The 461373-nt window shown below is 33.1% G+C and carries 387 protein-coding genes, 1 tRNA gene, 1 other RNA gene and 1 riboswitch (1 of these 390 running past the window's edge); of the genes, 179 read left to right on the forward strand and 210 right to left on the reverse strand.

The window, feature by feature from the left end; translation table 11 throughout:
• Nucleotides 1-2093: the 3' portion of a PD-(D/E)XK nuclease family protein gene (locus N4A35_03155; protein ID MCT4580390.1), read on the forward strand. Its footprint begins 682 nt before the window's first position; only the last 2093 of its 2775 coding nucleotides appear in the window; the start codon falls outside the window, past its left edge; the stop codon is at nt 2091-2093.
• A 62-nt stretch (nt 2094-2155) separates the two neighbouring features.
• Here the strand turns inward: N4A35_03155 and N4A35_03160 are convergent, their stop codons facing one another.
• On the reverse strand, nt 2156-3439 hold the full coding sequence (locus N4A35_03160; GenBank protein ID MCT4580391.1) for a tetratricopeptide repeat protein: 1284 nt from the start codon (nt 3437-3439) through the stop codon (nt 2156-2158).
• A gap of 240 nt (nt 3440-3679) precedes the next feature.
• On the opposite strand from N4A35_03160, the gene N4A35_03165 reads away from it, so the two are divergent.
• Nucleotides 3680-4378 (forward strand): DUF2490 domain-containing protein, encoded by a 699-nt coding sequence (locus N4A35_03165; protein ID MCT4580392.1) that lies wholly within the window; start codon nt 3680-3682, stop codon nt 4376-4378.
• 104 nt (nt 4379-4482) lie between these two features.
• On the opposite strand, the gene N4A35_03170 is transcribed toward N4A35_03165, so the two are convergent.
• From N4A35_03170 to N4A35_03230, 13 genes are all read right to left on the reverse strand, one after another.
• Nucleotides 4483-5040 (reverse strand): plasmid pRiA4b ORF-3 family protein, encoded by a 558-nt coding sequence (locus N4A35_03170; protein ID MCT4580393.1) that lies wholly within the window; start codon nt 5038-5040, stop codon nt 4483-4485.
• A gap of 34 nt (nt 5041-5074) precedes the next feature.
• Nucleotides 5075-6508 (reverse strand): CCA tRNA nucleotidyltransferase, encoded by a 1434-nt coding sequence (locus N4A35_03175; GenBank protein ID MCT4580394.1) that lies wholly within the window; start codon nt 6506-6508, stop codon nt 5075-5077.
• Nucleotides 6489-7049, reverse strand: a complete 561-nt coding sequence (locus tag N4A35_03180) for an L-threonylcarbamoyladenylate synthase (GenBank protein ID MCT4580395.1) — start codon at nt 7047-7049, stop codon at nt 6489-6491. Before N4A35_03180 ends, N4A35_03175 begins: the two co-directional genes overlap by 20 nt.
• A gap of 69 nt (nt 7050-7118) precedes the next feature.
• Nucleotides 7119-8405: a citrate synthase gene (locus tag N4A35_03185; protein ID MCT4580396.1), complete on the reverse strand. Its 1287-nt coding sequence runs from the start codon at nt 8403-8405 to the stop codon at nt 7119-7121.
• Nucleotides 8406-8524: 119 nt separating this feature from the next.
• Complete coding sequence (locus N4A35_03190) at nt 8525-9745, reverse strand: multidrug effflux MFS transporter (protein MCT4580397.1); 1221 nt, start codon at nt 9743-9745, stop codon at nt 8525-8527.
• A 127-nt stretch (nt 9746-9872) separates the two neighbouring features.
• Nucleotides 9873-10064 carry a hypothetical protein gene (locus tag N4A35_03195; GenBank protein ID MCT4580398.1) on the reverse strand — a complete coding sequence of 64 codons (192 nt, stop codon included), beginning with the start codon at nt 10062-10064 and terminating at the stop codon, nt 9873-9875.
• 133 nt (nt 10065-10197) lie between these two features.
• Nucleotides 10198-10887, reverse strand: coding sequence for a hypothetical protein (locus N4A35_03200; GenBank protein MCT4580399.1), 690 nt, complete (start codon nt 10885-10887; stop codon nt 10198-10200).
• Between the two features lie 113 nt (nt 10888-11000).
• Nucleotides 11001-11687 carry a hypothetical protein gene (locus N4A35_03205; protein ID MCT4580400.1) on the reverse strand — a complete coding sequence of 229 codons (687 nt, stop codon included), beginning with the start codon at nt 11685-11687 and terminating at the stop codon, nt 11001-11003.
• A gap of 173 nt (nt 11688-11860) precedes the next feature.
• Nucleotides 11861-13882, reverse strand: a complete 2022-nt coding sequence (locus tag N4A35_03210) for a DNA topoisomerase 3 (protein ID MCT4580401.1) — start codon at nt 13880-13882, stop codon at nt 11861-11863.
• Nucleotides 13883-13939: 57 nt separating this feature from the next.
• Nucleotides 13940-14341, reverse strand: a complete 402-nt coding sequence (locus N4A35_03215; GenBank protein MCT4580402.1) for a nucleoside triphosphate pyrophosphohydrolase family protein — start codon at nt 14339-14341, stop codon at nt 13940-13942.
• A gap of 34 nt (nt 14342-14375) precedes the next feature.
• Nucleotides 14376-14705: a hypothetical protein gene (locus tag N4A35_03220; protein MCT4580403.1), complete on the reverse strand. Its 330-nt coding sequence runs from the start codon at nt 14703-14705 to the stop codon at nt 14376-14378.
• Between the two features lie 4 nt (nt 14706-14709).
• On the reverse strand, nt 14710-15252 hold the full coding sequence (locus N4A35_03225; protein MCT4580404.1) for a DUF1599 domain-containing protein: 543 nt from the start codon (nt 15250-15252) through the stop codon (nt 14710-14712).
• A 1-nt stretch (nt 15253) separates the two neighbouring features.
• A complete protein-coding gene (locus tag N4A35_03230) occupies nt 15254-18142 on the reverse strand; it encodes an insulinase family protein (GenBank protein ID MCT4580405.1) in 2889 nt (962 codons plus the stop codon).
• A gap of 124 nt (nt 18143-18266) precedes the next feature.
• On the opposite strand from N4A35_03230, the gene folP reads away from it, so the two are divergent.
• Nucleotides 18267-19043, forward strand: a complete 777-nt coding sequence (gene folP / locus N4A35_03235; GenBank protein ID MCT4580406.1) for a dihydropteroate synthase — start codon at nt 18267-18269, stop codon at nt 19041-19043.
• A gap of 62 nt (nt 19044-19105) precedes the next feature.
• Complete coding sequence (locus N4A35_03240) at nt 19106-19471, forward strand: DUF2116 family Zn-ribbon domain-containing protein (protein ID MCT4580407.1); 366 nt, start codon at nt 19106-19108, stop codon at nt 19469-19471.
• A 5-nt stretch (nt 19472-19476) separates the two neighbouring features.
• Here N4A35_03240 and N4A35_03245 read toward each other — a convergent pair whose 3' ends face one another.
• The 10 genes from N4A35_03245 to atpD all read right to left on the reverse strand — a co-directional run bounded on the left by N4A35_03245 (nt 19477) and on the right by atpD (nt 27022).
• Nucleotides 19477-20055: a tRNA-(ms[2]io[6]A)-hydroxylase gene (locus N4A35_03245; GenBank protein ID MCT4580408.1), complete on the reverse strand. Its 579-nt coding sequence runs from the start codon at nt 20053-20055 to the stop codon at nt 19477-19479.
• Between the two features lie 4 nt (nt 20056-20059).
• Nucleotides 20060-20575 (reverse strand): DUF1697 domain-containing protein, encoded by a 516-nt coding sequence (locus tag N4A35_03250; GenBank protein ID MCT4580409.1) that lies wholly within the window; start codon nt 20573-20575, stop codon nt 20060-20062.
• A 2-nt stretch (nt 20576-20577) separates the two neighbouring features.
• Nucleotides 20578-21027, reverse strand: coding sequence for an SsrA-binding protein SmpB (gene smpB, locus N4A35_03255; protein MCT4580410.1), 450 nt, complete (start codon nt 21025-21027; stop codon nt 20578-20580).
• Nucleotides 21028-21038: 11 nt separating this feature from the next.
• Nucleotides 21039-21224, reverse strand: a complete 186-nt coding sequence (locus tag N4A35_03260; GenBank protein MCT4580411.1) for a DUF5522 domain-containing protein — start codon at nt 21222-21224, stop codon at nt 21039-21041.
• Between the two features lie 113 nt (nt 21225-21337).
• On the reverse strand, nt 21338-23107 hold the full coding sequence (gene rpsA, locus N4A35_03265; GenBank protein ID MCT4580412.1) for a 30S ribosomal protein S1: 1770 nt from the start codon (nt 23105-23107) through the stop codon (nt 21338-21340).
• Nucleotides 23108-23328: 221 nt separating this feature from the next.
• Nucleotides 23329-23829, reverse strand: a complete 501-nt coding sequence (locus N4A35_03270; protein MCT4580413.1) for a DUF6169 family protein — start codon at nt 23827-23829, stop codon at nt 23329-23331.
• Nucleotides 23830-24183: 354 nt separating this feature from the next.
• Nucleotides 24184-24849, reverse strand: coding sequence for a DUF2461 domain-containing protein (locus N4A35_03275; protein ID MCT4580414.1), 666 nt, complete (start codon nt 24847-24849; stop codon nt 24184-24186).
• Between the two features lie 4 nt (nt 24850-24853).
• Nucleotides 24854-25141: a hypothetical protein gene (locus N4A35_03280; protein ID MCT4580415.1), complete on the reverse strand. Its 288-nt coding sequence runs from the start codon at nt 25139-25141 to the stop codon at nt 24854-24856.
• Nucleotides 25142-25265: 124 nt separating this feature from the next.
• A complete protein-coding gene (gene atpC / locus N4A35_03285) occupies nt 25266-25499 on the reverse strand; it encodes an ATP synthase F1 subunit epsilon (GenBank protein MCT4580416.1) in 234 nt (77 codons plus the stop codon).
• A gap of 17 nt (nt 25500-25516) precedes the next feature.
• Nucleotides 25517-27022 carry a F0F1 ATP synthase subunit beta gene (gene atpD / locus N4A35_03290; GenBank protein ID MCT4580417.1) on the reverse strand — a complete coding sequence of 502 codons (1506 nt, stop codon included), beginning with the start codon at nt 27020-27022 and terminating at the stop codon, nt 25517-25519.
• A 319-nt stretch (nt 27023-27341) separates the two neighbouring features.
• Here atpD and N4A35_03295 point away from each other — a divergent pair, with 319 nt between their 5' ends.
• Nucleotides 27342-27563 (forward strand): DUF2795 domain-containing protein, encoded by a 222-nt coding sequence (locus N4A35_03295; GenBank protein ID MCT4580418.1) that lies wholly within the window; start codon nt 27342-27344, stop codon nt 27561-27563.
• A 52-nt stretch (nt 27564-27615) separates the two neighbouring features.
• Here N4A35_03295 and N4A35_03300 read toward each other — a convergent pair whose 3' ends face one another.
• From N4A35_03300 to N4A35_03355, 12 genes are all read right to left on the reverse strand, one after another.
• On the reverse strand, nt 27616-28068 hold the full coding sequence (locus N4A35_03300) for a hypothetical protein (GenBank protein MCT4580419.1): 453 nt from the start codon (nt 28066-28068) through the stop codon (nt 27616-27618).
• 194 nt (nt 28069-28262) lie between these two features.
• A complete protein-coding gene (locus N4A35_03305) occupies nt 28263-29222 on the reverse strand; it encodes an AAA family ATPase (protein MCT4580420.1) in 960 nt (319 codons plus the stop codon).
• 24 nt (nt 29223-29246) lie between these two features.
• The gene (locus N4A35_03310; GenBank protein MCT4580421.1) at nt 29247-29960 is read right to left on the reverse strand and encodes a hypothetical protein; all 714 of its coding nucleotides are present in this window, start codon (nt 29958-29960) and stop codon (nt 29247-29249) included.
• A gap of 4 nt (nt 29961-29964) precedes the next feature.
• Complete coding sequence (locus N4A35_03315; GenBank protein ID MCT4580422.1) at nt 29965-30384, reverse strand: hypothetical protein; 420 nt, start codon at nt 30382-30384, stop codon at nt 29965-29967.
• A 6-nt stretch (nt 30385-30390) separates the two neighbouring features.
• Nucleotides 30391-30978 (reverse strand): hypothetical protein, encoded by a 588-nt coding sequence (locus N4A35_03320; GenBank protein ID MCT4580423.1) that lies wholly within the window; start codon nt 30976-30978, stop codon nt 30391-30393.
• 2 nt (nt 30979-30980) lie between these two features.
• Nucleotides 30981-32027: an acyl-CoA reductase gene (locus N4A35_03325; GenBank protein ID MCT4580424.1), complete on the reverse strand. Its 1047-nt coding sequence runs from the start codon at nt 32025-32027 to the stop codon at nt 30981-30983.
• 70 nt (nt 32028-32097) lie between these two features.
• Complete coding sequence (locus tag N4A35_03330) at nt 32098-33360, reverse strand: DUF2130 domain-containing protein (GenBank protein ID MCT4580425.1); 1263 nt, start codon at nt 33358-33360, stop codon at nt 32098-32100.
• Nucleotides 33361-33393: 33 nt separating this feature from the next.
• On the reverse strand, nt 33394-34725 hold the full coding sequence (locus N4A35_03335; GenBank protein MCT4580426.1) for a SpoIIE family protein phosphatase: 1332 nt from the start codon (nt 34723-34725) through the stop codon (nt 33394-33396).
• Between the two features lie 108 nt (nt 34726-34833).
• A complete protein-coding gene (locus N4A35_03340; protein MCT4580427.1) occupies nt 34834-36291 on the reverse strand; it encodes a dicarboxylate/amino acid:cation symporter in 1458 nt (485 codons plus the stop codon).
• A gap of 80 nt (nt 36292-36371) precedes the next feature.
• Complete coding sequence (locus N4A35_03345; GenBank protein ID MCT4580428.1) at nt 36372-37688, reverse strand: hypothetical protein; 1317 nt, start codon at nt 37686-37688, stop codon at nt 36372-36374.
• A gap of 85 nt (nt 37689-37773) precedes the next feature.
• On the reverse strand, nt 37774-38571 hold the full coding sequence (locus tag N4A35_03350; GenBank protein MCT4580429.1) for a hypothetical protein: 798 nt from the start codon (nt 38569-38571) through the stop codon (nt 37774-37776).
• Between the two features lie 10 nt (nt 38572-38581).
• Nucleotides 38582-39496 (reverse strand): YfiM family protein, encoded by a 915-nt coding sequence (locus N4A35_03355; protein ID MCT4580430.1) that lies wholly within the window; start codon nt 39494-39496, stop codon nt 38582-38584.
• A gap of 197 nt (nt 39497-39693) precedes the next feature.
• Between N4A35_03355 and N4A35_03360 the strand changes: the two genes are divergently transcribed.
• Nucleotides 39694-40290 (forward strand): HD domain-containing protein, encoded by a 597-nt coding sequence (locus N4A35_03360; protein ID MCT4580431.1) that lies wholly within the window; start codon nt 39694-39696, stop codon nt 40288-40290.
• A 6-nt stretch (nt 40291-40296) separates the two neighbouring features.
• On the opposite strand, the gene aroC is transcribed toward N4A35_03360, so the two are convergent.
• Entirely contained in the window at nt 40297-41376 is a 1080-nt protein-coding gene (gene aroC, locus N4A35_03365; GenBank protein MCT4580432.1) for a chorismate synthase, read from the reverse strand.
• A 91-nt stretch (nt 41377-41467) separates the two neighbouring features.
• Here aroC and N4A35_03370 point away from each other — a divergent pair, with 91 nt between their 5' ends.
• Both N4A35_03370 and N4A35_03375 read left to right on the forward strand, forming a co-directional pair.
• The gene (locus tag N4A35_03370; protein MCT4580433.1) at nt 41468-43735 is read left to right on the forward strand and encodes a patatin-like phospholipase family protein; all 2268 of its coding nucleotides are present in this window, start codon (nt 41468-41470) and stop codon (nt 43733-43735) included.
• Nucleotides 43736-43749: 14 nt separating this feature from the next.
• Entirely contained in the window at nt 43750-45327 is a 1578-nt protein-coding gene (locus N4A35_03375) for a hypothetical protein (GenBank protein ID MCT4580434.1), read from the forward strand.
• Nucleotides 45328-45338: 11 nt separating this feature from the next.
• Here the strand turns inward: N4A35_03375 and N4A35_03380 are convergent, their stop codons facing one another.
• Nucleotides 45339-45806 carry a MarR family transcriptional regulator gene (locus tag N4A35_03380; protein MCT4580435.1) on the reverse strand — a complete coding sequence of 156 codons (468 nt, stop codon included), beginning with the start codon at nt 45804-45806 and terminating at the stop codon, nt 45339-45341.
• Nucleotides 45806-46279: a glutathione peroxidase gene (locus tag N4A35_03385; protein ID MCT4580436.1), complete on the reverse strand. Its 474-nt coding sequence runs from the start codon at nt 46277-46279 to the stop codon at nt 45806-45808. The genes N4A35_03380 and N4A35_03385 overlap by 1 nt, the downstream gene beginning before the upstream one ends.
• Before the next feature lie 201 nt (nt 46280-46480).
• Here N4A35_03385 and N4A35_03390 point away from each other — a divergent pair, with 201 nt between their 5' ends.
• The 14 genes from N4A35_03390 (at nt 46481) to N4A35_03455 (ending at nt 62847) form a co-directional block, all read left to right on the forward strand.
• Nucleotides 46481-47572, forward strand: coding sequence for a tetratricopeptide repeat protein (locus N4A35_03390; GenBank protein MCT4580437.1), 1092 nt, complete (start codon nt 46481-46483; stop codon nt 47570-47572).
• A 31-nt stretch (nt 47573-47603) separates the two neighbouring features.
• Nucleotides 47604-49688, forward strand: coding sequence for an OmpA family protein (locus N4A35_03395; GenBank protein ID MCT4580438.1), 2085 nt, complete (start codon nt 47604-47606; stop codon nt 49686-49688).
• Between the two features lie 204 nt (nt 49689-49892).
• Nucleotides 49893-50816: a T9SS type A sorting domain-containing protein gene (locus N4A35_03400; protein MCT4580439.1), complete on the forward strand. Its 924-nt coding sequence runs from the start codon at nt 49893-49895 to the stop codon at nt 50814-50816.
• A gap of 142 nt (nt 50817-50958) precedes the next feature.
• Nucleotides 50959-52035: a Fic family protein gene (locus tag N4A35_03405; GenBank protein MCT4580440.1), complete on the forward strand. Its 1077-nt coding sequence runs from the start codon at nt 50959-50961 to the stop codon at nt 52033-52035.
• 40 nt (nt 52036-52075) lie between these two features.
• A complete protein-coding gene (locus N4A35_03410; protein MCT4580441.1) occupies nt 52076-52381 on the forward strand; it encodes a hypothetical protein in 306 nt (101 codons plus the stop codon).
• Between the two features lie 17 nt (nt 52382-52398).
• On the forward strand, nt 52399-53454 hold the full coding sequence (gene lpxK / locus N4A35_03415) for a tetraacyldisaccharide 4'-kinase (GenBank protein MCT4580442.1): 1056 nt from the start codon (nt 52399-52401) through the stop codon (nt 53452-53454).
• Nucleotides 53426-54238 (forward strand): purine-nucleoside phosphorylase, encoded by an 813-nt coding sequence (locus N4A35_03420; GenBank protein ID MCT4580443.1) that lies wholly within the window; start codon nt 53426-53428, stop codon nt 54236-54238. The genes lpxK and N4A35_03420 overlap by 29 nt, the downstream gene beginning before the upstream one ends.
• Before the next feature lie 112 nt (nt 54239-54350).
• Nucleotides 54351-56177, forward strand: coding sequence for a PKD domain-containing protein (locus tag N4A35_03425; protein MCT4580444.1), 1827 nt, complete (start codon nt 54351-54353; stop codon nt 56175-56177).
• Nucleotides 56178-56231: 54 nt separating this feature from the next.
• Nucleotides 56232-56777, forward strand: coding sequence for a hypothetical protein (locus tag N4A35_03430; GenBank protein ID MCT4580445.1), 546 nt, complete (start codon nt 56232-56234; stop codon nt 56775-56777).
• Nucleotides 56778-56864: 87 nt separating this feature from the next.
• Nucleotides 56865-58148: an adenosylmethionine--8-amino-7-oxononanoate transaminase gene (gene bioA / locus N4A35_03435; GenBank protein MCT4580446.1), complete on the forward strand. Its 1284-nt coding sequence runs from the start codon at nt 56865-56867 to the stop codon at nt 58146-58148.
• Entirely contained in the window at nt 58145-59191 is a 1047-nt protein-coding gene (locus N4A35_03440) for an AI-2E family transporter (GenBank protein MCT4580447.1), read from the forward strand. Before bioA ends, N4A35_03440 begins: the two co-directional genes overlap by 4 nt.
• Nucleotides 59192-59209: 18 nt before the next feature.
• Nucleotides 59210-59854 carry a hypothetical protein gene (locus N4A35_03445; protein ID MCT4580448.1) on the forward strand — a complete coding sequence of 215 codons (645 nt, stop codon included), beginning with the start codon at nt 59210-59212 and terminating at the stop codon, nt 59852-59854.
• A 1-nt stretch (nt 59855) separates the two neighbouring features.
• Nucleotides 59856-60272, forward strand: a complete 417-nt coding sequence (locus tag N4A35_03450) for a DUF1801 domain-containing protein (protein MCT4580449.1) — start codon at nt 59856-59858, stop codon at nt 60270-60272.
• 16 nt (nt 60273-60288) lie between these two features.
• Entirely contained in the window at nt 60289-62847 is a 2559-nt protein-coding gene (locus N4A35_03455) for a DUF1963 domain-containing protein (GenBank protein MCT4580450.1), read from the forward strand.
• A gap of 8 nt (nt 62848-62855) precedes the next feature.
• Here N4A35_03455 and N4A35_03460 read toward each other — a convergent pair whose 3' ends face one another.
• From N4A35_03460 to N4A35_03485, 6 genes are all read right to left on the reverse strand, one after another.
• Nucleotides 62856-63470: a DUF2459 domain-containing protein gene (locus tag N4A35_03460; GenBank protein MCT4580451.1), complete on the reverse strand. Its 615-nt coding sequence runs from the start codon at nt 63468-63470 to the stop codon at nt 62856-62858.
• A gap of 72 nt (nt 63471-63542) precedes the next feature.
• Nucleotides 63543-64526 (reverse strand): DUF4349 domain-containing protein, encoded by a 984-nt coding sequence (locus tag N4A35_03465; GenBank protein ID MCT4580452.1) that lies wholly within the window; start codon nt 64524-64526, stop codon nt 63543-63545.
• A 130-nt stretch (nt 64527-64656) separates the two neighbouring features.
• Nucleotides 64657-66015, reverse strand: coding sequence for a TolC family protein (locus tag N4A35_03470; GenBank protein MCT4580453.1), 1359 nt, complete (start codon nt 66013-66015; stop codon nt 64657-64659).
• Nucleotides 66016-66017: 2 nt separating this feature from the next.
• Nucleotides 66018-67373 (reverse strand): HlyD family secretion protein, encoded by a 1356-nt coding sequence (locus tag N4A35_03475; GenBank protein MCT4580454.1) that lies wholly within the window; start codon nt 67371-67373, stop codon nt 66018-66020.
• Nucleotides 67374-67375: 2 nt separating this feature from the next.
• On the reverse strand, nt 67376-69043 hold the full coding sequence (locus N4A35_03480) for an ATP-binding cassette domain-containing protein (protein ID MCT4580455.1): 1668 nt from the start codon (nt 69041-69043) through the stop codon (nt 67376-67378).
• Between the two features lie 4 nt (nt 69044-69047).
• Nucleotides 69048-69764 (reverse strand): TetR/AcrR family transcriptional regulator, encoded by a 717-nt coding sequence (locus N4A35_03485; protein MCT4580456.1) that lies wholly within the window; start codon nt 69762-69764, stop codon nt 69048-69050.
• Between the two features lie 122 nt (nt 69765-69886).
• On the opposite strand from N4A35_03485, the gene N4A35_03490 reads away from it, so the two are divergent.
• Complete coding sequence (locus N4A35_03490; protein MCT4580457.1) at nt 69887-70837, forward strand: hypothetical protein; 951 nt, start codon at nt 69887-69889, stop codon at nt 70835-70837.
• Nucleotides 70834-71382, forward strand: coding sequence for a hypothetical protein (locus N4A35_03495; protein MCT4580458.1), 549 nt, complete (start codon nt 70834-70836; stop codon nt 71380-71382). Before N4A35_03490 ends, N4A35_03495 begins: the two co-directional genes overlap by 4 nt.
• 25 nt (nt 71383-71407) lie before the next feature.
• On the opposite strand, the gene N4A35_03500 is transcribed toward N4A35_03495, so the two are convergent.
• Complete coding sequence (locus N4A35_03500) at nt 71408-72076, reverse strand: DUF2490 domain-containing protein (protein MCT4580459.1); 669 nt, start codon at nt 72074-72076, stop codon at nt 71408-71410.
• Between the two features lies 1 nt (nt 72077).
• Nucleotides 72078-72644, reverse strand: coding sequence for a hypothetical protein (locus N4A35_03505; GenBank protein ID MCT4580460.1), 567 nt, complete (start codon nt 72642-72644; stop codon nt 72078-72080).
• Between the two features lie 147 nt (nt 72645-72791).
• On the opposite strand from N4A35_03505, the gene N4A35_03510 reads away from it, so the two are divergent.
• The 5 genes from N4A35_03510 (at nt 72792) to N4A35_03530 (ending at nt 78703) form a co-directional block, all read left to right on the forward strand.
• Nucleotides 72792-73691 (forward strand): NAD(P)/FAD-dependent oxidoreductase, encoded by a 900-nt coding sequence (locus N4A35_03510; GenBank protein ID MCT4580461.1) that lies wholly within the window; start codon nt 72792-72794, stop codon nt 73689-73691.
• Nucleotides 73692-73780: 89 nt separating this feature from the next.
• On the forward strand, nt 73781-74353 hold the full coding sequence (locus tag N4A35_03515) for an AraC family transcriptional regulator (protein MCT4580462.1): 573 nt from the start codon (nt 73781-73783) through the stop codon (nt 74351-74353).
• Between the two features lie 86 nt (nt 74354-74439).
• Nucleotides 74440-75702 (forward strand): permease, encoded by a 1263-nt coding sequence (locus N4A35_03520; GenBank protein MCT4580463.1) that lies wholly within the window; start codon nt 74440-74442, stop codon nt 75700-75702.
• A 146-nt stretch (nt 75703-75848) separates the two neighbouring features.
• Nucleotides 75849-76556, forward strand: a complete 708-nt coding sequence (locus tag N4A35_03525; GenBank protein ID MCT4580464.1) for a pseudouridine synthase — start codon at nt 75849-75851, stop codon at nt 76554-76556.
• 2 nt (nt 76557-76558) lie between these two features.
• On the forward strand, nt 76559-78703 hold the full coding sequence (locus N4A35_03530; protein ID MCT4580465.1) for a PrsW family intramembrane metalloprotease: 2145 nt from the start codon (nt 76559-76561) through the stop codon (nt 78701-78703).
• Nucleotides 78704-78705: 2 nt separating this feature from the next.
• Here N4A35_03530 and N4A35_03535 read toward each other — a convergent pair whose 3' ends face one another.
• On the reverse strand, nt 78706-79596 hold the full coding sequence (locus tag N4A35_03535; GenBank protein ID MCT4580466.1) for a T9SS type A sorting domain-containing protein: 891 nt from the start codon (nt 79594-79596) through the stop codon (nt 78706-78708).
• A gap of 122 nt (nt 79597-79718) precedes the next feature.
• On the opposite strand from N4A35_03535, the gene N4A35_03540 reads away from it, so the two are divergent.
• On the forward strand, nt 79719-80894 hold the full coding sequence (locus tag N4A35_03540) for an acetyl-CoA C-acyltransferase (GenBank protein MCT4580467.1): 1176 nt from the start codon (nt 79719-79721) through the stop codon (nt 80892-80894).
• Between the two features lie 74 nt (nt 80895-80968).
• Nucleotides 80969-82324 carry a hypothetical protein gene (locus N4A35_03545; protein ID MCT4580468.1) on the forward strand — a complete coding sequence of 452 codons (1356 nt, stop codon included), beginning with the start codon at nt 80969-80971 and terminating at the stop codon, nt 82322-82324.
• On the opposite strand, the gene N4A35_03550 is transcribed toward N4A35_03545, so the two are convergent.
• From N4A35_03550 to N4A35_03605, 12 genes are all read right to left on the reverse strand, one after another.
• Complete coding sequence (locus N4A35_03550) at nt 82313-82660, reverse strand: hypothetical protein (GenBank protein MCT4580469.1); 348 nt, start codon at nt 82658-82660, stop codon at nt 82313-82315. The genes N4A35_03545 and N4A35_03550 overlap by 12 nt on opposite strands.
• Before the next feature lie 69 nt (nt 82661-82729).
• Nucleotides 82730-83479, reverse strand: a complete 750-nt coding sequence (paaC, locus tag N4A35_03555; GenBank protein ID MCT4580470.1) for a phenylacetate-CoA oxygenase subunit PaaC — start codon at nt 83477-83479, stop codon at nt 82730-82732.
• A 126-nt stretch (nt 83480-83605) separates the two neighbouring features.
• A complete protein-coding gene (paaB, locus tag N4A35_03560; GenBank protein MCT4580471.1) occupies nt 83606-83896 on the reverse strand; it encodes a 1,2-phenylacetyl-CoA epoxidase subunit B in 291 nt (96 codons plus the stop codon).
• A 244-nt stretch (nt 83897-84140) separates the two neighbouring features.
• Nucleotides 84141-85076 carry a 1,2-phenylacetyl-CoA epoxidase subunit A gene (paaA, locus tag N4A35_03565; GenBank protein MCT4580472.1) on the reverse strand — a complete coding sequence of 312 codons (936 nt, stop codon included), beginning with the start codon at nt 85074-85076 and terminating at the stop codon, nt 84141-84143.
• A gap of 114 nt (nt 85077-85190) precedes the next feature.
• Entirely contained in the window at nt 85191-86150 is a 960-nt protein-coding gene (locus N4A35_03570) for a tryptophan 2,3-dioxygenase family protein (GenBank protein ID MCT4580473.1), read from the reverse strand.
• A 60-nt stretch (nt 86151-86210) separates the two neighbouring features.
• Nucleotides 86211-86618, reverse strand: coding sequence for a polymer-forming cytoskeletal protein (locus N4A35_03575; GenBank protein MCT4580474.1), 408 nt, complete (start codon nt 86616-86618; stop codon nt 86211-86213).
• A gap of 55 nt (nt 86619-86673) precedes the next feature.
• The gene (locus N4A35_03580; protein MCT4580475.1) at nt 86674-87201 is read right to left on the reverse strand and encodes an OmpA family protein; all 528 of its coding nucleotides are present in this window, start codon (nt 87199-87201) and stop codon (nt 86674-86676) included.
• A 107-nt stretch (nt 87202-87308) separates the two neighbouring features.
• Nucleotides 87309-88472 carry a 4-hydroxyphenylpyruvate dioxygenase gene (gene hppD / locus N4A35_03585; GenBank protein ID MCT4580476.1) on the reverse strand — a complete coding sequence of 388 codons (1164 nt, stop codon included), beginning with the start codon at nt 88470-88472 and terminating at the stop codon, nt 87309-87311.
• Nucleotides 88473-88519: 47 nt separating this feature from the next.
• Nucleotides 88520-88888, reverse strand: a complete 369-nt coding sequence (locus N4A35_03590) for a four helix bundle protein (protein MCT4580477.1) — start codon at nt 88886-88888, stop codon at nt 88520-88522.
• A gap of 42 nt (nt 88889-88930) precedes the next feature.
• Nucleotides 88931-90094 carry a homogentisate 1,2-dioxygenase gene (locus N4A35_03595; GenBank protein MCT4580478.1) on the reverse strand — a complete coding sequence of 388 codons (1164 nt, stop codon included), beginning with the start codon at nt 90092-90094 and terminating at the stop codon, nt 88931-88933.
• A 322-nt stretch (nt 90095-90416) separates the two neighbouring features.
• Entirely contained in the window at nt 90417-90995 is a 579-nt protein-coding gene (locus N4A35_03600) for a PhnA domain-containing protein (protein MCT4580479.1), read from the reverse strand.
• Nucleotides 90996-91063: 68 nt separating this feature from the next.
• Nucleotides 91064-93310: a S46 family peptidase gene (locus N4A35_03605; GenBank protein MCT4580480.1), complete on the reverse strand. Its 2247-nt coding sequence runs from the start codon at nt 93308-93310 to the stop codon at nt 91064-91066.
• A gap of 196 nt (nt 93311-93506) precedes the next feature.
• Between N4A35_03605 and N4A35_03610 the strand changes: the two genes are divergently transcribed.
• Nucleotides 93507-94871 (forward strand): hypothetical protein, encoded by a 1365-nt coding sequence (locus tag N4A35_03610; protein MCT4580481.1) that lies wholly within the window; start codon nt 93507-93509, stop codon nt 94869-94871.
• A gap of 73 nt (nt 94872-94944) precedes the next feature.
• On the opposite strand, the gene N4A35_03615 is transcribed toward N4A35_03610, so the two are convergent.
• Nucleotides 94945-97128, reverse strand: a complete 2184-nt coding sequence (locus N4A35_03615) for a S8 family peptidase (GenBank protein MCT4580482.1) — start codon at nt 97126-97128, stop codon at nt 94945-94947.
• Nucleotides 97129-97260: 132 nt separating this feature from the next.
• Nucleotides 97261-97704: a hypothetical protein gene (locus N4A35_03620; GenBank protein ID MCT4580483.1), complete on the reverse strand. Its 444-nt coding sequence runs from the start codon at nt 97702-97704 to the stop codon at nt 97261-97263.
• Between the two features lie 120 nt (nt 97705-97824).
• On the opposite strand from N4A35_03620, the gene N4A35_03625 reads away from it, so the two are divergent.
• Complete coding sequence (locus tag N4A35_03625; protein MCT4580484.1) at nt 97825-99141, forward strand: carboxypeptidase-like regulatory domain-containing protein; 1317 nt, start codon at nt 97825-97827, stop codon at nt 99139-99141.
• A gap of 11 nt (nt 99142-99152) precedes the next feature.
• Here N4A35_03625 and N4A35_03630 read toward each other — a convergent pair whose 3' ends face one another.
• Entirely contained in the window at nt 99153-100124 is a 972-nt protein-coding gene (locus tag N4A35_03630) for a YARHG domain-containing protein (protein MCT4580485.1), read from the reverse strand.
• Nucleotides 100114-100740, reverse strand: coding sequence for a DUF2306 domain-containing protein (locus N4A35_03635; GenBank protein ID MCT4580486.1), 627 nt, complete (start codon nt 100738-100740; stop codon nt 100114-100116). Before N4A35_03635 ends, N4A35_03630 begins: the two co-directional genes overlap by 11 nt.
• 103 nt (nt 100741-100843) lie before the next feature.
• Between N4A35_03635 and N4A35_03640 the strand changes: the two genes are divergently transcribed.
• Nucleotides 100844-102421: a hypothetical protein gene (locus N4A35_03640; GenBank protein MCT4580487.1), complete on the forward strand. Its 1578-nt coding sequence runs from the start codon at nt 100844-100846 to the stop codon at nt 102419-102421.
• An 11-nt stretch (nt 102422-102432) separates the two neighbouring features.
• Here N4A35_03640 and N4A35_03645 read toward each other — a convergent pair whose 3' ends face one another.
• Both N4A35_03645 and N4A35_03650 read right to left on the reverse strand, forming a co-directional pair.
• Entirely contained in the window at nt 102433-102999 is a 567-nt protein-coding gene (locus tag N4A35_03645; protein MCT4580488.1) for a hypothetical protein, read from the reverse strand.
• A gap of 18 nt (nt 103000-103017) precedes the next feature.
• Nucleotides 103018-104682, reverse strand: coding sequence for a hypothetical protein (locus tag N4A35_03650; GenBank protein ID MCT4580489.1), 1665 nt, complete (start codon nt 104680-104682; stop codon nt 103018-103020).
• A gap of 275 nt (nt 104683-104957) precedes the next feature.
• Here N4A35_03650 and N4A35_03655 point away from each other — a divergent pair, with 275 nt between their 5' ends.
• Complete coding sequence (locus N4A35_03655) at nt 104958-105548, forward strand: ACP phosphodiesterase (protein ID MCT4580490.1); 591 nt, start codon at nt 104958-104960, stop codon at nt 105546-105548.
• A 1-nt stretch (nt 105549) separates the two neighbouring features.
• Nucleotides 105550-105906: a TfoX/Sxy family protein gene (locus tag N4A35_03660; protein MCT4580491.1), complete on the forward strand. Its 357-nt coding sequence runs from the start codon at nt 105550-105552 to the stop codon at nt 105904-105906.
• A 2-nt stretch (nt 105907-105908) separates the two neighbouring features.
• Here the strand turns inward: N4A35_03660 and N4A35_03665 are convergent, their stop codons facing one another.
• A complete protein-coding gene (locus tag N4A35_03665) occupies nt 105909-106577 on the reverse strand; it encodes a DUF4159 domain-containing protein (GenBank protein MCT4580492.1) in 669 nt (222 codons plus the stop codon).
• Between the two features lie 10 nt (nt 106578-106587).
• Nucleotides 106588-106995 (reverse strand): acyl-CoA thioesterase, encoded by a 408-nt coding sequence (locus tag N4A35_03670; GenBank protein MCT4580493.1) that lies wholly within the window; start codon nt 106993-106995, stop codon nt 106588-106590.
• Nucleotides 106996-107027: 32 nt separating this feature from the next.
• Here N4A35_03670 and N4A35_03675 point away from each other — a divergent pair, with 32 nt between their 5' ends.
• From N4A35_03675 to N4A35_03690, 4 genes are all read left to right on the forward strand, one after another.
• Nucleotides 107028-107801, forward strand: a complete 774-nt coding sequence (locus N4A35_03675) for a 5'-nucleotidase C-terminal domain-containing protein (protein ID MCT4580494.1) — start codon at nt 107028-107030, stop codon at nt 107799-107801.
• A complete protein-coding gene (locus tag N4A35_03680; GenBank protein ID MCT4580495.1) occupies nt 107791-108729 on the forward strand; it encodes a metallophosphatase in 939 nt (312 codons plus the stop codon). Before N4A35_03675 ends, N4A35_03680 begins: the two co-directional genes overlap by 11 nt.
• 182 nt (nt 108730-108911) lie before the next feature.
• A complete protein-coding gene (gene dnaA / locus N4A35_03685; GenBank protein ID MCT4580496.1) occupies nt 108912-110345 on the forward strand; it encodes a chromosomal replication initiator protein DnaA in 1434 nt (477 codons plus the stop codon).
• Between the two features lie 58 nt (nt 110346-110403).
• Entirely contained in the window at nt 110404-110847 is a 444-nt protein-coding gene (locus tag N4A35_03690) for a hypothetical protein (protein MCT4580497.1), read from the forward strand.
• 116 nt (nt 110848-110963) lie between these two features.
• Here N4A35_03690 and N4A35_03695 read toward each other — a convergent pair whose 3' ends face one another.
• The 4 genes from N4A35_03695 to N4A35_03710 form a co-directional block, all read right to left on the reverse strand.
• Nucleotides 110964-119741: a hypothetical protein gene (locus N4A35_03695; protein MCT4580498.1), complete on the reverse strand. Its 8778-nt coding sequence runs from the start codon at nt 119739-119741 to the stop codon at nt 110964-110966.
• Nucleotides 119742-119832: 91 nt separating this feature from the next.
• Nucleotides 119833-120477, reverse strand: coding sequence for a glycerol-3-phosphate 1-O-acyltransferase PlsY (gene plsY, locus N4A35_03700; GenBank protein MCT4580499.1), 645 nt, complete (start codon nt 120475-120477; stop codon nt 119833-119835).
• 104 nt (nt 120478-120581) lie between these two features.
• On the reverse strand, nt 120582-122774 hold the full coding sequence (locus tag N4A35_03705; protein ID MCT4580500.1) for a SpoIIE family protein phosphatase: 2193 nt from the start codon (nt 122772-122774) through the stop codon (nt 120582-120584).
• Nucleotides 122774-124957: a SpoIIE family protein phosphatase gene (locus N4A35_03710; GenBank protein MCT4580501.1), complete on the reverse strand. Its 2184-nt coding sequence runs from the start codon at nt 124955-124957 to the stop codon at nt 122774-122776. The genes N4A35_03705 and N4A35_03710 overlap by 1 nt, the downstream gene beginning before the upstream one ends.
• Before the next feature lie 162 nt (nt 124958-125119).
• Between N4A35_03710 and N4A35_03715 the strand changes: the two genes are divergently transcribed.
• Nucleotides 125120-125193 (forward strand) — tRNA-Arg (locus tag N4A35_03715).
• Between the two features lie 255 nt (nt 125194-125448).
• Here the strand turns inward: N4A35_03715 and N4A35_03720 are convergent.
• From N4A35_03720 to N4A35_03735, 4 genes are all read right to left on the reverse strand, one after another.
• Entirely contained in the window at nt 125449-127014 is a 1566-nt protein-coding gene (locus N4A35_03720; GenBank protein ID MCT4580502.1) for a PKD domain-containing protein, read from the reverse strand.
• 542 nt (nt 127015-127556) lie between these two features.
• Complete coding sequence (locus tag N4A35_03725; GenBank protein MCT4580503.1) at nt 127557-132158, reverse strand: T9SS type A sorting domain-containing protein; 4602 nt, start codon at nt 132156-132158, stop codon at nt 127557-127559.
• A gap of 166 nt (nt 132159-132324) precedes the next feature.
• Nucleotides 132325-135129, reverse strand: a complete 2805-nt coding sequence (locus N4A35_03730) for a T9SS type A sorting domain-containing protein (GenBank protein MCT4580504.1) — start codon at nt 135127-135129, stop codon at nt 132325-132327.
• Nucleotides 135130-135294: 165 nt separating this feature from the next.
• Nucleotides 135295-138108: a T9SS type A sorting domain-containing protein gene (locus tag N4A35_03735; protein ID MCT4580505.1), complete on the reverse strand. Its 2814-nt coding sequence runs from the start codon at nt 138106-138108 to the stop codon at nt 135295-135297.
• A gap of 114 nt (nt 138109-138222) precedes the next feature.
• Between N4A35_03735 and N4A35_03740 the strand changes: the two genes are divergently transcribed.
• The 4 genes from N4A35_03740 to ppk2 (N4A35_03755) all read left to right on the forward strand — a co-directional run bounded on the left by N4A35_03740 (nt 138223) and on the right by ppk2 (N4A35_03755) (nt 141296).
• Nucleotides 138223-139011, forward strand: coding sequence for an SDR family oxidoreductase (locus tag N4A35_03740; protein MCT4580506.1), 789 nt, complete (start codon nt 138223-138225; stop codon nt 139009-139011).
• A 104-nt stretch (nt 139012-139115) separates the two neighbouring features.
• Nucleotides 139116-139535 carry a hypothetical protein gene (locus N4A35_03745; GenBank protein MCT4580507.1) on the forward strand — a complete coding sequence of 140 codons (420 nt, stop codon included), beginning with the start codon at nt 139116-139118 and terminating at the stop codon, nt 139533-139535.
• Between the two features lie 86 nt (nt 139536-139621).
• On the forward strand, nt 139622-140467 hold the full coding sequence (gene ppk2, locus N4A35_03750; GenBank protein MCT4580508.1) for a polyphosphate kinase 2: 846 nt from the start codon (nt 139622-139624) through the stop codon (nt 140465-140467).
• Nucleotides 140468-140474: 7 nt separating this feature from the next.
• Complete coding sequence (ppk2, locus tag N4A35_03755; protein ID MCT4580509.1) at nt 140475-141296, forward strand: polyphosphate kinase 2; 822 nt, start codon at nt 140475-140477, stop codon at nt 141294-141296.
• 73 nt (nt 141297-141369) lie between these two features.
• Here ppk2 (N4A35_03755) and N4A35_03760 read toward each other — a convergent pair whose 3' ends face one another.
• On the reverse strand, nt 141370-142509 hold the full coding sequence (locus N4A35_03760; GenBank protein ID MCT4580510.1) for an acyl-CoA dehydrogenase: 1140 nt from the start codon (nt 142507-142509) through the stop codon (nt 141370-141372).
• A 175-nt stretch (nt 142510-142684) separates the two neighbouring features.
• Here N4A35_03760 and N4A35_03765 point away from each other — a divergent pair, with 175 nt between their 5' ends.
• A complete protein-coding gene (locus N4A35_03765) occupies nt 142685-143752 on the forward strand; it encodes an anhydro-N-acetylmuramic acid kinase (GenBank protein MCT4580511.1) in 1068 nt (355 codons plus the stop codon).
• Here N4A35_03765 and N4A35_03770 read toward each other — a convergent pair.
• Both N4A35_03770 and N4A35_03775 read right to left on the reverse strand, forming a co-directional pair.
• Nucleotides 143749-144795, reverse strand: coding sequence for a PA0069 family radical SAM protein (locus N4A35_03770; GenBank protein MCT4580512.1), 1047 nt, complete (start codon nt 144793-144795; stop codon nt 143749-143751). The two genes, N4A35_03765 and N4A35_03770, sit on opposite strands and share 4 nt — an antisense overlap.
• Before the next feature lie 43 nt (nt 144796-144838).
• Nucleotides 144839-145513, reverse strand: a complete 675-nt coding sequence (locus N4A35_03775) for a hypothetical protein (protein ID MCT4580513.1) — start codon at nt 145511-145513, stop codon at nt 144839-144841.
• A 241-nt stretch (nt 145514-145754) separates the two neighbouring features.
• Between N4A35_03775 and N4A35_03780 the strand changes: the two genes are divergently transcribed.
• The 5 genes from N4A35_03780 to htpG all read left to right on the forward strand — a co-directional run bounded on the left by N4A35_03780 (nt 145755) and on the right by htpG (nt 151936).
• Nucleotides 145755-146882, forward strand: a complete 1128-nt coding sequence (locus N4A35_03780) for an Mrp/NBP35 family ATP-binding protein (protein MCT4580514.1) — start codon at nt 145755-145757, stop codon at nt 146880-146882.
• Nucleotides 146879-147118: a NifU family protein gene (locus N4A35_03785; protein MCT4580515.1), complete on the forward strand. Its 240-nt coding sequence runs from the start codon at nt 146879-146881 to the stop codon at nt 147116-147118. Before N4A35_03780 ends, N4A35_03785 begins: the two co-directional genes overlap by 4 nt.
• A 144-nt stretch (nt 147119-147262) precedes the next feature.
• Nucleotides 147263-147811: a murein L,D-transpeptidase catalytic domain family protein gene (locus N4A35_03790; GenBank protein ID MCT4580516.1), complete on the forward strand. Its 549-nt coding sequence runs from the start codon at nt 147263-147265 to the stop codon at nt 147809-147811.
• 21 nt (nt 147812-147832) lie between these two features.
• The gene (locus tag N4A35_03795; protein ID MCT4580517.1) at nt 147833-148489 is read left to right on the forward strand and encodes a murein L,D-transpeptidase catalytic domain family protein; all 657 of its coding nucleotides are present in this window, start codon (nt 147833-147835) and stop codon (nt 148487-148489) included.
• Nucleotides 148490-150049: 1560 nt separating this feature from the next.
• Nucleotides 150050-151936, forward strand: a complete 1887-nt coding sequence (gene htpG / locus N4A35_03800) for a molecular chaperone HtpG (protein MCT4580518.1) — start codon at nt 150050-150052, stop codon at nt 151934-151936.
• A gap of 45 nt (nt 151937-151981) precedes the next feature.
• Here htpG and N4A35_03805 read toward each other — a convergent pair whose 3' ends face one another.
• Nucleotides 151982-152398, reverse strand: a complete 417-nt coding sequence (locus N4A35_03805; protein ID MCT4580519.1) for a hypothetical protein — start codon at nt 152396-152398, stop codon at nt 151982-151984.
• A 50-nt stretch (nt 152399-152448) separates the two neighbouring features.
• On the opposite strand from N4A35_03805, the gene N4A35_03810 reads away from it, so the two are divergent.
• The 6 genes from N4A35_03810 to N4A35_03835 all read left to right on the forward strand — a co-directional run bounded on the left by N4A35_03810 (nt 152449) and on the right by N4A35_03835 (nt 157563).
• Nucleotides 152449-153249 carry a TerB family tellurite resistance protein gene (locus N4A35_03810; GenBank protein ID MCT4580520.1) on the forward strand — a complete coding sequence of 267 codons (801 nt, stop codon included), beginning with the start codon at nt 152449-152451 and terminating at the stop codon, nt 153247-153249.
• Nucleotides 153250-153663: 414 nt separating this feature from the next.
• Nucleotides 153664-154371, forward strand: coding sequence for a rhomboid family intramembrane serine protease (locus tag N4A35_03815; protein MCT4580521.1), 708 nt, complete (start codon nt 153664-153666; stop codon nt 154369-154371).
• Nucleotides 154372-154616: 245 nt separating this feature from the next.
• Nucleotides 154617-155099, forward strand: a complete 483-nt coding sequence (locus N4A35_03820) for a T9SS type A sorting domain-containing protein (protein MCT4580522.1) — start codon at nt 154617-154619, stop codon at nt 155097-155099.
• Nucleotides 155100-155118: 19 nt separating this feature from the next.
• Complete coding sequence (locus tag N4A35_03825) at nt 155119-156570, forward strand: hypothetical protein (protein ID MCT4580523.1); 1452 nt, start codon at nt 155119-155121, stop codon at nt 156568-156570.
• Nucleotides 156571-156685: 115 nt separating this feature from the next.
• A complete protein-coding gene (locus N4A35_03830; GenBank protein ID MCT4580524.1) occupies nt 156686-157054 on the forward strand; it encodes a DUF2200 domain-containing protein in 369 nt (122 codons plus the stop codon).
• Entirely contained in the window at nt 157054-157563 is a 510-nt protein-coding gene (locus N4A35_03835) for a hypothetical protein (GenBank protein ID MCT4580525.1), read from the forward strand. The genes N4A35_03830 and N4A35_03835 overlap by 1 nt, the downstream gene beginning before the upstream one ends.
• Here N4A35_03835 and N4A35_03840 read toward each other — a convergent pair.
• Nucleotides 157560-159647 (reverse strand): hypothetical protein, encoded by a 2088-nt coding sequence (locus tag N4A35_03840; GenBank protein MCT4580526.1) that lies wholly within the window; start codon nt 159645-159647, stop codon nt 157560-157562. The genes N4A35_03835 and N4A35_03840 overlap by 4 nt on opposite strands.
• Before the next feature lie 478 nt (nt 159648-160125).
• Nucleotides 160126-160866: a 3-oxoacyl-[acyl-carrier-protein] reductase gene (gene fabG / locus N4A35_03845; protein MCT4580527.1), complete on the reverse strand. Its 741-nt coding sequence runs from the start codon at nt 160864-160866 to the stop codon at nt 160126-160128.
• A gap of 144 nt (nt 160867-161010) precedes the next feature.
• On the opposite strand from fabG, the gene N4A35_03850 reads away from it, so the two are divergent.
• The 8 genes from N4A35_03850 (at nt 161011) to N4A35_03885 (ending at nt 167639) form a co-directional block, all read left to right on the forward strand.
• The gene (locus N4A35_03850; protein ID MCT4580528.1) at nt 161011-161736 is read left to right on the forward strand and encodes a hypothetical protein; all 726 of its coding nucleotides are present in this window, start codon (nt 161011-161013) and stop codon (nt 161734-161736) included.
• Nucleotides 161737-161760: 24 nt separating this feature from the next.
• A complete protein-coding gene (locus N4A35_03855) occupies nt 161761-162246 on the forward strand; it encodes a hypothetical protein (GenBank protein MCT4580529.1) in 486 nt (161 codons plus the stop codon).
• A gap of 141 nt (nt 162247-162387) precedes the next feature.
• A complete protein-coding gene (gene trxB / locus N4A35_03860; protein MCT4580530.1) occupies nt 162388-163332 on the forward strand; it encodes a thioredoxin-disulfide reductase in 945 nt (314 codons plus the stop codon).
• Between the two features lie 87 nt (nt 163333-163419).
• Nucleotides 163420-163935: a DUF4442 domain-containing protein gene (locus tag N4A35_03865; protein MCT4580531.1), complete on the forward strand. Its 516-nt coding sequence runs from the start codon at nt 163420-163422 to the stop codon at nt 163933-163935.
• 77 nt (nt 163936-164012) lie between these two features.
• The gene (locus tag N4A35_03870) at nt 164013-165341 is read left to right on the forward strand and encodes a hypothetical protein (protein MCT4580532.1); all 1329 of its coding nucleotides are present in this window, start codon (nt 164013-164015) and stop codon (nt 165339-165341) included.
• A gap of 211 nt (nt 165342-165552) precedes the next feature.
• Entirely contained in the window at nt 165553-166287 is a 735-nt protein-coding gene (locus tag N4A35_03875; protein MCT4580533.1) for a hypothetical protein, read from the forward strand.
• A gap of 85 nt (nt 166288-166372) precedes the next feature.
• Nucleotides 166373-166789, forward strand: coding sequence for a hypothetical protein (locus tag N4A35_03880; GenBank protein ID MCT4580534.1), 417 nt, complete (start codon nt 166373-166375; stop codon nt 166787-166789).
• A 10-nt stretch (nt 166790-166799) separates the two neighbouring features.
• Nucleotides 166800-167639 (forward strand): iron dicitrate transport regulator FecR, encoded by an 840-nt coding sequence (locus N4A35_03885; protein ID MCT4580535.1) that lies wholly within the window; start codon nt 166800-166802, stop codon nt 167637-167639.
• Here N4A35_03885 and N4A35_03890 read toward each other — a convergent pair.
• The 5 genes from N4A35_03890 to N4A35_03910 all read right to left on the reverse strand — a co-directional run bounded on the left by N4A35_03890 (nt 167636) and on the right by N4A35_03910 (nt 173925).
• On the reverse strand, nt 167636-168334 hold the full coding sequence (locus tag N4A35_03890) for a glycosyltransferase family 2 protein (GenBank protein MCT4580536.1): 699 nt from the start codon (nt 168332-168334) through the stop codon (nt 167636-167638). The two genes, N4A35_03885 and N4A35_03890, sit on opposite strands and share 4 nt — an antisense overlap.
• Nucleotides 168324-169097 carry a hypothetical protein gene (locus N4A35_03895; protein ID MCT4580537.1) on the reverse strand — a complete coding sequence of 258 codons (774 nt, stop codon included), beginning with the start codon at nt 169095-169097 and terminating at the stop codon, nt 168324-168326. Before N4A35_03895 ends, N4A35_03890 begins: the two co-directional genes overlap by 11 nt.
• Nucleotides 169090-170571, reverse strand: a complete 1482-nt coding sequence (locus tag N4A35_03900; protein MCT4580538.1) for a glycosyltransferase family 2 protein — start codon at nt 170569-170571, stop codon at nt 169090-169092. The genes N4A35_03895 and N4A35_03900 overlap by 8 nt, the downstream gene beginning before the upstream one ends.
• A gap of 170 nt (nt 170572-170741) precedes the next feature.
• Nucleotides 170742-172574: a 4Fe-4S binding protein gene (locus tag N4A35_03905; protein MCT4580539.1), complete on the reverse strand. Its 1833-nt coding sequence runs from the start codon at nt 172572-172574 to the stop codon at nt 170742-170744.
• Between the two features lie 7 nt (nt 172575-172581).
• A complete protein-coding gene (locus N4A35_03910; GenBank protein ID MCT4580540.1) occupies nt 172582-173925 on the reverse strand; it encodes an NAD(P)/FAD-dependent oxidoreductase in 1344 nt (447 codons plus the stop codon).
• A 157-nt stretch (nt 173926-174082) separates the two neighbouring features.
• Here N4A35_03910 and N4A35_03915 point away from each other — a divergent pair, with 157 nt between their 5' ends.
• Nucleotides 174083-174682, forward strand: a complete 600-nt coding sequence (locus N4A35_03915; GenBank protein MCT4580541.1) for a hypothetical protein — start codon at nt 174083-174085, stop codon at nt 174680-174682.
• 6 nt (nt 174683-174688) lie between these two features.
• Here the strand turns inward: N4A35_03915 and N4A35_03920 are convergent, their stop codons facing one another.
• On the reverse strand, nt 174689-176551 hold the full coding sequence (locus N4A35_03920; GenBank protein MCT4580542.1) for a T9SS type A sorting domain-containing protein: 1863 nt from the start codon (nt 176549-176551) through the stop codon (nt 174689-174691).
• A 226-nt stretch (nt 176552-176777) separates the two neighbouring features.
• Between N4A35_03920 and rpe the strand changes: the two genes are divergently transcribed.
• From rpe to N4A35_03935, 3 genes are read left to right on the forward strand one after another with little or no spacing between them, the layout of a single operon-like run.
• Nucleotides 176778-177434: a ribulose-phosphate 3-epimerase gene (gene rpe, locus N4A35_03925; GenBank protein ID MCT4580543.1), complete on the forward strand. Its 657-nt coding sequence runs from the start codon at nt 176778-176780 to the stop codon at nt 177432-177434.
• Nucleotides 177435-177449: 15 nt separating this feature from the next.
• The gene (locus tag N4A35_03930; GenBank protein ID MCT4580544.1) at nt 177450-177959 is read left to right on the forward strand and encodes an NAD(P)H-dependent oxidoreductase; all 510 of its coding nucleotides are present in this window, start codon (nt 177450-177452) and stop codon (nt 177957-177959) included.
• Nucleotides 177960-178009: 50 nt separating this feature from the next.
• On the forward strand, nt 178010-178582 hold the full coding sequence (locus N4A35_03935) for a hypothetical protein (protein ID MCT4580545.1): 573 nt from the start codon (nt 178010-178012) through the stop codon (nt 178580-178582).
• An 11-nt stretch (nt 178583-178593) separates the two neighbouring features.
• Here N4A35_03935 and fmt read toward each other — a convergent pair whose 3' ends face one another.
• The gene (fmt, locus tag N4A35_03940; GenBank protein ID MCT4580546.1) at nt 178594-179538 is read right to left on the reverse strand and encodes a methionyl-tRNA formyltransferase; all 945 of its coding nucleotides are present in this window, start codon (nt 179536-179538) and stop codon (nt 178594-178596) included.
• 203 nt (nt 179539-179741) lie between these two features.
• On the opposite strand from fmt, the gene N4A35_03945 reads away from it, so the two are divergent.
• The 4 genes from N4A35_03945 (at nt 179742) to N4A35_03960 (ending at nt 182519) form a co-directional block, all read left to right on the forward strand.
• The gene (locus N4A35_03945) at nt 179742-180293 is read left to right on the forward strand and encodes a hypothetical protein (GenBank protein MCT4580547.1); all 552 of its coding nucleotides are present in this window, start codon (nt 179742-179744) and stop codon (nt 180291-180293) included.
• A 9-nt stretch (nt 180294-180302) separates the two neighbouring features.
• The gene (locus N4A35_03950) at nt 180303-180818 is read left to right on the forward strand and encodes a GNAT family N-acetyltransferase (protein MCT4580548.1); all 516 of its coding nucleotides are present in this window, start codon (nt 180303-180305) and stop codon (nt 180816-180818) included.
• A 79-nt stretch (nt 180819-180897) separates the two neighbouring features.
• Entirely contained in the window at nt 180898-181650 is a 753-nt protein-coding gene (locus tag N4A35_03955) for a shikimate dehydrogenase (protein ID MCT4580549.1), read from the forward strand.
• Nucleotides 181651-181652: 2 nt separating this feature from the next.
• A complete protein-coding gene (locus N4A35_03960; protein MCT4580550.1) occupies nt 181653-182519 on the forward strand; it encodes a hypothetical protein in 867 nt (288 codons plus the stop codon).
• A 117-nt stretch (nt 182520-182636) separates the two neighbouring features.
• Here the strand turns inward: N4A35_03960 and N4A35_03965 are convergent, their stop codons facing one another.
• Entirely contained in the window at nt 182637-183107 is a 471-nt protein-coding gene (locus tag N4A35_03965; GenBank protein ID MCT4580551.1) for a GNAT family N-acetyltransferase, read from the reverse strand.
• Nucleotides 183108-183350: 243 nt separating this feature from the next.
• On the opposite strand from N4A35_03965, the gene meaB reads away from it, so the two are divergent.
• Genes meaB through N4A35_03980 form a run of 3 tightly spaced genes read left to right on the forward strand, consistent with a single transcriptional unit; the run spans nt 183351 to nt 185892 of the window.
• Nucleotides 183351-184367 (forward strand): methylmalonyl Co-A mutase-associated GTPase MeaB, encoded by a 1017-nt coding sequence (gene meaB, locus N4A35_03970; GenBank protein ID MCT4580552.1) that lies wholly within the window; start codon nt 183351-183353, stop codon nt 184365-184367.
• 1 nt (nt 184368) lies between these two features.
• Complete coding sequence (locus N4A35_03975; protein MCT4580553.1) at nt 184369-185373, forward strand: linear amide C-N hydrolase; 1005 nt, start codon at nt 184369-184371, stop codon at nt 185371-185373.
• 39 nt (nt 185374-185412) lie between these two features.
• Complete coding sequence (locus N4A35_03980; protein MCT4580554.1) at nt 185413-185892, forward strand: GNAT family N-acetyltransferase; 480 nt, start codon at nt 185413-185415, stop codon at nt 185890-185892.
• On the opposite strand, the gene asnB is transcribed toward N4A35_03980, so the two are convergent.
• Genes asnB through N4A35_04000 form a run of 4 tightly spaced genes read right to left on the reverse strand, consistent with a single transcriptional unit; the run spans nt 185884 to nt 190039 of the window.
• Nucleotides 185884-187752: an asparagine synthase (glutamine-hydrolyzing) gene (asnB, locus tag N4A35_03985; GenBank protein ID MCT4580555.1), complete on the reverse strand. Its 1869-nt coding sequence runs from the start codon at nt 187750-187752 to the stop codon at nt 185884-185886. The genes N4A35_03980 and asnB overlap by 9 nt on opposite strands.
• Nucleotides 187753-187774: 22 nt before the next feature.
• Entirely contained in the window at nt 187775-188191 is a 417-nt protein-coding gene (locus N4A35_03990; GenBank protein MCT4580556.1) for a hypothetical protein, read from the reverse strand.
• A 2-nt stretch (nt 188192-188193) separates the two neighbouring features.
• Nucleotides 188194-189375, reverse strand: coding sequence for an aspartate aminotransferase family protein (locus tag N4A35_03995; protein ID MCT4580557.1), 1182 nt, complete (start codon nt 189373-189375; stop codon nt 188194-188196).
• Complete coding sequence (locus tag N4A35_04000; GenBank protein ID MCT4580558.1) at nt 189368-190039, reverse strand: hypothetical protein; 672 nt, start codon at nt 190037-190039, stop codon at nt 189368-189370. Before N4A35_04000 ends, N4A35_03995 begins: the two co-directional genes overlap by 8 nt.
• A gap of 80 nt (nt 190040-190119) precedes the next feature.
• Here N4A35_04000 and N4A35_04005 point away from each other — a divergent pair, with 80 nt between their 5' ends.
• Nucleotides 190120-191652, forward strand: a complete 1533-nt coding sequence (locus tag N4A35_04005) for an FMN-binding glutamate synthase family protein (GenBank protein MCT4580559.1) — start codon at nt 190120-190122, stop codon at nt 191650-191652.
• Here N4A35_04005 and N4A35_04010 read toward each other — a convergent pair.
• Nucleotides 191630-193519: a polysaccharide biosynthesis protein gene (locus N4A35_04010; protein MCT4580560.1), complete on the reverse strand. Its 1890-nt coding sequence runs from the start codon at nt 193517-193519 to the stop codon at nt 191630-191632. The genes N4A35_04005 and N4A35_04010 overlap by 23 nt on opposite strands.
• 36 nt (nt 193520-193555) lie before the next feature.
• Entirely contained in the window at nt 193556-194122 is a 567-nt protein-coding gene (locus tag N4A35_04015; protein MCT4580561.1) for an aminodeoxychorismate/anthranilate synthase component II, read from the reverse strand.
• A 209-nt stretch (nt 194123-194331) separates the two neighbouring features.
• On the opposite strand from N4A35_04015, the gene thiH reads away from it, so the two are divergent.
• From thiH to N4A35_04070, 11 genes are all read left to right on the forward strand, one after another.
• A complete protein-coding gene (gene thiH, locus N4A35_04020; GenBank protein MCT4580562.1) occupies nt 194332-195441 on the forward strand; it encodes a 2-iminoacetate synthase ThiH in 1110 nt (369 codons plus the stop codon).
• Nucleotides 195442-195576: 135 nt separating this feature from the next.
• On the forward strand, nt 195577-196923 hold the full coding sequence (gene ffh / locus N4A35_04025) for a signal recognition particle protein (GenBank protein MCT4580563.1): 1347 nt from the start codon (nt 195577-195579) through the stop codon (nt 196921-196923).
• A gap of 151 nt (nt 196924-197074) precedes the next feature.
• Nucleotides 197075-198142, forward strand: a complete 1068-nt coding sequence (locus tag N4A35_04030; protein MCT4580564.1) for a branched-chain amino acid aminotransferase — start codon at nt 197075-197077, stop codon at nt 198140-198142.
• A 67-nt stretch (nt 198143-198209) separates the two neighbouring features.
• Nucleotides 198210-199382 (forward strand): efflux RND transporter periplasmic adaptor subunit, encoded by a 1173-nt coding sequence (locus N4A35_04035; GenBank protein MCT4580565.1) that lies wholly within the window; start codon nt 198210-198212, stop codon nt 199380-199382.
• A 9-nt stretch (nt 199383-199391) separates the two neighbouring features.
• On the forward strand, nt 199392-202586 hold the full coding sequence (locus tag N4A35_04040) for an efflux RND transporter permease subunit (GenBank protein ID MCT4580566.1): 3195 nt from the start codon (nt 199392-199394) through the stop codon (nt 202584-202586).
• A gap of 23 nt (nt 202587-202609) precedes the next feature.
• Nucleotides 202610-203290 (forward strand): hypothetical protein, encoded by a 681-nt coding sequence (locus N4A35_04045; GenBank protein MCT4580567.1) that lies wholly within the window; start codon nt 202610-202612, stop codon nt 203288-203290.
• A gap of 85 nt (nt 203291-203375) precedes the next feature.
• A complete protein-coding gene (locus tag N4A35_04050) occupies nt 203376-204710 on the forward strand; it encodes a DUF4145 domain-containing protein (protein MCT4580568.1) in 1335 nt (444 codons plus the stop codon).
• Between the two features lie 9 nt (nt 204711-204719).
• A complete protein-coding gene (locus N4A35_04055; protein ID MCT4580569.1) occupies nt 204720-206810 on the forward strand; it encodes a CsgG/HfaB family protein in 2091 nt (696 codons plus the stop codon).
• A gap of 1 nt (nt 206811) precedes the next feature.
• The gene (locus N4A35_04060; protein MCT4580570.1) at nt 206812-208701 is read left to right on the forward strand and encodes a tetratricopeptide repeat protein; all 1890 of its coding nucleotides are present in this window, start codon (nt 206812-206814) and stop codon (nt 208699-208701) included.
• On the forward strand, nt 208701-209240 hold the full coding sequence (locus tag N4A35_04065; GenBank protein ID MCT4580571.1) for a transglycosylase domain-containing protein: 540 nt from the start codon (nt 208701-208703) through the stop codon (nt 209238-209240). Before N4A35_04060 ends, N4A35_04065 begins: the two co-directional genes overlap by 1 nt.
• Nucleotides 209230-209727: a hypothetical protein gene (locus N4A35_04070; protein ID MCT4580572.1), complete on the forward strand. Its 498-nt coding sequence runs from the start codon at nt 209230-209232 to the stop codon at nt 209725-209727. The genes N4A35_04065 and N4A35_04070 overlap by 11 nt, the downstream gene beginning before the upstream one ends.
• Nucleotides 209728-209744: 17 nt before the next feature.
• Here N4A35_04070 and N4A35_04075 read toward each other — a convergent pair whose 3' ends face one another.
• From N4A35_04075 to lhgO, 4 genes are all read right to left on the reverse strand, one after another.
• Entirely contained in the window at nt 209745-210692 is a 948-nt protein-coding gene (locus tag N4A35_04075; GenBank protein MCT4580573.1) for a GSCFA domain-containing protein, read from the reverse strand.
• A gap of 30 nt (nt 210693-210722) precedes the next feature.
• Complete coding sequence (locus N4A35_04080; GenBank protein MCT4580574.1) at nt 210723-211904, reverse strand: hypothetical protein; 1182 nt, start codon at nt 211902-211904, stop codon at nt 210723-210725.
• A gap of 90 nt (nt 211905-211994) precedes the next feature.
• Entirely contained in the window at nt 211995-212603 is a 609-nt protein-coding gene (gene msrA / locus N4A35_04085; GenBank protein ID MCT4580575.1) for a peptide-methionine (S)-S-oxide reductase MsrA, read from the reverse strand.
• Between the two features lie 51 nt (nt 212604-212654).
• Entirely contained in the window at nt 212655-213875 is a 1221-nt protein-coding gene (lhgO, locus tag N4A35_04090; protein ID MCT4580576.1) for an L-2-hydroxyglutarate oxidase, read from the reverse strand.
• A 142-nt stretch (nt 213876-214017) separates the two neighbouring features.
• Between lhgO and ffs the strand changes: the two genes are divergently transcribed.
• From ffs to trxA, 10 genes are all read left to right on the forward strand, one after another.
• Nucleotides 214018-214116: signal recognition particle sRNA small type (gene ffs, locus N4A35_04095), an RNA gene on the forward strand.
• Between the two features lie 206 nt (nt 214117-214322).
• On the forward strand, nt 214323-214646 hold the full coding sequence (locus tag N4A35_04100) for an iron-sulfur cluster assembly accessory protein (GenBank protein MCT4580577.1): 324 nt from the start codon (nt 214323-214325) through the stop codon (nt 214644-214646).
• 24 nt (nt 214647-214670) lie between these two features.
• Complete coding sequence (gene sufB / locus N4A35_04105; GenBank protein MCT4580578.1) at nt 214671-216116, forward strand: Fe-S cluster assembly protein SufB; 1446 nt, start codon at nt 214671-214673, stop codon at nt 216114-216116.
• 27 nt (nt 216117-216143) lie between these two features.
• Nucleotides 216144-216878 carry a Fe-S cluster assembly ATPase SufC gene (gene sufC / locus N4A35_04110; protein ID MCT4580579.1) on the forward strand — a complete coding sequence of 245 codons (735 nt, stop codon included), beginning with the start codon at nt 216144-216146 and terminating at the stop codon, nt 216876-216878.
• Nucleotides 216879-216928: 50 nt separating this feature from the next.
• The gene (sufD, locus tag N4A35_04115; GenBank protein MCT4580580.1) at nt 216929-218149 is read left to right on the forward strand and encodes a Fe-S cluster assembly protein SufD; all 1221 of its coding nucleotides are present in this window, start codon (nt 216929-216931) and stop codon (nt 218147-218149) included.
• A gap of 54 nt (nt 218150-218203) precedes the next feature.
• Nucleotides 218204-218641 carry a hypothetical protein gene (locus tag N4A35_04120; protein MCT4580581.1) on the forward strand — a complete coding sequence of 146 codons (438 nt, stop codon included), beginning with the start codon at nt 218204-218206 and terminating at the stop codon, nt 218639-218641.
• 94 nt (nt 218642-218735) lie between these two features.
• A complete protein-coding gene (locus tag N4A35_04125) occupies nt 218736-219620 on the forward strand; it encodes a hypothetical protein (GenBank protein ID MCT4580582.1) in 885 nt (294 codons plus the stop codon).
• A 159-nt stretch (nt 219621-219779) separates the two neighbouring features.
• A complete protein-coding gene (locus tag N4A35_04130) occupies nt 219780-222206 on the forward strand; it encodes a thiamine pyrophosphate-dependent enzyme (GenBank protein MCT4580583.1) in 2427 nt (808 codons plus the stop codon).
• A gap of 100 nt (nt 222207-222306) precedes the next feature.
• Nucleotides 222307-224370, forward strand: coding sequence for a ComEC family competence protein (locus N4A35_04135; protein ID MCT4580584.1), 2064 nt, complete (start codon nt 222307-222309; stop codon nt 224368-224370).
• Nucleotides 224371-224496: 126 nt separating this feature from the next.
• The gene (gene trxA, locus N4A35_04140) at nt 224497-224811 is read left to right on the forward strand and encodes a thioredoxin (protein MCT4580585.1); all 315 of its coding nucleotides are present in this window, start codon (nt 224497-224499) and stop codon (nt 224809-224811) included.
• Nucleotides 224812-224904: 93 nt separating this feature from the next.
• Here trxA and N4A35_04145 read toward each other — a convergent pair whose 3' ends face one another.
• The gene (locus N4A35_04145) at nt 224905-226104 is read right to left on the reverse strand and encodes a pyridoxal phosphate-dependent aminotransferase (GenBank protein ID MCT4580586.1); all 1200 of its coding nucleotides are present in this window, start codon (nt 226102-226104) and stop codon (nt 224905-224907) included.
• Between the two features lie 205 nt (nt 226105-226309).
• Between N4A35_04145 and N4A35_04150 the strand changes: the two genes are divergently transcribed.
• The 6 genes from N4A35_04150 (at nt 226310) to N4A35_04175 (ending at nt 238411) form a co-directional block, all read left to right on the forward strand.
• A complete protein-coding gene (locus tag N4A35_04150; protein ID MCT4580587.1) occupies nt 226310-229309 on the forward strand; it encodes a tail fiber domain-containing protein in 3000 nt (999 codons plus the stop codon).
• Between the two features lie 2 nt (nt 229310-229311).
• Nucleotides 229312-229782: a gliding motility-associated C-terminal domain-containing protein gene (locus tag N4A35_04155; protein ID MCT4580588.1), complete on the forward strand. Its 471-nt coding sequence runs from the start codon at nt 229312-229314 to the stop codon at nt 229780-229782.
• A 6-nt stretch (nt 229783-229788) separates the two neighbouring features.
• Nucleotides 229789-230709 carry a type IX secretion system membrane protein PorP/SprF gene (locus tag N4A35_04160; protein MCT4580589.1) on the forward strand — a complete coding sequence of 307 codons (921 nt, stop codon included), beginning with the start codon at nt 229789-229791 and terminating at the stop codon, nt 230707-230709.
• Nucleotides 230710-230711: 2 nt separating this feature from the next.
• Nucleotides 230712-232973, forward strand: coding sequence for an OmpA family protein (locus N4A35_04165; protein MCT4580590.1), 2262 nt, complete (start codon nt 230712-230714; stop codon nt 232971-232973).
• A gap of 101 nt (nt 232974-233074) precedes the next feature.
• Nucleotides 233075-236962, forward strand: a complete 3888-nt coding sequence (locus N4A35_04170) for a gliding motility-associated C-terminal domain-containing protein (protein MCT4580591.1) — start codon at nt 233075-233077, stop codon at nt 236960-236962.
• 207 nt (nt 236963-237169) lie between these two features.
• The gene (locus N4A35_04175; GenBank protein MCT4580592.1) at nt 237170-238411 is read left to right on the forward strand and encodes a GldG family protein; all 1242 of its coding nucleotides are present in this window, start codon (nt 237170-237172) and stop codon (nt 238409-238411) included.
• A gap of 196 nt (nt 238412-238607) precedes the next feature.
• Here N4A35_04175 and N4A35_04180 read toward each other — a convergent pair whose 3' ends face one another.
• The 6 genes from N4A35_04180 to N4A35_04205 all read right to left on the reverse strand — a co-directional run bounded on the left by N4A35_04180 (nt 238608) and on the right by N4A35_04205 (nt 246909).
• Nucleotides 238608-239633 (reverse strand): DUF4476 domain-containing protein, encoded by a 1026-nt coding sequence (locus tag N4A35_04180; GenBank protein MCT4580593.1) that lies wholly within the window; start codon nt 239631-239633, stop codon nt 238608-238610.
• Between the two features lie 70 nt (nt 239634-239703).
• Nucleotides 239704-241563, reverse strand: a complete 1860-nt coding sequence (locus N4A35_04185) for a T9SS type A sorting domain-containing protein (GenBank protein MCT4580594.1) — start codon at nt 241561-241563, stop codon at nt 239704-239706.
• Between the two features lie 35 nt (nt 241564-241598).
• Nucleotides 241599-242795 (reverse strand): flippase-like domain-containing protein, encoded by a 1197-nt coding sequence (locus tag N4A35_04190; GenBank protein ID MCT4580595.1) that lies wholly within the window; start codon nt 242793-242795, stop codon nt 241599-241601.
• A 3-nt stretch (nt 242796-242798) separates the two neighbouring features.
• Nucleotides 242799-243356: a hypothetical protein gene (locus tag N4A35_04195; protein ID MCT4580596.1), complete on the reverse strand. Its 558-nt coding sequence runs from the start codon at nt 243354-243356 to the stop codon at nt 242799-242801.
• 3 nt (nt 243357-243359) lie between these two features.
• Nucleotides 243360-245495 carry a methylmalonyl-CoA mutase gene (scpA, locus tag N4A35_04200; GenBank protein MCT4580597.1) on the reverse strand — a complete coding sequence of 712 codons (2136 nt, stop codon included), beginning with the start codon at nt 245493-245495 and terminating at the stop codon, nt 243360-243362.
• Between the two features lie 25 nt (nt 245496-245520).
• Nucleotides 245521-246909: a methylmalonyl-CoA mutase family protein gene (locus tag N4A35_04205; protein ID MCT4580598.1), complete on the reverse strand. Its 1389-nt coding sequence runs from the start codon at nt 246907-246909 to the stop codon at nt 245521-245523.
• A 160-nt stretch (nt 246910-247069) separates the two neighbouring features.
• Here N4A35_04205 and N4A35_04210 point away from each other — a divergent pair, with 160 nt between their 5' ends.
• The 3 genes from N4A35_04210 to N4A35_04220 all read left to right on the forward strand — a co-directional run bounded on the left by N4A35_04210 (nt 247070) and on the right by N4A35_04220 (nt 255435).
• Nucleotides 247070-250450 carry a T9SS type A sorting domain-containing protein gene (locus N4A35_04210; GenBank protein MCT4580599.1) on the forward strand — a complete coding sequence of 1127 codons (3381 nt, stop codon included), beginning with the start codon at nt 247070-247072 and terminating at the stop codon, nt 250448-250450.
• 205 nt (nt 250451-250655) lie between these two features.
• Nucleotides 250656-253202 carry a T9SS type A sorting domain-containing protein gene (locus N4A35_04215; protein ID MCT4580600.1) on the forward strand — a complete coding sequence of 849 codons (2547 nt, stop codon included), beginning with the start codon at nt 250656-250658 and terminating at the stop codon, nt 253200-253202.
• A gap of 214 nt (nt 253203-253416) precedes the next feature.
• Nucleotides 253417-255435: a T9SS type A sorting domain-containing protein gene (locus tag N4A35_04220; GenBank protein MCT4580601.1), complete on the forward strand. Its 2019-nt coding sequence runs from the start codon at nt 253417-253419 to the stop codon at nt 255433-255435.
• Nucleotides 255436-255501: 66 nt separating this feature from the next.
• On the opposite strand, the gene N4A35_04225 is transcribed toward N4A35_04220, so the two are convergent.
• From N4A35_04225 to N4A35_04250, 6 genes are all read right to left on the reverse strand, one after another.
• Entirely contained in the window at nt 255502-256230 is a 729-nt protein-coding gene (locus N4A35_04225; GenBank protein ID MCT4580602.1) for an FAD-binding oxidoreductase, read from the reverse strand.
• Nucleotides 256227-256781 (reverse strand): class I SAM-dependent methyltransferase, encoded by a 555-nt coding sequence (locus tag N4A35_04230; protein MCT4580603.1) that lies wholly within the window; start codon nt 256779-256781, stop codon nt 256227-256229. The genes N4A35_04225 and N4A35_04230 overlap by 4 nt, the downstream gene beginning before the upstream one ends.
• Nucleotides 256774-257517, reverse strand: coding sequence for an SDR family NAD(P)-dependent oxidoreductase (locus tag N4A35_04235; protein ID MCT4580604.1), 744 nt, complete (start codon nt 257515-257517; stop codon nt 256774-256776). The genes N4A35_04230 and N4A35_04235 overlap by 8 nt, the downstream gene beginning before the upstream one ends.
• 63 nt (nt 257518-257580) lie before the next feature.
• A complete protein-coding gene (locus N4A35_04240; protein ID MCT4580605.1) occupies nt 257581-258141 on the reverse strand; it encodes a Crp/Fnr family transcriptional regulator in 561 nt (186 codons plus the stop codon).
• 12 nt (nt 258142-258153) lie between these two features.
• Nucleotides 258154-258663, reverse strand: coding sequence for a hypothetical protein (locus N4A35_04245; GenBank protein MCT4580606.1), 510 nt, complete (start codon nt 258661-258663; stop codon nt 258154-258156).
• A gap of 21 nt (nt 258664-258684) precedes the next feature.
• A complete protein-coding gene (locus tag N4A35_04250; GenBank protein MCT4580607.1) occupies nt 258685-259350 on the reverse strand; it encodes an NAD-dependent epimerase/dehydratase family protein in 666 nt (221 codons plus the stop codon).
• Nucleotides 259351-259474: 124 nt separating this feature from the next.
• On the opposite strand from N4A35_04250, the gene rocD reads away from it, so the two are divergent.
• A complete protein-coding gene (gene rocD / locus N4A35_04255; protein ID MCT4580608.1) occupies nt 259475-260713 on the forward strand; it encodes an ornithine--oxo-acid transaminase in 1239 nt (412 codons plus the stop codon).
• 64 nt (nt 260714-260777) lie between these two features.
• Here the strand turns inward: rocD and N4A35_04260 are convergent, their stop codons facing one another.
• Entirely contained in the window at nt 260778-262100 is a 1323-nt protein-coding gene (locus tag N4A35_04260; protein ID MCT4580609.1) for a T9SS type A sorting domain-containing protein, read from the reverse strand.
• Between the two features lie 253 nt (nt 262101-262353).
• Entirely contained in the window at nt 262354-263670 is a 1317-nt protein-coding gene (gene rimO / locus N4A35_04265) for a 30S ribosomal protein S12 methylthiotransferase RimO (protein ID MCT4580610.1), read from the reverse strand.
• A gap of 207 nt (nt 263671-263877) precedes the next feature.
• On the opposite strand from rimO, the gene N4A35_04270 reads away from it, so the two are divergent.
• Complete coding sequence (locus N4A35_04270) at nt 263878-265515, forward strand: hypothetical protein (GenBank protein MCT4580611.1); 1638 nt, start codon at nt 263878-263880, stop codon at nt 265513-265515.
• Between the two features lie 6 nt (nt 265516-265521).
• Here the strand turns inward: N4A35_04270 and N4A35_04275 are convergent, their stop codons facing one another.
• From N4A35_04275 to N4A35_04315, 9 genes are all read right to left on the reverse strand, one after another.
• Complete coding sequence (locus N4A35_04275; protein MCT4580612.1) at nt 265522-267534, reverse strand: T9SS type A sorting domain-containing protein; 2013 nt, start codon at nt 267532-267534, stop codon at nt 265522-265524.
• A 60-nt stretch (nt 267535-267594) separates the two neighbouring features.
• Nucleotides 267595-268701, reverse strand: coding sequence for a DNA alkylation repair protein (locus N4A35_04280; GenBank protein MCT4580613.1), 1107 nt, complete (start codon nt 268699-268701; stop codon nt 267595-267597).
• A 2-nt stretch (nt 268702-268703) separates the two neighbouring features.
• The gene (locus tag N4A35_04285; protein MCT4580614.1) at nt 268704-269666 is read right to left on the reverse strand and encodes a hypothetical protein; all 963 of its coding nucleotides are present in this window, start codon (nt 269664-269666) and stop codon (nt 268704-268706) included.
• Between the two features lie 6 nt (nt 269667-269672).
• A complete protein-coding gene (locus tag N4A35_04290) occupies nt 269673-270515 on the reverse strand; it encodes a DUF5777 family beta-barrel protein (GenBank protein ID MCT4580615.1) in 843 nt (280 codons plus the stop codon).
• 4 nt (nt 270516-270519) lie between these two features.
• Nucleotides 270520-272436: a T9SS type A sorting domain-containing protein gene (locus N4A35_04295; protein ID MCT4580616.1), complete on the reverse strand. Its 1917-nt coding sequence runs from the start codon at nt 272434-272436 to the stop codon at nt 270520-270522.
• A gap of 13 nt (nt 272437-272449) precedes the next feature.
• Complete coding sequence (accC, locus tag N4A35_04300; GenBank protein ID MCT4580617.1) at nt 272450-273925, reverse strand: acetyl-CoA carboxylase biotin carboxylase subunit; 1476 nt, start codon at nt 273923-273925, stop codon at nt 272450-272452.
• 109 nt (nt 273926-274034) lie between these two features.
• Complete coding sequence (locus N4A35_04305; GenBank protein ID MCT4580618.1) at nt 274035-275240, reverse strand: MFS transporter; 1206 nt, start codon at nt 275238-275240, stop codon at nt 274035-274037.
• Between the two features lie 67 nt (nt 275241-275307).
• Complete coding sequence (locus N4A35_04310) at nt 275308-275883, reverse strand: Crp/Fnr family transcriptional regulator (GenBank protein ID MCT4580619.1); 576 nt, start codon at nt 275881-275883, stop codon at nt 275308-275310.
• 148 nt (nt 275884-276031) lie between these two features.
• On the reverse strand, nt 276032-276457 hold the full coding sequence (locus N4A35_04315; GenBank protein MCT4580620.1) for a hypothetical protein: 426 nt from the start codon (nt 276455-276457) through the stop codon (nt 276032-276034).
• Nucleotides 276458-276629: 172 nt separating this feature from the next.
• Here N4A35_04315 and N4A35_04320 point away from each other — a divergent pair, with 172 nt between their 5' ends.
• The 8 genes from N4A35_04320 (at nt 276630) to acs (ending at nt 287852) form a co-directional block, all read left to right on the forward strand.
• Entirely contained in the window at nt 276630-277049 is a 420-nt protein-coding gene (locus N4A35_04320) for a helix-turn-helix domain-containing protein (GenBank protein MCT4580621.1), read from the forward strand.
• Nucleotides 277050-277170: 121 nt separating this feature from the next.
• Nucleotides 277171-278394, forward strand: coding sequence for a hypothetical protein (locus N4A35_04325; GenBank protein ID MCT4580622.1), 1224 nt, complete (start codon nt 277171-277173; stop codon nt 278392-278394).
• A 13-nt stretch (nt 278395-278407) separates the two neighbouring features.
• Nucleotides 278408-278671: a DUF4212 domain-containing protein gene (locus N4A35_04330; protein ID MCT4580623.1), complete on the forward strand. Its 264-nt coding sequence runs from the start codon at nt 278408-278410 to the stop codon at nt 278669-278671.
• A 65-nt stretch (nt 278672-278736) separates the two neighbouring features.
• Nucleotides 278737-280515 (forward strand): cation acetate symporter, encoded by a 1779-nt coding sequence (locus tag N4A35_04335; GenBank protein MCT4580624.1) that lies wholly within the window; start codon nt 278737-278739, stop codon nt 280513-280515.
• Nucleotides 280516-280750: 235 nt separating this feature from the next.
• On the forward strand, nt 280751-283441 hold the full coding sequence (locus N4A35_04340; protein MCT4580625.1) for a sensor histidine kinase: 2691 nt from the start codon (nt 280751-280753) through the stop codon (nt 283439-283441).
• Nucleotides 283442-283457: 16 nt separating this feature from the next.
• A complete protein-coding gene (locus tag N4A35_04345) occupies nt 283458-283826 on the forward strand; it encodes a response regulator (GenBank protein MCT4580626.1) in 369 nt (122 codons plus the stop codon).
• A gap of 211 nt (nt 283827-284037) precedes the next feature.
• Nucleotides 284038-285933, forward strand: a complete 1896-nt coding sequence (locus tag N4A35_04350) for an acetate--CoA ligase (GenBank protein MCT4580627.1) — start codon at nt 284038-284040, stop codon at nt 285931-285933.
• An 11-nt stretch (nt 285934-285944) separates the two neighbouring features.
• Nucleotides 285945-287852 (forward strand): acetate--CoA ligase, encoded by a 1908-nt coding sequence (gene acs / locus N4A35_04355; protein MCT4580628.1) that lies wholly within the window; start codon nt 285945-285947, stop codon nt 287850-287852.
• 50 nt (nt 287853-287902) lie between these two features.
• Here the strand turns inward: acs and N4A35_04360 are convergent, their stop codons facing one another.
• From N4A35_04360 to N4A35_04400, 9 genes are all read right to left on the reverse strand, one after another.
• A complete protein-coding gene (locus N4A35_04360; GenBank protein ID MCT4580629.1) occupies nt 287903-288640 on the reverse strand; it encodes a class I SAM-dependent methyltransferase in 738 nt (245 codons plus the stop codon).
• Nucleotides 288637-290007 (reverse strand): B12-binding domain-containing radical SAM protein, encoded by a 1371-nt coding sequence (locus tag N4A35_04365; protein ID MCT4580630.1) that lies wholly within the window; start codon nt 290005-290007, stop codon nt 288637-288639. The genes N4A35_04360 and N4A35_04365 overlap by 4 nt, the downstream gene beginning before the upstream one ends.
• Nucleotide 290008: 1 nt before the next feature.
• Nucleotides 290009-290788, reverse strand: coding sequence for a methyltransferase domain-containing protein (locus N4A35_04370; protein MCT4580631.1), 780 nt, complete (start codon nt 290786-290788; stop codon nt 290009-290011).
• Nucleotides 290789-292201 carry a B12-binding domain-containing radical SAM protein gene (locus N4A35_04375; GenBank protein MCT4580632.1) on the reverse strand — a complete coding sequence of 471 codons (1413 nt, stop codon included), beginning with the start codon at nt 292199-292201 and terminating at the stop codon, nt 290789-290791.
• Complete coding sequence (locus N4A35_04380; GenBank protein ID MCT4580633.1) at nt 292198-292608, reverse strand: hypothetical protein; 411 nt, start codon at nt 292606-292608, stop codon at nt 292198-292200. Before N4A35_04380 ends, N4A35_04375 begins: the two co-directional genes overlap by 4 nt.
• Before the next feature lie 3 nt (nt 292609-292611).
• Entirely contained in the window at nt 292612-293511 is a 900-nt protein-coding gene (locus N4A35_04385; protein ID MCT4580634.1) for a nucleotidyltransferase domain-containing protein, read from the reverse strand.
• A gap of 44 nt (nt 293512-293555) precedes the next feature.
• The gene (locus tag N4A35_04390) at nt 293556-294503 is read right to left on the reverse strand and encodes a glycosyltransferase family 4 protein (protein MCT4580635.1); all 948 of its coding nucleotides are present in this window, start codon (nt 294501-294503) and stop codon (nt 293556-293558) included.
• 73 nt (nt 294504-294576) lie between these two features.
• Nucleotides 294577-295980 carry a hypothetical protein gene (locus N4A35_04395; GenBank protein MCT4580636.1) on the reverse strand — a complete coding sequence of 468 codons (1404 nt, stop codon included), beginning with the start codon at nt 295978-295980 and terminating at the stop codon, nt 294577-294579.
• On the reverse strand, nt 295970-298219 hold the full coding sequence (locus tag N4A35_04400) for a CotH kinase family protein (GenBank protein MCT4580637.1): 2250 nt from the start codon (nt 298217-298219) through the stop codon (nt 295970-295972). The genes N4A35_04395 and N4A35_04400 overlap by 11 nt, the downstream gene beginning before the upstream one ends.
• Nucleotides 298220-298313: 94 nt before the next feature.
• Here N4A35_04400 and N4A35_04405 point away from each other — a divergent pair, with 94 nt between their 5' ends.
• On the forward strand, nt 298314-299189 hold the full coding sequence (locus tag N4A35_04405; protein MCT4580638.1) for a hypothetical protein: 876 nt from the start codon (nt 298314-298316) through the stop codon (nt 299187-299189).
• On the opposite strand, the gene N4A35_04410 is transcribed toward N4A35_04405, so the two are convergent.
• A complete protein-coding gene (locus tag N4A35_04410; GenBank protein MCT4580639.1) occupies nt 299186-300598 on the reverse strand; it encodes a B12-binding domain-containing radical SAM protein in 1413 nt (470 codons plus the stop codon). The two genes, N4A35_04405 and N4A35_04410, sit on opposite strands and share 4 nt — an antisense overlap.
• A 102-nt stretch (nt 300599-300700) precedes the next feature.
• Between N4A35_04410 and N4A35_04415 the strand changes: the two genes are divergently transcribed.
• The 6 genes from N4A35_04415 (at nt 300701) to N4A35_04440 (ending at nt 308030) form a co-directional block, all read left to right on the forward strand.
• Nucleotides 300701-302242, forward strand: coding sequence for an arylsulfotransferase family protein (locus tag N4A35_04415; protein MCT4580640.1), 1542 nt, complete (start codon nt 300701-300703; stop codon nt 302240-302242).
• Nucleotides 302243-302254: 12 nt separating this feature from the next.
• Nucleotides 302255-303775, forward strand: coding sequence for a B12-binding domain-containing radical SAM protein (locus tag N4A35_04420; protein MCT4580641.1), 1521 nt, complete (start codon nt 302255-302257; stop codon nt 303773-303775).
• Nucleotides 303772-304431: a methyltransferase gene (locus tag N4A35_04425; GenBank protein ID MCT4580642.1), complete on the forward strand. Its 660-nt coding sequence runs from the start codon at nt 303772-303774 to the stop codon at nt 304429-304431. Before N4A35_04420 ends, N4A35_04425 begins: the two co-directional genes overlap by 4 nt.
• A 7-nt stretch (nt 304432-304438) precedes the next feature.
• Nucleotides 304439-305959, forward strand: coding sequence for a hypothetical protein (locus N4A35_04430; GenBank protein MCT4580643.1), 1521 nt, complete (start codon nt 304439-304441; stop codon nt 305957-305959).
• Nucleotides 305960-306055: 96 nt separating this feature from the next.
• Nucleotides 306056-307219 carry a hypothetical protein gene (locus N4A35_04435; GenBank protein MCT4580644.1) on the forward strand — a complete coding sequence of 388 codons (1164 nt, stop codon included), beginning with the start codon at nt 306056-306058 and terminating at the stop codon, nt 307217-307219.
• Entirely contained in the window at nt 307194-308030 is an 837-nt protein-coding gene (locus N4A35_04440; GenBank protein ID MCT4580645.1) for a class I SAM-dependent methyltransferase, read from the forward strand. The genes N4A35_04435 and N4A35_04440 overlap by 26 nt, the downstream gene beginning before the upstream one ends.
• Here the strand turns inward: N4A35_04440 and N4A35_04445 are convergent.
• The 9 genes from N4A35_04445 to N4A35_04485 all read right to left on the reverse strand — a co-directional run bounded on the left by N4A35_04445 (nt 308011) and on the right by N4A35_04485 (nt 316975).
• A complete protein-coding gene (locus N4A35_04445) occupies nt 308011-308172 on the reverse strand; it encodes a DUF5989 family protein (GenBank protein ID MCT4580646.1) in 162 nt (53 codons plus the stop codon). The two genes, N4A35_04440 and N4A35_04445, sit on opposite strands and share 20 nt — an antisense overlap.
• A 194-nt stretch (nt 308173-308366) precedes the next feature.
• Nucleotides 308367-308735 (reverse strand): hypothetical protein, encoded by a 369-nt coding sequence (locus tag N4A35_04450; protein ID MCT4580647.1) that lies wholly within the window; start codon nt 308733-308735, stop codon nt 308367-308369.
• Entirely contained in the window at nt 308722-310449 is a 1728-nt protein-coding gene (locus N4A35_04455; protein ID MCT4580648.1) for a hypothetical protein, read from the reverse strand. The genes N4A35_04450 and N4A35_04455 overlap by 14 nt, the downstream gene beginning before the upstream one ends.
• Nucleotides 310449-311366, reverse strand: coding sequence for a hypothetical protein (locus N4A35_04460; protein MCT4580649.1), 918 nt, complete (start codon nt 311364-311366; stop codon nt 310449-310451). Before N4A35_04460 ends, N4A35_04455 begins: the two co-directional genes overlap by 1 nt.
• Complete coding sequence (locus N4A35_04465; protein ID MCT4580650.1) at nt 311353-312297, reverse strand: polysaccharide deacetylase family protein; 945 nt, start codon at nt 312295-312297, stop codon at nt 311353-311355. The genes N4A35_04460 and N4A35_04465 overlap by 14 nt, the downstream gene beginning before the upstream one ends.
• Nucleotides 312294-313229, reverse strand: a complete 936-nt coding sequence (locus N4A35_04470; protein ID MCT4580651.1) for a hypothetical protein — start codon at nt 313227-313229, stop codon at nt 312294-312296. Before N4A35_04470 ends, N4A35_04465 begins: the two co-directional genes overlap by 4 nt.
• A 26-nt stretch (nt 313230-313255) precedes the next feature.
• On the reverse strand, nt 313256-314698 hold the full coding sequence (locus N4A35_04475) for an O-antigen ligase family protein (protein ID MCT4580652.1): 1443 nt from the start codon (nt 314696-314698) through the stop codon (nt 313256-313258).
• Nucleotides 314698-315618 carry a Wzz/FepE/Etk N-terminal domain-containing protein gene (locus N4A35_04480; protein ID MCT4580653.1) on the reverse strand — a complete coding sequence of 307 codons (921 nt, stop codon included), beginning with the start codon at nt 315616-315618 and terminating at the stop codon, nt 314698-314700. Before N4A35_04480 ends, N4A35_04475 begins: the two co-directional genes overlap by 1 nt.
• A 112-nt stretch (nt 315619-315730) precedes the next feature.
• The gene (locus tag N4A35_04485; protein MCT4580654.1) at nt 315731-316975 is read right to left on the reverse strand and encodes a DEAD/DEAH box helicase; all 1245 of its coding nucleotides are present in this window, start codon (nt 316973-316975) and stop codon (nt 315731-315733) included.
• A gap of 109 nt (nt 316976-317084) precedes the next feature.
• On the opposite strand from N4A35_04485, the gene N4A35_04490 reads away from it, so the two are divergent.
• The 3 genes from N4A35_04490 to N4A35_04500 all read left to right on the forward strand — a co-directional run bounded on the left by N4A35_04490 (nt 317085) and on the right by N4A35_04500 (nt 321197).
• Nucleotides 317085-318404, forward strand: coding sequence for a T9SS type A sorting domain-containing protein (locus tag N4A35_04490; protein MCT4580655.1), 1320 nt, complete (start codon nt 317085-317087; stop codon nt 318402-318404).
• A 125-nt stretch (nt 318405-318529) separates the two neighbouring features.
• On the forward strand, nt 318530-319744 hold the full coding sequence (gene sucC / locus N4A35_04495; GenBank protein ID MCT4580656.1) for an ADP-forming succinate--CoA ligase subunit beta: 1215 nt from the start codon (nt 318530-318532) through the stop codon (nt 319742-319744).
• 109 nt (nt 319745-319853) lie between these two features.
• Entirely contained in the window at nt 319854-321197 is a 1344-nt protein-coding gene (locus N4A35_04500) for an MATE family efflux transporter (protein MCT4580657.1), read from the forward strand.
• A 683-nt stretch (nt 321198-321880) separates the two neighbouring features.
• Here N4A35_04500 and N4A35_04505 read toward each other — a convergent pair.
• Complete coding sequence (locus N4A35_04505) at nt 321881-322480, reverse strand: TetR/AcrR family transcriptional regulator (GenBank protein MCT4580658.1); 600 nt, start codon at nt 322478-322480, stop codon at nt 321881-321883.
• A gap of 54 nt (nt 322481-322534) precedes the next feature.
• Here N4A35_04505 and N4A35_04510 point away from each other — a divergent pair, with 54 nt between their 5' ends.
• From N4A35_04510 to N4A35_04545, 8 genes are all read left to right on the forward strand, one after another.
• Nucleotides 322535-323389: an alpha/beta hydrolase gene (locus N4A35_04510; protein MCT4580659.1), complete on the forward strand. Its 855-nt coding sequence runs from the start codon at nt 322535-322537 to the stop codon at nt 323387-323389.
• 98 nt (nt 323390-323487) lie between these two features.
• Nucleotides 323488-323880, forward strand: a complete 393-nt coding sequence (locus N4A35_04515; GenBank protein MCT4580660.1) for a n-acetylglutamate synthase — start codon at nt 323488-323490, stop codon at nt 323878-323880.
• Nucleotides 323881-324010: 130 nt separating this feature from the next.
• Nucleotides 324011-325240 carry a tetratricopeptide repeat protein gene (locus N4A35_04520; GenBank protein MCT4580661.1) on the forward strand — a complete coding sequence of 410 codons (1230 nt, stop codon included), beginning with the start codon at nt 324011-324013 and terminating at the stop codon, nt 325238-325240.
• Between the two features lie 76 nt (nt 325241-325316).
• Nucleotides 325317-326351: a hypothetical protein gene (locus tag N4A35_04525; protein ID MCT4580662.1), complete on the forward strand. Its 1035-nt coding sequence runs from the start codon at nt 325317-325319 to the stop codon at nt 326349-326351.
• A 43-nt stretch (nt 326352-326394) separates the two neighbouring features.
• Nucleotides 326395-327579, forward strand: a complete 1185-nt coding sequence (locus N4A35_04530) for a hypothetical protein (GenBank protein MCT4580663.1) — start codon at nt 326395-326397, stop codon at nt 327577-327579.
• A gap of 107 nt (nt 327580-327686) precedes the next feature.
• On the forward strand, nt 327687-328121 hold the full coding sequence (locus N4A35_04535) for an Rrf2 family transcriptional regulator (protein MCT4580664.1): 435 nt from the start codon (nt 327687-327689) through the stop codon (nt 328119-328121).
• 4 nt (nt 328122-328125) lie between these two features.
• On the forward strand, nt 328126-328848 hold the full coding sequence (gene ric, locus N4A35_04540) for an iron-sulfur cluster repair di-iron protein (protein ID MCT4580665.1): 723 nt from the start codon (nt 328126-328128) through the stop codon (nt 328846-328848).
• 5 nt (nt 328849-328853) lie between these two features.
• Nucleotides 328854-329255 (forward strand): group III truncated hemoglobin, encoded by a 402-nt coding sequence (locus tag N4A35_04545; protein MCT4580666.1) that lies wholly within the window; start codon nt 328854-328856, stop codon nt 329253-329255.
• Here the strand turns inward: N4A35_04545 and N4A35_04550 are convergent.
• From N4A35_04550 to N4A35_04565, 4 genes are all read right to left on the reverse strand, one after another.
• Nucleotides 329252-330901, reverse strand: coding sequence for an amidohydrolase (locus N4A35_04550; GenBank protein MCT4580667.1), 1650 nt, complete (start codon nt 330899-330901; stop codon nt 329252-329254). The genes N4A35_04545 and N4A35_04550 overlap by 4 nt on opposite strands.
• The gene (locus N4A35_04555) at nt 330898-332043 is read right to left on the reverse strand and encodes a hypothetical protein (protein MCT4580668.1); all 1146 of its coding nucleotides are present in this window, start codon (nt 332041-332043) and stop codon (nt 330898-330900) included. The genes N4A35_04550 and N4A35_04555 overlap by 4 nt, the downstream gene beginning before the upstream one ends.
• A gap of 204 nt (nt 332044-332247) precedes the next feature.
• Entirely contained in the window at nt 332248-332565 is a 318-nt protein-coding gene (locus N4A35_04560) for a YbaB/EbfC family nucleoid-associated protein (protein MCT4580669.1), read from the reverse strand.
• A 5-nt stretch (nt 332566-332570) separates the two neighbouring features.
• Nucleotides 332571-332714: a hypothetical protein gene (locus N4A35_04565; protein MCT4580670.1), complete on the reverse strand. Its 144-nt coding sequence runs from the start codon at nt 332712-332714 to the stop codon at nt 332571-332573.
• Between the two features lie 234 nt (nt 332715-332948).
• Here N4A35_04565 and N4A35_04570 point away from each other — a divergent pair, with 234 nt between their 5' ends.
• Nucleotides 332949-335609 carry a T9SS type A sorting domain-containing protein gene (locus N4A35_04570; GenBank protein MCT4580671.1) on the forward strand — a complete coding sequence of 887 codons (2661 nt, stop codon included), beginning with the start codon at nt 332949-332951 and terminating at the stop codon, nt 335607-335609.
• A 71-nt stretch (nt 335610-335680) separates the two neighbouring features.
• On the opposite strand, the gene N4A35_04575 is transcribed toward N4A35_04570, so the two are convergent.
• The 4 genes from N4A35_04575 to N4A35_04590 form a co-directional block, all read right to left on the reverse strand.
• Nucleotides 335681-337090 (reverse strand): phosphoglucomutase/phosphomannomutase family protein, encoded by a 1410-nt coding sequence (locus N4A35_04575; GenBank protein ID MCT4580672.1) that lies wholly within the window; start codon nt 337088-337090, stop codon nt 335681-335683.
• 35 nt (nt 337091-337125) lie between these two features.
• A complete protein-coding gene (locus N4A35_04580; protein MCT4580673.1) occupies nt 337126-338304 on the reverse strand; it encodes a GlmU family protein in 1179 nt (392 codons plus the stop codon).
• 110 nt (nt 338305-338414) lie between these two features.
• On the reverse strand, nt 338415-338672 hold the full coding sequence (locus tag N4A35_04585; GenBank protein ID MCT4580674.1) for a type B 50S ribosomal protein L31: 258 nt from the start codon (nt 338670-338672) through the stop codon (nt 338415-338417).
• Between the two features lie 76 nt (nt 338673-338748).
• Nucleotides 338749-339195: a DUF1801 domain-containing protein gene (locus tag N4A35_04590; GenBank protein MCT4580675.1), complete on the reverse strand. Its 447-nt coding sequence runs from the start codon at nt 339193-339195 to the stop codon at nt 338749-338751.
• 121 nt (nt 339196-339316) lie between these two features.
• On the opposite strand from N4A35_04590, the gene N4A35_04595 reads away from it, so the two are divergent.
• A complete protein-coding gene (locus tag N4A35_04595) occupies nt 339317-340039 on the forward strand; it encodes a murein L,D-transpeptidase catalytic domain family protein (GenBank protein MCT4580676.1) in 723 nt (240 codons plus the stop codon).
• A gap of 275 nt (nt 340040-340314) precedes the next feature.
• On the opposite strand, the gene N4A35_04600 is transcribed toward N4A35_04595, so the two are convergent.
• The 5 genes from N4A35_04600 to N4A35_04620 are packed head-to-tail and all read right to left on the reverse strand — an operon-like array spanning nt 340315 to nt 347435.
• Entirely contained in the window at nt 340315-340953 is a 639-nt protein-coding gene (locus N4A35_04600; GenBank protein ID MCT4580677.1) for a response regulator transcription factor, read from the reverse strand.
• The gene (locus N4A35_04605; GenBank protein MCT4580678.1) at nt 340947-342308 is read right to left on the reverse strand and encodes a response regulator; all 1362 of its coding nucleotides are present in this window, start codon (nt 342306-342308) and stop codon (nt 340947-340949) included. Before N4A35_04605 ends, N4A35_04600 begins: the two co-directional genes overlap by 7 nt.
• The gene (locus N4A35_04610; GenBank protein ID MCT4580679.1) at nt 342295-344412 is read right to left on the reverse strand and encodes an ATP-binding protein; all 2118 of its coding nucleotides are present in this window, start codon (nt 344410-344412) and stop codon (nt 342295-342297) included. Before N4A35_04610 ends, N4A35_04605 begins: the two co-directional genes overlap by 14 nt.
• Before the next feature lies 1 nt (nt 344413).
• Nucleotides 344414-345151 carry a hypothetical protein gene (locus tag N4A35_04615; protein MCT4580680.1) on the reverse strand — a complete coding sequence of 246 codons (738 nt, stop codon included), beginning with the start codon at nt 345149-345151 and terminating at the stop codon, nt 344414-344416.
• Nucleotides 345141-347435: an Rv1355c family protein gene (locus tag N4A35_04620; protein ID MCT4580681.1), complete on the reverse strand. Its 2295-nt coding sequence runs from the start codon at nt 347433-347435 to the stop codon at nt 345141-345143. The genes N4A35_04615 and N4A35_04620 overlap by 11 nt, the downstream gene beginning before the upstream one ends.
• 221 nt (nt 347436-347656) lie before the next feature.
• Between N4A35_04620 and N4A35_04625 the strand changes: the two genes are divergently transcribed.
• Nucleotides 347657-348136 carry a response regulator gene (locus N4A35_04625; protein MCT4580682.1) on the forward strand — a complete coding sequence of 160 codons (480 nt, stop codon included), beginning with the start codon at nt 347657-347659 and terminating at the stop codon, nt 348134-348136.
• 70 nt (nt 348137-348206) lie between these two features.
• Here the strand turns inward: N4A35_04625 and N4A35_04630 are convergent, their stop codons facing one another.
• Both N4A35_04630 and N4A35_04635 read right to left on the reverse strand, forming a co-directional pair.
• On the reverse strand, nt 348207-350291 hold the full coding sequence (locus tag N4A35_04630; GenBank protein MCT4580683.1) for an OmpA family protein: 2085 nt from the start codon (nt 350289-350291) through the stop codon (nt 348207-348209).
• 11 nt (nt 350292-350302) lie between these two features.
• Entirely contained in the window at nt 350303-351376 is a 1074-nt protein-coding gene (locus tag N4A35_04635) for a tetratricopeptide repeat protein (protein MCT4580684.1), read from the reverse strand.
• A gap of 116 nt (nt 351377-351492) precedes the next feature.
• Between N4A35_04635 and N4A35_04640 the strand changes: the two genes are divergently transcribed.
• From N4A35_04640 to N4A35_04670, 7 genes are all read left to right on the forward strand, one after another.
• The gene (locus tag N4A35_04640; protein MCT4580685.1) at nt 351493-353847 is read left to right on the forward strand and encodes a carboxypeptidase regulatory-like domain-containing protein; all 2355 of its coding nucleotides are present in this window, start codon (nt 351493-351495) and stop codon (nt 353845-353847) included.
• A gap of 54 nt (nt 353848-353901) precedes the next feature.
• Nucleotides 353902-354357 carry a hypothetical protein gene (locus N4A35_04645; GenBank protein MCT4580686.1) on the forward strand — a complete coding sequence of 152 codons (456 nt, stop codon included), beginning with the start codon at nt 353902-353904 and terminating at the stop codon, nt 354355-354357.
• Nucleotides 354354-355052, forward strand: a complete 699-nt coding sequence (locus N4A35_04650) for a YjjG family noncanonical pyrimidine nucleotidase (protein ID MCT4580687.1) — start codon at nt 354354-354356, stop codon at nt 355050-355052. The genes N4A35_04645 and N4A35_04650 overlap by 4 nt, the downstream gene beginning before the upstream one ends.
• A 2-nt stretch (nt 355053-355054) precedes the next feature.
• On the forward strand, nt 355055-355948 hold the full coding sequence (locus N4A35_04655) for a lysophospholipid acyltransferase family protein (GenBank protein ID MCT4580688.1): 894 nt from the start codon (nt 355055-355057) through the stop codon (nt 355946-355948).
• A complete protein-coding gene (locus N4A35_04660) occupies nt 355945-356289 on the forward strand; it encodes a DUF1801 domain-containing protein (protein ID MCT4580689.1) in 345 nt (114 codons plus the stop codon). The genes N4A35_04655 and N4A35_04660 overlap by 4 nt, the downstream gene beginning before the upstream one ends.
• 100 nt (nt 356290-356389) lie before the next feature.
• Nucleotides 356390-358357: a histidine kinase gene (locus N4A35_04665; protein ID MCT4580690.1), complete on the forward strand. Its 1968-nt coding sequence runs from the start codon at nt 356390-356392 to the stop codon at nt 358355-358357.
• The gene (locus N4A35_04670; protein MCT4580691.1) at nt 358357-359103 is read left to right on the forward strand and encodes a LytTR family DNA-binding domain-containing protein; all 747 of its coding nucleotides are present in this window, start codon (nt 358357-358359) and stop codon (nt 359101-359103) included. The genes N4A35_04665 and N4A35_04670 overlap by 1 nt, the downstream gene beginning before the upstream one ends.
• Before the next feature lie 8 nt (nt 359104-359111).
• On the opposite strand, the gene N4A35_04675 is transcribed toward N4A35_04670, so the two are convergent.
• The 5 genes from N4A35_04675 to N4A35_04695 form a co-directional block, all read right to left on the reverse strand.
• Nucleotides 359112-359366 (reverse strand): hypothetical protein, encoded by a 255-nt coding sequence (locus tag N4A35_04675; GenBank protein ID MCT4580692.1) that lies wholly within the window; start codon nt 359364-359366, stop codon nt 359112-359114.
• A complete protein-coding gene (locus N4A35_04680) occupies nt 359363-359872 on the reverse strand; it encodes a hypothetical protein (protein ID MCT4580693.1) in 510 nt (169 codons plus the stop codon). Before N4A35_04680 ends, N4A35_04675 begins: the two co-directional genes overlap by 4 nt.
• A gap of 36 nt (nt 359873-359908) precedes the next feature.
• Nucleotides 359909-360472 (reverse strand): YdcF family protein, encoded by a 564-nt coding sequence (locus N4A35_04685; protein ID MCT4580694.1) that lies wholly within the window; start codon nt 360470-360472, stop codon nt 359909-359911.
• Between the two features lie 71 nt (nt 360473-360543).
• Nucleotides 360544-361422: a succinate--CoA ligase subunit alpha gene (gene sucD, locus N4A35_04690; protein MCT4580695.1), complete on the reverse strand. Its 879-nt coding sequence runs from the start codon at nt 361420-361422 to the stop codon at nt 360544-360546.
• A 185-nt stretch (nt 361423-361607) separates the two neighbouring features.
• Nucleotides 361608-361952, reverse strand: a complete 345-nt coding sequence (locus N4A35_04695) for a DUF2853 family protein (GenBank protein ID MCT4580696.1) — start codon at nt 361950-361952, stop codon at nt 361608-361610.
• Between the two features lie 149 nt (nt 361953-362101).
• On the opposite strand from N4A35_04695, the gene pdxH reads away from it, so the two are divergent.
• Both pdxH and N4A35_04705 read left to right on the forward strand, forming a co-directional pair.
• Entirely contained in the window at nt 362102-362761 is a 660-nt protein-coding gene (pdxH, locus tag N4A35_04700; protein ID MCT4580697.1) for a pyridoxamine 5'-phosphate oxidase, read from the forward strand.
• Nucleotides 362734-363990: a glycosyltransferase family 2 protein gene (locus N4A35_04705; protein ID MCT4580698.1), complete on the forward strand. Its 1257-nt coding sequence runs from the start codon at nt 362734-362736 to the stop codon at nt 363988-363990. Before pdxH ends, N4A35_04705 begins: the two co-directional genes overlap by 28 nt.
• Before the next feature lie 7 nt (nt 363991-363997).
• Here the strand turns inward: N4A35_04705 and N4A35_04710 are convergent, their stop codons facing one another.
• Nucleotides 363998-365104 carry a hypothetical protein gene (locus N4A35_04710; GenBank protein MCT4580699.1) on the reverse strand — a complete coding sequence of 369 codons (1107 nt, stop codon included), beginning with the start codon at nt 365102-365104 and terminating at the stop codon, nt 363998-364000.
• A gap of 64 nt (nt 365105-365168) precedes the next feature.
• A complete protein-coding gene (locus N4A35_04715; GenBank protein MCT4580700.1) occupies nt 365169-365390 on the reverse strand; it encodes a hypothetical protein in 222 nt (73 codons plus the stop codon).
• Between the two features lie 75 nt (nt 365391-365465).
• On the opposite strand from N4A35_04715, the gene N4A35_04720 reads away from it, so the two are divergent.
• The gene (locus N4A35_04720) at nt 365466-366323 is read left to right on the forward strand and encodes a patatin family protein (protein MCT4580701.1); all 858 of its coding nucleotides are present in this window, start codon (nt 365466-365468) and stop codon (nt 366321-366323) included.
• Nucleotides 366324-366331: 8 nt separating this feature from the next.
• Here the strand turns inward: N4A35_04720 and N4A35_04725 are convergent, their stop codons facing one another.
• Together N4A35_04725 and N4A35_04730 are read right to left on the reverse strand one after the other, a co-directional pair.
• Nucleotides 366332-368614, reverse strand: coding sequence for a T9SS type A sorting domain-containing protein (locus N4A35_04725; protein MCT4580702.1), 2283 nt, complete (start codon nt 368612-368614; stop codon nt 366332-366334).
• A gap of 114 nt (nt 368615-368728) precedes the next feature.
• Complete coding sequence (locus N4A35_04730) at nt 368729-369355, reverse strand: MarC family NAAT transporter (GenBank protein ID MCT4580703.1); 627 nt, start codon at nt 369353-369355, stop codon at nt 368729-368731.
• 294 nt (nt 369356-369649) lie between these two features.
• Between N4A35_04730 and N4A35_04735 the strand changes: the two genes are divergently transcribed.
• A complete protein-coding gene (locus N4A35_04735; GenBank protein ID MCT4580704.1) occupies nt 369650-370882 on the forward strand; it encodes a T9SS type A sorting domain-containing protein in 1233 nt (410 codons plus the stop codon).
• 61 nt (nt 370883-370943) lie between these two features.
• Here the strand turns inward: N4A35_04735 and N4A35_04740 are convergent, their stop codons facing one another.
• The 3 genes from N4A35_04740 to thiS all read right to left on the reverse strand — a co-directional run bounded on the left by N4A35_04740 (nt 370944) and on the right by thiS (nt 376905).
• A complete protein-coding gene (locus N4A35_04740; GenBank protein MCT4580705.1) occupies nt 370944-374588 on the reverse strand; it encodes a T9SS type A sorting domain-containing protein in 3645 nt (1214 codons plus the stop codon).
• A 204-nt stretch (nt 374589-374792) separates the two neighbouring features.
• Nucleotides 374793-376682: a phosphomethylpyrimidine synthase ThiC gene (gene thiC / locus N4A35_04745; protein MCT4580706.1), complete on the reverse strand. Its 1890-nt coding sequence runs from the start codon at nt 376680-376682 to the stop codon at nt 374793-374795.
• A gap of 16 nt (nt 376683-376698) precedes the next feature.
• On the reverse strand, nt 376699-376905 hold the full coding sequence (gene thiS / locus N4A35_04750; protein MCT4580707.1) for a sulfur carrier protein ThiS: 207 nt from the start codon (nt 376903-376905) through the stop codon (nt 376699-376701).
• Between the two features lie 29 nt (nt 376906-376934).
• Nucleotides 376935-377047, reverse strand: a riboswitch (TPP riboswitch).
• 187 nt (nt 377048-377234) lie between these two features.
• Here thiS and N4A35_04755 point away from each other — a divergent pair.
• Nucleotides 377235-377897 carry a metal-dependent transcriptional regulator gene (locus N4A35_04755; GenBank protein MCT4580708.1) on the forward strand — a complete coding sequence of 221 codons (663 nt, stop codon included), beginning with the start codon at nt 377235-377237 and terminating at the stop codon, nt 377895-377897.
• Between the two features lie 8 nt (nt 377898-377905).
• A complete protein-coding gene (locus N4A35_04760) occupies nt 377906-378727 on the forward strand; it encodes a ZIP family metal transporter (GenBank protein MCT4580709.1) in 822 nt (273 codons plus the stop codon).
• A gap of 10 nt (nt 378728-378737) precedes the next feature.
• Here N4A35_04760 and N4A35_04765 read toward each other — a convergent pair whose 3' ends face one another.
• On the reverse strand, nt 378738-384743 hold the full coding sequence (locus N4A35_04765; protein ID MCT4580710.1) for a PKD domain-containing protein: 6006 nt from the start codon (nt 384741-384743) through the stop codon (nt 378738-378740).
• 106 nt (nt 384744-384849) lie between these two features.
• Here N4A35_04765 and N4A35_04770 point away from each other — a divergent pair, with 106 nt between their 5' ends.
• A complete protein-coding gene (locus N4A35_04770; protein ID MCT4580711.1) occupies nt 384850-385746 on the forward strand; it encodes a hypothetical protein in 897 nt (298 codons plus the stop codon).
• 68 nt (nt 385747-385814) lie between these two features.
• Complete coding sequence (locus N4A35_04775) at nt 385815-386669, forward strand: type IX secretion system membrane protein PorP/SprF (protein MCT4580712.1); 855 nt, start codon at nt 385815-385817, stop codon at nt 386667-386669.
• Here N4A35_04775 and N4A35_04780 read toward each other — a convergent pair.
• Nucleotides 386666-387217 (reverse strand): WcaF family extracellular polysaccharide biosynthesis acetyltransferase, encoded by a 552-nt coding sequence (locus N4A35_04780; GenBank protein ID MCT4580713.1) that lies wholly within the window; start codon nt 387215-387217, stop codon nt 386666-386668. The two genes, N4A35_04775 and N4A35_04780, sit on opposite strands and share 4 nt — an antisense overlap.
• A 12-nt stretch (nt 387218-387229) precedes the next feature.
• Nucleotides 387230-387871, reverse strand: a complete 642-nt coding sequence (locus tag N4A35_04785) for a hypothetical protein (GenBank protein ID MCT4580714.1) — start codon at nt 387869-387871, stop codon at nt 387230-387232.
• Nucleotides 387872-388021: 150 nt separating this feature from the next.
• Here N4A35_04785 and N4A35_04790 point away from each other — a divergent pair, with 150 nt between their 5' ends.
• Both N4A35_04790 and N4A35_04795 read left to right on the forward strand, forming a co-directional pair.
• Nucleotides 388022-388828 (forward strand): choice-of-anchor J domain-containing protein, encoded by an 807-nt coding sequence (locus N4A35_04790; GenBank protein MCT4580715.1) that lies wholly within the window; start codon nt 388022-388024, stop codon nt 388826-388828.
• A gap of 65 nt (nt 388829-388893) precedes the next feature.
• Nucleotides 388894-389310, forward strand: coding sequence for a TerB family tellurite resistance protein (locus tag N4A35_04795; protein MCT4580716.1), 417 nt, complete (start codon nt 388894-388896; stop codon nt 389308-389310).
• 64 nt (nt 389311-389374) lie between these two features.
• On the opposite strand, the gene N4A35_04800 is transcribed toward N4A35_04795, so the two are convergent.
• The 4 genes from N4A35_04800 to N4A35_04815 all read right to left on the reverse strand — a co-directional run bounded on the left by N4A35_04800 (nt 389375) and on the right by N4A35_04815 (nt 397917).
• Entirely contained in the window at nt 389375-390226 is an 852-nt protein-coding gene (locus tag N4A35_04800; GenBank protein MCT4580717.1) for an alpha/beta hydrolase, read from the reverse strand.
• Nucleotides 390219-390728, reverse strand: coding sequence for a DUF4442 domain-containing protein (locus tag N4A35_04805; protein MCT4580718.1), 510 nt, complete (start codon nt 390726-390728; stop codon nt 390219-390221). Before N4A35_04805 ends, N4A35_04800 begins: the two co-directional genes overlap by 8 nt.
• Nucleotides 390729-390770: 42 nt before the next feature.
• On the reverse strand, nt 390771-391367 hold the full coding sequence (locus N4A35_04810) for a TetR/AcrR family transcriptional regulator (protein ID MCT4580719.1): 597 nt from the start codon (nt 391365-391367) through the stop codon (nt 390771-390773).
• A gap of 121 nt (nt 391368-391488) precedes the next feature.
• Complete coding sequence (locus N4A35_04815; protein MCT4580720.1) at nt 391489-397917, reverse strand: hypothetical protein; 6429 nt, start codon at nt 397915-397917, stop codon at nt 391489-391491.
• A 228-nt stretch (nt 397918-398145) separates the two neighbouring features.
• Between N4A35_04815 and N4A35_04820 the strand changes: the two genes are divergently transcribed.
• On the forward strand, nt 398146-399366 hold the full coding sequence (locus N4A35_04820) for a DUF1015 domain-containing protein (GenBank protein MCT4580721.1): 1221 nt from the start codon (nt 398146-398148) through the stop codon (nt 399364-399366).
• On the opposite strand, the gene N4A35_04825 is transcribed toward N4A35_04820, so the two are convergent.
• From N4A35_04825 to N4A35_04860, 8 genes are all read right to left on the reverse strand, one after another.
• Nucleotides 399363-400688, reverse strand: coding sequence for a PIF1 family DEAD/DEAH box helicase (locus tag N4A35_04825; GenBank protein MCT4580722.1), 1326 nt, complete (start codon nt 400686-400688; stop codon nt 399363-399365). The genes N4A35_04820 and N4A35_04825 overlap by 4 nt on opposite strands.
• A 71-nt stretch (nt 400689-400759) precedes the next feature.
• Entirely contained in the window at nt 400760-401593 is an 834-nt protein-coding gene (gene kdsA, locus N4A35_04830) for a 3-deoxy-8-phosphooctulonate synthase (GenBank protein MCT4580723.1), read from the reverse strand.
• 47 nt (nt 401594-401640) lie between these two features.
• The gene (kdsB, locus tag N4A35_04835) at nt 401641-402399 is read right to left on the reverse strand and encodes a 3-deoxy-manno-octulosonate cytidylyltransferase (protein ID MCT4580724.1); all 759 of its coding nucleotides are present in this window, start codon (nt 402397-402399) and stop codon (nt 401641-401643) included.
• A gap of 4 nt (nt 402400-402403) precedes the next feature.
• Nucleotides 402404-403294, reverse strand: coding sequence for a 3-hydroxybutyryl-CoA dehydrogenase (locus tag N4A35_04840; GenBank protein ID MCT4580725.1), 891 nt, complete (start codon nt 403292-403294; stop codon nt 402404-402406).
• A gap of 23 nt (nt 403295-403317) precedes the next feature.
• Nucleotides 403318-403878, reverse strand: a complete 561-nt coding sequence (locus tag N4A35_04845) for a ribosomal RNA adenine dimethylase (GenBank protein ID MCT4580726.1) — start codon at nt 403876-403878, stop codon at nt 403318-403320.
• 124 nt (nt 403879-404002) lie between these two features.
• Complete coding sequence (gene rsmD, locus N4A35_04850) at nt 404003-404530, reverse strand: 16S rRNA (guanine(966)-N(2))-methyltransferase RsmD (protein MCT4580727.1); 528 nt, start codon at nt 404528-404530, stop codon at nt 404003-404005.
• Entirely contained in the window at nt 404531-405271 is a 741-nt protein-coding gene (locus N4A35_04855; protein ID MCT4580728.1) for a DUF3822 family protein, read from the reverse strand.
• 70 nt (nt 405272-405341) lie between these two features.
• Nucleotides 405342-406274 (reverse strand): tetraspanin family protein, encoded by a 933-nt coding sequence (locus N4A35_04860; GenBank protein ID MCT4580729.1) that lies wholly within the window; start codon nt 406272-406274, stop codon nt 405342-405344.
• A gap of 251 nt (nt 406275-406525) precedes the next feature.
• Between N4A35_04860 and trkA the strand changes: the two genes are divergently transcribed.
• The 6 genes from trkA (at nt 406526) to N4A35_04890 (ending at nt 415170) form a co-directional block, all read left to right on the forward strand.
• Nucleotides 406526-407866, forward strand: a complete 1341-nt coding sequence (trkA, locus tag N4A35_04865) for a Trk system potassium transporter TrkA (protein MCT4580730.1) — start codon at nt 406526-406528, stop codon at nt 407864-407866.
• Between the two features lie 3 nt (nt 407867-407869).
• Nucleotides 407870-409345: a TrkH family potassium uptake protein gene (locus tag N4A35_04870; protein ID MCT4580731.1), complete on the forward strand. Its 1476-nt coding sequence runs from the start codon at nt 407870-407872 to the stop codon at nt 409343-409345.
• Between the two features lie 12 nt (nt 409346-409357).
• On the forward strand, nt 409358-410173 hold the full coding sequence (locus tag N4A35_04875; protein ID MCT4580732.1) for a 2,3,4,5-tetrahydropyridine-2,6-dicarboxylate N-succinyltransferase: 816 nt from the start codon (nt 409358-409360) through the stop codon (nt 410171-410173).
• Between the two features lie 159 nt (nt 410174-410332).
• Nucleotides 410333-412873 (forward strand): ATP-dependent Clp protease ATP-binding subunit, encoded by a 2541-nt coding sequence (locus N4A35_04880; GenBank protein ID MCT4580733.1) that lies wholly within the window; start codon nt 410333-410335, stop codon nt 412871-412873.
• A gap of 246 nt (nt 412874-413119) precedes the next feature.
• Complete coding sequence (locus N4A35_04885) at nt 413120-414382, forward strand: hypothetical protein (protein MCT4580734.1); 1263 nt, start codon at nt 413120-413122, stop codon at nt 414380-414382.
• 11 nt (nt 414383-414393) lie between these two features.
• Nucleotides 414394-415170 (forward strand): hypothetical protein, encoded by a 777-nt coding sequence (locus tag N4A35_04890; GenBank protein MCT4580735.1) that lies wholly within the window; start codon nt 414394-414396, stop codon nt 415168-415170.
• Between the two features lie 32 nt (nt 415171-415202).
• Here N4A35_04890 and N4A35_04895 read toward each other — a convergent pair whose 3' ends face one another.
• The 7 genes from N4A35_04895 to arsS form a co-directional block, all read right to left on the reverse strand.
• Nucleotides 415203-415925, reverse strand: a complete 723-nt coding sequence (locus tag N4A35_04895; protein ID MCT4580736.1) for a 2-phosphosulfolactate phosphatase — start codon at nt 415923-415925, stop codon at nt 415203-415205.
• Nucleotides 415926-415983: 58 nt separating this feature from the next.
• On the reverse strand, nt 415984-417060 hold the full coding sequence (gene gcvT, locus N4A35_04900) for a glycine cleavage system aminomethyltransferase GcvT (GenBank protein ID MCT4580737.1): 1077 nt from the start codon (nt 417058-417060) through the stop codon (nt 415984-415986).
• A gap of 7 nt (nt 417061-417067) precedes the next feature.
• The gene (locus N4A35_04905) at nt 417068-418981 is read right to left on the reverse strand and encodes a LysM peptidoglycan-binding domain-containing protein (protein ID MCT4580738.1); all 1914 of its coding nucleotides are present in this window, start codon (nt 418979-418981) and stop codon (nt 417068-417070) included.
• A gap of 126 nt (nt 418982-419107) precedes the next feature.
• Nucleotides 419108-420640 (reverse strand): glutamine-hydrolyzing GMP synthase, encoded by a 1533-nt coding sequence (guaA, locus tag N4A35_04910; protein MCT4580739.1) that lies wholly within the window; start codon nt 420638-420640, stop codon nt 419108-419110.
• A gap of 56 nt (nt 420641-420696) precedes the next feature.
• Nucleotides 420697-421278, reverse strand: a complete 582-nt coding sequence (locus N4A35_04915) for a YdeI/OmpD-associated family protein (GenBank protein ID MCT4580740.1) — start codon at nt 421276-421278, stop codon at nt 420697-420699.
• A 10-nt stretch (nt 421279-421288) separates the two neighbouring features.
• A complete protein-coding gene (locus N4A35_04920) occupies nt 421289-421615 on the reverse strand; it encodes a hypothetical protein (GenBank protein ID MCT4580741.1) in 327 nt (108 codons plus the stop codon).
• 52 nt (nt 421616-421667) lie between these two features.
• The gene (arsS, locus tag N4A35_04925) at nt 421668-422723 is read right to left on the reverse strand and encodes an arsenosugar biosynthesis radical SAM protein ArsS (protein MCT4580742.1); all 1056 of its coding nucleotides are present in this window, start codon (nt 422721-422723) and stop codon (nt 421668-421670) included.
• A 164-nt stretch (nt 422724-422887) separates the two neighbouring features.
• On the opposite strand from arsS, the gene N4A35_04930 reads away from it, so the two are divergent.
• The 3 genes from N4A35_04930 (at nt 422888) to N4A35_04940 (ending at nt 425344) form a co-directional block, all read left to right on the forward strand.
• Complete coding sequence (locus N4A35_04930; GenBank protein ID MCT4580743.1) at nt 422888-424087, forward strand: zinc-dependent peptidase; 1200 nt, start codon at nt 422888-422890, stop codon at nt 424085-424087.
• 98 nt (nt 424088-424185) lie between these two features.
• Nucleotides 424186-424614, forward strand: coding sequence for a type II 3-dehydroquinate dehydratase (gene aroQ, locus N4A35_04935; protein ID MCT4580744.1), 429 nt, complete (start codon nt 424186-424188; stop codon nt 424612-424614).
• Nucleotides 424601-425344 (forward strand): DUF2490 domain-containing protein, encoded by a 744-nt coding sequence (locus N4A35_04940; protein MCT4580745.1) that lies wholly within the window; start codon nt 424601-424603, stop codon nt 425342-425344. Before aroQ ends, N4A35_04940 begins: the two co-directional genes overlap by 14 nt.
• Here the strand turns inward: N4A35_04940 and N4A35_04945 are convergent.
• From N4A35_04945 to N4A35_04980, 8 genes are all read right to left on the reverse strand, one after another.
• On the reverse strand, nt 425332-426351 hold the full coding sequence (locus N4A35_04945; protein MCT4580746.1) for an o-succinylbenzoate synthase: 1020 nt from the start codon (nt 426349-426351) through the stop codon (nt 425332-425334). The genes N4A35_04940 and N4A35_04945 overlap by 13 nt on opposite strands.
• Nucleotides 426352-426416: 65 nt before the next feature.
• The gene (locus tag N4A35_04950; protein MCT4580747.1) at nt 426417-427427 is read right to left on the reverse strand and encodes a PorP/SprF family type IX secretion system membrane protein; all 1011 of its coding nucleotides are present in this window, start codon (nt 427425-427427) and stop codon (nt 426417-426419) included.
• Between the two features lie 18 nt (nt 427428-427445).
• On the reverse strand, nt 427446-429950 hold the full coding sequence (locus N4A35_04955; protein MCT4580748.1) for a PKD domain-containing protein: 2505 nt from the start codon (nt 429948-429950) through the stop codon (nt 427446-427448).
• Between the two features lie 227 nt (nt 429951-430177).
• A complete protein-coding gene (locus N4A35_04960; protein ID MCT4580749.1) occupies nt 430178-434473 on the reverse strand; it encodes a PKD domain-containing protein in 4296 nt (1431 codons plus the stop codon).
• A 78-nt stretch (nt 434474-434551) separates the two neighbouring features.
• Nucleotides 434552-437062 (reverse strand): PKD domain-containing protein, encoded by a 2511-nt coding sequence (locus N4A35_04965; GenBank protein MCT4580750.1) that lies wholly within the window; start codon nt 437060-437062, stop codon nt 434552-434554.
• A gap of 115 nt (nt 437063-437177) precedes the next feature.
• Nucleotides 437178-437912 carry a T9SS type A sorting domain-containing protein gene (locus N4A35_04970; GenBank protein MCT4580751.1) on the reverse strand — a complete coding sequence of 245 codons (735 nt, stop codon included), beginning with the start codon at nt 437910-437912 and terminating at the stop codon, nt 437178-437180.
• A gap of 25 nt (nt 437913-437937) precedes the next feature.
• The gene (locus N4A35_04975) at nt 437938-439344 is read right to left on the reverse strand and encodes a DUF1501 domain-containing protein (GenBank protein MCT4580752.1); all 1407 of its coding nucleotides are present in this window, start codon (nt 439342-439344) and stop codon (nt 437938-437940) included.
• 24 nt (nt 439345-439368) lie between these two features.
• Entirely contained in the window at nt 439369-441162 is a 1794-nt protein-coding gene (locus N4A35_04980; GenBank protein MCT4580753.1) for a DUF1800 domain-containing protein, read from the reverse strand.
• 155 nt (nt 441163-441317) lie between these two features.
• On the opposite strand from N4A35_04980, the gene N4A35_04985 reads away from it, so the two are divergent.
• The 9 genes from N4A35_04985 (at nt 441318) to N4A35_05025 (ending at nt 448283) form a co-directional block, all read left to right on the forward strand.
• Nucleotides 441318-442064, forward strand: coding sequence for a glycosyltransferase (locus N4A35_04985; GenBank protein MCT4580754.1), 747 nt, complete (start codon nt 441318-441320; stop codon nt 442062-442064).
• Nucleotides 442061-442474 (forward strand): DUF423 domain-containing protein, encoded by a 414-nt coding sequence (locus N4A35_04990; GenBank protein ID MCT4580755.1) that lies wholly within the window; start codon nt 442061-442063, stop codon nt 442472-442474. The genes N4A35_04985 and N4A35_04990 overlap by 4 nt, the downstream gene beginning before the upstream one ends.
• Nucleotides 442467-442976: a phosphoribosyltransferase family protein gene (locus N4A35_04995; GenBank protein MCT4580756.1), complete on the forward strand. Its 510-nt coding sequence runs from the start codon at nt 442467-442469 to the stop codon at nt 442974-442976. The genes N4A35_04990 and N4A35_04995 overlap by 8 nt, the downstream gene beginning before the upstream one ends.
• Nucleotides 442976-443380 carry a hypothetical protein gene (locus N4A35_05000; protein MCT4580757.1) on the forward strand — a complete coding sequence of 135 codons (405 nt, stop codon included), beginning with the start codon at nt 442976-442978 and terminating at the stop codon, nt 443378-443380. Before N4A35_04995 ends, N4A35_05000 begins: the two co-directional genes overlap by 1 nt.
• Nucleotides 443377-444165: a TIGR02757 family protein gene (locus N4A35_05005; GenBank protein MCT4580758.1), complete on the forward strand. Its 789-nt coding sequence runs from the start codon at nt 443377-443379 to the stop codon at nt 444163-444165. The genes N4A35_05000 and N4A35_05005 overlap by 4 nt, the downstream gene beginning before the upstream one ends.
• A gap of 9 nt (nt 444166-444174) precedes the next feature.
• Nucleotides 444175-445314: a hypothetical protein gene (locus N4A35_05010; protein ID MCT4580759.1), complete on the forward strand. Its 1140-nt coding sequence runs from the start codon at nt 444175-444177 to the stop codon at nt 445312-445314.
• Between the two features lie 2 nt (nt 445315-445316).
• A complete protein-coding gene (locus N4A35_05015; GenBank protein ID MCT4580760.1) occupies nt 445317-446423 on the forward strand; it encodes a pyridoxal phosphate-dependent aminotransferase family protein in 1107 nt (368 codons plus the stop codon).
• Nucleotides 446413-447744 carry an MATE family efflux transporter gene (locus N4A35_05020; protein MCT4580761.1) on the forward strand — a complete coding sequence of 444 codons (1332 nt, stop codon included), beginning with the start codon at nt 446413-446415 and terminating at the stop codon, nt 447742-447744. The genes N4A35_05015 and N4A35_05020 overlap by 11 nt, the downstream gene beginning before the upstream one ends.
• Before the next feature lie 104 nt (nt 447745-447848).
• A complete protein-coding gene (locus N4A35_05025) occupies nt 447849-448283 on the forward strand; it encodes an acyl-CoA thioesterase (GenBank protein MCT4580762.1) in 435 nt (144 codons plus the stop codon).
• 35 nt (nt 448284-448318) lie between these two features.
• On the opposite strand, the gene cmk is transcribed toward N4A35_05025, so the two are convergent.
• The 3 genes from cmk to N4A35_05040 form a co-directional block, all read right to left on the reverse strand.
• Complete coding sequence (gene cmk / locus N4A35_05030; protein MCT4580763.1) at nt 448319-449011, reverse strand: (d)CMP kinase; 693 nt, start codon at nt 449009-449011, stop codon at nt 448319-448321.
• A 73-nt stretch (nt 449012-449084) separates the two neighbouring features.
• Complete coding sequence (locus N4A35_05035; protein ID MCT4580764.1) at nt 449085-449459, reverse strand: DUF1987 domain-containing protein; 375 nt, start codon at nt 449457-449459, stop codon at nt 449085-449087.
• Between the two features lie 11 nt (nt 449460-449470).
• The gene (locus N4A35_05040) at nt 449471-450040 is read right to left on the reverse strand and encodes a SiaB family protein kinase (protein MCT4580765.1); all 570 of its coding nucleotides are present in this window, start codon (nt 450038-450040) and stop codon (nt 449471-449473) included.
• Between the two features lie 141 nt (nt 450041-450181).
• Between N4A35_05040 and N4A35_05045 the strand changes: the two genes are divergently transcribed.
• The 3 genes from N4A35_05045 to N4A35_05055 all read left to right on the forward strand — a co-directional run bounded on the left by N4A35_05045 (nt 450182) and on the right by N4A35_05055 (nt 454573).
• A complete protein-coding gene (locus N4A35_05045; protein ID MCT4580766.1) occupies nt 450182-451093 on the forward strand; it encodes a hypothetical protein in 912 nt (303 codons plus the stop codon).
• Nucleotides 451090-451989 carry a hypothetical protein gene (locus N4A35_05050; protein MCT4580767.1) on the forward strand — a complete coding sequence of 300 codons (900 nt, stop codon included), beginning with the start codon at nt 451090-451092 and terminating at the stop codon, nt 451987-451989. The genes N4A35_05045 and N4A35_05050 overlap by 4 nt, the downstream gene beginning before the upstream one ends.
• A gap of 70 nt (nt 451990-452059) precedes the next feature.
• Complete coding sequence (locus N4A35_05055; GenBank protein MCT4580768.1) at nt 452060-454573, forward strand: DUF5686 and carboxypeptidase regulatory-like domain-containing protein; 2514 nt, start codon at nt 452060-452062, stop codon at nt 454571-454573.
• A 20-nt stretch (nt 454574-454593) separates the two neighbouring features.
• Here N4A35_05055 and N4A35_05060 read toward each other — a convergent pair whose 3' ends face one another.
• On the reverse strand, nt 454594-455781 hold the full coding sequence (locus N4A35_05060; GenBank protein ID MCT4580769.1) for a class I SAM-dependent rRNA methyltransferase: 1188 nt from the start codon (nt 455779-455781) through the stop codon (nt 454594-454596).
• 93 nt (nt 455782-455874) lie between these two features.
• Between N4A35_05060 and N4A35_05065 the strand changes: the two genes are divergently transcribed.
• Both N4A35_05065 and ubiE read left to right on the forward strand, forming a co-directional pair.
• Nucleotides 455875-456315: a hypothetical protein gene (locus tag N4A35_05065; protein MCT4580770.1), complete on the forward strand. Its 441-nt coding sequence runs from the start codon at nt 455875-455877 to the stop codon at nt 456313-456315.
• A 55-nt stretch (nt 456316-456370) separates the two neighbouring features.
• Complete coding sequence (gene ubiE / locus N4A35_05070) at nt 456371-457099, forward strand: bifunctional demethylmenaquinone methyltransferase/2-methoxy-6-polyprenyl-1,4-benzoquinol methylase UbiE (protein ID MCT4580771.1); 729 nt, start codon at nt 456371-456373, stop codon at nt 457097-457099.
• Nucleotides 457100-457128: 29 nt separating this feature from the next.
• On the opposite strand, the gene N4A35_05075 is transcribed toward ubiE, so the two are convergent.
• The 5 genes from N4A35_05075 to N4A35_05095 all read right to left on the reverse strand — a co-directional run bounded on the left by N4A35_05075 (nt 457129) and on the right by N4A35_05095 (nt 461099).
• Nucleotides 457129-457950 (reverse strand): class I SAM-dependent methyltransferase, encoded by an 822-nt coding sequence (locus N4A35_05075; protein ID MCT4580772.1) that lies wholly within the window; start codon nt 457948-457950, stop codon nt 457129-457131.
• 1 nt (nt 457951) lies between these two features.
• Entirely contained in the window at nt 457952-458593 is a 642-nt protein-coding gene (locus tag N4A35_05080) for a hypothetical protein (protein MCT4580773.1), read from the reverse strand.
• 48 nt (nt 458594-458641) lie between these two features.
• On the reverse strand, nt 458642-459256 hold the full coding sequence (locus tag N4A35_05085) for a TetR/AcrR family transcriptional regulator (protein MCT4580774.1): 615 nt from the start codon (nt 459254-459256) through the stop codon (nt 458642-458644).
• Nucleotides 459257-459358: 102 nt separating this feature from the next.
• Nucleotides 459359-460066, reverse strand: a complete 708-nt coding sequence (locus N4A35_05090; protein ID MCT4580775.1) for a methyltransferase — start codon at nt 460064-460066, stop codon at nt 459359-459361.
• 73 nt (nt 460067-460139) lie between these two features.
• Complete coding sequence (locus tag N4A35_05095; protein ID MCT4580776.1) at nt 460140-461099, reverse strand: T9SS type A sorting domain-containing protein; 960 nt, start codon at nt 461097-461099, stop codon at nt 460140-460142.
• Between the last annotated feature and the right edge of the window lie 274 nt (nt 461100-461373).

The raw sequence follows: 461373 nt of genomic DNA on the forward strand, positions 1-461373 counted from the left end.
ATCAATATTACCTTAACAATAAATTATATGAAGCAGGTCACTTTATTCGCAACTACAAATGGGCCACTGAAAGCATAAAATCTTCAGCAGGTAATACCATTTCTACCCAAGCAAAAAACATCAATATTTACCCAGCAAAAACAGCAATTGATCAAGTGAACATTGCTGCTAAAATCATGGAAAAAGATGTTGCTTTTAGACAAGAAAAGAGCGCTTTAATTTTAAGTGATGAACATTTACTCAATCCTCTTGTGAACACTATTCCAGTGGGGCTTGATCAAATGAATATCACTATGGGGTATGCACTTTCTAATACCCTTGCTCAAGAGTTATTAGACACCTGTTTAGAAGTTATTATAAACAACCAAAGATTCAACAAATCTAATGCTAAAAGCATTTATTTTAAAGATTTAATTAAACTCTTTGAAAACGCTCTATTTAAACAACTTACCTCAGAAAAAACATTAACTTTTTCTCGCTTTAAACGAGAAGTTATTCAATATAATTACTCCTTTATTACCTTAAAAAATTTAAGGGACTACTTTGGTGACTTTCATCAAGTTCTTACCTTTTTATTTTTTGATCGAAACAAGACGATTACTACTGTATTAGATGAGCTCATTACTTTTATTCAATCAGTTCGTCAACAACTCATTTCAGTAGATGAACTAAACATTGAAATTGAGGCGTTATATCGAATAGAAAAAGTACTCAACAAAGTTAAAGGGCTATTAAACACCTACCCTTTTATTACGACTTTATCTGGCTTAAGAAAGATCATTCGACAAGTACTAAACAAAGAAAAACTATCATTTTATGGAGAACCTTTGCAGGGACTTCAAGTGATGGGATTTTTAGAAACTCGAGCACTTGATTTTGAAAATGTGATTTTACTTTCATGCAATGAAAGTTTTTTACCTGGTGTTGCTCCGAGTAATTCATTAATTCCATTCGATTTAAAGCTTTATTTTAATCTTCCCACAAAATCAGATCGAGAAGCAATTTTTGCCTACTATTTTTATCGGGTAATTCAAAAAGCAAAAAACATTCATTTAGTATATAATAATGGTATTGCCAATGGAATTGATTCCAACGAAATCAGTCGATACCTCATTCAAGTTGAAAATGAATTGAACGATTTTGAAAACATCAACATTCAAACACATCATATTAATTACCTTTTCAATACGAAAAGCAAAGATAAAGCAGTAGAAAAAGATTCCACTACACTTCATAAACTTGATTTGTTTTTTAAAAACGGGATCTCTCCTTCTGCGCTCAACAATTACATTGCCTGCTCATTGGATTTTTATTATGCCTATGTTTTAAGAATTAAAGAGCAAGAAGAAGTTGAAGAATCTATTGAGAACAGTACTTTAGGAACAATCACGCATCAGGTTTTAGAAAACTTATACACTGATTTAGGACCAATTATTAAAGTAGAGACCATTGATACCATGCTCCAATTATTTGAAGCAGAAACGCATAAAATATTTCAGGAGAAATTCCCACAAGGGAATTATAAAAAAGGGAAAAACTTATTGATTTTCTCTATGGTATTGAAGAGTATTAAACAATTTCTACTCAATGAAAAGCGTTTTATACAGCAACATGGTTTTATCAAAATTCTAGGGTTAGAACAAGACTTAAGACACACTTTAACGATAACTACAACTGATGGCGAAAAAGAAGTGTTACTAAAAGGAAATGCTGATAGAATAGACATCATCAACAATACTATTCGGGTGATTGATTATAAAACTGGATTTATCGAACAGAAAAATGTCAGCAAACAATTCGACAGCTTGTTAACCCATCAGGATAGTTCAAAGGCCAATCAATTAATGTTTTACGCTTATTTGTACTATAAAAATTTTGGAAAGACGAATTTAACTTCAGGTATTTTTTCTTTAAGAAATCTTAATGCAGGTCTATTAGAATTGAAATTAAAAGATGGTAGAACGAGCCTTGATTTCGACACCGAAATTTTTGATGCTTACGAAAAGCATCTAGTTGAGAAAATTAGGGAGATTTATGATACTTCAATACCTTTTACTCATAACATTGATGCTAAATATTGTATGATTTGTTAAATCAAATAAAAAAGCCAGTATAACAAACTATACTGGCTTTTATTCTTTATATAAGGCTTTACTTATTGTCCTAAAGCTTTTAACTTTTCTTCAACAACTTTATATTCAGCATCTTTTTCTAAATTAAAGTAGATACTTTTCAACACCTTTAATGTATTCACATCTTTTGGTTGTAACTCATGCGCTTTCTCCAAATATGGGATAGCATCACTTAAGTATTCTTTTGCTGTTGCTAAAGATTTAGCTTCTAATGTTTGATCTTTGATATCAGAAGCCATTGAATTTAACTCAATAGATTCATTATAATAAAATACTCCCAAGTTAAAATAAGCATCTGAAAAATCTGGCTTCAATTCGATTGCTTTTTTATATCCATCAATAGCTTTTTTAGAGAAAACTCCTGCTTCTTCATGCATTCCCTCTTTACGTTTCTTAGCAGTTAACTCATCAAACGTAGCTCCAATATTAAAGTGAAAAACAGGGTTATTAGGTTCTTTTTCAATTGCACTTGCTAAACTTGCTTGTGCTTTTTCAGTATCCCCTTTAGATAAGTAATAATTAAACTCCTCAATAATTAATCCTAAATTGTTAGGATATAACTTTTTCCCTTCTTGAATATAACCAAAAGCTTCATCAGATGGCCCTCCATTTTTCTTATTGGTATTCGAAATTAAACTTTGATAAGACACATCTGTTTTATATCCTATTTCGGCACTTTGTTTAAAATATTTAATTGCATTATCGTAATCCTCTAATCTTTCAGCAGCTAATGCAGCATTATAAATTGACAAAGAATCTTTTTCTCCAATAACATCAAATAACTTTTCCGCTGAGACAAAAGCAGCAAGAGCTTCTTCATATTTTTCTTGTTGGAACATCGCCACTCCTCCTTGTAAACTCATTCCTCTCATCAATTGCATTCTCTTCTTTACATCAGGTTTATATAAACCACGAGAATCCAACTTCATCACTTTCTTTAAAGACCCTAAAGAAGCTTCTTCGTAAGCTGCTTCATTTTTTGTTAACTCCTCATGCTTTGTTGAATCCATTGCAGAAACCATGATGTAATCCCAATAAATTAAACCTCTGTAATAAAACATCTTTGCTTCATCCTTTGGCTTTAATGTATTTGAAGCAGTATACTTTTCAAAAGCTTTATCAATTTCAGATTTGGCTTCCATTAATTTCTTTTTACCACTCCCATCTTTATCCATTTGAATCCACATCTGGTTAGCTTTTAGTGGCTTATATGCTACAGCAGCATTAGTCGTTTCTAATTTCTGTCCGTAATTAAATGTTGTAATTCCTGCAAGTGCAGAAACAATCATAAATTTTTTAAATGTCATTGTACTTTTTATTTATTAAAATCAATTGCAAAGCATTCTATTAGCTCTCTCCAATTAAGATGATGCTAATTTAATGAATTTTCCACAAAGCTAGAAACAAAATCTTTGCCAAAACACCTTAAAAAGGCATTGTTCCTTTCAAAAAGTATTGAAGAAAAGTAATTTATTTTTTTATTTATACTGCTTTTTTAAACAAGTTCCATAATTTTGCTCTCCAATTATTTTAAAATTTCTTTTAACATGAAATCTTACACTATTCTTATTATTTTCTCTTTATTTCTTAGCACTAACCAACTATTTAGTCAAATTGATGAAAACAAATTGGGAGCATGGTATATGTACTTCTTTAATACTTCATTTGCAGAAGATGGTAAGTGGGGAATCCAAGGGGACATTCAGCATCGTAATTGGAATTTTGGAGGTGATTTAGAGCAATTATTAGTACGATCTGGTATAACATACCAACCAGAAAATGCCAATATTAAACTTACTCTAGGTTATGGAAATATTACTACAGGAGCCTATGGAGATGCTAAAACGGTAACTACAGAAAGTAGAATTTATCAAGAAGCTTTATTTCCTGTTCAATTTGGAAAACGAATCTATACGAATCACCGTTTTAGGTATGAACAACGCTTTGTACAAGATCAAGATTTTAGAACGCGTTATCGCTACAATATTTTTGTTAATATCCCTATTAACCGAGCAAATATGAAACAAAATGCGCTTTACATCGCTTTGTATAATGAAATTTTCATCAATGGACAACGAAACATTGGAGACAATCGAACAGTTGAAATCTTTGACCGTAATCGTTTTTATACTGCCTTGGGTTATGTGATAAAAGACCATCTAAAAGTTCAAATTGGGCATATGATCCAGACGACTAACAGTTGGGAGAAAAACCAACTACAATTAAGTTTGCATCACAAATTTTAAACACCTTGTTTTGTTAGCTTAGGTAATTGGGAAATAAAAAATCTCCCCAAGAGATTACATGTGATACTTTAAGATCTTTTTTCTTAAGAAATTGATGATTAAGTCTATAAATCTAAATCGTCAATATTTTCGAATCCACCAAACTCATCGTCTAAATCTCCTCCAAATTCATCCCCGTATTTTTTATAAAAGTCATCCACTTCATTAGTTGGTGAAACACCTGTATCTAAATCCGTTAATCCATCCAATAAATTAGGGATTTCTTTGTCATCTTCATTGGGAGAATCTCCTATTTTCATTAAAATAGCTGGTAATTCTTTTGTGGAAGATTCTTCATTTACTTTAATCAATTCAACGTAGAAAATCCACATTTTAAGGAAGTCATAAACATACAATATCTTTTGATGATCATTGGTAACCATTTGCTCTAAGGTTGTCTCAGCCATTGACTTAACAAAGCCCATATCCATCAAAGCAATCTCCTCTCCTTTCTCCCAATTTTCATCACTCATATAAAAAGAAGTCATTTGATCACCTTTAAAGTCAAAGGCTTTCACAATCGTTTGGTGAAGCGATTCAAACGAAGCACCTGTTGCAATTTCAACATCTCTAAAAATATCCTCCTCTGTATCTACAACAACTCTAAATGTATAGGTTTTCATCTGTATATAATTTTCTTAAAATCGTTTATAACTATTAATTTTCTACTGCTTCAAGGTTTAACTCCTTTCCTTTTTCTAACATAAATTCAAAAGCTGCTTCATACGTGTTTTCAATTTTTCCATCTAAAATTGCCTCTCGTATTGCCAACTTGATATCTCCAATAATTTTATTGGGTTTGAGGTTAAACGTCTTAATGATGACTTCTCCAGAGATAGGAGGTTGCCAATTTCTTAATTTATCTTTTTCTTCAACCTCTTTTAATTTTTGTTCTACCTTTTCAAAATTAGCTCGAAAACGTCGAACTTTCTCTTCATTTTTTGAAGTAATATCCGCCTTACACAGCGTCATCAAATCATCTATGTCCTCTCCTGCTTCAAATAATATTCTTCTCAACGCTGAATCTGTAATCTCTTCTTTAGTCAATGCTATAGGTCTTAAATGTAAGCGTACCAATTTTTGCACATACTTCATTTTAGCATCTAAAGGTAATTTCATTCGTTTAAAAATTCCAGGGATCATTCTAGCACCTTTATCTTCATGCCCATGAAAAGTCCAGCCTTGTTTAGGTAAATATTTTTTAGTTGGAGGCTTAGCAATGTCATGTAAAATTGCAGCCCACCTTAACCACAGGCTTTGTGTATGTGGTAAAATATTATCTAACACACCTAATGTATGATAAAAATTATCTTTATGTCCTCTTCCATTAACTACATCTACCCCTTGTAAAGCTGCCATTTCTGGAAAAATCAAATGTAACAATCCCGTTTTAAACAAAATTTTAAATCCTTTTGATGGATGTTGTGAAAGAATCATTTTATTTAATTCTTCAGTAATTCTTTCTTGAGAAATAATTTCGATTCTTTTTTTATTACTAATAATAGAATCAAAGACTTCGGGAGCGACGTTAAAATTGAGCTGTGAAGCAAAACGAACGGCACGCATCATTCTTAATGGGTCATCGGAAAATGTGATCGATGGATCTAATGGTGTTTTTAGAATTTTAGCCTCCAAATCTTTTAAACCATTAAATGGATCTACCAATTCGCCATAGTTTTCTTGATTTAGGCTAATAGCCATGGCGTTAATGGTAAAATCCCTTCTTTCTTGATCCTCTTCTAATGTACCATCTTCAACAATAGGCTTTCTTGAATTGCGATTATAAGATTCTTTTCGGGCTCCAACAAACTCCAATTCATAAGCTTTATGCTTAATCATAGCCGTCCCAAAATTTTTAAAAACGGATAAATTATCAGCATTTAATTTTTTTGCAACCAATTCGGCCAATTCAACTCCACTTCCTGCAATAACAAAATCAATATCCTTGCTTGGTCTTTCTAAAAACAAGTCACGAACGTAACCTCCAATTACATAAACTGGTTGATTTAATTCTGTTGCACATTCGGAAACCACTCGAAAAATTTCTCCCGAGACAGCTTCTTTTAACGCTTTATTTCCTAATAATTTCAATTTGTCCGTCGATTTGTAATTTAAGAATAGAAGATGACTTCCTGTTTTTTGAATTGGATGGCAAATTTACAACATGGTTTACCTTTTTTAAAACATTATCAGAAATATCTTCTCTATTTGTTGGCGAAAGTTCTCCAGATATATTTGCTGAAGTCGAAACAATTGGTTTTTTAAACTTTTTAATTAACTCATAAGCAAACCCTTCCTTAACAATTCTTATCGCTACACTTCCATCCTTTGCGATTAGTTGCTTAGGCAAATTAATTGCTCCTGGATAAACGATAGTCGTTGGTGTATTCGCATGATCTAAAATATCCCAAGCAACTTCAGGAATTTCTCTGATGTATTTATTCAGTTTTCGGTCATCGTCTAATAGAATAATCAGACTTTTTTCTTTAGATCTTCCTTTAACTTCGAATATTTTTTCAACAGCTTCTGCAGATGTTGCATCACATCCTATCCCCCAAATCGTATCTGTAGGATAAACAATTGTCCCTTTATTTTCAAGAACTTCAATAGCAATTTCAACTTCTTCTTTCATAAAGTTTTATCAAAATAAAACCCCACTGATAGAATCAGCAGGGTTATAATATAGTCGTTCAATTGAATTCTATCTGTTTTCTAATTCTACGTAATCTCTTACATTAGCACCAGTATAAATTTGTCTAGGTCTACCAATTGGAGACTTGTCTTCTAACATTTCTTTCCATTGTGCAATCCAACCTGGTAAACGACCAATAGCAAACATTACTGTAAACATTTCAGTTGGAATTCCTATTGCTCTGTATATAATTCCAGAGTAGAAATCTACATTTGGATATAAACCTCTCTTAACGAAATACTCATCTTTCAACGCTATTTCTTCAATTTGTTTAGCGATATCTAATACAGGATCATTAATTCCTAATGCTTTTAATACATCATCAGCAGCTTTCTTGATGATTGTAGCTCTAGGATCAAAGTTTTTGTAAACTCTATGTCCGAATCCCATTAATCTAAACGGATCTTCTTTATCTTTTGCTTTAGCAATCCATTTATCAATATCTCCTCCATCTTTTCTGATTGCTTCTAACATTTCAATCACTGCTTGGTTAGCTCCACCATGAAGTGGTCCCCATAAAGCAGAAATACCAGCTCCAACAGAAGCATATAAGTTTGCTTGAGAAGAACCAACAACTCTTACTGTTGAAGTTGAACAGTTTTGCTCGTGATCTGCATGTAAAATTAACAATGTATTTAATGCTTTAGCAACTATAGGATCAACTTTATATTCTTCAGTTGGTAACTCAAACATCATGTTTAAGAAATTCTCAACATAGTTGTATTTATTTTTAGGATAAATTACTGGATGTCTTTCAGAGAATTTATGAGACCAAGCTGCAATTGTTGGTAATTTAGCTAATAAACGTACAATTGATAAATCAACAGCCTCTTTGTCTCTATTAGGGTCTTGAGATTCTGGATAAAAAGTAGATAAAGATACAATTAAAGATGCTGCTACTCCCATTGGATGTGCTCCAGCTGGAAAAGCTCTCAATAAAGTTTTCATATCTTCATGTACCATTGTATGACGAGTAATCTCGTTTTCAAAAGCCTCTAACTCTGCTTTTTTAGGTAAATCTCCATAAATCAATAAATAAGCAACCTCTAAAAACGACGCTTTCTCTGCTAACTGCTCAATTGGATAACCTCTATATCTTAAGATTCCATCTTCACCGTTTAAGAAAGTAATTGCACTAGTAGTAGATCCTGTATTTTTAAATCCTGGATCAATTGTTACATAACCAGTCTTCCCTCTCAACTTAGAAATATCGATTGCCTTTTCATTTTCTGACCCTACAATAACTGGTAATTCATGAGTTTCCCCATCTAGTGTAATTTTTGCTATTTCGCTCATTTTTATTTTTTATTTATTATTATACTCTCGAAAAATTCGAGCGTAAACTTACTAAATAAGAATACATTTTCAAAGTAAAAAAGCGACAATATTTAGGTAAGACTGCCTTAAACCTAGTTTTATCTGTTTATTGGCATATTATTTTCCTTTCCAGCCCAAAAAACTGCTGTAAAAGTTAATCCTCCTAAAACGACAAAACCAAGAATTAAAGGAGCTACAGTACCATCAAAACTTAACCCTATCCATATTCCAAATGGCACAGAGATAAATGTTGATAATGCTCCGACAATTGTAGAACCTACTCCTGCAATATGACCTAAAGGCTCCATTGCTAATGAGTTTAAGTTACCAAATAAGATTCCCATGTGAAAAAGTGTCAACACAAAAAAGCTTAACAATGTCCAAAGTTCGGGGACTCCACTTGCCCAAAAAACCACTCCATAATAGGTGATTGACAACAGCAAGATCATTGAAGAAGCAAACCGTACCATCTTACGCATTCCATGTCTTTTGACCAATACTTGACCGTTTAGAAAAGAACCTATTCCTACAGCAAATGCCAATAATGCGAAAATAACAGCGTATAACTCCCCCATTTTATACGTTTCCTGAAACAATTGTTGAGAAGAATTTAAATACGCCAAAAACATTCCCGACATACAACCAGCAGCTAATGTATAACCTACAGCTACTCGATTATTAAACACCTCTTTAGCAGCCAATACTACTCTATTCAATGAAAAAGCATGTGCATGTTCTTTTTTTAACGTTTCTGGCATTCTAACAGCAAACCATATCAAAAGAATAAGGGCATAGACAATAAACGATATAAAGATTGTTTTCCAAGTTGCAAAATTTAAAACATATTGGCCTAATGCTGGAGCTAAAATGGGCACAATAATAAAAATAGCCATCACTACTGACATTATTCTAGCCATGTCTTCTCCTAGATACCTATCCCTTACTAACGCTACACTTATGATTCGTGGACCTGCTAAACCAAAGCCTTGAATAAACCTACCTAACAACATATAAAACAACGTGTTAGAAAACAAAGACATCATACATCCTATCAAGAAAAAGGCAAATCCAATATAGATAGAAAACTTCCTTCCGTAACTATCTGACATTGGTCCATACACCAATTGTCCGAAAGCAATTCCTAAAAACAAAAATGAAATAATTAATTGATTATCATTGCTATTGACGACGCCTAATTCCGCTCCTATTTTAGGTAAAGCAGGTAACATCATATCGATGGCAAGAGCAACTAAAGCCATCATTAAAGCTACGATTACAATAAACTCTTTCTGGCCTGGAAACGGGTTATTTTTTATCATTAGGGTGTTCAATTAAGAACTGGCAAAGATACTCTAAAATAAGATGCTAAGGTGTTTTTAAAACTAAAAATCCCCTTGTATAATTATACAAGGGGATTTTTAGTTAACATTAAAGCCGATATAATAATCAATTAGCTATTAATTCAAAGCTTAAGTTTTTCACAGTAGAAGAGTTTTTCACTTCCAACGATTTAGAGAAATTAAGTAAAGTGTTCAGCGTACTTTTTTTAGCATGCTTTACTTCTTGAATATTTTCAATAAAATCTTGTGTTAATTCGGTTAATAATGTTGGTGTTTTAAAAGTAATTGTTTTTTTCATAGGCAATTTTAAAGCTATTTATTCCAAGAACTATAGAAAACCTTTTTTATTGTTTAATCCTTAAATAAAAAACAAAAAAGCAGGGATTGGCTCGCATCCCTGCTTTCAAAAATATGCTTTATAGGCATTGTTCTTATTTTTGAACTAATGTTAAGCTTTCTGTTAATTTGTAAGCTCTATCAATGACCGCTCCATTATCTCCAATATCAGATGATTTTCTTTCAGACTCTAACAACAACTCCAACTCTTTAGATTTTGACGCTACGACTTTATAAATACTCACATAGTCATGATCTGAATATGTTATAGATTTAGAAGAACTTGAACTTGTTGAAGTTCCATTTTCAATAACTGTATTGGTTCCTTTAAAATTCATAGCTGTAGTATAAAAAACGAGCAATTCATTTTTCTTAAAATCATCTGTTTTATTTTTACCTAAGAAAGCCCATTTTCCCAAGATTTCATTTTTAGCAACATCAACATAAACGACTCCTCCATCAGCATTCCTAGTCCAAGTCATTTCATTATTAATACTGAACGTACCATCTTTATTAATGGTATAATCGTAGCACTTTACAGACACTGTCTTATCGATAGTAATAGAAGTATCTCCAATGGTACTAATGTCAGTACTAGAACCCGAATTTCCATCAATTGATAATCTTCCTTTATTTAAACCTCCAGGACCTTCATCTATATATTCTGAAGACATTTTTGAAACGGTCCATTCATTCGCTATTTTTCTTTTAGAAGTTTTTTTACATGACACCACTCCACTAATAACCAAAATTACAATCATCCCTATGGTAAATCCTTTTTTCATTTTTTTATCATTCTTCAAAAAAGTTAATCTTCAACTAGCTGTTGCTTAATAGCAGGTAAAAAAAAGAGTGTATGTGGTCACATACACTCTTTTAGTAAATATAATGTTTATATTTATTTTTGAACTAAAGTCATTGATTGAGTTCCTACTTCAGTATCAGTAGAAGTAACCCCACCTGATGTGTTTGTATAAGAATTATTAATATCAGCTTTTAACTTTAATTCTTTACCTTTAGATTCAACAACAACAAAAACCATTGTGTTTTCTCCTTCAGCGTATGTATCATCGTCAGAAGACTCTGAATTAGTAGTTGCTCCTGCGATTGTAGTACTTACTTTTTCAGAAGTTTTTTCAGATAAAGTATTAAAGATTACTCTTTCATTTTTCTTGAAGTCTCCTGATTTGTTTTTACTTAAGAAAGACCAAGTTCCAGAAGTTTTTGTTTCTGTAGATGTAACAGTTTGTCCACCTGTAAACGCTCTTGTCCAAGCAATATTACTTACACTTGACCATGATCCATCTTTTTCAATTGTATAAGTTAATTCCGTTACAGCAGCTGATTGTTCACTTTTAGTAGATGTTCCACTAACAGTATACGTATTTTCCATTGTACCTGTTGTACCAGAAATTGACATTGTAGTAACTGTTTTGTCTCCATCAGAATCAGTACTTGTAGATTCCATGTTCATTTCAGAAACTGTCCACTCATTTGCCATTTTTCCTTTTGAAGTTTTTGCACATGATGAAACTCCACCAGCTAATAAAGCTGCACTAAATCCTAAGATAAATAATCTTTTCATTTTTTTTATTTATTATTTGTTATTAATTGCCTCTCTTTTAACAATTTTTATGCCAAAAAACATTAAATGCTTTTAGACTAAAAATCAGGGGCAAATGTATTCATTTTTATGAATTAACAACAAGCAAAAACGAAAAAATATAATATTATAAAGTAAAAATATTAGCTTTTATCTTATTCTTCTATCTTTAACTTTAATTTATCAGTTAAAACAATATACTGTAAATCCTCTGATTTCCCTATACGATATCGATTTCTAGACTTCTTGTCTTGAATTAAACTTTCCATATCTCTACTAGAAAGTTGTATATTTTTAAACTGAAAAGGCATGGTAAATTTACAGCCATTTTTCCAATCACTACATCCCCAGGCTGTCTTTCCTCTTAACATGTGCCCTTTATTACATTTAGGACAAATTGTTGGCATTTTCTCAATGGGTTGATGTTTTACTTCGTGCACCAATAAGTTCACCATTTCAAATAGCTCCTGCTTAAAATCATCTACTTTATAAGCTCCTTTTTCTATTTCTCTCAATTTCCGCTCCCATTGTCCTGTTAACTCAGCCGACTTTAACAATTCATTATTAATTAAAGAAATTAGATGAACACCTGTTTGTGTTGCTACAATCCTTTTCTTTTCTTTTTTGATGTAGTTTCTTCGTAAGATGGTTTCGATGATATTTGCCCTTGTTGATGGTCTACCAATACCATTCTCTTTCATTAAATCTCTTAATTCATCATCGTCAACTTGTTTACCAGCTGTCTCCATTGCCCTCAACAGTGTAGCCTCTGTATAATATGCTGGTGGGCGCGTATCTTTTTCTTGTAATTGAGGTTTATGAGGTCCACGTTCTCCCTGTTCGAAAGTAGGCATTAGTTGCTCCTTTTTATCTTCATCTACAGCTTTAGAATCATCTTCAAAAACAATTCTCCAACCTTTATCTAAAATCTGCCTACCAGTTGCCTTGAAATCAAGTTCTTGCACCTTTCCTAATACAGTAGTATTACTGACGATACAATCTGGATAGAAGACGGCAATAAATCTACGTGTAATCATATCGTAGATCTTCTGTTCTTGTGGCGTGATCCCAGAAGGTGTTACCCCTGTAGGTATGATAGCGTGGTGATCCGTAACCTTTTTATTATCAAATACTTTTTTTGATTTTCTAATTTTCTTTCCTTTTAAGGCTTCTGTAAATCGGCTATAATGTGTTAGCTGATTTAATATACCAGGTATTTTAGGATAGATATCATCGGGTAAGTACGTTGTATCCACCCTTGGATAGGTTACTAATTTTTTTTCGTATAAATTCTGTATTGTATTTAACGTTTGTTCTGCTGACAATCCGATTTTTTTATTCGCTTCTACTTGTAATGAGGTCAAATCAAAAAGACGTGGAGGAAGTTCTTTTCCTTCTTTTTGCGTATAGCTTACAATTTCAAATTCTTCTTCCTGAATTGCCTTAATGAACTCCTCTCCTTTTTCAAGTGTCTTTATTTTACCTTTTGTACTTGAAAAAAGTACTCCTCTGTACTCTGTTTTGAGTTCCCAATATTTAGTTGACACAAAGTTTTCTATTTCTAATTGTCTTTTGACAATCATAGCTAAAGTTGGAGTTTGAACTCTACCTATAGAAAGTACCTGTCCTTTTTTAGCAAAACGCAATGTAAATAAACGGGTAGCATTCATCCCTAATAGCCAATCTCCTATGGCTCTAGCAGATCCTGCTGCATATAAATTATTGTATTTCTCTCCAGGTTCAAGGTTTTCAAAACCTTCCTTAATCGCTTCTTCAGTTAGCGATGAAATCCAAAGTCTTTTTAAGGGTTTTTGCGATTGACTCTTGGTCAATACCCATCTTTGAATCAATTCTCCCTCTTGTCCAGCATCGCCACAATTAATTACCTCTTCGCATCTTTCTACTAAGTTTTTAATGGTATTGAATTGTTTTTGAATTCCACTATCATCTTTCACCTTTATGGAAAACTTAGCTGGAATCATTGGAAGTGTTTTTAAATCCCAATATTTCCACTTTTCAGTATACTCATGCGGTTCATTAAGTTCACAAAGGTGCCCAAATGTCCAGCTGACTAAATAGCCATTCCCCTCATAATAACCATCCATACGACTTTTAGCCCCAATAACTTGAGCTATATCTTTGGCTACACTCGGTTTCTCTGCTATACAAAGTTTCATGAACTAAACTGAATTTAAGGTTTATTTTTTTTAGGACAATTAGACTACTCGTTTTCTTTATTTTTGAAGTATTGCTTCAATGTTAGGTTTAAAATATTGATCTGATTTCATGACTTTTCCATCTTCTCTGTAAATTGGATTTCCATTTTTATCCAATTTACTCATGTTACTCTTTTGAATTTCGGTAAAAACTTCTTCAATTTTATATTGTAATCCATGTTTCAACAAGGTTCCACATAAAATATATAACATATCACCACATGCATCAGCAATTTCAGTTAAGTCTCCATTCTTAGCTGCATCTAAATACTCATCATTTTCTTCCTGCATCAGTTTATGACGTAAAACGTAATCACTTTCTTTAATTTCAGCTATAGGTTCTTCTTCATTCCCTATTTTAAATGCTTCATGAAAACCTTTAACAGCATTGATACAATCTTGTAATAATAATTTTTCCATTTTCTTTATTTTGAATTTTAAGGTATCTTGTTAACTACAATTCTAAATTTTCATCTAATAATTCCGAGATTTCTCCTGAATGAACTGACTCAGACCATTTCTTTTCTAAAAAGCGATGTAACAGCCACAACAAAAGAGCCCCAAAAGGAATTGAGAGTAAGTTTACGACCAAATCTGGTATTCCAAAAAACACATCACCATTAGACAGTGTCGAAATCAACAACATGATAACTCCAAAAATAAATGTCCCTAAATAATAAGTCACTACACCTAAAATTGCATATCCCCATTTATTTTTATCATATTTATCAGCGAGTTTATACAAGAGGTTTCCTGCATAAAAAATAATGAGTAATCCTATCATTTTCTTATTTTTCTTCTTCCATTAAAATAAGTGCAAACAAAGCATAGTTAATCATATCATAATAATTGGCGTCAATCCCTTCTGAGACTAATGTTTGGCCTTTATTATCTTCTATTTGCTTTGTTCTTAATATCTTCATCAAGATTAAATCAGTAAGTGAAGGTATTCTCATATCTCTCCATGCTTCACCATAATCATGATTTTTCGCGATCATTAAGTCTCTTACATTCTTGGCGTATTGTTGATACAACTCAATCGTTTGATCTGCTGGCAATTCTAATGCTGCTGTGTCTTCAATTTCTAATTGAATTAACGCCATGATGCAATAGTTAACAATACCAATAAATTCAGGTTCAATCCCCTCATCTACTTTTGTCTCACCAGTTTCCTGAATGGTTCTAATTCGATTGGCTTTGATAAAAATTTGATCTGTTAAAGATGCCGGTCTTAGTATTCTCCAAGCAGTTCCATAATCAATGGTCTTTTTTTTAAATAACTCTTTACACTTCTCAAATTGCTTATCGTACTGATTTAAAGTTTGTTCCATATTATTCGACAAAAATATCTGTTGTTTTTAGCTCTATAATTTCCCCAAAATTAGCTAATTCTTTAAAATTAATCCTTTTTTTATCCCCAACAATTGAAATGTTTATTGGTTTTCCTTTTATATAGGTCTCATAAAAAGCAATCATTTCTTCAAAAGTTAATTGACGAATTTTATTTCTAAAAATATAATTAGGATCTTGAGTATATCCTTGTTCTTTCCATCGTTCAATTTGATTACTTATATTCCTAAAACCTGGTCTTGAAGCCATGCTACTTTGAATGATTCCACTTTTAATCGTTTCTATTCGTTCTGACTTAAGGGGCAATTCGTTAATTAATCCCATATAAACGTTTAAGGCTTCTATTGTTTTATCAGATTGACAGCCAACAACCCCATGAAACTCTTCGTTATTCCCAAAAATTCCATTTCGACATCCTCCACTTACTCTGTATGCTAAAGCTCTTCTCTCTCTTAACTCCTGAAAAACCAATGACCCCATTCCTTTTCCAAAATATTCATTAAAAGCATAAAGTTTATAGTGCTCTTCCAAAGGTACATCCCCCATATCTACGGTAAAATATATAAGTGATTGAGCGGTATATTTATTCGGTAAAAAATAAACCTTATTTTGTTTGATCGGTCTTATTTTCCTCTTTACATAACCATCGTCATTTGGTTTTAATTCTATGTCTTTTGTTCCTATGCCATTCTTTTCCAGGCTTGCTCTCACATTTTTATCATTACCAATATAATTGATGGTTAATTTTCTTGATTGAACCTCTGAAAAAAGCTCGACATAAGCTGGTGCTTTTATTTTTTTGATTTCGTGATGGGTTAACTGTTTTAGAAAAACAGAATTAGAATCATAGACAGCATACTCCTGAAGTGCCATTAAAATATCTTTAGGGGTTGCTTTTTTTAATTTTAAATCAGATTTTTTTTCTTCCCTAATTGTTTTTAATACACTTTCATTGGTTTCAATATCATTAAGGAAGGTATTGACTAACTTTAATGTTTGTGCTAAATAAGACTCCTCTCCTTTTACATTGAAATAAAAGAACCGTTCATCTGACCAAAAAGTATAATCTGAATTAAGGTATTGAAACGCTTTTTTTAATTCATTAACTGCTTGTTTATTCGTTCCCACTCTATTAAGATAGCTAGTCAATAATTCAACTTTAGCATTGGAATAATTCCCTATATCCCATTTAAAGGTTATTTCAAAAAGGTTATTTCTAGGATTTTTTGTGGTGATTAAACGTGTTCCATCTGTTAAAACCTGCTCTTCTACAGCTGAAGCAAAGTCAATGTAATTAAATGTTGTTTTCTGAGGTTTTTTCTTTTGAATCACTGTATAAAAATCAGATGATTCTGTTTTTAATTTAGGTATAGCTTTAAATGGTGGCTTCATTAATTTTTCAACATTATTTTTACCTTTATTTGAATACAAAGCGAAATAATTTTCTCCAAAAATTTTATTTGCATATTCAATAATATCTTTTTTAGTAATGTGTGCTAACTCTTTATTGTAATTGATCACTTGTTCCCAATTAAAACCTTGAGTAAAATAGTCTCCTAACAAACTTCCTATTTCTTCATTATCCTCTGTGTAATAATCTCTTTCTTTTCTAATATTCCTTTTTAAAACTTCTAACGATTCTTCAGAAAAATCGCCTTGTTTCAGTTTTTTCAACTCCGCCTCAACTAAATCATCCACTTGGGAAAATGATTGTCCAATTAATTTAGGTGATGCATCAATTCCAATAATACCAAAATCTTCCAAGAAATAGGTATAAGCTTCCCCATACATTATTTTATCATTCAGGTACAATTGATCAATAAATCCTGTATTATTTTGATTAGACAATAACCCTACCATTAACTCGGCTTTAGGTTCATTCACATCTTTAATTCCAACTGTTCTATAACCATACATTATTTCTTTATAAGGAGTAATGCTTATTTTTTTTTCTACTTTCCCATTCAGAGGGTTGAGCTGATGTTTTTTTGTAGGAATCATTGATGAATGAGGTAATCTTAACAACTTTTTTTCAATCATTGGTAAAACGGTTTCGGCATCAAAATCCCCTACCAAAACCAAGGCCATATTATTGGCTTTGTAATAGGTATAAAAGTAATCGTACATTGCCGATAGTGATGGCTTTTTTAAATGTTCTGTTCTTCCTAAAATTTTCTCTGCATAAGAACTTCCATCAAAAATTCCTTTAAAAAATTCTTCGAACAACCTAGAATAAGGGTCAGCAGCATACATATTACTTTCTTCATAAACGGCTTCCAGTTCTAATTGAAACAACCTAAATACTGGTTTTTCCATACGATGAACTGATATTTCCAACCATCTTTCTAATTGATTTTTTGGAAAAGTCCCAAAGTAAGAGGTATGATCAATTCCGGTCATTGCATTTACATCAACTGCACCTATTTCTGCCATTATCTTATCGTATTCATTGGGTATAGCATAGGCATTGGCCAACTCTGACTGCTCAGTAATTTTTTGATGAAGTTCTTTAATTTTAGCAGGGTCAGTTTCTTTTTTTAGTACATCATAAAGTGTTGTTATACTGTCTAAATGTACTTTTTCTCTTTTGTAATCTGTTGTCCCCATTTCTTGAGTTCCCTTGAACAACATGTGTTCGAGATAATGAGCCATTCCTGTATTATCTTGTGGATCATCCTTACTCCCTACATTTACTACAATACTTCCATAAATTTCGGGTTTATCGTGATTCTCAACTAACAGTACGCGCATTCCATTAGACAACACAGTTTCTTTTAGCCCTATTGGGTCGTTTTTATAATCTTTCAATATAGTTTGCCCATAACTGTTAAAAACTATACTTACAAAAACAATAACACTTATCACTTTCATTCTCATAAAAACTTTAATTTTGTTGAACACCAAAAAAACTGAGCATTTGATTGATCATATTTTTCAACGTAAAACTACAATTAATTGTAGAGGTAAGCTAATAGACTTATCAACACCAAAAGTAATGGGGGTTATTAATATAACGCCTGACTCTTTTTATGATGGTGGCCAAACCAACACTATTGAAAAAGCTGTTGCTCAAGCTGAAAAACACCTCAGTGAGGGAGCAACTTTTTTAGATATTGGCGGGTATTCTTCTCGCCCTGATGCTCCACACATTTCTGAAGAAGAAGAACTAAATCGAGTACTTCCAGTTATTCGAGAAATCTCAACAAGTTTTCCTGATAGTATTCTTTCCGTGGACACTTTCAGAAGTCGAATCGCTGAAAAAGCGGTTGAACAAGGAGCAGCAATCATTAATGATATTTCTGCTGGAGACATAGACCCTGAGATGTTAGCTGTAATTGCAGCTTTACAAGTACCTTATATTGCTATGCACATGAAAGGTACTCCACAAACAATGCAGAATAACCCTAACTATGGTAATGTTATTGAAGAAATAATCTATTATTTTTCAAAAAAAATTGATGATATCAATTGTAAAGGAATCAATGATGTTATCCTTGATGTAGGCTTTGGTTTTGGGAAATCTATTGAAGACAATTATCAATTATTGAATCAACTTTCAGCTTTTAAACTATTTAAGATTCCAATATTAACGGGAGTATCAAGAAAATCAATGTTGTATAAGCCTTTAGAAATTACTCCTGAAAAAGCTCTAAATGCCACAAGTATAGCACATACTATAGCATTACAAAAAGGAAGTAATATTTTAAGGGTACACGATGTTAAAGCAGCTATTGAGTGCATAAGAATCGTAGAATTAGCTACATTTTCTTAGTTTTTTAGAAGAACAAGAATCAGGTTTTTATTCTATTTTAGCTAAAAACACACCTGTACAACATGACTACTCCAAGAAAATGTTTGGTATGCGATGCCCCAATCCGTGGTAGAATTGACAAAAAATTTTGCAATGATACTTGTAGAAATACCTACAATAATAACAATAAACGCCAAAAAGAATTTTTTGAAAGAAAAGTAAACGCTATTCTCCGTAAGAACAAACGTATTTTAGCGCAACTCACTCCTAAAGAAAAATCAAAAACCACCAAAGAGGAATTACTCTTTAATGGTTTCAATTTTTACTATTTTACCAATATCTATAAAACCAAACAAGGGAAAACCTATTATTTTGTTTATGATTATGGTTACCTTGAGTTGGAAAACGAGGATTTTGCTCTCGTTAGAAAAAAAGAATATGTAAAATGACAGCTTTAATGTATTGCAGGTCTCCAAGGAAGATTAGCAGTAACTTCTCCCTCAATTATTAATAATTCTTCTAACCTTTTTTCTATTTCTTCTTCAGAGAAGTAATGAGTAGCCATTTTCAAAAATAGATCAACATGCGCCTTTTCTTGTTTATAAAGATTAGTGTAAAATTTCTTTATATCTTCTTCTTCTGCTGCTTCTCCTACTAATTTAAAACGCTCTACCCCTCTCATTTCTGCAATAGAAGCTATAATCAAACGATCTAAAAAACGGCCATCCCTTGAAGTTCTTACATGCGGTAAAATTCCTTTCAAATAAGTATCCTGATTAAACTTACCATTTAAAGTTAGCCCTCTTTTTTGCATCAATTCATAAACTTGTTTGAAATGTAACAATTCTTCAATTGCTGTTTGCGTTAACTCCCCTATGATTTTACTTCTGTCTGGATATTTAGCAACAATAGACATACACATTGTCGATACTTTTCGTTCTGCATCTGCATGGTCTTGTAAAAATTCGTCTAAGTTCTCTAATACCTGATTGGCCCATTCTTTAGGCGTATCATATTTTAATTTAATTTCCATTTCCTTAAAGTTCTACTAATTTATTTACTGTTTTCCAATTTCTTGTTGTTGCCGTAACTCCCAATTTTTTCTCAAAGAAATTATTTGATAATTTTGATTGGTGATATTTATCGACACATTTTAAATATACAGCATACGGCGTTATTTTAAACGCTTCTGGTAGATAGTCATTGACTGGTATGCTGTCGATATTTTCTTTAGCCGGGGGTTCTTTTAAAAATGTAATGTGAATGTTTTCACTTTCATCATAAGGCATTTTATCAATTATTTCTTGAATTTGATTTTGTTCTAAAACAACTACTGGTACTTCAAAGCCAAAATTAAGCTTGATCAAATTTTCAATTTTAGTTACCGATTGTGAGCTATTTTCACTTGAATCAAAGCCAATATTTCCACTTTGGATATAAGTTTTCACATTAATGAACCCCTCTTTTTCTAGGAGTGAACTTAGGTCTTTCATTAATATTTTTCTTTTTCCGCCAACATTTATACCTCTGAGTATAGCTACCAATCGTTTCATTTTTAGAAGTTTTTTAATTTTCTAGCCATATCTCTTTTATCATCACGTTCTTTAATTGAATTTCTTTTATCATGCAATTTCTTCCCTTCTGCCAAAGCGATATTCAATTTTGCTCTACCATTATCGTCAATAAAAAGCAAAGTTGAAACTAAAGCAAAACCTTTAACTTTAAGTTTACGCTCTATTTTATTAATTTCTGTTCGATTCAATAATAATTTTCGATCTCGTCTTGGTTGATGATTTACAAAACCGCCATTGGAGTACTCTTCAATATACATATTACGGACAAAAATTTCTCCTTTTTCTAAAACGCAGTATGACTCTGCTATACTTGCTTTACCTAATCTTATTGACTTTATTTCTGTCCCTACTAACTGAATACCAGCAGTATAAGCATCAATAAAATGATACTCAAATTTTGCTTTCTTATTTTTAATTTTAATTGTACTCATGTATATGCCTTCTATTTTTTAAAAGTATCTGTCTTTGTATCATAGCCATAAGGACAATGTTTACAACCACTTTTACAACAATATCCTCTTTTTAAATGATAGGCTTCTGTAAAAACGATATAACCTTCTGGAGATAAATAATATTCATCTGGATTTAACTTTGATTTTTTAGAAAATCCACTCATGTCGTCTGCCATACAACAAAGATAGTTATTATTGATAAAGCGTGAAATTATTTATAATGAGTTAATACCAACAAAAAAGCCGTTACTTTAACAGTAACGGCTTTTTATATCGGTTGTAGGAATTCTTATTTTCCTTCCATTTTAGCTTTTAACTCAGCTAATGCATCGATATCTCCTAATGTAGATTTCTCAGCAGCAGCGTTGTTTGAAGAAACTGCTTTTCTATCAGCTTTTCTTTTAGACTCTTCAACTTCTCCCCACATTAAAGCATGAGAAACTAAGATTTTCTTGTTTTCTTTGTTGAATTCAATCACTTTGAATGAAGCTTTTTCATCAACACCTAAACTAGAACCATCTTCTTTTTTCATGTGTTTAACTGGACAGAATCCTTCGATTCCGTATGGTAAAGAAACGATACCAGCTTTATCTTTTAATTTGATTACTGTTCCTTCATGAACTGAATCTAAAGTAAAGATAGTTTCGTAAGTATCCCATGGATTTTCTTGTAATTGTTTATGTCCTAAGCTTAATCGTCTGTTTTCTAAATCTAATTCTAAAACAGTTACATCTAACTCTTGACCTACAGAACAGAAATCTGATGGGTGCTTAATTTTCTTTTCCCAAGATAAATCAGAAATGTGAATTAATCCATCAATACCTTCTTCTAACTCAACAAATACACCGAAGTTAGTAAAGTTTTTAACTACAGCTTTGTGTTGTGAAGCAACTGGGTATTTGTCTTGGATACCTGCCCAAGGATCTGGCATTAATTGCTTCATTCCTAAAGACATTTTACGCTCTTCTCTATCTAAAGTTAATACTTGAGTTTCAACCTCGTCACCAACTTTTAAGAAATCGTTAGCAGTTCTTAAGTGTTGACTCCAGCTCATCTCAGAAACGTGAACTAAACCTTCAACACCTGGAGCTACTTCAATAAACGCACCGTAATCAGTTAAAACAACTACTTTACCTTTAATTGTATCTCCAACTTTTAAGTTTTCATCTAATGCATCCCATGGGTGAGCGCTTAATTGTTTCAATCCTAAAGCAATACGTTTCTTGTTATCATCAAAATCAAGAATTACTACTTGAATCTTTTGATCTAATTCAACGATTTCTTCTGGATGGTTAACACGTCCCCAAGAAAGATCAGTAATGTGAATTAATCCATCAACTCCACCAAGGTCAACGAATACACCGTAAGAAGTAATGTTCTTAACAGTTCCTTCGATAACTTGTCCTTGCTCAAGTCCTTTCATGATTAATTTCTTCTGCTCTTCTAATTCAGCTTCGATTAATGCTTTATGAGAAACAACTACGTTTTTAAACTCGTTGTTAATCTTAACCACTTTGAACTCCATGTTTTTACCAACGTATTGATCGTAATCTCTAATTGGTTTAACATCGATTTGTGAACCTGGTAAGAAAGCCTCAATTCCAAATACGTCAGCGATTAAACCACCTTTAGTTCTACACTTAACATATCCAGTAATGATTTCTCCTGTTTCTAACACTTCATTAACTCTAGTCCAAGCAGTTTGAACTCTAGCAGTTTTGTGAGAAACAACTAATTGACCTGTTTTATCTTCCATCGTTTCGATGTAAACTTCTACAGAGTCACCAACTTTTAAATCTGGGTTGTAACGGAATTCGTTTCTAGAAACGATACCTTCACTTTTGTACCCAATGTTAACAACAACTTCTCTATCAGTAATTTCAATTACAGATCCATTGATAACTTGTTTCTCTTCGATTTGAGTTAACGTTGCATCATACTTCTTACTTAACTCTGAACGTTCTTCAGCAGAATAAATTTCTGAGTTTTCGTAAGCACTCCAATCAAAGTTTTCTAAAGTTACAGCTTCTGTTGCTGTTGTGTTTTTTTCTTCAGCCATTTGGCATTAAAAATTTGTATCCCAAATCCGGTAATTTGAGAGGTTTTTAACATGATTAATTATTGTACCGGCAATAATTTTAACTTTCAAGGTTGCAAAGGTAGGGATTTTATTTTGTAAATACTAATTGTTAAATTTATTATGTTTTTTCACTTAAATCAGCAAAAATTACTAAATGCATCTTTGATGATTTATTGAATTTTAAATAAAAATTCAATACTCTATTCATTTCCTTTGAAGAGAGATTCAAAATTCTTGAATGTCGAATTAATATTACTACTATTGATATTACTATTGTGATATAATATTGTAGAGTACATTGTAGTATAAGCTGTATTAAAAACAAGATCTATTTTTACTATATCTGACTTATATAAACTACTATTGTACCATCGATTAAATATTGAATGCCTTTTTTCTTGTTTTCCATCAGCGTTTGAACATACATATAACAATACATTTTCTCTATTTTTGAAAAAATCATTTATTATTTCACTTATTGTTCTAGAAACTCTTGAGTCTAACGGAACTGATTTGTTACTTTTTGAATTTGTATTCTCAATTGAAATTTGATAAACATCTTTAAACCAATCCTCTTGAAGACCAATTAATTCAAAGTGCATATCAGTATAAAAAGCTATACTATAATCAATATTATTTACTGTTTCGAACCGATATACACTTTTTTCTTCATCAAATCTATACTTGTAGGGGCTTGGCAAGTTTTATTTTTTTTTCTCTGATTGTTTTTAAATCTATTTCATCCTTTAGATATGAACTCACAATTTGCTTATTAGAATGCATCCTCTCTAATAATTTAATTAATGAATCTTTATTTACTTTTTTCTTTTTCATAGGATAATATATATCAAATATAGGATATTTATTTTATAGCATCTCCATACATTTACGTCATGTATAAAAAAAAGTTATATAAAAAAACTGTATCCTAATCTGATTTATTTTTGCCTGAATAATTTCAACAACGTTAATCTTAAATAAGTGAGTAAATCAAAAATTAATTTATTTCATAAAAACACCTAAAAATCAAATGACATATTAAACCGCATTCATATCTACCCTAAAACCTTTCCAAAAAAATCTGTTACTGGTTTAGCTTTTAAATAATAATCCATAATAATATCAGGAAGATTTTCATCTAAAACAGTTTCTGGTGGTAATTCAGCAAAATAGTACCAATTTTTATTGAACACTAACTCTTGATTTTCTGCAGCTACTTTTAACTCTTTAGGTAAGCGTTTAGCTTTTTGCCCTTGAATTTCCCCATAAGTTTCTTTAAAATCTTTGGCTTGAATTAGTTGTTCAAAGTTTTTTAAATCGTTTACAATTGCCGTTCTAACCGCAGCTACTTGTGGGGTACTCAATTGATAAACACCTCCATAAACTCGAACATATTCTGGCGTAAATTCAAAATATAAGCCTGGTGTTGTTTTATCCTTTTTTCCATTGGGTGAAATAATTGCCGAACGGTTTATTTTATATGGGGATTTATCTTTAGAGAAACGAATGTCTCTATTAATTCTAAATATGGCATCTTTAGGTTGTATTGCTATACTTTGATCGATTTCGTTCATTCTAGAGATCATTTCCTGAACAAATAACTTAAAAGGATCTTTGATTGTAGTCTCATACCTTTTACGATTTTCATCAAACCAATCTTTATGATTATTGGATGCTAGCTCTTTAAAAAACTCAATAAAATCGGGAGTAAACCAGGCCATATTTTTAATTGTTTTCTTGTAAATCTACAATGTTAAACTCTACATTTGCTTCTACCATTTCTTGTTGTAATCCTTTTGGAAACTCTTCCTTTAACATTCTCACAACTTCTTCACAAACAGCTTGTTCTACTTTCTTTTTCTTTTTGACTTTAGAAAGCATCACATCTGCAATTAAACCTACCAATTCTCCTTTATGTGCTTTAACCACCTCCTCGGGATTGGTAACATCTATATCTATTGTAATTCGCATCATATTAAATACCAATTTGTTTTGCAATAATACTGTTTTCATCTAAAAATCCGTGCTTTAAAACGTTTAGAGTTATTAACGAAAAGGAAAAACAATTGTATTTTAAACAAAAAAAGTCCCGTTACAACTGCAACGGGACTTTTTATCTAATTCAAATAATGAAGTTTTATTCAGCTAAAACAATCACATTATTATTTAATACTTCTACTACTCCACCTTTGACATCAAAAGTTTCTTCACCTTTTGCAGTAGTAATAACGACACTACCTTTTTGCAAAGTTGTAATAAAAGGAGCGTGATCATTTAATATACCAATTAAACCTGTAGTTCCTGGAACGATGATACTATCAGCAGCTCCTTTAAACAAGTTTTCATCTGGTGTTATTATTTCAACATTCATTTTAATTCGCTTTTAAATTATTTAGTTTCGGCTAACATTTTCTCTCCAGCTTCGATTACCTCTTCGATAGAACCTTTTAAGTTAAATGCTGCTTCAGGATATTGATCAACTTCTCCGTTTAAGATCATTTTAAATCCTTTGATTGTATCTTCAATAGGAACTAAAACCCCTGCTAATCCAGTAAATTGCTCTGCAACGTGGAATGGCTGAGATAAGAAACGTTGAATTCTTCTCGCTCTGTGTACAACTAATTTATCTTCTTCTGATAATTCATCCATACCTAAGATTGCGATAATATCTTGTAACTCTTTATATTGTTGTAAGATGTTCTTAACAGCTTGAGCCGTATCGTAGTGATCGTTACCTAAAATTTGTGGAGTTAAAATTCTTGATGTAGAATCCAATGGATCAACCGCTGGATAAATTCCTAACTCAGCAATTTTACGAGACAATACTGTTGTAGCATCCAAGTGAGCAAATGTTGCTGCTGGTGCTGGATCCGTTAAATCATCTGCAGGTACATAAACCGCCTGTACAGAAGTAATCGATCCTCTCTTCGTTGAAGTAATACGCTCTTGCATTGCTCCCATCTCAGAAGCTAGTGTAGGTTGGTAACCTACAGCTGATGGCATACGTCCTAATAAGGCAGACACCTCTGAACCAGCTTGTGTAAAACGGAAAATGTTATCGATAAAGAAAAGAATATCTTTTCCTTGTCCTTCTCCATCTCCATCACGGAAATATTCTGCAATAGTTAATCCTGATAATGCTACTCTAGCACGTGCACCTGGAGGCTCATTCATTTGTCCAAATACGAAAGTTGCTTTAGAGTTTTCTAATTCTTTTTTATCAATAGCATTTAAGTCCCATCCACCTTCTTCCATAGATTTTTCGAAAGCTTCACCATACTTAATAATACCTGATTCAATCATCTCACGTAACAAATCGTTCCCCTCACGAGTACGTTCACCTACACCAGCAAATACAGATAATCCATCATATCCTTTTGCAATATTGTTAATCAACTCCTGAATCAATACTGTTTTACCTACTCCGGCACCACCAAACAATCCAATTTTACCACCTTTTGCGTAAGGCTCAATCAAATCAATTACTTTAATCCCTGTAAATAATACTTCAGTAGAAGTTGATAAGTTCTCAAATTTAGGAGCTTCTTGATGTATACTTCTTGAAGTAGACTTGTCACAAGCACCAATACCATCGATAGCCTCTCCAATTACGTTAAATAATCTTCCTTTTACTTGATCTCCAGTTGGCATTGAAATAGGAGCTCCTGTTCCAACAGCTTCCATTCCTCTATAAACACCATCAGTAGAATCCATAGAAATTGTTCTAACAGAATCTTGACCAATATGTTGTTGACACTCTAATACTAATACTGTACCATCTTCTTTCTTGACTTCTACAGCATCTAAAATCTCTGGTAATTGACCAGCACCCTCAAAGTTAATATCGACTACAGGACCAATTACCTGAGCTACTTTTCCTTTTATTTGTGACATGCTTTAATTATTTTTTAATAGCTATTGTTATAAAATTTTGTGCAAAAGTAACACATTTTATTAGTTCTGCACATTTTAATCTGACTATTTCTATTTATTTATAAACTTTCTATCGTTAATTTGTTTAAAACCTCCTCCTTGTTTACCTTCTATTTATAGGTTAACAGATCAGTTAATCTTGATTAAGAAATCTTTAATTTTTGACGAGATTTGCAACTTCTTAAAAAAAAAGTTGTTTTTTTCTGTAAAAAAATTACTTTTGCGCTTTGTAAACGTACAAACAAATAACAAAAGTATTACAACATAAAAACAACTTATTATGTATTGGACATTAGAATTAGCATCTTATTTAGAAGATGCACCTTGGCCAGCAGTTAAAGAAGAATTAATTGACTACGCGATGAGAACTGGAGCTCCTTTGGAAGTTGTAGAGAACCTTTCTGCGCTGGAAGACGAGGGAGAAACTTATGAGACTATCGAAGATATTTGGCCTGATTATCCAACTAAAGATGATTTTTTCTTTAATGAGGATGAGTATTAATTCAACAAAAAACTAAAAAAGCAGTGGTTAAATCACTGCTTTTTTTTTGCTTTTAATTGGAATACATCATTAGGAAAACCTTATCCTCTTCTATAATAAAATTCCCATGCAGTAGAGCTCCTTTAGTAAACACGCTACTTGTGTAATTCGTACAAACTTGATGATGAGTAAGTTCTTGATGCTTTAACCATTTAAAATCAACCGAGCAATCTGTACTACTTCCTCCATCATTCGCAACTGCTGTCTTCAATTTTTCAATTGTTTCTTTCTCAAAATATAAAACAGCTTCTAATTGATAATCTGTTGGTCCAGGAATACTCGAATTTTCTATTCCTAACGGATAATACACCCATTGGGCACTAACAGGTTTATACTTTTCTAAATTGATTATTTTAGACAAAGTATCCAAATCATTACTTATACTTGGTACTTTCTGTTGTTTATTACTAGAATCGCAACTAAATAAAAAAAATAAAGAAAGAATTGCTATCAACCTAAAAATCATCTCAACTTATTTTTTAACTGCTTAACCCTAATTAAAGCATTTTTCTTTGAGGTATATGTTTCTTTTTGAATCAGGTTCCAAGCCTTATCTTGTTGTTGAAGTTGCTTTAACAGCGTCTTCAAATCATCTGTAAAGCCAACTTTGGTCTTTCTAGTTTTCTTATTTGCGACTACATAGACTACCATCTATTACAACTAAAGTATAGCATTAATAATTTTCTCAATGGTATATCCCTCTGCTTCAGCCATATAATTACGCACCAAACGGTGTCTTAAAATTGGAATTGCCACAGCTTTAACATCTTCAATATCAGGAGAATATTTTCCGTTAATTGCAGCATGACATTTAGCAGCTAGAATCAAATTTTGTGATGCTCTAGGTCCTGCTCCCCATGATACAAATTTTTTAATCACTTCTGGTGAAGTAGAATCAGTTGCCCGTGTTTTAACGCTTAATTTCACAGCGTATTCCAACACATTTTGTGGTACTGGAATTCTACGAATAAGATCTTGAAAATAAATAATTTCTTCAGCATTTAATATAGATGTTAACGCAACTTTTTTATTAGATGTGGTAGCATCAACAATGGCTAATTCTTCTTCATAACTTGGATAGTCTACCCAAACATTAAACATAAAACGGTCTAATTGCGCCTCTGGTAAAGGATAAGTTCCCTCCTGCTCTATTGGGTTTTGAGTTGCCAACACAAAAAACGGTTTGGATAACTCAAATTTTTGTCCAGCTGTAGTAACAGACTTTTCCTGCATAGCCTCTAATAAGGCAGCTTGAGTTTTTGGAGGTGTTCTATTAATTTCATCAGCTAAGATAATATTTGCAAATAACGGTCCTTTGATAAACTTAAATTGTTTGGTCTCATCTAAAATTTCAGAACCAATAATATCTGATGGCATTAGATCTGGCGTGAATTGAATTCTATTGAAATCAAGTCCTAAAACATCAGCAATAGTATTCACCAACAACGTTTTAGCTAATCCTGGTACACCTACTAATAGGCAGTGTCCCTTACTAAAAATAGAGATTAAAACTTGTTTAATCACCTCTTCTTGCCCAACTATTACTTTACCTATTTCAGTGTTTAGCTCTTTGTATTTAGCTACAAAAGCATCTAACCCTTCTACGTCTGATTTATACATATTTGTTCTTAATTCTTTTATTTGTTAATGCTCTTTTGAAGCTGCGATATCATCTTTATTAGGTAGGAATGTATAAAAGCCAAATCCAATTGAAAAATATTGGGACGTATCGCCTCCAGTACCAGCTGCAAAACCTGGCAACTTGGCTACTCCTAAATTTTTCTCTGAAAAACCAGCTGTCATGTAATTATAGTTTACCGTCAAACCGATTGATAACAAATCACTTTGAGTTTGTAAATACACTCCAACTTTAGGTTCAAAATTGACCCCAGTTGTTTTGTAAGTATACCCTACACCATTATATTCACTCGTGGTGTTAAAATTATTATACCCTACTTTAACTTCAGCTTCAATGAATAATTGGCGATTTTGCTGAAATACTCTACTTACACTTACAAATGGATTAATGATTTTATGTGAGCCATTTACTTTATCTGACGGAAAAGAATTTACATCAATGTCCCAAAAACCATATTTCATTCCTGCTCCAAAAGCAAAATCATTTAACAAACGATAATTATAGGAAAAATCAAGATCAATCATACCATCTAAAATGCCTCTAAACATTTTATCTCCAGTAGGAGTTGGCAACTTAAAATCTGCTTTAATAACGGAATGATGTGCGCTTTTTCCTCCATGTGTTTTTTTCTTCTTCTTAGAACCAGATGTGTATTGCCCATAAACAACTGGACCTACCAAAAAAGTAAGTATAAAAAAAGTAAGTGTTTTAAATTTCATGGGGCTAATTTACAATAAAAAACTTTTTAGTAAGCTTTTGATAAGGAGTAATTAATTGATAAAAATATTCTCCATTTGCAATTGTATTCGTATTAAAGTATACTGGATGAATTCCTTCTTGAAAAGTCTCCTCTTTTAACACGGTAACAATTTGATCATTTTTATCGATAATCTGTAATAAAATTTTAGTTTCTTCTTTTAACTCAAATCCTAGTTGTATATCTCCTTTTGCATAAGGACTTTTTAAATCGTAAAGCACTGCATAATTGACTGTCGTTTTACGAATTTTACCTAATCCAATATAGGTTACAAATTTTCGATAAGCTATGAATAATAGATATGCAGAAACCATTATTGACAAAGCCATAAGTATATCTGCCACAACATGACCAATTGGTCCACTCCTCCATAACTCTTTAAACATAGTTTTCTATTTATTTGATTTTAATGTTCTCTCTAAATCTTTTTTAAAATTTGGCAACAAATGTAAATCTTTTTTTAATAGTGCTTCTTGATCCAATTGATTTAATTCTGAGATAATAACCCCTGTGTTTACAGCATCTGTCATTTTAACTGTAATCGATGTTAAAGGTGTAACTATCCAACGAGCAGCAATAGGTAAAATTGTTTTTTGACGCTCTAGCTCTAGTTGCGCAATTTCATTTAGTTTTTCTGCAATTTCTTTGGCTTTAAATGCCTGACTTAATTCTAATTGTAATGTAGTATATCGCGTTTCAAAAGTTCGATATAATTGGAGCAAAGCTTCGCTGGTTAGTTGCGCTTCATTGAGGGGTTCAAAAGTAAAAGTTGAATTTTCAATTTCTTTTGGGTGCTCCCCTAATAAAATACATTCAGCTTCATACCATAGCGCTACTTTCTCCGCTCTTTTGGCATAGATTTTAGGAATAACAATCCTTTGAAAAAGTTCTTTTTTTAATTCAAACAATTTTAACGCTAAGACTTCTTGCCAATTGTCTTCCTCTGCTTCCAGATATAATAAAGCCTCACTCTTGTTCATTTTTACAATTGAGTTAAGAAATCAATGACATCTATATTATCAGCATAATCCCACAATTGTGGTGTTTGAGCTTTTCCAAAAGGAATATTATTTTGGCCAACAACGCATTGAATTTCAGATTTATTTTCGGTTAAAAATTTCTGAACTTCTTCAATTTTTTCGTATTCCTCATAAAAAAGCATCCCAATAGGAGAATGTAAACTTGAATCTTCTTTCATTAATAAAAATCCATTTTCGACCATGTCATGCTGTTCCATCAAATAAACCGCTTTATGATAATCATAATTATTTGCATATTTATTATTTTCTGAAACATAGTCATGTTTGAAAAATGCTCCAAATATTGCATCTAAATCATACCCTTTTGGAACATACAACTTGGTTACATTTCTGCATCCAAGTCCATAGTATAAAAACACATCATCTGCCAAACTCGACAACTCTTCTTTGGTCTCTTCTCCAGTTAATACAGCTACTGAAGTTCTATTCTTACGAATAATGTTGGGATACTTCCCAAAATATGTATCGAAATACCTTGCTGTATTGTTACTTCCAGTTGCTATTACAGCATCAAAACCTTCTAGTTTAAACGGAATAAATTCAATGGACTTTTCCACATTAATATCAAAGAAATTCAACACTTTAACTACAGCAGGAATTAACACATTATCATCAGATGACAATTTAGCCTTAACCTTTCCTCCAAGAAGATATACACACAACAAATCGTGAAACCCAACCATTGGAATATTTCCAGCCATAATAATCGCGACTGTTTTATCAAGGTCTTTAGTTATTGTATATTTAGAAACCCATAATTCAAGATTTTCTTTTGTTAACGCCTTTCCCCAAGACTCAAAAGCAAATAACACTTCTTTTTCAGTAAACCATCCATTGTGGTGTTTAACCGTTTTTGTTTTTTCTACTAAATTATGGTATTCCTCTTCAGTAATTCCAAGTTCAAAATCTGTCCAAGTTTCTTGATTACCAACAGCTGAAAGTACCTTTCCTAATTGTACTAAACTATTAATTCTTTGAGACCAACTCATTTTTTTATTTCTGTTCTTATTAGTTTCAGCTAGCAAAGATACAAATTAACATGATTGTATCAGCAGTATTTTAAACATCAAACTCATCGTCTGGATCAGGCAACTCCAAAGCTTTTACAGATTGAATAGCATTTCCTGCAATACCTTTAATTGAATTATACATAAAATTGGTATTTAACACCACTTTTTCAATTTGTTTTTCTCTTCTTTTCCAATGTCCTTGCATTGAACGTTTCTCTTTTTCAAGGTCTGCTTTCATTTGCGAAAAACCTTCTACAATGGCTTCAATTTGCAATCTAAATTCATTCCCTGTTAAAAAGTCGTATAACATTGACATCTTATCTCCTTTATTTTCTTGAGTAGATACTGCCATTGACAGTTGAACAATTGACTCTCTCAACACTGCACAAAGCCCTTTAAACTCTTCGTAAGAACAGATCCAAATTCCGTCTTTCATCCCAAAACGAGGCATATCACTTGGCATTGTATTCGTTACCAAAACACCAATATTTGCTCCTTTATCTCTAATGTCATTTTTAAACTTTTCAATCCATGTTGGTTGAAAATCTTTTGTCCTTTTACTTTCGTAATAGATTGAACCACAGTTTTGTCGTGAACGTGTATTAACGATTTGCAAACAATCCCCTCCTCTAGCACCTTTCTTTACTTCAGTAATTGAATCTAAAGGAAAATTGGTTGCTAAGAATTCCTCAATTGCTAACTCTTGAACTTCTCCCTGCATTTGCATTGAACCTTGTTCTTGCTTACGCTTCATTTCTTCTGTTAGCTTCTTTTGGTCTTCTAACTGTTTTTGAAGCTCTTTATATTTGAGTTCATTTTTTTCAGCTTCTAATTTTCGAATTTTTTCTTTTTCAAGGAGTAAAGTTTCATTGAGCTTTTTTTGAGCTTCAGCTTCAGCTGCTTCTTTTAACTCAGATTTTTCTCTTTTTAATTTTTCAATTTCAGCTTTTGTCCGATTCAATTCTTTAATCTGCTCCGACTTATCATTCAACTCCTTTTGTAAAGCTTTAAATTGTTCAGAATTTTCTTCAGAAAGCTTCGCTTTTAATTTATCTTCAATTGCTTTACGGTCCTCTTTCAACTGTTTCTCTAGACGCTCTCTAAAAAGTTCATTTTCCTTTTTCTTTTGAGATTCAAATTTTTCTCGTTCTTTTTCAAGTTTTTCTTGACTGCTTTCAAACTTCTTTTTTTCATCCGCCAACTGTGCGTGATATTTCTGTTTAATTTCTTCTTCTAATTGATGTGCTAGAATATCTTGAACATCTATTGCTGTTCTACAGTTTGGGCAATTGATTTGATTTTGATTACTCATTTATATTTTTGGTCAATGTTTAAGCGATAGGAATTAAATCCTAATTCCAAAGATACAAATATCATCCACCTGTTCCAAGTCCCCTTTCCAATTGACGATATATTCATGTAAAATTCTTTTTTGTTCTTTCATCGACTTATTTTGAATAGCTAACAAAATATTTTGAAAAGGTTTAGTTTTCAACTTTTTTCTTCTTTCTCCTCCAAATTGATCTATATATCCATCAGAGAACAGATAAATCGTATCTCCCTCCTCAAGGTTTATCAAATGTGTGGTAAATAATTTTTGTCTAGTAAAAGCTCCAATAGGCTGTTTATCTGGCTTATACTCTATTATCGCACCATTTCTCACTAACCATAGTGGTCGATAAGCACCTGCATATTCTAAAATATTTCCTTTTAAAGAGCATAGTGCGATATCCATTCCATCCCTTACACTTTGTTCATTGTGCTCAAATTTTTGAGTTACAAACTCTCTTGTTTTATCTAAAATTTCACCTGGTTTAATTAAGCCATATTCTTTTACCGAACGATTTAGTCCATAATTACAAACAACAGAAACCATTGCCGCAGAAACTCCATGTCCTGTACAATCAGCTACAGCAAACAAAGTTCTGTCCCATTGCTTTTCTATCCAATAAAAATCACCTGCTACAATATCTTTGGGTTTATAATAGACAAAAGCATCTTTAAAATGGCTTTCTACCTCTTCTTTTTCTGGTAAAATGGCTTTTTGAATTTTCTTAGCGTAAGTGATATTATCTACAATTTCTTTATTTCTTTTTTGGAGTACATTTCTTTGTGCATTCATTCTAGCAATAAAACCATTGAGGTGGTTTACAAAAAAAGCTAGAATCAAAAAGAATCCAATGATCATGGTAATTAGGAGTGCTACATTATTTAAAATATAATTTGCATTTCCAGTAATCGAAAAGATCAATAATGAGACTAATAATACCACTAATTGAATAAAAGCATTTTTTAAGTTAACAATAAAACCTGTTAGGATAATAAAGAAGATTAAAAAAGTGATATTTCTTAATAAAAGTTTTTCAAAAATTAAATCATGATGCACTGAGTTTAAAGATAAAAACTGCCCAATAATGATATTGGCTACCATTGTCCAAGTGAGGTACAAAAAAATCTTTTTACAACTTTCTCCACTTCTAAAAAAACTATACACTAAAATCCCCAACAACAAAACTATCCCTACATAGAAATTCGTTTTTAACGACAATGTTAACTGAGCATAATTCGTTAATAGATTAATGACTAATCCCACCATAGAAAAAGCCAGCGTAATGAAAAAAATCACCTGCTTTCCTTTCTGATAAGTGTAATTATTTTTAACTCTACTCCTAAACATAGTGTTTAAGGTAGCGATTCCTAATAATAAAAACCGACTTTTAAACGTCTTTCAATACAAAATCAGTAATAAAACAAGCTAACAATCCGCTTAAAAACGGACTAAGAACTATAAATCTAACTCTTCATTATACATATCATCCAATTCACTGTCGTCAACTACATGAAGCTCATTCTCTGTTGAAGCAACTACAGTTGCTACAGTGGCATCGCCTGTAACATTTACCACAGTCCTCATCATATCTAGTAAACGATCGATTGGAATAATAAAGGCTACCCAAGCAGGATTTAAGCCTACTGAACCTAAAACAATCATTAACATTACTAAGCCAGCACTTGGTACAGCAGCAGAACCAATTGACGCCAATGTAGCTGTTAATACAATTGTCATTTGCTGACCAAACGATAAATCAATTAAATGAATTTGTGCTAAGAATATTGCTGCTACAGCTTGATACAAACTAGTTCCATCCATATTTACGGTTGCTCCTATTGGCAAAACAAAACTTGTGACTTCTTTTGACACTCCTACTCTATCTCTAACACACTCAATAGTAACGGGAAGTGTTGCTGCACTTGAACTTGTAGAAAAAGCTAAAAACTGGGCCGGGCTTATTCTTTTAAAGAAGCTTCCATAAGTTATTTTTTTACGCACTACTAATTTCAACACAAAAGGATAAACCACAAAAATCATCAATGCTAAACCTAGAGCTACTACCAAACTATAAACTCCCAATGTTGCAAAAAGTTCGAATAATTTAGAGGGATCATCCTTTGCTAATTCTGAAAACTTTCCAGCTAATAATGCAAAGACAAAGAATGGGGCCGCTTTCATAATGACATCAACCATCATTAAAAACACATCATTTAACCCTCCTATAACTGCATTAACAGGTTTTGCCGATTCAGCAGGAATTAGTAATAATGAAACACCAAAGAACACACCAAAAAAGATAACTTGAAGCATTAATTTGTTATTCGTTAATGACACAAAAATATTTGAAGGAACAATGTCTACTAAAGCCTGTAGTGGTCCAGATTTTTTAGTTTTACTCACTTCAGCTGCTTTCTTTTGCATGCTTGCATCATTAGAGAATGCTTCACTTTTTTCTTTATAAGATGCTTTAGCTTCTGCTATGTATTGGCTGTACTGGCTATCAGACAAGTAGTTTTTTCCATCCTTAATCTCAGTATTCGTTTCTGCACACCATAACTCATACTCTATTCTATTCTTTATCAGCTGCTCATCTTCTAAATAAGCTCCTGGTTTTAATATATTAACAAGCCCTAAACCTAAACTTACCGCAAATAGAGTGGTTACTAAATAAATCCCCAATGTTTTGATACCTGTTTTACCCAGCTTTGTAATATCTTGTAGGTCGGCAACTCCTTTGATTATTGAAAACAACACCAATGGAACGGCAATCATTTTTAACAAGTTTATAAATATGGTTCCAAAAGGAGCTATCCAATCTAAGGTAAATTGAGACCAGCCTAAATAGCTTGATCCAAAAGCCCATAAAATCCCTAAAACTAACCCAATTATAATTTTCCAATGTATTGCCATGCTCTTCTCTATCTTTTATCTGTCGAAACTTCGGATTGCAATATTAACTACAAAAGCGGTAAATGACAAATAGAATTCAATTATGGTAAAATTTGAATTGCGATCCAATCAAAACTAGAACGCACCACTCCACTACTTGAGTTTGGAGACACCCAACATTGTGTTTGAAAGACTAAATTTGATGTTTTGGTAAATCCACAAAAACTGGCATCCATAGTATTTCCATCTACAGAGTTAGCATTATAATTACGTTGAGAAACGATAATATGTGGAGCAGGACCTGAAGCCACAAAACCATAAGTTGAGAGGTCTATTGTAGCTCCGTTATTCGAAGCATTTGGTCCGGTTACATTTTGGCCAGATGCGATTAGCACTTTAGCGTTAACTATAGTTCCTACATTAACATTTCCTCCTCCATTTGAAAGTGAAAGCACCCCATTTGATTCGGTTAACGATTGAATTTCGTTGGTTGGATCACTATCTGCATCATTTACATTATCTGTTAATGTCACTGAATTCCCATTGCTAATGGATAAAGTATTTCCTGTTAAACTTAAAGTCTGAGCATCTGTATTATCCAAATACCCTGATAAATCTACTGTTGTATTATCATTGGTTAAGGATAGCGTATTTCCTGTCAATGTTAAATCTTGTATTTCGTTATTGGGATCACTATCTGCATCGTTTACATTATCTGTTAATGTCACAGAATTTCCATTACTAATGGATAAGGTGTTTCCTGTTAACGATAAATGTTGAATTTCATTGGTTGGGTCAGCATCATTATCTGATAAGCTACTTAGGTCAACAAAAACACCTCCTCCGTTTTCATAAATTGTTAATACTGTTCCTGTTAAAGTAACACTATCAATATCAGTATCAATTGAATCTCTTAAATCGGAAATAAAAGTTGAATTATAAAGCAAAGTATCTGCCGCGTGATACATGATTGAAACAATACTATCTGTAAAATCAGAATTGATAAACAACGTATCAGCATTAGCCACTACATAGCTGTATGCACTATCAATAATATACGATAAGTCTACGCTTGCAGCATTACCATCCTCAATATAAGTGGTCAAGTTGGTTCCTACTAAAGTAAGGCTATCAATATTTTGATCATCGTTGCTAATGCCTCCTCCTGAAGTTAATAAAGCAATAAAATCAGTCGTATTAGCATATTTTACAACACCAGTTGTAGGATTAATCATTAAGATTGACGTATCACCTATGTTATAAGTATTTAACCCTTCTATTTTTAAAGGGTTAGCTCCTATATTGACTGGTTTGATGTGTAGCGTATTGGTTGGGTTAGTTGTTCCAACCCCCACATTTTGGCTAAATAAATTTGAAATTATAAAAATGAACCCCAATAAAATTCCTGCTCTTTTCATAGACACACAATAGTTTTGCATAAAAATAATCTATTTTTTTGTTCCTAGTATAAATTGTGGAGATTCTATGTTGAAAAATAATACTTTAAGGACAAATCAAACTAAAACTTGTATTTCCATCAATTAAAGTTAAATTATAAGTAGCCCACACGACATTATCCACCTCAATACAAGATAATCCTGGATTGTTTCTGCTATCGAAATAATTTATATTAGCTGTCCCATTTGATAGTTTTAATTCACTTAAATTGCTTCCGCTACAATCTAAATAACTCAAAACATTTGTTGTCGATAAATCAATTGTAGTCAACTGTGTATTATTGCACTTTAAATCAGATAGCTCTATTAAACTAGAAATATTTAATGTGGTTAAAGGATTATTGAAACAAAAAAGAGTGTATAAACTTGGTGTTGTACTTAAATTAAGCGAAGAAATATTATTATCTGAGCAGTATAAGCTTTTTAAATTGATACAGGAGGAGAGGTTTAAGTTAACTAAATTATTGTTATTACACTGTAAATGGTTAAGTCCTATCAATGCAGAAATATCCAGAGTGTTCAAGTTATTCCGATTACAATATAAACTTTGAAGTGCTAGATTATTTGATAAATCGATTGAAGTTAAGTTATTTCTAGAACAATTCAACAGCCTTAAATTGATAAAGTATTCTATTCCACTTAAATCTGAAATCCCTTTATTACAAACATTAATTCCTCCCGAGAAAGCTTGAGCTTCCAAAAGTTGAATCTCATTATCATTATTGGTATTAATCGCTGGATTATTGACTAAATAGGCTTTAAATACAACATCAGGAATAATGATATTTTGCCCTAGACAAATTACAGGACTACATAAGATTAACAAATACCACCAATTTTTCACCTAATAAATCTTAAAAATACAACAGATGAAAATTAACACCTTTTTGAGAAAATTCCAAAGTAGGTAGCGGAACTTTTAAAAGACCAAAAGAAGATTGAATAACTTTTAGCCATTTTTGTTTGGTTTTTATTTTAGTTAAATCAACATCTAAACTTAAATAATACTGTCTATATCTTTGAAAATCATTGCTTATTTCTATTCCATTATAATCAACCAATACACCTTCCATTCCTGAAATCATTTCTTCACCTCCTATTCCTACAGCTAAGTTTAACCATTTGGGAAATTTGGAAGTTTTGGGTAAAAAAGAGCCAATATTACCACTCAACCATATTGTTTGTCCATTATAATCTTTCAACAATCGCTCTGAAAAAGAACTCCCTAATAAATTAGGTCGATATTTTGCATATTCGGTTAAATGAGCTGATATTTTTAATCGAAAACGCTGTTCTTGCCAACCTAAGTCTTGACCAATCACTAAAGCTGCACCTATGGTATTCGCTAAAACATCAGAGTAAGAAAATCCCCACTGGGCAGATTTCCCATCTAAAAATTCTACTCCAGTTAGGTAAACCAATCCTAAACTACCGCCTAATAGTGATCGTTTGGCTCCTTTTACCCCACTCCATTTCATAAGTTCTATACCAGACAGTCCCATATAGTAAGCTGTAGTAGCATGTCCAAACTTATCCAGTTGCAACCACTCCTGACTATCATCAAAAGCATGTAGTTTAGCTTGTGGATATTGCTTATACCAGACCTCATTTAATAACGCTATAGACCCTATTGCAGCTACAGACTCAGTAATCAAAACACTTCTATATCTTTTTACATTTAGTGTATCTGAATTTAGAAAAAAGTCCGTTTTCTGTCCATAAACCACACCGGAGTACAAAGCAACAATTATGATAACTAGTATTCGCATTGTAACAAATTTAAACAACTTCAATTTACCTCCCTATAAATTGATCAAGTTATATAAAAAAAATAAAACTTTATCTTTTACATTTTTCAAACAAAAGTCATAAACGATTAACAAGTTAATCCGTATTTTTGCGGAAGTTTGTATATTGAAAAACTTAGTTTGAGTAATCTATTTGATACTCAACTTAAAAGCGTAAAATGGACTTAACAAAAGCAAGAGACTATATCACTAATCGTTTAGTAAATGAGCTTTCTGATGACTTATTCTATCATGGTGCGCATCATACTTTTGCAGTTGTAAAAGCGGCAGGACAGTTAGCTTATAACGAGGGGATTTCAAAAAGAGAATACAACCTTTTATTAACAGCTGCCTATTACCATGATAGTGGTTTTTTATTTCAATATAAAAGTAATGAGCCTTTTGCTGCTCAATTGGCAATTGAAACACTTCCTAATTTTGGATATTCAACCAAAGATATAGAGGCCGTTAACCGAATTATTCTTGCCACACAGTCACACATTATGCCCAATTCTTTATTAGAAGAAATAATGTGCGATGCAGATCATGACTATATCGGTACGGAAGACTACCATAAAATAGCACAAACTTTAAGAGATGAATTAGCCACTACAGGTGTTGTATACCAAGACATCGAATGGTTAGAAGTCCAACATACCTATTTAACGACTAAACATCAGTACTTTACTCAAACTGCTAAGAAAAATAGAGTTCCTCAGAAAGAACAAATTATTAAAGAACTCTTAAATAAAATTCAACAAGAAAAAGCCATTTAAGCCTCTTTAAATTTTTGCTGCTTTATTTCTTAAATAAAAATCAAGTAAGACCATTGCAGTCATGGCTTCAACAATCACAACTGCCCTAGGCACTACACAGGGATCGTGACGACCTTTTCCTTCTAATTGAACCGTTTCTCTATTTAAATTAATGGATGCTTGTTTCTGCATAATGGTTGCGACGGGTTTAAACGCGACATTAAACTCAATATTTTCACCATTTGAAATTCCACCTTGAACACCTCCTGAATGATTGGTCAACGTTTTCACTTGCTCATTGTTAACCACAAACACATCATTATGTTCAGAGCCTCTAAAAGTAGTTCCACTAAAACCAGAACCAATTTCAAAACCTTTTACTGCATTAATACTTAACATTCCTTTTGCTAGATCAGCTTCTAATCGATCAAAAACAGGTTCACCTATACCTACGGGCATATTTTGCACAATACAACTCACAATTCCCCCTGTAGTATCTCCCTCTTTTCTAACTTGTTCTATATGAGCTATCATTTGGTTAGCAACCTCTTCATTAGGACAACGTACTATATTAGTTTCAACTTTTCCTAAATCAATGCTGTCTTTATTCTTATCTAAGCTAATGGTTCCCACAGCTTTAGTATAGGCTGTAATTACGATACCTTTCTGAATGAGGACTTGTTTTGCAATTGCTCCAGCGACTACCCTACTAGCTGTTTCTCTAGCACTTGCGCGTCCACCTCCTCGATAATCTCTTATCCCATATTTTTCTTGGTAAGTATAATCAGCATGAGAAGGGCGAAACTTATCCTTAAGGTGCGTATAATCCTTACTTTTTTGATTGGTATTTCGAATAAAGAAACCGATTGGAGTCCCTGTTGTTTTCCCCTCAAATATTCCTGATAGAAATTCAACTTCATCCTTTTCTTTACGTTGCGTCGTAATCTTGCTTTGACCGGGTTTTCTTCTATTAAGCTCTTGTTGAATAAAATCAAAATTTATAATTATTCCAGCTGGGCATCCATCTATAACTCCTCCGATTCCAGCTCCATGAGATTCACCAAAACTTGTCAGTTTAAATATTTTTCCAAAAGAATTCCCAGCCATTATAAACGATTCATTAATTTTCGTCAACTAAATTAAGCATAACTATCTATATTCGCTTTTATAATAGGAGAAAAAGTTTTATTTTACGTGTATGGAAACTCACCAAAAAATATCGAACAGTCCTTCTCTTAGAGAACAGATATGGTATTTTTTTCCATTACAACTACTTCTTTTGCACCTTAAGCGCAATCAAGTTGTCCTCCTTTTTTGGGCTATTTTGTTTTTATACATTACCCAAGCAATTGGTCTAAAATATGGTATTCCTTTTTTATTTTTAACTCCCGAATATTTTGATTCAATTGATTTTTTATCCTACTTTATCTTAGGGGTTGCTACTGGTGGTTTTATTATGGCCTTTAATATTTACAGCTACATCATGTTTGCTTCTGAATTTCCATTTTTAGCGACATTCTCAAGGCCTTTTATAAAATTTTGCTACAACAATTTCATTATTCCATTATTATATGTTTTGCTGTATTGTTGGTTTTCTTATTCTTTTCAAATTAATGAAGAATTAATCAGTTCAAAAGACGCATTAATGAATCTTTTGGGGTTAAATACAGGCATTTTGTTTTTCATCGTTTTTTCTTCGATTTACTTTATTCGTTTTAACAAAAATATTTATCATTTTAGTGGAAAAGATGAAGCCTATTATCAAAGTCAATTTCAAGAAATTGTAAAAGAGGCTACTTTTCATAAAAAAACAAAATGGTATTACCGCCTAAGCCAAAAGAGAAAAGTTAAAATTGTCACTTATATCAATAATTTTAAAGAGATCAAATTGGCTAGAAACATTGAGCACTATGATAAAAAGCTTTTAAAACGTGTTTTTGCTCAAAATCATATTAATGCCTCCATTTATGAATTAATGCTTTTTATCACTTTTTTAGTACTTGGATTTTTTAGAGATAATCCTTTATTTAACATTCCTGCTGGGGCAAGTATTTTTATTTTTTTCACCTTAGCACTTTTACTGTATTCAGCTTTATACTCTTGGTTTAAAGGTTGGACTTTATCCCTTTTCATAGTGCTGCTTTTATGCTTTAACTCACTAACTGGGTCTGCCGACTCTTTCTTCTTTAAAAGTTATGCACATGGAATCGATTATTCGGTTCAACCTCAGTATACTAACGAACACCTAAAAGCCATTGCAACCAATTCTAATCAAATACAAAAGGATAGTTTAAATACCATACAAATCTTGGAAAACTGGCAAAAAAACGCATCAAACATAACGGGTAAAAAGCCTAAACTTGTTGTCCTTAATATAAGTGGAGGTGGACTGCGTTCTGCTTTATGGAGTTTTCACGCCACCAGTTACCTCGATAGTATTTGCAAGCATCAATTATTACCTCAAACAGAACTGATAACAGGAGCTTCTGGAGGAATGATTGGAATTTCATATTTAAGAGCATTATACCATCAAAAACAAAGCGATACTACCATTCATTTAACCGCTCAAAAATACAAGCATCAAATTGCCAAAGATTTATTAAATCCCTTGCTGTTTGGTATCGCCACAACTGACTTTATTTTTAGGTTTCAACAGACAAAATTTGGCGATTATTCTTATTCTAAAGATCGAGGTTACTCTTTTGAACATAAAATTCAAGAAAACTTTGATAATACATTCAAAAACAAAACATTAGGAGACTATCTCATCCCAGAAATGAATGGGGAAATACCGTTAGTTTTTTTAACCCCCACTATTGCTAATGATGGGCGTAGGCTTTTAATCTCTCCTCACTCCCATTCCTACCTAGCAACGGATACTGCAACATTCAATAACATTGATTATCAACAATTATTTAAAACCAATAAACCTAACCAGCTTAAATACCTTTCTGCTCTAAGAATGAGTGCAAATTTCCCTTATGTCTTACCAATGGTTTCTTTACCTAGTAGTCCTAATTTAGAAATTGTAGACGCTGGAATAAAAGACAACTATGGCGTACAGACTAGTACAGAATTTTTAGAAACATTTGAAAACTGGATCACTCAAAATACTAGTGGTGTCATTTTTATTGAGATTAGAGATACTCCTAAACTTAAACCAATTAAATCGGCTCATAATTATAATAGTTTATTGCAAAGGTTAACGCTGCCAGTAGGTAACATTGTAAAGAATGTCTTAAGAATTCAAGATTACAACAATGCACAGTTAATACAGAAGTTGGAACAAAAGTATACAGCTCCTCTCCATTGTTTTACATTATTTATGAACCAAAATGAGAAACAAAATATTTCGATGAGTTGGCATTTAACACAATTAGATTGTGAAAATATTTATGGTTCAATAGAAAGTAATCATAATCAAAAAACAATAACAGCGATCAAAAAATTAATTTTGAATAATTAATTATCTTTGGCGACATGTCATTTCAAATCAAAATCAAAGAAGCTTGGCCTTTCTTTATTGGAGTAATTGTAGTACTCTTTTTTCAGTTCTCTGTTACTGGAGTTAACTTAAAATACTTTCCAGGCGATTTAGGAGATGCCAGGTTCAACACCTACTTATTAGAACATGCTCATCAATACTTTACTGGAGAAATTGACGATTTTTGGAACGCCCCTTTTATGTACCCTGAAAAAGAAGTTATTTCCTACTCCGATAACCTATTAGGTAGTGCACCTTTCTACTCTATATTTAGAAGTATTGGAATTGATAGAGAGACTGCTTTTCAATGCTGGTTTATCTTAATGGGATTATTAAACTTTGGTTTTTGTTATCTTTTTCTAAAGGCTGTATTTAAAAATAAGTACACTGCAGTTGTTGGAGCTTTAATCTTTTCAATTTCAATTGCTTTACATTCTCAATTAACACATGCTCAAGTATTTCCTAGATTCCCTATTCCTATAGCTTTTTGGTTATGTTTTCAATTTTATAAAACATTTAATCCTATTTATTTTTTAGGAATTTTAATGACGGTAGTGTATCAATTTTATTGTGGGATTTATTTAGGGTTTTTATTAGTCATACCTGTAACTCTTGTTCTTTTAGGAATTCTTATCAGTAAATATGAGTTGTTGTTTCAAAATATTAAGCGTTTGACATGGTTAGCAAAAATGTTGATTTCACCGATAATAAGTGTATTAGCTATACTCCCATTAATGCTTCCTTATTTAAGAAGGTCAGCCTTATTAAATGAAGAAAAAACATACGATGCTATTGTTGCTAGTTTACCAACTATTCGCTCCTATTTTTATGTTCACAATAATGGGAACTCACTTTGGAGTTTTCTTTCCAAAACAGGAGAAGATTATCCAGCGTTTTACGATCATCAAATATTTGTAGGAGGAATTGGGATGCTTTGTATGCTTCTGTTCTTTGGCTCTCTAATTTTTATTGTTTTAAAAAGAAAATCAAATCAAGCTTTTTATCTAATAATTGGATTTTCTGCACTACTATCTTTTGCTTTATTTACTAGGTATCAAGGTTTTTCACTTTATGAATATGTTTTCAAAATACCTGGATTTGAAGCTTTACGTTCATTAACTCGAATCATCAATATTTTTCTAATCTTTTTTGCTTTTGCTACCGCATTTGTAAGCAACTATTTCTTTTCTAAATCAACTCAAACAGCTCCAATTATTTTTACTGTTTTAGTTCTTATAATTGGAATAGATAACTATACTAAAGAAGCTAGCATTTACCGATCTGAAAAAGCTGTTGCTGTTAAAAGAGTTGACGATTTAGTTGATAAAATGAGTCATATTCCACCGCAAACAGTTGTAAGCTATGAACCTTTACAACAAGAAGATGCTGCTATATTTTATCAATTAGATGCAATGCTTGCAAGTCAACAACTCCATTTGAAATCATTAAATGGTTATAGCGCTACATCTCCTGTTGGTTTCGACAGTTATTGGAGAAACATTGATAGTACTGCCAGAAATATATGGTTAACTACTAAAAAATTTAATCAAGACTCGTTAATTATTATACATTGATATAACTTCCATTAACAAGTTTCAGACACCTCTTTTTTGCTTAATATCCCCATTAATTTAAATAAAGTTTTTTGAAAAGCTAAGACTTCTGACTGCTCAATCGATTCATCTACAAACGAATTCAAAATACGCTCTGGTATAGTTCTCGCTTTTTCTTTTAATTCCTCTCCTATTTTTGTCAACTCAATAATTACAGTTCGTTCATCTTTTTTAGAACGCTTACGAATTATAATTTCTTTTTTCTCGAGTCGCTTCAGTAAAGGTGTCAATGTATTAGACTCCAATAACAATTTTTCTCCAATTTGTTTTACCGTTTGTTCTTCGTATTGCCAAAGCACTAATAGAACTAAATATTGAGGATATGTGATTGCTAACTCATTCAGGTAAGGTGCATACAGTTTTGTTGTTAATCTAGAAGCTGCATATAAAGGAAAGCACAATTGATTTTCTAAATAAAGATTTGAAAATTGAGCGTCCATTACAATATACTTTTTATTAATTCCTCCATTGCATCTGGCTTAGTAATTGGAGCAAATCGTTTAACAGGCTTACCATTTTTATCAATTACAAACTTTGTAAAGTTCCATTTGATTTTACTTCCTAATAACCCTCCTAATTTTGACTTTAAGTATTTAAAAATAGGATGCGTATTCTCTCCATTAACTTCAATCTTTTCAAACATTGGAAAACTCACACCATAATTAATTTGACAAAACTCTTCTATTTCATCAGAATTTCCAGCTTCTTGGTTTCCAAATTGATTGCACGGAAAGCCTAATATTACTAATCCTTGATCTTTGTAAGTTTGATATAATTTTTCTAATCCTTCATACTGTGGTGTTAACCCACATTTACTTGCTGTGTTAACAACTACTATTGTTTTCCCCTTATATTCATCCATTGAAATAACTCCACCATTCAATTTCTTTGCTTCTAATTTATAAAATTCCATATTTTTTATTTTAATCTTGTTCGTTTTAATCGCTCACGATACAAATTTAAAAAAAATAAAAACGAATATTGATGAAATAATGTTAAAATAACAAAACAAGACTTAAAATAGGAAAACTTTAGTCAGTTGTTAAAAACTACTTCAAACAGATACTTCTTATATGACTAACTTACGCCCACAATTATAAAAACGTCTAAAAACATGAAGAAAATCGTACTTATTTTACTCGGTACTGCTTTGACTTTTAGCTTTTATTCACAAGAGGGATTAACGCAAGAGGAGCAAGATTTATTAAACAAGGTGAATGCCGAAAATGCAGCTACTGCAGCTACAGCTGAAGCACAGGAAGCATACAATATGGGGATTACTCAATTTGGAAGTAAAGACTATAAAAAAGCTATCGCTTCATTCAACAAAGCCATTCAAGGAGATCCAAAATTTGAAGCTGCTTATTACAACAAAGGGGTTGCACAAATTCAATCAAAACAATACACAGGAGCCATTAGTACATTTACCAAGTTAATTGGAATCAATGAAGAAAATGCAAAGGCTTATGCACAGCGTGGCTTGGCGCATCAAAAAAATAACGAATTAAAAAAGGCGGTAACAGATTATCAACAAGCTACTTTTTTTGATCCAAAAGACGAAAAGAACTTTTACAACGCAGGTGGGGCTTTATTCATGTTAGGAGATTATGACAAAGCGATAAAAATGTTTACCAAAGCTACAGAACTAAAAAGTGATTTTGCAGCAGCTTATAATGACAGAGGTAGTTGCTACAGAATGAAAAAAGATTTTCAAAAAGCTTTAGCAGATTATCAAAAAGCTGGAAAGTATGGAGCTAAACATGCTTTTATCTTTAACAATATTGGTACTGTAAAAAAACAATTAAAAGATTATCAAGGAGCCAAAGATGCTTATAGTAAAGCAATTTCATTAGACCCTAAATTCTATTTAGCTTATAATAACCGTGGAGCTATGAATATGGAACAAGGAAAAGCTAATGAAGCATTAATAGACTTTAATAAAGCTATTCAAATCAATAAAAATTATGCTCCAGCTTATAATAACAGAGGAATTATAATGCATAAAAAAGAAAAATATAAAGATGCTATTGCAGACTTTACAAAGGCTATTTCAATTGATAAAAACTACGCTGATGCTTATGCTAACAGAGGAGTATCAAAAGAAATGAATAGAGATATGGAAGGTGCTTGCCAAGATTGGAGCAAAGCCAATGAATTAGGTTCTGAAAAAGGAACAACTTATCATTCAGGAAACTGCTCATTCTAAATTATTCAATCACTAATCTAAAAAAGAAATTATGAAATCAATATATACAATTTGCCTATCCTCTACTCTATTATTTGGTTCATTAGCTTATGGTCAAGATGTTCCATTTAAAGCAGGGAATTTTAAAGATAAAAAAGACGAATTTAAGACTGCCTTAGCTCATTTTGAAAAAGGTCAAGAATTAATTGAGCAAGGAAATGAAATCATTTACGCTGTTCAAAATCCAGGGAATACATTTAAGTCAGCGATCATTGAATTGAAGAAAGCGCATAAATTTAACCCAAAAAGTGCTGAAGTAAACTTTATGTTAGGGAATGCTTATTTATACACCAACGAAAAGTACAAAGCATTAGGTTATTTAGAAAAAGCAATCAAATTAAATCCTGAAGTTGATGATTTTAGTGACTTTTATTTAGGAATGGCCTATCAATTAGATTTAGATTTTTCTAAAGCCTTAAAACACTATACAAAATTCGAATCCAACTCGAAATCCAAACAAATTGAGTCATTAGGAAGAATGCTCTCAAAACGTAAAAAAGAATGTAAATACGGAAAAGAATTAACTGCTAAACCTGTTAGAGCTTGGATTGACAACGTAAAAAGTGTCAACTCTAAAAACGATGAGTACAGTCCATGTATTTCTACTGATGGAGCTACAATTGTATTTACCTCTAATCGTGACAATGGACATCAAGCCAATGAAGTTGGAGAATATGACGGAGACATTTATGTTACTGAAATGAATGACAAAGGGAAATGGTCGGCTCCAAAAAGCATTGGTTCTCCTTTAAATACGGAAAAAGATGAGACGGCAACCATGCTTTCATACAATGGTACAAAAATGCTTGTTTACAAAAAAGAAGGAGACAATTATGATGTTTATGAAAGTAAATTAAAAGGAGCTAATTGGGGTACTCCAAAGGCCTTACATAGAAGTTTAAATACCAGCGCTGACCAAACTTATGCTAGTTATAACTATAATGATCGTAAAGTCGTTTTTGTTTCAAGTAAAAAAATAGGAAGTTCAAGTAAAGGAACAGATATTTTCACTTGTGGAAGAATGAATGGTCGTAGAGATGAATTTGGATCTGCTGTTACAATTGGTTCAACAATAAACACAAAGTTTAACGAAGGGTCTGTTTATATGCATCCTGATGGAGAAACGATGTATTTCAGTAGTGAAGGTCATAACTCTATGGGAGGTATGGATATCTTTGTTTCGTATAAAAAACAAGGAGCTTGGACAGCACCTGTTAATTTAGGATATCCAATCAACACTCCTTATGATGACTATTTCTATGCTTCTACTGCAAGTGGTAAATATGCCTATATTGCCTCTAACAGAGAAGGAGGAAAAGGTGGTTTAGACATCTATAAAATAACCTATTGGGGAGAGCCTAAAGAGCAGGCTTTAACTACTGAGGATTATTTACTAGCCAGTGCTGCACAACCAATTAAAAATGTACAAATTGAAAACAAAGTAAAAGTTAATAAGAAGTCATTAACAGTATTTAAAGGAAAAACAATTGATGCTATTAGTGGTAAAGCTGTTGAAGCGAAAATTACCATTACAGATAACTCAACAGGTAGTAAAATAGAATCGTTGATGACCAACAGTGCTACTGGTAAATTCTTATTGTCGTTGACTTCTGGTAAAAACTACGGAATTACAGTTGAAGCTGACGGGTACTTATTCCACAGTGAAAACTTTGACATCAAAAATGGAGGAGCTTTTAATATGGTGAATAAAGTTGTAGAGTTAAAAAACATCAAAAAAGGAAGCACTATTGCTTTGCGTAATATCTTTTTCGACTCTGGTAAATCAACTTTACGATCGGAGTCTAATGGAGAGCTAGATCGTTTAGTAAAACTCTTAAAAGAAGTCGGTTCTTTAAAAATTGAAATTTCAGGACATACTGATAATGTAGGTAGTGAAAGTTTAAATAGCAAGCTTTCTCAAGATAGAGCTCAAGCTGTTGTCGACTATTTAGCAGGAAAAGGAATTGCTAAAACACGATTAGTAGCCAAAGGTTATGGTTCTACTAAGCCAATAGCTTCTAACAACAGTTCTTCTGGAAGACAACAAAATAGGCGAACTGAGTTTAAGATTTTGTAAGGAACTCAATCAAAACCTCTTAATCTCCTTTCATCAAGGGAGAAAAAGCATCTATCTTATTTAAAGGTAGGTGCTTTTTTATTAAGTAGTACTATAGTACAAGTTGTAATATGAAAGCTATTTTTTGATATATTTAAGTATTCATCCTGTTTTTGCTAACCCCAATTTCTATCTAAAAAAATAGATTTGTTTACCTATCCCGTCATGTCAATTGTACAACAATTTCCTTTTACCCTCATTTTAAAATCCAGTAGTTTGTTTCTATTACTCTGCTTATTTAATTATACAGCATTAGCTCAACGTCCTTTTCAACTCTATGAAAGTACATGGGAACATGATCCAATGGGAGCATTAATTAATAGTTTTAACATTAACTTGACTCAAAATGACAATGAGTTTTCATTTGATACTCAAATTTTATTAGACTCTGTCGATGCTAATACAGCCACCAATATTATTGCCCTAGACCAAACATGTATGGAATATTCAAGTTACCCTCATTATTATTTTTCTTATTCCTTAGACACAGTCTGTTCAACTGGTGTTGAATGGAGTCAAATAGAGATTAGTGACTGTAATAATGAAGTTTGTAAACTATATTCAAACGTTGAACTCCCTTTTCAAGGTCAGGTCATCAATTATGGATTTCCCGAGTATCGATGTAATAGAAATAGCTTTTCACTTACTTTTCAAAACCTCAATACTTCAACCCCCGGTTTTTTGGAACTCATTTTAAGAATTGGGACCGTTAACTCACCAAATGGAAGTCCTAATTTTGATCATCAATATTATTCTGAGTTTCCCATATTGGTTTCAATCAATGGAGGTAGTTGTTCAAACGAGCAATATAGCGCATTAAGGGACCCTCAATCCAGTTTTGGAAAGGAATTCGAGATTTATTACCCCGAAAATAGTAACGATATCGAAATTAAGATTAACCAAAATATCGTTTTAAGTCATCTCAAATTTGATTTGATAACTGTTACAGGTCAAACGATACGTTCAATTGACATCCATGATTATCGTACTACGATTTCTCGATTAAATCTTACTACAGGAATTTATTTTCTTGTTATGACTGATTTAAATAACGGGCATAAAACATCAAAAAGAATTTTTATTCAATAACTTTTATAGAACGTTTTTTTATGTTTTAATATGTATAGAAAATTGAAAAATCTTATCATAGCAAAGAGCTTATGTAAAGAAAACTGGATTTTCTTTACATAATAGATTACCTTTGTAAAGAAAATTGGATTTTCTTTACATAATGAATTCTTTTGAACTCAAAATATTACCAATAACTGAAGATATAGAATCTAGAAAGGTTTTAAAAAGATTAGCGAATGCTCATAGAGCCTTGGCAGAACTTAAAGGAATAGCCTCAAGCATACCTAATAAAAACATTTTAATAAACACACTCGTACTAAAAGAAGCAAAAAATAGCTCTGAAATTGAGAACATCATTACCACACATGATGATTTATATAAAACTGAACTAAATTTAGAAAGTACAAAGTCATTAGATGCTAAAGAAGTGCAAAGTTATATCGGTGCTCTGAAAAAAGGATATCGTTTAATCTCAAGTAAAGGAATTTTGACCAACAATGATATTATACAAATTCAGTCTGAATTAGAAAAAAATAATGCTGGCTTTAGAAAAGTACCAGGCACTGAACTAAAAAACACTATAACAGGAGAAACAGTCTATACACCTCCTCAAGATTATAATAGCATAAAAAAATTAATGGTTAACCTCGAAGCTTTTATCAATGATGATTCTCTTTCTGATTTTGATCCAATTGTAAAAATGGCTATCATTCATTATCAATTTGAAAGTATCCACCCTTTTTATGACGGAAATGGTAGAACTGGAAGGATTATCAATGTTTTATATCTTGTGATGAAAGGCTTATTGGAATTACCTATTTTATATATGAGTCAATATATTATTAAAAATAAAAATATGTATTACCAATTATTACAGGAAGTTAGAACCACTAGTAATTGGGAAAACTGGTTATTGTACATCATAAATGCAATTGAAAATACTGCTTTGCAAACAATAAATTTAATTAAAGCTATTAAAGATTTAATGTTAGAATACAAGCATTTAATTCGAGCTAACTATAAATTTTATAGTCAAGATCTATTGAATAATTTATTTCAGCATCCCTATACAAAAATTGAATTTATTGAAAGAGATTTAAAAGTATCTAGAGTAACAGCTGCAAACTACTTAAATCGTCTTGCTAATGATGGGATTTTAATTAAACAAAAACTTGGAACTGGTAATTATTATATCAATCATAAGCTTTTTCATATTTTAACGAAAAATAATCATTAACTAGCTAAAATAAAACATAGAATTTTAATTAATAGAATCAATGCAACCGAGTAACCATAAATTATTAAAAGAACTTCAATGGATAGCACTTTCTTTTGGTATAACACTTATTCCTATTCTATTCTTATGGATTATATATGGTTCTTCTATTGAAATAAACAATCACGATACCTTTTTTGTAATACCATTATTCGAATTATTTCTAGCAATATTTTTTATTCTTTCAATCATAATTAACATTGTAAGAATATTCAAAATGAAGCTCTCCTCTATTCCGTTTTTGATTACGCTTAGTCTTCAATTAGTTTTTGCTATTGGGATTATTATGTTAGCTATTAATCAATAAAACACTACTTTTACGGTATGAATCAATGGAGAAAAATACTGCTCTACCCTTTTGGAGCGCTTTACCATGCTATTACAGCTGGCAGAAATTTTCTTTATGATACACAAATAAAAAAATCGACTAAATTCGATCTTCCGATTATTTGTATTGGAAATATAGCGGTTGGAGGGACAGGTAAAACTCCATTGACAGAATACATCATTCGTCTACTACAAAAAGATTATCAAGTTGCTACGTTGAGCCGTGGCTATGGACGAACAACCAAAATTTACACAGAAGCAACAATTGAGAGTAGTTCAAATGAAGTTGGGGATGAGCCAGCTCAATACAAACGTAAGTTCCCTAATATTCCTGTAGTAGTAGAAAACAAAAGAGTAGCTGGTGTTCAACAATTAATGGTTAACCACCCACAAACAGAAGTAGTTTTATTGGATGACGCCTTTCAGCACCGCGCTATTGAAGCTGGGTTTAATATTGTAGTAACTGATTACAACAATCCACTTGCTTCCGATTATTTGCTACCAGCTGGAAACTTACGAGAAAGTAAAACAGGAATAAAACGAGCTGATGCCATCATTGTTTCCAAATGCCCTGCCAATCTATCTGATACAGCGCAACAACAAATAAAAAAACGTTTACGATTTCACGCTCCTCAAAATATTTACTTTACGACCATTCAATATGGTAAAACCTATCATGTTTTTGATGGAACTCCCCTCCCATTTTCACCTAAAGAATCTACCGTTTTACTCGTTACTGGAATTGGCAAACCTAAACCATTACAAGACTATGTTAAAGCACAATTTAGAGCAGTAAAAGTATTAAGCTATGGAGATCACCATGAGTTTAGTTCTGAAGATATTGACACTATACTTACACAGTTTAATAAAATAGCTGCCCCAAATAAACTAATTTTAACCACAGAGAAAGACGCTTCTAGACTCTTAAAAATCAAAAGATTAAAAACATTGCCCCTATTTTGTATTGAAATTGAAGTTGATTTTCTAAATAAAAAGGATAAATTTAACGCACAAATTGAAGAATATGTTAGAACAAATAAAGCAAACCGCTGAGTTTTTAAAAGAAAAAACTCAATTTTCTCCGTCTGTCGGAATTATACTTGGAACTGGTCTTGGAGGCTTAGTTAACGAAATTGAAATCGAACACGCTATCCCTTATGAAGAAATTCCAAATTTTCCTGTTTCTACAGTTGAAGGACACTCAGGAAAATTAATTTTTGGACAATTAGGAGGAAAAAATGTAGTTGCTTTACAAGGACGTTTCCACTTTTACGAAGGTTATACCATGAATGAGGTGGTTTTCCCTGTTCGTGTGATGAAGTTTTTGGGAATTGAATCATTATTTGTAAGTAATGCCAGTGGAGGTGTTAACCCAGACTTTGAAGTTGGTGACATTATGATTATAGACGATCATATCAACCTATTCCCTACAAATCCATTAATTGGAAAAAATTACGAAGAACTAGGCCCACGTTTTCCTGATATGAGTGAGCCTTACGATCATAAAATGATTGAATTAGCAGAAAAAATTGCTGCTGACCATGATATTTATTTAGTAAAAGGCGCTTACGCCGGTTTAACAGGACCAACTTTAGAAACGCCTGCTGAATACAAATATGTAAGAGCAATTGGTGCCGATACTGTAGGAATGAGTACTGTTCCAGAAGTTATTGCTGCCCGTCACATGGGAATCCCTTGTTTTGGATTTTCAATTATCACTGATTTAGGTGTACCTGGTAAGATTATCGAAATGACACACGAAATTGTTCAAGGAGTTGCTGCTAAAGCTGAACCAAAGATGACACTAATTATTAAAGAACTCTTACAGAAAATATAAGTTCAATTATCTTGATTTATTAAAAGGATTAGCATTATTTGTTAATCCTTTTTTTGTTAAAAATAGCTTGTTAGTTTATAAAAAACTTAATTTTGACGAAAATAAATAAGTTATGATTAAAAATACTACTCTTATTCTTGGTGGGTTATTGACTGTTTTAACAAGCTTTGGCCAAACTTGGATGACTGTCTCTTCTGGACTGAATGATGTTGGAAGAGTTTTGTTTAACGATACCACTAATAACCGTTTAATTATTGGTGGAGATTTTAATGCTTCAGGAGGAAATCTTACGCCTTTTATTGCTACTTGGGACGGAAATTCTTACGGAACCATTGGTGGTGGGTTTAACGCACCTGTAAAAGCTATCGCAATGTATAATGGGGAATTATATGTTGGTGGTGATTTTACCATGGCTGGAAACGCAAACATTGCTTATTTAGCAAAATGGCAAGGAAGCTCTTGGGTGGCTGTAGACACAGCTGTTAATGGAAGTGTAGACTTTTTAAAAGAACACCAAGGTAAACTATACATTAGTGGAGTTTTTGATAAAGTAGATACTGTACAGGCAGCAACTGTAATCTTTAACGGAACTAATTTTTCTACATTTTCTGGAACAACTAATTTTGAGAATAACTTAAGAAACTATCGTCTAAGAGATGTTGAACCGTTTAATTTTAAAACTTACTTTGCCTTTGAAACAGTTGGCTTAGTTGAGCATAATGGTTTTTCATACTTAGATGTAACAACCAACCAAAGTTCAATAGTTGATTATGTCAACCTTATTGACATCTATGCTTTAGAAGCCTGGGATAATAAACTATACTATGCCGGAAAACATCATAATGGAGAATCTTCGGCCTATAACTTAGGTTATTTTGATGCTACTAATTCTAGGTATGCTTCTGCACAATCTTGTGGAGGATTTGGTTATGGAATGGAGGGCTATCCCCAATCTTTTATCAATGATATCATTGGAGATCCTAACTATCTTTATGCTGGAGGAAACTTTTACGAAGCTGGATGTCCTACCCCAAGTAAAGACAATATTTTTAAATTTCAAGAAGATATTTCTGTTACACATTCCAATCACTTAACTAACATGGGTACAGGAACTAACGGCGACGTACTTGATCTAGAACTTTACAACAATGAACTCTATATTGTGGGAGACTTTACACAAGCAGGAAGTACCAATTCTAACTTTATTTCAAGATGGGCTGTTCCTCCTCCAGTTGCCAATTTTAATACTTCAAGTGCTACTACAATTTGTGAGGGAGAAAGTGTTAATTTTACAGATCAGTCTTCGAGTTCAGCAACCACTTTTTCATGGAATTTTGTAGGAGGTACCCCTTCTACATCAACAACGCAAAACCCTACAATCGTATACAATACTTCTGGGTCTTATGACGTTTCTTTAACTGCTGCGCATAGTACAGGATCAGATCAAGTTACACAAAGTAATTATATTACTGTCAACCCTAATCCTACTACACCAACCATTTCTTATCTTTCTGGAAATTTAACTTCTAATGCCTCTGGAATGAGTAATTATCAATGGTATCGAGATGGACAGACTATTGCTGGAGCAGGTTCACCAAATTATCAAGCAGCCGAAAATGGAACCTACACACTAGAAGTAACCAATTCTTATGGATGTAAAGCTATTTCCAATGGAATCACAGTAATGGATACCAAAATTGACGAAAATAGGAATAATGCTCTTGTTACTGTATTCCCCAACCCTACTTATAACAACGTTAATATAACGGTTAACACACATGAAAATTACACGATTCAACTATACAATATTTCGAATCAGTTAATTTACAGTGAACAAAATGCTACTCAAATTGATTTATCTAAAATGAAAACTGGGGTTTACACCTTAGTTGTTAAAACAACAAAAGGAATTACCACTCAAAAAATTGTGAAAATTTAATTTAAAATTAAAAAAATGCATAATTTTGGCGCGTAAATTGTATAGAAGAAAAACATGAATAAATTTAAATCACTTTTCGTAATTATTACATTGGCTTTAGTTACATTCTCATGTGCTAAAAAAATTCCTTATTCCAAAGAAATTGAAAACAAATATGGAATCACGGAGAAAAACCTTGGGCAATTACAATTCTATTTAGTTAATGACATCATTTTAGTTTCTGATGAAAGTTCTAACAACAACAGTACAGACTTGGATGAAGATGGGCATATTATTGTTAAAGAAGAACTGAACACAGATCGTATTCTAATCAAAAGTGGGACACGCGGTATTTTTGAAAAGAAAATGGATGGAAATAAAATTAGCATTAGCTTTGAAGCAGGAGATGGAAGACATCTAACTTTTGGAGCTTCAACTGTTAGAGGACGTTATATTATCCAAGCTTCTGAATGGAAACCAGATGGTTCAGGAATTGTTGAGTACGCTAATCGTAAATATAAATTATCAAGAACTAGTTCAGGAGCTTACATTACTGTTAAGCTTAAAAAGACCAAGCAACTGAATAATAGCAGTAGAATTGCAAAAGGACGTAAAGTTTAAGTTCTATTATATAGTACAAGAATTTGAAAAAGGTATTGGTTTTGAATCAATACCTTTTCTTATTTTTACACTAATATTTTTTAAATCATGGAAGAATCAATTATTAAGCAAGAAGATAGAGCGCATGTATGGCATCCGTTTGATCAAATGAAAAATGCCAATATTTTACCTATAGTACGAGGAGAAGGTACTTATGTTTATGATGAACATGGGAAAAAATATATCGATGGTTTTTCTAGTTGGTGGGTCAACACTCATGGACACTGCAACCCTCACATTACCAATGAAATTAGTAAACAGGTTCAATTGCTAGAACATGTGGCTTTTGGTGGTTTTACGCATCCACAAGCGGTACGTTTAGCCAAACGACTTTCTGAAATTACTCCTCCAGCTATTCAAAAATTCTTTTTTTCTGACAACGGCTCTACTGCCAATGAAGTTGCGTTAAAAATGGCAATCCAATATTGGTATAACAAAGGGGAGCAACGAAATAAAGTCATTGCTTTAAAAGGTGATTATCATGGCGATACCTTTGGGAGTATGAGTGCAACCAATATTGACAACATGAACACCCCTTTCGAACCATTATTATTTGAGAGTATCTTTATTGATCCTCCCCAAAAAGAAACGATTGCTACTACCCTTTCTACGTTAGAATCACATCTTAAAACGGGAGAAGTCGCTTGTTTTATTTACGAACCATTGGTACAAGGAGCTAGCGGAATGTTGATGCATGATGCCAAAAGTTTATCTCAACTTTTAGCCCTATGTAAGCAATATAATGTGCTTACAATAGCTGATGAAGTTTTTACTGGTTTTGGTCGGACAGGAAAACTCTTCGCTTCTAATCACTTGGAAGAGCAGCCTGACATTATGTGCTTATCAAAAGGGCTTACAGGTGGTTTTTTAGCCTTGGGAATAACTGCCGTTACTGACGCTGTATACAATGCCTTTTATTCTGATGATAAAGGCAAAACTTTTTTACATGGTCATTCTTACACAGGAAACCCAATAGCTTGTGCTGCGGCTAATGGAGCTTTAGACTTATTTGAAGAACAACATACTTGGGATAATGTTGAACGTATTGCGATACTACAACAAGAGTTAACCCATAAACTCAATCAACACCCACTCATTAACGAAGCACGGTGCCTGGGAACTATAGCCGCTGTAGAATTAAAAACGTCTGAAGCAACTTCTTATTTTAATACTAAAGGAAAGGATGCTTACCAATACTTTCTTACTAAGGGAATTTTATTGCGTCCATTAGGAAATGTAATCGTTATTGTTCCGCCTTATTGTATTTCAACGGATGATTTACACTATATTTATACTACAATTGAAGCGTATTTAAACCTCGAAAAAGCATGAAAGTCATCAAGTTAGCAAGTTTATTCTTGATTATTGGAGCCATCATTACTCTTTTAATCATCACCAAGGATATTTTAATTCCACTAATACTTGCTGTAATTATTTGGTTTATTGTCAAAGAGATTCGTAATTTCTTTGATAAAGTCCATTGGATTAAACGCTATATCCCACGCTGGATAAAAACAAGTTTAGCTTCTATTCTAGTCTTTGGGGTAATTAGTTTTTCTATTTCTATACTTGCGAGTAATATCAATGAATTAAAAAACTCTATCCCTATTTATGAAAATAATGTTGAACACGTTGCTCAACTCATCAACACTACATTTTCGATTGATATTGAAGATCTATTTGCTGATTTTTTTGTGGATTTCGACTTTAGTGAAATTATTAAAGATATTGTCAATTCAATCAGTACAGCCTTTGGAACTGTTTTTATGATATTAATTTACGTCCTCTTTATCTTTATGGAAGAATCGGCCTCTAGTAATAAACTGAAGTACATCTACTCTACTCCAGAATCGTATGAAGAGGCAAAAGCATTATTAACAGATATAGACCATTCTATTAGTAGTTATATCACCCTAAAAACTTTGGTCAGCTTAATTACCGGTACATTAAGTTATTTTGTTTTATTGATCATAGGTATAGATGTTCCTTTATTCTGGGCGTTTTTAATCTTTTTATTAAATTTTATCCCAACTATTGGTTCTTTAATTGCTACGCTATTTCCCACTGTAATCGCACTCTTACAATTTGGAGAATTTACTCCTTCGCTTTTAATTTTAACTTTGGTCGGTGCCATTCAAGTTGTTGTTGGTAATATATTAGAACCTAAAATTGTTGGAAATTCCCTCAATGTAAGTTCGCTAGTTGTGATTCTCTCCTTAACAATCTGGGGAAATATTTGGGGAGTTTTTGGAATGGTTATCAGTGTTCCAATTACCGTAATTCTAATTATCATCTTATCCCGATTTGAGAGCACTAAAAATATCGCTATCTTACTCTCGGAAAAAGGAAAAATAAACGAACTTGTTAAACCCTAATCAATAATACATACCAACATGGCACATTCAACAGACTTACTGGACAACAGTTTAGAAGAAACAAACATCAACGAATTTAACTACCCAATTTCTTTTGAGTTTAAAATTGGAACGATTTCCAATGATTTTACTGTAAAGGATGCCAACGGGACTACCTTAGCTTATGTACGTCAAAAGATGTTTAAGTTTAAAGATGCCATTCAAGTTTTTACTAACGAACAGAAAACAAAAGTTGCTTATACCATTAATGCTGATCGAATTATTGATTTTAATGCTTGTTACAGCTTTAAAAACGAACATGAGGAAGAACTAGGAAAAGTTGGAAGAAAAGGGATGAAATCTTTATGGAAAGCTAGTTACGATGTATTTACGCACGCCAATGATAAAGAATTTCAAATTAAAGAGGAAAACCCTTGGGCAAAAGTCTTTGATTCATTACTTGGTGAAGTTCCAGTAATCAGTATGTTTACTGGGTATTTATTCAACCCTAAATATATCGTTGAAACCAATGAGGGAAAACCTGCTGTACGCTTAACAAAAGAGCCTTCTTTTTGGGGTAGAAAATTTAAACTCGAAAAGTTGGGAGATATCAGTAATGAAGAAAGCGAGCGTATTATCCTTTCATTAATGATGATGTCATTGTTAGAACGAAGAAGAGGGTAATATGGCGGGATTAGTGACCAAAGAGACCAACAAAAGTGTTACTGACTTTATTGAAAGTATAGCCAACAAATCAAAACAAGAAGACAGCAAGACCTTGCTACAATTGATTGAAAAAACAACAGGATACCCTCCTAAAATATGGGGAGATAACTTCATTATTGGTTTTGGAAAGTATACATACACTCGAAAAAATGGAAAGGAAGAGTTTGAATGGTTTAATGTAGGTTTTGCCCCAAGAAAAACTAAAATAACCGTGTATTTAACCATGGACATCAGCCAAGAAACGGAACTCCTCTCCCAATTAGGAAAATGTAAATGGGGAAAAGGATGTTTGTATATCAATAAGCTGGCTGATGTTGATCTTGCTATTTTAGAACAATTGATAAAAAAAAGTAAAGCTGCTCAATGGCACACTTAATTATTAATGGCCTACCATGAAAAATACTATTTTCAACTTTAATGCTCCTCCAAATTTTGAACCTACTGTTGATACTTCTATAAAAATTCGTTTGACTAACCATAGTGAACAGTTTGATCACCAACCTCCATTTATAGATATTTCGCTCAACAAAATTGAACACATCAAAACACAGAAAGGGGCTAATTTTCTTGAACAATACATTACATGGACTGAAGGGTTTCAGACACAGGTTATTTCAAGTCGAATCATCGAATTTGATGCTTATAAAACCTACATTGTAGAAACTCATACCAATGCTTTTTTCCAAGACAACCACTTTAAAATTAACTATTTTAATGCGTGCTTAATTTTAGATGAGACGTGGTGTTTAGAATTTCAATTTGTATACGAAACCAAAAACACAGCAAAGTATCAAGCGATATGCGAAGCCACTTTTCAATCTCTTACCGTTATGGGAGATGCCTCCGTGTGGTCAAGTTCTTTCGAACAAGCTGTACTCGAAACACAGCAAAGTTATGAAACAGCGTTTTCTCAACAAGAAGAGAAACAACCACTAGACATCCCTTCTTTCCAAATCCCTAAAGATGGAAAAGAGTTTATTCAAATCGATGAATTTGAGTTTACTTTTATTGAAGAAAGCTGTTATTGGCACACGGTTGACTTTAGTCATAAATTATACATTCAAATTAAAGCAAAAGCAATTGACATTGAAGCAGCTAAAGCTTGTGAATTGTTAGAGTATGGTTATGAACTTGAAGATGGAGAAATTCAACTTTCATTTGATTCTAATAAAATCTTTCAGCATGGTATTCCTACTGGTGAATTTACCTTTGAAGATGGAAAATCGGGTGCACCACATTATCTTCATTTTCGCAATAAGGGTATTGGTTATGATTTTTACGGAACAACCACATTACAAAATGGTTGGTTAGGCATCAATGGCCTTTTTAAGAAATCATATCAAGATGAACCCACTTTTAAAATTAAATGCTATATACAACTAGATCCGAGTAAAATTAATTGGATTAGCTATCAATTCACTTTGAAAGAAGCCCTTCAAGCTGCTCCTGACCAGGTTGAATACTTATGGATAAACAATTGGACTAAAGCTTCTTTTCCTAAGGAGATTCTTCTATTTAAAAATTTGAAAAAATTAACGATTCATTCTCCATCCAACCACGCTAAAGAAACCGTTGAAGCGTTAACTGAAATTGATGATGCTATTGGTAACTTATCACAACTAACCGAATTACATATTAGCAATACTTCTATTCAGCACCTTCCTGAATCAATAGGAAAGTTAAAACTACTTGAGCGAATACACATTTCTAACAATCAAATCACTACCCTACCTAAAAGTATAGTCACACTTCCTAACTTAAAGTATTTATGGGCTAGTCGTAATCAAATTCAAACGGTTCCAGAAAAGATTGAACTAGCTCAAATCATCAACATTGATTTATCAAACAATCAACTTAAAACCTTACCTGAAAGTTTGGCTACTCAACCTTTATTAAAAACCATCAACATTGACAACAACCCATTAACCAACTTACCAGATACTTACAATAATATTGAACTCGAACTGAACATTGATGCTAAACGTAGGTTACTCAATTATGACTACCTAGGTGCCGATAGGAAAGGAACTGTTTCCTGGGAAAACACTTCGTTTTTAGCTCAGCATGACACTCAATTATCCCATCAGTTTAAACAAGCTATTCAGGGTACAGTACTAGAAAAACATCAAAAAGCACTTGAGCTATTGGCATTAAAAGCGGTTTGTATTAACACTACTGAAGCTGACAATTATTCACAAATTGGAAACACTCGATTTGGTGGTTTGCCTGATTTACCGCTTGGAGAAAATTATCCATCATGGCATTATCAATACGATGAAGAAACTACTGATTATCACTTAATCTTTATTGGACAACTCAATTGTGAAGAGTTAGCTCCTTATCAAGACTACCTCCCAAGAACAGGCATGCTCTACTTCTACTTACAAGATGAAGAAAGCTTTAACTGCAAGGTTATTTATCATCCTAAACATGAACTCCAATCGGCACTGAATTTAAAAGAACAGGAACTTACTTTTTATGACAGTATTGAACCATACCATCCCTTTAGGGTAAAACTCTCTTCTTTTGTTGCGCTCCCCTCTTTTTACTCCGATGAATATTGGTACCAATTTGTAAATGCACCAGAACTTAACAACTTAGAAGATTATAATCATGAAGATCATAAAGCCTTTACAGAGGAAGTAAGAACACAACTTGCAAAAGCATTAGGTAAAACTGGAGTATACAGAGCATGGAACAACTGTTATTATCAAGATGAACATCACAGTATCAATGACTATGTCTTTACCCAACATGAATCCCCTCAGGAACAAGCAGCATTAAAACACAAAGGAAATCCTGAAGATTGGGTGCTTTTATTAAAAGTATGCTCAGACAACAATACTGGTTTTTGCTTTTGGGATGCTGGCGAACTTTTTTTCGTTATCCATAAAAGTGATTTAGCAAAAATGGACTTTAGCAATGTATATGCTTGTATTGAAAGCAGTTGAAAATAGCTTCAATTCTGATGTAATGTTATTAAACGATAACTAAATGGCGTCCATAAACTTGCTTTAACATTGGCTTGCTTTAGGATACTATTCACCCATGAATTACAAGTAAAAAAACAAGAATAACTTCCTTTAGCTTGGTAAAAAAAATCCGAACTCCCATATCCTTGAATTGGTTTTAGATTACTGGGATTGAAGTAATTTAGTATATTTCTTTTTATACTTATTAATTGCTCTTCTGTAATTTGAATTTCTGTCCAATTATTTTGAATTTCATGGTATTTTGTAACATGTAACAGTGTTGGACTCTCAAGAAACAAAGCGTTAAAAGCTGTTTTGATTTTTAGATTACTAAAAGATGGCGTGTTTAAATAAAAGTCTTTATCCCCCCATCCTATTGCTAGATAGTTACAATCGAGGTTAAGAAAATCAAATTCATTATTGGATAAAATCAAGTCTAAATGCACCCCGTTTGTTTTAATGTAAATACTGTTGTCCCTTTTATTTTCAGAATCAAGGTTTTTTGTATTTACAGTAATGTGTGTAAATAACAATGCAACAACTAAATAGACTACTGGACTTAAAGCGACAGCAAACACTATCCTTTTGAATAACTTTTTCATACCAATTCTTATTTAAGTAAATTCAAGACAACGCTCTTCATTTTAATTATCAAATGAAGAGCGTATGTATATTTATGCTTTGCCTTTTCTTCTTTTATAAACTACCCAAGCAACAACTAGTGCGAGTATAACAAACCAAACATTTGCCAACTGTACAATTATAAATAATAAACCATTAAACCCATTCACTAAACTTTCCCAGAGTTGTGTAAAAAAAGAGGGCTCAAAATCCTTTATATTCAATTCATTTTCTACTAATTCTTTATCTAAAGAGGCTTCTTGATAAAATGTTAACTGCACAGTACTGTATTCAACTTCAAAATCTAATTCCATATTTCTAATTAGAGCTGCATCTTTTTGACGTTGTTTTTGCAACATCCTATCGTGCGCATCTACAACTTTATTCATTTTATCCTTCTGATTTTTTATTGCCTTTGATAATTTTTCATGATATTCGGTCAAACGTTGCTGCTCTAAGTTATTTTTTAATTCTCTTAGGCTAATTTCATTAGCTGTAACAATTCGTTCATCTAGAAACTTAACTTTTGGAGCGATCACCTTTAACAATGAATCCAGTTGAGTATTAGGAATTCTAATCGTCATATCATTGTTTACTCGATACCTAGTAATACGTAAAGAAGAATCTTTACTTACAGCAATTTTCTTAACACTCTCAATGTCACTATACAACTTTGTATTGGTTACTATTCCACCTAGATTCACTACCGCATGTTCGAGGTAATGTGTCGTATTTCTTACTTTACATGTTTTAAATCTAATTTGTGCTTTTCTAATAAAACGTAAGTTGCCATCATTTTCTATACTTGCCGCTAATGAACGAACTCCATCTTGATGGTTCTCGGCAAATATTTCCTGTTCGGCTGCTTGACTATTCCCCATAGCAGCATCATCCATTTTCGCTATTTCTTCATAAACAGCCTCTTCCATTTCTGCTTGTGGGGCATACGACTTTGCTTCATATTGATCATATTGACTTCCGCATGAAGTAAATCCTAAAATGATAAAAAGTCCGATTGTTTGAATTGTTGTCTTCATAATTTTGTGTGTTTTTTGATTACACTCCAAAACTAAGTACACAACAACGTCAATTCTTGTAAATCACTAGTAAACAGTACTGTAAATCATTTTACAATCTATTTACAAAAGAAAATTATACCGAAAAGGATTATAATTTCACCAATTGATACTTCAATTCAGCTTGAGCTAACCAATTTCTAAATTGAACATCTATTAACTTAATTTGAGACTCAATATAATTTTGTTCTCGAACATTAACCATAAACAAAGATGATTCTCCAATATTAAAAAGTGTTTGTTCAGCTTCAAATATTTGTAAATACATCTCGGTAGATTTTTCTTGAATAAGCATTTGATCTTTTGATGATGTTAATTGATTATAAGCAGCTTCCATCTTGTATCGAATCATCGCTTGTTTATTTAAAAGCCCCATTCTTTTTTGCTCTAATTTGATTCCTGAAAGTTTAGCCGAAGCACGTTCTTTTCGAGTAAAAATTGGGTAGCTTACTTTTGCTCCCCAGTTATAATCCTCAACATTATAGGAAGTATTTGCTGAAAGCGAGTTATACTTTAACTGGACAGTTGGTTTGAGATATTCTTTCTTTAGCTGTAAATCAATTTTACTAATTTCAACATCATTTTCATACATTAACACTTCTGGATGTGTTTGAGATAATGTTACAAAATTTAAAGTATCATTCTCTCCTACCTCCATATCCAAGAAAGGTTCTATTGTTGATGCAAGTTCTAAAGGAACATACCCGTCTTGCCATAAAAAAGTATTGACCCACATTCTCTTATTCTTTTCTGCAACGCTAGCTTGCTCCTGTTTTAAGCTACGATCTTGTAATTGGATAGATACCTTAAGTGTATCTAATGCAGGTTTTTCTCCTCTTATAACACTCAATTGAATCGCATTTAATCGCTCTTCAGCATTTGCAACTGCTTGACTATAAACTTGAAGCTTTCGATATGCTTTTTGCCATTCAAAATAAGCTTGTGAAGCATCAAAAACTAATTGATTTTGGATAACCTGCTGTTCTAACAAGGTTGAGTTTTGAATGATTTTAGCTTGTTTTAAATCAGCTCTTCGTTTATCAATAAACAATCCTTTTCCTAAATTAACTGTCACACCTGCATTCCACAGCCCCTCAGAAGGTGTATAAGATTCTGGGTTTAATAGATAGCCATCGTTTTCATTATAGCCTCCATGGAGACTTACACCAAACCAGGTTGGAATGACTAATCCTCCATTGATATAGCTATAATACTGCTTTTCTTCAAAATACTTTTGAGAGATATCCCCTTTTAATTTAGGATCAAAACCACCTCTAGCTTTCTTTAACTCTAATGCTCCCTTTTCTCCTTCCAATTGAGCAGTATAAACCAAAGGATGATGTTTTTTTACAACAGCAATATAATCTGTATAACTAAAAGTTACAGCAGTATCCTGTCCGAATAAAGACAAGCCCCCCAATAAAAATATAACGAACAAATAGTTTCTCATTCTTACTTCTTTTTAAGGTTTTTTGCTTCTTCTTCTTTTACCTCATAATATTCAGGAGGGAAACCGTTAATGTTTCGCCATAACTCATACCAAACTGGAACATCTTTTAACAACATTAAATTGGTTGCCCCAGAACCAAACCTCAAGTCATCAGGCCAGCAGTGATCTGTAGAATCTTCCCTAACTAAAACTCTATACTTACCATTGGCACTTATAAATTGGTCAATTGCATATATTTTCCCTTGGAATGTACCATAACTTGCACTTGGCCATCCAGAAAAGACGATAGCTGGCCAACCATCAAACTGAATATTCACGTGTTCTCCTTTTTTAATTAAAGGAAGATCAATAGGTTTTACGTATAACTCAACTGCTAAATCATAATGCTTTGGCATCAATGTTAGAATTTGTTGCCCCTCTTTAATCACTTCTCCTATTCCACTGATAAAAGTTTTGGTGATATAACCATCTTGTGGTGCGGTAATAAAATACAATCCGTTTCTAAACTGATAGTTACTGTATTGATTCTTTAGTTTATTGATATTGGTTTCCGTATCTAGTTTTCGAGAAACTGTACTAAATCGTTCTGATTCAATTTTATTATAGTCTGATTGAAACTTTACTTCAATATTTGACAACTCTACTTTTAAATTTAATACTTCATTTTGGCTGTTCAGGTATTTATTTTTAGCTGCTAATTCATACGATTTAGTCTCCTGTTTCTTTACCCTCCTTTTTTCTAAGTCGATTTTTGATTTTAAACCTATTGCATATAAACTATCAGCTCTATCATACTGTGCACTAGCAGTAGTATAATTTAACTTCGCCGACTCAAAATTAATGCTGTCATTTTGTACTTTCAAAATAGCTTGTCCTAACTTGTTTTTAGCCTGAGTTAGTTTAAGGTTCATCTGCTTTTGAAGCAAGTCTAATTGATTGGTTTGAATAGCTATTTTATCTCCATACGCTTTTACAGACTCTTCTTTTAACTCAATTTGATTTTTAGTTCGCTGTAGCAATTCATCATCAAAATAAGCATCTTTAATTTCCGATATTTTTAAGATAGTATCTCCTTTATTCACATAATCCCCCTCTTTAACATACCAGTTATCTATTCGACCTCCTATTATCGAATTTAGGCTTTGTGGACGTTGGTCAGGTTTCAACGTTGTGATATATCCTTCTGAACGAACATTTTGTGTCCACGGTAAAAATAAAACGACAAAACTTATCACTGTAAATCCAATAATTATTTTTCGTAACACTCTACTCGAATGCTTTTTTTCGACCTCACTTAATGTTCTATAAGCTTTGGGTAAAATATATTTTGAAACACTATTTTCTGAAATGTTTAACATAATTAAACGATTTTACGTAATGATTGATTTTCAACTAAAACTACCTGATTCACTTTGTCTCTCAAATAGCCATCTCTTGAAGCAATAACCAGCGTCCAAGGATTAGACTTATCTGTAAGGAACTCCATTATTTGCTTACGTTCCTCTCCTACTAATGAAGAGAAAACATCTTTAACCAATAATAACTTAGGTTTATCTGCTATACTTCTTGCTAAAATTAACTTGTCGACAATACCTTTTGAGAATTGTTTTCCTTGAGGGAAAATCTTAGTGTCATATCCTTTATCTAAAGATTTAATGAATGAACTCAAGCCTAACTTTTCGATTGCCCATTGAACATTTTCAAAAGTAGCACTAGGCCTACCCATCGTAATGTTTTCTAAAAGAGTCCCCTCAAACAACAACTCATCCATTAGACAATCTCCTATAACAGACCTTAAATATTGTGGATTATAGTTAGAAATTGGTAAATTATTGATAACAACAGTTCCTTTTTTTACTTTATAAAGTCCAGCTAGCAAATACAATAAAGTCGTTTTACCTGAATCACTGCTTCCAACTATTAACACACTTTCACTAGAATCAATTTCAAGGTTAACATTGGAGAAGATATTGTTTTCTTGACCAGGATATCCAAAATCAACATTTTTAAACTCTAATGACAAACCTTTATCTAGATTACAGGTTTCGATTTCTATTCCTTCACAACGCTCTATTTCAAGATCAGATACCTGCCCTACTTTTTCTAATGCAGTGAGTACGTCATAAATTGTCTCTAAACTTAAAATTAATTTTTCTACAGCTCCTAATACTAAAAGAATAATAATTTCAGCAGCGACGAATTGTCCTAAGTTCATTTGTTGCTCCATCACCAAAATACTTCCTACCACTAATAATCCTGACGTCACCAAAACCTTGAAGACTACCATCAAGATGTATTGGTATTTTAAAATGGTAAAGTGGTTTTCTCTTGCTTCGATGTACTCTCCAACATATTTGTCGGTTCTTAACATTGGAAGTTCCGTATTACCAGCTAATTTAAAACTGATACTTGTTCTGGCCAATTCCTCTAACCAATGTGCAATATTGTATTTATGTTTCGATTCTTCCAAACTTGTATCCAATCCTCTTTTAGACGTTACCTTAAAAATTGAGTACACTAAAACAATTAAAATCAAGCTAAAAACAATAAAAAATGGATGATAAAGAGATAACAGTAGCAATCCAAATAAAGTTTGTACTGACGCTGTTGAAAAATCAATCAATACCTTAGACAATCCCTTTTGTACTGAAACTACATCAAAGAAACGGTTCATTAATTCTGGAGCATATTGTTTAAATAAAGCTTCCAATTTAATTTTGGGAATTCGAAAAGCAAATTCAAATGCTGCTCTTGTAAATATTTTCTGTTGTAAATATTCTGATATTCTAAGTTGTTGGATTTGTAGGATACCTGATATGACTACTCCCAAGATCACTAATGTAACCAATACAATCCAAGATGTACTCATTTTTCCTCCTTGTATCAAGTTGATGATCGATTGGATACCTATTGGCAATGATAAATTGACAAGTCCCAAAAAGAATGCATAGATATATACATTTCTAATTTCTACCTTATCGGGTTTAATCAATAACCAAAAACGGTTTACTGGACTTAATTGACTCATGTTATTATTTCGTAATTTCTTTAATGACTAATTCTTTATAAAATGTTGTTACTGCATCTTCACCTTCAACTACATCTGTTAAACGTGGTAAATGTTCTGCAAAGAAGCGTTGATGATGCGCTCCTTCTATTACTGTTGACACCAACATATGGGGGTATTTAAACGCTGAGTTGATTTCTAAAATAATTGATGAAACTCTAGCTACAACGTCTTTATATTTTAAAAAATATCCCAATTCATTATCCTTATCTACCGCCTTATTTAAGTATGCTTTTGAGGACTCGCTAATTACAATTCTATTTAATAAAACTTCATTGATTTGCGAAAATGTAGAATCCTCTTTAATCTCTTCTGTTAACACATTAATTGCTCTCTCCAGACGTTGAATTGGGCAATCAACATTAGTTAATCTTAGCAGCAAACGATATTCTTGCCATCCCCAATACCAGTGCACTAAATAGATCAACACATGATGTTTACTCTCAAAATACCGATAAATTGATGCTTCTGTTGAAGTAATGTGCTTTGCTAACTTTTTAAAGGTGAATTCCTCAAAGCCAAGCTGTTCAATTAATTCAATACTCCCTCCAATAATCTTTTTTCCTAATGTGGAAGAATTAGGATTTTTGAGGTACACATTCTCATTGACGTTAATACTTAAATTAGAAAGCCGATCCATTGTTAATAATTTTGGACGCAAAAATAATAGTATTACTATCATAAACAAAAGTAAAGCCTACTTATCTATCATAAATCTTGTTAAAAAATAAGCACATAGATAGAAAAACTTAAAAAAAACCAACAACAACTCATCAATAAACAAATAATTCTATCTTTGATTGAGTGAAGGCTAGCGAACGACAGTTATTTGATCAACTACTTGAAAGGGTGGCTCGAAAACTTAGGGAAAATCATCCTGAGGTAAGTCTTCCTATTCAAGAATGGAAAGGGGAAGAAATTGCTCTATTTCGTGAAGACCTACAACAAAAAGTATTAGGTTCTATTAGTGAAAAGTGGTTTTATACACACATAAAAAAACAACAAGATAAACTTCCGAGGGTAGATACATTAAATCTTTTTGCTAACTATATTGATGAAGAGAGTTGGAAAGCTTTTTCATACAAATATACGACAAATGAAACCTCCGAAATTAAAGCTACAACAAAAATACCTCCCGTACCTATAACTCCTGAGCCACCTAAGAAAAGCCTCTATAAAAAATATTTAGTTTTTGGTCTGAGTACTCTAGCAGTACTATTTATGATTATAAATTGGCTTCCTACAACCCCTACTCACTATCGTTTTTGTTTTATTGATCAAAATACACATTTGCCAGTTGTTGATTCTTTCTTAGCAGTAAAAGTCATTAAAACTGATGAATCTCCTGTTTTTAAACCATTGTTAACCAATTGCTTTGAGGGAACTGGTCAAGAGGTTGAATTTGTAATTAAAGGTCGTTTTTATCGACCACTTCACATCAAAAGAACAATAACCAAAGAAAGTTATGAAGAAACCATTTTTATAGAACCTGATGACTATACAATGATGTTACACCTGTTTGCTAACTCTAAAGTTAAAGACTGGAAAAAGAGGCGTCAACAACTTTCAGAAATGATGTCGGAAGAATTAAAAGCTTATGAGATTAGTGAAGATGGTTTTACCATTGCGATTTTAAGTAAGAAAGAGTTTATCAACAAACTCACTTTACCTACAAGAGGCTTACAGAGAACGGAAATCATCAATACCATTTATGATGGGGAGAAAATTTCAACCATTAAATTCCTTGAAAGATGAAAAGCTTAATGAACACATATCAAGTTTTAGCTCTAGGAATATTCATTTTACTTTCTAGTTGTTCCGCTCAGCACGACGAAAGTAAAGCCTATGCTCCGTCTCTAGAGTTTGAAGAAGCGACTGCTATGGAAGAAGCCAAAAACGATGATGTTATGCAAAAAGAGCTGACTTCCAATGCAACTTCCTTTACTCCTAAAAAATGGAGAAAAAAAGCCCAACAACAACTTGAAACTTTGGAAGATCTAATTAAAATAAGCCAAGACCATACATTGGAAAAAGAGTTTAAGACAGCTATTGAGGAAGAACTACAGAACCTCTACTCTTCTCTTGATTCTAATGACTATTTTAAAGCGCCAATGCAACTAAAATTCAAACACTTTAGCGTTTCGGATAGCAGTAATAATGATACCATCAGAATTGACTTTAAAAACAAAAAGGATAACTTAAGCGCTTTCTTTTTAGTCAACAGAACTGAAAAGCAATTTGGAAACTCTTCTGAGTTAGTTGAAGAAATTGAACTTATAACGATCAAAACTACTCCTTGATAAAGTATACAACTCCTGTAAAACTTTAGTTCAACTTATAATAGACTCCAATTAAGAGCCATAAATTTTGATTTTTTGATACTTCTGTTAAATTTGAGAGTCGATAATCTATCCCCAACTCTAATTTAAGCTGATCGGAGACTACATAACCATAATTTGGTGAACATCGATACTCAGCTGAAAACTCTCCATTAACCAATATATTTAACAACTCGTTATTTAGCTTTATATAAGCCTCTTTACGATCTAATACAGCTCCATTTAATGGAATCTGCATTCCCAAACGGTAACGTAAACGATGGACTATTGCATCCCCAGAAGTTTGATCTAGCCTTAAACGATGTGAAAACTTAAATTGATTGTAGGTATTAAAAAAGACCAACTGCTCTATTGTCCTTACTGCCCATTTTCCATCTCTAAAACGTACTAGACTACCTACTGAAAGTTTAGAAGCAACTCCTATTTTATGAGCATAAAGTAAACTACAATCAGAAAGGATGTACCGATACTTCAATTCCTGATCTACAGAACTCAACATTCCAAAACGTTGTTGTGTTGCAAAATTTAAACTATTTCTTCCCTTTAATTTGTATGTCAAGTTAACTGAGGGTAAATTACCATACGCCCAATTCCCTTGCGCTAAGACTTGAGCGCACATCAAATAATTGGCCATTAAAAGGAGTACTATTTTCAATCTAATATTCAAGGTGCTCTGTTGAGTTTAATACAATTTTATTCCTACTGATTAACTTCCCTTTTACATCAAAAAAACATTCATAAAGTGCCCCTCCATCAGAAGAAAACCCTTTTATAATCAATTCATATCCCGACACATAACCTAACTCTCTTAAACTATCTATTGAATACAGATACTTAACATCCCCCTTTAATTGCTCTTGTATTTTCTGAATTCTAAAGCGTTTGTAGTTATCAGAAAGTGTTACATTTATTTGCTTTAAAATTGATGCCGGGAGCTCTGCTTTATTGACTAGGACTTCAATATCTTCTAATTGACCTAAGGTGTCAAATTCTACACTGTACTTTTTTTTATCAATTTTAAATTTGGCTTCAATTGAAATCCCTTGAAAACTTTCTTCTTTATACCATTTCAACTGTTTTATTTCTAAATCAACATCAATAAAATCTAGTGCGCGTTTAGGTACTTCTCTAGATTTCAATCGATATTCTCTTTCATACTTTACTTGACCAAAAGCCAAATTTAAAGCAAACATAAAACTTAAGAATATACTAATACGCTTCATTACTAAGTAATTTCCAAATAAACTTATGCAAAGTTAATCAATTATCTTTTTGTTTAATTTAATTCATAATTGTCATTTTTTAAGCAGACTATTACTTTTATTAATTAAATTTGTAACATAGTTGCATATTAAAAGCAATAGATAGCAATGAATCACTTTGAAGTAATAATAATCGGAGGAAGTTACGCAGGTCTTTCAGCTGCGATGTCTTTAGGGCGTTCACTAAGAAAAACACTAATCATCGACTCTGGAAAGCCTTGTAACAGTCAAACTCCCCATTCACATAATTTTTTAACACAAGATGGAAGCCCCCCAAAAGAAATCTCAAGCATAGCAAAGGATCAAGTATTAAAATACGATAGTATAACTTATTATGAAGGATTAGTTATAGACGCTGAACCTGTAGAAGATGGCTTTGAAATAACTACCTCAAATGGAACTATTTTTACTGCAAAAAAAATAGTTTTTGCAACTGGGATAAAAGATAAACTCCCCAATATAAAAGGCTTTGATCAGTGCTGGGGAATATCAGTTGTACATTGTCCTTATTGTCATGGTTATGAAATCAGAAATAAAAAAACTGCAATAATCGCTAATGGAGATAAAGCTATACATCTTGCCTCTTTAGTCCATAATTTAACACAAGAAATCACCATTATAACATCTAATCTAGAACAGTTTAACAAAGAACAGTTAGATAAACTTAGTAAAAATAGCATCAACGTATTTGAAAAGGAAATAACAGAAATAATACATAAAGATGGAAATCTTACCCATCTCATTTTTAATGATGGAAGTAAAAAGGCTTTTGAAGCAGCTTATGCTGCTGTTCCCTTTGAACAAAATACTGAACTTCCCCAAAAACTGGGTTGTAAATTCACAGAAACAGGACATATAGAAGTTGATCTTATGCAAAAAACTTCACAAAAAAATGTTTTTGCTTGTGGAGACAGCACTACAATGATGCGTTCTGTAGCAACTGCTGTATATGGAGGAAATATAACAGGCGCAGTGATAAACAAAGAGTTTATAGAAGAAAGTTTTTGAAGTAACAAAATCCCCCTCTAATCATCATTCTTTTGTCAACTCTAGTACTAGAAGTTCCATCAGATAATACAATTAACTATCTTTGTATTATGAACTCAACTACGCTACATATCAAAAACATGGTTTGCAAACGCTGCATTAAAGTTGTTAGGGATGAATTCGTAAAATTAAATTTAACAGTTCAAGAACTCGAACTAGGAAGAGTAACTGTTGCTTCACAGTTATCTTCAAGGCAAATTGAAGCTATTAGACTTGCTCTTGAAAGCAATGATTTTGAATTAATACTGGATAAAAAAAGTCAATTGATTGACCAAATAAAAACCATCATTATTGAAAAAATACATTATTCTCAAAATGTGTTAACACCAATAAATAGTTCAGATTATATTGCCCAAGAATTAGGGTATGATTACTCTTATCTTAGTCACCTTTTTTCGTCAACCGAAGGTATTACCATTGAGAAGTACATCATCAATCAGAAAATAGAAAAAGTAAAAGAATTGATTGCCTATAACGAACTTTCTTTAAATGAAATCGCATTTCAATTAGGATATAGTAGTGTTCAACACTTATCTGGCCAATTTAAAAAAGTAACAGGAATGACTCCATCCAATTATAAAAAACTCCAAGAAAATAGTCGAATACCTTTAGATGAAATCTAATCCAAAAAAGATATAACTCTTTTCTAAAATGGTGTAATACTCCTTTCAAGATTTCTTGCTTTTTTTGCATTATCTAATTTTACACCATGCAAATACAAGAATACATCCTTAAATTTCTGGCAGACTTTTTTAAGATTTTAGGAGAAATGGCTCCATTCCTTCTCTTAGGCTTTCTCTTTGCTGGTTTACTTTACGCCTTTATTCCACAAAAAAAAATTGAACGTTATTTTGGTGGAAGTCCATTAAAATCATCTGCCTTAGCCTCTATTTTTGGTATTCCTCTTCCACTCTGTTCTTGTGGTGTAATTCCAACAGGAATGGCTTTTTATCAGAATGGTGCTTCTAAAGGTGGTACAGTCTCTTTTTTAATTTCTACTCCACAAACAGGAGTTGACTCTATTTTAGCATCCTTTTCTTTGATGGGGTTGCCTTTCGCTATCATTAGGCCTATTGCTGCTCTTGTAACTGGAATAACTGGTGGGTTTATAACAAGTGTAGTCACACAAAACGAAGCAGAGTCTAGAGTTTTTGAAGAACAAGCAGAGCAGCCAACAACTTTTTCTGAAAAGCTTATTAGTGCTTTTCGTTACGGTTTTATAGCATTTATTCAAGATATTTCTAAATGGTTAATTATCGGTTTAGTATTGGCTGCAATTATTTCAGCACTAATCCCAGATGATTTTTTTGACCTACTAAATCTCTCTCCTTTTGTGCAAATGCTTTTAATTTTGGTAGTTTCTATTCCACTTTATATCTGTGCTACTGGATCTATACCTTTAGCTACTATTCTCATTTTAAAGGGGGTTAGTCCTGGCGCTGCTTTTGTATTATTAATGGCTGGCCCAGCTACTAATGCAGCTACAATTACAATGATTGCTAAAGTATTGGGTAGAAAAAGTTTATTCGCATACTTAGGGTCTATCATAGCTGGAGCGATAGGTTTTGGACTCATCATAGACTATGTTTTACCTACTGAATGGTTCACCATTATCGCACAACAACATTTAGGACATGATCACTCTGGAGCATTAGACTGGTGGCAAATTACTTCTAGCATTCTTCTTATTGGTTTAATCCTTAATGGATACCTCCAAAAATACCTCCAATCAAAAAACAATAATCCAATTCATATAAACAACAACACTATGACCACAAAAACAATTAAAGTAGAGGGAATGACTTGTAACCACTGTAAAGCGAATGTTGAAAAGAACCTTGAGAAACTACCTTTCATTGATCATTTACAAGTCAACTTAGCCGATAAAACAGTCACCTTAGAAGGCGATAATATTGAGCTGGATAAAGTCAAAGAAACCATTGACAACCTAGGGTATCAAACGATTTTATAAGCTCTTGAAGCTACAGTATATAAGCTGAGGTTATTATTTCTACTTCAGCTTATTTTATTTGAATTGCTCTAAATATTGAATAACAACACTCAATTATATAGTTAGAATAACTTAAAAAGAATTCTATTCTCCCTATATTTGTGGAAATGGAGCAGGACAAGATTGAGATTATTTACGAGGACAAATATTGTATTGTCGTTAACAAACCTAACAATGTTTTGATTCACCAATCTCATTATGCCCGTAACATCAAGGCCCCTACTTTAATTGATTTATTAGAACACCAATTCAATCAGCGTTTCTATCCTGTTCATCGTTTAGACCGAAAGACCTCTGGTATTTTATTATTTTGTAAACAAAAAGAAAACGTTGCGGTATTCCAAGAGTTATTCACCTCAGATAATATAGAGAAAAGATATTGGGGAATTGTTCGCGGTTTTGCTGCTCCAAGTGGCAAAATAGATAGTCCTGTAAAAAACCCAGACACTAAAATCTATAAAGATGCCTTAACCTTTTATAAAACACTAACCTCTATCCAGTTGGATATTCCAGTGCATCCTTATCCTCAATCAAGGTATAGTTTAATTGAACTAACCCCTAAAACAGGTAGGATGCATCAATTGAGAATACACTTAAACAAAATAAGTCATCCATTGGTTGGAGATTATAAATATGGAGATCGTTTTCACAATAGGATGTACGAAAACCAATTTGATTGCCATAACCTGTTCCTACACGCTATACAATTAAGCTTTACCCACCCTTTTACAAAGGAAGATTTGGTACTTAAAGCATCTCTTAACAAGAATTGGGAGCTTATTTTTGAACATTTTGGATGGGATAATCTTACTTAAACATGGAAATACTCTACCTAATATTAAATATTGCCGCTGTTATTTTATTAAGCATATTGCTGATAAATATTTTCAAAACATTTATTCAAAAGAAACATTCTAAAAAGAGAAAAAGAAACACACTTTTGGTATTAATCTTTTTTACAGTTATTGTTTCTGCTCCTCTGTATTTCTCTAAAGTTTATATCAAAGATTTAAACCTAAACACAACAGAAAAACGGATTAATCATTATTCAAAATACCAAAAGTACCTCACTTTAAATAACATTTATTTTGATAGCTTATTATCTGACTCTAATAACATTGATTTACACTACAACTATGTTTACACTCTTGAGCAACAAATCAATAAAAACAGTAAACACTCTCAATATAACCCCAGTGGAATAAATGGTGGATTCTATTCAAACAGACTCCTAGAATACTACAATTACTACATTCAAGACACTATAGAAATACGTAAAAATATTGGTCATCTCTTTTCTGCTCAGCATTATATTGATTTAAGAAATACAACAGAGGCTATTGAACACCTCAATTTGGTTACTGATACCACATTAAAATACTATAATTACCTGAAAGGAAAAGCTTTTGCTAAAACCTACTATTCATTTAACTATGCTGAAGCCGAATACTATTTAAAACAAGGCTTGAAAGACTCAATTCAACAAGCTGTTGATGAGTTGGCTGGACTTTATTTTTATTTTAGAAAAAACGAAAAACTAAAGGAACTTGTTTATAATAACAAAAAGAACCCTGCATTAAACTCCTTTTTTAAAAGGATTACCTATATGCGTTCAACTCAATACTTGTCTTATTGGGAAACTGTTTTTAAAAATCGTTTTTCTAATATTAGTTTCTGGGGAACAATTTCTGCTTTAGCTATTTTATGCATTTGGTTGTTTTATCTGGTTAGCATTGATATTTACGAAGCAGAAAAATGGTATCACATCCTCTTTACTCTTTTGATGAGTATGACGACTATTTTTTTAGTTTTTCCACTATCCGATACACTTTTAGATGTTATAGAATATTCTCCAGCTGGTGGACCTGTTTATTCTTTTTTCCACATTACTATTTCAGTTGGAATGGTAGAAGAATTTGTGAAAATACTTCCTGTAATCATCTTATTAAGGTTTACTAATGCGATTAATGAACCTTTCGATTATATCTTATACGCTTCAATTTCTGCACTTGGCTTTGCTTTTATTGAAAACCTATCTTATATACAAGACCATTCACTATACAACATCAATGCTAGGGCCTTAACGGCATCAGTATCACACATTATTGACAGTTCGACGATTGGATATGGATTGATGTTAGCGAAATACAAGTATAAAAGTCATTCTTTTATAATCTTCCTTGCTTTCTTTTTTCTTGCCAGTCTTATGCATGGGTTTTATGACTTTTGGCTACTTGAAGACAGTGTTCAAAGCTATGAATGGATTACTTTGGTATTCTATATATTTAGTATTCATATTTGGCACATTTATGCTAACAACACTTTAAATATCTCTACATTTTTCCATCCTAATATAGAAATACAAAATGACAAAATAAGAGTCTACTTAATTTTTGCTTTAGTAAGTCTTTTAATGTTTTCCTACTTAATAAATGGTTATACCAGAGGTAAAATGTTTGGTGATCAATATTTACTCAATTCAATTATTTACTATGGGTACTTTATCCTTTATCTAGCTATATCTTTAAGTAACTTTAAGATTATACGCGGTTACCTCTCTCCCTTTGGTGCTCCCTTACTTCTATTTATCCCTAAGCTTAAAAGAGTCACTAATTTTTCTGGTTTACATATTAAAATTGCCCCTTCTAAGAGACATGAATTCCGACCAAAATATGCTGAATTACGGCCGAAGTTTTTTTCAAATGGAACGTTACAGCAAAGAATTGTAGTTGACAATAACTTAGAAGCATATGTAACAGCATTGCACCAGACTATAAATTTTGGCGACTACATCAATGACTTAGTCATTATATTTCCACATTCAAAAAAGAAAAGCTTTAATGACGATTCAAACATTCTTATTCATGTTTATTTAATTCCAAACTATGAACTATTGGAGCAACCAATTTTAAAGAAAGATGATTTTGAATATTTAGGTTGGGCTATTTCAAAAAAAATATAGTTTTACCAACTCAACACCTTTTTAAAGATTTTCTTCTCTCCTATAGTAAATTCAAACAATAGTATTCCTTTGTTAAAACTACTAATATCAACTACTTCTTCTGAGAAGATTTTTTGTTTAGTTAATAATTGTCCATTAATGGTATAGATTGCCAATTCCACAGGTTTGATTCCATTATACTTAACCAATACATTTTTGTCGATATGATTCGTAATCAGATCTATATCGAACAATTCTTGACCTCTTACACCAACTGTATAATCAGTTGAACACTCATTGGTAGAATCTAATTGGCTATAAAACAACTGGTCATTTTTAAAGAAACAGCTTATTTTACCAGCCCCATTAACATTGGGAGTTGCTCCAGGTGCATTTATTAATGATAACGAGCCAGCTCCCTCAATCCAAACTGCATTTTGCCTACCCGCTTGAACTGTATCCAACGCATGTAAATAAAAATGTTTGTAACTATTCCCATCCACTAAAGGATGCAAAGCAATAGAATCAAGCTGAAACATCCCTGCATCAAACACAAATGGAGCTATAGGATTATAAACATTCATTGAGTCTCCTACAGACAATGAAAAATCATATAACAAAAATTCATCTGGCCTAGAATTATAATTAGCCAACTTTAGGTATACTTTTCTTTCATGAATATCTTCTCTTAAAAGGAAAGTTCTTGAGATATAATGGTAGCCATCCAAAATCTTATAGGAATTCCCATCCACAATAGTATCTCCATCTGTATAATATTTATCGTCGACACAACCAAAATAACATGACGTTAATCTCCACTCATTATAGTTGTCCAACAAAGGGGTATAACCTTGGGCACGCACACCTATCCATAACACACTAAGCATTCCTACTAAAAGAACTTTTTTACACATTTTATTAAAGTTTATATTCTTAACTGGAAGTCTATAATTCGTTACTTTCTACCCTCTCAATATCAACTATTTTTACTAAATTTGCAAGGATTTTTAACTCAATTTAAAACTAAATACACAAAATGAAAGAAGTTTATATTATTTCGGCTGTAAGAACTCCAATTGGAAGCTTTGGAGGATCATTATCAACTGTTCCTGCTACTAAATTAGGTGCTGCAGCAATTAAAGGTGCTTTAGGTAAGGCTAACATAGATGCTCAATTAGTTGATGAAGTATTTATGGGGAATGTTTTACAAGCAAACTTGGGACAAGCTCCTGCTCGACAAGCTGCAATTTTTGCTGGGCTATCTGAAGATGTTCCTTCTACTACAGTAAATAAAGTATGTGCTTCTGGAATGAAAGCTATTAGTTTAGCAACTCAATCTATTTTAGCTGGAGACAATGATATTGTTGTTGCAGGTGGAATGGAAAACATGAGTATGGTTCCTCATTACTACAGCGCGCGTAATGCTGTAAAATTAGGTGATGTTAAGTTAGTAGATGGAATGGTTAAAGATGGTTTAACTGATGTTTACAACCAGGTACACATGGGAGTTTGCGCTGACAAATGTGCTACTGAATACAACATTACTAGAGAAGATCAAGATAATTTTGCTATTGAATCTTATAATAGAGCTGCTAAAGCATGGGATGCTGGGAAATTTGATGAAGAAATTGTTCCTGTTGAAGTTCCACAAAGAAGAGGTGATGCTATTGTTGTCAACAAAGACGAAGAGTACACCAATGTAAAAATGGAAAAAATCCCTCAGTTAAGAGCTGTATTTAATAAAGAAGGTACAGTAACTGCTGCTAACGCTTCTACTTTAAATGATGGTGCTTCTGCTTTAATTTTAGCTAGCAAAGAAAAAGTGGAAGAATTAGGGTTGAAACCAATTGCAAAAATTGTTGGATATGGAGATGCTGCTCACGAACCAGAATGGTTTACAACTGCACCTTCAAAAGCTGTTCCTGTTGCTTTAAAGAAAGCAAACTTAGAAATTGCTGATATTGATTACTGGGAATTAAACCAAGCATTCTCTGTTGTAGGATTAGTCAACACTCAAAAATTAGGGTTAGATCCTGCAAAAGTTGATGTAAATGGTGGTGCTGTTTCTTTAGGACATCCTCTAGGAAATAGTGGTTCTAGAATTATCGTTACTTTAATCAATGTGTTAAAGCAAAATAATGGAAAATATGGAGCTGCTGGTATTTGTAACGGTGGCGGAGGTGCTTCTGCTATGGTTATTGAAAATATATAATTACCTATAGCCTTTTATAAAATCAAAAGCCACTTATTAAATTTTAATAAGTGGCTTTTCTACAATTAAACTTTATGACCGCTTACGAAAAGATTATTACAACCCTAGGTTTTCTAGGATTCTTTATTCTACTCCCCCAGCTCCTTGCGATTTTTGGAATAAATGATCCTCAATTATTCTTAGAACAAAACCTTGGAGCAATAGGTACTGCCTCTGCTCTTAGTATAATTGGTCTTTCACTAATATTACTCGCTGTAATTTTTGGTGGTGGAGAAACAATTGGTGCTACTTTTTTAGGATTAGTCATTGGGTTTCTGCTTATCTCTACTTCAGTTGAAGTAAGTTTTATGGTTTGGTTAAAAAAGATCATGGCATTGAGTAACATTACCTCTAATTTCAACCTGAATTACCTCGTTGGGGTTAGCTCTATTTTATTAGGCTTGCTTTTAAGTTACTCTTCAAAGTTTTCTTTTAAAGCTTTATTTGCCATTATTATTATACTCCCGCTATCTTTTATTGGTATATCTCAAGCTTTCGAACTTTTTCAATTTGAAAACAAATTTGAAATCACCGTAGACAAAGGTTTTTCTTCTCTTGCTAGTCTTATTGATCCAGAATATCAAGATATGCCTGAAGTCGTTTCTTATATCCAAACGGTTGAAACGGATACTGTTTTGAATCAAAAAGAGAAAGAAGAAAAGATGGAAGAGCTTCAAGAAAACATTAATAAACTTGAAGAAGACAAGGCAACATTAGAACAACTCAAAAAAGAGAATGAAAAATTTAAAGCACTTATTAAACAACAAGCGAAAGAATTAGCTGCTGTTGGTTGGTGTAAAAGTGCTATGGATACTAGTAGTCAAACAAAATCTTTTCAAGAAGCTGTTACAACTGATGAGCCTTGTGTTAGAGATTATGCATTAACCATTGTCAAAGATTTTCCAGGTAATTTTTATGATACAGAAAGAGGACTTCCTGGTAAAAGTGGAATGAATCAAATCTGTGCTTTAAACTTACATTTATTTAGCAACTGGAAATACATCAGTGACCCAACAGTATTGAGAGATGATTTTTATTCTAGAGCTGATCGAACAATAGCAATTGGACTTGCTGGTGATTGTGATGATTTTGCAGTATTAAACGCCGCTTGTGTTGAGTCAATTGGTGGAATTGCTCGTATAATGGGAGGACAATGCGATGGAGGTGGTCATGCTTGGTGTGAAGTACTTATTGGGACTGAAGCACATTATAATACAGCTGTTACTACTATTAGAAGTTTTTATAAAGACCCTAATAAGAAACTAACTCCTACAATTGATGAAAACGGACTCTATTGGCTAGTCTTAGATTGGAGAATTGGAGAATATACTTGTAATGATTTTGGTTTAGAACAACTCTATCCTAAAAATAAATTACAGTTAGTTAAATAATTGTTTTAGCAAAGTAAAGCTAGTATACAAAATTATTCCCACAGCTATACTGATTGCATAAAACTGATTTTGCGCTTTTTGTCCTTGATTGACTAATGTTTTAGCAGATATATAGTTATAATACAAAATTGGAACCAACAGCAAAAAAATCGCTCTCCCAGAAAATATCGAGGAATTGAATCGAATGTTCTCCTGTTTTTGAGCTATAGCCTTTAGTTGTTCTCCACGGCTGTTTAACTCTTCCTCAAAAATAATTCTGTCTCTTAATAAAACAGACTTATTTTGCGCAAGTGCATTAAGTGTTTGAGTTGATATGTTGATTAAGCTATTATTCATGTCAAAAAAAATAGACTTGTTCATCCACAAGTCTATTCTCTTCAATAATTATATACAATCATCACTTGCCTACCACTTCGCATCAGGATATTTATTATTTAGGTATTGAATATCCAATAAAATATACCCCATGTGATCTGTATGATGTCCATTCTTACCGTATTCTAAAGAATATACTGGCATTTCAGGTAAAGTTAGCGTTGCTTTTGTTAACACTTCTTCTACACGTTCATTCCATTTGTCCTGAACGGCTTTTAAGTCTACTCCTACTCCAACTTTTATCATTTCTTCATCTGTTTCATCCATAAAGAATAATTCGTCTTTATACATCCACAAGTGATTTAATGCTCCTTGAATTTTTATATGACTGACTTCAGTCCCATCTCCAAGACGATACATCCATTGTGTACTTCTTCTTAAATGGTAAGTAACTTCTTTTAAAGACTTTTGTGCCAAAGCAGCCAAAGTTTCATCTTTACTTTCAGCTAAGGCTTCCAAAAAGAAAAATTGATAAACATCAAACAAAAACTGTCTTGCCATAATATAAGCAAAATCTTCGTTGGGATATTCTACCAATTGTATATTGTAATATTCATGTTCTGCTCTTCTAAAAGCAAAATCATCAGCAGATTTAGTTCCATCCAAGTCAGCGACGTATTTATACACGCCTTCAGCTAAACCGATATGATCTAAACCTACATTCGTAATGGCTAAATCTTCTTCTAAAAAAGGTCCTTTACTAGAATATTCTCCTAGTCTATTCCCTAAAATCCAGCTATTATCAGCTATTCTTAAACTATATTTTTGTAAATGGTTCATTTTATTTTTAGACTTTAAGATTTTAAGACAAAAGACGTTAAGACTTCCGCTTATTCTTATTGATTCAATATTGTACTTCGACCAATAGTCTTATTTCTTGACTCTTCTGGTCTTCAGTCTAAACAACTATATATGCTTTGCTCCTTCTGGCATTACATAAAATGTAGGATGGCGATATGCTTTATCATTAGCAGGATCGAAAAAAGCACCTACATCTTCTGGTTGGCTAGCCACAATATCTTCTGCTTTTACCACCCATAATGCTGTTCCTTCTGAACGACGTGTATATAAGTCTCTAGCATTTTCCATTGCCATACTCTTGTCATAAGCATGAACTGCTCCTGCATGCCTAAATGGTTTCCCTGGTTTTGTTTGAACAAATACTTCCCAAACTGGTCCTTGATTATCTGTACTCATTTTTTTATTATTTAGATTCAAGATTAAAAGATTTAAGATAAAAGACAAATTAACTTTTTCTATACTCTAATCTTGTTACTTTTTCATTTATTATTAACTGCGTTCCTTTCGGTCAGGCTATCCGCTATATCTTTTTTGCAATTCTCAATACAATTTCATTTTTTCAAAATTAAACCACTCGAACCGACTAAAAAACTATCGTTTCTATCCTTAACGCATTTTTCTCAATTGGTCAATTAGCTAATTACCCTACTAATTCCATTTGTTTTTTACCATATGCAGCAGCAGCTTCTCTTACCCATGCTCCATCATCATGTGCTTTTTTATGGTGTTTTAAACGTTGCGCATTACATGGTCCGTTTCCTTTGATAACATTCCAAAATTCGTCCCAATCAATATCACTTGTTTTATAAGATCCATTCGGTAGTAACTCAACATTATCATCTGGAACCTTTAATCCAATTAATTCTGCTTGAGGAATTGTTTTATCAATAAACTGTTGACGTAAATCATCGTTCGATTCTAGTTTAATTCCCCATTTCATTGATTGACCAGAATTAGCAGATTCTTTATCATGAGGACCAAACATCATTAATGAAGGCCACCACCATCTATTTAATGCCTCTTGAGCCATTTGTTTTTGCTCAGGAGTCCCTTTAGCCATTTCAGCCATTATTTCATAACCTTGACGTTGATGGAAACTTTCTTCTTTACAAATTCTAACCATCGCTCTAGAATATGGTCCATAAGATGTTCGTTGTAAAGAGACTTGATTTACAATGGCAGCTCCGTCAACTAACCAACCAATAGCTCCCATATCTGCCCAAGTTGGAGATGGGTAGTTAAATACACTTGCATATTTTGCTTTCCCCTCATGTAACCACTGAATATATTGATCTCTTGAGACCCCTAAAGTTTCAGCAGCACAATATAAATACAAACCATGCCCTCCTTCATCTTGAATTTTGGCCATCAAAATTTTCTTAGCTCTTAAGCTAGGTGCTCTTGTAATCCAGTTTCCTTCAGGTTGCATTCCTATCACCTCAGAATGGGCATGTTGAGACATCTGACGCACTAATGTTTGTCTATATTTCTCTGGCATCCAATCTTTTGGTTCTATTTTTATCCCTGCATCAATTTTCGCTTGAAACTCTTCTAACTTTTTTTGATCTTCCATAATTTTATATAGTAGCTTTAGTGCCTTGAATATACTAAGAAGTTATCTAAAGTTGAAACGATACATTAAAAATTAACTCTTTTTGTATTCAATTTCACTTATATAGAACGCTTCTATTTATTTATCATTTTCAAATGAAGGAACATCAGTCAAAACTTCATATCCTTCTAAATTAGTTATTCCCCAATTATCAAATTCTTCTTTTGACCATAACTCAGGGAAGAATACCCTTTTTTGATATTTAGGATGCATATATTTTCTCCATGGGCTTCCGCCTGTTGCATCAGCATCTCCTAAATACTTTCCTGCTGCATTATAATGTGCCATCACCCAACTGACATTTACTGTATGGTCATAATGACGCATAGCATTTATTAAACCAATATCTTCTCTTACTTTTAGTGGCAATGATTTAAACTTGGTCCATAAGTTCGTTTGGTTATAATTACGCATTACACGTAACAACTTGACTTTATACTTATCTTCAAAAAACTGTAGTAATGGCGTTTTCTTATCTGAATTAGGTATTTTGCCTGCTGCTTGCCAATAAAGGTATTCAAAAGCATATTCAAACGGAGTATTTCTATCAATAATTTTTCTAAAACGATAGTCTATTAAGTTAATTAACTCTGTTGAACAAAACTCAATCATTCTATATTGAGCACTTTGGAATCCACTTGCAGGAGTTAACGTGTTCCTAAACTTCATATACTGCTCCACATCCATTCCATCTCCCATAATATCAAACGACTTTGATAACATATCAAAATAACGGCTAATACGCATGAGGTGTTTGGTAAATTTTTCAGCAGTTATTTCTTCTGCATTCGCAATTTGATCGATTTCCCAAATTACCATCTTAAATAGCAATTCATTGATTTGATGGTACATGATAAATACCATTTCATCTGGTTGATCAGTACGTTGAATCTGTAAACCTAATAAGGCATCTGTTTGGATATAATCCCAATACGTAATAGGGTTGCCATGCAACAAACCTTCTAACAATACATCTGGATTTATTCCTAAATCGTTGTATTTTTTATCAATCTGTTCCAATATTTCTTTTCTTTCCATTGTTCTTTGTGTGTAGTTTGTTTTATTTACAATGTTTATTTATTATGAATTCAATTATTCTTAAGGGATTTCAAAAAAGTCAAAAAAGTAGATAACAGCAGCTTGCTCTTTATCTACCCCTCTAGCAGAACCTATTATGCTTCCTCTTTTTCTAATATCTCCATTCGACTCAATTCTTCCCACAATACTCCCACTCTTCCTTACATCACCGTTCGATTCCACTCTTCCTACAATTGAACCATTTTTACGAATACTACCGTTCGATTCTATTCTACCTTTTATACTTCCACTCACACGTATTGAACCATTTGATTCAAATTTACCTTTGATACTCCCTCTAATACGTACAGCACCATCTGATTCGATTCTCCCAAAACTAGAACCTCCTTTTCTTAAGTCTTGAGCTAAACCAAAACTTGCTAAGCCTAAGAATAGCACTGCTAATGTTATTATATTTCTTAACTTCATAGTTTACCTGTTAATCAACCTCTTTTATTCCTATTTGCTCTCCATGAGAGAACATTTAATCAATACTTATTATTTTAAATTCTGTTCTTCTGTTTAAGTCATGTGCTTTATTTTGTAGTTCTTTTGTTGGTAATGCCAAGGTTTCTTCTTTTGAAATTAACAAAGCTGATTCACCTTTTCCTGATGACTTCAATCGAGATTCACTAATGCCTTTTGAAATTAAATAATACATTACACTTTCAGCTCTCCTTTTAGACAAAGCGTTATTAAACATTTCATTACCTCTTACATCTGTATGAACAACAATTTTTAACTTAAATTGATGTTTTTTTAAAAATAAAACTAATGAATCAAGTTGCTTTTTTCCTACTGAATGTAACCTCCCATCATAAAACCAAACATCCTCAACTAAAACACTCCCTGCTTCAAACACCGAATCTTCTAGTGTAAATGTTTTCGAATAATGTGCATCAAACTTAGCTTGTAATAAAGAATCGATATTGGTAGAATCTATTGTTTGAGCATAAGCATTTATAACCAATAAATTGGTTAGTAAAACAATGATACTCCATACTCTTTTCATCTTTTCAATATCAAATAATCCTTAGCTATTCTACTATCAACAGAAAAACAAATCAATGTGCAATGGGTATACTAAAAGTAAACACATTGCACATCATCTGAATTCAATTACAACGTTCCTCTATTCGCTTGCTCTCTTTCAATAGCTTCAAACAAAGCCTTGAAGTTACCTACTCCAAATGACTGTGCTCCTTTACGTTGTATAATTTCAAAAAACATTGTTGGACGATCTACAACTGGTTTGGTAAACAACTGCAACAGATATCCTTCATCATCTCTATCAATCAATATCCCATGCTTTTTTAAGACTTCTACATCTTCATCAATGTCACCTACACGCTCCAATAAATCATCGTAATAAGTATCTGGAACATATAAAAATTCTACACCTCTGTCACGCATTGCAGATACAGTTGCTACAATATCATTTGTTGCTACTGCAATGTGTTGTACACCAGCTCCATTATAAAAATCAATATATTCTTCTATTTGTGATTTCTTTTTCCCTTCTGCTGGTTCATTAATTGGAAACTTAATTCGTCCATTACCATTACTCATTACCTTACTCATTAGCGCAGTATAATCAGTTGAGATATCATCATCAGTAAAAGACACGATTTGTGCAAACCCCATTACTTCTTTGTAGAAGTTGCACCATGTCATCATCTCATTCCAGTCTACATTTCCTACCATATGATCAACATATCTCAACCCTACAGGCTCTGGATTGTAATGCGATTCCCATTTTTGATATCCTGGTAAGAATATACCATTGTAATTCTTACGCTCTACAAAAATATGAACTGTTTCTCCGTAAGTATGGATTCCCGAACGTACTACCCAACCATTTTCATCTTCTTCTCTGGTTGGTTCTAGATATGGCTTAGCTCCTCTTTTAGTTGTTTCTTCAAACGCCTTAGTAGCATCTTCTACCCAAAGTGCTACAACTTTAACTCCATCACCATGTTTATTGATGTGTTCATTAATCACACCTCCCTCATCTAATGGAGTTGTTAACACTAAACGGATCTTATCTTGCTTTAAAACATAAGAGACTCTATCAGTTAAACCTGTTTCTAAACCTGCAAATGCCTCAGATTGAAATCCAAATGCTGTTTTATAAAAATGCGCCGACTGCTTTGCATTCCCGACATATAATTCAATATAATCTGTTCCTAATAACGGTAAAAAGTCTTCTGCTTCATCGAATAATTTTTCTAAACCGTAAGTTACGTTCTGTATGTTTTTTAAGTTTTTTATTTCTGCTGCCATGTTTATCAATTAGAGAATTAGCTAATTAGCTAATTGGTTATTTTTTTCTATTTCTTATTTTTTGATGAACTGATTATGCTATTTAATATTTTAATAATTGAAATTAGTTTTTCAATCAAAAAGGTAGTATCAGGATAAGTTTCAATTTCATTACAGAGATACAACCAATATTCAAGTTCATCAGCCTCTTTTAGTGCTACTTTAATTTTATGTATAAAATCTTTTTTACTTTCGGCATTTTGAGATTCTTTAACATTAGCTCCTATTGATGTTCCACTACGTAAAATTTGTTTCGCTATTACAGACTTATTTAAATATTCAAGTTTTTCTGAATACAACACAATGTCTACTGCAAACTCAAAAGTAAGTTTAAGAATAATATTATCTCTATACTTAGGATTATCAGTGAATTTCATCAATTATCTCATCATCTCATTAGCTTATTAGCTCATTAATCATCAATCATCAACCATCCAACTCTTGTAGTAATCTTCTGTTTCTAGTTTTAAAGCTTCTTCAGTGATCATAACTGGTGCGAATGGATCTATCATTACTGCTAGTTCTTCAGTTTTTACTTTTCCAATTGAGCGTTCAATTGCTCCTGGATGTGGACCGTGAGGTATTCCTCCCGGATGTAATGTAAATTGTCCTTTCCCTATATTATTTCTGCTCATAAAATCTCCGTCTACATAATATAAGATTTCTTCAGAATCAATATTACTATGGTGATAAGGAGCTGGAATAGCTTTTGGATGATAATCGTACAACCTAGGAACGAATGAACACACCACAAAACCTCTTGCTTCCCACTGTTGGTGAACAGGTGGTGGTTGATGTATTCTTCCTGTAATTGGCTCAAAGTCATGGATTGAAAATGCGTAAGGATAATTAAATCCATCCCATCCAACTACATCAAATGGGTGATTCCCATAAGTATATTCCCAAAGAACACCTTGTTTTTTGATCTTTACCTTAAACTCACCTTTTTCATCATGTGTTTCTAAATTTTGTGGCAATTTATAGTCACGTTCACAAAATGGCGAATGCTCCAAGAATTGTCCAAATTCATTTCGATAACGCTTTGGCGAATATATTGGGCTAAATGACTCGATGTATAATAAACGGTTATCCTCACCATCAAATTCTAGTTGATAGATTGTCCCCCTTGGAATGATAATATAATCCCCATATTCAAATGGTATATTTCCATAAGATGATTTGAATGTTCCTGAGCCTTTATGCACAAATAACATTTCATCAGCATCCCCATTCTTATAAAAATATCCATCAGAAAACTCTTTTGGAGCTGCAATTCCAATGTGTAAATCATTATTGACAAATAAGGTCTTACGACTCTCTATATAATCAGCTTCTTGTGGCAAAGAAAAACCTTGCAAACTTAAAGCTTTCATATTTTTTTCTATCGCAATTTTAGGCGATACATCTTTTACCTTTTTCACCTCAGTAACTACTGTTGGTGGGTGGATATGATACAGTAGAGAAGACATTCCTGAAAACCCTTCAGTACCAAATAATTCCTCTTGATACAAACTTCCATCTTCTTTTTCGAAAGTTATGTGTCTTTTAGGTGGAATTTTACCTAACGAATGATAACGTGGCATGTAAAATTTATTTAAGTATGTGTAATGTAAAAGCGTATTTACTACGCAAGAAAGTCAATGTAAAATCAGAACTGGATCATTCTGGATTTCTTTTCAATTCGATTTGTTTATTAAAACAATATTTCGAAACCATTTTCATTTGACTCATTAGTTTTAAGACAGCTAAATATACGAAAAACAATTTTACTTAAACTGATATTCCTCAGCTTTTTTAACTATTCTTTTTTTCACTTCCTTTACCTTATAGTCAGCACTTTAAGCAAAAAGGCTCTATTTCTATAGTGTAGAAATAGAGCCTTTTTAAAACCTAAAAGTAATTGAATTACATTTTTTTGACATAATCTGTTATGATGACCACAGTTTGTCCATCTACTTTTCCTTCAATATATTTTGAATTATCTCTATCTAAAGCTATTCTCCTTACAGCTGTTCCTCTTTTTGCTGTAAACCCTCCTCCTTTTACTTTGAGGTCTTTGATTAACACCACTGAATCTCCTGCACTTAAGACGACTCCATTGACGTCTTTATGAATAACCTTATCTTCATCTGACAGATGCTCTCCTGTAGCTTTTGCCCATTCTAAAACATCTTCTTCAATATAGAACATATCCAACAAGTCTTGCGGCCACCCTTCAGCTTTTAATCTTGTTAACATTCTCCATGCCAAAACTTTTACTGCATCCACCTCACTCCACATCGAATCGTTCAAACACCTCCAATGGTTCGGATCCATTGCTGTTTTCTTTTCTATTTGATCAATACATGTTTGACTGATATAGACAGTATCTTTTTCAGTACCTTCTGGCTTTGGTTGCACACTGTAAACGGCTAAATTTTCTTCACTCCCAGACAATTCACATTTATTCCCACTTCTTTTTTGTAATTTTTTTTCTAAACTCATTGCTCTTCCTTTTGTAAATAAAAAAGCCTTTCTAAGTCAATAGAAAGGCTTTTTTAAGCTCATAGTGATTAATATAAACCGTTTTTCTTTAGCAGTTTTAATTGCTTCTTACGATTCTTTAATACTTTCTTTTCTTTCGTTTTTACTAAAGTCATTTCATCAACCAAATGCTTCGCTCCAGCGTATTTATCTATAATAAACAATACATAACGAATATCACAAGAAATGGTTCTTTGAATATTAGGTTCAAAGTAGATATCTCCACTCATAGCTTCCCAGTTTCCATCGAAAGCTGTTCCTATCAATTCACCTTTAGCGTTAATTACTGGACTACCTGAGTTACCTCCTGTAATGTCATTATTCGACAAAAATGCGACATGTAATTCTCCATTTTCTGCATACTGACCATAATCTTTAGCATTATACAAATCAACCAATTTTTGAGGAACGTAGAATTCGTGATCTTTATTTGTAGTGTGGGCATCTTTTTCCATTACCCCTTTTAAAGTTGTGTACAACTCATATTTTACCCCGTCTTTTGGTTCATAAGACAATACATTTCCATAAGTAACACGCATTGTTGAATTAGCATCAGGAGCATACGCTTTTTCTGGGTTCATTTTTCTTACCCCATCAATAAACAAACGTTTTCCCTCATCAATTTTTTCAACTAATGTTTGTTGTGGCATTGCAATGGTTTCATAATACATTTCAACAAAGCTTGAAGTCAACCAATATGCTTTATCAGCTTCTATTGTTTTAATTGATACCCCTTCTAACCAATTTTCTAATTTTTGTTTTGAAGTAAATGGTGAGCTTGCAAAATAATCTTTCGCTAACTTTTTAAAGTTATTATTATACTCATCAGCTAATTTAACTAAAGCAGCTGGGTGAAATTTCTTATCAATATCTTCAAAATAAACTCTTAACATTGCTGCTAATAGTTTTTCATCAATTTCAGCATTGTAATCTTTAAAATAAGCTTCTGACTTTGCTAAAATTTCTTGTTTAGCTTCAGCTGCTGCTTCTTTATTTTCTTCTGAAAGTGCTTGATGTAATTTAGAACGTGAATTTAAATTTCCAAAGGCAAAACTTAACACTTCAGGTCCCTGCATAATTGCTTCTCCAAAGTAAACTTGCGGTAATACATATTCTTGTCCTTCTTTATAAAACGCTTCAATTAAATCAAGTGCCTTTCCATATTTCTTTTGATTGGCTTCATCTTTTGCTGCCCAAGCTTTAAATTCATTTTCTAAAGCCAGTTTTTTATCGTGTACATTGTTTTTAACTAATTGTTGAGATTGTCCCAAGAAATACTTCCAATAATTACTTACATGCGCATGTTTAGAAGCATACTGAATTCTAATCTTTTGAGATGAATTCATTCCTTCTTCCATGATGTCTAATTTCATTCTTCTAACTTTCACTCTAGCAGGTTGCTCAATATCAACAGCCTCTTTTACCCCATAGGAAGTTAAATAGCGATCAGTACTTCCAGGATACCCCAAAATCATGGCAAAATCTCCTTCTCCAACACCATCCAATGACACTGGTAAATGATGTTTAGGCTCATAAGGTTTGTTGTCTTTAGCATAAGCTGATGGAGCATTATCTTTATTGGCATAAACTCTAAACATAGAGAAATCTCCTGTATGTCTAGGCCACATCCAATTATCAGTATCACCTCCAAATTTACCAACAGATGCTGGTGGCGCACCAACTAAACGTACATCTTCGAAAATATTATACTTAAACATATAGTACTCATTCCCGTTGTAAAAATCTTTAATCTGAATTTTTTGATTTCCTTTTTTACTTTCTTCTGCTTGTATTGCTTTGATATTCTTATCAACTAGAATCGCTCTCTCCTGATTGGTCATTTCATCAGTTACACCTTCTAATACTCGAGCTGTAACATCATCCATACGATCTAAAAACCATACTGATAAATCTGGAATTGGAATCTCTTCACCTTTATTCATTGCCCAGAAACCATCTCTTAAATAATCGTGCTCTGTAGTACTATTTTGTTGAATAGCATCGAAACCACAGTGATGGTTGGTTAACATTAACCCTTCTTTTGAGATAATTTCTCCCGTACAAAATCCTCCACCTAATGCTACAATAGCATCTTTTAAGCTGGAATTATTGACCGAATAAATTTCTTCTGGTGTTAATTTTAATCCATGTTTTTTAATGTCTACCCCATTTAACCTTTTGATCAAAAGTGGTAACCACATTCCTTCATCTGCTCGAACTGAATAAATTCCAGTACCAAAAACAAATGCTAATACTAATAAAAAATTCTTTTTCATTGTGCCTTGTTTATAATTTTAGATGTGCAAAGTTAACAAAATTTTAAGATATTACTGGAGGTATTCTATCGTCCCGTTTTTTTTTAACAAATCAACCTAAATAATTGTATTTATCTATAAAATCATCAATTTTGATGAGTTTAAAAGGCCTGATTTCACTTAGTTTTGGTTCATATTCATGCTAAAAACAAAAAATATGAAAATCACCTTTACATTTATTTTAACACTTGGATTTACCTTATTATATGGCCAACAAATCCCTACTAAAGATCGTGCATTAAAAGACATCAAACTCAAGACTGAAAGTATAGAAAAACAACTTGAGTTTTTTGGAGTTCAATCTGGATTAGAAGCTATTAAAATCGAACATTCAGGAGGACCTTATCGTAAGTACTCAACTGGAGCAAGAACTTTTTATTATGATCATGTGGCTGACTTTGATGCTGCCTATCATAAATTTACATTAACAACACCTCAATACCCTAATGGTGATCAATTTACTTTCGATCTTATTATTAGTTATAACAGTTATCACTATTTACATTCTGGCTACCGAAAGAGTTTAGGAAAATACAAGTTAAATATTGCCACAATTAGTGTTAAGAGCTATAAGGGAAAAGAACTTACTACTACACAATTAATTGAAAAACTCAATGATTTATCCAAAGAACAAGGAAAAGCCTTTGAAGTGGACAATAAATATCATTTTACACAAATTGAAACAATAGGTTTTGAACGAAAAGAGCAACGAATTCGTCAAGGAGTAACTTATTATGAATATGAAATTAAGATAAAAGGTAAAGGAGCTAAATACGAATCTAGCGCAGGAGATTATATTGAGTATGAAATTAGAGAGACAGCAGATATAACAGCATATTATACTGCTGATATTGGTTTAATTAATGGGAAATGGAAGTTTACAGACTACTCCTTAAAACAAGATTTTAACAAAATTGAGGTTACCAATGTAGAAAAAGATCCTAACGTACCAGCCTATCAATCTCTACGAAATTTATCGCTAAAAGAAATATTAGCTGGCCCTCAAATTTCGAAAGAGATCTCTGTATACAGTATTAAGTATATGAATGACTTAAAAAGTTTAGTGTTGTTACGTTTAACCCAAGTTCCCAAAGAAGAGTTTATTAAAGGAGAACTATTAACTACGCTATTCTCTACTGAAGCTGGCCAATCTGCTTTTAATCAATTTTACAATTTAAAACAAACTATGAAAGATTATTATTTGGATTCTGTTCAACTTGGTTTCGCCTCAAACAGAACTCAAATTGAAAAAGGGGGACAAGGACAATTTTCGGTTTCATATCGTGTAAAGAGAACTGCTTCAAAAGACTTATTTAAGAAAGCAAAAGCTAATGGAGCTAGTAAAGAACAATTAAATATCATCAAATATCCTGCACAAGGTTATTATAACCTTAGTATTGACTTAAAAGTGGAGAACGGTAAAATACTCATTGATGATGTTATTAGTCCTAATGGGGCAAACCAAATCAAATACAAAAATGGAGGTAGTACTAGGAGTCACCCTATTACTATTGTAGAATAGACCCAAAAAGAGCTACCCTTTTCTATGGTAGCTCTTTTTTCACTTAGGTCTATCTCTCTAAATGACTATACTCCTACTCCTTAATAAACTTAACAGTTGCTATTTTTTGTTGGGTTTTTATTTGAACAAAATAAACTCCTGCTTTCCATTCATTAACAGTTATTACCTGAGTATCATTAAGTTCACCTGAGGTTATTAATTTTCCATCGATTGAATAGATTGTATAAATAACTGTTTTTTCTAATGGGTGTTCAAGCTTTAATGTCAACTCACTTTGAACAGGATTAGGATACACCATCAGTGAGTTCTTAATATTATTCTCTTCAATTGCAACCGTACTTAATGCCATCTGAAGTGCTGCTGTAGCGGTTACTTTCCCCATTCCCCACTCGGTACTTCCAGGAGCTGTGATCACTCCTGTTCTGTTATCTTGTCTGGCTGTTAACCTCAACATATTTCTAACATCTGCAGGAGCAATTAAAGGGTTTGCTTCTAGCATTAACGCCACAACTCCAGCAGTTGCTGGTGAAGACATGGATGTTCCAGAAAATGCGGCAAAGTGATACGTTCTTCCATTAAAACTGGTATTTGCTACTGAAGAGAACGCTCTTGTTGTATAAGAATTGATAGAGGAAACTACTCCTACTCCTGGTGCAGAAACATCTGGTTTAATTCGTTCATCATAGGTAGGACCCTCACTTGAAAATGTAGCTAAAACACCTGGATAAATGGAACCTGACCCTGTAACATTTTCTGAACGATGTGCCGCCACAGTTATAGCACTCTCTGTACAAGCTGGTTCTCCCAAACTATAATGAGCATCTCCTCCTACTCCATTTTGTCCGAATGTATAAAATGGCATTCCCCAATTCCCAACTCCGGTTGTTAATTCTACAACATTCCAGTAATGCACCGTTCCTGTTGCTGCAAAAGAGTTCAACACTACTTTATAATTAGAATTGGTATTTTTTACACGTAATCGAACGTGAGGCCTTTGATTTTGTGGATGTATGTGATCAATAGTATAGTTATAAAATATTGTATCATTCCCTATCACTATGATAGAGTCATGATACCCAGCGTTTAACTGAGTGTTGTAGACATCAGTAGCACCAATCAATGTATTCGTTCCATCATACACCTCCAATTTTACATTAAATTCATGATTCTGTTCTCCCCACATTGAGATACTTTGCCCCCACATTGCTGGATGGGCATTATACCCATAAAAACTAATTCTTGATGTTATAGTATCGTTATTAAATTCTTTTTTTATGTGTAAATCAACATCTCCATTATTCCCCGCAGAAGTTACAAAGACAACCCCTTGACTACTTAACGTATTGATCGCTTGACTAATTAGAGAAGTCCCATCCATAGTCCCTAAATAATAGAGTCCCCAACTCATATTAATGACCAGTCTTTTACTATCCTGATCTGCAATATTTTTCATCCAATTAAACGCATCAATAACTGACCCGACATCTAATTGTACAGAATTAAAAAGGTATTCTGCTTCAAATGCTACTCCTCTATACCCTATACCAGCTCCACTTCCTCCGGCAATTCCAGCAACATGACTTCCATGCGTAGCATAATCATAGTAATAACTTGCTGTATCAGAATTTGCTGCATCTAATGCTGCTGGTGTCACATACTCAACTCCATATCCCATAGCTGGTTGATTTCCTTCAATTTTAAAGTGATCCCAGGCAGCTCTTACTCTAGAAGTTGTCAAAGTAGTATCCATAAACATGGGATGATCATAGTCAAATCCCCAATCTGTAATTCCTATCAATACATTTTTACCTGTATACCCTTGAGGCATATTTATTCCCTGCCAGACACTATCTACTCGTAAATCTGCTGTCATTTTTTTATTCAAAGGCTGAATACGATCTGCTATGGACAAAAATAATACATTCTTATAGGTAGTATAACGCTCAATATTAGTCAAGGGAATTTTGATGGTTACCACATCACCTATTCTACTGCCCAAAAAAGCGTTTTTATTTAAATCTTCTTCTTTAAAACCAACATTAACCTTAGCAACAGTTGATAGACAATATTCTCCGTTAACTTTATAAATAGGTAGTTTTGCAAAATGCTTTTTTATATTTTGCTCAGTTGGAGTATTTTCTTTATAAAAATTGGATAGCTCCTCTAAATTATAAGTTGTTTCGGCACTTAAATTCAGTTGCCCTAATGCAAGAAAAGAGCTTCCAATAGCTATGAGTAACAAGACAAAGTTTTTCATTTTATAGTATTTCCTAATTTATTAGACTCTAAAAATACAAAAATTACAAACTTCCTAAAGAAGGAGTTTTAAACAAAAAAGCCTTCTGCTCAAGATTGAACAAAAGGCTTTACATCTTTTAATTAGAGCTATTTACCCAAATAAACCTCCTAGCATTCCTTTGGCTTTGTCCATGATATCATCTGTTCCTCCAAACATTGAAGCAATACTTGAAGTATCTGAAGCAGGTGTTTCTTCATTTTTATTCGTAATCATTGATAAAATCTTTGGAATAATCGCACTTGCTACTGTTTTTGCCATTCCTTCACTTAACCCTAACTTTGTTCCTAATTTCCCAATAAAGTTTGAGGTCAAATCATTTTGTAAAGAATTTGCAGAGGATGAGTTTTCTCTTTTAGAAAATAGATTCATTACAGTATCCATAGCTCCTGAAGCTAATTGTTTACTCATCACTTCTTTAGCTGATTCTCCAGCTAAATTTGCTACATCACCAGCTTTAGATGCGTCTAATCCTACTTTCTCTAATAAATCTCCTGGGATTTGATCTTTTAACCCTCCTAATATTGAATCTAACATGTTTTCGTTTTTATGTATTTAATGTTGTTAAAATAATTTTTGTGGAATATACACTTTTTATGCATCATTATAAAAAAATATTTTTCTGTTTAACACCATTTTAACGACCTTTACTTTTTTATGAAAAGATTATTACTTTATACATTATTGTTTGCTCATTCATTCATTCTTGCGCAAGATTATGGATTTGTTGTTCGGGGTAAAATTATTGACAACAACCTAATGCCTATTCCTGATGTAAAAATTAACACCAGCTCGAATCAAACGACAATTCGTTCCAATGAAAAAGGTGAATTTAAACTTAAAATCAATTACCCAAATGATCGCTACATTGTATTCAACCACGTTGGTTATATCAATGACACCCTGTTCTTTTCAGCAAGAAAAGCGAAAAAATACGCGAAGAAAGGTGAGGTAAAGCTCTCCATCAAATTAAGTGAGTTAGTTTTTAAAGAAGTTATTGTTACAGCAACAAGAGTTGATACCGTATACGGGAACCCGCTCTTCTCTATTCAGGATTATATGCTATTGGAAGATGATCAACTTTTGTTACTTACTTACAGTAAAAGCTTAAAAAAAGATGGGAAACTCATCTTAACAGATGCTCAACAACAAATAATTACAGAATATACCATTCCTGATCAGCCACGCTACCTTTACAAGGATTATGCTGGTACTTATTTTTTGGTTTGTACTGCCCATGTCTATCATATTCGAATTCATCGACAACAAATTAAATTAACTCCAATTCTAAAAGAAGATTTCTATGGGTTTTACCAACGAATTATCGACACTATACAGGACGATTTTTACTATTCTAACTTTTCAGAAAATTATCCAGCTGTAGATTTTTTAGTTACCAATCGTACAGACTCTGCCCATCATAAATTATGTAGTGTTCAAGATGATTTTATGATGGAACTTTATCGTGCCCAATATAAGTACGTTAGTGGACGAGAGAAACTCTGGGCTTATAGAAAAGAACAAGAAACAGGGATTGATAAAGAAATATGGATTGGAGCTGCTTCTTTTACGCAAGACTTTTTATATAAACCTGTATATGCTCCGTTATTTATCAGAGAAGATACTGTACTCATTTTTGATCAATACAAAAACTATATCTTTAAGTTCGATAGTGATCATGATCTTGTTGACTCTATCCCGTTTCAATTAAAGATAAAAGGAAGTAAAGAAAAATGGGAACAACCACTTATTAAAGACCAAACAACGCAAGATATCTATGCACTCTACAACAAAGGTGGTTATTACTACTTAAAACAATTTGACTTAAATACAGGTAAGACTATTCAGACATTAAAATTGAGTAATCGCTATGTAGATCAACTTACCATAAAAGACAATTATGTTTATTATATCTATCGCCCTTTTGAATCTTTACAAAAGAAATATTTATATCGTGAGGAGCTTGTCAGGTAATAATTTTAGAATTACCTCCCAAAAGAATCATAATACGTCTCTGCATGTTGCTCATATCTCTTGATTAACTCAATATTCTTTAATTCAACAGCTGTTAATTCCTTGGATACATCTGTTGAAAATGGAATATACCAATCGACATAAGCATCAAATATATTTCTGATTTTTCGATTTTTAAATGAGTACCCATGACGAGCATAAATCGTATTTCTAATAATCTCTAAATCTGTTTTATATAAATTTTCAACCTCTTCTTTTGTCAACAACTTTGTAGAAGCATTGATGTTAGAAGATGCTTCTGTTAATGTTTCAACAACTTCATCAATGTAATAATCCTCTCCCTCTTCATCTAAAACTTTCCCCTCTTTTGTTTTCCCATACTCATATAAATTAAACCATCCTACTTCTAACATCAAATCAGGATTATACTCGAATACTTTATTCGTTAACTCAAACTCCCTAACTGGGACTTTTAATTGACTGTTATTAGCATACCATTTCCCCGATAATTCAGTCTCTTTTAAATCCATTATAAACCTACCATCATATTGATCATCACCTGGTTCATTTACATCAATACTCAAAAATCCATCTCGAATTTTTACCTCTCCTGAAAAAGGTCTTAAGTTACCTGCTACTACGGAATGACCATAGATTAACGTATCTCCTACAATTGAGTCAAATTGAATGGTTATTTTATTTGAACGCATCCCTCCTTTTTCATAGTCAAAATCTAACGCTTCAAATTGACCAACATAACATTCATTTTTTGCATTTAAAGTCAAACTTTGCTTCTCCTTTTCAGGCTCTAGCTCTGCTTCTTGAATATTTTCAGAGCTCATTCTTTTAACATCTTCAACTTTAGAATTGTCTTCCTTACTCGTTTTCGAATGAGTTGTACTACTTTCTTCTTGTGTCGCTGTTGAACAACTAGCCAATAGTATTATTCCTATACATCCAACTTTAATTAATCTATTTTTCATTTTTTCTTCTTTTGTAAATGATATATTCTGCTATAATAAGATTTAACACCCAACCTAACCAAGCTACTATCATATAGGTATCCATTGGTCGGGTATGAAAAATAGCCACAATTATATATTTCCATGCTCTCAATGTAATTGCTGATAAAGCTAAAGAAAAACTTCTTATCATCCATTCTTTATGCTGAATCAACTGCCTTTTTCTAATGCTAACTACTGCTTTTATTGTAAAATATATCCATAAAATTGCCAACAAGCAAAATGCAATTTGAGATGAAAGTCCTCCGTTGGCATAAACTCCAATAATCAGTCCTGATGGGCCTGCTAACAAAACGGTTACAGCTACATAGATCCACCCCATAGTTCTATGAATTTTCGGCTTTTGAGTATAGATAAAATGACTAAACTGTGTATATCCAGCCAATAAGACTAATAAAGATGTAAATACATGTACAAAAAATGCAATGCGATAATGTTGCATCTGAATGTAATCCTGTTTGATTCTTAAAAAAGCAACATCTGTATCTACAGGAATATATTGCAAGGTTATTTTTAATAGTAGAAAACAAAAGAAACTGTATACTATTAACAACACTATTGAAAATATATTCCTCATTGATTATCCCTTCTTTAAAACGGAAAACTTATTTTAAATCTGTAATTTTAGACTGTTAATATAATAATATTCACCATTTAATCAACTGCTGTAAAATATGTCAATGCACGAAATTGAAGGTTTAGCTGAAGACAGTATTCGTTTTATTAGTAACCTAAAAGAAATTACGCCACAACAAAAAAGAACATTCTTTTTGAACATTTATAACTGGCAAGCTATTTTCGACACTAGCTATACTCATTTTAGGGTAAAAGAGTTTTTAGAAAAACAGAATTTTTTATTGACTTTATCTTTAACTGATTTTCAAAGGTTTCGAACGCTTAAAACAAATGAACTTTTAAAAATTGAAACGGAAGGTTACGCCTGGATTAAGGGGCCAAATACAGCAGAAGATGTTTATGCCGATTGGAATAATGGAGTTCCTCTTTTCTATTTTGATTACGGCAGTTCAACTTGGAGTTATTTAATTGAAAAACAATATCTTCAAGATGATTCACCTGTAGAAACATGGGACACTATTGAATTGACTCATCGTATAGTCAAGTTAGCTATTGAAGCCGATAAAAAAACATTAGCATTTGAATGGTACGCAGCTTTTGTCAATTGTATCCATGAAGAGTATATCGATTATCCTACGTCCTTTACTACTTTTCTTGCCCATCCATTATTAATTGAGTTAAAAGAAAGTATTTTTGAAGCAGGCTTTAGTAAATATAGATGTTATGATAACCTACTAGAAAAACCAACTTGGAATGATTTAAAGGAGGACTTAAACGAAGAAGAAGACCTTTATTACTCACTCAAATATCTTACTAATGGCCGCATTACCAAAGAAAAAGCCTTAAAAAACTATGAACAACATCTAAAAACACCCAAACAACCAATAAATGTTATTAGAGATGGATTAGCTCCTTTTTTTAATCACAATGAGTGGACTTTAGCGGAACATGAAGATGAAAACTATTGCTATTGGACGTGGTATAAAGACCTTAATCCTGAATTGGGTGAACACGATTCCAGCTTTAAACGTTATGTCTTTTCTTTTGAATACCATCGTAAAGACGCTTTCTTATTTGTTCTTCAAGGGATCCAAATGGGGAAATTTTTAAAATGGCAAAATGCTTCTCCCAATCATATGGAGTATGCTTGGCATTTTAGGCAAACTTTTAACGCATCCTTACCAGGCGAAGTATTGGATCAAAATAAATTTATCAATGATTGGGGAGCTTGGCATATCCCATTAAAAAAGAAGCTTCCTTTTATCAATAAACGTATACAAGACCTCACCTATAACCTAGAGCAATACTGGAGCGTTTACTTTGATTACATTACCAATTTATTCAATGACAATTCCTACTTCAAACAAGATATTGATTCCTTAATTGATTTATCCATTAATGGTGATGAAAACGGTTTTATTCCCAAACACATCGCTTTTGATAGTCCATTGAGTATCTATTTTGCTTTTATTTTTCGAGCAATAGAAAACGACGACAAAAAATTGAGAGACGATACTTTACAAAAAGCTAAAGCATACCTCATAGACAGAGATAATTTGTTAACTAAAATTTTCTTACCCCAAATTAAACAGCTCGAAAGAAATGAGTCTATAAATTATCCATTACATATTCATCATCCTTCTTTAAAACATTTAAAACAACAGTATGAGCAAGAACAGTGATTGATAAGCTATTATACTTCAGGTGGCAGGTATTTAAAAAAATAAATCTTTATCCCTTTATTTTCTACTGTAGTATAGAGTTCAAAGCCAGCTTTTAAATAAAAATTAACCAACTCCTCTTTAGCTGTTTCTAGTAAGAGTGGAATTTTATTCGTTTGACTTTTCTTTACGATATAATTTCTAGCTTCAAACAAACCATCCAAACGATGATAATCGTTAGCTTGTGCCAAATACCAGGCGTAATAGTAATCATTAACTTTTAATCGGTTGGCTTTAATTAGCTTTTCTTCTTGTAGAATATCGATAATGAGTGCTGGCTTAATGGTAAAGATTAGCCTTAGATACAACACAAAAGACTTCAACGATTTTACCTTACTTGTTCGATAGTACAATAAGACTGTTTTTTGGTTACTAGCTACAAATACCCCTTTACTTTGTTTAGCAACCTCATAGGCATAATCTATTAAACGACTATACCTGACTTTAAAACCAGGCTTTTTATCATTGAATAACTTTTGAATACGAGGATGATCGTGAAAAACATCCTTAATGATATTTTTTATATCGTGGTCTTGCATCAATACAAAATCCTTTGACTACCCTCCTATTTTATTTAATTGATACTTAAAGTAACGCATTCCATTTTTAGGTGGCAATTGAACCGAAATTAAGGCACCTTCACGTTTTAAAGATAATTCAATTCGTTCGCCTTTGAAATAAAGCAACCATTCTGATAAATTGCCCTCTAATGGGAAATTATTAATTGCATATATTTTGTCTTGACGTAACAATCCTGCGTTATAAGCAGCAGAATTTTCAAGAACATCTGTTACAACCATTGTTCCGTGCTTGGTTTGTAATTTCAATCCATAATTTTCAGCTTCATTTTCCGAATTCACAATATCAAATTGTATCCCTCTATATTTTAATGCTTTATTGATATAAGGGGAGAATTTATTGGTACCGTATATTAAATCATCAAAAATATCATCAAAAGATACACCAGAAAACTCTTCTAACAACCCTTTGTACTGTTCTTCTGAATACCCTTTTTCTTGATTCGTTTGTTCATATAATTTACGCATAGCATCATGCAAAGTATATTTTCCATTAGAAGCTTCTCTAATTCGCATATCACAAACCATTGCCGTTAATGCACCCTCTACATAAATTGATGTCTTTCTTGATGGAATTCCTTGTTCATAACCATCCAACCAAGTATCAAAAGATGATTCAGCTACGCTATAGTGATTCCTTGCTCCATTATGAAAATGACGTGTTAAATACGCTTCTACTTCTTTTTGATACTGTTGCTCATCAAAAACACCACTTTCTAGTAATATTAAATCTCCCATGTAGGTTGTTACCCCTTCGGTAACATATCCAGAACGCGTGTAGTTTTCTTGTTTATAATCGTACGGAAATAAGCCATCAGGTCTAATTGCTTTAACATTCCATGTATGATACAATTCATGAGAACTGACTCCTAACAATTCTGTATAAAAACTTTCAAACACAGCATAACTTGGCCCCAAAGCTATTACAGTACTTTTTTGGTGCTCTACTCCATGGTAATATTTATACGGCATGATTTGGAACAGAAAATGAAATTCATCTACAGGAAACCCTCCAAATGCATCAATCTGATATTGTGTGAATTTTGTAAAATCATTAATTAAACGTTCCCAGTCTGGACGTACTTCTCCTTGAAACCAAATATGAAAAGGTATTCCCGCCACTTCGTACTCACCATGTTGTAAACTATCTGAAACGATAAATGGAGAATCAGCTAACTCATGGAAATCTTCAGCTTCATATAAATCTTCTCCCACCTTTTTTAAACTCGTTGCAACTTGATGATCTACAGGATATTTAATCTCAACCAACCTTTTAGAACTTAAATCTGTAGGTTCATAAATACAACAATTTACAGGGTTAACATACAGTTGATTATCATCTAAAAATGTTGAACCTGCATTTAAATCAGCTGCATAATACAAGTATTGTACACGAACTAAATCAACTTCTTTACATTCTACTTTCCAACTATCGATAGTTACTTTATAAGTGTTTAAGGTTTTTCCTTCGGATGAATAAGCTGCAAAATCTCTTACATTCTTAGCAAAATTTCCTAACTCATAACGCCCTGGTCTCCATGCTGGCAATTGTAATACAACTTCTTCTTTTTGAGTTGTATTGATTTCTACATCGATTGTTATAAAATGGTGATGGGGCTGTTGGTATGAGAATGTATATTTCATCTTGCTTTTATTATTTTGAGATTCCTCAAATATAAAAACAATCTACCAATGAAATAATTGAAAGACAATCATTATATTCACAATGTATTTATGAAATCATTTTTAATCTTCTTTTCTATATTCTTATCTTTATGTTCTTGTGAAGTAGCACCTTTGGCTAAAGAACTCATAAAAAGAAATAATGAAGTTAATACATTTACTCCTTCTGAACTTTCAGATACAGTCAAAAAAATACATAAGGATTTAAAAGACAAAAAATGTAAAGACTGCCACAAATGAACTATTTAGCACACATAGCGCTTTCAGGAAAAAACACCAATATTATGTTGGGGAATTTTATTGGTGATTTTGTCAAAGGAGATGATTTTCATCAATACCCTCAAGACTTTCAGACGGGGATTTTATTGCATCGTTCTATTGATTCTTTTACAGATAGTCATCCAATTGCCTTACAAAGTAAACGACGTTTTTATGAAAATTTTCCTAAGGTTGGTGGGATTATCACTGATATTATTTACGATTATTTTCTGTGCCAAAATTGGGACAGTTTTTATGCTATTGATTTAGATAAATTTATTACACAAACGTATAAAACCCTAGATCAGAACCAACATCACTTACATAAGAATATGCAATACCTCTATAGTCATTTAACACAAAATGATTGGTTTAGAAGATATCAAACTCAAGAAGGAACAGCGCTTTCTCTAACACAAATTGGAGGTAGAATAAATTATTCAAAAGATTTGGGAACAGCTTTTGAAATTGTTAATGCAAACTATGATGATTTCCAAAAGGAATTCAACTCCTTTTATTTAGCTTTACAAAAACATTGCGAGGACTTCCTCAGTAAACATCAAAATTAACATGGCATACGACGAATTTCTAGCAGATAGAATCAGGCAAATTTTTAAAGAGCAAAACACCTCTTTTTATGAAAAGAAAATGATGGGAGGACTAGTGTTTATGGTCGATGACAAAATGTGTTGTGGACTTTCATTTAATAAGAAAGTGGGTAAAGAGTTATTAATGGCTCGAATTGGAGAAGATGCCTTTGAGCAAAACAAAGATCAACCAGGTTGTTATCCAATGGATTTTACAGGCAGACCGATGAAAGGATATGCCTTTATTGATGAAGACGGTTATGATCTCGATGATGATTTAGAACGTTGGGTAATGCTTTGCATAGCGTTTAATCCCTTTGCTAAAAGTAGTAAACGTTAACATCATTCCCCAATCAAGGCATACTGAACAATATTCGCTCCCATTTGAAGTGCTTTAGTTCTTGCTTCTTTACTATCGTTATGAACAGCTTCATCTTCCCAGCCATCACCAAGATCACATTCAAAATCGTAAAAACAAACTAAACGCCCTTCGTACTCTAGTCCAAATCCTTGAGGAGCTTTGTTATCGTGTTCATGTATTTTGGGTAATCCTTTATTAAAGTTATATTTTTGATGGTAAATTTTATGGTTAAATGGTAATTCGATAAACTCTAACTCAGGAAACACCTTTTTCATTTCAGTTCGTACAAACTTATCCATCCCATAATTATCAGAGATATGTAGAAAGCCTCCTCCAATTAAATATTTTCTTAAATTTTCTGCTTCATTAGCACTAAAAACAACATTTCCATGCCCTGTCATGTGTATAAAAGGATAATTGAACAATTCAACGCTCCCAACATCGACATCTTTTACTGCAGGATTAATTGTTGTATTTAAGTTTTCATTACAAAACTTAACCAAATTAGGCAATGCACTTGGGTTCGAATACCAATCTCCTCCTCCATTATACTTTAATACAGCGAATTCATATCCTTGGGTGGGCTTAAAAGAGAATAAGCTCACTAGAATACTTCCAATAATAACTATTTTAAACTTTACGCTATTCATAATAATAGAGCTAAGCTAATAAATCTTGTACTTTTTCCAAAAAGAATGTTGGTGGTTTAATTGGCCGCATTGTTTCAGCATTCACAAAAGCTAATGTTGTCTTGGCTGTATTAATTTTTGTTCCATCAGCTTTAAACGTTTCATAATGAAATGTAATTCGTACGCCTGGATACTCTTTTAAATGTGTTTTGACTGTTAATTCATCATCGTAATATGCTGGAATTAAGAATTTTGTTTGAAGATCTAAAACAGGCAACATTACCCCTCTATTCTCCATATCTAAATAACTAATCCCCAATTCTCTCATTAACTCAGTTCTTCCCATTTCAAAGTACTGTGCATAGTTACTATGGTGGCAATATCCCATTTTATCGGTTTCAGAATATCTTACCCTTAATTTTATTTCAGAAGTATACATAATTTATTAGATTTGCGATACATTGTAATTCTATGGCAAATTTAACAAAATATATTGCTCTTTTGGGGGTTAGCATTCTTTTAATCGCATGCAACAAAACCTTACAAATTACTGATTCGAATTCTTCTAACCAATCAGTTAGCGCAAATATAGCTGCCTCTACTTTTGCAGATTCGATTATCGCTCCCTACAGAGACAGTATGAAAGCTAGTATGGATGAAGTTTTAAATGAAACATTGGTTGATTTAGAAGTTGGTGTTCCAGAGGGGTTATTGGGTGATTTTGTTACAGATTTAACTTTTGATCGAACTAGAAACGAAGCTAAAAGTGTTCCTGACTTTTGTATTCTAAACAATGGAGGATTACGTACACCTGTTTTAAAAGGAGCGATTACAAGAGGAAAAATTTTTGAATTAATGCCTTTTGAGAATGAAATTGTAATTGTTGAAATTTCTCCAGATAAAATGTTAGATTTAATTGAATATGTTCGTAGTAAATCATTGATGGGCGATTCGAGGAAAGCAGGAGTTCCTGTAAGCAACTTTAGAATGCAGATGAGCAATGGAAAGGTTTCCAATATTATGATTAACAATCGTCAATATAGTAAGCATAAAAATTATAAAGTTGTTACTACAGATTATTTAGCCAACGGAGGAGACAATATGAACTTTTTTCTAAACCCTATCAACATCGAAAAAACGGGCTTAAAGTTAAGAGACATTATTATTGACCATGTTATTGAGTTGAAAAAAAGAAATATAGCTATAAATTTAGCACTAGACGGAAGAATACACAATGCAGAATAGAAGAACATTTATTAAACAAGTTGCTGTAGGAAGTTTAGGTATTTCTACATTAAGTTCTTTTGACACTTTGGGTCAAAAAAAGCAAGCTCCTACCAAAATTACAATTTTGCACACTAATGATATGCATAGTCGTATTGATCCATTTCCTAGCAATCATCGTAAGTATGCTAGTTTAGGAGGGATGTCGAAAATTGCTAACATGGTTAAAAAGGTCAGAGCTGAAGAAAAGAATGTACTTCTATTAGATGCTGGTGATGTTTTTCAGGGGACTCCTTATTTTAATTTATATGGAGGAGAACTAGAATTAAAGTTAATGAGCCAAATTGGTTATGATGCTTCTACAATGGGGAATCATGATTTTGACAATGGTTTAGATGGTTTTAACACCGTACTCCCTAATGCGAATTTTCCTTTTTTATGTGCTAACTATGATTTTTCCAACACAATATTAGATGGTAAAACAACTCCATATACCATCAAGGAAAAAGATGGAATAAAAATTGGGATTTTAGGAGTTGGAATTAAATTAAAAGGACTTGTTGATCAACGTTTATATAAAGAGACTAAATATTTAGATCCAATTGAACAAGCTAATCACTATGCGACCCATTTAAAGCAGGTAGAAAAATGTAATTTGGTTATTTGTTTATCGCATTTAGGATATGAATATTCTGATAACAAACTATCTGACAAACAATTAGCCAAAAACTCAAAAAACATTGATTTAATAATTGGTGGTCATACCCACACTTTTTTAGAAAAAGCTGAAACCTTTTTCAATAAAGAAGGTAAGAGAGTATTGGTGAATCAAGCCGGATGGGCAGCTTTAAGCTTGGGACGTATTGATTTCTTTTTTGATAAGAAAAAAGCTCAAAAAAGTGATTTTGAAGCGAATACGTTTTCGACAAAAAACTATGCCAGAATTTAACATTGAGTTAATGTCAAAAAAAGTTATAAAACAATAGTGAAAACATTTTTTTATTAACTTTTTTTTGTGAACATTTGTATTGTTGAATTTGAGCAGCTACCAAAAGTTTTATTAAAAGACTTTAAGCTTGATTTTAGCCACAAAAGAAGAATTTTCTTAACCAATTATATAGAATTTAAAATATGAGTAAAAACCTGAAACAAATTTGGGATAACTGTCTTATGGTTATCAAAGATAATGTGCCATTGCAAGCTTATAAAACTTGGTTTGAACCTATCAAGCCAATTAAGTTAAGAAGTAATGTACTTACTATCCAAGTTCCTTCTCAGTTTTTTTACGAGTGGTTAGAAGAGCATTATGTTGTTTTATTAAGAAAAACAATTAGAAAAGAGTTAGGACCAGATGCTAAATTAGAATATAGCATTATTATGGAAAACAACAGTGCTAAAAACACGAATCCATATACGGTTAAAATTCCAACAACGAACAAGAAAGCGATCAAGAACCCTTCTGTAGCGATGCCTTTGGATATTAGTACTAATCCAATTAGAAATCCATTCATCATCCCTGGTCTTCGCAAGATTAATATTGATTCTAATTTGAATCCTAATTATTCTTTCGAAAATTTTATTGAAGGCGATTGCAATCGTTTGGCACGTTCTGCTGGTTATGCTGTTGCAGAAAAACCAGGAGGAACAGCTTTTAACCCACTATTGATATATGGTGGAGTTGGTTTAGGAAAAACACACCTAGCTCACGCTATTGGTATTTCAATTAAAAACAGGTTCCCAGGGAAAACAGTTTTATATGTTGCTTCTGAAAAGTTTACGCAACAGTTTATTGATGCTGTTAAAACGAATAACACCAATGACTTTATACATTTTTACCAAATGGTAGATGTATTGATTATTGATGATGTCCAGTTTTTCTCAGGAAAGGAAAAGACACAAGATGTATTCTTCCATATCTTTAACCACTTGCATCAAACTGGAAAGCAGATTATCTTAACATCAGACAAAGCTCCTGTAGAATTACAAGGAATGGAACAACGTCTATTATCTCGTTTTAAATGGGGATTATCAGCAGATTTACAAGTTCCAGATTTAGAAACAAGAATTGCTATCTTAAACCAAAAGATGTATGCTGACGGTATTGAACTACCGAAAGAAGTTGTTGAGTACTTAGCATATAGTATTTCTAGCAATATTAGAGAACTAGAGGGAGCATTAATCTCTTTAATTGCTCAATCTTCGTTAAACAAAAAATCAATCACTTTAGATTTAGCTAAACAAATGATTGACAAATTTGTTAAGAATACAGCAAGAGAAGTTAGCATTGAGTACATCCAAAAAGTAGTTTGTGATTATTTCGATTTACCAATCGAATTAATGAAGTCTAAAACTAGAAAAAGAGAAGTTGTACAAGCAAGACAAATTGCCATGTATTTCTCTAAAAAGATGACCAAGTCTTCTTTAGCTAATATTGGAGCTCACTGTGGAGGAAAAGACCACGCTACTGTATTACACGCTTGTAGAACAGTAAACAACCTATCTGAAACAGATAAAAAGTTTAAAGTTTACTTAGATGATTTAGATAAAAAACTAAGCATTCAATAACATTTTAAAAAAGCTCGTTTATTCATTTAAACGAGCTTTTTTTTGCACTAAAAACTTTATGAAAAAACTCTCTATTACCTTTCTACTCATTCTCTCCTTTCTAGTATTTTTCTCTCAGAAAACAAAATTAGATCGCAAAGCTACATTATTCGCTGAAAAGCTAATTTCTAATAAAAATGTCGATACTTTTTTTTCAAAATCAACTCCCTTAGATAGTAACTCTATTTATCTTAACCAAATCAAAAAATCTATTCAAGATTCAGAACATCCTGCTTATTATATTACAAAATTAAATCTTGGAAATTCTTATTATAGTATTTCAATTTATGAATTGAAAAAGAAAAAACAATATGGAACAGCTATCATAAACTTTAATGACAGGCTAAAAATTGAAAGGATAGCATACTTTATCCATAAAGAAGAAAAAAGAAAAACACTTAAAGATTTATTTCCTGATGGAAACACTCCCCCAGCTCCTTCTCCATCCATAAAAAATGAATAGCAAAATGATGATAGAAAAATAGGATTAAAACATGAAGAAATTACCTATAGTAAATAGACATTGATACATTTAACCAATAAAAGCAAACAAATAGGAGCTATTATAGACAGCTTCTACTATTTAGCCAACTCTTCGGCCTCAATCAACGAAATTTGTCTATCTCCTACAAAAGCAACTACTTTTGCTTCAGTAATTCCTTTGTCTACAAACTTTTGTTTTAATTCATTAGCCTCGGCTTCAGTATCGACTTTACCACAATAATAAGTTTGTTTATTATTATAGTTTTTCTTTTCGATTCCTAAATAGCCAAGCTCTAAGAAAACTTTACCTGTTGAAATAGGCATTGTTTCTTTAAAGGTCCCTAACTCTACCCTATAGATTAATTTGGTATCTACAATTGATATTGTGTTCTCAGCATTTTTTTCGATATCCTTATCAATTTGATTTTCTTTTTCCATTAAAATAAACTCTTCTCCTTCTTCTATTTCTACAATTTTTGCATCTGTTAATCCATCTTGAACAAATGATGCCCAGATTTCTGCAACTTCATCTTTTGTCAAGAATACCCCACAGTAATATTGAGTAGCAGCATCGTTGATTTTATTTCTTTTTATTTTAGCCTTTTTATTGGTTAATAAAGCCTGTGCTATTGGAGTTGGTACTGTTCCATAATACACTCCTAAATCGACATAATAAGTGCTGTTATCTTTTTCTTCAACTGCATTTTGAGTACTGGTATTACTGCTTTGAGCAGTATTTGGTGATTCAGGTACGGAATTAGTAATATTCTCTGTGTTATCATCTTCATTAGTTGGTACAGACTCAATTACAGAATCCAACTCTTTTTGTTCGTTTCTAACCTTTAGTTGTTCTGATCTTAATAATTCCAAATTCTTACTAACTTTCTCTTTTTGAGCATCAGGAATATTTGAAATCAACAGTTTCATGTTTTCATTAATATCAGCATCAACTTTTGCTTTCCATATATTTAAAACGTCTTGTTTTTCTGAGTTAGCACTTTCAGAATATTGTTGATTTATTGCAGCGTATTCTTGTTTTTTATTGTCAATGTATGACTTAGCAAAAACTCCTGTTTCTTCTGCTAACTCATTGTCATTTGTTTCTGATTGAGTAACATTTTCAACTTCTGTATTTGGATTGGAAGCACTTCGATCTGTTGAGACATTATCAGAATTAGACTCTTCACTATTATTGATAGGAGATTCATCTTGAGATTGATTACTATTAGATGTTCCTCCCTCAACTTTATTCGTAAATGCAGCCTCACCTCTTTCTTGAATAATTTGTTGTGCCTGAGCTAATGATACGCGATCTCCATTGTAATAAGCAATGACAAATGCATCTGGAATTCCTTTTGCTCTAACTTCATTTTTACGCCCATCAGCATCTTGTACAGATTTATAGATACCAGTAGTATACTTATATAATCCATTCACATATTTTGTTACTAAAGGAGAAATATTAAATGTTCCTGTTTTTGCTATTGGTTTAGAGAAAGCTCCTACCTGAACGGTATAAAATAATCCTTGGATATTTTCAACAGCATTAACTTCAGCTGCATCTTCCCCTAAGTTTCTAACATATTCTGGAACTTCTTCCTCTACTACTGATGTATTTTCTTCGTTGGTGTTAGTCGAGTTTTCTTCATTAACATTTGTCTCTTCCTCAGTATTTGAAGGACGATTGGTTTCTTCCGCTGTATTTGACTCTGTATTTTGTGGTGTTTCGTTTACTGCTAACACTTCAGAAGTCGCATTATTGGTATAAGCTCTAGCCTCAGCAATACTAATTCGTTTACCATTTAATATCGCAACTACAAAGGCATCATTATACCCTAACCCTCTAATTTGATTTTTAGAAACATTAGCTGTTTCAAAGTTTACAAAATACCCTACTCTATATCTAGTGATATCATCTCTAATTCGCTCTGCACTAATTGGTGCAAATCCTTTGAATAAATCTTGAGGTATTGGCTTTCTGAACGCTCCTACTTGAACTTTATACACTAAGCCTTTAGGATTTTTAGGATTCAATGGTATTGGATTAGACTCAGAATAAACACTTTGTTGAGTATCATTATTAATAACAACAATATTAGAAGTTAAATCCTCAGGAGCTTCAAATTTAGAAGAAGTTAGGTTGTTTAATGTTAATGTTGGAGTTGGTTTTTCTTCTACCTTTTCTAATGGTGTTTTTTCATAATTTGACAACATTAATCCACGAATATCATTTTGAAATTCTTCATCAAATAATGACAATAAATCAAATTGCTCTTGTTCTACTAGGTCTTTTTTCTCATTAATTTCATCTATAATACCTGCTATTGAATCTTGCTTTTCATTATTAATCTCAGCTTGTTCGTATAATTTATCAGCAATTGCTATAAACTTCTGCTTTTCATCTTCCGATTCAGCGTTTTTAGCCTTTTCCTCATACTTACGTGCTTTATTTTCTTGCTGTTTAGCCAAGTTCATATAACTACGCATCAGTTCTTCCTCTGCTTTTAACTCTTTTAAGAATTGTTCTATAGCTAACTGTTTAGCATAAATCTCATCATAATTATCAGCTGATCTTACTTTTTCTACATCAGATTGAGAAAGGTTTGTTAACAACAATTCATTTTCTAATACTTCTTGTTCTTTTGCTTCTACTCTAGCCCCTTCTTCTTTTAGTTTTTCGGCTATTTGTTCCTGAACTTCAGCTCGCTGTGAATAAACTTCTGCCTCTTGGATTACCTTAGTTCTGTGTTTTTTCTTTACCGTTTGTGCGCTATCTCTTAACTCTCCTGCTCTTGTAGAGTATTCATAAGCTAAATTGTCTGCTTTATTTGCTGCAGCAATAATTTCTGTTGACGTTCTTTCGTCTTCATTTTCAGACACTGTCGCTATCTTATTTTCATCAACATTATAGCTATTTACAACTGCATCTGCATAAAGCTTACTAGCTTTAACTTTGTAAGCTGCACTCGTTTTTTCTTTCGCTAAGGCCTCATTCAATTTTTCGTTTTTCTCAACAACACCTTTTATTCCAGCAGCTTCATTTCTCAATTGATTGGCTTCATTAGCTAACTGCTCTGCTTTAGCTTCATATTCTACAGCTTGTTTATACGCATAACTGTTCTCATCCACTTCAGCTGTTAATAACGTTTTTGCTTCTTCTAATTCTTCAGAAGCTAATTGTTGATCGTTTTCAGAAGCTTGTTTTAGGTCGTTAGCCAATTTCAAAGCTGTTTTTGATTTTTTTGTTTGGGCTTTAGTAATTTTCTTATCTATACTTGCAATTGTTTTATCATCACTTGCCTCACTCTTTTGTGCTTCTAGTGTCTCTATAGTCGTATTATAGGATTTAACTTTAGCTACTGTTGATTCATTTTCAGTGATAATCTCATTTGCTGAAGAACTAGTAAATTCAACATGCTCTGTTAAATCTTTAGATTGAGTATTGGTTGAAACTTCATAAACATCTAAGTTTTCTTTCCCTGAATAAAATTCAATACCTTCTACGTTCTCGTTAAGTTTAGAAGCTTGTTTTTCTTCTGAAGAGACTGTTTTATTGTCTGCTTGAACAGCTGCAAAAACAGGATTTTCTTCTAATAACGCATTTTTAACTTCTGATAACTCATCATTCTTTTCTTCTAATTGTTCTTCTAACCAGTCAATTTTTTCTTGGATTATCGCCTCCTCTTCTATGGTTATGTTTCCTTTAATTGCAGCTTCATTGAGTTCTATTTCTTCTTCTAATTGAGCAATCCAATTATTGTATACCGTTTGCTTTTCTTCATTTGTTTCTACGACATCCAATTCGTTTGAATAGTTCTCAAAAACAGCTTTTTGTTCATTTAAACTCGTAACTGTACTTTCTGTAGTTGTATTTTCATTTTGACTTGTACTACTTTCCTCTTGCGTATTCTCTTCTGCATTAGCATTTGTTTCATTACTATTGGCTAATTCATTTTCAGCTGAAGAATTTTCAACTTCATTATTACTTTCTTCACTAGTATTTTCATTTGATGCTGCTGAATTCTCTTGTGAGTTGCTAGTATTAATGCTATTCTCTTCATTAACACTATTATCTACCTCTGCTACAGCATTTTCACTATTGGTATTATTGTTACTTTCTTCTTCATTATTACTGCTATTTTCAGTATTAGAATTATCAGGATCAGTTGTTTCATTGGTTGAACTTGAAGCATTATCAGCTAAGGCAGTCAAATCTTCTTCTTTACTCCTAACATTCTGTTGTTCTGCTCTAAGCAGTTCAAGGTTTTTACTAACGATTTCTTTTTCATCATCAGGAATATTTGAAGTCAATAATTTCATATTCTTATTCACCTCTGTATCAACCTTAGACTTCCAATTGGCTAAATATGCTGCTTTTTCATCATTGGGTATCGTTGAATATTCCTCTTCTAAATTATCAAAATCTCTTTTTTGGTTTTCAACATAGCTACTTGTCAACAATTCGTTTTGAGTATTGGATGAGTTTTCTATCGTTTCATTTTCAACAAATAACTCTTCTTTTTCTCCTATATATGTTGGACTATAATCTTCTTCTACTGTTTCTTCTATTAAATAAATGGCTTCTTTCTGATTATCAATTGCAGCCAGTTGTAAGGCATGAGCTTCTTTTAGTTTCTCTGCTTTTGCTGCTTTATTTTCAGTAAACGAAGCTTCTTTAATTAATTCCTTTGCTTCTTTATTTTGGGTTACAAATTTTTCTTCAAGTAATTTTGCTAATTGATAATTTTCATCCTTAATATAATTATTATCCTCAGCTCTAGCTGATTTTAACAAAGTTGTCAATTTATTCTGATTGGCTTCAAATTCAGCATTATCTATCTCATGGATACGCTCCCCTAAGTCAGCTTCTAATTGATATTGTTTTTCTAACTTATTATCTATTTGATTTTGAATTATTGTTTTCTTCTTCTCTTTTTTCGTCTCCGATAACTGTTGTTCTAATTGTTCTATTTCCTGCTCTACAACAGTCAACTCATCCACTTGAGCTATGAGTTCTTCTTTCATTGTATTAGCTCTTTCACTTTCGTATTCTGAAGTGCTAGTAAATGCCCCTTCAAACTCAGAAGCTATTGAACTGGTATTTTCTATTTCATCCACCAATTCTTGATATTCTTCTGATTTTTCTACTGCTTGTTGAGCTGCCGACTTTTCAATAATAGAAGTATTGGTTTCAACAACATTTTGTTTTTCAGCTTTTAAACGTTCTAGGTTTTCTTTTTGCGCAATTAAATCAGCCTTTTTCTGAGGATCATTCTCAGTAGTTATTTTTTGTTCCAATTCATTGATATCGTTATCAATAATATTTAACCAATCCTCTGCTTTTTGATTCTCTTCATTAATTTGAGTTTCATTAATTGCTACTGATGACTCACTTTCCTCAATTGTTGCCAATTCAGATTCTAACGCTGATTTTTCAGTTTCTTTTTCATTTTTTTGAGTTTTTAACCAATCTATCTTAGTCGCTAATGTCTCTTTTATTTTTCCCTCCTGAGCTTCTTGATAATCGCTCTCTGTTGTATTTATTTCTCCATCGATATAGGTAATCCATTCATCACTTAATCGAATTCTTTGCTCTACTTCTTCTTTTCTGGAAGAACTATTATTTTTAGCTGCTTCTACTCTTTCTTCAAATGGTTCGAACTTTTTTCGTTCTTCATTAATGATTTCATCTTTTTCTGTTGCTGTCAAACTAGCTACTTCATCCACTTGACTTTCCTGTTCTACAATAGCAGCGATTTCTTCTTCAATAAAATTAAGATCTACTTCTTTGTTTGATTTTTGCTCATTTAAAAGATTTAATTTTTCTGTTGCTTCAGCTTTTTCTTTCGGTGTTGATGCTAATGCTAACTGATCTTCAACATCCATTATTTCACTATCTAAAGCAGCAATCCAATCTTCCGTAATTTTTTTCTTAGCTGTAGCTACTTCTTTTTCTGTTCCATCAGTATCAATTGCTTTTAAATCACTTTCATAGCTCGAGTAATTTTCAGTAATTTCTTCTTTTAAGGTAGAGACCTCACTTTCAGATAGGTTTACTTGAGTAGAATTTTCTTCAGAAGTAGAGTTTTCTTCAGAAGTAGAGTTTTCAGTATTACTTGCTTCAGCCATCAATTCCTCTAATGCTTCTAATTCGCTTGTTTTTAATGCTTTTTGTTGTTTAAGCCATTCTAAGTAATATGCTAATTTTGACGACTCCTTAGCTTCAGTAGTTGAAGCGATATCAGCTTCAGTCTCTTGGATTTTAGTTTCAATAGTCGCTATCCAATTTTCTAAAATTTCTTTTTTCTTTTCAACATCTTGGGATGTTTCTTCTGATAGGCTTTGTAGTTGACGCTCATAATCGCTAAACTCCTCTTCTTTTGCTGCAAGTAATGTTTCTTTTTCCTCTTCTGTCAACTCAGTACTTTCTGTTGTTTCCGTACCTTCTATTGTTTCATTTTCTGAAGAAGCATTCGTATTTTCATTATTCGTTGAAGTGTTATTTTCAGAAGTGTTATCAGCAAGTTCAGTTTCTTGGTGTTGACTTAAACTATTCTCATTTTGAGAGATACTATTTTCTAATTCATTAGAAGCTAGATATTCTTTAATTTGTTCTTTCTCCTCTTCTGTCAATTCAACAGTTGTTCCAGCATCAATATCATCGTATAAGTTTGACATTAAATCAACCTGATGGCTTAATACATCTGCTTCTTCTTGCAAACGTTTTGACTTTTCAAAACTTTCTTTTGCTAATTCATCATTTAATTGTAATTGCTCTTTAATATCGTCGATTTGGCGTTGAATTGTTGGTTGATCTTTTTTCTTTGCTTTTTCCAACTCTCTATTTAGACTACTCAACCTTAGGTTCAGTTCATCATCAGCCTCACGATATTCTTGTGCTTCTCGATTAGCTTTATCAGCTTCTTCTTGTTTTTGTTTGGCCTTTTCAACAATTTCATCAAAACCAGATTTATAGTTAGGCTTATCACTTATTAAACTGTCAATTCTAGTTTGTAATTGTTTTAATGCTGCTATCGCTTTATCGTGTGAATTTTCATTTACTGCTTTTTCAATTGCTACGGCTACATTTTTAGCGTCAGTAGCTTCAACTTGTTTTTTATCATATTCTTTTTTCAAAGAGTTCGCTAAATTTAAGGCTGTTGTTGCCAACATATTTAAATCTTTTGATTGCGCATGAGATTTTTTGGCTAACTCTAATTTTTCTTGTTTTTCTAATGGATTCGAAATCGTTTCCACTTCTTTTAACAATTCATCAGCTTGTTTGGTCAATTCTTTAGCTTGATTGCTTTTATTATTAGCTACAGTGTAAGCAGCTTCCATTCTCTTTTTTAGATCGTTTGCTTCTTCTTGAACTTCATTTGCTTTCTCTGAACTCAAAGCTACTAAATCGTCTACAGTATAGTTCTCATTCAATGCTTCTGTAACAATTTCATTTTCATTTTCGAAGTTATTATAAAGTGAATCTGGGAAGTCATCAGCATTTGGATCTGGATCTGCCATTCCTTTAAGTACCTTAGCCATGATCTCAGCTGCATTGGGTACTTCTTGATCAAACATATTATTAATCACCAATTTTTCAACTCCCCCATCTTTAACTAAAGCCAAAGATTGTTTTAATGGTTTTACCACTTTTTGAGCGGGAACCTCTACAACACCTGTATGAATTTTTTCACTTTCTGGTGTCTCAACAATAAATTTATATTTTCCACTTCGTGGCAATATAATAATATAATTACCGATTTTATCAGGATTATAAATCCCCTCAATTTCGCCTGTCTGCATGTTCTCCACTTTAATGGTAGCAGCATTATCCTCAGGGTTAATTTTATTTTCAAAACTTCCCGCTAAGATTACATTAACAATTGGGAATGTCTCCACTTTAACTTTATACACATCAAGGTATCCTCCCTTTGCAGCTCGTGATGATGAAAAATAAGCATTTTCAAAATTGGGATCAACAATGTACATGATATCATCGTCGGGAGTGTTAATCTTATAATCAAGGTTTTTGGGAGTTCCAAACTGATTAATTTGAGTATCGTAATCTACCTTAAACACGTCATACCCTCCCATACTATTGTGCCCTTTGGAACTAAAATAAAATGTTTTTCCATCAGCATGTAAGAAACCATAAGCATCGTCATAAGGAGTATTTATCGATTCGGGCAACTTTTCTGGTTCTCCCCAACCTCCTGATGCTTTTCTTCTAACCATGTACAAATCTAAACCTGTGCTTCCATCTTTTCCATAACTGGAATAGAATAACACATCTTGATTTAATGGAGGGAAATAAACAACAGATTGATAACCTATTTTTTTATCATATTTAGATTGAAACTCTGAAGAAACTAAAATTTTACCTCCAATTTCAGAAAGGTCATAAGAGTATTGAAAACGTTGAAAACTAGATTCCGTTTTTTCATACACCACCAACTCGGTTAAGTTTTGTAATAGTTTTTTCCCATTAGAACACATTTGGATGTGCAAGTCCACTTGTAAATCTTTTTTATAATTAGGATCTCCTTCAGCTTTAAATTTTTGATAATATTTTAAAGCAGCTTTAAAATTATAGTTCAGATGGTATGATTTTCCTAAAAAGAAATAAACTCGGCTATCTCCACCTCCTCCTTTATTTGCAGCAAATTTTAGATACCTTAAACTCTTCTCTTTATCTTCGTCAGCATACATCAAACAAACTCCGTATTTAAAGTTAAACTCTGGACTTGTTTGATTTAAACTTAGAAAATGTAGGATATGAGGTGTTGCTTCGACATACTTACCTTTGTCGAATAGTTTATTAGCATGTTTCTTTCTGTCTTCTTCATTTTTAAATTCTTGAGAAAAAATCCCCAAAGTAGAAAAGACTATAAGAGTGAATAGGCAATATTTTATCAAACGATTATTCAAAATATCAATCAGTTATACACATTAGCTACAAAAAGGTTCACTTTTTCTTTAAATTAAAAGGCATTTTACCTTCTTCATGCTTTAATAAGCGTTCTATATTTTTTCGATGTCTAACGACCACTAAAACTGCTAATGCGATAGAAAAATAAATTAAAGAGTTGGAATCTGTTTTAAAAACAAAGATAGTCACCAATGGAAAAGCTGTTGCAGCAATAATTGCTCCTAGCGAAACATATTGGCTAATGAGGTATACCATCAAAAATATACCAAAACAAACTGCTGCTGCTGGAAAGTTAATCGCTAAAACAATCCCTAACAAAGTCGCCACTCCTTTACCTCCTTTAAAACGTTCGTAGATTGGAAACACATGTCCTAATACTGCTGCAGCTCCAATAGACATTTGCAAGTTTATATAAGCATTGCTTCCTATTTCAAAGTCAGAATATTTGGATAATAAATATACAGAAGCCCACCCTTTTATTATATCAAAAAATAAAACAGGAAAACCTGCTCGCTTTCCTATTGTTCTAAAAGTATTTGTAGCCCCAGCATTTTTACTCCCAAAATCTCTTACATCAACACCGAAAAACCACTTTCCTACCCAAATTGAAGATGGTACGGATCCTACTAAATAAGCTATAATAATAGCCATTATGTTATACCCAGTAAAAACTTCGCTCATATATTCAAATTATGGTATTTGTATTCAATACAATACCGACCAACCTCAAATATACAATTTTAGACTGAAAAGCATCAACTTATAAGAACTATTGTTAAGCTCGTCTAGAAAGTTACTCCCATTATACACACATCATCAATCTGCTCTTTATCACCTTTCCACTCTTCAAATTTTTGATTTAGGATCTTGCTTCGTTCTTCAATAGGTTTTGAATTTATTATTCTCAATAGGTTTCTCAGCCTTGAATAATAGTACTTCTTTCCCTTCTCTCCTCCTTTTTGATCTGGGAATCCATCGGTACTCATGTATACAGAAGTTCCAGGTTGAATTATTTTTTTATGGCTTGAAACATTAAAGTTTTCTGAAATACCTAAAAATAGATTATCTCCTTTTATAGCCGTTAACTCATTATCGGGATCAATAATATAAAGAGGGTTATGTAATCCTGAATATTCTAATTCATGAGTTACATGATTGTATGCGCACATTGCGATATCTAAGCCATGTTTAATCTGCCCTCCTTTTTTCTCAGACATTTTATCTTTTAGCCGTTCATGCAAATATTCCAATACTGTTGCTGTAGATTCAACCTCTTTTTCCAAAATAATTGAATTGATAATATTTAAACTAATGAGTGTCATAAAAGCCCCAGGAACTCCATGTCCTGTACAATCTGCTACAGAGAAAAAAGTTTTATCTCCTTTCCTGTGAGCCCAATAGAAATCACCACTTACAACATCTTTAGATTTAAAATAAATAAAAGATTCTGGCAATAAATTATTAATCTCATGAATCGTTGGGAAAATTCTTTGTTGAATATTTTTTGAATATTCAATACTCTCCAACATTTCATTTCTGTTTTTCTCAATAATTTTCTTTTGACCACTAATAACCCTTTGTTGCTTTTTGGCTATTCTTAGGCGTTTATAAATCAATACAGAAAAAACACTAATCAACAACATTCCAAAGCCAATTGAATAAATAATAATTAGCTGATTCCTTGCTTTTTCATCTGCTACTGCTTTTTCTTTTTCTGCTTTTGCATCAGCCAATGCCTTTTGTTTGGCTCGTTCCTCTTCTTCAATCGCTTGTTGCTTCTCAAATTCAAACTTAGCTTCTTGTTTCCCCAACTCTCGTTGTTTATCCTGATTAAATAAACTATCCTGTAGCATTACATTCTGCTCATAAAATTTGAGGGCTCTTCCATTCTTCCCTAATACTTTATAGACTTGATATAATTTTGAGGTCACCCCTACTTCATTACCTAACATTGTAGAGTTACCCTGACATATTTTATAACTCGCTAAATAATATTTGAGCGCTTTATTATATTTTTTTTGATAAAATAGAAAGTCTCCATATCGCACATTTGCATTATAAATATGATGTTGGTCATTTCCTAACTCTGTAATTTCAATCGATTTTTTTATATAATACTCAGCAGTGTCTAGTATGGCTTGATCCAGTTTTTTTATTCCTAAGAAATTAGGATTAATAATTTGCACACTGTCCTTATTGTGCTCATGATAATACAAATACACTTCAGCTATATTACCATATATTAAACTCAATCTAGAAGCTGTAGGTTTATTAAGTGTATCCACGTATATATTTACTGCTTTTAAAGAAGCTTTAATCGACAAGGCGTTTTTATTCATTTCTTTGTACTGATACCCTTGACTTAAGTAGGCTCTGGCTAAAGAAGGATAATCTTCAGTTTCTAAAGCTATCTGGATTACTTTTTGATTATAATCAAATGCCTTTTGTAAATCATTGAGTTGCCCATAAATGATTCCAAGTGCTCTATAGGAACTTAAAGGAGTACCTAATTTTTCATAATACTTTGAACTCTCAAAAAAAGAAGTTATCGATCCTGCGACATCCCCACTGATGTATATTGTTCTACCTAACAAATCATAGGCTTTTGCCATTTCTAGTGTATCACTTTCATTAAGTAAACGAATGCTTTCTTTTAGTGTCTTAACTGCTTTATCATATTCTTTATTAGCATTATAATTTTGGGCCTTAATTCGATATGCTCTAGCAAACAATCCTCGATCTCCAATTTGTTCTGATAATTGAATAATTTTATTACTAACATCAATGGCACTATCATAGTTATTGATGTTCCGATAAAACACATTCTTTTTATACAATAATTGATAACGTACTGTATCCTCCATTGTATTCTTTAACTCCCTATTAATAGAGTCCAATTCATGGTGCTGCCCTCTAAAAGTAAAGGTGGTAAAAAGACATAAAGCAAACAGTAAAAAATTAGGAAACAACACTTTCATTATTCAAAACTAATTCCCATTATACACACATCGTCAATTTGTTCTTTGTCTCCTTTCCAGTCCTCAAACTTTTGATTCAAGACCCCTCTTCTATTATCTACAGGCATTGCATCTACAACTCTTAATGAGTTTCTTAATCTTGAATAATAATATTTCTTCCCCTTTTCTCCCCCTTTTTGATCAGGAAACCCATCGGTACTCATATAAACAGAATCACCAGATTGAATTTCTATTTTATGACTTGTTACTTGAAAGTTATTCGATATCCCTAAGAACAAATTATCACCTTTGATTTCTCTCAATTCATTATCTGAATTAATAATATACAATGGATTATGTAAACCAGAATACTCTAATTCTTTCGTTTTATGATTATATGCACACATTGCAATATCTAGCCCATGTTTTACTTGATCTTCTTCACTCACAGACAAACGCTCCTTTAACCTAATATGTAGACGTTCTAAAATCGTTGCTGTTGAGTCTACTCCATCTTCTAAAATAATAGCATTAATTAAATTCAGACTAATTAACGTCATAAACGCTCCAGGAACACCATGTCCTGTACAATCAGCAACTGAAAAGAATGTTTTATCACCTTTTTGGTGTGCCCAATAAAAATCACCACTGACAACATCTTTAGGTCTAAAATAGACAAACGAATTAGGTAATAAGGCTTGAATCTCCTCTATTGTTGGAAATATTCTTTGTTGGATATTCTTTGAATACTCTATACTCTCCAACATTTCATTTCTATTTTTCTCAATCGTTTTTTTCTGCTTTTCAATAACTATTTGTTGTGCTCTAGCAATCTTCAATCTTCTATAGATTAAAGCAGAGAAAATACTAATCAAAATTAACCCTAAAGCAATTGAATAAGTGATAATTTGTTGATTTTTTTCCTTTTCTTTTGCTACTGCTCTTTCTTGTTCAGCCCTAGCATCTTCTATTGCTTTTTGTTTAGCTCTTTGAGCCTCTTCTTGCGCTTTTTGTTTTTCATATTCAAACTTAGCTTCTTGCTTCCCTACATCTCTTTGTTTATCCTGATTAAACAAAGTATCTCTCAAAGCCACAAACTCCTCATAAAACTTTAATGCTTTCTTCTCATCTCCTAATTTCTTATACACCTTATACAGTTGTTCTGAAACTTTTTTTCTATCAAAAGTCATCCCCTCATTTTCTTTTGATATACGATAACATTTTAAAAACTCCTTTTCAGATCGCTTAACTTTACCTTGATAATAATATAAATCACCATAGCCGTAAAAAATATAAAATAAGTTTTTATTGTTTTTAGAGGCTATAGCATAAGATTTATCAATATAGTATTCGGCAGTATCTAGCATGGCCTTTTTGATATCTTTAACCCCATTAAATAAAGGATTTACGATCTTAATACTATCGGGAGCATTTTTATAATAGTAAATATATACATCAGCAATATTACCATATACCACTCCTAACCCTCTATTTTCTGGATCTTTCAAAATATTTAAGTAGACATCTTTTGCTTTTTGAGAATACTTGTAGGAAGTCTCATGGTTTATTAACATTAAATGATAATATCCCTCAGCCAAATAGCCATTAGCTAAAGCATGATAATTACTATCTGCTTTTGCTTTTTCTATGTAGATTAAATTATATTTTGATGCATTTTTTTCGTCATTTAATTCAGAATAAGTAGTTGCAATATTTTTGGTTATCCACAAATCATCACCTAATAAATTATAATAATGTGCTGATTTAAAATAATACTTTAATGCTTCAGAAAAATTTTCTTCTCTCGTATAGCGATGGCCTATATCTTGGTACAACAACGCTATATCAGCTGTATCATCGGATGATAATGAGTTGATATAGTCTAATATATATTGAAGAGCTTCCTCTTTACTTCCTTGTAAATTCATATTATGAGCAACAACCCTCTTACTCCAAGTAATCTTCTTTTGATCCTTTGATTGTTCGGCTAACTTTAGCATCTCATAACTAATACTAAGCGCCTCGTCTATACTATCATGCTCCCTGTAATATCTATTTATCCAATACAGGTTTTGTAATGCTGCGGAGTCTGTATCTGCTTTTTCTAGTTCTATCCTTAAAGAATCTAAATTTGAGTATTGAGCATAACTAAAATTATTAATTCCGAAAAATAGGGTTATCGTAATCAAAAAAATCAATTTCATTCTTTAAAATTAATTTTTTTATCGAATTTAACAATAACTTTTTTTCCTAAAATATTCAATTTAAGGTCTTTAATTAAAAACTTAAAAAAAAACATTGTTTTTTTACAAAAAATATTTTGTGATATATGAAATAGTTCATATATTTGCAATCGCGAAACAAAAGGGTCAGTAGCTCAGCTGGATAGAGCACCTCCCTTCTAAGGAGGCGGTCAAAGGTTCGAATCCTTTCTGACTCACAAAAAAGTCTTATTCTCATTGAGGGTAAGACTTTTTTTATAACCTTTCTAAACCTGAGTTTCTGGCTATACTTTTCATGATACTTATGAAAGATTTCTCCATTAATTTCACCGTTCGCAACCGTCTCTCCCATTCTTTTCGACTTTTACTTTTAGTTGAGCAATGCTTTTTCAATAGAACACTATTCTCTTCTTGTTCTTAAAAGAAAGCCTCAAAATGCCATAATAGAAATGATTAATCGGATTAGAAATAGATTACTTCAATACATTGACGTGACCGTAAAGTTCACACTTTTCATTTGTAAAAGCATCTTTAATTTCAATTTTCCAGATGTAAACTCCATTTTCTACAAAACTACCTGACTTGCAAGTTCCATCCCATCCAACGGCAACATTGTAAGACTCAAACATGAGCTCACCCCAGCGATTGAATATTGCCATATGAAAGCTGTCAGGATCATATCCACTTGTAAATACCGGTTGAAAATACTGATTGTACTGATCTCCGTCTGGTGTGAATGAATTAGGAATATAATATGCTTGATAACCCTGAACTTTCACTACTTGAAAAGCAGAGTCAACACAACCTATATCATTGTAGGCATATAAAACTGTTGTATAATGTCCAGACTTCATTGTTGAATAAACATGACTAGGATTTTCACTTATCGACGCCCCACCATCTCCAAAAGACCAACTGTAATTTGTAGCATTTTGCGACTGATTTAAAAAAGTAACTGATGGATCTTCAATAAATAACGTACTTGGATTGTAGGTAAAGCTTGCGATTGGTTGATCTTCAGCACAAACTAGATCTACATGAGTTAATGATGAGCTACAACCATTACTGTTGATAGACAATGTCACGTCATAACAACCATCGTCCTGATAAACGTGATTTGCCGCCCCGCATCCACTATAGGTGTTTCCATCTCCAAAATCCCAAGTACAAATCGCGCCTGAGTCAATGCCTGATGAATTATTACTGAATTCTGTATTAATTGGAGCACATCCTAAAGGATTCAAAACAGTAAAATCTACCACCGGAGTTTCTTTTACATCCACAAGAATTGAAGACTCATCTTGACATCCATTAATATCGGTAACTCTTAAAGTGACATTGTAGCTTCCACTAGCTGCATAATTGTGAGTGGGATTAGCCCCAGCCCCATTATTTCCATCTCCAAAATCCCACAAATAAGTCGCGATTCCTGCATCTGCAGTCGAGTTAGTACCATCAAACAAAAAACTATTCCCAAGAAGACACTGCGGAGTTTGAGCCACTATATCAGCCTCCCCCATACATGTTTGAGTAATCACTAAATCTTCTGTGGCAATATCCATTCCGTTTCCTCCAACGCTGTTGAAATGAATCACATAATGAATAGTTGGCGATGTGGCTATTCCTGTCAAGGTTATTTGCTGATAAACGCCATTTAGCGTTAAAGTAATATCGTCTAGGACAGTTCCATAATTGTCTTCCAGGCTCAAAGTTACATTTGTTCCTCCATAAGATTCCCTAATCCACATACTGGCACTCACTTCGCAACCAACCGAGACACCTGTAACTTGTCTGTCATAGATATCAACATTGGTAATACCACTTTGAATATTAAACCATCCAAAATAGGCACCGCTCATGATCATACTTGCATTATGGTTACTCCCTCCGGTCCCATATAAAACAGCTCCATTAACTCCAACGATTACAGAAGTATCGAATGGCTCATTCAACAAAGTTGTTGAACAACTTGTTCCTTGTGCAATTGCAGCAGACAGAGAGAGTAAAACAATTAAAAATGTGATAAAAATACCTTTCAAAAAAACGGAAAATTTTACGAGGCTATTCAAGCCATCTGGTAAGCTTAAACTGGGGTAATACATAACTATTTAATTATTTAATTGAGACCAATGTACTTGTCTAAATAATCTAAGGACAAATTTAAGGAGTCTTCTCCTAAACGATTGAAATTCAGCACAGATGCCTATTTTAAGTCAGGTTTTTATTAACAAATTGGAATCCTAAAACAAGAAAGATCAATATTCTAAGGCAGGTTCTATTCGGACTTTATATGTTAATTATATAAACTTTGAATATTTTTAACTTTTCTTCTCTATGTGACTGTATCAATTAAAAGTGAACTGGTTTAATAAAAAACAATTGTTTTGGCATTGTAAGAAACTGAAAGTGATGCGCTTCTAATCTTATCTAATGTTCCTACATTAACGATTAAACTCTTCAATACCTTTATACAACTTCAAAATCTTGAAACAAATAGTTCGAATTCATGTTGTTTGAGGGCATAAAAAAAGCCCTAGAGTTAAACTCTAGGGCTTTTTAGCTTTATAAAAGCTTTGTTAGCTTATTTAACAATTACATTGCTGTTAAAGACTTGGTTATTAGTAACAACTCTTACTAAATAAACTCCTGATTCAACATTTCCTAAAGAAACTTCTTGTTGAGCTCCAGCAGCCATCACATAAGTGTTACTATAAATAACTTTTCCTTGTACATCTATAACTTCCATTACAATGTTACTTTCATTTTTACCATTAGTAATAAAGAAAGTACCATCATTAGGGTTAGGATAAACTCCAAATGTTGTAGCTTCTCCTTCTGTGATATTTGTACAATCAACTAAGTTAACTGTTATTTGAGTAGAAGCTACTGGACAGATACCATTATCTACAACATATGTAAATTGGTATGGTCCATTAGGTAATCCATCAGCAATAAATCTATTCCCATTTAATAGCCCTGTACCTGTATTATCATTCCAAACACCTCCAGCATCAACTGTACCAGTTAATCCATCAAATAAGAATACATCTCCATTACTACAAGCTTGGAAGTTAGAGATTGCAGAACCAGTGTTCGTTTGAGTTGCTGCATTAATAGCTACAGTAGCAGTATCAGCATCACATGTATTAGAAACAATGTAATAAACTTCGTTTCCAGTTAAGCTAAATGCTCCAGTATTAACAGTAGTATCATCTACAATCGCAGAAGAGTTACTTGGATATTCCCAATCTCCTAGGTTTGTCAATTGACCTGTTAAGTTACTCCATAAATCAACTGTATCTCCAGCACAAACAGAAAGAGGCGTAGCTGGTCCTTCTCCAGCGTATCCATCTAATGAATAATCTGAAACAATTAAGTTAATCAAACCACTTTGAGTAGAAGAAGATCCACCTACATAGAACATAACAGTATCACCTGCAGTAGCACCACAAATCTCAACTGAACCTCTTGATGACTGACCACAAACGCTAAAATTCGATGAATTGTATGCAATTTGCCCAAATGTTTCCATACTATCACAAATGATTGTATCGTGAGCATAAGCACCAACCACTGAGTTAAAGTCAGAACCACAAGTAGCGATTAATAAGTGTCCAGAAGTAGGTATAACTGTTTTAAACCATACAGTATTATATTGACTACCAGGTAATGCACTTTCATTAGCCTGTAATGTTGCACCAATATTAGAGAATACTCTTGCAGAGAAATCTGTATTAGGAGCTACAAAGATAGCATCACATGTTGTATCGTTTAATACTGGAGTAGCAACAAATAATGGTCCTACCCAATCACTTTCATCTCCACCTCCACAATTTGCACGAACGTAGAACTCATATACAGCTCCTAAGTTTAATCCAGCAATTGTATCGATAGTATCAGCAGCAACAACCATAGTTCCAGAACCTTGAGTAAAGCCTATTTCTCCATACTCAATATCCCATGATGTTTCAATTGCACCAGCATTCCAGTTAATAACTACTGAATCTTGTGACTGATATACCTCTGCTAAATCAGTAGGTCTAGGGCATGAAATAATTTCTAATTTAATATTATCAATACCTAATCCATCTGAATTATATGGATAGTTATCTTCTTGACCAAATTTAACTTGGAAAGTAGTTGAGAACATTTGTGAGTTATCACCAAGGACTTCAGCAACAAATACACCTTGATCTACGCTAAGCCAGTTATTAGTAACTCTTCCTGACCAATCATAAACCTCAATCCATGAATCGGTATCACTTCCTCTTACCCAAACTCTATCTCCAGAATGATTTTCATCTCCCCAATCAGCAAAGTCGAATGAAAGGAAAACATTATCTGTCAATGTATAGTTTGACATATCTAAAGTTAAAACTAGTTCATTAGCAACTACACTTCCGCTTGTATGTACATCTAAGAAAGCTGCTCCATTTCCTCCATTATTCTCAGGAGCAAATGTACCAATAGTTAATCTACCAAATGCATTATCATCAGTATAGAATGCCCAAGCTTTATCTGTTCCACAATATACATTTCCAGTTCCTACTATTGAATCATTAATTGTCTCAAAATCTTCAACAAATGGTAAGGTTACTGGTTGTAAACTATTACAAGTCTCAATGTTAGTTTGGAAACCAAAAGGTCCTACCCAGTTACTAACATTACCAACAGCACAAGAATCTTGAACGTAGAACTCATAAGCTGTATTTGGAGATAATGTATCTATCGTTAATGGGTTGAATGCATTGGTAATTAAATACCCTGTTCCAGGAGTAAATCCAGCAGGCCCAAACTCAACATTCCAGTTAGTTGCACCTCCAGTTGTCCAACCTAATACAGCAACAGTATCAGTTAAACCTGTAACTGTTAAGTTAGAAGGATCAGCACATGCTGGCTCAAAAATATGAATATCATCGATATACCAACCATCTCTTTGACCACTTCCATCAGACTCTAAAACAAATCTAAAACGAACATTTGCTACATTATAAGCACTTAAATCAAATGATTCTTTTTTCCACCATGAGTTATCAGGTGTCTCTGTTCCAGTTCCCCAATCAGCATATGAATCTTCGTGGAAATATGTTGAATAAGCCCCTGATCCTGTATATGCTGAAGATGGTAAATTTGTGTATGTAGCACCTCCATCTGTAGAGATTTGAACATAACACTCATCATAAGTACCTTCAGTCTTAGCAATATGCCAAAACTCAATAACAGGTGTAGTTGCAACAGATAAATCTAAAATACCTGTTTCATGTAATATATTTTCATCACTTGCTGAATAAGCATTATGCATACTTTGAGTTCCTCCATGTGCTAAAGTTGTTGAAAGAGCCCAAGCTACATCACTACTTGATTCATTTTCAAAAAACAATGTATTATCTTCAAAATCTTCCATTAGTGGGAATGGATGAGGTCCATAAGCTGTAGTGAAAGACAATGAAGTCCAATTACTTACAGCTCCTACTCCACATGAATCTTGAACGTAAACATCATAGCTAGTTCCAGCTGTTAAACCAGTTATATTATATGGTTTAGCAGTATTAACAACCATAGTTCCTGTTCCAGGAGTAAATCCAGCAGGTCCATATTCTAAATTCCAATTTGCTGCTCCTCCAGTAGTCCATGAAATATCAGCTCCTGTTGAAGACACATTTGATGCTGCTAATGCAGTTGGAGCAGGACATGCAGGTAATTGATGGATATCAAAGTTATCTAAATAAAAGTTTAAATCAACACCTCCATAAGTAGCTCCTTCATTTGCCCAAAAAGCAAATTTGGCACTTGAAGTATAAGATGATAAATTGTATAATCTTGTTTCTCCAGTATTAGATGGGCTATTAGTAGCGTTAAAAATCTCTAATGTATCCCAAGTCGTTCCGTTATCTTCACTAATTAATAAGATAATTTCATCATCACTATCTAGCGTTGCAGAATTCGATCCTGAGTAAGTAGTTACACCAACATCAAAACTCAACTCCCAAGCAGTCATCCCAGACAAATCAAACTCTGGACTAATTAACCACTCTTTATCTCCAGTTAACCACATCTCTATTCTAGCAGCACCTGTAGTTCCACTATTTAAGAATCCATCAGATGTCCATTTTCCTGTTCCTAAAGAAGATGGTCCAGCCGAAGGTGTTCCATCACCTGCTTCTTCCCAACAAGTAGGAACAAAAGAAGAAAAGCTTTCTGTATAAACAGGAGTATAAGTACCACATGGAGTTGTAAAAGAAACCGAACTCCAAGCACTTACATCTCCAGCACCACATGAATCTTGTACATATACATCATAATCTGTATTAGCAGTTAGCATAGACAAAGAAAGTGGGTTCGTAACATTTGTCATCAAAGTACCAGAACCAGGAGTAAATCCAGCTGGACCATACTCTAAATTCCAGTTAGCAGCTCCACCTGTTGTCCAACCAATATCAGCTCCAGTTGAAGATACATTAGATGCAGCTAAAGCTGTTGGTGCAGGACAAGAAGGAGGTGTAAATGAATACACTTGACCGTCAGCAGGAACAGTACTTAATGAAGTCGTTTCAGTAGTATTACTAGCATTTGGAGTAGCTCCTGTTCCATCTAGTGACAAGAACGTAGAAACTCCAGAAATCCCAATAGATGCACTTGGCGTATTCGGTGTTCCTGTCTCACTTCTGTAAACATATTCTACAACATTAGTTGTCTCATATAATTTAACTTGAAATGACACAACAGGATCAGAAGATCCAAATCTCCACTCCCAGTTTAAGAACTCGAATGTAAAAACTCGATTGGGAGCTGTTCCAGTTACAACGTAAGCTGCAGTAGAACCACCAGTAGCACTACCATCTAAATCATCCCAAAGTGGAGCTAATAATGGACGACGTACAGCACTCGTATTATCTAAATCATTTGTTGTAGAACTTGATGCTCCCGACGCAAAAGATATAAATCCGTTAGAGCATGCTACTACATCTGTATAATCAACTCCATCAAAATTAAATGTAAATCCGATTGGAATACTTGGTGAAACAGCATCATCTGCTTCAATTGAGTTAACATCTGTCCCTCCCGTTATGGGTGTAAAAGAGCCAGATGAAGCAGCAAAAGCATAAGCTCCAGCCTGAGCATCCGCTTTAGACATGGAGAATAACCCCAGAGCTAAAGAGAATAAAACTGTAATTTTCTTCATTTTGTATATATATTAGTTAATAAATCAAAAATAAAAGTACAAAATTATATTAACAACAGATTAACATGTTGATAACTATAGGCTTTTGTACAAAATAAAAAAAAAGGCTTGTAGAAAATTCTACAAGCCTTTTTCACTTAATAATTTAGTTTATTATCAAATAGTTTTACTTAACAATCACATTTGTATTAAATACTTGATTATTAGTAATTACTCTTATTAAATAAACTCCAGCCTCAACATTTCCTAAAGAAACTTCTTGTTGAGATCCTGAAGCCATAACATAAGTGTTACTATAAATAACTTTTCCTTGTACATCTATAACTTCCAATGCTATATTACTGTCATTTTTACCATTTGTAATAAAGAATGTTCCGTTATTAGGATTAGGATATACACCAAATGTTGTAGCTTCTTCTTCCGAAATATTCGTACAATCAACTAAGTTAACCGTTACTTGTGTAGAAGCAGCAGGACAAACACCATTATCCACAGTATAAGTAAACTGGTAAGGTCCATCAGGTAATCCATTCGCTACAAATTTATTACCATTTAATAAACCAGTGTTGGTATTATCAGTCCAATTTCCACCTGCATCAATAGCACCTGTTAACCCTTCAAATAAATATACATCTCCATTACTACAAGCTTGGAAATTAGAAACTGCAGTTCCTGTATTTGTTTGTGTAGCAGCGTTAATAACCACAGTTGCAGTATCGGCATCACATGTATTTGTAACAATATAATAAACTTCGTTTCCAACTAAACTAAATGCTCCAGTATTTGCTGTTGTATCATCAACAATAACTGCCGAATTTGAAGGATATTCCCAATCTCCTGCATTTGTTAATTGATTTGAAAGCTGACTCCATAAATCAATTGTATCTCCAGCACAAGCAGCTAAAGGCTCTTGAGGCCCCTCACCTGCATATCCTTCCATTGAATAATCTGAAACGATTAAGTTGATAATTCCACTTTGAGTAGAAGAAGACCCACCTACATAAAATAAGATGGTATCTCCAGGAGTTGCTCCACAAATTTCAACACTTCCGTTACCATACGATCCACAAACACTATATGAAGATGAAGTATAAGCGCTTGCATAAGCAACTTGACCAAAAGTCTCCATACTATCACATATTAAAGTATCATAAGCATAGGCTCCTACAACTGAAGTAAAATCCGAACCACAAGTTCCAATCACTAAATGACCTGAAGCTGGTATCACAGTCTTAAACCAAGCTGTATTGTATTGAGTTCCAGGTAAACCACTTTCGTCAGTTTGTAAGGTTGCTCCAATATTAGAAAATACTCTAGCAGAAAAATCAGTATTTGGAGTAACTAGAATAGCGTCGCATGTCGAATCATTTAAAATTGGTGTAGCATAAACATAAGGACCTATCCAATCACCTTCATCTCCACCACCACAATCAGCTTGTAAATAGAACTCATAAATTGCTCCTAAGTTTAAGTTAGCAATAGTATCAATAGTATCACCTACAGCAATCATTGTACCTGATCCTTGAGCAAATCCTAGTTCTCCATACTCTATATTCCACATTGTTTCTTGATATCCAGCATTCCAGTTAAAAACAACTGTATCCATGTTAGCATAAACTTCTGCCATATCATATGGGTTTGGACATGTAGGTTCATAAATATGTACATCATCAATATACCATCCCTCATCTTGAACAGAACCATCAGATTCTAATCTAAATCTAAATCGAACGTCAGATACTGTATAACCAGCTAAGCTAAATTGCTCTTTTTTCCAATGCGAATTATCAACATCATCAGTATTATCCCATTCACTGTATGAATCCTCATTAAAATAACCTGAGTAACCTCCGATTCCTCTGTAAGTAGACGACGGCAATACAGAATAAGTAGCTCCTCCATCAGTAGAGATTTCAACAAAAGCTTCATCACAACAACCTTCCAATTCAGCAATATGCCAAAACTCTAATACAGGAGCTCCTGTACCCGATAAATCTAAAATACCTGTTTCATGTAAAATATTATCAGCATTTGAACCATAATCATTATAAGCACTTTGGTTTCCTGAATGCGCTAATGCATTAGTTAGTACCCAATCAGTATTTGAACTTGCATCATTTTCAAAGAATAAAACACTATCCTCAAAATCTTCCATTAATGGGAATGGATGCATGTTTGGTAAAGTAGTTAAACTTAACACAGACCAGTTACTTACATCACCAGCTCCACATGAATCTTGTACATAAACATCATAACCAGTATTAGATGTTAACATAGATAAACTATATGGATTGGTAATATTCATAACCGTTGTTCCTGACCCAGGTGTAAATCCAGCTGGACCATATTCAATGTTCCAGTTAGTTGAACCACCAGTTGTCCAACCAATATCTGCACCACTTGACGTGATATTTGAAGCTGTTAAAGCTGTTGGTTGTGGACATGACGGAGCAGGTCCCTGTGACATTACAATATCATCGATATAGAAATAGTAATCTCCTGTACCATAATTAGTATAAAACCTCATGTACATGTCTCCAGGTAATGGAGTAAAGGTAACATTAACCGAAGCACAAGAAGTAGACGGCGAATGATTAGAAGCATCTATTGTGTATGCTGTTGTCCAAGGACCTGAAGCACTTGCAGAATACTGAACCTCAGTAGTTCCAAACGTAACAGGAGTAGCTCCTCCACCAGACCAGTCTATAACTTTATACATAAAATCTAAAGTTATTAGCCCTCCATTTGATGTTCCTATCGAACTCGATGTTAAGTTACCTCCTGAACTGGTGTAAATATTATCCCTTACCGAAGTGCTCGCCTCGCAAGGGTCTGTTGTAGTGGTTGAGTAGGACCCAGACCAGACGCCCATACTACTTTCAAAATCCTCAGAATATGAAATCTGAGCATTTGCATTGTAACCTCCTAGTGTCAGTAGAGACAATGCAAAAAATTTGTAAAATCTTTTCATTTTTTAATCGTTATTAGTTAATAAATCGAAAATAAAAGTACAAAAATAAATTAACATTAGATTAACATAGTGATCACTTAATCTTATTATTAGACAAAAAAAGGCCTGTAGAGCTTTCTACAGGCCTTTTTTTATAAGCTAAATATGATGTTTTATCCAGCTATTCTATTCAATAATCACATTTACATTAAACATTTGATTATCTGTCATTAATCGTATTAAATAGATTCCTAAATCTATGTTTTCTAAAGAAACTTGTTGTTGGCCTCCAGCTTCCATCATAAAAGTGTCAGTATAGAGCACCTTACCTTGAATGTCGATAACTTCCATTACAACTGAGTTTTCTTTTTCATTATTTGTAATGATAAAAGTTCCTTTATTTGGATTAGGGTATACATTAAATATGGTAGGTCCATTTTCCGAAATAGTTGTGCAATCCACTAAATTTACGGTTACTTGGGTAGAGGATGGAGGACAAACACTGTTATCAACAGTATAAGTAAACTGATATGGTCCATCTGGTAAACCATCTGCTATAAACTTACTATCGCTACTTAGCAAACCTGTATTCGTATCATCTTCCCATGTTCCTCCAGCATCAATGGTTCCAGTTAGCCCATTAAACAAAAAGACATCTCCATTACTACAAGCTACAAAGTTTGACAATGCTTCACCTGAATTGGCTGCTGTTACAGCGTTAATAACTACAGTTGCAGTATCAGCATCACATAAATTGGCGACAACATAATAAATTTCATCTCCAATCAATGATAGTGCCCCTGTATTTGCAGTGGTATCATTTACAATAACAAATGGATTAGATGGATACTCCCAATAACCATTATTTGATTGCTGATTAGAAAGTTGCTCTCGTAAGTTAATGGTATCACCTGCACATACTGACAATGGTTCATCTGGACCTTCTCCAGCATACCCGTCAAACGAATAGTCTGAAACTACAAGGTGGATGATTCCACTTTCAGAATAACTCGTCCCCCCAACATAAAACATTACTGTATCACCAGGAGTTGCCCCACAAATTACGACCGCACCATTACCTGAGGCACCGCAAACACTATAGGTTGATGGTGAATAAGCACCTGCATATCCAATTCTATGAAAAGTTTCCATACTGTCACATATTAAAGTATCATTTGCAAAAACTCCAACTATTGAATTAAAATCAGAATTACAAGTCTCAATCAACAGATGGCCTGAAGCTGGAATAACAGTTTTAAACCACACTGTATTGTATTGTTCACCTGGTAAATTACTTTCACCCGCTTGCAATGAAGTCCCAATATTGGAAAATATTCTAGTTGAAAAATCTGTATTAGGACTGACAAAAATAGCGTCACATGTTAAATCATTCAATGCCTCTGTAGCGACAATATGAGGTCCCATCCAGTCACTAACATCTCCACTACCACAATCAGCTTGGACATAAAATTCATACACAGCTCCTAAATTTAAGTTTACAATTGTATCCTGAATATCATTTGAGGAAACAACGGTTCCTGTTCCTTGAACAAAACCTATTTCTCCATACTCAATATTCCACATTGTTTCTTGATTCCCAGCTGTCCAGCTTATAATAACACTATCCATACTAGAATAAGTGTTCACAAAGTCAAACGGAGTCGGACAACTCGGTTCATATATCTTTATATCATCAATATACCAACCGTTACCATTATGCTGTGAATATCCATCTGCATCTACGACAAAACGGATACGAACATTTGAAACGCTATAATTTCTCAAATCAAAAACTTCTTTTTTCCACCAACTATTATCAGGGCTCCCCCCATCTGTACTCCATTGAGTATATGAGAGATTTGCAAAATAACCAAAATAAGCTCCAGCACTTCTATATTCTGAAGAAAGTAAATTATTATAAGTTACACCACCATCAATTGAGATTTGTACACGACATTGATCGAATTGTTCTGTATTAGCAATATGCCAAAATTCTAATACAGGAGCTCCAGCCATTGATAAGTCTAAAATACCTGTTTCGTGCAAAATATTATTCTCGTTTGAATGGTAAATATTCTGTACACTGTGATTTCCTGAATGGGCTAATGTATCGGTTAATATCCAATCAGTATTTGAATTTTCATCGCTTTCAAAAAACAGAACACTATCTTCAAAATCTTCTAATAAAGGAAAAGGGTGCATACTTGGTTGAGTTGTTACACTAATTACTGTCGAGGCACTAACATCTCCTACCCCGCAAGAGTCCTGAACATAAATATCATAATTTGTATTTGGGTTTAACATTGTTAAACTAAATGGATTGGGCACATTGAAAGCCTTAGTTCCTGAGCCAGGCATAAATCCTACTGGACCGTATTCTACATTCCAATTAGCTGCCCCTCCACTTGTCCATAATATATCTACTCCATTTGAAGTAATATTTGAAGCTGAAACATTTAATGGCTGTGGACAAGAAGAAACTGCCCCTTGGATTAAGTTAATATCATCAATATAAAAATAATAGTCTCCAGTATTATAAGTTGTAACAAAACGCATATATAAATCACCTGGACTAGGAGTAAAATTCGCATTGATGGTATTACATGAAGAAGACACATTATGGTTAGAAGCATTTATGGTGTAAATTGTTTGCCAAGGTCCAGAAGCACTAGCTGCGTATTGAACCTCAGTAACTCCAAACGTTGAATGTGTAGGTAAATTTCCATAATAATCAATCACCTTATATTTAAAATCTAAAGCAATTGTACCACCATTAGAAGTCCCAATAAGGCCTGAAGTCAAATGACCACCTGATGGATTATAAATATTATCTCTTACAGACATTATGCCTTCACAGGGCATTATGCTCGAAGTAAAATACGAGCCTGACCAAATTCCCATTCCATTTTCAAAATTTTCGGTATACGAAATTTGAGCATACATTTTGTAGCTCGTCGTTACTATTAGGGATAGTGCAATTAATTTTAATATTCTTTTCATTTTTTCATTCTATTGATTATAAAATTTTAAGTACTTTCACGAAAGTATATGATCACGCATTAATAACTAAATTTTTAATAAAATCTATAGTACTACATCAAAACACTAATCTATATGAATTTAGAACTAAAAAATAAAACAGCTTTTGTTTGTGGAAGCACCCAAGGAATAGGTAAAGCAACAGCTATTCAATTAGCCCAACAAGGTGCAAACATTGTGCTTATTGCTCGTAATGAAACAGCCTTAATAACAATAAAGAATAGCCTACCAACTTCTGAAAATCAAAAACACGATTATATTGCTGTTGATTTCTCTAATCCAGCAAACGTTTCGGCTAAAATTAGCGCGTATATCAAAAAACACCCTTATGCTAACATACTTGTCAATAACACTGGTGGCCCTGCTGGCGGATTAGCAATTGACGCCAATACAGATGAATTTATTCATGCTTTTAACATGCACCTCATTAACAATCAAATTCTTGCTAAGCACTTAGTTCCTTTGATGAAAGAAAATGGTTACGGGCGCATTATTAACATCATTTCAACTTCTGTAAAACAACCTTTGAACGGTTTGGGGGTGTCTAACACAATAAGAGGAGCTGTTGCTAACTGGTCAAAAACTCTAGCTAATGAACTAGGTCAATACAACATCACTGTCAATAATGTATTACCAGGAGCAACCAATACCATTCGTTTAAAAACAATTATTGAAAACAAAGCTTCAAAATCGGGTCAATCAATTGATGAAGTTAGTCAAACGATGACCAGTCAAGTTCCCATGTTAAGGTTTGCAGAAGCTGAAGAGATAGCCAATGGCGTTGCGTTTCTAGCGTCCCCAGCAGCAAGTTATATTAATGGAGTTAACTTGCCTATTGATGGGGGAAGAACAAAGTCACTTTGATCTTATAATAAATCAGTTTTAAGGCTGACAAATCTCACTTAAACAGTTTGCTTGAATAGCTATCTTAGAGGTGTAGAAATTAAATAACACAAAAAAGTAAAAGTATGACGCAAACCGTTGAGATTAATCAAGGAGAGATTAAAATTAAATTTAATGAGCCAGTTAAAGGAAAAGTTAGTTTAAAAGACCTAGGTATCGAAAGTGAATCAATCACATTAGAGAGTGGGTTATTGAGGCTAGTTTTTGATATGGAAGGAATTGGGGAACACCATTATTTTCAGGTACCAACCATGACTATTGTTTATGAAGAAGAAGTTGGAGAAACCCATTGGCAATGTGATTTTAACGAGGAAACAATAGTCGATAAGACAGACCACCATGGTCACTCGACAGTGATTTTATTAAATAGAAAAAAATTAAGTGAATTGGAGCATAGACATGAAAACACTTTAATTCTACACGCTGAATTCCCTCAGCCTGTTCATTTGAGTACAACAAAGTCTACCATCAATTTCTTTAATTAAAATTATTGAATAATTAATTTATAACTTATATTTATAATGCCTTGCACCTGAGAAAGTGCAAGGCATTATTTATAAAACCCTTTTATATGTTTAGTGCCGAAGATTTCCTTTCCATGAAATCAAAAGAAGATTTTATAGAGATTGCGAATAAAAAAGAGATAAAAATTTCTAAAGTTTTAAAGAAATTAAATTACGAAGAAGAACTTAAAAAACTCCAAGTTGAATTGGTTAATTTGCAACAATGGGTTTCCAAAAATAAATTAAGAGTTGCTGTAATTTTTGAAGGACGTGATGCAGCTGGAAAGGGAGGTTCGATTAGACGTTTTACAGAACACTTAAATCCACGTTCGATGCGTGTTGTTGCCTTAGCAAAACCTACCGAAGTTGAAAAGGGTCAATGGTACTTTAGACGTTACATAAAAGAATTGCCTAACCCTGGAGAAATTGTTTTCTTTGATAGAAGTTGGTATAACAGAGCTGTTGTTGAGCCTGTTATGGGATTTTGTACAAAAGAACAGTATGATAAATACATGGTCCAAGTACCTGAGTTTGAACATATGCTATATGAAGATGGTGTTATTCTTATCAAGTTTTGGTTTTCAATCTCTAAAAATGAACAGATTAAACGTTTTGAAAGTCGTCTCAATAACCCTTTAAAAATATGGAAGTTTAGTCCTGTTGACAAGCGAGGGCAAGAATTATGGGATGATTATACTTTTTATAAGGAACAAATGTTTAGTAAAACACATACTTCATACAGTCCTTGGATTATTGTAAAAACCAATGACAAAAAAGAAGCTAGATTGGAAAGTATTAGATATGTGCTTTCTCAATTTGAATACGATGGAAAAAAAGATGCTTCTACTACCCTATTTCCTGACCCAAATATCATCAATAGATACCATAGACATGTAAAACAAATCGATAACTAAATCAATTATGGAACTAGAAACAATAAATTTAACCGAAGAAGACATCAAAGTATTAAATTCCAAAGCTGGTTTAAAACGTTTAATTTCATACCCCAAAATTGATTTAAAGAAAACGATTCGTTATGTTAATTACGAAAAGTATTTGGATGAACTACAAGTCGAATTAATTCAATTACACAATTGGGTGATTAACAACAATAAAAAAATGATTGTTGTTTTTGAAGGAAGAGATGCAGCTGGTAAAGGTGGAGCTATCCGAAGAATAACGGAACATATCAACCCTCGTCACTTTAAAATCGTCGCACTTCCAAAACCAGATGAAGTTGAAAAAGGGCAATGGTATTTTCAACGTTATGTCAACCAATTACCCAAAGAAGGCGAAATTGTTTTCTTTGACCGTAGTTGGTATAATAGAGCAATTGTTGAACCTGTGAATGGTTTTTGTACTCCTGAAGAATACGATACTTTTATGAATCAAGTGAATCATTTTGAAAAAATGATTACCGAATCAGGAACAATTTTAATCAAACTCTATTTTTCAATCTCAAAGGAAGAACAGGCTAAACGTTTTGAAGACATCAAGAAGAATCCACTAAAAAAATGGAAAATGACACCTGTTGATGAAAATGCTCAGGAACTTTGGGATGTGTATACCAAATATAAAAAAGCCATGCAGAAAAAAACTAATACCAAGTATGCTCCATGGAAAATTATCAAAGCGAATAAGAAGACAAAAGCTAGAATCGCTGCAATTGAACATCTATTAGCTGTAACTCCGTATGACAATAAAAATGAGGAATTATTAAATAGTTTTACCAGAGAAGAATAGCCCTTAAATCAAATCATAAAAAAAGCTGTAATTAAAATTAATTACAGCTTTTTTATTTATATGTCTCTAACTATTATTTCAAAATTGATCTTGCGATAACAATGTTTTGAATTTCTGAAGTTCCTTCATAAATCTGAGTGATTTTAGCATCTCTCATTAAACGCTCAACATGGTATTCTTTTACGAAACCATAACCTCCATGAACTTGAACAGCCTCTACTGTAGTATCCATAGCTACTTGAGAAGCATATAATTTTGCCATAGCTCCAGATGTATTGTAATCCATCCCTTGATCTTTGTGCCAAGCTGATTTATGTACTAATAATCTAGCTGCTTCTATCTCTAAAGCCATTTTTGACAGTTTAAACTGAATTGCTTGATGATTAGAAATTGTTTTTCCAAATGCTTCTCTTTCTTTTGAATAAGCCAATGCTAATTCGTAAGCTCCTGCTGCTATACCTAATGCTTGTGAAGCAATTCCAATACGTCCACCAGCTAAAGTTTTCATAGCAAATTTAAACCCAAATCCATCCTCTCCTATTCTATTCTCTTTAGGAACTTTTACATCGTTAAACATTAATGTATGTGTATCGGAACCTCTAATTCCTAACTTATCTTCTTTAGCTCCTACTACAAATCCTTCCATATCTTTTTCGACGATAAAAGCGTTAATACCTCTATGCCCTTTTTCAGGATCAGTTTGTGCAATAACTAAATAGGTTGATGCTGTACTACCGTTAGTAATCCAGTTTTTAGTTCCATTTAATAGGTAATAATCCCCTTTGTCTTCTGCTGTAGTTCTCTGAGAAGTCGCATCAGAACCAGCTTCAGGCTCAGATAAACAGAATGCACCTACTTTTTCACCTTTAGCTAAAGGAACTAAGTATTTTTGTTTTTGTTCCTCACTACCAAAAGTTTCTAATCCCCAACATACTAAAGAATTGTTAACAGACATTGCAACAGAAACAGAAGCATCAATTTTTGAGATTTCTTCCATTGCTAAGGCATAAGAAATAGTATCCATACCACTTCCACCATACTTTGGATCAACCATCATTCCCATAAAACCTAGTTCTCCTAATTGTTTTAATTGTTCTAAAGGAACTGTTTGATTGGTATCTCTCTCAATTACTCCTGGTTTACAAACGTTTTGAGCAAAATCACGTGCTGCATCTCTAACAGCTATTTGCTCTTCTGTTAACTTAAATTCCATTGTTATATCTTTTTTTAATTCTTTTATAAAATAATCTCCCAAATTTAATAATAATTCAGCAGAGGACAAAGAAGATCGTTTGTTTAGTTTCTATAAAATCATTTAGCTAAATAGACAAATTAGCACACCTTTTGATTGCTCACTAAAATATTCTTATTTTTGGCAGTAACAACTTATGAAACAAAGTCAGTATTCGATTATTGGATTAATGTCTGGGACATCATTAGATGGGCTTGATATTGCCTTATGTCACTTTAAACAAACGAATGACCAATGGGATTTTTCAATTGTAGAAAGTAAAACCTACCGTTATTCTAAAGCATGGAAAAAGCGTTTACAAAATATTGAAAATGAATCTGCTTTAAATTTTGTTAAAACTGATAGCGACTTAGGACTACTCTTCGCTGAAAAAGTCAATACTTTTCTTATTGAATTTGATCTTGAGAAAACTTCTATTGATGCAATAGCTTCACATGGACATACTATCTTCCACCAACCTCATTTAGGTTTTTCAACTCAAATAGGTAATGGAGCTCAATTGTGTGCTAAAACAGGAATCAAAACTATTGTTGATTTTAGAGCAGTAGATGTTGCCCTTGGGGGGCAAGGTGCTCCTCTTGTTCCCATTGGAGATCAACTTTTATTTAGTGAATATGATTACTGCCTAAACATTGGTGGAATTGCCAATATTTCTTCACAACAAAATGAGTTAAGAATTGCAAAGGACATCACTTTCGCCAACATGATAGGAAACCATATCTGTCAAAAGATTAATCAAGATTTTGATGACCAAGGAAAATTAGCTCAATCAGGAAGTATTCATCCCCCTTTTTTAGAATTACTAACTAAAACAGTGGCTATTTCTACAAAAAATAATGCTTCTTTAGGAAAAGAAACTTTTGTAAAACATATACAGCCCTATATTGATCAGCTTAAAATTTCTGTGGAAGACCAACTCCATACACTAGCCCATCATTTATCTGATAAAATTGCCGACAATATTACCCCTAAAAGTAGTTTACTAATAACTGGCGGAGGTGCATTCAATGATTTTTGGATAAAGTTAATTCAAGAAAAAAGCAAAGCTAAAATTACAATTCCTGATCATCAACTGATCGAATTTAAAGAGGCTTTAATTTTTGCTTTTCTTGGAGCACTTAGGCTAAACAACGTTTACAACTCGCTTTCATCGGTAACAGGAGCTCGTAAAGATGCAATTGGAGGCTGTATTTATACTTTTTAAAACATTCGTAATTGATTCGTTATTTTAGGTATAAATAGCGAACAGTCTAATGGCTTACTGGACGAATTTTCCGTAAAATACTTTTTTAATCCTAGTTCATAAGTTTGTTTAATAATATCTGATATATTTCCTGATCCCGTTCGACTAGATTTATTTTTTAGATTTCCTAACTGACCTTTGTGTAATGTTTTAATCTGATTTAAAACCTTATCGGCTCGTTGCGGATAATGAGTTCTCACCCACTCCTCAAATACAGGAGCCACAGTATCGTTTAGACGAACTATAGTCATTCCTACTCCTATTCCTCCTGCTTTAGCTACTTTCTCCATAATATTCAGAATTTCATGACTATTTAACGCTGGTATTATTGGTCCCATAATCGCAGATGTGGGAATTCCCTTTTCTGCGAGAATTTCAAGAGCTTTTAATCTATTTTTTATCGTTGATGTTCTAGGCTCCATAGCCATCCTCAAAGATTCATCCAAAGAATTGATACTAAACGACACACTTATCAAATTCTTTTTTGCTAACTCGGAAAGTAAATCCACATCTCTAAGAATCAAAGCATTTTTAGTTAAAATTCTAACTGGATGTTTATGTGCTAAACAAGTCTCTAATATTGCTTGTGTCAATTTTAATTTACTTTCAACAGGTTGATAACAGTCAGTATTGCCTGAAAGCGCAATTGGTTTTGGAACATAAGACCTTTTAGCAAATGTTTTTTGGAGTAACTCTACGGCATTGACTTTATATAAAATTTTACGCTCAAAATCTACCCCCGCATTGTACGACCAATATTCATGAGAAGGTCTAGCATAACAATAACTACATCCATGTTCACAACCTTGATAGGGATTAACAGAATAGCCAAAAGGCATCCCTTTTACATGGTTCACAATTGTTTTCGGAAAAACCTTAATTAATTCGACTTTGTTTTGGGGTTGCTCTTCCCAAATTAAATCATCATAATATGCTTGATATTGTACTTTTTGATAGCGTTGTTGAATGTTTTGAACTGCCCCTTGTCCCTTTAATTTTTTCATTCAACAAAATAACAACGCTAGACCGTATTTTTTTTACGTGGTGTTAAAACCTCCATCCCAATCGAATAACCCCTAAGTTAACCAATTGAAAACTAGTTTTTGTAGATGCAGCAATACTTGTCGTAACATCTGGATCGGTCAAAGAACTCGCATCCTTAACATTAAACTCGCCACGCTTTTGTTGAAGGGACTGATATGCTAAGCCCAATTCTGTTCCAACATATAAATTTTTATACAAATCAATATCAACTCCAGTAAACAGATGAACTCCAAAACCTGTAACGGGAACTTTCGAAGAATAATTATAATTCGGAATAAAATCAACAGAATCTGTTCTTGAACCAAATTCATTATTATTTCCAGTACTTACTTTTAATTCCCCTCCAACATAAGGAGAAATAATACCGTCTCTAAAATGTTTTTCATATCCTAATGAAAGCGTGAGTAGCGAATTATTTTTTTCAACTGTACCAACTCCTTCTCCATCTACTTCGTTAATTTCAACCTTAGAGGTCAATGAATGATAATTGATTGTGGTTCTTAAAGCTGATTTCTCAGAAATAAAACACCTTAATTTCAAGTTTGGGACATAAGAATCATCCCCTAAATTCACTAATCTAAACTGTGTTTCAGCTGTTAAGGCTTTTTCTTTTTTATCTTGTCCAAAAGCAGCTACTAACATGCTACACATTAATCCAACTACAACGATTTTTTTCATTCTGTAAGCTAATTGTTATTTTCTTCCTAACGACAAGTATAGCATAAAATTGTATAAATTCAATATTATGTCGTTTTATAAAACATTCCAATCACATAATGCATCGTTTTTCTATCTTTATTTTTTAACCAAAATAAGCTTCTATGTGTCTTATTTAGAAATAATTTAATCTAGACATTACATTTTATTGTTATTTGTAGTATTTTTGTTTGTACTGTTTAAAATTTCAGTACACAATTTTATGGAAATATTAGAAAAAGATATTCTTAAAGCTCTTTCTAAAGTAGCTGATCCTGATCGTAAACAAGATATTGTTTCGTTAGGTTCTGTTACTGCTTTAAAAATAGAAGGAAGGACAGTTTCCTTTAAGGTTGCCATGCAAAATGCTGCAATGCATGCAAAAAAAAGAATGATTGAAGCTTGTGAATTTGCAATTAATAGAACTGTTGCAGGAGATATTAAAGTTAATTGCGAAATAGAGGTCATGAAACGCCCCGAACAAGCGAAAAATCCTACAAATAGTAAATTACCTAACATCAAAAACTTTGTTGCTATTGCTTCTGGTAAAGGAGGGGTTGGAAAATCTACTATGACAGCAAATTTAGCTGTTTCTTTAGCTAAACAAGGGTATAAAGTTGGACTTGTAGACGCTGATATTTATGGGCCATCAATGCCTTTGATGTTTGATGTTCAACAAGAGAAGCCTTTAGCAAGAGATGTGAATGGTAAACAAATGATTGTTCCTGTTGAAAGCTATGGGGTAAAATTATTGTCAATTGGATTCTTTGCCGAGGTCAATCAAGCTGTAATATGGAGAGGAGCTATGGCAACTAAGGCGCTTCAACAAATGATTTTTGATGCTGACTGGGGAGAATTAGATTATTTATTGATTGATTTACCTCCTGGTACTGGTGATATTCACTTAACATTGGTTCAAGCATTACCACTTACCGGAGCAGTTATTGTCAGTACACCTCAAAACATTGCGCTTGCTGATGCTAGAAAAGGGGTTAATATGTTTAAATTGGACAATATTAATGTTCCAGTTTTAGGTATTATTGAAAACATGGCATGGTTTACTCCTGAAGAGTTGCCAGATAATAAATATTTTATCTTTGGAAAAGAGGGTGCTAAAGATTTAGCTGCTCAATTGGAAGTTCCTTTATTGGGACAAATTCCATTAGTTCAAAGTATCCGTGAAAGTGGAGATGTTGGAAGACCTGCTATTTTACAAGAAACTACTCCTGTTGCTCTAGCATTAAAAGAAACTACTGAAAAATTAGTTGAGCAAATAAACTGGAGAAATGGAAATATTGCTCCAACAAAAGTTGTTGAAGTACAGAATGAAAAAGCTGCTTGTTCGACATGATGGAAAACTTAACAAATAAAGTCAACGCCGCTATTGATGATTTACGTCCTTATTTAATGAGTGACGGAGGTGATATGGAATTGGTAGAGATTACAAATGATAACATTGTAAAAGTGAAACTTATTGGCGCTTGTAAAAGTTGTTCGATGAGCCCAATGACATTAAAAGCAGGCTTAGAAGAAGCTTTAAAAAGTGTGGCTCCTGAAATCAACGGGGTTGAAGCTATTGAATATTAAATGAAGTTCTTTAGGGTTGAAAGCTTATCAAAAAGCAACATTAAAACAACTTCAATGTACCTTTTTACAAATTCTACATTCCCATTAGAAACAAAACTAATGGGAATTTTTATTTTTATATTACTCTTTTTAACAGGTTGTTCGATGGAAACTAAAGAAACTAACCTTTCACATCAAGAAATACAATTAAAAGCTAAGGAAGCCAATCAATATTGCATTGATCATGGTTTTGATACTACTTTCTGTATCCTAATAGACATGAAAGTACCTTCTGGGAAATATCGATTTTTCACTTGGGATTTTACTTCAGGTTCAATTGTTGATCAAAGTTTATGTTCCCATGGAAGTTGTGCTAACATTGAATTACCTAATGGAGAAAAACTTCCCTATTTTACCAATCAACCCAATTCATATTGTTCATCCTTAGGAAAATATAAAATTGGAAAACGTGGTTATAGTAACTATGGTATTCATGTTAACTATAAACTTCACGGTCTTGAAACGAGTAATAGCAATGCTTTTGACAGAATAATTGTCTTACATTCTTTTGATGGACTATCAGAAGATGAAATTTTTCCTAATAAAGCGATGACCAGTTGGGGATGTCCAGCTGTCTCAAATGAGATGATGAAAAGAATAGATACTAGACTTCAAAAAACAGAAAAGCCTGTTTTACTTTGGATTTATAATTAATTACTTTTATTACGCGAGTTTATGCTTAAAACAGCTTTTATATCCCTCAATATTGCATTGATTTCTTGTACAGGATTTTCAGAAAAATCACCTGCTGATCAAAACAAATCTGAACCTATTGTACAACCAACAGAACCTCAATATAAGTTGGATACGATAAGGCTTCAAAACAAAGCCAAAGAAGCTTTAACCTATTGCAAAAAAAACAAAATGAACAGTAATTATTGCGTTTTAATTGATATGCATATTCACTCTGGAAGAAATAGGTTATTCTTATGGGATTTTAAAGCCAATAAAATCGTTTTATCAGGTCTATGTAGTCATGGATGTGGAGATGAACCTTGGGGATTAGACAACACCAAGGACTCCCCTATTTTTAGTAACCAACCCGATAGTCACCTTTCATCTTTGGGAAAATATAAAATCGGTAAAAGAGGTTGGAGTAATTGGGGGATTCATGTCAATTACAAACTACATGGCCTCGATAAAACAAACAGTAATGCTTACAAACGTATCATTGTTTTACATTCTTGGGAAGCAGTTGAAGAGAATGAGACCTACCCTTATGGCACTCCTGAAGGTTGGGGATGTCCAGCAATTAATAATGATAAGATGAAAGAGCTTGACGCTTATTTGGAAAAAGAAAAAACACCTGTTTTACTTTGGATTTATAATTGAGTCTTACCTAAAACAGGTATACTATTTAGCTGTCATATTTACCACCATCCACACCATCTAATTGTCTTTATTCTTTATTCTATTTTCTTTATTCTATTTTCTAACTAAATAGGTCGTCTAGTTCTCGATACACCTCCTTTGTCGGAACTCGAACTGACTGGATTAATGCTGTAATTACATAATGCTATAATAATGGATTGAATCTTCTTCTTTGCTATTTTTCCATCATCTCATTAGCTTATTAGCTCATTCGCTAATTGTCTCTGTTCTTTGCTCTTTATTCTATTTTCTAACTAAATAGTTCGCCTAGTTCTCGATACTCCTCCTCTGTCGGCACTCGAACTGACTGTATTAATGCTGTAATGACATAATGCTATAATAATGGATTGAATCTTCTTCTTTGCTATTTTTCCATCATCTCATTCGCTCATCATCTCATTAGCTAATTATCTCTATTCTTTGCTCTCTATTCTATTTTCTAACTAAATAAGTCGCCTAGTTCTCGATACACCTCCTTTGTCGGCACTCGAACTGACTGTATTAATGCTGTAATGACATAATGCTATAATAATGGATTGAATCTTCTTCTTTGCTATTTTTCCATCATCTCATTAGCTTATTATCTCATTAGCTAATTGTCTTTATTCTTTATTCTTTACTCTATCTTCTATTCTAGTAGACTCTAGATAACAAGATTGTTTGTTGTATAAGGTTGGGGTGTAACGAACAATGTTTTATTTACTCTAATTCATAATCTATAATTCAAACCAATTTAAAGGATTTTATTACTCGTTTTTGGGGTGATATTGTATTAGGAGTAATAGTAATAATCATCTGTTGGCGTTATTTAATGGTCTTGTGAGATTGTTTTTCTATCACTATAGGTCTTATAACCCAATCCACCATAAATTTAACCCCAACGGTTACGTTAGTGAGCCCCTCCAGAAAGTTATTTAACCCAGAGCGAGGAGTAAAATACCCTATTGGATAGATCCAAAATAGCTCCATATCATTATTTTACCTTAACAACTGATTAAACAACCTTAATCTATATGATGATACAATGATATAATGATGAAATGCTATAATAATTTAATGGGTTGAATCGTCTTCTCTATTCTCTATTCTCTATTCTTTGATCTTAATAACGCTCCCATCATCTCATTAGCTCATCATCTCATTAGCTAATTGTCTCTGTTCTTTACTCTTTGCTCTCTATTCTATTTTCTCTTTTCTAACTAAATAGGTCGCCTAGTTCTCGATACACCTCCTTTGTCGGCACTCGAACTGACTGGATTTAATGCTATAATGATGCAATGGATTGAACCTTTTTCTCTATTCTTTATTCTTTACTCTATTTTCTAATTAAATAATGCTTCCATCATCTAATTATCACATTAGCTAATCATCTCATTAGCTAATTATTCTATTGTCAAAAAAGCAGTCTTTTAAAACAATTTAACATCCTTTTGGACAATCTGTCAGCTATTTTGCCTTGGCATATAGTTTGACATTGAGAAAATCAAACGAAAACTTAATTTTTAAAATTTAGATATAACAATGCAAAAAGGAACGATTAACATTCAAACGGAGAATATTTTTCCTATCATTAAGAAATTCTTGTATTCAGACACTGAAATTTTTGTTAGAGAGTTAGTTTCTAACGCAGTAGATGCATCACAAAAATTAAAAACACTTGCTTCTGCTGGAGAATTTAAAGGAGAACTAGGAGATTTACAAGTTGAAGTTATTTTAGATAAAGACAACAAAACTATTACGATTAGAGATAATGGTATTGGGATGACTGCTGATGAAGTCAACAAATACATCAATGAAATCGCTTTTTCTGGGGCAACTGAATTTGTTGAAAAATACAAAGACAAAGATGCCAACTCGATTATTGGTCATTTTGGATTAGGGTTCTACTCTGCTTTTATGGCTGCTGATAAAGTACATATCAGAACTTTATCCCATAAAGATGGTTCTCAAGCTGTACAATGGGAATCAGATGGAACACCTGAGTTTACAATTACTGAAATAGAAAAAGATACCCGAGGAACTGATATTGTACTATTTGTATCTGAAGATGCTAGCGAATTTTTAGAAGAAGCACGTCTAAGTACCATCTTAAATAAATACTGTAAATTCTTACCAGTAAATATTGTTTTTGGAGAGAAAAGTGAATTTAATGATGACCCATCTGGAGAAAAAGATGAGGAAGGGAATGTAAAGAAAATTGAAACTAAAGTTCCTAACATCTTAAACAATACCAAACCTGCTTGGATTAAGAAACCAGCTGATTTAAGTGACGAAGATTATAAATCATTCTATAATGAATTATACCCTTTTACAGAAGATCCATTATTCAATATTCATTTAAATGTTGACTATCCATTTAACCTTACTGGAATTTTATATTTCCCTAAATTAAAGAACAATGTAGAGGTTCAGAAAAATAAAATTCAATTATATAGTAATCAAGTATTTATTACTGATTCTGTAGAGAATATCGTTCCTGATTTCTTAACATTATTACATGGTGTTATTGATTCTCCTGATATTCCATTAAATGTATCTCGTTCTTATTTACAAAGTGATAGTAATGTTAAAAAGATTAGCACTTACATCACTAAAAAAGTAGCTGATAAATTAGCTCAAATGTTTAAAAACGATAGAGCTGATTTCGAAGCAAAATGGGATGATATCAAAGTCTTTATTCAATATGGAATATTATCGGATGATAAATTTGAAGATAAAGCTCAAAAATTCAATTTATTTAAAGATACGGATGGAAAATATTATACTTCCGAAGAATATCAAGAAGCTGTTAAAGACAGCCAAACAGATAAAAACGGTAAATTAGTCTATTTGTATACACACAATATTGAAGAACACCATTCAATTATCGAAAGTGCTAAAGAAAAAGGATATAATGTACTAGTAATGGACAGTCCTCTTGACAGCCATTTGATTACAAAATTAGAACAAAAATTAAATGTAAGTTTTGCTCGTGTTGATGCTGATACTTTAGATAAATTAATTACTAAAGAAGAAGAATTACCTTCTAAACTTTCAAAAGAAGATGAGGAAAAATTACAACCAGTTTTTGAAGCTAGTGTTAATAAAGAAAAGTTCACTGTACAATTCGAAAGTTTAAGTGAAACAGAAAAACCTGTTTTAATTACACAAAGTGAGTTTATACGTAGGATGAAAGAACAACAAGCTTTAGGTGGAGGAATGCACATGATGGGGAACTTCCCTGAAATGTTTAACCTAGTGGTTAACAACAATCATCCATTAGTCTCTAAGATTTTAAATGAATCTGATGCTGCTAAAAAAGAAAGTTTAGCAAAACAAGCTATTGATTTGGCTTTACTTTCCAATGGGATGTTAAAAGGTGCAGATTTGACCAACTTTATCAACCGAAGTTTAAACTTGATTGATTAATATAAACACAACAAAAAAGCCTTTTCTAACATTAGAAAAGGCTTTTTATTGTTTTTTTGAAATAACGATACGATTCCCTTTGATTTCTTTATTCCAATTGGAATCGAATAATAATGGTAAGTAACGTTGATATAGATTCAATCGCTTTTGAGGAAACTCTGTATCTTCATCAGCTGTTGGTTCTCCTGCAAATTCAAACCTATTAATGTGAGGATGCTCTTTAAAATAATTCTGAATAATAGCAACTATAGTAGCCATTACTCGATAAGCCTCTCCTTTATTGGTTAAAGCATATTCTTCGCCTTCATATTCATCATTTAAAACACCAAAAACAATAGAAACATGTAATGGATTTCCTTCTTTTCGAGCAAAACGCACTTCATATTCAACGCCTTTAGCTGAAGTAAATTTGTAAATTTGCCCCGATGGGATTGGTGGATATTCAATAGGAAAACCGTTCATAAGAATTAACAACAAAAATAGCACTTAATATTTTAAACTAATAGTAACGAATGAATTTTATAGGAATATTAGCAGGAATTATCATTTACTCTAGAACGCATAGCTTTTTATTGGCTATTGTAAGTTACTATTTGGTGAATTTAGTTGTTAAACAATTTACCAATCAAAATAACAATAACTCCAATTCTCAAAGGCGTTATAGAGACTTTCAGCAACAGTTCCAACAACAATACCAACAACAAAATTCCAACTATTATAGACAACGAATCTCCCAACATGATTTTGCTACTGCTTTATTAGTTTTATCAGCTGAAGTCATGAAATCTGATGGAAACCCTCTTAAATCGGAGTTAAATTATGTCAAACAGTTTTTTAATCAACAATTTTCACCCGAATTTGCTAAAAAACAAATGCTCGCTTTTAGAGATATTTTAAAGAAAAACTTTGATATACAACAAGTCTGTAATTTAATTAAACAAGCTCAGCCTCCCCAACAAAGAAGTGTCTTAGTACAATATTTATTTGGCATTGCTCAAGCCGACGGTCATGTCTCTGATGCTGAAGTAAAAACAATCAACAGAATTGCTGTTTTACTTGGTATTTCTTCCTATGAATTTGAACAGTTAAAAGCAATGTTTTATAAAAGTACGAGTAGTGCTTACAAAACATTAGGGATTGATAAGAATGCAACTAATGATGAAGTTAAAAAGGCCTATAGAAAAATGGCTGTTAAACACCATCCTGATAAGTTTGCTCAAATGGGTGAAGAATACCAAAAAGCTGCAAAAGAAAAATTCCAAAAAATACAAGATGCCTACGAAAACATAAAAAAAGAACGTGGAATGAATTGAGGGAAATTAGGTAATGAGATAATTAGCTAATGAGATGATGAGCTAATGGGATGATGAGCTAATGGGATGATGCAAGCATTATTAAGATTGAAGACGATAAAACTCAACCTTCTGCTAGTCAGTTCGAGTGCCGACAAAGGAGGTGTATCGAGAACTAGGTGGCTTGTTGAAATAGAAAATAGAATAGAGAATAGAGAACAGAGACAATTAGCTAATGTGATAATGAGCTAATGAGATGATGGAAGCATTATTAAGATTAAAGATGATAAGACTCAACCTTCTGCTAGTCAGTTCGAGTACCGACAGAGGAGGTGTATCGAGAACTATACGGCTTGTTGAAATAGAAAATAGAATAGAGAACAGAGATAATTAGCTAATGAGCTAATGAGCTAATGAGCTATAAATTATAAAATTTTGAAAAGACAAAGAAAACATACCATTTTAGCTGCTTTAGAATATCCTTTGATTATTCTTGCTTTGATGTGGTTAGTCTTTTTGATTGACTACCTCTTCCCTATTCAATTGGCACAATACGGAATTTTACCACGAAATAAAAGTGGATTAATTGGTATTCTTTTTTCCCCTCTACTTCACAGTACCAGAGATTTTACCCACATTATCAATAATTCACCGCCATTTTTGATTCTAGGTTGGACACTTTTTTACTTCTATAGAAAGATTGCCTGGCAGATTCTCAGTTTATCATGGCTAGTAGGTGGATTATTCGTCTGGCTAGCAGCACGTAGCAACTATCATATAGGAATGAGTGGAGTCATTTATAGTTTAGCTTTTTTTCTATTTTTTAGTGGCGTATTTCGTAAAGAACTAAAACTAATGGCTATTTCGCTCTTTGTTGTATTTCTGTATGGAAGTATGGTTTGGGGGATTTTTCCTGGAGACCCTGGAATCTCATTTGAAGGCCATTTATTTGGTGCTATCGTTGGCGTAATACTAGCCTATTACTATAAAAAAGAAGGAGCTACTTTAAAAAAAAAAGTTTATGATTGGGAACGTGAAGAAGCCTTAGATAAAGAAATGGAAGCCAAAGGGTATAAAAAAGTAGTAGATCCAGAATCTGGCTTTACAGTCCACTACGAATACCAAGAAAACTCCGAAAAATAAATCATCAAACATTATAAGGTCGCTCTCACTGGCTTTATATACACACATTGTCTTTTAACACTTTTATTCCACTATTGAAAGGTTTTTATCAATCGTATAAAAGTAAACCTTATAAACAATCAAAAGACAAACAGCACTTTTATTTCGTTAAACAGTATGATTCATTAATTATTTTAGTTAGTTTTATAACTAAAAGAATCCTGAAGTCTTTCTTCATGGAACAATAGTTAATAAAATAATAAATCATGAAACACAAAAAAACAAGTACAAGTGTGGCGTTCCTTCTATTGGTTTTAGGAGGAGTGAATGCACAAGAAGCCCTTCCTGCATCAGGGGGGGACGCGTCTGGAAGCGGAGGATCAGCTAGTTATTCTATTGGACAGGCGGTTTACTCAAGCCAAACAGGTTCTGAAGGTTCTGTATTACAAGGTGTCCAACAGCCTTATGAAATTTCGACGACTGTTGGTATAGAAAAAACTGAAATTAGTTTAAACCTATCTACCTACCCTAACCCAGCAACTGACCGACTCACATTGAATATTGATAATTACTCAAAAGAAGCGTTAATATTCCAATTGTATGATTTAAACGGGAAAGTATTGGCTACAGAAAAAATTACGGATAACATCTCTGAAATAGACATGCAGGCTTTTCCAGCAGGAACCTATTTATTGAACGTTATGAATAACAAGGAATTAATTAAAACATTTAGAATTCTAAAAAATTAAAATCTTAAAACAGAAAAATATGAAAAAATTATACATTTTAGTAGCAAGCATCATGTTAGCTGCTAGTACTTATGCACAGGCTCCAGAAAAAATGAGCTACCAAGCAGTTGTTAGAAACTCAAGTAATACGCTTATCACTAACCAAGCAGTTGGAATGCAAATAAGTATTTTACAAGGTTCTACCTCTGGTTCAGCTGTGTATGTTGAAACACAAACACCTAGCACCAATATAAATGGATTAGTTAGTATTGAAATAGGAACAGGAACAGTCGTTTCAGGCACATTTAACAGTATAGACTGGAGTGCTGGGCCATACTTTATAAAAACAGAAACTGATCCAGCAGGTGCAACAAACTACAGTATCACTGGAACAAGTCAGTTAATGAGTGTTCCTTATGCATTCCACGCTAATACAGCTGAAAATGTAACCAATGATTTAGTAGATGATGCCGATGCTGACCCTACTAATGAAATGAATACTTCTGTAGTACTAAACGGAACTGACCTTGAAATTACAGATGGAAATGGGACTATAACAACAGATTTATCAAGCTTGGCAGGTTCAGGGTCAGGAAATTGGACGTTAAATGGTACGAATATCAATAATTCTAATGCAGGCAATGTTGGTATTGGAAGCACAGCTCCAGATCACTTACTTGAAGTTGGTAGTGCTGATACCAACTCAGTAGTAACCATCGGTCATATTGGCGGATTTAATGAGCCTTATTCATCTGAATTAATTTTTGAAGAAAATTTAGATTATAACGGTTTTTGTGGTGTTAAATTTCAATTAAATGGTCTATCTAATGATTTACACTTAATTGGAGGTTGTCCAACTCCTGATACTATAGCTAGATTTAATCGATCAGGACATAGCAACCTACAATCACTAAGAATAGGAAGTGATATTTTAACCAATGCTACATCAACCCTAACAGTAGACGGAGATATTCAAGTAAATGGTAATGTAAATATAACAGGAAACATAGCTAAAGGTGGTGGAACATTTAAAATTGATCACCCTTTAGATCCTGAAAACAAATATTTAATCCACAGTTTTGTTGAGTCTTCAGAAATGTTAAACATTTATAGTGGAAACATCACTACAGATGCTAATGGATTTGCACATGTTCAAATGCCTGAATATTTTGAAGCTGCTAATAAAGATTTTAGATATCAACTTACTGTTATAGGATCTTTTGCTCAAGCTATCATTAAAGAGAAAGTAAAAGGAAATAAATTTGTTATTCAAACGAACCAACCTAATGTTGAAGTTAGTTGGTCTGTAACAGGTGTTAGAGCTGATAAATATGCTGAAAAGTATCCAATTATTACCGAAAAAGAAAAAGAGTTAAAAGGTTCTTATATTCACCCTGAATTATTTGGAGCCAATAAAGACCAATCTGAAGATAACATGAAATTGAAAGAAATCAATTCAAAATTAAACACTAACGATGCTGATCGTAAATAAAACTGTTTAGAACAGAAAAAGCCATCTTTCTTTGATTGATGGCTTTTTTTATACCTATTCTTGAGATAAAATCTCAAAACAATCCATTAAATTTGGGGACTATTCAATCTGAATTATGAAAACAACTCCAGAACACGACGAACGTATTGCAAAAATGACTTTTGCTTCAGTTTACCCTCATTACATTACCAAAATAGAAAAGAAAGGCAGAACTCTACAAGAATTGCTAGAGGTTATTGAATGGCTTACTGGTTTTAATGAAACGAAATTAGAACAACTCATAAAAGAAGAAGTTACTTTTAAAACTTTCTTTGAACAAGCTCAAATTAATCCAAACGCCAAACTGATTAAAGGTGTAATCTGTGGTTATCGTGTAGAGGAATTAGAAACTCCTCTAACGCAGCAAGCCAGATACCTAGACAAACTTGTTGATGAATTAGCAAAAGGAAAAAAAATGGAGAAAATCCTTAGAAAAGCTTTATAATGCTCCAAACTTCTCAATTAATTGCTGTTTTAGAAAACCCAAATTTTATTCTTAATATTGGTAGTGTTGTTAGAAACATCAATGGCCTTGGAATAGACCAATTACTTGTTGTTGATGGTTTGAACCGTCTAGAAAATAACCTAGAGGAATTACGACAACGGAAATCCATTTTAAAACACTCTAATGGGGCCATTAAATGGACTGAAGTAAAAGTATTGAATACAACCATCGAATGTTTTGATTATTTAGATCAATTAGGTTTTGTGTCTATAGGTACTACCCCTCATCCACTATGTAAGAACCAAACTTTATTAAGACATGCTGATTTAACAACACCTAAGTTAGCCATCTGGTTTGGAAACGAATCGAGCGGATTAAGTTCAACAGCTATCGAAAAATGTCAATCCTGTGTATCAATAGCAATGAATGGAAAAGTAGAAAGTCTAAATTTATCAACGACTACAGGGATTGTTTTATATGAAGCACTTCGACAACGAAAAACAGTTTAATACCCTCCATTTCGTTTACGTAAAAACCATTCTATAGTCAGCAATAGTATAACTAAACCAAAAATCCATTTCCACTGAATTAGGTCTTCAACTGTTTGTTGAGTATAAGAAATTGGAACAATATTATCTTGTGTATAGATTTCTTCCGCTAATGCTTTCAACTCATTAGGATAAAACATTTTTCCATTTTTTGATACGGATAAATTGTACAGCAGTTTATGATTAGCGACTAAATCTACATACTCTACTTTTAATTCTTTTACAGAAAACTTTCCTTTCTTTTCATAAACCTTTCCATCGAAAGACGTAGATGCAATATAAGTATATTCACCTGCTTTAAACTTCCCTGCATTTAATCGGTAAGCATTCCCTGATTTAGCCATTGTTTTAGCAGGATATTCCTCTCCTTGATTATTGCTTATTTTAACGATTACATCAGCCGTATTTACTAATTCATAACTATCATTATAGAGCTCTGCATCAATAACTAATGCTTCATTTTCTAAAATTAATGATCGATTAGAAATTCTAAATTGACTTTTATCTTTTTTAGCGACTAAGTATTGTACAGTTTTCTGAATTAATTCATTAAAATTATTATTGCTTCCATTTTTTAAATGATCCAAATATTTCCATCTCCAAATTCCTTCTCCTAGTAAAAAACCTAATTTTTGACCATCATTTTCGTTAAAAGTCAATAAAGGATAATTCGTTATTGTACCTCCTATCTTTTGATACAACAAAACATTATTACGTTGTCCAATCTTATACCCATTAGCAAAAGGAACTTGTAAAGGTGTAAAATCACTTAAATCATTTCTCAATGCATCAGATATGGTAAACTTATTAAAACTAGCGTTTAAACTACCTGTAGCATTAGAATACCCATTGGCTCCAATAACTGTTAATTGTTGCTTTAACTGATTTAGTTTATTATAATTAGTATGTTCAGTAGCACAAATCAATAGTGGAATTTTTTCTTTTAATAACTCCTCTACTACTCTATTGTTCTTTTCGAGATAATTTGGGATACCATGTAAGATTACAAGGCTATATTTTCCTATTTTATCTTTGAAATCATCAACAAGTTTTACTTCAGTATTATAATTTTTATTTTGATTTAAAACTCCCCTTATTGCGGCGATATCAGGATGAGGAGCATCAGCTAAGATCAAAATATCTTGCTTATTTTCAATCACATTGATATAAAAATCTTTTGTATTATTAAGATTGGTGAGTTCTCCAGCTAATTCAGACACATTTACCCGATATTTCTGTTTACCACTAGCCGTTGCCGGTAAAAGGAAGTTAGTAGAAAGTATAAATTGCTCTCCTTGTATAACCGCCTTTTTTTCTTGAAGTTTTTTACCATTTTTCCAAATAGACACCAATGCATTTTCCCCAGACAAATAATTAGCTTTGATGTTCACCTCTACAGGAAACTCATTTCCTTTATAAGCAATATCATTATTGTGAATCTCTTGTATAATAAGGTCTTTACGAATAGCTGTATCCCCCATTGCAATGGTGTAAACTACCGTATTCTTAATATTTTTTGCTGCATATTCAGGAGATAGTCCTTTGTTGATGATACCATCTGAGGCTAAGATCACTCCACCTAAATTTCTTCCGTAATATTTCTGTTCAATATTTTCAAATAAATCTGAAATATCAGTTTGTTTTAAGTCATAATCAAACTTTAAACTATCAGCTGTTTTACCGCCAAAATGAAATGTTTCTACGGTATACTTTTCAGATAGTTTTTCCTTTAAAACTGTCAATTCTTTTGGATACTCCTTTATATAAAAGCTAGAATCTTTTGACAATTGAATACTTTCAGAATTATCCTGAGCAATAACTATTATTGGCTTTTCAATAATCTGATTTTCGGTCTTTACCAAAGGTTCTAGTAATAAAAACGCCAGAATAGAAACACTAAAAAAGCGCAATGCTCCTAAAAAGTATGGCAAAATTTTAGTTTCCTCACCAAAAGCTTTATCTTTTCGGTACAACAAAACAGCATATCCTATTCCTAATAGAACGCAAAAGAGTATATACCATAAAGGATAAACAGACGTAAGCATTTACTTCAAATAATTTATTGAGAACAATATTACTAAAAATCCCAACAATGTCACACCAGTTGATAACAAATAAGCGCTAATGTATGCTTCGGGGATTTGATTTTCTTTCATTTTTTTACTGGATATAAAATATTTTACCAGCATATAAATCAATAAAATAGCAAAGTATATGTTCGTTATGACATGGTGATTAATTACTGCTAATTTTAGTAAAATAAAATAACATAAAATCAGTAAAAAAATTCCAATGTAAGTATAAGTTCTATTGGTACTGAATAGCTCCATTAAAAGCACTTTTTCTTCAGTACTCAATTTCTGTTGTCCCTGATTCAATATAATTCTAGAAAGAAATATACAACCAATAAACACTAGAAAGTAAGTCATATTGTCCATACAAAGCCTGTCTTAATGCTACAAAAAAACCAACTTCAAGTCAAGTTAGAAGTTGGTTGATTTAAATTTATTGATTCACCAATGATTATCTCAACATTCCACCGCAAACACTTAATGTTTGTCCAGTAACGTATGTACTTAAATCAGATGCTAAGAATAAAGCTGCGTTAGCAACATCTTCTGGTTTACCACCTCTTTTCAACGGGATTTCTTTTACCCAACCTTCTACCACAGCAGGATCTAAAGCTCCTGTCATTTCAGTTTCGATAAAACCTGGTGCTATGGCATTACATCTAATATTTCTAGAACCTAATTCTTGAGCAGTAGACTTCGTAAAACCAATTACACCAGCTTTAGAAGCTGCGTAATTAGCTTGTCCTGCATTTCCTTGAATACCTACAACAGATGTCATATTGATAATAGATCCTGCTTTATTTTTTAGCATCGTTCTCAAAACAGCTTTCGTCATGTTGAAAATAGATTTTAAGTTAATCGCAATAACAGCATCAAAATTTTCTTCAGACATTCTCATTAATAATCCATCTTTAGTGATTCCTGCATTATTAACCACCACATCGATTGTTCCAAAATCTTTTAATACTTGATCAACTAAATCTGTAGCTGACTGCATATCAGCAGCATTCGATTTATACCCTTTAGCTTTTACACCTAAAGCAGCTAATTCTTCTTCAACTAATTTTGCTTTTTCTTCGCTACTCACGTAAGTAAATGCAACATCTGCTCCGTTTTCAGCAAATTTTAATGCCACACCTTTTCCTATTCCTCTTGTAGCTCCTGTTATAATAGCAACTTTACCTTTTAACATAGTCTATTTTTTTATTGTCTCAATTTATTTATAGCCTTGAACTCAACATGGCTATTTAGCGACCAAAGATAAAAAGATAATACACCATATAAAATAATTTAAACTAATTTTCCAAAAAGACTTAATATTCCTATATTTAGCCACATGAAACAAACATTTACTATAATTGCTTTTTTACTAATCTCCTTAATTTTCAACGCTCAAACTTGGGTTGATTTAGGCATTAAAGGAGGAGTTGGCGCCAACTTTCTTATGAATCAAAACATTTGGAAAGATGTCGATTATAATCATACCTTTTCTTCTGGATACTCTTTTGGTGGTAAAATCGGGTTTAATTTCAATCAAGAACATGAAGTAACTTTTGATGCCATGTTTGGAAATTTTAAACAAAAATTTGATTATAGTATCACTGATACCATTTCTGATGAAACAACCAATTATTTTTCTGAAATGGGATTTAATAGGACAGACCTCTCCCTAATGTACCGTCATAATAAAAACGGTAGTTATTTGGAGTTTGGCCCTTGTATTGCTTTACTCAGCTCTCCTTATCGAAAAGATAGTCGAATTGTTAATGTTGAATTTAATGATTCCCATGTTAACCTGATGAATAAAGGTTTAATCTTAGGTTTTGGAAACTATGTAATGGGGACAGAAAGTTTTGGTATAACAGCCGGAATGCGTATTACCCAATATTTTGATGACTTTATTTCACCTAAAGGTCAAACAGCTTTACTGCCAACATTAACTAAATATGAAACGTATACTGCCTCTCGTCCATTATTTATTGAATTAATGTTTGAAGCCAATTTTGACTTTGCCTATGTTGCCAAAGCAAAATGTGGAAGAAAAAAATTAATGTTTTTCTAAAAATTTTATTTAAGTATTTTGATTATGAAAATTATTGTAACTACACTTTTATTTACCCTTTCTATAATGAGCTTTAATGCGCAAAGCTTAACAGAAGAAACTCATCAAGCTATTCACACCTTTTTGAGTGAGTTTAAGGTTTTAGCAAAAGCCAGTCAAAGAGCTCAATTGCTTGAAATGGTTGAACCTTACGAAATTGAAAGTAAAAAAGTAAATGAGTTTATAGTTGATCAAGCAATTGCTGGAGAACAAAGCTTAACAAAAAACTTTTCATACTCCGATCAAGCTATGCAAATCTTATTAGATGATTTAGTGGTAGAGTTTGAACCTTTATCGGAAAAAGTTAGAGAAATACTCAATCATAATGATGAGTTTCATAAAATTATTCATCAATTGCCTAATGATAAAGTAGCCATGTTAAACCACAATAAAGTGCGTGTTCTGTTAACATTAAAAGATTCTGGAATTAAGTTATTATTTTGGGAAAATATGAATAATTTAATTCAGTAGTCTTCATTTTCTAGTCTAATAAGACTATTCACATTTTTTAACTTAAAGTGTAATGAAAATCACAAAAGAGTGACTTATTTAATTATTACCTTTGTAGGGTAAAAAATAAACCGCAAATAAACACATTAAAAATAGTATTAAATGATAGAAAAAGTAAAATGTTTAATCATTGGATCAGGTCCAGCTGGTTTTACAGCAGCAATTTACGCAGCAAGAGCAAATATGAGTCCTCTACTTTACCAAGGGCTTCAACCAGGAGGGCAGTTAACGACTACAACTGAAGTAGACAACTTCCCTGGATATCCAGAAGGAATCAACGGTACCGAAATGATGATGCAATTAGAAGCTCAAGCCAAAAGGTTTGATACTGATGTGCGTTCTGGTATGATTACTAAAGTGGATTTTACTGGGCCAGTTCACAAAGCATGGGTAGATGGTGAAAAAGAAATTCACGCTGATACAATTATCATTTCAACTGGAGCTTCAGCTCGTTATTTAGGGCTGGAGTCTGAGCAACACTACCTTAAAAATGGTGGAGGTGTTTCAGCATGTGCTGTATGTGATGGCTTCTTTTATAGAAATCAAGAAGTTGTTATTGTTGGTGCTGGAGATTCTGCTTGTGAAGAAGCTGCTTACTTAGCAAATATCTGTACTAAAGTAACAATGTTAATTCGTAAAGATCACTTTAGGGCTTCTAAAATAATGGAAGAAAGAGTTAGAGGAATTGAAAATATTGACATTAAATTCAACGCTGAAATAGACGAAGTTTTAGGAGATGGGAATGTTGTTACTGGATGTAGAATTATTAATAACCAAACAAAAGCAACAGAAGAAATCGATGTAACGGGAGTATTTATCGCTATTGGACATACTCCAAATACCGCTATCTTTAAGCCTTATATTGATATGGATGAAACGGGTTATATCATTAATCAACCTGGTACTTCTAAAACAAATGTAGAGGGAGTGTTTGTTGCAGGTGATGCTGCTGATCATGTATACAGACAAGCAATTACTGCTGCAGGTACTGGATGTATGGCAGCTCTAGATGCTGAACGTTATTTAGCTTCTAAAGGATTACATTAAGTCTAAAAATTAGTCTAATACCTATTTAAAAGCTCGTCGTTATTTAGTAACTTCGAGCTTTTGTCATTTATATAACCCAAATTAAGCATGGACGAACAATACCAATTTAATCAAGAACATATTGATTTTATCAAAAAAACATTCAATAATAAATCCAAGTTTAAACTCCTTCTTTTCAAAATTCTTCCTATGGGATTTTTATCTGGAATGAAAATTACTGAATTGAGTGAAGAACGCTGTATCGTTACTGTACCTTATAAAAGGTTAAATAAAAACCCTTTCAAATCAACTTTTTGGGCTGTACTTGGAATGGCAGCAGAGATGAGTTCTGGAGCATTAATGACTCTGTATACACATAAACAGAAACCATCTATATCAATGCTTGTAGCTAATTGTGAAGGAGAGTTCATAAAAAAAGCTACAGATATTACCACTTTCACATGTAATGATGGGCCCTTAATCAAAGCTAAAATAATTGAAGCTATTAAAACTAAAGAAGGCCAAATTATCCCTACAACAATGGTTGGAAAAAACAAAGCTGGTGAAGTGGTTGCAAATTTTAAATTTACTTGGACTGTAAAAGCTAGAAGTCCCAAAAAGTAAAATTATTGTTAATCTTTACAATAATTGTCTGAATCGTTTATCTTTACAATACTATTCATTTCATTAAAAACAGAATTATGAAGAAAAATATAATCATTGTAGCTACTTTATTAGCTAGTCTTTCTATACAAGCAAGCGCTACAACAACAACGTTGACCCCTATATATATTAATGAAGCAGAAGCAATTAATGTTTCTGTAATTGTTGTCACCAATAATACTCCTTTAAGTGGAGCAACTGTATCGATACTTCAAAACAATAAAGAAATTGGTGGAGCGATCTCTGATGCTAGAGGAAATACACACATCAAAATTGACAACTATAATGGTAAAGCTGTAAACCTTAGAATCTCTAAAAATGGTTTTCAAACCGTTATTATGAGGGGAGCATTATTAAATCAAAGAAGTAAATTCAATGTTTCTTTGGCAAAAATGATGGTCAATACTCCAACTTCTACAACCATAGAATTAGACAATAATTTAGATCAAATTCAATCTAACTCTGAAGAAAAAGTTAATAACTTAAACGAAAAGGCCGACAGTCACTCAGAAAAAGCTGAAGCTACAAAGCAGGAAGCTGAAAAATATGTTTCTGAAAAAGAAAAAACTGCTGAAGAACATCGTAAAGCAGCAGAAGAAAAAGCTAAAAAAGCAAAAGAAGATGCTGATAAAGCAAAAACTGCACAAGATAAAGCCGACCAAACAATGAAACAAGTTGAAGAGGCTAAAGATCAACGTGAAAAAGATGCAATGGATGCTAAAGCACAAAGAGAGTATGAAGCCAAACAGCGTGCAGAAGATGAGAAAAAACGTCAAGAAAATCTTGCTAAGTTAAAAGAAGAACAAGCCCAAAAAGCTGCCCAAGAAGAAGCTGAAAAAATGAAAAAAGAGGCTGAAAAACAAACTTCTAAAGCAGAAAAGGAAGCTAAAAGCAAGGCGAAAGAGGCTGAGAAAGAAGCTAAAGAAAAGGCTGATGCTGAAAAAGAGAAACTAAAAACGGCTGAAGAAAAAGCAAAAGAGGAAAAAGATAACGCTAAAGAAGCTGAAAAAGAGGCTAAAGCAAAAGCTAAAGAAGAAGCAGAAAAAGCAAAAACTGCTGCAGCAGAAAAAGCTGCTGCTGAAAAGGCAGAAAAAGAAGCTGCTAAGGCTAAAGCTACCGAAGCAAAATTTCAAAGTGCTTTATCTAAATTAGATAGTAAACAATCAAAACTAGAAGCGAAAAGAAATAAAATCAAATCAAGTCAAAGTAAACTAGATAAAAAAATTGCTAAGGGAAAAATAGACGCATCAAAAGCAACTGAAGCTCAACACAAAATAGATGGTCAAAATCTAAAGTTAGATGCTGCTCAGAAAAAATTAGATGCTGCTAGAGAAAAGCTTAATAGAAAGTACAAAAAAAAGAAGTAGACAATTTCTAACTCATTTAAACACTAAAGCTACCTGTTGTAACAGGTAGCTTTTTTTATACAAAAAAGTCATTGGTCTCACTATAAATCCAATAAATTATAGTTGATCTTTAATTTCAAAATTAGAATTTACTATTTTTAGCACTGTTTTTGATTTATTGCTGTAACTAATCTTAATAAAAGACAGTAAAGCATTAAAATTTCTAGATATTATGAGAGTACTTATTTACATTTTTCTTTGTTTTCCGTTGACCTTAATCAGTCAAAATAAGACCGACGATAAGGGAAAACAAGGGAGCTGGTTGGTAAAATATGATGATGGTAGCTCTATTCGCTATAAAGGTCAATTTAAAAACGATATCCCTGTAGGAAAATTTATCTACTACTACCCTACTGGTGAAGCTTCTAGTGTAATGCTATTTTCCAATGATGGAAAGAAAGCGGAATGCAAAATGTATCACAAAAATGGGGAACTCATGGCTATAGGAAACTATATTGATAGAAAAAAAGATAGTACGTGGTGGTTTTTTAATGATCGTAAAGAAGTGCTTAGGAAAGAAAATTATCAAAATGATTTACTGCATGGAGAGTCTGTTGTTTATTTTCCTGCTAACCCCAAAGAAGAAAAAGTCTTAAAATCTGAAGTGACAAATTTTGATCGCGGTTATTATCACGGTGAATGGACGCAGTACTTTAAATCTGGAAAAGTAAAAGCGCATGGTGTGTATAAAAATGGTTATTTTGACGGCCAAGTTAAGTACTACTACCCTAATGGAAAGGTAGAAACCTCAGGTTGGTATAAACACAACGTAAGAAATGGTTACTGGAAAACATTTGATCCAGAAGGTGATGTTGACACCAAAACCTACTATTATAATGATAAAGTATTAGAAGGTGAAAAATTAGAAAAACATCTAGAAAAAATTCGAGCTGAAAAAAACAAATAATTGGTTTAAAATCAATATTCTCAACTATACTAACTAGCATTGAAAATAAAAACCGATTCTTTTCCTATACCTCTGTAACAAAAAAATGCTAGATCAACATAACAACCACTCTTCAACGCTTTTATACACCTTGTGTATTTTAACCATTGTTGGCTCTATTTTTACAATGGCTAGAGCTTTTTTATATGAAATAGTTTCTATGATCGATAACAATAGCGATTATTATAGGGGCTGGATATATGGACTAACATCTGTGGGTACCTTAATTGGTGCAGTACTAATGATTCAAAAGTTGTTGATTGGTCTTTATGTATACAGCATCGCTCAAGTGCTATATATTATCACTGTTATTCTTGCTGTCTATTCATACCAATATGCTTTTGGTCCTCATGATAATAATTCCATTTTTATAGCGACTACAATCGCATTAATTTTTCTTATCCCATCCATTATCTTTTTAGTATTGTATTGGACTAATATGATAAAAAAACATTTATCCTAAAATCTTAATCATGAATTCCTCCATCGTTGCTCAATTAAAAACTTGTCTAACAAATAATAGTCAAATTACTTTTTTGGTCGGCGCAGGGATTTCAGCAGAAAGCGGGATTCCAACTTTTAGAGGAGCAGATGGTTATTGGACTGTAGGATCTGTAAATTATAAGGCCGAAGAAATCGGAACTTACAATATGTTTTCTCAATCTCCACAAGAAGTATGGAAATGGTACTTATACCGTAAAAGTATTACACATAAAGCTCAACCTAACGCTAGTCATAAAGCCTTAGTAAACATTGAGCAACTTTTGGGACAACAATATGCTTTAATTTCTCAAAATGTTGACAGCCTTCACAGAAGAGCTGGTAGTTCAGAAGAACATACTTTTTTGATACATGGCGACTTTGATTTTGTAAGATGTGCTAGTGAATGCACATCAAAATTAATCCCCTTTCCTAATGAAATAAATTTAGAAAACAGGGATAAACATACAATGAGTGCTCATGATTGGGAAGCATTAACTTGTCCAAATTGTGGAGATAAATTACGACCTCATGTATTATGGTTTGATGAATATTACAATGAAGTCTACTATAAGTTTGATACCGCTTTAAGGACTGCAGAAAAATCTCAACTGCTGTTTATTTTAGGATCATCAGGAGCTACAACCTTACCTCAAATGATTGCTGAACGCGTACTTGCTAAAGGCGGTATGGTTGTAGAGGTAAATATCAATGAAAGTTATTTTAGTCAATTACTGAAAAGTCAAAAAAATGGAATTGTGATCAACAGCAAGAGTTCCCCTTTTTTACTTGAACTTGAAAGTGAGCTAAAAGCACTTATTCATAATTATTAACGTGAATATTTAAAAATCGTAGTAATAATTTTATAACCAGCCATAATTGTTCCTTTTAAGGTTCCAGATACTTTTGATTTTCCAATTCTCACTCTATAGTCAACAGGCAACTCTGTACATTTCATTTTTAACTTTGCAGCTTTAACCTGCATTTCAACCGTCCAACCATAGGTACGGTCTTTCATATCAATTGTTAGTAAGCGATCATACCTGATTGCTCTAAAAGGGCCTAAATCAGTAAATTCAACACCATAGATCAACTTAATTAAAAAAGTCGCTAACCAATTTCCAAAAATTTGTTGTGGAGTCATCGAACTCTTTTCCTTTTTACCCAAGGCTCGAGATCCAATCACCATGTCTACCCCATCATTGATAATCGGTTGTACCAAATCTATTAACTGTTCAGGATAATCGGAATAATCGGCATCTAAAAACACAACAATGTCAGGTTTAATATTATTTTCTACCAAATAAGCCATTCCTTTTAAACAAGCATTCCCATATCCTTGAATGGGTTCATCTACAACAATGGCACCTGCTTTTTTAGCATTAATAGGTGTTAAATCATTTGAATTATTATTGGCTACAATGATTTCTTTTACCCAATCTTTTGGGATGTCTCTAACAACTTTTCCAACAGAATTTTCCTCATTAAATGCAGGAATAATTACAACTATATGTGGTTTAGTCTTCATTTCTTTCTGATATTATTTTTCCTTCAGCATTATACTCTCTCCATATCCCTACTCTTTCTCCCTCTTTATAAGTCCCCTCACAAAAGAGATGCCCATCAATATATAATTTATACCCTCCGTTTTTGATCCCACGAAAATAAGAACATTCTTCTCTTAGTGTTCCATCATTATTATAAAATTCAAACCAACCGTCTTTTTTTCCTTTAGAATAATTCCCTTTTTCAATTAAAATAGAATCCTGAATATAGTGCTTTGATAAGCCATTTTGAATATTATTCTTAAAGTTCATCTCACTCTGTTTTTGTCCAAGAGCATCATAAGCCAACCATAGTCCCTCTTTTTTCCCTTGATTAAAAGCTCCTTTTTCTTTCAGTGTTCCATTAGGATTGTAATACATCCAAAAACCATCTAATAAATTGTCTCGGTAGCTCCCTTTGGATTCAAAGGTTCCATTTTCATAAAAATATTCCCACCAGTCTTCTTTACGACCTAAAACATAAGCTCCTTGTGTTTTTAATTGTTGATTAACATAAAAAGTCTTACAATATCCATGTGGAATTGAATCTATTTTCTGTCCATAAAACTGAATGGTTCCATTTTCATAATACACTTTTACAAATCGTTGTCTAATCGTATCTTTCAAAGTCAAATTTTGCTCTATCTGCTTTTTCTCATTCACATAACCTTCTTCATTATGTTCACGTTTATGACCACAACTAATTAGTAATTGAACGACAACAAATATGATGTAAACTTTATGCATTTTGAGGTTTAAACTGAAAAACCGAATAAATAAAAATTAGACTATACCCCAAAAATAGCATAAAATGAAATGGTATTAGACCAAAATCTCCCATTTGGATACCTTTAAATATTCCAAAAGCAAAATAAATTGCCAAGATTCCTTCTAAAAAAGATAACCAGCCAATATTACTTGGAATGTATATGTTCTTCTTAAAACTATTATCGTTAACATTGATATTAAACTTTGGCGTCCTTACAAAAGGAGTTTTACGTCCCAAGTAGCCTTCTATTACAGCTATTGCATTATGCAACGATAAGCCCATTGACATTGCCAAAAAGAACGGAAATAGAAAGATAAATTCAAATACAGTCGCCAGTGATTTTCCTTTAATTTTTAATACTGAGGTCAGGTAAAATGATGCTAAGACAATAAAACTAATTAAAAACACTGAAGCAATAACAAACACATTTTGAAATTGAGGTAAACTGTCTTTTATTGCTAATAAAGGAACACTAAGTATTGCACACAATAATATACAAACAAATACTGCACTATTCATTAAATGCATTACTCCATGCCACTTAATTCCCAATGATTTATCACTTTTAATAACATTTGGAATATGTTTTCTAGCGGTTTCAGCTCCTCCTTTTGTCCATCTGTATTGTTGTGATTTCAATGCACTCATAACCGGTGGTAATTCAGCAGGAGATTCAACATCTTCTAAATAAACAAACTCCCAATTTTTCAGTTGAGCTCTGTAACTTAAGTCTAAATCTTCAGTTAATGTATCAGGTGACCAATTTCCACTATTGACAATACATTCCTTTCGCCATACACCAGCTGTACCATTAAAGTTAATAAAACCATCCGAAGCATTTCTTCCCACTTGTTCAACTGTAAAATGAGCATCCAAAGCAAATGCTTGTAATTTTGTCAACAAACTATAATTCCTATTGATATGCCCCCATCTTGTTTGTACTAATCCTACATTAGCTTGTTTAAAATGTGGAATTGTTTTTTCTAAAAAATCAGGAGTTGGCAGAAAATCAGCATCAAATATTGCTATAAACTCTCCTTTTGCAAACTCCAAAGCTTCTTCTAAAGCTCCCGCTTTAAACCCTTTTCTATTCGTTCTATGAATGTGAGAAATATCATACCCTCTAGCTTGCCATTCAGTTACTTTTCTTGCAATTACAGCTTTTGTCTCATCTGTCGAATCATCCAATACCTGTATTTCCAATTTATTTAAAGGGTACTCAACAGCGCAAACTGTATCAATTAAACGTTCTACAACATAGATTTCGTTAAATACTGGAAGTTGAATGGTGACATGTGGCTTAAATGTTTTTTTAATGCCTTTTTCAACCTTAAACCTTTTTCTTTTTGTAAGATATTTCCATACCAGTGTCAACTGGGTTAAAGAATAAACGAACAAAAATAATGATGCTATAAAATAAATAGCTAAGACAAAAATCATAATGACTTTCATAAACCTGTAAGTGTTTTTGTGTTTTCGTCTAATTGGACGTAACACTTACCTTTTACTTACAGATAAAAGTCATTTTTTTATAAAAAATTATTTCTAAAGTTTTACAACTAAAAAGCTGAAGAAATAAAGCTTTTATTAGAAGCATTATTAAATGCGATATTGTTTAAAAATTAAAGGTTTAACTTTCCTATATTATTTTCAAAGATAATTGGGTTATCGTCTACTTTTTTAGGAGCTGCCGAATTTTCTAATTTTAGAACACCTCTTGGGCAAACTGCTGAACAAACTCCACAACCTACACAAGATGCACGAATTATGTCTTCTCCTTTCTGAGCATAAGCTCTTACATCTATTCCTTGTTCACAATAAGTAGAACAATTACCACATGAAATACACTGTCCTCCATTAGTTGTAATTCTAAATCGAGCAGATTTGATACGTTGCACAATTCCCATATATGCAGCTAAAGGACATCCAAATCTACACCAAGTTCGGCTTCCAAAAATTGGATAAAATCCAGTTCCTATAACACCTGAGAAAATTGAACCAATTAAGAATTTATATGTTTTTTGAATCCCATACATATCAATTCCTAAAAAACTAGTACTTCCTGTAAAAAAACCATACAAAGTAACCAAGGTCATTACAACGGCAAAAACTAAAACGCTATGTACTATATACCTTTCAAACTTCCATGCTTTTAATGATTTATCTGAATGTTGACGGTAAGGATCTCCCAATGTTTCGGCTAAACCACCACAGCCACAGACCCAACTACAATACCAACGTTTTCCATAAAAATAAACCAATGTTGGAATAATGATTAGAGAAAGTAATACGCCCCAAACAAACATAAACAAACCTAAACTATTATGCGCTATTAAACTTCTGATATTCCAATCAAAAAAGAAGTCATAATCTAAAGGCCAAGCATTTTTAAAATCAAAATAAGGTTGATCTAAACGCACTAGTATCTCTGGGATTAAAAAAGCGAAAATAATTTGGAAAAAAAGTACCACCGCAGTTCTAACCAGCTGATAATTATTGTGTCTATATTTAATAAACATTCTTATGGCCATTAAAGTCATGGCTACACAATAAATAAAACCATATAAAAACCAATGTCCAGCTGGGTTACCACTTAACGAAAAGCTAATTGGGTCGACTAAAATGATACTATTCGCAAGGTATTGTGGCCAGAAATACAACAATAAATAAAACCCAACCAAATAAACGAGTACTAACCAAGCTACCCAACCTCTGTTAGTAATATGACTATGGTATATCCCATTGTGTTTTATTCCTGCAACTCCTAACAATTTTATATTGGGTAAGTTATAAGCTATGGAACCGATAATAACCAATCCAAAAGTTAGAAAAAACCACCAACCAGTATTGGATTTAGCCCCACTTTCTATCAAAACTTTATTTAAAGTTAATAAGGTATTGGGTTCATTTTTCACGAAATACTCTTGCCCTACCTTACTATTAAGTTCAGTAACCTTATTGCTTAAATCATTTTTAAAATGCTGAACCTCAGTATAAGTTCTCGACTCCGTAAACATCCAACTCGTATTGTCTGTTAGCAACTTGATTTTATTAGTTTGAGCTCCAAATACACTATTCAACACTTCAGCACTATAAACAATGTTTCCTGATGACTGAACAGCAGAGATCACTTGTTCTACTTCATTTTCAGTAATCCCATCTGAAGCAATCATTTGTTCAGAAATTTTGGCATTGTGCAATGTTATAATTTTGGGCAATGCAGCATTAAAACTAATTAGATCTGTTGTTGCCATCGAATTCTGACTCGAATATTCATCTACAGCTTTCAAAAAAACTTGAGCGATAGTATCTCCACGATCAATTTTCTCTGTAGCATCAAAATGTGCTTTAAGTTTATTAGCATCAAAAGAATAAGTTCCTAAGAAGCTATTCACTGTGAAAAGTATTATTCCAATAAGGAATAAGTATAAACCTGTTTTTTGTATATATTTCATAGTATTATTATCCCTTTACAGTAAATAAATTTCTCCAATTTTTCTTTTTAACAACAAGGTTAGTTCCGTTCTCTCTATTAAACTGATCAACAATTTCTTTTTCATGCAGTTTAAAAAACTCAGGATCAAAATTAGCATCAGCAAGATGCTCTAATACATACTCGACACTTCGCTGTTCATTTAACCATTTATCAAAAGCTTGGTGACGCATACGAATTCCAAAAGTATTAATCCCTATAAATCTTCTTGTTTGATGATCATAATTTAATCGAACAGACTTTTTACCTTCTCCGTGCTCCCAATAAAAATGTTGCTCATTCTCTTTGGGTTTAGGAAATACCCAACCATAAGTTTGATATTCAATATCCATAAACTTGGCAGAGTTAAACCAATGACCAGGGTTATATTGTAATCGTGAATTACAGATGGTTTGCGCCAATGTTTTTCCCATAATTTTACCAGTGTACCAAACTTGCTCAATAGCTCTTCTATCTCCTGATGGGTGTTCTCTAAACTCAGCACAATCACCAATAGCATATACATCAGGAATATTGGTTTCTAAAAACTCATTTACCAATACGCCTCTATTGGTCTCTATTTCAGATTTTTTTATAAACGCAATATTTGGACTTACACCAGCAGTTAACCCTACTATTTGACATGGGATTTCTTCTCCTTTATTCGTAATGATGGCCCTTGCATTTCCATTAGCATCAGATAACACTTCTTTTAACTCTGTATTTAAACGTAAATCAATATGATGTTCTTTCATATGACGTTTAATCATCTCACTTTCTTCTGTTGGTAAAACGTTCCCCCAAAAAGCAGACTCTCTCACCAAAAAAGTTACAGGAAAATTACGGGATAATAACATTTCTGCCATTTCAATTCCTATTAGGCCTCCCCCAACAATTACCGCTCTATTGATCCCATTCTTCGTATTTTCTTCTAAAGATTCTAAATCTTGTTTACTATACAAGCCTTGTACACCATTTAAATCTTGCCCAGGCCAACCAAATTTATTGGGCTTAGACCCTGTCGCAATTACTAATTTTGAATACTTTACTTGCGCCCCATTGTCTAAAATTAAGATCTTTTCCTGTGTATTTACAGCTGTAACTAAAGCTTGTTTTAAGTCGATGTTATTTTTCTCCCAAAACCAATTTTCATAGGGTTGAGTATGTTCAAACTTCATGTGTCCCATGTAGACATACATCAATGCAGTTCTAGAAAAAAAGTATTGACTTTCAGATGAAATTATGACTATTTCATGATCAGAATATTTTCGAATATAACGTGCACAAGTTACACCTGAAATCCCATTACCTATGATGACTATTTTTTCTTTCACTACAATTGGGTTTTAAAAATTGAATTACCTCTTAGTAATCAAAAATAAGAATTCCTTACAAGGAGAAACTCATAATAATGACTTTATTTTGACAAAAAACGTGGAAAACATCTTAAAAATGGTACAGTTTGTGCAGTCGATAAAAAAACATTTTATTATGAGATATTCAGTTTTATTCCTTTTGATCCTTACCCTTATCTTAAAAAGTTGTGCTCCATCAATACGGCAATTAGAGCATTATGAACTTGTTCAATCGCTTGAAGATGGGTACTTAATTGTAACCTTAGAAAACCACTCTGAGGAAATTCTATTGCTGAAAAAATATGGACAACATAAGAAAGCAGAACGAATAGCCAAAAGAGATGCGAAACATAATTCTCACATTAAGCAAGCTATCGCTAAAAACTATGATTTTTCAGAAGTTGTGTTTACATACGCCAATAAGCATTCAGATAGTATCATATATGAAACTATGCATGGCGAAACAGTAACCTTATCGAATAAAAATAAAGTATTTAATCTTTCTTTTTATAATACTATTAATTATAGTAATAGTGACAATGGTAACGATGAAGAATTGTTGGCCTTAAAAATTGCACCAAAATACGATTCATTTTTAGAATCTTCATCTATTACAGTAGAAGCAAATGTTAACCATGGACTACACGGATATAGCCATCTTCTAAAAAGAATGAACCAAAAATTATATCGACTCGAACAAAGTGCTGAGGAAAATTTAGTTTATAGCCAACCCTAATTATTATTATTCAATAATAACTGTTCTTGTTAAACTTGTATTTCCGTTTTCTATAACCACTAAATAAAAGCCTTTATCCATAGCTGTAGTATTTAATGTCATTTTATTACCAGAATAAGTCATAGGTAACTCCATCAATTGTCCTACAGAGTTATATAACTTAACACTAAAAGAAGTCTCATCTTCAATGACCACATTCAAAATATCTTTTGTTGGGTTAGGGTAAATAGACGCCTCCAGCTCTTGCTCATTAATAATTGTTTTAATTTTAAAAATGGTTAGTGTACCATCAAAATCTACCTGCTTTAAACGGTAATAAGAAACCCCATATAAAGGATTATTGTCATAAGCAACATAATCAATATTAGTTACAGAATTCCCCTCAGCTAATACTTTGGCTACTTCTTCCCAATCATATCCGTCTTGTGAACGTTCTACAATAAAATGAGAATTATTCAATTCGGTAGAAGTTACCCATTTTAACTCAACTAAACTTTCTTTTATCAACTCGGCATCAAAAGATTGTAATAATATTGGCAAAGGTCCACCAGTACTACCTCCTGAGATTCCAGAACCATTGGTACCACTACCTGTACCAGCAACAGAATTACAAGGATTACTGTTATTAGAACATCCCCCTGTACCATTGTTGGTAGTTGTTGTAGTATTGGTTGTTGGAACAGCAATAGAATAGATTACGACACCTTGTCCACCTCCACCGCCTCCACCGTGCGTTCCAGAGTTTACATTACCACCATCTCCACCATTAGCTTCAATATTAATAGGGCAAGTTCCTGATATATTCCAAGTATTCACTTCTATCACAATACTACCTCCAGCTCCTGCTCCTCCTGCTCCATCATTACCAATATTCAAAGCATCTTCTCCATTGGCACTTATCGATATTCCACCACAAAATCCAGACGTTCTAACTTCATCAGCTTTGATTAAGATGATTCCACCACCATCTCCTCCAGAAGTATTCCATCCGTTATTTCTTTCTCCAGCACCAGCTCCACCTCCTAAAAATACTCTAGCAGAAGAAATGTGCGCACTTAAAGCTATACCGCCCAATCCACCTGATGATCGACCAGACGTATTTCTACATCCCCAACCAACTCCACCGTCACCACCAGCAGTGAAGTTACCTCCACCGCCACCGCCGCCGTTGTGCGATGATCCTCCACCACCACCGTTCAAGATTTTTCCTCTTGCTGCTTCGAATGATGAACTTGTATTTTTGTAAATTCCTTCTCCTTTATATGCTCTTGATGTCCATGAAGAGATAAACACATTATCTTCACAATTTCCATTCGTTTGGTTTTTATCCGTAGAACCTCCGCGAAACCCATCTCCATCAGCAGAAATATCATGAGCCAATGTAAAAATTCCATCAACATTAAACGCTAATACTCCACCAACATTTCCATTCCAATCAAGAGCTGTCATATTAGCCGTTGTAGTATAATCTGGGCTTCCCAATGTAGGGAAAGAGATAATTTGAACAGATGTATTAGAACTAATGTTAGGAGTAAATTTTAAAGGTCTAGAAAAAGTTATCGTATTCGGAACTCCACCACTTTCAGTATGTGAAACGATATCTACAATATCATATAATCCAGCAGACTCAATAGAAGATAGATTTCCAAAACTTGAATTATTGGAGGTATTCGCTCCAATCACATCATCTTGCATTTGCATTACAATTACAAACTCTCCATCCTCAAAGGTATCATTCGTTTCGTTGATGTTAGCGACATTAATAGTATTACCAGATAAGTTGGTTACTTTTCCGTAGGCGTTTACCGCTTGAGCATATACATTAGCTGTAAGAAAAGCAGCTAAAATGGTAGAATAGATATATCTCATAAAATTAATTATTTAGTTAACTATTGGGCAGTCAAATAATTAATTTTCAAAGGGTTTAATCCAACAAATTTAATCATTTTATTTAATCAACCTTTCTCTCAAGGTCATTTTATTGTTAATTGTATGTTATTCATGTTGAAAATCTATTAATTATAAACTAATCAATTCAAAAAATTATTTTGTTATTTTGTGGTAACAAACTAAATACGCTACATAACACAGAATTATGAAACATCTTATAGCCCCTTCCTTATTAGCCGCTGATTTCGCTAATTTACAAGCAGAATGTGAAATGATTAACAACAGTGATGCTGATTGGTTTCACTTAGATATTATGGATGGAATGTTCGTTCCCAATATCTCATTTGGGATGCCAGTTATCGAAGCTATTAATAAACATACGTTAAAACCTCTTGATGTACATTTAATGATTGAAAACCCTGATCGTTATATTAAAGATTTTAAACGAGTGGGTGCCAATATTCTTACTGTTCATTATGAGGCTTGCACACATCTTCATAGAACACTTCAAGCTATTAAAGCTGAGGGAATGAAAACAGGAGTTGCTTTAAACCCGCATACATCAATCGATTTAATTGAACCAATTTTAGAGGATATTGATTTAGTATGTATTATGAGTGTTAACCCAGGGTTTGGGGGACAATCTTTTATTGAGGGAACTTACAGAAAAGTGGCTAAACTAAAAGAACTTATTACTAAATACAATTTAGAAACTAAAATAGAAATAGATGGAGGTGTGACATCAACCAATGCTAAAGCTCTTCTTGAATGTGGTGCTGATGTATTAGTTGCTGGTAGTTTTGTATTCAAATCAGAAAACCCAACACAAACCATTAAAGAACTAAAAGAAATTACACTTTAAAATTAATTTATATCAATGATAACGATTATCGCTGGAACCAACAGACCTGACAGTAACTCTGAAAGAATTGCAAATTTTTATCACCACTTACTTCCCGATGAAAGTCAAGTTCTCGCTCTAAAAGATTTACCAAGGGATTTTGTATATGCCGATACTTATGGAGATGGATCGGATGCTTTTAATGCTATTGTTGATTCTAATATAATCAAGGCTGACAAATTTATTTTTATTATTCCAGAATATAACGGTGGTTTTCCAGGAGTTTTAAAAGCTTTTATAGATGCTGTTCATCCCAAACATTTTAATGACAAAAAAGCTGCTTTGGTAGGACTTTCATCTGGTCATTCAGGAGCCTTAAGACCAATGGACCAGTTTTCTGATATCTTACACTATTTAAAAGTTGAAGTACTTTCAGCTAAGCCAAAATTATCTGGTATAGAAAATTTAATTACAGACAATCAACTCACTGATGAAAGAGCTATTGGTTTATTAAAAGATCAAATAGACCGATTTGCTAAATTTTAATTCAACATCAGCTGAATTAAGTAATTTCTTTTTTGTAATTACCAATAAGGATGTATAAAGGAAAAGAACCCATTAAAGGCTTGAAAGATACCAGCATTATTGATTTCTGGCAATGGACCTATTCCGATATATTAATCAATAAAAACAGAGAAGATTTAAGTCTATTTCTAATTGCTAAGGCTTTAGAACTGACCGATATGCCAAGAATCGAATGGCAAGGCTGTGAGTTGCGTTATCGAAAGAAAAAAATCGCAGTTAAAACTTCTGGCTACATTCAAAGCTGGAAACAAACCAAACCTAAAAGGGTGCTTTACGATATTGCTCCCAAAAAAGGAATTGACGCTAAGCGAAAAGATTCAATGACCTTTAGAAATCGTGAAGCTGAACTCTATATTTTCGCGCTCGCTATCGAAAAAGACGTTAAAAAAATCGATATTTTAAATCTTGATCAATGGCGTTTCTATATTGTACGAACAGCAGTACTGGATGACGAGTTTGAAACCCAAAAAAAAATAGGTTTACGTGCCCTAAATAAATTAGCAACCCCTATTCACCATAGTAGAATAAAAGAACAAATCGATATTTTAATTGATCTAGAACTGACCGAAAGAATGGTGCTATAAAAAATTATTAATTAAGCAAAACAATCGCTCCCCTCCTCTAACTTAAATCCATTTAAAAACGATTTGATATCAACTCGTTTTTTCCCTGGCAATTGGAGCGATAATATCGAAACACTTCCTTCTTTACACCCAACGGTCAAAAAGGTTTTATTGTCTGTAATAATTTCTCCTGATTCAAGCTTATCTTCAGCAATTCTTGTTTCATATATTTTAGCTACAACAGTCTTTCCTTTCATTGTAAAATTAGACCATGCAACAGGATAAGGTGATAAACCTCTTACTTTATTGTGTATTTTCTGAGCAGATTCATTCCAATCTATCTGACAAGTTTCCTTAAATATTTTTGGAGCTGGTTTTTCGTTTCCTTTTATGAGTTGATTCTGTGGAATTCCATTGGCTGCTCCACTTTCTATTTTATCTAATGTTCCGATTAGCGTTTTTGCCCCCAACAACATCATTTGATCATGCAGCTCTCCAGCTGTCATATTTTCTCCAATTGGCAATTTAGCGATATCAATGACTTCTCCTGTATCAATCTCTTTTTCGATAAAAAATGTAGAGACCCCCGTTTCTTGATCGCCATTTATAATTGCCCAGTTAAGCGGTGCAGCACCTCTATAATTTGGTAAAATAGATCCATGTAAATTTATCGTTCCCTTTGGAGGCATTGCCCAAACGACTTCTGGCAACATTCTAAATGCAACGACTACAAAAATATCAGCTTCTAAAGCTGCTAATTCAGTAAGAAAATCTTCATTTTTAAACTTTTCTGGTTGCAATAACTTCAAATCATTTTCAACCGCATATGTTTTTACAGCAGAAACAGATACTTTCTGTCCCCTCCCCGATTTCTTATCGATATTAGTAACAACACCAACAACTTCATGCCCACTTTTATGAATTGCATCTAAACTTGCAACAGCAAAATCGGGAGTTCCCATAAAAACAACTTTCATACTTCCTCTTATTTTTAGTTATGAACGCGAAAATAGTTTTTTATACCATATTAACCCTCAAAATGCGCTAAATAAATCTATTTCTTTTAACCACATTTTGAAAGCTAATTGGTATTGTTCATAATCCCATAAATTTTATGTTTAGTTTTTTATTTCATTTTTAGCATTTAACCTTACTTTTGTTGCCGATTAAAACAACACTTATGAAAATTAATTTCTTCTCCCTTATTCTATTATTTGGAACAATTTTGTTTGCTTCTTGTGAAGAAGAGCTCCCTACCGAACCTCAAAAAAGGATGACTATTGAAGCGATCTTAGAAGAGTATCAACAATGTAAACAGAATGAATCCTCTTCTTTTTGTAAAACATTTACAGCTAGAGCTATTTGTGAATATAATGGTGTTGACGATTTAAAAGAGGAAGGAGAATTCATCGAATATCACGATATTCACAATAAAATTTTAACAGATGATACATGGAAAAATTTGGGGATGGCTGATTCTCAAGAAGCACTCGACAATGCTCAACTCATGGCTAATAAAGGTTTTCCTGTTGTTGCTATTGACACTAAAGATAAGCACAAGTTTAGTGTATTAGTCCTACAGGGAAAACAAGCTAAATCAGGTAAATGGGGACTGAATGTTCCTAACTGTGCAGCCTTTTTTCCTACAAACTATAAACGTTCTTTTATCAATAAAACCTTAAATTACGCTTGGAAAAAGCCTAATGGAATTCAGCTGTGGGTTAGGAAATAGTCTAATAATATGCTTGTTTTTAAAACGCAACGTTTATCGATTAAAGTACTAGAAGAAAAAGACCAAAAATTCTTTATCGAATTATTATCTGCTCCAGAAATTATCAAGCCTGTTCCACAAAAAGAATGGAGCTTGACAAAAATTCTTGAACATTTTAGGTTAGCTATTAATGCTCCAAAAATTACACCTTCAAATGACAAAGTAGTTTGGGGAATATATGAGTTGGATAAAGATGAACTAATTGGTTTATGTGCCATTCTCAAAAATGATGAACAACAAAGAGAAATTGGCTATCGTTTTAGAAAAAAATACTGGAAAAAAGGTTATGGAACTGAGTTAACACAACATTTAATCGATTACTGTTTTAATACATTAAAATTTGAACTGATTACGGCTGATGTCAACATTACCAATACAGGTTCTGTCAAAATATTAGAGAAATTTCTAAAACCAATAAAAGAGTTCTATAATGAGAATGACAACTGCATTGACCGAAGGTATCTTCTAAAAAAACAAGAGTACTAATTCTGTTAATATTTAACCTCTTATAAAATACTAAGATATCAACTTTCTGGCTTACCTTTGATGAAACTAAGATAAGCATATGAAACTAGGATTAATTGGTAAAACATTAGCACATTCATTCTCGAAACAATATTTCAATGACAAGTTCAAGCAAAAAGCTTTGTCTGGATATTCCTACAAAAACTTTGAAATGGATACTGTCGATACAATTAGAGACTTAGTAAAAGAACATCGACTAGATGGTTTTAATGTTACCATTCCCTACAAAGAAGCTATTCTTCCTTATTTAGACCATGTTGATTCTTCAGCTCAAGAAATTGGTGCTATTAATACGGTAAAAGTTGATTGGTCTGAAGAACGTTTTAAACTTACTGGATATAATACCGACGTTTTTGGTTTTCATCAACTCATCAAACCTTTTTTTAAATCTCGTCACGAACGCATTTTAATTTTAGGTACTGGAGGAGCTTCTAAAGCAGTAGCATATCTTTTAAAAAAACAATATGGAGCAACAGTTATGTATGCTTCTAGAAAAGCTACCAACGGTGCTGTCATAAATTGGGAAGATATCAATGATAATGTGATTCATTTTCATAAAATGATTATCAATACGACTCCATTGGGTACTTTTCCCAATGTGAACGAAGCTCCCAAAATTCCCTTGGATAAAGTTACCAATGAACATCTTTTTATAGATTTAATTTACAACCCAAAAGAGACGCTTTTCTTAAAAAATGGAAAAGCGAAAGGAGCTGTTGTATTAAATGGTCTTACCATGCTACACCAACAAGCTGAAAAGGCTTGGGAAATATGGCATACTAACGTTTCCTGAATATGGATAAAAAAAGACAAGATATTATTGATAAAATTTTTGCAAAAAGAAACAACGAAGGCTTATGGGAACTACTTCCTGAAAACCATAAACACTATCCTGATTATTTACACTATGTGCCCAATTACAGAGCGACATTGTGGACACTTATCTTACTTGCGGAACTTAAGTGTGATCCTAATGATGAACGAATTATTCATCCCTTAAAAACGATCCAAAATCATTTTTATGATCAAGAGCATAAAATTTACACTTTAAAAGAAGACCACTTCCCTATTCCTTGCCTCAATGGAAATATGCTTTTTTTGGACGGTTATTTTAATGCACAACCCAATGAAAAAAGTTTAGAATTATTAGCGTTCTTTTCTAAATACCAACGGTTTGATGATGGGACTTATGAAACGCCTAAAAATCGTTTTTGCTCCAACAAAAGTTGTTATGGAAAACATACGTGTTATTGGGGAGTTGTTAAACTTTTAAAAGGCATCTCTTTTATCCCCAAAACCTATAGAACACCATCAATACAAAGCTTAAGGTCTAAATGCATTGATTTTATTTTAAAACATCAAGTTTGTTATAGCTCCAGAAACCCTGAGCACATCATGATTAAAAAGTTAGATCAATTGACTTTTCCAAATTTCTATAAGGGTGATTTTCTTGAAATTCTCTGGATTCTTAAAAGAGAAAATGTTCGTTCCGAAAAACTTGAACCTGCTATAAAACTACTAAAATCTAAACAACGAAAAGATGGTCAATTTGAGCTGGAACGTACAATGAATAATATGATCACTTCAGTAGGAAAAATCAACTTTCCTAACCCTTTTATTACTGAACGTGCTACAGAAGTTTTAAATTTCTACAATAGTTGAGCACTGTTTAGTTAGAAGAGAGAAGAGAGAGAAGAGAACAAAGAACAGAGAACAGAGAGAACAGAGAACAGAGAGAATAGAGAATAGAGAATAGAGAATAGAGACAGCCCTAAAAAATCAAGAATTAACAGCTTTAAATAACATTCCTACGTGAGGGATATCATCTTCATAATACATTTCTGTTACCACCTTAAAACCGTGTAACTCATAGAACCTAGTTAAATGTTCTTGTGCTGAAATTCTAATATCATTATCTCCATATTTTTCAACTGAAAATTGCATCACTTTATCCATTAGGATGTGTCCTACATTTTTCCCACGCTCCTCTTCTACAACCAATACCCTACCTATTGAAACCTGAGGGTAACTAACACCTTTAGCCAACAGTCTAGCATAAGCAACAACCTCATTGTGCTTAGTTCCATAAATATGAAAAGCATCTAAGTCTTTATCATCCAAATCTAAATAATGACAATCTTGTTCTATGATAAAGACTTCCATTCTTTTTTTAGCTAACGCATACCATTCTTCAGCTGAAAGTTCTGAAAAATGTTTAAAATCCCAGTTAATTCCCGTATTTTTAGTCATTATAAAAAAGTATTAATATCGAAGTTGTTTAAAGTCGACCTCAAATAGTGTTTTCACTCTCTTTAGAATTTATTCTTTAGTTAATTTTTATTCTGTAGCTAAGGCTACGCCACTAAAATGAAACTTCAAATAAATCCAAAATTTGAGAAAAACCTTTATTTAATTTCAACTTTAAACAACTTCAGCACAAAAGTAATCATCTCGATTGATGGAAATCTATAAAACTGCTATTTTAATTTTGTTATGAGTTCTCCTTCATTAAATAAAAACTATAAAATACCCAAAGTCAAACCCATTAATGCTCAAGACTTAATCAAAAGCTTAATAAAAGGCGATATTGTTGCTTTAAGTAAAGCCATCACTTTATTAGAAAGTAGATTGGAAAAGCATAAAAGCATTGCAAATCAAATTATTGATCAAACACTTCCTTATACTGGTAAATCTATACGTATTGGAATTACTGGCGTTCCTGGCGTTGGGAAAAGTACATTTATTGAAGCATTTGGAAACTACCTAACTAATAAAGGTAAAAAAGTAGCTGTTTTGGCGATTGATCCAAGCAGCCAAAAAAGAGGAGGTTCAATCCTAGGGGATAAGACCAGAATGGAAACTTTAGTCAATAACCCTAATGTATATATTAGACCTAGTCCATCAAAAGGTGCTTTAGGTGGTGTTGCTCAACAAACTAGAGCTTCTATTCTGTTATGTGAAGCAGCTGGTTTTGACGTGATTATTGTCGAAACCGTTGGGGTTGGACAATCTGAGATTGCTGTGCATGGAATGGTTGATTTTTTTCTACTACTCATGTTGTCTGGTGCAGGTGACGAGCTTCAAGGAATAAAACGAGGAATCATGGAAATGGCAGATAGCATAGCCATAACCAAAGCTGATGGAGATAATGTCATCAATGCAAAAAAAGCTAAACAACGTTATAAAAACGCCATGCACCTCTTCCCTGCTAATGCAAATGAATGGATTCCTGAAGTGGTACACTGTAGCTCAATCGAACAAAAAGGTATAGAAGATGTATGGGGGATTATTGAAAAATTTGAGCGTCATACTAAACTCAAAGGATATTTCGAAGACAATAGAAACAAACAAGCTAAATATTGGATGTATGAGAAAATTAATGAAGAGCTCAAAAGACGATTTTATGAAAATGAAAATATAGCCAATCAATTACCTGAACTTGAACAACAGATTATTGAAGGTCGAATCAGTCCATATACTGTTGCTGATAAACTATTAAAAAATGATTAATATGAAAAAAATTATTGCCTTATCAATTTTAATAGTTGCTTTTTTAGATCTTTTCAGCTGCACTACTTTTGTACTTAAAGATGAGCACAGCTTATTATTTGGAAGAAACTTAGATTGGGTTTCTGACAACGGATTAATCGTTGTAAACAAACGTAATATTTTAAAGAAATCTATTGTCTTCCCTCCTGAATCATCAACCATTTGGACTGCTAAATATGGAAGTATTACTTTCAATCAATTTGGAAAAGAATTTCCTTTTGGTGGAATGAATGAAAAAGGGTTAGTGATAGAAATTATGCTCGTTGCTGGTCAATACCCTGAATTTGATGACCGTACAGCAGTTAATGAACTTCAATGGATTCAATACCAATTAGACAATGCTCAATCCGTGGAGGAAGTGATAAAAAATGATCAATTAATTCGCATTAGCAAAATCAATCAAAATTTGCATTTTCTTGTATGTGATAAAGAAGGAAATATCGCTGTCATTGAATTCGATAGCAAAGGGATAAAAGTATATAAAGATCAGTCACTACCTTTTCCTGTTCTTGAAAACGACACTTATTCTACTTCACTAAGAAAAAATAAACAACAACAATCTTGTCGTTTTAATACTGCTATATCGATGTTAGATAACTACCAACATTCATCTCATGAAAATGCTGTTGATTACGCTTTTAACATATTAAACAAAGTAGCTCTAGATGGTTCTTGGTCTATTGTTTACGACATTAAGAACATGGAAATTCATTACAAAACAGCATCTAAACAAAACATCAAAAAAATTAAATTCAATTACTTTAATTTGAGCTGTATTGCTCCTGCATTAATATATGACTTAAAAAGAAATCAAGCAGGATGGGTTCATGAAAATTTTATCCCATTTACTGATAATTTTAATCAAAAGCAATTTAATGCCGCCATAAAAAGTAATGCGATTCGACTTCCTCAACCTATTTTACAGCAATTTTATAATTACAATGCTACTTGTAACTGTAAAGAATAGCTAATTTTGTCAATTCTTAATTTACAAAGACAAAAAGTTATGATTAGATCGGCAAAGGTAGAAGATGCAGAGGTTATTGCTCATATTTATAATGTATATGTAAGACAAGGAACATCAACAATGGACGCTGAAAAAACAGCTGATGACATCCAAAGCTGGATGAGCCAATTTAGCGAACGAGAAGGGATTTTTGTATTGGAGGAAAATGATACCATAAAAGGTTGGGCGATTCTTAAAAAATATTCAGATAGATACGGTTATCGTTTTGCTTGTGAGACTTCAATATATGTACACAACAATTATTTAAGAAAAGGGATTGGAGATCTGCTGAATACTTTTATTATTGAAAAAGCAAAAGCATTGGCGTACAAACATATGACAGCCAAAATCTTTTCAATTAACCAAGCTAGCATTCGGTTCTTTGAAAAATATGGTTATACCATCGTAGGGCAACAAAATAAGATTGGATTTCGTAATGAACAGTGGATTAATATTGTAATTATGGAAAAATTACTTTAATAAGTACCGCTTCACCCAGTGTTGAAAGACCACCAAAGCCCAAGTTGAAGAAACAGCATCTTTTGGACTTTTACTATGTAATAGCTGCTCAATTTTAGCTACTTCCCCCCAATTTAAAAAGCCTTGAGCTTCTATTAACTCTTGATTAAACACATTTTGTTTTAAATAAGCTGCCATTTCATTTTTAAACCATTTTAACAAAGGAACTTCAAAACCATGTTTAGGTCTATGGAATAGCTCTTCAGGTAATTCAGCTTTAAAAGCATCTTTCAATATTTTCTTTCTAGAAGACGCATCAATCTTATAATCCTCAGGTAAAGAAAATACATATTCTACTAAATCATGTTGTAGAAAAGGTGTTCTTACTTCTAAACTATTGGCCATACTCATACTGTCTACTTTTCTGAGCATATCGTTGGTTAAGACCAAGTTAAAATCAGCATATAATACCGCATTCATTGAATCAATTTCAAATGGTAAAAGTGTACTATTTCGTTGACCAAATGTCAAATTATCTTTTACCAAGCTATTGGCTTTTTTTTCTTCCATAAAGGATGCCCAAGCTATATAACGATCTCTTTGAGATAGCGATAATCCCTTAGCATATTTATCTAACTGACGGGCTAAATTCCCTAACTTATTTTGTCTAGATTGAGGAATCAATTGATAGAATGGTTTTCCTGTTTTAATTAAGGTATTTTTAAGCGATTTTTGGCTCGCTATTCTCAATGCTTCATGCTTGTTATAACCACTAAATAATTCATCTGCCCCATCGCCAGATAAAGCAACAGTGACTTGCTCTTTAGTATATTTACTCAATAAAAAAACGTTAATAGCAGAAGAATCAGCAAATGGCTCATCGATATAATCTAATACCTGTTCGAAATGTTCGTATAGGTCGTTATTTGACAATGAAAATACAGTGTGTTCCGATTTTATTTTATTAGCAACCAATCGTGCATATTTGGTCTCATCAAAATACGGTTCGTCTTTAAATCCAATGGAAAAAGTATGTAAGTTTTTGGTCAAACGAGACGAAATTGTTGCAATAATACTCGAATCGATTCCACCACTTAAAAAAGAGCCTATGGGAACATCAGCTACCATTCTTTTTTCTACAGAAGATGCTAATAACTCTCGAACTTTTTTCTTAGCTACAGCATAAGAATCTTGGTTAGGTTCTTGGTTAATATAGTAGGTATAATAACGCTCTATTTTTACTGAATCTCCCTTGATTTCGATAAAATGTCCAGGTAATAGTTTTTTAACATTTGTAAAAATAGTATTGGGCTCGGGAATATAATTAAATTGAAAAAACTGAGTTAAAGATGCTCGATCAACTGTTTTATCAATTGGAAATTGAAGAATAGCTTTCATTTCAGAGCTAAAAATAAATTGCTCTTTATCTTGATAATACAATAAGGGTTTTATTCCAAAACGATCTCTTGCAATAAAATAAGTTTCTTCTTCTTTATCGTAAATACAAAAAGCAAAAAAACCATCTAAATCCTGCAAGGCTTCTTTCCCTTTTTGGATGTATAAGTGTAATAGAACTTCAGTATCAGATTGAGTCGAAAATACTACACCTTTATTTTCGAGTCTTTTTTTGATTTCAAGATAATTATAAATTTCACCATTAAAAACAATAGTATAACGACCTGTAACATCCGACATCGGCTGATTCGCTCCATTCGTGGTATCAATTATTGACAAACGTGCATGCCCAAGCCCACCTGAGGAAGTGGTATAACTCGCTGCGAAGTCTGGTCCTCTTTTATTTAATTGTTGGATGGCTTCTTGTAGGCTTTCCACTTTCCTATCCTGCCCTTCAAAAACAATATTACCTACTATACCACACATACAATTATACTATCAGTAAATCTTAAAATTTTCGTGTCAATTTTTTAATAAACTCTTTTTTTCTAAAACGTAAAGCGCTCCAATCTTCATCAATCGCTACCATTCTAACTCCCAATAGATCTTTGGCTTTAAATTGATCCCAACCATTATCTCGATTAAAATCACAGGTATATTTTTTAGAAGTGCCTTTAGGGTAACACATCCATACTTTTGCATCTCCCTCTAATTTATTCTCTAACTGTGCTGCAATTTGATCTACTTCAGTTTTTTTTGTTACAAAAGCAATAACAAAAGACGTTTTTTCTATAGCCTCTATTTTCGTTTCTAATACACAGTTCTCAGGCAAATTCTCCAATACAGATTCAAAAGATTGAGGAGCATTAATTGCTACAACTAGTGGCTCTTCTCTATAATTTAATTTCTTTAAAACGGGATGCATTCTTATTTACTTTTTTGTGAAACAGTATCAATGACTTCATGAATTATAGCCGCTGTTTTACGAACTTCTTCTAATGTAATCGTTAAAGGTGGTGCAATTCTAAAACTCTCTGCATTGGACAAAAACCAATAGCTCAAGACTCCCTTTTCTCTACACCCCAAAACGATATCTTGTACTGTATCAGGGTGATCCATTTCAATGGCAAAAAAGAGTCCCTTTCTTCTAATCTCAATAATAGATGGATGTTGAATAATTGTTTCAAACAAGTGTCCTTTTTCCTCTACCTCATCTATTAATGTGCCCTCTGTTAAAATCCTTAAGTTCTCATAAGCCGAAGCACAACAAACTGGATGCCCTCCAAAAGTAGTGATATGACCTAAATTAGGATTATAAGTCAATTCATGCATATTTTTATGAGCAGAAATAAAAGCCCCTATTGGCATACCTCCCCCCATAGCTTTAGCAATAGTTAAAATATCTGGGACGATATCAAAATGCTCAAAAGCAAATAATTTTCCAGTTCTACCAAACCCAGTTTGAATTTCATCAAAAATTAACATTGCTCCTGTTTCATCACATTTTTTCCTTAAAGCTTTCATATAAGATAATGAGGGAATTCTCACTCCTGCATCACCTTGTATTGGCTCTATAATTACAGCCGCTGTTTGATCTGTTATTAAACTTAAATCAGCTTCATTATTAAACTCCATAAAGGACACTCCTGGCAATAAAGGACGAACATGATATTTTTTCTGTTCATTACCGGTCACACTAAGAGCGCCATGCGTACTGCCGTGATACGACCTATGACAACTAACGATTTCTGTTCTTCCTGTTACACGTTTAGCTAACTTTAAAGCAGCTTCATTTGCTTCTGTCCCAGAATTCACAAAAAAAGTAGAGTTCAGTTGTTCAGGCAAAACTTCAGCCAATAAATTTGCTAAGTTTTGCTGAGGGTTTTGCTTATACTCACCATAGACCATTACATGTAAATACTTATCTACTTGATCTTGAATAGCTTTCTTAATACGTCGATTATTATGCCCCAGATTACTCACTGAAATACCAGAAATTAAATCTGCATACCTCTTTCCCTCCTTATCATATATATAGATTCCATCCGCATAGTCCACATCAATTTCAAATGGAGTTTGCGACGTTTGTGCTAAATGTATATTACTCACTTTTTGGTGATTTATTTCTTAATTTTATTGTTAACCCGATATTAGCATATCCCCCTCTCATAAGGAACTTAACATCTTCTGCTTTAATATTTCCTAGATACTCCTCTGTATTTCCATTGTGTGTAAAAGTATCTACTCTAATTCCTTGTCCCATATAACCTACTTGCCCATATAGTCCCAAAATATTTCCAAAGTACTTATTCAATCCTATACTAAAGGAGTTATAACTTCCTCTCCCACTTATAGATGCTGGATTTGTTTCTTCCTTATTGCCCCAATTAAAATTTAACCCTCCCATATTGGCCTCTATATATACATTCATCTTAGGCTTATTAACAATATAATACTGAGCTATAACTCCTAAGCCTCCTGAATTATAAACTGTGTCTACATTTTCAGCAGAATGTCCTAAAAAATCAATACCCAAAGAAAAATTTTTGTGTGTATTATAATGTAAGGTTAAACGATTCTGAAAAGCTCCAAAATTAGTTGCTCCTCCATTTTGAAGACTTCCTGATTCATTAAAATGATAAGAAGATAGTATACTACCCAGATAAATTCCCTTAGCAACTTTTAGCTGAACCCTTCCTTTATCAACAGAGGTTTGAGCTTTTGTTATACTATTTAAAGAAATAATAACTAAGAGTGCTATAATATACTTCATATTGTTACTTTATAAATTCCTAAAAGGTAAAAATAACAAAATTATATTTAATTTTATCACCCCATCTAACGATAGTATAAATGAATGTAAGAAAGACTTTTTTAATCATCGCCATTACTTTAATTACTGTAATCATCGGAACTTCCATTTTTTGGAAGCCAATAATGTGGAGCCTTATTATTATCGGTCCAATTTTAATTATTGGATTTAGAGATATTTCCCAAAAAAAGCATACCATTAAAAAGAATTTTCCTGTGATAGGAAACTTTAGATATTTATTGGAAAAAATCAGACCTGAAATCATGCAGTATTTTGTAGAAACAGATACGGAAGGTCGCCCAATAAACCGTATCAAAAGAAGTCTTGTATATCAACGTGCTAAAAAAGTAACAGATACTACACCGTTTGGAACACAACTCGATGTTTATGCTACTGGATATGAGTGGATGGCACATTCAATTTATGCGAAAGATGCTCATAATTTGGACCTATCTCCTCGAGTTACTATAGGAGGAAAAGATTGTAAGCACCCCTACTCTGCTAGTATCTTGAATATCTCCGCAATGAGTTTTGGTTCATTGAGTAAAAATGCAGTGCTCGCAATGAATGGTGGTGCAAAAGAAGGTAATTTTGCCCAAAATACAGGAGAAGGAGGAGTTAGTCCCTATCACTTAAAACACGATGGTGATTTGATTTGGCAAATAGGAACAGGGTACTTTGGTTGTAGAACCAAAGATGGTAACTTTAGCGAAGAAGGTTATCAACAGACTGTTAGTCACCCGTCTGTAAAAATGGTGGAATTAAAAATTTCTCAAGGTGCTAAACCAGGCCACGGCGGCATTCTTCCTGCTAAGAAAAACACATTAGAAATTGCTAAAATCAGACATGTAGAACCCTATAAAGCTGTTCATTCACCTCCTGGTCACAGTGCTTTTAACGATTCTAAAGGTCTTCTTCTCTTTATCAAAAAATTAAGAGATTTATCTGGCGGAAAACCTGTCGGTTTTAAATTATGTATTGGTCAAAAAGAAGAATTCATTGATATTATCAGCACGATTAAAGAAACTGGAATAGCGCCAGATTTTATTACAATAGATGGTGGTGAAGGAGGTACTGGAGCTGCTCCTATTGAGTTTTCAAACTCACTCGGTATGCCATTAAGGGATGGACTAGCTTTTGCAATCAATACTCTAAAAGAATTTGGTTTAAGAGAAGAAATTAAGGTGTTTGCTGCTGGGAAAATTCTAACAGGTTTTGACATGGCTAGAGTGATGGCCATTGGAGCTGATGTTTGCTATAGCGCTAGAGCGATGATGTTAGCTACAGGATGTATTCAAGCTCTTCTATGTAATACCAATACTTGCCCAGTAGGTATCGCCACTCAAAATGAAGCATTAATGAATGGATTAAACGTTCCTGATAAGATTAGTCGTGTAGCCAACTACCACGAAGAAACAGTCAAGAGTTTTATCGAAATGCTTGCAGCAAGTGGATTAGAATCTCCTCAAGAATTGGAAAGAAAACATATCTTAAGAAGAATGAATAGTAAAGATGTTATTAGCTATGCTGAGATTTTTCCTGAGCAACAACTTACTTCACATCTAGCTCACTAAATTCTGAGTTATTGCTTACAAACTCAGGAACTAAAGCTTTCATTTGCTTTACAATAGCATAATTATCTTGAGAATTGTAATCTTGAATTAGTTGTTCGATTTGTTGCGCAACAGTTTCGTAGCAATATTCCTTTACTTTCCCTACCATAATTTTTTTATGGTGAGTTGGCAAAGTGGTCTCCTCCTGATTTAAGAGTTCTTCATACAATTTTTCTCCTGGTCTTAGCCCTGTAATTTTTATAGCTATATCTACTCCTTCTTTTAATCCAGATAATTGAATCATTTTTCGTGCTAAGTCAATAATTTTAACACTCTCTCCCATATCAAACACAAAGATTTCACCACCTTTTCCCATACTACCTGCTTCTAATACTAGTTGGCAAGCTTCTGGAATCGTCATAAAATATCGGGTTACTTTTTCATGTGTAACCGTTAAAGGTCCTCCTTTTTCAATTTGTCTTTTAAACAAAGGAATTACTGAACCATTACTTCCTAATACATTACCAAAACGCGTGGTGATAAATTGTGTCGAAGAATTCTTATTTAAAGCCTGAATATAAATTTCTGCAATTCTCTTAGAGGCTCCCATCACATTCGTTGGATTTACAGCTTTATCTGTCGAGATCATTACAAACGACTCCACATTGAACTGATGAGCCATATCCGCTAATATTTTACTTCCATTAATGTTAACTTTAATGGCTTCTGAAGGGTTATCCTCCATCAAAGGAACATGTTTATAAGCTGCTGCGTGGAATACAATTTCTGGTTTAAAATGTTGAAAAACATTTTTCATCCGAACTGGATTAGAAACATCTGCAATAACAACCGTCTTTTTAATTGTACTACCAGTACTTTTTAATTCAATATCCAAATTATATAAAGGACTTTCGGCTTGATCCAATAAAATCACTTCTGAGGGTTGAAAATTTAAAATTTGACGCGCCATCTCACTACCTATAGAACCAGCAGCTCCAGTAATTAAAACGACTTTTCCATTAATCTGATTTTCGATATTTAGGGTACTCAATTCAATTTGGTCACGTCCTAATAAATCCTCAATTTTCACCTTCTTTATTTGATTGGAAGAAAATTGACCATTGATCCAATCCTCAATTGGAGGGACAGATAAAACCTCTACCTCAAGTTCTAAACAAATATCTATTAGTTTTCTTGTATTAACTGGATTAGGAGACTTTATCGCAATAATAACATGGTCAATTTGATTCTTTTCGACCCATTTTTTAATAAAACGTTTAGATTTTATTGGCGTTCGTTCCAATAGTTTCCCCCTTAGCTTTGGATTCTCATCAACAAAACCAATTACATTATATAAAATATTGGTATCACGTTCTAAGGTTCTTTTAGTAATCAATCCCATTTCCCCTGCCCCATAAATAATCACATTTTTAGTAGCTCCTCTCGATTTTTGAGTTTCTACATATACCAACTTCACCAGTATTCTAGAAGTAATTAACAAAAAAATAGTTGCTAAGTAATCCACCAGTATAATTGAAAGTGGTAGAAAGAAAAAACCATCACCATAATAAAAACGAATAGGAACTAATCCTAAGAAAAATAAGCTACCAATAGTAACCACTAAAAATATACGTTTAGCATCTTGTGTACTGGTATATCGAATAATTCCAGCATACGTTTTTCCCAAAACAAAAGATATTGCTCTTACCAGAACATAAATTGGTAAAGCTAATTTTAAAATCTCCCATTCTTTTATGGCTTTAGCTGTATCAATATTTACAAAATCAAACCTAATCAAATAAGCTGTTCCTAAAGCCAAAAAGCAAAGGAGCATATCAATTAAAAAAATAACCCAACGAGGAGTGTTTTTCTTTGGTAAAAGGTTCATAGACTTCAAAGTTATATATATCTTAATTTTAGATCACTAAATCATTAAAAAATTCTCTATTATTTTTAATCCATACGGAGTTAAGACTGATTCAGGGTGGTATTGTACACCATAAATCGGTAATTCTTTATGTTTAAAACTCATTATTTGTTCATCCTTAGTAACAGCAGTAACTAATAAATCTGACGATAGTTGCTTTTCATCTACACACCAAGAATGATATCTTCCTACTTCAATATTTCGTGGTATTCCCTTATAAATTCCTGAAAAGTTTTTTATTAACATGTCACTGGCTACTCCGTGTTTAACTGAATTCAATTGTTTTAAACTTGAACCAAAATGCTCAGCTATAGCTTGGTGTCCTAAACAAACTCCTAATATTTTCTTTGACTTTTCATATTGCTTTAAGACCTCCATCATCAATCCAGCTTCTGAAGGTAAGCCTGGGCCTGGAGAAAAAACAATGGCATCATATTCCTCAATTTCTTCAATTTTAAATGTGTCATTTCTAACTACAGTAGGTTTTTCACCCGACACAATGTGGATATAACGCACCAAATTGTAAGTAAATGAATCGTAATTATCTATGACTATAGTTTTCACTATTTCAAGTTATTTAAAATGTTATCAAAAAACAGGTTGCAAAAATAGAAGAATAATCCGAAAACACTCGCTTAAAATAATCTATTCATATTCAATTTAAACATTCTAAACCTCAATTATTAACGTTAAAAAATCAAAATTAACACGCTCAGAAGAGTTAAATCAAACTCAGGTTATTATCTTTGTCTACTCATTATTAGACATAAAAATTGAGCTTTAATACAGAAATACAAAAATATAATTGGGCAGCCATAACAGATAGTATCTATAGTAAAACAGCTACAGATGTTGAAAATGCACTTCAAAAAAAGAATAGAGATTTAGAAGATTTTAAAGCTTTAATTTCTCCTGCTGCAGCGCCTTACTTAGAAGAAATGGCTCAATTAAGCAACCGCTTAACCCAAGAACGTTTTGGTAAAACCATTCAATTTTATATCCCTTTATATTTATCTAATGAATGTCAAAACATTTGTACCTATTGTGGCTTTAGTTTAGATGTAAAAATTCCAAGAAAGACCCTTACAGATGAGGAAATTATAAAAGAAGTTGAAGTCATCAAATCTTATGGATACGATCATGTTTTGATTGTTACTGGAGAAGCGAATAAAACTGTTGGTGTAGACTATTTTAAAAATGCAATACGTCTTATTAAACCCTATTTTTCGAATATCGCAATTGAGGTTCAGCCCTTACAACAAAACGAATACGAAGAATTAATTGAAGAAGGAATTAATACAGTATTGGTTTACCAAGAAACTTATCATAAAGAAAATTATAAAATACATCACCCAAAAGGTAGAAAATCAAATTACGAATACCGCTTAGAAACTCAAGATAGATTAGGGAGAGCTGAAATCCATAAAATGGGCCTTGGAGTATTAATTGGATTAGAAGATTGGAGAACTGACAGTTTTTATTGTGCTGCTCATTTAGATTATTTAGAGAAAACTTATTGGAAATCTAAGTATACGATCTCTTTCCCTAGACTTAGACCTTGCGCTGGAGGTGTTGAATTAAAGTCAGTGATGACAGACAAGCAGCTCGTACAATTGATCTGTGCCTATCGTATCTTTAATCAAGAAGTAGAACTTTCAATGTCGACAAGAGAATCTCAGAAGTTTAGAGAGCATTGTGTAAAATTTGGAATTACATCGATTAGCGCTGATGCCAAAACTGATCCTGGTGGTTATGCTAACCCTAAAGTAAATTTAGAACAATTCGAAATCAATGATAAGCGCCCTACAAGTGAATTTGTAAAAGCTATTGAAGCACAGGGCTATGAGCCTGTTTTTAAAAATTGGGATAAAAGCTTACAGTAGTTATACAGAATTGTTCTTATAGCCATTGAAAAAGCTAAGATCACTTTTTTATCGATTATTTCAACTTTAAGTAAATTCCATACCTTCAGATTCCGTATATTTCTTTATCTTAGCGGTCTTTATTAATAAAAAATTATGTTTGAAAATTTATCCGATAAGTTTGACAGGGCCTTTAAAGTATTAAAAGGACATGGTCAAATCACAGAAATAAATGTTGCAGAAACCTTAAAAGAAGTCAGAAGAGCTTTATTAGATGCCGATGTAAACTTTAAGACTGCTAAGGAATTTACAAACAGGGTTAAAGAGAAAGCATTAGGACAAAATGTTCTTACATCAATATCTCCAGGTCAGTTAATGATTAAAATCACCCATTCAGAGTTGAAAGACTTAATGGGAGGTACTTCTACTGAAATTAATGCTAAAGGAAATCCTGGTATTATCTTAATGTCTGGATTACAGGGATCTGGTAAAACCACTTTTTCAGGAAAATTAGCAAATTTCCTTAAAACAAAGCAAAATTTAAAACCACTATTAGTTGCTTGTGATGTTTATCGTCCTGCTGCAATCGATCAGTTACATGTAGTGGGTGATCAAATTGGCGTTGAAGTCTTTTCTGATAGAGAAAATAAAAAACCTGAAAGTATTGCTCAAAATGCGATCAACTATGCTAAAAGCAATGGTTTTAATGTTGTAATTGTGGATACTGCAGGTCGTTTGGCTGTAGATGAGCAAATGATGGACGAGATTGAATTGGTTAAAAACACCATCAATCCAACAGAAACATTATTTGTAGTAGATTCTATGACAGGGCAAGATGCTGTAAACACAGCTAAAGCATTTAACGAAAGAATCGATTTTAACGGAGTAGTCTTAACGAAATTAGATGGTGATACAAGAGGTGGTGCTGCAATTTCCATTAAATCAGTGGTAGATAAACCAATTAAATTTATTGGTACTGGTGAAAAAATGGAAGCCATTGATGTTTTCCACCCTGAACGTATGGCTGACCGTATATTGGGAATGGGAGATGTTGTTTCTTTGGTAGAAAGAGCACAAGAGCAATTTGATGAGGAAGAGGCGAAAAGAATTCATAAAAAAATCCAGAAGAATCAATTTGATTTTAATGATTTCTATAACCAGATTCAACAAATTAAGAAGATGGGGAATATGAAAGATTTAGTCGGAATGATTCCTGGTATGCGTAAAGCAATGAAAGATGTAGAAGTTCAAGATGATGCTTTTAAACCTATTGAGGCAATAATCAACTCTATGACGCCCAAAGAAAAAAGTAACCCAAAAATCATTAACGTTAGTAGAAGACAAAGAATTGCAAAAGGAAGTGGTACATCAATTCAAGATGTTAATAAACTGATGAAGCAATTTGAAGATACTCGTAAAATGATGAAGTTGATGAGTAATAAAAAGAATATGGCTACAATGATGAAGCAATTCAAGGGAATGGGCGGAAAAATGCCAATGTAAATCGAATTATTTTTTTTACAAAAGCCTCTTGAGTCTTCAAGGGGCTTTTTTTTGTTTTAAAGCTTTTATCAACAATAGCTGATTTTAACATAAAATAGCTTTTTAATGAGGTTATAAATTAGTATTTTCGCGTCAAATAAACTGAATATCAATGGCAACTGACATTATGCAATTAGACATTACAAGAATTGAATCATCTAAAATCAATTCTGTAGATTGGGAGAACTTACCTTTCGGTAGAGTTTTTTCTGACCATATGCTCGTAATGGACTATGAAAATGGAGCTTGGCAAAAACCATCTATCCAACCTTTTGAAGACCTTTCTTTAACTCCTGCTACATCTGTTCTACATTATGGACAGACGATCTTTGAGGGAATGAAAGCTTATAGAAATGAAAATGATGAAGTCTTTTTATTCAGAGCAGATCAAAATGCTAAACGTTTTAATGCTTCTGCTGAAAGAATGTGTATGCCTACCGTTCCTGAAGACATTTTTATTGACTTTATTAAGACGCTTGTAGATATTGATCGAGAATGGATTCCTGCAAAAGAGGGCTACTCAATGTACATCAGACCATTTATGATTGCTACAGATCCTTACGTAGGTATTCGTCCATCTGCTACTTATAAATTTATGATTTTTACTTGTCCTGTAGGAGCATACTATACTGAGCCTGTAAAAGTCAAAATTGAAACAGAGTTCACAAGAGCTGCTCATGGAGGAACTGGAGCTGCAAAAGCTGGAGGAAATTATGCTGCATCTTTATATCCAGCAAAACTAGCTCAAGAACAAGGTTATCAACAATTGATATGGACTGATGCTAAAGAACATAAATATATCGAAGAAGCTGGAACGATGAATGTTGTTTTCCAAATTGGAGACACTATTGTTACACCAAAATCTAGCGATACCATTTTAGATGGGATCACGAGAAAATCTGTTATGGACATTGCTCGTGATTGGGGATACCAAACAGAAGAACGTAAAGTTAGTGTTCAAGAAATTATTGACGCTGCTGAAAATGGTCAACTAAAAGATGTTTTTGGTGCTGGTACTGCTGCAACCATTGCTCCTATTAAAACCATTAATTTTGAGGGGAAAGATTACCATCTTCCTGAAACTTCCCAACGTGAATTCTCCAACAAAGTATTGGAATACTTAAATCAATACAAACATGGAAAAGTTGATGATAAATTCAATTGGATATTAAAATTTTAAAACTAAAGAAAAACTGTTGAAAAGCAGTTTTTTTTTGCTCATTACCAACTTAAAAAACTTTCGTACTATGAAAATTAGGCACATTTTGATTATTGTTACTGCTCTTTTCATCTTTATTTTATTAGGAGCTATGTTCTTTATGGGACAGAATAGCGGAATGAACTACGCGATTGAAAATTACGATGAATTAATGGCTGAACGTAAAAAAGGAAAAACAACTGCCAATGACTCAGTTGTGCCCAAATACGTAAATGTAATCAGGGTTAAAAACGAAATACACCCAGTAAAACTTACGGGATATGGAAAAGTTAATGCTGCCACATCGATCAATATATCAACGGAAGTACAAGGACAACTTAATGCCTCTATTTCCTTGAAAAAAGGTACTAAATTTAGAAAAGGACAAACACTTTTCACCATCAAAAATACAGATGCTAAACTTGCCTTACAGAGCAAGAAAAGTGGTTTTTTGACACAGTTAACAACTATCTTACCTGATCTAAATATTGATTATCCGGAAAGTTATAATAATTGGAAAATATTCTTTGAAAAAATTAATGTTTTACAACCACTTCCTCCCCTACCAGACTTTAAATCATCTAAAGAGAAAAGCTTTATTATTTCTCGTAACATTTTAAGCCAATACTATAGTATTAAAAGTGATGAAGAACGTTTAAAAAAATACATTATCACCGCCCCTTTTTCTGGAAGTATTATTGAAAGTTTTTCTGATCAAGGAGCAACTGTTTCTCCTGGAATGGCCATCATCAAAATACTACGTGAGGGTAAACTCGAAATAGAAATCCCAGTATTGTCTAAAAACTTACCACTTGTAAAACTTGGACAAGAAGTACAACTAAAGAGTAATCAAAATAACTTAATCGTAGGTAAAGTGACTAGAATTGGAGATTATGTTAACGCTATGACACAAACATTTCCTGTTTTTGTAGCCATTCAGAATAGTGATAACGACCTATATAATGGGATGTACTTAGAGGCTAAAATCAATTGTAATTCGGAACAAGTTGCCACCCGAATACCTCGTACAGCTATTTTTGATGAAGACTATATTTTTCTTGTTGATCAAAAAGGGACACTCAAAAAACAAAAAGTCACAATTAGTACATCACAAGACAAAACAGTTTTGGTTACCAACCTTAAAGATGGTACTGCAATAGTATCTGAAGCAATTGTAAATGCTAAGGAGGGAACTAAAGTTTCTATATTAAACCATCAATAATTAGGGGCTATGAGGCAATTTATATCATTTTTTGTAAAATATCCAATTTGGTCTAACGCTATTATTGTTATTACAGCAATGGCTGGGTTCTTAAGTCTTTTTACGATGAACCACTCTTTCTTTCCTGAGTTACAACCCAATATGATTTATATTACTGTAGCATATCCAGGTGCTTCTCCAGAAGAAATTGAAGAGGGAATCGCTACTAAGGTTGAAGAATCCCTAACAGGAATCGAGGGAATAAAAGAAACCAGTTCTGTCTCTTCTGAAAATTATTGTAATGTCAATATTGAAGCTATTGAAGGAACAGACTTAAATATTTTACTCCAAGAAGTAAAAAATGCGGTTGATGGAATTATATCAATGCCCGAAGGAGCTGAACGACCAATTGTTGTTGCACAAAAATCACGAGGTATGGGAAGCATGGGAGGAATGGTTGGTTACTTGACTTTAAAAGGACCTAATGACATGTATCAACTCAAAGACATGTCTGATAAAATTGAACGAGAATTTTTAGCCTCAAAGGATATTTCACAAGTGTCTGTCTTTGGTTATGCTCCTCAAATCATAGCCATTGATGTAAGAGCCGATGATTTGTTAAAATACAATCTGACTTTCGATGAAATAAGCCAAAAGGTAAAAACCAGTAATTTAGATATCTCTGGGGGTACGATCAAATCAAATGAAGAAGAATTATACATTCGTTCATTAAATAAGTCAACCAATGCCAATGAAATTGAACAGATCGTAATCAAAGCTACTGCTACAGGAGAATTGATTAAACTAAAAGATGTAGCAGATGTTAAATTTGAATTTTCTGATATAGCCCTTGAAAATTATGTCGATGGGCAAAGAAGTGTTTCATTTATCATCAAAAAATTACCCAGTGAAGATTTACACAGTATTTCTGTTTTTGTCAATGAATATATTGATGATTTTAACAAAAAGAATGATGGTTTTGAAATGCAATCCTTATTTATGTTTTCGGAATTGTTGGACCAGCGAATAGACATGTTAACCAACAACCTTTTTATTGGGTTGATTCTAGTTTGTATTGTTCTGGGAATATTCTTGAGCTTAAGACTCTCTGTTTGGGTAGCCTTTGGAATTCCTTTTTCTTTCTTAGGAATGTTCTTTTTAGGATCACTCTATGGAATTACGATTAACATGATTTCATTATTTGGGATGATCTTAGTTGTTGGGATATTAGTAGACGATGGGATTGTAATTGCCGAGAATATTTTTTCGCATTACGAAAGAGGTAAATCACCAATTCAAGCAGCAATTGATGGAACTATAGAAGTACTAAGTTCCGTATTCACGTCCATCTTGACAACTATTGTTGCTTTTGGTTTCTTGTTATTTGTTGGAGGGCAAATGGAAATGATGGAGGAAATGGCTTTTAGTGTTATTGCTTGTTTGGCTTTTTCTATGATAGAAGCCTTTTTAATTCTTCCTGCTCACCTTTCCAGTAAAAAGATACTAGCACCTACCAATATTAAGTGGTATAATAGAATTCGAAAAGGAATTGAAAACAATATAACAAAGCTGACGAACCTTTATGGAAAGCTTTCTTATAAAATGATTAAGTCATATCGCTTATTAGTTTTTGGACCTGTTGTATTTATGGGGGGAATTGTTTTATTAATGCTATATGGCGTAATAAAAGGAGCATTCTTCCCTGCCATTCCATTTGACGATATTTCTATCGACATTGCTTTTAAACCGGGAGATCGTGAACAAAAAACGAGAAATTTTGTTTGGTATATCAATGACCTGGTTAATGAATATAGTGATGAGCTAACCGAACAATATGGAGATACATTGATTAAATATGTTTCTGCTAACATTGGTCAGGCCCAACGTATCAGTGAAACAGGAAATCATGCTGGTTCTTTACGTGTATCAGTTAAGGAAAACAACTTTATTTCAACAGCTACTATCGCTCAAAAGATTAAAGAAAGAATCCATGCTGATAGTTTAAAAAAATTAGAAAAGTTTACTATTGGTGGTGACACTCCATTTGGAAAAGATATTTCGATATCACTTCAAAGTGTCAATGGAGAAGAATTGAAAAAAGCCATACAATGGGTTAAATCAGAAATTGAAGCAATGCCAGAGGTATTAGATTTAACGGATAACTCTGGAATAGGAAACCGAGAAATCAACTTAAAATTAAAGCCTAAAGCATACCTACTGGGACTTAACGAAGCTTTAATTATAGGACAAGTTAGACAAGGCTTCTATGGTCAAGAAGTGCAACGTGTGATTATTGGTAGAGATGAAGTTAAAATCTGGACGCGCTTTCCAGAAAACGATCGAAACTCTATAGGAGATTTAGATAATCTTAGAATCAAAACGCAAACAGGACTTGAAGTTCCCTTATCAGAAGTTGCTAATTACAGTATTTCAAGAGGAAAAGTCGCTATTCGACATATTAATGGGAATAAAGAAGTGAGAATTATTGGAAGTTTATACAATGGTGAATTATCTTCTGAAATTAACCAAAGAATCCAAAAGAATTTGTTAGCCGTCTTAAGTGACAAGTTTCCTGATGTAACCTATTCTGTAAAAGGACAAGCAGAAAAAGCACAAGAGTCAATTCAAAGCTTACTCGTCTCTTTTGGACTAGCGATATTACTTATCTTAATTATTTTATCTTTAAATTTCTCTTCTTTTTACCAAGCAAGAATTATTTTAATGGTCATCCCTGTAGGGATATTTAGTGCCTTGTTAGGCCACGGGATTAAAGGTATTCCTTTCTCTATTTTTAGTTTTTTAGGAGTGATTGGATTAGTTGGTATCTTAGTGAACGATGCTGTAGTTATGCTCGACCAATTTAATCGAAACTTAAAAGAAGGAATGGATATACATACTGCGGCTGTTGAAGCTGGTAAAGCTCGATTTAGACCAATAATTTTAACCTCTATTACTACTGTAGCTGGCTTATTACCTTTAATCTATTTTGAAACAAGTTTTCAAGCTCAATTTTTAATTCCTATGGGAGTTTCTATTGCTTTTGGGGTCTTGTTTGGAACCATGGCCTTAATTTTCTTCTACCCTTCTATGATTTTATATTTTAACGATATGAGAAGGGCACGATATTGGTTGTGGAGAGGTGGAGAAAATCCTCCAACGAAAATGGAAGTTGAACCGATAACAAAAATTCAAAAGCGTTTAAACGAAATTCAAGACCTCAACTAAAAACAATCGTCTAGTATAACATTATGATAAAACAAACTTTTATAGCGCTAATCCTGCTAATCTTCTCCTACTCTTCTATAACATGGGGACAAGAAGATACGTTAACTGCCAAACAAATAAGAGCCATGAGAGCCGAAATGGCCAAAGAGCAAATCAAAGAGTTAAAAAATGGTGTATTATTGGTTCAGTTAAAAACAAGACAAAAAACAATAGATGCTTACTTAAAGAAAGGACTTGAGAAAAAAGCAAATAAAGTTCAAGAATTACAACAACAAGATAATCTAAACATTATTAAAGGTTTTCACCACTATTTTAATTTTTGTCCTGTTTATTTTTACACTTCAAAGGATTATAAAAATGTAAAAGCACAAAACTTCTCTGCAGTTACTTTTTACGATAGTTTAATGAATCCTCAAAAAATAGCACATGACCTAAACAACACCAATTATTATATCTGTGAAATTTCAAAAAATAATTATAGTAATTCCACATTGAACAACATCCCAAATTTTTCATCAAAACACGATAACAGCATTAAATTTGATGCCTTTATTATAAAAAATAAAGATTTCCAACAACTTTCCTCTCCTTTTCCTTATTATGCAAAAACCCATGTTGCTGTAAAAGTTAAAGATAAAAAACGATGGGAAGCCATACGAAAAATCAATTACAGGCTACACACATATTACAAAAGCGATAATTAAAAAACGAGATTAAATCTCGTTTTTTTTTGCTTAAATAATTCTTATCTTTGATTACCTATACCATATCGTATTTTAACCCTTTAGTATGCAAGAAGACAACAACCAAGAAAAAGTTGAAAAACTTGAAGAGAAAGTCACCCACCTTAGTAAAATGTTAGTCAAATCTTTTGGTTATGCTGACCAAGATCCTGATACTTTTTTACAAAATGCTAGAAAAACTACTGAGGCTATTTGTAAATTCATCTATACCAAAGAGATCGGTGAATTAAAAAATAAAAAAATGATGCTTAATGATTTATCAAGAGCATTAACTCAGCAAAAAGTTATTCCCAATAAAATAGCAATTTTAATTGGTACCATTCAAACTTATGGGAATTATGGAGCTCACGCTCAAGAAGATTTATCTGAAGCTACAAGAGAATGGATTGCTCCTTGTCAAACAGCATTAGCTAATTTAACCAATTGGTTTTTTTTAGAATACTTAAATGGAGATGTCCCACAAGAATTATTAACGCCTGTAAATGACTTTAAAGAAAATCAACCATCTTCTAAGGCCATACCTACCACCCCTTCTTCTAGTTCTGAATCAAAACAAAATAATTCTAAACTAATTGTATTTGGACTGATAGGTGTTGCCGCTATTATTGGAGCAATTTTCTTCTTCAATAATGGTAATAAAGAAGTTGTTGTAGCGCAACAAAATACCACCGCTCAAAAGATAGATGAAGCGAAAGAAGTTTCTGAGAACATAGAAAAAACCTCAGAAGAAGTTATCGAAAAGGTGAATGAAGTGACCAAAGATGTCAACGCAAAAAGAATTGCTATTATTTACTTTGACAACAGTTCAGACGATAAAAAGTTAGATCAATTGAAAAAAGGATTGGCTGATATGTTAATTTCAGATTTAAGTAAAGTGAGCATGTTAGATGTAGTTGAAAGAGCAAGACTAGAAGAAATCTTAAAAGAGCAGGAATTAAACAACAGTGCAAAGTTCGACCACAAAACTGCTACTAAAATAGGAAAACTATTAGGTGCAGAACATATTATGACTGGTAGCTTTTTTGAATTAATGGGTCGTTTACGAATAGATTCTCGATTAATTGATGTAGAAACAGGTAAAATCATTAAATCTGAAGGAGTAGATGGGCCTACTGGCACATTCTTTGACCTAGAGAAGTCATTAGTCACTAAAATGGTCAGTGGTTTTGAAGTTGAACTAAAACCTGAAGAAAAAGAAGCAATGGAAGATAAAGCTGAAAAAATTTCTTATCAATCAAGTCTTTTATTTTCAGAAAGTCTTGACCTTATTGATAAAGGAGACCATCATAAAGCAATTGAAAAACTAGAAAAAGTACTGGAAGAAAATCCAGATTTTTTACCAGCTAAAAAAGCGTTAAACCAAATTAAGGTGGCTATTTAATACAACAATATGAATAAATTATTTGCTCTACTAATCTTTTTTACTGGCTTATTTTCAACAATTTATGGAAATAAGGTCATTGCCATTTCTTATTTTGATAATACAACAGCCAACAGTAAATACAATTCTCTATCTAAAGGAATTGCAGATATGCTCATTACCGACTTATCTAAAGTAAGAGATATTGATATTGTAGAAAGGGAAAAATTAGAACAATTAATCAAAGAGATTAAGTTAGGACAATCTAAATATTTTGATCAATCTACGGCACAAAAGCTAGGAAAAGGATTAGGGGCAGCTTCCATCCTAACTGGCGCTTTTTATGTCTTGGATGGGACTATTAGAATTGATGCCCGTTTAATTAATGTTGAAACAGGAAAAGTAATGGCTGCAGATGAAGTTACTGGTAAAACTTCAGATTTCTTTGGCTTACATAAACAACTGGTAAACCTGTTAATTCAATCATTAAAAATTAAGTATAACCCCAAAACAGAGTCACTTGTTGATTATGATAATAAGATTGAGCTCAAAGCAGTAGTTAATTATTCTGATGCGATAAGCTATGAGGATAACGGTTTAAACGAAACAGCAAGCCAAGTTCTAGAAAGCACTTTGCAACAATACCCAGAGTTTTTATTTGCCAAAACTAAACTAGATAAAATACGAGCATTTATAGAAGAAAAAGTAAAAGAACGTGAACGATTATTACTACAAGAGGTAAATACTTTTTTATCCAATATAGATACTAATTCTGAGTCTTTTACAAAAGACTTGATGAATAACTGGAATAATATGATTACCAATTATAATTATTCTACCATGATAGCTTTTAATAAAGAATTACGCAAACATAAAATTCCTCAGAATAAGAAAGCATACGAAGGTTTAGCAACTACTCTAGGTGAATTTATGGGATACTATGACTGTTTATCCTTATACATGTTAAAACAATATCAACAATTGATTGAACCTTCTAAATATTTTTTAGCTCAATATCCAACTAGCTTATACTTCAATAGTGTAAAGTTAAATTTAAATATGGCACTAAAAGATATTGAACAACGAGAAGAAGGTAAAAAAGATTTAAAAGCAAAACTTACACATAGAGAAATGGTAGATAACTTAGCATTTTTAAATAAGCTTGGTTATTATGGAAACAAACGTTTTATTAGAGGAAAAACATATCAAAAATTCAAGAAAATATATATTCAAAAAATATTAAAAGCAGATAAATCAGCTTTTCTATTATTTGATGAATACGATCGTTTTGATGATGTAACCGAATTTTTCGAGATTGCTGAAGAAAACTTAGATAAAGAGTTAATGATTAAAATTAAAGATTTAGCAATCGAAATCTGTTCAGAAACTGATTATGAAGACGACGCCTATAGATTAGAAGAAAAAATTGGTCAATTTGAAAGTAATATAGAAAAACATCAAGAGAAAAAAGCAAAAGCACTTGAAGATTTAAATAGCGGAGAATTAGAACGTATCGCCAAAACTGTGAAGTGGTTTTGGTTAATGCGTGATAAAAAAGAAGAACAAATGATTATTGATGGTAGTCTTAAATACCTTGAGATGAAAGATAATAGAGATGATTGGAAAATTTATGATACCAGAATGCAAGCCTATGAAAACATTGTTGAAGCATATGATTATCTAGGTGATTTTGAAGCAATGAAATCAATCGTAGAACGTTATCGAAATGACCAATATTTATTAAAACATAAAGATCGTGATTTTGACTCTCAAAATAGAGAATTTAAAGAGTATTTACGTAAAGGACCTAAAGAATATGCTAAATTCGAAAAAGATGTCTTAAACCATGATATCAGAAGTAATGTACTTATTGGCAATGCTGATGTTTACAGAGACAACTACCAGTATATAGACGAAATCGCATGTAGAAAAGAAGCTATTGAAAAATATGAATTAGATGATCAAACTAGCGAATACCAATATTATTTCTTATTTAATGCCTATGGTAATGCTGGTTTATTTGAAAAAAGAGCCGAATGTGCAAAGGAATTTATTGATCTCTATCCCAAAAGTTCTTACGTAGAAGCTATTAAATCTATATTAACATTTTCTCCTAAATAGCATGAATCAACAAGAGATAGAGCATAACATTATTAAAATTTGGGACGAAAGGTTCGTTAAAACGTCTGAAGCTTTTGAATTAGCAAAAGAATGTCTAAACTATGCTAAATCAACTAACGATAAAAAAGGGGTAGCTTATAGCCTTTTATACACTAATCTTTTTTCATTTTGGTTAATCAAAGATGCTGAAGTCCTCTCTCCTATTCTTGAAGCTGTAAAACTACTCAATGAGATCAATGAAGCTATTGGCTTAACAAGAGCATATAATATTCTAGCTAGTATTTACGATAATTACGGTGATTATAATGCTGCTATTAAGTATTCACAATTAGCTATAAAAACAGCTAAAGCAAACGATTACAAGGAAGAAGAAGGGGATGCTTGTACTACACTGGGACAAATCTATAGCAGAATAGAAGATTATAACGGAGCTATAGAAATGTTGGAAAAGGGGTTGAAATTTAGAGAAGAAGCTGATGCTCAATTTGCTGTATCTTCATCATTAAATCTTATTGCACGTACCTATACCCTCAGTCAAAACTATGAGAACGCAATAGTGTATTACAATAAAAGTTTAGCACTAAGGGAAGCTATTGGTGATCAAAATGGGTTGCCATGGACCTTTTTAGGTTTTGCAAGTATGTACCAACAAATGGGTGAATTAGAACAAGCCTCTGCTTATTACAATCGTGCACTTTCAAATAAAAATGAAAACAAACGCTTAGAACTGCTCTGCTTAATTGGTTTGGGGAAGATTGCCTCTACCAATGAACAACTAGAAAAAGGATTAGACTATTTAAATGATGCGCTAAAAACGGCCAAAGAACTTAAGATGAAATCTTTGATTTATGATATTCATTTATCATTGGCTAAAATCTACGAAAAGAAAAAAAATACACCACTAGAATTAGAGCACTTTAAAGCTTTTTATCAGATCAAAGAAGAGGTTATTAATGCTGAAATGACTAACAAGTTGAAAAAGCAACAAATTGCCTTTTCAGTAGAAAGAAGTCAAAAAGAAGCTGAAATTTACCAGTTAAAAAATGTTGAGCTCAAAAAAGCATACCATATTGTTAATGAAAAAAACAGAGAAATTACAGATAGTATCAACTATGCTAAACGAATTCAAGATGCCCTCTTTCCCACTTTAGCAAACTTTTACAAATCGTTTCCAAAATCTTATCTAATCTACAAACCGAAAGATATTGTCGCCGGCGATTTTTATTGGATGGAAAAAGTTGAAAATAAAATGCTTTTTGCTGTTGCTGATTGTACAGGGCATGGAGTTCCAGGAGCAATGGTAAGTGTGATTTGTAATAATGCTTTAAACCGTGCTGTTAGAGAGTTTAAAATCACCCAACCCTCAGCTATTTTAGATAAAGTAACGGAACTGGTAAAGTATACCTTTGAGAAAAGCGAAGAAAAAGTTTTGGATGGAATGGACATCTCTCTTTGCTCATTCAACTTAGCCACAAGGGAACTAGAATTTGCTGGAGCAAATAATTCATTATATATCATCACCAAAAACAAAGAGAAGTTTATTGAATTTAAAGATAACCGTACCGTTAGCGATGCGCAAGCCAATTTAATTACTATTCCAGCTAATAAACAACCCATAGGAAATTTTGATTATCTGGAACCATTTACCAATCACCAATTACAATTAGAGAAAGGAGATTTCATTTGCTTATTTAGTGATGGTTATGCTGATCAATTTGGTGGAGAAAAAGGGAAAAAGTTCAAATATGCTCCGTTTAAGCGCTTATTACTTTCCTCATATCACCTGTCTTTTAATCAACAACAAGATTTAATAGCATCTACCTTTGATCAATGGAAAGGTGACCTAGAACAAATTGATGACGTTTGTGTGATGGGGATTAATATTGAGTGATGATAAATGTATTCAAATACTTAGGTATACTAATTCTCTCAGTTCTTATTTCTATAACTGTACTCTATCAATATAAAAAATCGAATATCTATTCTGAATTGGAAACAGACGGTTATTTCGAATTGGTTAATCAACCTCAGAATATACCTCAAAACATTATTAATACCTATAATGAAGTTTACCCAGAAACAGCTGAAAGTATCTTAATCCCAAGATATGATTGTCCTTGTAGGAATCTTATCTATTTCAAATATTGCAATAGAAATAGACTTGATTATTATATAGCAACTAGAATTATTAAAAATGAAATTGGTAGAAATCAATGTATTAAAATACACTTAAATAACTTTGATTTTTTATACAATTGCATTGGAATACAAAAAGCCTCTAAATTCTATTTTAATAGTGATTTGAATAAGCTTTCAAAAGAAAACATGACCAAGTTAATCTTAATGGTTAAAAACCCTACTTCATATAACCCAAAAAGAAATCCTGAAAAACTAAATCAAGCTTACAATAAATATATCAATGACCTTTAACACTGTTTTATATAACTTAAGAAGTGCCAAAAATGTTGGTATGATTGCCCGTTCTCACCTTGCTTTTGGTGGACATTTTCTTATTTTAATTGGCGATCAAAATAAATGGGATTTTAAAGGAGGGACAAGCTCATATACTCGAAAACTCATTGAACGAGAACAAGTACTATTCTTCGAAACTTTTGAACAGTTTTATACCTGGAATAAAGCACATGGTAATGCCCAAAACATCGCCATTGAAATCAGTGAACAAGCCCAAACAACCAACAATTTCAAAGAATACGCGAATTCCAATTTAATACTAGGCAACGAACGAACAGGTATCCCAGAAGCTATACTAAAACAATGTGATGGTATACTTACTATTCCACAAATTCATGCAATAGGAAGCCTAAATGTTGCAATTTCAGCTTCTATTGTTTTATATGAAGCGAGTAAGACACTAGCTCCTCAATCCAACATTAAAGGCTATAAATTTGTCCCATAAAACTTCAATTAGCCCATCTAAAAAGAAAGATAAGGGTGCGCTTGCTTTAACGCTTCTATTTTTTGTTTGGTTTTTTCTAGAAAATGTTGATGTTCTTTTGAATCAATATTAAAAGGGCGATGTGACAATGCTGCTTTTACTTTTCTAATACTTCTATTTAATTGCTGCGTTTCAGTATGATAATACACCTCAGAAAATCGTTCATAAATATAGTCTACAGCTTGTTGATTGGGATGTAATAAATCGGCTTTGTAAAAGCGATAATCTCTTAACTCATCTAATACTATTTCATATGATGGGAAATAGCTCACAAAATCAAAATTATTCACCAATTCCATAATTGCCAAATGCAACACCGCTTTACTTTGGTTATTTTCAATTACACCATCTTTCCAATGCCTTACAGGACTAATGGTAAATACAATATTCAAGTTCGGATTGTATTCACGAATTTCATACAATAAACTACTGTAACATTTTACAAGCTCTTCTACAGTTAACAGACTTTTAGTAAACTGTTTCTGAGGTATTTTATGACAGTTTGCAACTACAGTTTGAGAAGCTAAATGAGTATATATCCAAGCAGAGCCAAAAGTTATAAACAGAAAACTTCCTTTAGCATAATAATCTTTATTGGCTTTTATTGTATCATTTATATTGGTTAAAATTTCCTCTTTTGTTAATGCATTAAATGCACTATGATGTTGCAAACTTAACCATTGCTCCCCTTGTTGCAGTAGGTCTTTAGCTGTAAATTCTTTTTGATCGATACAACCTTTAATAGCATTCGCTACTGATATTGGATTAAACAAAATCCCAAAAGGATTGATCGAGACATCAAATTGATCCTCCAACAGCTTATTTCCAATATTATTGGTAAAACAAGAACCAATCATCGCAATCTTTTGTCGATGATTGATACGCTTTGAATGTTCCTTAATCTCTACTTTAGTACTAAACTTCATGGTAAGTTCTAGACAATTATTCAATTGCCATTAATCATGGTGACGTTTACGCATACTATCGACAACACGTTGTAAACGTTGAGCAGCATTTTTATACTTATAGACTCCTAAACTAATTGTTTTTTGAATATAATAATCTGCTTGATTAAAATCTTTAGACCATAAATAAGCATTGGCTAAGTTCATATATACAATAGCAGTTACTTTTTTATTAACTCTCGCCTTTTTATCTTGAATATAGCTTTCTTTCTCGGCTTCTTTCCAAATACTAATTGCTTTAGCTAATTGAGCAGTTACGTATTTTTGAGATTCTTTAGGAACAGATAAATACCCTTGCTTAGCAATAGTATACGCTTGAATGAAATCTGAATAATCCATCCCTTTATGCTTTTTAACAGTATAGATATCTAATCCATAAGATTTAATTGGGTAACCTAAATGATCATTCAATCGTTGATTTGCTTCAGATAAATTACTATTGATTGCAGCTTGCTGAACAGTTGGCCACATGTTATTATAATGATCAATTTTCCAATATTCGTAATCGTATTCTGTATCAAACTTTCCTATCTTATAACTACGCATTCCCATTCCTCCTTTATGAGAAAACACCTCTTCACCATTAGGTAAAACTGCTTTGATCGTATATGGACTAGTATACCTTAACGTATACTCAATAGAACGTGTAGTTCCAGTTGTTTTTTCTTTTTTCTCAAGCTTTACTTGCTCTAATCCTTCTGGCAAATATAATAACCTTATTCCTCCATCACCTTTATTAAAGCCTTCCAATTGAATTCCATTTTCAATAATTGTTTGATTCAATTCAGCCAATAAAACAGGAAATTCAACATCTTCCTTAAATGGTTGTGGAGGATAGGCTTGTTTGATGGGTTGTGGTAATGTTGGGTTAGCAACTTTGCCTTTTTCCCAAGCAGACATTTCTAACAAATAACTTTTATCAATTTTTTGTTTCTGGATATACCAATCATTGTACGACTGCTCAAATTGATTCATCACATATTCATAACGCACCAAAGAGTCATCACTTTTTTGAGCGTATTTTTCCAAATCAACTTCGATAGTATATGGCATCCCTTTATCTATCACATATAAAGGCTTTTGCTCATACTTAAAAGCCACTTTCTGCTCATCAATATTTTGAGCAAAAACACTGTTTGCTCCAATAAATAATAATAGTACTAATCTTTTCATAACCTACACTTTTAAGTAATTATATATATTACTCCTAATAGGCAATTAATATACCAAAAAGATTTAGAACCCAAAACAGGGATGAAATGTTTATTTTAATTTATCTCCAAAAGCCTTTTTAAATTTGTCTACTTTGGGTTGAATTACCATTCTGCAATATCCTTGATCTGGATTATTTTTAAAATAGTCATTATGGTAATTTTCAGCTGGATAAAAAATTCCTAATGCTGTTATCTCAGTTACAACTGGCTGATCCCAAGCTTTTGAATCATTTAATGCTTTTTTATAACGTTCAACTTTTTCTTTTTGAGCATCAGAAGTATAATAAACAACCGAACGATACTGCGTCCCCACATCTGCTCCTTGCCTATTTAAGGTTGTTGGATCGTGTGTTTTCCAAAAAACTTCTAACAATTCGTCAAAAGTAATTACTGTTGGGTCAAAAACAATTTTAGCGACCTCAGCATGATTCGTTTTTCCTGAACAAACCTCTTTGTAAGTAGGATTTTTTGTTGTTCCACCTGTATAACCAGGCGTTACAGATTCTACTCCTTTTAATTGGTTGAATACAGCTTCAACACACCAAAAACAACCTGCTCCAAAAACTGCAACTTCTTGATTTTCCATTTCCTTGCGATTACTTTGTGATTGACAACTTAACGTAGTTAATATTGTCCCTAATAAAACGATAAACTTCATAAACTTTAAATTAAAAGTGTTTGCTTTATTAGTAGACTTTTTATGTTTTCCTTACAGATTAAAATGCTTTTTAGCCATTTCTACAATTTCATCACCAATTGCCAACGAAGCTGTCGCTGCTGGAGACGGAGCATTTAAAACGTGAATACTATTTTTCCCGTATTCAATTCTAAAATCATCTCTAGTATCTCCATCTTCACTCAACAATAATGCTCTTACACCAGAACGTCCTGGTTTGATGTCTTCCATTGTTAAAGACGGAATTAAACCTTGTAAAGTTTGTAAAAACAACTTTTTAGAAAAAGCTCTTCGATATTCGTTAATACCAAAACTCATGTTTTTAAAGAATAACTTCCAAGTACCACCATAAGATAATGCACTAGCGGTATCTTTTAAACTAAAGTCAGTTTTACCATATCCTTCTCTTTTAAACGTAAACACTGCATTAGGACCACATTCAATTTCGCCATCAGTCATACGAGTAAAGTGAACTCCTAAAAATGGAAAGTCTGGATTGGGTACTGGATATATTAAGTTTTTAACTTTATGTTTTGCTTGTTCAGTTAATTCATAGTAATCTCCTCTAAAGCCAACAACCTTCTCCTTGATTGCTACACCATCTTTTTTAGCAAGACGGTCGGCTTGCAATCCACCACAGAAAACTAATTTCTTTGCTGTAAAATCTCCTTTCGTTGTTTTTATTTCAGAATAATCTTCATGATGCACAAATCCTAACGCTTCTGTCCCTAAACTCACTTTACTTTCAGACTGCGCACCTAAAGCTACTTCAGCCATTTTCTCTGTTGCTCCTCTATAATCAATAATACCAGTACATGGAACCCAAATCCCACCTATGCTTTCTACATAAGGCTCTATTTCTTTCACTTGATCTCCTGAAATTTTCTCTATTCCTTCGGTATTATTAGCCAAACCATTTTGGAATATCTTATCCATAAATGGTAATTCACTTTCTTTTGTTGCTACTACCACCTTTCCACAAACATCATGTGCCACATTATGTTCTTTGGCGAAAGCCACTAACTCATGTCTACCTTTAACACAATTCTTAGCTTTCAATGAACCTGGTGTATAATACAACCCTGAGTGAATAACTCCTGAATTATTCCCCGTCTGATGATCTGCTAATTTAGTTTCCTTCTCAACTAATAAAATTTTCATTGTAGGGTATGCTTTCTGCATTTTATATAAAGTCGCAGCTCCTACAATTCCTCCTCCTATAATAGCAATATCGTATTGTGGTGTATTTTCCATCCTTAAGTCATTTTATAATAATCCGACAAAAATAAGCATTATTAACCGACTAAATGGCTACAGTTCAACGATTTTTATGAAAAAACAAAAAAAATACATCTTTTTTATTGCTGATGATAAAAGTTTGATTAATTTTGCCGTCGGGTAAGTCTTACACGACCAGCTCCTACTTAATCCCCCAGGACAGGAATGTAGCAAGGGTCGGTGGTTGTAGCGGTGCGATGTAAGTAGCTTACCCTTTTTTTGTGCCCTAAATTTTCTTTTTGATATTTTTTTACCTCCTTTTTACATTGCATCCCCCAGTGTTATAATGGTTTTTATCCGTAAATATCAACGAGCCTCTTCCCTATTTTATAATTGTTGTTAAAATCTTTCTCAAATTCATTGCCTATATACCACAAAAAGGGTATTTTTGTACTTTATTTATATTAAATCTAAATAAAAATTATGATTGAAGTAACCGAAAGTGCTAAAAATCAAGCACTTCATTTAATGAAACAAGATAATAAAGATGGATACTTTATTCGTGTTGGAGTAAAAGGAGGCGGATGCTCTGGGTTAATGTACGACTTAGACTTTGATAATGAGATAAAGGAAACAGATAAAGAATTCGAAAGTAATGGTATAAAAGTAGTTGTTGATAAAAAAAGCTTTTTATACCTAGTAGGCACTACATTGGACTTTTCAGGAGGCTTAAACGGAAAAGGATTCGTTTTTGTCAACCCTAATGCTGAGAGAACATGTGGTTGCGGTGAAAGCTTTTCGCTTTAACTTTAATTTATAGAAATATTGTAAATGGCATATACTGAAGAAAGTTTAAAAGAAGAATTGGAAAACCAAGAATATGAATTTGGTTTTACAATTGATATTGAAGCTGACAAAGCCCCAAATGGATTAAATGAAGATATTATTCGTTTTATCTCAGCAAAGAAAGATGAACCAGAATGGTTATTAGAATATCGTCTAAATGCGTTTAAAATTTGGTCACAAATGGAAGAGCCTGATTGGGCACACGTAAGTTACGAAAAGCCTAAATTTCAGGAAATTTGTTATTATGCAGCACCAAAACCGAAAAAGGAGCTAGAAAGTCTAGACGAAGTTGATCCTGAAATTCTAAAAACAATGGAAAGACTTGGAATTTCTATTGAAGAACAAAAAAGACTAACGGGTGTAGCTGTTGATTTTGTATTAGATTCGGTATCTGTTGCTACTTCTTTTAAAGAGAAATTAGGGGAACTAGGCATCATATTTTGTTCATTTAGTGATGCTGTAAAAAATCATCCTGAATTGGTCAAAAAATATTTGGGAACAGTTGTTCCAACAACAGATAACTTTTATGCAGCATTAAACTCAGCTGTTTTCTCTGACGGTTCATTCTGCTATATTCCTAAAGGAGTGAGATGCCCAATGGAACTGTCTACCTATTTTAGAATTAACGAAGCAGGTACAGGTCAATTTGAACGAACATTATTAATTGCAGATCAAGGAAGCTATGTGAGTTACTTAGAAGGTTGTACTGCTCCACAAAGAGATGAAAATCAATTACACGCCGCTGTAGTTGAGCTCATCGCTTTAGACGATGCTGAAATTAAATACTCTACTGTACAAAACTGGTACCCTGGTGATAAAGAAGGAAAAGGTGGAGTTTACAATTTTGTTACTAAACGTGGACTTTGCGAAAGAAATGCCAAAGTATCTTGGACACAAGTAGAAACAGGTTCTGCCGTAACCTGGAAGTACCCTTCATGTATTTTAAAAGGCGATCATTCAGTTGGAGAATTTTATTCGGTTGCAGTCACTAACAACTATCAACAGGCTGATACAGGGACTAAAATGATTCACATTGGAAAGAATACCAAAAGTACTATTATCTCTAAAGGTATTTCGGCTGGTAACAGTCATAACTCTTACAGAGGATTAGTTAAAATTGGGAAAGGAGCAACTAATGCTCGTAACTTCTCTCAATGTGACTCTTTGCTAATGACAGATACATCAGGAGCCCATACTTATCCATATATTGAATGCGAGAACGCTACTGCTCAATTAGAGCATGAAGCTACGACGAGTAAGATTGGAGAAGATCAATTATTCTATTGTAAACAAAGAGGAATTAGCGAAGAAAAAGCCATTAGTTTAATTGTAAATGGTTATGCAAAAGAGGTCTTGAATAAACTACCGATGGAATTTGCAGTAGAAGCACAAAAATTATTAGAAATCAGTTTAGAAAATTCGGTTGGATAAACCATATATATTATCATGAGTAATACAATTATTAAAATAAAAGATTTAGCTGCATCAATAGATGGAAAAGAAATCTTAAAAGGAGTGAACTTAGAAGTAAAAGCTGGAGAAGTACACGCAATAATGGGGCCTAATGGTGCTGGAAAAAGTACCCTTTCAGCAGTTTTAGCAGGAAGAGATGAATACGAAATCACTGGAGGTTCTGTAGAATTTCTTGGAAAAGATTTATTAGAATTCGATCCAGAAGAAAGAGCTTGGTTAGGTTTATTTTTAGCTTTTCAATACCCTGTTGAAATAGCTGGTGTAAGTAATATGAACTTCTTAAAAACAGCGCTACAAGAGCGAAGTAAATACTTAGGAGAAGAACCAATGTCTGCTAAAGACTTTTTGAAAAAAGTAAAAGAAAAAGCTGCTTTGGTAGAGTTAGATGATAAATTGAAAAACCGATCTGTAAACGAAGGCTTTTCAGGTGGAGAGAAAAAGCGTAATGAAATCTTCCAAATGGCAATGCTTGAACCTAAATTAGCTATTTTAGATGAAACAGATTCAGGATTAGATATTGATGCTTTAAGAATTGTTTCGAGTGGTGTTAACACCCTTAAAAACAGTGAAAATGCTACTGTTGTCATTACACATTATCAACGTTTATTAGATTATATCGTACCAGATTATGTACACGTATTAGCTGACGGTAAAATCGTAAAGACTGGCGACAAAAATTTAGCTATAGAATTGGAGGAAAAAGGATACGATTGGATTTAATTGTTAGTATACAATAGCATTCAATTTATTAATCAAAGAATAGATTATATATGACAATGACAATAGCACACCCCATCCTCGAAAACCTAAAACAATCAGATATTAATCCAGAGCTAACAAATCATGCACTGAATATTATCGAGAAAAGTAGTTTTCCTACTCGTAAGACTGAGGATTGGAAATATACCAGAATAAATAAAATTCTTAAACAAGAATATATTCAAAAAGAAGTGTCGAATAACTTCGATACATCCGAATACATTGACAAACGTTTAGATGCAATCAACGTATTTGTTGTTAACGGACACTACTCTACTTCACTTTCTGAGACCAATACCATTGATGGTTTGTTTATTGAAAAGATAGGTAAAAACAACATCAACTACAATACCATTACCAATATTGAAGATAATATCTTTAGTGCCATAAATACGGCTTATACAAGTGATGGGCTTAGTATCTCTGTTCAAAAAAACACTAAGATTAAACAACCTATACATATCATCAATATTCTCACTGAAGATCATGTTTTTGCCAATCCAAGAACTTTAATTGTAGTTGAACAATCGAGTGAGTTGGAGATTATCCAAACATTTATAGCTCCAAAAGCTGTAAACACATTCACCAATGCTTTAACAGAAATATTTGTTAAAGAAAATGCAAAATGTACGTTTACTAAAATAGAAAATGAGGGAACTAAAAGTGCTTTAATCTCAACTGAAGACGTTAAGCAACTAAACGATAGTACATTCCAAATCAATACCATTACCAAAAGACAAGATTTTGTTCGAAATGGATTAAATATTGCTGTGGATGGGCAAAACTGTTCAACTTATTTGAACGGAGCTTATGCGCCTATTAATGGAGAGCATGTAGACAACCATACTCGTGTTGATCACTTACAACCCAACTGTATGAGTAGTGAGATATACAAAGGGGTATTAAACGATAAATCAACAGGTGTTTTTAACGGAAAAGTGATTGTACATGTTGACGCTCAAAAAATTGAAGCTTATCAAAAAAACAATAATGTTTTAATTTCTGATCATGCTACTATGAATGCTAAACCAGAACTTGAAATATTTGCCGATGATGTTAAATGTAGTCATGGTACTACTACTGGTCAATTTGATGAGGAAGCTATTTTTTACCTACAAGCAAGAGGTATTAGTAAAACCACTGCAAAAGAGATGCTTATAGAAGCATTTATGGATGAAGTTTTTGATGAAATAGACAACGAAATGATAAGAGATTTTGTTAAGACAAACTAAAAGTATAGCTTTGGTATTATATTTGATAATTTGAACAAATTAAAACTAAAAACTATGAAAAAACTTATTTTATTCGGCTTACTTTTAGCAGGCTTTTCAACTTTCGCTCAAGAGTACAAAATTATTACTGTTGTTGAATCTATTATCCCTGCGGGATTAGGACGTTCAAGAATGATTGAAGTTACAGAGCAAAAAGATCATAATGCACTAACAACTGAGAGAGTTGACGGAAAAAAGAGTAAAGAAAAAGTAAAACGAGCTGACGCAAAAGTTGGTAATTTAAAAGAAACAAAATTATTAAACTTTTATAGCGCTACTGGTTTACAATTCTACAACATTGCTTCAAATGATGCTGTTGTGATGTCTAAAATCAACGAACTAGCTGCACAAGGTTGGGAATTAAAGTTTGTTAACTCTGGGGTTGAATCTGATGCTGGAGATACAGATGGAAAAGGAATCTTTGTAACAAGATATATTTTCTTTAAGCCTTAATTCAAAAAATGATAACTAATAAAAAAGACCAATATCGATCGATATTGGTCTTTTTTATTATACTTGTTTAAGCATTTTAATACAGTATCCATAAATGATTATTGATAATAATAACTATCAAGAAAAGTTATACTCTGAATCAGGAAAGTCTAATTTAATTCTACAATTGATAACTTATACAATCCTTTCCTTTATTGTTGGTTACGTAAGCTATGTTTATACCATAATTACAATAAAAATCCCCATTATTTATATTAATTTTTTACTCATTATTGGTTATGCAATTCTTATTGGTGTACTAATTCGAGTTGCTTTTAGATTTTCTCATAATAGAAATAAAAAGGAGCGTTATATTGTATCTATTTTAGTTTCCACGATAGGTTTTATTTCACAATGGTTAACTTATTTTGTTTTTCTTATAACAGATGGGACTCCAAGTCTACTTGATGTAATCACTCACAGTATCACTATATTTGAAAACAATCTGTTTTACACCATTTTAAAAGAGCTATATACTATTGGTTCATGGGCAATTTTTGGCATTGATGTTAATGGCTATATTTTATTATTAATATGGCTTATTGAACTAACGATAATTATATTGGTTCCTATTCTAATTATAAAACAATATCTTGCTAAACCATATTCTGAACAATTAAATAAATGGTATACTAAATATATATTAGCAGATGATTTTGAATCAATTGCAGCTCCTGTAAGTCTTTTACAAAGTTTAGATTTGAACCCAATTAATACATTAGAAGAATTAAATAAAGGAACAGGACAAAGGCACACTAAAATTTATATTTATTACCTTGAAAGAGAAGATATACAATACATAAGTTTTGAAAGAATAAGTATTATTAATAATACTAAGAAGTCTTATAATTTGATAAATGGCTTTCAAATTAATAATGAACAAGCTAAATATATATTGAGTCAATACCATTACCAAAAAGAAATTTTAGATATCTTTTAACTAGATATTGAATTCATAAACTTATATAAATTAACGCTATTAATTAGAAATATTTATTTATCTAAATCCTATTAAATTTCATAATTCTACAGTAGAAATTCATTGCTAAATAACTTAGTTTTTCTTATATTCGCGGAAAAGCAACACACACAGATTAAAATGAGTAATAAAGCAGAGAAAATAGAATTTGAAGCGTTTAAAAAAGAAGTGATCGAAGATTATACACTAGCTTGTATTAGTAGGGAAATGTCTCTTTTAGGAAGAAAAGAGGTACTAACTGGGAAAGCTAAGTTTGGTATTTTTGGAGATGGTAAAGAAGTTGCTCAATTAGCCATGGCTAAGCAATTTCAAAATGGAGACTTTAGATCAGGTTATTATAGAGATCAAACCTTTATGATGGCTATTGATGCCTTAACTATTCAACAGTACTTTGCTGGTTTATATGCACATACCAATATTGAATTAGAACCTATTTCTGGTGGTCGTCAAATGGGAGGACATTTCGCTACACGTAGTTTAGACGAAAATGGAAACTGGAAAAACTTAATGGCTCAAAAGAATTCTAGTGCAGACATCTCTCCCACTGCTGGTCAAATGCCACGTTTACTTGGCTTAGCATTAGCTTCTAAAGTATACCGTAACAATCCTTTGCTAGAAGACTTTACCAATTTCTCTAACAAAGGGAATGAAGTCGCTTTTGGAACAATTGGAGATGCCAGTACATCTGAAGGGCTGTTTTGGGAAACCATTAATGCTGCTGGTGTATTAGAAGTCCCTATGGCTATGTCTGTTTGGGACGATGGTTGGGGAATCTCTGTTGCTCGAAAATATCAAACAACTAAAGACAGTATCTCTGATGTATTGGCTGGGTTTAAAAAGACAAAGACATCCAATGGTTATAACATCTATAAAGTAAAAGGTTGGGACTACCCTAACTTAGTTAAGACTTATACTGAAGCTATTGCTAAGTGTAGAAAAGACCACACCCCTACTCTAATTCATGTTGTTGAAGTAACACAACCTCAAGGTCATTCGACTTCTGGCTCTCATGAAAGGTATAAAACCAAAGAACAATTGGAATGGGCTAAAGAATTTGACTGTATTGAGCAAATGAAAAAATGGATCCTCAGCAAGGATAATTTTGCTGGACAACCAATTGCTACAGCTGAGGAATTAGATGAAATTAGAGCTAAAGCTAAAAAGGATGTAAGAACTGAACAAAAGAAAGCTTGGGCTAACTTTTTAGCTGAATTAAAAACTGAAAAAGATACTGCTGTTACTTTATTAACAAACTTAGCTAACGAAAGTAAGCAAGGCGTATTTATTGGAAAACTTAAGGATGAGTTATCTAAAGCTATGGATCCTATTCGTAAAGAAATTCTAGGAACAGTTAAAAAAGCTTTACGACTAACTAGAGGGGAAAGTATTAATGCAAAAACAGCTTTAATCAATTGGGTAAAACAAATTCAAAACGAGGCACACGATAAATACAGTTCGTATTTATATTCGGAGTCTGAGTTAAGTCCTTTAAACGCTGAAGAGGTTGCTCCTAGCTACTCAGAGAATCCAGAGAAAGTAGATGGAAGAGTTATTCTAAGAGAGAACTTTAGAGGCTTATTTGATAAATATCCTGAGTTATTAACTTTTGGTGAAGATACTGGAAAAATTGGAGGAGTAAACCAATCCATGGAGGGCATTCAAGAGCAATTTGGTGAATTGAGGGTTTCTGATACTGGTATTCGTGAAGCAACTATTTTAGGTCAAGGAATTGGTATGGCTATGAGAGGTTTAAAACCTATCGCTGAGATACAATACTTAGATTATATTTTGTATTGTTTACAAATCATGAGCGATGATTTAGCTACTGTACAATGGCGAACAAAGGGAGGACAGAAATCTCCATTAATTATTAGAACTAGAGGACATCGTTTAGAGGGTGTATGGCATGCAGGTTCACCAATGGCTGGAATTATTAACTTAGTCAAAGGAATTCATGTTTGTGTACCTAGAAACATGACCAAAGCAGCTGGTTTTTACAATACCTTATTAGAAGGTGACGACCCTGCTTTAGTTGTTGAATGTTTGAATGGCTATAGAACAAAAGAGTTAATGCCAGAAAACTTGACACAATTTAAAACACCTCTTGGTATTCCTGAAGTAGTTCAAGAAGGTACCGACATTACAGTTGTAAGTTATGGTTCGACATTCAACCTTTGTGAAATTGCTGCTAAACAATTACAAGAAGTTGGTATTTCTGTTGAATTAATTGATGTTCAAACTCTTATTCCTTTTGATACTGAACATGCTATTGTAGAATCCCTTAAGAAAACCAATAAAATTTTATTTGTAGATGAAGATTTTGAGGGGGGAACTACTGCTTATATGATGCAACAGGTGTTACAAAACCAAGGAGGTTATTATCACTTAGATGCACAACCTAAAACATTAGCTGCAAAACCACATCGACCAGCCTATGGAACTGATGGGGATTATTTCTCTAAACCAAGTGTTGATGATATTTTTGATGCTGTTTATGAGATCATGCAGGAAGATAACCCTTCAGTTTTTCAACCTATTTATTCTTAATAGCATTCAATGAATGCATCAAAAAACAGCTTAGAATTCTAAGCTGTTTTTTTTGTTACACACTAGTCAATTACTAAATTAGCATAGCTAACCCCTTGCTATGCATCCCCAATTTCAGCTCCTTTATTTAAGAAGAGTCCCTTTTTTAAAGATCCTAATTCCTTTACTATTAGGAATAATACTTTCTAAACACTTTCCTTATTCATTAAGCGTTTTTTTAACCATAGTCTTTTTATTTTTGGGAGGAATTCTATTTTTTGCAAAAACCTTTCAACAGTCTTATACCACCAATCATTTCTTTGGCCTATTCATTAGCTTATTTTTATTATTTTTTGGTAGCAGCTATACTCATTTTAGAACAGAAATTAATTTTCCAAATTATTTCCAACACCTTCAAACTGACTCTATACTTGAGGGATACATCAGTGAAGCAATAATCGAAAAAAAGAAGTGTTTTGAAACAGTTATCAGTCTTAAAAAAGTTTACCAAAACCACTCAAAAACCATTACCAATGGAAAGATCAAATGTCTTTTTCCTAAACAACTATCCCATTCCCTACAAATAGGTGATGTCATTTTATTCAAAGCTCAGCTCAATGAAATAAATCCACCAGCCTTTCCCGAACAATTTAATTACAAAAAATACCTGGAAGCGAAAGGAATTTTTCATTCAACGTATCTTACCAAGAATCAATTTATCAAAATTAGCCATATTAATACTCCTTATATTCTCGCTCAAAAGGCTAGAGTTAACCTTATTAAACTATTCAGAAAATCCTATCTAAACAAAGACGGATTAGCTATTGTATCCGCCTTGTTCTTAGGTGAAAAAAAATTACTCAATACAACAATTAAAGATCATTTTACGACCATTGGGGCAATGCATGTTTTAGCAGTATCTGGGTTACATGTTGGAATCCTCTTGTTTATTATCAATGGTTGTTTAAACTTCTTTTTTAGAAAAAATAAAAGCACTAAACTTAAATTACTCCTCTCCATCTTACTCATCTGGGGATTTGCTTTTATAACTGGTCTAAGCGTGAGCGTAATGAGAGCAAGTATCATGTTTTCCTTAATTGCAATTGGGAGGCTCTTATTAGAAAACAAAAACATTTACAATATCATCTTAGCTTCAGCTTTTGTATTACTAATTATCAACCCTAATTTTATAACAGATATTGGCTTTCAACTCAGTTATCTAGCTGTTTTAGGTATCATCTACTTCTATCCAAAAATTTTCAACCTTTTCTTTATCAAGAATAAAATCATCAATTATATATGGAGCATTACAGCAGTTTCTATTGCTGCACAAATAGCTACTATTCCAATTAGTATTTTTTATTTTCATCAAATCTCTATCCTCTCTATTCTCTCAAATATCTTCGTTACATGTTTTGCTATTTTAATCATAACAATTGGCGTTTTAATGTTGAGCACTATTTATATCGATTTTATATTTTTATTCTTATCTAAATGCTTAAATACTCTAATTGAAGTCTTACTACAAATAGTAAAAAAATTGGCGTTAACTCCCTATGGTAAATTAGAGGGACTAACTCTTTCAACCTTAGAATTAGGACTCTATTTTGTTGGAGTCTTTTGCTTTATTATACTATTAGAGACCAAACGATTAAAGTACCTAAATTACACTTTAATGATCCTCCTATGTTTTACAATCAGTAAGCACTATAACTACAACCAAAGAAAACAATTACAAAAAATTACATTTTTAAACACTAACAATCAAATTGCTTTTAATATTACAACCCCAAACAATAATATTCTTTGTCATTCGATTTCTGACAAAGAAGTGATGTACTATTTATCGAAATCATTGCAAAATTTTTGGTTGAAAAACACGTCTAAAAAAGCTACTACAAAAATACTTTCTAAGAACAATGAGCTAGTAATACTTAACAAGCTTAAAATACTCATTCTTAACCACCAACTCAATACTTCAATTGAAGAATGGTGTGATTTTGTCATCATTAATAATCCCAAATTAAATTTAGAAAAAATCAATCAACTCGTTAGGACAAATACGATTGTGTTTAGTAACAAGATCTCTCCTCAACATTTCCTTTATTTTAAAAATAAAATTCAGTTTTTAGAAGTTAACCTATATACCTCCCTAAATAATCCATGTTTTAAAATCAACCTTTAAATATAAGCTAATAACGATGGGTTAAAAATAGTTAAAATGACAGTTTGACAGTAAATGTTTTTTGGTATCAGTTTTGACAATAGAGAAAGTAGTTTAACTTTACATAAAAATTTAATAAATAATAAAATGGCATTAGAATTTACAGAATCAAACTTTGATGAATTAACAAACACAGATAAACCTGTATTAGTTGACTTTTGGGCTGAATGGTGTGGACCATGTAGATTAGTAGGACCTCACGTTGAGGCATTAGCTACTGAATATGAGGGAAAAGCAGTTGTTGGAAAAGTAAACGTTGACCAATATGGAACTTTAGCAGCTAAATTTGGAGTAAGAAATATCCCTACTTTGATTGTCTTAAAAAACGGAGAAGTGGTAGAGAAAGTAGTTGGAGCTGTTCCTAAAGCTACTTTAGCAGCTAAATTAGACGCTAATCTATAAACGAAACGAACTTAAGTCTATTTTGACATTAAGCATAAAAAAACCGAATAGTTTAACAACTATTCGGTTTTTTTTATGGTACTCATAATCCAATTATACAATTCCAGGATAAACTTTCAACGCTTCTTCTAAGCATTTAACTGCTTTGGTTAAAGCTTCTTTATTTAAAACATAAGCAATTCTTACTTCTTGTTGTCCCAGACCTTTTGTGGCATAAAAACCTGTAGCTGGTGCCAACATTACAGTTTCTCCGTCATAATCAAACTCTTCCAACAACCATTGACAAAACTTATCTGCATTATCAATAGGTAATTTTGCAATAGCATAAAACGCTCCTTTTGGTTTAGGGCAAATAACCCCTTCAATTTTATTTAAACCATCAATTAAAATATCACGACGTTCTACATACTCCTCAATTACAGTATCAAAATAACTCTGTGGGGTTTCCAAAGCAGCTTCTCCAGCTATTTGACCAAAAGTTGGAGGACTTAACCTTGCTTGACCAAACTTTAAAGCAGCAGCCATAAATTCAGCATTTTTACTAATCAATGCTCCTACTCTAGCTCCACACATACTATAACGTTTAGAAACAGAATCTACAAGAATTACATTGTTTTCTATTCCCTCTAAATTTAGCGCTGAATATGGAGTTGCACCATCATAGCAAAATTCTCTGTACACCTCATCAGCAAATAAAAACAAATCGTATTTCTTAACTAAATCTCTCAAGGTCTCTAATTCTTCTTGACTGTATAAGTACCCTGTTGGATTTCCAGGATTACAGATTAAAATTCCTTTTGTCTTAGGAGTAATTAACTTTTCAAAATCTTCAATTGGAGGTAATGAAAAACCATTTTCAATCTTTGCTGTTACAGGAACTACATTGACATTGGCAGTAACACCAAAGCCATTATAGTTTGCATAAAATGGTTCAGGAATAATTAATTCATCCCCTTCATTAAAACAAGTTTGAAAGGCAAAAACTAAAGCTTCCGACCCTCCAGTAGTAATCATAATTTCATTTTCAGGATTTAAATCAATATTAAATCCTTTGTAATATTTTGCTAAACCTTCGCGGTATGATTGAAAACCAGCAGAATGACTATATTCAACAACTTTTAGATCAAGGTTATGCATTTTATCTAAAACGACCTGAGGTGTTTCAATATCTGGTTGACCAATATTTAAGTGGTAAACTTTTTTTCCTGACTTTTTGGCTTGTTCTGCATACGGCACCAACTTACGTATTGGTGATGCAGGCATTTGTGTAGCTTTATGAGATAAACTCGGCATAGTAATTTTATATTTTATATCTGTTTGGTATTAGGGTTACAAAATAACAAAAGTTATTAAATTCTAATGACTCCTATCTAAATAAATAAAGTGCTTTGTTGATAAATCACCCATATGGACGAGGCCTGTAAAAATCATTTACAATATATTTGACGAAATAAATCTTAGCTTTATGAAACATATTAGCATATTTATAATATTTTTTTTGATTAGTTATTTAGCTAGTGCTCAAGTCCCTAATCAAATTAGCGGCATCAATTATCAAGGTATTGCAAGAGAAGCTGATGGGACACCTATAGCAGACAATACAATCGATGTTGCAATTTCAATACTGGATAATGGAGGTAATACTATTTTTAGTGAAACACATAGTGGTGTATTAACCAATCAGTTTGGCCTATTTACTTTAATTATCGGAACTGTAAATACATTAGACGCCAACCTATGGAATCAAGCTATTAAAATTAAAACAGAAGCAGATTTTGGTTCTGGAATGGTTGAAATTGGTACAGTTGTTTTAGCTGCTGTTCCTTATGCCTTTAAAGCAAAATATGAAGGACAAAAAATTGAATATTCAAGCAGTAACAACAGACTATATATCACCAACGGAAATGGAACATATCTTGATTCTGTAACGATTGCCTCAGGAGGGAGTTCACTTCCTGCTGGTGGAACAAATGGACAAGTACTATCAACAGATGGTAATGGGAATTACGCTTGGATAACTGATAACGACAGTGATCCCGCTAACGAGATTCAAAATTTAGAATTAGATGGTGACTCAACCATCATTCTTAAAGAAGGAAATGGAAATATCAACAGTACCATTCATCTCCCTAATGATAACCAAAGACTTAATCTATCAGGAACCATCATCTCTATTGAAAATGGAAATAATATTGACTTAGGTTCAATTATTCCAGCAGGAGGTACTGATGACCAAAATTTAGACTCAGCTGTTCTAAGTGGAACAAGCTTATCCATACATATAGAAGGAGGAAATGCCGCTTCTGTAGATTTATCGAGTTTACAAGATGGCACAGGAACAGATAATCAAGATTTGGAACTTACTGGTAATAACCTAACATTAACCAACGATGGTACATCGGTAGATTTAAGTGGGTATTTAGACAATACTGATGCGCAAACGCTATCTTTATCAGGAAATACATTAACAATTAGTAATGGAAATAACGTAACTTTAACTGATAATGTAAATGATGCTGATGCTAACCCTACCAATGAAATTCAAACACTTACCCTCTCTGGAAATACTCTAGAAATATCTGGAGGAAATACGGTAACGCTACCTTCAGGTTCTGATAATCAAGATTTAGAGCTTTCTGGAAATAACCTGACATTAACCAACGACGTTACCCCTGTAGATTTAAGTGGTTATTTAGACAATACTGATGCACAGACCTTATCTTTATCAGGAAACACATTAACAATCAGTAACGGAAATAATGTAACCTTGACTGATAACGTAAATGATGCTGATGCTGATCCCAATAATGAAATTGAGTTACCAACTGGAGGTACAAATGGACAACTATTATCTACAGATGGAAGTGGTAATTATTCTTGGATTAGTGACAATATAGGTAGTGACGACCAAGCCATTAGTGGAAGTGGACTTTCTGGAACGACATTAACCATTGGAATTGAAGGAGGATCAAATGAAACTGTTGACTTATCTTCATTGGCTGAAGCTGATGACGACTGGTTTTTGGGAGGTTCTACTACCGCAAAACCTACTTCTATTAATGACGATATATGGAAACGAGGTAATGTAGGTATTTTTGGAGCTGTTGGAAGTAATACTATTAGCCATATGCTTACAATTGGACAGACATCAAGTACAACAACACCAATGGTCGCTATAAAAAATGGTCATGCAACAGGAGATGCCAGCATGCTATTTGATGGAGGAACAACTGATTATTCAATAGGTTCTGATGCTGGGAATGGTAGCTTTACCATCGCTCAAAATTCCTCAGGGTTAGGTACTAACGACCGTTTAGTTATTCAAAACAATTCAGGTTATGTTGGTATTGGTACTTCTTCACCAGGAGCGAAGTTAGACATCAAAACGAATAGCGCTACAACTGATGCTTTGTATATTGGTCAATCAACTACTTTACCACAACTTGTTGTTAAAGCAGGTGGAAATGTGGGGATTGGAACAACTTCTCCTAGTTCAAAATTAGCAATTGAAAATAGTGCAAATGCGCATATTGACTTAACCAGTACATCTGGTAATGCTAAAATAAACTTACAATCTAGCTCAGGAAACTCCTCTATTAACTTCTATGAAAGTGGTACTTCGCAAGCAGAAATTGGTTGGAATAGCGCCTCTAACTATCTCTATTTAAATGATGGAACAGCCAACAGCCTAACTTCCAGATCAGGGAGAGTTGGGGTTGGAACCAACTTTCCTTCAGAAAAACTTCATATTGTAAACAATAATGAAAATATCTCTTTAAAAGTTGAAAATTCGTATGCTTCAGGCAATATATACGGTATTCAAAACAGAATTACTAGTTCAACTACTAATAATAATGCAACGTATGCTACTTGGAATGGTGTTAATAATGTAAATAATTCAAACACGCTTGCTACTTCTACTTTTGCCAATTACTCTTTTACCAATAATGGAGGTACTGGAACTAGTTATGGTTATTATTACAGAGATTATTCTGGTACAAATACTAGCTATGGAATATATACACAAGGAGAGGATAGAAATTACCTAAGTGGACGTATTGGTTTAGGTGTAACTAGTCCTTCTTACCAATTGCACCTAAGTTCTAATAGTGCTGCAAAACCTACTTCTAGTGCTTGGACAGTAACTTCAGACAAACGTTTAAAAGAAAATATTCTTCCATATAAATCTGGCATTGATGATATTATGAAAATAAATCCCGTTTGGTATACCTATAATGGTAAAGCAGGACTCCCTAGAGAAACAGGGATAGGTGTAATAGCTCAAGATTTACAAAAAATTGCTCCTTACATGGTTAATGAATGGACCTACCAAAACAAAGAAACATACCTTGGCGTTGATAATGGGGCAATGACTTATATGCTTATTAATGCAACTAAGCAACAACAGGAAGTCATCTTAAGTATGGAAGAACAATTAAAAGTTCAACAAAAACAAATAAATGCTTTAATTAAAGAAATTGAAAACTTAAAGAAGTAAAAATGAAATTATTATTCATTCTATTCATACCTTTTTCTTGCTTCTCCCAACAAGTTTTGAGCTCTGGGGGAAATGCACCTTCTCCAACCAACATTAGTGAGCAAACGATTTCGTTTACTATTGGAGAGCCTTTGATTACTACAGGTGGAGATGATGAATTAATCACTGAAGGATTTCAACAACCCCATATAAAAGGAAAAGTATATGTAGCTGGAGTTAATGCTTTTTCTCCCAACAATGACGGGAATAATGATACTTGGCTTTATAAAAAACCGTCTGAACAATATCAAATAGAAATTTTTTCACGTTGGGGAAACATAGTATGGAACAATACAGAAGACCTTTCTAATAGTGAATGGGATGGAACTGATAGCAATGGAAATGTATTGCCTGATGGCACTTATTTTTACACAATCAAAGTGAATGGCAAAGCACTTGAAAATGGCTCTGGATATATAGAAATCACACGATAAAATTAGATGGTAAAAACGTTTAAATATAGCCTTACATTTCTTCTTGTTTGTATTCTTTTTTTTAGGAATATAGCACAACAGGATTTTGTGCATACACAATATATGTTTAACCTCTTTAGCATAAATCCTGCTTATGCAGGGAGTAAAAACACCATGGATATTAATTTATCTCATAGAAGTCAGTGGATAGGTTTAGACGGAGCACCACAAACTCAATTTTTATCCATCCACTCCCCTATTTTACAAAATAAAGTAGGACTAGGACTTCAAATTAGTAACGATGCAATTGGCCCAAGAAAAGTCTTAGGAGTTAATACTGCTTATGCTTATCATATTGATCTCAACAAAGGTAAACTAGGATTTGGGTTGAGAGCTGGAGCATATAATTTTACTTATGATTGGAGTCAACTTAATTATGAATCTGGCTATGATGGTGTAATTGGCATGAAAAACCCTAATACACTTGCTGTTAATTTTGATTTTGGGGTTTATTATAAAAACAGAGTCAACTATGCTGGTTTAGAAATAGCTCATTTAAATCAAGCTAAAATTTACACTTCAGATTCGTTAACAAGCGAAGCGCACTTATACCCACACCTAGCCTTATTTTATGGACATGCTTTCGAAATCAACGACAATATGGTTCTTAAATCTTCGATCTTGGCTCGTGCTGTTCAAAATAACAGTTATATCGATGTCAACCTGAGTATGCTTTTTAATGATTTTCTATGGTTTGGCGCTTCATACAAAAGTGTAGGAATCGTTGGAGCGATTACAAAATTCAACATTTCTAAACGATTCAATGCTGGATATTCTTTAGATTATCCAATTTCTAATACTTTTTTAAAAAGGACTTCCCACGAGCTATTTTTAACGTACAACATCTCTATGTATAAAGAGTTAGGAGTCTCTCCTCGTTATTTTTAATTGTGAAAAAGTTATTATTATTCATATTACTCGGAGTTAACTTTCTTTTGTTTGGACAAGAACAAAAAGGAGATGAATACTTTCAATTACATGATTATAACGCAGCGATCAAAGCCTACCTAAAAGCACTTAAGAAAAATGAAAATGGGACCCTACACCAAAAAGTAGGAAAGGCTTATTTATTTGCGAAAGATTATAACAATGCTGATAAACACTACAACCTATCTTTAACATTTGATGATCAAGATGATTCGACTTTATTTCAGTATGCAAAAGCTTTATTAATCTTAAATCATAAAAAAGAAGCAAGAAAATACTTTGACGTTTATTCAACAAAATACCCTAAAGATCATTTAGCAAAACAGTATTTAAAACTTTACGACTCTTTGTTAGTTGATACGCAAAGAAAACCAGACTTTTCTATTCAAACTTTAGAAGGTGGAATTAATACTGAACTTTCAGAATACGGAGCTAAACCCCATAAAAATGGATTATTATACCTTTCAGAAAAATCACCAGATTTAGTGAATGACCAACACAATACGCTTGTAAACTCAAATTATTTTGGGATTTATTACAGTGAAAATTCAGGAGTAGGAAACTTTTACAATAATAAATTAAACTCTCCATGGAATAATGGTTCTGTAGTCTTATCTCCAGATGGTTCAAAACTGTATTTCACAAAAACATTCCGCAATAGAAAAACAGAAGTCATGCAACTTTTTTATTGTAACATTGAGGGAGATAAATTATCTAAACCAATTCCTTTTGAGTACAACAACAAAGAATACTCTATACTTCATCCAGCTTTTAGTGAAGATGGAAAAACACTTTACTTCAGTTCTAATAAAAAAGGAGGTAAAGGAGGCTGGGATATTTATTATTCTAAAAAAGATCGAAAATACGGTTGGTTGGCTCCTAAACCCATAAATGGAAATATTAATACAGCCGGCAATGAAGTTTTTCCGCATGCATATAAGGGCAATCTTTACTTTTCCTCTGATGGACATTTTGGATATGGAGGTTTAGATCTTTTTAAAGCTAGAGCCAATGAATATTATAAAAACATTTACAATTTAGGAGCTCCCATTAACTCACCTAAGGATGATTTTTCAATTTTTTACACCTCTCAACTTAACGGCTACTTTTCAAGTGATCGACCATCAGGAAAGGGGAAAGATGACATTTATCAATTTACCGAAATAGAGCATCCAATAATAACAGATACTGCAACTTCTATTTCTGGAGTATTTCAATTCAAAAAGATTGGACTAGCTCAAAAGGAATTAATCTTATATGATGAAAATGGTATTGAGGTTGAAAGAATTATTACGGATAAAGATGGGAACTTTGTTTTTAATCAATTAAAGCCTGGAGTAAATTATACCATTTTACCAGCTGAAGAAATTGAAGATGCAGATTTATTTCTAACCAATTCGAAAGGTGAAAAAATTATCTTAGCCCAAAGCGATGGGAAACAATTTATCTTTAAAACAATAAAATCAGATTACGCCGAAGCCTTACTCCCTATTGAAGAGGAAGATCCCAGTTTTTTAATTATACCTATCAAAGGTTTTGTTTATAAAACGATCAAAGGAGATTTTAATGAACGAATCGAAATCAAGGTCTATGATGAAAGTGGTACTTTGATTGGAAGAACATACACTAATAAAGATGGAACTTTTGTCTTTAATACCCTAACTCCTCAAAATAATTACTTCTTGGAAATAGCAGAAGAGGAAGAACTCCATATCATTATCAAGTCAAAAAATGATACTGATGAACAAGCAGAGAGACAAGAAAACGGTCAATTTCTTTTCAAGAGAATCAAGAATAATGATGACGCTATTTTATTAGTAAATGAAAACAATGATTTAATTCGAATTTTCCAAAATGAGCGCTTCTCCGTTAATAATATATTATACGAAACCAATAGTGCAGAATTAAATATTGATGCCATTACTGAACTTAACAAATTATACATCATGTATAAGAAAAACATTCATTTAACCTTTACAATAGAATCCCATACAGACAGTAAAGGCAGTGATAAATACAATTTAAAGCTATCAGAAAAAAGAGCAAAAAAAGTAGTAGAATACCTTGAAAACAAGGGTATTCCCAAAACACACTTAATTGCTAAAGGCCTAGGAGAAACCAAATTACTAAACAAATGTGGTAATAACGATAGTTGTTCGGATGAAGAACATGCCATCAATAGACGAACTGAAATTAAATTAAAAGGTAAAAAAACAGAGTTTTAATCAAAATACTTATTTTCAATAATTTATCTTAAAATAAGTCTCATTAATAGACAACCTTTTCTTAAATTCAACGTCAATAATTTGCAATTATTGATACGATTTTGAGATTTGTTTTTGTCCATATTGTTATATTCTTTTTTTCTTTCGCTAGTTATTGGGGACAAGAAAAGCATGCTGCTATTCAATTTAGAGAAAACAAAGGACAGTATGAATCTTTTATACGATATTACTTATCGATTAATGAAGGGGAGATATACCTAGAAGACAATCAAATTACTTATCATTTATTCAGTAGAGACTTGATCGCTGATATTCACCACCACAAAAAGCCCAAAGACACTCCTATCAATGGACATGCTTATCGTGTTTCTTTTGAAAATGCTAATACATCTTCTCTTTTTTATGGAGAAGGTCAATCTTCTAATTACAGCAACTATTTTATTGGGAACAATTCTAAAAAGTGGGCCAGTCAAGTTTATGATTACGAAACTGTTTATTACAAAAACATCTATGAGGGTATCGATTTAAAATTTTATGGCTTTTATGGACAAGTCAAGTACGATTTCATTGTTGAACCTGGAGCAAATCCAGAAAACATCATTTTAAAATACGATGGTATTGACCAAATGAAAATTAAGAATGGACACTTATTCTTAGAGTCCAACTATGGAACTTTAGTAGAACAAAGTCCTTATGCCTACCAAATCATTGACGGAAAAGAAGTTAAAATAGATTGCCAATATGTTTTAAAAGGGAATAAAGTTTCTTTTCAATTGAATGAAGCCTACAATCCAAACATTGAGTTAATCATTGACCCTGTTTTATCATTTGCTACCTATACAGGATCCACTGCTAGTAATTTTGGCTGTACTGCTACTTATGATGATGATGGAAATATGTATGTTGGCGGAACTGTTTTTGGCTTTGGTTATCCCACCACTATTGGAGGTTTTCAAACTACCTATAACGGCGGTTCTATTGATATGGGAATTACTAAATTTTCTTCTAACGGTTCCAACCTTATCTACTCTACCTATATTGGTGGGAGTGATAACGAAATCCCCCATAGTTTGGTCGTTAATAGTTTAAATCATCTTTGTATTATGGGAACATCAGGATCAATAGATTACCCAACCACTAATGGAGTTTATGATGATACTTTTAATGCTGGACCTTCTCTTAGTTTAGGTACTGGATATGGTTTTCAATACCTAAACGGTTGTGATATTGTTATTTCAAAACTAAATTTAAATGGGTCTACTCTTTTGGGGTCCACTTTTGTAGGAGGAACGGGAAATGATGGTATCAATCGAGATTCAGAATTACATTATAATTATGGAGATGCTTTTAGGGGAGAAATCATTGTTGATGCAAACGATAATATTTATGTAGCATCCACAACATCATCAACTGATTTTCCAACAAATTCTCCTACACAAGCATCATACGGAGGAGGTGGTTTAGATGGCTGTGTTTTTAAACTCAATAACACCCTATCGACATTGTTATGGGGAACCTACGTTGGAGGAAGTAATTACGATTGTGCCTATTCAATACAATTAGATGCTATTGGTGATATTTTTGTAACTGGCGGAACAAAAAGCACAGATTTTACCACAACTAGTGGAGCTTTACATGAATCCTACATAGGAGGAAGTGCAGATGGTTTTATCACTCATTATACTGCTAATGGGAGTGCTATAGCAGCCTCAACCTATATCGGAACTTCTGGATATGATCAATGTTTTTTTGTACAAGCTGATATTGATGATGATATTTTTGTTGTTGGGCAAACAGATGGCACATACCCCATTACTCCAGGAACATATAACAACCCTAACAGCGGACAATTTATACAAAAACTTCCTAATGATTTAAGCAGTTCTTTAGTCTCTACAACTATTGGAACTGGTTCGGGAGAAGTGGATATTGCTATCAGTGCTTTTTTGGTTAGTGACTGTAATCAAATTTATATTTCTGGATGGGGAGGCGCCACCAATAGATTCACAACAATGGGAGCGCTAGCAACTTCTAGTACAACTTCTGGATTACCTACCACCTCTCCTACTTTCCAAAACACTACAGATGGAGACGACTTCTATTTAGCTGTATTGAATGAAAATGCACAAGACTTACTATACGCAACTTTTTTTGGAGGAACTTTAAGTCACGAACATGTTGATGGAGGGACAAGTCGTTTTGATAAAAGAGGAAAAGTATATCAAGCTGTTTGTGCTGGATGTGGAGGCTTTGATGACTTTCCAACGAACCCTAGTGCTTGGTCTACAACCAACAATAGTACTAATTGTAATCTGGGAGCTTTTAAATTTGATTTGGCCAATATCACTCCTACCATAAGTATTCCTCTTCCTTACGTATGCTTACCAAGCTCCTATACTTTTAGCAATAATTCATCTGGAGGGAATTCCTATTATTGGGATTTTGGTGATGGTAATAGCTCTACTGATTTTGAACCTGTCCATAATTACTCCGATACAGGAAATTATCAAGTGCAGTTAATTGTAATGGACACCAGTGGATGTTTAGCTCCCGACACTGCTTACTTAAGTATAGATGTTTTTATGCTTAATAATGCAATTATTACGCAAACAGACACTATTTGTCCAGGAGACAGTGCTCAACTAAATGCTAGTGGTGGAGTAAGCTACCAGTGGAGTCCCAACACCTACATCTCCAACCCTACTATTGCTAATCCATACGTATATCCTCCAACTACCACAACTTATCAAGTTGTTACTACAGATAGTTGTGGAGCTGATACTGCTCAAATCATTATTGAGGTATACAATGAAGTCATCACAACAATGCCAGATTCAACAATATGTATTGGAAATTCAGTCCAGCTAACGGCTTCAGGAGGCACGGACTACAACTGGCTCCCTACACCAGACATGGTTAACCCAAGTACTCAAACACCAACAGTCACACCAACAACTACGACGACCTATTTTGTTGATGTAACTACAGCTAATGGTTGTCAATTACTCGACTCCGTTACTATAAATGTAATCACTACAATTCCTATCCCGGACCTCCCCAACGATACTTTAATTTGCTACGGTGACACCATTAATATTTCTGCAAGTGGAGGTTCTTCAATACTATGGAACCCAGCCAATATTGTGGGCGACCCTATCAGTTATAACACTACCGCATTTCCTACAGACACCACCATGCTTGTTGCCGATTTTATCAACGCTTGTGGAGTTGTCAGAGATTCTTTCTTAATTGAAGTTACAGACATCTTTCCAACTATTGTAAACGATACCATTATATGCCCAAATGATACAGCGATATTATGGGCTGATAACGCTGACTTTTACGAATGGTCTCCAGCTAGTTCTTTGACACATCCTGATAGTAATTACACCTTAGCAATCCCTCAAGGAGAAACAGTATATCAAGTAATTTGTTCTAATACAGCAGGCTGCTCTAAAACACTCACAACGACTGTAGAACTCTTCCCTACTCCTTACGTCTATGCAGGAGCTGATTTAAACGTGTTTTATGGTGTACCTACAACTTTAAATGGAACAACTACAATGAATACACTATACTGGGAAAGTCCCGATAGTCTTAGCTGTATCCATTGTTTAACCCCTCAGTTTATTCCAAGTTCAACTTCTGAACACATTTTATTTGTTGAAGATGAAAATGGATGCATTAACTCTGATACTGTTACGACTTATGTAAATAGTACATTATATATTCCTAATTCATTTTCCCCAAATGGAGATGGACACAATGACTTTTTTATTACTCTTGGTGAAGAAATTACAGCCTTTAACATAAAAGTTTTTGATCGTTGGGGATTATTAATTTTTGAATCTGATGATTTAGATCACTATTGGGACGGAAAATACAAAGGAAAATTAGTGCAACAAGACGCCTATATTTGGAAAGTTAAATATAGTGATCACACCAACAGTGGAACTGAAATCATTGGTCATGTAAATGTTATAAAATAAAGATCTCAATTTATTTTTACAATTTACGCTTTTGAATTGAACGACTAATTTTATCTTTATATCCAAATGAAAACAATCTTTTTACTAAATCAGCTAGGTATAATGTTTATTACAAGATCCACTTTTTTGTTTCTCCCCTTAATACTAGTAGTCTTCGTTACTTCTTCTTGCGCTAACTCCGAAAAGGAAAAGAACACAGAAGTTAAGATGAAGAATCTTATTACGAACGGATATACCAATAAGACATCCTATTCTTCTAAAGATTCTATCACTATCTTTTTAAATACACTTCAAACCGTAAAGGACTATGAATTAGAAATCCTTACTATAAATGGAGAAAAAGTTCATACTGTTTACACTTCTATTTTTCCTCAAGAAATCGACTCTAACAAACTCTATGAAAAAGGATTTGGATACAAAGAAAATATAAAAATAGCTGTCCCGAATTTGAAAAGCGGAATCTATCTAATAGAAGGTAAAATTCCATTTATTATCAAACCCAATCAACAATATGACGTAATTGTTTTATATTCCTCAAATACTGAAAATGCCTACTGTAATCAAGGAGGAAAAAGCACTTATGCATACAACTCCTCTGATAGAATACCAGCAACAACTGTATCCTTTGAGCGTCCAATTAGTCTTCCTAAACACTCCTCAGAATTTTTAAGGTGGTTAGAAAAAGATAGCGGTTATGACATTGGCTATATTTGTGATCAAGACCTGGATGATTATCATAACATCGCTAATGCAGAATTACTAATTATACCAGGACATTCTGAATATTGGACAAAAAAAGCTAGACAAAATTTTGATCGTTTTGTAGCACAAGGAAAAAATGCTCTAATATTGAGTGGTAATTCCATGTGGTGGCAGGTTCGCTATAATCAATCAGGGAATCAAATGATTTGTCACAGAGTAAAAGAAGAGGACTCTATTGAAAACGCTAGTTTACAAACGATCCTTTGGAATGATTCCTCTTTAAATTATCCAATTCTTGAATCTATTGGACTCGACTTCGACTATGGAGGTTATGGGAAAAAAGGAAGAAGTTGGGGAGGATATAAAATAGTCTCTAATGCCTCTCCTATTTTTAAAGGCGTAGATCTTTCTGTAAACGATACGTTACACCTACCAACCGATGAGTATGATGGGGCTAATTTAATTTTCTCTGATGATTCTTTAAGTGTGTCACTGAACAATCGTTATAATTTCTACCAATATGAACTCATTGGATATGACCTCGCAAAACGAAAGGAACACTCAAATGGCGCATGGATTATGATGCAAAAAAAGCCATCTTCTGGTATTATCATCAATACTGGCTCAACCAATTGGTGTAAATCAGAAGGTATGCTTGAAAAGGACGCTGATAAAATCAAACAATTGACCTTAAACATGATGGATTTGTTATTAAATAATCCGTCTTCTATTTTCCAAAAGAACTAAGCCAACTTATAAAGAACGGCTTAAGTTATATTTCCACGGGTAAAACTCACCACAATAAACCTATTGGGGTTATTAACGGATCAAGCTAACCCTACAATTTAACAACAAAAAAGCCCTTAGCATGATACTAAGGACTTTCTTTGATTTATTAACTATATGACTTCTTATTTAATAAGTTAGATATTGTTTAAACTATTTACAATGCATTTAAAAATGCTTGTTTGTTATTAGAAAAAGTAAATGTTTCTCCTGCCATCCAGTAATTACCTTTATCAGAAATATATGGTATTGCTGCTTTTGCTGTTTCCAATCGATTATTATCGAATGTAAACGCTCTTAATAATTGAGTCATCTGCTGCGATGAAATCCTACCATTTTTTATTGCAGTTAAGACCACTTGTTTTCTATTGTTATCAAAACTCTCTTTCCTAACCGCATTTTGTAGTACCTGAAAAGCCTGATGATTCATACCATAGCTGTTGTTTGGTCTTGGGTAGTTAGGTCTAGGCGAGCAAGTACCATTTCCACCATTATTATAAGCTCCGTTTCTATTGATATGTCTTAGGAAGTTTCTTTTGTTAGAATCAAACACAAATGTCTCCCCTACTATAAAGTAGTTTTCTATATCAACAACCGAATTTGTTATTTGCTTTGCTGCATTTAAACGATGTGAATCGAATGAAAACTTTTGTAATAGATGCTTCGCTTGGTTAGAAGTGATTCCATGTCTTTGAGCTCTTTGAACCAACATTCTCGCTTTACGGCTATCAGTTGAATGTCTAAAATCATTTCTCAATTGATTAAACACGTAACGACTCATACCATAATTATAGTGATTCCCATTGGGCATGTTCCCATAATTTGAATTATCGTATTGGTTATTATAATCATTTGGATAAGGTGTATAAAAACTACCATTGTTACTTGTTGAAATCGTTAAATTCCCATTAGTTATTGTACCAAACAATTCTTGACCATCTTCTATATCAATAAAACCATTGTACAAAGAAGAAGAAGTATAATTATTTTTCTGAATTACAGATAAGGTATGCCTACCTGGAAATAAATCAAGAAAACGTATTGTTGAAGAAGTCTGATATTGTTCACCATCTAAATAAACAGTATAAGAATTCCCTCCATTCAAAGCTAAGTTCAACGTAGAACTTGCCATAGCAACTCCTGATAACAGTGCTAATCCGATTAAAGTAGTAATTGTTTTCATACGCTTAATTTTTATAGTTCCTGCGTGTAAAACAATTTACGTGCCAAAATTCGTTTATATATAAAACCGTCTATTTTTTTATCAATTTAACGAACTGTTCTTCATCATCAGAAATAAGTTTTACAAAGTACACCCCTTCAACCAATGAATCTGTTGCTATTTTAATCAGACCTCCTTGGCTATTCTTTTGATAAATCAATTTCCCAGTCACATCTACAATTGACAGTTCTACAGGGCTATTGACACTAATAAATAAAACTTCGTTAAATGGATTGGGATATATTTCATTAACCTGCTTAGGGGTATCCAACATACTTGATATTTGCTCTAGTTCAAAGCAATCTGATGTACTTGAACAATGCATATTAGAAACTGTTACCGCATATTCTCCAGAGTTATTTGCTGTATAACTTTGATTTGTAGCTCCTTGTATTAAAACATTTCCATTGGTACAATCCAACCATTGATAAGTTGCCCCAACTTCTCCTACTGTTAAAGTAGAACCTTGAGCAGTAATTGTACTATTGATTTCATTTTGGACTGTTAGATTTATCGTGATCACAGAATCACACCCACTTACTGAAGTATAAGTATTGGTATAACTTCCAGTTGATGTATAATTATTTCCATCTGTAGCATAGGATGAACCATAACAGATTGTTGTATCAATGGTGTTTTGGTAGGTTTCACTAACCGTTAAATCTAAAGTAAGAACAGAGTCACACCCTTGCTGATTTACAAGTATATAAGTTGCATTGTTGTTGGAAGAAGTATAAGTGTTCCCGTCGATCCAGGTAAAGGAGTCACAGGCTATTTGTGTGTCAACTCCAGTCGTAAAATGGTTAATTGTTAAGTTAAGTGTAACTATTGAATCTCCTCCTAATTGGTTGATTAAGGTATGTGTAGCTGTATTGTTGGAAGACGTATATACATTCCCATCGATCCAAGTATAACTATCGCAGGCCATTTGAATATCTGTTCCATAATTCGTATGGCTTTGAGTTTGGCAAAAAACTCTATTATTACCAAAACTATCATTGAAATTCTGCAATTCATTCCAGATATAATTTGTCGCTGCTTGATAATTATTCGCCACAATAGGATCAATATATTGTACTGGCATAAAATTGTAAGAATTAGGTGTTGGTTCTTCATACATTGCCATGTAGGTTATCATTGCAGCTAAAAAATACAGCGTTGGTCTTCCGTGAGGAGCATCATCCTCATAAAGTGTAGTTAACGGAATTTGATTAAAGGGAGCTTGATTTAAAAGGCCACTAATTATAGGTCCTACTGGAATCATTCTTATACACAAGTTGGGATTAGCATTCATTACAGAATCGTGATATTCTAAAAACCAATCGTGGAATCCACCATTTAAATAAGTATTATAATTTTGCCATTCTTGTTGTGTTGGTGGAAAACCATTATTCAAATAAGGTCCCATATCTGGCCAGTTTTCATAGAGATAATAAGTCATTGAGTCTTCTTGTTGACTACACCAATTAAAAATATGATTGGTTGCTTCTATTGGAGATAGGGTATCATTATAATAATCTGCTGTTGGTGGTTGCCATTGCTCAAAATTAGATGGCGTCAGTAGTATATTAGTAAAGTTTGCAGCAGCAAAGCTCTCTAGGTCGGAATCCCATGCCCCTTGAACAGAATCAAAGCCCCACTGAGCTATTGGAGGTAAATTAACATGTTGTTGTAAAAAGCCGTACTGTCCACTAACAGCATAATTGTGATTGGCTTCATTTGCTAAAAAATGAAACCAATGTGGTACAGATGTCTCCTGACTAGGTGTTACGTTTACTTGATATTCATGGTTAATCAAGCTATGACCAAATATAAAGGTCCTTACATTTTTTTGAGCTTGTACCCCCCAATAATTACTGATTAAAAGTAGTACTCCTATCAATCTATTCATCTTGTGATATTTATAGACATTACGAAATAAAAGTACTATGGTTGCTTTATTTTCTTCGTTCTATTCAGCCACCTTGGTAGTACTATAGAGCCTAAAAACAGATAAGGATAATAACTAATTAAACGCCAAAGGATTGCAAAAATGATGGCCATACCAAAAGGAATAAATTCTCCTAGAAAAACAGTAAATGTATATTCAGCGACACCACTTCCTCCAGGGGTTGGACTTACTAACATCAAAATCCACATCCCCAGCTCTCTTGCATACAATTTAAAATGATCTGTTATGCCAAGTGCTACAAAGCCTTGAATAATAAAGTTAATTACCATAAAACGTCCAGTCCATGCAATAGCTGTAGCTAAAAATGGTTTGATCCAATATCCCAATGACTTTCCTTTCAAACTTAGAGAAGCTAACTCAATTTCTTCTCCTGTTTTTACAGCTTTAGTTTTAAATCGATTTAAAACTGGTAAAGAAAAAACTATTCGTAAAAAACGTTTAACTATCTGAGGGCGAATTAATAATCCCACAAACAGAAATATAAAAAAGAATAGAACAAAGCCATAAGCCAACCAGAATAGTCCCTCCACTCCCAATTCCATTCCTAAAACGACCTTTCCTTCAATAGGCGGAAAAAACGTTGATTGTCCTATTAAAACATACATCAAAGGAATCATCAATAAAAAAAAGAGGTTATCAAACATTGTTGTGATCATTACCAATGCAGTGGCTTTTCCTAAAGCTATTTTTTCTCTATTTAATATAAACATAGCCAATGCAGCTCCTCCAACAACTCCAGGAGTCAAAGAAGAAGCAAACTCCCAAACTGCTACTACATTAAACGACTGTCTCCAAGACAATTCTTTACCTGACAACATTCGAATACGATACATGTACATGATATCTCTTAATAGCATCATGCTCCAAGCTAATAGCAACCACAATAATGTATAAAAAGACCAGTTAATCTTTTGCAGCACCTCTTTATAGGTAATCAATTGATATTCACCACCTTTAAACTCAGTAAATTCATTAACATCTGTTGTTTGAACAATGCCATCACCATTAGCATCAACCCATTGATACATCCCTAAACCAGCCTCTACCTTTTCGAAGCGAACTGCACTTAGGTTAAAGTATAACAACAAGCCTGATACCAATAAACCTAGTAATACAGGAAAGATAATTCGGGTATTCTTAAATTGTTTTGTTATTTCTTGTTCTTCTCCCAAACCTTAATCCAATATATCTTCAATTAAAACTTTTTTACCATCAAGACTTACATAAATATTTTGCCAATTCTTGCCAGGTTTCAAAACTGCGCGGTAGGTAATCACCGAATCCCCAAGTTCAACTTCGTTGAGCCATTCTGGTTGTTCGGACAACATTTCCTCATTAAATGGAATTGTATCTTTCTTAAAATGATAACGTCTTACTAACCTGTTTAATTCTTCATCACAAACATTACAGTACAGTAATATTGCAACATCCAATTTAGGTACTAACTGATCTTTAAATTTAATAACCTCAATACACTCATTCACTGGAGTTCCTAACAAGGCATTATATATTTCGATTCCAGAACGCTTTTTAAAAGATCCACTTAATTTATCATAAGACTTATCGGCAAATTGATATAAAGTCCAACACCCAAGAATGAAAGCGGTTAATATGGCTACAGTAGCCATCCAAAGAATAGTTTTCTGCTTTTTTAACCTCCACCAAACCAACAATATACCACTTACAATAAGTAATGAAAATGCCACCAAAAACAATAAGGCTATTGCTTTCATTTTTTACGCAGAATAAGCCTCTATCAACAACTTTAAAATATCTTGAGCCGCACTACTAATTTTAGTTCCAGGTCCAAAAACTGCTGCTACTCCTCTATCAAATAGGTATTGATAATCTTGTTGTGGAATGACACCTCCAGCAATCACCATGATATCTTCTCTTCCTAACTTTTTCAATTCATCAATAACTTGAGGGACTAAGGTCTTATGTCCAGCAGCTAATGAAGAAACTCCTAAAATATGTACATCATTCTCTACTGCTTGTTTAGCAGCTTCTTCTGGTGTTTGAAACAATGGTCCTATATCAACATCAAATCCTATATCAGCAAAAGAAGTAGCTACCACCTTAGCTCCTCTATCGTGACCATCTTGTCCCATTTTTGCTACCATAATACGTGGTCTTCTTCCTGCGACACGATCAAACTCTTCAGAAAGTTGTGTTGCTTTTTCAAAATCTTTATCTCCCATTGCTTCTGTTGAATATACTCCTGAAATAGAACGTATTGTTGCTGTATAACGTTTAAACGAACTTTCCAAAGCATCTGATATTTCACCAAGAGAAGCACGTTCTCTTGCTGCATTAACTGCTAGTTCCAATAAGTTTCCTTCGCCTGTTTCAGCACACTTTTCTAGTGCTCTTAAAGCTTCTTGTACCTTCTCATTGTTTCGCTCAGCTCTCATTTTATTCAAACGTTCAATCTGAGCCTCTCTAACCTTAGTATTATCAACTTCCAAAATATCAAACTCTTCTACTTCATCAGTTTGATAAGCATTAACACCAACAATGATTTCTTTTCCAGCATCAATTTTAGCCTGTTTTCTGGCAGCTGCTTCTTCAATTCTCATTTTTGGCAAACCAGTTTCGATAGCTTTTGCCATTCCTCCTAGCTCTTCTACCTCTTGAATTAAAGCCCATGCTTTATCTGCTATTTCTTGTGTTAATTTCTCTACATAATACGAACCTGCCCATGGATCTATCGCTTTGGTAATATCCGTTTCATTCTGAATGTACAACTGCGTATTACGTGCTATACGTGCAGAGAAATCAGTTGGCAACGCTATCGCCTCATCTAACGCATTGGTGTGCAATGACTGTGTTCCTCCTAAAGTTGCTGCCATTGCCTCTATACAAGTTCTTGCGACATTATTAAATGGATCCTGTTCAGTTAAACTCCAACCACTTGTTTGACAATGTGTTCGCAATGCCATTGATTTTGGGTTCTTAGGATTAAATTGTTTCACCAATTTAGCCCATAATAATCGTCCTGCACGCATTTTAGCAATCTCCATAAAGTGATTCATCCCAATTGCCCAGAAAAAGGATAAACGTGGCGCAAATGTATCAATATCCAATCCTGAAGCTATACCAGTACGAATATATTCAAGCCCATCAGCTAATGTATACGCCAGCTCAATATCGGCAGTTGCCCCTGCTTCTTGCATGTGATAACCAGAAATACTAATAGAGTTAAACTTTGGCATATTTTGAGAAGTATACTCAAAGATATCTGCAATTATTTTCATTGAAGGTAAAGGAGGATAGATATAGGTATTTCTTACCATAAACTCCTTTAAAATATCATTCTGAATAGTTCCTGACAACAACTTTTGATCTACTCCCTGTTCCTCTGCTGCAACAATATAGAAAGCCAAAATGGGCAATACAGCTCCATTCATGGTCATTGATACCGACATTTTATCCAACGGAATTTGGTCAAATAAGATTTTCATGTCTAAGACCGAATCAATTGCTACACCAGCTTTTCCTACATCTCCTACAACTCTAGGGTGATCAGAATCATACCCTCTATGTGTTGCTAAATCGAAAGCTACTGACAACCCTTTTTGTCCAGCTGCTAAATTTCTTCGATAGAACGCATTGGATTCTTCAGCAGTACTAAAACCTGCATACTGTCGAATAGTCCATGGTCTAGAAACATACATCGTTGAATATGGACCTCTTAAATTAGGTGCTATTCCCCCAACAAATTTTAAATGCTCTAACTTATCAGTATCATTTTGATCGTAATAATTTTGAATTTCTATCTGTTCTGGAGCAGACCAATTTTTACTTTTTTGATCCCCATTTACTGGCTTCTCCTTTCTTTTTATATCAACTCCTTTAAAACTTTTTCTCATAACTCAATTCTAATTATCCAAATCACTATTTAGATTCAAAAACACTTGATAACCTCTTTACAACCAACTTTTTAAAAACCCCAACCTCAACATTATCTTCAACAGAAAAACATTCTATCTCTTCTTTCTCATTTCTAAATTTATTGACTCCAACCATCACCTTTTTCTCATCTAAAAGCATTTTTTCTTTCACTGTCTGCTCTTGTTCGATTATAGCCTGTAATTCCCCTTGAGATAATAACGACATGATTCCCCCTTTCTCTTCAAAGTACTGAAATTGCTTCCACGCATTTTGCTGTAGTTGTTCGGTCAATGATTCAATGTAGTAAGAACCTCCAGCTGGGTCTATAACTTGATTTAAATAAGCCTCTTCTTGCATCAACAATTGAATGTTCTTAGCCAACCTTAACCCAAAATTTTCCGAATCTTTTTTCTCATTGTAATCAAAAGGTAACACAACCAAAGCGTCTACACCAGCTATTACCGCCGACATTGCCCCTGTTGTTGCTCTCAATAGATTATTGTATTTATCAGCTAAGGAATAATTAAAGTTTGAGGTCACAGCAGCAATTTTAATCTTAAAATCAGTCAAACTATTGTCGTACTCACTAACAATTGTTGCCCATAACGTTCTAAAAGCTCTTATTTTCGCTATTTCAAGAAAATATGATGTCCCTATAGCAAAATTAAATTCTATGGTCTCTAAGACCTCTTTTAGCGACTCTCCTGCATTTAATCGTTGCAATAAATACTCATGACCATGTGTTAGCGCACAAGCTATCTGAGTATCTACATTTGCTCCTGCGTTGGCATAAACACTTCCATCAACACCAAAGGTATTCATGTGAGGCATCTGTGCACTAAATGCCTTTAAATAATCAACAGCTTCTTCATCAAACTTCAAAGCACCAGTAGTAGCCAACTCATTGATAGGGTCAAAAATTAAACCTCCATTGATAGCCTGGAATGAATACCCAGATTTTTCGCAATAAGCAATCAGACCTTTTCCTATTTCTTCGCAATTTACCGAATGAACATGAAGGTACAACTTAATGATGTCTAATTGTACATCTTTAAATACAGCTTCAAAATCAAGTGTTGTCTCCACAAAAATTTCTAATGCATTAACACCACCCCTTAACGCTTCTAAAAGCTGATGATTTAAGGTTAGAGGATCAGACTCTTTAAACTGTTGACGAATATCCCAAGCATTGTTAAGGCTTTTTGTTCCTCTTGTATAGGGGAATTCATTGGGGTTTGAATGTACTATATCTGTTTCAAATATTACAGGATTTACTTTCCCTATTTCAGATTCCCAAATTACACTTTCAAAAGGCTTCCCCTTTAAATCTTGTATAATTTTATCTTCCCATTCTTTTTGACTACTCTCCTTGAACTCATCAAATAGTTGCATACAATATCTGTTGTTAAAATTTAAAGTTCAAAAATACAAATTTTATCATAAACAGCATCTACTTAAAAACCAGTTAGTTTATAAACAAAACCTTTGATAATTGTTGAATACTTATTTAGCTACAACTATATTATTAAAGTAAATTTGCAAAAAAAATGAAATGAAAAAATATATACTTTCTATCTATTTGTTGAGCAGTTTATTTTCAACATCACTTTACAGCCAAACTACAATAGCCAAACAAGGATTTGAAACATCAGGAGATACATGGACTCCTTTAACCTTATCAACTCCTGCTTGTACAAATGGAGCTGATATATGGGATTATAGAACTTTTTTAAATACCATTTCACCAAGTGAGGGTTCTTCTTTTTGGGGGATAGCTGACTTAAATGGAAATTGTGGTGGTTCAGGATTTGAAACAATTAGTCTTCCTAATGTAGATATTTCTGCTTATTCCTCGGTTACATTTTCGTTTGATTACAATGTATTTGAATTTGATAATGGAGATGATTTAAAATATGAATTATTTTATGACAATGTCAGTCAGGGAGAAGTGGTTGTAATAGACGGTTCTTCTAACCTATCTACAGGAGGATGGATAACTGAAACTGTAGCAATTAACAGCTCTGTTACAAACGTTAGCGTTGTATTATCAGCAAAGCAAAATGGTGGAGGTGACTATGGAGGTTTTGATAATGTTAAACTAGAGGGGATATCTTGTACTTCTCCTGACCTTCCTACAGTGACTTATTCTCCTATTTCTACATGTAGTGATAGTACGATAACCTTAACGATAAATGGGAACCTAAATGATGCTACTGAATGGTATATTTACTCTGGAAGTTGTGGAGGTACGCTAGAGGGAGCTACTACTACTTCTACATTTCAATTAGCACCTAATAGCACGACCACATACTATGTGAGAGGCGAAGGTGGTTGTGTAACTCCTGGTAGCTGTGGTACTGTAACTGTGAATGTTACACCTACCGACAATGCTAGTTTCTACTATGCTAATTCACTTTATTGTCAAAATGCTACAGACCCAACACCTACAATTTCAGGATTATCTGGCGGAATGTTTAGTGCTACTCCAAGTGGTCTATCATTAAACCCTAGCACTGGTGCTATCGATGTTTCAGCAAGTTCTCCAAACATCTATGCTATCACCTATACTACTAATGGTAGCTGCCCTAATAGCCATATTGAATACCTAACCATTTCTGGTCCAACAGTTGGTTATGATGTGATTGCAACTTGTAATTCCTATACTTGGATTGATGGGGTAACCTATACATCTAGCAACTTTTCAGCCACTCACCTCCTTACCAATAGTTTAGGATGTGATTCGATTGCAACGTTAAACCTTACGATTTTTAATTCAGACAACGTTACCGATACTCAAGTCGCTTGTGATAGTTACACTTGGATTGACGGGATTACCTATACTTCATCAAACAATACAGCTACACATACACTTACCAATCAAAATGGATGTGACTCGATTGTAACACTTAACTTAACAATTAACAATAGCACAACTGGAGTTGATACACATATTGCCTGTGGTTCATTTACTTGGATTGATGGAATAACTTATACTGCATCGAACACTACCGCTACGCATACACTTACTAATCAAAATGGATGTGACTCAATTGTAACACTTAACTTAACAATTACGACGACTCTAACTGGAACCGACACCCAAACTGCTTGTGATAGCTACACTTGGATCGATGGGATAACTTATACAGCTTCAAACAATACTGCGATGCACACATTGACCTCTGTTCAAGGATGTGATTCGATTGTAACACTAAACTTAACCATTTTAAATAGCTCTACAGGAATTGATACACAAGTGGCTTGTAACTCATATACCTGGATTGATGGAATGACTTATACCTCTTCCAACAATACAGCTACGCACACCTTAACCAATAGCGTTGGATGTGATTCTGTTGTTACTTTAAATTTAACGATCCACCCTAGCGACAACACCATCGATACACAAAGTGCATGTAATTCGTTTACTTGGATTGATGGGATTACTTATACCGCTTCGAACACTACCGCTACACACACACTAACCAATCAAAATGGATGTGACTCAATTGTGACACTAAATTTAACTATTCATCAACCTAACTCTGGTGTTGACATTCAAAGTGCTTGTAACTCTTACACCTGGATTGATGGGATTACTTATACAGCATCAAACAGTACGGCTACACATACCCTCACCAATATTCATGGATGCGACTCAGTTGTTACCTTAAACTTAACCATTACAACTACGTTAACTGGAACCGATACACAAACTGCTTGTGGAAGCTATACTTGGATTGACGGAAACACTTATACTTCTTCCAACAATACAGCAACACATACGCTAACCTCATCTCAAGGCTGTGATTCTATTGTAACACTAGACCTAACCATCTTTAATGCTGATAATGTTACCGATACTCAAGTTGCATGTGATAGTTATACTTGGATCGATGGGATAACTTATACTACAAATAATAATACCGCAACGCATACCTTAACCAATCAAAATGGGTGCGACAGTATTGTTACCTTGGACTTAACAATACTAAATACTACCTACGGTACTGATAATCAAACTGCTTGTAGCAGCTATACTTGGATAGATGGAGTCACTTATACTACTTCCAATAACACTGCTACACATACATTAACCAATAGTGTTGGATGTGATTCTGTTGTTACCTTAAACTTAACGTTAGGGATGCCAAACACTGGAATTGATACACAATTTGCTTGTACAGATTTTACTTGGATTGACGGTATTACTTATACTTCTTCGAACAACACAGCTACTTTCACGTTAACTAATATGAGTGGGTGTGATAGCATTGTAACGCTAAACTTAACCATCAATTCGGCAACATCATCTACTGAGTCTATCACTATTTGTGGAGGTGAAACTTATATTATTGGAAATAGTGCCTACCATACATCTGGAACCTACACAACCACACTAACAACAATTGGAGGCTGTGACTCGGTTGTTACAACAAACCTAACTGTTGGGCAAGAAATTGACACTTATGTAGAGCGTTTAAATGATGTATTTACAGTTAATTCAACTCCAGGAGCCACTTACCAATGGCTCGATTGTGAGAATAATTTTGCTCCAATAGCTGGAGCAACTAACACGACGTATACAGCTAATGAAACTGGTGTATATGCTGTTGCTATTACTCTTGGTAATTGTTCTGATACCTCAATTTGCAATGAACTACCTTATATTGTAGACGTCCATAATCCAACCAACTCTACAATAAAAGTTTATCCTAATCCAGCAAAAGAGCATGTAACCATTGAATTTGAAAAAAATGATCATGTTCATTTAATTACAATTACCGATTTATCGGGGAAAATAGTATTAAGCGAACCTGTTCTAAACCAAACCAATACCATTCTACCTATTGAAGCACTCAACACAGGAGTTTACTTCATTAGAGTTCATGCTCAAAGTAAGTTGGATATCATACAACTCATTAAACAATAATTACATTAACAGTTCATTATCAACGAGCTTAAGAAACCAATCTTAAGCTCGTTTTTTTTTATCTCCTATTTCATAAAATACAATATTCAACATTAAAACACATATATTAATCTAACACAAAAACAACTACATCATGTTTTTTTTGTATTTTATCTTAATATTTAATATTTTTACAATTAATATTTAACCCCTATACCCCACTTTCATGAAACACCCCAAAACACTACATTTTACGCTATTATTCTTTTTATGTTTATTGTTTAATCTGAACTTTTACAGCCAAACCTATTCTGCAACTGATAGCGTTAGCACCTTTATTTTTAGCGCTCCCTATACCAATAACGGAAAAGGGTTCAGTTTTTCTCCTGATACTACCATTTCAATTAGTCAACTTGGGAAGAGAGTTCCAAATGCTTTGGGTAATTACACTTGGACCATTTGGGACATAGACAATATGACGCTTCTTCATCAACAAGCTAGCCTAACTAATGTTGCTGATGTATATACTTATGAACCTATTAGCAGCCCTTTAATCTTATTAAAAGGAAAGCAATATGCGCTTGTTCTATACTGTGATGCTACAGTTGGTTCAATGTTTTATCTAAGTGCTTCTAGCCAGATAAATACACATTTAACTTATATCTCAGGACTAACCTGCAACAACTGTTCTCCAAGTTCCTATACACTTCAAAGTAACCCTGGCCTTCACATGGGGTTTGCTGACTTTCACTTTTGCATTCCATCAACTGGAATAGATACACAAATTGCTTGTAATTCTTATACTTGGATTGATGGAAACACTTACAATTCCTCTAATAATACAGCCACACATACAATATTAGGAGGGGCAGCAAATGGATGTGATTCTATTGTAACACTTAATTTAACAATTAACCATTCTACGTCAGGGGTCGACACACAAACAGCGTGTGATTCCTATACTTGGATCGACGGGAACACTTACACCTCTTCTAATAATTCAGCCACACATACCTTAACCAATAGCGTTGGGTGTGATTCGGTTGTTACGCTTAACTTAACAGTAAATTATGCTACGACTGGTACTGATACACAAATAGCCTGCGATTCTTATACTTGGATAGATGGGAACACTTATACTTCTTCTAACAATTCAGCTACACATACCTTAACCAATAGTGTCGGATGTGATTCGGTAGTTACACTTAACTTAACGATCAATAATACTACAACTGGTATAGACACACAAATAGCTTGCGATTCTTATACTTGGATAGACGGGAATACTTATACCTCTTCGAATAACACAGCCACACACACCTTAACCAATAGCTTTGGGTGTGATTCGGTAGTTACACTTAACCTAACGATCAATAATACTACAACTGGTATTGATACACAAATAGCCTGCGATAGTTATACTTGGATAGATGGGAACACTTATACCTCTTCGAATAATACAGCCACACATACCTTAACCAATAGTCTTGGATGTGATTCGGTTGTTACGCTTAACTTAACAGTGAATCATGCTACGACTGGTACTGATACACAAACTGCATGTGATGTATTCACATGGATTGATGGAAACACTTATACTTCTTCCAATAATACGGCTACACATACCTTAACCAATAGCAGCGGGTGCGATTCGGTTGTTACACTTAACCTTACAATTAACCACTCTACTATTGGGCTTGACACACAAATAGCCTGCGATTCTTTCACATGGATTGATGGAAACACCTATACCTCTTCCAATAATTTAGCTACCTATACTCTACCCAATAGTGTTGGGTGTGATTCTATTGTTACACTTAACCTTACAATAAATCATTCTACGACAGGGATTGACACGCAGACTGCTTGCGATACTTACACATGGATAGATGGAAACACTTATACCTCTTCGAACAATACAGCCACACATACCTTAACCAATAGTGTTGGGTGTGATTCTATCATTACTCTAAACCTTACACTAAACCATTCTACGACTGGAATAGACACACAAACGGCTTGCAACAGCTACACATGGATTGATGGGAATACTTATACCTCTTCGAACAATACAGCTACCCACACCTTAAGCAATAGTGTTGGATGTGATTCGGTAGTCACACTTAATTTGACAATTCTTACAGCTGTTTCTCACACTCAAACAATTAACACTTGCGCAGGTGAACCATTTACGGTAGGAACTGACACCTATTATACTTCAGGCACCTATGTCGCTACTTTAACTTCTCAAGATGGCTGTGACTCCATTGTAACCACTAACTTAATAGTAGCCGAAGAAATTGACACCTATGTAGAGCGATTAAATGCTGATTTTTCTGTAAAACCTATCGCTAATGCATCCTATCAATGGTTGGATTGCGATAATGGTTACTCACCAATAGTAGGAGCTACCAGCCCTAACTTTACAGCAACTGAAATAGGATTTTATGCGGTTGCAATTGATGTGGACAATTGTAGAGATACTTCTATATGTAATCATTTACCCTATATTGTTTCCATAGCTCAAGAGCAACAAGAGCAACTAAAAGTATACCCTAACCCAACAAAAGACCTCATTACGATTGAACACCATAATAACAGCCTAGATGCTAAGCTAACGATAACAGACCTTTCTGGAAGAATTTTACACCTCTCCCCTGCTTTAAATCAAGAAAAAATTACAATTTCAACAGCACATTTTAAGAACGGACTGTACTTGATTACTTTAGAATCATATAAGCATACAGAAACTCTTCAATTTATTAAACACTAACATTAAGTACCTCAGTGCAATCCCCATCCATTGATTTATGGATGGGGATTTTTTATTCGTGTCTACACAAAACTATTGTATATCAAGATATTCCGCTTCAAAACCCCATCAAAAACACTGTTTATCCTGTTTTTTTAAGTTTTTATCAAAATATTTCTATAATTAATATTTATTTAGTAAATTTAATGTAAGAAAAAACATAAAACATATAGTCATGATAAAGATTACCCCACTAATCCTTTGCATGCTGACTATTTTTTACAACGGATTTACACAAGTCCCAGTAGTTAGTGCATCCCAGAATTTAAGCCTTCCATGTGTAGGAGGAACTGATAACCGATCAGGAGTAGCTTACAACCCTAATCAGCAATTATATTACAGTGTAATAGCTGGAAGTGTAGGATATCACATTGAAACATACGACCAAAACGGCGCTCCACTCAACTCATCCATACAAGGGTTCGATTATAGAGGCCTTTGGTGGAACCCAAATAACAACCAATTAGAAGGGAATGGGTATGGTACATTTGGAATTTGGTCACAAGATTTAGATCTCAATGCCCATCCTTACTCGACCGGGACAAACGAAATACATGGAGTTAGTGCCCCTAATCCTCAATGCGCAGGAGATTATGACTGGATTGATGATGAGATTATTTATTATTACAATGGAGCCATATTTAGATACGATAGAGCTAATCATCATGCTTTAGGCAACCAACCAATAAGTAATTTACCAGTAGCAATATCAAACATCAATAAAACTAACGTTGTTTACACTGGTGTACCTGGTATGGAAGCTGGTATTTATGATTACAACAACAAAGTATTATACTTTATTGATAAAAACACTGGCATTTATCAAACCAGTTGTCAACTTTCACAAAATGCTCCTGGAGCTAACTTATTTCGACTTGCTTTTGCTAATAATCATCTTTGGTTATATGATATCGCAACTTCTGAATGGAAAGGCTATGAAGTCATTTCAGATTGTGAATCTGATGTAAAGTTAACAGTTTCTGCTTGTGATTATTATGATTCTCCTTCAGGAAGATATTCATACAGTTCATCTGGTTTATATATGGACACATTAACTAACAGTAATGGGTGTGACTCTATCATATCTATTGATTTAACTATCCTCAAACCTTCTTATGGCGAAGATATTCAAGTGGCATGTGACTCATTAACATGGATTGATGGCTTAACTTATACTTCATCGAACAATACTGCTACGCATAAAATACAAAATGCTGCTGGATGCGATTCTATTGTTACCCTTAACCTTACGATCACTCACCCAACCTACTCTATTGATAAACACACTGTTTGTGATTCGTTAACATGGATAGATGGAATTACCTATACGCAAGCAAACAATACTGCTACTCATATCGTAACAAATGCTGCTGGATGTGATTCTATCATCACTTTAAACTTACAAGTCAATCATACGACCTACAGCACAGATACTCACTATGCTTGTGACGATTTTACATGGATAGATGGAAACACCTACTTTGAATCAAACAATACTGCTACATATCGCCTAACCAATCAACAAGGATGTGATTCTATCATCACTTTAGACCTAACGCTATACTCATCAGGATATCATGATCAAACTGCAACGATATGTTATGGAGAAGGTTTTGCCGTTGGCCATATTGTTCATTACGAAGCTGGAGAGTATTACGATATGCTCCAAACTGTTAATGGCTGTGATTCTGTAGTACGAACGGTTTTAACTGTTGAAGCTCCTATCGATACTTATGTAGAACGTCTTCACAATCAATTTAAAGTAAACCAAGCAGGAAATGCTAGTTACCAATGGATTAATTGCGATTTAAATCAACCTATTACTGGAGCAACAAATCGCATTTTCTTAGCTCAAAAAGAGGGAGAGTATGCTGTTGAGGTTACTGTTAATGGCTGTCTAGAAACTTCTATCTGTAATCGTTTACCTTATATGACAGGGATGGATGAAAATGTACTCGACGCTATTACTTTATACCCTAATCCTTTTAAAGATCAGATTCAGCTTGAATTTAATCAGTTATTAGAAAAAGTTACTGTTTCTCTAGTTGACATTACAGGAAAAACAATTACCAATGAAGAACATCATCATATCAACCACTTAAACATAACGACCAATAATTTAAGTGTAGGTGTGTATTTTGTAAAAATTGATTATCAAGGAAATAGTAAAGCTTATAAGGTTATTAAAAATTAAGTTTTAGCGATAAATAAGCTATTGAAGACCATCTACTGTATTAGGTAGATGGTCTTTTTTATTAAACTATAATCCTTTCTTACCTTTTCTCCAAAAGGGTTTTATAGTAAGATTCTTCTTACTAAGGTTATACTTTTCTTTTAACAACTTATTTAAGCTAATACAGACATCCCCATCACCTCCTATGTAAATCATAGTATATTCTAACTCTTGAGGAGGTATTAACGCTATTTTTTGCTCAATAAAGCCAAACATTTTGTCTTCTTTTTTTATAAAATCAAAAGGGTATTCCCCATCAATATCTGGAAAATAACTGTGTCTATTAACGCCATATATCACACCTGTATATGACTTTGATTCAGGTAGCTTCCTCTTCATAAAATAAAGATGAGAAAGTGCACTAATATCACCTATAAAAAAATGATGTTTATATTCATCTCCTCCAAGGACAAAACGGCCTGTAGGCTTTGTAAAAAAAATAGTATCTCCCTTACTTATTGTTGTAATCCATTTAGCCCCAGGTCCACTTCCCAGATTAGATATAGCCAAATCCAACTCCCCCTTTTCTCTGTCATGATTCCATATTGAATAACTTCGGTTTACTGAAGCTTCTAAAAGACCTCCAGCGATATGTGGCTGAACCAAAATATGTAAATGTTGTCCTATCTGATATGACATTTGCTTTAAAAACACCCCTTTTAATCTTAAATGATAGACATTTTCAGCTATTTTCCGCTTCTCTTCAACTACAGCATCATAAGTAAGCAAATCTCTAATAATACTATTTAACTTCATTTTTTTTGAACTAAAATTGATTTACTGAAACGTATTTTAGGGGTTTCTACTTCAACAAACCCAGCATTCAATAAAGCTTGTTGTGTTTTTCTAAACGCTTTTTTTGACACGACTATATTAGGTTCAAAGACCAATAACAAACCATTTGTGTCTAGCTTATTGTATATCGTTTCAACCCAGTCCTCAAGATTGGACAATTCATGCATGACATAAGCTGCTAATGCAAAATCAATTTTAGGTATAGACTCCATGGATTGAACACTTGTATTGACACATTTTATATTCTTTATTTTTAAGGAATTAAACTTATCTTTTAATATCTTAAACATTTCCTCTTGGATATCCACAGCTACAACAACTCCTTGATCTCCAACAATTCTAGCTAATGGTATCGTAAAATAGCCAGGACCACACCCTAAGTCTAATACGGTCATTCCCTCCTGTACATAAGGATTCAACAACTTGTATGGATCTTGAAGTATTCTTCTTATTTTACTATCTAATCCTCCAGATTTCTCTACCGGATATGTATGTGTTTCTTGATTATTCATTTTCTAATGCATTTATTTTTTTAAACATATAATTAGGAGCTATTCTTGATAGAAATGCTAACAATCTGACCTTTCCTACTTTTACCTCCCATTTACCTTTCCTTAATCCATCAAGCATTTCTGTTACAGCGTCACTAACACCTATTGCTATTTTAGGAGGTTTTCCATTATGCCATGGTGTTTTTACAGCAGGAAACAATACCTCTACAACTTTTATATTTTGGGGTACCTGTACTCTTAAGACCTGTGTGAAAGAATGCAATGCAGCTTTTGTTGCATTATAATAAGGGTATAAAGCTCTTGGGGCATAGATTAAACCTGTGGTAATGTTTACGATGTGAGCTTTTTCATTACTCTTGATTATTGGACATAGTAGTTTTATGAGGTGAATTGGAGCGATCAGATTTGTTTTAACCTCCAAGTCTAATTTTTCTAAAGTATTTTCATCTTTAATAAAATCGTGAGCATGAACTACAGCTGCATTATTGATAAGAATATTTAATTCTGGATATTTCTCCTTAACAAAGCGATACAAATCCATACATCCCTCTACTCCTGAGATATCACACTGAATAATTGCTAACTCGGGAATTTCTTGTTGGGCTTTCCTTAATTTCTCATCATTCCTCCCACAAATAATGACTTTGTTCTTCTTTTTGACTAATTCTCTACTCAATTGGAGTCCTATTCCAGAACTTCCCCCCGTAATTAATACTGTATTATTGTATAAATCCATTGATTACTTTTTTGATTTGCATCCAAAAGTACAGGAAGACTTATACGTGTACATTGACCTATGTTAAGTCCTAATTTTCTTTTTTATTCGACTTAACGACTCTGGATGTATCCCCAGATAAGAAGCGATTACAATTTGTTTAACTCTTTTTTCTAAATGTGGAAATTCTTTTAAAAAGTTTAAATACCTTGTCTCTGCATCCAGTAATAAAAATTCTCTCTCTCTTTTTTCTTTTATTCCAAAGCCCTTCTCAACCATTTTCAATATAAATTTTGTCCAAAAAATATCTGAATCAACCAATTTTTGCAATTTTGCGTATGGAATTTCAATAATTTCAGCATCTTCTAAAGCTTCAATATAAAAGTGAGAATTTGTTTGGGTAATCATTGAGGAGTATGATGCTAAAAATAACCCCTCACTAATAATTCCTTTAGTATATTCCACTCCTGTATCTGTAATATACACATATCTAAACAGCCCTGAATTAATATAAGCAATACTTTTAGGTACAGCTCCTTCTCTTAAAAAATATTCTCCAATTTTTATTGATCTCTTTTTACCTATTGCTATTAATTCAACTGCTCTTTCTCGAGGCAAAATATTTTCTAAATCATTAACAATCATACTACCCCTCTTTTATGTCTTTATCATTTTTAGCATCTTTTTCCATCGTCTTCTTCTGTATTGATACAATAATAATACACCGCGAGCCATTATCGGCGTCAAAAAGCCACAATAAACATCTATTTCATCTTTATAACTAGTTTGTTGTTGACTCACAGCAGTTAACTCCATAGTATGATTCCATATTTTCGCACTCCTATTCCGTTCAACCGTTTGAATCTGATATGCTGTAACATCTATTTTTTCAAAGGCTATTGAATGGACACCTCCTATTGGTATAAAATGAAACAACAATACTTTCGTTTGAACAATAGTATGCACTTTCCATATTTTGGGGAATTTTCCCTTTAATGGACGAAACTTCATTACCCCGCGAGCAACATACTCCAATGTTTGACTCTGTAACAACTTCTCCCAAACATTTTTTATGGGGCTATCAATTATTGAACGAACAATAACTTTCTTTCCTTTAACCTTACGACCGTTATCGTTTAGTTCAATATTTTGAATAGAAGACTCCATAGACTACTTAAAAATAAAAGATTAATTTCTAGTAGCCAATTTGTTTAAATCTTTATTTTCCAAATATTTTAATTCTTGTGGGTAAAATAATGTATTTAATAATGCCTTACCCAGATTTGTTGTTGAAATAAGGTGTTTAGACTTTTTCATCAATGGAAAAAATGGTCTCATAATCGTATACATGGTATTATACCAACCTGTTTTAGATACAATCCCTTTTTCAGGAATTAGACCACCAAGACGAATCAAGTACACCTCTTTAAATCCTTTACTTAAAATATAATTTTCTGTTTTTCCTTTTACCCTAGCCCACATCACTCTTCCTTTTTCCGAACTATCGGTTCCTGTACCAGAAACATAATTAACCAACATCCTTGGATTTGCATGATATGCAGTATCAACTATAGATTGGGTATATTCGTAAGTAAACTTATTATAATCTTGTTCAGACATTCCTACTGCCGAAACTCCCATACAATGAAACAAAGCATCATATCCCACTAACGCATTTTGAATGGAGCTAAAATTTGAAAAATCATTCAACAGTAGCTCCTTAACTTTTGGATGCGTTAAGTTTACAGAATTTCTATTGATTAACAAGATTTCCGTGATTCTATCATCCTCTAATCCTTCTAATAGTACAGACTTTCCTACCATTCCTGTACTACCTGTTATTATTATTTTCATAGTATCGTTTAAAAAGACATCTAAATTAAACAAAATCAATGTTAAAATACGGTTTTGAAAGATTAAGATTTAAACCTTATCTTTGAAAGAATAAAACTAAATACTTAACACAAATAATATGGAAATGACATTGAGTAAAATCTCATCTAAAGATGCAATTGAGTTAGAAGACAAATATGGTGCACATAACTACCACCCCTTACCTGTTGTATTGGCCAAAGGTGAAGGTGTTCATGTATGGGATGCTGAAGGAAAACATTATTATGATTTTTTATCTGCTTATTCGGCAGTTAACCAAGGACATTGTCACCCAAAAATTGTTAAAGCATTAACAGACCAAGCTTCAACTCTTGGTTTAACTTCTAGAGCTTTTTACAATAATGTGTTAGGTGAATACGAGCAATACATTACCAACTACTTTGGCTTTGATAAGGTATTACCAATGAATACTGGTGCTGAAGCAGTTGAAACTGCATTAAAACTATGTAGAAAGTGGGCTTATGAAGTGAAAGGTATTACTGAAAATGAAGCAAAAATTATAGTTTGTGAAAACAACTTCCATGGAAGAACAACAACTGTAATTTCTTTTAGTAACGATCCTGTAGCTCGTAAAAACTTTGGACCATATACACCTGGTTTTATTAAAATACCTTACAACGATGTTGATGCATTAAAAACAGCTTTACAAGAAGAGAATGTTGCTGGATTTTTAGTTGAACCTATTCAAGGGGAAGCAGGAGTTTATGTCCCAGATGAAGGCTACTTAAAAGTATGTAATGAGCTCTGTAAAGAGCATAACGTCTTATTTATTGCTGACGAAGTTCAAACTGGTGTTGCTAGAACTGGTGAATTATTAGCGGTAAACTATGAAAATGTAAATCCAGATATTTTGATTTTAGGAAAAGCGGTTTCTGGTGGTGTTTATCCTGTATCAGCTGTTTTAGCCAATAATGCTATTATGAATGTTATTAGACCTGGTGAACATGGTTCTACATTTGGAGGTAACCCTACAGCTGCTAAAGTTGCAATCGCTGCTTTAGATGTTGTAAAAGACGAAAAACTTGCTGAAAACGCTAAAGTTTTAGGAGAGCTATTTAGAGCTGAAATGAACCGTATTATCGCTTCAACCGATTTGGTTAACTCGGTAAGAGGTAAAGGTCTATTAAATGCTATTTTAATTAACGATACTGAAGAAAGTTCAACTGCTTGGGATATCTGTATGGCTTTAAGAGATAACGGTTTATTAGCTAAACCTACTCATGGAAACATTATTCGTTTTGCTCCTCCTTTGGTAATGACGAAAGAAGAATTAATGGAATGTGTAGCTATTATTGAGAAGACGTTAACTGAGTTTAAGAAGTAATAAACTCATCCCAATAAAATACTAAGCCTAACAGATTAGAAATCTGTTAGGTTTTTTTATGCGTTTATTGTACAACCAATTTCCCCCTCCCTATTACTTTTTGATTAGAAACTATCTTAGCGTAATACAAACCTACTTTCAATCCCTCTCTATCTATCACACAGTAATTATTATTTGAAATGGTTATCATTTTCACCAATTTACCTGATAAATCATAAAGGTTTAGTGTCGCTTCTCCATCAAAATTTACCTCAGAAAATTCTGCGCTGGTTCTATAATACATAGGATTGGGATAAAAACGAATGCGTTTACCTAAATCCAAAGTATAAATATACGAGCTACAATTATTAAACGATTTAAAAATATAATAGGCTGGTTTTATAGCCAACGTCGAATCATCGATTAATCCTGATGCCAAATGAGCTTGGTTATTGGTCCCTTCAACGAGTTTAAAATAATAGGCTTCAGCTATTTCTAAACTATCTAGTTTTTTGATGTAATCATATAAACGGTCAGCCTGATAAGAATCGGAATACGGCTCTGTATTTAAATTCGGACCTCCAAACTCAGATACAATAATTGGCGTTGTAATGGTATCAATAAAATTGTAATAATATTCATCCCACTGTTCTACATCATCGTATAAATGTAAATCTATAAAATCGTAGTTGGCATATTTTAATACTGAATCGATTCGTGCCTTAACTTCTTGAATAGCCGGTGTTGAACAATTATTCGCTAAAAAGACACTATCATACACCACTCCATCATCGTCATCAAAATGAGTTACCCAGCCATTACACCCTGCTAAAAATCGTAATGATATCGTTGTAAAACCTCCTAAAACAACTTTTACATTAGGAGCATTGGTCTGTACAGAATTATACAATACATTGTGTGCTTGGATAAAAGCATTAGCATTTCCAGCATACCAATAATCAGATTGCCATTCGTTTCCAAATTGAATTTTAGCTATTTTATCACCATATCTAACTAATACGGAATCTATGTAGTTTTTAAAATCATTATTATCATTAAAAACGCAAGAACGGTCGTTGGACACACCAGAGCAGGCCCAGTTCGGTCCATTGGATTGGATTGTCAATAAGACTTCGTAATTGTTAGAATCTGCCCACAGCAATCGCTCTTCTAGTGGCCCCCAGTTAAAACTCCCTTGTACTGGTTCTCGGTTTGACCAATCCTCCCCTATCCTTATTTTTTGAACACCTAAATCATCTAGGTATGTTTTAGCAAAAGTACGATATGATGCTTGTGCAACTGGAGGGAAAGAAATCCCCAACTCTGTTGTTACTAAACATGTATCACTTTGTGCTAAAGTCAAGAAAGGAATTAACGTTAAAACGCTTATCAATAATCTTTTTTTCATTTATTATTTTTTACTAATTATTATCCATTCCTAAATGGTATACTTCATAAAAAACTGCCCAGTATTTCAGAAAAAAATAAAACCTATTAAAATGGTACAGATTGAATCAAATCCATCATAAAATTACATTAGACTCTACAAAAGGACAGCATTGAGCTTCTTTTAGGCTGTTCTCGATACGAATTGATTTTAACCAATCAATTCACTCGAACTGACTAAAAAAAAGCGATTCCAATAGCAGTGAGAACTTGTCTTAATCAACTAATTCTCCATACAAATCAAAGTGATCGGCTTTTGTAATCTTAACCGTTGCGAAATCACCTATTCTTAAATAGGTATGTTCATCTTTTTTAATCAAAACTTCATTATCTACTTCAGGTGAATCAAATTCTGTACGTCCAATAAAATAATCTCCTTCTATACGATCAAAAAGCACTTTGTAAGTTTCCCCTACTCTTTTTTGATTTAAATCGAATGATATTCCTGCTTGCAATTCCATAATCGCTTCTGCTCTTTCTTTTTTCACTTCATCAGGTACATCATCTTCTAAATTATAGGCATGTGTATTTTCTTCGTGTGAGTATGTAAAAATTCCTAAACGATCAAACTTTAATTCTTCCACCCAATCGTACATTTCTTGGAAATCTTCTTCTGTTTCTCCTGGATATCCAGCTATTAATGTTGTACGAATGGCCATATTCGGCACTTTTTCTCTAAATAAACGTACCAACTCAGTTGTTTTCTCTTTGGTTATTCCTCTTCGCATTGACTTTAAAATCTTAGTCGAAGCATGTTGCAGAGGAATATCTATATAATTACAAACTTTTGGATTGTCTCTCATTACCTCTAAAACGTCTTGAGGAAAACCAGATGGATATGCATAATGCAAACGAATCCAATCTAAACCATCTATTTTTGATAACTCGGTTAACAAATCTGCCAAAGCTCTTTTCTTATAGATATCCAACCCGTAATACGTTAAATCCTGAGCAATCAATATGATTTCTTTAGTTCCATTTGCCACCATATTTTCAGCACTTTTAACTAAATTTTCAATTGGTGTAGAAACATGCTTCCCTCGCATTAACGGAATGGCACAAAAAGAACATGGACGATCACAACCTTCTGCAATTTTCAAATAGGCATAATGAGAAGGCGTTGTAATAATTCGCTCACCTACTAACTCATGTTTGTAATCAGCCTTTAACGTTTTTAATAATCGAGGTAAATCCCTTGTACCAAAATAACCATCTACATCTGGTATTTCTTTTTCTAAATCATCTTTATAACGTTGAGATAAACATCCTGTTACAAAAACTTTTTCGACTAAACCGTCTTTCTTTGCATCAACATAATGTAGAATTTGGTTAATCGACTCTTCTTTTGCATTATCTATAAATCCACAAGTATTAATAATCACAATTTCAGAATCATCTGAAACGGATTCATGTTCCACTTCAAACTTATTGGCTTTCAGCTGTCCCATCATTACTTCAGAATCAAATAGATTCTTTGAGCACCCCATCGTTATGACATTAACCTTATTTTTCTTTAATGTTTTTGTTTTCATGTTTGCCTATTTAATAAGTGTCTGCAAAGGTATTTAAAAAGACTAGATTTGCTACTATTTTGTTCGTTAGTCTTTACTTCCTTTCTTTATTTCAGCCTTTACTTTTATCATAAGAATGTCTTTTTATGCTTTTCTTAACATTTTATTAAATCAGACTTTCCATAGCAGCTATAAAAACAGCTAACTTCGCGGTCTAAAATTTGCGTCATGTTAAATGCATCGATTTTCCAAAACCCATTAGTCTTACTTTTTTTGGTATGTGCTATAGGATATGCTGTAGGACGAATTAAAATTGCTGGAAATTATTTGGGTATTTCATCTATTTTGTTTGTTGGGTTGTTTTTTGGTGCGCTAAACCCCAACAACAATGTTCCTGTCATCATCTTTGAATTAGGGCTGGTATTATTTGTCTACACGCTAGGAGTTAGCACTGGTAAGGCCTTTTTTAAATCTATAAAGGCGCATGGATTAAGAGATATTTCATTTGTTTTGATTAGTCTAACGATATCTGCTTCATTAGCTTTAGCGACTTATTATTTATTAGGTTTATCTCCTGATGTCATTACTGGAGTTTATACAGGAACCACAACAAACACCCCTGCCTTAGCTAGTGTTATTCAGATGGTAAGAGAGCAAAATGCTTCTGAACTTGACAACATCACTCAAGCTCTTACTGTTGGATATACATTCTCCTATCCAATGGGGATTATTGGTGTTATTATGGTTTTTAAGCTTATGCAACGTATTCTTAAAATCGACTACAAAAAAGAGTTTTCCGAACTAAAACAAGTCTATGCTCTTGAAGATGAATTGTCTTCTAAATCGGTTAAAATTAAAAATGAAACAGTATTTGGGAAAACGCTTAGAGACATCAACAAGCTATATAATTTTAACATCTTATATGGACGTATCTGCAAAAGCAACTCCACTCTACCTCAGCTAACCAACTGGGATTCTCGTGTAGAATTAAACGATGACTTAATGATTATCGGGAACGTAGACGAACTCGACAAAGTAATTTCTATTCTTGGTGAAGAATCACAAAACAATATCTCTTATGATCGTAAATTCTATGATGTAAAAAATATTTTTGTTAGTAACCCAAAACTGGTTGGTCGAGAGGTAGCTAGTCTTAATTTAACACAAAAATATGATGCTACCATTACAAGAATTAGACGTGGCGATGTAGATATGTTGGCTAAACCTAACTTAGTTATTGAACTCGGTGACCGTATTCGTTTTATTGCTAAGAGAGAAGATTTAAAAGATTTGTCTAAACTCTTTGGAGATTCTTACAATGCAGTAAGTCAAGTCAACATTTTTTCTTTAGGAATTGGAATTGCTTTAGGACTAATTCTAGGCGCTATTGAAATCCCTATTTTAGGAATTAACTTTAAGTTAGGTATTGCTGGAGGGCCTTTAATTATGGGATTATTGTTGGGCGCTATTGGAAGAACTGGAGTCGTATCTTGGACACCTTCTTATGGAGTAAATACTACTATTAGTCAACTCGGACTGGTTTTGCTACTTGCAGTTATTGGACTAAATTCAGGAAATGCTTTTATCTCTAATATTGATAATGGCGTTTGGATATGGGCATTATCGGCTGGTGCAATTATTAGTATCCTGTCTACTATTTCTAGTTTATTAATCGGTTATAAACTTTTTAAAATTCCTTTTTCTTTATTGCTTGGCTTTTTATCTAACCAACCAGCTATATTAGAATCTTCAAAAGAAATGACGCAAAATAGAGTTCCATTAATTTCCTACTCAATTATGTTTCCAATTGCACTAATTATGAAAGTTCTTTTTGCTCAATTATTGTATATTATTTTAACCAAATAACGACCATTATTTGGTGAATATGATTTTTTGAGAAGTAACTCCTTTTTCTGTTGTAATAAACAGATAGTATACACCTGCGTTTTGTTTAGGGAGCTGAACCGTTTTTGGTTGCAACTGGTGGTACTCAGCAACTAAAGTTCCAGATACATTGAATAACTGTATTCGCTCTATTCTTTCAGCGCTCTCTATATTTACAATAGCATTAGTGGGATTAGGGTACAATTGTATTGCATTATCATTTGATTTTTCAAAACCTACACCTTGAATTGTGATGGTATTTGAAGTTCCTTCACATCCATTTTGATCGACAAATGTTACGGTATAATTTCCATTTATTGTATATTCATAAATAGAATCATTCGCCCCTACAATACTATTCCCATCTAAATTCCATTGTATAGTGCCATTAGTGGTCGTGGTTTCTAATTGATTACCATTTTGAATAATTGTAATTACTGGTATAGGATTCACAACAATAGTCACCTGTTCGGAATGACTACAATTTCCATCGTTTACTGTAGCGGTATATGTTTGTGTGCTTAATGGTGAAAAAGCAACATTATCTACCACCCCATTATTCCAACTTGCAGCAGTTAATGCATCTGTGGTTAATGTTACAAGATCTCCTTTACAAATCGTATCTTGACTAGAAAAAATATCAAAACTCAGGTTACATCCACTATACTCGTATGCTCCTACATCAACACCATTACCTTGAGGTCTACTTGTTCCTTCTATATCAACTGCTGGTGCTCCTGTAGAAATTCCAGCATCAATTGCAGATGCAGTAGCTATCAGCTGTAAATCAGCGGCATTATGATTCACAAAAAAGTTACTGTAATTAGCACTTGCCCCCAACAGAATATTATTGGTAACTGTTCCTATATTTTGATCATTTGCCATTGTTGGAACGAGGTTATTCATAATGGTATTATTGGTACTTGGTGTTCCACTATAAATTCCTCCATCTGTTTTATGAGCTGTAATTTTTATCCATGCTGGTCCTACATTTCCAAATTGTTGAGGGTCATTAGGATCTTGATAACTCACGTCATAAGGATCTATCACGGTATTATTCACTATTCTACAATTGGTAGCTCCGGTTAAAGTTATTCCATGCCAATTATCTACAATTACAACATTATTTTCAATGGTCCAGTTATTATACATCCCATCAAAGCATCCTATTCCTTGCATTGAACCTCTAAATTGTCGGGTAGTATCGGTACAGTTAATAATCGTATTTTGTTTAATTACAACATTATTTACTATTGCATTCCCAACTGGGCAACAACTGTAAGATTGAAAACCGTCATAATGGTTTTCGCTATAATAATAAACAGAGACATTATCCAAAATTGAATTCCCAATATAAGCACAATCATCACCTAATCCTCTTACTCCATCTATTGTAAAATACTGAACAGTATTCCCAATAAATTGAGAGTTAGAAGAACTCATGGTTAATCCAATAGCTATATTTTTAATGGTATTGTAATTAAATTTATGTCCTGTTCCTCTTGAAAATACTCCGTTATTTGCTTTGGTCCTCCAATCATTTCTTGTCCAGTTATTGGTTGTAAGATTAGATGTAATCGTACAGTTTATAACTGTGATATTATTGGTATTGGAATATAAATCAATAAGATTAATGGGATACTGACTCGTATTTTCAGATTGTATGATCAAACCGTTTAAGAGCCAAAAAGCAGCATGTGCTGTATTTCCTATACGTATACGTTCAATAATTGGACTATGACCTGTATGCGATATAATTTCAACATTTGAAGAATTCACTCCTGTAATTTTAGGAAATCCATGATTTCCGCTTAACAAAATGATTTTATCTCCTCCATTAAATGTTGTTCCTTGATTAAAGACTGCTTCTAATGAACCCCAAGGAGCTGCTTGTGTCCCAGGATTCGTCATACTTCCATTAACAGGATCACAGTAATAGTTAATACTCCAACTATAAAAAGGGGCGATCGCAAAAATTATTACCAATAAATTCTTCATCATGACTACACACTGATTAACAACCAATTAAAGATGCAATATACTACTTTTATTTTGCTGATCTTAGGTTGTTAATCGAAATGCTAATTTTTGAAACTCTACACCATTAATAATTACAGAAACTTCATGTTTTCCCTCATAATACTTCCGCGTTGTAATGGGTTTAAAAGATTGTTTTTTATTGACAATGGTATTAGAATTAGCTGGATAATTCTTTTCACTAATCTTGAACACTTTTTTAGACCAAGTACCATTTGCTTTCAAAAAATAAATCGCATATTCCAATCTAATTTTCGAATGTGATTGATTATTATTAATGACTTCAAATTCAAACTCTAGGTACTCACCAACGCTCACTAATGGTGTTTTTACCGTTAAATTATCGACTTGAATTTGATCCACAGCTCCAAAACCAAACAACGACATTACCTCTTGATTGCCTTGTTTTAACAAGGTTCTTGCAGCATGTTTAATCAATTTCTGACGCTCTTTTGTATCCTTATCCCAACTTTTTATTAATGCAATCACCTCAGCTGGATGATCTTTAGAAATATCATTTAAATTATTGGCTACGCTCCTTCTAACATATTCAGAAGAATCATCTTTTAAATGCTCTAGTATTGGAAAAATAGGTTCAGGTTTTGTCTTTAATACAGGTACAGCCATTGCCCATGGTAACCTAGGCCTTATTCCTTCTGACGCTAATCTTCTTACATGCAAGTTCTCATGTAATGCCCACTGAAGCATTTGTTGGGTCATCTGTTGATAATATTTCAAAAAGAAAGGACGAACTGCAAACTCGCAAGTAATAAACTGTGTAATTTCCTCCATTGCTGAAACAGATCGATCATAATAATCTATTCCATACACTTCAATATAATCGGGTAAAAATATAAATGCCAAATGGTCTGAACCAAAACCATTACCTTTCAGAACAGGAATCAATTCCAATAAAAACTCAACATCTTTTTCGAAGTCGTTCGTCAGGTATTTGTTTAACGTCAGCGTAACATGACGCATTCGTTCTTTTAACTCTTTTTCTTTCCATTCTTTATTAAAAATACTTTCCAAAAATCCTTCACGATCAAATTCTGGTAAGACCTCAACAATTGAACTTGTTAGTTTATCAAAAAAAGAGACACTATAAACATTTTTTAAAAGTTCAGCCATAATTATACTTTTAATACACTCACTCGAACATTACTTGCATATTTACCCCCTGGATAGGTATCAAAATAATCAAAGTTCAACCAAATAAAACCATCTTTATCTTGATAATAATATATTGGTTTATTTTTAGACTCGGCTTCAAACAATTCATTTTTAATCAAATACGCTACAATTTCTAAATCTTTCTTCTTCCCTATTTTAACTTCAGGATAAAGGTGTCCGGTAATTGTACTATCTGGATTAGTAATAATTGTTCTAACCAATTGCACTTCTCCTCCTATAGCCTTAATTAATCCAGCCATTGTAATACTGTAATCATCACAATCCCCTTTCAGCTTTTCATCTTCATCAAGTAATAGTAAAGTTTGGCTACTTTTCACATATAAATCTTCCCCATGTGGATCAAACACATAATTCCAACGATTACGAACTTCTTTAAAAATAGACAACGCTTGATTAATCTTTAAACTAGGCATTATCTTTTTATAAGGATCAAAGTTTTTTATTGCCCAATTTGCTGCCACTTCTCTTGTTTTAGGGCTGTTATAATCTATAGCATAAACAATCAAAGCCTCACGACTAAATGTATTTTTCTTTTCCTCAAACTGATATGGTGTAGCATGTTCCTTTAGGTTATAGACAAATGAAGAATAATCATAATATAAGTTATTAAAATCGTAGTAGCCTAACCAACTACTAACAGACAACCCTATAAAACCAACCCCCAATAAAATATAAGAAGCCTTAAAATAGGCTTGAATAATAATATAGAAGATAATAAATAGCCCTCCAAATAAGATAATATTATCTATTCTCAATCCATTTCCTATAGGAATTTTAATAACGGGAACCTCTTTGTATAGGGTAACAAAAATTGGCAACACAATTAGCATAGAAAGAATGCTAGTCAACAACCCCGAAAGAGAGTCTTTTAATCGACTGATAAAAGGTTGTTTAACACTCATTTTCTATTACATTTTAAACAATCGTCCAAAAGCAAAACCTAAGCGAAAACCTCCATTTTCCCATGTTGAATTGGTATAAGGTAAATACTGACTTTCTGTAAACCCAGGTGAATTGCTAAATAGAATACGGAAAACGTGCCCTCCAGTATTGAACTCTAAACCAATTGTTAATGGATCATAATAGGTCTGTCCTAAGACACTTCTTGAGTTAGGCAGATTTAAGTAATATTCGGTAGTCAAAGCCAATATTTTATTTATTTGCAATTTTGCTCCAAAACCAATACTCCCCATCGTATTCACATCTTCGAAAGCGACATAATTTCGATGCATTAACGTTGGTACTACCTGTACTGAAAAGCGATCATTCAACTTTTTAGATATTAAGGCTTGAAATGTATATGCTAAACGATGAACATTGTTTTGAAAAGAAACAGGAGAAGTAGAGTCTGAACTAGCTTCCATTGTTGAATAAGAAGCATTAGCTAATAAAGCAACATTAACTGGATTCCCTCCCTTTTCTTGTTGCATCAATTTATATTTAAAAAAGCCGTTGACTAACTCACGATATGGCCCCGCTCCTTTACTAATAGAAAAACCTGTTAACAGGTTATTAGTAATCCCATAATCAGCACCAAACGAAACATCAGTTGTATAGAATGTATTTTTTAACCCATTTGAATAGTCTCCGAATTTATGTCCAAAGAAAAGATCCAACTCTTTTTTCCACAAAGTTTCAGTGGTATGTCCGTTTCCTAAACGAGTAGCATTAAAGGTGTTGTATACTTTTTCCTGAGCCAATACTCCCAAAGAAACACACATTGCTACTACTAATAAAATCGATTTTAACATAAGTTTAATTTGTTTTAACTAGACGTAAAACCTTTTTAAAATTGTCTTGTTTGACTAAGAAATAATATACTCCTGGAGCTGAATTTCCTAGATCAAAATCTAGTTGTTGTTGGTTCTCAATATCAATAACCTGTTGCGAATATAGTAATTGTCCACTTTCTGATATAATATTGACTTCTATTTTCCCTTTTATCCCTCCAATTTTTAATGTTGTTAAACGTTGCGTTGGATTTGGATATAAGATTGCTTTTACATTTTCTAAATGTACTCCACATGGAGCATTAATTGTCGCTACAGAATCTTTCTCTATAGGATGCCATGTCGTTGAATCTACCTTAGATGGATCTGTACACGATAACATTGGTTCTATGTTCTCTAAATGATTATTAGTTAGAGAATCTGACCATTCCTGATCAACATTTACATTGATGGTTGCCAAATTTGAAGCGTACACAAAGGTGCTTCTTCCATGATCCTTTGCAGAATACTTAAACTTTTTACCAGACGGTGTAATCAATTCAGTTTTTCCATAATAAATCCCAGCTGTATACAACTGGTTGTTTTGAATGCTGGTATGCTGAATAAGAGACCAACTTTTATCTGACTGAATATCTTTCTGAGTTGAAACTAAACTATCTCCCAACCATACACTTGAAAAACTGGTATGATCTTTTGAAGTAATTGAATCTATATTCGGATTATTAAAATCCAAAGTTCGATCAAAAGTTCCAGAAATATAGGTTACTCCTTTTTGATCCAATGCGATACCTACTCCTTCACAATCATTACCATAGTCTTTATTTTTATAAAAATTGGCAAAGTCAGTATCTCCATTAGGCATAAATGCACAATAGAAAAAGCTATTGGTTGAAGTGTGATTAAATTTTGTTTTATTTACTGGTGAAACTCCTTTAGATATAGAACATTCATAGGAATAAGAACCTGTAACAAATATTTTCCCTTTCTCATTAGTTGTCACCGCTTTTAAACGTTGGTGATTTCTTCCTCCAAATTGAACTAGCCACGCTAACGAATCTTTTGAGGTATACTTTGCTAAATAAGCATCATGTGAATCATAATAGCCATCATTTGTTAAAGAATCCTTTGAAGTAAACCCTATGGAACCTTTGAATGGGCCATATAGTAATACATTATCTTGATGATCAATATGAATTTGCGGTGGCTTTGAGGAATCCCATTCCTTTTCTCGGTATCGCAATGGAATCTTTTTAATGAGCTTCCCTGCTTTATCCAATTTATAAATGGAGATTCTATTTTTCTTATTCATGGGTCCAGCTATAGAATCTAGAATATGCGCCCCTTCTTTTAGCGTTCCTGTATGATAAAAAGACCAATAAATTTCTCCTTTACTATTCACCTCTAGATCTCCAGATTGCCCAAAGATTTCATGATAAGCTTTTGCCCAAATACAATCTCCTTTAGGAGAGTACCTCGCTAAAAATAAAAATTGAGTTTGGTGTAACTTACCTTTGGGTTTAGGGAAGCCCAGTTTAATTGTTTTCTTTTTAATAGAAGGGAATGTCCCCACACCATCAAAAAAACCAGCAACTAACAGATCTCCATTAGGAGCGATTGTCATGGTATTAATTCGACCATCGTAAGCACTTTCAAAATCTAGTCCCCAAATGGCTTTACCCTTTTTATCTAATTTGATAATTGCTCTAGAGACATGTCTTCCGTAGGTAAACTTCTTTTTTAGCTCTGGAACTGTTAACTCCATTGAGTAATTAATCCCGACGTAAGCATTTCCTTTTGGATCAACAGCCATATCCCCTAAATCGGTGGTATTATAGCCATCAAAAATAAAATTCCACTTCGCTTCAGTCTTCGATTGAGCGTATCCAAAACCTGTTAATATTATACAACTAATAAAAACAGGTAATCGATTTATTTTACTCAATAAAGTCATGAATTTATACACGATTTACCTCCCAAGCTTTCACTTCACTTGATGGAGAGTAATCTGGTTTAATCTCATTAGCATCAACAAAATAATTGGCCATTATTGCTGCCACTTCTTTTTCATCTTTAGTTGAATTATCCATTACTTCTGGGGATTGAAAATAGTGTTTTACAAAATGAGTATCAAAATTTCCAGAAGTAAACGCTTCATGGTTGATTGCGTATTTACAGAAATCTAAGGTCGTTTCGATCCCAACAATATCATAATCTTCTATTGCTTTAGTCATTTTACGAATGGCCTCTTCTCTTGTTGGAGCATAGGTGATCAACTTAGCAATCATAGGGTCATAATAGATTGGAATTTCCATACCTTCTTCAAACCCATCGTCAACTCTAACCCCTTCACCTGTTGGCCTTTTATAGACTTCTAATGTACCTATGTCTGGCAAGAAATTATTTTTAGGATCTTCAGCATACACACGAATTTCTAATGCATGCCCATTGATTTTTAAATCCTCCTGTGTAAAGCTTAATTTTTCACCTCGAGCAACTTTGATTTGTTCTTCAACTAAATCCACTCCCGTAATCATTTCTGTTACAGGGTGCTCAACTTGTAAACGGGTATTCATTTCTAAAAAGAAATATTCTCCATTTTCATATAAAAACTCTACCGTTCCAGCTCCAACATAATTACATGCTTTAGCTACCTGACAAGCAGATTCTCCCATTGCGGCTCTTAATTCAGGTGTTAACACCGCTGACGGTGCTTCCTCTACCACTTTTTGGTGTCTTCTTTGAATAGAACACTCTCTCTCAAACAAATGCACTGTGTTACCATGTTTATCTGCTAAAACCTGAATTTCAATGTGGCGTGGTGATCCTACATAACGTTCAATAAATACCGCTCCATTACCAAATGCTTTTTCTGCTTCACTTACAGCTAAATTCATCTGCTCTTCAAACTCTTCTCTATTGTCTACAATACGCATCCCTTTTCCGCCTCCACCAGCTGAAGCTTTAATTAAGATAGGATAACCTATATCATCTGCAATCTTTTTAGCTGCTTCAATATCTTCAATGGCTTCATCTAAACCAGGAACCATTGGTATTCCATAAGCTTTTACAGCCTGCTTAGCCGATAACTTATCTCCCATTACTTCCATCGACTCAGGAGATGGGCCAATAAATGTGATTCCTGCCTCAGTTACTTTTCTTGTAAACTCCGCATTTTCACTTAAAAAACCATAGCCAGGATGAATTCCATCTACATTTAATTCTTTACATATTTGAATAATATTATCTCCCAATAAATAACTTTCATTACTTGGTGGTGGCCCAACACAAACTGCTTCATCAGCATATTTTACAAATGGAGCATTGGCATCTGCTTCTGAATAAATCGCGACAGATTGAATCCCCATTTTACGACAACTTCTCATTACTCGTAATGCTATCTCTCCTCTATTGGCTACTAATATCTTTTTCATCTTGTTTTTTAATTAATGAAGCTAAAATTAACTCACTCCACGATAATAATTTTCGATAAGTACAAATATAAGAATATCTAGAGGATATGAAAATGGATCATGCACGGAGTCATTTTTTATTTTCCATCCTCATTTTAATGACTAAAGCAGATAATAATGTGAGCCCAGCAATAAATACAATTGAATATTCTAGATTAAAGGCATCTGCAATAACTCCTGTTAATATTGCTCCTATTGCATATCCCAAATCTCTCCACAATCTAAAAACCCCAATACTATTTGCTCGATCTTTTGGATTTGTATTTTCGGCTATGGCCGCTAAAAAAGTTGGATAAACTAAAGCCGTTCCCCCTCCTAACATTAGCGACAATAATATATAATGAGCATAACTATTAGCATATATAAACAAAAATAAAGCTAAAGCTTGAAGTAACATTCCTGTAAAAAGCAATTGCTTTTTAGGATATTTATCAGCCATTTTCCCTGTAAATAACTGCCCTATCCCCCAAACACCTGGATAGACTGCTGTGATAACTCCTATTGCTTCTACATCAAATCCTTTTGTAGCCAATAAGATAGGAAAAACACCCCATACCATTCCATCATTTAAATTATTAATTAAACCAGCTTGTGATATTGCTCCTAAATTGGGATGACGCCACGTTGTATCCCAAAAAGTATTTTTTAGAAGGGGAGTTGCATTGCTACTTGTTTCTTTAGCAACATGTCCCTTGGTATCTTTTACAAAAAAAACACTAAAAATTAACCCCAATAAAGTTAAGGTAATCCCTAGGTAAAAAGGATAAGGGCGTAACCCATAATGATGGGCAATCCATCCTGTAAAAAAAGCGACAATTGCAACAGAGAGATACCCAGCAAATTCATTTAACCCCATTGCAAAACCTCGATCTTTAGTCCCCACTAAATCTATTTTCATTACCACTGTACTACTCCATGCTAATCCTTGATTAATCCCCAAAAAAACATTAGCCAAAATAATCCAGTTCCAATTTTGAGCATACATCAAAACAAAAGGCACTGGAATAGCAAATAACCATCCCAAAATAAGTAACCTTTTCCTTCCAAACCGATTCGCAAGCACTCCTGTAAAATAGTTGGTAATCGCTTTGGTAACTCCAAAGACAACAATAAAGGAAAGGATAGCAGTTTTTACAATTAAACCAAATTCTTTCGCTGCAATTTCTGGTAATAATGACCGCTCTAACCCTACCATTCCTCCCACAAAAGCATTGACAATCACTAATAATGTAAATTGCTTCCAATTTTCTTTCAACCCAAGTTTAATTTCTGCCATCCCCTTATTCCTTACCCTGCAAAGTTCTTATGGCTTGACCTTATTTCCTTTAACAAATGTTAAATAATTAAATGGAGGGATAATTTTTTGCTCTAATTCGACTTAAACTAACTTGAGTAATCCCCAGATAAGATGCGATATGCTTTAAAGGAATTCTTTGAATAAGGTTAGCATTGTTTTTTATTAAATTATGGTAGCGCTCTTCAGCTGTATAAAATTGTAAAGATTCTAAGCGCTGTACTGTCTGAACATAAGCTTGCTCAATAATAATTCGAAACAACCTTTCAAGGTCGCGATGCTCTTCATACAATTTAAATAATGCTACTGCATTAATCGCTATGAGTTCTGTATCCTCTAATGCTTGTATCCCTTTCTTAGAGGGTTGCGCATCAAAAAGGCTATCGGCGCGAGCTACAAAACTGTTTTCTAATTCAAAACTTTCTGTAACATCTACTCCATCTTTTAGATAAAAGATTCTTAACAGCCCCCTATTTACAAAATAAATGGTCTTACACCGATTTCCTATTGCTTGAAGCTCTTCATTTTTTGCAATATCTATTTTGGTAGAAATTCCCTCTAAAGCTTTTTGGGCTTCTTCTGATAATTTAGAAATAGCTTGTATTTGTGTAAATAGGTTGATCATTTTGGGTTTTCAATAAGTTAATAAAACTAATTATTCTTTTTCTATCTATCTCAGCTGTAAAGAATATAAAAACAGCACAAGTCACATCAATACTTCTAATCTCTTTCTCTATTTAATATCAGCAAAAGCACCTTTTGATAGAAAAGTATCACCTTGCTATTTTTTTTACTTCTACCTCTTTCATATTGTATGGGATATCGTAAATTATATCTTTATTATTAATAAAAAAAACACCCGTTACAATCACATGCTCATTAAGTAAACATGTGTCTATTTTTTTCTTAAAATTTTTTATCTCAATAACTTGATCTATTATTGGTTTATAATTGAAAACATTTTCATTAGCTACAAAGTAACTTTCGCGCAAACAAAATAAAACACCTTTAATTTTAACAGTTTTACCATGATAACTTAATTGTTTATTTGTATAAACAGGGGACTCAATAATGCCTTTATATTCATCATCATACTCTTCAATGATATCAGTCACAACTAAATCTTCCCAACCGATATTTATCACCTTTGATTGGTCAAATAATCCTACAAATACTAAAACACCTATTAAATACCTCATTTTTACCTCTCTAAGTTATTCTCAAATCATAATTAGTTATCCCCCCTAAAAGAGAAAGCACTTACAAACAGAGTTAAATTATTGGTTCAAAGTTATTTAAAAACATATTGAAAACTTGAATCATTAGTTTATTAATTTGCTAATTTGATATATTTATGCTAATTTCATATACATGAAGATAAATAACTGCCCAAACTGTAATTCTACTCACTTTGTGAAAAGCGGTGTAATCAACAATAGACAACGTTATAAATGTAAAACATGCAACTATAATTTTACCGTAAACAAGTTAGGTAAAAAAATTGACGAATACTATATCACTAAGGCACTACAGTTATATTTAGAAGGTTTAACTTATCGTGAAATAGAGCGAATATTGGGGATCTCTCATGTAACCATTTTAAACTGGGTTAAAAAGTATAACATCAAAAGACTTGATAATAATAAATACCATCCAACTTATAAAATTCTCAACAGCAAAGAACTAGGAATATACTTTGCTAACTCAGAAAACATAAAAGGTTCTGGAGTTATTGTAACAGAGCTTGGAGACAAGTATATGGTGATTAAATGGGAGCGATTCAAAACCTAAATATATATATTATTAACAGTTATATATATTAAATTATTGTAAACAGAATATTCTTTTCAAATTAGTGTTGTGCTTAAGAGCATGATTATCAGATGATTTAACCTATTAAAAAATCTTTCTAATGAAAAGGATATTGCTAATATTAAGTGTTGTTTTTATTCATCAAACAACAAGTGTTGCACAAGGATCACCTGATTATACGGGCGGCCTTAAAGTTCCATTAAATGAAGATGGATCTAAATATTTTAGATTTATTTCATGGGCACAAGTGCAAGCCAATTACAAAGACAATCTACCAACAACTGCTTCTCCAGTTAATTTAAATTTAAGAAGAGCGAGAATGTTAATGTTCTCACAAATAAATAAGAACTTTCTTATTCTCACACATTTTGGGTTAAACAGTTTAAATAGCGGAACCTTGAGTCCAACAGGAAAAGGTTCTGGCTCTCAACTGTTTTTCCATGATGTTTGGGCTCAATATAACCTTAATAAAAATCATGTTATAGGAGGCGGATTACATTATTTTAATGGTATTTCAAGACTTAATAACCAAAGTACATTAAACATGATGACATTGGACAACAATCGTCAATCGTGGTCTACCATAGGTTTAACCGATCAATTCGCAAGGCATTTGGGTATTTTTGGGAAAGGTAGTATTGGTAATCTTCAATACAGAGTTGCTATTAATGATGCGATAACAAATGGACTTGACGCCAGAACACCAACTTATGGAGAAGGTGCTGTATACGGAGGGAAAAGGCTATTGGGTTCTAAAAAAGCTGGATATGCTTATGCTGGTTACTTTGAATATCAATTCTTAGATCAAGAATCTAATTTTTTACCTTTCAAAGTCGGCACTTATTTAGGCAGTAAAAAAGTATTCAACCTAGGTGCAGGATTTTTTCTACACCCTAATGGCTCTGTTATAGCAACCGATACCATAGGAAACATAGCAGGACAAAACATTAACCTTATCGCTGTTGATGCTTTTTATGAAGCTCCAATAGGATCGAAAGGTGGTGCACTTTCTGCTTACGCAACGTATCAAATAAACGATTATGGAAGTGATTATTTATATAGCGCTTATGGAACAGGGGCAATGATTTACGGCCATATTGGTTATTTATTAAACGGTGAGAAAACCAAAACAAGGTTTCAACCTTATGTTTCTTTTGCTAGCAATAGCTATACGGCTTCTTCCGACAATTTAAACAATATTGGGATTGGAATCAACGCCTATATGAGTGGGCATAATTCTAAACTATCATTAGAGTACAAAAGTTCAACACAAGGTGTCATACAAACCAATAATGTAACCTTACAAGCAATGATTTATTTATAAAAAACACAGCACTATGATTGATGTAGAGAAAAAAAGAGCAAGAGAATACTGGCGAGAAAACTTAAAATATCTAGTAATACTGTTATTCGTATGGTTTTTAGTATCATTTGGATTTGGAATTCTTTTTAAAGAAAGTATAGATGTTATAAAACTAGGTGGATTTAAATTAGGCTTCTGGTTTGCCCAACAAGGCTCCATCTATGTCTTTGTTATCCTCATTTTTGTCTACATAAGGCTAATGAATAAGCTAGATAAAAAATATGGATACGATGATTAACCCTATTTATAATTTTTATTTATGGTATAAATAAAAATCTATTTAACAACAAAAAAATAAGCATTATGAGCATACAAGTTTGGACATGGATATTAGTAGGAGTTACTTTCTCCTTATATTTTGGAATAGCAATTTGGGCCAGAGCAGGTTCAACGAAAGATTTTTACGTAGCAGGTGGGGGTGTATCGCCTTTGGCAAATGGGATGGCTACGGCAGCAGATTGGATGAGTGCAGCGTCATTTATTTCTATGGCGGGGATTATATCTTTTGCTGGATATGACGGTTCAGTCTATTTAATGGGCTGGACTGGAGGATACGTCCTCCTGGCCCTTTTGCTTGCTCCTTATTTACGAAAATTCGGAAAATTTACTGTCCCAGATTTTATTGGAGACAGGTACTACTCTAACATTGCACGAACAGTTGCTGTTATTTGTGCTCTATTAGTTTCTTTTACATATGTAGCTGGTCAAATGCGTGGTGTAGGAATTGTTTTTTCACAGTTCTTACAAGTAGATATAACGGTAGGAGTCATCATTGGAATGACGGTCGTTTTAGTGTTTGCTTTTTTGGGAGGTATGAAAGGTATTACTTATACCCAAGTAGCTCAGTTTTGTGTTTTAATTTTTGCATTTATGGTTCCCGCCATCTTTATCTCCATGCAAATGACCGGTTATGCTATTCCTCAATTAGGAATGGGTGCTACAGTAGAAGACGGTACTTTTTTACTAGACAAACTTGATAATTTACATACTGACTTGGGTTTTAAAGAATATACACAAGGTTCTAAATCAACTTGGGATGTCTTTGCCATCACGATGGCATTGATGGTTGGTACAGCTGGGTTACCACATGTAATCGTTCGTTTTTTTACAGTACCAAAGGTAAAAGATGCAAGAAAATCAGCAGGTTTAGCTTTGCTTTTTATCGCTATACTTTATACTTCTGCTCCAGCAGTTTCTGTTTTTGCTAGAACAAACCTAATCGAAACTGTAAGCGATAAAAATTATACTGAAATGCCAGAATGGTTTACCAAATGGGAAGATACCGGTTTAATTGCTTGGTCAGATAAAAACGGCGATGGTAAGATTCAATACGTAAATGGAAAAGCACTTTCTTCAAAGAAACCTGAATATACAGAAAAAAGAGGGATACATGGAGAACGCGTAATCTCTAATGCCAATAGCGAAAGTAATAATGAACTGTATGTTGATAGAGACATTATGGTGTTAGCTAATCCTGAAATTGCCAATCTTCCTAACTGGGTTATTGCGCTAGTTGCTGCAGGTGGTTTAGCAGCAGCATTATCTACAGCTGCAGGATTACTATTGGTGATATCTACTTCTATATCACATGATTTAATTAAAAAACAAATTAAACCAAATATCTCAGAAAAAGGAGAGTTAATGGCCGCAAGAATTAGTATATTAGTTGCTATAATTGTTGCTGGATTATTTGGAATTTACCCTCCTGGTTTTGTAGCAGCAGTAGTAGCACTAGCATTTGGTTTAGCAGCTGCATCAATTTTCCCAGCGATTACATTAGGGATTTTTGACAAAAGAATGAATAAGGAAGGGGCTATTGCGGGGATGGTTGTAGGAATAAGCTTAATGCTTTTTTATATGATCAGATATAAAACTGGTTTAATCGGAGTTTTTGACCCTAGACCTGCTTCTGAATGGTGGTTTGGAACCTCACCAGAAGGATTTGGAACCATAGCAATGATCGTCAATATAGTCGTTTCTATAATCGTATCAAGGCTAACTCCTCCTCCTCCAAAAGAGGTAAAAGAAATCGTAGAAAATATCCGAGTACCAAGTGGTGCAGGAGAAGCAATTGATCATTAATCAAACAATATATATCCAGTAGCTAAAACTACTGGATATACGTATAATATGAAAAAAAGACACGAACAAAAATTAATCATTCTTTCGGTAGTCCTAGTAACATTACTAGGACTGCCTTTGATATTGATTTTTGATTCAGACGGGGCTGTCTTTGGTATACCGACATTTTATTTTTCGATATTCGTGCTTTGGGCTTTAACAATTATTATATCCTATGTTGTTTTAAAAAGACATTATGAGTAATATTAGCCTTATCATTGTTATTGTCTGCTATTTGGCTCTTTTGTTTTTTATTGCATTTATAGCTGAGAAAAACGCTCGTTCTAAGTGGGTAAACAATCCTTACACCTATACTTTATCCCTAGCGGTCTATTGTTCTGCATGGACCTATTATGGAAGTGTTGGTGTTGCTGCAAATTCTGGCGTAGGCTTTTTACCAATTTATTTGGGCCCTGTGATTGCATTTCCACTATGGATTGTTGTCATGCGTAAAATCATTCGAATCTCAAAGCAACAAAAAGTCTCTTCTTTAGCCGACTTTATCTCTTTAAGGTATGGTAACAGTCGTTTTTTAGGCGCATTAATTACTATTGTTTGCTTATTTGCAACCATACCATATATTTCTTTACAACTAAAAGCTTTATCAGAATCCTACAGTATCCTGACCAACCAAACGATCAATGTCAAAAGCTCTATTGTTGATGATGCAACTTTTTACATCGCAGTATTACTAGCCATTTTTGCCGCTTTTTATAGTACTCAAAAAACAGATGCATCAGTCAAACATAAAGGGATTATTGTCTCTACAGCATTTGAATCAATTTTAAAATTGGTCTTTTTTCTAATAGTAGGTATTTATGTCACCTATTTTTTATTTGATGGTACTGAGGACATTTATTCTAGAATTAAAGATCATACTAATTTTAAACAGTTAACTTCTATTGGAGGTTTTGAGGGAGCTTTTGATTGGTTTTTTACAATAGCACTTTCTTTTATTGCTATTTTTTTACTACCAAGACAGTTTCAAGTATCTGTTATAGAAAATACTAGAGAAAAACATTTAAAAAAAGCTATTTGGTTATTCCCATTGTATCTACTTCTTTTTAATGTTTTTGTAATCTTCATTGCTTGGGGAGGTTTACTAACGTTTGCCCCATCAGTAAACTCAGATTATTACACTCTACTATTACCGTTCCATAATGGTGAAATATTTTTAGCATTAATGGTCTTTTTAGGTGGTTTTTCAGCGGTAATATCTATGGTTATTGTTTCTACAATGGCCCTAGCAACAATGGTGAGTAATAACCTTATTATTCCTTATGGTTTTTTAGATTATTTTATAAAGGGAAAGTCTGAAAGAAATGCGACTTCTATCAAAAATATTCGGAGAATTGCGATCTTCTTAATTATTATCGCTGCATACGGTTTTTATATTCTCTTTTCTAAACAACTTTCCCTCTACTCTATTGGGTTAATTTCTTTTGTTATTATTGCTCAACTTGCCCCTTCTTTTTTCTTTGGATTATATTGGAACAGAGGCTCATCAATTGGAGCTACGGTTGGAATTATTGTAGGCTTAATCGTAACTGCCTATACCCTGATTATTCCTAATTCAATCTTAGCCTACGGCACTGCATCAAGTTTTATTGAAAATGGTCTGTTAAACATTACTTCTTTAAAACCTTTTGCTTTATTTGGTCTGGATTTTTTATCGCCTTCCTCACATGCTTTTATCTGGAGTTTAGCATTGAATACCATTACATTTTTGGTAATATCTGTGCTGTTCAAAGGAAATTATAGAGAGCGAAACTATGCTGAAATGTTTGTTGAAAATAAAAAATATACTGTTTTAGATGATAATGCACTCGTTTGGAAAGGAGAAGCTTATGTAGAAGATATCAAAAATGTATTAATTAAATTCTTAGGAACAAAAAAAACAGAAAGGGCTTTAAATCTATTTTTTCTCAAATACGATCTTCCAAAAGATACTCAAATGGCCGATGCCAGATTAATCAACTTTTCCGAAAAGCTTTTAACTGGTAGTATTGGAAATGCCTCAGCTAAAATTTTAATCTCTGGTGTTGTAAAAGAAGAAGAAATTAGTCTCATTGAAGTATTAAAAATACTGGAAGAATCAAAAGAGAATATTGTTCAAAATAAAGTCTTAAAAGTTAAATCTGATGAACTAACTGAGCTTACAGCACAATTACAAAAAGCCAATGAAGACTTATTACTTAAAGACAAACAAAAAGATGAATTCTTGGATACTGTAGCTCATGAATTAAAAACACCTTTAACGGGAATTAGAGCTTCTATCGAACTCTTAAAAGAAGATGACGGAGAAATGCCTGAAGAGTTAAAACGTCAATTTCTGACAAACGTCTTAAACGACTCAGAGCGTTTATCAAGATTAATTCACAATATTCTTGATTTTGAAAAACTAGCGAATGGAAGAGAAACAATTCAGTTAGCAGAACATGACTTTAATACAACTTTAAAAAAAGTTCTCAATAGCTTTGCTTCTATCGCTTCAGAAAAAGGAATTAATATCCATTTAAAAACAACCGCCCCCTTACTGGCTAATTATGATGAAGATCGAATTATACAAGTTATTACGAATTTAATAACAAATTCAATAAAGTTTTGTGAAAAAGATAAAGGACAAATTAATATTTCATATATTGAAGAACAAGAGCATTTAAAATTCATTATTGATGATAATGGAAAAGGTGTTCCTAAAGAAGATATGGATTCAATTTTTGAAAAATTTTATCAATCAAAAAATCAAAATACTATAAAACCTATAGGTAGTGGATTAGGCTTAGCAATATGTAAACACATTATAGCCATTCACAAAGGTGAAATTTGGTTAGAAAAACAACATAAAAACGGAGCAATGTTTGTTTTTAAAATCCCAATGCACTGAATAAAAAGGACGATATATGACAAAAAAAATTTTAATCGTAGATGATGAACCGAATATAGTAATGGCGCTTGAATATTCTTTAAAGAAACAAGGTTATGAAGTATTCATTGCACGAGATGGAGAGGAGGCTATTGATATTTTGGAATATTCGGCTCCAGATGTAGTTGTATTGGATATTATGATGCCTAATGTAGATGGCTATCAAACGATAAAATGGATTAAAAACAATAAAGCTCTAGCAAATACTAAAGTGGTATTTCTATCGGCAAAAAATAAAAACTCTGATATAGAAAAAGGGCTAGAATTGGGCGCTGACAAGTACCTCACTAAACCTTTTTCTGTAAAAAAAGTAATTACTGAGATCAATGAATTAATAGCAATATGAAATTAAAACTAGGCCCATTAACATCCGATATTATCATTGTAATTTACGCTGTAGTTACCTTATACTTCAGGTTTAAATTAGAAAATGAATCGAATATCAGCACTCTTAATTCTCTGGTAATAGGAGTTAGTTTTGTTCTGATTATATGGGTTTTAATTAAATTAAAAATTTTAAACCCTAGTTGGTTTGGTTTATTTAAAAACAAAGGAAAATGAATTATTTAAACACCTACAACAAGAGTATTCAGCACCCAGAACAGTTTTGGAAAGATCAATCCAACATCATTGATTGGTTTAAAGCTCCAACAAACATCTTATCTACCGATGAAGATAACTATCCTCAATGGTATACGGACGGCTTGCTAAACATGAGCTATTTATGCCTTGATAAACACATCATTGACGGTTATGGAGACCAAAATGCTATTATTTATGACTCACCTGTTACTGGTGTCCAACAAGCCATCACTTTTAATACATTAAAAACTCAAGTAAGTCAACTAGCTAGTGGTTTAAAATCATTGGGGTTGGAAAAAGGAGATACTGCAATTATTTATATGCCTATGATTCCTGAAGCCATCGTTTCAATGTTGGCCTGTGCAAGAATTGGTGTCATCCATTCAGTTGTATTTGGTGGATTTGCAGCACATGAGTTGGCTATAAGAATTGACGATTGCAAACCTAAAGTTATTTTAACTGCTTCAAATGGTATTGAAATTCAAAAAATTATTTCTTATAAACCAATAGTAGATGATGCTATAGCAACTGCCAACCATTCTCCTCAAAATGTAATAATTTATGACCGTAAACAAGGCGTTAAAATCCCTCAAAAGACTTACGACATCAATTATGAAAAATTAATTAATTCAGCTGAAGAAATTGAAGCCATTCCAGTTCCTTCCACTCACCCACTCTATATTTTATATACTTCTGGGACAACTGGAAAACCTAAAGGAATTATTAGAGATACTGGAGGTTATGCAACAGCTCTAAAAATGTCGATGAAACAAATATATGGCGTAAATGAAGGGGATGTATTTTGGGCAGCTAGTGATGTTGGTTGGGTTGTAGGTCATAGTTATATCGTCTATGGTCCATTGTTGAATCGTAACACCACCATCCTATTTGAAGGAAAACCTATCAAAACTCCTGATGCTTCTACATTTTGGAGAGTGATTAGTGAACATAAAGTAAAAACAATGTTTACCGCACCAACAGCTATCAGAGCGATAAGAAAAGAAGATCCCAAAGGAACACTCCTAAAAAAATATGATTTAAGCAGTCTTAAATACCAGTTTTTGGCTGGGGAACGCTGTGATGCTTCGACTTTAAAATGGACTGAAGAGCAACTAAAGATACCAGTAATAGATCATTGGTGGCAAACAGAATCTGGCTGGCCAATGATCGCCAATATGGCTGGCACAGAGCTATTACCTGTAAAACCTGGTTCTGCGTCTCTTCCAGTTTGGGGATATGCTATTGATATTTTGAATCATGAGGGGGAAACTGTACCTCCAAACACAGAAGGATATGTTGCGATCAAACTTCCATTACCACCAGGATGTTTGCTAAATATTTGGGGAAATAAAGAACGATTTAAGAATGGTTATCTGAACCAATTTGAAGGTTACTATTTTTCAGGTGATGGAGGTTATAAAGATGAAGATGACTATATTTTTATCACTGGGCGTGTGGATGACATTATCAATGTAGCTGGACACCGTTTATCTACAGCAGAAATGGAAGAAATTGTTGCTTCACACCAAGCTGTTGCCGAATGTGCTGTATTTGGGATTTCTTGCGATTTAAAAGGCCAAAAACCTATGGGCTTAATTGTCCTAAAGTCTAATTCTAACCTAAACATTGAAGACATTAAAAAGGAGATTATCTTAAAAGTAAGACAAGAAATTGGACCTGTAGCCTCTTTTAAGGATGTTCTAATTGTCAAACGCTTACCGAAAACAAGGTCAGGAAAAATATTAAGAAAACTATTAAGAAATATTGCTGATACAAATGATTATAAGACACCCTCTACTATTGATGATGTCAATATTATTAATGAAATTGAATCAGTTTATCATAACAATAAAATTGGAAAGTATAATTAAAACCTATAACTATGAGCAATTACCACATCAAAGGATTGGAAGAATATTTTAACGTTTACCGTAAATCCGTTAGATACCCTGAAAAGTTTTGGGAAGAAATCGCTGAAGAACATTTTGTTTGGCGAAAGAAATGGGATCATGTATTAAGTTGGGATTTTGAAAAACCTGAAATTAAATGGTTTGAAGGAGCTCAATTAAATATTACAGAAAACTGTATAGACCGTCATTTATTAACTAATGCTAATAAAACAGCTATTATTTTTGAGCCAAACGATCCAAAAGAAGCTGCTGAACACATTAGTTATGGTGAACTTTCGAAACGTGTCAATGCTTTTGCTAACGTTTTAAAGGCTCAAGGAATACAAAAAGGCGATCGTGTTTGTATTTATTTACCAATGATTCCAGAACTTGCTATCTCGGTATTAGCATGTGCTAGAATTGGAGCTGTACACTCCGTCGTTTTTGCTGGTTTTTCTTCATCAGCCTTAGCTACGAGAATCAACGATAGTTCTTGTAAAATGGTGATTACTTCTGATGGTTCTTATCGTGGTGCTAAAACCATTGATTTAAAAGGTATTGTCGACGAAGCGCTAAACGATTGTACAACTGTTGAATCTGTTTTAGTGGCCAAAAGAATTCATTCGGATATTGCCATGCAAGAAGGTAGAGATCAATGGTTACAACCTTTACTAGATGATGCTTCTACTGTATGTGAAGCCGAAACGATGAATGCAGAAGACCCTTTATTTATTCTCTATACATCTGGATCAACAGGAATGCCTAAAGGTATGGTACATACTACTGCTGGATATATGGTTGGAACAGCCTTTACCTTTAAAAATGTATTCCAATATCGCAACGATGATGTTTATTGGTGTACTGCTGATATTGGATGGATTACTGGACATAGTTATATTGTTTATGGTCCGTTAGCAAATGGAGCGACAACTTTAATGTTTGAGGGAGTACCTAGTTATCCTGATTTTGGGAGGTTTTGGGAAGTTGTTGAAAAACATAAAGTCAACCAATTTTACACCGCTCCTACTGCAATAAGAGCTTTAGCTAAAGAAAACTTAGATTTCGTTGAAAAATATGATTTATCTTCTTTAAAAGTTTTAGGATCGGTAGGTGAACCTATTAATGAAGAAGCTTGGCACTGGTATAACGATAATGTTGGAAAAAAGAAGAGTCCTATTGTTGATACTTGGTGGCAAACTGAAACTGGCGGGATAATGATTTCTCCTATCCCATTTGCTACACCAACCAAACCTACTTATGCAACTTTGCCGTTACCTGGAATCCAACCTGCTCTAATGGATGAAAATGGAAGTGAAATAAAAGGCAATCAAGTAGATGGTCGTTTATGTATAAAATTCCCGTGGCCATCTATGGCAAGAACAATTTGGGGAAATCACCAACGTTATAAAGAAACTTATTTCTCAGCTTTTGAAAATAAATACTTTACTGGTGATGGAGCTCTAAGAGATGAAGTTGGGTATTATAGAATTACAGGTCGTGTAGATGATGTTATCATCGTTTCTGGACATAACTTAGGAACAGCACCTATCGAAGATGCAGTGAATGAACATCCTGCTGTAGCAGAATCTGCCATTGTTGGTTTCCCACATGATATCAAAGGGAATGCCTTATACGGTTATGTAATCTTAAAAGAAACTGGTGAAGGACGTAAACATGAAAATCTTCGCAAAGAGATTAATCAAATCATTACAGAACATATAGGACCAATAGCAAAATTGGATAAAATTCAATTTACTGTAGGGCTACCAAAAACGCGTTCTGGTAAAATTATGCGTCGAATTTTACGAAAAATTGCTGGTAAAGATACTAGTAACTTAGGTGATACCTCTACATTATTAAATCCTGAAGTTGTTGAAGAAATAATGAAAGGAGCTTTATAAAAAGCCTAAAAAGAAAGCGTGTTTGTTAAACACGCTTTCTTTTTTTATTGTTATTCTCCACTTTTCCATGTATACCATCCAAAAGGAGAATCTTTTCTGTTCATTATCTTTTGTAGCATATTTTTTGGAGGAACATATAACCTCTCCCATCCATTTAAATCATCTAGTTGATGATGATAATAATATTTTTCCATCTCTGGAAAACCTAGTTGTTTGTAATAAGTTGCCGTTCTTTGTTGTGCTGCTCGACTTTCTTCTAAAGTAGAATAAAAAGGGCTATCCAAAATATGTATTTCTCCTCTAGCACTTAAAAGGCTTTTCAAACGTTGAAACAACAATGTTAAATCAGGAAAATATTGGACAGCAGCATTGAGCACAATTAAATCAAACTTTTCTTCAAACTCTGCATAAAAAAGATCTCCATAAGCAAAAGTTAACCTTGAATCTAAAAACACTCTTCTCCCCTGCTCTAGTTCTTCTTTATTGATATCTAACCCTATTATTTTTCCATCTATATTTTGGGCTATAATATTCGTAAACCAACCATTTCCACAACCTATATCCAATACATTCTTATACGACTTTTGTTTTAAGTAATTTACAAAACGTTGTCTTGTTTTTTGTCTTAACTTCCATTCAAGATATTGAGAATGATCGGTAGCAACATCAGGTAATATTGCTACTACTTCGTCAGCATACACACGATTTTCTTTTGCTCTTACCGCTAAATAATTACTTTCAAAAGTATTTTCAAAAGGTGTTAAGTAAATAATTTCCCTCTTTTTCATTTGTTTAATAACATGCCTACATGCGCCAATTGAGCCTTTGCCTTATGCTTCAATTTTTCTGTAGGACTTTTTGTTTTTAATTCAGCATTCACCTCATTAACGATATAACGTACTGCATAATCATAAAACTTCCGCGAATAAGTCCGTTTGAATTCAATATCTCTATCGGTTGTTGTTTCCCAATCTAATTCATGGATAATAGCCTGTTCTATTTCATTGTATAAATCAGTCCCAACTATTGGGTAGGCTACTGTTATGGTAAAATTATCGGGTTGAGCAGCCTTTAAATAACGAGTTGTCGTATAGATATCCTCTAGTGTTTCTGTTGGATATCCTACCATAATAAATGTTCCTGACTGTATTCCATAGGCTTTGGTTTTTAGCATCATCTCTCGAACTAAATTAATATCTACCCTCCGATCCATTTGATCAATAATGCGCTGGGAACCACTTTCTGCACCTATCCAAATTTTACTACATCCCATTTCTGCTAACTGCTTTAATACTTCATCAGTTAAGCGTTCTGCACGTGTAATACATTCAAAAGAAATCTTAATCCCACGTTTTAAAAACTCTTGATGCAAACTAGCGATCCATTTATGGCTGACTGTAAACACATCATCAACAAACCATAAGGAATCAGGATTATAGGTTTCAATTAAATACGCGACTTCATCGGCAACTAATTCTGGAGATCGTCTTCTATAACTTTGTCCATAAACTGCTGTACTGCACCACTTGCAAGTATAGGGACATCCTCTTTGTGTGGATATCGATATGGTACTTTGTCCATGGTATTTTTTCCATACCTCAAGGTAGGCATTCAAGTCTATTCCTTCTCGATCAGGAAATGGTAACTCGTTAATATTTTTTATTTTAACTCGTGCTGTATTTTTTACAGCTGCACCTTTATTTGTATACGCTATTCCTGCTATTTCTAGGTATGGTTCATTCCTTTTTATAGCTGTTACCAATTCAAATAGTGTTTCTTCCCCTTCTCCTATTACAATAAAATCAGCTCCTGCTTTGAGGTACCTCTTGTAATTATATGTAACGTCTGGACCTCCCAAAATAATTTTAGTTTGTTCTAAAACAGCTTCTTTGCGAATTGCTTTCATTAACCGAATGACATTTAATTTTGTCATGAGATTGGTATAGATAGCCACTGCATTGGGTTGTTTATCCTTTATTTCACTAAGCAGTGTATCAAAATCTGAAAATGTTGTATCAAACAACCCTACATCAAGTGCTCTATCTTTTAAAAACTTTGAAAGATAGAGTATTCCTAAAGGAGGGTATGGACGCATAATACCTTGCTCCTTTTCATCTTCTACAATGAAATAGCCATGTGTTAAAAGTACATCCATGTTATAACTTCTCTAAACAAATAAAAAAATGGTCTGAAAGAGCAGCCAATTTATTAAATTTTAGCAAACTTTTATCCAATTTTATCAGTTTTTGAATGCTTTTAGGCTTATTTTTAAACCAATTATCCAAATAAGATGGAGGTACACAGAATCCTACTGGTGCTAATTTGACAAGGCGAAACCCCTCACTATTTCGTTGAATAAACTGTGGGGAGTAATAGTATGTTCTAATTTGTTTATCTTCTACCTGGGCTAATGCACCTTCTTTCTTTCTTCTTCTAAAAGCTTCTCCAAACTTCAGCTTGGAAGAAAAATAAAATGACTCCCATAAACAGACAGAAGGCATGATAACCAATATTAATTTCCCACCTTCATTTAGGCTATTATGTGCATTAATAATAAATTGTTTAACCTCTTCCTCTCCTAAACAGTTTAAGCCTCCAAAATTTGAAAAAATAACATCAAATTTTTGTCCCAATTTTTCTAATAAATTAATCGCTAAAACGGTGGACTCGATATTGAGGAATCCTTGTGTCTTCTTTTGGGTTACTTGAACCATTTGAGGAGAAATATCTGTGGCTAAAACTTTAGCTCCTTTTTGAGCGAGATAAACAGCATCCTCTCCCGTACCACAATTCAATTCTAAAATAGATAAATTATTCCAATCACTTATACACTCATTCAACAGTTGGTAAACAACAGTTCTTTGTGCTCTTCCTACTGTAGTATTAGTAAAAGTAGCATCATATTCTTTGGCGATATGATCAAATTCAGCTTCCATTTATACTCGGTTGCTCAACTGTTTAAGTTTGTATTTATAATACTGAATAATTGGCGCATAATAGAGTTGTTTTCCTATCGCCTTTCGTTCTTTTGCTTGCTCGTTTCTAAAGACTTTATGTACATAGCGATGTAATGTTTTGTAATACGCTTGGTTAAAGGTATTGGAAAACATTAGTGCTAAATCATCTGAATCTTCCCAATTGGCTTTTTGTCCTAATTCAGAACTTACCATATCATAAAACTTTGTTCCTGGTAAAGGATAGGAAACACTCACTCCAATATCATCTGGCATACAGCGTAAAAGCATGTCTATCGTCTCTTCTACCTCTTCTTTGGTTTCTCCTAAATAACCAAATTGTAAGAAAAATGCTACCCGAACACCTTTACTTTGTAACAATTGAGTGGCTTTTTCTATTTGTTCAATTGTTGTTCCTTTATCCATGGCATCTAAAATCCGTTGAGAACCACTTTCGGCACCAATCCAAACTTCTTTTAATCCTGAGGATACCAAGGCATCAATATTATCTTCTTTTAATAATAAATCAGCTCTACTTTGTATTTTATAGGTAATGGCTAAATCTTCTTGTTTTAAATATTGATCAAACTCTTGAACCCAATTGGGTTTTAATCCAAAAATATCGTCACACATCCAAAAATTAGTTACGCCAAATTGCGCTTTTAGTAATTTGATTTCCTCTACTACTCTCTTAGGACTCCTAGAATTATAACGATTTCCATAAATAGGTTTGGCGCACCAATTACATTGGTATGGACAGCCTCTTGTAGTTGCTATATTTAGAGCATAAGCATTTCCTTTTGCTTTCCACACTTTTTTATAGGCGTCAATATCAACCAAATCCCAAGCTGGTTGTGGTAAAATATCTAAATCTCTAATAACTGCTCTACGTCCTGTATTAATGATTTCTCCTTCATTTTGAAAACAAATTCCTTTTACCTCATTGATAACCTCATTATTTTGAAACTTTTGAATCGTTTCTAATAAAGAAAGTTCTCCCTCCCCCAATAAAACCACATCGGCGCCATTTTCGATATATTGCTGAAAATGATCTGTAGAATCTGAACTCGATACAATCACCTTACATTGGTATTTTTTTGCAATCTGAAGCATTTTAAATGCAGCTTCCCGCATATTGGTGAGGCACATTTTGGTCAAATAGTTAAACCCATCATCGTATAAAACAAAATATTCTGGCTGCTCTTTTTGAATAATCGTTTCTATGGCTTCTGGTCCAGTTTTCAAACACACATCAAACAAGCTTACCTCAAATCCATTTTCTCGTAAATAACTAGCTGCAAATATCGTCCCCAAAGGCGGATAAGGCATCCCTGTATTCCATTGTTTCGGATCCAGTTGATAATAATAACTATGACTCAATAATACCTTACTCATTTCCAGTACGAAATTCTATTATTTTTTAATTCCTCCAATGCTTTCTTCCCCTCCTGAACCTTAGTCCTGTTTTGGAAAAATATTGTTATTGCAAAAACAATTACACCATATTTTAACACATACCAACCTTTTAGCTTAGCATAGATATAAGTAACTAAAACTATTGAAACCGCTACAATAAAAAAAACTAAACCAAAATATTGAGTTGTTTTAGCAAATTTGATTTCGGAGTTGATTTTCTTTGTCGCTTTTAGTTCTTTTTCAAATGCCATCACAAAAGTATCCATATCCTCTACACCTAGCCCTTCCTCTTTAAGATCTTGAATGAGCTCTTCTTTTGGTAATTTAAACTTTTTGAGATACTTCTGTATCAATTGATCTATAATATAATCTACATCTTTCTTCATAAACTATGTATTAGTTATATCTTCTATTATTTGATTATATTTTTGAATTACTTTCGCCTGAAAATTACTTGGATGATGCTTGGACACACGCTTTGTTGTTTTAAGTGCGACATCAAAATCAGCATTTTCCATTGTTCCAAACTTTTGCTTCCAACGCTTCAAAGTTAGTTTCATAAAATAGGCATCCACGCGTTCTCCAAGAGGCATATTTAATATCGGCTCTACAAAGTTTTGAAAGAGACTTCTTTTCAACTCTATCGTATATTTAGAGGTTGATTTCGCATGAATATAATACTCATTAATCCATTGATTGGCTTCTATAAACTGTTGGTACAATTTATTATTTACCATAGGGATCAATGTAACAATTTCTGTAGCTGTAAACCTATTTTTCTGTTCAATTTCTAGCTGTTCTTCATCTATAAAATAATTCACACAAAAATACTTTCTAGAATTCAGTAAGATTGTCTTTTTATATAATATCAATAGCGTTCTTGCTATCCATAGTCGATTGGGTTTTGTAATGATAAAAAAATCGATATCACCATCTTCAGCCATGACTCCTTTCGACAATGAACCAGATATAAACACGCCTCTTACATAGGGAAACTTAGCAATCAATTTCGACTTTTTTACCGCCTGGAAAAGGTATTTCTCTGCACGTTTTTCTCCTTCAATTCTTTCTTTAACAATTTTAATATCTTCTATTAGACTATAGAAACCATCCAAGTTATGAATGAATTGCTTTTCTATCAATTCTTGCAATTCTCTATCGAATTCTACCTTATCTTCAAACTTAGAATATTGATATAGCTCCTCATAAGACAATGGGTAACTAAACACGTCAAAATATGCCAGCGCTTTTAAAATAGAGCTAATATTTTCAGTTGGGTGAATGTGCATGATTAACCAAATGTAATGAACTTTTTGTGATAAAAAAGTCTTTCTTATACCAACTGATGATATAATTTTATGTATGCACTCACAGTTTCTTGAATTGAATGTAATCTAGCTGGAGGAACATCCCTATCCAATAGAGCAATCAAGACCTTTAAATCTTTAGTTACATCCATTTTTAATTTCGCTATAGCTTCTAGCTCTGGTGCGATTCCTACTGGTGAAGAGAGCACAAAAGTTTGATTAGCTAAAGCTTCAATCAAAATCATACCAAATCCCTCAAAATTAGAAGGATGGACTAACACTTTTGCTTGTGCTATTTGGGTTTGCGTTTCCGTATATGATAGCTCTCCCAAAAATTGTATGTTATCATTTAGTTCATACGCTTGAACAAGCTGTTTTAATTTTTCCAATTCTTGACCTACTCCTATCAACTTGGCAGAAAAATTTGGTTTTATTGGCTTTAAAGCTCTACACAAGGCTATTAAGTAACTAAAGTTTTTAAGGGGAATTAAATTACCTACACCTACAATATCAAATGTTTTAAGCTGAGTCGTGGTGGTGACGACTCCTAATGGAATAACTCCTATTTTTTGAGAAAGCGCTTTTTCTAAATGCTTCTTTTGGTATTGAGAGAGGCAAAAAATCTCAACAGCATTCCATTTGATTTTTTTCAAATAACGATTAACAGGTAACACATCTTGCCCTAATGCAGTAGCCACAACTGGGATATCAAACTTACGTCCTAATTTTTCAGCCCAATAGGTTGTTTCATTTAACCAAAAAGAGTGAATCACCGCTATTTTATGTTCTCGATCAATGGTAGTAAATGCTTTCAATAAACGATGAAATAAAACTGTTTTTCGAACAATAAAACTGTTTTTACCATTCAAGGGAACTACTTTTGCGCCACACCAATTATAGGTTGATTTGACAAAAGGGTAATGCAAAGTAAATACCGTAACCTCCACTCCTTGCTCAACCAATTCTTTTACCAAAATTTGCAACGCAGGAATACAGGTTGTATCGCTTTCGCTAGCAGCAAAACCGGGGGTAATAATAGCTATGTGTTTATTGAATTCGATATATTTTCCAATGATTTTGAAATGAAACTAATTCCTCTAACTGATATTCTTGTGTTACCTTATTCCAATTTTTCATCACAGTTGTTCCCTCCCATTGCTTTTGAAACTTTGTTACATTAAAAATAAGTAAACTGCCTTTTTCAAATGTTTTATATTCCTCCAAATATAAGTTTTTCACTTCATTCTCTATTCCATACGAAAGAAATGATTGATCTACATAGAAACTATAAATGGTTGCTTTGGAATGAAGCGCTTGTAGCGCCAGTACAATTTCCTTTTCATTCTGATGAACTCGATAGGTTTTACCAAATGAATAAATAAAGAACATAACATTAAACAACACTGTTCCTCCTACAAAAAACCAATGTAATTTTTTATTTTTTAGCCAACTCCAAAATCTAAGAAAAGCAGGAAACAACAACACCATTATTAAAGGATGTGACAACATTAAAAAACGATAATTTTGCGTAGAAAACCCAGAGATAAAAGCGAGATAGCCACATACACCAATTAGGAAAAAGAGGCTTATCCCTTTTATTTTTTTATAAAAAGGGAGTAAAAAGACTCCTATTGCTAGGTATCCAATATGTAAAAGATTTCCAAAAACATAAATGCTATTAGGGACCCAATGGAACGACTGCCCGTCATTATCTTTTAAGCTTCTAGAAAAAATATTACTGAAACTCCAACGTCTAAAGAATTCATCAGTAATATATTTAAAAAAAGGATAGTAAACCAAGAGGACACTTAACATCCCTACCAAAAACAATACAGCTATTAGCCAATTGTATTTTACTTTCCTGAGTCCAACAATTACTGCAATAAGGATAGGAACAAAAACTAGAGGTAATGTTGGATATCTTACAAAAAAAGCAGCACAAGCAGTTACTACCATTACTAGGAGAAAGCTGACTCGACGTACGTTCATAAACCTTACAAAACTCCAATAACAGAAAACCACTAAAAAAGTAGCCAACATATCACTCATTACCAACATTCCTCCTCTTATGAAATAAGTACTCAATACCAACCCCAGAAATAGCCATAATTTTCCATCTTTATGGTAGATTTCCTGAATTATTTTATTGGTATAAAAAATAACACCAAGTAAAGACAGTAAAGATAATAACCGCATTACAGTGAGAAGATGCATTCCAGTTGTACTGATTATTGCCCCCAAAAAAGGATACAATTTAGGCCAATAAAAGTTTCCAGGAGTTTTTCCAGTAGTAAGGTACAATTTTAATTCCTGAGCATATTGATAATAAGCATGACTATCTTGCCCAAACAATCCATTAAAATCGTAACTCCAAGTTAAGATCCCAAACAATAAAAGTGGCGTCCCATAGAGTACTCCTCCCCAATATGAAAACCTTTGACTATTGGACATTTAATCGATTTTTATTTCCTATTAACTCTAGTGTTCCACTGCTATTGTAATACCCTTTCTTAATAAAGCAATCAACATCTTTATCACATTGAGCTACCTTAACTGCCTCTACAGCAAGTTTTGACTCATCTTTTACAGCTATTCCAACAGTACATTTCTTAATCGAAATCGAATGAATCAATACGCTTGAACGTTCACCTATACTCACTCCTTTATCTTCGCATCCTTGTACTTTTAAATTCCTTATTTTAACAGTTGCTCCTGACAAGTCTATGGCATCACCTCCAACATCTTTAAACCTGGAATACATAACTGCTCCTTGCCCATAGTCAATATCTACGGCATCACCACTAATGTGCTTTGCTGTTAGCTCTTTGATCAAAAAATCACAATTATTTAAGTTTACCCCATCATTCGATTGAATGTTTTCCATCATTAACTTTTCGAGTATTACTTTCCCGTGAGTACATTGTAATGGGGCATTATTTTCATGTACATTAAACTGTGTAATTTTTGAATTCTTCACAGACAAGTTAGCGTATACAACGGCAATTCCATTGCTTGTTAGATCGGATGAAGAGAGCTGACTGTTTAGTATTTTCACTTCTCCATAAGCCGTAATACTTCCCCCCGAATTAAAATCAACTGTTGCATTTTTAATGGTCAGTGTTTGCCCTTTGGGTATTATGATATGCTCTTGAATGGTAAAATTTTTATTTTCAATCAACAGCCCATCTTGATATACAGTATCTTGTACCTTACTTTTGAGCTTAAGACTAGGGAGTTCTATTGGACTCGATAAGGTATCTTTATTCTTTCCTAAATAGTATAGCTTAAAAAACTTCTTATTGGCATCAATAAATATAGTTTGGTTCGGCTCTATGATTTGGGGAGTTACTGCTTTTACTAACCTTGTCTTTGAACCCCAACCAATAACAGTTAATGTATTTAAATCATAATTCGTTAAACGCACTTTTTTTCCGTCTATACGAGCTCGAATAGCGACATGTGGAAAAGCCTTTTTGTCTTTTGGTTCTTGATACACTCTTACCTCTTCTGGATGCTCTTCTTTCCACTGCGAGTAACTGAAAAACTTAGGCGATAGTTGTTGCTGTTGTATAAATGCCTCTATTGTAACACTTCTTTTAGCTAAACGATTTTTCAACTCAGCAGCGATTTTATTTTCCTCTAGTTTCCATTCCTTACTTTGGTAAACTTTTAACCAATAATAATATGCTTCCTTAAAATCCTCTGATAAAAACAATTGATAGTTAAACCACTGCTCTTTGAAATAAACAGTTTGATAATGTTCATCAAACAACCCTAAAAATGACTTTCCTATTAAATGATTATCTTTCGAATAACAATCATAAGCAACAGGCTCTATTTTTTGATCTATTTTTCGATAATAAAAACGTTGATTATGCCATTGTAAACCATGATAGAACTGAAAAAGGTCGCATAACGCATAGTATTTTGCGAATTTTTCAACAGCTATACTGTTAAAGTCAACTGCTCCCATTTGCCATTGTTCTAATATTGAACGTGCTTTCAAAAAATGAATGATTTGAGCTGTATCTTTTCGTATTTTTTTTTGATTAAAAGCTTTTACTCTAGAAGCTTCAAAAATAGGATATTCATAACATTTATTTTTTTGACTAATTTTTGCCCAATATTGACATTCCCAAAAACCTTCCTCATCAAATTTTAATATTGGCCCCTGTATCCGCTGATTATTTTCAATTAACAACTCGTCAAAATGCTCTTCAAAAGCAAAGATTCCCCAATAAACTTCGTTTACGACTAGATGTACAAACCTATAGTTCGTTGTTAAAATCCCCTCTGCTCTTAATATTTCATGAAAAATCGCTTCATTTGCCCCACCTCTTGTCTCTGGGAATTGTAGAGAAAACTTTCTAACTTTATAAATATTCCCCTCTTGGAGTTCGATCCTAAATGAATTTCGATCTTTTTTGATATGATCTGTCCAATCTCCTTTTAACCTTATTTTAGCATTGAACGTTAAACGGTTCCATTGGATAACAGCAGGTTGTTTTACTTTTAAATCTTTGGTTAACACCCCTTGCTTTAGTGCTTTAGTTGTGGCTTCTTTAAAAAAACGTTTGGCTTCTTGATCGTATGAAATAAAAATAGTGTCTACAGCCTGAGCATAAGTCATATTGACCACAGTAATTAAGCATATTAAGCCTCCGATAGCTTTTCCCCTTATCAATTGCACACACATAAACTTATATATAAACACTTAAAAATTAATCCAAGAATCAAAAAGCTAATGTAATTATTTTATATTTAACACCACAATAAAACACATTATGTTGCCTCTCACGCTTAAGCCATTTAAACGCTCTACATACTATCTATCATTCATCATTTTTACGAGCACTTGGCTTTATTCATGCGACTATACTTCTAGTGCTCGAAAGGATTTTAAATTTATCGTTGCGGGTCACGTTTATGGTGCTCCAGGTGCAAAAAACAATCCTTTTCACCCTCCTTTTATGAATTATTTGAACAATGAAGCAGATTCGAGTATTTCTTTAGCTGTTTTAACTGGAGACCTTGTACAGCAAGCTTCAACAGAGTCTTTTGACAAGGTTCAAAATTACATTCAAGGTTTCCCTTTCCCTTTTCATATTGCTCCAGGAAACCACGATTTAAATGACATCAATAGCTATACTGCCCATTTTGGAAAAACAGACTATCACTTTGAATTTAACCATAACTTATTTTACATTGTCGATTTATTAAAATCTGGTTGGAACTTTACTAACCAACACATTGGAGAATTACAACAACTAACGCAAAAAAACAATTATGATAATGTCTTTATTTTTACCCATCATATTAGTTGGTATGATGAACAGAAGACTCCTCATATTATTCCCAATTCTTTGTATGCGCGTAACGACACACTAGATTTCTACACTAATTTCCTACCCAAAATGACGCGTTTAAGTGTTCCTATTTTTCTATTTGGAGGAGATGTTGGAGCGCTTCCAGATGGCAGTTCAATCAGTATTCATAAACATCAAAACGTACACCTGATTACTTCTGGTATGGGAGGAGAAAAATGGGATAATATTTTACAAGTTTTTGTCAATAAAGGAAAAGTTCATATTGAGGTCGACTATCTTAATGAACACCCTAATATCTCTATTGATACCTTATATAATCCTATTTATTTTTAGCTTAATTTTTTTTGAGTTTTAAATAACTCGATTACTCTTTTTTCGATGGGATAATTAAAATTCATATTCTGAATTCTCCATTTTGCTAGTTTAGCCAATGGCTTAATATAAAAACGAGACTGTTTATTCAATTTTAGATAAAATTTATATTTTTCAAATAAATCATACTTTTCATCATCCACCCATGGTCCTCTAGATCCAACATAATCAAATTCAGACCATTCCTGAATTGTAATCGGAAGTTCATATTCACCAGCTTCGACAACTTCTCTGGTTATTTGTGTTCCAGGATAAGGTTTAAAATAAAAAATTGGCGTATCAAATTTAGGAGACATTAGTGCTAATTTTCGAATCATTTTTTGACTTTCAATAACACTTGTATCGGACTCTTTAGGAAAGCCTATAATAAAAGGAAAAATAACATGAATACCTAGCGCTTTGCATCGATCAGCACAAAGCAAAACTTGTGTTACTTTGATATCTTTTCTTAACCAATCCATCATTTCTTGTGAACCAGACTCAACTCCAATTAATAACCTTCTCAACCCGCCTTCCTTACACAACTTAAAGTCCTCATAAGACATCCTACTCCCTTGATCTGCTCGCATGGTCGCTGCCCAAGTAAATTTCTTCCCATAATCTTTTAGAAGTCCAGCCATTTTTATGATTTGCTTTGGATAAGTAAAAAACGTTTCATCTTGAAAATTTAAATCTTCAAATTGATATTGCTCGTAATAGAACTTTAAATCCTCAAACACACGCTCTGGTTTCAAACTATTATACTTCCGATTAAAAACAAAAGGATCAGCGCAAAATGTACATCTAAAAAAACAACCTATAGAAGTAATAAAATCAAATTGACGAATGCCTTTAGCCTCAAAATAACGTTCCACATCTATCAGCTCATAATTTAACCGAGGGAGGTTATTCATATCCTCCATTGGCCTAGGAGGCGTCTGTATTAGTTCTGTTTGCTCACGAAAGACAATGCCTTTAATGGATGATAACTTTTTTGTTGTTGCAATCACATCCACGATCTCCTTAAAAGTAACTTCCCCTTGTCCCTGTACTGCTATATCAACCTCAGGAACATCTTTTAACACTTGCTTTGGGAATAATGAAGTATGCCAGCCTCCCCATACAACTGGTAATTCAGGACGATGACGTTTAATTAACTTAGAAAAAGTAATCGCATCTTTTAATGGAGCTCCAGTTAATGAAGTTACGCCAACTAATAGCGTATCATTTATATGTCTTGCTACCAACTGTTCAATATCTTCCTCTATTCTAGCATCTATAATAATAACTTCATAAGTTTCACACACTACTGAACCTATTGCAATTAGAGCCAAAGGCATATCAAAAAAAACAGCCTTGGGGTTGTATAATATGATTTTCTGTTTGTTCAAACTCAATTTTAGCTAAAAAAAGTTTAAAATAAAGCTTTTTTTAACATATTTAGATATTATTCTATCTTTACTTTTTTTATTACAATTATTAAAATGCACCTAATGAACCTTTTTAGTATAGTCAGCTTTAACATCTTACTGCTTTTAAGCTGTTCAACTCTTGTCAAAGCTCAACAAGGAAACAGACCTGTACCCAACAGTCTATTTTCTTATGAGTTTGAGCAAAGTACTAATGAATTAGACACGGGAGTTTACTTACTAACCCCTATGAAAATCAGAACCCCTAACACTTCTCCCACCTATAAGAAACCTTATGCTATGATTCTTGATCATCAAGGGTACGTTTATTGGTACTGCAAACCGAACTCAAGAGGATGTTTAGACTTTAAATATTATCCTGAATCAAATCAATATTCTTTTGTTGCTAGCTACGCTCAAACAAAACCTAATTTCATCGTACTTGATAGTAACCTTAATTATACAGACACCATAGATGCCATTAACCTTACTGAAGATGTTCATGATATCCAGCGACTCAGTAATGGGAATTGGCTGCTTTCTACGATTCATGTTGATACTGTTGATCTAACAGGTTATACTTTTTCGGGAATAGCTGGTAAAGACAGTACACCAATAAAAGGGTATGGCTTTCAAGAACTTGATCCAAATGGTAACTTAATTATTGACTGGAATAGTAATGATTATATTCACCCAACTGAAACTTATGATGACTATGGATACGACTCTACTTTATTTGATTACTGTCATGGAAATACGTTAGAAGAAGACGATGATGGTCATATTCTCGTTTCATTAAGACACCTTAACGCCATCTACAAAATTAATAGAACAACGGGGGCTGTTATATGGCGACTGGGAGGGAAATCATCAGACTTTACTTTTGTGAATGATAGTTTATTTAGTGGTCAACACGACATTAGAAGGTTAGACAATGGGAACTATTCACTATTTGACAATGGAAACATGGCTGTTTCTCCTAAATACTCAAGAGGGGTAGAATACCAATTAGACACCACTAATTGGACCGCGACATTAGTCAAAGAATATATACATCCTGACTCTGTTTTTGCAAGAGCAATGGGGAGTTATCATACCACTTACAATGATCATAAAATACTGGGATATGGATTAATTTACAGACCTTATCCATCTGCAACAATTATTGATAATAACCAGGACATTTCTTCTCAGATTTTCTTAGAAGATTCTGTCGTTTCTTACCGAGTCCATCATTTTATGCCACAATTACCTCCTAGACCTCAGATTACATGTGAACAAACGTTAGCGGGGTGGGTACTACACGCTCCCTCAGCCTCTACTTACAGATGGTCTACAGGTGAGAATACTCCAACAATCATGGTCACTCAACCCGATACAATTCAAGTTTGGATTCCACATGGTAGTGGATTCATTGGTTCTAATCCTTTAATCATTACAGACATTAATAACCCTTGTGGAAGTGTTTCTATAAAGGAAAACAACAAAAAAAATGACGGAACCTATCAACTTTACAATTTATTAGGGCAACCAATTAACCAACCGAAACCCTATCATATTTATCTAAAAGTTTATTCATCTGGATCAACAGAACAGTTTATGTTTACAACTGACTATCAACAATAATTTTCTTGATTAATGAACCAACGCGGTATTATATTATTCAATCCTAGAAGTGCAGATGCTAAACATCGAATTCCTAATTCTATTTTACAAATTGGGGCATCTATAGAAGGGTTATACAACTATCATTTTGTTGATGGCAATCTTGAGGAAAAACCGCTTGAAAAAATATTAAAAATCATCCAAGAAGAAGTTATTGAAATTGTAGGGATGACCGTCATGCCTGGACCTCAACTTAAACAGGCGATACCATTTGCAAAAGCAATCAAACAACAACATCCAAACATCAAAATCGTTTGGGGTGGTTATTTTGCTTCTAATCAATATAAAGTGGTCTTAACTTCTGGATATGTTGATTTTGTTATTAATGGACCTGGGGATACTGCTTTTCCAATGCTCTGCGAGGCTATTTTTAACCATGATCTTTCCAATTTAAGCGCCATCCATAACCTCATTTATTATCAAAATAATGAGTTTATCAAAACAAAAAAGGAAACAATTCCTAATATGGAGCAGTTAAATGCATTTCCTTATAAAAAGCTAAATGAAAGTTACCCACTAGCTAATTACCTTGCTAAAACATTTATGGGGAATACAACGTTCTCCTACCATTCGAGTTTTGGGTGTCCATTTACTTGCTCATTTTGTGCAGTTGTTCCTATATACAATGCTCGTTGGAAAGGCCTAAAAGCAGAACGTATTGCTCAAGATGTTCTTCATTTTAAACAGCATTACAATATTGATGCAGTTGAATTTCATGACAATAATTTTTTTACTGCTAGAAAACGTGTTGTTGAATTTTCTAAGCAAATTGAAAATGAGGGTATTTCTTGGTGGGGAGAAGGAAGAATTGATACCATCAATAAGTATTCTGATGAAGACCTATCTTTAATGAAAAAAGCAGGTTTAAAAATGATTTTTTTAGGAGCTGAAACGGGGAATGATGCGGTCTTAAAACAAATGGATAAAGGGGGTACACAAACAGGGCAACAGATTAAAGATTTTGCCAAAAGAATGGGAAAAATAGGCATTATTCCAGAATACAGTTTTGTATTAGGTATGCCAGCTGATCATGAAGAAAAAGTAACCCAACAAATTGATGAGGATATTGAATTTATTCGAACAATAAAAAAAATAAATCCCAACACAGAAATCATTATTTATATCTACAGCCCTGTACCTACTGAAGGAAGTGAACTGTACCAACAAATACAAGAACAAGGCTTTCATTTCCCCAAAAAGTTAGAAGATTGGCTTTCGCCATCGTGGGAAAACTTTGATTTAAGAAAGAATCCACTAACACCATGGTTAACTAAAAAACACATTGATAAAATTAAAAATTTTGAAACTGTTTTAAACGCTTACTATCCTACCAAAACTGACTTTAGAATTAAAGGAATAAAAAAACACTTACTAAAAATACTTTCATTTTGGAGGTATCACCTTAAGTTTTATTCCTATCCCTATGAGATTAAATTATTCCATAAGCTATGGAAATATAGACAACCTGAAGAACAAGGTTTTTATTCTGAATGAGAAAACTTATCAAAAAAATAGCGTTTCCATTTTTAAATATTTGGTATCAGAAGAAAACCAGCAAAGTAAATTATTATACTAAACATGGTATTCGACTAAAAATAAACCCAGGGGTTTTTCATCCTGGAATATTTTTATCAACGAACCTCTTTATTCATTTTATAAATCAACTAAAACTTCAAGGTAAAAACTTTTTAGAATTGGGAGCTGGTAGCGGTATGATTTCTTTTTTTGCTGCAAAATCTGGAGCCAATGTCACTGCTTCAGATATTAACCCAATGGCTTTGGACGGACTAAAAGACAATAGTAACAGCAATAAGATCCCTATTACAGTAATAAAATCTGATTTATTTGAGGCCATTTCTCCCAATGACTTTGACCTCATTATCATTAACCCTCCCTACTACCCTAAAAATCCTACCTCTGATAAAGAGCAAGCTTTCTTTTGTGGTAATGACTTTGAGTACTTTAAGCAATTATTTAGCCAACTGTTTGAGAAGTGGTTGGGCATCAACGATATTTATATGATTTTATCGCAAGATTGTGATCTGATAAAAATAAATGACCTAGCCTTAGCTCAGCATATTCATCTTATAAAGGTTTATACAACAACTAAAAGAGGAGAGAAAAACTACATTTATCAACTAAAAAAATAGTCCATAGATGTCATTTTTTATACTACTTTCTAAGCATAAAATGATGATTCGTTTTTTATTGATTACGCTTTTATTATTAATAACTTCTATCACTTTTTTCGGTGTTACAGAAGCTCAATTTATTTCTTGGGATGATCCAGAGCAAGTGACCAATAATCAACTCGTTACCAATCCTGTCTCTTATGAAAACACTGTAAAGATCTTTAATGGTTATACTGCAAAAATGTATCAACCTCTAACAACTTTGGTCTATCATCTTCTTTATACTTCAAAAGGAGCCAATCCTATAGCTTTTCACCTTTTAAATTTAAGTCTACATTTAATAAACATTATTTTAGTTTTTTTTCTTTTTACTAAGCTTCTAAAAAATGAATTTTACGCGATAATTGTCGCCTCAATTTTTGCCCTTCACCCCATGCAAGTTGAGGCAGTTTCTTGGATATCCTGCCTTTCGACGTTACTTTCTTCCTTTTTTTATTTGCTGGCTATTTTACTTTATTATCACTATACAAAAAGGCATTCAATACTTCTGTATTCGTTGGTACTCATTATTTTCACCTTGGCATTGTATGCAAAAGTAATGGCTGTATCTCTACCTTTATTTTTAGTAGCTATAGATTATTTTGAAAAGCGGAAATTCCAATGGAATATTTTACTTGAGAAAATACCCTTCCTATTATCAGCTTACTATTTTTCTTATATCGCCTACTCACAAAAGAAAGAGTATTTACTAGATGGGTTCAACAATGATATTTTATCTATAGGGGAAGCTTTCTTTGTCTTCCCTTATCAACTTAAAATGTATATTCAATTATTTATTAATCCTACCAACATAAGTACTGCTTATGAGGACCCCGTTTCAATTAACATTTTTGGTTATAGTTTATTCTTGGTTTTAGGAACCCTCATACTTTTTAAATTAAATGACAAACATAGGAGAAATATCATCTTTGGAATTGTCCTATTTATCATTGCAATTTCACCTACCATAAAAATTAAACCCATTGGACACGAAATCATACAAGACAGGTATTTTTATTTAGCAATTTTAGGGCTTGCTTTTCTGATTACCTATAGTATTCAAATGATAAAAAATAAACTAATCCAAACAAGTACAATCATTATTACGATTAGTTTTATATTATGGAGTTCGTTTATTACCATTGAACGAGTTCAAGTATGGCAAAACACCTTAACGATATGGGAAGATGCTGTTAATGGACCTCTGGGTAAACTTTCAGCCGTACATTACTCCAAGGGAGTCGCAAATTTTAATGCTGGGATTCAGCGTCAAGATCATACCTATATTCACACTGCAATTCTAGACTTAAACCAATCAATAAAACTAGATAGTCGCTACTGGAAAGCCTATGTAAAAAGAGGTTTTTGTTATTGGATACTAGAAAATAAAGAAGCGGCCATCAAAAGTTTTAATCAAGCAAAACAACTAGTTGATCGTAAGCAACTCAAGAGTAATGAAGATCTTCAAACCTATCATGAATTAATTACTATCATGACTCAAAAGTAAAGCTTAATTTATAAGCTAGAATGCTACAGAAAAATGATATCTTTAAATTTCAAAACTTCTTCATTGGTTTAACCTTTATCGTAATAGTTGTAAAACATGAATAAACACCTTGCTAAAATTTTTTCTAATGCTATTCGTGTTTTTATTACGCCTGCTTCCCTATTGCTCAACTCTCTTATCGTAGTTCACTTTTATGGTAAAGAATTATGGGGAGAGTTTGTTACGATATTACTTCTTATCAACCTCATTACTCATTTTCTTCAATGGGGAAACAAAGAGTATTTAGTGAGAGCATTTAGTCAATCCCCTGCGAATATGGGGTCTAATTTTTACAACAATTTATTTACAAGAAGCTTACTAATTCTTCCGGTATTACCAGTGCTTTACGTGTATTATCCTGAGCTCTTTATTTATCTCTTTCTATGGATTACAAGTGCTTTCTTTTATTTATCAACAGAAAGTATCATTGTCTATACTAAACGTTTTACACCACAAGTTTTTATTGAGACCTTTTCTACATTTATTCTATTTGGTATTCTCTATTTTAGCCCACACCTTGACTTACTACTGCTGATCCAAGTCTACACAGTGATTTTGTTTATCAAAACATTCATTACCATTTTTGTCTATTATCCTCAAATTTTACTACCTAAAATACAGTTAAAAGAACTTACTAAAACATTTTCATTTTTAGTGATTGGCTTGAGTGGATTATTACAATCTCGGGTAGACCAATATATCATTGCTGCTTTTTCTGATAAGGAAACATTAGCTACCTTTCAAATTTTCTTATCAGCATTTATTTTGCTTCAAGCATTTAGCGCCATTATTATCATGCCCTTTAATAAAGTATTATATAGAATTAACAGTACAACCTACACCAAAACGCAACGCCAATTTTTAATTTACAGTATTCCTACAGTTCTTGTTTTAGGGACATTAATTAGCTTTTTACTAATCATTCTGTTTCAAATCAATATTTCTTGGTGGTACTTTATTTTTGGAATTTTATTTGCTTTTCCTCCTTTTTACTATGTTCCTATTATTATTCTATATTATCGTTTAGGTAAAGAAAATGAAGTGATTTGGATTAATTATATTGGAGCTGGAATTAACCTTATTTTTACCTATATTCTCATTCTTAATCACCATCCTTATGGAGCCATTATAGCATCTGCAATCACCCAATGGTTAATGTTAATCTGGTATAATTCTCGAAAAAAAGCGCTTATTCATGAAATTGAAATGTCCAACCTGTAAAGAACCACTAAACGATAAATACACTTGTAGCAACAAGCATCAATTTTTTCTTGATGAAGATGTTTTAGTTTTATTAGACGAGCAATTTAAAATTAAATTAACGCATTGGCTATCTAAATTCGAAAACTTTCGTTTGGATACTCTCCCCCAGCTTGATTTTGAAAACTTACCGCATGCGGGAGTCAAAATCAATAAAAACCTTTGGAAAGCGAGAATAGCTGATTTAAAACTAATCACCAATGTTATACAACCACATCATCAATCTGTTCTTGATGTTGGAAGTTGGAACGGATGGTTAGCCAACTCACTTTCTCAATTAGGAAAAACAGTTACAGCAGTAGATTACTTTATTCATGAATTGGATGGGCTAAAAGCTAGGAAACATTTTACGACCCCGTCTTGGACATCGATACAAATGGATCTCGAAAACCTAGCTATCTTTGAAAATCAATTTGATGTGATTATTCTCAATCGTTGTTTAGCGTATTTTACTGATATTCACCAATTCATTGAAATGGCTAAACAATTACTTGCTCCAAAAGGACTATTAATTATTACAGGGATAAACATTAGCTCTAGTGAAGCTGAAGAACTAACTAAGGCTAAAGTCCTTTTTAAGGAAAAATATCAACAAAACTTATTTTTTAAAGCTTCAAAAGGATATTTAGATCCTAATGATTTAAAATCTATTCAGCAACATGCTATTCAACTTCAAGTTTACCCTAACTGGAAAAATTGGATAAAAAAAATACTATTTCCCCATAAAGGGGTGACCTATTATGGGATTTATTCTAAAACAGCGAATAAATAAACGGCGCTAAGACACTCCCTTCCCCCAAGATAACAATGACACCAATTAAAATGAGTACTATAACAATTGGATATAGCCAATAAACTCTCTTTTCATTTAAAAACTTGAAGAATAATTTTATTATTGTTAATTTATTTCTCATTTACATCAATAATAATTGCATAGCTTATATTCGTGCCAAAGAAGCTGACTCTATCGATTTTAAGTAACGGTAAAGATAAAGAAAAGATCTTAAATATAGGATTTGGAACTGGAGCAGCCATTGTCTCGTTTTCTAACCTAAATAATTAATTAAGAAAACGTCAGATCCTGTGTTCGCTACAACATAAAAACAAACTATTCATTTAGTTTTTTCTTGTCTATTTCTTGAACAGAATCTACCCATCCAACCTTATACTTTTTAGATCTAAATAGCCCTATTGGCGTAATGATAAAATAAAATACTAAACCAATTAAGATATAAGAAGTTACAGTTCCTATGGGTTTGGTTATCAACATAAGCGTTGCAAACTCAGCTCTTAATATTGGTGTAAATAAACTTCCCATTAACTGTAGCAATAATAGTGTTGTAATTGTCCAAAAATAGGTCGGATTTAACAATAGTAACAAACCTAGTATCCCTAACAATAAAGCTCCAAATAAAAACATGTTTTTTCTAGGATGAAGCCCATAATAGATCAACCATTTTTCTTTAATCCAATTCATAGCTCTTATTGGTTGGTTTAATATGCTTATTTTCAGATTTTAATAATAGAATATTTTCCATTACCAATACATCCATTGCTGTATTAAAAAAGCAATCAATCGCTTGTTTGGGGCTACATACAATAGGTTCTCCACGCTCATTGAATGAGGTATTAATTAAAACTGGGATACCGCTTTGTTTTTTAAAAGCTGTTAAAAGTTGATAAAGTGCTGGATTAAAATCTGCTGTCAACTTCTGAACTCTGGCAGTATGATCTTTATGAATACATGATGGTATTTTTTCAGCCTCTTGCTTCCCTTTGGCTACATACAACATCCTTGAATAGTCGTACCCTTCATCTTCAAAATAAGCATCAAAATCTTCAGCAAGTACAACTGGTGCAAATGGTCTAAACCCCTCTCTTTTCTTTATTTTTAAGTTTAATATGGATTTCATCTCTGGAAAATTAGGGCTGGCTAAAATACTCCGATTGCCTAATGCCCTTGGTCCAAATTCCATCCTCCCTTGAAACCATCCAACAACTTTTCCTCGATGTAAGTATTTTGCTGTTTGAACAACTAACTCCTCTTCTTTCATGACATGATAGTTAATACCATCATCAATACTTTGAATCACCTCATTGGAAGTAAATTGAGGCCCTAAAAACTCTTGGTTTAATTTTTGGGCTATTGATTTACTTTGATAGTAACTCCACAAAGCTGCTCCCATAGCCCCTCCTCCATCTCCTGAAGCCGATTGAATAAAAACAGTTTGAAAAGCATTATTTTTTATGATTCCTGAATTGAGGACACAGTTTAAGGCTACTCCACCTGAATATACTAAATTTTCCATTCCAGTTTTACCTTGCACATAAGCAACTAACTTGTAAACCAATTCTTCGGTTACTTTCTGAATTGAAGCCGCAACATCTTTATAAAATTGCGTCATAGGTTCCTTAGCCTTTCTGGATTGAACACCAAAAACTTGCTCAAATTGTTTATTAACCATTTTTAAATCATTCAAAAAGCCTAATTTATCTAATTGTAAGGTAATTACTCCTTGATCAGAAATAGAAACAAAATTAGTATAAATGACTTCTTTATATTGAGGTACTCCATAAGGAGCCAATCCCATCAATTTATATTCTCCAGAATTTACTTTAAAACCGCAATACTGTGTAAAAGCCGAATACAACAATCCTATAGAATGTGGAAAATGTTGTTCAGCAATAGGTTTTAATCGACCTTTCTCATAAACTCCATACGAAGTACAAGCTTTTTCTCCAACTCCATCTATTGTTAAATAAGCTGCTTTTTCAAATGAACTTTGATAACAAGCATTCGCCGCATGTGCTAAATGATGTTGGCAATATGAAAAATCTCCTTTAAAATCAAAACGTTTTCTAAAGGTGTCTTCAATCCAAAACTTCTCTTTTACCCAAGCTTGTATTGCCTTTTTAAAAGGACGAAAACCTAATGGAGCTTGTTTGGTAAAATTGTCTAAAATTCGCTCAAACTTAGTAAACGGTTTTTCAAAAAAAACGACCTCATCGATAGCATCGCTATTGATTTTAGCTTCTTTCAAACAATATTGAATCGCATTTTCTGGGAAAGCTTGATCATGTTTTATTCGTGTAAATCGTTCTTCTAAAGCAGCTGCTACAATACTTCCCTCAACAATTAAACAAGCTGAAGAATCATGAAAATATGCTGATATGCCAAGGATAATACGCATTAAAACACATCCATATCCATAAAGTTCAACCTCACCTTCTTAAAATCGAGCGCTTGCTCTTGGAGTTGATAGGAGCTCACCAGAAATGATGGTTCTTTTTTAAGCACCTTTTCCATTTGCTTAGCCTCTTGTGTTTGTGCTTGAATATGAAAAACCATATCGTGAATCCAACTCTTTTTGAGTATACGTTTTATTATTTTGAGCATCTCTTCAATATTTGAATGCTCTTGGGTGTAAATGTAACCTACAGTTACATAAACATCAAATTTTAAACAAAGAATTACGTTTTCTATTTCAATCCAAAACAAGGTATTATTGGCTTTCATTTTAAAAAATGAAGCGTGATATCCATTCTGAAATGAATCACGAACATGCAAAGCTTTATTAAAACTAATCTGATAGTCTTTCAACGCTTTTTTTAATCGCTGTTGTTGAACCAACGGAGCTAATTTTCTTAAGATTTTAGAGAAGAAAGGGGAAATTCCTTTTATATGAAAACGAACGAAATGATTGCCATCTTTCCATCCCCACTTTTTACAAACCTTGTATGTTTGCTGACTCTGAAAAGCATAGAGGGTCGTTATATTTTTAGCCATTGCCGCTTCGTATAGCGCTACGTATAAAACATTAAAGGTTCCCTTTCCTCTATATTTTTCTATTAAAAAAAAATCCCCCAATGAGAGCGTTCTGATTTCATCATTTCCTGATTCAAACGATTGAAAAATGGCTCCCATAAACCCTACTATTAAATCATCAACTAACAATACTTGTGAAAAAACAGTCACATCAGGTAAGCTTAATCCATATTTAATTTCAAAATATTGGGGCTTTACATTTCTATTAAAAATTTCTTTATAAAGCTTACACAAACCATTCAGGTGCTTTGCTTCTATTAATTCTACCCTAATATTTTCCATTCACAATCGAAATTAGTTGATTTCTTACAGATACAAAAGGATTAGCTGCTAAACGGTTAATAGCCTTTTCATCTGTATTTATTCCTTCTGTTATTGAAAAGCGTATAGGATAGTTAAGCGCTTCCAACGTATCACATAAATCAGAATTATAATAACCAAAAGGAAATGCAATTACCTTGGGAAAATCTGCTCGAATTTCTTCCAAATATTTTGTACATGTTTGTACTTCGTATTCCAACTGTTTTTTATCGAGTAACAATAAGTTATAATGATTGACAGTATGATTACACAGGGTTACGAATTCACTTTCATTGATTTCTATTAATTCATTTTTAGACAATAATTGCCAAAACTCTTTATACCTGGAAAGCATTGGTTGTGCATACTTTTCTAATTCTTTTGTTATCGCTTCTGTCACTTGAGGAGCTTGCTGGTTTACCCACCGTTTAAAATCTTGGTTACTCAAACTTTTAATATTAAACTTTTCTTCTATTGGTGATAAATTTATTTGCTCAGCATAGCAAATATCTAGCAAGTCTGTCCATAAAGGTTTATTCCCTCTTGCTAGAACAAAAAGTGTTACGGGAAGCTTTAGCTCTTCTATAATGGGTAAAAGCAATGTTTTATTGTTTTTATATCCATCATCAAATGTTAACAATACATTAAGTTTTTGTTGATTAAACTCTTTATTCATGTATTCTTTCATAGTGATTACATGAAACTGTTTTTTGATAGCTATTAGTAAACGTTTCAAATGGGACTCCTTGATAAACCTCCCATTAATATAGTCCTGCTCATCTTTACAGACCCCATGGAAGCAGAGTACCCTTACCTCACCTTGGCTATTGTTAATAGAAAATGGCACTCCTAAAAAAGCTTGGAGATCGTTAAAACTCCACTTTAATTTATATTTTACCTTTTTCCAAATCATCTGTTTTGAAAATATAATGCCATTTTATTGGCAAGTACCTCCTGCCCGAATTTATTTAAATGTGGGTCATTTTGATAATAAATAGACGTACCATTTTCTTCAATTTTTCGAAAAGAAGAACCGGGATTAATGACCTCAAAACCAGCTTTTTCCAATTCACTTGCCCAAAGGTCTTCCATTAAATTCTCTGTAGTCAATTGAGTTCCTAATAGCTTATAATTTTCTATATATCGTTGATTAACTTCTACACAATGTGGGATGATTAACACATAAAAGGCTTCTTTCTTAACAAGCCTTTTAATTTCATTTAGATGCTTTACTAAAGCTTTAAAAGTGTCATCATCCGCTAACGTCACAACATTTTGAGGATAATTAGGCATTGCTTGAATGTAGAGTTGTGTTCGAGCCGAATAATGCTCAATCGAAAATTCATCTACTTCCTTGGGGTTGCTTGTTTTTACTACATCCTGACTAACCTGTCCCATTCTATAGTTCAAATAATTTAAAAACCTTAGGTTATTACTTAAAGACCAAAATAAATTCCTTGAAAAACTCAATTTTGACCAGTTAATTGGTTTAGCTATATCTAACAAGTCATTACCAACATAGAGCTGAACAATAACTTTATCAGGATTGACTTCTTCCATTCTTTTTGGGGCAATTAAACGATAAGTTTCTGTCCCTACGCCTGGAAATGATGCATTATAATACACGTTATTGGTGTCTAGCTTTCTGAGTTGATCTACCCAGTTATTTTTTGTAGAAGAGAAAGAATCTCCCAATACCAATACTTTCTTTCCAGTTTTATTTTGCGCTATATTTTGATTCAAATATTTCCACTCTGTTTTATAAAAATCGATTACCTGATAACGGTAACAAAGCTCCAATAAAACTAACGTAACCGTCGATACAATAACGACTTTAAGCCCCATCAACCTTATATTTTTCCATCGTTGTTTCAGCATCCCTTCTCACGATATTGACTCAGCCAAACGATTGTTCCTAAAGCTGTAAAATATAACACTGCCATTTTACTCTGATCAATAAATGAATTAAAAACTCCATGGAAATAAAAGGTTATCAGTCCTAAAAGTACCCCAAGGTTGATGACTCTTAAATAACGTTCTTTTAGGTGATAATGATTTTCCATACCATAGTAGATACTGGTAAACACTGTCAGTATAAAAATGACAAAACCGATAATTCCTATTTCACTCAAATAAGTCAAATACTCAGAATGAGCATTTCCCCTATTTCCTGCATTTGTAGAAATATAAGTCTTATTGGCTACTGTTTGAAACTGATTATACTCAAACTGGTAAGTACCTGGTCCATATCCTAAAATTGGACGTTCCTCAAACATTCTATAGGCACAAATCCAACGATTAATTCGTTCCAGATTAGAGGCGTCTGATTGAACATTGGTAACCGAAGAAAAGTGATTGACGATTTCACCATCATTACTAACGGCATCATTTTCTCTAATATACTCATAAATAGAATCTTGAAGAGACAGACCAGTACCTAACACCAATAAAAGTCCCACTATGACCATTCTAAATTGGGCTTTGAAGCGGAGTAATAAATAGAAACAAAAAGCAACAAACAAACTTAAAATAGCTGCTCTAGAAAGCGCTAAGACCTCAGAAATTAAGACAACAGCATAAAGCAAAATCAACAGGCTGTGCTTGATTTTATTTAACTTAAATAACTTAGGATTAAAAACAACCAGAGTTAAAAAAGGTATAATAAACGCTAAACAAGCTCCATACACAGTATGATCGTTAAAATATGGTCTACAGATACTAAACACAACTCTAGGATTGAAAGCATGATGCGCATGATTCATGAGGGTAAAATACATTACTGGAACAAGTCCTATAACATAAATTAACCATGGTTTTTCTAGGTCTTTCTGCTTTTTTATTAACCCTACCATAGCAAAAAATCCAGCTATAAATAGTAAGCGAATGACAATACGTTTAAGTGATACATCCACATGAGAGCTTAATAAAGAACTTAACAATGTTATTAATAAATCTGCAATCAACAAGACGGTTATCGGATGCTTGATATATTGAGCAATAGCATTTCTAAAGCCCTCATTAAATAAGAAAAGTATTGGCAACATTAACGTTAACATTCCCTCAGAAGGAAAGTTTAACTTGGCTCCTCCAATAAAACCAGCATCAATAGAAATAGGAATCAACCCTATCAAAAGAAGGTAATACCATTTTAAATTAAAGAATAAAAAACTAACTATTAAAATTGCACTACAACCAGCAAAAATAAATAATACTGTTTTTTCAAGGTCTTGAAAAAAACTCCATAACCCTAAGCTTATAAAAACAGCTAATAAAAGGGTAAGTACACTCGATTTATGCTTCAATAATGTTTCCATTATTTTCTCGCTCGTTCTTTTAAACTACTCCATTGCCCTCCTACCATTCGAATAGTCAATACCAAAATAAAGAAGATTAATGCACCAACTAATGCATTAATTAAAAACGATGGAGAAACTTTTTTATATGAAGGTTCAGCGATATCGATAGAGTAAACTGACGGCAGAGGCTCCGCTATCAATTCTTTCATTTGATCATATTTTACCCTTAAAGCCAAATATCTACCACGTTCGTATAAGTATTGTTCAATAACTGGCTCTAATCTAGCATCATCAATAAACGCATGAGTATCATAATTTTCGTTATTCAAATTTTCTACAAAATTATACAACAAATCTGAAGTCCCTCCCTTAATAGAATATATGGAATCTTTTAACGCTTCTAAACGTTTTTTACTCAGCTTATACTTATTTTCAATACTTTTAAAACTTTTCTCTCGATTTTCTTGAAAGACCTGTTCTCTGTAGCGATTCACCTCTTTAACTTGAAAATTAGCTATATCTGCTGAAAGTTTAGGATCTTTAGTTTTAACATTAATAACAATAGAAAGGTATTTGCTTCTAAAAAATGTAATGTCCTTAATATATTTCAATGTTAATTCAGCTTTCCATTTTAAATCAGTCGTATCCTTTTCATAATAATCATACAGCTTAAATCGTTCCACTGTTTTATCACGCATGGATTTCGATTCCAACAATTGCATTAACTGCTCTGATTCTACCTCATATCCAAATTGTGGATTAGCTATTATTTCATTAACCTTATGTGAATTATAAGGATAGATAATTGCTGTCGACAAATATTTTTTAGGAATCAAAAATGTTATTCCTATTCCTAAAATTCCCCCCAACAAAGCTGCCAAAACCAACAATTTCCTATTGTTAAAAAGGAATATTAACCCTACTGAATTATCGTTCATACTCATGAATCTAAATGTATTGAGCAAATATAAATAAATAATTGAAAGTCACATATTTCAAGACAAAATGCAACTTTTTAAATATAGACAATGATTAATTTAGCAAAACTGGTTACGATTTTTCTTTACTATGATGCGCTCCTTTTTTTTTATTGTTATAGAACTTCTTTTTTCCATAGTAGCGTTTTTTCTTCTTTGGGGAAGCCTTTTCTTTCCAGACAGGAGCTTCACCTAACTCTTCTGGTAAAGGGAACTTTTCTACAGATTTTTCTATTAGACGTTCAATATTTCTGAACTTATACATATCCTCCTCATTAATCAAAGTAATCGCAGCTCCTTTAGTATCAGCCCTTGCTGTTCGACCTATTCGATGCACATAGTCTGCTGGATTACCAGGGACATCATAATTTACTACCAAATTAATGTCTTTAATATCAATTCCTCTACTAATGACATCTGTAGCAACTAATACACGTGTTTTTTTAGTTGTAAAATCTAATAATACATCCTCGCGTTCTGATTGTTCTAAATCAGATGAAATCCCCTGTACAGTATAACCTTTTCCTTTTAATGAGCGAACGATTCCATTTACTTTACGTTTGGTAGAAGTAAAAATTAATATGCTCTTATATTCAGGTTTTTGGTCAATAATACCTGTTATCAATGGAGTTTTTTGAGGCTCAAAAGCCATATAAGCTGTTTGTTCCACCCCTTCTGATGGCTTTGAAATAGCAATATTGACCTCAACAGGATTTTTTAAGAAACGTTTAGCTAAATCTCTTATTTTCTTTGGCATTGTAGCACTAAACATTAGGTTTTGTCGTTTTTCTGGCAAAAACGATACTACACGACAGATGTCCTCGTAAAATCCCATATCCAACATTCGGTCAGCCTCATCGAAAATGAGATTCTCTATAGTGGATACATTGATGTTTTTCATGATTAAATGAGAGATTAACTTTCCTGGAGTTGCAATAATAATATCCACTCCATTGGCCATAGCTCTTTTTTGTTCGTTAAAATCTCCAGCTTTTCCTCCCCCATATAAAGTAATAGAAGTCGCTCCTGTGAAATAACCTAACCCTTGTACTTGTTGGTCTATTTGTAAAGCCAATTCACGTGTTGGCACGATAATTAAAGTACTGGTATTAGCATATTCCTTTGTTCTAATTTTATGTAAAATAGGAAGAATAAATGCTCCCGTTTTTCCTGTTCCTGTTTGAGCACACCCAATAATATCTCTCCCTTTTAAAGTTTCAGGAATTGTTTGCTCTTGAATGGGTGTTGCTTTTTCGAAGCCCATGCACGATAATCCTTCTAATAATTCATCGTGTAAGCCTATTTCATCAAATGTCATGGGTACAAGGTCAAGTTATTTTTTGAATTTACCAAATACTTCCCTCATATTCATGGGGTTAATTTGTAAGTTTGTATCACTTTTTTCATCTTAATCATAAAATGATATCATGCTTAAACCCTTTATCATATTATATTTTAGTCTTTTATACTTCACCAGTTATGCTCAAATTTGGGAGGTTAGTGAAATTGGCCAGTTACCCGAACCTGTAAGTAATAATGCCGTTTGTGAGGGATTTGTTGGTACAACTCCCTACCTTTATTCTTTTGGAGGTATTGATACCAGTAAAATTTATAGCGGGATTCATCTTCATTCATATAGAGTAAATACCCTCACTGGAACTTCAGAATCACTACCTGATTTACCAGATACTTTAGGTAAAATAGCAGCAGGGGCATCTAGAATTCAAGATACCATATACATCATAGGCGGTTATCATGTTTTCAGCAATGGTCATGAAGTCTCCTCTAACAAAGTACATCGTTTTAATATCGCTACCAATAGTTATCTTACAGATGCTAGCAATATCCCAACAGCTATAGACGATCATGTGCAAGCGATATGGAGAGATAGCTTAATTTATATCATTACAGGATGGAGCAATACCACTAATGTTCCTCATGTTCAGATATATAATCCAAGTTTAAACACATGGACTTCTGGAACAGCTACTCCCAACAATAATCACTATAAATCTTTTGGAGCATCCGGAACGATTATTGGTGATACCATTTATTATTTTGGTGGAGCATCTTCGGGTTGGAACTTTCCGGCTCAAAACCAACTAAGAAAAGGCGTTATTAATCCTAATGACCCAACAGATATCACTTGGAATTACGAAGTTCTATCTTCTCAAATAAAGGGTTACCGAATGGCTTGTACTAATGTTGGAAATCAGATTCATTGGTTAGGAGGAAGTAATGTTACGTATAACTACAATGGAGTGGCTTATAATGGAAGTGGAGGTGTTTCGCCCAACAATAGAGATTTATATTTAGATACCGACCGTCACTTAGCTTGGGTAACTAATTTCACTCAAAATTACCCTATGGATTTAAGAGGAATTGCCAATATATCCACAACGGAGAAATATATTGCTGGAGGAATGTTAGACAATCAAACGGTAACTGATAAGGTATATCGGTTAAGCTGGGAATACACCCTCACCAATATTGGATATAAAAAAGAAAACAGCCCCTATAAAGTATTTCCCAACCCTATTCAAAGTGGAGCTAGAATTACTATTGAAACAACTGAATTGGTCTTCAGCTCCATTGAGCTCTATGATATTGGCGGGAAACTCCTCTTGAGAAAACCTTTGAACTCTTATAGTATGAGTTTTATGCTTCCCGCTTTAAACAGTGGAATATATTATCTACACATCAATTCAGAAAAAGGAAAAAGCGTTCAAAAAATAAGTGTTCGATAGTCACTATAAAGTAACAGTTTAATTATCTTTTTAACATTCCTAAAAAAAAGGCAAAAAAAGATAGTTATAACCAATTACAATTTTTATTTTTGGGAAGCATTTTAAAAAGCAAAATAAAATCTATTATGAACTTACACGAATATCAAGGGAAAGAAATCTTAAAAAGTTTTGGTGTTGCAATCCAAGAAGGTGTTGTAGTAAATAAACTAGAAAACGCTGTAGCTTCTGCTAAAGAGTTGTCTGAAAAAACAGGAACTGAGTGGTACGTAGTTAAAGCACAAATTCACGCTGGTGGTCGTGGTAAAGGAACTGTAGAAGAAACAGGTTCTCGCGGAGTAGTATTAGCAAAGGGTATTGACAAATTAGAAGATACAGTTAAAGGTATTTTAGGTGGTCATTTAGAAACTGCTCAAACTAACGGTGTTGGTAAAAAAGTAAATCAAGTTTTGATTGCTGAGGATGTATACTATCCTGGTGATTCTGAACCAGAAGAATTCTATATGTCTGTTTTATTAAACAGAGAGACAGGTAGAAATATCATTATGTATTCTCCAGAGGGAGGAATGAACATTGAGGAAGTTGCTGAAAAGACTCCTCACTTAATTTTTAAAGAAGAAATTGATCCTAAAGTTGGTATTCAAGGATTCCAATGCAGAAAAATTGCTTTTAACTTAGGATTAAGTGGTCAAGCGATGAAGCAAATGACAAAATTCGTTGCTGCTTTATACAAAGCTTACGAAGGTAGTGATTCTTCTATGTTTGAAATTAACCCTGTATTAAAAACATCTGACGATAAAATTATTGCTGTTGATGCTAAGGTTACTTTAGATGACAGTGCATTATTCCGTCACAAAGATTATGCTGAGTTAAGAGATTTAGCTGAAGAAGATCCAATTGATGTTGAAGCTACTGATGCTGGTTTAAACTACGTGAACTTAGATGGTAACGTTGGATGTATGGTAAATGGAGCTGGATTAGCTATGGCTACTATGGATATCATTAAATTATCTGGTGGTGAGCCTGCAAACTTCTTAGATGTAGGAGGTACTGCAGATGCTGAGCGTGTTGAAAAAGCATTTAACATCATCTTAAAAGATAAAAATGTAAAAGGAATTTTAGTTAATATCTTTGGAGGAATTGTAAGATGTGACCGTGTTGCAAATGGTATTGTTCAAGCTTACAAAAGCATTGGAAATATTCCTGTTCCTATTATTGTTCGTTTACAAGGAACTAATGCTGTTGAAGCAAAAGAGATTATTGATAACTCAGGTTTAAATGTTCACTCTGCCATTACTTTACAAGATGCTGCAAATAGAGTTGAAGAATTAATCGTAGATTAATCACCAAACATAAATTTTAAAGGAGGGCTGATTCATCTGAATCGGCCCTTTTTGTTTATAACAAACCTATACTTTCTATCCTCCTAACAACTATATTATACGTTAAATAATGTCTACTAATGCTATTTCTTATTCTTCTATTTGGAAACTAACGCTTCCCATTATTATTAGTGGAGTTACACAGAATATTGTAGCGGTAATTGATACCTTATTTTTAAGTCAATTAGGGAAAGTAGAACTCGGCGCAGCTGGGAATGGAGCTTTATTTTACTATTTAATCATTACTATGGGAATGGGGATTAGTACCGGAAGTCAAATTATGATTGCAAAAGCCAATGGTGCAAAAAACTATACCTCTATTGGTGCTATTATTGAACAAAGCCTTTATATTTTTTTACCTTTAGCAGTCTTTATTTTTATAGGGCTACAACTATTCTACCCAACATTTGCTACAACTATTTCTCAATCCAATGAAATTGCAGCCTCTGCTACAACATTTGTTAGTTTTCGTGCTTATGGTGTACTGTTTGCTTTCTTAAACTTTTTATTTATCGCCTTTTTTGTTGCGACTAAAAAGACTAACGTCCTCTTCTACTCTTCTATTGTTGTCGCTATTGTCAACATTGGACTGGATTATGGCTTAATCTTTGGAAATTTGGGCTTTCCCCAATGGGGAGTTAAAGGAGCTGCTATAGCATCCGTTGTTGCCGAACTAGCTTCTATACTATTTTTTGTAATATATGCTATCAAACATGTTAATTTTAAGCAATATCACTTTCAAATTAATTTTCAGATTCATCGAAAGTTAATTCAAAAAATTCTGGGCATTTCAACACCTATTGCTTTTCAAAATTTCTTAACATTTGGCTCATGGTTTATCTTCTTTTCTATTATTGAACAATTAGGAGAAGATGAATTAGCTATTTCACATGTGATCCGAAGTATTTACATGCTAATGATGATTCCATTATTGGGCTTTAGCACTTCCACTAACACCTTGGTTAGTAACTTAATCGGTGCTGGAAAACAAGAGCTGGTATTAAGGTTAATTGGTCGAACTCTTATACTGGCATTGTTGTCATCTGGTGCTGTAGTAGTTATTACCACATTATTTGGTACCGAAATCGTAGCGTTCTACCAACTGGAACAACAATTAGTCCCTCATACACTTTCAACTTTAACCGTCATTAATTATGTTCTTTTCTTTTTTACCATTGCATTCGTTCTTTTTAATGCTGTAGTTGGTACTGGAAAAACACGAGTTTCCTTATTTATTGAAGCTATTAACATTACGATTTACCTCACTGCTGCCTTTACATTAGTCAACTATTTTTCACCTTCTATTGAGCAGGTTTGGTGTGTTGAATTCTTCTACTTTACATTCCTAAGCCTAATGTCTTTTGCTTATTTAAAATATGGTAAGTGGAGAGCAATTAATGAATTAGAGGATTAGCTAATTAGATGATGAGATAATTAGCGGGTTAGATGCTGAAATATTAACAATTCGTACATTTATTCTCATCAAATTTGATGGATAAAAGGCCGTCTAGTTCTCGATACTCCTCCTCTGTCGGAACTCGAACTGACTGGATTAGTGCTGCAATGATTTAATGATGAAATGCTATAATAATAGATTGAATCTTCTTCTTTGTTCTTTTCCCATCATCTAATTATCACATTAGCTAATTATCTCATTGTCTCTGTTCTTTATTCTCTATTCTATTTTCTAGTTAAATAGGTCGTCTAGTTCTCGATATACCTCCTCTGTCGGCACTCGAACTGACTGGATTAGTGCTGCAATGATTTAATGATACAATGATTTAATGCTGTAATAATAGATTGAATCTTCTTCTTTGTTCTTTTTCCATCACCTAATTATCACATTAGCTAATTATCTAATTGTCTCTGTTCTTTGCTCTCTATTCTATTTTCTGATTCACCAAGCCGTCTTGTTCTCGATACTCCTCCTCTGTCGGAACTCGAACTGACTGGATTAATGCTATAATGCTGCAATGAGTTAATGGATTGTATTTTCTTCTTTACTATTTTTCCATCATCTAATTTACTTATTATCTCATCATCTAATGGTCTCTGTTCTTTATTCTTTGCTCTCTATTCTATTTTCTGCCCTCCCTATCAATTATTAACTTTTGAGAAGATAAGAAAGGGCTTTAGCATACTTAAATACACCTCTACAAAATGGTTAAGATCTTTAGTTGTTATGTTCTTACTATATAAACGCGATGCATACAACCATGTATTACCATAGTGTACCATTCGTTCTGCCAAATAATCCAATTCTTCTTTGCTACAATTGGAATTCATAAGCCCTTGTTTTTTTAATTCATTAAAAAGAAAATGACATCCCTCTATACGTTGTTTATAAGCTGATAAAAAATGCTTTTTAACCTTATCACTAACCTCTATCAGCCGATAAATATCTGTCCAAAAAAAGGTATAATCTAACATTCTTACCATACTTGCATGGATATCACTTTTTACCTGCTCAACTGAAAATTCAGTAGTTGGCAAATCATCAATTCGTTGATCAAAATCTGCTACCATTTCAAAATAGAGCGCTTCAAAAATAGCTTCTCTCTTCTTATAATGATAGTTTAAATTTCCTGAACTTATACTTAATTCTTGCGCTATCATTCTAATTGTCACATCACTATAACCATATTTATTAAATAATTTTCTAGCTGTATTAAGGATTTCTTTTTTGGTATTTTTCATTAGTAAACTTGTCCTAATTAATTTTTATTAGTAAACTTGTCCTAAAATAAACAAATGAAATCACTATACCAATCTGAAGCTGGAAAAAATGCCATTTTAAGTTTATACGATGAAAAATTGAAAGAACTTGGAATCGATTATAAGGAAACAATTATTGAGACTCAATTTGGAAAGACAAACATAATCATAACAGGTAATGAAAGTAAACCTCCTCTTATGATTTTACACGGTTCTAATGGTTGTGCTCCAATTGGGTTAGAAACCTATCCTAACCTCTCTAAACATTATTGTGTGTATGCAATAGATGTTTTAGCTCAACCCAATAAAAGTGCAGAGACACGTCTAAGTATGAAGAATAATGACTATGGTATCTGGGTTAATGAACTCATCACAAAACTAAAACTAGATCAAGTTATTTTGGCAGGGTTTTCATTTGGAGGCTTAATAATCTTAAAGACCTTAATACACGATGAAAGCCGAATTAAAAAGGTATTTTTAGCAGCTCCTGCATATATTGTTAATGGTAATCCGTTAAAAGCTTTGTTTAAAATTTTTATCCCTATGAAAAGATATATGAAAAAAGGGAATCAAAAATACCTTGAACAATTTTTAAATGAACTGTTTAGTATGAAAGATCCTTTTGCTTTAAAGTTCTTAGCACAAGTTTTTCAACACTTTGAAATGGACTTTACTCCTGTTCCTGTTATTTCTAAAAATGAAGCTCAAAAAATTAAAACTCCTATTGTATTAATTGGAGCTCAAAAAGACCTGATGTTTCCTGGTGAGAAAATGATTAAACGAGCTAAAAAAATATTCCCCTCACTGGAACACACTGTATTACTAGAACACTCTAAACATGTTCAAAACAGAATCGATAATAATAAAATAGAAAGTTTAATCATTAACTAATCATAACTCGTTGTTAAATCGTCGGGATGCGCAAGGAAAAAAATGTTTTCTTATTTTTAAGGAAAATATCAACCAACGCTATTAATGAATAATAGACAATGGTTTTACTTACTCTAAGCATTCGTTTTTACCACCAAAAAGGAAAACATTTAATTATGAACTACAACAATAAAGTTTTTAAACCAGTTACTAATTCAGAAAATGGGGAAACATCATCTGAAACGCGTTTTTATTATCAACAATCGGAAAATATTCTTACAGCTGAATATAGTGGTGGAATGATCAAAAAAGGGCATTTAATTGGTTTGGTTGGTCCTGACGGAGTAATTGATATGCGTTACCATCAAATCAATCAACAAGGAGAACTGATGACTGGAACATGTCATTCCATTCCAGAAGTGCTCTCTAATGGAAAAATTCGTCTTCACGAAACATGGCAATGGACTTCTGGTGACTACTCGAAAGGAAAATCGATAGTAGAAGAACTTTAAGTTGACCGAATATCGATAGTTTTTACACAAAATAGTTGTTTTGAGCCCCGAATAAAAGCTACTGTCTACTTTTAGCAGTTTATTCATAAAAAAATGATAGCTTAGTTACTTTATTTCAATTACAACAGTTATGCTTAAATACTTCATTATTCAACTTACTCTTCTATCGTTAACGATTAATGCCTTTACACAAAATGAGGACCTCGAAAAGCGCATGTCTAAAATAGAAGCTCTCATCTCAAAAAATAAAGTTGAAAAAGCAACGAAGAAACTAGAAAGCTTACTAAATGATTATTCAAGATATGGAGAAGGCTGGGATTTATTATCCAAAATAAAATATCAAGAGTACGTTAATAGAGAACAATATAATTTTGAATTTGGAGGTAATATAACTGTAGAGGTTGAAGGGGAAGAAAATGATGATGAAGCTCAAAAAATGGCTCAAGATTTGGCTGCTATGTTAAATGGACTTTCTCCTGCAAAAGTTGCTTATCATAACTATATCAATACTTTAAGAACTGCTACCCTAATGACCAATGATGCTTATTATTCGTCTATTTTGTTGCGTTCTGAAAAAGTGGTAATCAATGTCGATTCTAATATCACAGATGAGGCCTATGCTTTTTACAAACAAGGAGAACGTGCTTTTAGTAACCGAAATTATCATGAGGCTGCAGAATTTTATCAAAAAGCTATAGAGGAACAGCCTAATTACTATAAGGCTCGTTTGTACCTTGGTGATGCTTATTATTTTAAACAAGATTATATTAAGGCAATCCAAAAGTTCAATATTGCTAAGGAAGAATTCCCCTATATGCTAGAACCAAGAAAGTATTTAGTAGATGCCTATTATAAAGAGGGCTTATATGATAAAAGTCTTCAAGAAGCAATTGAAACATTTACTATTTACCCTGATGCATCAATGAAAATTAAATTAAGAGATGTTGTAGCAATTAAAGGCAAAAAAATAGCGATCAAATGGACACAAAGAAAATGTTTCCCTAATAAAATTGTCAAGCAAGGCGTATTAGATTACACTACTGCAATGGATGACTTAAATGGATGGCCTGCCTATAAAGCTGCTAAAGAAAAAGTAGAGGCCTTTTGTGATGAAAAAGGGCTCATTTCTAAAAATGACATTACACGAACAAGATATTTAGAAGTCTATAGTTGGGAAGAATTGCTAAAGAATGACCAAAGTCCAGAACTTGATGAAGCCAGAAAAATGCAAGAAATGGGCTACTTAGATTGTTACGTTTTTATTACTTGTTTCCACCAAGACATTTATGAACAATACCAGGATTTTGCCTTAAATAATAAGGGAAAAATTATTCGATATTTTAATACTTTTATAAAGTAAGTTCTACGCAGTAATGAAAACTGATAGTCTCTTGAATCTCAAAACTAAAAAAAACATAAAAACACTTGCAAAGCAAGTGAAGAAAGAACACCGATTTGCTTTTACACCTCAATTTGAAAAAACAATACATGTCCAAGAAAAAGCAGGTACTTTTATTGCGTTAGCGATACATATTATTGAAGCACTTGATTGGGAGCTTGTTTACTATGATGATCAGCTTATTAAAGCCATTCATAATGGAACCTGGGGTAAAACTGAAGAAATAACCCTAACACATGACCATGGTAAAGTATCGATTAAAAGCATTTCATCTTCTAGAAGTGGGATGTGGGATAAAGGAAGAAATTCTTTGAGAGTTAAATTATTTATAGCCCTCTACCATCAAATTATTAAGGAATATAGGAAAGAAACCATAAATGAAATAGAAGTAGCTCAAAGAAAAAAAGACAACTGGGACGATTATATTGAACCTGAAACTCTTCCTGCACCTCAAAAAAAACGTCCTCCTAATATTAAACTTTTAACCTACAGTAGCATATTTCTAGCTCTAGCTCTTGGAGGAGTTCTTGGAACAATCCCATTCCATTTTTATATACTATCAGAATTTGGAATAGCTTTAGGGTTTACTTATGGTTTTAAACACCTGATAAGGTTTTATAACTATTCTAATTTTAAAAAACTAACCAATATTCTTCTTGTTTCTGTAGTGATCATTTTCTTATCTTCTATTTACTATCAATACCTCTATTCTAATTATTATTCGAGTGGATTTTGGACCTACCTTGTTACTATTATTAACCAAGGAATTATGTTTAAGGGGCTTCATATTCATGGCTTAGGAATCATTATAGCTTTTTTATTAAGAATCGGTGGGGCTCTTTTGATTTCACATCTTAGGTTCTTTAATCTTTTTATCGCCTTTCTTGTTGAACGTATTCCTGAACCAGTGCTAGACTATGGATTATACCTTTCAATAAAAGGCTATTCAGAACAGAAAATAAGAGCATTACTAACTTCCAAAGGTTGGGCAACAGTAATACAACAAGATATGGTTTTTGAAGCTATTCAAGTAATAATAAGTATCCAAGAAGAACAAAAAAAATCGATATAATCTTCCCATTATAATCCTTAACTTTGCCTGAATCATTATTCAAATGAAAGCATCTTGGTATAAAATAAGCTTAATTTATCTATTCTGTGCTGCCACAATTGGTACACTTTTACGTTCTGTAGCTTATATTTCCTTTCCTTTTAACTATGGAAATTTGGTTCATACTCACTCACATATAGCTTTTCAAGGCTGGATTTATACTTTATTATTTTTATTATTAACTCATTTTTTTCTGGATCACAACCAAATCAAAAAACGACGTTACCCCCTCCAGTTTAAATTAACAGCATTTATCCTTCTCGGAATTCTTATCTCTTTCGCTTTACAAGGGTATGCGCTTTACTCAATTATTTTTTCTACGCTATTTCAACTGTTAAACTATTGGTTTATTTTCAGCTTTTTTAAAGATACCAGATCGCAAAAAAAGGCAATCTCACTTCGATTTGTGAACACAGGCTTATGGTTAGGAGTCTTATCTACACTAGTTCCTTTTGGTATTGGAGCACTTTCAGCTAAAGGAATGGGAGGCACAGAACCTTACAATGCACTTGTCTATACTTTTCTTCACTTACAATATAATGGTTGGTTCTTATTTGTTGTGATAGGACTATTTTTTAAGTACCTTGAAGTCAATCAAATTGACTATCATCTAAAAGCAGTACAACGGTTTTATGGCTTATTTAAGTTAGCTGTTCTCCCGTCAATTGCTTTATCATTTATTGGGATGCAATTCGAAAAAACCATTCTTCCAATTGCTTACTTTTCTGCTTTGCTTTTACTTTTAGGCATCTTCTTTTTTATACAATCTTCTTTTAAGGCTATTCAAAAAATAGTACAAGAAAAGAAAAAATGGGTTGGGCTATTCTTTGCTACTTTTTTTATTGCTTTTATTCTTAAAACAATTATACAATCCATCTCAATTTTCCCTGTATTTGAAAGCCTCGCCTTTCACAACAGGCCTATTATTCTAGCCTATTTACATCTTAGTTTAATTGGTGTCATATCATTTTTATTATTGGCTTTACTGATCGATCTAAAATGGCTTTCCTATTCTATTCCTACAAAATTAGGAGCATTCTTTTTCTTTTTAGGTTTTATCTTAACAGAATTATTACTCACCATAGGAGGGCTAGGTCTATCCTATCAATACCTTGGACTATCTTTAGGAAGTTTATCTATGGTTATTGGAATTTTATTCTTTATAGTTAGTCCTAATACAAAAGCTTAATTCTGAATATCCCTTTAGTATAATTTGTTTTTAGCTAACATAAATCATATTTTTATAAAGGACAAAATCATCCTTTATAAAATGTAGAACTATAAATTTGTACTATAATGTTTTCAAAATCATGCGAATATGGATTACGGGCTGCAATTTTTATTGCGCAGCAATCAACTTTAAAGCAAAAAGTTCATCTCAATGATATTGCCTCTGAAATTGATTCTCCTTCTGCTTTTACGGCAAAAATTTTACAATTATTGACCAAACAGAATATCGTTAAAGCCATCAAAGGCCCTTATGGAGGTTTTTTGATCGAAGAGCAACAATTAGAACAATTATTACTTAGCGATATTGTTGACGCCATTGATGGAAATCAAATATATACTGGATGTGGTCTAGGATTAAAACAATGTGATGCAAAGTCTCCCTGTCCGTTACACCACCAATTTGTAAACATTAGAAATGAACTAAAAACAATGTTAGAATCTACAACGCTAAAGAGTCTAGCTAATGAAATGCATACCAACTTAGTTTGGTTAAAAAGATAGTACTATGGAAATAACTAAAGATACATTTATTGGTGAAATAGTAGCCAATAATTATGAAACCGCAACAGTGTTTAGTAAGCATCAAATTGATTTTTGTTGTAATGGGAATCGAACTTTAGCAACTGCTTGTGAAACAACAGCAGTTTCGGTTTTAGACTTAATTGAGGAATTATCCTCAGTAACCAGCCATGAGAATGAATCTCAAAATTACCACAGTTGGGACCTAGGGTTCTTGGCTGACTACATCTATAATCAACACCACACTTACATCGAAAGGAAAGTTCCTGAAATAAAGCAGTATCTAACCAAAATCACAAGTGTACATGGAGAGCAACACCCTGAATTGCATCAAATTAAATCGTTATTTTTTGGTGCAGCAGATGATTTAATTCCCCATTTAAAAAAAGAAGAATTAATTCTTTTTCCCTATTTCAAAAAACTAGACCAGGCTTTAAAAACGAAATCTAAAGTACAATCTCCACAATTTGGAACTGTTATGAATCCCATTAACATGATGCACCATGAACATGATAATGAGGGAAATCGTTTTAGAGAAATAGCTCGACTTTCCAATAACTATACACCTCCCAAAGATGCTTGTAACTCTTATCGTGTAACCTATGCATTATTACAAGAATTTGAAAAAGATCTACATAAACACATTCATATCGAAAATAACATTCTCTTTAAAAGAGCCATTGCATTGGAGAAAGAATTAATGAATTAAACACTATGAAAGAAATTGAGAACAGAACAGATATTTCAGTATTGGTTCACACTTTTTATGCCAGTATACGAAAGGACGATTTACTGGGGCCCATCTTTAACCGACATATTGCAGAAGAAGAGTGGCCTGCTCATCTTGAAAAACTAACAGATTTTTGGGTGACCAACTTATTAGGTCAACCATGCTTTAAAGGGAATCCTACTCAAGCTCATGTAGGAGTTGATAAAAACTTAAATTATAGTATCAGCCAAGTACATTTTGGTCAATGGCTTCAATTATGGTTTAGTACCATTGATCGTCTGTATACAGGGAAACTCGCAGATAGAGCAAAAGAAGCAGCAAGAAGAATGTCTACGGGGCAATTCATGGCAATATGGCATCATCGTCCTGAGGAAACTAAGGGTTAAAACACTTTTTCTCCATTAATATAAGTAGCTGTAACTCTTGCTTTTAAAAGCTCATCTTCTTCAACAGTGAGGATATCTCGATTAAGAATTACAAAATCAGCCAATTTATTAACCTCTAAAGATCCTTTGACCTCTTCTTCAAAATTAGACAGTGCAGCCCATATTGTCATTCCTTTTAAGGCTTGAATTCGGGATAAAGCATTTTCTATTTGAAAACCATTTTTGGGTAAACCGTCTTTATTTTTACGAGCGACAGCAGCATAAAAAGTGGTTAAGGGATCGATTCCTTCAATTGGGAAGTCTGTTCCCAAAGGTAACCAACCATTCTGATGTAAAAGATTCTGATAGGCATAACCAAAACGCACTCTCTTTTTCCCTAACCTTAAAAAGGCCCATTTCATATCTGAGGTTGCATGAGTAGGCTGTACAGAAGGTACCACAGAATAATCTGCAAACAGTCTAAAATCAGAAGAATCAATGATTTGCGCATGCTCAATTCTCCATCTACGGTCATTGGTTCCTTTTAATGCTTTAGCATAAGTATTCAAAATAAATCGAGCGGTAGAATCTCCAATAGCATGCGTACACATTTGAAATCCTTTTTCATGTAAAATCCCAGCATATTTCTGAAAATAAGCAGTATCATTTAACAACATTCCATAAACGGATGAATCGGCAATATCTGTATAAGGTCTTAAGAGACAAGCTCCTCTACTCCCTAAAGCACCATCCCCATAAAACTTAAAAGCATTTACCGTTAAACGTTCTGTTCTAAAAGGCTCTCCAACAGTGTCTAAGTAATAATCAAAATTTTCTTTGGAGTCGGTAAGCATTGCATAAATTCTCATTTTCAACTCTTCAGTTTGATGTAACTTTTCAATCAATTCAACATCCTCCTTGTCTAGCCCAGCATCATCAACTGTCGTTAATCCTACTTCAAAGCAATTTCTTTGCGCTGCTAATAACGCTTTTTTCTTTTCGGCTAATGTAGGTTTGGGAATAATGTCTAGTACCAAATCTACCGCATTATCAACTAATATCCCTGTCAATTGTCCGTCTTTGACACCTATTGTTCCTCCAGAAACTTCTGTTCCAAGATTAATGTTGGCCAAGTCTAATGCAACTTGATTAGCTACTGCCGCATGACCATCAACCCTTCTTATCAAAACGGGTTTATTAGGAAAATTAACATCCAATTCTTCTTTAGAAGGAAAGCTTTTATCGTCCCATAGAGTATTGTCCCAACCTCTTCCAGTAAGCCATTCTGATTGATTCGTTTTTTCAAAATTGATACACCTTTCGACCACTTCTTCAAACGATTGGCAACCAATTAAATTGACCTGTTGTAAAGTTAAACCATAACCTAAAAAATGGCAATGTGCATCAATAAATCCTGGATATACATATTGATTTTGAACATCAATTTTTTCTGTTGCACTGTATTTATTAAGAATTTGGTTTTCCTTTCCTACGGCGACAATTTTCCCCGCTTTAACGGCCATAGCTTCATGTATTGTATGCTCTTCGTCCACTACATAAATAGTAGCATTATGAATAATCAAATCGACCTTAGTCTTGGTAAGGCAACTTACGGTCAATAATGAGATCAATACCCCAACTAATAATTGTGAAAAAGGGAACTTCATAACTGATGAATTGATTTTTTTTGTTCTAAGAAGTAAAAAATAAAAATAGCCAAAAACGGTAGGGCAGCAACTTTATACCTAACTAATGCTCCAGCTACAGGAGTCGTTATTCCTATTACGGCAAATAATAAAAATGTAAAAAACACGATAAATAATAATGCATTGGTTTTCATTCCCCAATTTTTCAATTGCAGCATTGCTGGACACACATAAATTAGTCCCGATAACAATAATATGTTTTCAAATATTGCTGGAAAAGCCATAATCGACATTCCTGCTTGGGGTAAAGGTCGAATAAAACTATTTAAAATGCCATAAGGAATTGCTTTTAGTACACTCATAAAATTGGCTTCTAAATAAGGGATCTCAAAATAACTTCCAGCATTAGTATTAGCAACTAAGGTTAGAAAATCATGTTGCTTCAAAATTAAAGTAGACAATAATGGAGAGTTGAAGAAAATCGTTAGAAAAACAAGTGTGATTGCAAAATAAGTCACGATTGAATATTTAATCTTAATTCTTTGATTAATGGTGTATGCCAAAATAGGAATTGCTAGTGCAAAAACAATATAAAACTTTAGCAATGCTAATAGATACAATAGTCCCCCAATAATTAAAAAGTTTTTAAAGCTTACTCTTTCTAACGTTTTTATATGTAACAACTGAAAACAGATTCCTCCCAGAAAAAGTAACAATAGACTTTCTTTCAATACGCTAGAAGACCAAAAGAGAACTGATGGTAACCCCACGGTTACAAAAATTAAATAGGGAGATTGAATCTGTAAAAACGATTTAAATGCACGATATATTCCTATCAAGCCTACAAAACCAAAATAATTAAAAAATAGGGATTGAATCTGAAAACTTCCCCAAGAAAACAAACGTAAAAATGCATTAATTTTGATCATAAAGACCGAATCTCCATAAAAAATTGAATCATGTAAATTTGCCCAATGATTCATTTTTACATAATAATGATCATAATAATATTGATTATCAGGGGAGCTAGTAAAAACCAATCGTACATAATCAATAGGCTTTTCCCAAAGTGCATTAAAAACTACTGCACTATCATCAAAATACTTAAAAATATCGGCTTCTCCCCTAACAGTATAAAACTTTGTATAAACGAAATAAAGCATGACCCCAACAACTATCTTCAATGCAAATAAACTTGCTAGTATTGGAAAAGAGACCTTACTATTTCTAAAAAAAGACCATTTTTTTATTGACCAAAACAATAGAAGACAATAAAAAATATAGAGTAATGTTTCTAACAATATATTCATGCTACTGTTGAAGTTGAAGCTTGAGTTTTACTTCCCTCTTAACAACTTCTTATTGCTTTACATTCCAGGAAATAAACCGGAAGCCGAATTGCGCATCTCTTGTTCGTTAACATGCTCCGCTTCTTCAAGAGCTCTGTTAAAAGCGATGACTAGCATATCTTCTATTTCTTCTTTATTTTCAACATGTAAAAACGATTCGTCAATAAAAGTCACTTCCTTTAATTTTCGGTTTCCATCCATTACAAAGCGGATATTCCCATCGGGTGACTTCCCTTGAACATTGATATTTTCTAATCTTTTCTTAGACTCCTCAGCAGCTGTTTGCATTTTTTGCAATTTAGCCATCATTTCGCCCATATCCTCGTTTCCAAACATATTAGTTATTTTTGTTTTCGTTGTTCGTTTCTTAATGCAATTTCTTCTCTTTCTCGTTTATTCCATTTAAATAATCGTATTCCTACATAGATAAACAATGCAAAAAAGACAAAAACAAAAATAGTGATAAAAATTTCTCCTGTTGTCATATTTAAAGGATTAAAACTAAAGTACAAAAGTAAGCTTATAAACTAAACTATTGCAATGCTATTTCATTTTTCTATTCGATGAGTTTATTGCACTTATTACTCAACACTTTCAAGATTTACTTTTATTAGACGCTTCTCTGCTTTAAATAACAACTGCTATGAATTGTTAACATTAAAAATAGCTTTCTTTAATATTTTATTAACTTTACCTTAACAAAGTATTTGATCAAACAAATGAAAAATTTATTCATCACACTAATTATTCTTTTTACCCCTTTTATTTTATTCGCTCATAGAGGAGAGTTTGCTTCTATTGAAAATGTAAAAATTGAAGAGTTAAGGACAGCCTATGTTTATCACTTTCAATTTGAAAATATTAAACAAAAGGAATTAAAAGATGTTGCTATTGAGCTTGTTATTGATGCTCATGCTAAAAAACGTATTGAGATTAAACACATTAAAAATGGGCAACGTTTTGTTGACGGGAAGTTTATCATTTCTAAATTTGGATTCGATATTGATAAAAACTTTGTTCAAATAGAGGTTACAGAAATCTTTGGTAAAAGACATGATTGGGGCGGATGGGATTCTCCTAATTTTACACAAAAACAAACCAATACTTTATATTCAGAATTTTATGCGGACGCTCCTTGGAGGATGAAAAAAACTGATGAATCGGGGAATTTAAATGCTATTCCTATTCACTTTTACTTACACGATGCTCACAAAGTATTAACCACGACTATACAAGTAGATTATATTAATATACGAATAAAAAACGCGACTTCGTCAACTTGGGGGCCAGTATTGACCTATAATATTTTAAACAATACTAATTACCAGAATATGTTTACCAATGTCTCTCCCAATGATCCAGCTCTGGATATCCAACCTTTTGTAATGAGTGACTTTAATAAATCTCCCAATTATACGATGGACTTTGATGGAGACACTGATATTTTTGGGGATAATTTTGTATACATAGATCAAACCTATTGGTATTTCACCTTTAACATCCCTCCTACTTCATTAATAGGAATGGAAGACATTATTGATATTGATATTCACATTGAATATTCTAATTCTTCTTCTTTGGTTTCTGATGATGATATTGGATTGAGGGTCTTTAGGTCTGACGAAGCGATACCAACTCTTTCTGATTGGTATAGAGGAGATACTCACTTACACTCAATGTTTACTCAAAACAATGCTGAAACGGGGCTTCCAATTGAATCTACTCTGGAAGCTGGAAAACTAATTGGACTCGATTGGTTTACAAGTACCGATCATACCTCAGACTATGATAACTATGGGTTATCGATTAACTCTAACTGGGATAAAATTAGAGCAAAAGCCCAAGAACTAAACGATGCTCATCCAGATTTTAAAGTAATCGCTGGTCAAGAATTAGCTGTTAATAATGCTAAGGGAAAATTAGTTCACATGCTTGCTTACCCTAACTATGAAGATCCATTTAGTTTACCATTTTTAGGTGACGGAAAAGGAGATATTGCACATACTACAGTCTATATTGATCAAGTTGTTGATAATCTGGTTGATGCTGAAGGGTTTTCTTATGCTGCCCACCCTTTTTCTACTAAAGATAAATTACCTACCATTCCTGTAAATGGAGGAATTTGGAATTTGGGTGAACTTTCTTTTCCTGCTAATGGTAGTAACTTTCCTTTAACTGGCGGAGAAATTATTTGTAACGAAACCAATAGTACATCAGACATTCTTTCTTTAAATGAAAATGAATTTATAAAAGATCGTATTCAAGGTGCTCAGATATGGAATGTTAGAAATAGTCGTACCACTCCATCTGGTTCTGAATTAGACCCTTGGAATGTAAGAGGAAACAGTGATCCTTTTGAAGTAAATGATAGTGCATCCATTTCTCATCACGTTAAAAAATTCAGACAAGGACAAGAAGTGGTTAACCATATCAATAAACTGGCTTTAGTTCAAAAAAACAATAATGAAGAGTTGACCAATTGGAAATTGTATATTTCTGCTGGTGCTGATGCTCATGGATCTTTTAATTTTACTAATACTGATGATTTTGGAGGTTTTGGAGATCTAAATACGAATGCTGTAGGTAAATTAACAACAGTTGTATACTGCCCTAACGGGATGGGGGAAGATGGTGAAGAAGTATTAAGATCCTTATATAATGGTAATTCGACATTATCTGATGGTCCTATAGCAACAATAGGAATTAGTGACAATGGAAATGATAATAATTCTGAAATTCTTATGGGGATGGACACTGTCGTTAACACCCTTCAATTAGACGATTACTTCTTAAATATTAATTATGTATCTACTCAAGAATTTGGTGATTTTTCAAGCTTTAAAATCATTGCTGGTACTGAAGATGGTGAAATTGAGAAGACCATACAACTTCCTTATGCCAATGGTTCAAGAAACTTATCTTATTCATTAAAATCAATATTGGATAGTATTTTTGTCAATGGATTTATACCACAAGAGAAGTACTTTTATATTAGAGCTGAATTACAGACCTACAAAGACTATTCTTCTATGGCTGCTATATATGGGACAAATTACGATGTTTTTCATTCTTTTACCAACCCAATATGGATTAAGTTAGCTGAAGTTGAAGAGGTCACTGAATTTGAGATTGATGCCTTCCCTAACCCTTTTAAAGGAGACTTAAGCTTGACCATTAAAAACCCTACTGAAGAAAATGTAAAAGTAAACATCTATAACGATTTAGGGCAGTTGGTTTCTTCTACCCTACATTATGTACCTGGGGTAAAAACGGTAATCATACCAACAACTAAATTAAAACTAGCTAAAGGTTATTATACAATTAGAGCTAGTGTACTTGATTTTGAGGATAGTGAAAAAATATTAAAGGTGAATGATTAATTGTTATTCAACTACTACACAAAAAAAGGGCTTAACAAATGTTAAGCCCTTTTTTATTAACGCTATATCGACTAAGCTATTCCTAGTTCTTCTTTTGCTGCTGCAAGAATTGCCTTAGCTCCCTCTAATGTTTTACTTTCAGCATAAGCTCTTAATACAGGCTCTGTACCAGATGGACGAATCATTAGCCATTCATCATCATTAAAGATGTATTTAAATCCATCAATCGTTTGTAATTCAGCCACCTGATATTTACCAAATGACTTATATTTATCTGCCTTACAATTTTTAATCACTTCCTGCTTCACAGCTTCTGGTAAATGTAAATCATCTCTCCAATATTTAAACTCTCCTACTAATTCATAGATCTCTTCAACCAATTCTTCCAGTGTTTTACCAGTTTTAGCCATGTATTCAAAAATGACTAACCCCATCCAGATTCCATCTCTTTCAGGAATATGGCCTTTGATGGCAATACCTCCAGATTCTTCGCCTCCAACAAGGACATCTTCATTGACCATTTGACGAGCAATGTGCTTAAATCCAATTTGAACTTCATCATTAGGTAATCCCCATTCTTTCGCCAATTTAATCACTCTTGGCGTTGTTGAAGCTGCTACTACAATCTTACCATCTAATCCTTTTGTTTTATGTAAATAATTCATTAGTAACAATAAGATATGGTGAGAATCTACAAACGCTCCCTTAGAATTAAAAAGTCCTATTCTATCTGCATCTCCATCTGTAGCTAATCCAGCAGCAATAGTTCCATCTTTTTTGATAAATTCTGAAAACTCAACTAAATTCTTAGCAATTGGCTCTGGAGCTTGTCCCATAAACGATGGATTATACTCACAATGTAAAAAAGACATTTCTGGCATTAATTTTTTCAATACATTTTGCCCTGCCCCATACATTGCATCATAAGCAAAATGTAGTCCAGATTGTTTAATGGCTTCCAGATCAAAACTTTCTCTAACTTGATCCAAATACATTTTCTCTAAATCAACATATTCGATTAATCCTTCAGCGACTAATTCATCAATCGAAAGATTTTCTAAATCTACTGTATTTGTATCAGGAATAATATCTTCTACCTCTTGTACACCTTCAGGCGAAAGTGGCCCACCAAAATGAGCTTTTAATTTATATCCATTGTACGATGGAGGGTTATGACTAGCAGTTAACACTACTCCCATTGAAGCCTTTAACTTTACTGTACCTAAAGATACCATTGGCGTAGAGACAAAACCTTTAGCTAATAATACTTTAATTCCTTGCGAAGCAAATACCTTTGCAGCTGTATGTGCAAATAATTCTCCTGCAAAACGACAATCGTGTCCTAATACAATTGTTGGGTTATCAAAGTTTTGCTTGGTCCATGTTCCAGTTGCTATGGAAACTCTTGCTACATTTTCAACAGTAAATTCTTTAGCTATAATAGCTCTCCATCCATCAGTTCCAAATTTAATTTTTGTCATAATTGTTGTTTTTTAATTCAACTCCGTTCTATCATTTAAGAACGAAATTTCGAGGTTAAGTCAAATATATCTTTTAATATATTTTTATCGTTTTTTGTCAATTCTATTTTTCTTCTGTTCATTACTTTTTCAGCGACTTCATAGGCTTTATCCAATTTAAAAGTATCAAACCCATCAGCTCCGCCCCAAGAATAAGAAGGGATAAATTTTTGAGGAAAACCTCCACCGAAAATATTGGCACATACTCCTACTACTGTTCCTGTATTAAACATGGTATTGATTCCACTTTTAGAGTGATCCCCCATAATTAATCCACAAAATTGCAAGCCAGTATCTACAGTTTCATTCACAGTATAATCCCAAACTTTAACATTACTGTAGTTATTTTTTAAGTTAGACGTATTGGTATCAGCTCCAAGATTACACCATTCGCCAAGAACGCTATTCCCTAAATATCCATCATGTCCTTTGTTGGAATATCCTTGAATTACGGAGTTACTAACTTCTCCTCCAACCTTAGCATAGGGACCTATTGTAGTTCCACCATAAATTTTTGCTCCCATTTTTAAGACAGCATTTTCACATAAGGCTAAACTTCCTTTAATAAGGCTTCCCTCTAAAACTTGTGCGTTTTTACCTATAAAAACAGGACCTTCTAAAGTATTGATCGTCGCACATGAAACCTTAGCTCCTTTCTCTACAAACAATTGATTACCAATGACTCTGTTAGAATCATCAATAGAACCAGCTTCTTTGGTCTCTTTTATAATTTCAAAATCGTTAACAATTTCAGTATGGTTATGCGTGAAAATGTCCCAAGGTTTGTCAATAAAATTTAATGGCTCTGAGTATTCTATAATTTTCATTCCACTCAACACTTCCTCCATATTTGCATCAGCGGATGGCATCGGTGAAATAGCTAAAACTCTACCTTTTTGCATTAAAATTTGCCCTTTAGGTAAACCCTTAATTGTTTTTACTAAACTTAGAGTTGGTAAAACTCCTGCGTACAAACCTATTGCTGCAACCTCATTGTTTGCATCATATTTAGCACTTAAATAATCTTTTGTTCTTACAGTGGTATTCGTGGTTAAATAATAATTCCACTTTTCTTCAATGGTTAATATTCCTACCCTAATCTTGGCAACAGGTTTAGTTGCTGATATAGGCCATAAAGATTGGTGAGCAGCTCCATCAAAAAGTATTACATCCATATAGGTATTAAAAGCTTTTATATTAAACCATAAAAATACATAATACGTTAAGGATAAGCAAAAAAAAACCTTTGGAAATCCAAAGGTTTTTTAATTCGTTTAAAGAAAAATTATTTCTTCTTTCTATCTCCAAATCTTGATTTGAATTTGTCGATACGACCAGCTGTATCTACTAATTGTGTCTTACCAGTAAAGAAAGGATGCGATTTACTTGAAATATCCAATTTGTATAAAGGATACTCATTTCCATCTTCCCATTCTACCGTGTCTTTTGTGTTCACACAACTTCTAGTTAAAAAAGAATAGCCCATAGACATATCTTTAAATACTACTAATCTATAATTCTCTGGATGTATATCAGTTTTCATTTTTGTATAATGTTTGTTAAATCTATAATTGGGGGACAAAAGTACATTTTTTTTTTTATTAGACAAACACTATCATTTATTTTTTTATATTTTCCTCATATAGTCTTATCCAATCTTCAACAGTCATTTTTGAGACCAACTCACCTATCAATTGATAGGGAATATCTTCTACTTTTTTAAAACGAATACAAGATTTTCCCATGTTTAGTTTCTTTTTTGAATGTTTAGGATATTCTTCTACCAACCAATTCATTAATTCCTCATTTGCATAAACGCCCATATGATAAACAGCTATATGACTCTTTTGGGAAGCTATATTTAGAAACGGTAAAGGTAGTTTGGTATCGCAATGATAACCTGAAGGATATATACTATGTGGTACCACATAACCAATCATCCCGTAATTCATCATCTCCTCAAATCCTGAAGGGATATTTTCTTTAATTACACTTCTCAATTTTTCTATTGCTATTGCTCTATCTTCAGTTAAGTTTTCTATATATTCTTCTATAGTTTTTGCCATACCTTATTTAATTTTCCCCTAAAGGTAACAATTTACGCGACATTACCGTTAGACGATAACTAACTACTAATCAACATGCTACTTGTTTACCTCAAGTATTATTACTACTTTTGCAAAACTTATGAAAATTATTAGCATTTTAAGTCTACTCTTCTTGTTAACGAGTTCTTTTACTCATATTGATCATGAGGAAGACTTATCTCCTAGTCCAAAAGAAATTGAATTTAAAGCCTATATTGATTGTTTTTATGAAACATTGGGCGAATCTTCTCTTAATTATTCAGCTTTTCAAACAGCATTAAAAGGGTATTTTGAATTAAAGGCATTGAATAAATTAGAGAACGATCGATATTTAACCATTATTGATATGTCTGCTTCTGCAAATACTGAACGTTTTTATTTGGTAGATGTATATCATCAAACGATTGTATACCAATCTTTAGTTGCTCATGGTATGGCTACTGGAGAAGAGTTTGCCAAAGATTTTTCTAATATCGAAAATAGTCATCAAAGTAGTCTTGGCTTTTACTTAACAGGCGAGACTTATAATGGTCGTCATGATTTTTCTTTAAAACTTGATGGGTTAGAATACTCTAATAATAAAGCTAGAGAAAGAGGTATTGTTATTCATGCTGCTAACTATGTTAGCCACGAGTATATTGCTTCTAATGGAAGATTAGGAAGAAGTTATGGTTGTCCGGCTTTACCTTTTGAAAATTACTTTGACATTGTTAGCAAGATCAAAAATAAATCTTGTTTATTCATTTATTACCCTGAACGAGATTACGCTAGAAAAACAAAATTAGGAGGGTTTATACCAAATAAAAGGTTGTTAGAAAACTAATCCTAACAACCTTTATTCATTTTAATCTAGTATTTTGTTTCTCTACCAACAACAAAAACTTAAGACTAAAAATTAACTCGGGGTAGTCAACTTTTTTAGCTCTTTCAGATTAAAATTTCTTTCATATCTACTGCAATTTATATACACTTTTTTCAATTTCCAAAGAATTAAGTATTTAAAGATTTTATTTACGTATTAATACCTAAATACGTTTTTTTCTGCTTCTGTATTAATACCTATATTATCAAATTTAGGCAAAAGCTCATTGCTGTCTATTACATAGATATTATTTCATTTTTAATGGCATGAGCAATTAATCCAGCTGTATTTTTACAATTAAATTTAGCCAATAAACTTTGTCTATGTGAATCTACTGTTCGCTTACTGATTTCCAATTTGGTTGCTATTTCATCATTAGTGAATTCTCTAGCAATATATTGTAACACCTGCAATTCTCTTTTAGAAATTTTATTTTTTGAAGAATCTTCACCAACTAATCCTAATAATTTTAGCGCAACTTCATTACTGAAATACTTTTTACCATCCAAAACTGTTTTGATAGCTCTTTTGATTTCTTCAACACCAGTATCTTTTAAGAGGTATCCAGAAGCTCCAGCTTCTATCATCAACTTGATATTAAAATCATCGTTATGCATTGAAAGAGCTATGACCTTTGCTTTCTTAAACTTACTTTTTAATTTTTTGGTGGCTTCAACTCCTCCCATGTTTTTCATATTGATATCCATGAAAATGATATCAAATTTTTCTTTTTGGTAAAGTTCCAAAACATCTTCTCCATCTGATAATTCAGAAACCTCAAGATTAAGTTCGTCTTGAGCATTTAGAATTAATTTAAATCCTTGTCTAACGATTTCATGATCGTCTACGATTAATACTTTTATAATATCTAACATTCGAATGTAATTTTTAATATTGTTCCTTTTCCTTTCTCTGATTCTAATTTTGATTTTCCTCCATAAGACTCAATTCTTTTTAACATTGTATTTTGCCCTCTTCCTCTTTTCAAAAGCAACTCATCAACATTAAATCCAATACCATTATCTTCTAAGGTTATATTTATTTTACTATTTGACTCCAAAAATATACTCAATTTTATTTGAGTAGCTTCACTATGTTTTATTGTATTATTAACAAATTCTTGGCTGACTCTGTATAAAGCTATTTGTTGTTCTAAATTTAATGGCAGTTCTGAGGTTGTTATATCATAATTTACATCTATAAATAATGGTTGAACCAGCTGTTTAAAAGCTGGGATAAACCCACCTCTTTCGAGCGCACTTGGCATTAAATCAAAACAGATATTTCTAAGATTACTGATCGTATCCTCCAAAATTTGATGACACTGTACTGTAATTTCTTTTTGTTTTTCGGCATTTAAGTTTCCATCTTTCAACACCCCGATCATCATTTTTACAGAAGATAGTTCTTGTCCTAATGAATCATGTAAATCATCAGCTACTCTTCTTCGTTCTGACTCTTGTGCTTCAATAATTTTCTTTAAAACTTGTTTATTAGACAAATTTCTCGCTGTTACATCTTTAACGATTATTTGGTAGTTAATTGGTAACTCATCAACATTTCTAATAATATTAGCAGAAATTAACCCTCTAAACTCATTTCCTAAAACATCAATTAGCTGACACTCAAAATCGGATAATTTTTGCCATGCTTTTAATTCTTTAATAAATAACTCACAATCACTTTTATCTTTGAAAAAGTCTTGTAATTTTCGTTCTTTTTTTTGGGGATTTAAGATCGTTAGTGCCGTATCATTATACTCTATGATTTCTTGTTGTTCATTAAAAATCAACATCAAATCTGATGAATCTTTAAATACTTTTTGGTAGCGGTTACTTAAAATTCCATTTTCTTCTCTTAGCTTATAATAATCATAAGCATTATAAATCATTTGACGTAAATCAAAATCATTCCATGGTTTGGTTACATAACTGTATACTTTGCCTTTATTAATAGCATTAATAACGGCTTCAATGTCTGAATACCCTGTTAATAATATTCGAATAGGTTTTTGATATTTTTCTACTATAATTTCAAAAAATTCCACTCCTGTTCTCTTCGGCATCTTTTGATCCGAAATGATAATATCTACTTGTTCTTTCGCTAAAATATTCAAAGCTTCATAAGAGGAGTTTGCCAATAAAATGGTAAAATCTCTTCTAAAAGAAGCTTTAAAAGCATGTAAATTATTTACTTCATCATCTATATATAAAACCTTAATTTTGCGCATTTATTTTTTTCTTTTGGGGTAACACAATTTCTATTTTTGTTCCTCTTCCTACTTCAGATTCAACAGTAATTATTCCTTGATGATCATCAATTATACTACGTACAATTGACAAACCTAATCCTGTTCCCTCACCTACATTTTTGGTTGTAAAAAATGGTTCAAATAACTTTTCTCTTATTTCTTCTGGAATCCCTATTCCATTATCTTCAATAATAACCTTTACTTTTTCATCTTCTGTTAACAACGTTTTGATACTCACTTCTCCCTCTTCATTAGCCATCTCTTTTTTATGAACTGCAAAAATTGAGTTGTCAATTAAATTCATAAATAATTGATTAATTTTTCCTGGGTTACACTCAATGTTAGGAATATTTCCTAACGCTTTCTTTATCTGAACTCCATTTAGTTTATTGTTTATGAGGACTAATGTTGCTTCTATTCCTTCATTAATGTTTACGTCTTTTAAAGCTCCCTCATCCAATCTAGAAAAAGTTCTCAAACCACTAACAATTTTGGAAGTTCTTATGGCTCCTTCTTCGATACCGTTGATGATCATTTCCAGTTCTTCTTTTAAGTAATCAAAATCTAATTCTGTTTTTAAGGCTTCAATTTCTTTTAGCTGGACGTCCACATCTTCAGTTGGACTCAATGTTTCATATTTTTCAATAACCTCTTTTAAATCTGCAATATCTTGTCTAAGTGGGAAAATATTTGAAGATACAAAATTAATTGGGTTATTAATTTCATGAGCAATTCCAGCGGTAAGTTGACCTAATGAAGACATTTTTTCTGCTTCTACTAATTGAGACTGCGTATTCTTTAAATCAGATAGTGTTCTATTTAACTCAACGGTACGTTCTTCAACTTTTTGCTCAAGAAAAGCATTACGTTCCTTTATCATCTCTTCATTTTTCTTCAACGCTTCTACCCTTTCTTTTTTATAAACATTTATTTTCGCTGCCAAAGCAAATGAAAGTAAAAGTGTTTCTATTCCTGAACCTATTTGCATGGTATATCTGGTAAAATTATTAAATGGCAAGAGTTCTAAATCTTTTAATATATAAATAATTACTCCCATTAAAAAAATTACCCAAGCCACAAAGAAATACTTAGCAGGGCTGTATTTATCAATACTTTTATATGAAGTATATAACATAAATATAGAGACATTAGCTGCTGTAATTTCCATAAGGAAAAAACTAAAATTGAAATACCCTAACAAGGATAGCAAGATAGAAATGATATAAGGAATAAAGAAATAATAAGAGATCTTATATAATGATTTATGATAAAACTTTACTTTAAGAAAATCGTTCATAAACAACAGCGAAGCCATCCCTACTAGAGAGGGAAAAATAAACAAGCTATATTTAGCAATCGTAGGAAAATTAGGCCATAAATACTGGAAAGTATATCCTTGAACACTCGTTTGCGTTAACAGAATAATAATGGCGTAGACAACATAATAAACATAACTCTTATCTCTCACAGATAAGAAGATAAAAAAGTTGTAGATAATACATACTAGCATCGTTCCAAAATATAGGCCAGAAAGAATATCTCGTTTTTTGATATGACTATATATAGACTTAGGACTTCCTACAGTAATCGGTAATTGGATTCCCTCTGAACTAGCGATTTCATAATAAAATGTTTTGATACTATCCTGAGGGATAACACAATCAAAAATGTAATTGGGATCTTTGTATTTTCTTTGTTCAAAAGGAAAATCTTCTCCTGATTTTACGACATTCCACTTCCCATCCTTTTGATAATAAAAATTGACTTGATCTAAAGTTGCTAACGACAATTGCGTTAACAACCGCTCATTTTCAGTACTATTCTTGACGCTAAATCTTACCCAAAATGTTGAACTTGATATCCCCAAATTGGGAACATTTTTATCTGATCGTTCAAATTTTTTATTCTGTACGTCTTCGATAGTGTAAACCGAATTTTTATCTTCTAACACTTCTAAAGTGTTACCTCCAACAATGAAATATTCATGCTCATTAATGCATTCAACGTAATCTTGATTTTGGGCAATTGAAATATTGCCTAACAACAAGATTAGTAGTATAGGGTATAGTATTCTTTTTAACATTTTATTCTATTTTAAAAGAGATAAACTGAACAAATGGATAGACCAAATTATAATAAATCTCACAAATATTATTTTTATTTTTCTCAATTCTATGTTGATTCGGGATATTTCTTAGTGATAACATTATATTCTTATCGTTTTTAGCTGCTTTTTCTATTGTTTTTACATTTAAGACTCCAATAACATTAGCGATATAACGATCATTTGGATAAGGAAAATTTCCTTTTGTCCCTACTCCATAATCAACTTCAAAGCCGACTTCTTTGAATAAAGTCAAGGTATAACTAGCACATATTCCTAGCAATTTTGATATTCTCAACTGACTTACTGATGAGATAGAAGCCCACATTAGGTATCTACTAATTCCTAGTCCTGCACCATTTTTTGCGACCCACAATCCGCATGATTCAGCTACTCCACCATTTACTCCGTAAGCTCTTACTTTATCATGTATTTTACTATCCATATCTCCTACAGCGGCCTCCACAGGAAGTTCACAAATACCATCTGCAATATGGATTCGTGTACCACCAACAAGTGAATTTAATTCCATATCCTTAGCCACAATACAATACACATTAGGATTATTCATCCACTTTTCATTATTTGTTGTTATGTTTTCAATTCCATAATCAATCAAAACCTGTCGATGTCCATTTAAATATTGTTGGCACAAATCTGGTTCGTCTATGGCTCGATACACAAAAATTCTAATATTTCGTTCTGTACTACTCAACATATATCAATACATCACCTATCCCTCTTCTAATTGAACGCTTTAATGGCTCTGAATTGGAAACAAGTCTAAAAAAGAAAACGTTTTGTTCTGTATTTTTCAAGGCACATACTTCAAAAAACTGTTTAGATAACTTGTTCAATTCGTTTTCAATTGGGGACAGTCCCTCATAACATTGGTCTTCGATTCTAGGAAAAATAAAAGCATTAATTGATATGGGTTGAATTCCGATATCTAATTTTGTAGCAGTTAACCATAACCGTTCCAAAGCTCTTCCTCCCTCAAAAAACTTATTTTCATCTGTTTTTGGCATTGTTAACATCGCCAGAGAAGCAGCATTTGTAATGGTTTTTTCCATGGTCTTTTTGAAAGCTCCTCCCAGATTCCATTGTTCATTGTTTTTTACAACATCCCAACTCTTAGCAACAATTAAACCTGCTTCTTCTTTGGGGGTGAGGTCAATTGTTTTAATGTCCAATCCATCTCTATGCAAAAGGTTTTCTTCTTCTGTCCAGCGCAACTCGTTCATAAAATGAGCATGACCTGCTTTATTGGTATAAAACAAACGGTCTAACTCACATAAAATCTTTTTTATTTCATTTTTTTGTGATTCATCCTTAAAAAATCTTATTCCAGCTCCCTCGGTTTCTAGCACGCTATCTTTTATTAATCGTAAATCATCCTCTTTAAGTTCATGACTTTCGAACAACCGTCTATTGGTAGTTCTCTTACTGATATATTGCTGTAAATCTGCCGTAGGTTTATTTTCCGAAAAAAACGTAAAAGCTGCTATTAAATTAGAAGATTGGCTAAAAGGGAACAACTCATATTTAACCCCGGCTTGAATAGTACTAGAAGCAAGGATTAAGTTTTCTGTAGCGGCTCCAAAAGCAATAAAATTAGCTTGATTTTTATAATTTAATATCGATTCTTTTCTATAAATATCATTGAAAAGGTATAGTGTTCCTCCTTTAAAAATCCATTTCCAAGGTTGAATATTACCTCCAGATGGAGCTAAAATAGAAGCTTCAACCAATGTCAGCACTTCTTTTTCTGTTAAGTATTTTGAGGATTTTACATTTGGAAAGTTGAGCTCAAAACGCGCTATCATACTTTCATAATCTGCTATTTCAGAATCTTGCAACTTGGAGCGATTCACTGTAAATGCCCTTTTTTCAATTGGTGCATCCATTCCCACATTGATGAGCTCTTCTAAATCAACAAAACATCTTCCTGACTTTTGAAAATCTCCTAATAAAATTCTTCGACAAACATCGGTACATATACTTCCACCAAGAACCACTCCTGAAGCCAATTGAGGCCATGTTGTTATGGTCTCTTGAATTTCAATCATTGATGCTTTTAATCGATTTGTTGAAGTCTTAACTCCTATCATTGGTAAGAGATATGGTACTTTTTCTTCATTGGTTTTAGCATATTTTAATACACTTAAATCTAAATGGTCAATTAGCCCGTGTAAAATGGGCAAATCAGGTTCTAAATCAAAACGTTCTACATCTGTTGTCCCACGGTCAGAAGAATTCATGACTACTGGCACTCCATACTCTTTTGCTTTTTGCCTAACAAAGACTTTCTCATACAATCCATCACAGACCTCAATGCATAAATCCAAGCCATTACCATCAAGAAAAAAATGATTGATGTTTTCTTCTGTTATTCCCTCGTGTAGGCAAGTCACTTTGATATACGGATCAATTTCTGCTATTTCTCTGGCAACAACTACTGTTTTTTTAAGCCCTAAGTTGATCAAACTTGTTTGAATTCTATTCAGATTAGAAAGCTCAATTTCATCAAAATCAGCCAATACAATTTCTCCACATATTCTTTCTAACGCCATAGTTGTCGCTATCGCTTTTCCAACAGATAAACCAACTATCCCTATTTTCTTTTTAAATAGTTTTTGTTCTTCTTCTGGAGTTATTTTATAATGATTCCTATTGGTCCTTACTTCAACAAATTCTTCCTCATCTAATAAATGAATCACTTTATTTTTCCAAGGATAATAAATCCATACTCCCACATTTTCAATGGCATTCTTACCGACATACGCTTTCATTTGTTCTTGGTATGCAGAATGGGATAAATTTTTCTTAGGATTTCTTAACTTAATCAACTCATAAATCTGGCTTTGTATTTCATCTACAACAGCAATAGATTTATTATTCATTAAAAGTTTTTCTAATTCCTCTTTTTCTTTTGTGTTTTTTAGTCGAAAAAACTGGGGCAGGTGCACATCATCCTTTGGAGTGAGATAGTCTTTAAACATATTGAGATTTTTGATAGGGTTCTTCTTTAAATATATGTCATTAAAATAATAACTCCCAAATTATTTCTTCGATAAAACCAAGTATTCAAACCATGATTGATATAATTCACAATTTATATCAATTAGTTCACCCATAAATAACATTTGTTAATCACATAATAAAAATAATATTAAAATTTCCATTATATTGCTTTCCGAAACCAATAGAAGAGAAATAAAGTATGGAAGAGAAAAAAGATGAAGCACCTAAAAAATCTAATATTTTATATATAGATGATGAGCGGAGTAATTTAATGGCTTTTAAAGCTTCCTTTAGAAGACATTACAATATTTTTATTGCAGATAATGTAGTTGATGCTAGAGAAATATTAGAAGAGAATGAAATTGAAATCATACTTACTGATCAAAGAATGCCCGATATGACTGGTGTAGAGTTTTTACAATCAGTAATTCCAGACCACCCTGAACCAATGCGTATACTCGTGACTGGATACTCCGACATTCAAGCGGTTATTGATGCCATCAATAAAGGGCAAGTCTACAAATACATCTCCAAACCTTGGGAAAATAATTACTTAAAGGTAGCCATAGATAAAGCGCTAGAAGTTTATAGTCTTAGAAAAGAAAATAAAGAACTCACAAAAAGCTTGTTAAAAGCCAATCAACAATTGGAGTTTATGCTTCGTCAAAAACTTATTTAAGAATACAATTTACTTGATAGAACTAGCATAAAAAAAGCCATAAAACAAAATTGTTTTATGGCTTTTTAAATTAATAACTTAAAATCTTAAACTCTGTCCTTCGATTAACAGCATGTGCATCTTTACGTTCACTTTTAGTAGGCAATTTGGCTATTTCTGTATCAGAAATAATGGGTTGTTCTTCTCCATAGCCTTTATACTCAAAACGAGAACTTTCAAATCCAGCTTTTACTAAATAATCCACAACTGCTTTTGCTCTATTTTGAGATAGTTTGGTATTATATGACGCACTTCCCTGAGTGTCTGTATGACCTGAAATTTCAACTCTCAATGTTTTGTTTTCTGTCAACAGCTCAATCAAACGATCTAATTCTAGTTTTGAGATTGGTTTAATGGTCGAACGATCTAAATCAAAGAATATATTTCTTAATACTATTGACTTACCAACCTGAATTTTCTTCAAATAGATTGTTTTTTCAAATTCTGTATACCCTGCACTTTCTGGAATTTCAAAATTTTCACTATGAAAAAGATATCCCTCAGCATTTACAGCAATCCCATAATTTTTACCAGCAGGTAAAGACAATAAGAAGTCTCCTGTTTTCCCATCTGAAGAGAAACTAGAAACCTTTTTTTGTGCTTGATTATCCACCAATTCTAGTGTTGCTGATATGGGCTGTTTGGTTTCTTCATCTAAGATTAGACCTTTTAGAATAGTCAAGTTATTCGCTATTTCCAATTCCACCTCAGCCTGTATCATTTTTTCTTCAATTGGAGCAGCTACACTAGCCAATAAATTGTCTTCTCCGCTCATTAATGGCTCTTTAGGTTTTCCCAAGAATGAGATCATAAAAATATCATCTCCACCATCAGCACGATATGATGAATAATACCCATGCTTACCATTGGCAGCCATAATAAAATGTAAATCATCATCTGTAGTATTCACAGGATAACCTATATTTTCAGGTTTTCCCCAAGTTCCATCCTCTTGCTTTTTAGAAAAGAAAATATCATAGCCTCCCATTCCTTTATGTCCGTCTGAAGAAAAATACATAGTTTCCCCATCTGGATGCATAAATACACCTATCTCATCATAAATAGTATTCACTTTAGGCCCAACATTTTCTGCGTCTCCCCACTCCCCTCTTTTTTCATTCCATTTAGCAACCCAAATATCTCTTTCTCCTCGTGTTCCTTCTCTATTAGAGACAAAATACAATTCTTTTCCATCATAACTTAAACTCGCCCCCGAATCCCAAGACATATCACCGTTTACTCTTTTACCCAAGTTTTTAGGTTTACTCCATTCTCCATTGACATACAAAGATTGATACAAGTCTCCACCAGCATTAGAGCTGTATAAAAAAAGTGTTTTTCCATCATTGGACAATCCTGCTGTAGCATCATGCTCTTTAGTATTTATCTTTTCACTAATCGAAATTGCTTGGGTCCAATTTCCATTTTCATCTTTAGTTGAAATAAATACATCTTCATTGTAATGACCTCCTGCTTGCTCTTTACTTGTTTCACTTGGTCTTCTTGATGTAAAAATCATCATCGACTCATCAGCAGTAATTAACGGACCGTATTCAGGGTATTTACTATTAATTTTACCTCCTACATTGTCGACCCAAACTCTAACAGGAGTAGTCATTAACTCTTTAGCACGATCACATTCCGCTACTAATTTATCTAATTCTAGCAACTCTTTTGTCTCAGACACTTCCAATTTCATTCGGTGAATCTCAAACTCCTCTTGTGCTTTATCAAATTTATAATTTAATTGATAGCCTTTACCAATTTTATAGTGAATATCTTTAGCAACTGTAGGGCGTAATTCATAAGCTTTTAAAAAGTATTTTAAACATTTTACCTTTTCTGTAGAATGTAAATAACAATTGCCTAATCGATAATTTAACTGCGCATTATTGGGATTAAAAACATTAGCTTTCTCTAGTTTATAGATTGCTCCTTTCCAATAATATTCCCCTTTTTCATAGATATCTAAACCATCATTTAGATCTTTCATTGCAACTTTAAATTCATCTTTACGGTCTTTAAAGTATTCTTTTTTAAAAGGGATAGATTTATCTTGGCTATAACTAAAACCTAGACTAACGATACTGATTAATAAGATGATAACTCTTTTCATTATTTCTTGTTTTAATTACAAACTGATTTATAATATGTTTCACCGGCTTCTAAGCCCAACTCACTTGACTTCTTCCAGTCTTTACAGGCTCCTTCCACATCCCTTACCATTTCTTTAGCTATTGCTCTATTAAAATAGGCGTAAGCATAATCTTTCTTCAACTTTACTGCTTTATCGGCATCTACTAGCGCTTTTTTCCACTCTTCCAATTTGATATAAGCCGAAGCTCTATTGTTATAGGCAAAAGCATATTCAGCGTTAATTTTAATTGCTTGGTCAAAGTCTTTTAATGCTTCTTCAAATAATTGTAATTTCATCTTAGCAATCCCCCTATTGTTATAGGCTATCGCATAATCTGCTTTATTGGAAACGGCATCAGAATAAGCTTCAACAGCTTTTTGATAGTTTTCATCTTTTCGATAAGCAGATCCTAAATTATTATAGGCTATCGCCATCTTCCCATCAGCATTCACTGCTTTTTCATAACTTGAGATTGCCATTTTTAATTGATCTAATTTTAAATACGCAGATCCTAAATCGTTCCAAGCATAGGCATAATTAGGTTTAATTGATACTGCTTTTTTTAAATCAGCCTTAGCTTTGGCATATTCTTCTTGTTGAAAAAAAATAACTCCTCTTGTATAAAAATATAAAGGTTCAGAGGAATTGTTATCAATGGCCTTTGTATAGTTTTCTATCGCTTTAGAAACTTCTTTGTCCTTTTCAAATACTTTTCCCATGGTAAAAAAAGCTTTATCCAATTTAGGGTTTAGTAATACAGCTTCAACTAAATCTGTCATCCCTTTATCTTTTTGAGAAGACTCAATATAACTTACTCCTCTATTTAGATAGATCTCAGCAAAATTGGGGTTATAAATTAATGCTTCAGTAAACAATTGAATTGCCTGATTATATTTTTCAGCTGTCATTTCCGAAACTCCTTTATTGTACAATAATTGAGCTTTAGCAGTACTATCTGTTTCACCTAAAGAGTCTAACTTCGATAGGAATGCTTCTTTATCTTGAGCCCAATAAGGTGCTGTGATAAAAAAAACAAGGAGTAGAATTAAATTTCTTATTTTCATTCTTTTCATTTTAATAATATCTCTAAATATAAAAAAATAAAGTTTTAACACTAACATAATCTATACTAAACTAGCTCAAAAATTGATTATATTTGCCAATTCTATTACAAATTAGCATGAGTAACAAAACATTCTTAGTTTTATTTTTCGGCTTATTCTCTCTCTCTTTTTTGAGCCAAGAACTCAAGCAATCAATTAGAGGAGTTATTACCAATAGCTTTACCGAACAACAAATTCAAGATGTGCATGTAGCTCTCATTTTGAATCAAAAAATAATTGCGCAAACCATTTCTAATCAAAAGGGAACTTTTGTGTTTGACTCTGTTGAGTTAGGAACTTATGACATTTCTTTTTCTCATGTTTCTTACCTCCCCTATACCCTACCCAATGTTATCGTATACTCTAAAAAAGAATGTATTGTAAATGCACAAATGGAGTTTTCATCTTATCTCTTAGATGAAGCCCTTATCGAAATCCCTGAAAAAGAACGTGGAATTACCAATAATACTATGGCTTCTGTTAGTGCTTATTCTATTCGAGTTGAGGATGCCCAACGTTTAGCTGGAGCTTTAGACGACCCTATAAGAGCAGCAGGAACATTACCTGGAGTTACTTCTGACGCTGCTTTTTCAGAAAACTTTATTTCTATTCGAGGGAATTCTCCAAGAGGATTGAAATATCAGATGAATGGTATTGAACTTGCTAATCCTACTCACTTTGCTCGTATAGGAAGTTCTGGAGGAACGTTCACCATCTTTAGTATGCAGCTATTAGATAATAGTGACTTTTTTTCAGGTGCATTTCCTGCTGAATATAGCAACGCTTTAGCTGGAGTTTTTGACGTAAAGTTTCGTAAAGGGAATACTGAAAAAAATGAATATACGGTGCAACTCGGTACTCTTGGACTTGATTTTGCAGCAGAAGGCCCTCTACAGAAAAAAAACAACAGCTCTTTTCTTTTTAATTACCGTTATGCTACAGTTGGAATGGCTCGACTTATTGGCTATCCTACAGAACCAACTTACCAAGATTTATCTTTTAACTTAAACTTTCCTTTTAAAAAGGGTGGAGCTTTGAGTTTATATGCTATTTCTGGGACAAGTGATCGGGCAAGAATTGCGGAGTTAGATAGTTTGACTTGGAAAAAAGATGTTGATCGTTACAACCTCTCTTTGGTGAGTAATATGGTTACTCTGGGGGCTAACTATACTAAGCCTATAGGAGAAAACACCGTTTTTAACGCTGCAATAACAGGAAGTTATACGAATCAGATTGACAATAAAAAATACATCACAGACGATTACCTAGAACTCACAAGAAACATCAATGAATACAATCAATTACCCTTAAGTATAGCTGGTAGTTTTAAGCATCTTTTTAGTTTAAAACACAGTAATAAAACAGGTTTTTCATACAGAACAACTCGACATAATTGGTTGGCTCAAAAATATAACTTTACTTCCAACAATCTAGATACGATTGTTAATGGAATAGGAAACTCTGCCACATCAAAAATATATACCCAATCTAAATTTGACATTACTAAAAAGTGGCGATTTGTAGCAGGGGTAAATTTACTTCATTTTAATGTCAATGATGAATTATCCATAGAACCTAGAACAGGTTTAACGTATCAACTCAATCAAAAAAACCAACTTTCTCTGGCTTATGGGTTACATAGTCAAATTGAAAATTATGCCATCTATCAAACCCAAATAAAGGACAGCATAGGCACAATCAACTTTCCCAATAAAAAGCTAAATTTTGCCAAGGCTCACCACTATGTTCTTTCTTATAAAACTAAATTAATTGCTAATCATCACCTTAGAATTGAAGCATATTACCAAGACTTATCTAATATACCAACTGAAGCAAATGGTTCTTATTCTACTGTTAACATAGGAGAATTAGATGACATTAGGAGTTTGACTAACGGAGGTGAAGCCGAAAATTATGGCGTTGACATTGGTTTAGAACGCTATGCCGAAGGTGGACTATATTACATGATTAACACCAGTATTTTTGAATCTAATTATACTGGTGGTGATGGCATAAGAAGAAGTACTGAATATGATTATGGTTACAATATTCGTTTTTTAGCTGGGAAAAACTATATGATAGGAGAAAAGAAAAACAAAAAGAACTATATCGGATGGAATACGAATGTTTCCCTGGTTGGAGGAGCTCCATATACCCCATTGGATTTAGAACAATCTAAAATTCAACAAGAAACAGTTTTAAATGAATCCTTAGCTTTTTCAGAACGTGAAGATGACCTGTTGTTTATTGATGTCACTTTAACCTATAAAATCAACAAACCAAAATACATCGGTATTTGGAGTTTACAAATCAAAAATATTTTCTCAAATGGGAATGCTATATATAGAGAGTATGATGCTGTTTTAGACCAAGCTGTTACCATCCCCTCCTCTAGTTTTTTTCCTAATTTGAGTTATAAAGTCCAATTTTAACGTTTTATAACTTCTACAATTAGTAGGTTTCATTGCAAATGCTAACTTTGTTTTATGGCTAATTTTTCAATTTATATTTCGATGTTCTTACTTGGGACATTTAAATTTGTTTTTGCTGCAGGTCCTGGCATTGCTGCCAACTTACCTTTTTTTGAAATATACCTCACTGTTGTGCTTGGAGGGTTATTTAGCTTTAATCTTTTTTATTTTATGGCTAACCAATTTATTAAAAGAAATTTGGAAAAAAAATTAGCAAAAATTAAAGCTGGTACATACAAGCCTAAAAAAAACTTTACAAAATTAAATAAGACGTTAGTCCGGTTAAAAATGACCAACACTGGATTTTGGTTAATTACTATATTGGGACCTGTTTTCTTATCTGTTCCTATTGGAACCATTATTGTTGCCAAATTTTATCGTCATCATAAAGAGACTTATTGGATAAGCTCAATAAGTTTACTTATTTTTGGAGGAATTTTCACCAAACTTTTTCAAACAATATTTGTATGAAGCCTACCATTAAACATGTTTTCTTTGATTTAGACAGAACATTGTGGGATTTTAATGCTAATTCTAGAGAAGAATTAGCTCATCTATGGAAAACTTACCATCTCCATCAAAAAGGTATTTCATTGCCAGAAGAGTTTATTAAAATCTATGAAAAAGTCAATGAGGAATGTTGGGCGCTATACCGTAAAAACGAAATAACTAAAGAAGCCTTAAGAGGAAAGCGGTTTAAAGATACTTTAGCTTATTTTGGTATTCAAGAAACTGGCTTGGATGAAAAAATAGGTGCTAGTTATATTCAAAACAGTCCCCAACGTACCATACTTGTAGAGGGGACAATTGATTTATTAAGCTACTTAAAAGAGAAATATACCTTACACATTATTACCAATGGTTTTAATGAGGTTCAACATTTAAAGTTAGAGAATTGTCAACTTACTCCATTTTTTAACGAAGTGATTACTTCTGATGAAGTTGGTGTTATGAAACCTAACCCTAGAGTCTTTGAATATTCATTACAAAAAGCCCAAGCCAACAACAACGAAAGTGTATACATCGGCGATTCATTGAAAATAGATATTGAAGGCGCCTTAAATGTTGGAATGCATGCAATCTTCTACAATCCAACTCAAAAAGAGCATTCTCTTAATATTTTAGGAGATGTCACTCAACTAAAAGACATCAAAAACATTCTATAATTATGGGTTCTAAAATCTTATATTATCTGGTACTTATCCCCATTTCGAAGTTACCTTATCCACTACTCTATCTACTTTCTAACTTTGTGTTTTTCTTGATGTATAGAGTTATTGGCTATCGGAAGAAAGTTGTTTTAAAGAATATTCAACGCTCTTTTCCAAATAAATCTCAACAGGAACATCAAAAAATAATGACGGACTTCTATCGTCACTTTTGTGATCTTATTTTAGAAAGTGTTAAAGGCTTTAGCTTAAAAAAAGAAGAAGCCTTAAAACGTTTTGTTCTCACCAACCCAGAAGTTGTTGATCAATTTTATGAAAAAGGTCAAGATGTGATTTTTGTAGGTGGGCATTATAATAATTGGGAAATTTTAGCGATTAGTATGGGGTTGCAAATGAAGCATATTCCCGTAGGAATTTACAAACCATTATCTGATCAGTACATGGATAAAAAGATGAAAACTTCTCGTGAGAAATACCGTTTAAAAATGTGTGCAACGCATGAAGTAAAAGAATTAATGCCCCAACAATTAGAGCAACCCAAAGGAACTATCTTTGCCATTGATCAAAGTCCATCCAACCCTAAAAAAAGTTATTGGATGAACTTTTTAAATCAAGAAACTTCTGTTTTGTTTGGAGCAGAAAAATATGCTACAGAACTTAACCTACCTGTTATTTTTTGTAAAATTGAAAAGACCAAACGAGGCCATTACACTGGAACACTAAAATTATTGTGTGAAACCCCAGCTGATCAACCTTATGGTTACATCACGCAACTTGGAACTAAAGAATTGGAAAAAGATATACAGGCTGTTCCTCAATATTGGTTATGGACCCATAAAAGATGGAAGCATCAACGACCTGAGGGAATTGAACTTCACAATGATATGGTATGATTAGTGATTTAGATTTATTTTACGAAAAACAAGAAGAACCGAATAAGTCTTGTTTTCTAGCATTACGTTCAATTATTCAAAGTTTAGACCCTAATATTACTGAAGCATACAAGTATAAGTTGCCTTTTTTTCTTTATAAAAACAAAATGTTTTGTTATTTGTGGAAAGATAAACAGACTAATTTCCCATACATAGGTGTAGTTAAAGGGAATGAGATTGATCATCCACTATTGGAACAGGGAAACCGAAAAAAAATGAAAGTACTCTCTATTTCTCCCAACGAAGATATTCCTATTGAAGCTTTAGAAGCTATCTTAAAAACTGCTATTAATTTATATTAAATAGCGATTAATATCATATTTTTTTAATAATATCAGAAATAATATTAGATTTAGTTTTTTATCATTGATGTTTAACCAATAAAACGATCTATTAGAGCAAATGACCTATAACAATTTTATTGTTTGTTTATTCTTTTTATCCACTACATCTGTATTTTCTCAAAGTGAAAATCTTCCATATTCTCTACCCGACAGTACACTAGATGCTATTCTCGTTGAACTACAAAACAATGCTTATGAACAAGCTTTAACCATTGTAGACTCCGCATTGGAATATGAACATGTATTACTTAAAGAGCAAGAGCAATTAACTCATCATAGGTATCTATCCCAACTTTATGGATTTAAAGGGCAAATTAGTTGGGTATTGGACAATAATTATTCAGACGACTACTTTTTAAAAAGCATTCAATATGCTCAAAAAATCAACGATTCCAATACTGTTGGTAAAAACTATTTGAACCTAGGTCGTGTCTATGAGACAAAAGCAAACTATTCAACCTCTATTCGTTATTATATCGAAGCTTTGCCTTATTTAAAAAAGGACTGTGGTTTATACTCCCGAACGTTAGATAACATCAGTTATAGTCTTTGTATTCAAGAAAAATATACTGAAGCTTTACCCTATTTATATCAAGCGCACTCTATTGCAGAATCCTGCAATGACACCATTCAAAAAGTAAATATTTATAATTCTATTGCGGCCTTTTACACCTCCACAAAGATCCATAAAGATTCTATTCCCTTTTACTTGAATAAAGCACTTGTTCTTGCTAAGACTTATAAGTACTTGGAAGGTATCTCTATCGCAAACTCTAATTATGCTGATTATTATTTAGCCTATGAAGATTATGATAAAGCCTTAAAATACTGTCAATTCGGTTTAACTGAAGCTATAGCGATAAAAGATATAGAGTCTAAAGGAATTAGTTTATTACAACTGGGACTTATTCATTTTAAATTAGCTCATTATCAACAAGCAATTCACTTTTATGAAGAAGCCATTTTAACTTTTAATCAAATTCATGCAACGAATTACGAGGCAGATGTTTTTTTTAATTTGTCTGAATCGTACAAACAAATAGGGAATTATGAACAAGCTTACCTTCACTTTAAAACTTATCAAACTTTAAACGATAGTATTAACAGTGCTAAAAAAGCAAAAGAATTTAACGATGTACTCATTAAATACGAGACCAATAAAGTTAAAGCTGAAAAGGCTTTGATTGTTAAAGAAAATATTATTCAAGAGCAAACCATTCAACAAAACAAAATACAGTTTATGACTTTAATTGTCATATTCACTTTGATTTTAATTGTTGTAATTATTGTAGGTGTTTATTTAAATGCTAGAAAAAAAGCCAAACTAATTGAGCTAGAATTAGCAGAAACTCAGCACCGATTGAATATGGAAAAAAAGCTTAGAAAATCTGAGATTAAATCTATTCGAGCACAAATGAACCCTCATTTTATTTTTAATGCTATTAACTCTATCCAAGCATTGGTTCTTAATAAAAATAAAGATGAGGCCTATCAATACCTCCATCTCTTTTCCAATTTAATGAGAAATACATTAGATTTTTCTGAACAGGAGTTTATTACACTAGCCACTGAAATTGACTTTTTATCCAGTTATTTAGCTTTAGAACAACTCAGGTTTAATGGGGAGCTTTCTTATGAAATTGAACATCGTTCTATTCCTACAGAAGCGTTAATCCCCTCTCTCATTATTCAACCTTTTGTTGAAAACGCTATTAAGCATGGACTATTTCATAAACAAGGTAAGAAAATGATTAGGGTTCATTTTAAAGTCATCGAAAATGGATATCTAAATTGTAAAATAATAGACAATGGAGTGGGAAGAAAAGCGGTAGAAGCCATACAGAAAAGAATGCTTAATAAACATCATTCGTTTGCTACCGAGGCTATAGATCGGAGAATCTCTATTTTAAAATCTTTTTACGGCTCTAAGGTCAACTGTGAAATTATTGATTTATTTTTAGAGGATGGTGTAACTCCAAAAGGAACAGCTGTAAATATTACTTTACCCCTTAAACTCGTTAAATAATGTCGATAAATTGTATTCTAATTGATGATGAACGCTCTGCCAGAAATAATCTGGCGAACTTACTTCAGCGTCACTTTCCTGATATAACTATTTTAGCAAAAGCAACCAATCTAATGGAGGGGGTGGAAAAGATTAAACAATTGCAGCCAGAAATTGTATTTTTAGACGTAGAAATGCCTCAATATTCTGGTTATGAAATCATCGACTTCTTTGATCGAATTGACTTTCAAATTATTTTTGTCACAGCTTACGATAAGTATGCTATTAATGCTTTTGAAGTTAATGCAGTTGACTATGTCTTAAAACCTATTCATTCATCTAAATTGATTGATGCGGTGAATAAAGCTAAACTAAAACTACATGATCAAGAGTTATTATGTAACTACGAAAAAATTATACAAGAATTTAAAACCGGCATTCCTAAAACGATTCTTATCACCGACAATAACTACAAACAGAATATTGTTATAGAAAACATTATAGCCATTGAGGCTCAACGCTCCTATGCTAATATTCACCTCAATGATAACAGAAAAATACTGGTATCTAAAAACATTGGCTATTTTGAAGAAGAATTAAAAACGGAACAATTGTTCTTTCGTTCCCATAAATCTTGGTTGATTAATATTAAATATATCATCAACTATTCTAAAACCAAATTAATTGTTAACCTTAAAGGGGATATTTCTGCCAAATTATCTAGATATAAAACGGTACAAATTGATGGCGTTTTATATAGTAGTTAAGCTCCTATTTAACTAATTCTACAATTCTCCTCACCAGATAAATCAATTGTGTTAATTGTATGAATAAAATCTAGGCGAATAGTTGTTCCTGTATTTAATTTTAAATACTCTGCTTTATCTTTGGTATAGACATCATTAATGATTCCCTTTTCTGATTGTATGGTATCGTCTTTTTGATGAGTTATGGTCACCTCTACTTTTTGTGAAGCCCAAACTAACAGCTGATCATAAACTCCACAATTAATTGGTTGATATGCTTTCATCTTCTTGCTTTTCTTAACTTAACAAAGGTAATACTTATTAGAAGACTAATGAAAAAAGTCATCCATGTAAAAGACTGAATCCCTTTAATTACATAAAAACTTTTAATGTCTTGAATTGATGAAATACTATGATATAATAATTTATTATCAGTATATCCTCCAATATTTATCCCTCCCCAATCCGATAAAGCAGTAAAAAGTCGATAAAAGAAGAACAGTACTAAAATCAATAAAAATGTAAGTGTTGGGATTAGAAAATTAACCGTCTTTGATATGGAAATGTTTAAAATCCATAAAAGAAAAATAGTTATAACTCCATAGATAAAAAATAAGCTCCCTCCCCATAACAAGGCGACAACAAAAGACCCAATGGCTTCCAATGCTAAATAATCATACTTGACCATTAGGTAATTAGAAAAATATTCTTCAGAAATAAAATAACTTAGGGTATTGATTACCAGACCTAAAACCACGAGCATCAACAACTCACGGATATGTTTTTTCATTAATTGGGGCATCGAAAAAAATAATTAGCGTGAGCTCTAATTTAAGAATAAATATTTGTAATATCCAAAAAACTCTCGAAATAAGCTATAAGCATCTCTCCATTCGAAATAGTCACAATGTACTCCATAAACTTGTGTAACTCCCTGTTTTCTAAACGCTAATTTTGTTCTTGATATATGATAAAACTGACTAACAATCATCACTTTTTTTACCTTTGGAAACAACTTTTTAAAATTGGCAGCTGTTAATTGTGTAGTATTTCCTTGATTATCAATTTTAATCCTCTCCTTTTCTACCCCATTTTGAATTAAATATTCAGCCATTTTTGTTCCCTCGAAATGGCCTTCTTTACCTAAACCACCACTAACGACAATCATCGGAGCTAATCCCTGATTATAAAGTGCTACACCTTTATCTAACCTTGCTTTTAAGCGGAGTGACAATGTCCCATCTTGCTTCACTTTATTTCCCAAGATAACCATCATTTCTACCTTAACTTCTTCATCTGTTAGCCCATCATACACTATAGAAATTTGATGAATCAAAAACCACAAGAGGATTCCAAATGCCCCCCATTTCATTGTTTTTTTCTTCTTCATTTAATTAGGTATAAAAAAAGCCTCTTTCAAATTTGAAAGAGGCTTTTTTATGCATTTATTAATATATTCTATTAAGCAGGTACATTTAAAAGTTCAGCCATTTTAGCTCCAATCTCAGCTGGAGAATCAACAACATGTACTCCACAATCTCTTAAGATTGCTTTCTTAGCAGCAGCAGTATCCGCTTCACCACCAACAATAGCACCAGCATGTCCCATCGTTCTACCAGCAGGAGCAGTTTCTCCAGCGATAAATGCTACGACAGGTTTTGTTCCATTTTCTTTAATCCATGCTCCAGCTTCAGCTTCAAGGTTACCACCGATTTCTCCAATCATAATGATACCTTCTGTTTCAGGATCATTCATTAATAATTCAACAGCTTGTTTAGTTGTTGTACCAATAATTGGATCACCTCCAATACCAATTGCTGTAGTTTGTCCTAATCCAGCTTTTGTAATTTGATCAACAGCTTCGTAAGTTAAAGTTCCTGATTTACTTACAATACCAACAGTTCCTTTGTTAAAGATGAAACCAGGCATAATTCCTACCTTAGCCTCTCCAGCTGTAATAATTCCTGGACAGTTTGGCCCAATAAGTGTACAATCTTTATCAGTCAAATATTCTTTAACCTTAACCATATCTGCTACTGGAATACCTTCTGTTATACAAACAACAACTTTAATTCCCGCTTCAGCAGCTTCCATAATTGCATCTGCAGCAAATGCAGGTGGAACAAAGATTATAGACACATCTGCACCAGCTTTTTCTACAGCTTCATCTACTGTGTTAAAAACAGGACGATCTAAGTGAGTTTGCCCTCCTTTACCTGGAGTAACTCCACCAACAACGTTAGTACCATACTCTATCATTTGACCAGCATGAAAAGTACCCTCACTTCCTGTGAACCCTTGTACTATTACTTTAGAATCTTTGTTTACTAATACACTCATTATGTTTTATTTTTATGAAATTCGTTTTTAACTTCCCCAAAGATAATAATAGATATTAAAATTACATATCTAATTTAGGTTTTAATCAAAAAAAGTTTTAAACGATTTAATCACTTTCTTTTCAAAAAAAAACGTTCCAAATTATCATAATAAGGAACGTTTTTTACAAAATATTTATTGCTTATTTATTTTTCGTAAACTGAAGCTTTATCGAATTTTACACATAATAAATAGTAGAAACAAGCTCTGTATTTATTTCTGTTAGATTTTCCTAACTGCTCAACAACCTCTCCAATTGCTTTGTCTAATTCAGGAGAATCTTTTAATCCTAACTTTTTGATTAAGTAGTTATTCTTAACAGTAGCTAACTCAGCTTCATCTGATCCTGAAACTGTTGAAGCATCTTTGTTATAGATAGCAGGTCCACATCCAATCGTTACTTTTGTTAACAAATCCATATCAGCAGTAACACCAGCTTTTTCTTTTAATTCTTTTGCGTACAATGCGATTAAATCGTCTCTTTTACTCATTTTATTGTTTTTAAACGTTGATTAATATTTTCTCCTACTAATGTAGGAATACATTTTTACTTATCTGTTAAATTTTGCTTATTTTTTATAAAAATATTTTTCTGATTCAAAAAACACCTTTATGATTATTTCTATCTACCTTTGTTGCTATGAGTTTAGAAGAAGTAAAAAGCTATATTAATTCTATCAGAAGGGATTTTGCTGATCGTCCTTTGAGTGAGGCTGTAGTAAAAGAGAATCCGTTTGAACAGTATGCAGTTTGGTTTGAAGAAGCTGTTAATTCTCAGATTTTAGACCCCTACGCCATGTGTTTATCTACTGCTACTAAAACAGGAATTCCTTCCTCTAGGATTGTTTACATGCGCGATATTATTGATGAACAATTTATCTTTTACACCAATTATAACAGTCAAAAAGGAATAGAATTGGCTGAAAACCCAAATGCTGCTTTAAACATTCATTGGGGTGAGTTGGAACGTCAAATTAGAATCGAGGGGATTGTTACTAAAGTTGACGAAGCTATCTCGGACAGTTATTTTGCAGCTCGACCAAAAGAGAGTAAAATTGGAGCATGGGCTTCTAAACAAAGTAATCAATTAGTAGATCGAAAGGAATTAGAACTGAAAGTTCAACAACTTACTGAACAATATAAAGGTAGTGAGGAAATTCCAAGACCCGATTTTTGGGGAGGTTATCAACTCAACCCAACTCGAATTGAGTTCTGGCAAGGAAGACCCAGCAGGTTACATGACCGTATTATTTTTGAAAAAATTGATCAACAATGGAAAATAGCACGTTTATCACCTTAACTCAAAAATACTTTTCTAGATTTTCTTATGGCCCCCAACAATTGAATATTCCCGTTCGGAAAAAAACAAAGTTAATTGTTGTTATTCCTTGTTATAATGAGGCTGAATTAATCCGTTCTTTAGCTTCATTAAAGGCTTGCACTGTTCCCAATGCTATTTGTATTGATGTGATTACGGTAGTTAATCATAGTGAGCGGGCATCCGAAGCTATAAAGTTACAGAACGAACAAACTTATAAAGCTGCTGTTAAATTTGGGGAGCAACACTCCGATGAATCCTTACAATTTTTAACCTTAAAAGCTTTTGATTTACCAAAAAAACATGCTGGAGTAGGATTGGCAAGAAAAATAGGTATGGATGAAGCTTTATACCGTTTTCAAGCATTAAATGAGGATGGAGTTATTTGTTGTTTTGACGCTGATTCTTTATGTGAATTTAATTATTTTGAAGCCATCTATCAAGCTTTTAATGACAATACGATTAATGGTGCTTCTATCCATTTTGAGCATCCTGTTGAAGGAGATGAATATGCTTCTAATATTTATAAAGGAATCATTGACTATGAACTCCACCTCAGGTATTATAAAAATGCCATTAAATATACTGGGGCTCCTTATGCCTTTCACACTATTGGATCGAGCATGGCTGTTAGGGCAAGTGCTTATGCCAAACAAGGCGGAATGAACAAGCGTAAAGCAGGTGAAGATTTTTATTTCTTATCTAAAATTATACAACTTGGCAATTTTGGGGAAATTTGCACTACTAAAGTCATCCCCTCTCCAAGAGTTTCTGATCGTGTTCCTTTTGGAACTGGGAAAGCCATTGGAGATATCATTGATCAACAAATTGAAGATTACACGACATATAGCTTTGATGCATTTATTGATTTAAAATTGTTTTTTGCTCAAATTGAAATGAGTTATCATAAAAATAACTACGAGCAACTTCCCACTTCTATCCAAAAATTTATCTCCAGCTCTAAATACACCAATAAAATTGAAGAGATTAAAAAAAACACCAAAACCTTAAAAAGTTATACGCAACGCTTTTACTTTGTTTTTGATGCTTTTTGGATTTTAAAATTTGTTCATTTTTATAGGGATACGATTCAAGAGAATCTCTTACTTAATGATCAGGCTATTCGTCTTTTAGAAGCATTTGATCTACCATTCAATAAGCGCCTAAACAATCAGGAATTACTCTCGATCTATAGAAAGTTCGACTGTTAAATTTCCTCTATTCAAAGTAAGTATATTCATATTTAAACTCAAACTCTGGTTCATCGAGGTGATTATAATTGATTTCTCGCTCTAACAAGTCTTTCTCGTTATACACTTTTACCTTTTTGTGTTGTAACTTATTTTGATGATTTAATGTTTTCGTTTCAATTTCTAACCCTTTATCATTGTAGGTTGTAAGATCTGTTCCTCTTAAGCCTAACTCCCCCTCATACAACTTAAATGAAACCCTGTTTCCATTGGCATCATACTTTGTCATTGATTGTCTTAAAATTTGATTTAAACCATTATATATTGTATTCTTCGTTTCTTGTCCTTTTACATTATATTCAAACACATATTTCGCATACAAACTATCGTTGGCATCATATTTTTCAATTAATTGTATTTTATCATTGGCATCATAATTTTTAATTAATGTTTTCCCTAGAAGCGTTCCCGTACTATCATAATCTACTTCGCTAACCTTTCTCCCTTCGCTATCATAACCAATGTCTTGTTTTAATAAAACAACACCTAAGTCATTCATTTCTGTTTTATTAATAACGTCACCTTTGGAGTTATAGGCATACGATGAAACACTCTTAATACTTCCATCATTATAGTAATCGGTTATTTTTGTTAATTGATTTTTATCATCATAACCTTTCTTTTGGCTATACCTTAAGGTATCCCTTAAAAAAGATTTAAAGCTAGTTTCATCTCCATTTGCATTCAATTCTCTTTCCAACAACGACACCAGGACTTCAGAACTATCGTATAAAGCTCGCTTAATAATTTTATTATCAGCTCCGTATTCAAAAACTTCCTTGGCCACTCTGTAATTATTTCTATAAGTTACCGAATCTACCAAATAACCATTTGAGTTATAATTAGTTTGATAAATATGTAAACGTTCATCACTAGGTTCTCCAAATTTGTATTGTACAGCTATCGCTTTTTTCGACCTTACTTTCTTTTCTCTGTACTCTTTTTGGTAAACTTCTTTTTGTTCTTCTTTAACCTTTTTTTCAGAAACAATTGATTCTTTTTCATTACTTGGTTCACAACTCACCATAAAAAGTGAAGTGATAAAAAACACTCCTCCAACTACTCTATTTATCATATTTTTTTGCATAAAAAAAACCAGAGAGTAACAACTATCTGGTTCTATTCAGTTTCTTATCTATTTACTCTTCCTCTATACTTACTGCCACTTTTGGTGTTTCAGAAATTGATGGGATAATTTTAATATTATCAGGACCTCCATTTCTGTAGACTTCAACTAATCTTTTCATCACAACTTTCTGAGCTGATTTCGTTTTAAAATTAGCAGCTATTTTTTTAGCTAATCGAACTCTACCAGGATCGTTTTTAAGGAAAAAAGTTCTTACTTCTTTATAAAATGACATATTGTTATTATTAAATTTACCCCTTAAAAGTACAATTTAAATCGTATATTAATCGAATATTTTTTAGTTTTTTATATGAAACATGAAAAAATTGCATTGGTCTTACAGGGTGGAGCTTTAAGAACTGTTTTTACCGCTGGAGTTTTGGATGCTTTTGTAAGTCAAAACTTCTACCCTTTCAGCCATTATATTGGAGTTTCAGGTGGTGCCATGTGCCTATCTTATTACCTTGGTAATCAATATAGAGTTACCTTAGAGATCATCAAATCATTATCTGAAGACAAGGAATTTATCAATATTTTGAATGCTTTTAAAGAAGAAGGTATTGTTAATCTTAAGCACTTAAAACACTTTACCACTTCTGAGTACCCCATAAACTATGCTAGAGCTATTGAAAAAACTGAAACTGCAATTGTTGAATTTGTTGCCACCAATATTGATTCTGGAAAACCAGAGTATTTGAGGCCTCACCGCCATTCATGGAACGATTGCTTGATTGCTTCCTCCACTCTTCCCATTTATTCTAAAGGAATTCATGAATTAGAGGGTAAGAAATTGATGGATGGTGGGTGGAGTGATCCTATTCCTGTTCAACGCGCAATAGAATTAGGAGCCACAAAAATCATTGTTATTAGAACAAGTCCTAAACAGCAAAAAGATAAACTATCTTATCTTAACTATTTAGGTTCTTTTTGGAATAAGGAAAAGGAAGCTTGGAAAAAATGTATCAAAGAAGAACACCTTTACTACAATTCAGCCATTGATTTTATGAATCAACAACATGAAGGTGTAGAAATATATCAAATTGCCCCTCCTCAAAAGTTAAAAACAAGCTCGCATTCTAGTTCAAGAAAAAAAGCTGAATATGACTATAGAACAGGGTTGGATTTAGGCTTGCAATTTATCCTTAACAATCAAGCAAACCTCATTTAGAGGAAAGCTTACTTTATCAATTTTACTACTTGGGAAACATTGTTACTTTTTACATGCACAAAATAAATCCCTTGCGGCAATGCTGTATGAGATAAATAGACTTCATCATCATTAAGCATATACTCCCTTAAAACTTGTCCGCTACTATTTAATAACGCTACAGTTCCCTCTAGGTTATTCTGATTATGGAGTACCCAACAGTCTTCAGCTGTTTTAATCTCAAACTTCTTTTCATCTGTACTCACAGAGGTATAAGCTATGGTCTCTTCTTCTCCATTTTTTTCTACTGTTAGCATATAATAGGTGATTGACTTAATTTCAGCAGGATCAGTAGAAGTATAAGTCATGTTTTCATTTCTTAAATCACTTACTGCAATGGTATTTATCATTTTATAATCGGTACCATTTGAACTTTTATATATGTTATAGCTATCAATTAAATCCTCACTTATTGTTTGCCATTCTACAACTACACCTCTATTTTGTTTTCTCGCATTAAAAGCGATCACCTCAACAGAAAGTGGTTGAGCTAAACAAGCCCCCTCATTATTATAAGCGGGAGTTCCAGAAGCATCAAAACTTACATAGTCACCATCAGAACCTGTATTGGCTGAAGAACTAAAGAAAGTGACACTTTGATTACAACTCCCCCATGTCATTGAAGTTGTTCTATTGGCTCCACTTGAATTCCCATATCTACCTGAACCACTGGTATTGCTACAAAATAAAGCATAAACTAACTCTCCATTACCACACATTGTTGAAAAATCATAAACATAAGATGGTGTTTGACCAGTAAAAAGCATTACTGTTGCTTCAGCTGGTATTGGGTCAGCATAAGCAAATTTAGTACATCCAGCGACAGCATTTAATGAACTAATATAAGCTGCATTATTGCCTATTGTATTCCCTCCACATGCGGTATTACAGTATGAACCAGCTGACGGGAAGTCTATTTGAATATCATCTACATTTAAAGCTGAAGAACCATTTTTAAACACTACATATTCATCAGTTCCTTCGTCGGAGCTATTTCCACATGAATTGACTAAAATACTTTTGATTTCTGGGCAGGTAGTACAAGCTGAAAGTGTAGCTTGCGTTCCTGACAATATTGATGATGTCAAATAGTTTTCAGTACAATTAATTGTTGTCCCATTATACTCATAAACACTCACGAAATAGCTTGTATTTACTGTCAAACCAGTTACTGTTACTGAACTTCCTGTTCCATTATAAACAATATATTCTCCAGCATTTAGTGTGTTTCCACTTCCAAAAGTTGCATTAGCAGTATAAGCAGTTTGATCGGCAGGTACTCCTGTTATCGCAGCTGTAGAGACTACTACAATACGATTTGTCCCATCTCCACTAGACCAGTTGATGGTAAAATTTTGGCAATCTACCCCTGTAAAGTTTAATCCTGAACTGCTAGAAGTTGGCTCTGTAGTTGGTCCACAGGTAACCGTAAAACTTGAATATGTTGTAGTACAAGGTTGTCCGTCTGTAATTGTTAAATCTCCAGATGTAGCTCCTGTAGGAACTGTACATACGATAGTTGTAGCGTTACTTGAGGTTATTGTTGCAGCTACACCATTAAACAAAACACTGCCTCCAGTTAAATCTCCAGATGAAGCAGTAATAGTAACTGTAGTTCCCTCTGGTCCTGAGGTTGGAGATACGCTAGAAATTGTTGCAGGAGTACAAGTACTTGTTCCCTCTAAAATAACATTATCAAGACCTCCATAGTCGCTTGCTCCATTTTGTTTTGCACTTAAAATAACACTTACATTGGTAACGGTATTAGGAATATTAACGCTTTCAGTTATCCAACCTCCAGTAGAAGTATTACTTGTTCCATTTACTACTACGACCTCTCCTTGGCTTACATTATCATAAAACAACTCATATTTTAAATCGTCTCCATTGTCAAAACCTACCACATTATAATCAAAAGAAAAAGTGACACTTGTATACAACGAAACATCTACATTGGGTAATGTGATCGTTTCAAAACCAGTTCCTCCACAGTTTCCATTTAAGTCGGCTATGCCCCAAAACTGCGTTAAGTGATTGGGTGAGATACTGCCTATGGAAGTGCTGTAATCCCAAACATCGCCACTATTTGTACATGCAGGGGTCGACAATGTCATTGGTATCCATGTGTCTCCACTGGGTTCAAAACTTTGTATCGCGATTGTAGTTTGTGCAGAAAAGCTACCTATTCCTATAAAACAGGTTAAAATTAAAATAAGCGCTTGGGGTAGCCTCATTTTAATGGTCGTTTTCATCTCAGAAAATATTGTGTTGTACCTTTATATTACAACAGTTGCAAGTTAATTATTTTTTTATGGTTTTTATTTGTTTGTAGCGGGAACATTTCAACAATTTGACTAACGGTTTTATTACAATGTTTGAATAATATTTTTAATAGATGAAATAATATACTCTACTCCTATCGCAATCACAATGAAGCCTATTATTCTTGACAAAGCATTAATTCCTGATGCTCCTAATAACTTTACAATTAAATGAGAAGATCTTAATATGCTATAAATACATACCACTGTAAAAACAATAGCTCCAAGGATAATCAGAAGTTCCGATATTTCTTTATACGTTTGATTAAATGTAATTAATAACGAAATGGTTCCAGGACCAGCTAACATAGGTATTGCTAGAGGCGTTAGTGTAATTTCACTTCTGGTTTTAATATCTTTTTGAACTCTTTCTCGTTTCATCCCTTTATGTTCAGCAAACTTACCAGTTAAAAGTGCAAAACCTGAAGAAGCAATAATGAGCCCTCCAGCAATTTTTAGCGCATCAATACTTATTCCAAAAAAAGAGAGCATATATTTTCCTCCAAAAAAAGCAATAAACAAGATGATCATTACATTGAATGAAGTCCAAAACGAAATTTGACTTTTTTCTTTGATTGTATTTTCTTGGGTTAAACCAACAAAAACGGGTACGGTCCCTAAAGGATTCATCACTGAAAATAATGCTCCAAAAATGACAATGAATAACTCCATCTGTTTTTTTTTGCAAAGGTCATTATTCATTTTCACCAGTTTATTAAAAAGAAATTATTGTTGTATTAAGAAATGGTAAACTTTGGTTTTGTTTAGTATCTCACATACTCTCTATCAAACTACTAATAATAAACACTTAAAATAGTACTAAAGACTCTTTAATACGCTTTGAGTTCAATCTCTCTCCTCCTATATTCGTAATGGGTGAATTCTTATTTTAAGCATCAACAATTGCATTGAAAACTTGAGTTATAAAAAAAGTTCATCCCATTGACTATACTAAATACGCTTGTTATGGCTAAACTACTTCTCTTATTGCTTTTTATTCCAGTACCTTTCATTGCGCAATGGACACAAGTCAGTTCGCTTCCAAGTAGTTTTCAAACTGACCACTCTTTTGGTTTTGCGATCAACGACACTGGATACATTGTTACAGGAAGTCATTTCACTTCATTTGGTAGTTTTCCTTCCAATAAATTTTACAAATATTCTCCCAACGATGATACTTGGACTCAACTCGATGACTTCCCGGGTGGAAATAGAGGTTTTGGAATAGGAGATGTTTGGGATAACAAAGCCTACTTTGGGTTTGGATTGAACTTTGACAATTCAACTGGTGCATCAATATATAAAAACGATTTATGGGAGTTTAACCCATCAACATCAACTTGGACAGAATTAACTTCTTGCCCCTGTAATACGAGAATACATCCTGCTTTTGTTACGCACCAAGGAAATATTTACATGGGACTGGGAAATGATTCTAATGGAAATTTAAACGATTGGTGGCAATATAATATTACTACTGATTCATGGATTCAAAAAGCGAACTTTCCAAGTTATGAACGTCACCATCCCTATCAGTTTGCAATCGGAGATTATGTCTATGTTGGCTTTGGTCATGGTACTGCTGGGGATGAAATATACGACACTTGGTATCGCTACAATCCAACTGATAACACATGGATAGAAGTTCAAAGTATACCGGCTGAGGGACGAGTTGCTGGAACACAATTTAGTCATAATGGCTTTGGATATATTTTAAGTGGTGATGGTAGTGACCACCAATCTATGGAAGAAGGTGAATTTTGGAAATATGATCCTATTGCTGATAGCTGGGAACAAATGCCATCTCATCCTGGTCAATCGAGATGGGCCCCTGCATCTTTTGTATTAGATGATCATGCTTATATTATTAATGGTACTTCTTACGACATTTATCAAAGTGAAGTTTATAAATACAATATGAATGATAACAATATAACGCATGAAGTGACAAAAGAACCGCTGATAGAACCTATCATTAGTCCTAATCCTTTTTCAGATAAAATCGTCATAAAAGTAGATCAACTTAATACTGAACATTTAAACGCTAAGATTAAAAATATCCTTGGGCAAACAATTATAGAAACTACTATTTCAAGTAATAGTAGTTTCTCTGTGGAAAAACTTATTGTGGGGATATATTTTATTGAGTTTTACAATAATGAACGTTTAATTTCAAGTAGGAAAATCATTAAACAATAAACAAACATTACTTCTTATAGCCATCAACTAACTTAAAAGGAACTCTTAATTACATTGAAAATTATTCCTTAACAACTTTCAATACTTGAGTTGTCCCATCTACTTTTACATTTACAAAGTATAGTCCTTCTGGTAAATCCTGCATATAAAGATTAATTCCTCCATTATTTTCATTGTAATTAACCGCTATTTTTTGCCCAATATTATTCAATAATTCTATTTCATACTCTTCAATAAAATCCATATTAATTCTAATATTTTGTTTTGTTGGATTTGGATAAGCTGTTAAACTAAAATTTGCAGTATTATTCTCTACAACCTCTATATTAGAGTACGTATGGTTAAAATCAAAATCTACTTGTTTTAATCGATAATAAGAAGTTCCTTTTAACGGTTTCTCGTCAACTAAGCTATAGTATAAATTTTCTACACTATTTCCTGCTCCTTCAACTTCTCCTATAAACTCCCAGTTTTCTGCATCAGCAGAACGCTCAACAATAAAATAATCGTTATTAATCTCAGTTACGGTTTCCCATGACAATTCAACTTCATTCTCTATCAAAACAGCATCAAAATAAGTTAACTCAACAGGTAAAGCAGCGCTCCCTACATCAACTGTTCCCAACGTAAAGAAGAAACCTGTTGAAGCATTGAAATTATGAGCAAATTCTACAATTCCAGTAGTTTGATTATATGTTGTAGGTGCGATTGATGTCGCTCCAAAGGCAAATAATGCATCGCTATCTACCAATAATCTCACCTTACTTAAATCGTTGGTACCAATCCCTCCTGCTCCATTACCTACTTTACTTAAATCAAACTTTAATGTTAATTGATTAACAGTTCCTGTTTCTTGTCCTTTCCACACTCTTTTCATTCTACCCTGCATTGTTTCTCCATTTACCGAAGTTCCAAAATCAGTAACTTGGAAAGAATCCTCCTCTTCATCATTATTTCCCCAAATAAAGAAAGAGTCGTCGTTCGTAAAATTAGAAGTATTTGCACTATTGAAATTGGTTAATGTTCCTAAACCTATTGTCAAAATATCTCCCTCTACAGAAGTGGCTTGCTTTTGATTGATTTTACCACACTCATCATAACCTATACCTGCAACTTGATTATGAAATCCACTATTAGCAGAATAATCCCAAATTACTGTTCCAAAAGAAGAAATATAATCACCATCATTCAATGTCGTTTCATCATTTGTTTCATCTAAAGAAATTCCATATTTTAACGCATATGATGATTCTACGATTTGTCTTTCTGCATCAGTTAAAGCTATATTGAACACCGATGTTCCCAATATTAGTCCATCAAAGAACTCATTAGTTCCCTCAGCTCCGCCTCCAATAATCATTTCAGAAAGGACAGAAAGTAATGCTGTACTATTTGAGCTTACTCCTTTTTTTCCATCAGCATATAAGGTAATAGCCGTTCCGTCGTATACTCCAGAAATAACATGATATAAACTAGTATTAGTGTTAATATTCCCAGTTATACTAGGAGCACTTATAGTTCCTTGAACAAATCGATACCCTCCATTTTCTTTAATTAATCTAGGTGCTGTAGCTTCATTGGACAATGACCAGATAGCGTTGTTGTTTTGGGTATTATCATCTTTAACTACAATTACAAAACTAAAGTTATTGGTTCCATTTAGAGCTGTAAGCGTATTATTCGTTTTTAAATAGTTTCCGTTATTTCTATCGAATTGTAATCCTGATGTATAATTTTTATCCGAAAAATATTTATTTCTTCCATAAGCATTCCCCTGCCCATTTGAAAGTGAATTAAATCCATTGGTAACTGTTGGTCCATTTGAAGCTGTAGCATTATTGGCGTGTTTACCATTATCTACCCAAGTTGAAACATTGAAACCATTTCCTGCTCCATCAAAACTTGTGGCATCAAAAGAAGATTCTAAAGTACTAATTCCTTGGTTTCCATAAGTTCCAAAATGATCAACATTTATTGTAGTTGCAGCAATATCAAATGAACAATAAGTGGCTTTTACGTAATAATTTCCTTTGGTATTTACAGTTAATGATGAGTTTGTGGCTCCGTTGATAGCTATCTCATCTTTATACCATTGAAAGTCAGAATATATTCCTGGACTTTCAACCCCTAAATTTGCTGAATTCACTTCACATAAATCTACTTTAAGCTCCCCTCCATTGTTTAATAAAATAGAAGCTGAATTATCAAACTCTACGTCAGTTAATGAAAAAGAACTCATATACCCTGCTCCACCTGCAACTCCACTTGCACCAAAAAAACCTAACGAAAATTTATCATCACCATGAACAAAAACATCTGAAACACCTGAAGGAATTGAAAAAGATGTTGATAAATGAGTGCCTAAGCTTGAACCAGCAAAATTATTACCAGCTGAACTCGGAATTGTTAAAAGGTTGTTACCATTTTCATCTTCGATTTGTATGGTACTTCCTACTTTACTAATGATATTAATTTTAGAGCTGCTTCCAAATTGTAGCGCATTAGCAACATATATTGAATCAGAACCAATACAATCTGCAACTGGCGGTATAATATTTAAACTGCTTGCGTTTCCTGCATTTGCACCAAAAGTTGTATGGTAAACCATAACAGGCTTATCGCTTGTAAATACCATATTACTGTGAGCACTACCCACTGATGGTGAATTAACGGTATTCCAATAGGATCCATTTAATATTTTATATCCCCCCAATCCGTTAATCGTTACGTTACCATTTGATGTCGCAAGTGTTGTTGTACCACTTTCTGTAGCTACAACAATTACTTTTTCTCTTGATGTATTTCCATTACCTTTAATCACTCCATATTTCGTTCCTGCCAAACGGCTAGGAGCAATTTGATCCATTCCAATATCTCTCCCATTTCCATCTTGAACAGCTAACAGACTTCCACTGTTAACAGCAATTTTTTTATCTGCAATAATTCTAATTCCATTATAATTGTTGGTCGTAGAATAACTTGGCATTAGGTATTTTTCTTGTGCTTGAACAAACGACTCTCCCTGGTTCAAAAAAATCGTAGTATCAGTCGCTGTTGCAGGTGAAGTGCTATGATCTATTCCTCTTCCATAAAATGTAGTTCCTGGCTTAAAGTTAGTAAATGTAACAGCTGTATTATCTTCTGTAGCCATTACAGAGAAAAAATGAGATTCATGTGTATTTACACTTGAAGAAGAATTCTTCATATTTTGAAATCCAACAAAAAAATCAGTTCCCAACCCAGAACTTCCTTTTGTTGTTAAGGACCCTGCTTGAGAATTTGCTTGATGTCTGATATTGGCAAAAAATGGTTTTGAGGCTTCAAAGTATAATCCATCTGTTGCTAATGTTGCGTTCAACGAAGAACGAGAAACGATACCATGAACATTGACTCCTGTTCCATTAAATTTAATCCTAGCGGGATTCGTTCTTGAGATGGTCAATACCCCTGGAGAAGCTTGTGTTCCAGATTGAACAGTATACCCTGTAAATAAAGCTCCTGAACCATCTCTGAGTGTAACATTAAAACTATTGCTCTCTACAGTTGATAAAACTAAAAAGTGGTTTTTTATATTATTTCCACTATTCTTAATCGCATTTGCGATATATATAGGCGGCAAATACTGAATAGTATCGTATTGCGCAAAAAAGGACTTGTTAAAAAACAGCACCAAGACTAAAATTGGGTAAGTGATAAAATTTTTCATGACGTAAACTTTTAATTAACTTCCCTTAAGCGATTTTTATACCAATCGCAAAAACAGCCTTAAAACCGTAACAAATAGGTAAAAACACCTATTTTTAAAGTTTCAATTTGGGAATGCTTTTTCCCAAATTGAGTAAAAATAAAAAAGAGATAAAGAAGTTTTCACCTTTATCTCTTTTTTAGGATTTTTTTAACATAATTATATTTAGTGCAACTTCTCAGGCTCTAAATAGAGTTCTCCTCCTTTGGCTTTAAACTCATCCATTTTCTCTTTCATTCCTTCTTCCAATGCTTCTTGATCATTTAAACCATGTTCTTTTGCATAGTCTCTAACATCTTGCGTGATTTTCATTGAACAGAAATGAGGTCCACACATTGAACAGAAATGAGCTACTTTTGCGTTATCACTTGGCAATGTTTCATCATGATATGCACGTGCAGTGTCAGGATCTAAGGATAAGTTAAATTGATCCTCCCATCTAAATTCAAATCGAGCTAAACTCATTGCATTATCTCTAATTTGTGATCCTGGAAACCCTTTAGCTAAATCAGCAGCGTGAGCAGCTATTTTATAGGTAATTACCCCTTCTTTTACATCATCTCTATTAGGTAAGCCTAAATGTTCTTTTGGAGTTACATAACACAACATTGCTGTTCCATACCATCCAATATTTGCGGCACCAATCGCTGAGGTAATATGGTCATATCCAGGAGCTATATCTTGCGTTAAAGGTCCTAAAGTATAAAATGGAGCTTCAAAACAATCCCTTAGTTCTTTGTCCATATTTTCTTTAATCATGTGTAATGGTACATGGCCTGGCCCTTCAATCATTACCTGAACATCATGTTTCCAAGCAATTTTCGTTAATTCTCCTAGAGTTTCAAGTTCAGCAAATTGTGCTCTATCATTAGCATCAGCAATAGAACCTGGTCGTAAACCATCTCCTAAAGAAAAACCAACATCATACTGCTTCATGATTTCACAAATGTCTTCAAAATGCGTATACAAGAAGTTTTCTTTATGATGCGCCAAACACCATTTAGCCATTATTGAACCACCTCTAGATACAATTCCTGTTACTCGATTAGCTGTCATTGGAACATAACGTAGCAATACTCCAGCATGAATTGTAAAATAATCTACCCCTTGTTCAGCTTGTTCTATTAAGGTATCTCTAAACAGTTCCCATGTTAAATCTTCTGCTTTTCCATTTACTTTTTCTAATGCTTGATAAATTGGAACAGTTCCAATTGGAACAGGAGAATTACGGATTACCCACTCTCTTGTTTCATGGATGTTTTTACCTGTGCTCAAATCCATTACAGTATCAGCTCCCCATCTGGTTGCCCATACTGTTTTTTCAACTTCTTCTTCAATTGAAGAGGTCACAGCAGAATTACCAATATTGGCATTAATTTTCACCAAAAAATTACGCCCAATAATCATAGGCTCAGTTTCTGGATGATTAATATTATTGGGTAATACTGCTCTACCTGCAGCGATTTCAGAACGAACGAACTCTGGAGTTATCACATCAGGAATATTAGCTCCAAAACCTTGTCCTGGATGTTGATTAATCGTTCCTTTATATTCTTGTAAACGTTGATTTTCTCTAATAGCAACATACTCCATTTCTGGTGTAATAATCCCTTTTTTAGCATAGTGCATTTGGGTTACATTTGCTCCTTTTTTAGCTCTTAATGGATTTTGTAAATGCTGAAAACGCAAATGATTTAATTCACTATTTTCCAATCGTTCTTTACCATATTCAGAGCTTATACCATCTAATTCCTCAACATCTCCTCGATCCAAAATCCATTGTTTACGAATAGTAGGAATTCCTTTACGAACATCAATTTCAATTGAAGAATCAGTATAAGGACCTGAGGTATCATATACTGTAACAGGTGGATTAGCCTTTTTCTTAAACTCTCCATCTGTAAACATTGGTTTTGAATCTGTTAGAGTGATCTCACGCATTGCAACTCTAATGTCTTTATGCAACTCCCCTTTTACATATATTTTTTTAGATCCAGGAAATTCATCTCTTGTTATTTTTGAGGCTGAATTTGGAATATTATCTTTTTTTGCCATAGTTTTAAATCTTATGTTAACCGCCTTGAGTTGCAGTAATAATTATAATTTCATCATTGTTTTTTAATTCTTTTTCTTCCCAATCACTTTGAGCTACAACACTTTGGTTTAATGCCACGGCCACACCTCCATTATTTGCTAAATTATTTTGGTTTAAAAAGACTTTAAGCGTTACACCTTTGGGTAACTGAATTTTCTGTCCATTTAATTGAATAGTTATCATAGTTTAATCCATTAAACGACTGTAGCGAGCGCTAACTTTCAACTTTTCCTTCCGCTAGCATTATCTAGTTCAAGTAATAAGAGTATTTCTCAGCTTTATTTATAAAACCACAACTGGCTTCAAAGCACCTCTAAAGTCGTACGTAAAGATAATCAACTTTTTTTGAAGTTAATCTCACTTAGTTAAAGTTGTTGAAAGATGTGTGAAATCGTTAAAATCTTACCGTTTTATTTACGATGACACTCGATTCTTTAAAAACAAGTTCTATTTGACCTTTATCCTAAAAATAATTTTTAGCTTTGTCTAAACTTTATTTTCAACATTTCGAAATGGGGACAAAATCAGAAGAAGATCAAATAAAAGCTATTTACAGTTTAAGTGAAACAACAAATGGAGCTCCTATATCTACTAATGCTTTGGCTGAACATTTACAGATAAAGGCTGCAAGTGTCTCTGACATGTTAAAAAAGCTTGCCCAAAAAGGCTGGGTTAATTACGTTAAATATAATGGGAGTACACTAACAGAAGAAGGGGAAAAATTAGCTTTATCTATTATCAGAAAACATCGATTGTGGGAAACATTTTTAGTTAAAAACTTACATTTCAAATGGGATGAAGTTCATGAGATTGCTGAACAATTAGAGCATATTAAATCTGAGCAATTGATCGATAAATTAGCCAATTACTTAGGAAACCCTGATTATGATCCTCATGGCGACCCCATTCCTACAAAAGATGGGATCATCAATGATCATCGAAAGTCCATTTTATTGGCAGAATTAAAACAAGAAGAACAAGGTGTTATCGTTGGTGTTAATGACTCTTCCTCTGCTCTTCTTCAGTACCTTACTAAAGAAAACTTGGTATTAGGGACTCCTGTAAAAGTGCTGGAAATCTTTGATTTTGACAATAGTTTTAAAATCGAAAGTAAAGGAAAAACATACAATATTTCTGAACAAATTACTCAAAATATCTTTATTCAAAAACACTAATTTAAACTATGTGGTGGACAAATTTAATTCATTGGTTTTCTGAGCTACACCCTGTATTGGCAGCTTTAATTGCGACAACATTTACATGGTTGGTGACTGCTGCTGGAGCTGCTCTAGTTTTTTTCTTTAAATCATTAAATCGTGGAGTCTTAGACTCTATGCTTGGTTTTACAGGAGGGGTAATGGTTGCTGCTAGTTGTTTTGGGTTACTTGGCCCTTCTATTGATATGACTGGTGGAGAAGGTTTTGCTAAAGCAATGCCTGCTGTAATTGGTTTTATTATTGGAGCTATATTTCTTTACGGTCTTGATAAAGTGATGCCCCATCTACATATTAATTTCAAAGAAGATGAAAAGGAAGGGGTAAAATCGAATTTACACCGTACTACCCTATTAATTCTTGCGATTACTTTACACAACATCCCAGAAGGGTTGGCTGTCGGAGTCATTTTTGGAGCTGCAATGGGGGAATTTGAAATGGTCAATACTGCTGTTATTTTAGCTATCGGAATTGGGATACAAAATTTTCCTGAAGGATTTGCTGTTGCGATGCCACTAAGACGTGAGGGAGTTAGCAGAAGAAAGAGCTTTTGGTATGGACAACTTTCTGCAATAGTTGAACCTATCTTTGGAGTAATTGGTGCTGCTGCGGTTTTATATTTTGAACCAATACTACCTTATGCTCTAGCATTTGCTGCGGGTGCAATGATCTATGTTGTTGTAGAAGAAGTTATTCCAGAAACACAACGAGATAAATACACAGATGTAGCTACCCTAGGCTTTATGATTGGTTTTGTATTAATGATGGCTTTAGATGTGGGATTGGGCTAAAAATCACCATTTATCGAAATAGAGACACATCTCCTTTATAACTTCTAATTTCGTTATCAACTGATACTGTTAAAAACCAATAATAAACGCCTTCTATAGCTTTCTGTCCATTGATCATACCATCCCAACCATGATTTTGATTCGTTGAAGAGAACACTTCTTTACCCCATCGGTCAAAAACATTAAAAGAAATAGCCTCTACATAACCTCTTATGTAAAGCACATCATTCTCACCATCATTGTTTGGGGAAAATGCACTTGGAATGAAAATATTATTGATTGGTTCAATAATTAGTTCTTTAGATAGCGTATCTGAACATCCAACAGAATCAAAGACAATCAATTCTACTTCATAAGTTCCTATATCTGAGTATAGGTATTCAGGACTGTAATTTAGGCTATCAATATCACCGTTGTCAAAATTCCACACCCAATTTATAGCACCTGTACTATTGTTAGAAAAGGTTATCAAAGCATTGTTTATTGTTGTTTCTTCAGGGGTTATATCAAAATTTGCTATTGGTTTAGGTAATACATGAATCAATGACGTTTTATTCAAAGTATCGAAACACCCTTGTGCATTTTCTGCTACTAATACCACATCATATGTTCCTGAATTTTCGAAACAATGTCCATTAAAAGCATTAGTTGTATGCTCTACTCCATTTCCAAAATCCCAATAAAGGTTAGTAATGCCAATTGAATCATAAGATTCGCTTTTAAAAGTAACACAAACTCCTGGACATCCGGCTGTCTCATCTTCTGAAAAAAGAGCTTGTGGCTTTGGAAAGATAGAAATCATCTGTGTGCTACTATCAGTACACCCTTCGGTTGATATAGCTGATAATTCTACAACATATTCGCCTTCACTGACATAATTGTATAAAGGATTATCAATGGATGAACTTCCTCCTGTTCCATCGTTAAACTGCCATAAATAAGATACATTCCCATTTCCTTGAATAGTTGTTAAATTCTCAAACAACATCTCTTGTTCATTGATACAACTATGATTGGCTAAAAAGTTTACTTCTGGTGTTGGAGCCACATTTAATGTTGTAACCATTGTATCTGTACAACCATTGCTCGACATGCCTATTAATGTTACAGAATAATTTCCTGAATTTTGATAACTATGAGCTAATTCTGTATTGGTCGTGTTTAAATTAACTACTGTACCGTCTCCAAAATCCCAGTGAATTTCTTCTATAGAATTAGGGGGATCTACAACTATACTGTCAACGACCAATAAAGAATCATTTTGACAAATATCGTTTAACGAAAATGCTACTTCAGGAGATGCTACTATTGATAATTGTTTAGTCATTGAATCTGTACAATTATGATTAGAAGTCACCACTAACGACACTTGATAATCACCTGTACTTGAGTAATAGTGTTCTTCTGAAACTTGACTACTATTAGTTCCATCTCCAAAATTCCAATGGTAATCTGTTATCAAATCTGGTGCAGCAATGAATGAATGGTTTTCAAAAACTGTCCCTTGGTATAGACAATAAATTGAATCATTAAATAATGCTTGTGGCATTCCATGAACAACGATATTATTACTTGCCGTATCTATACATCCATTAGAGCCATTAACAATAAAATGAACGGTATAATTCCCTGTACTATCAAAGATATGCGCAGTTTGATTAACAGTATCTATTAAATTGGCATCTGTAGACCAAAGTACATTACTTATCGTTGATGGTGTGGCTATCACTCCATTTCCTACAAGGGATATAGAGTCTGACAAACATATTTCATTGCTTATTGTTGCTGTTGCACTTGGTTTTGGTAAAATTATGATTTGTTGTTCTTGGCTTACGCATCCTGATACTGTGTCTGTCAAACTTATTAAAGTCGTTCCTTGATTTACGCCCAATAAATCGGTATTAACTATGTTAGCGATATTACTATTCGTGACCAGCCATGAAGTAGAATCTACTATTGGCAAATTTATAGAAGCTTCTTCACATAATGTATTGGGAGAAATTGATGGTATCACAGGTACTTCATTAACCATTACATTTTGGACAGAAGAATCACTCATACATCCTGTAATAGTATCAATAATATAAATATTAGCTGTTCCTTCGGCTATTCCTACCAAATCATTATTGAGTATATTTAGAGTATTACTTTGAATAAGTTGGTGATTTGCAAGTGTTATTGATAAGGTATCCCCCTCACAAAGCTGCCAGTTTGAATTGGGAAGAACAGGGCTCTCTCCAACCACAATATTAAGTTCTTCAGCTAAAGAATAACCGCAAATATTTTTTCCTACAACGCTCAAAACTCCAGATGAATCTGGCGAGAAAAATAAAGAATCATGACTTCCTATAGAATCACTAAAACCAGCATAGGACCATATAAAATAGTCTATATCTGAACTCCCTTGAATGGTATATAATATTGAATCGAGATCACAAACTACTGAATCTCCATCAATATTTGTTGTAAGTACTGGTCTACTTGCAGAGTCTGCGAAAACATTGATAGAATCCTGTACAATACAATTTTGTCCATAATCAACAGTAATGCTATAAACCCCATAATCTGTAACAAATAATGTATCATTAGTTGAACCATCATTCCAAAGAAATGTTGTGTTTGGAGTTGAAAAGAAATCATTGGTATATATTGTATGTCCTATACTTGGAAATGGGCATGATACCTCTACATCAGTTCCTAACCCTATCATTCCATTATTGGTGTTGGGAGCAAAAGTAAAACCTACATTATTTCCAGCATCAATACTATTTAACTCTACATCAACAACTGTATAAGAACCTGTTGCATCCAATCCTCTAAAATTGACATAATCTACTCTAACACTTCCGCCTAAAATATCAATATTGGCTCTTGTAGTTGTTGAGGATGAACGAATAAATAGAATATAACATGGATTTCCACTAAAATAAAACTTATTGTTTATTGTCTGTGTTTTATTGGCTTGTAAAGTATAGTTATTACCAGCTGTAAATAATAATGTATCAAAAACATTATCCCCTCTTAATTCTCCTGAAGTCATAAACACCATTTTTTCAGCTAAAAATGGACCTTCAACCTCAGCTTCGGCAGGAGTTGGATCGGAAAACAAGACATGATAGTATTGGTGTTGATTATCTCCTTTAAAATCTCTAAAACTATTGTGAAGCGGGTTAATAAAGTCTATAATACTTGTCCCAGCATTTAATAGTGAATTATTCCCATAATACTCCCACCCAGAGTAATAAGCTTCAATATCAATAGCAGAACTCCCAAGCACTAAGTTTCTATTCAAACTTCCATACGACCTAAACTGAAACAATGTAATATCTTGGTTATTGGTATATAAATTCCCTTCCAAAAACATTAATATCCTACAATCAAATGCATCTTGAAACGTCCACTCTCCAGAACTACTAAACTCAAAATCTTTTAATACCTCAACACCATTTGAAGTAATGAGTTCTCCGGTGTTTATTGATTTAAATCTAGTTTTAGAAATATCATAAATCATATCAGCTTGCATGGTCCATGATCCATAGACATCTAAAAAATTAGTGTTTGCGCTAATAATTGTTGGTGTATTTAATGCTCCGATAAATGTAATATCACGACAATATTGTGTTATTCCGTCTAAGGTTACCACATTATTCCCTATAGTAAAACCACTATTATTGTTAAAAACTACATTGTCTAATGGCGTAGGAACACAACCTCCATTTGAAGCGGGGTACACTCCATTGTTTACTGTTGACCAGTGTGTATTGTCGTTCCAATTTCCTGTTCCTCCTACCCAATACAAGGTCGTTCCTGTAGCTGGTGGAAATGTAATATTGGTATTATTCCCTATATCAAAGGAACTATTGGCCAACAAAGGAATATTCCCTGTGGCTTGTATATCTTTTATTGATAAGTTATCTAATGAAGTGCTTCCACTGATATTGAGTATTGCTTGATTTCCTGCATTAGTTGACTCTACATTAATTAGCCCCTGACAAGGAGGAGCTGAAGCAGAGAAATGAGCGACAACTGTTTGGGTATTGTTGGCTTGCAGTACATAGTTACAGCCTGCTGAAAAAATTAATGTATCAAAGGTATTATTGTCAGCTATTTTACCCGAGCTCATAAACATCATCTTTTCAACCTGAAAAGGGCCATCAACTTCTGCAATTCCAGGATTAGGATCTGAAAAAAGAATACGATAATATTGATGATTATTATCTCCTCTAAAATCATTAAAGCTGTTGTTTAGTGTATTAATAAAATCGATTGTACTTGTACCTGCATTCAAAGTTGAGTTAGCTCCTTGATATTGCCATCCTGAATTTGATCCTTCAATAACAACAGACGAACCTCCCAATATTAAATCTCTATTTAATGCCCCACTTGATCTAAACTGCATTAAGGTTAGGGTTTGATTGTTCGTTACTAAATTCCCCTCAATAAAAGTTAATATTCGTGCATCAAAATCATCTTGAAACGTCCATTCTCCAGAACTACTAAACTCAAAATCTTTCAACACTTCTACCCCATTTGAAGTAATTGTTTCTCCTGTATTTGTTGATTTAAAAATAGTTTTTGAAATATCATATACCATATTCGCTTGCATTGTCCACGATCCATAGACATCTAAATAATTGGTATTTGCTCCAGTTATTGTTGGAGTATTTAATGCTCCTACAAAGGTAATATCTCTACAATATTGAGTTATCGCATCTAGCGTAACAGTGTTATTAGCTGTAAAACCACTATTATTGTTAAATACAACATCATCTAAAGGAGTTGGAACACAACCACCACTAGATGCTGGGTATATTCCATCATTAACAGTTGACCAATGTGTATTATCATTCCAGTTACCTGTTCCTCCTACCCAATACAACGTGGTTCCTGTAGCTGGAGGAAATGTGATGTTGGTATTATTCCCTATATCAAAAGAACTGTTGGCTATTAAAGGTACATTTCCTAATGCTTGAATATCTTTTACTGATAAATTGTCTAGAGCTGCTGTCCCTTGAATACTAAGGTTTGCCTGATTACCTGCAATTGTTGACTCTATATTAATCAACCCTTGACATGGTGGAGCTGAAGCAGAAAAGTGGGCTACAACTGTTTGGGTATTATTGGCTTGCAAGACATAATTATTTCCTGCCGAAAAAATAAGTGTATCAAAACTATTATTTCCTTTTAATTCTCCCGAACTCATAAACACCATTTTTTCAACTTGAAATGGACCTTCTACTTCTGCTTCTCCGGGGTTAGGGTTACTAAATAATACTCTATAGTATTGTTGGTTATTATTCCCTTCAAAATCTTTAAAACTTGTACTTAATTGATTTATAAAATCAATGGTACTTGTTCCTGCATTTAAAATATGGTTCGTTCCATCATAAGACCATCCTGAACTAGTTCCCTCTATTATAATTAATGAGCTTCCTAATGTTAAGTTTCGAGTCAAGTTTCCTGCAGACCAAAAGCGTGATAATGTTAGGGTCTGATTATTAGTTATTAAACTCCCTTCAGTAAAAGATAGCATTCGAGCATCAAAATCATCTTGAAACGTCCATTCTCCAGCGCTGCTAAACTCAACATTATTCAACACCTCTACTCCATTAGAAGTAATTGTTTCTCCTGTATTTGTGGATTTAAAAACAGTTTTTGCAAGGTCATATACCATATTGGCTTGCATTGTCCATGATCCATATACTTCTAAAAAGTTAGTATTAGATTCGGTTATTGTTGGTGTGTTTAAAGCTCCTACAAAAGTGATGTCTTTGCATGTTGCTGACACATTAACTGTAACGGTATTATTCCCTATAGTAAAACCACTATTTGCATCAAAAATTACATTATCGTTAGGAGAAGGCACTACTGTTTGGATAATATTTCCTCCTGAAGTTGTTGCCCAGTGATTGATATCGCTCCAGCTCCCACTCCCATTAACCCAATAATAATCTAAAGCTGCAACTTTAAAAAAAGACAATACCAATACAAAACAAAGAATTATTCTTGTTTTCATAAAAAACGTTATTATCTAAAGATAATAATCTAAATTATTTTCACATTAATCTCAATAATAAAAAAAACAAAAATTATTAAACGTATTATTTTATTATTTTTAAGCTATGAAATACCTGTTATTATTTTCACTTTTATACACACAAGTATCATTTGCTCAAACTAACACTACTTTTCAAAAAGTATCCTCTAGTTTCCCTGTACAAGGCCGTTATCATTCCAATATATACTCATCTCCTAATGAGACCTATCGGACAAAAGAAAGAATTAATAGTAATAACGTAAACGTAATTGAAGAAAGTAAAGAATGGTTAGTTGTTAAATATCATATAGATGAAACAACACTTGCCTATGGATATATCAAACGTAAAGATGCCTATATAAAACAATATTCATTGAATGACGGTAAAATTTTAACTGTTTCACCTCAAACTTGGGATGGAAGTGACAATACATTTATTTTAAGTGTAGTAGACTATAAAACTGGTCAAATTATTGATTCTACAACTATTACCAATATGAATCATGGTTATCGATTTTTGGAGTTACCCTATCAATCTGGGCTAAAAGGAGTAAAAAAAATGATTCGTTTTCAAACGTACCGAGAATCATGTCCTGGTTTGACTCAAAATGATTATATAATTGTTACAGAAGACGGTACTATTCAACTACTTCTTTCTGATATTTCAACAGGGGAAATTGGTTGGGAGTATGAAACAACTTATCTACCAGTAAAATTTGGTAATGGAACAATTAAAGTTCTTCATTTCGATTATGAGGGAAAAATAATTAATTATGACACTGGAGAGTTAACCGAATTTAAAAATTCGCAGTCATTTAAAATTCCTCTAGATCAATTAATTATTAAACAAATAGAGATCGCTGATCCTGTAATCGAAAATGATGATTACGTGGTTGACGAAAACGATGAATATGTTATGAATATTATTCATAAAACTGAGGTTTACCGTTGGAACGGTAAACAGTTAATAAAAATAAAATAGTAACAGGTGTAACTTTTAGAGGGGGTCTTTTGTTCTACATATAACTAGAACAAGAAAATATGAAAACTATGAAATTTGTTATTATCCCCCTATTTTTTATCTCACTTCAGGTCATTGGTCAATTTAAAACGCTTTCCACTTTTAATAATTTGACCAATATAGCTGTAATAAACCCCGCTTTTTCAGGTGGAAAAACTGAATATTCTATCTTTTTAAATCTCCAAGAATATTCTAATTCTCAAATGGCCAGTATCAATTACAATAAAGGATTGAGTGGTTTTAGCTTATTCCACTTCAATACGAATTATACATTATTTGAACACGAGAATACTCACACCTCTTCCATACAATATGGAGGGCGCATTCAATTAGCTAAAAATCATCAATTAAGATTAGGGATTGGACTCACCCAAAATAGCTTTCCTGTTTATTCCAATTCAAATTATAACTATATCACCTCCACTCAACTTTCTACAAAGTATGGTATCGCATACGAAAATCAATACTTTTATATTGGAGCTTCTCAAGCTAACATTCCTATCTCCAAACGATCTATAGATTATTATCAAAATAATTTATTAAGCATTCAAGCTGGAACAAAACTAACTATTCCTGAACTTGGAGGCATCATTATAAAACCATCATTTTTATACTTGAACTATGAAGGTGCTTATCATTTTGCTCAAGTTAATTTAGCCTTAAATCGAAAACAATTGGGATTAAATTTGGGCTATAGAAACAATGACACCTTTTTGATGGGAGGGGGATGGAATTTTGTTAATGGCTTTTCTATTAATTATGCTTATAAGATGACGATATCAAAATTGAGTATTGCTATGTATAACAATACACACAATCTGCAACTCTTATATCAAAGAAAAGCTAAAGCCTCTTCAACAGTTAACTTTCCTTTCTTTAATTAGTCAGTTATTACTCGTTTTCTTACTGCTTTGGCAGGAATACCTTGATAAATGGTATAGGCCTGTAAATCGGAAGAAGCTACAGATTTAACAGATAAAACGGCATGGGAATAACATGTTACATTAGGCCCAACAACGGCATGGGCACCTATCCAAACACCATCCTCCAAAGTAATTTCACCTACAATAAGGTCAAACGCAACTTTTTTATAATCATGGTTTCCACACAACAACATGGCTCCTTGTGACACACACACATTAGCACCAATGACAGTTGGAGCTAGATTATCGATCCATACTTGTTCTCCAATCCAAGAGTTTTCTCCAATGGTTAATAACCATGGATATTTGATGTTAACATTGGGTTTAATAACAACGTTTTTTCCCACTTTAGCTCCAAAAAGCTTTAAAAAAAAGACCTTGCTCCCACTCCATCCGTTTAATCGATTTTGAAAGACCCAAACATTGACCAAAAACCACAATAAGCGTTTTATTTTCCCACCTGGTTGGTACCAACTGTTGTTGAATTTGGATAAATCTGTTTGTTCCATCCTTTCTTTTATTTAACGTTGTATTGCAAACTTAATCAACAATGGGTTATAGGAGTCTGTCACATCAATGGCTAACCAACCATACTTTTCGTTAAACTTGAACCCAATATAATTTATTCCATCAGCATCTATCCAGCAACCAGCTACGCCACTTCCTGTTTCTTTCCACATACTCAATTGAGTGTTCACCTCACTCCATTCTAAATGCGCTCCTATTTTTTGTCCTTGTTGAATAGTATCACACCAGTATACAGTTGATAGGTTCCCATTAATTTGGAGCGTTTCACTTGTCATAGCTATCGCTATATTTGCACCTCCCTCTATAATGCAGTTAGGCTGTGGATTAGGAGTTAGCCCGTTTAGCAGATGTAAACTATCTTGATTTAAAATATCCATTGCAATTGTTAAATCTGTCACACCATCAAAGTCAAAATCCAACGTTGATATTCCATTTCCGTATAAATTCATCGAATCATAATTTACGGTTATTGCAACGGGATTAGGAAAAGTATAACTAAACATAGAAGTATCCTCCTCGCCTGCATAAACAGGTGGAAGCTCTGTTTCAGCTAACTGATTGTCTATCGGTTGTTCTTTTTTACAAGCTGCAACACTTAATAGTAAAAGACTTAATATAAATATTAACCACTTCATGGAAGTAACAAAACTAAGGCTTATTTCTCCCTTTTTCAAAAGAATATGAATACAAAATGTATCAAATAACAATAATTTTAAGCTTTTAACGTATAATACCCTCTAAACATTAGTATTATCATTACATTTGTTGGAGATTAAAATTATAAAATGAAGAAAATATTATTTTTTGTTACTTCACTTTTTGCATTAACGCAATATGCTCAAGTTACTATTTTAAATGCGGATTTTAATAATGGAATCCCAACTGGATGGCAATTAATCGACAACGATCAATTAGTTCCATACAATGATAATAGTGTTAATTTTATGACAAATGCCTGGAATCTTGTTGAGGATTATGATTCTACAGGAATAGGAGACTCTATATTGGTGGCTACTTCATGGTTTGAAACTTCTGGAGAAGCTGATGATTATTTGATTTCTCCTGCAATAACACTTGGTAATTATGGAAACTTTATTTCTTTTGATTTAAGATCTATTGATGCCTCTCATCCTGATGGTTTTCAAGTATTATATTCTACTGAAGGTACTGCACTTAGTGATTTTAGCAACAGTCCTTTATTATATGATTCTATCGCTATCTCTCCCTACTGGACTCGTTATACTGTTAATTTAGATGAGTTCTCATTAAATAATCAAACCATTCATTTTGCCTTTAGGCATTATGCCACTGATCAATATGTCTTAGCGTTAGATAACATTTCTATTGTAATTAATGATCCTGTATCTATTGATGAAACAATATCAACTCTATTTCAGTTTTATCCCAACCCAGCAACTGACAGAATCACTTTTGAAAACATTGAAATGGGACAACCTATTACGATTACTGATTTGAGCGGTCAACTTATTCAAACGTTAATACTCAACAACAAAAGCATTGATATTGATCTACCTAATGGTCTATACTTAATAAATGTAGGTGGTACTGTTCAAAAACTAATCATTAAATAAATTGAGTTAAAGTCAATACATTTCAAATTACTTTTTACTTTTGCAAAAACTATAAATTAATAAACATGTCTATAGCTCAAATATTTGAAAGCGGAGAAAGAACACAAGATAAAGGTCACTTTAAAAACTTAGTTTTAATTGCTAATGCTGATGGCGTTGTCACTGAGGAAGAAACTAAATTATTAAACCGAATTGGTAAGAACATTGGCTTGAATGAAGAGCAAATCAATGCTATTAAGGAAAATCCATCTCAATTTGCTGTGATACCTCCTGTAAGTAAAGTTGAACGTTTAGAACAAATGGTTCAATTAATTAAGATGATGAAAGCAGATGGTAGTATTGACCAACACGAGTATAGCTTATTGGAATTATTGGCTGTTCGTTTAGGGTTTAACTCACTAGATGATGTTGATGTAAAAAAAGCAATAGAGTTATTAGCCGCTGGTGAAGATGTTGAATCAATTGCTGAAGCTATAGCATAAAAAATACTTAACTTAAAAAAAATGGGCGATGATCTATCTAGATTATCGCCCATTTTTTTTACTATTATCCTTTTAGAAATTCTTTTGTAACACTTACTACTTCTGGATTCCAAAGCATTCTATAATGTCCTATTTTTTGCATTTTATGCAATTTTATTTCTGGATGCATTTCAACGATTTCTTCAGAATTAGAATAGGGTAAAATCTTATCGTATTCATCGTGAATAATTAATAGACTCTTATAATCAGCTTTTTTTAATTTCTTGGCTATTGTATACTCTTCAATAGGTTCATGAATAATTTTATTTTTAGCGATCTCTAACATATTATGATAGGCTCGGTCTCCCATTTTGACAAAGTTTTTAAATTCATCAAAAATATTTTTAACCTTATTAGGAGCTGTTAAGAATACCACTTTATCGGCTTTATAACCTGAAGTAGCAAGTCCCATGGTTGTCACTCCTGAACCAAAGGAATGTGCTACGACATCAAATCTTTCTTGAGGGTTAATATACGCTAAAACTGTTTTAAATGCTTCACCACTCTCAACCATATTGGTTCTTTTCTCGTCATGGTATCCGTGAGCTGGAAGACTAATTCCAATAATTCGATAAGCGTTCGTTTCCATCAACCCTTTAGCAAAAAGTGTTAAGCTACCGATATTAGAATCCCATCCGTGAATTAAAAAGATTAACTTTCCCTCTGGATTTCCCAATTCATAACATTGCAATGGCTTATGGTTTTTAAATGGTACTTTAAACGCCTTGGATAAAGTAAAAAATTCTACTTCTTTTGATTTTATTTTTTTCAACCGAACTTTACTAAAAACCTTTACTCCATGTTTTGCAGCAAGTTTAGGTGCAATTGCTGAAGTAATTTTAAAATAATTCTGTATTAATTTTACTTGACTACTCATTTCGTTTAGCTTGTTTTTGTTTATAAAATGTTTTGGAGGCTACGTAAATTTGCTTGGTTATATTAGCATATACGGTTCCTTGTAAATCCTCAAAGACCACAGGTAGATCAATGCTATATTCTCCATTTTCTACAACTTCTCTTTTAAGTTTATTGATTAGATCATCTGTTATTAAAAACCGTGTATATACTGTTTTTTTTATGGGCTTCTTAAATTGAATTTCAGCTGACTTATCCCATACTACATAATTCTCTCCTAATATCTTCATCAATTGTGCCATATAAATAGGATCAATAGAGGCATAAATACTCCCTCCAAAAACTGAGCCTACAATATTTTTAGTCCTCCATGTTAGCGGTAACTTTACCTGTACTTCTCTCCAATCATCAGAGATAAATACCACCTTTCCTCCCGTTCCTCTATACGGAGGTATATGATTGAAAATCAAACGGCTTATCTTATTCTTTAACCCTTCTTTTTTATTTGTTTTTAATACTGTCATCTGTAAAATATACCAAACGGTATAATTTTGAGTAAAAAAATATTATACCTTTAATTCTTTATCAATTGTATAATCTATATGATCTGTCATTTCTTTTAAATAAGCCTCGTTTTTTCTGATTACTGCCATAAAAATAGCCCCCTCTAATTTTGAGAAAAACAAACGGGCATACTTAATGGGTTCAATCTCTTGCTTTATTTCTTGTTTAGCTATTCCATTTTGAATTACCTCAGCAATACTCTCTTCTAACTTTTGAATTACATAATCTACCCTGGTCAGCAATAATGGATGGAGATGGTTGGCATCAATACCAACATTTAAAATTGGGCACCCACCCAGATGAATCGTCTCTTTAGTGTAATCTCTATAGAAGTTATTTAATGCTTTTAATTTACCTATTGAAGTAGTTTCAGCATCCATTCGCTCTCGAATCATTCCTAGAACAAATCGAATATTATGATTAAAAGCTTCTAATGATAGTTCTTCCTTATTTTTAAAGTTTCCGTATATCGCCCCCTTAGTTAATCCCGTTGCAGAAGTTAAGTCAGATAAACTTGTTCCCACATAACCTTTTTTATTGAATATAGGAGCTACTGTTCTAACTATATAATTTGCTGTTATTTCTGATTTAGACGCCAATTACTTATTTTTTACAAAGATATAAAATTAATATACCAATTGGTATATTTTTATACAAAAAGAAAGCCAAATCATACGAAATGGCTTTATTCTTATACAAACTATATAAAACAAAAGCTTATCATTTAACGAACTTGATCACTTCTTTTGTTCCATTATTGTGCAAAATAACTAATTGGTAAACACCATGACTATAGCTTTCTGTGTTCACAGTTGTTGCATTTCCAGTATATACAATTTTACCATCAATGCCATATATTGAAATCACATCATCAAACTGAAGACCATTAATCGTTAAAACATCTTTAACTGGGTTAGGGTAAATTACTATTTCGTTAGATTTAGAAAAATGAACAACTTGGATATCACTATAGGTATACGCTCCATTAAAATCAGTTTGCTTAAGTCTATAGTATGAAACTCCAGAATAAGGATCTTCATCAACAGTACTATAGGTAATCGACTGCGTACTATTTCCAGCACCTAAAACCTTTTCAATGGCTTCAAAATAAATCCCATCTTGACTTCTTTCTATTGTAAAGTAGTCATTATCTATTTCAGAAGCTGTTTCCCAAGACAAATCTACTTTGGTTCCATTTTCAACTGCTTCAAAATAGGTCAACTCTATTGGGAGTGGGTTATTGGTAGTTGTTGAGGCTAACGTAAAAGGACTAAAAGATGTTACAACTCCAGATGTTTCAACCCATCCGTCTGCTGTTGTACCTCCCCAACCACCATTTCCATGGTCTTTCCACATTGCACCATCCCATCTAGCTACAGCCAACTCTGGCTGATTGTCAACTCCACTACAACTAGATGTTCCATACGAATCATAATACAACCTTACATTTACTGCATTGGTAGTATTAGTTCGATCTAAAATCCAATATTCACAGTTAGAAATATGATCTAAAGTCACATCTTTTAACGAATGGCTCCATCCACTCAAATGTGGGTCAGTAGGGAAAAATTCGGCCATAAATTGAGCTGATGAACTCGATGGCGCTGAAATTTGGATTGGTCTATATGTTCCATTCTTACCAACTGGGAATTCGAATAGATCATTTCCTCTTTTTTGCAATGGACCATCTACAAATGCATTATCAGATACATTCGCAACGGTGGCATTGTCTCTCATTGTAATAAAATTAGTGGCATTAGAAATAATGTTTCCAGCAACTAAATCCAATTCAGTTTGTACATTAATAGGAATGTTTAATGTAATCTCATTTACCGTGTTATTTGTTCTTAGTCTTCTAAAGTTTGGCTCTGGAGATGAACTGACATCATTAATACTTTGAGGTGTAGTTCCGTCCATTTCTACACGACCAGTATTGGCTCCAAAATTGATTGTTGAATTAGCACTAATATTAATATCACCTGCATAAGTACTTGTTGAAGAATATGTTGGATAAACTAATCCAGTTGAAGTTTTCACATAAGTTACATCTCCATTGTGGTCACTTGCATTATTATTGGTTGGCATAAAATACCCAGTTCCAGAATTTCTAAAAGTCACATCATCATTGTAAATATTACCTCCATAAGATGCATCATTCGAACCACCAGTTTTTTCTAAGAAAGTTATTCCATTATAAGTTGTTTGTCTGGTATGTACTCGTGGTGAAATAAAAGTTACATTTCCATTCCACGTTGAAGTTCTATTTTCGAAACGGCTATTATTTGTTGTTGTAATTGCCTGTGGCGTATTTCCTAATTGCGTAAAGTTTCTAAAATAAAGGTGTCCATCTGTAAACCCATTAGTTCCTAATGATACTGTTTTTGTATTGGCTAGTGTTCCTGCCCCTCCTCCTTCACCAAATCGAATTCCATCGCAATTGGCTCCATAAGATTCTATTACAATATTCCCATTATAGCTATTGCTACTATTAGATCCATGATTAAAATAGCATGCTGAACTAGAAGCTGTTGCGGTATTTGTTAGAGAGATATCATCTGCAAAAACAATATCACCTTGGTTAGCGACATAGATTTGTTTATTAGAATTTGCTCCACCATTGATCATATCTACTGTAGAGTTAAATGTAGCTGAGCTGCTAGATCCATTTGCAATATATACATAACCTCTTGATGCAGTATTGGTATTATTAATATTTACTGTTCCGTCTACTGTTCCGTTTCCTGAATTATAGAAATAAATACGGTTATAGTTTGAGATTCCATTATTAATTACAGAAACATTTCCTACAATATCAACTGTTGAAGAAGAGCTACTTGCTACTCTAAACTCTCCAACATTGTTACTGGTAGAATTGTTCGTAATATCTAAATTCCCTTGAATAGAGACATCTCCTTGATCACCTAAGTATACATAACTATTATTAGCAGCAGAAAGATTATTCAAAGTTACATTACCCGAAATGTTTAATGTTGAAGCACTGTTATTACTGAAATACATATTACCTGTACCACTTCCTGTTGATGAGTTGTTAGCAACTAAATTACCCGCAACAGTATTTCCAGAACTGTTATAAGCCAAGTACATGTGATGAGCACTTAAATTATTCATTGTTAAATCTGCTTGAAATACATCTGCTGCTCCATTCCCCATTAAAAAATATCCTGTTCCTGTATTTCTTAGTTCCGTATTTCCAGTAAAAGTATTCCCTCCAGCACTTCCATCGTGAGAGGCGTTTGTTTTTTCCAAATAAGCTGTTCCTCTATATATTGTTCCTCTTGTGATCATTCTAGGTCCAGAAAAATTAACATCTCCTCCCCAGTCTGAATCATAATTATAAAAATACCCTGTTCCTGCAGGGGCCATATTAATTGTTTGTGCTGTAGCTCCTATTTGTGTAAAGTTTCTAAACCTTAACTCTCCAGCAGTATATCCATTTGCTCCAATTGTTACCGTTTTTGTTGCTGCCAAGGTTCCTGTTCCATTTCCTTCTCCAAAAGCGATTCCATCAGAATTAGCATGATAAGACTCTACAATTATATTTTCATTGTACAGATTATTACTTGATGCGCTATGATTAGCATAAACTCTAGAATTATTAGCTGAAGAACTATTCGAAATTGTTAAAGAACCATTAAAAACAGCATCTCCTTGATTACTCAAATAAATACGAGAAAGGTTACCAGTCCCTGCATTTGTTACCTGTGTATTTCCTCCTATAGCAGCATACGATGTAGAAGAATTGGCTAAATAAATGTATAAATCATTTGATGTTCCCACATTACTCATGGTTAAATCGCCCGCTAAATTTAAGGTATCTGAAGAAGCTAAATAAATTTCACCTCTATTTCCAGTAGTATTATTCATTGCTATTAAATTCCCTCCTACTGCACTAATTTTTCCTCCATTCCCTAAGTAAATTCTATTGTTATTAGCAGATCCATTATTGGTTAATGTTACATTACCAGCGATTGAAATCTCTGAATTACTTCCTGAACATACATAAATACTTCCCGAATTGGTTCCTGATGCAGCGTTAGTAGCTGTTAAATTTCCAGCTATAGTATTTCCTGTTGATGTATGTCCTATGTATATATGACTGGTTCCAGAATTATTTAAAGTTACATTTCCTTGATAAATATCTGGAACATTTGCTCCTATTAAGAAATAACCTGTTCCGCTGTTATTCATGGTGTAATCTGCATCAAATGCATTGCCACCATCTGAATAATCGTTGTTTGCTCCATTTTTGGTCAAGTTAGCTGTTCTTCTATATCTTGTTCCTCTGGTGTACATTCTAGGTGCTGTAAAAGCAACATCTCCTCCCCAATCTGAATCATAATTATAAAATGTTGATGTACCAGTTAGTGCTATTGTATGCGCTGTATTTCCCGTTTGCGTAAAGTTTCTAAACCTAAGCTCTCCTGCTACGAATCCTCCACTTCCAATAGTTACTGTTCTTGTTGCAGCCAATACTCCTGTTCCAGTACTGTATCCAAAATAGATTCCATCTACATTACTGTTTGTGCTTTCTAAAGTGATGTTTCCGTTATAACTGTTGTTACTTGTTGCACTATTGTTACAATAAACTCTAGAATTGACTGCCGAGCTAGCATTTTCAATAGCTAAGTCTCCATTAAAAGTAACATCACCTTGGCTACCTAAATAAACATAACGGTTATCACCAGCTCCTGTATTTTGAACATCTGTTGTACCTGTAATTGTGACATTTGCTGTCGAATTATCACTAATATACACATAACCATTGGTCATTGTTCCAGTGTTTAAAATGTTTAAATCACCACCTAAATTAAAAGCATTATCATCAGCTACATATATTCTTGCAGTTGTTCCTGTAGCAAAATTATTCAATGTTAAATCTCCTGCTACAGACATTAATGTTCCCCCATTACTAATATAGATTTCACTTGTTGTAGATGAAGAAGTATTGTTGACCATACAGTTACCTCCAACAGTTAATGTAGAGTTCGTTCCTACATTGACTTGTACATTACTATATGCTCCTGTAGCTGAGTTAGTGATGGTTAAATCTCTAGCAATTGTATTTCCTGGTGAATTGTAAGCAATGTAAGCTCTACCTGAACCTGTATTATTAATTGTTACATCATTTCCGAATGTATCTGGATTTGTATTACCTAAAGAAAATGTCCCTGAGCCTGAATTGTTCATTTCTAAGTCAACATCAAATTGATTACCACCATTAGAATAATCTCCAGTTGCGCCTGTTTTTGTGAAAATCACACTATTTCTATATCGAGTTCCTCTGGTATAAAAAGTAGGTGAAGAAAAGTTTAAGTTTCCTCCCCAGTCAGAGTTGAATAACTCTAATCGAGCATCACCTGTTAATGTTAAGTTTTGATTCGTAGCTCCTACTTGGGTAAAGTTTCTAAGGTATAAATATCTTCCTAAAAACCCTGATCCTCCAACAGTTATTGTTGCTCCAGCTGCTAGCGTTCCTACTCCTTCAGAGTTCCCGAAATAAACACCATCATTAATCGCATTATTTGAACTAACAATAATGTTATCATTGTATATATTCGTTCCATTATTATCATGATTACAGTACACTTGGGAAGAATTTGCTGTAGCATGATTCTCAATTGTTAGTGTTCCATTAAAAGTAATATCTCCGTTATTCCCTAAATAAATTACAGAGGTAGCACCCGTACCTCCATTTTGAACAAGTACATTTCCCGTAATATCCACCGTTGAATTGGTACCATTACCTAACAGCACTTGAGCTGAATTCGAAGTTCCAGTCATCACATTTTCAATAGTAATATTCCCCCCAACTGTGACATCTCCGTTATTTCCTAAATAAACATTTTGTGCTGTAGAATTTCCATTATTATAAATAGACACATTTCCTGTGATAGCCACAGAAGAAGAAGTTCCGTTAGCAATGTATGATGATGCGCTTCCAGTAGGAGAATTATGCAAGGTAAAATCACCTGCTATAGTGTTTCCTATAGAATTATTTCCTACATAGACCCCGCTTGAGCTTGTGTTATACAATGTAAGATCACTATTAAAAACATCTGGGTTGGTGTTTCCAATCATAAAATAACCTGTACCACTATTTCTAAAGGTACAAGCATTGCTAAACGTATTCCCTCCATTTCCTGCATCATTGGTTGCTCCAGTCTTTTCAATATCTACAACTCCATTAAAAGTTGCTCCATCCAAATAAATTCTAGGAGCATCAAAATCAACATTCCCGTTAAATACTGTTCCAGTTCTAAACCTCAAAATAGCCGTCCCTGATAAAGATAAACTTTGAATAGTAGTGCCGCTTTGCACAAAGTTCTGCAACCTGAACTCTCCAGAAGTAAAACCTCCTACTCCTACTGCAATCACTTGAGAAGTTGCTAAAGTTGTCGTCCCTCCATTTTCTCCAAACCAAATCCCTCCTCCTGTATTACTTACAGTTAAGTTTCCATTCAATTGGTTTCCAACACTATTATAGGCCATTCTAAACCTACTTGTACTTGTATTCACTAATTCTAAATTACCATTGAAAATATCTGGGCTACCATTTCCCATCATCATATATCCAGTTCCTGAATTCGTTAACTTTACATCAGCATTGAATGTACACCCTCCGGTACCTCCACTAGAACCTCCTGAAGTTGTTTCCACATCAATTAAACCATTAAATACTCCTCCATTAAATTGAATAGCATTAGCGGTTCCTGTGATTCTTGAATTGATCGTTGACCCTAGAAATTCTACTGTACCAGTAGTATTTATATTAAGTGCTGAAGTACCTGGAGAATCGTTAATGGTTCCGTCTTGAAAACGTGAAGTACTATTTCCATTTAGGTTAAATGTATTTCCGTTAATATCAATTACTCCTACATAACCTGAAAGTACTCTTATATTATTGATATTTACCGCAATATCAACATTACAATCTCCAGTAAAATTAGTTGTAAACACTGCCGTTTGCGCACCTGTGGGAGCACCTAAACCATCTGGTAAACCAGTTGCTGAAGATGACCAACTGTTGCTACTCCAATTTGATGGAGCAGAAGTTACCCAATACCTGTTTTGAGAAAAGACAAAAGAAATGCTAAATAGCATTAACAAAAAAAGACTACACCTTTGCATATATTTATATTCAAATTATATCAATAAAAAACACTCTGGGGTAGTCGTTTTTTTATCTTGGAGTAGTCAAAAACAAATATAAGTTTAAAATAAACAAATCACCCAGTTTTTTATTCCAAAAAAACCATTTTAACGATAAAATAACGAGGGTTTTCTACATTTTCCCATAATGGCACTATTTTCTCAAAATAATCCCTTATTTTTAGGTTCTAAACCTACTAAAAACACATGATAAATATTAAACCTTTTAAAGCTGTTAGACCACCAAGGGACAAAGCTAATTTAGTCGCTTCAAGGCCTTTTTATAATTACAAAAAGCATATTTTAACTGCTAAACTTGAAGGGAATCCTTATACTTTTTTACATGTAATTAATCCAGAATTTAAGGCTGACGATAGAACAAAACCCAATACTAGAGAACGCTTTGAAAAGGTGAAGAATAAATATGACGATTTTAAATTATCTAACATTCTTCAAACTGAAGACACTGAAGCTTTCTATATTTATCGTCAAATCACACCAACCAATACTTACATTGGAATTATTGCTGGTGTAGCAGTTGAAAATTATATTAATGGACAAATAAAAGTTCATGAACATACACTAACTGAACGTGAAAAAACTTTCTGTAAATATATTGATGTCTGTAAATTTAATGCTGAGCCTGTTTTATTAACCTATAAAGACGAGCCTGAAATCAACCAAATCATTGATCAATACATTAACACTCGATCTGAATATGAATTCACAACAACAGATCACATTAAACATGATCTATGGATTATAGCTGAAACTGCTGAAATCCAAAAAATACAAACGATTTTTAATCACATTCCTAAAGTATACATTGCTGATGGACACCACAGAACGGCTTCCTCCGCTTTATATGCTACTGAAAATAAACACTTAGAAAGTGCTCAATACTTCCTCTCCTATTTTATTGCTGAAAGTAAGTTAAGAATTTATGATTTTAATCGAGCAATATCTGGCTTAAATGGATTGACAAAAGTTGATTTTCTTGAAGAAGTGAACCATTACTTTACGATAACTGAAACCTCAAATTCTCCCTTAAAGCCTACACAACTTCATGAATTCACCATGTATTTAGACCATCAATGGTACCGTCTAAACACAAAGTCCAATTTTATTGATAGCAACTCACCAGTGGGTAGTCTCGACCCTCAAATTTTATCAGACACCATACTCTCAAAAATACTGGGGGTGACCGATTTAAAAAACGACACCCGAGCTCATTTTATTGAAGGTACTAAAGGTTTAACTGCTCTTGAAGAAATTGTCAACAACAACATTGCTGATGTTTCATTTGCACTTCACCCTGTATCTATTGATCAATTGAAGTTAATTGCGGATACCAACAATATTATGCCTCCCAAAAGCACTTGGATTGAACCCAAACTAAGAAGTGGATTAACTATTTATGAGTTTTAAAGTTTCTTTAAAACTCTTCCTCCACAAGCTCTAATAAAGTCTTTGGCTTTCATCTCATTCTTATCCAAGTCAATGACATCCTCTGCTAGTTGTGACAATTCCTTAAACCGTTTATCTGCTTTTAAGGCTAAAGTATCTACAGTTAAAGCTTTTTGATTAAAGCCTCTTAGGTATAGTTTATTTAAAGACTTTAATCTTGATAACGCTACATAACCTTGTCCAGATTCAAATGTTTTAGTTAAATCAATTTCAGCCGCTTCCAAGGTCATCCCTTGTGATTTATGAACTGTTATTGCCCAAGCTAATCGCAAAGGAATTTGGTTAAATGACGCCAATGATTTCCCACTATCATCGTCAATCGACCATTTTTCTGGTGTTACTGTAATTTTATCGCCGCTAGTTAATTTCACCACAGGTAATCCTACTCCACTATATTCAATAACCTCTCCTAATGTTCCATTAATATATCCTTTGTCGTAGTTATTTTTAACGAACATTACTTTTGCTCCTATTTTCAATTGCAATTCATTACCGGCTAACACCGTTTTTTTCAAAACTTCAACTAGCTGTTTATCGCCAGTTGTTGTTGCTTTAAAATACCGTTTTTTACCAGGCAATTTCTCTAAAAACTCTTGATTAATTCGATCTACATCTGCGTTGTGCGTGTATAATTTAGTTGGTTCAAGTTTCAAAGGAGTATTCGCTGACTTTAATAAATCTATTGTCTGCTGAGAAATTGTATTTGTACGTATTTCATTTAACAAATCATTTAACTCATGATCGCTTTGACGGTATTGTTTGGTTAAATAACATACTGAAACTCCAGCATCTACCCAGGCTTTTGACATAAAAGCAAATTTATCTCTACTCTTTTCTTGCTGAACTCCAACAGGAGGCAACTGAAAAAAGTCTCCACAAAACACCACCTGTAAGTCTCCAAAAGACTCTATATTATCTTTAAAAGACTGAAGTACTAAATCAACTAAATCTAACTGTTTTTTATGTAACATTGATATCTCATCAATGATCAGTACTTTGGCTTTTGCAATTTTATCTTTTAAATATTTTTTAGTCTTCATCCCTGCTAGTTCTCTACCAGTCAGCGACTCTTTTACTCCTATTCCAGCCCAAGAATGAATTGTAACTCCTCCAATATGTGTAGAAGCTATTCCTGTAGAAGCTGTTATAGCCACAGGAACTTTTCTATCTTTTAAATACTGTATATACTGATTAAGCACGTAGGTTTTCCCGGTACCAGCTGACCCCGTTAAAAAAACATTCGTACCTGTTTTTAATATTGAAAGTGCATGTTCTTGCGTCATAGCCTACTTACTTTCTCATAAAAAAAGGGAAACAGTAATTTCCCTTTTTTTTATCAATATGGTTTTAACAACTATTTTCTGTATTTCACCTCGGTTGCGTGAATCTCTAGAAGAGGCTTTAAAAATTCCTCTAAATTATTCATATCTAACTGACTTGCAGCATCACACAATGCCTCATTTGGACAAGGGTGTGTTTCAACAAACAATCCGTCAACTCCTGAAGCAACCCCTGCTCTAGCTAAAGTATCTAAATACTGCTTCGCTCCTCCATTTGGATCAGCACTCGGAATACCATACTTTCTAATTGAATGTGTTACATCAAAAATTACTGGATAACCTGTTTGTCTCATTTCAAAGAAACTTCTTGGATCAACGATTAAATCATTGTAACCAAATGCGTACCCTCTTTCAGTCAACAAAATTTTATCATTACCTGTCGATGCTACCTTAGCAGCAGGTTTTCCCATGTTTTCTGGCGCTAAAAACTGTGGATGTTTTAGATTAACAATTTTCCCCGTGTTTCCTGCTGCCACCAGCAAAGAAGTTTGCATTGCTAAATACGCAGGAATCTGAATAACATCTACGACATCAGCAACTTGGTCTACATGTCCTGGAAAATGCACATCAGTAACTAAAGAAAAGCCAAACTCTTTTTTTACTTTTTCTAAAATTCTTAATCCCTCTTCTGTTCCTGGCCCAACATAATAATCAACAGAACTTCTATTATCTTTCATAAAAGAAGATTTATAGACTGTTGGGATATTTAACTTTGTTGTTACCTCTTTAATTTTTTCTGCAGTACGTAACATTGTTGCCTCATCTTCAATAACGCAAGGCCCTGTTATTAAAAACAATTCATCCGCTCCAAATGTTACCTCTCCTAATTCAAATTTCTTTTTACTCATTTTTATAAAAGTTTTATAACCAGTAAATTAAACACTTTTAAATAAAGTTAAGATTCAATTTCAGAAACGATTCGTCTTACTTTCTCTAAATCATCAATTGTATCTACTGGAATGGAATCGTGTTGCGTAATCTCTATTTTAATTACTCCACCATTCTCTAACCATCTATTTTGTTCTAACGACTCTGTTAACTCTAATTTTGTTTGCTCCATTTCAGCAAATGCTTTTAAAGATTCCGTCGTAAAACCATACATTCCAAGATGTTTGTAAAATGTATGATGTTGCAACCACTTTGTTTTATGCACTCCTCTTATATGAGGAATAACAGATCGACTAAAGTACAGTGCACGCTTATTCTTATCAAAAACAACAAACACTTCACTCTCATTAAACAAATCTCCCTCATTTGCTACTGGCATCACCAAGGTAGCCAATTCGGTTTTAGGGTCTTCAAAACAACTTACCAAACACCTAATTTGTTCAGGTTCTAATAAAGGTTCATCTCCTTGAATGTTAATTACAGCCTCAAAGCTCAAATCACTTTTAGCTTGAACAATTTTGTAAGCCTCTAAACATCTGTTGGTACCAGTAGTATGTTCTTTGCTCGTCATTACAACCTCTCCTCCAAAAGCTTTTACGGCCTCTTCTATCCTCTCGTCATCTGTTGCTACAACAACATGATCCAACACTTTTTTACTTTGTTCATAAACACGTTGAATCATGGGCTTCCCACAAATATCTACCAATGGCTTCCCTTCTAATCTGGTTGAACCATATCTTGCTGGTATGACCCCTAAAATATTCATTCAATTACTTTTTAAAATTATCTGCTACAACCAACTCTTTAGTTCCATGAGTCCATGAGTAAAAACCTTCACCAGATTTAACCCCTAACTTTCCAGCAGTAACCATGTTTACTAATAATGGACATGGCGCATACTTCGCTGTTCCATAACCATCTTGTAATACTTTTAAAATAGCCAAACATACATCTAACCCAATAAAATCTGCTAATTGTAATGGTCCCATTGGATGAGCCATTCCCAACTTCATTACGGTATCAATTTCTTCTACACCAGCTGTTCCTTCATGCAACGTAATAATAGCCTCATTAATCATAGGCATTAAAATCTTATTGGCAACAAACCCAGGGTAATCATTGACTTCAACAGGCACTTTTTTTAAGGCTCTAGAAGTTTCCATAATTGTTGTTAACACTTCATCAGACGTAGAATATCCTCTAATAATCTCTACCAATTTCATTACAGGAACTGGATTCATAAAATGCATACCAATCACTTTCTCTGGTCTTGAAGTTACTGCTGCAATTTTGGTAATTGAAATAGAAGATGTGTTGGTTGCTAAGATGGCATTTTCTGGAGCAAACTTATCCATATCTTTAAATATCGACAGTTTTATCTCTACATTTTCTGTAGCTGCCTCTACTACTAAGTCAGCATTTTTAGCTCCTTCTTCTAAAGATGTAAATGTTGTTATATTACCTAAAGTATTAGACTTATCTTCCTCAGAAATTCTTTCTTTTTTGATTAAACGATCTAAATTCTTTGTGATTGTAGCTAACGCTTTGGTTAAACTATCTTCAGAAATATCGACTAACGATACATTAAATCCACTTTGTGCAAATACATGAGCAATTCCATTCCCCATAGTACCAGCTCCTATTACGGTAATATTTTTCATTGTAATTAATTATTATTTATGAATTATAAATTTGAACATTGATAAACGAAAGCAGGAGGGATATTTACTGGCGCAAATTTATAGCTTACATTTTTAAACTTCGTTTGTAATAACTTACGCGCATTTAATGAATACTGAAATTGAATATATTTCCCCTCTTTCCCTAAAGCTTTGACACTAGCATCTAAAATTTTATTTTTAACTGCTTCTGGAATAACTGCCAATGGCAATGAAGAGACCACATAATCAACCTTATGGATTCCCTCTAACGCTAAATATTGTTCCAGTTTTTCAGCTGAATCATTAATAAGGTTTAATTTTTCATCCCTTATATTTAAGTTAATATGCTCATAAAAGTTTCTGCTTAATTCAAAAGAAAGTAACCTACTACCAGGTTTCATTTCTTCTAAAAGACCTTTTGTAAACACTCCATTTCCTGGTCCTAACTCTACAATAACATCAGCCTTATCAAATTCAATAGGGGCAAACATTTTTTTCATCAAAAACTTAGAACTAGGAGCTACAGCTCCAACTGTCTTTCGTTCTTTCAAAAATTCATTAAAAAAACCACTTTTCTTAGCCAAAATTTTAGTTTTATTGGTTATAGCTACAAATATAAGTATTATAGCTAAGTACATAGAAATTCACTCTAAATCTTTTAAACATTCTGATCTCTTAAAGTGAACAACATAGGTCTTAAACAAAATATTATTCAAAAAACGAAAAATTTACTTTTCCATAACTTCTTGTATTCACATAACTAGGATGACTACTTAAATCTGTTCGTTGATCATGCTCTACAATTAAAATTCCATTTGCTGTAAGCATTTTATTTTCAAACACCAATTCAGGAATTTTGTTTAAATTATCCATTCCATAAGGTGGATCGGCAAAAATAATATCATATTGATGATGCGGTTTAGTCAAATAAGTAAAAGCATTGTATTTAAAAGCCCTAACTGGCAACGCTAATTCTTCACTAATTTTACTAATAAACTTAATACTTTGTAATGCGATATCAACGGCATCAACTTTTTGAGCTCCTCTTGAAGCAAATTCTAAAGAGATACTTCCTATACCAGCAAATAAATCTAAAACCTCTAAGCCATCAAAATCATAGCTATTTTCCAACACGTTAAACAATGCTTCTTTTGCAAAATCTGTTGTTGGTCTAGCCTTTATGTTTTTGGGAGCTAGTATCCTTTTCCCTTTATATTTCCCTCTAATTATCCTCATTTAATGTAAACTTTTTTCTATTTCAAGTATCCCTCTTTCAACATGATAAGTATTGGTATCAGCAGAAAAAACACGTTGAATATTTGAAAAATATGCTCCTAATTTATCAAGAAACAAATTCATATCAGCAAATACTCCTCCTGTCTCAACAGTCAACTGATGCTCCTCCACTCCAGTATATTGCAATAACAACAAGTGATAATACAAAGCGTCCTCTACTTGTTTCACTTCAAACTGATTGACCAGTTGAACCACTCCATTGATAACCACTAAAAAAACAGCTGTTTCTCCTAAAAATAAAGAGGTAATTTTATTCCTGTCTTTCTGAGCAGAAGCTTTACTAATAAAACTACTCAACAAGCTTTCAAAATTAGCTCCTTTATACTTTTGAATGACTTTGGTTGCTATATTTTCATCTACCCCCCAAATTACTTCCATTTTTTCAGCAGGAATTGAAGAAGCCCTATATTTCATCCCAGCTTCTCCTTTCGACAAAGTGTAATCTAAATATGTTTTTTTATGATGCTCTACATATAAAGCCGTTGGTATCAATGTAAAATTTCGATCTAAATACCTAACTAGCACCCGATTATAAGCATCTTCTCCATCTATTACATCTTCTAATTTAGATGAACTGGCACTACTAATTACCTGTTTAGAAACGGTATCTCTGATTATTTTAAAGTAATAACCACTAACGATCACTAATAAAAGTTCTTTATGTACTTCTGATTTTTCCATACAAAATTAAAAATCCCTTTTATTGAATTTCAACAAAAGGGATTAAGTATCTTATTATTAATCTTAGGTCTTATTTATCTGCCCAACTTCCGTTAGTTTTTGGTTCTGTCTTAGACCCTATACTTAATGTATCTCTCTTTACAAAAGGATCATAAGGAACTGGATCATAAGCATAGAAATGAGCGATTAAATCTTCTCCCTCTCTTATTGTATCAGTATACATTGGATAAACTGGAGGATTTAATGCCGCTATTTTTTTAGCTCTTCCATTTTCTTTTGTCAACTTATCTACACTTTTCACACTTACAATTTTCCCTAATGTCTCTAATTCAAAAGGATATAAACGATCGTCATTATTTTTAACTGCTTGCTCACCAGTGTACATCACCTCCATAATAGGATACCAAAGTGTATCAATTTCGATTATTCCTAATTGAACAGCTTCAGCTTCGTCAATATCATTGTATTTTTCCTCGTCTTTTAACTTGTTATACCCTAATATTTTTCCTTCTTCGTCAGTTATTCTTCTATCTGGAATATCTCCATCAATCACAATATCCATAACTTTATCCTCTTGAAGAAATCTTTTTAACTCTTTGTAATCTGAAGCATAAAAACCATACTTCTTTTTATAGGCAACTTGAACATCTCTAACATCAGAAAGAGCTTGTTTTGTATTATCATCCCACTCTTTCTTAGCATCTCTTTCAGCAATAGTTTGCATTACAGATTGATAAGATTTATAAGCAAAAAAAGCAGTGAGGACGAACAATGTTAATAAAGCCACTACATTTACGAGCTTATTGATAACTTCCAACATGTACAATAGGGAAATAACCCCCGCTCCCAAAATAGCATAAGCTCCTAATTGAAAATCATTCGTTTGTTTAATATTAGTTGTTGGATCAATTGTATTTCCTACAATAATCAACACGATTCCTGTAACTATAATCATTAAAGGAAACATAAACTTCTTCGAAAAGACTCCTATTTGTTCTAACATAAGTATTCTTTATTTTTTAACAATGGTTACAAAACTAACATTTTTTTTAAAATTTAATCTTTATTTTTCTTCTAAACTATTAAAAGGTTATTAACGAAGGTAATTCGGTTGTTAATAACGATTCAAAATAACTTTTATTTTGCTTAAAAATTAAGAAATAAAGCTCATTTTTACTCATGTATATCTAGATGATAGTTATATTTGTAAGAAGTAATCCAATGGATGATTTAAATAAGGATTGAATATACAATATGAAAATAATTATTACTGGTGCTGGTGCTGTAGGTTATCACTTAGCTAAGTTAATGGCTAGCGAATCAAAAGACATTTATTTAATCGATGAAAATGAAGAACGTTTACATTATGTTGCTTCCCACATTGATGTTTTTACCATTTGTGGTGATGCCAAGTCTATGGATGTTTTGATGGATGCTAAAGTTGACAGTTGTGATTTATTAATTGCTGTTACATCCTCAGAAGAGACCAACCTGTTAGTCTCTATTTTAGCCAAAAAATTTGGAGCAAAAAGAACAATTGCTAGAATTAACGATTTAGACATTTTAAATTGTGAGTTAAAAGAGATGTATAACCAATTAGGTGTAGACACCTTAATTTCTCCTGTAGATTTAGTTTCAAAAGAAATTAAGCTGTTATTGAGCCGATCAGTTTTTACAGATGATTTAGAATTTGATGAGGGGAAGTTAACGGTATTTGGAATTACAGTTGGAGAAAAGTCGCCACTTGTCAATAGAACTGTACAAGAAAGTGCCTATTTAAACCCTAACTTAGATTTTAAACCGATTGCTCTTCATAGAAATGAAGATACTATAATTGTAAATGCGGATACTTTAATTAAAACCAATGATATCCTTTATTTCATTGCCCCTCCTCAATGTATTGACAATGTAATTAGTCTATGCGGGAGAGAATGTTTTGAGATTAAAGACGTAATGATACTGGGAGGTAGTAATATTGGTATTATGACCGCCCAATTATTAGAAAAGGAATATAATGTAACATTAATTGAACGTGACCGAGCTAAATGCGAAAAGATAGCTGGTAAATTGAAACGTACATTAGTAGTTAATCTTGATGCTAGAGATGTGGAATCTTTAGAAAACGAGGGCTTAAATGATATGGATGCCTTTATCTCAGCAACAGGAGACTCAGAAACAAACATCATGTCTTGCTTGGTTGCTAAGAACCATGGTGTTAAAAAGACCATTGCCCGTGTCGAGAACATTGATTATATCCACTTATCTCAAGCCATTGGTATTGATACACTTATCAATAAAAAAATTATTGCTGCTAGTAACATTTTTAAATACGTTAGAAAAGGTGATGTTGATGCGATTGCAAGTTTACATGGAGTAGATGCAGAAGTTATTGAATACATTGTAAAACCAGGTACTAAAATCACCAAAAAACCAATTAAAAAATTAGACTTTCCTAAAAACGCTAATATTGCTGGAGTAATTAGAAACGATGAAGGGTTTATTCCTTTTGGAGATTTCACACTTGAAGCCGGGGATAAAGCAGTTGTTTTTTCTGCAACGGAATCAATATCTAAAATAGAACGATTTTTTCATTAAAATATGGCTAAAAGACTTATAAACTGGAGAGTGGTTGTGCATGTTGTAGGCTCTCTTCTTATGATTAGTGGTTTCTTGATGGCATTTAGTCTTCCTTTTTCTTTCTATTTTAAAGATGGGATGCACCTTTATATTATCCTTTCTTGTCTGATTACATTTGGGACTGGATTAACTGCTCGATTGGCCACCAAAAGCCATCATAATGATGAAATAAAAAAGCGAGAGGGTTATTTAATTGTTTCACTTGGTTGGTTATCTATGGCAGTTTTTGGGACACTTCCTTATTACATCTCTAGTCAAATACCAAGTATTCATGATGCTTTCTTTGAAACCATGTCAGGTTTAACAACTACAGGGGCTACAATTTTAGGTGACGCTGGGCATAAGATTTCAGAATTAGCTCCTAGCCTCTTATTTTGGAGAAGTATGACACAATGGATTGGAGGTATGGGAATTATCGTACTAACCATCGCTATTTTACCTCTTCTAGGTATTGGAGGAATGGAATTGTTTGTTGCTGAAGCTCCTGGACCTACCAAAGATAAAATTCATCCTAGGATTAAAGAAACAGCTAAACGACTTTGGGTTATTTATTTTGGATTAACGGTATTAGAAACAATTATCCTAATGTTTGCTGGGATGGATTTTTATGATGCAATTAATCACGCACTAACCACCAATTCAACGGGTGGATTTTCAACTAAAGATGGAAGTGTTGGCGAATTTCAATCTCCATTAATTGAATATATCATCACTATTTTTATGTTTATAGCTGGGACCAATTTTACCTTAATCTATTTTGGTTTTAAGGGAAAACTCAAATACTTTTTTAAGAATGATGAGTTTAAGTGGTATTTAATGGCTGTGATCGGACTTTCAATCGTTTTAACACCTTTTGTTTACCATAACTACAACAGTATTGAAGAGTCTTTTAGAATGGTTTTATTTCAAGTGGTTAGTATGATTACAACAACAGGATATGCAACTGCTGATTTTACTTTATGGGGACCATTGGTAACCTTTATTTTCTTTCTACTATTGTTCTCAGGTGCATCTGCGGGTTCTACAAGTGGAGGAATTAAAATAGTAAGGATTGTTGTCTTAATGAAAAATGGTTTCTTAGAATTTAAAAAGCGATTACACCCTAATGCTATCATCCCTGTTCACCTGAATAAAGAACCGGTTTCTAATAAGATTATTTACAACCTTTTGGCTTTTATCTTTTTATACCTTTTTATTTTTACTATTGGAGCTATAGCTTTAACGGCCTTTGGTGTTAAGTTTGACGAGGCACTAAGTGCCGTTGCAACTTCATTAGGGAACGTGGGGCCTGGTATTGGAGATTTAGGTCCATCAGGACATTTTGGTGGTCTCCCTGATGGAACAAAATGGATTTTAGCATTATTAATGTTGATGGGACGATTAGAACTTTTCACCGTTGCACTCCTATTTACGCCCTATTTTTGGAGAAGAAATTAAACACAAAATAACATGGAACATTTACAATCAATTATAGAACAAGCTTGGGATAACCGCGCTTTATTAGAAGAAAAAGAAACAATAGCTGCTATTGAAGAAGTTATTGAAGCAGTAGACAAAGGCATTTTAAGAACAGCTGAACCAGTTGGTGACTCTTGGAAAGTCAACGAATGGGTAAAAAAAGCTGTAGTACTCTACTTCCCTATTCGTAAAATGGAAACCATAGCAGTTGGACCTTTTGAGTTTCATGACAAAATGGCGCTTAAAACAAACTATAAAGATTTAGGGGTTCGTGTGGTTCCACACGCCATTGCACGTTATGGAGCTTATGTAGCTAAAGGAGTTATCATGATGCCGTCTTATGTTAACATAGGAGCCTATGTTGATAGTGGGACAATGGTTGACACTTGGGCAACAGTAGGATCTTGCGCTCAAATTGGTAAAAATGTCCACTTAAGTGGAGGTGTTGGTATTGGTGGCGTATTAGAACCGCTACAAGCTTCTCCAGTAATCATTGAAGACAATGCCTTTATTGGAAGTCGTTGTATTATCGTAGAAGGAGTAAGGGTTGGAAAAGAAGCGGTTTTAGGAGCCAATGTTGTATTAACAAAATCAACAAAAATAATTGATGTTACAGGTGACGAGCCTAAAGAATATAAAGGATATGTTCCAGAACGTAAGGTCGTTATTCCAGGAACTTATACCAAAAAATTTAATGCAGGAGAATACCAAGTTCCCTGTGCTTTAATTATTGGAGAACGAAAAGCTAGTACAGATTTAAAGACTTCTTTAAATGATGCTTTAAGAGAAAATGATGTTGCTGTATAGTACAAACTAACATTTATAATGTTAATAACTTAACTGAAATTCTGTCAACTTTATAAATTAATTTTCGTCATTTGAATAGTTGGAATAATATTTGAACGGTTTTTATATCATTTCGAATGAGATTTTAACTATTTTTATTCACGATAAATAATTGAGGTTATGGAGGCAAAATTTTCACCAAGAGTAAAAGATGTAATTAGTTACAGTAGAGAAGAAGCTTTAAGGTTGGGACATGATTATATAGGTGTTGAACATTTATTGCTTGGATTAATAAGAGAGGGGGAAGGAATTGCCTTAAAAATTATTAAATCTAAGGGAGTAGATATCAAAGAGCTTAGAAAGCAATTAGAAAGCGAATTACCTAACGGCTTAAACAAAAGTGTTAATTCTGGGAACTTACCCTTATTAAAACAAGCAGAAAAGGTTTTAAAAATCACTTATTTAGAAGCCAAACTATACAAGAGTAATATGATAGGTACTGAACACCTATTATTATCTATTCTAAAAGAAGAAGAAAATATAGCTACCAAAACCTTAATCGACTATAACATAAATTACGAATACGTAAAAGAAGAATTAGAACTAATGATGGAACAAGGATATAAAGAAACGCCAAAAGCTGAACTTCCTGGAACGCCAGATGATGATCAACCAAGATCTGGAGGCTTTGGAAGTGGAGGTTCTTCTAGTAGAAAACCTGGAGATAGCAAATCAAAAACACCAGTATTAGATAACTTTGGAAGAGATTTAACCAAATTTGCTGAAGAAGGTAAACTGGACCCTATTGTAGGTCGTCAAGATGAAATTGAACGTGTCTCTCAAATTTTAAGTAGAAGGAAAAAGAACAATCCAATTTTAATAGGTGAACCAGGTGTTGGTAAATCTGCAATTGCTGAAGGTTTAGCTTTAAGAATTGTCCAACGTAAAGTTTCAAGGGTATTATTTAATAAACGAATTGTTTCTCTTGATTTAGCTTCATTAGTAGCTGGAACGAAATATAGAGGACAGTTTGAAGAAAGAATGAAAGCGGTGATGAATGAATTATCTAAGTCGCCAGAAATTATTCTTTTTATCGATGAGATACATACAATTGTTGGGGCTGGTGGAGCTTCTGGATCTTTAGATGCCTCTAATATGTTAAAACCTGCTCTTGCAAGAGGTGAAATCCAATGTATAGGTGCAACGACATTAGATGAGTACAGACAGCACATCGAAAAAGATGGAGCTTTGGAAAGACGTTTCCAAAAAGTGCTTGTTGAGCCTACTTCTATTGATGAAACTATCGCGATATTAAATAATATCAAAGAAAAATATCAAGATCATCATAATGTTAATTATACTGATGACGCCATAGAAGCTTGTGTAAAATTAACAGCTCGTTATATCACAGATAGACATCTTCCTGATAAAGCCATTGACGCATTAGATGAAGTTGGTTCTAGAGTACACATTTCTAACATCAATGTTCCAAAAGAAATCATTAAGTTAGAAAAAGATATTGAAGCGATAAAAGAGGAAAAGAACAAAGTTGTTAGAAGTCAGCAATATGAAGAAGCTGCAAAGCTTAGAGATACTGAACGTAAACTATATGAAGCTTTAGATAATGCAAAGCTTAAATGGGAAGAAGAAAGTAAAACGCATAAAGAAACTGTAACTGAAGAAAATGTTGCTGAAGTAATTGCGATGATGACTGGAATTCCTGTACAACGTGTTGCTGAAAAAGAAAGTGGTCGTTTATTAAAAATGGGGACTGACTTAAAAGGATCGGTTATTGGACAAGATGACGCGATTAAAAAAGTAGTCAAAGCTATTCAAAGAAATAGAGCTGGATTAAAAGATCCTAATAAGCCTATTGGTTCTTTTATTTTCTTAGGACCTACTGGTGTTGGTAAAACACAATTATGTAAAGTATTAGCAAAGCAAATGTTTGATACAGAAGAATCACTTATTCGTATTGATATGAGTGAATACATGGAGAAATTTGCTGTTACACGTTTAATTGGAGCGCCTCCGGGATATGTAGGATATGAAGAAGGTGGTCAATTAACTGAAAAAGTTAGACGACGTCCCTACTCTATCGTTTTGTTAGACGAAATAGAAAAAGCACATCCTGATGTATTTAATCTATTATTACAGGCTTTAGATGATGGTCAATTAACTGATAGCTTAGGTCGTAAAGTAGACTTTAGAAATACTATTATTATCATGACTTCAAATATAGGAGCTCGTCAATTGGCTGAATTTGGAGGAGGCGTAGGATTTGGAACTAAAGCCAAAGAAGATGCTATGGAAGAAGATAATAAAGGCGTTATACAAAATGCTCTAAAGAAAGCTTTTGCTCCTGAATTCTTAAACCGTATTGATGATGTGATTATGTTTAACTCTCTTGAAAGAGAAGATATTCATAAAATTATTGATATTGAACTGAAAAAACTATTTAGTAGAGTTCATGATTTAGGGTACAATATCGAGCTATCTGAAAAAGCAAAAGATTATATTGCTGATAAAGGGTATGACAAGAACTATGGAGCTAGACCTTTAAAACGTTCTATTCAAAAGTACCTAGAGGATCCTTTAGCAGAAGAAATTATTAAAGCCAATGTTAAAGAGGGAGATACACTTTTAGTAGATTTTAACGATTCTGAGATCGTTGTCGAAGTGAAGAAAGGAAAAAAAACCTCTAAAGCTAAGGAAGATTAAGTTTTAATCACACATAAAGAAAAAAGCCAGAAGCGATGTATTGTTTCTGGCTTTTTTTATGGATGGAATCGAAACTAGCCCCCCATTACAATAATCTAAGAAAAAAGACGTTATATCTATGTAAAATTGCCTTTTTTTTGAATAAAAATAGCATATATACCGTTTAAATAAGCAACCATCATTTCTCTATAAAGTCATTAAACTATAAGTTACACTTCTACTTAACACAATTAAAACTTAAAAGCTATGAAAACAAGTTATTTGATTTTGGCGAGTTCAATTTTTTTACTCTTCTCTTGTCATAAAGATAAAGGAGTTATATCATTAACCTATAATAAGGCTACTGCAATATATGGCAGTTTAGATGAAATTAGAACATCTCCTTTAGTTACTGTTCCAAAAACCATTCAGAATCCAGGTAAAATTTTTATTGATGAAAATGTATTACTGATAGGAGAAGAAAATGAGGGGATTCACGTATTTGACAATACTACACCAGCTTCACCTTCACCAGTTTCTTTTATACAGATACCTTTCAATAAAGAGTTTTACATTGAGGATAATATCATTTATGCTGAAACTCAATACGATTTAATCAAAATTGATGTATCTGATCTTTCCAATCCAACTCTAATTGATCGATTAGAAAATGCTTTTGGCACTCCTCTTCTCAACAGTCAAGGAGAAGCAATTATAGGTTTTTCTTATGCTGTAGCGACAGAAACTTTTAAAATTAATAGTCCCGAAGAAAAGGCGATCAGAAAGGATGGTTACCTATATTACGATTACCTAAGAAAAACTATTCCTCCATCATCTGTCCCTTCTTCTTTTACAAGTAGTAGCAGAGAAAGTAAAGGAACGCTTAATAAAATTGCATTATCTAATGATCATGTATATGTTATTGGAGGAACCCAATTGTATACTTTTCACAATACTAATAATGAATTATCTAAAATAGACGAATTGTTTTTACAGAATGGAATTGAAACAATTTACCCTGAAGATAATAAGCTATTTATTGGAACGTTAAACTCAATGCTTATTGTAGATATCACTAATCCTTCTAACCCTGTTCAAGAAGGTACTTATTTCCATACTACTTCATGCGATCCGGTTTTACCTAAAGAAAATGTAGCTTATCTAACATTAAGAACTGGTGATTTTGGTGGATGTAGTGGAGATGAGAATGCTTTACATGTAATTGATATTGAACAAACGAGTTTCCCTAAGCTTCATGAACAGATTACCATGACAAGTCCTTATGGTATGCAGTTGATTAATCACTATTTATTTGTTGGTGAAGGTAAAAATGGTTTATCCATCTTTGATGCTAACGATCCTTTAAACTTAACTAAAGTAATGACTAAAACGAATATTGAAGTGTATGACATTATGGAACACCCAAGTAATCCTAATATCATACTTACCACTAACGAATCTGGTTTACAGCAATACGTTATTGATTACAATACTTTAGAATTATCACCGTTAAGCGCTGTTAATTACTAATGAGCATAAAAATGAATCATATCTTATCATCCCTACTTTTATATTTCATTATACAAGTAGGGGTGTTTAGTCAAACTATTCCTTTTGAGCATTCTATTGTGGTGGTCAAACAAAAAGGTAAAAATGCTCGAGATATTGCCCACATTGAAGCAATAACTAGTGATTCTATCTCCTACTCTTTATTTCCTAGCCAAGAAAAGATTAGTCATAACTTGAAAAAAATCAAGAAAATATACTTGAATCATAACGTAAGGATTTTTTACAATAGCAAGTTTCACTATCGAAACAGTTTATTATTAAACGCCTCTGTAAGTGCAGGTTACAATCATGGAAACATGCACCTTTCATTAAATAAGCGTTTTAATTATGCTGAAGTTGGAATTGGTGTAGGTAGGTTTAGTAACTTTGTTTCTCTTCCTCTCTCTATTCCTGGAATATTTGTGAGATCTACTCCTATTTACATTAATAGTAAATACATTTTTACCAAAGGAAAAAAAGCTTATTATACCCGAGCAAAACTAGGTTATAACTTTAATAGTAATAATAGAATTGATATACAGAATGTAAACAATGGTCCTTTATTTGAACCGTCTATAGGCGTTGTTTTCTCGTCAAAAAGAAGACTGAAGCATTACTTGGAAGTTAGTCAGCACTTTTCTTATGCAAGTGGTAGCTTTAGCACTACAGACTTTAACAGCTCGGCTCCAGTTAGTGGAACTTTTAAAATTTGGTTTAACAAAACCCTAATAACCTATGGAATTGAGATTGGGAAATCAGGAAAGAGGTAATAATCATTTCTATTTCCTCTTTAGTTTTCCTATTACTTTAATAATACTAAGTAATTATCTTTTCTAATTGGTATGACATTCGTTTGATTAGGCGTTAAGCAATACTTAATATCCTCATTTAAATTTAATGCTTTTAGTCTTCTTCTATGAGAAGAAGCTTTTAAAAAGGCCATATAGTTATCTTTTGCAGAAAGGTATAAGTATTTAGCTGCTATAGATGAATCTTCATCTGTAGTAAACTTCCCACTTTTGATAAGGTTATCTACAAAAGCACCTGCACAAATTGTATCTTCTAAACAAAACTTATCTTTCCAACCAGATGCTAAACATAGTACATCTTTATCTTGTTCAACCAACCACTGGCTCAAGGCGTCTAAATTTAACAAAGACCCTATCACGACTTCTTCTGCATCTCTAGCTGTATGAAAAGCACGCGTTCCATTCGTAGTTGTGATCACAATTGTTTGATCTTTATATTCACCAGTCATAAAACCGTAAGGAGAATTCCCTAAGTTAAACCCCTCAACAATCTGACCTTTACGTTCTGCCGCTACAATATACCCCTCTTCTTGATATCCTCTAGCCTCCTCAATTGTTGCTACAGGAATTATTTTTTTTACACCATTATCAAAAGCTGCACACATTGCTGATGTTGCCCTCAACACGTCTATCACCACCACAATTTGATTTTCTTTTTTGTATTGTGGATACAAACTTGGGGTATGACACACTTCTACTTTCTTCCTATTCTCCATTATCTATATTCTCGTATCTTTACTCTATTTCCTTAATTTGATTTCTGTATATTATAATCTATTTAAAAGGAAACTTTACTACTGATGCAGGTATTTGTTTATTTCTAATTTGAATATATACTGTTGACCCTTCTGTTGAAAATTCTTTATTTACATACCCCATTCCAATTGCTTTTTTCAAAGATGGAGCCATCGTTCCAGAAGTTACTCTACCAATAGTATTTCCAGCTTCATCTACAATTGCATAGTCGTGTCTAGGAATCCCTCTTTCTAGTAACTCAAATCCTACTAACTTTTTAGTTATTCCGGCTTCTTTTTGAGCTTTTAAAGCTTCTGAATTTACAAACTCTTTTGTAAACTTAGTTATCCATCCTAAACCAGCTTCTAGTGGAGAAGTTGTATCATCTATATCATTTCCATATAAACAGAATCCCATTTCTAAACGTAAGGTATCTCTTGCAGCTAAACCGATAGGCTTTATTCCAAACTCCTCACCTGCTTCAAAAACAGCATCCCATACAGCTTCAGCTACCTCATTGGGAATATACAATTCAAAACCTCCTGATCCTGTATAACCTGTTGCAGATAAAATGACATTATCTACTCCTGCAAACACTCCTTTTGTAAAATGATAATACTTAACTTCAGCTAAGTTAACATCAGTCAATTTTTGTAAAGTTTCTGTTGCTTTAGGGCCTTGAACCGCCAACAAAGACATGGAATCACTAATATTTTCCATTTCAACACCAAAGGAATTATGTGAAGCTATCCAATCCCAATCTTTCTGAATATTTGAAGCATTAACAACTAATAAGTATTCTTTTTCAGAGATTCGATAAACTAGTAAATCATCAACAATACCTCCATCATTGTTAGGCATACAAGAGTACTGAGCTCTACCGTCAAATAATTTAGAAGCATCATTAGACGTTACTTTTTGAATTAGATCTAAAGCTTTTTCTCCTTTTAATAAAAACTCTCCCATATGAGATACATCAAACACACCTACTCCTTCTCTTACTGTTGCATGCTCTACATTTACTCCTTCGTATTGAACAGGCATGTCATATCCTGCAAACGGGACCATCTTAGCCCCTAAATCAATATGTTTTTGCGTTAAAGCTGTTGTCTTCATTCTTCTTTTAATTTACCTTTCTTAAATGATAATTATTATATTCTATAATCGAAACATTTTTGTTTTCGAATCCACTACCCTCTTCTGCTGAGTGATAATCACTAGTGTTGTAATATCCTTTGGTTTTGAGTTGATCATAATACTTAGCATACTCTGTCCCATACAAAAAGAGGCCTTTAATATTCGTAAAAGCTGCATCAAACCCTATAAAAGAAAATTTATCAGGATCTGTTCCATATTTTGCTCTATACTTTTGAATGAAAGCAATCGATTCTGGTGACTTAAAGTCAAGGAAACCTGGAGCTACAATACTTAAATTATATCGGTTTTTATACTTCTCATCTACCGTCTCAAAAGTTTGCCAATCCTCCATACCAAATAATGCAATTTCATAACGATTATATGGATTTGAATTCATTGTAGTAGTTAATTTAGTAATCAAGTTGCTAACATGACCTAGATTAGTCGATAAATCTACAATTATATTTTTCTTATCCGCAACCATGTGCTGTTGAACATAAATCAACTTCGATGATTTTCCAACGCCAATCGCTACTTTTACAGAATCTGAACTTCTTGCATCATATTTTACCACTTCTTTGGCATACAATTTTTTAAATAATTGAAAATATACCTCATCTGTTTTGTTGTACTTATTACGTACTAAAATGATGTTTTCTTGGTGATGGTGCTCTGCAATATATCGTGCCAAGTATTCTACTTGAGTATATTTAGAAGCTGTTAATTTTGATACATAAGGATTTTGGAATAATGCTTTATTTGATACTGGTACTGGACAAACCATTTGTATCTTATTTCGTTTAGCGTATTTAGTCACGATCTTTATTTCTTTAACGTAAATAGGACCAATAATTAAATCAACCTCCTTAAACTCTGCTTTCCTTAATATTTTATTGACTGTAGCAGTATCAGCTTTCGTATCATAAACCCTAACATTCAGATTAACACCTGCTTGCTTTAAAGAATCTATTGCCAATAGCATTCCATGGTGAAAATTTAACGCTCTAAATGTATTGGCATAAGTTAGACACTCACCAAAAGGAGGGCATTTAGCCATTCTTCTAGCATTTTCGGCTAATTCAAAGGGCAATAATATAGCAACATCATACACTTGCTCTTGTCTTGAATCTGCTGTAATTAACTCTACTATAGAATCTACTTTGTTGGTATCGGCTACAATAACTTCTTCTATTCTTGGCTTTAGAATAACTTTCCTTTTTAATGGAATTCTAATCTTCATTCCCTTTTTTAGCCCATCAACAAGGTTATCGTTAGCAGCTAAAATTGCTTGTTGAGTTACTCCGTATTGATTGGCAATACCATACATTGTTTCTCCTTTTTTAACTTTATGTAAAATGATACTATCCTCTGGGTTTTCCAATGGATTTACAGGAACATCAACAATTGGAGTGGTTTCATCTTTCTTAACAGCGTCAGAAATTGGAATAATAATTTGATCTCCTATACTTAAATTATTTCCTTTTTCTAGGTTTGCATCTGTTACATCTTTAGGATTAACCCCATATTTTCTTGCTATTGACCATAACGTTTCTCCTTTTTGAACTGTATGAACCAATTGGTTTTCATTGGCTGCTAAACCTTCTTGTTGAATGGACTCACCTCTAGTTTGAGGAACCACAACGGTAGTTTGTTCAGATTCAGGTAATGGTAAATAGATTTTTTGACCGATGCTTAACCCTGACTGAGCTGTTGGATTAAGTTCATATAGTTGGTTAATATCAACTTTATACATACGACTTATACCGTATGCTGTCTGTTTCTTTTCTACAGTATGTTCATAACACTTCACTCCATTATGCGTAACAACAGGAACTTTACCTATTTGAGCAAACAAAGTCGAAGCTACTACAACTGCTATTATTGTTATAATCTGTTTCATTTACTTGTTATATTATATATAACATACCCTCATTTTGGATATATTATAACTAAGTATTCATCTTTAACTAAACACTATTTTTTATTTCACGGCACAAAATACAAGTTATTTTGTACACAAACTTTTTTATTCCCACTCTATTGTTGCAGGAGGTTTCGAACTAATATCGTATGTTACTCTATTTATTCCTTTTACTTTGTTAATGATGTCGTTCGATACCTTTGCCAAAAACTCGTAAGGTAAATGGCTCCAATCGGCTGTCATTCCATCTGTAGACGTTACAGCTCGCAAAGCCACAGCATTTTCATAAGTTCGTTCATCTCCCATGACACCTACAGACTGAACAGGCAACAAGATACTTCCAGCTTGCCAAACTTGATCATATAAACCTTCTCTTTTTAATCCACTAATAAAGATATGATCTACCTCTTGCAAAATACGTACCTTTTCTGCAGTTACATCTCCTAAGATACGAATTCCAAGGCCTGGACCTGGGAATGGATGACGCCCTAACAACTCTTGTGGCATCCCCATAGAACGTCCTACTCTACGTACTTCATCTTTAAATAAAGAACGTAAAGGTTCTACGATTTTTAATTTCATATAGTCAGGAAGACCTCCAACATTATGGTGGGATTTTATTGTAGCAGATGGTCCGCCTGTTGCAGAAACAGACTCAATCACATCTGGATAGATTGTACCTTGTGCTAGCCAAGTAACATTTTCTATTAAATGCGCTTCTTTATCGAAAGTATCTACAAAAACTTTTCCTATTGCTTTACGTTTAGCTTCTGGATCTGTTAATCCTTTGAGCTCAGCATAAAAATCATCTTTAGCATCAACCCCCTTTACATTAAGACCTAATCCTTTGTAATTTTCTAACACTTCTTCAAATTCATTTTTACGAAGTAATCCATTGTCCACAAAGATGCAGTAAAGGTTTTGTCCTATTGCTTTATTCAATAACATTGCTGCTACAGAAGAGTCAACACCTCCTGATAATCCTAAAACTACTTTATCATTCCCCAATTTTTCTTTTAACTCTGCTACTGTTTGCTCAACAAATGAATCTGGCGTCCAACTTTGAGAAAAGCCTGCTATATCTACAATAAAATTCTTTAATAAAGTTGCACCGTCTGTACTGTGATAAACTTCTGGATGAAATTGTATTCCATAGGTTTGCTCTCCTTTGATATGATAACCTGCAACCTTAACATCAGCTGTACTACAAATAATTTCATAATTATCAGGAATAGTAGCTATAGTGTCTCCATGGCTCATCCATACTTGTGAATGATTAGGTATGGCTTTGGTTAATGGAAAGCTTTCGTTGACATAAGTTAAGTTCGCTCTTCCATATTCTCTAATCTTAGATGGTAAAACTTCTCCACCAAATTGATTCGCTAAATATTGTGCTCCAAAACAAACTCCAAGTAATGGTAATTTTCCTTTAATTTGAGATAAATCAGGTTGAGGGGCTTGCTCATCTCTCACACTAAATGGACTTCCTGATAAAATCACCGCTTTGACATTGGCTGTTATTTCAGGAATTTTATTCCAAGGATGAATTTCACAATAAACATTTAACTCTCTGATTCTACGGGCTATAAGCTGTGTATATTGAGAACCAAAATCTAAAACCAGTACCATTTCTTCCATAGCTGGCAAAGATAGTATTTTTACAATTTATGTCAGAATGAAAATGGAGGTATTTTTTATTTCTTTTTATACTTATTGTGTTTCCATTGGTTAGTACCTTTCTCACTATCTTCTATCAACTTTTTTAACCTTTTCTGTTGTGTTTCAGCCCTTTTTGCCGTCATCACCCAATAGATTGAATTCTTCTTATAAGATGGCGCTAAATTTTGAAAGTAATCCCAAGCTTTTTTATGCTCTTGAAATACTGTTAAATACTCTTGTGAAAACTGCAATTTTTCCTGTTCAAAAGCATAAACATTAGCTTTATTGGAATTTCTATATTCATAGCTCTTTAATCCAGCTGGTTGCATTAACCCTTTTTGGGTTAACTCTTCCACTTTTTTTAGATTAACTTTACTCCAAACACTATTTTTTCTACGAGGGGTAAACCTAATTTGATAACTTTCTTCATCTATTGTTCTTCGAATTCCGTCTATCCATCCATAACACAGCGCTTGATCAACTGATTGAGACCAAGTCATCTTCTGCTTTCCACTTTTGACTTTATAAAAGCCAACAATTAACTCTTTTTCGGTTTGATGAAATTGAGCTAACCACGCTCTAAAAGCTGTTTGAGATTTAAAAAACGTTGGCTTCATTGAAAATAATTTAAGAAAAGCTTAACGAAGCTCCTATTGATAATAGTAGTACCATACCCCAAAGAAAAAAACGAGTAAATGAAAATGAATAGTTAGTAAACGGCAATCTATTAGGCTCAACTTTGGTTATTTCTTCATTTTTTGGCTGAAGCAATAAATCTAGTTTATTAAGATCAGTATAATTCAAAAAAGAGCTTTCTCTTTTACTTTGTATTTTGATTTTAATAAAAACATAAATCAATAGTATACTCCCCAAAGTAAAACCAATTGTTTGAAAACCATCTGTTGGAAGAAAATTATATCCATATCCTCCTCCAATCATCTTTAAATATACCATTATTATATTTTCTTCTAAAGGTACAATTTTTTCATTCTAATTAGAACTAGAATCAAACAGTAACACCTTGGCAACTACTCCCAGCTCCTGCTGTACAGCCATAACAATGTTGTGAGATAATAATATCTCTTTTTGCCAACTCTGCTAAACTAAAATCACGAATATGATTACTCTTAGAAGCGACTTTTAACGCTAACATTTGATTAAAGTCACAATCATAGATATAGCCGTCCCAACTTACAGAAATTGTTTCTCTACACATTACTCCATCAACAGCATAAGGATTAAAATTAGTGACTAACTTTTCCATATACTCTTCGTAACGTTCGCTAGCCATTAAGAAGTCTAAAAAACGACTAATTGGTAAATTAGTAATCGTAAACAAATAGTTAAATTCTATTCCAAACAATTCTTTCAATTCTCTTTTATAGTCAGCTTGTAATCCTTCTTGGCTCCCTGGTAAAGAAGGACCTCCTGGGTTGTACACTAAGTCTAATTTTAATCCTGTACCTTCTATTCCGTACCCCACATCATTAAGCATCTTTAAAGCTTTAATTGAATCTGCAAAAACACCTTTTCCTCTTTGTTTATCTACATTCTCTTTGGTATAACATGGTAAAGAAGAAATTACATGAACATTGTTAGCTTTAAAAAATTCTGGTAAGTCGTAGTATTTTTTGTTGGCTACAATAATCGTTAAGTTTGAACGTACAATGATATCTTCGACCCCCAATTTGTTAATCTCTTCAATAAACCATCTAAAGTTAGGATTCATTTCGGGCGCTCCACCAGTTATATCAACAGTAGATGCGCCAGATATTTTAATCGCATCCAAACATTGCTGCATGGTTTCAATAGTCATTATTTCTTTACGATCAGGTCCTGCATCTACATGACAATGTTCACATACTTGATTACACATATACCCTATATTAACTTGGAATATATCTAATTTTTTTAATGTTAATGGAAACTGGTTTCCTTCTGCTAATTTTTGCTGAAATGTTGGTAATACTCCATTAGAAAATGGAGTGCTATTTAACACTTTTAATTGCTCTTGTGCTATTGCAATTTTATTTTGTTGCGCCTTTAACGATTTCGTTGCCATCTACTCTATTTTTATCTTTACAAAGATAGTCGTTTGATTTTTTAAATACTTACAAAAAAGTTAACGGTAAATCAAAAACGATAAAATATTCTTAGTGAATTCTTGCTAAACTAGTTTACACTTTTATATTTGAGCTCAATACTTAAAATTAGAATCACCTCTATATGTTATACCAGTCTCTTATCGAACAAGTCAGTGATGATCACCTCTTAGCTGATTGTTGGTTTTCAAAAGAGGATCACATAAAACAAGTATCGGTCAACCAAAAGGATATTGATTGGATAATTGGCCTTATGGAAAAAGATCCTTATTATCAAGAGCTCAATCCTGCTCTCAAAAAAAATATTAAACCGCTGGTTTTAAGAATAGAACAGTCTGTTGTGATGGTTCACTCGACTCGTAAAGACTTACCTCCTCCTTTTAGATTATATCTCGCTTATCAACTTTCTAAGGCCCTCATTGCTCGTACTGACTTTCCTTTGAGTTTTATTAATTCTATTGTTATTTATTCAGGAGTAAAACTTCGTAAGCAATTTTCTGAAGCTGGATTAGTCGATGCAAGAGGTCCGATGAGCCTCCTATTTTTAACTCGAAAAATGGAAGAAATTTTAGGCTACAACCTCCAGCTTATCAATAATTTTTATCTCAGTAGTTCTATTCGATCTGTTGAGCTTTTAAAATTTTTCAAAAAATGGGAAGGAAACATTCATTTTATATCAAAAATTTTATCTGATAATGAAGCGACTATTAAACCAACTGTTATTCTCAAAAAAATTGCTCCTTTTGAAAAAGAAATAAATCAACATAAAACTACCTATCTAAATTTCATTGAACGAACCAGTTTAAAGGAAACTGATAAAAATAATTGTATTGAACTGTATAACTATTTAACGACACTTTATTCTTATTTTATCAATAGACAAGAGCAACTAACCTATAAAAATCAAACGAGTATTCACCTATCGTGGTTTCACTTAATTTCCTCTTATAAAACACTCCAATCTGAGTTAATGATTCACGAATTTGCACATGTTCTTGATTATTATTCAACTGGTTTAGACGGTTTAGCCATTTCGAATAAACAACAACAAGAAATTTGGAAAAACAACTATAGAGAAGAAGAAGCTAAAGGAAACGCTTCGATTATCAGCGAATATGGATTAAGTAATCCCTACGAATTTTTTGCGGTTTCTTCTGAATTATTTTTTACAGAACAAGACCGTTTAAAACAGCATTTACCTCAATTGTTTTCTTCTCTTCAAAAGATATATGGTTATATGCCTCCCAATCAAAAAAAATTAACAACATGGCAATACTATAAATTATTGTTCTTTTCTAAAGTTAGCCTTTTTAAACTTCCTTAACCATACGTCCTATAATGAATACATCTGATAACTTCTGTAACAAAAGTTAAAATTAAAATTTCATTCTTTTGGTTTCCTCCTTATCTTTGTCGTTATATATGAAACGAATTTTAATCTTAAATGGACCTAATCTTAACTTATTAGGAACTAGAGAACAAGATATCTATGGGAATGAATCATTTGATACCTTTTATAATCAACTGAAAATTCAATATTCCAACATTGACCTCTACTATTTTCAAAGTAATGTAGAAGGAGAACTGATTAATAAACTACATGAAATTGGTTTTGATTACGACGGTATTATTTTTAATGCTGGTGGATACACCCATACTTCTGTTGCTATTGCTGATGCTATTGCTGGAATTAAAACACCAGTAATTGAAGTTCATATTAGTAATGTATATGCGCGCGAAACCTACAGACACACCTCGTTAATGGCTAAAAATTGTCAAGGTGTAATTACTGGTTTCGGGCTTACTTCTTATCAATTGGCTTTAAACTACTTAATTGATGAAATGGTTTAAAAAGTTATTTTATCTACTTTTTATATTTTTCTATTCCCTCTCTTTTTCACTTGCTCAAGGCAAAATTGTTGATCAGCAAGAATTAGCTTGGAATAACTTTTCTCTTACAAAAAAGATTGACTCACACATTTCTCTTAGAGGAGAACTTAGTATTAGACGAGCTAATTTTTACAAAAATTGGCAACAATTTTTAATGAGAGGAATGTTTTATTATCATCTAAAACCTCAACTAAAATTGGGGATTGGGAGTTCTTATATTCAGACATTTCCCTATGGAAAACAGCCCATTTTAACTTCGAGAACTGACCTTAACCTTTTTGAGCAACTCCTTTACCAAAATAAACTACAACAACTTTCGTTAACACACAATTTTAGACTGGAGCATTTCTTTAGAGAACAATTTGCGGCTGATGACCATGGTCATATTTATAAAACTGGAATGAAAAACTTTTCTAAAGTTCGTTATCAATTCACAGTAAAGTATCCTATCCATATTTTTAAAAATAAAGATAAGGTCTACTTAAAACTTTTTGATGAGCTTCATTTTTCAACCACGAATCAATTGAAAAACCCATACTTCCAACAGAATCGTTATTATATTGGATTGGGGTATCGACAACAACATTTGAATTTTACTATTGGTTATAAAAATCAGCGGATTTATAAATCAGATAAAATACGAATAGAAAATAATCGTATGCTTGATATAGGCATCAACTATACCTTATAAGTTAACCACTCTCCATTGATTTCCAGAGGAGAATCGATATTGTTGGTATATAATTGTCCTGTTCCTAATCCTTGTGGTAAAGGATTGTACAGTGTACTTGTAAACTGAGCAATTGCATTTAACCCAATGTTCGATTCCAATGCTGATGTAATCCACCAAGGAATTCCCAATTCACCTGCTACGCTTATCCATTCCATTGTTCCTTTAAAACCTCCTATTAGCGATGGTTTTAAAATAATGTATTGAGGCATTATTTCTTCTAACAATGCTCTTTTTCTTTCAATCGTTTTTATTCCAATCAATTCTTCATCCAATGCTATAGGAAAAGGAGTGGTTCTACATAAACTTGCCATTTCTTTGTATTGACCCGCCCGAATTGGTTGTTCTATACTGTGTAGACCGAACTCATTGAGTTGTTCTAACTTCTCTAAAGCCTCTTCGGGAGAAAAAGCTCCATTTGCATCAACTCTTAACTCAAGTTCTTCTTCATTATATTTTTCACGAATTGAGGCCAATAACCTTAACTCTTGTTGAAAATCTATTGCCCCTATTTTCAATTTTATACAACTAAAACCAGCTTCTAGTTTCTGTTGAATTTGTTGATACATAAATTCATGGCTCCCCATCCAAATTAATCCATTAATTTTAATGGGTTGTTTAAACTTTATCAATGGAGTATTAAAATAAACTTTCTTTCCTCCTCTTTTCAGATCCAATAAAGCCATTTCTATTCCGAAATAAATTGAGGGAAAATCAATTAAATATTCATATAAATTCTCTTCATATTGAGAAAAATCAGTACATACATGAGCTAATTTTTCTTCATAATCAGGAACATCATCAACACTTAAACCAACTAAAGGATTACACTCCCCAGTTCCTACAACATCAGGTAATTCAGAATCCCAAGCAGAAATAATCCAGATTTTTTTTTCTTTTAATATTCCTCTCGAAGTTCCACTAGGTTGTTTAAATTTTAAAGTATAAGGCTGATAAGACAGTTGAATCATTTCGAAGTTTCTTTAATCAAAATGCTAAGTTAAAAATTATTTATTTTGATATTCAACTTCTGTTACTTTAACTTAATTCTATTATCTGCAAAGAGTCCGTGATAAGCTAAAGATACTTCAAATCCTCCTATGGTATTAGATGCTACACTCAATTTAGAAATATTGGTATCATAACTTACAGCAAACCTAAAGCGTTGATAATGCATTCCAGCAGATAATACAATGGCATCTTGCACTCTATAATACATTCCAAAATCAACAAAAGTTTCTGTTGAGAAACGGGTATATTTACTCGCTTGTTTTAGAAAGTTTCTATACACGGCTCCGACTAATATTTCTTGATGTTTCCTTTGTCTAGTGTATAGTAACTTAGGGATAATTGAGCGGGTAGACATAGAGCGTCCAAGCTTTATTTCATAACTTGCATGTCCTATTAGTTTTGGAGCTAGTTTTTCTCCTGCAAACAACTCTCGTTTAGGAGAATTGATATGGTAAGCAGCTACTCCCATTGTAAAACGATTATCCCAACTCTCATTGACTAATAATAACCCTGCGTTAATATCGATATAATTGGCCTTACTATTTGAAAATAATTCTTGAGATGGTAGATCTTGATTAAATTGATGATTTGAAAATTGCGTATCCCAAGTCAAATTATCCATAGAAATACTTTGCTGGTTATATGCACCTTGTAACCCAAGAGAAAGCTTGGTATCAAAATTAACTTGCTGGATTGCTGAGAGTGAAAAATTAAACTGATTTTGTGATAAGCTACTTGTTCCTATTTTATCACTAAAAAATCCTAACCCAATTCCAATATCAGATAATCCTTTATTCTGTTTCTTATTTAAAACGTTCATGTCATAAGCTGCAGAAAAAGTAGTAAATGGAGTACTCACAGTTCCCCATTGGTTTCTATAGTTATTAGCTACTCTGAAATCACCCTCCATTACACCAGTATAAGCAGGGTTTAAAGTCGTAACATTGACATCATACTGAGAAAAATGTATATCCTGAGCATAAAAAATCCTACCAATTAGTAGTGTACATATTGTTATGGCTATAATTCTCATAATTCAAATGTATTAAATTTATCTTATTAATGTAACATCTCCTTTTAATTTATAAGTTTTCCCATTTATTTCGGCTTTCACATACCATGTATAAACCCCTTCTAATGCATCTTTTCCATTAATCATTCCATCCCACCCATCTTTTATATTATCCGACACAAATACTTTTTTACCTAAGCGATCAAATATGGTAAAAGATATTGCATCAATAAAACCTCTAACATATAAAACCTCATTTATTCCATCTCCATTAGGCGAAAATGCATTGGGTACAAAGATATCATCAACAGGAAGTATTTCTACAATTTGATAACTAGTATCAGTACACAAATTAGCGTTATAAACAATTAATTCAATTTCATAATGACCAGAATCACTATACAAATGTATAGGGTTATAATCACTATAATTATATCCACTTCCATCATCAAAATCCCACCTCCATGCAGCAGCGTCAATGCTATTATTCGTAAAATTTACTGTTGCATTTTGAACATCTGTTGATGTTGGTGACACCATAAAATCTGAGACTGGCGTTGCATGAATAGTTATTAATCCATTGTTTTCTAGTGTATCCATGCAGCCTTCAACATTGGTTACAATTAGCCCAACATCATAAATTCCAGAAGAAGCGTAACAATACGCTGGATTTTGCTCATTACTTTCTCCATAATCATTTTCAAATTTCCAATTCCACTCAACAATCCCCCCACTATCATTAGAAGTATCAGAAAACGTAATACACATAATAGGGCATCCCTGTGTTGTATCTTGGATGAAACCTGCTGATGGTTTAGGTAAAACATTTACATTTTGAATCACACTATCTACACATCCATGATTAGAAACGACTTCTAAAAGTACAGGAAAGCTTCCTATTGATGGGAAAATATAATTTGGAGATTCTTGAGTAGAACCATTTCCCCCACCAAAATCCCAATTATTTAGAACGATACTTCCTGTTGACACAGTTGATGTATTCATAAACCGAGCTCCTCCACCATTTATACATGTTACATCAGTTGAAAAATTAGCTTGAGGAGCTGGATATCGAGTAATCGTTTGTGTGAGGCTATTCTCACAGCCATTACTTGCTCCCACCGTCAAGACGATATCATATTCACCAGCAACACCATACTGATGAACAACTGTGGAGGTTGAATAATCTTCTACCCCATCTTCATCTACATCCCAACTCCATGAACTAATACTATCTGGTGCTGTCATTAATGAAACATCTGTTAAATTGGCTTCATCATACACACAGCCATTAAAAAAATTAAAAGCTGGTTGTGGTTCTTCAAAAATCTCCACATTTTGTACGCTTGTATCTCTACACCCTAAATCATCTTCAACAATTAATTGAACGCCATAAATTCCAGTTGTTGCATAAGAGTAATTTTCAATTGAACTCCCCCCTATTCCTGAGTTATCACCAAAATCCCACTCCCATGAAGTAACAACAGAACTGTTAGTAGTAGAGTTATCATTGAAAGTGATTAAGGTATTGGGGCAACCATCATTAAAATTAAAATGAGCAGATGGAGCTGTATTGATGGTAATTTGTTGTTCTATAGAATCTCGACACCCCATATTCGTTGAAACTCCTAATGTTACGATATATGTCCCATCTACAGCGTATTGGTGATGCACTACTCCTCCGACATCATTAACCCCATCACCAAAGTCCCAAAACAAACCATTAATAGCATCATGTAAACCCACTGATGAAGTGCTTGAAAACTGAGCAACCTCATTATTACATAAATCATCACTTATAAAGCTAACGTCAATAGCTTCTAATACATTAACAGTAACGGCATCAGTTACAAAACATCCATATCTATCAGTTACCGTAACGGTATAAGTCGTTGTATCAGTTGGAGAAACTGTTATTGTTTGACCTGTTTGGCCATTAGACCAAACATAAGTATAAGGAGCTGAACCCAATAGTGCACCAGAACAACTCAAATTTAATGTTGTTCCATGACAAATTGTTGTATCATTGCTTACTGAAATTTCTGGACATAAGCTAACTTCTATCACCGATTTTGAGACACTTCCATTACAAGGTAAATCATTCCATCCTCCACCTGGATAAATTTGCGTACAATCTTCATCATTTCCAGCATTATTGGGTTCTCCACTAGCCCAATTTGTATAATTTACAGGAGCTCCATCATACCAATAAAAGTTACCTTCAGAGTTTTCATCTGTAAAACCAATCCATATAATGCCTCCAAAATTATTACTATTTAAGGCTGTGCTGATACAATTATTCTCTGTCACTGATTGAATTGATGTTAAATTTGCTCCTAAATTTTCTGCAAACTGTTGAGCAGCTACTCCAGACAACGATTGTGGGTTATAAAAATACATACTACAACCCGTTTGACAGCTTACTAATTCAGTACATCCAGCATTTGTAAAAGCAGTTCTAATAGCATTCAAATTACAACCTTGTTGGGCATATGCAAAAGAACCTAAAATACTGAATAAGATTGGGGTAACAAATCTATTCATGAGGGGTAACAAATTTTAGTTTTTTACTTTACTTATTCAGTATAAATACGTAAGTGATAAACAGAGGTTGCCTGTTCAATAAACTTTATTAGATGAAGTTTATTATCCCATGAAAAACTCTATTCTTTGGAATGGAATTTATTGAAAAAATATACTGGTACATCAAAAAAATACTTAATTATAGAGCATTTTATTAACTCTTCCTTAAACATATTTTTTTTATATTATTACCTTACCAAAGTAACATCTCCTTTTAATTTATATGCATTTCCATTTACTTCGGCTTGTATATACCAAGTATAAACTCCTTCTAAAGCCTTTTTACCGTTAATCATTCCATCCCATCCTATCTCTTTATCTTCAGATTCAAAGACTTTTTTGCCTAAACGATCAAAAATTGCAAAATACATTGCCCCAATATACCCTCTAGCATATAGGACATCATTCTTCCCATCTCCATTTGGAGAAAATGCACTCGGCACAAACAAATCATCCACTGGTAATATTTCAACATATTGAATAATTGTATCACTACACAGATAAGAGTTATAGACGATCAATTCTACTTCATAATACCCAGTATCTCCATAAGCATAACTTGGATTGTAATTACTAACATCTGGCTCTGACCCATCTCCAAAATTCCAACTCCATGCAGCTGCATCTAGACTATTATTTGTAAATTCTATCGTTGAGTTCTGTACATCTGTAGAAGTTGGAGACAAGCTAAAGTCTGCCGTTGGTAAAGGTAGAATACTTATTAAACCTAATTGCTCTATGGTATCTTTACACCCCTGACTATTGGTGATGATTAAACCAACATTATAATCTCCTGTTACTGTATAACAATACGTTGGATTTTGATCAAAACTTTCTCCATAATTATTCTCGAACTTCCAACTCCAATTCGTTATTGGCACATCATCATAAGAGGTATCAGCAAAAGCTACACATAATGGAGCACATCCAGCTGTAGTATCTTGTGTAAATGCAGCACTTGGCTTTCCTAAAACTTCTATGCTAAAGGTAACACTATCTACACATCCATTATCAGATAAGACTCCTAATGTAACAGGATAACTTGCCGCAATAAAATAGTCATTAGTAGGATGCTCTTGCAATGAAAAATTACCGTTTCCAAAGTCCCAACCATAGGTTGTAATTATTCCATTTGATATACTTGAAGTATTGACAAATTGCGTTGGGCCTCCATTTACGCATGCTGTTGATGCTGAAAAACTAGCTTGAGGTACAGCATAAGCTGATATTAACTGGGTAAAGCTATTTGAACAACTGTTATTCGACTCTACAGTTAGTGTCACATTATAATCTCCTGCTATTCCATAGAGGTGCTCTACATTTTGAGTACTATAATCCTCTGCATTATCACCATCTACATCCCAACTCCAAGAGACGATATTATCTGGCGCATTCACTATTGAAGCATCAATAAAACTTATGGTATCATACAAGCACCCATTCATAAAATTGAATGTAACTTGTGGAGTTGGATTAATCGTTAGGGCTAAACTCGCAGTATCTGTACAACCATTGTCATCTACTACTATCAACTCTGTGTTATAGTTACCAGATGCTAAATAGGTATGGGTTTCATTTTGACTATTACCTGTAGTTAAATCTCCAAAATCCCATTCCCATGAAGATATTGGCGTTGTGGAAATCGTATGATCGATAAAGTCTAATGGGATATTATCACAAGTATCACTTACTGTATAAGCTACATTTAGTACTGGATAGATGGTAACTTGATTTACAACGGTATCGTAACATCCATTCAAAGAACCTACTACTTCAACAACATTATAGCTCCCTATTGTTGAATAGGTATAATAAGGGCTTGAAGCTGTTGACTGCACCAAAGGAGTTGGGCTCTCTCCAAAATTCCATCCATGCCCAACGATCATATCAGGAGCTGTGATTGTTGAATTATCTACAAAACCTACCGAATCATATAAGCATTCATTATTGAAAGTAAAATTACCTTGAGGTTGTTCATAAATCACTACTGGCATGGTCGTATCTTTTGAACATCCTATTGCACTTGTTACTGTTAAACTAGTTGTATAGGTTCCTGCTGGGAAAGTATGACTAGGGGTTGGAGTATTGTAATCCTCTACTCCATCATTATCCACATCCCAACTCCATGTTGCAATCGATTCTGGAGCTGTGATTGTACTTAAATCAGTATAGTTTACTGCTAAATACTCACAACTATCCACTAAACTAAACGCTGCATGTGGCAACTCTCCTACGGTGACATTAATCGTGTCTGTTGCTGTACATAATGGAGCAAAAAAGATATTATCAAAAAAAGGATCTAAACCAGCCTGGCCTACAGTAATATTATTCAATCCGTTTCGTATTTCCAACAACACATTATTACTTGTTCCAGAATTCCATGTATATGTGTGCGTTTGCCATGCTCCACTACCTCCGACTGAATCTATTTGCACTAAAGAATTATTAGCGAAAATTTCAAATCTAGTCAATCCAGGTTGATATGCAGTACCCGCCAAGTCTTCGTAGGCATCAACTCGAATAATATAATCTGTATTCGGAGTGACATTCATTGTTTGCCCCCAGAATACCTTTCCATAATTCGCTGTTTGTACATCATAGGCATGGTAAGCATTTCCTGTACCAGCTATACCATAACATGAGGCTGTTCCTCCAACTGTATAGGTATCAATATTGATTGCATTCCCTAAAAGCGGTAATGTTCCGCACCCCACATGTTCATACTCTGAATTAAAATTAGTATTTCCAGATTCAAAATCGCCGTTAATAACCATATTGTCTCCTATATTAGCTACTTTAATAATGTACTGTCCAGTGGTATCAGCTGTATAGGTCTGTGTAGTATCAACCCCTTGCCAGAAATAAAAATCATATCCAGGTCCAGCATCTAAGGTCAAGACTCCACTACCATCAAGACAGTAAGTTGTATCATTTCCTAAATCTATAGGGTTTACAGTTGTAATATTCAATGTATCATAGAGGGTATCTCTATAACATGAGTAGACTAGTTCCGCTACTACAACATATTCTCCTGAATTTGACAATTGAACAACATTACCATTCCAGTTGGAATTTAAAATGATATTCGCTGGGTTAGCTGACTCAACAATCAACCAGTTTAATTGAGTTAATGAAGCGGTATCGTTAAGATAGATATTGGTTTGATCAAGAAAACATGTATGCTCTACTATTACAGCTTTGGGTTGGCTATTCTGCACGGGATTATTTAATACAAAGGAAGTAAGAACTCCTCCTGCGGCCCCAGCTTGTGATCCATAACTATTAGTAGTTCCATTCCATACACCAGGATTACCTCCTACTAAATTCGTTGTAACATTGGCAGGTAAGGCACTACTCGCATATATTAGACCTCCTCCACCGCCCCCAGCAGTTCCATGATCAACATTGGCATTTCCGCCTTTTCCACCATGGACATCTAACTGAACATTTCCTGTATAGGTATTACAAGAAATAGCAATTGTTCCTCCAGCTCCTCCTCCTCCGGCTCCATCACTTGCTGCAGAAATTGCATCAATTCCAAAAGATTGAATAGCATTATTATTCCCTACTATTTCATTGGCTACTATGATAATGATTCCGCCTCCTAGAGTTCCTGGAGTTGCTTGGCCATCATTTTGTTGGCCGCCACCGCCGCCGCCGCCCATAAAAAGCTTGTCCAGTCCTCCTCCATAAGGAATTCCTTGACCTCCTAGACCTCCCATATCCAAAACTCCACAAACAGGATGTCCAAAACCACCTTTTCCTCCGTCTCCGAAATTACTACCTCCTCCACCTCCAGAGTTGACTTGGTTTCCTCCTCCACCGCCATTAGCTAACTTTCCTCTTCCGTTTATGATTTGGTTACTTACATCAGCGATACCTTCTCCTTTTCTTCCTCCAAAGAAAGAAGTACCTGGGTAATAATAATCATTACTTGGCGTACAATCAAATTGATTGGAAGAAATCACTCCTGGTCTAAAGCCTGTACTATTTGCTGTTATATTCGCATTTAAAGTCAAAATATTTTGGCAATCAACTACAAGTACTCCTCCTGTTGTTCCATCCCAAGCTGGGCAAGTTAAATCTGCTGATACAGTTGCATTTATATGTTCTGAAACACGAACTAATTGAACAGCATAATTGACATCATAAGTTCTTGTTAACGGAACAACCAATTGGATTGTATTTCCAGTAATACTTTGAATTCTTGACAATTCATAATTTCCTGACTCGTGAAAATTTAAAATATCACCAAAATTAGGAGAATTACTTGTCGAATCTATTTCTGCTCCTTTCATTTGGATAATTAACACCTTATTTCCAACTGCAAAATCAGATGCATCAGATACCTCAATAAAAGCTGGGCAATTATCTATATTAACAACTTTAGTATAAGCATTAACTACTCCAGAAATGTTATCAGATTGCGCTATAAGTGTTAGACTCCAAACACTTATTATAATTAAAGCTATTAACTTCTTCATTTACTTATTTTTATCAAATGTATAAAAGTTTAATTGCTTAATTTAAAGACATATCAGTTAATTATTAACCGTATGTTTCTATCTAATTAACGTTACATCTCCTTTAAGCTGATAGGCATTTCCATTAACTTCTGCTTGTAAATACCAGGTATATACTCCTCCTAAAGCTGCTTTCCCATTTATCATTCCATCCCATCCTTGCTCTTTATCTTCTGATTCAAAAACCTTATTTCCTAAACGGTCAAATACAGCAAAATACATTACTCCTATAAAACCTCTAGCATACAAGATATCATTCTTACCGTCACCATTTGGGGAAAATGCACTAGGAACAAAGATATCATCGACAGGTAAAATTTCTACAAACTGATAACTAGTGTCACTGCACAAACTTGCATTATAAACAATTAATTGAATCTCATAACGGCCAGAATCACCATATAAATGTGACGGATCATAATCACTGTAATTATTTCCACTACCATCGCCAAAATCCCAACTCCATGCAGCAGCATCTGTACTGCTATTGGTAAAAGTTATGGTAGCATTTTGAACATCTGTTGATGTTGGTGATAAAGTAAAATCTGACACTGGAGTTTCATGAATTGTTATTAAGCTAGTTTGCAAGAGCGTATCTTTACATCCCTGAGCATTAACTATCGCTAATCCAACATCATAAGTACCACTTGTTGTATAACAATAACTAGGGAATTGTTCATTACTTTCTCCATAATTATTTTCAAACTTCCAACTCCAAGTCGTTATTGCGACATCATCATAAGAAGTATCTGTAAAAGCCACGCACATTATTGGGCACCCACCAGTTGTATCTTGTGTAAAAGCTGCTGTTGGTTTTCCTAAAACATCGACACTATAAGTTACACTGTCTACGCAACCGTTATCTGAAAGCACTCCCAAAGTTACAGGATAACTTGCAGCAATAGTATAATTGTTGGTTGGTGTTGTTTGTGTTGAAGTGTTTCCATCACCAAAATCCCAACCGTTAAGTATTATACTTCCTGATGCTATTGAAGAAGTATTTACAAACTGAGTTGGATCACCATTAACACAAGTTGTAGAAGCCGAGAAACCAGCTTGCGGCACAGGAAACTTACTAATTAATTGAGTTAAACTGTTGGTACATCCATTATTGGTTTCTACAGTTAATGTGACATCATAATCTCCTGCTAAAGTATACAAATGGTCTACATTTTGAGTCGTATAATCTTCGATATTATCACCATCAACATCCCAACTCCATGACACGATATTGTCTGGTGCTGTTACAATAGATGCATCTACAAAATTGGTTTCATCATACAAACAACTATTGACAAAGTTAAATGTCACTTGGGGTTCCTCATAAACTTGTACACTATGTACGACTGTATCCCTACATCCTTGATCATCCTCTATGATCAACTCAACATCATAATTACCCGAAAGTGTATAAGTGTACGATTCTATTGAGTTGGAACCAACCCCAGAATTATCACCAAAGTCCCATTCCCAAGCTGTAATTATAGTTCCATTACCTGCTGAATTATCTTCAAAAGTAGTTGTGGCATTCGGACAGCCATTATTAAAGTTGAAATCTGCACTTGGTGGATTGTATATTGTTATGGTTTGTTCGACTGAGTCGATACATCCTAAATCAGAGGTGATTCCATATTTAACAGTATATGTTCCTGCCGTTGCATATTGATAGGTAGTTGAAGCCCCCGTTCCAAAAGCTCCATCTCCAAACTCCCAAAAATACCCATTAATATTATCTGGTGCTACCACTGTAGAAGCATCTAAGAACTGTACTGGTTCATAGACACAATATTCGGAACTTGTAAAGTTGGCATCAATATTATTTATGACATTAACCACGACATCCTCCGTCACAAAACATCCGTATCTATCTGTAGCTGTAACAGTATACGTTGTAGTAACACTTGGCGTAACTGTTATTGCTTGACCTGTTTGTCCATCAGACCAAGTATAAGTATATGGAGCAGAACCAAATAAAGCATCTGAACAGACCAAAGACGCTGAAGTTGTATTACAAATTGTAGTATCATTACTAGCCGTTATTTGTGGACAAAGTCCAACTTCTATGACCGACTTAGAAGTATAACCTCCACAATTCAAGTCATTCCATAAACCATCTGGAAAAATTTGCGTACAATTTTCATTCCCTCCACTATTGTTTGGTTCTCCAGCTCTCCAGTTAGTATAAATTACTGGTGAACCATCGTACCAATAATAATTGCCTTCTGAATTTTCATCGGTAAATCCAATCCAAATCACTCCACCAAAACCATTATTCGTTAATGCTGTACTGATACAATTATTTTCAGCTGCCGATTGAACAGAAATTAAATTAGCACCTAAGCTTTCTGCAAATTGTTGAGCGGCAACACCGGATAAAGATTGTGGATTATAAAAATACATACTGCAACTGCTTTGACAACTCGGCAGTTCTGTACAACCAGCATTGGTAAAAGCAGTTCTTATTGCATTTAAATCACAACCTTGCTGAGCTTGAATATTCCAAACTAAAATACCCAATAATGCTGAGATAAAAACTCTAATGTTATTCATTGATTATGTTTCAATTAGCTAATTTATTCTAAAACTTATCGATATAAAGACGTAAAAGCTAAAAAAAGTTGCTATTACAGCAACTTTTTTTACTCATTCTTATATTATAAGTCTTTTACTCATATTTAATCACCTTAATTTTTGAAGTTATTTCTCCATTTTCTAGTGTAACAAAATAAATTCCAGGCAAAATATTTTCTCCATTTAAAATTTCTTTTGTTTCACCTTTAGAGATTGCATTTTTCACAACGACAACCCTACCCATTGCATCTACAATACTATAGTTAATTAAATTATTGGTACAACTCTCTCCTACTCTTAAATTTAACTGATTATTAAACGGGTTTGGATAAACATTTGCTTTAAGGCATTGATTTTCATTAATGTTTACAGTATTATCTACATTAATTTTAACTTCACTCAGTCCATAACAAGCTCCACCAAAATTATTCACCCCAGTAATCAAGACATAGTTCGCTCTTACATTATCAAAATCCACAACAAATTCTCCTTCATAACGGTTAAATCCTGTCCCTTGATTTAGGGTAAATGTACCAAATTCAGTCCAAGTAATACCATCTACAGAATAATCGATCACAATTTCTTGCATTCCCCAATCTAATAAATCTGGAGCATTGGTATTCCAAATAAATAAGTCATGCAATACATAAGTTGTCCCTAAATTATATTGTACCCAATGAGAATTGCCTCTTACAGGGTTGGGACTAGGTGCTGTTTGGCAAGAAATCCATCCATCATACCATGTGGTATTATGTCTATCTGGATAACATTGTCCAAAGCTTTCCAGCAGCCAAAAGCTTACAATTAAAACTAATATTATTCTTTTCATTTTCGATTTAATTAAAGTCAGTTTATTACATATTCATAAATCCTATAGGAGGTGTACTGGTTGACAGCCCAGCTACATTATGAAAATTATTTAAGTTAGGAAATATAGTTGGTAAATCTGATGGATTGATCCCATACCATAAAGCCAGTTCAGCAAACATAGAATCGGTAGCTGTAGTAGGAATTACGACTCCACGCGTTCCGCTAACTTGAGCACTGTTTATTTCTAGCGAAGGATAAGTTCCATATATGTTTCCGCCATTTACGTTTCCGCCCATCACCATAGCATTTCCTCCCCAAGCATGATCAGATCCATCGCCATTAGTGGTTAGTGTTCTTGCGAATTCTGAAGCGACAAATGTTGTGACATCATCAAACATTCCCATTTCATCTAACGCACTTTTAAACTCTACTAACGCATCATTCACTTCCTGTAATTTAATCGCATGATTGGTTAAGAGCTCATCGTGATGATCCCACCCACCTAATCTTACAAAAAAGATTTGTCGGTTAAAGTCTAGTGTATTTCTTGCCGCTATTGTTTTCGCTATCATGTGGAAATTTCTAGAGGAAGTTGTTGATGAGAATGTCGTTGAGAATGCAGGAACAGCATCTATTGCAGCTTGAAACTCCTCTCCTGCCTCAATTGACCCTTTAAAAATATCGGCATACGTTTTTTGAAACTGATCTTGATAACCAAAGTTTAAAATACTATCCGTGGCTGCTCTCCTCATAGGGTTACTTCCCCAGGTCGCATTTCTATTAATAGGCATTAGTGCCCCATTATAATTCATTGAAAACTCAACAGAATTTTGTCCATATTGGAAAATATTTGATCCGGATAACGACAAATTCATTGAAATGTTTGTGTTATTATTCGATGAGCTGATCAAATCTGCAATATGTCCTCCCCATCCTTTATTCGTTCTTAAATGAGGGCTTCCGCTTTGCCAGTGATTGTATTGATCTAAATGAGAAAACAAACCTAAAGGTAAAGGTACACTTCCATTTTCGTACTGCGTTTTTGTTACGGGTTCTATCATTGTCCCTACATTAGCAATAAAGGACAAACCACCATTATCAAAAAGCTGTTGCACACCAGATAAACTTGGATGAACTCCATAGTTTCCTCCTACGCCACCAATAGGTAACATTGCACTCTGATTAATCGCCAAATTAGAACGAGTGGCAGCATAATGGTTATACTCTGTACTTGTTCTAGGCATTAACATATTGAATGAATCATTTCCTCCATGTAAGAAAAAGCAAACTAACGCTTTATAACCACTTGCTGGTGGTGGTGCGCTACTAGCCAAAGCATTCATTGCTTTAAAATTAATAATAGAAGACATCGGTGTAGTTAAACCAATAGAGGCTAAACTAGCTTGTTTTATGAAATTTCGTCTTGATTGGTGAAACTTTGAATCTTTCATAATATCTAAAGATTTAAATACTTTTTATTTTAAAATGTTATAATCTGGACTTATTAAAATAAGGTATGTTGCCAACCTTACTCTGTAGCTTAGTTCTGTTAAACTAATTGAGTTTTGATCTAATGTTTCTTTAATAATAGCACGGGTTCTATCCGAGAGTTGTCCATGAGTTAAAACAACATCTAAATGATCAATTATAGCATCGCTACTTTTGGCTACTTCCATCAAAGGAGAAAGATTTGTTCTAGCAATAGTGTAATCTTCATAATGTGCTGTTCTCAACATAATTTCACTTTCTACCCAATAATAAACTTGATTAGCAAACCCTACACTTGTTCTTGTATTATACAACTCAAATTCTGGAGCCACTAACCCGTTGTTAGAAATCATTCCTGATGGAGTATAATCAGGTCCATAAAAATTGAATACTGTTTGTGACCTTAAAGGGTGTTGGGCTGTGTTTTCTTTATACCAATAACTGTAATTCCAATAATTCCCTAGAGGTGAAAGAACATCTGTAAACTTAACAAAGTCAGTGTATTTTAATATTGGTTCTCTTAGTTTACCTTGATCAGGATCAGTAGACCAAGCACAACTTCTTGCTTCTGGGTGTAACAATATTGCTTTAATCACAGCTTGCATATCTCCTCTTACACCTGCTCCATTATCATTAAATGCCCCTGCTACAGCAGCAATATAACTTGGTGTAGGATTTGACTTTACTAAACGTTGAATTAATCTTTTTGCTAAGAAAGGACCAACATTAGGATGATTAAATAAGTGCTCTACAGCATCTTCTATATCTTGCATTCCTGTTTGACCATCTGGAATGACATAACCATCTAATAAGTATTTAGGTCCTTGTTCATGCCATTCCTCATACATTTGCATCGGCACAGTTAAATCGGCGATATAAATTCCTAAACCAAAGTAAGTATTGTTGGTGTCTAACCTTGCTCCTACTCCAAGCCCTGTGAATACTTTAGCAAATTCTTTTATATCTGCATTGGTATAAGTTGGAATTGGGTTATTGTTGGCGTCTAATTGATAACTTCCATCTAAATTTAATTGGTATAATCCTATTGAAAATAATTGCATAATTTCCCTAGCATAATTTTCGTCTGGAAAAATATTATTTACCGTATCAGTTTTCGGATTATTCATGTGACTTAGGTAATTTCCCATTGCAGGGTGAAGACTGACTTCCAATAATAAGTCTTTATAATTACCAAAAGCATTTCTAACCATTATATCATAATAATTGGCTACTCCAGCTGAATAACCGCTCAAACCTCCTTCTAATGAGATCACACAAATTTGACTTAATGAATAGGCTAATCTCTGGCGTAATAGATCTTTAGCTAACATATTATTCTGCCACCATGCATAATCCATGTGGACATGATTGGGACGTATTGGATAATCGGCCGAATCTCCACCATTCGCAACATAAATACCCAAAGACTTATGATATATACTATCTAAGGTATCTGTGTAATATGTAGGAGGGGTATTCAACTGTTGGTCAATCCAGTTTTCAATTCCTAAATCGGCAACTTCATTGATCAATTCCATATCAGCTCCAAACGAAGCTTGAGATAAAAAACGTGAAGCTTCCATTTGTTTTCCTACTAAACCTTGACCTCCTAAAGTTTTATCTCCTGAGGCATATTCAGCTCCCTGATATAATTGATAATTGTCGCTTGTTGTTACCACTATTCCATCAGAATGTCCGGCCCCAATATAGTCATCATAAACCTGACTTAACAAGGCATTACATACAAGTCCAAGCCCAAACAATAAGTAGATTTTTTTCATATTATTTTTTCAAAAATTTACAATTGGAAATATACAACAATAAAACTTAATTTTGTTAAAAATTACCGATATTTTAAAAATAACTTGATTCTAATTACTTTTCTCTCCTTTATTAGAAACAATAGTTTATCTTTATAGCTTATAATTTTATTTAAGTGAAAATTAGCATTATAACGATATCGTATAATAGTGAAGAAACGATAGAGGATACTATTCTTTCTGTTATTAATCAAACCTATGATAACATTGAGTACATCATCATTGACGGAGGTTCTACAGATGACACACTTAATATTATCAACCAATATAAAAGTCGGATTAACACCATTGTTTCAGAACCTGACAAAGGAATATATGACGCCATGAACAAAGGGGTACGATTAGCCAAAGGGGAACTCGTTGGTATTCTTAATTCTGATGACTTTTATGCAAATAAAAATGTCATTGAAAACATAGCTAAAAATATCAAAGACTATGATTCAATTTATGCTGACCTTGTTTATGTAGATCGGAAAAACACTGATAAAATTATTAGGTACTGGAAGTCGGGCGTTTATAAAAAAGATGCATTTTTAAAAGGTTGGATGCCGCCACACCCTACATTTTTCTTAAAAAAGAAAATATATGATCAATATGGTACTTACAACCTTTCTCTTAAATCAGCTGCAGACTATGAATTAATGCTTAGAATGCTTCATAAAGAAAACGTTTCTACAACCTATTATCCTGAAACGATTACTAAAATGAGAGTTGGAGGTCAAAGTAACGCTTCTATTTCAAATAGGCTAAAAGCCAATAAAGAAGACAGGAAAGCCTGGGAAATTAATCAGATGGACCCTAAATTTTACTCTTTATATCTAAAACCTTTAAGGAAAGTAAGTCAATTTATTCGTAAAAAATGAATATAAAATCAACATTAATTTTTGGTGGTATAGCTTTATTTATAGCTGTTATTTTAGGAGCACTTGGGGCTCATTATCTTCGTGAAACTCTAGCATACCCCGCTTCAAAAATAGCTAGTTGGAAAACGGGTGTTCAATATCAACAAATCCATGGATTAGCATTAATTTTATTAGCGATTCTTCAAATTCAATTTCCTAAACTGAAGCTTAAAACAGTTTCTATATTATTTAAAGCAGGCACTGTTTTATTTTCTGGTTCTATATACCTCCTTGCTATGAACTACAGTTTTGCTATAGACTTTTTACCGAAAATATTTGGCCCTTTAACACCGCTAGGAGGCTTATTATTAATCTCTGGATGGCTACTTTTTATTATCAATTTACTAAAAGTTAACTTCAACAATGAATAAAGATCAAATTGCTATTTTATCACCCTTACAAGTTGAGCAAAAACTTCAACGAATTGCCCGAGAGTTAATTGAACTACATTACAACAAAGATGAAATTGTAATTATTGGAATTAGTGACAGAGGAGTGAAAATTGCGACAAAAATATATGATATTTTGAGTCAAATATCTCAACTAAAATTGTCTTTTTTGAAACTCACCCTTAATAAAGACATTCCCAACTCTAGTGCAATTGAATTGTCTGGAAGTAAAAAAGAATTAGAAAATAAGTGTGTTGTATTAATTGATGATGTTTTGAATTCTGGTAAAACATTAATTCATGCAGCTAGTTTTTTACTGGAAGAGAATATTTCACAATTAAATACTGTAGTTCTAGTAGATCGAAGACATCGTCTCTTCCCTATTCGCGCTGATTTTGTTGGTTTAACCTTATCTACTACTTTAAAAGAACACATTTCTGTTGTTGAAGTTTCTGAAAATCAATTTGAAGTTTATTTAAATTAATGGTTAGAAAAATAATAGGTGTAAGCTTAGGTCTTCTAATTGGTGTATTTACTGTAGCACTTATTCAAGCTATTGGTCATTTTGTACACCCTACACCTCAAGGAATTGACTTGAGTGATGCAGCTGCATTAAAAAGAACAATGGAGTCAACTCCTGTTTACGCTTTTCTTATTATCATCTTTTCTCATTTTTGCGGTGCATTTTTAGGAAGTTATCTAGGCAATAAGTTTTCCCAATCTATTGGAAAAGCAGGACTTATCATTGGCGCTATTTTTTTCTTTTATGTTGTTTTCAATCTTATTGTTATCCCCTATCACCCAATTTGGTATGTTATCCTTGATATACTCTTGACTTTTTGGGGGGCATGGATTGCTTTTAAAATCACATTAAAACGACAAGTATGAGTTTAGATTTTGATGAGTTAAAAACTTTTTTAGATAATAAAGTTGAACAATACAACAACCTAAGTTTTATCGAAAATGATCCGATTAGTATCCCTCATCTTTTTTCAGATCCGAAAGACATCGAAATAAGTGGTTTTATAACTGCTACTATTGCCTGGGGAAAACGAGAAATGATTATTAGAAATGGCAAACGTATTGTAGAAGCCATGGATTTTCAACCTTATAATTTTGTTTTAAATTATAATGAAACAACAGACTTTAAATACCTTGAAGCTATTAAACATAGAACTTTCAATAGTGCTGATTTAAATTATTTTATCAAAGCACTTCAATACTGCTATCAAAAGCATGGTGGTTTAGAACACTTATTTTCAAATGCGATCTCCCCTAACTCTACATCGATTAAAGAAGCTATCATTAACTTTAGGTCTTCTTTTTTTGAAATCGCGCAGGAAAATAACCAAAGAACTTTTAAACATGTTTCTAATCCAGCCAAAGGATCTGCAGCAAAGCGAATCAATATGTTTTTAAGATGGATGGTCAGGAATGACAACAAAGGGGTTGATTTTGGAATTTGGAAATCAATTTCTCCCTCAATCCTCTCTTGTCCTTTAGATGTTCATTCTGGCAATGTGGCGCGGTCTTTGAATATATTGTCGCGCCAACAAAATGATTGGAAAGCGCTTGAAGAGCTTGATCAAAACTTAAGACAACTAGATCAATATGATCCTGTAAAATATGATTTTGCCTTATTTGGGCTAGGAATTAACGAAAATTTTAAATAAACATTTACTATGAAAACATTACTAACAACAACTTTTACACTCATTACAGTATTCCTTTTTGCCCAAGATGTAAAACTAAAGGTTACTTACAAAGGGCAAGGCGTATCTGGACACACAGTATCGGCCTATATCCAAGGACAAAAAAGAGGTTCTGGTGTGACCAATGATGCTGGAGAAGCTACTATTCACATTAATGGATTAAATAGTTTATACCTCGATTGGAAAGGAGAAAAAAGATGTGACAATGGAGAAAAAAAGTGGGAAGTTAATGGTTACGGGAAACTAGATGAAAACAATTTTTTCCACCTAAAAATGGAAGAGATTACAGAAATGATGGCTAAAGAATCTGGAGGTTTTATTAGTGAAAGTATGTTAGCAGCATCTTATGGATTAGTTTGCGGTGGTAGTTCAGCTACATCTTCTAATTCCCCTTCTTCATCTAACTCTTCTTCGGCTCAATCAAATGATCAATCTGATGATGACTGGTTTAAAAAGCAAGAAGAAAAACGCGAACAACGCGCGGCTGAAAGGGAGCAATCTATGGATGATTTTATCTCTGGTAAAACTAGAGAAGAAGGGTTACAAAATCAAAAAGTAAGCCTTAACAACTCCATCAATTCTATAGAGCAAAAAATTCAGAATAAAGAACAAAAGATAGCTAAAGGTAAAGTTACAGGTAAAGATGCTGAGATTACCGAACTTGAAATAAAAGAATTAAAATTCAAAAAAGAGATTAAGCTCAATAAATTAGAAAAAGTAAATCTACAACTAGAGAAGAACACGTTAACTAAAGCTGAAAGAACTGCATTTAAAGATCGTGAAAATAAATTAGAGGCACAGAAAAAAGAAGTTAAAGAACAAATAAAAGCTAAGCAGAACAGTTCTTCTAACTATACACCAAAAACAACTGAAAAAGTTGAAAAAGAAGATCATTTATTAACGCAAGAAGACATTGCCAAAATGAGCACTAAAGATTTAAAATTAAGAAGAGCAAAAATAAATCCTACTATTGGTGCTAATAAAATGAAACTTAAGCTTAAATCAAAATCAATGGGAGCAGCAGAGAAAGCTGAATTAGAAATCAAAAACACTAAACTCTCTATGGTCGTAGACTTAATCAATAATGAATTAGAAAAACGAGAGAAATAGTCATGAAACTGCCAGGTAAACTAGCACGAAAAATTCAAACTAGAGTTGACGAAAATTTTTATCGTACACTTTCAGTCAATTCCGATGTAGAAACGATTGACTTTAGTTCTAATGACTACTTGGGATTAGCTAAAAATACTTTTAATCACGCTTCTCAAGTTGGCGCTACAGGTTCTAGACTTATCTCGGGAAATTATCATGAAATAGAAGATCTAGAACAATTTATTGCCCAGTATCATAATGTCGCATCCAGTTTAATTTTTAATAGCGGTTATTCGGCAAATCTTGGGTTGTTATCTAGTTTACCTCAACGCAATGACATTGTTTTATTTGATCAGGAAATACACGCCAGTATTCGAGATGGAATTCGACTCTCTAATGCTAAAAGTTATGCGTTTAAGCATAACAACTCTAGTGACTTAAAAGCGAAACTGGAAACCCATCAAGACGCTATTGTTTATGTTGTAGTAGAAGCTATTTATTCTATTAGTGGCGATTCACCAGACCTCGAAGAAATGAGTCAATTATGTCAAACTTATGGGGCTTACCTCATCGTAGATGAAGCGCATAGTTTTGGTATAGCTGGTCCTAATGGCTCAGGTCTGATTAATGCTCTTCACCTTGAACACCAAGTTTTTGCTAGGGTTATCACCTTTGGAAAAGCATTAGGTTGTCATGGGGCTGCCGTACTAGGATCCAATGAACTACGTAATTACTTAATTAACTTTTGTCGATCATTCATTTACACAACAGCTCCATCATTGTCGACTACCCAAACTATTCATCAACAATATTTGAAATTAAAAGCAACTGAAACAAGCCGTAAATACCTCCAACAATTAAAGGCTCATTTTTTAGAGCATTTATCTTCAGACATTCGCTATACAACTGGCAATCATAGTGCTATTATTGCAATTATTATTGGTAACAATAGCCAAACGAAGTTGATCGCTCAACAGCTACAAAATAAATATTTTGATATAAAACCTATACTATCCCCTACTGTTTCCAAGGGGAATGAATGTATTAGAATATGTCTTCATAGTTTTAATACACTGGAGGAAACTGCTCAATTAGCTCATCTTATCAATCAATTATATGAAAGATAGCATCTCTTTAGCTGACATCAATAAATTAGCGATACCAGCTATTTTATATAACATCACGGAACCTCTGTTGGGTTTAGTTGATTTAGCTATTATTGGACAAATTCCTGAGCATGCTACGGAGGCTAAAGGAGGAGTTGGATTAGCCGTTGGGTTAATTTCTACCCTAGTATGGGGACTAGCTCAAGTAAGGACAGCAATCTCTGCTCAAGTTGGAAAATATTTAGGGATGAATCAACTCGAGAAGATTAAAACATTAATTCCTCAATCCTTAGTTTTAAGTATTTTATTAGGTGTTATTTTTTGGTTACTTACAGTTCTATTTTATCAACCGATTTCTGCTTTTTTATTTAATGACACCAATCTAAAAACATTAGGGTTTTCACTTGACTACTATAAAATAAGAGCAATTGGCCTTCCTCTTTCTTTATTTATTGCGGGGGTATTTGGTATTTTTAGAGGTTATCAAAATACGTCATGGGCGATGTATATTAGTTTAATCGGAGGTGTTTTTAATTTAATTCTTGACTTCATACTGATCCATGGTATAGACGGCTACATTCCCTCAATGGGAGTACAAGGTGCTGCACTAGCGAGTTTAATTGCTCAGGTTATTATGTTTAGTTTATCCATTATTTTTCTATTAAAGAAGACTCCATTTGACTTAAAACTTTCCTTAAAAATAAACCCTGAGCTCAAGAACACATTGTTATTGACATTAAACATGCTCATACGAACACTTGCACTTAACGCTACTTTTATTATCGCTTTACGTTTTGCTAATGGTTATGGAAAACATGCGCTATCGGCTTATGCTATTGGTATAAATATTTGGCTATTTTCTTCTTTTTTTATCGACGGATACTCCAATGCAGGGAACGCTATAGCTGGAAAACTCTTGGGACAAAAGGATATTCGACAGCTAAAGAAATTGGGATTATACTTGATTAAATTAAACAGCGTTATTGCTACATTACTAGGATTGACATACTTTATTTTTAGAGAAAAAATTGCTGCCCTATACTTTGACAATAGCCTAGACCAGACTATTTTCTTTTCATTCTTTTGGATTATCATCCTTGCTCAACCTATTAACTCGATTGCTTTTACACTTGATGGTATTTTTAAAGGATTAGGAGAAGCCAAAACACTTCGAAATATTTTGTTAGTTGGTACTTTTCTTATTTTCATTCCCTTGATAGTTCTTTTTGACTTTTTAGGTTTTAATATTCAAGGTATTTGGTATGCTTTTTTTGCTTGGATGTTTTGGAGAGCTGCTAGTCTATTTATTTTGTTCAAGAAATACCAACTAACATCACCATAACTTTAAAATGTTAACTTTCCTTAACTTCTATGTTTTTCTTTAGACTTTTAAAAAATCATTTATTATTTTTATGTTGTTGTTAGCTAAATTATACTAAAGCTAAAATCAAAAACAATATAATTATGAGTCATAAAACAGATATACAAGTTCGATTTTCAGATTTAGACATGGCAGGTCATGTCCATAATGCCACCTATTTAAGCTACTTTGAACAAGGAAGAATAGATTTCTTTAAAGGGATTGCCGACCGAGAGTGGAATTGGAAAAAGAAAGGAGTTGTATTGGGTAGAAATGAGATTGATTATATTGAAATTATCAAGTTACATGATGAAGTTTATGTACTCACTAAATGTGAACATGTAGGAAATAAAAGCTTTACACTATCCTACGAGTTATACAAAAGAAAAAATGGAGAAGATATTCTATGTACGAAAGGAAGAACCATACTTGTATGTATGGATTTTGAAACAGGTGAATCAGTTTCTTTATTTGAGGAGTGGAAAGAACTATTAGAAGATTCTCTTAAAATCAATAGTTAATTAAACCAAAAACAGTTAAAAAGTAGTCTATGAGACTACTTTTTCATCGCTTCGTAAGCTAATTCTAGTGCTCTCCTTAGCGTTTCCTCTTTAGATAAATGTGAGTTATCTAATACTACAGCATCTTCTGCTTTGACCAAAGGACTTTCTTTTCGATTAGAATCTTCAAAATCTCTTTGAGCAACATTTTCCTCAACATCTTTAAGAGAAACTTGATATCCTTTTTCAAGCAATTCTTTATAACGTCGAGCTACTCTAATTTCGTTATTCGCTGTAATCCATAATTTCAATTTAGCAGCGGGAAAAACAGCAGTACCAATATCTCTTCCATCCATAACAATGGCTTTATTTCTTCCTAATCGCTGTTGAAATTCTACTAATTTTTCTCTTACTTCTTTTATTTTACTAACCTCACTAACATTTCTAGAAACCTCTATAGTTCGTATAATTTCTTCAACATTATTTCCATTAAGGTAGGTTTCTGACTTACCAGTACGGCTATTGTAATTAAAAGAGATGTTGATATTTGAGAGATGATCAACAATCAAAGTGCTATCTATTGGCTCTCCTTCCACAATTAACCCCTCTTCCATTGCATAGAAAGTAACCGCTCTATACATCGCTCCAGAATCTATATACACATATTTCAACGCTCTTGCTAAAGCCTTTGCTAAAGTGCTTTTACCACAAGCAGAATGTCCATCTAACGCTATAATTATATCTTTCATCTTGGTAAAAAAAAGGCTGCTCAACAAAAGAACAGCCAACTATTTATTCAATAAAATATTCTAGGTTTATCAATTAAAGCTCTTCTACTTCAATCATTTTAAAAGGGATATCTATAATAGCTTGATAATCCTCACCAGCTTCTAACATATCTTCATCATCTTCTTCATAGTACCAATTAATCTCAATGGTAGTACCTGATAAAGTTTCTAATTTTTTAAATACATCCAAGATACACTTAGAAGAACTTGTGTTAAAATATTCCAATTGAACATTCACAACCGTCTGATCTTGAGGAGAATTTCCATAATTTTCGATCCAATCTAAGATTGGCTTATAAAATTCTATTGAGTTCTCAGGTATAGATCTCCCTTTCAACAATAACTCCCCGCTTTCATTAAACTCAATTGTTGGCGTTTTTGCCGAACCTTCAATTTTTAATTCTTCCATATCTACCTAAATTAAATATCTTTATTAATCTTTTCAACTTTAACTATTAATGTAAAAAAGGAATATTTATCATCTGTTTTGATAAAATTATACTCCAACTTTTGACCAGATTTTCTTGCTATATCAATAAATCCTAATCCTCCTCCCCCTTTAACGCTGATCTCTCCGTTATTCAAAGTCTCTTTGTAAAATCGCTTTAACTCATCTTTACCAAGACTGTTAACATGATCAATTCTTGACTTTAACTTTTCCACATTTTCAGAAAGCAAATAATTTCCCGTTACGATTTGGTATTCGTTGGGCATTCTGCTTATCATAAAAATAGAAGATTTGATATTATTCAATTCTTCAGGAGTCCCTTGAACATCAAAATCATCAATATGATGATATAAGTTTTGTAAAATTTCTACCAATACATTAAATACTTTTTTACGCTCTTTGGCTGGATCTTCTAATTCTTCCATTCGAGTTTCTACGATTTGAAGAATAGAAGTCAGTAACTCAGAAGTTATTGCACCTTTAAACGAAAGCAAAATCTTATTGCTTTCCATCTTCTTATATAAATCGTATATATTTAACATTCAGTTTAATCAAAAACTTATGCAACAAATATAATTAAATACTTTTATTTTAACTGTTTCTCTTTATTTTTTTTGATAGAATCTTTACTAACATTTCTTTTTTTATAATTCAGCTAGATTATTTTCTTAATTTTACTTTCTATGAAACTATCTTTTAGTTATATCATCATTATTTTTTCAACTTTTTTCTTTAGTGATTGTACGTTAATTAACTACGATTATTCTAAAGCTCCACTTACACAAGAAGAAAAAATTCACCTTAGCGTTAGTGATAGTATTCAAGCAATATTAAAGAAAACTCATGGCGCTAACTACTTTCCCTACACCTTCAATCAATTAGAAGTTGACAAACCGACTGCCTTTATCACTTTAGACAGTTTATACAACGAAAGAAAAATAATTGTACAGCAGAAAAAAAAGTTAAAAGACTCTTACGATAGCTTACTTTCTATTTGTAACCATAAAATTGAAATGCAAAAAGAGCAGATAAATACGCTTCAAGTATACCACACTTATAAAATGGAACATATTTACATGGTCAAGTCCCAAGAAAACTATGTTTTATATGAACAGTTATTTATCCTTTTCCCCAATTATCAACCTAAAGAGATTCAAACTAAATTAATGACCTCACTTACTAATAAAGAACGTTCACTTTTTGATTATTTCAGTCTGCAAAGTCCTTTATTTGAAACAGAAGACCCAGTTTATAATGAACAAATGGATCAAATAGTTTACAAACGTTTTAATGATGCATTAGCTAATGAAACTCTCCACAAAGAAGAACTTTTACACACCATACTCTATGCTGTTAAATACATTAGGAAATATAATCGCTTTAATGAAGAGGACATTGCTAAAGAAATGGCTAGAAGGTGGTTAAGTAAAAATAATTATTCTCATATCATTCCTAAATACGGGAAGCTTATTAAAACACTAAAGCAACATGAAATTAATGGCTACGTTCTGGATGTGACGGACAAAAGAGGTCAACAAAAGATTACTTTTACTTTTGACTTAAACCTAGTCATTATCAATACGACAATACTATGAAACTAACACTTCTACTCTTCTCTACCTTTATTTTTTTCAAGCTAATTGGGCAAGTTGATTCTTATGATTATGTCAATTATAAAGGAGACACTATTCAACTAGCTGTTATTAAAGCCCCTAGTGTATGTGATTGTCACCATGCAGATTGGCGAAACAAAGAACAAAAAAAAATCTGCAACCTTACTTATGACTATGACTTTATGTCTGAGGAAGAACAGGAAGTTTACGATCAACAATTAGCGATTTGTAAATCACCAAGTATATGTGACTGTGCCAATGCAGATCAAAAAGATAAGGGGCTTTTAAAAGCTTGTAATCGAAACTATAATTATGCTAATATTTCTGAAGAACAATTGAAGGAAAACATTGAAAAGCTCAAAAAATGTCCTTCTAAAAAAGAAATGAGTTTTACAATATGTGATTGTATCAATGTAGATGATGATGATTTAAAGAAAAAATGTAATGATACTTTTTTTAACGACAGTTTAATAACTGAGGAAGAACGTCAAAACAATCTTATTCAACTCAAAAAATGTATTGAGAACCAAAGTTATGAATTAGCGGTTACCACATGTGACTGTGCTTTATATGGTGAAACAGATAAAGAGTATAAAGAAATTTGCGACAACAGGTTAAATGAAAAGAAAACCAATAAACGAGAGCTAACCCAATATTTACATGACCTAAAAACCTGTAGAGAAACTGCAACACTAGACCAATACCTTGAAAGAAAGAAAGTAGCAAAATCGGACTATAAATACACCGTATGTTTATGTAATCAAGAAGAAGTTTCTAAAGAAATCGTCAAAAAATGTAATGAAATTTGGATATACAACGAAATGAGTGAAGTCGAGCAAAAAGCTTTTTCAAATACTGTTGCCAAATGTAAAAAATAATTGATGAGCTTGTAACTTTTCTTGCCTTTCAGTTGTTATACAGCAAACTAAAATACCGATTACTCTCTTAATGAAAAGTTTTTTATTCATCCTAATATTCTCATTCTTAACTTGCTCTGGAATATCTCAATCTATTTCAGGTTATGTTTACGATAGTGAGAACCAGCCTATTCCCTTCGTTAATATTTATTTTAAAAACACTCAAAATGGTACTACGACTAATACTGAGGGGCAATACTACTATCAGTTTAATAATGCCTCTTCAGCTGTTTTAACTTTTGATGTCGTTATCTCCTCTATTGGATACAAAACCAAAGAACTTCAAATTATAATTGATAAAAATGAAGATGTAGTTCGTAACTTTTGGTTAGAAACAGACAATATACAACTGGATGAATTGGTTATCAAAGCCAAAAAGAGAGATCCTGCTTATGGTATCATTAATCAAGCGATTCAACAGAAAAAGAAATGGAAATCCCAGTACAACAGTTCTTCTTGTGACGTTTATATCAAGGCCAAAGAAATCATTAGTGAAAAAGAAAAAAGAAGAAGAAAAAGATTAGAAGAAGAACAAAAGATTCAAGCTGAAAATGAAACGACTTTTGATGTAGAAACGCTTCATAAAGAAAAACAAAAACAAGAAGTTCTAAAAATAGCTCAAGAAATGAATATGGCTGAGATTATTTTAACCAAACATTTTGAAGCTCCAAACAATATCAAAGAAATTCGGACAGCTTATAAAAAACTGGGTAATACTTATGCTTTATATTCCTTAACAACTGCCCATTCTGATTTTAATTTTTATCAGAATTTACTCCACAATGAAAAGCTTTGTGATCTTCCTCTTATTTCTCCACTTCACACTACTGCCGTGATCACCTATAAATTCAAATTAGAAGAAACAACTTTTGAGGACGATATTATGCTTTATAAAATTAAAGTCACTCCTCGAAAAAAAGGAAATGCTACTTGGAATGGCTATATTTGGATAAAGGATAAATCATTTCATATCCACAAGTTGGACTTAACTTTACAAAATGGTGGTTTAATTTTATATAATGAATTTAGAATAGAACAAGCATACCAATTCATTGAAGACTCTATTCAAGTCATTAAAAATCAAAAATTTACTTATTACTCCAAAACGAAACGTAACCATTTTAATGGAGAAACAACACTTAACTATAGTAATTATAAGATTAATCCTACTTTTGAAAAGCGCTTTTTCAAAAACGAAGTCGCTGTGACAACCCAAGAGGCCTACCAACGTGACTCTTCTTATTGGGATAAAATAAGGCCTGAACCACTTACACAAAAAGAGCAACGCTATCAATTTATTAAAGATAGCATCTATGCAGTTACACACAGCAAACGCTACTTAGATTCTATTGATTCTGTTTACAACAAGATTACTTTTATGGATGTCTTGTGGGATGGTATAAACATTACCAACCGTCAAAAAAAACAGCGTATTGGCTTTAGTTCGTTAATATCCATGATTGATATCTTTGAAATCGCCAGTCTAAGGTATGGTCCAGGAATGGATTATTTTAAAAAGTGGGAAAATGAAAAATTTCTCTTTGGTTATGGTAATGCCAATATTGGTCTTCGTAACGGAGATCTCAAAGGAATGCTCTGGCTGAATTATCGCTATGACCCCATGCACCTGGGACACTTCTATTTTTATGCGGGCAATCAATTCGAGATGCTTGTAGAGAATGATGCTTTAACCAATTTATTTGTTCGTGACAACTGGATTGAACTGAATGAGACCTATGTTGGATGGAGCAGAGAAATTGTCAATGGTGTTTATTTCTACTCTAGATTAGCTTTTGAAGAGCGCAAACCAATTGATGGCTATAAGTTTGGAACCATTACTGAAGATTGGTTTGGAGGAAATCAAGTATCCACATTTCAAATGTATCAGAGTTTATCGATGCAAAACAGGATCGCTTACACCCCTTTTCAAAAGTATATGACAGAACCCTATCGTAAAGTAGTTTTAGGTTCTAGATGGCCTACTTTTGCTTTGTATTATGAAAAAGGGTTTGACAACCTGCTCGGCTCAGATATTAATTTTGATTATGTTGAAGGTTCTATTAGTCAAAAGTTTAAACTAGGAACTATGGGGACCTCTTCCTATATTGCTAAATATGGGAAATTTACCAATACTCAAGATTTACGATATGCTGATTATATCATCTTTCCAAGGGGAGATAAGTATTTTTTTGCCTCTTTGATGCAATCTATGCAAATTCAGGATACGACCTTAACAGTTACTGATGCTTTTTTTCAAATGCATTATACTCACCATTTTAATGGCGCTATTGTTAACTTTATTCCACTTGTCAAAAAGTTAGGGTTACATTTAGCAGCAGGAGGAAGTGCTCTAATGATTCCTGAATCCAACTATTCTTACGTAGAGGCTTTTGCTGGAATAGAACGAACTTTTAAAGCACAAAGAGCTCGCTATAGAATAGGTGTTTTTGCTGTAGCTGCTGAATCCAACTACACGAATATTAAACCGCGTATTAAATTTGCCATCAACCGATACCGATTACAAGATAATAGTTGGGGATATTAAATCCCCGCCTACTGATGATATTATAATACTTGGATTACCAACCCTTTTAAATACTCACTTTCTGGTTGTGCTAAATTCACTGGATGGTCAGCTGGTTGATGCAATTGATGCAACACCCTTACTTTTCTTCTTGCTTCTATTGCTGCCGCAGCAATCGTATTCGCAAACAATTCTTTATCAACAATCTGCGAACAAGAAAACGTAAAAATAATACCACCTGGTTGAATTTTTTTCATGGCTTTTGCATTTAAACGTTTATACCCTTGAACTGCTTTATGTCTAACTCTCTTATGTTTTCCAAACGCTGGAGGATCTAAAATAATAACATCATATTGAGTATCCGTTGCTGTGATATACTCCAATGAATCAGAAACAAAGCTTTGATGTTTTTCGGCTAAACTAGGGATTAACTTTACATTATTTTCAACTAAGTCTATTGCTTTTTGAGAACTATCAACAGAATGCACTAAACTAGCCCCTTGATTTAAAGCATAAATCGAAAAACCTCCAGAGTAACAGTAGGTATTCAACACTTTTTTCCCTTGAGCATATTGGGCCAATAATTTCCTATTTTCTCTTTGATCAATAAAAAACCCAGTTTTTTGTCCTGTTTCCCAATCTATTGCAAACTCATTCTTGTATTCTATCCCTTTTTTAACAGCATCTTCTGCTCCAAATATGTATTCGTTCTTAGGATCTAGTCCAGCTTTGAACGGTAATGTCTCAGAACTTTTATCATATACAGCCACCAACTTATCTCCTAATAAGTCTTTTAAAATATTTGAAAAGACAAAGCTTAATTTCCACATTCCTATTGAATGGCATTGTAGCACTGCTGTCCCATTATAAAAATCGATGATTAATCCAGGTAAATAATCTCCACCTGCATGAACTAAACGGAAGATAGTTGTTTCTGTAGAATTAAGCAACCCCAAACTTTCTCTCAACTCTATTGCTGTGGTCAATTTCGCTCTCCAATAGTCAATGGTAATCTCTTGTTGTTCAAACTCAAAAACTCGTACACTAATGCTTCCAATTTGATAATGTCCCGTTCCCAAATATTTTCCATTTTGAGCATAAACTTCCACAACATCGCCTTCTTCAAGCTCCCCCTCTACTTGTTGAATCGCTCCTGAAAACACCCAAGGGTGAAATCTTCTTAGCGATTTGTCTTTATCCTTCTTTAATATTATTTTTGAATAGTTCATGTCGCGAAAATAAGAATTATTTAATCAACTAAATATCGTGACATACTTTAATTATAAGACACTTTTGTTTCTTCTAAATTTATTTAAAATAATATGCCTCGAATTATCGAAAAAAAACTAATCAATGAAGAAATTCAAACGCTTTTTGAGTTTACTCAAGATTTTGAAAAACGTGTACAGTGGGACTCTCAAACTCAATCTATTAACTATATAAATGCTGAAAAACAACTCAAAAAGGGAGCACAAGTCACTGTCATTTCAAGTAATGGAGTAAGAATGGACACTGAGTATACAACATTCACACCTCCTCATCAAATTGCGATTAAAATGTTAAATCAGTCTCCTATCTTTCGTGCTTTTAATGGGAGTTGGATCTATAAACGTATTTCAGCCAACCAAACTGAGTTGACTATTCTATATGAATTCAAGCTTCAACCGCTTTACAGGTTACTCCAACCTATTGTTCTCAAAAAAACACGTAAGAACATGCGCAATAAACTAGAAGATTTAGCTTACACAATTGTTAATAGATGATAAAAAATAAACTATTCAATAGTACGCTTTACTTTTTACAACTATCTTTGTGCCTATGGGAACAAATGTAACACCTTATAACGATTCTAATAAATCAAAAAAAGAACAAGTAGCGGAAATGTTTGATAATGTTTCAGGTAAATATGATTTTTTAAATCATTTTTTGTCACTTGGAATTGATCATTTATGGAGAAAGAAAGCCATTAAAATTATTGGCAAGCACAATCCTAAAAAGATATTAGATATTGCAACTGGTACTGGTGATTTTGCTATTGCAGCATTAAAAATAAAACCAGAGGAAGTAATTGGTGTTGACATCTCGAATGGGATGCTTGAAAAGGGACGTGAAAAGATAAAAAAACGTAAAGTTGAAGATATTATCACCTTAAACTATGGCGACTCAGAAGACTTACCTTTTGAAGATAATGCTATGGATGCCATTACAGTTGGATTTGGTGTGCGTAACTTTGAAAACTTAGAGAAAGGCTTAAGTGAAATGTTAAGGGTTTTAAAACCTGGAGGTGTTGCAGCTATTTTAGAATTTTCTAAACCTAAAAAATTTCCGATGAAACAAGGTTTTGGTTTTTACTCTAAATATATCATGCCTGCAATTGGAAATACTATTTCAAAAGACTCGACTGCTTATACCTATTTACCAGAATCAGTTGAAGCTTTTCCTGAAGGAATGGACTTTGAAAAAATCCTGATAAAAGTTGGCTATAAAAACATCAAGCAAGATTTAGTTTCTGGGGGTATAGCTACAATTTATAGTTGTGAGAAATAACTAATATTCCTCACAACTATAGAGGTGTATTACTTTTTACCTTGCTCAAACTTTATTTTTACAATTGTTGGTGCATAATATTTTATAATAGGTAATGCGAGTAGGGTTTTAAACATCCATCTTTGAATTCCTCTTGGAAACTCATAAGGCTTTTCTTCTATTACAGTAATATTTGATGACCATTCCTTTATTTTATCAATTTCGTTTCGATTAATTCCCCATGGCATTTTTGGGGTTGTATAATCTTTTGTTTTTTTCAAGCCTTTCATTGTTTTATTGGAGAGCCAATGCGGTATAGCATCAAACATTAAGAAGCCCTCTTTAAAGGAATTTAGCATATCTTCAATAATAGCTTTTACCTCCTTTTCATTTAGATACATAAAAAGTCCTTGAGCTGTAATAAAAACGGGCTTGTCTTTAGGAACTAAATCAAACCAACTTCTATCCAAAACCGATAATGGTGAATGAAAATGACGTTGACTTGGTTCTATAAATTGTTCTCTGATTTCTATAGATTCTGGCAAATCAACACTTATCCAAAATGCATGATCTTCCTTTATTCTAAAACGCTGAGTTTCTAACCCCTCTCCTAGATTTACAATAGTACCATCAGGAAATTCGTCTAAAAAAGCTTTTATTTCTTTATCAAAAATCAATGATCTTACAGCATGAGAAGGTTCAGCTTTTCCAAAACTTTTTTCATAGTCATAATCTATTGAGTGGTATATTTCGACACATTTATCATCTTTAATAATTGCATCATCTCGCATCGCTTCTGTAGCTCTATTATGTAGGGTCCAAAGCATTGTCTCAGGAACTTCTTTTAGGCTAGATTTTATTTGATTATTCATACTAAACATGGTTTTGTTTTAATAATGTTATGGTTGATATACTAAAGAAAAGAATGAAAATAATATTACTCCATCCTCCAGCTATTATGATTAAAAAAGGTTGTGGGAGCAACTCTATAATACCTGAGAACCAAAAGAGCACAAATGGTGAACTAAAAACAACCCATATAGGATAGCTGGTCTTTTTGGTAACAATAAGATAAGTCAATAATATGTACGCCACTAAAGACGGAAAAAACATCATATAAAATAGCATTACAGAATAGGGTTCTGCTAGACCTAACGCCTCTTGATTATCCAAAGAAGACATAAACCCTAAATGCGGAAAAAGTGCATGGAAGCTTCCTCCATACATTATTCCAAAAGAGAGTAATGCAAAAATGATTTTACCTATTGTTTTGTACTCTTCTTTTATCGCTAAGTATATTTGATAAAAACCAATAGCATATAAAAATGCAGCTAGCGGACCTATCAATCCTCCTATCATTAATCTATTATGTTCTACATTACCTAAGACTCCTACCAACTCTTCTCTAAAGTTTCCTAAATCCTCTGGAGTATAATATAAAAGCATGTCCCCCATAAACATAAGAGTAGCTCCAATTACACCTATTGCTCCTGTTATTTTTATTTTATTTTTCATTATTCTAATTTTAAAAAAGAACAATGTTCTTTTTTTGTTCAAAAAAAATTAGACGCCTAATAACGCCTTCCATCCAGCTGTACCAAAGCTGATATAATTGGACATAAATTCACTGATTTCTTTTTCTTCTAATTCATCGTGACTAACAATTTCACCTATAGTTGTAAACATCCATGAACTCAGTGTATGCAGAAAAAACGGTGATATCTCAGTATTTAAGTTAGGGTATTTAGCCTTAATATTTTTAAGGAATTCAATAGATACTACAGTATATTTTTCAGAATAAACCTCTTTAAAATTTTCTAATGAAGAACCATAGGCATGGAACAGTAATAGCCTTAATTCATTTCTAAAATTTTTAACTAAGCTGACCATCATTTCAATACTCTTTCTCTGATAATCTTCTGAGTTAAACAGTTCTAAAGAAAGGTAATCATCTTCTGTATGCTGTTCATACAAACAATCTATGTATGAAATTAATGGTGCTAAAACAGCCCTAAAAATTTCATCTTTGTTATTAAAATAATTGTAAATATTACTCAGCCCTATTCCAGACTTTTTTGATATTTCTCGCATCGAAGTATTTTTGTAGCCGCGTTGTATAAACTCTTCTTTTGCAACAACTAAAATCGATTGATATATTTCATCTTTCTTTCTCTGCATCGGATTTCAAATTCAGTGCAAATATAACATAAAAACTTTTATTTAGAATCTATCTAAATAAAAAAAATACATTATAGTGTCAAATGAATCAATTTATACTAACTACATAATAATGTAAAAAGCATTTGTCAAGGCGATATAATCGGCAGTATAATCGTGTCTTTTTCCAGTTTCAATAATCAACTCCTCTTCTATTACCTTTGCTACTAGAGTATTTGTTAATTCAAAAACAATGCGATGTGGTGCTTTATGTGGAACAGGTTTAACCCATGTTTTTCGCTTTAAATGTAGACCATAATTTACACATTCTTCAATACATTTTTCAGCATTTTCTACAGGTAAAATCATCGCTAAAACGCCATTTTTAGTTAGGTGGTTTTGAGCAAAATTTAGAATATCTATATAATGCAAAGAATCGGTATGCCTAGCATTATTTCTATTAGCTGTTCCTGCTTTTAAACTATTTTCAAAAAATGGAGGATTGGAAACCAACACATCAAACTTCGCATTAGGCTGAAACGATTGTAAAGAGGTGTTAATGAGTTCTACTCGATCTGCCCAAGGAGATTCTTGAATATTGAATGCAGCATCAATCATTGCATCTTGATTAATTTCTACAGCTGTAACTTTTGCATGAAGATTTCGCTGTGCTGTCATTAAAGCAATAACTCCTGTTCCAGTTCCTATATCCAAAATTGTTTTTGCATCACCAACGTCTACCCAAGCTCCGAGCAAAGTTCCATCAGTACCAATTTTCATTGCTGTATTATCTTGTCTGATATTAAATTGCTTATATCTAAAAACTCCCATGAACGCAAAAGTAATAATAAAAAAAGAGGAAGACTTTTACAGCTTCCTCTTTTCAACCAATTACAATTCACTATTAATGAATTATTAATTTTTTAATGAGTTGATTCTCTCTATCAGCTGGTAAAAACCTGATATAATAAATTCCAGCACTTCCTATTTCATCACTACTTAAAGTCATGAAAGGGTTATCTATCTTTTTACTTAATACTAACATCCCAGTAGCGTCATAAATATCATAAGCGGTAAATTGCTGTTGATCGTCAAGCACTTCTATATTAACTTCTCCATTGGTTGGATTTGGATAAATAGCAACACTTTCTATTGCTTTATCATTAGAAACTCCAACATATTGAGGCGACTCATTGTATAATATTTCAACCTCTTGCTCTGTTAGTGCGCGATCATACATTCTAAAATCATCTATTACTCCATCAAAGTACTGAGTGGAAGTAGCAAAATAACGTCCTATTTCAAGGTTAGCTGTACTTCTATAGTCTGAATTGTTGTGTTGACTATCATAAGTTCTGGTTAGCACGCCATCAATCCATATCTTCCATACACTACCATCAATTGTTGCTACAATATGTTTCCATGTATTGTCTGTAACATTCGTATATGAATTAATATTGATAGGTACAGAATTTCCATCCCTTCCAGCTATAATTAATTTTGAATCATCAGTTACAAGATGATATCCAGCATCTTCCTGCCATATATATTTACCTGCAATCCACTGATAAGATGGAGAACTCGTTTTTATCCAAACTGACATGCTAAGTTTATCAATAACTGAATAATTATCACTTCCTATAAAAATGTAATCGTCCACCCCATCAAATAAATAGGCATTATTAGGACGTCCAAATCTATCATCAGTTAAAGTTGCCCCATAGACTACTCCATCACGTTGATGTGGAGAAGCATCATCTGCATTTCCAGAAAAAGGCAAATGAAGCAACAGGTTATTAGGAACAAGTTGCCCGTAAATCATTGTAGTGCAAAATAAAATAATAAGAGTCATTTTTGTTTTCATAATACTTTAAAATTAGTTAATAAGCATTTTCTAGTCAGTTTAAAATATTGATTGATCTTACTAAAATGATAGCCACTGAACTGATTTCAACATGATCGTCTATTTCATCAAAATTTAATGTATTCAGCTTTTAAAAATAAATAGTCTCTATCAACAATATCTACTTCCTTTTATAATAAAGTAACTATAAATTAAACGGTCTCCTTTAACTCCTTTCATTTTTTGAGTTAACGGTATCATTCTCTCATTTTTTGTGCAAAAAAAAACTCAAAAC

It is taken from the genome of Flavobacteriales bacterium (genome assembly GCA_025210295.1).
Classification (GTDB): domain Bacteria; phylum Bacteroidota; class Bacteroidia; order Flavobacteriales_D; family Parvicellaceae; genus S010-51.

Bases quoted from the DNA above. Each gene is read 5' to 3' on its own strand.
- N4A35_03965 (MCT4580551.1), bottom strand. From the start codon at position 183,107: ATGACTAAAAATACGGGAATTAACTGGGATTTTAAACATTTTTCAGAA.
- N4A35_05020 (MCT4580761.1), top strand. From the start codon at position 446,413: ATGAAAGATAGCATCTCTTTAGCTGACATCAATAAATTAGCGATACCA.
- N4A35_03470 (MCT4580453.1), bottom strand. From the start codon at position 66,015: ATGAGAAACTATTTGTTCGTTATATTTTTATTGGGGGGCTTGTCTTTA.
- N4A35_04955 (MCT4580748.1), bottom strand. From the start codon at position 429,950: ATGAATAGATTTGTTACCCCAATCTTATTCAGTATTTTAGGTTCTTTT.
- dnaA (MCT4580496.1), top strand. From the start codon at position 108,912: ATGAGTAAAAACCTGAAACAAATTTGGGATAACTGTCTTATGGTTATC.
- N4A35_04195 (MCT4580596.1), bottom strand. From the start codon at position 243,356: ATGAAAGCAATAGCCTTATTGTTTTTGGTGGCATTTTCATTACTTATT.
- N4A35_04220 (MCT4580601.1), top strand. From the start codon at position 253,417: ATGATAAAGATTACCCCACTAATCCTTTGCATGCTGACTATTTTTTAC.
- sucC (MCT4580656.1), top strand. From the start codon at position 318,530: ATGAACTTACACGAATATCAAGGGAAAGAAATCTTAAAAAGTTTTGGT.
- N4A35_03550 (MCT4580469.1), bottom strand. From the start codon at position 82,660: ATGAATAATAGCTTAATCAACATATCAACTCAAACACTTAATGCACTT.
- N4A35_03880 (MCT4580534.1), top strand. From the start codon at position 166,373: ATGCTAGATCAACATAACAACCACTCTTCAACGCTTTTATACACCTTG.
- N4A35_04500 (MCT4580657.1), top strand. From the start codon at position 319,854: ATGTCTACTAATGCTATTTCTTATTCTTCTATTTGGAAACTAACGCTT.
- N4A35_04040 (MCT4580566.1), top strand. From the start codon at position 199,392: ATGAGGCAATTTATATCATTTTTTGTAAAATATCCAATTTGGTCTAAC.
- N4A35_04280 (MCT4580613.1), bottom strand. From the start codon at position 268,701: ATGGCTGAACTTTTAAAAAATGTTTATAGTGTCTCTTTTTTTGATAAA.
- guaA (MCT4580739.1), bottom strand. From the start codon at position 420,640: ATGGAAGAAATGGTACTGGTTTTAGATTTTGGTTCTCAATATACACAG.
- N4A35_03785 (MCT4580515.1), top strand. From the start codon at position 146,879: ATGATGGAAAACTTAACAAATAAAGTCAACGCCGCTATTGATGATTTA.
- N4A35_04905 (MCT4580738.1), bottom strand. From the start codon at position 418,981: ATGAAACAGATTATAACAATAATAGCAGTTGTAGTAGCTTCGACTTTG.
- N4A35_03185 (MCT4580396.1), bottom strand. From the start codon at position 8,405: ATGAGCGAAATAGCAAAAATTACACTAGATGGGGAAACTCATGAATTA.
- N4A35_03300 (MCT4580419.1), bottom strand. From the start codon at position 28,068: ATGATTTTTAGGTTGATAGCAATTCTTTCTTTATTTTTTTTATTTAGT.
- N4A35_03945 (MCT4580547.1), top strand. From the start codon at position 179,742: ATGAAAATTAATTTCTTCTCCCTTATTCTATTATTTGGAACAATTTTG.
- N4A35_04640 (MCT4580685.1), top strand. From the start codon at position 351,493: ATGAGTAACAAAACATTCTTAGTTTTATTTTTCGGCTTATTCTCTCTC.
- N4A35_03855 (MCT4580529.1), top strand. From the start codon at position 161,761: ATGAAAATTATTGTAACTACACTTTTATTTACCCTTTCTATAATGAGC.
- N4A35_03870 (MCT4580532.1), top strand. From the start codon at position 164,013: ATGAAGAAAAATATAATCATTGTAGCTACTTTATTAGCTAGTCTTTCT.
- N4A35_04175 (MCT4580592.1), top strand. From the start codon at position 237,170: ATGAAGAATCTTATTACGAACGGATATACCAATAAGACATCCTATTCT.
- N4A35_04005 (MCT4580559.1), top strand. From the start codon at position 190,120: ATGAATGTAAGAAAGACTTTTTTAATCATCGCCATTACTTTAATTACT.
- N4A35_04630 (MCT4580683.1), bottom strand. From the start codon at position 350,291: ATGAAAAGAGTTATCATCTTATTAATCAGTATCGTTAGTCTAGGTTTT.
- N4A35_03850 (MCT4580528.1), top strand. From the start codon at position 161,011: ATGAAACAAACATTTACTATAATTGCTTTTTTACTAATCTCCTTAATT.
- N4A35_03475 (MCT4580454.1), bottom strand. From the start codon at position 67,373: ATGTTAAACATTTCAGAAAATAGTGTTTCAAAATATATTTTACCCAAA.
- rsmD (MCT4580727.1), bottom strand. From the start codon at position 404,530: ATGAGGATAATTAGAGGGAAATATAAAGGGAAAAGGATACTAGCTCCC.
- N4A35_03665 (MCT4580492.1), bottom strand. From the start codon at position 106,577: ATGAATAGCGTAAAGTTTAAAATAGTTATTATTGGAAGTATTCTAGTG.
- N4A35_04820 (MCT4580721.1), top strand. From the start codon at position 398,146: ATGATAAATATTAAACCTTTTAAAGCTGTTAGACCACCAAGGGACAAA.
- N4A35_04695 (MCT4580696.1), bottom strand. From the start codon at position 361,952: ATGAGTAAAAGAGACGATTTAATCGCATTGTACGCAAAAGAATTAAAA.
- N4A35_03410 (MCT4580441.1), top strand. From the start codon at position 52,076: ATGCAACCGAGTAACCATAAATTATTAAAAGAACTTCAATGGATAGCA.
- N4A35_03505 (MCT4580460.1), bottom strand. From the start codon at position 72,644: ATGAAGCGTATTAGTATATTCTTAAGTTTTATGTTTGCTTTAAATTTG.
- N4A35_03485 (MCT4580456.1), bottom strand. From the start codon at position 69,764: ATGATAGTAATACTATTATTTTTGCGTCCAAAATTATTAACAATGGAT.
- N4A35_03380 (MCT4580435.1), bottom strand. From the start codon at position 45,806: ATGGACGCTCAATTTTCAAATCTTTATTTAGAAAATCAATTGTGCTTT.
- N4A35_04270 (MCT4580611.1), top strand. From the start codon at position 263,878: ATGTTAAATGCATCGATTTTCCAAAACCCATTAGTCTTACTTTTTTTG.
- N4A35_05015 (MCT4580760.1), top strand. From the start codon at position 445,317: ATGAAACTGCCAGGTAAACTAGCACGAAAAATTCAAACTAGAGTTGAC.
- N4A35_03205 (MCT4580400.1), bottom strand. From the start codon at position 11,687: ATGAAAAGATTATTTATCTTAGGATTTAGTGCAGCTTTATTAGCTGGT.
- N4A35_04855 (MCT4580728.1), bottom strand. From the start codon at position 405,271: ATGGAAAAATCAGAAGTACATAAAGAACTTTTATTAGTGATCGTTAGT.
- N4A35_03920 (MCT4580542.1), bottom strand. From the start codon at position 176,551: ATGAGATATATCTATTCTACCATTTTAGCTGCTTTTCTTACAGCTAAT.
- N4A35_04505 (MCT4580658.1), bottom strand. From the start codon at position 322,480: ATGAAAAATACCAAAAAAGAAATCCTTAATACAGCTAGAAAATTATTT.
- N4A35_04050 (MCT4580568.1), top strand. From the start codon at position 203,376: ATGCAAGAAGACAACAACCAAGAAAAAGTTGAAAAACTTGAAGAGAAA.
- N4A35_03605 (MCT4580480.1), bottom strand. From the start codon at position 93,310: ATGAAAAAGAATTTTTTATTAGTATTAGCATTTGTTTTTGGTACTGGA.
- N4A35_03975 (MCT4580553.1), top strand. From the start codon at position 184,369: ATGAAAAAAATTATTGCCTTATCAATTTTAATAGTTGCTTTTTTAGAT.
- N4A35_04730 (MCT4580703.1), bottom strand. From the start codon at position 369,355: ATGGAGTTATTCATTGTCATTTTTGGAGCATTATTTTCAGTGATGAAT.
- paaB (MCT4580471.1), bottom strand. From the start codon at position 83,896: ATGAGTACAGATAATCAAGGACCAGTTTGGGAAGTATTTGTTCAAACA.
- N4A35_03165 (MCT4580392.1), top strand. From the start codon at position 3,680: ATGAAATCTTACACTATTCTTATTATTTTCTCTTTATTTCTTAGCACT.
- N4A35_04490 (MCT4580655.1), top strand. From the start codon at position 317,085: ATGCTTAAACCCTTTATCATATTATATTTTAGTCTTTTATACTTCACC.
- N4A35_03340 (MCT4580427.1), bottom strand. From the start codon at position 36,291: ATGGCAATACATTGGAAAATTATAATTGGGTTAGTTTTAGGGATTTTA.
- N4A35_03990 (MCT4580556.1), bottom strand. From the start codon at position 188,191: ATGCATCCCGTTTTAAAGAAATTAAATTATAGAGAAGAGCCACTAGTT.
- N4A35_03520 (MCT4580463.1), top strand. From the start codon at position 74,440: ATGCAAATACAAGAATACATCCTTAAATTTCTGGCAGACTTTTTTAAG.
- N4A35_03405 (MCT4580440.1), top strand. From the start codon at position 50,959: ATGAATTCTTTTGAACTCAAAATATTACCAATAACTGAAGATATAGAA.
- N4A35_03325 (MCT4580424.1), bottom strand. From the start codon at position 32,027: ATGAGTTGGTCTCAAAGAATTAATAGTTTAGTACAATTAGGAAAGGTA.
- N4A35_04180 (MCT4580593.1), bottom strand. From the start codon at position 239,633: ATGAAAACAATTACTACTTTAATCGGATTAGCACTGTTATCAGGAGTT.
- N4A35_03215 (MCT4580402.1), bottom strand. From the start codon at position 14,341: ATGGAAAAATTATTATTACAAGATTGTATCAATGCTGTTAAAGGTTTT.
- N4A35_03535 (MCT4580466.1), bottom strand. From the start codon at position 79,596: ATGTGTAAAAAAGTTCTTTTAGTAGGAATGCTTAGTGTGTTATGGATA.
- N4A35_04765 (MCT4580710.1), bottom strand. From the start codon at position 384,743: ATGAAAACAAGAATAATTCTTTGTTTTGTATTGGTATTGTCTTTTTTT.
- N4A35_04350 (MCT4580627.1), top strand. From the start codon at position 284,038: ATGAATTATTTAAACACCTACAACAAGAGTATTCAGCACCCAGAACAG.
- N4A35_04880 (MCT4580733.1), top strand. From the start codon at position 410,333: ATGGAGGCAAAATTTTCACCAAGAGTAAAAGATGTAATTAGTTACAGT.
- N4A35_03295 (MCT4580418.1), top strand. From the start codon at position 27,342: ATGTATTGGACATTAGAATTAGCATCTTATTTAGAAGATGCACCTTGG.
- N4A35_04340 (MCT4580625.1), top strand. From the start codon at position 280,751: ATGAGTAATATTAGCCTTATCATTGTTATTGTCTGCTATTTGGCTCTT.
- N4A35_03745 (MCT4580507.1), top strand. From the start codon at position 139,116: ATGACGCAAACCGTTGAGATTAATCAAGGAGAGATTAAAATTAAATTT.
- N4A35_04995 (MCT4580756.1), top strand. From the start codon at position 442,467: ATGAATAAAGATCAAATTGCTATTTTATCACCCTTACAAGTTGAGCAA.
- N4A35_04575 (MCT4580672.1), bottom strand. From the start codon at position 337,090: ATGACAAAAATTAAATTTGGAACTGATGGATGGAGAGCTATTATAGCT.
- N4A35_04560 (MCT4580669.1), bottom strand. From the start codon at position 332,565: ATGTTTGGAAACGAGGATATGGGCGAAATGATGGCTAAATTGCAAAAA.
- lpxK (MCT4580442.1), top strand. From the start codon at position 52,399: ATGAATCAATGGAGAAAAATACTGCTCTACCCTTTTGGAGCGCTTTAC.
- bioA (MCT4580446.1), top strand. From the start codon at position 56,865: ATGGAAGAATCAATTATTAAGCAAGAAGATAGAGCGCATGTATGGCAT.
- fmt (MCT4580546.1), bottom strand. From the start codon at position 179,538: ATGAAAGTTGTTTTTATGGGAACTCCCGATTTTGCTGTTGCAAGTTTA.
- N4A35_04625 (MCT4580682.1), top strand. From the start codon at position 347,657: ATGGAAGAGAAAAAAGATGAAGCACCTAAAAAATCTAATATTTTATAT.
- N4A35_04365 (MCT4580630.1), bottom strand. From the start codon at position 290,007: ATGGATGTACTTTTAACACATGGCTATTTCATTGTAGAAGATGAAAAG.
- N4A35_04330 (MCT4580623.1), top strand. From the start codon at position 278,408: ATGATTGATGTAGAGAAAAAAAGAGCAAGAGAATACTGGCGAGAAAAC.
- N4A35_04335 (MCT4580624.1), top strand. From the start codon at position 278,737: ATGAGCATACAAGTTTGGACATGGATATTAGTAGGAGTTACTTTCTCC.
- N4A35_04325 (MCT4580622.1), top strand. From the start codon at position 277,171: ATGAAAAGGATATTGCTAATATTAAGTGTTGTTTTTATTCATCAAACA.
- N4A35_03315 (MCT4580422.1), bottom strand. From the start codon at position 30,384: ATGTTTAAAGAGTTATGGAGGAGTGGACCAATTGGTCATGTTGTGGCA.
- N4A35_03690 (MCT4580497.1), top strand. From the start codon at position 110,404: ATGAAAAAACTCTCTATTACCTTTCTACTCATTCTCTCCTTTCTAGTA.
- plsY (MCT4580499.1), bottom strand. From the start codon at position 120,477: ATGAGCGAAGTTTTTACTGGGTATAACATAATGGCTATTATTATAGCT.
- N4A35_04890 (MCT4580735.1), top strand. From the start codon at position 414,394: ATGAATCATATCTTATCATCCCTACTTTTATATTTCATTATACAAGTA.
- N4A35_03620 (MCT4580483.1), bottom strand. From the start codon at position 97,704: ATGTTAGATTCAATATTAGGAGGGTTAAAAGATCAAATCCCAGGAGAT.
- N4A35_03320 (MCT4580423.1), bottom strand. From the start codon at position 30,978: ATGAACAAGAGTGAGGCTTTATTATATCTGGAAGCAGAGGAAGACAAT.
- N4A35_04780 (MCT4580713.1), bottom strand. From the start codon at position 387,217: ATGGAACAAACAGATTTATCCAAATTCAACAACAGTTGGTACCAACCA.
- N4A35_05095 (MCT4580776.1), bottom strand. From the start codon at position 461,099: ATGAAAACAAAAATGACTCTTATTATTTTATTTTGCACTACAATGATT.
- hppD (MCT4580476.1), bottom strand. From the start codon at position 88,472: ATGGCAGCAGAAATAAAAAACTTAAAAAACATACAGAACGTAACTTAC.
- N4A35_04275 (MCT4580612.1), bottom strand. From the start codon at position 267,534: ATGATGAAGAATTTATTGGTAATAATTTTTGCGATCGCCCCTTTTTAT.
- N4A35_04460 (MCT4580649.1), bottom strand. From the start codon at position 311,366: ATGGAAAATATTAGGGTAGAATTAATAGAAGCAAAGCACCTGAATGGT.
- N4A35_03430 (MCT4580445.1), top strand. From the start codon at position 56,232: ATGAATAAATTTAAATCACTTTTCGTAATTATTACATTGGCTTTAGTT.
- N4A35_04245 (MCT4580606.1), bottom strand. From the start codon at position 258,663: ATGGAGTCTTCTATTCAAAATATTGAACTAAACGATAACGGTCGTAAG.
- N4A35_04135 (MCT4580584.1), top strand. From the start codon at position 222,307: ATGCATCCCCAATTTCAGCTCCTTTATTTAAGAAGAGTCCCTTTTTTA.
- N4A35_03810 (MCT4580520.1), top strand. From the start codon at position 152,449: ATGAATTTTATAGGAATATTAGCAGGAATTATCATTTACTCTAGAACG.
- N4A35_04805 (MCT4580718.1), bottom strand. From the start codon at position 390,728: ATGACAGTATTAAAAACAAATAAAAAAGAAGGGTTAAAGAATAAGATA.
- N4A35_03245 (MCT4580408.1), bottom strand. From the start codon at position 20,055: ATGGAAATTAAATTAAAATATGATACGCCTAAAGAATGGGCCAATCAG.
- N4A35_03570 (MCT4580473.1), bottom strand. From the start codon at position 86,150: ATGGAAAGAAAAGAAATATTGGAACAGATTGATAAAAAATACAACGAT.
- N4A35_04755 (MCT4580708.1), top strand. From the start codon at position 377,235: ATGGGGACAAAATCAGAAGAAGATCAAATAAAAGCTATTTACAGTTTA.
- N4A35_04515 (MCT4580660.1), top strand. From the start codon at position 323,488: ATGGTTTTACTTACTCTAAGCATTCGTTTTTACCACCAAAAAGGAAAA.
- N4A35_04240 (MCT4580605.1), bottom strand. From the start codon at position 258,141: ATGATTGTTAATGATTTAGAAAATATTTTGCCTCGAGAAAGAGCAGTT.
- N4A35_03580 (MCT4580475.1), bottom strand. From the start codon at position 87,201: ATGAAAAGAGTATGGAGTATCATTGTTTTACTAACCAATTTATTGGTT.
- N4A35_03200 (MCT4580399.1), bottom strand. From the start codon at position 10,887: ATGAAAAAAGGATTTACCATAGGGATGATTGTAATTTTGGTTATTAGT.
- N4A35_03765 (MCT4580511.1), top strand. From the start codon at position 142,685: ATGAAACAAAGTCAGTATTCGATTATTGGATTAATGTCTGGGACATCA.
- N4A35_04305 (MCT4580618.1), bottom strand. From the start codon at position 275,240: ATGGCAGAAATTAAACTTGGGTTGAAAGAAAATTGGAAGCAATTTACA.
- N4A35_04860 (MCT4580729.1), bottom strand. From the start codon at position 406,274: ATGTTAGAACAAATAGGAGTCTTTTCGAAGAAGTTTATGTTTCCTTTA.
- scpA (MCT4580597.1), bottom strand. From the start codon at position 245,495: ATGAGAAAAAGTTTTAAAGGAGTTGATATAAAAAGAAAGGAGAAGCCA.
- N4A35_05065 (MCT4580770.1), top strand. From the start codon at position 455,875: ATGCCTCGAATTATCGAAAAAAAACTAATCAATGAAGAAATTCAAACG.
- N4A35_04420 (MCT4580641.1), top strand. From the start codon at position 302,255: ATGAACCAACGCGGTATTATATTATTCAATCCTAGAAGTGCAGATGCT.
- N4A35_05045 (MCT4580766.1), top strand. From the start codon at position 450,182: ATGAAACTATCTTTTAGTTATATCATCATTATTTTTTCAACTTTTTTC.
- N4A35_03710 (MCT4580501.1), bottom strand. From the start codon at position 124,957: ATGAAATTGATTTTTTTGATTACGATAACCCTATTTTTCGGAATTAAT.
- N4A35_03950 (MCT4580548.1), top strand. From the start codon at position 180,303: ATGCTTGTTTTTAAAACGCAACGTTTATCGATTAAAGTACTAGAAGAA.
- N4A35_03445 (MCT4580448.1), top strand. From the start codon at position 59,210: ATGGCACATTCAACAGACTTACTGGACAACAGTTTAGAAGAAACAAAC.
- N4A35_04920 (MCT4580741.1), bottom strand. From the start codon at position 421,615: ATGGTATATTTAAAGATGATTGGAGGAGGATATGGATATAATTTTCTT.
- acs (MCT4580628.1), top strand. From the start codon at position 285,945: ATGAGCAATTACCACATCAAAGGATTGGAAGAATATTTTAACGTTTAC.
- N4A35_04760 (MCT4580709.1), top strand. From the start codon at position 377,906: ATGTGGTGGACAAATTTAATTCATTGGTTTTCTGAGCTACACCCTGTA.
- N4A35_04250 (MCT4580607.1), bottom strand. From the start codon at position 259,350: ATGAAAATAATAATAACAGGTAGTACAGGAATGGTAGGAAAGTCTGTA.
- N4A35_03835 (MCT4580525.1), top strand. From the start codon at position 157,054: ATGCTCCAAACTTCTCAATTAATTGCTGTTTTAGAAAACCCAAATTTT.
- N4A35_03465 (MCT4580452.1), bottom strand. From the start codon at position 64,526: ATGAAGACAACAATTCAAACAATCGGACTTTTTATCATTTTAGGATTT.
- kdsB (MCT4580724.1), bottom strand. From the start codon at position 402,399: ATGAATATTTTAGGGGTCATACCAGCAAGATATGGTTCAACCAGATTA.
- N4A35_04230 (MCT4580603.1), bottom strand. From the start codon at position 256,781: ATGAATAATCAAGAAACACATACATATCCGGTAGAGAAATCTGGAGGA.
- N4A35_04725 (MCT4580702.1), bottom strand. From the start codon at position 368,614: ATGAAAACGACCATTAAAATGAGGCTACCCCAAGCGCTTATTTTAATT.
- N4A35_04000 (MCT4580558.1), bottom strand. From the start codon at position 190,039: ATGAAGTATATTATAGCACTCTTAGTTATTATTTCTTTAAATAGTATA.
- msrA (MCT4580575.1), bottom strand. From the start codon at position 212,603: ATGAAGTTTATCGTTTTATTAGGGACAATATTAACTACGTTAAGTTGT.
- ubiE (MCT4580771.1), top strand. From the start codon at position 456,371: ATGGGAACAAATGTAACACCTTATAACGATTCTAATAAATCAAAAAAA.
- N4A35_03195 (MCT4580398.1), bottom strand. From the start codon at position 10,064: ATGAAAAAAACAATTACTTTTAAAACACCAACATTATTAACCGAATTA.
- N4A35_03375 (MCT4580434.1), top strand. From the start codon at position 43,750: ATGTCATTTCAAATCAAAATCAAAGAAGCTTGGCCTTTCTTTATTGGA.
- rpe (MCT4580543.1), top strand. From the start codon at position 176,778: ATGAAACATCTTATAGCCCCTTCCTTATTAGCCGCTGATTTCGCTAAT.
- N4A35_04665 (MCT4580690.1), top strand. From the start codon at position 356,390: ATGACCTATAACAATTTTATTGTTTGTTTATTCTTTTTATCCACTACA.
- N4A35_03250 (MCT4580409.1), bottom strand. From the start codon at position 20,575: ATGAAACGATTGGTAGCTATACTCAGAGGTATAAATGTTGGCGGAAAA.
- N4A35_05010 (MCT4580759.1), top strand. From the start codon at position 444,175: ATGAAAACATTACTAACAACAACTTTTACACTCATTACAGTATTCCTT.
- N4A35_03875 (MCT4580533.1), top strand. From the start codon at position 165,553: ATGAGAGTACTTATTTACATTTTTCTTTGTTTTCCGTTGACCTTAATC.
- N4A35_04990 (MCT4580755.1), top strand. From the start codon at position 442,061: ATGAATATAAAATCAACATTAATTTTTGGTGGTATAGCTTTATTTATA.
- N4A35_04795 (MCT4580716.1), top strand. From the start codon at position 388,894: ATGTCTATAGCTCAAATATTTGAAAGCGGAGAAAGAACACAAGATAAA.
- N4A35_04080 (MCT4580574.1), bottom strand. From the start codon at position 211,904: ATGAAAAGATTAGTACTATTATTATTTATTGGAGCAAACAGTGTTTTT.
- N4A35_04980 (MCT4580753.1), bottom strand. From the start codon at position 441,162: ATGAAAAAAATCTACTTATTGTTTGGGCTTGGACTTGTATGTAATGCC.
- N4A35_03600 (MCT4580479.1), bottom strand. From the start codon at position 90,995: ATGAGTTTAGAAAAAAAATTACAAAAAAGAAGTGGGAATAAATGTGAA.
- N4A35_03770 (MCT4580512.1), bottom strand. From the start codon at position 144,795: ATGAAAAAATTAAAGGGACAAGGGGCAGTTCAAAACATTCAACAACGC.
- N4A35_04070 (MCT4580572.1), top strand. From the start codon at position 209,230: ATGACCTTTAACACTGTTTTATATAACTTAAGAAGTGCCAAAAATGTT.
- N4A35_03230 (MCT4580405.1), bottom strand. From the start codon at position 18,142: ATGAAAGTGATAAGTGTTATTGTTTTTGTAAGTATAGTTTTTAACAGT.
- N4A35_04685 (MCT4580694.1), bottom strand. From the start codon at position 360,472: ATGAAGAAGAAAAAAACAATGAAATGGGGGGCATTTGGAATCCTCTTG.
- N4A35_04770 (MCT4580711.1), top strand. From the start codon at position 384,850: ATGAAATACCTGTTATTATTTTCACTTTTATACACACAAGTATCATTT.
- N4A35_04415 (MCT4580640.1), top strand. From the start codon at position 300,701: ATGAACCTTTTTAGTATAGTCAGCTTTAACATCTTACTGCTTTTAAGC.
- N4A35_04815 (MCT4580720.1), bottom strand. From the start codon at position 397,917: ATGCAAAGGTGTAGTCTTTTTTTGTTAATGCTATTTAGCATTTCTTTT.
- N4A35_03915 (MCT4580541.1), top strand. From the start codon at position 174,083: ATGAGATATTCAGTTTTATTCCTTTTGATCCTTACCCTTATCTTAAAA.
- N4A35_03440 (MCT4580447.1), top strand. From the start codon at position 58,145: ATGAAAGTCATCAAGTTAGCAAGTTTATTCTTGATTATTGGAGCCATC.
- N4A35_04480 (MCT4580653.1), bottom strand. From the start codon at position 315,618: ATGAACGATAATTCAGTAGGGTTAATATTCCTTTTTAACAATAGGAAA.
- N4A35_04510 (MCT4580659.1), top strand. From the start codon at position 322,535: ATGAAATCACTATACCAATCTGAAGCTGGAAAAAATGCCATTTTAAGT.
- N4A35_03615 (MCT4580482.1), bottom strand. From the start codon at position 97,128: ATGAAAAACTTTGTCTTGTTACTCATAGCTATTGGAAGCTCTTTTCTT.
- N4A35_04035 (MCT4580565.1), top strand. From the start codon at position 198,210: ATGAAAATTAGGCACATTTTGATTATTGTTACTGCTCTTTTCATCTTT.
- N4A35_04370 (MCT4580631.1), bottom strand. From the start codon at position 290,788: ATGGAAGCTGAATTTGATCATATCGCCAAAGAATATGATGCTACTTTT.
- N4A35_03820 (MCT4580522.1), top strand. From the start codon at position 154,617: ATGAAACACAAAAAAACAAGTACAAGTGTGGCGTTCCTTCTATTGGTT.
- atpC (MCT4580416.1), bottom strand. From the start codon at position 25,499: ATGAATGTTGAAATAATAACACCAGATGAAAACTTGTTTAAAGGAGCT.
- trxB (MCT4580530.1), top strand. From the start codon at position 162,388: ATGATAGAAAAAGTAAAATGTTTAATCATTGGATCAGGTCCAGCTGGT.
- N4A35_03545 (MCT4580468.1), top strand. From the start codon at position 80,969: ATGACCGCTTACGAAAAGATTATTACAACCCTAGGTTTTCTAGGATTC.
- N4A35_04405 (MCT4580638.1), top strand. From the start codon at position 298,314: ATGTTGCCTCTCACGCTTAAGCCATTTAAACGCTCTACATACTATCTA.
- N4A35_03740 (MCT4580506.1), top strand. From the start codon at position 138,223: ATGAATTTAGAACTAAAAAATAAAACAGCTTTTGTTTGTGGAAGCACC.
- N4A35_04455 (MCT4580648.1), bottom strand. From the start codon at position 310,449: ATGCGTATTATCCTTGGCATATCAGCATATTTTCATGATTCTTCAGCT.
- meaB (MCT4580552.1), top strand. From the start codon at position 183,351: ATGAGTTCTCCTTCATTAAATAAAAACTATAAAATACCCAAAGTCAAA.
- N4A35_03640 (MCT4580487.1), top strand. From the start codon at position 100,844: ATGCACGAAATTGAAGGTTTAGCTGAAGACAGTATTCGTTTTATTAGT.
- fabG (MCT4580527.1), bottom strand. From the start codon at position 160,866: ATGTTAAAAGGTAAAGTTGCTATTATAACAGGAGCTACAAGAGGAATA.
- N4A35_03180 (MCT4580395.1), bottom strand. From the start codon at position 7,049: ATGAAAGAAGAAGTTGAAATTGCTATTGAAGTTCTTGAAAATAAAGGG.
- N4A35_04885 (MCT4580734.1), top strand. From the start codon at position 413,120: ATGAAAACAAGTTATTTGATTTTGGCGAGTTCAATTTTTTTACTCTTC.
- N4A35_03825 (MCT4580523.1), top strand. From the start codon at position 155,119: ATGAAAAAATTATACATTTTAGTAGCAAGCATCATGTTAGCTGCTAGT.
- N4A35_03840 (MCT4580526.1), bottom strand. From the start codon at position 159,647: ATGCTTACGTCTGTTTATCCTTTATGGTATATACTCTTTTGCGTTCTA.
- N4A35_04605 (MCT4580678.1), bottom strand. From the start codon at position 342,308: ATGCGCAAAATTAAGGTTTTATATATAGATGATGAAGTAAATAATTTA.
- N4A35_03980 (MCT4580554.1), top strand. From the start codon at position 185,413: ATGATTAGATCGGCAAAGGTAGAAGATGCAGAGGTTATTGCTCATATT.
- N4A35_04915 (MCT4580740.1), bottom strand. From the start codon at position 421,278: ATGAAGCCAACGTTTTTTAAATCTCAAACAGCTTTTAGAGCGTGGTTA.
- N4A35_04290 (MCT4580615.1), bottom strand. From the start codon at position 270,515: ATGTTAAAATCGATTTTATTAGTAGTAGCAATGTGTGTTTCTTTGGGA.
- N4A35_04285 (MCT4580614.1), bottom strand. From the start codon at position 269,666: ATGAGTGTTAAACAACCTTTTATCAGTCGATTAAAAGACTCTCTTTCG.
- N4A35_04975 (MCT4580752.1), bottom strand. From the start codon at position 439,344: ATGAAAGATTCAAAGTTTCACCAATCAAGACGAAATTTCATAAAACAA.
- rocD (MCT4580608.1), top strand. From the start codon at position 259,475: ATGACATTGAGTAAAATCTCATCTAAAGATGCAATTGAGTTAGAAGAC.
- N4A35_05075 (MCT4580772.1), bottom strand. From the start codon at position 457,950: ATGAATAATCAAATAAAATCTAGCCTAAAAGAAGTTCCTGAGACAATG.
- N4A35_04465 (MCT4580650.1), bottom strand. From the start codon at position 312,297: ATGATTTGGAAAAAGGTAAAATATAAATTAAAGTGGAGTTTTAACGAT.
- N4A35_04205 (MCT4580598.1), bottom strand. From the start codon at position 246,909: ATGCAACTATTTGATGAGTTCAAGGAGAGTAGTCAAAAAGAATGGGAA.
- N4A35_04535 (MCT4580664.1), top strand. From the start codon at position 327,687: ATGTTTTCAAAATCATGCGAATATGGATTACGGGCTGCAATTTTTATT.
- N4A35_03190 (MCT4580397.1), bottom strand. From the start codon at position 9,745: ATGATAAAAAATAACCCGTTTCCAGGCCAGAAAGAGTTTATTGTAATC.
- atpD (MCT4580417.1), bottom strand. From the start codon at position 27,022: ATGTCACAAATAAAAGGAAAAGTAGCTCAGGTAATTGGTCCTGTAGTC.
- N4A35_03455 (MCT4580450.1), top strand. From the start codon at position 60,289: ATGAAAAATACTATTTTCAACTTTAATGCTCCTCCAAATTTTGAACCT.
- N4A35_03390 (MCT4580437.1), top strand. From the start codon at position 46,481: ATGAAGAAAATCGTACTTATTTTACTCGGTACTGCTTTGACTTTTAGC.
- N4A35_03660 (MCT4580491.1), top strand. From the start codon at position 105,550: ATGGCATACGACGAATTTCTAGCAGATAGAATCAGGCAAATTTTTAAA.
- N4A35_03775 (MCT4580513.1), bottom strand. From the start codon at position 145,513: ATGAAAAAAATCGTTGTAGTTGGATTAATGTGTAGCATGTTAGTAGCT.
- N4A35_04010 (MCT4580560.1), bottom strand. From the start codon at position 193,519: ATGAACCTTTTACCAAAGAAAAACACTCCTCGTTGGGTTATTTTTTTA.
- N4A35_03650 (MCT4580489.1), bottom strand. From the start codon at position 104,682: ATGAAATATACATTCTCATACCAACAGCCCCATCACCATTTTATAACA.
- N4A35_04675 (MCT4580692.1), bottom strand. From the start codon at position 359,366: ATGAAAGCATATCAACCAATTAATTGTGGAGTTTATGATCAGCTGTTA.
- N4A35_04635 (MCT4580684.1), bottom strand. From the start codon at position 351,376: ATGAAAATAAGAAATTTAATTCTACTCCTTGTTTTTTTTATCACAGCA.
- N4A35_04550 (MCT4580667.1), bottom strand. From the start codon at position 330,901: ATGAAGTTCCCTTTTTCACAATTATTAGTTGGGGTATTGATCTCATTA.
- N4A35_04710 (MCT4580699.1), bottom strand. From the start codon at position 365,104: ATGATAAATAGAGTAGTTGGAGGAGTGTTTTTTATCACTTCACTTTTT.
- N4A35_04965 (MCT4580750.1), bottom strand. From the start codon at position 437,062: ATGAATAACATTAGAGTTTTTATCTCAGCATTATTGGGTATTTTAGTT.
- N4A35_04045 (MCT4580567.1), top strand. From the start codon at position 202,610: ATGATAAAACAAACTTTTATAGCGCTAATCCTGCTAATCTTCTCCTAC.
- N4A35_04960 (MCT4580749.1), bottom strand. From the start codon at position 434,473: ATGAAGAAGTTAATAGCTTTAATTATAATAAGTGTTTGGAGTCTAACA.
- N4A35_03735 (MCT4580505.1), bottom strand. From the start codon at position 138,108: ATGAAAAGAATATTAAAATTAATTGCACTATCCCTAATAGTAACGACG.
- arsS (MCT4580742.1), bottom strand. From the start codon at position 422,723: ATGGCAACGAAATCGTTAAAGGCGCAACAAAATAAAATTGCAATAGCA.
- N4A35_04435 (MCT4580644.1), top strand. From the start codon at position 306,056: ATGAATAAACACCTTGCTAAAATTTTTTCTAATGCTATTCGTGTTTTT.
- N4A35_04235 (MCT4580604.1), bottom strand. From the start codon at position 257,517: ATGGATTTATACAATAATACAGTATTAATTACGGGGGGAAGTTCTGGA.
- N4A35_03530 (MCT4580465.1), top strand. From the start codon at position 76,559: ATGGAAATACTCTACCTAATATTAAATATTGCCGCTGTTATTTTATTA.
- N4A35_03790 (MCT4580516.1), top strand. From the start codon at position 147,263: ATGGAAACTAAAGAAACTAACCTTTCACATCAAGAAATACAATTAAAA.
- N4A35_03760 (MCT4580510.1), bottom strand. From the start codon at position 142,509: ATGGAATTTAAGTTAACAGAAGAGCAAATAGCTGTTAGAGATGCAGCA.
- N4A35_04475 (MCT4580652.1), bottom strand. From the start codon at position 314,698: ATGGAAACATTATTGAAGCATAAATCGAGTGTACTTACCCTTTTATTA.
- N4A35_04520 (MCT4580661.1), top strand. From the start codon at position 324,011: ATGCTTAAATACTTCATTATTCAACTTACTCTTCTATCGTTAACGATT.
- N4A35_03310 (MCT4580421.1), bottom strand. From the start codon at position 29,960: ATGAAATTTAAAACACTTACTTTTTTTATACTTACTTTTTTGGTAGGT.
- N4A35_04785 (MCT4580714.1), bottom strand. From the start codon at position 387,871: ATGAAGTGGTTAATATTTATATTAAGTCTTTTACTATTAAGTGTTGCA.
- N4A35_04840 (MCT4580725.1), bottom strand. From the start codon at position 403,294: ATGAAAAATATTACCGTAATAGGAGCTGGTACTATGGGGAATGGAATT.
- N4A35_04930 (MCT4580743.1), top strand. From the start codon at position 422,888: ATGTTATACCAGTCTCTTATCGAACAAGTCAGTGATGATCACCTCTTA.
- N4A35_03680 (MCT4580495.1), top strand. From the start codon at position 107,791: ATGCAGAATAGAAGAACATTTATTAAACAAGTTGCTGTAGGAAGTTTA.
- N4A35_03645 (MCT4580488.1), bottom strand. From the start codon at position 102,999: ATGCAAGACCACGATATAAAAAATATCATTAAGGATGTTTTTCACGAT.
- N4A35_04720 (MCT4580701.1), top strand. From the start codon at position 365,466: ATGAAACATGAAAAAATTGCATTGGTCTTACAGGGTGGAGCTTTAAGA.
- N4A35_03890 (MCT4580536.1), bottom strand. From the start codon at position 168,334: ATGAAGACTAAACCACATATAGTTGTAATTATTCCTGCATTTAATGAG.
- N4A35_03725 (MCT4580503.1), bottom strand. From the start codon at position 132,158: ATGAAGAAAATTACAGTTTTATTCTCTTTAGCTCTGGGGTTATTCTCC.
- N4A35_03395 (MCT4580438.1), top strand. From the start codon at position 47,604: ATGAAATCAATATATACAATTTGCCTATCCTCTACTCTATTATTTGGT.
- N4A35_04565 (MCT4580670.1), bottom strand. From the start codon at position 332,714: ATGACAACAGGAGAAATTTTTATCACTATTTTTGTTTTTGTCTTTTTT.
- N4A35_03540 (MCT4580467.1), top strand. From the start codon at position 79,719: ATGAAAGAAGTTTATATTATTTCGGCTGTAAGAACTCCAATTGGAAGC.
- N4A35_03240 (MCT4580407.1), top strand. From the start codon at position 19,106: ATGACTACTCCAAGAAAATGTTTGGTATGCGATGCCCCAATCCGTGGT.
- N4A35_03160 (MCT4580391.1), bottom strand. From the start codon at position 3,439: ATGACATTTAAAAAATTTATGATTGTTTCTGCACTTGCAGGAATTACA.
- N4A35_04950 (MCT4580747.1), bottom strand. From the start codon at position 427,427: ATGAGAATTATAGCCATAACAATATGTACACTACTAATTGGTAGGATT.
- N4A35_03630 (MCT4580485.1), bottom strand. From the start codon at position 100,124: ATGAAAAATAGATTAATTAAAGTTGGATGTATAGGAATAATACTATTG.
- N4A35_04620 (MCT4580681.1), bottom strand. From the start codon at position 347,435: ATGTTTAAAGACTATCTCACTCCAAAGGATGATGTGCACCTGCCCCAG.
- N4A35_04210 (MCT4580599.1), top strand. From the start codon at position 247,070: ATGAAAAAATATATACTTTCTATCTATTTGTTGAGCAGTTTATTTTCA.
- N4A35_03225 (MCT4580404.1), bottom strand. From the start codon at position 15,252: ATGGAACAAACTTTAAATCAGTACGATAAGCAATTTGAGAAGTGTAAA.
- N4A35_03830 (MCT4580524.1), top strand. From the start codon at position 156,686: ATGAAAACAACTCCAGAACACGACGAACGTATTGCAAAAATGACTTTT.
- N4A35_03510 (MCT4580461.1), top strand. From the start codon at position 72,792: ATGAATCACTTTGAAGTAATAATAATCGGAGGAAGTTACGCAGGTCTT.
- N4A35_03960 (MCT4580550.1), top strand. From the start codon at position 181,653: ATGGATAAAAAAAGACAAGATATTATTGATAAAATTTTTGCAAAAAGA.
- N4A35_04130 (MCT4580583.1), top strand. From the start codon at position 219,780: ATGAGTAATAAAGCAGAGAAAATAGAATTTGAAGCGTTTAAAAAAGAA.
- N4A35_03495 (MCT4580458.1), top strand. From the start codon at position 70,834: ATGAAAAGCTTAATGAACACATATCAAGTTTTAGCTCTAGGAATATTC.
- N4A35_04450 (MCT4580647.1), bottom strand. From the start codon at position 308,735: ATGAATTGGATTAAAGAAAAATGGTTGATCTATTATGGGCTTCATCCT.
- N4A35_04075 (MCT4580573.1), bottom strand. From the start codon at position 210,692: ATGAAGTTTAGTACTAAAGTAGAGATTAAGGAACATTCAAAGCGTATC.
- ric (MCT4580665.1), top strand. From the start codon at position 328,126: ATGGAAATAACTAAAGATACATTTATTGGTGAAATAGTAGCCAATAAT.
- N4A35_04160 (MCT4580589.1), top strand. From the start codon at position 229,789: ATGGTAAAAACGTTTAAATATAGCCTTACATTTCTTCTTGTTTGTATT.
- aroC (MCT4580432.1), bottom strand. From the start codon at position 41,376: ATGGCTGGGAATTCTTTTGGAAAAATATTTAAACTGACAAGTTTTGGT.
- N4A35_03635 (MCT4580486.1), bottom strand. From the start codon at position 100,740: ATGAGGAATATATTTTCAATAGTGTTGTTAATAGTATACAGTTTCTTT.
- N4A35_03905 (MCT4580539.1), bottom strand. From the start codon at position 172,574: ATGAAATATATACAAAAAACAGGTTTATACTTATTCCTTATTGGAATA.
- N4A35_03335 (MCT4580426.1), bottom strand. From the start codon at position 34,725: ATGTTTAGGAGTAGAGTTAAAAATAATTACACTTATCAGAAAGGAAAG.
- N4A35_04185 (MCT4580594.1), bottom strand. From the start codon at position 241,563: ATGAATAGATTGATAGGAGTACTACTTTTAATCAGTAATTATTGGGGG.
- N4A35_03675 (MCT4580494.1), top strand. From the start codon at position 107,028: ATGGCAAATTTAACAAAATATATTGCTCTTTTGGGGGTTAGCATTCTT.
- trkA (MCT4580730.1), top strand. From the start codon at position 406,526: ATGAAAATAATTATTACTGGTGCTGGTGCTGTAGGTTATCACTTAGCT.
- N4A35_03450 (MCT4580449.1), top strand. From the start codon at position 59,856: ATGGCGGGATTAGTGACCAAAGAGACCAACAAAAGTGTTACTGACTTT.
- N4A35_04430 (MCT4580643.1), top strand. From the start codon at position 304,439: ATGTCATTTTTTATACTACTTTCTAAGCATAAAATGATGATTCGTTTT.
- N4A35_05090 (MCT4580775.1), bottom strand. From the start codon at position 460,066: ATGGGAGTTTTTAGATATAAGCAATTTAATATCAGACAAGATAATACA.
- N4A35_03670 (MCT4580493.1), bottom strand. From the start codon at position 106,995: ATGTATACTTCTGAAATAAAATTAAGGGTAAGATATTCTGAAACCGAT.
- N4A35_03575 (MCT4580474.1), bottom strand. From the start codon at position 86,618: ATGAAGTTAAGAAATATAATAACATTAGCAGTGCTATTCTTAGGCTTA.
- N4A35_03420 (MCT4580443.1), top strand. From the start codon at position 53,426: ATGTTAGAACAAATAAAGCAAACCGCTGAGTTTTTAAAAGAAAAAACT.
- N4A35_03805 (MCT4580519.1), bottom strand. From the start codon at position 152,398: ATGAACGGTTTTCCTATTGAATATCCACCAATCCCATCGGGGCAAATT.
- pdxH (MCT4580697.1), top strand. From the start codon at position 362,102: ATGAGTTTAGAAGAAGTAAAAAGCTATATTAATTCTATCAGAAGGGAT.
- N4A35_04445 (MCT4580646.1), bottom strand. From the start codon at position 308,172: ATGAGAAATAAATTAACAATAATAAAATTATTCTTCAAGTTTTTAAAT.
- trxA (MCT4580585.1), top strand. From the start codon at position 224,497: ATGGCATTAGAATTTACAGAATCAAACTTTGATGAATTAACAAACACA.
- N4A35_04315 (MCT4580620.1), bottom strand. From the start codon at position 276,457: ATGAGGTATTTAATAGGTGTTTTAGTATTTGTAGGATTATTTGACCAA.
- N4A35_04320 (MCT4580621.1), top strand. From the start codon at position 276,630: ATGAAGATAAATAACTGCCCAAACTGTAATTCTACTCACTTTGTGAAA.
- sucD (MCT4580695.1), bottom strand. From the start codon at position 361,422: ATGAGTGTATTAGTAAACAAAGATTCTAAAGTAATAGTACAAGGGTTC.
- N4A35_04590 (MCT4580675.1), bottom strand. From the start codon at position 339,195: ATGGCAAAAACTATAGAAGAATATATAGAAAACTTAACTGAAGATAGA.
- N4A35_04120 (MCT4580581.1), top strand. From the start codon at position 218,204: ATGAAAAAACTTATTTTATTCGGCTTACTTTTAGCAGGCTTTTCAACT.
- N4A35_04715 (MCT4580700.1), bottom strand. From the start codon at position 365,390: ATGTCATTTTATAAAGAAGTAAGAACTTTTTTCCTTAAAAACGATCCT.
- N4A35_04585 (MCT4580674.1), bottom strand. From the start codon at position 338,672: ATGAAAACTGATATACATCCAGAGAATTATAGATTAGTAGTATTTAAA.
- N4A35_04740 (MCT4580705.1), bottom strand. From the start codon at position 374,588: ATGAAAAATTTTATCACTTACCCAATTTTAGTCTTGGTGCTGTTTTTT.
- N4A35_03275 (MCT4580414.1), bottom strand. From the start codon at position 24,849: ATGGCCTGGTTTACTCCCGATTTTATTGAGTTTTTTAAAGAGCTAGCA.
- N4A35_04645 (MCT4580686.1), top strand. From the start codon at position 353,902: ATGGCTAATTTTTCAATTTATATTTCGATGTTCTTACTTGGGACATTT.
- N4A35_03895 (MCT4580537.1), bottom strand. From the start codon at position 169,097: ATGCATAAAGTTTACATCATATTTGTTGTCGTTCAATTACTAATTAGT.
- paaC (MCT4580470.1), bottom strand. From the start codon at position 83,479: ATGAACCATTTACAAAAATATAGTTTAAGAATAGCTGATAATAGCTGG.
- N4A35_03900 (MCT4580538.1), bottom strand. From the start codon at position 170,571: ATGAAAGTCATTATGATTTTTGTCTTAGCTATTTATTTTATAGCATCA.
- N4A35_04065 (MCT4580571.1), top strand. From the start codon at position 208,701: ATGATAAATGTATTCAAATACTTAGGTATACTAATTCTCTCAGTTCTT.
- N4A35_04055 (MCT4580569.1), top strand. From the start codon at position 204,720: ATGAATAAATTATTTGCTCTACTAATCTTTTTTACTGGCTTATTTTCA.
- N4A35_03220 (MCT4580403.1), bottom strand. From the start codon at position 14,705: ATGATAGGATTACTCATTATTTTTTATGCAGGAAACCTCTTGTATAAA.
- N4A35_04260 (MCT4580609.1), bottom strand. From the start codon at position 262,100: ATGAAAAAAAGATTATTGATAAGCGTTTTAACGTTAATTCCTTTCTTG.
- N4A35_04215 (MCT4580600.1), top strand. From the start codon at position 250,656: ATGAAACACCCCAAAACACTACATTTTACGCTATTATTCTTTTTATGT.
- N4A35_03610 (MCT4580481.1), top strand. From the start codon at position 93,507: ATGAAAATCACCTTTACATTTATTTTAACACTTGGATTTACCTTATTA.
- smpB (MCT4580410.1), bottom strand. From the start codon at position 21,027: ATGAGTACAATTAAAATTAAAAATAAGAAAGCAAAATTTGAGTATCAT.
- N4A35_03260 (MCT4580411.1), bottom strand. From the start codon at position 21,224: ATGGCAGACGACATGAGTGGATTTTCTAAAAAATCAAAGTTAAATCCA.
- N4A35_05050 (MCT4580767.1), top strand. From the start codon at position 451,090: ATGAAACTAACACTTCTACTCTTCTCTACCTTTATTTTTTTCAAGCTA.
- N4A35_03480 (MCT4580455.1), bottom strand. From the start codon at position 69,043: ATGAGTCAATTAAGTCCAGTAAACCGTTTTTGGTTATTGATTAAACCC.
- N4A35_05040 (MCT4580765.1), bottom strand. From the start codon at position 450,040: ATGTTAAATATATACGATTTATATAAGAAGATGGAAAGCAATAAGATT.
- gcvT (MCT4580737.1), bottom strand. From the start codon at position 417,060: ATGAAGACAACAGCTTTAACGCAAAAACATATTGATTTAGGGGCTAAG.
- accC (MCT4580617.1), bottom strand. From the start codon at position 273,925: ATGAAAAAGATATTAGTAGCCAATAGAGGAGAGATAGCATTACGAGTA.
- N4A35_04385 (MCT4580634.1), bottom strand. From the start codon at position 293,511: ATGCACATTCACCCAACTGAAAATATTAGCTCTATTTTAAAAGCGCTG.
- N4A35_03425 (MCT4580444.1), top strand. From the start codon at position 54,351: ATGATTAAAAATACTACTCTTATTCTTGGTGGGTTATTGACTGTTTTA.
- N4A35_04800 (MCT4580717.1), bottom strand. From the start codon at position 390,226: ATGAGTAGTCAAGTAAAATTAATACAGAATTATTTTAAAATTACTTCA.
- N4A35_04775 (MCT4580712.1), top strand. From the start codon at position 385,815: ATGAAATTTGTTATTATCCCCCTATTTTTTATCTCACTTCAGGTCATT.
- thiC (MCT4580706.1), bottom strand. From the start codon at position 376,682: ATGGCAAAAAAAGATAATATTCCAAATTCAGCCTCAAAAATAACAAGA.
- N4A35_04545 (MCT4580666.1), top strand. From the start codon at position 328,854: ATGAAAGAAATTGAGAACAGAACAGATATTTCAGTATTGGTTCACACT.
- N4A35_04615 (MCT4580680.1), bottom strand. From the start codon at position 345,151: ATGTTGAGTAGTACAGAACGAAATATTAGAATTTTTGTGTATCGAGCC.
- folP (MCT4580406.1), top strand. From the start codon at position 18,267: ATGGGGGTTATTAATATAACGCCTGACTCTTTTTATGATGGTGGCCAA.
- N4A35_04375 (MCT4580632.1), bottom strand. From the start codon at position 292,201: ATGAGTAAGGTATTATTGAGTCATAGTTATTATTATCAACTGGATCCG.
- thiS (MCT4580707.1), bottom strand. From the start codon at position 376,905: ATGATAACTATTCAATTAAATGGACAGAAAATTCAGTTACCCAAAGGT.
- N4A35_03400 (MCT4580439.1), top strand. From the start codon at position 49,893: ATGTCAATTGTACAACAATTTCCTTTTACCCTCATTTTAAAATCCAGT.
- N4A35_04100 (MCT4580577.1), top strand. From the start codon at position 214,323: ATGATTGAAGTAACCGAAAGTGCTAAAAATCAAGCACTTCATTTAATG.
- N4A35_04345 (MCT4580626.1), top strand. From the start codon at position 283,458: ATGACAAAAAAAATTTTAATCGTAGATGATGAACCGAATATAGTAATG.
- N4A35_04360 (MCT4580629.1), bottom strand. From the start codon at position 288,640: ATGAAAAAGAGGGAAATTATTTACTTAACACCTTTTGAAAATACTTTT.
- N4A35_04145 (MCT4580586.1), bottom strand. From the start codon at position 226,104: ATGCCGAGTTTATCTCATAAAGCTACACAAATGCCTGCATCACCAATA.
- N4A35_05085 (MCT4580774.1), bottom strand. From the start codon at position 459,256: ATGCAGAGAAAGAAAGATGAAATATATCAATCGATTTTAGTTGTTGCA.
- N4A35_03655 (MCT4580490.1), top strand. From the start codon at position 104,958: ATGAACTATTTAGCACACATAGCGCTTTCAGGAAAAAACACCAATATT.
- N4A35_04030 (MCT4580564.1), top strand. From the start codon at position 197,075: ATGGCAACTGACATTATGCAATTAGACATTACAAGAATTGAATCATCT.
- N4A35_04555 (MCT4580668.1), bottom strand. From the start codon at position 332,043: ATGCTTTATTTCGTTTATACAAAGTTTTATACTGTTAGGGGAGAAGCC.
- N4A35_04610 (MCT4580679.1), bottom strand. From the start codon at position 344,412: ATGTTAAAAAGAATACTATACCCTATACTACTAATCTTGTTGTTAGGC.
- N4A35_04970 (MCT4580751.1), bottom strand. From the start codon at position 437,912: ATGAAAAGAATAATATTAGTTTTAATTGTAAGCTTTTGGCTGCTGGAA.
- N4A35_03460 (MCT4580451.1), bottom strand. From the start codon at position 63,470: ATGAAAAAGTTATTCAAAAGGATAGTGTTTGCTGTCGCTTTAAGTCCA.
- N4A35_03730 (MCT4580504.1), bottom strand. From the start codon at position 135,129: ATGAAAAGATTTTACAAATTTTTTGCATTGTCTCTACTGACACTAGGA.
- N4A35_04895 (MCT4580736.1), bottom strand. From the start codon at position 415,925: ATGGAGAATAGGAAGAAAGTAGAAGTGTGTCATACCCCAAGTTTGTAT.
- N4A35_04655 (MCT4580688.1), top strand. From the start codon at position 355,055: ATGGGTTCTAAAATCTTATATTATCTGGTACTTATCCCCATTTCGAAG.
- N4A35_04580 (MCT4580673.1), bottom strand. From the start codon at position 338,304: ATGGATGTAATACTTTTTGATGGAGCTGCTCACCAATCTTTATGGCCT.
- N4A35_03370 (MCT4580433.1), top strand. From the start codon at position 41,468: ATGGAAACTCACCAAAAAATATCGAACAGTCCTTCTCTTAGAGAACAG.
- sufD (MCT4580580.1), top strand. From the start codon at position 216,929: ATGACAATGACAATAGCACACCCCATCCTCGAAAACCTAAAACAATCA.
- N4A35_03385 (MCT4580436.1), bottom strand. From the start codon at position 46,279: ATGGAATTTTATAAATTAGAAGCAAAGAAATTGAATGGTGGAGTTATT.
- N4A35_04570 (MCT4580671.1), top strand. From the start codon at position 332,949: ATGAAAAATTTATTCATCACACTAATTATTCTTTTTACCCCTTTTATT.
- N4A35_03935 (MCT4580545.1), top strand. From the start codon at position 178,010: ATGTATAAAGGAAAAGAACCCATTAAAGGCTTGAAAGATACCAGCATT.
- N4A35_04670 (MCT4580691.1), top strand. From the start codon at position 358,357: ATGTCGATAAATTGTATTCTAATTGATGATGAACGCTCTGCCAGAAAT.
- lhgO (MCT4580576.1), bottom strand. From the start codon at position 213,875: ATGGAAAATACACCACAATACGATATTGCTATTATAGGAGGAGGAATT.
- N4A35_04060 (MCT4580570.1), top strand. From the start codon at position 206,812: ATGAATCAACAAGAGATAGAGCATAACATTATTAAAATTTGGGACGAA.
- N4A35_03625 (MCT4580484.1), top strand. From the start codon at position 97,825: ATGAAAAGATTATTACTTTATACATTATTGTTTGCTCATTCATTCATT.
- sufB (MCT4580578.1), top strand. From the start codon at position 214,671: ATGGCATATACTGAAGAAAGTTTAAAAGAAGAATTGGAAAACCAAGAA.
- N4A35_03930 (MCT4580544.1), top strand. From the start codon at position 177,450: ATGATAACGATTATCGCTGGAACCAACAGACCTGACAGTAACTCTGAA.
- N4A35_03590 (MCT4580477.1), bottom strand. From the start codon at position 88,888: ATGAAATTCACTGATAATCCTAAGTATAGAGATAATATTATTCTTAAA.
- N4A35_03360 (MCT4580431.1), top strand. From the start codon at position 39,694: ATGGACTTAACAAAAGCAAGAGACTATATCACTAATCGTTTAGTAAAT.
- N4A35_04705 (MCT4580698.1), top strand. From the start codon at position 362,734: ATGGAAAATAGCACGTTTATCACCTTAACTCAAAAATACTTTTCTAGA.
- N4A35_05080 (MCT4580773.1), bottom strand. From the start codon at position 458,593: ATGAAAAATAAAATAAAAATAACAGGAGCAATAGGTGTAATTGGAGCT.
- ppk2 (MCT4580508.1), top strand. From the start codon at position 139,622: ATGTTTAGTGCCGAAGATTTCCTTTCCATGAAATCAAAAGAAGATTTT.
- N4A35_04825 (MCT4580722.1), bottom strand. From the start codon at position 400,688: ATGACGCAAGAACATGCACTTTCAATATTAAAAACAGGTACGAATGTT.
- cmk (MCT4580763.1), bottom strand. From the start codon at position 449,011: ATGAAAGATATAATTATAGCGTTAGATGGACATTCTGCTTGTGGTAAA.
- N4A35_03345 (MCT4580428.1), bottom strand. From the start codon at position 37,688: ATGAAAAGAGCAGGAATTTTATTGGGGTTCATTTTTATAATTTCAAAT.
- N4A35_04485 (MCT4580654.1), bottom strand. From the start codon at position 316,975: ATGACATTTGATGAAATAGGCTTACACGATGAATTATTAGAAGGATTA.
- N4A35_04225 (MCT4580602.1), bottom strand. From the start codon at position 256,230: ATGAAGTTAAATAGTATTATTAGAGATTTGCTTACTTATGATGCTGTA.
- N4A35_03595 (MCT4580478.1), bottom strand. From the start codon at position 90,094: ATGCCACGTTATCATTCGTTAGGTAAAATTCCACCTAAAAGACACATA.
- N4A35_03705 (MCT4580500.1), bottom strand. From the start codon at position 122,774: ATGAAAGTGTTGTTTCCTAATTTTTTACTGTTTGCTTTATGTCTTTTT.
- N4A35_04380 (MCT4580633.1), bottom strand. From the start codon at position 292,608: ATGAAGAAAGATGTAGATTATATTATAGATCAATTGATACAGAAGTAT.
- N4A35_03885 (MCT4580535.1), top strand. From the start codon at position 166,800: ATGAATTCCTCCATCGTTGCTCAATTAAAAACTTGTCTAACAAATAAT.
- N4A35_04425 (MCT4580642.1), top strand. From the start codon at position 303,772: ATGAGAAAACTTATCAAAAAAATAGCGTTTCCATTTTTAAATATTTGG.
- N4A35_03795 (MCT4580517.1), top strand. From the start codon at position 147,833: ATGCTTAAAACAGCTTTTATATCCCTCAATATTGCATTGATTTCTTGT.
- rimO (MCT4580610.1), bottom strand. From the start codon at position 263,670: ATGAAAACAAAAACATTAAAGAAAAATAAGGTTAATGTCATAACGATG.
- N4A35_04680 (MCT4580693.1), bottom strand. From the start codon at position 359,872: ATGAAAAAACATATCCGTGAGTTGTTGATGCTCGTGGTTTTAGGTCTG.
- N4A35_04875 (MCT4580732.1), top strand. From the start codon at position 409,358: ATGGAACATTTACAATCAATTATAGAACAAGCTTGGGATAACCGCGCT.
- N4A35_04870 (MCT4580731.1), top strand. From the start codon at position 407,870: ATGGCTAAAAGACTTATAAACTGGAGAGTGGTTGTGCATGTTGTAGGC.
- ffh (MCT4580563.1), top strand. From the start codon at position 195,577: ATGTTTGAAAATTTATCCGATAAGTTTGACAGGGCCTTTAAAGTATTA.
- N4A35_04595 (MCT4580676.1), top strand. From the start codon at position 339,317: ATGAAAATTATTAGCATTTTAAGTCTACTCTTCTTGTTAACGAGTTCT.
- N4A35_03865 (MCT4580531.1), top strand. From the start codon at position 163,420: ATGGACGAACAATACCAATTTAATCAAGAACATATTGATTTTATCAAA.
- N4A35_04395 (MCT4580636.1), bottom strand. From the start codon at position 295,980: ATGTCCAATAGTCAAAGGTTTTCATATTGGGGAGGAGTACTCTATGGG.
- N4A35_03525 (MCT4580464.1), top strand. From the start codon at position 75,849: ATGGAGCAGGACAAGATTGAGATTATTTACGAGGACAAATATTGTATT.
- N4A35_04650 (MCT4580687.1), top strand. From the start codon at position 354,354: ATGAAGCCTACCATTAAACATGTTTTCTTTGATTTAGACAGAACATTG.
- N4A35_04940 (MCT4580745.1), top strand. From the start codon at position 424,601: ATGAAATGGTTTAAAAAGTTATTTTATCTACTTTTTATATTTTTCTAT.
- N4A35_04790 (MCT4580715.1), top strand. From the start codon at position 388,022: ATGAAGAAAATATTATTTTTTGTTACTTCACTTTTTGCATTAACGCAA.
- rpsA (MCT4580412.1), bottom strand. From the start codon at position 23,107: ATGGCTGAAGAAAAAAACACAACAGCAACAGAAGCTGTAACTTTAGAA.
- aroQ (MCT4580744.1), top strand. From the start codon at position 424,186: ATGAAACGAATTTTAATCTTAAATGGACCTAATCTTAACTTATTAGGA.
- N4A35_04735 (MCT4580704.1), top strand. From the start codon at position 369,650: ATGGCTAAACTACTTCTCTTATTGCTTTTTATTCCAGTACCTTTCATT.
- N4A35_03330 (MCT4580425.1), bottom strand. From the start codon at position 33,360: ATGAGTAATCAAAATCAAATCAATTGCCCAAACTGTAGAACAGCAATA.
- kdsA (MCT4580723.1), bottom strand. From the start codon at position 401,593: ATGAGTAAAAAGAAATTTGAATTAGGAGAGGTAACATTTGGAGCGGAT.
- N4A35_05005 (MCT4580758.1), top strand. From the start codon at position 443,377: ATGAGTTTAGATTTTGATGAGTTAAAAACTTTTTTAGATAATAAAGTT.
- N4A35_04310 (MCT4580619.1), bottom strand. From the start codon at position 275,883: ATGATCAACCTATTTACACAAATACAAGCTATTTCTAAATTATCAGAA.
- N4A35_03515 (MCT4580462.1), top strand. From the start codon at position 73,781: ATGAACTCAACTACGCTACATATCAAAAACATGGTTTGCAAACGCTGC.
- N4A35_05060 (MCT4580769.1), bottom strand. From the start codon at position 455,781: ATGAACTATTCAAAAATAATATTAAAGAAGGATAAAGACAAATCGCTA.
- N4A35_03170 (MCT4580393.1), bottom strand. From the start codon at position 5,040: ATGAAAACCTATACATTTAGAGTTGTTGTAGATACAGAGGAGGATATT.
- N4A35_05000 (MCT4580757.1), top strand. From the start codon at position 442,976: ATGGTTAGAAAAATAATAGGTGTAAGCTTAGGTCTTCTAATTGGTGTA.
- N4A35_05035 (MCT4580764.1), bottom strand. From the start codon at position 449,459: ATGGAAGAATTAAAAATTGAAGGTTCGGCAAAAACGCCAACAATTGAG.
- N4A35_03955 (MCT4580549.1), top strand. From the start codon at position 180,898: ATGAAACTAGGATTAATTGGTAAAACATTAGCACATTCATTCTCGAAA.
- htpG (MCT4580518.1), top strand. From the start codon at position 150,050: ATGCAAAAAGGAACGATTAACATTCAAACGGAGAATATTTTTCCTATC.
- asnB (MCT4580555.1), bottom strand. From the start codon at position 187,752: ATGTGTGGTATAGTAGGTAATATTGTTTTTGAAGGGCAGGATAGGAAA.
- N4A35_03780 (MCT4580514.1), top strand. From the start codon at position 145,755: ATGGAAATATTAGAAAAAGATATTCTTAAAGCTCTTTCTAAAGTAGCT.
- N4A35_03280 (MCT4580415.1), bottom strand. From the start codon at position 25,141: ATGAAAACAGTATTATTGCAAAACAAATTGGTATTTAATATGATGCGA.
- N4A35_04600 (MCT4580677.1), bottom strand. From the start codon at position 340,953: ATGTTAGATATTATAAAAGTATTAATCGTAGACGATCATGAAATCGTT.
- N4A35_05055 (MCT4580768.1), top strand. From the start codon at position 452,060: ATGAAAAGTTTTTTATTCATCCTAATATTCTCATTCTTAACTTGCTCT.
- N4A35_04125 (MCT4580582.1), top strand. From the start codon at position 218,736: ATGATTATTGATAATAATAACTATCAAGAAAAGTTATACTCTGAATCA.
- N4A35_03355 (MCT4580430.1), bottom strand. From the start codon at position 39,496: ATGCGAATACTAGTTATCATAATTGTTGCTTTGTACTCCGGTGTGGTT.
- N4A35_04530 (MCT4580663.1), top strand. From the start codon at position 326,395: ATGAAAGCATCTTGGTATAAAATAAGCTTAATTTATCTATTCTGTGCT.
- N4A35_04155 (MCT4580588.1), top strand. From the start codon at position 229,312: ATGAAATTATTATTCATTCTATTCATACCTTTTTCTTGCTTCTCCCAA.
- N4A35_04440 (MCT4580645.1), top strand. From the start codon at position 307,194: ATGAAATTGAAATGTCCAACCTGTAAAGAACCACTAAACGATAAATAC.
- ppk2 (MCT4580509.1), top strand. From the start codon at position 140,475: ATGGAACTAGAAACAATAAATTTAACCGAAGAAGACATCAAAGTATTA.
- N4A35_04660 (MCT4580689.1), top strand. From the start codon at position 355,945: ATGATTAGTGATTTAGATTTATTTTACGAAAAACAAGAAGAACCGAAT.
- N4A35_03210 (MCT4580401.1), bottom strand. From the start codon at position 13,882: ATGAAACTTTGTATAGCAGAGAAACCGAGTGTAGCCAAAGATATAGCT.
- N4A35_03305 (MCT4580420.1), bottom strand. From the start codon at position 29,222: ATGTATAAATCAGACGTAGAAGGGTTAGATGCTTTTGTAGCTAAATAC.
- N4A35_04470 (MCT4580651.1), bottom strand. From the start codon at position 313,229: ATGGGGCTTAAAGTCGTTATTGTATCGACGGTTACGTTAGTTTTATTG.